Genomic DNA, 453,565 nt, shown 5'->3' with positions numbered 1-453,565 from the left:
GCCGCCATCGGTGCCGGCCTGCCGGTGGAAGAGGCGCGTGGCTCCATGGTGGTGGATATCGGCGGGGGCACCACCGAAATCGCCCTTATTTCCCTGAACGGCGTGGTCTACTCCGAGTCCGTGCGCATTGGCGGTGACCGTTTCGATGAGGCCATCGTCGCCTATGTGCGCAAGGAGTACGGTTCACTGATCGGTGAATCCACCGCGGAACGCATCAAGCACGAAATCGGTACCGCTTATCCCGGTGGCGAGGTGCTGGAAATCGACGTTCGCGGACGCAATCTGGCGGAAGGGGTGCCGCGCCAGTTCACCCTCAATTCCGAGGAAATCCTGGAAGCGCTCAAGGAGCCGCTGGCCGCCATCGTCAATGTGGTGCGCAATGCCCTGGAAGCCTCGCCTCCGGAACTGGCTTCCGATATCGCCGAACGGGGCCTGGTGATCACCGGCGGTGGCGCGCTGCTGCGTGATATCGACCGGCTGCTCAGCGAGGAAACCGGCCTGCCGGTGATCATTGCTGATGATCCGCTGACGTGCGTGGCGCGCGGCGGTGGCAAGGCCCTGGAAATGATGGATACCCACGGGCTTGATATGCTGGCCATGGGTTAATCGACCGGCGCCGCCAAGGCGCCAGTGTCCTGGTAACCGACGGCCATGTCCTCTTCCAACCCAACTTACCGTCTTCTCATCGCGCTGGTGCTTGCCGTGGTGTTGATGGTGCTCGACCAGCGCACACCGTGGGCACAGCCGATCCGCTACGTGTTCGGCTACCTCACCGCGCCGGCTCAGTACCTGGCCCATCTGCCGGTGGATACCGCCCGTTTCGTTTCACGCCAGACCCAGAGCCGCGCCGAACTGCTGGAAGATCAGGAGCGCCTGAATCGTCAGGTGCTGATTCTGGAACAGCGGGTGCAGAAACTGGCGGTACTGGAGGCGGAAAACACCCGCTTACGTGAGCTGCTGAACTCCTCGGCGAGCCTGGAAGGGTCGGTGCTGGTGGCGGAGATCATCGGTCTGGACCCGGATCCCAACCGCCAGGAAATCGTCATCAATAAGGGGGCTCGTGAAGGCGTGCGCCGTGGCCAGGGGGTGCTGGAGGCCCAGGGGCTGATCGGTCAGGTGGTGGAAGTGGGGCCGCTGGCTTCACGGGTGCTGCTGATCACCGATGCCAGTCACGCCATGAGTGTGCAGGTGAACCGCAACGGGGTCCGCGCGATTCTGGCCGGCACCGGCCAGGGCAATACCCTGCGTCTGCTGTACGTGCCGGATACCGCCGATGTGCAACAGGGCGATTTGCTGGTGAGCACGGGCCTGGGGCAACTCTATCCCCGTGGCTATCCGGTGGCCGAGGTGGTCAGTGTGGATCACCGCTCCGGTGCCGCCTTCGCCGATATCCTGGCCCGCCCCAAGGCCCAGATTGATCGCGCCAGTCACGTGCTGCTGGTGGAATCCAAACCGGTGGAACCCGCCCCCGCCGATCAGGACGAACCAGGGGACGCGCCGCCGGATGGGGCGGAGGAGGAAGGCCAATGAGCAAGGAGAAACCGGCCGGCACCGGCGTGATCCTGGTGACGCTGTTCCTCGCCGGTCTGCTGGAGGTGGTACCGCTGCCCGAGGACCTGAACTGGTTGCGTCCGGACTGGCTGTTGCTGGTGCTGATGTACTGGGTACTGGCGTTGCCGCATCGGGTCGGCGTGCTGTGGGGCTTCGTGGTCGGGCTGTATCACGATGTGCTGGTGGGCACCACGCTGGGTCAATGGGCTCTGGCCTATAGCCTGGGGGCCTACTTCATGTTGGCCGCCTACAAGCGTATGCGTGTCTTTCCGGCTTTGCAGCAAACCGCGGTGGTGTTCCTGTTGGTCGGCTCCTCGAATCTGCTAGCCTATCTGGTGCAGGAATCCGTGGGGCGCGCTTATTATCCTCCCTATACGATCCTTTACAGTACGCTGGCCAGCGCGGTGCTGTGGCGGCCGATCGTGGCCGCGCTGCGCTGGGTGCAGTTGCGTTTTCTGGTGCGCTGAGAACGGATCGACCAGGCCGATGGCAGGACGACATGACGGACGTTGTTTTACCTCAGCGGGGGACGCCGCTGTTTCTCGCTTCCGGTTCGCCCCGGCGGGCGGAGTTGTTGACCCAGGTGGGCGCCCGCTTTACCCGCCTGCCGGCTCCGGGCGTGGACGAAACACCCTTTCCCGATGAACCTCCCGAGCAATACGTGATCCGTTTGGCCCGCGCCAAGGCCATGGCCGGTGATGGCTCGCGGACCTCCTCCGGTGCGGTGCTCGGCGCGGATACCGCGGTGGTGCTGGAGGAGCGCATTCTCGGCAAGCCCGTCGATGATGAAGATGCCCTGGCCATGATCGATGCCCTGTGCGGCCGGGAACATCGGGTGCTCAGCGGGGTCTGCGTGTTGTATCAGGGCGAGGCGCGCACGGCCATGTCGACAACCCGGGTAAGGTTCCGGGAGCTCACCGCGGCTCAGCGGCGCGCCTATGTGGCCCACGGAGAAGGCCGGGACAAAGCCGGTGCCTACGGCATACAGGGGCTGGGTGCCGCGCTGGTGGCGTCCCTGGCCGGCAGTTACAGTGGGGTGGTGGGACTGCCCCTGGAGCAGACCCTTCCTCTGCTGGAATGGGCAGGGGTTCCCTACGGTATCTCCGTGCCCGCCGAATAGGGCGCGAAGGTGGTGACGAGGCCAAGGTGAGCAGAAAAAACGACAGGCACGGACATGCCTTCTGGCGCGACTGGCTATGGTGGCTGGTGGCCATTCCACTGGTGTTGCTGGCGGTGTACGTGGTCGCCATGCGGCAGTTCATGGCGGTATTGCCAGAATACCGGACACAACTGGAAACGCTGGTGGCGGAGCGCTTCGGCACCGACATCAAGATCGACCGCCTGGAAGGCGAGATGGAAGGGCTGTCACCGCGCATCCGGCTGTTCGGGCTGAGTCTGCCGGCGGTGGAAGGCGGGTCTCCACTGACCCTGGATCGGGTGGACGTCAGTGTTCGGGTTCTGGCCTCGCTACTGACCCGGGAACCCCGCCTCAACGAACTGCGTGTCGAAGGCGTGGATCTGCATCTGGTTCGTGACGAGCAAGGCCGGATCCGTCTGCGTGGTCTGGAGGCTTTCGAGGGCGGTGAGCCGCAATGGGACCGCTGGTTGTCGCTGCTCTATCACCAATACCGTATTGTCATCGACGACGCCCGCTTCTCTCTGGAATGGCCGGATTTGCCGCCGCTGGCATCGTCTTTGCGTCTGGCGCTGGTCAACCATGGCGACCAGCACCGTCTGGCGGTGAAGCTGGAGGCCCGTGACCGTCCCTTTTCCGTGGACGGGCGGCTGCGTCTGGACGGCAACCCGCTGCGCTGGGAGCAGGTGAATGCCGGTGCCTATTTGTCGTTGGATGGAGAGCGGCTGGAGGAGTGGCTGCCGGACACCCGTGAGTGGCCTCTGGACCTGCAGAATCTGCAGGGCAAAACACAATTGTGGCTGGAGGTCAGGGATGGCCGCCCCACCAGCGGCAGTGCCCGTCTTTCGGCGCCACGATTGGTGCTCACCGATGGCGAAACGCCCTGGGCGATCAGCGACCTGAATCTGGACGCGCGCTTCCGCTACGACCCGCGACAGGGGGGAGAGGTGGTGCTCTCCAACGTGCGGGGTGAAACGCCAGCGGGTGATCTGGCCCCAGGGCCGTTGGCGGCATCCTGGCGTGAGCCAGGAGAAGGCCAGGCACGATCATGGGCGGCCCGTGGTGAACGGCTGCGCTTGCAGGCGCTGGCACGGCAACTGGCGCAGTGGCCATTCGCATGGCCGGCATCGATCTCGCCGCTCCGGCAAAAGCTCGAGGCATTCCAACCCCAGGGACAGTTGCGGAGCCTGTATCTGACCGGTGAGGGCACGGCTTGGCGTTCACTCCAGGCTCGCTTCAGCGACCTGCAGGTGCGGGCGGTGGATAAACTGCCTGGCGTCTCGGGCCTCAACGGCTGGCTGACGGCCACGCCGGAGGGGGGCTTGGCGGATCTGCGGGGCGACGCGGTTGGCCTGATGCTGCCGGAATTCTATGACCATGCCCTGGAAGCGGCGTTCACCGGTGCGCTGCGCTGGTCGCTGGAAGAGCAGTCCTGGACGTTGGACACCGGCGCGATACGAGCCCGCAATCCGGATGCCCGGGGCGTGGCCATGGCCCGGGTGCGGGGCGGGGCGGAACACATTCCCGAATTGCGTCTGCTGGCGGATTTGTTCGATGGCGATGGCGCCCGTGCCAGCCATTATATTCCGCTTGGGCGTCTGCCCGACGGTCTTGGTAACTGGCTGACGCAGGCGTTCCGGGGCGGTCATCTGGATCATGGCCAGTTCCTGTACCAGGGGCCGGTGAAAATCGATCGCCAGCGCCAACAGGATCGCACCTTCCAGATGCGCTATCAGGCCCGCGATGTTGCCTTGTCATTCCTGCCCGACTGGCCGGTGGCCACCGCCGCGGACGCGGAGGTGCTGGTGGACGGACGGCGTTTGGTGGCCACCGCCGGCAGCGGCACTTTGTTCGACAGCCAAATCAGTCAGGTGGCGGTGGATATTCCCGAGCAGGGCGGTCAATTGGTGGTGCAGGGCAAGGTCAGCGGTCCGGCCGCGGATGTTGATCGCATTTTCCATGACACGCCGCTGGCCGCCACCCTGCCGAAGGAACTGCTGGATTGGCGCTTTCGCGAGGGCCAGGTGCAGGGGCATCTGCTGCTGGATGTGCCGCTTAAAAAAGGTGAAGGGCGGCAGGTAACAGTGGTGGCGGACGGCAGCGCGAGCGGTGTCACCGTGGCCAATGAGGCACGCCGGCTGACCCTGACCGGGGTGACCTCGCCGGTGCATTTTCACAGCCGCAATGGATTGAATCTGCCGGACCTCAAGGGGGAAGGGCTGGGGGGCCGCTTCAGCGGCGCCTGGACCACCCGTGACGCTGACAGCCGTCTGGTATTGACCGGTGGTTTGCCCGCGGCGCGGTTGCGGCAATGGCTGGGTTTTGACTGGCTCTCTCCGGTGTCCGGGACCGTGCCGGTGGACATTACCATGAGCATGCCCTGGCGCGGGCGGGGTTTCCATCTGGAGGCCTCGTCGTCGTTGCGGGGGGTGGCTGTTAACGCGCCGGCGCCGCTGGGTAAATCGGCGGACAGCAGCCGCCGGCTGTGGCTGAGTCTGGATCCGGAACGGCAGGATCTGCGTGTGGAGTACGCCGGCGTTGGCCGTGGACGGATCCGCATCGGCGATCCGGTGGCCGGGGTGATCCGGCTGGGCGAGGGGGATCTGCCGAACATGCCGTCCCGGGGCGTGACTTTCCTGGGGCATGTGGACCGGGCCGATGCCAATGCCTGGATGGAGTTTATCGGCAGCCTTGCCGGCGGCGGCGCCGGTGGCGGACAGAATGCCCTGGTCAACCGGGCGGTGTTCAATGTTGGCGAGTTGACGCTGGCGGGACAGCGGTTCCGGCAGGTCCGTTTTTCCGCCATGCCGGCGGGGTCCGGCTGGGAACTGGGGCTATTGGGGGGTCAGGTGGCGGCCTCGCTGCAGGTTCCCGGCGGCTTCCAGGCACGGGGGCAACGGCCCCTGCTGTTGACGGTATCCCGTCTGTATCTGCCGGAGGGGGCCACGGGTGGGAGCGATGGCGGTGCCGGCAAAGCGCCGATTGCCCCTTCCACGCTGCCGCCGCTGGACGCGACGATCAGCGATTTGCGGCTGGGGGGGCAGCAGTTGGGCGACTGGAGCGGTAATCTGCGTCCGGTGGACGGCGGTGTGCACATCAGCGGCCTGCGCGGTGGCTGGCGCCGAGTCGGTGTGGATGGCGCCCTGACCTGGACTGGTGACGACCGTGCCCAGCACACGCGGTTCCAGGGTATCTTGACGTCCGACGATCTTGGCAAGGCGTTGTCCGCCTGGGGGCTGCCGCCCTTGGTGGAAAGCAAGGACGCCCGCGCTTCGCTGAATCTGTCCTGGAACGGCTGGCCGTTGGCTCCGCCGCTGTTGGGGCTGCAGGGGCAGGTGAACGTGGACATCGGCGAGTGCCGGATTCCGGATACCGATTCGCGCACCTCCATTTTGCGCGTGCTTGGTGTGTTCAATATCGGTACGCTGCAGCGCCGTCTGCGGCTGGATTTCTCCGATCTCTACAAAAAAGGCCTCAGCTGTGACGCTCTCAAAGGCGATTTCCAGTTCCAGGGGCCCCGGGTCAGCACCCAGAATTTACACATCGATTCACCGTCGGCGGCGTTCCAGGTTTCCGGGCAGGTGAATCTGGCGGAGCAGACCTTGAATAACCGGGTCGCCATGACCTTGCCCATTTCCAGCAATCTGTATGCCGGCTGCCTCGCCGGTCCGGCGGTGTGTGCCGGGGTTTTCGTGGTGGAGCGGCTGTGGGGTGATAAGCTGGACAAGACCACCACCATGCAATACCAGGTTTCGGGCCCCTGGAAAGAGCCCCGGGTGACGGAAGCGGAGTGAGGCGATGAGTGACCTGATCACCGTGGCCGCGGTGCAGATGACCAGCGGCAAGGTGCTGACGGACAACCTGCGCGCAGCGGAAGTGGGCCTGGAGCGGGCCGCCGCCGGTGGCGCCCGCCTGGCGCTGTTGCCGGAAAACTTCGCCGGTTACGGCGTCAATTATCGCGAGCTGGCGGCACGGTATGACGACCTGCTGGCATGGCTGGGGGAGCAGGCGCGGCGTCATCAACTGTATCTGGTGGCTGGCAGTCTGCCGGCGCGATACCGTCCTGACGGCAGTGAAGTGCCGGCACCGCGGGTGCGTACACGCAGTGTGTTGCTGGGACAGGATGGCGCGGTGATCGCCGGCTACGACAAGCTGCATTTGTTCGATGTGGATGTGCAGGACAGTCAGGGGCGTTACCGGGAGTCGGAGGTATTCGAACCCGGCGATGCCGTGGTCACCGCGCCGGCCGCCGGCCTGACCCTGGGCATGGCGATCTGTTACGACCTGCGTTTCCCGCTTCTGGCCCGGGCCTTGGTGGCGCGCGGCGCTGAGTTATTGATTTACCCCAGTGCGTTCACCGCCACCACCGGTGCCGCGCACTGGGAATTGCTGATGCGCGCTTGCGCGGTGCAAAACGGTTGCTACGTGCTGGGCGCCAACCAATGCGGACAGCACAGCGAGAAACGGGCGAGTTTTGGTCATTCCATGCTGGTGGACCCATGGGGTAGGGTGGTCGCCCAAGCTGGCGGCGAGCCCTCGGTGGTTCTCGGCGACGTGGACCGCGCGACTCTTACGCAGGTGCGTTCCGCGTTGCCGGTGCACCAGCATCAACGATTCACGGTGGAAAGTTTCTATGATCTCCGATGAGCGCTTTACCCTGGCGGCGGATATTCTGCTGACGCCGGCGGAGCTGGCCCCTGACCAGTTGCAGGCCCTGCTGGGCGGGAAGCTGGCCGGACAGGCGGATTACGCCGACATCTACTTTCAGCACAGCCGCCACGAGGCCTGGGTGCTGGAGGACGGGCTGGTGCGCGACGCCAGCTTCAATCTGGAACGCGGTGCCGGCGTGCGTATCGTCAGCGGTGATAAGACCGGCTTTGCCTACAGCGATGATATTTCCCTGGACACCCTGACTCAGGCCGGCAACGCCGCCGCCGCGATCGGGCGTCAGGGCAGCAGCAAGGCGGTGCGTGTGCAAGGCGGCCGGGCCATGACCGAGCGTTATGCGCCGCTGGATCCGCTGCCGGTCTGGAGCAGCGAACGTAAAGTGGCGGTGCTGCAGGAGATGGACCGGCTGGCGCGGTCGCTGGATCCGGCGGTGAAGGAAGTCACCGTCAGCCTCAGCGGTGTGCAGGACGTGATTCTGGTGGCCGCCACCGATGGCACCCTGGCGGCGGATGTGCGGCCGCTGGTGCGTTTCAATATTTCGGTGATCGCCGAGCGCAACGGCCGTCGCGAACGGGGCAGTGCCGGAGGCGGCGGCCGGGTGTCCTACCAATGGCTCGAACAGGACGGGCGCATGGAATCCTGGACCCGTGATGCGGTGCGGCAGGCGCTGGTGAATCTGGAAGCGGCGCCGGCGCCGGCCGGCGCCATGCCGGTGGTGCTGGGTCCCGGCTGGCCCGGGGTGTTGTTGCACGAGGCGGTGGGGCACGGTCTGGAAGGGGACTTCAATCGTAAGGGGACGTCCATGTTCGCCAGCCGAATGGGACAAAAAGTGGCGTCGGATCTGTGCACGGTGGTGGATGATGGTACCTTGCCGGATCGCCGTGGCTCGCTCACCGTGGACGATGAAGGCACACCCAGCGGCTACAACGTGCTGATCGAGAAGGGCGTGCTCACCGGCTACATGCAGGACAAGACCAATGCCCGCCTTATGGGCGTGGCGCCCACTGGCAATGGCCGCCGGGAGTCCTATGCCCACCTGCCCATGCCACGCATGACCAACACTTACATGCTGCCGGGCGAATCCGATCCCGAGGAAATACTGGCGAGCCTGGATCGCGGCATTTACGCGGTGAACTTCGGCGGTGGTCAGGTGGACATCACCTCCGGTCGGTTCGTGTTCTCCACCAGCGAAGCGTATCTGGTGGAAAAAGGAAAAATCGTTTGTCCGGTCAAGGGCGCCACGCTGATCGGCAGTGGCGCGGAGGTGATGAGCCGGATCTCCATGGTCGGCAATGATCTGGCCCTGGATACCGGCATTGGTGTATGCGGTAAGGAAGGTCAGTCCGTACCGGTGGGTGTGGGGCAGCCGACCTTGCGGGTGGACTCCCTGACGGTCGGCGGGACCGCCTGAAGTAAAAAACGAGGGGTAAGCCCGTCCGGGCTGGTGGAGTTGTATTGCAGGGAGGACGGGAATGCCGAGCATTCCGTTGTCGCAATTGTTGTCTCATATGCGGCTGTTCGATGGTCTGGAAGCCGAAGAACTGGCCGTGGTGGAGAAACTGGTGTTCGTGAATCGGGTGAAAGCGGGGGAAACCGTCTGTCGGGAAGGGGATCACAGCGACTTTGTCTGTTTCGTCGCCAGCGGCCGTCTCGACATCGTCAAACATCATGCCGAGCAGGGTGAGGTAGTCATTGCTCAGCTCAAGCCCGGTGATTCGCTGGGTGAAATGGCACTGGTGGATCAACAGCCCCGTTCCGCCACCGTGCGGGCGGTGGAGAATTCCGCTTTGGTGGTGCTGACCCGCAAGGGGTTTGAGCAGCTGCGCCGGCGGCGTCCCCGGGCGGCGGCGGTGATCATGGAGAACATTGCCTTGGTGTTGTGCACTCATCTGCGTCAGACCTCGTCCCGGCTGGCGCGTTTCATGCTGCCATTGGGTTAGAGGGGATGACCGCGCTCAATAGCGGACAGGGGCGCCGCCTGCCGCTGCCGTTGTTTCTCGTTGCCCTGTTGCTGATCGCTCTGAACCTGAGGGTGGGGATCGTCGTGATCGGCCCCCTGGCCAATGGCATGGGGGAGGATCTGGCTCTCAGCGGTGGTGCCTTGGGGCTGCTGACCACGTTGCCGTTGCTGTGCTTTGGCGCGCTGTCGATTTTCTCGCCCCGTTTCGCCGAGCGCTGGGGGCTGGAAACGGTCCTGCTGACCGCGCTGTGGCTGCTGTTCCTGGGGTTGGTGTTGCGACTGTTTGGCAGCTATTTCTGGTTGCTGGCGGGCACGGCGTTGCTGGGTGCCGCCATCGCCGTCATGAATGTGCTGATCCCGAGTCTGGTGCGCGGCCGTTTCCCTCACAAGGTGGCGGCGCTGACCGCGCTTTATTCGGTCACCATGACCCTGGGAGCGGCTTCCGCCGCTGGTATGGCGGTGCCGGTACGGGATGCCTTCGGTGGTGACTGGCGCTATCCGCTGGCGGGGTGCGCGCTGGTGGCTCTGGCCGGTGCTATCGGTTGGTGCTTCATGCTGCCATACCGGACTCCCGCCGCGTCCGGCAAGGCGCCGTCATTGGGATTGTGGCGTAATCCCCGCGCCTGGGTGTTCAGTGTCTTCTTCGGTTTGCAGAGCCTGTTGTACTACAGCCTTACCGCCTGGCTGGCGACGGTGTTCGTTGATGCCGGTATGAGCGAGGCCCGGGCGGGGGAATTGCTGACCCTGTTCAATCTGTCCGGTATGCCCGCCAATTTCTGCGCGCCGCTGTTTTTCGCGCGCATGCGTAATCGGCGTCTGGCCATGGTGCTATTGCACGTGCCGCTGCTGATCAGTGTCCCGGCGTTGATGATCGCGCCAACCAGCCAGCCGGTACTGTGGGTGGTGCTGCTCGGCCTCGGGCAAGGTTCGATGATCAGTACCGGTTTGACGCTGATCGCACTGCGCGGCGCCGACGCCCGGGCTGCTGCCGGCCTGTCCGGGCTGTGTCAGTCCGTGGGCTACCTGCTGGCGGCTTTGGGGCCGGTGACTCTGGGATTGCTGCACGACGCCGCTGGTAACTGGCGGATACCGCTGATGCTGCTGTCGGCTCTGCTGCTGGTGCAGTTTGTCGCCGCTGTGCTGTCCGCCGATGGCGAGCCGATTGGCTGACGTTGAATTCGCCAGCAAGCTGGTTCCCACGGTTTGTGCTACGAAGCCGCTGTAGGAGTTTGCCCTGCATGCGAATGGTGCAATGCCGGAAGCCGTAATCGCCAGCAAGCCAGCTCCCACGGCGGCTCCGTGGCTTCTCTCTGTGGGAAGCTGCCTTGGCAGCGAATCAAGATGTGGATGTGCCAGCCAATCAGTACAAAGGCGCGTTTCTTTCCAGATCGTTGAGAGCGCTCAGAAAGCGCTTGCGCTCGCGCTTGAAGCGTTCACGTTGCTCCTGTTCAGCGGCGCCGGGATCGTCCAGACGCGCCTTGATCAGATTGCGTGCCTGATTGCGCAGCGCCTGGCGGTCCGCCCGCGGATAGAACTCGAGGATCTGCTGAATCACCGGTTCCGCTTCCTTGGCTGAAGCCGCCGCCACGATCTGCTCGGTCCACTGCAGCAGGCGCTGCTGCCGTACCGGGTCCTTGAGCGCGGCCAGGGCGGAGAGAATAGCATCGGTTTCGGCATCACGGATCAGGCGGCCGACAAACAACGCATGACGGCGTTGGGCATCGGCGTTGGTGATGCGGCGGGCCTCTTCCAGTGCCCGCCGCAACGGGTCATTGAGCGGCAGCCGCGCCTGTTGCGCCGGTTTCAGCGCCATGATGTCCAGCCCGGTCTGCTGCAGCTCCGACATTTCCTGTTTGAGCTGCGTTTTGCTGGGAGGTAGGGGCTCGTTATACTCGGTCATTGTCCATGGGAGCCGGTCCGCCGCGACACGAACGCTCCGCCATCAAGCTGAAGGAAACCCTATTTTATGTCCGATCACCCCCGTCCGTCAGCCGATCTCGGCCCAAATCAGTTGAATGCGGCCAAGGACACCGTGGCTTTTGTACTGGAAGAAGCGCGCCGACAGGGCGCCAGCAATGCGGAAGTCGGCTTGTCTCTGTCTCAGGGGTTGTCGGTGGATGTCCGTCTCGGTGAGGTGGAAACGGTGGAGTTTCATCGCGACCGGGGTGTGTCGGTGACGGTGTACTTCGGCCATCGCAAGGGGCAGGCCAGCACTTCGGATGACCGCCGCGAAAGCCTCTGCGACGCGGTGCGCGCGGCCTGCGCCATTGCCCGCCATACCGAGGAGGATCCCCACGCGGGTATCGCCGATGCCAGCCTGCTGGCGGATCAGGTGCCGGATCTGGATTTGTATCACCCCTGGACCTTGACCACCGACCAGGCCATCGAACAGGCGCGGCGGTGTGAGGCGGTGGCTCGTGATGATGCCCGCATCGTCAATTCCGAGGGGGCCTCTCTCAGCACCGGCGCCAGTCTGTACGTGTTGGGCACCAGTGCTGGTTTTCTGCAAGGTTTCGCCGGCACCCATCACAGCCGCAGTTGCGCGGTGGTGGCTCAGGATGAGGCCGGCATGCAGCGGCAATTCTGGTACGACAGCGGCCGGCGCGCGGAACGGCTGGCCAGCCCGGAGCAGGTCGGCGAAAAGGCCCGTGAGCGTACATTGGCGCGGCTGGGGGCCGAGGTGCCCGTCACCGGCGAGTTTCCGCTGCTGTTCTCGGCGGAAATGGCGAGTGGACTGATTGGCCATTTGATCGGCGCCATCAGCGGCGGTTCGCTGTACCGGCGCGCCTCTTTCCTGTGTGACGCACTCGGCTCCCGGGTGTTGCCCGAGGGGTTCCGTTTGGGGGAGCGGCCGTTGATGGCGGCCGGTAACGGTTCCACCCCTTTCGATGGCGATGGGCTGCCCACCCGGGACCAGGATTTCATCGAGGATGGCGAGCTCAAAGGCTATGCCCTGGGTCTGTATGCGGCTCGCCGGCTGGGAATGTCACCCACCGGTAACGGAGGTGGAGTACATAACGTCATTCTGAGCGATACCGGGGAAAGTCAGGAAGCTCTGTTGCGCCGCCTGGGAACGGGAATTCTGGTCACCGAAGTGATGGGACAAGGTGTGAACCTCGTCACAGGAGACTATTCTCGCGGCGCCGCGGGGTTCTGGGTGGAAAACGGGGTTATACAGCGACCATTGCAAGAGTTTACTATTGCCGGAAATCTGAAGGACATGTTCGGAGGCGTTCTGGGCAGTGGCACGGATGTGGATCGAAGGGGGAATATCCACTGTGGTTCGTTACTGTTGTCGCCCATGAAAGTCGCCGGGCGCTAGCTGTTTTTCGTCTTTCAGAATGATTATTCACTGTTTGGCTTAACCAAGGACAAGGAGCATACATTATGGAATCCAATAATCCATATCAGGGGCCCAGCGCGGATGTGCTGGTGACACAGGCGGGATCGGGAACGGTAGGGCAGGCGCAGAAGCGGCCGGTGGGGAACGGCGGCGTCTGGTGGGCACAGGCTTGGCAGATCGTGCGTCAGAACAAGTTGATGTGGGCATTGGCCACTTTCGTTTTCCTGCTGATTTTCATGGCCATCGGTTTGATCACCGCATTCATTCCTTTTATCGGTACTTTCATTCCCACCCTGTTCGCGCCGGTATTCGTCGTCGGCTTGTATTTCATTGCCCACAGGGTACGTGAGCAAAACACGTTTTCCTTCGGTGACCTTTTCGTCGGATTTTCCAATCAGACCGGGCCGCTGTTCATGGCCGGTCTGGCGCAGATCGTGGCGATGCTGGTCTTTTTTGTTTTGATCGGCATTCTTGGCGCCCTGTTCTTTGGCAGTGAACTGATGATGATGTTCAGCTCCTTTGCCGACCCCTACGCCGCGCCCATGATGAACCCGGCCTTTGGCATCGCCAAGATGATCCTGTTCGGCCTGGTCTCTCTGTTGTTGATCATTCCCTACATGGCGGCGATCTGGTTCCAGGTGCCTTTGGTGTTCTTCGGGCAACGCAATGCGTTCGCGGCCATGGTGGAAAGCTTCACCGCGGTATTCCGTAATTTCCTGGCCATGCTGTGGTACGGCATCATCGGCTTCCTGATTTTCCTGGTGCTGGGTATCGCGGCGGCGATCATTGTCGGAGTGATTACCGGGGTGCTCGGACAGGGCGTGATCAGCGGTATTCTGATGTTCGTGTTCGGTGTGGTGATGCTGTTGGTGATGTTGGTGCTGATGGCTTTGTACTCCGCCACCATCTATTGCTCGTTCCGCGATATCTTCGAGTTGGGTGAAGCCGCGCCGCGGCAGCCTGCCTCTGTCTGATTCGCTCAGCACGACATTGCCCGGTGCTTGTCGATACCGGGATCCTCGCCGGGCGGTTTGATACCGCCCGGCGTTCGTTTGAGGACGTGAATGGCGAAAGGAGAGGCCATGGCGATCATCGGTATTGATCTGGGTACCACCAACAGCGCATGTGGTGTGTGGACCGGGCAAGGGGTGGAGCTGATTTCCAACCGGCTGGGCGACGTGCTGACACCGTCCGTGGTGGGCGTCGATGGCAGCGGAGAGATCATGGTGGGCCGCACCGCCCGCCAACGGCTGATTCACCATAGTGATAGAACGGTGGCGGCGTTCAAACGTCTCATGGGCACCGACCACAAGGTGACCCTTGGCGATCAGCGTTTCAGCGCCACCGAGCTGTCCTCCCTGGTGTTGCGCTCGCTCAAGGAAGATGCCGAGACGTACCTGGGGGAGCCGGTGACGGAAGCGGTGATCAGCGTTCCCGCCTATTTCAACGATAACCAGCGCCATGCCACCAAACAGGCGGCGGAGCTGGCGGGACTGACGGTCAGGCGGCTGATTAATGAGCCCACCGCCGCGGCCATGGCTTATGGTCTCCACGAGAAGCAGGAAGGGTTGTTTCTGATTCTCGATCTGGGGGGCGGTACTTTCGATGTGTCGTTGCTGGAATTCTTCGATGGCGTGATGGAAGTGCACGCCAGTGCCGGCGACAACTTCCTGGGTGGTGAGGATTTCGTCGATGCCATGATCGACGATGTGCTGGCCGAACATGAGCTGAGCCGGGACGCCTTGCCGGCCAGTGAGATGCAGAATCTGTATCTGCAAATGGAAGGCGCCAAACGCCGGCTGGGCAATGCCCAGACTCTGAGCCTGAAGCTGGGGGACCGGGAGGTGACCCACGAGGTGACGCCGGAGTGGTTCGCCCGTGTTGTCACGCCTCTGCTGCTGAGAGTGAAGCACCCCATAGAAAGGGCACTGCGGGATGCCAACTTGCATCCTGACAAGGTGGATGACGTGGTCTTGGTCGGCGGCTCCACCCGTCTCGCGTTGTTCCGCTCCACCGTCGGCAAGATGTTCGGCCGGCTGCCGTCCTGTCATCTGGATCCGGATACGGTGGTCGCCGTGGGCGCGACCATCCAGGCCGGCCTGCTGGCGCGGGGGGAAGGGCTGGACGACGTGGTGCTTACCGATGTTTGTCCCTATACGCTTGGCACCGGAGTGATCAACGAGGACAACCCCCGGCTGGGCGATTACTTTCTGCCGATCATCGAGCGCAACAGCGTGGTGCCGATCAGCGTGGAGCGTCATCTGTCCACCGCGTCCGACAACCAAACCAAGATGAAGATCCGGATCTATCAGGGCGAAAACCGTCTGGTGGAGAAGAACGTTTATCTGGGCGAATTGAGCGTGACGGTGCCCAAGGGGCCGCGTGGACAGGAAAGCGTGATCGTCCGTTACAGCTATGACATGAACGGTCTTCTGGAAGTGGACGTGAAGGTGGAGTCCACCGGCAAGACCTATTATCAGTTGATCGAACATACGCCCGGTGCCTTGAGCGAAGACGACAAGGCAAGGTCCCTGCAACGTCTGGCGGCGTTGAAGTTCCACCCCCGGGACGGCGAGGAAAACCGTGCCCTGCTGGCCCGCGGGGAACGGCTGTATGAGTCCAGTCTGGGAGACCGTCGGGAGTTCATCGCTGATCTGATGGGGCGGTTCGAGCAGGTTCTGGACCGGCAAAATCCACTGGACATCGCCCGGGTCCAAAAGGAGGTCAAGGAGGCATTGGACAGCCTGGAAAGTGAGGATTGGTTCTAATGGATCCCTGGCGCGTCCTGGGGCTCGAGGCCACCGAGGATACCCGGGCGGTCAAGCGTGCCTACGCGCGCTTGCTGAAAAGCACCCGCCCGGATGAGCATCCGCAGCAATTCCAGGCTTTGCACGCCGCCTACAAACGTGCCCTGGGCCTTGCCGAGCAACGTGCCCGTGCCGCTGCCGCCGGTGATACGGAGCTGGAAACGGAAACCGGGAAGCGAACGGAGAAGGCATTCACTGCCACGGCCGCCGGGACTCAGCCGCTTCCGCCCGAGACACCGGAATGGGCGGCGCCGGTGGTTCCGGATGGTCCGCCAGCGGCACCGGTGGAACCTGAGCCGGCGTTCCTGGATCAGCCTCCCCCGCCGGCGCGGGACCCGGAGCCGGCCTGGGCCGCGGCACGTGAGCAGGAGGAAGAACGGGAGCCGGAAGAAGACGAGTGGCTGGCGGCCAGTCGTGAACACGAACGGCTGTTGACCCAGTGCCAGGCTTTGCTGGAGCGCGAGGGGCAGCCGGCTGAGGAGAAGGAATGGCGTTTCCTCGCCAACAGTCCCTGGATGCTGGATAGCGCCTTTCACCATGGTTTGGGTGATGCCCTGATGGCGCGGCTGGTGGAACGGCTTCGGCAGCAGGATAACAAGCCGCCTCTGGATGCGGTGATACTGGCTTATTTGAACAGCCTGTTTGATTGGGAAGGGCGTCGTGGCTTGCTGGCGGCCCGTTTTGGCGATACCGCCATGGATCGGGTGTTGGCCCCCCTGGATGCGAATTCTTCCGGCGATCAGGCCTTATTACAGGGGTTGCGTGGTGGCAAGGAGACGGTGCCGCCCTCCCGTCAGGCAAACACCGAGCCGGCCCCCGAAACCCTTTATTTCACCGGCATGACCCTGCGTATGGCCGCTATCGTCATCGATCTGTTGGTGGTGGCGGCACTGCTGGTCATGCCGATATGGGTGGTGAGCATCATGGTGGCGGATTTCAACGGAACAGGTGGCGACATCAGTATTGAGGCGTTCATGGGCTTCTTTCTGGTGCTCGCCGTGCCGGCCTATTTGCTCATGGCGCTGGTCATGGAGGCGGGACCCGGGCAGGCGACTCCGGGGAAACGGATGCTGGGGCTCAGGGTGACGAGCCTGGAGTTTGAGCGGCTGTCATTTCCGCACAATTTGTGGCGGGTCATGGCGTTCGTGGTGGTCAATGCGCTGACCAGCAAAGTGGTGATCCTGGTGAACCTGTTCCTGAAAGGGAACCTCCTGCACGATCGCGTCAGCCGCAGTTATGTCATCAACTGGGCGCGCAGTCAGAGGGAGCAGAAAGACGGGCAGTAGACCGGACCACGGAGCCGCTGTGGGAGCCAGCCTGCTGGCGAATCCCGGCCCTGCGGCATGGTTGCATTCGCTTGCAGCGGCCCGCCGCCCGGACAAGCTCCCACAGCGGCCTTGTAGCGAGCCCTGCCAGAACAGGGCCGTGTGTCAGCCCATTATTCCTCTTCGTCGAAGCGGCGGGCGAACAGGTCGGTGAGTTCCTCCATGGCTGGCTGCTCGTCGTCTCCGTCCACTCGTACTCTGAGGCTGGTGCCCTTGGCGGCGCCGAGCGTAAGCAGGCCCATGATGCTCTTGGCGTCGACCTGACGCTCGTTGTGAAGCACTTGTATGGTGCAGCTGTAACGCGATGCCACGCTCACCACTTTGGCGGCGGCGCGGGCATGCAATCCCAGTTTGTTGATGATGGTGAGTTCCCTCTCGATCATCCCTCCAGCTCCCGATGCCGCACATGCAAGGGGATGGCTTTATTGCGCAGGCGCTGGGCCAACTGCTCGGCCAGATACACGGAGCGATGGCGGCCACCGGTGCAGCCGATGGCAACGGTAACGTAACTGCGGTCGTTGGCGGCGTAGCTGGGTAGCCAGCGCACCAGAAACTGAAAAATATCGTCGATCAAATCTTCGGTTTCCTGATGAGATTGCAGGAAGGCCGCCACCTTGTCGTCGCGACCGGTCAGGGCCCGCAGATCACCGTGCCAGTGGGGATTGGGCAGCATGCGCACGTCGTAGACAAGATCGGCGTCGTTGGGCAGGCCGTTCTTGAACCCGAACGATTGGATCAGCAGCGACAGTTTGACGTTGCGGCCGGCGACCCGCTGGCGGATCTGATTGCGCAGGGAGTGGACATCCAGAGTGCTGGTGTCGATCACCAGATCCGCGCGCATGCGGATGTCGGAGAGCAGCTCGGCTTCATAGGCAATGGCATCGGCCAGGGTGCGATCATCGCCGCTGAGTGGGTGGGGGCGCCGGGTGGCGCTGAAGCGTTTGAGCAGGGTGCCGTGATCGGCGTCGAGAAAGATGATTTCCGTTTCCACCTGCAACTTGCGCAGTTCCGCCAGGGTGGAGGGAAAGGCCAGCAATTGCCTTGGCAGGTTACGGGCATCGATGCCCACCGCCACCCGCTCGAGCACGCGGTCCTCGTCATCCAACTGTCCGGCCAGTTGTGGCAGCAGGCCCAGAGGCAGGTTGTCCACGCAGTAATAACCGTGGTCTTCCAGTGCTTGCAGAGCCGTGGTCTTACCGGAGCCGGACCGGCCGCTGAGAATGGTCAGTTTCATGGCGATTGACGCTTTCTTCCCCCAAAAGACGCCCGGGCCGGGGAGAACCGGCCGCATGGGCCCTGTCGCAGCTTATGAAGCCAGACGCAATTCGGCCTCTGACTCCACGGCGGTAATATAGAGTTGATGATCGTCCGTGGCCTGGCGCAGCTCACGCCGGTAATCCTCGTCGTTGAACAGGTTGGCCAGGTGACTCAGGGTCTTGAGGTGCTGTTCGGGGTTCTGTTCGGGCACCAGCAGAACGAACACCAGATCCACCGGACGGCCATCCACGGCATCGAAGTCCACCGGTTCGGCCAGTTTCAGCAGCAGGCCCACCGCTTGCTCGCAGCGTCCGAGTCGGCAGTGGGGGATGGCGATGCCTTCACCGATACCGGTGGAGCCCAGGCGCTCCCGGGCCACCAGTGCATCGAACACTTCCTGGGCGCCGAGGTCGCCGCAACTGGCCGCGGCCAGCTCGGCAACCTGATCCAGAAGGCGTTTTTTGCTACCCACCTCGATACCGTTATGGGTGCGGTCCTCGGTGAGAAGTTCTCGTACTCGCATAGATCCGCTTAGTGACCGTGCTTGCGGCTCACGGTCTTCTCCTTGTGTTTGAGAATCTGACGATCCAGCTTACTGGTCAGGGCATCAATAGCCGCGTACATGTCACCGGCCTCGGCGGTGGCGAAGACTTCGCCGCCGGAAATGTGGATGGTGGATTCCGCTTTGTGGGTGTTCGGCTCCGGGGACAGGATTACCTGAATGCTGGTGATCTGGTCGAAATGCCGTTCCAGCTTGGAAAACTTGTCGTCCACATAATCACGAAGGGCTTCGGTGATATCCAGGTGATGGCCACTGATGTTGATTTGCATAGCTGGCTCCTTTGCCTCGTTATTTAACCCCGGCCGCTGGCCCGGGTTATAAGCCGTTTCCCGCGTCGTCAAACCAGGCGTTTGCGAGCGCTGGAAGACGGGATTCGCATCGCCTCTCGATACTTGGCGACGGTCCGGCGCGCCACCTTGATCCCTTGCTCATTGAGCAAACTGGCCAGCTTATTGTCGCTGAGCGGCTTGCGAGGGTTCTCGGCGGCGACCAGCTTCTTAATGATGGCACGAATGGCGGTGGAAGAACATTCACCGCCGCCTTCCGTGTCCACGTGACTGGAAAAGAAATATTTCAGTTCGAACACCCCGCGGGGCGTGAGCATGAACTTTTGATTGGTGACCCGGCTGATGGTGGATTCGTGCATCTCCACCGCCTCGGCGATATCCGCCAGCACCAGCGGTTTCATGGCTTCCTCGCCATAGTGGAAGAAGTCCTGCTGCACCTCGACGATGCGCCGGGCCACCTTCAGCAGGGTGTCATTACGGCTTTGCAGGCTTTTCAGGAACCAGCGCGCTTCCTGCATGCAGTTGCGCAGGTACTGGCCGTCCTCGCCCTCGGTGCGGCGGGCCAGCCGGGCGTACTGGGCGTTCAGGTTGACCTTGGGCAGGACTTCCTCGTTCAGTTCCACCCGCCAGCCGCCGCGGAAGGGGCGTACCACCACGTCGGGAACCGCGTACTCCGCCACCTCGCCGCCGATTTGTTCGCCCGGGGCTGGATCCAAGGTGCGCAACAACGCCAGAGCGTCGAGGAGATCGCTTTCCGTCACCCCCATGGCGCGGCGTAGTCCGGCATAGTCGTGCTTTTCCAGTAGCGCGAGATGTTCCAGCAGGGCGGTCGCGGTGGCCAGGTGTGGAGTGTCTGCGGGTTGTTGGCGCAATTGCACGCCCAGGCATTCGGCCAGGTCGCGGCTGGCCACGCCGATCGGGTCGAACTGCTGCAGCCGATGCAGGACCGCCACCACTTCGTCTTCCTCCACCGGATCATCGGCATCGGATATTTGCCGCTCGGCGGTGTCGATCACATCATCCAGGGGTAGGGACAGGTAGCCACGGTGGTCGAGGGCGTCGATGAGGATGCCGGCGATGACACGGTCCCGATCACTCATTGGGCTGAGGTTGAGTTGCCAGAGCAGATGATCCTGGAGGGTGACCGGAGCGACGTGGCGCTGTTGCCAGGCATCGGCGTCATCGTCCTCGCCGTTGCCCGAGCCGGAACCGGACTGGCCCACATAGAGGTCATCCCATTCACTGTCGCTCTCCACCGGCCCTTCCACCAGGTCGTCCAGGGCCTCGTCGCGTTCGAGGTCCATTTCCTCCGCTTCCCAATCGTCATCGGCGGGGGTGTCGTCCTCGGTGTAGGCTTCGCTCCCTTCTTCGAGTTCCAACAGGGGGTTGGTTTCCACCGCCTGCTGGATTTCCTGGCGCAGGTCCAGCGTCGACAGTTGCAGCAAGCGAATCGCCTGCTGCAACTGCGGCGTCATGGTGAGCTGCTGGCCGATCTGGAGTTGTAGACTCGGTTTCATACTGCCTTGGTGGTCTGGTGAATCGCCAAGGCGGCAGAATAGCAGCGTCTTTCAACGCTTCGCAATTTATTTAAGCAATATGTATGCCAATGTTGAAATTACAATTGAAAAAGAGTAAGGGCTCCGTTGACCGCGATTTCCAAGGGGCTACAGCCGGAAGTCGGCGCCCAGATAAACGTCGCGGACCTGCTGATTGCCAAGGATGGTCTGGGAATCGCCCTCGGCGATAATGTGGCCGGCGCTGCAGATATAGGCGGTATCGCAAATGTCCAGCGTTTCACGCACGTTGTGGTCGGTGATCAGCACGCCGATGCCGCGATCCTTGAGATGGCGAATGATGCCTTTGATGTCATTCACCGAGATCGGGTCCACCCCGGCGAACGGTTCATCGAGCAAAATGAACGCGGGGTCCGTGGCCAGGCCGCGGGCGATCTCCGCCCGCCGCCGTTCGCCGCCGGACAGGCTCATGCCCATGCTGTCGCGGATATGGGTGATGTGAAATTCCTCGAGCAGGTTGTTCAACTCCTGCTCACGCTCGGCTTTGCTCAGTTCCTTGCGGGTTTCGAGGATCGCCATGATGTTCTGTTCCACGGTCAGGCGGCGGAAGATGCTCGCCTCCTGAGGCAGATAGCCGATACCGCGCTTGGCGCGCCCGTGCATGGGCAGGTGGGTGATGTCCTCGCCGTTGATCTCGATGCGCCCCGCGTCCGCTTCCACCAACCCGACGATCATGTAAAAGCAGGTGGTCTTGCCGGCGCCGTTGGGGCCCAGCAGGCCGACGATCTGGCCCGCTTCCACTTCCAGGGAGACGTCCTCGATGACGCGGCGCCCCTTATAGCTTTTGGCCAGTTGGCGGGCATTCAGTTTCGCCATGGTCAGGGGGTCTCCGCATCATTGGGGGTGCTGTTGTCCGGCGCGGTGGCCGGCGTGCTGTTAGCGGGCGACTGGGTCGAGCTGCCGTCCTCGCCTGGGTTGCCTTCGCCGTTTTGCGACTCCTCGCCGCCGCTGTCGCCGTTCCGGGCCTGGGAGGCGTTGGCGGCCGGAATCACCAGCCGCACCCGTTTGTCGCCCTCGCTGCTGGCGTCCATGCGCCGGGAGTTGAGATCATATTCCACCCGGGCCCCTTCGAAGGTGTTGCCCTGATGTTGCACGTAGGCGTTGCCGGTGAGGATCAGACGGCGGCGCTTGAGATCGTAGACCAGTTTGTCGGCGTGGGCGTTCAGATCCTTGCCTTCACGCATGCGTACCGGGCTGCCGGTGGCTTCCACCCGCACCAGTTGCTCGTTCTCGGTGAACAGCCGCAAGACATCGGCGTTGAGTTGACGGTTACCCTGAATCAGTTCGGCGTCACCCCGGTATACGCCAGTGCCGGCGTCCCGTTCGAACACGGCCTGGTTGGCGCTGACCTCCACCGGGCCCTCGGCGCCGGACTGGGCCACGGCCAGCGCTGGAACCAGAATGGCGGCGGCTATTACCGCGCGCCAGCGGCGCAGCGGGCCATGCACCGGACCGTTATGGCTTGGGTCCTTTGAATTCACTTACTACTCCTTGCTTGAGAGTCATGCGCCCGGTGTCCAGGTCCGCGTCCATGCTGCCCGCCCGGGTGCTGCCTTCACTGTGTCGCATATGGACGGTGTCCGGGGCGGAAACCTGGCGATCGCCGCTCAGGTAGTGCAGCTCCCGGGTGTCGAGGGTGACGCCGTTGTTCTTGCTGACCGCCTCGACGTTGTTTTCGAAGACGATCAGATCGCCGTTGTCGCGTACTTCACCATTGTCGGCCTGGATGGTCCACTGGTTGTTGCCGTTGTTCAGGCTCAGGTCCGGGTGATCGAGCAGCGTCAGCGCTTCGCGTTCGTACTGTTCCAGATTGTTGGCCAGAAGCCGGTATTCCACTTCGCCGCTGTCGCGGTTGAACTGACGGGCGACGATGTTTTCGGCGGTGATGGCCGGGGCGCTGAGGAACGCTTCGTTATCGCCTTCCAAGGGGTTGCCCCATTCGTGCAGGGTCATCATCACGATCAGTCCCAGCAGGATAACACCGCTGGCGCTGAGCAGGCCGGGCCGTCTCACTGGCCCTCCCGCAGCCGCAGCAGGCTGTCGCACACTTCCCGTACCGCCCCTTCGCCGCCGCGGGCCTCGGTGACATGGCCGGCGGCGCTGCGCGCCACCGCGTGGGCGTTGGCCGGGGCGAAACCCAGTCCGGCCCACTCCAGTGCCGGTACGTCCGGTTCATCGTCGCCCATGTAACCGATCTCCGCGGCGCTCAGGCCCAGTTGCTGTGCCAGCGCGGACAGGGCCACGCCTTTGTCCTCACGGCCCTGGATCACGTGCTCGATCCCCAGGTCCCGGGCGCGGCGGGCCACCATGGCGGAGTTACGGCCGGTGATGATGGCCAGGGTCACGCCGCTGGCCGCCAGTTTTTTCAGCCCATGGCCGTCCAGGGTGCTGAATGTTTTCAGCATTTCGCCGTCCGGGCCGTAATAAAGGCGGCCATCGGTCATCACGCCGTCCACGTCGAAGGCCATCAGACGCAGGCGCAGAGCCTGTTCCGGCTTTACCCCCAGCGTCATTACATTACCCCCGCGCGCAGCAGATCCTGGGTGTTGAGCGCGCCGATCGGTCGCTGCCGGTCGTCACAAATGATCAGACCGTTCACCTTGCGCGTCTCCATCAGTTGCAATGCCTCCGCCGCCAGACGGCCGGGCTGGATGGTGACCGGGCGCGGTGACATCACATCGCGAATGCCGGCGACACGGACATCGACGCCCTTCTCCAGGGTGCGGCGCAGATCGCCGTCGGTGAAGATGCCGATCAGCTTGCCGTCGTCGTCCACCACCGTGGTCATGCCCAGGCCCTTGCGGGTCATTTCCAGCAGAGCATCGGACAGCGGCGTATCGGCACTGACCACCGGCAGTTGTTCCTCGCCGTGCATGACATCGTCCACTTTGAGCAGCAACCGGCGCCCCAGGCTGCCGCCGGGGTGGCTGAGGGCGAAATCCTCCGGAGTGAAACCACGTGCTTCCAGCAGCGCTATGGCCAGGGCGTCGCCCATGGCCAGGGCCGCGGTGGTGGAAGAGGTGGGGGCCAGATTATGCGGGCAGGCCTCTTCCTTCACCGCCACATTCAGATGCACATCGGATAACTGCGCCAGGGAAGATTCCGGGCGGCCGGTCATGCTGATCAGCCCGCTACCCTTGCGTTTGATCACCGGGATGATGGTCAGCACTTCCTGGGTCTCGCCGGAGTTGGACAGCGCCAGCACCACATCCTCGCTGGTGATCATGCCCAGATCGCCGTGGGAAGCTTCCCCCGGGTGAACAAAGAACGACGGGCTGCCGGTGCTGGCCAGCGTGGCCGCCAGCTTGGTGCCGATATGGCCGCTTTTACCCATGCCGGTGACGATAATGCGACCAGTGCAGGCCAGCAGGCGCTCGCAGGCATTTTCGAAATCCTTATCCACACGCGCACTGAGCGCGGCCACCGCCTGGGCTTCCTCGTCCAGTACACGGCGCGCGGTGGCGATGAAGTTGTAAGGCATAGAATCTCCCTTCACGGTCGCGGCCCGGTCCGCTGCCGGGATTTGTCGGCGGGGCCTGATGAAGCCGCCGATTATACACCGGATGTTGCCTGAAGGCCTCGCCAGAGCACCATCAAATAGACCGCGTATCCACCTAGCAGTGCCAAACCAGTGCCACGCCCCAGCGGATGGCGTACCGCCAACATCATGCCAAGCGCCATGACCAGGGTCAGCAGCACCATGGCGGCGTAGTCGCGATCCAGCAGTGCCGGATCGGCCAGCCTGCCGGGGCCGAGCAGGGCGGGCATGGGCAGTACCATCAGCAGATTGAGGATATTGGAGCCGAGCACATTACCCAGGGCCAGATCGCCGTGTCCGCGACGGGTGGCCGCCAGACAGGTGGCCAGTTCCGGCAAGCTGGTGCCGAGCGCTACCAGGGTCAGGCCGATCAGGGCCTCGCCGACACCCAACTGCCGGGCTGCTTCCGTGGCGCCCCAGACCAGCGCCCGGGCGCTGATCAGAAGCAGCACCAGCCCCCCGAAGAACAACAGCAGGTCGTGGCGCCGGCTCCGGCCCGGTTGGGGCCGCGCCGGCTGTGGCGTTGACGTTTTGCGATGCCAGGTGATCAATGCCAGCGCGGCCAAGCCAATGAGCAGGATCGCACCGTCGGCGCGGGTCAGGTGGCCGTCGATCAGCACCACTCCGGCCAGGGCGGTGACCAGCAGGCAGGTACTCAGTACCAGCCGGCGACTGTGATCGGGACAGGGCACCGGGCGCCACAGCAGGGTCAACGCCAGCACCAGTCCCAGATTGGCAATGTTTGAACCCAGTGCATTGGCCACGCCAAGGGCGGAACTGCCGCTCAAGGCAGCGGTGGCGGAAACCAGAATTTCCGGCGCCGAAGTACCGAAGGCGACCAGCGTCAAACCCACCAGCGCCCGGGACAGGCCAAAATCCAGCGCCAGCCCGGCGGCGCCGGTGACAAAACGGTCGGCGCTCCAGGAAAGTACTGCCAGGGCGATCAGGCTGGTCAAAAGGGCAGTAAACATGGAACCTCCGTTGTCAAAAGCCGTCAAATCGTGCAAGAGCCGTGGCGCGCGCGGAACCCGCGCGTGTAGGATGCGGTGAGTTTGCCGGGGCCATCAACTGGATAGCCGGATCATCGAACGACCAGGGAGCGAGTGCATGACTTATCCGAAACAGCTGTTTTCCATGATGGCGGCCGTGCTGCTGCTGTTGGCCGCCGGTCTGGCGCAAGCGGAACAGGATCCGCGCAAGCTGGTGGAGCAGACCGTCGAGCGCATGACCAAGCGTATTGACGCGGAACGCCAGAAGTTGAACAACGACCCCCAATACGCCCGTGAGCTGGTGCGTGAGGAACTGGGCGATCTGGTGGACTTCAAGCGGATTACCCGGGTAGTGATGGGGGATTATTTCGACCAGGCCTCCCGGGAGCAAAAATACCGCTTCCTGGAAGTATTCGAGAACAGCCTGGTCAATACCTATGCCTCCGGTGTGACCTTGTACGACGGCCAGAAGATGAAAGTCCTGCCTTTGCGCGAGGAAGACCGCCGTGGCAACTATGCGCGCGTGCGCATGGAGTTCTCCACCAACTCAGGCCAGGTGGTGCCGATCTTCTTTACCCTGTTCCTGGACGGTGGCCAGTGGCGTGTGGTCAATGTTTACGTCAATGGGCTTGATCTGAGCCAGATCTACAAGCAGCAGTTCGCCCAGTCCATGCAACAGCACAATGATATGGACACGGTCATCGCCAACTGGTCCGCCGCCGATGTGGCCGACGAGGTCGAGAACAAGGCCAACGTCAACTGATTCCTCCGTTTCCCTCCCTCATTGACGCGGGGCCGGCATGGCAAGGCCTCGCGCCCTCGCGTATTATTGCCGGTTCATTCGAATGAGGAGTTCCCATGAATCCGGAAGACGTGAAGGCGCTGGTGGAAGCCGGCTTCGACGATGCCGAGGTGGCGGTGGATGGTGGCGGTGACCGCTTTCTGATCCGCGTGGTGTCTGATGCCTTCGAGGGCCTGATGCCGGTGAAGAAGCAGCAACTGGTTTACGGCTGCATTAACCAGGCGATCGCCGACGGTACCATTCATGCCGTAAGCATCCAGACCTATACCCGGGCCGAGTGGGAAAAAGCCCAGAAGATGGGGCTGGCCTGAGCCCCGGGCGGCCCGCCATCTGCCTTTATCAACAGGCTCTAAGAGATCCGCATGGACAAACTCAAGATTACCGGTGGACAGCGCCTGGATGGCGAGATCCGCATTTCCGGCTCCAAGAACTCATCGTTGCCGATTCTCGCCGCCACTCTGCTGGCCGACGAGACCGTCACCGTAGGCAACCTGCCGCATTTGCAGGACGTCACTACCCTGATCGAACTGCTCGGCCGGATGGGCGTGCATGTGGTGCTGGACGATCGCATGAACGTGGCGGTGAACCCCACCGGTATCCGCGAGTTCACCGCGCCCTATGAGCTGGTGAAAACCATGCGCGCCTCGATTCTGGTACTCGGGCCGTTGGTGGCGCACTTCGGCCGCGCCGAGGTGTCCCTGCCCGGCGGTTGTGCCATCGGCTCACGGCCGGTGGACATCCACCTCAAGGGGCTCGAGGCCATGGGCGCCGAGATCGAGGTGATGAACGGGTATATCTCCGCCCAGGTGAAGGGGCGTCTCAAGGGCGCCCGTATCGTCATGGACACGGTGACCGTGACCGGCACCGAGAACCTGTTGATGGCCGCCGCCCTGGCCGAAGGCACCACGGTGCTGGAAAACGCCGCGCGCGAGCCGGAAGTGGTGGATCTGGCCAACTTCATCAACCGCATGGGCGGCAAGATCACTGGCGCGGGCACCGACACCATCGTGGTGGAAGGGGTTACCTCGCTGGGGGGCTGTCACCATGATGTGATCTCCGACCGCATCGAGACCGGCACCTATCTGATCGCCGCCGCCATCACCGGCGGCCGCGTCAAGGCCAAGAACACCGATCCGGCTCTGCTGGATTCGGTACTGCAGAAGTTGCGCGAGGCCGGTGCGGTGATCGAGACGGGGGAGGACTGGATCAGCCTCGATATGGAAGGCCGCCGGCCGCAAGCGATCAGCCTGCGCACCGCGCCTTATCCGGCGATGCCCACCGATATGCAGGCCCAGTTCATGGCCATGAACACGGTGGCCGAAGGTACCGGCACCATCGTCGAGACGGTGTTCGAGAACCGCTTCATGCACGTGCAGGAACTGAATCGCATGGGCGCCCATATCGAGGTGCAAGGCAACACCGCCATCTGCCGTGGCGTCGAGTCGCTGACCGGTGCTCCGGTGATGGCCACCGACCTGCGAGCCTCTGCTTCCCTGGTGATCGCCGCTCTGGTGGCCAGGGGCGATACCCTGGTGGACCGGATCTACCATGTCGACCGGGGCTATGAGTGCATCGAGGAAAAACTGCAATCCCTGGGGGCGACCATCCGTCGCGTCCCTTCCTGACCGTGAAGCCATGAGCCAGAAACCGCTGATCATCGCCCTGTCCAAGGGCCGCATCCTCAAAGACACGCTGCCTCTGCTGAAGGAGGCGGGCATTGAGATGACCGAGGATCCGTCCGCTTCCCGCAAGCTGATCTTCGACACCACTCGTGAAGACGTGAAGATCATCGTTATTCGCGCCACCGATGTGCCGCCTTATGTGCAGCATGGCGGTGCCGACATCGGCGTGGCCGGCAAGGACGTGTTGATGGAGCACGGCGCGGAAGGTCTGTTCGAACCGCTGGACCTGGAGATTGCCCGCTGCAAGCTGATGGTGGCGGCGCTCAAGGACGCCCCGCCGGTGAGCGGACGCCTGCGGGTGGCGACCAAGTTCGTCAATGTGGCGAAAAGCTACTTCGCCCAGCAGGGCCGCCAGGCGGAGGTGATCAAATTGTACGGCGCCATGGAACTGGCGCCGCTGGTGGGGCTGGCGGATCGCATCGTGGACATCGTCGATACTGGCAACACCCTGCGTGCCAATGGCCTTGAACCCACCGAAATGATCGCCACCATTTCTTCGCGGGTAGTGGTCAACCGGGCCAGCATGAAGACCCGTCACAGCCAGATTCAGGCGATCCTGGATCAGGTGGCGAAAGCGGTGGCGGCGCGACGGGAGCAATGACATGAAAACCAACTGGCTGGACGCGGGCGACAGCGATTTCGCCGAGCGTTTGACGGCGCTTACCGCCTGGTCGGAGGAACGCGACGAGGAAGTGACCGAGCGCGTGCGCGGTATCCTCAAGGATGTCGCCCAGCGTGGTGACCAGGCGGTGATCGACTACACCAACCGGTTCGACCGCCGGCAAGTGACGTCCATGGCGGAACTGACCGTGAACCGGGAGCAGCTGCTGGCGGCGCTGGAGCGGATCCCCGTGGCCCTGCGTGAGGCCCTGGAGGCGGCTGCCCGGCGGGTGCGCGCCTACCACGAAAAGCAGAAGCAGGATTCCTGGCAATACCGGGACGAGCACGGCTCGTTGTTGGGGCAGCAGGTCACGCCGCTGGATCGGGTCGGCATCTACGTGCCTGGCGGCAAGGCCGCCTACCCCAGTTCGGTGCTGATGAATGCGCTGCCGGCCCATGTGGCCGGAGTGGGCGAAATCGTCATGGTCAGCCCGGCGCCGGATGGTGAGCTGAACGATGTGGTGCTGGCGGCGGCGGCGGTGGCCGGCGTCGAGCGCTTCTTTTCCCTGGGCGGCGCCCAGGCCGTGGCGGCCCTGGCCCACGGCACGGAAACTGTGCCGGCGGTGGACAAGATCGTCGGGCCCGGCAACATTTATGTGGCGGAAGCCAAGCGCCAGGTGTTCGGCAAGGTGGGCATCGACATGATCGCCGGCCCGTCCGAGATTCTGGTGGTGTGCGACGGCAAAACCGATCCCGAGTGGATCGCCATGGATCTGTTTTCCCAGGCCGAACACGACGAGGAAGCGCAGTCGATTCTGGTCAGCCCGGACGCGGAGTTCCTCAAGCGGGTGGACGCCGCCATGGATCGTCTGGCGCCGACCCTGGAGCGGGAGGACATCATCCGCACCTCCATGGCCAACCGCGGCGCCCTGATTCAAGTGAGAGACCTGGATCAGGCCCTGGAGGTGGTCAATCGCGTCAGCCCGGAACACCTGGAATTGTCCATGGATGACGCCGAGGCCTGGGCGCGCAAGGTGCGCCATGCCGGTGCCATTTTCCTCGGCCGTCATACGCCGGAGGCACTGGGTGACTACTGCGCCGGCCCCAATCACGTGCTGCCGACCAGCGCCACGGCCCGGTTTTCCTCGCCGTTGGGCGTGTACGATTTCCAGAAACGCAGTTCCTTGATCGGCTGCTCCCCGGAAGGGGCCAGCGAGTTGGGGCGAATTGCTTCCGCTTTGGCGCGCGGTGAGAGCCTGACCGCTCACGCGCGCAGCGCCGAATACCGCATCAAGAAGGATTAACGTCGTGGGGAGTGGCCCGGTCCGCTCCCATGACAGGATCAACGCACCGTAGGAGCGGTCCGGCGACCGCGATGGGTTATGAGCAAATTCTGGAGTCCGTTCGTTCGCGATCTCGCGCCCTATGTGCCCGGTGAACAGCCGAAGATGGCCAACCTGGTCAAGCTGAACACCAATGAGCACCCGCAAGGGCCATCGCCGAAAGTGCTGGACGCTATCCGGGCGGAAGCGGATGAGCGCTTGCGTCTGTACCCGGACCCGCGCAGCACCGCGCTGTGCGAGGCCATTGCCGACTATTATCGGATCAAGCCGGAGCAGGTGTTTGTCGGTAACGGCTCCGACGAAGTGCTCGCCCACATTTTCATGGGATTGTTTCGCCAGTCCCGGCCGCTGTTGTTCCCGGACATCACCTACAGTTTTTATAAGGTCTACTGCGGGTTATACGACATCGACTACCAGACCGTGCCGCTGGACCAGGAGCTGTCCATCCGGCTGGCCGATTATGACGCCCCGAATGGCGGCATCATCTTCCCCAATCCCAATGCGCCCACCGGCCGTCTGCTGCCGCTGGCGGACATCGAGGCGCTGCTGCGTCACAACACCGAGTCGGTGGTGGTGGTGGACGAAGCCTATATCGACTTTGGTGGCGACAGCGCCATTGCCTTGGTTGACCGCTACCCGAACCTGCTGGTGACCCAAACCCTGTCCAAGTCCCGTTCCCTGGCCGGCTTGCGTATCGGTCTGGCGGTGGGTGACGAAGCGCTGATTGACGGGCTCACCCGCATCAAGGACAGCTTCAACTCCTATCCTCTGGACCGGTTGGCGGTGGCCGCCGGCAAGGCCGCCTTCGAGGACGACGACTGGTTCCGCCAGGGCCGGGATCGGGTGGTGGAACAGCGCGGCTGGTTGACCGGGCAGCTGGCCGAGCGTGGCTTTCAGACACTACCGTCCGCCGCCAATTTTGTCTTCACCCGCCATCCTGATCATCGCGGCGCCGATCTGGCTGGCGGCCTGCGCGAGCAGGGCGTGATCGTGCGTCATTTCGGCAAGCCGGAGCGCATCGCCGACTATCTGCGCATCACCATCGGCACCGCCGGGCAGAACCAGACACTGGTGGCCGCGCTGGACCGGTTGCTATAACCTGCCAGACATCGCTTCTGTTTGGTGGTACACCCGTTTAGTCAGACGCTCGTTTGGTCATACTCTCGTTTAGTCATACAAGGACGCCATGATGAAACGCCTGCTGCTGCCCGCGTTGATCGCGGGTCTGTGCCCGCCCGCGGCGCTCGCCGCGGTCTTTCCCGTCACCGCTCCGGTAACCGAGGTGCTGCTGTTTCCCTCCCAGGCCGAATTGACCCGTTCGTTGAGTCAGCCGTTGCCGGCCGGGCAGCATCAACTGACCATTGCTGGTCTGCCGGAACTGGATCTGGATCGCCTCAGGATCGAAGTCGACGGGGCCGTGCTCGAGGGCGTCCAGCGCCGCCGGGAAAGTAACGCCGAGGATGTCTCCGAGCGCCGCCAGGCATTGGATGAACAAATCGCCGCGCTGGAGCAACGCATCCAGGAAGCCGCCACCGCTGACCGCCTCGACCAGGAACAGATCCAGCAGTTGCAATCGCTGCTCGGGCAGGCGCCGCAAGGGCCGGCGCTGTACAGCGAAGTGCCGGTGGAAAAGTGGGCCAGCGCCTGGGCTCAGATCCGTGAGGCGGTCAATCAGCGTCAGTCCGCGATCAATGAGCGGGCGGCGCAACGGCCGGACTGGCAACGGCAACTGCGGGCGCTGCAGCAGCAACGCTCGCAGTTGGGCCAACAACAGCAACAGCGCCAGGTGCTGGTGGTGGATCTGGTCGCCGAACAGGCCGGCACCGCCGATCTGGCCTTGCGCTACTTCACCCACCAGGCCGGCTGGAGCAATCAGCTCCAGGCCAACCTGGACAGTGGCGCGGAACAGATCGACCTGAACGCCTACGCCGAGGTCCGCAACAACACCGGTGAGGACTGGCGCGACGTCAAAGCCACCCTGGGGCTGTTGCCGGCCGGCTATCGGCCGGTACCGGAACCGCAGCCGTGGATCATCGGCCTGCTTAACCCCAATCCCCCGAAAGCCATGAAATCGATGGCAAGGGAAGACGTGGCCTACGAAGCGGCGGACATGTCGATGGCGGGATCAAGCCTTAAAGCCGCCGCGCCGGCTCCGACGCCGCAGCCAGTGGCTCATGGGTTTGATATGCGGGTGCCGCTGGACGCGCCCCTGACCCTGGCCAGCGATGGCAGTACCGCCCGCATCGCTTATCAGGATGCGGTGGTACCGGTGACTCTGAGCCGCGAGAGCTATCTGTGGCAACAGCCCGCGGTGCTGCTGGTGGGCGAATGGAAAAACAGCAGTGGCGTGCCCTGGCTGAGCGGCCAGGTGACGGTGCTGCGTGACGGGCAAAGGCTGTCCAGCTATGGCCGTGCGGAAGGCATCCAGCTCGGGGAAACGGTGCGGATGAGTTTTGGTGACGACCCCCGGCTGCGGGTGGAAGTGGTCACCGAGCCCGCCAGCCGGGGCGAAGCCGGCCTGATCAGCAAGGAGAACACGCTTACGGTGACGCGTAGTATTACCGTTTCCTCGGGCTACGATAAACCGGTGGACGTGGTGCTGTACGACCGTCAGCCGGTGCCCAATGATGACCGCATCAAGCTGGAAGCCACGGGGGCCAAGCCGGACCAGAGCAATGTCCGCGATATCAAGGGGCTGATGGCCTGGGAGCGCACCGTGTCCGCGGATCAGGAGACACGCCTGGAGCACGGCTTCCAACTGCGTTACCCCACCGACATGGATCTGACCGGAGTGGAAGGCCTGCCGCGCTAGCCCTCCGCCGCCGGCCGGGTGCCGATGGTGACTTCGACATCCATGCGGGTGCGGTTGCGGATCACGTTGAGCGTCACCTTGGTGTCCGGAGCGGTGCCGGCGATGCGGTTCATGGCCTCGTAACCGTCCTTCATGGTCTCGCCGTCGATGCCGATCAGCACGTCGCCGGGTTGCAGCCCGCCCTGATTGGCCGGGCTGTCCACCACCACCTGGGTGATCACGCCGCCGGCCACCCGGTCCATATCGAAGGTTTCCGCCAGAGAAGGCGTGATGTCCTGCACCGTGACACCGAGATAGCCCCGGATCACCCGGCCGTGTTCGATCAGGTCCGACATCACCTCGCGGGCGATGGACGCGGGCGTGGCGAAGCCGATGCCCTGCCAGCCGCCGGTGGAGGAAAGGATCGCCGTGTTGATGCCAATCAGGTGACCTCGCGTATCGATCAGCGCGCCACCGGAGTTACCGCGGTTAATGGCGGCGTCGGTCTGAATGAAGTTTTCGAACGTAGCGATGCCCAGATGACTGCGGCCGGTGGCACTGACAATGCCCATGGACACGGTCTGGCCCACGCCCAGCGGATTGCCGATGGCCAGCACCACATCGCCGACGGTGACCTGATCCGGACCGTTCAGCTCGATTTTCGGCAAATCCTCCAGGGCGATCTGCAGCAGCGCCAGGTCGGTCTCCGGATCCGTGCCGACCACCCGGGCGGGAGCATCCCGGCCGTCGCGCAACGACACCAGGATCTCGTCGGCGTCCCGGATCACGTGATAACTGGTGAGGATATAGCCGTCGTCGGCGACGATCACACCGGAACCCAGGCTGGCCAGGGCGCGCTCCCGGCGAGGCTGTTCCATGAAGCGGTTGAACAGCGGATCCTGGGTAATGGCGCCGGTGGAGACGATCTGCGTGGTGTAGATATTCACCACCGCCGGCGCCGCCCGGTTGACCGCGCTGGCGTAGCTGTCCGGGCTGGGAGCGCCCTGGCCGCGCGGGGAACCCGGCCCCTGCTGGTGCCACCAGAGCACCCCGAACCCCACCAGCAAACCGGCGAGCACCGGTAAGGCGAGGAAACGGATCAGTCGAGTTACAGCCCCCATGAAAATGCCTCGTTCTTTGCCGCGGTGCGCGCACCGGTTGTAGAGAAACGGAGAGAAACTTGCCCCGGTCCGGCGAACCGGCTAGTTTGCCGGGCTGAGCGGGCCGCCGCGGTGGTTCCATAAAACGCTCATGGTAGCAGATCGACGGTAGAATGGGCTTGCCGTAAGCTGCCAATCGACTCCGGGAGGGTGCCCTCATGCTGAAACGAGACCGTCTGTTGTCGGTGCTGGACACCGAGCTGCAAAGTCACCGGTTCAAGGACTACTGCCCCAACGGCCTGCAAGTGGAAGGGCGCGAGCAGGTGCGTCATCTGGTCACCGGCGTCACCGCCTGTCAGGCGTTGATTGATGCCGCCATCGTCGAGGAAGCGGACGCGATTCTGGTGCATCACGGTTACTTCTGGAAGAACGAGGACGCCAGGGTGCGCGGCATGAAGAAGCAGCGTTTGCAGAGCTTGCTGCGGCATGACATAAGCCTGTTCGCTTATCACTTGCCCCTGGATGCCCACCCCGAGCTGGGCAACAATGCGCAGCTGGCGCGGCGCCTGGGCCTGGTGGTGGAGGGCGGGCTACAGCCACAGGACAGCTTTCCGATTGGCAACGTGGGGCGTCTGGACGGGCCGATGACCGCTGACGAGTTCGCTTCCCATGTGGAATCGGTGCTGGGACGTCAGGTGCTGCATATCGGCGATACCCAGGATGAGATCGAGACCCTGGCCTGGTGCACCGGTGCCGCCCAGGGCTTTATCGATCAGGCCCAGGCGCTGGGCGTGGACGCCTACCTGAGCGGTGAGATTTCCGAACCCACGACCCACTTCGCCCGGGAAACCGGCATCCATTACTTCGCCTGCGGCCATCACGCCACCGAGCGCTACGGCGTGCAGGCCTTGGGGGAATGGCTGGCGGATGAATACGGTCTGGAACACACCTTCATTGATATCGACAACCCGGTTTGAGGCCCCCTTCTGATTCGCCATGGCGTGCCATTCGCGCCGGGCGCATGCAGTACAGGACAGCATGAACATAACCGTCATTTTCAATCCCACCGCTGGCGGCGGTCGGGACCGCCGGCTGCGGCATTTTATCCGCACCCTGGAGCAGGGCGGGGCGCGCGTCCGCCTCTATCACACCCGCTCTCCCGGGGATGCGATCCGTTACCTGAAAGGCCTGGAAGACCAGGGCGATTGCGTGGTGGCGGCCGGTGGTGACGGTACGGTCAACGAGGTGCTCAACGGGTTGCGGCCCGGGGTGGCGCTGGCGTTGTTCCCGATCGGCACCGCCAATGTACTGGCCAAGGAACTGGGGCTGCCACGTCATCCGGAAGCGGCGGCCAAGGTGGTCCTGTCCGGCCGCTCCCTGCCGGTGACGCCGGCGACGCTCAATGGCCGCCGCTTCATGGTCATGTGCGGGGTGGGCTATGACGCCTGGGTGGTCGATCAGGTGGACCTGATTCTGAAACGGCGGATCGGCAAGCTGGCCTACGCCTTGAGCATGATCCGGCAGTTGGCCCGCTACGGCAAAGTGAGCTACCGGGTGGCGGTGGATGGCCGGCCCCTGGACTGTTTCTCCGCGGTGATCACCAATGGCCGTTATTACGGCGGCAGTTTCGTGCTCAGCCGGCAAGCCAATATTGCCCGCGCCAAGTTGCAGGTGCTGCTGTTTCAGCGCTCCGGGGTGTGGTTCCTGTTGGGATGCCTGGTGGCGCTGATGCTGGGACGGCTGGAGCGGCGGGACGGCGTGGCTTCGGTGAGCGCGGAGAAAGTCACCGTGGAAGTGTCCCGGTACCTGGCCGGCAGTGAAGTCCGGCCGGTGGGCGAGGCGGCCTGGCCGAGACCGGGGCCGGAGCCGATTCAGGCGGACGGCGATCCGGCCGGCTGGTTGCCCGCGGAAATCGCGCTGGAGAATCAGGCGGTGCTGGTCCGGGTGCCGCAATAGATCCTTAGCCGCGGTAGGAGCCAGCCTTGCTGGCGAATCTTTTCGACCCCGGAACCTGTTCGCCTGCAGGCGGAGGGCCGCCCCGGCTGGCTCCTACAGCTTCCCGGCAGGGATGAGAGTGCCGTCACGAGAATAAGACCCAAACGTAATATTCTTAGTAGCGGTGGAGGATCGCCGCCGCCGGCGGGTATAATCCGCGCCCGTTAATGCCCAAAAAATGACCTCTAGGGAGTGAACATGTCACAACTGGTGAAACCGCATGGCAGCGATACGCTGAAGATCCTGCTGCTGGAAGGCTCCGAGCGGGAGCAGGCGCTGCAAGCCGCCGAAACCCTACCGAAAATCACCCTCAGCTCCCGGGAGCGGGGTGACCTGATCATGTTCGGCATCGGCGGTTTCACCCCCCTGGACGGGTTCATGGGCAAGGCGGACTGGCAGAGCGTGTGTGACAACATGACGCTGGCGGACGGCGTGTTCTGGCCGATCCCGATCACCCTGTCCACCGACGCGGCCACCGCCGAGGGCTTGAATGAAGGGCAGGACGTGGCGCTGGTGGATGAGGCCGGTGAGATCATGGGCGTGCTGACGCTGACCGAAAAGTACGGCATCGACAAGGCCCACGAATGCCAGCAGGTGTTCAAGACCACCGATGAAGAGCACCCGGGCGTGAAGATGGTGATGGCCCAGGGCGAAGTGAACCTGGCCGGTCCGGTCAAGGTGTTCAGCCAGGGCGAGTTCCCCACCAAGTACGCCGGCATCTATATGACGCCCACTGAAACCCGCGCCATGTTCGAGGAAAAAGGCTGGAAAACCGTGGCCGCTTTCCAGACCCGGAACCCGATGCACCGCTCCCATGAGCACCTGGCGAAAATCGCCATCGAGATCTGCGACGGTGTCATGGTGCATTCCCTGCTGGGCAACCTGAAACCCGGCGATATCCCCGCCGAGGTGCGCCAGGAAGCCATTGGCACCCTGATCGACAAGTACTTCGTGAAGAACACCGTGGTGCAATCCGGCTACCCGCTGGACATGCGTTATGCCGGGCCTCGCGAGGCGCTGCTGCACGCCCTGTTCCGTCAGAATTACGGCTGCTCCCATTTGATCGTTGGTCGTGACCATGCCGGCGTGGGCGACTACTACGGTCCGTTCGACGCCCACCATATTTTCGATGAAATCGCCGATGACGCGCTGATCACCCAGCCGCTGAAAATCGATTGGACTTTCTGGTGCGACAAGTGCGGCACCATGGCGTCCATGCGCACCTGTCCGCATGAAGCGGAAGACCGGGTACTGGTTTCCGGCACCAAGCTGCGCAAGCTGCTGAGCGAAGGCGGTGATGTGCCGGACAACTTCAGCCGCCCGGAAGTGCTGGAAGTGCTGCGCCGCTACTACGAAGGGCTGCAAGAGCACGAGAAGGTGAAAGTGGAGCTGAAAGGCCACTCCGCCCGCTGAGCGGCTGCTTGAAGACTATCGAGAATTGATTCGCGGCCGAGGCCGCTTCCCACAGCAGCTTGGTAGCTCCTCCGTGGGAAGCGGCCCCGGCCGCGAAGGGTTTCAGGCTTTCTTGTCGTCGCTTTCGCTGTCCACGTCCGCGTAATCCCGCGGCGGCTCGACGAAGTTCGCCGGCTTGGCGTTGTCGTCCACGTTGACCGGTTCGAACGGCCCGTCCGGATTGGCGCGCAGACCGAAATCCTCGGCCAGAGTGCCTTTGGCCTTGGGCGCGTAATCCAGCGGTTGGGATACCGGCATGTTCTGTTCGCCGGCGGCGTCCAGGGATTTGGCGGCGGCCCGCTGGCGCCCCGCTTCACTGCACAATTCACTGGCGCCTTCGGACAATTGCTGATGTACCGCGCGATAGGCGTTGGTCAGTTCGTTGACCAACTCGGCGGTACGCAGGAAATGATGATCCACCTGATCCCGGTAGTGATTGAGCGCCTGGCGGGCATCATCGCGGTCGCGCAGCACGCGGCTGGACTGGCGGCGCGCGGGCAGCAGCCAATAAAGCAGGCCGGCGCCCAGCACCAGGCCCACGGCGAATGAGATCAGATTGGTTGTCAGCATATCCATGTCATACTCCTAGCGACCCTGAACAGGTCCTACTACCCGGATGGCGCACCAGATACCCGGTGGACCGGCTCCGTTCCACACGGCTCGCGCCGTCCACCATTGTCATGCACCATACAACGACGACTGCGCGGTTTGGTGCCGTACCCGGATCAAGCCGTATTGCAGCACAGACATCGCCCGGGCGCCAACTGTAAACGGCCGCCGGCATTTAAAAACATGAGCCGGATCAGCGTTAGGGACCGGCGGGAAAACGCGCGCCACACCAGGAATTCGGGAGGATAATCATGAGCTCAGAACGGCTGTTGCTGGACGGGCCGGAAGGCAAACTCGAGGCCGTGCTGGAAGGGACCACCGAAAACCCGCGGATGATCGCCATTATCTGTCATCCTCATCCGTTGTTCGGCGGCACCATGGACAACAAGGTCGTCACCACGCTGAGTCGCGCCGCCCGCGAGGCGGAGGCCGCCGTGGTGCGATTCAACTTTCGCGGTGTCGGCGCCAGCCAGGGCGCTTACAGTGAGGGTATCGGCGAAACCGAGGACCTGGTGGCGGTGCATAACTGGCTGAGTAAGCGCTACCCGGGATTGCCGTTCTGGTTGGCGGGATTTTCCTTTGGCACTTTCGTGGCCGCCCGTGGCGCCGAGATTCTGGCCGCCAATGGCAGCGGGCCGAAAGCGCTGTTTCTGGTGGCTCCGGCGGTGCACAACTACCCCTTTGACGAGATCGAATCGGTCGGCTGCCCGGTGACGGTGGTGCAGGGCGAGGACGACGAAGTGGTGCCGGTGGACAAGGTGTTCCGCTGGGTCGAGACCACCCCCTTGGCGCCGGACCTGATCCGCTTCCCCGAAAGTGGCCATTTTTTCCACGGTCATCTGTTGGAATTGCGCGACGTGGCCGCTTCGCGATTGCCGTGAATTCGGAAGCCCGGATGCCGCGTGTCGCTTGTCTCCTGGCAATGAGAACGCTACATTGAGCCGCCGTCCACTGGCCGTTTGAGTTTGCCCAACCGATGACGCCGCTAGAGAAGTATCAGGCCGATCTGGCCAGCCCGGAGTTCATGCACGACGCTGCCCAGGAAGAGGCTGTACGGGCCCTGGATGCTCTCTATCACCGGCTGCTTGAGCCACGCAATGGCGGCGGCTTGCTGGGCCGGCTGCGCAAACGCAAGCCAACACCGGAAATGGGCCTGTACATGTGGGGCGGCGTGGGTCGTGGCAAGACCTACCTGATGGATGTGTTCTTCGAGGCGCTGCCGTTCGAGGAAAAACGGCGCATGCACTTCCACCGCTTCATGCAGCGGATCCACCGGGAAATGCGCGCCCGCCAGGGGGAGAAAAACCCGCTCACCAATATTGCCCGGGAATTCGCCCAACGTTACCGGGTGCTGTGTTTCGACGAATTCTTCGTCACCGACATCACCGACGCCATGATTCTTGGCACCATCATGGAGACCCTGTTCGACCAGGGGGTAACGCTGGTGGCCACGTCCAATATCGAGCCGGACGGGCTTTATAAGGATGGTCTGCAACGGGCCCGTTTCCTGCCGGCCATTGCCTTGATCAAGCAGCACACCCGGGTGCTCAACGTGGACGGCGGCAAGGATTACCGGTTGCGCTTGCTGGAGCAGGCCGAGCTGTACCATTGCCCGCTGGGGCCGGAAGCGGACCGCTTTATTTGCGAACGGTTCGAAGCGCTTTCCGGTGATCATGGCCGCCGCCGGGAGCAGGGCAATATTCTGGTGGAAGGGCGCAAGATCGCCACTCTGAAATCCGCCGATGATGTGGTCTGGTTCGAATTCGAGGCGCTCTGTGACGGTCCGCGCAGCCAGAACGATTACATCGAAATCGCACGGGAATTCCATACCGTGCTGGTGTCCGGCGTGGAACGCATGGGCGTGGCCACCGACGACCGCGCCCGCCGTTTCATCAACCTGGTCGACGAATTCTATGACCGTGGGGTCAAGCTGGTGATGACCGCCGAGGTGCCGATCGAGGACCTCTATGCGGGCGGGCGCCTGGAGTTTGAATTCGAGCGTACCCGCAGTCGTTTGCTGGAAATGCAATCGCAGGAATACCTGGCGAGAGAGCACCTGGCCTGATCGTTTTGGTCATTGTCCGCCCGCGCCACTTGTTTCACTCTGGTTGACTGTTTCGCCGGCTGAGTGCCGGTTTACCCAACAACAACCGGAGAACATCATGATCCCCCGTACCCTTTTCAGTTCCGACCACGAAGCGTTCCGCGATACCGTCCGCCGTTTTCTGGAAAATGAAGCCGTACCTCACCATGAACAATGGGAAGAGGAGGGCCAGGTACCGCGCGAATTGTGGCGTAAAGCGGGGGAACAGGGGTTTCTGTGCCCGATGGTCAGCGAAGCCTACGGTGGCATTGGCGCGGATTTCCTTTACAGCGTGGTGGTCAGCGAGGAGGTTTCCCGCGCCGGCCTGACCGGTATCGGCTGGGGCCTGCATACCGAGATCGTCGCTCCCTATATCGAGCACTATGGCTCGGAGGCGCTCAAGCAGAAGTACCTGCCGAAGATGGTGACCGGTGAGCTGATCGGCGCCATCGCCATGAGCGAGCCCGGTGCCGGCTCGGACCTGCAAGGGGTCAAGACCAATGCGGTGAAACAGGGCGATCACTACATCCTGAACGGCTCCAAAACCTTCATCACCAATGGTCAAAACGCCGATATCGTCATCGTGGTGGCCAAGACCGATCCGGAGAAGGGGGCCAAGGGCATCAGCCTGTTGCTGGTGGACGCGGGGACACCGGGCTTCGAGAAAGGCAAGAACCTGAAGAAGGTGGGCATGAAGGCCCAGGACACCTCGGAGCTGTTCTTCCAGGACGTGAGAGTGCCGGCGGAGAACCTGATCGGTGAGGAAGGCATGGGCTTCATTTACCTGATGCAGGAACTGCCTCAGGAGCGTCTGGGCATCGCCATCAATGGCCTGGCCATGGCGGAAAGCGCGTTCGAGCATACCCTCGACTATGTGAAGGAGCGCACGGCCTTTGGGCGTCGCGTCGCTGACTTCCAGAACACCCAGTTCAAGCTGGCGGAGATGCACACCCGGCTGGAAGTGGCCCGTGCCTACGTGGACCGCTGTCTGGAGCTGCATCTGAAGAAGGAGCTGGACGTCCCCACCGCCGCCGGTGCCAAGTACTACGTGTCCGACCTGCAATGCGAAATCGTCGATGAATGCGTGCAGCTGCACGGCGGCTACGGCTATATGTGGGAGTATCCGGTGGCACGCATGTTCGCTGACTCCCGGGTGCAGCGTATCTACGGTGGCACCAATGAGATCATGAAGACCATCATCAGCCGGGCCCTGCTCGCTGGTTGATTCGCCCCTCCACTCCTGCTCCCCCCACGTACCGGTCGCCTTGGGGCGATCCGGCACGTGGGTGCGGTTTTACAATACAAATCTTCCCCAAATGTATATCTCTGTATAACCTTTGCGCACAGGTGCTCGCTGAGGCGTCCCGGGCCCGTTCCAGTGGGGAAAATAAAAGGAATCCGGGTTCCGCGAACGTCGCATGCCCCGTGAAGGCCATGTTGTATGGCCGTGCGGAAGGCGGCGATTGGCCCAATGTGGTGGCTAGGCGGGTGCTTTTATCAGGTGTATAAGGGATTTTGAGGCTCAGCTAGAGTTTCACCCAAGGACGCCTTTATTCAGCTCGCAGGATGATGGAGAAAATCATGAAAATAAAAGGTGCGATTCTGGTAGGATCGGCGCTGTCACTGGCGGTGAGTTCGGCAATGGGTTCCGGGTTCTCTGTCTCTTATCAATCCGTTTCCGCCCTGGGTACCGCCTATGCCGGTTCCGGGGTGCTCAGTGAAGACGCTTCCAATCAATGGTACAACCCGGCGACTCTGGCTGGCCTGAAGAAGGCCCAGGTCACCGTGACCGGTCATCAGGTCTGGATCGACACCGATTTCAAAGCCGATGGTGTGGGTGGTCCAGGCAACTTCAAGGATGTGGAGCCGTTCGTGGGCAGCGCGTTCCTGGCGGTGCCGATCAATGACACTATGACCTTCGGTCTTGGCCTGACCGCGCCTTTTGGCACCAAGATCGAGTACCAGAACGGCTGGGGTAACGCCGTGGCTCCGGGTATCACCTCCGGTGACTTCTACGCGCAGGAGTCCGACGTCAAGACCGTGAACATCAACCCGTCCCTGGGCATTCAGGTTACCGACAAACTGAACCTGGGTGTGGGCGTCAGCTATCAGACCATCGACGCGGATCTGCAAAACGCCGCCACCCGTCTGGAAGGCGACGATGACGCCGTGGGCTGGAACGTCGGCCTGACCTACCAGGCGGACGACAACAACCGCTTTGGTGTAGCCTACCGCTCCAAAATGGAATACACCGTGGACGGTGATATCACCTTCCACCCGGCCGCCACGGGTGCGCCTGTTGACATGAAATTCGATGGCAAAGCCGACATCGATCTGCCGGCCAGCCTGCAGCTCTCTTACGCTGGTAACATGACCGAGCGTACCCAGTTGCTGCTGGGCGTCGAATGGATGGAGTGGAGCGATCTGAGCACACTGGACGTCAAACACAGTGGGCCGGCTCCGTTGCCGAACCCCGCCGTGGAAAACTTCGACTGGGAGAACACCGTGCGTTACTCCCTGGGTCTGCGCCACACTCTGACCAACGACACCGTGTTGCGCTTCGGCGTGGCCAAGGAAGACTCCACTCAAGGTACTTCCAACCGGTCCGCGGCGTCTCCGGACTCTGATCGCGTCTGGGTGACCCTGGGTGCCGGCTTCAAGCCCACCGACAACATGAGCATCGATGTAGGCTACGCGCATATCTTCGTCAGCGACGCGGATATCACCCGTCAGGACGGCACCAAGCCGCCCCTGTCCGGCACCTACGAACTGGATGCCAACGTAGTGGGCGCGCAGCTCAACTACACCTTCTGATCGCCTTTCGGGACGATCTCGACGGCGCGGCTTCGGCCGCGCCGTTTTTGTTTCCGAACGCCCGCCCGTTAACGTAAACCCTATTGTCCCGCCATTACCCCTCCTTCAGTCTGTCGATAACTCGGACCGGGATGGGATCATGTTCAGAGTCGCGCTACTGCTGTTTTTTATACCGCTGGTGGCTTGCCGCTCCAGTGGCGGAGAGCCGGTGCCTCAAGATGACGTCACCGAACTGACCCTGTATGGCGACAGCCACGCTCGTATCAATGAAGTGGTGGGCATCGTCGCTGTTTTGCCGGACCGGTATGATCAATACCAATGGACACAGCTGGACGGCACGCCGGTGGCATTACCGGACCGCCACGGTCCGGCGATCAGCTTCCGGGTCAGCGACCCCGGGCGTTATCGATTTCGTTTCCAGGCCGGCTCGGACCAGGGCAGCATCAGCGATGAGTTTGTCGTCACGGTGGCGGATGACGGCGAGCCGGCCCGGGCCGCTCTGCGAACGGATCGCTCGGTCAGTGCCGGCGGGCGCACCTCCCTGCGTTTCTGGCTGGATGACCAGGCGCCGGTCTCGGCACCCCGATTTCGTCAGGTGAGCGGACCCGCCGCCTCCCTCGCCTACGGCAGCGACCCGGCGATTGTGTACCTGACCGCGCCTGATGTGCCGGGCGATCGGGTATTGGTGTTCGAAGCCAGTGTCGATACCGCTGAAGGCACCTTCACTGACCAGGCGCGGGTAGTGGTACGCAATCGTCCGCCGGTGACCAGCCCCTACTTCTGTGCCGAAGACGGCGCGAACTGCGCCACGACAACACCGCTGCAGGAAGTGCGAGCCTATCGGCGGGATTCAACCTATCGGCCGGTATTGGAACGTTGTGTCTATGACAATCAACTGGATGGCGCCCGGCTGTGCCGGGTGTCGGAACTGCCGCCATTGGGAAGGCAGGGGGATTTGCCCACGGTGGAGCGGATCATGGATCGGGTGCTGGTCAGCCACGACTGGATGGGCGAGCGTTTCGAAGCGTTATTACGCGACCCTGAGACGCAAGCGGATTTGCGCCACCTGCTGCGGCCAGTGACCGCCGTGGTGATCTCCAGCGACCTGCGCCCCTCGTTTTACTGGGCGCTCACCGGCGCCATCTACCTGGATCCCCGTTACCTGTGGCTCACCCCGGAGGAGCGGGATCTGATCAACGAACAGCCGGATGCCCGTAGTGGTTTCGGTGAAGACCTGCCGGTCCGGGTCGTCAGCCGTTTTCTCTCCGATGATGGGCCCATGCCCGCTTTGCCCGCCGCTGGCGAGCGGGTGGTGATCAGCGAAGACCGTTTGCGCCCCCGACTGACCAACACCCTTTATCACGAACTGGCCCACGCCAACGATTATCTGCCGCCCTCCGTGCTTCCCTTTCTGGACGCTGAGCTGCGTATCGTCGACGAGGTCAATCGCCGCGCTCCGGTTTCCGCCACCTTGCCTGGAGGTCCACGGGACACCAACCTGACGCAACTGGCCCGGGTCCGCTATTACGGCGACCCCATCACCGAAGCGCAAAAACAGCTGGACCCGGATCAGGTGGCGGACTGGTTCTTCGCCGACCTCACCAACGACTTCTACGCCTACACCACACCCCGCGAAGATCTGGCCATGCTGTTCGAGGATGCCCTGACCGGATTTCGTCTGGGATACCAACGGGATCTCGCCGTCACCGACACCGACTATGTGGTACGCCAGGGCTGGCGGCACCGCATCGCACAAACCGGCGTGGCGGAGCGGGTGGGGTATGTACTGGACTGGATCTATCCCGAGCAGGCGCCAGCCATTCGCGCCCACATGGAAAGTCTCACCCCGGAGCCGCTATGCGCGGGGGTGCCGTTCGTATCTAGCAGCCCTGAGTGCGCGATGCCAATGGCATTCCCCGCACCGTCGGAAGCTTTCCAATATCGACCGGAGCCTCTCGAGCACTTTTCCCCACCTTTGGTGCGGCCTTAGGTGGGGTGGTATGTGTTGCTCAGAATAAAAGCGGACAAAATTTGATCACTGGTGTCGGTGGATTTTGATGGGGTAATTTTTCCCTTCTAGATCAATGCTATATATTTGGTCTGTTCCCCGCAGGTGCGGGGATAAACCGTCAATAATAATGATTACAAAGTTTCTGCTTTTCTGTTCCCCGCACGTGCGGGGATAAACCGACCACCACGAAATACGAACGCTCACACCGCATCTGTTCCCCGCATGTGCGGGGATAAACCGGACACGGCCACCGGGCCGTTTCGAACCACTGCCTGTTCCCCGCAGTTGCGGGGATAAACCGCCGGAACGGGGATAGACGTTGCCCCAACGGTTCTGTTCCTCGCACGTACGGGGATCACCATCACCAATAATACACATGAGGCCTCCTGTTCCCTGTAGGGAAGACAGCCTCTTCCGGGTCGATCCGGCCTCGCTGAAGCTGTAGGCAGAGACGTTTGTTGAGCCGGCGCTGAGGGCGGTTCATAAACAGGTTGATCCACCAGCCTGGTGTGCTCATCAGGCTATTGGGGCCGGTGTAGCAGCGGTGAATGCGGCTGTTGTGGTCGCGGTCTTTGGCTTTGTTTTTGATGGCCATGGGACATCCTCCAGATGGTTATCTAGAAGATGTCCCGGTAGTAATAGCCTTGAAGGGTCGTGGTCATTCGGGTTTCGAGCCGTTCTGTATGTCAGGGTGATGGCTGGCCCGGTATTTCGAGCAACCGATCAGAATAGCATTTTATGCTGTAAGAGCCAGCCTCTTGCTGCGAATGTCTCGCGCTCCGCGAATGGAAGAATTCGCCAGCAAGGCTGGCTCCCACAGCGGCTTCGTGGACATCTAGGGTAGAGAATCGGAGTGCGGTAGGTGTGCGGGCATCGCGATTCATGGACCGCTCCCACAAGGTGATCTTGTGAGAGCAATTAGGCAGAGTGCCTGATTAACGATACCGCGCCAGTTCCAGTCGGCCGATCTGGTTGCGGTGGACTTCGTCGGGGCCGTCGGCCAGGCGCAGCATGCGCGCGTTGGCGTAGGCTTTGGCGAGGCCGAAGTCGTTGGTGACGCCGCCGCCGCCGTGGGCCTGGATGGCCCAGTCGATGACACGGGCGGCCATGTTGGGGGCGGCCACCTTGATCATGGCGATTTCCTTGCGCGCCACTTTGTTGCCGACGGTGTCCATCATGTGAGCGGCGTTGAGTACCAGCAGCCGGGTCTGGTCAATGAGAATACGGGATTCGGCGATGCGTTCCAGGGTCACGGTTTGTTCCGCCACCGGCTTGCCGAAGGCGACCCGCTCCTGGGTGCGTTTGCACATTTTCTCCAGCGCCCGTTCCGCCAGGCCGATCAGACGCATGCAGTGGTGGATACGGCCGGGGCCGAGGCGGCCCTGGGCGATTTCAAAACCACGGCCTTCGCCCAGCAGCATATTGCTGGCGGGTACGCGCACGTTTTCGAAACGGACTTCTCCGGTGACGTCCGGCGTGCCGGAAAAGCCGAAGACGGGCAGCGGGCGGACGACGGTAATGCCCGGGGTATCCCGGGGCACCAGAATCATGGATTGCTGTTTGTGCCTGTTGGGGTTGTCCGGGTCGGTCTTGCCCATGAAGATGAAAATCTTGCAGCGCTCATCCGGCGATCCGGAAGAAAACCATTTGCGCCCGTTGATGACGTAGTCGTCACCGTCACGCACGATGGCGCTTTGGATGTTGGTGGCGTCGGAGGAGGCCACGTCCGGTTCGGTCATGGCGAAGCAGGAGCGGATCTCGCCGTCGAGCAGCGGCTGCAGCCATTGTTTTTGCTGCTCCGGGGTACCGTAGCGGGCCAGCACTTCCATATTGCCGGTGTCCGGTGCCGAGCAGTTGAACACTTCCGGCGCCCACATTACCCGCCCCATGATTTCGCACAGGGGGGCGTATTCCAGATTGGTGAGTCCGGCGCCGTATTCCGATTCCGGCAGGAACAGGTTCCACAGTCCGGCGGCGCGGGCTTTCGGCTTCAATTCCTCAATCACTTCCGGCCAGTAGTTGCCGGCGGCCAGCTCCTCGTCGTAGCGAGCTTCGTTGGGATAGATATGCTCGTCCATGAACGCATTGAGCTGGGCGATCAGGGTTTGTGTTTTTTCCGGGTAGGCGAAATCCATGGTGGTTCTCAACAGGGTTCGGTTTCAGGGTGGGCGAGGCGGTCGCGCAAGGTGGTCTTCATCACTTTGCCGTTGGCGTTGCGCGGTAGCGGCTCCCGTTGCAGATGAACAAAATCGAGGACTTTGTAGTCGGCCAGGCGTTCGGCGCAGAAGCGGCGGAGCGTGTCCGCATCGAGGTCGCTGTCCTGACTGCTGATCACCGCCAGGATTTTTTCGCCGAGCACCGGATCCGGCACGCCGATCACCGCGCACTCGGCCACGGCCGGGTGATAGGCGATGGCGTTTTCCACTTCGATGCAGTAGATGTTGTAACCGCCGCGAATAATCATGTCCTTCTTGCGGTCGAAGATGCGCACATAGCCATCGGCGCTGATGTCACCGATGTCGCCGGAGCGCCAATAGCCGTCGACGAAATTCTCCGCGGTGCGTTCCGCATCCTGCCAGTAGCCGGGAATCACCACCGGCCCGGAGATCCATAACTCCCCGGACTCCCCCGCCGGCCGCTCTTGGCCTTGTTCGTCCATGATGCGGATATCCACGCCATCCAATACCCGTCCGATGCTGTCCAGGTGCTCCAGCTGTGTTTCCGGTGGCATGGCGGTGACGGCGGTGCAGGTTTCCGTGGCGCCGTAGGCATTCATTAATTGCAGGTGCGGCAGCCGTTGGCCAAACTCGACGATGGTCGATTCCGGCATGGGGGCGCCGCCGAATGCACCGACCCGCCAACTGCTCAGATCGAGCGTGTCGAAGTTGGCGCGCATCAGACACAGCTTGTACATGGCTGGAACCATGATGGTGCTGGTGGCGCTTTCATCGGCGACCAGTTGATTGAATTCGGCGGCGTCGAATTGCGGCATGATCAGAGTGCAGCCGGCCATGTGTGCCATGGTGAAGATGATGCCCATCAAACCAGTGACGTGGCTGCCGGGAACGGCCAGGACGGAGCGCTCGGCGAAGCGCAGATCCATGGATTTTTCCCACAGTTTGACGGTATGAGCGATATTGAGGTGGGTCTGCATGGCGCCCTTGGGGCGGCCGGTGGTGCCGGAGGTGTAGAGCAGAACGGCGGTGTCTTCCTGCCCGGGGCAGGCCAGCGGCAGCCTGGTGTCGGCGCCTCCGAGCAAAGCCTCGAAGGGGCGGGCTCCTTCGGCGTCGCCTCCCGCCGCGAACAGTGCGACCAGATCTTTGGTGGCGCCGCCGTCGTGCAGCCGCTGCACCAGGTCGGCTTCGGCGATAGCCACTTTGGGCGCGCAATCGGAAAAAATATAGCCGAGCCCGGCGCCTTGTTCACGGGCGTTCAGAGGGACCGCGATGGCGCCGAGCCAGAGCGCGCCATAAAGGCCGTACATCAACGCCGGGCCGTTGCGCAGCACCAGCGCCACCCGGTCCCCGGGACGCACGCCAAGTTCATGGAAGGCGGCGGCGACCCGCGAGGCCCGCCGTGCCAGTTGGCGATAGCTGACGCGTTCGCCCTCGACCACGAAGGCATCGCCGTCGGGATTGCGTTCCAGGGCGGATTGCAGCATGGCTTGCACCGAGACGGGCCGCTGCCGGAAACAGCGAATGACACGACCTCCGAAGTGCGTTTCGTAATGCATGTCGAAGCGATTGCTGGGATGGTTCACACTGCTCTCCTCAGGCCACTTCCAACCAGTCGCGGCGAATGTCATCCCGCGCCTGCATGTCGGCGGTGGAACCGGTGAAGACGATCTGGCCGTGTCCCATCACCAGTACATGGCTGGCCACGCGCAAGGCCATGGTCATCTTCTGTTCCACCAGCAACACCCCCACGCCGCGCTGGTGAATGTCACGGATCACGTCCATGACCACTTGCACGATCATTGGCGCCAGTCCTTCGGTGGGTTCATCCACCAGCAGCACCAGTGGATTGCCGAGCAGCGAACGGCAGATGGTGAGCATTTGCTGTTCGCCGCCGGACATGTAGCCGGCTTTCTGATTGCGGCGTTCACGCAGGCGGGGGAAGTACTGGTACATATCCTCCGCCTGCCAGCGAGGGGCGCCCTCGGCGCCGGTCTGCATGCCCATCATCAGATTTTCTTCCACGGTGAGGTTGGGGAAGACCTGACGTTCTTCCGGTACGTAACCCAGGCCGCGCCGGGCGATGACATGGGCCGGCCGGCCGGCCAGATCCTCGCCATTGAGCGCCACCTTGCCCTGGCTGGGAAGCACCAGACCCATCATCGCTTTCAGGGTGGTGGAGCGGCCGGCGCCGTTGCGCCCCAGCAAGGCGACGATGCGGGGTTCCGGCATGGTGAAACGCACGCCGTGCAGAATATGGCTCTTGCCGTAATAGGCGTGCAGATGGTCGATGTCCAACAGCATCAGTGTTCCTCCTCCTCGCCCAGATAGGCGCTTTGCACCTCCTGATTAGAGCGAATCTCCTCGGGACTGCCGGTGGCGAGAATGCGGCCGTAGACCAGCACCGAGATGCGGTCGCACAGTCCAAACACCACGCTCATGTCGTGCTCCACCATCATCAATGTCTTGCCTTCGGTGACCTGGCGGATCAACTCCACCATGTAGGCGGTTTCGTCCCGGGACATGCCGGCGGTGGGTTCGTCCAGCAAGATTACTTCCGCGCCGGTGGCCAGGGTCATGCCGATCTCCAGCGCCCGTTGCTCCGAGTAGGTAAGGTCCGAAGCCAGGTTGTCGGCACGATGGTCCAGACGCACTTGTTGCAGCAGAGCATGGGCTTCGTCATTGATGGCGCGCATCGGTTTGATCCGCCGATACAGGTTGAAGCGAATGCCGTGCCGGGCCATGACACCGATGCGGATGTTTTCGAAAGCGCTCATGCGGCTGAACACATTGGTGATCTGAAACGACCGGGTCAGACCGCGACGGCTGATCTGTTCCGGTTTCAGACCGCTGATGCGCTGGCCGCGCAGATAGATCTGCCCGCCGCTGGGTCGATGCTCGCCGGAAATCAGGTTGAACAAGGTGGATTTGCCGGCGCCGTTGGGGCCGACCAGGGCGTGACGTTCACCTTGCTTAATCGTGAGGTCCACGCCGCGCATGATTTCCAGGCCGCCGAAGTGTTTTTGCAAGTCGTCGATAACCAGGACGTCGGGCTGCATTGCGGTGTCCATCAGTGGCCTCCTTCCATCAGTTCCCGCGGGGCGGCGGCGATGTCGCCGTTGTCATCGTCGTCGTCCTTATCCCATAACGTTTGGATGCGGGCGAAGGCGCGACGCAGCAGGTACAGACCGGGCACCAGCAACAGCACCGGGAACAGCCACGTGAAGGGATGGAACACCTGCCATTCCCGGGCGAACACCGTGTATGGCGCATATTCGCCGGTGCGGGCCACCGCCGCCGCGTACTCCCGGGACAGCACGATTTCCAGACTCTGCACCACGAACACGGTGGCGCAGGCGACCATCAAGCCGGCCAGGGTGGCGAGCGCGTACGGGGCGGCCAGCCGCTTCCAGGGCAAGGCATGGCGTTGTTCGATGTGAGCCTGGATGACGCCGCCGATGCCCTTGGGCGCGAACAGCATGACCAGCACGAAGATGATGCCCTGATAGAGCATCCACGAGTGGGTGACGCCCGAGACCACGAAGGTGAACAGTGACAGCACGCAAGCGCCGACGATCGGACCAAAGAAGATGGTGGAACCGCCAACGAAGGTATGCAGCACCACCAGGGCCGAGACCTGGGTGCTGAACACACTGTAGTTGGCGGTTTCGTTGGAGATTGCCATGAGGCTGCCGGCGACACCGGAGAACATGGCGGAGATGGCGAATACCACGATCTTGGTGCCGTGGGCGTTGAAGCCCATGAAGCGGATGCGCTGCTCGTTGTCGCGTAATGCCAGGGTGAGCCGTCCGAAAGGCGTGCGGGTGTAGGCGTAGAGCAGGCCGATGCAGATCACCACCCAGGACAGCGTCAGGTAATACACCTCCAGCGTGGAGCCGAAAGTGAAGCCGAGCGAGGGCATGCGCATGGACGATAATCCGGCTTCGCCGCCGAACATTTCATCCCAGTGCGGCGCCAGGGAGTGCAGCAGTTCCGCCAGAGCCAGGGTCACCAGCGCGAAATAGACGCCGGAACGCATGGTGGCGAAGAAGCCGGCCAGGGCGCCGCACAGCAGGCTGACGGCGGCACCGGCCAGCGGCAGCAGCACGGTGGGGAAGGGGATATCCCCGTATTCCACCGACTGCATCAGATGGATCACGGTGAAGGCGCCGACACCAAAATAGGCGGCGTGACCGAAGGACAACATGCCTCCCTGGCCCACCAGAAGATTGAAGGCCGCGGCGAACAGGGCGGCGATCAAGGCGTTGATCAGAGCGTACTGCCAGCCGGTGCCGAGCAGGGGCGGCGCGATGATCAGCAGCGCCAGCAGGGCCAGGATGGCAATCAGGGCGTATCGCATCGTGGCCTCCTCAATTCTTTGAACCCATCAGGCCGGCTGGACGCACCAGCAGCACGATGAGCATCAACAGGAAGGGAACGGTGGCGGAAATCGAGGACAGCGGCATGGTCACCAGGCCGCCCAGACTGTTGGCCCAGTCTCCCAGGCCGATCAGGCTGAACAGTGAAGCCAGTGACCAGTCCAGGCCCACCGCGAAGGAACTGAACACGCCGATCAGCAATGAGGCGATCAGCGAGCCCGCCAGGGACCCGAGCCCGCCGACCACCACCACCACGAAAACGATCACGCCCAGCTCCAGGGCCATGTTCGGATTGGTGGGAAAGAACGCGCCGGCCACCGCGCCGGACAAGCCGGCCAGGGCCGCGCCGGCGCCGAACACGCCGAGGAACACCATGGGCACGTTATGCCCCAGCGCCCGCGCGGTGTCCGGCAGGCGTTCGGCGGCACGCACCACCATGCCCACGCGGGTGCGGGTCAGTAGCACGAACAGCACGATGAACATCAACAGCGCCACCAGGCCGATGAACACGCGATAGAACGGATAGTCGGTACCGAACAGATTGAAAATGGCGAAATTGAGGTAGTCCGGACGCTGATAATTCACCGGGAAGTCGCCGTAAAACAGCTTGATCAACTCCTCGAAGATGAACACCAGGCCGAAGGTCAGCAGCAGCTCGTGGGCGTGGCCATGGGCATGCACCCGGCGCAGCATGTAACGCTCGATGAACATGCCGATGATGGCCACCAATAGCGGGGCGACGATCAGCCCCACCCAGAAATTGAACAGGCCGGAAAGGGTGTAGGCGAAGTAGGCGCCCAACATGTAGAACGAAGCGTGGGCGAAGTTGAGCACGCCCATCATGCCGAAAATCAACGTCAACCCGGCGGACACCATGAACAGGAGCATGCCGTAGATGACGCCGTTCAGCGTGGAGACGATCAAGAACTCCATGCGTCTCTCCCGATGTTGTTATCAGTATGGCGGCCGGCTCCCGGGGAGGCGCGGCCGCGGAATCAAAGCGGGATGGGTTATTTCGGGCGCCGCATGCGGCAGCTGTCCTGGGCCGGATAGATGGCGTCCTCGCCGGCCACGGTCTTGATCGGCTTGAAGCCCAGTTCGGTGCCGTCCACCGGGTACTTGACGCCGCTGGCCACCTGGGACACCACGATGGGGATCACCGCCTGATGATCCGCTTTGCGGACATGCATGCCGCCCAGACCGTTATCGAAGGTGGTGTTTTCCATCGCCAGGGCAATTTCGTTGACGTCGATATCGCCGCCGTCGAAATTCACTTTTTTCAGGGCTTCCGCGAACAGCCCGACGCCGTTCAGAGTGGTCGGTTCGATGAACACCGGATAGTGACCGGTGGCTTTCTTGTAGGCTTCGGTGCCGGCCTCGTCGAGCAGTTCTATGTTGCTGCTGTGGGCCACGTAATGGCCCTCGGCCACATCACCGGCGTTGGCCACATTGCCGGGCTGGTCCATGAAGATGGTGCCGAAGGTGATATCCAGGTTGGCGTCGCCCACCGCCTTCATCAGCAGCAGCAGGTCATTGGACCAGTTGCCGGTGATCACGGAATCCGGATTTTCCGATTTGATGCGGGCCACGAACGGGGAGAAGTCCTGGATCCGGTTCACCTCGTGGAGCACCTTGTCCACCACCTGGTAATCAAACCGGTCCGCGTTGTCGACGATGGCGGCCTCCATGTCGCGGCCCCAGGAGTAGTTCTGGTTGATGGAATAAACGCGCTTGCCCAGATCGCCCTGTTCGGACATGACCTGCATCAGCGGGACGGTGCGATAGGGCGCCGTGGTGGTGAAGTGGAAGGCGTGGAAATGACACTTCTTGCCGCGCAGCTCCATGGCCTCGGCACCGACATTGATATAGATGATCGGATTGTCGGGGTTACGGATATTGTGCTTGCGCACGTCTTCGGTGACCTGGCCGCCAATCGCCGAGGAAGCGCCCTGAATAATGACGTGAGCGCCGTCGGCGGCGGCTTCGCGGAACTTGGTGGCGGCGCCGGAGGTGTCGCCGGCGTTGTCGTACTCTTTCACCTGGATGGGTTCGCCATTGAAACCGCCGTTGGCGTTGGTCTGATCGATCACATACTCAGCGGCGGTGGCGATCAGGCGCCCGGTGGAGGTTTGCGGGCCGGACAGGGATTCGATGATGGCGATTTTCAGGGGTTCGGCCTGAACCGCGGGAGCGATGACGCCCAGAGCGGTGATGGCCGCTGCCGTGGTGATCCAACGTGGCATGGTGTGCCTCCTCAAATGGTTGTTGTGTTTATACGCCGGGCGTCGACGGCGCGCGGCGGGTAGTGAGGTGTTGCGTTTGTCTGAAACTAGCCCATGGACTATTGTGGGTCAATATCGTAGGACAATATTGCTAACATAATTCGAGGATGCGTGCCGGGCGAGGCCTCATTAAAATGCGCTGCCAGCCTGCTCCGGCCCCTAAAAACGATGATCAAGGACCGTTCCCCATGCGCAGAGCCGAAGACGCCACCCCGCCGGTCACGCCGCCGCTGAGTTCACCGGATGCGGTGATCCAGGCCATTTGCAAAGGCATTGGCAGCGGCCGTTATGTGCCGGGGCAGAGGCTGGTGGAAGCGGATCTGACCCGCGAGCTGGGGGTGAGCCGGGGACCGGTGCGGGAGGCGCTGAAGCGGCTGGCGGCGGAACGGATCATTACGCTGACCCGGCACAAGGGCGCCTATATCCGCTCGCTGAGCCGGGATGAAGTACGCGACCTGTTGCAGAACATCGAGGTATTGCTGGGGCTGGCGGCGCGGCTGGCGGCCCAGCGCATCGACCAGGCCGATCATCGCCAGCGTTTTGAAGAAGTTTTTGACGAACTGCTGGCTCACCGCCGGCGTGGGTTGAGTTTCGCCTATCTGGAGCAACGGGACCGCTTTTACGGTGTGATGATCGACATCGGCGGCAATCGGGAATTACCACGCATGCTGCCGGCGACCATGGTGCAGCTGCTGCGCCAGCAGTTTCAGTCCTACGACCAGTTCACCAACCCGCCGCGCCGCTTCCGCGAGTATCAGATCATGGGGGAGGCGATTCTGGCCGGCAATCCGAAGCGAGCGGAGCGCTGTACCCGCCTGCACATCCGCAGCTCCCGGCTGGCGATCCAAAGTCTGCCGGACGCGGCGTTTTACGGAAACGGGGGCTAGGCGTTCAAGGCACGCTGATGTCGTCCGCCACTGTTCGGGCGATAAACGCATAGCCTTGTTCGGACGGGTGATAACCGTCCTCGGCCAGCAGATCCTTGCCTTCAACGGGTGGATAAGCCAGGTGGTGTACGCCGGCCAGCGCGCGGGCGAGCTCTTGCTGCACTTGATCCAACCCCCGTGCACGCCAACCCAGCAGGTCTCGTAACGGCCGGGGCAGAGCGGTGAAACGCTGCATTGGAGGCACCGCCAGCAGATAAACCGGTAGCTCGGCTTTGTCCCGCCGTAGTTCGGCGATCAGCTCCGTCAATGCGTGGCGATAGCCGCGGCGCCGGGTCAGGCCGGTGGTGTCGTTGACGCCGAGGCTGATTATCACTACATCCGTCTCCGGCACCCTGGGCAGGTGCCCGATCAGCGCGGCGGCGCGAATGCCGTTGACGCCCACGGTTCGCCACAACACGGTGCGGCCATGGCGCCGGCTCAATTGCGCGGCCAAATGCGCCGCCAGGCCTTGTTGATGGTCACCAACACCGACGCCGGCGGCGGTGGACTCTCCCACCACCAGCAGCCGTAGCGCCGGTCCGGCCTCTCCGCTTTGGCCGCTGGGGGCGCCGCCCGCCTCCGGCAGGCGAGGGGTGGTCGCCCGAGTGCGTTTCGCCTGCCACAGCAGCCAGGGGGACAACAGCAACAGCGCCAGCCAGAAACGAACCATGATTACTCCATGAATAGTCAGCCCGCGAACATGGCCTTGGCCAACGGCAGGGCGCGCACGCCGCCCACCGAAATGGCGGTGACCAGCCCGGCGATCATGGCGCCGGCGACGCCGCAGGTAAGCACGTCCTGGCCGGTGAGATAGAGGCCGGGAATGGTGGTCTTGGGGCGCAGCCATTGTTGCTCGAACCGGTTCGGATCATGGTTCAGGCCATAAATCTCACCGCTGGGGTAGCGGCAAAAATAGGCGGTGGAAAGCGGAGTGGACAGCTCGTAGTAATCGAGGTGCTCCCGCAGGTGCGGCATTTTCTCGAACAGTTTTTCCAGCAGCCGCTGGGAGAATGCTTCCTTGAGCGCGTCGTAATCGTCCCCCCGTTTGCCCCAGGGCGTGCCATCCCAGGCCTGGAACCATTCGTAGGGGGCGGCGGCGACGATCTCGATGGTGGCGCGGCCCGGATAGCGTTCGCTGAAGCTGGGGTCCTTGGCGCTGGGAAAGGATATATAGGTCAGCGGAATATCGTGCTCATCGGGGGCCGCCAGGGCTTGCTCCAGTTGCCGTTGATAGTCGCTGTCCGGGTAAATCCAGAAATTGGTTTTCGGCAGTCCCAGGCTGGCGGCGTCCGCGTTCAGGCCCACGTACAGGCAGGCGCTGGCCATGGAACGCTGCACCCGGGTCAGCCGGTCCAGGTAGCCCTGGCGTTGCGGGCAGGCATCCGGCAACAGGTTCTGGAAGGTGTTGAAGACACCGGCGTCGCTGATGATCACCGGCGCGGAAACCACATTATCGTCCGCCAGCCTCAGACCGGTGGCGCGACCGTTCTCGATGACGATCTCCCGCACGTCGGCATAGGTGAAGACGTCGCCGCCGCCTTGCTGGATCACCGGGATAATGGTTGTGGCCATGGCCGAGGCGCCGCCCACCGGATAGAAACCGCCGTACAGATAATGGCGGGCGATGATGGCGTGGATCAGAAAGCTGGACTGTTCCGGTGGCAGGCCGTTGTCGCCCCACTGGCCGGTGAGCACCGCGATCAGCTCGTGATTGTCGGTCAGCTCACCCAGCACTTCGGCGGTGGGCCGGTTCAGCTTGCCGGCCCCGGTGAGACTCAGCCCCTTGGCCAGCAGTTTACCGGCGGCGCCGGGCAGCACCTTGGCGGTGGTCAGCACCTGGATCGCGGTGGCGGCCTTGGCGGTGAGCGCCATATAGCGGTCTATGGCGGCGTGGTCGTTGGGGAAGGCTTGTTTCAAGGTCTCGACGAAGGCCTTGGGACCGGCCATCAGATCGTACTGCCGGTCGCCAAGGTGGATGCGGTCGTAGCAGGGGGCCATCGGCGCCCATTTCAATTGGCCGTCACTGATATGGTCGAACAGCCGTTTCGCCAGGGTGTGATCCTTGCCCACGTCGCCGATGTAGTGAACGCCGACGTCCCACTCGTAGCCGTTGCGCTCGTAGGCATGGGTAAAGCCGCCGGCGGTGTAATGCTGCTCGAACACCGCCACCTTCTTGCCGAGCTTGCTCAGACAGGCGGCGGCGCTGAGCCCGCCGATGCCGGAACCGATGACCAGAACATCATAGGGGCCTTGCAGGCGGTTGGCGCGGTAGCGTCGGCCTATTCGCAGTGTGCTGGGGCTGGGCATGGTGGGCTCCTCAGAGGGTGTTGTCATGGTGGGAAGGCGGGCCGCCGGGCAGCAGCAGCCGGGTGACCAGCGCCGCCAGGCCTGGTGCCTGCTGTTCGTCGGGCAGGTGGCCATCAATGGTCAGTTCGGCGAAACCGTGCACCAGGGACCAGGCGGCGGCGGTCAGCGGGCCGGCCGGCTGGCCATTCAGGTAGCCGGCGTCGAGAGCGTCATCAATGCTTTGCTGCAATACGGCGAAGGCGCCCAGGCCAGCGGCGTCCAGGTCCGGATGGGCGCCGCGCGGCAGCAATTGGCCGCCGAACATCAGCCGGTACAGATTGGGTTGGGCCTGAGCAAAGGCGATGTAGGCCTGGCCGATGCCGGTGAGCCGCTCCAGGGCGTCATCCCGCCGAACCGCCAGCAGTTGCCGGCGCAGCTCCAGGAAACCGTGCTCGGCAAGGGCGGCCAGCAGACTGTCACGGTTGCGAAAATGCCGGTACAGCGCCGGCGCGGTCACCCGCAGGCGGCGCGCCAGGGCACGTAAAGTGACCGCCGCCGCGCCTTCCTCGTGAAGGAGGGCCTGCGCCTGTTCCAGCGCCTGACGGTACAGATCGCCGTGGTGATAGGTGGAGGACATGCTGATCCCGATGCTGTGTTAACGGTGTTAACATTGCGCCGATAACCGGGATGTCGTCAAGAGGGGCTGGGAAACATGTGCCGGGGGTAGCTACAAGGCCGCTGTGGGAGCCGGTCCTGCTGGCGAATGAATCGTTCCCGAATGGTGGGAGCATTCGCCAGCAGGGCTGGCTCCTACAGTAGCTTCGTGGTTCTCGCTTTGCGAATTGCCCGAGCGCAGTTCGCGCGTCAGGGCGCCGGATAAGGGAAGCGGGTATGAATCGCTTCGATCTCCTTTTCCAACTCGTCATTCCAGTTCAGGTTGACGCTGTCCAGGTTCTCCCGGAGCTGCTCCAGGGTGGTGGCGCCGATGATGTTGCTGGTGACGAAGGGCCGGGTGGTGACGAACTGCAGCGCCAGTTGGGTGGGGCTGATTCCGTGTTGCTCCGCCAACTGACAATAAGCCTCGGTGGCGGCGATGGACTGGTCATTGGTGTAGCGGGAGAAGTGCTTGAACAGCGTCAGCCGGGCTTTTTCCGGCTGCTGGCCGTGACGGTATTTGCCGCTGAGCAGGCCGAAGGCCAGTGGGGAGTAGGCGAGCAGGCCGACGCCTTCACGGTGCGCTACCTCGGCCAGGCCCACTTCGAAGCTGCGGTTGAGCAGGGAATAGGGGTTCTGGATCGATACCGGACGCTCCAGGCCGATCCTTTCCGCTTCGCGGAGGAAGGTCATGGTGCCCCAGGGGGTTTCATTGGACAGGCCCCAGTGGCGGATCTTGCCGGAATCCACCAGTGCCTTCAGGCCGGCCACGGTTTCCGCGATCGGCACCGCCTGATCGTCCTCGCGATGCTTGTAGCCGAGACGGCCGAAATAGTTGGTGGGGCGCTCCGGCCAGTGCAGTTGATAGACATCGATAACATCGGTCCGCAGGCGCTTGAGGCTGCCTTCCACGGCCTCTTGCAAGCTTGCCGGGCTCAGGCGCGGGCCGCCGCGGATATGTTTGACGTAATCGCCGGGGCCGGCGGCCTTGGTGGCCAGCACCACCTTGTCGCGATTGCCGGTGCGGGCGAACCATTCGCCGATGATGGTTTCGGTGCGGAAAGAGGTTTCCGGGCTGGCCGGAACCGCGTACATTTCCGCCGTATCGAAGAAATTGACCCCCTGTTCGAGGGCCAGATCCATCTGCGCGAAGCCGTCCTCGGCGGTGTTCTGGTTGCCCCAGGTCATGGTGCCCAGGCACAGGCTGCTGACTTTCAACTCGGTATGGCCGAGAGAGCGGTATTCCATGGTGGCTCCTTAATCTGTCCGGGTCTGTCCGGGCGGCTTTTCAGGTGTCTTTCCGGGTGTCTTTTCAGGCAAGAACGAGTCAGCTGACTATACCCAACAATTTCCCGTTTTCCGTGCTTGTCTTTACCCGGGCGCTTCAGTACAATTCGTGCCCTCTTGCCCGGCGGGCTTAACGCCGGCGGGTTCTCGGAACCCGTAAGCATCTGAATTTAGGGCACAAATTTTTAGGGAAGACTCCCATGAAGACCTTCAGCGCGAAACCGGAAAGCGTAAAGCGCGACTGGTATGTGGTAGACGCCTCCGGCAAAACGCTGGGTCGGCTGGCTACAGAAATCGCCAGTCGTCTGCGCGGTAAACACAAGCCGGAATTCACTCCGCATGTGGACACCGGCGACTATATCGTGGTGATCAACGCCGAGAAAGTGGCGGTTACCGGCAAAAAAGCCAGTAACAAGATGTACTATCGTCATACCGGCTATCCGGGCGGCATCAAGGAAGCCAACTTCGAAACCCTGATCGGCAGCAAGCCGCAGCTGGTTATCGAGAAGGCCGTGAAGGGCATGCTGCCGCGTACTCCGCTGGGTCGCGCCATGTTCAGCAAACTCAAAGTCTACGCCGGCGCCGAGCATCCTCATGCTGCTCAGCAGCCGCAGCAGCTGGAAATCTAAGGGGTTAGTCGATGGCAACTGCAAACGCCGATTACGGAACCGGTCGTCGTAAAACCGCCGCCGCACGCGTTTTCCTGCGCCCCGGTAGCGGTAATATCACCGTTAACGGTCGCCCGCTGGATCAGTTCTTCGGTCGCGAGACCAACCGGATGGTGGTGCGCCAGCCGCTGGAACTGGTGAACATGACTGACCGTTTCGACGTCTACGTGACCGTGAAAGGCGGTGGCAACAACGGCCAGGCCGGTGCCATTCGTCACGGCATCACCCGTGCTCTGATGGAGTACGATGGTGAAATGCGCGGCGCGCTGCGTCGTGCCGGCTACGTCACCCGTGACGCCCGTGAAGTCGAGCGTAAGAAAGTGGGGCTGCACAAAGCGCGTAAGCGTCCGCAGTACTCCAAGCGTTAATCGGCACCACCGAATACCGCTCACGCTTGCGAAAAGCCCGGCATTGCCGGGCTTTTTTGCGTTCAAATCAGAGGTTTACCGGGCGTCTCTCCCCGGAATAACCGGTTGTAAGATGTGGGTTTTTTCTTTACCATTTCGGCCGCCTTACTCCGCCTGAAGCGTGAGCTCTGACCTCTCGTCCCGGTCCGGGACATCTTTGCCTGATCTGGGTCACTCCTGCGCTCCGACGGAGCCCGCTTTCGTTCGATTTGATCCGCCGTTGTCGGCATCATTCGTCCTGCGGGATTTAAATAACAAACCGGTTCGGTGTTGCCGTTTCTCACACCCTTGTTCGTCCGGGTCCGGGCCTTCCGCCCCTGCCTGACATAGCATTGGTGTGTGCCATGCCCTGGTGGTGTGGCTGGCGTGGCTCGACATTCCTGGCACAGATCCGGGTGTGGATGTGAAGCCTGGCATCCACCGGAAGAGCAACGCGGCGAACGATGGAAAAGACAGATGAAAACAGGCTCCAGGGGAGAAGATCTCAATGAGCAATGACGGCGTAAATACCAGCCGCCGTACCTTTCTGATCGGCCTGACATCGGCGATCGGGGCAGCAGGTGCGGTGGGTCTGGCGGTTCCTTTCGTGAAATCCTGGCTGCCTAGCGCCAAGGCGGAGAACGCCGGCGCCCCGGTCCAGGTCGATATCAGCAAGTTGGAATTGGGCCAGCGGGTGGTACAGGAATGGCGCGGGCAGCCGGTGTGGGTAGTGAATCGCACCGACAAGATGCTCGAAGGCCTGTCCCAGATCGAGGGTTCGCTGCGCGACCCCAATTCCGAGGAAGATCAGCAGCCGCCGTACGCCAAGAATCAGTGGCGCTCCATCAAGAAAGAATATCTGGTGCTGATCGGCACCTGTACCCACCTCGGTTGCTCCCCCCTGTATGAACAAGAGCCCACCGTGCAATTGGATCATGGCGGCTTTTTCTGTCCCTGCCACGGCTCCATGTTCGATCTGGCGGGACGTGTTTACCAAGGCGTGCCGGCTCCCACCAACCTGGTGGTTCCGCCGCACTCTTATCTGAGCGAGTCCGTGATCATCGTCGGCTCTGAAGAAGGGGAGACTCAGGCATGAGAGTGGTGAATGGCTTGATCGACTGGGTGGACGCGCGTCTTCCCGTCGTTAACACCTACAAGAAGCACATGTCGGAGTACTACGCTCCGAAGAACTTCAACTTCTGGTACTACTTTGGGGTGCTCTCCATGGTGGTACTGGTGAACCAGCTGCTTACAGGCATCTGGTTGACCATGTTCTTCTCCCCCAGCCAGGGCTTCGAGTCCGTCGAGTACATCATGCGCGACGTGCAGTGGGGCTGGCTGATCCGCTATATGCACGCGGTCGGCGCTTCCGCCTTCTTCGCCGTGGTTTACATCCACATGTTCCGTGGTTTGATGTACGGCTCCTACAAGCCGCCGCGGGAACTGGTGTGGATTTTCGGCATGCTTATCTATGTGGCGCTGATGGCCGAAGGTTTCCTTGGCTATGTGCTGCCCTGGGGGAACATGTCCTACTGGGGCGCCCAGGTGATCATCTCCCTGGCCGGCGCGATTCCGTTCGACGTGCTTCCGTTCATCGACGCCAATGACGCCAAGGAAATCGGTGAGGCTCTGACCACCTGGGTGCGTGGCGACTACCTGCTGTCCACCGCCACCGTGAACAAGTTCTTCGCCCTGCACGTGGTGGCGATTCCGCTGGTGCTGGTGGCGCTGGTTTTCCTGCATATCCTGGCGCTGCATGAAGTGGGCTCCAATAACCCGGATGGCGTGGAAATCAAGAAGAACAAGGACGAGAACGGCATTCCCAAGGACGGTATCCCGTTCCACCCTTACTACACCGTCAAGGACCTGCCCGGCGTCATCATCTTCATGATGGTGTTCGCGGTGGTGATCTTCTACTTCCCCACTGGCGGCGGCTACCTGATCGAGAAGCCCAACTTCGCGCCGGCGGATCCGCTGAAGACCCCGGATCACATCGCTCCGGTGTGGTACTACGGCCCCTATTACGCGATGCTGCGTGCCACCACCATTGACTGGTTTATCTCCTCCAAGGCCTGGGGGCTGATCGCCATGGGCGGTGCCATCGCCATCCTGTTCCTGCTGCCCTGGCTGGACCGCCATCCGGTCAAGTCCATCCGTTACAAAGGGCTGCTGAGCAAGATCACCCTGGCGCTGTTCGTGGTGGACTTCCTGATTCTCGGCTATCTCGGGACCCAGCCGGCCACTGGTCTGGCGAAGACCGTGGCGCAGATCGGCACGGTGTATTACTTCCTGTTCTTCATCGTGATACTGCCATTCGGCCATCGATTCGAAAAATCCAAGCCGGTACCTGAGCGCGTCACGGGGGGTCACTGATGAAGAAGTTTTTTGCCGCCATTTTGTTCAGCTGTTTGCCGGTATTGGCCGTGGCCGCCGGTGGTCATGACGCTGAGTATGAGAAGGCTCCGGTCAATCTGCAGGACAAAGTGAGCCTGCAGAACGGTGCCAAGCTGTTCGTGAACTACTGCATGGGTTGTCATAGCCTGGAATACCTGCGTTATGGCCGTATGGCCGATGACCTGGGCATCCCGGATGAGCTGGTACTGAAGTATATGAACTTCACCAGTGATAAGATTGGTGATCCGATGCAGAACGCCATGGATAAGGACGATGCCAAGAAGTGGTTCGGGACCGCGCCGCCGGATCTGACCCTGGAAGCGCGCCTGCGGGACCCGGATTGGCTGTACTCCTACCTGATCGGCTTCTATGAGGACGAATCCCGTCCGTTCGGCTACAACAACAAGGTGTTCCCGAACGTCGGCATGCCGCATGTGATGGCCGGTATGCAGGAAGCCGTGGATGAAGAGGAATTCAAGGCCGCCATGGGCGATATCACCAACTTCCTCACTTACGCGGCGGAGCCGATTGCGCCCACCCGTGAGCGGATTGGTGTTTACGTGCTCGTGTTCCTTGCTATCCTTCTCGTACCGGCGTACCTGCTGAAGAAGGAATACTGGAAAGACGTTCACTGATCCACGAACGTCGATCCAGCCAGCAACAGGGTAACCGCGCAAGCGGCTACCCTGTTTGTGTTATTAGATGATGCTTGGAGATGACTCGACCATGGGCGTGGTGACCAAACGTTCCTCAATGACTTTCTTCTCTTCCCCGGACGATCACTACAGCCACCGGGTGCGTATCGTCCTGGCGGAGAAGGGCGTAACCGTGGATATCGTGGACGTGGATAGCCGGGACAAACCGGAAGATCTGGCGGCCCTGAATCCGTATAACGAGGTCCCGACCCTGGTGGACCGTGAACTGACCCTGTATCAGTCCACGGTGATCATGGAGTATCTGGACGAGCGCTTCCCGCACCCGCCGTTGCTGCCGGTGTATCCGGTGGCGCGGGCGCAGAGCCGTCTGCTGGTGCATCGTATCGAGCGTGACTGGTGCGGCCATGTGGACGCCCTGGTGCTGGGTGAGGAGAAAGACGCCGCTTTGAACAAGCGCCGCAAGGAACTGCGCGAGGGAATGATCGCCACCGCGCCGATCTTCAATGAGCTGCCGTTCTTCATGAGCGAGGAGTTCACCCTGGTGGATTGCGTGGTGGCGCCGATTTTGTGGCGGTTGCCCATTCTGGGTGTGGACCTGCCCGCCAAGCAGGCCAAGCCGTTGCTGGATTATGCCGAGCGTTTGTTCGACCGTGACAGCTTCCAAGCCAGCCTGACCGAGGCTGAGCGGGAAATGCGCCTGGCGCTGTGAACCCCGGCCCGTGCCCCGCGCACGGGCTTTTTTTGCCGCCGGAGCGCGGCCGTATCCATCGGAAAAGCCCTGCTGTTATGTCCGAAATGACTTCCAACCGGCCCTATTTGATCCGCGCTACTCATGAGTGGATATGCGATAACGGTCTTACTCCTCATCTGGCGGTGGACGCGGGCTATCCCGGCACCGAAGTGCCGCAGGAATTCGTCAAGGATGGCCAGATCGTACTGAACGTGGCTCCCCGGGCCGTGACCCAGTTCGTGGCGGGCAACGATGAGATCGTCTTTTCTGCCCGTTTCGGCGGCGTGCCGCATCATCTCAGAGTGCCGGTGGGCGCGGTGATCGCGATTTTCGCCCGGGAGAATGGCCAGGGCATGGCGTTCGAGCCCATGGATCCACCTCCTGATCCTCCCGAGGACGGTCCCGATGACAATGGTCCTGACAAAGGTCCCGGCAAGGGCCCGCGTTTGCGTGTGGTGAAGTAAGCGCCGTCGAACTTCGATAACCCGCATCTGATTGTGGAGCCTGTATGCTGTTTTCGCCGCGTGTGCGATTGATCCTGAGCCTGGTTGCCGCGTTCTTCGTGGTTTTCGTGGTACTGAGAGGGGCGTTCTTCTGGTTTTTTCTTTCCGGCCTGGAACTGCCTTCGCAAGAACTCTGGCATGCCTTCGGCATTGGCGTCCGCTTCGACTTGCGTTTGGCCCTGCTGATTGTTCTGCCGGTGGCCATTCTCAGCCTGCTGCCGGGCCTGCTCGGTCTGCGCCGCGGACAGCTGGCCCGCAAACTGGCGGTGGCCTGGCTGGCTCTGGCCTCCGCCGTGGCCTGTTTCGTTTACATCGCGGATTTCGCCCACTACAGCTATCTGGAAGAACGTCTCAACAGCTCCGTGCTGCGTTTCCTGACCAACCGTGGGGATTCCCTGCAGATGGTGTGGGAAAGTTATCCGGTGGTCTGGCTGACACTGCTGCTGCTGGTGACGCTGGCGGTGGGCGCCTGGTTGGGGCGCAAGCCGATTGCCGCTTTCGCGCGCCGTCCGGCGCCGGGGCGGGGCTGGTTGGGCGGCACCATCGCCGTGGCGTTGGGTATCTATCTGTACGCTCTGGGGATCATGGGGCAAACCGGCACCGTGCCGCTGCGTTGGAGTGACGCTTACTTTTCCAACAATCTGCAGGTGGCGTCACTGGGTTTGAACCCGGCGATCTTCTTTTACGACACCTACACCACCGGTACCCGGGAGCATGATGACGAGCTGCTGGCGCTGCGTTATCAGCGGGTGGCGGAATACCTGGGGGTGACCAATCCGGATCCCGAGACCATGACGTTTGCCCGGTCGGTGCCCGGCCAGGCCCCGCAACGGCCGCCCAATGTGGTTCTGATTCACCTGGAATCCATGGGCGCCAATCGTATGGGGCTGTTTGGCAATCCCATGGAAGCCACGCCCAATCTGGACCGTCTTGGTAATGAGGGGTTGTTCTTCCCCAATTTCATGGTGCCCTCCAGTGGTACCGCCCGTACCGTGTTTGGTCTGGTGACCGGCATTCCGGATATCACCTGGGGTGGCTCCACCGCCTCCCGGGATCCGCAGATCGTCAATCAGTACACCCTGGTCAACGCTTTTAAAGACTATGAGCGCCTTTACTTCATAGGCGGCTCCGCGGGCTGGGCCAATATCCGAGGTGTATTGAAGAACAACATTCAGGATCTGGAGTTGTGGGAGGCCGGAGACTACGACGCTCCCAACATCGATGTCTGGGGTATCTCGGACCGGGACCTGTTCAAGGCCGCTCACCAGCGCCTGGACCAGCTGGATCCGGACAAGCCGTTCATCGCCTTTATCCAGACCGCGGGCAACCATCGGCCGTTCACCATTCCCGATGACGATTCCGACTTCGAGGTGATCAATCCGCCGGAAGACAAAGTGCGCCAGCACGGCTTCCTCGGCAATGATCAGTACAACGCGGTGCGCCTGCTGGACTACAACATCGGTTACTACCTGAATGACCTGGTGGCCAATTCCCATTACGCGGACAACACCATTTTCATTCTGTACGGCGACCATAACGACCGCTCAGAGCCATCCCAACATATGGGGTACAGCGAGTCCCTGCTGCTGGACAAACATCATGTGCCGCTAATCATCTACGGCCCCAACGTGATTGGGGGGCACCGGGTGATCGAGCGCCCCGCCAGTCTGGTGGATATCATGCCCATGGCGCTGGGGCTGGCCGGGCTGCCGTATGAGAACCGCACCATGGGGCGGGATCTGCTGCACATCGATGGCCCCTCATACGCGATCACCTTCGGAGGGGACCGTTCCCACCGGCCATTGATCGGCCTGGTTGGCGAGGATTATCACCTGAGCATGTACTACGACGGTGACAATGCGCGCCTTTACGACCTGGAGGATCCGCGTCTGGAGGCGGATGTTCGCGCGGACCACCCGGAGGTGTTCCAGGATCGCAAGGAATTGCTTGAAGGGCTGTATCAGGCGGGGCGTTACATGCTCCACCACAATCGGCCCTAGTGCGGTTTGGAGACATAAACTCAAAGGTTGCTACAAGGCCGCTGTAGGAGCTTGCCCTGCAAGCGAATTTCCTTTTGGAAACGGGTGCCCATTCGCTTGCCGGGCAAGCTCCCACAGCGGCTTCGTAGTACCTGCTGTGGGAAGCGATGCGTTTAAGCGGTCTTCAGGACACCGCCACATCAGCTGGAAACCGGCGAATACGCTGGGTCAGAAATAACCCGACAAGCAGCCAGAAGCAGGTAAAGCCGATGGCGAGCGGGAAGCCTCCCCGCGTTTCGATCAGCCAGCCCGCCACCGCCGGGCCGATCAGCTGCCCGCCAGCGAAGAACAGAGTGACATAACTGAACGCGATGGGAATGTAACGCGGTGCCACCTGGTCGGTACTGGCGGCCTGGATCAAGGTGAAGACTCCATTGACCGCGCAGCCCATGAAGAAGAAATGGGCGACGAACAGAGGCAGGCTCTGATCGATCAGTGGCAGCGCCATGGCAACGGTCACCACCGACATGGCCAGACTCAGAGTATTGCCGCGCCCCCAGCTGTCCGACAGCGAGCCCCATAACGGGCCGCTGAGGACGGAAAGCAGCCCCATCATCGCCATCAGCCACCCGGCGATGGTTTCGTCGAAGCCGGATTCCACCACGTAGCTGACCATGAACAGAGCCTGGGTGATGTACACCATGCCGATGATGCCATACACCAGCGCCATGATAATGACCCGGGGATTCCGGTAGATCAGCCATTTATCCGCCGAGGGCGGCCGCGCCGTGCCGGCGTCGTCAGCGGTGGGGGGATCACGCACCGCCAGCAGGACCAGTAAGCCGACGGCGCCGGCGACGGCGGCGAAAATGCCCCAGGTCACCCGCCAGCCGTTCGCGCCGAAAAGATCGGAGAGCCAGGGCACCAGCAGCCCGATGAAGAAAATCCCCGCGCCAACGCCGGCGGTCATGCAGCCGATCATCACCCCGCGCCGCTCCGGATACCAGGTGGCCAGCAGCGACACCGTGGGCGCGAAGGAAAACGCGGTGCCGAAGCCGAGCAGGGCCATCAGTACCACGATCAGCGGGTAGTCGCCGGCGACCGCCAGCCCGGCAAAGCCCAAGGTCACCGCGGCAAGCCCGAAAACCACCGTATTGCGGGCGCCCCAGCGGCTGGCCGCGAGACCGCCAAGCAATACGAACAGCAGATAACCCAGGGCGGTGACCGTGCCCAAGGCGCCGGCCTGGCGGTAGCTCAGTCCGAGATCGGCGCGCATGGCCGGCAGCAGCAGGCCGTAGGCCAGGCGGGCGAAGACAATCACCACCAGCGCCACCAGCATGGCGGACACGGCCATGACCAAGGGATTGGGCCTGTTATCGGTTCGCGGCATTGGCGGGGTCACTCGACTGAGATTGGATCAGCATGGTCGGCGTCATGCGTGCAACACGCAACCGTACCCATCACGCGTTGCGCGCCATCAGGCCACCGTCCACCGGAATCACCGCGCCGGTAATGTAGGACGCCGCCGGCAGGCACAGGCTGACGGTCATGTGCGCCACCTCTTCCGGGGCGCCATAGCGTCGCAAGGCGGTTCGCCGTCTGGCGAAAATGGCCTTGTGTTCGTCCGCGATCCGCGCGGTCATGCCGGTGTCGATGGGGCCGGGGCAGATGCAGTTGACGGTGATGCCTTCCTTGCCCAGCTCCACCGCCAGGGCGCGGGTCAGGCCGGTGACGCCGGCCTTGGCCGCCGCATAGGCGCTGTTCTCGGCGGTGGCGCCGAGCGCTTCGGTGGACGCGATATTGACGATGCGGGGATGGTCCGAGTGCCGCAGGTGAGGCAGTGCGGCCCGCACCAGGCGCTGCTGGGCGGTCAGCAGAATCGACAGGCTGGTGTGCCACGTGGCCTCGTAATCGTCCGCCGAGGACGAAATGGCGGTGAAGCCGGAGACCCCGGCATTGTTGATAATAATGTCCAGGCCGCCGAAGGCTTCGGCTACCTCGGCGGTGATCGCTTCGATCGCCGCGGCGTCGCTCACGTCCAGGGTCCAGCTTTGTGCCTGGAAACCCGCTTCCCGGATCTCCATGGCCACCCGCCCGGCGCTGTCGCCATCGCGGTCGGTAACGGCAACCCGCGCGCCCTCGCTGGCGAACACCCGGGCGGTGGCTCGTCCCATGCCGCTGGCGCCACCGGTCACCAGGACCCGGGCACCGTTCAGGGAACGGCTCAATTCGGTGAGGCTACTCATGCTTGGACCTCTCTTGCAGGTTCACGATGTTTGCGCCACACGCCAATTCGCTGCCAAGGCAGCTTCCCACAGCGGCTCCGCAGTTCCCTTTGTGGGAAGCGAGCTTGCTCGCGAATACAGCGCTCACGGTGTGAACAGGCGCTAGGAATCGGCCGCCCATTGCTGGCGAAGGGCTTTCTTGTCCAGTTTGCCGTAAGCGGTGAGCGGCAGACTGTCGAGCAGATGAATCTGTTTCGGAACCTTGTACTTGGACAGAGCGCCTTTGCAGTGGCGCAGCAGCGCTTCCAGGTCCAGCTCGGCGCCGGCATCGGGGACCACGAACGCCGTCACCGCTTCGCCCCAGTCCGGGTCGGGCAGGCCGACCACCGCCACCTGGCCGACACCGGGGTACGGTTGGATGGCGTTCTCCACCTCCGAGGTGTACACGTTCATGCCGCCGCTGATGATCATGTCGTTCTTGCGGTCCAGCAGATACAGGTAACCGTCCGCGTCCATCCGTCCGATGTCGCCGGTGTGCAGCCAGCCGTCCACCAGCGTTTCGGCGCTTTTCTCCGGCAGGCCGTGATAACCGAGCATGTTGTATGGCGTGCGAGCCGCCACTTCGCCGCTTTCACCCGCGGGCACCGGTTTTCCGTTGCCGTCGACGATACGGACCTGGCTCATGGTCGCGGCCTGGCCGCAACTGAGCAGCCGTTCCGGATGGGCCGGATTGTGGTCCTCCCGGCGCAGACGGGTGATGAAGTTGGGCGCTTCCGACTGGCCGTACAATTGCACGAACACCGGACCGAAGGTTTCCAGGCCCTGAGTCAGACGCTCCACCGTGATCGGGGCGGCGCCGTACAGCATGGTGCGCAGCGAACTCAGATCCGGACGGGGCTCCGGATTGGCCTCCAGCCAGTCCAGCAGCCGGTAAATCATGGTGGGTACCATGAAGGTGAGAGTGACCTTGTCCTCGCTGATGCGGCGGATCACGGTGGCGGGATCGAATCCGGGTTCGATGTAGTGGGTGGCCCCTTTCAGCAACCCGACCATCAGGATGCTCCCGGCGGCATGGGGCAGAGGCGAGGTGAGCAGAAAGCGCTCGTCGTCTTGCAATGCCAGCTCCATCTGATGGGAAAGCAGGTTCAGATAAATGTTTTTCTGGCTGTGCAGGACGCCCTTGGGCTTGCCCGTGGTGCCGCCGGTGTAGGGAATGAAGGCCAAATCATCCGGTGCCACGTTGACGTCGGTGTACTCCGGCTTGCCGGAGGCGAGAAAATCATCCCAGGGCATCATGTCCGGCGGGCAATCCCGCGCCGGCCCGAGCGCGATCACCTGTTCCAGCTCCGGCAAGCGATCGCGGTGGCGGGAGAGCAACTCGAAACGCTGAGTATCGACGATGGCCACCCGGGTGTTGGAGTCGGCCAGAATATAGAGCACTTCGTCGTCGCTAAGCATGCTGTTCAGCGCCACCCGGGTGGCGCCGGCCTGAATCAACCCCTGGGCCGCCACCGCGAACTCCAGGCAATTGGCCATGGCGAGCGCTACCCGGGTGCCCGGAGTGACGCCGAGCTCGATGAGGGCGTTGCCGACCTGAAAGCTGCCGCGCTGCAACTCGGCATAACTGAGGTCGCGGCCCCCCATGGTCAGCGCGCAGCGGTCCGCGAAACGGGCCAGAGCACCGGTGTACAGGGATTTCAGCGTCATCAGCGGGACGGTCATGGAGGCACCTGGTTGTTGTCGTTGTCGGGCGGCAGGCGGAGAGCCGGATGGGTCGGTGTATTACGTTAGCGAGGGCGGCAGCGGGTAAGCATCGTCGGAACCGACGAAGCGTGGGTCAATAATCTTGACGGAGTTGGTGGGGGGAAGGGGCGGCCTGATCCCGCCCCGGGTGGATCAGTCGATGTATTCGATGATCTTGACGATCTTCTGCACGCCGCCGACTTTCTGAACTTTTTGCACGGCCATGTCGGCTTCCTCACGGGTGAGCAGCCCCATCAGATAAACCACGCCGTTCTCGGTGACCACCTTGGTGCGCATGCCGGGCGTGTCGCCGCTGAGCAACAAGCGGCTTTTCACCTTGGCGGTGAGCCAGGCGTCGTTGGTGCGGGCCATGGCGGAGTTGTTGCCAGCCACACGCAGTTCATTGTGGACGTTGCGCACATGGCGTACTTCACGGGCAATGTTTTCCGCCTGGGTTTTCAGTGATTCGCTGGCCACCTGGCCGGCCAGCAGCACATTGCCGTTGAAGCTGACCACGACAATGTGGGATTCGTCCAGGTCGGCGCTGGCGCGGGCCAGATTGATCTTCACCTTGCGTTCGATGTTGCCGTCCTCGATGAACGCTCCGAAGGTGCGGGAACCATGGTCCTGGTCCACCGGCTCCTGCGACATGTTCTTGGTCATGGTGGTGCAGCCCGTGGTGAGCAGGGCGGCCAACAACACGATCAAACCGGTGACGCGCATCAGGCTCCTCCGAACAGCTGTTGATCGATGAAATCACACAGGGCGTGAATCACCAGCAGGTGCACCTCCTGAATGCGGGCGGTGGAGTGCGCCGGCACCCGGATCTCGATGTCCTGGGGGCCGTACAGGTTCACCATCTCGCCGCCTTCCCGGCCGGTCATCGCCACCACCTTCATGTCGCGGTCGTGGGCCGCCTGGATCGCCTGGATCACGTTGGCGGAATTGCCGCTGGTGGAAATCGCCAGCAGCACGTCGCCACCGTTACCAAGCGCGCGCACCTGCTTGGAGAAGATCTCGTTGTAGCTGTAATCGTTGGCGATGGAGGTCAGGGTGGAGGAGTCGGTGGTCAGCGCCACCGCCGGCAGCGCCGGGCGCTCCATTTCGAAGCGGTTGAGCAATTCGGAGGAGAAATGCTGGGCATCGCCAGCGGAACCGCCATTGCCGCAACTGAGAATCTTGCCGCCGTTGAGCAGGCATTCCACCATTACCTGGCCGGCCATGGCGATCACCTCGGGGAGCACTTCCCCGGCCTTCGCCTTGGTCTCCAGACTTTCGGCGAACAGTTGCCTGATGCGATCCACACTCATCATTGGTCTCCGTAAAAAGCGTTTTGCACCCATTGGTAACGGACCTCTCCGTCACCATCCGGTTCCAGTCCGAGCACGTCGAAACGGCAGGGATGAGAGCCCCAGCGGGCATTATGAGCCAGAAAATGACGGGCAGCGACGTGCAGCCGCCGTTGTTTGGCGCGGGTCACCGAGGCCAGCGCGCCGCCGTAGTCGCGACGGCTGCGCCAGCGTACCTCAATGAAGACCAGGGTGTCGTGGTGGGTCATGATCAGGTCCACCTCACCCTGGCGGCAACGGTAGTTGCGCGCTACCGGGCGCAGACCCTGCTCCCGCAACCAGCGCAAGGCCTGCCATTCAGCCCGTTGACCACGCCTGGCGCCGAGCACCGGATCAGGGCGTCAGCAGCGGGCTGGGCAGACCCCCTTCGAAGGTGGCCCATTGCAGCTCGCGCACCACGCGCTTGCCGTCCAGGTGCAGCACGCCGGTGGCACCGGACAGAGTGCTGCCGGGTGCGTTGTTCAATACTGGCAGCCGGGCCTGCAGCCGGAAGGCGTCCACACCCATGGCGAACAGGCGGGTGTAGCGGCCGTGGCCATCGGGCCAGTTCGCCGTGGCCATGTCTTTAAGGCGCTGGTCCGGGTTCAGCACCCAGGGCATGTCCACGAACTGGACCCGGTCGAGATCCTGGTCACGGCGTGGATCAGGGACTCCGCCGTAAATGTAGGAGGTGCTGTGCACCGGCAGGTAGCGGGCGTAGTGGTAGTTCAGAGCCGGTTTGACCTGGCGCCCCTGGTCCGCGTTGGCGACCAGGAACACAAACGCCATGTCTTCCGGGCCGCGGGGGCGGAATTCCTTGCCGCCACTGGAACCGAGATTGCCGCGGGCCTCATCGAGGAAGGCTTTCACCGAGCCGCCGATATCGTCATCGGCATAGGTGCGGCTGACCACGATGGAACCGCCTTGTGATTGCCAGGCATTGCTGAACGCCTCGGCGACACGGTAGCCCCACTCTGAATTGGGGTAGAGCACGCCGGCTCTCACCGCGCCGGCGGCGTAGCCGTCACGGGCTACCTGACGGGCCTCGTCTTCCGGCGCCAGGCCGAACTGGTACAGGCCGTTACCGCCATCGTCCAGGTAGTTCAGCGCCAGAGTGGGTACTGGCGGAGTGCCGAGCGCATCGATGGCGGCGACCTGGTCCTTGGCCAGCGGGCCGATCACGAATTGCGCTCCGTCCATCACCGCCTGCTGATAGACCTGCGCCGCATCGGCGTCGGCGGTATCGTAGAAGCGGAGCTCCGGGGTGTAGTCGCCATTGTCCCGGGCCAGGTAATAACCCGCCATCAGGCCATCATGGAGCGCGTTGCCGGCATAGGAGAGAGGGCCGCTTTCCGGCAGCAGAACCGCGACCCGGGCCGGCCGCTCCTGCGCGGCGCGGCGCATGGCATTGAGGGTTTCTGGCAGCTGTGCCTGAGCCGGGTGCTGCGGCCAGCGCCGCTGCCAGTCGTTCATGCGCGCCACCTGATCATCGAGACCGGCCTGGGCATCGCGGTAAATGTCCGCCAGTTCCAGCCAGCCGAGCAGATCGCCGCTGGCGCCCTCGGCTTCCTGCTGCAATTGGTTGCGTGGTACACGCAGCAGCGCCTGCCAGGTCATCTGTTGGTTGTAAGCGCGGTCGGATCGCCCCAGTCGCGGCTGGATTTCGACCCGCTCCTTAAGGCTTTCCATCAGGTTGTCGTTGAGAGCAAGGGCGTCAGCGCGCAGCAAAGCCAGGCGTGCCTGCTGATCCGCGGGCAGGGAGCGGATATCCCCCTGGTAATCGTTGAGCAGATCCAGCGCCTGTTGCGGTTTGTGCTGCCCGAGCAGGGCCTGGGCGCTCAACTGCAACCAGCGGAAACGCTGATCCATGCTCTGGGCGCCGCCGCGCACCAGATCCAGCACCTCACTGGCTTCCCGGGCCCGGTCGTTGACCAGGTAATAGCTGGCCCAGGAGAGGGCGGTGTCGGTCCGCGCCGGATCCGCCATGTCACCAAGGCGTTGTCTTGCTGATTCGGTGCTGGAAGGGGCTTCACGGGCGGGAGCCGTGTCCATGGCGGGGGTGCCGGCGCGCTGGTACGCCCCCGGTGTCTGGACGCAGCCGGTGATGGCGAGGATCACCAGCAATGCGGCCCATCTAACCTGTCTCAATTCCATGACGGTGGGATAACCCTTTGCTACTGCGGGAATGGAGCCGGTATTGTAGGCACTTTCCGACTCGCGAATAACCCCCGGCGGCGCTGCGCGCCCCTTCTCTTGCCTTATCAGTGAGACAGAGCACGTAAAATGACCCGACCCTCCCACGACGCCGAAGCGGGCTGCCTGTATGTCGTCAGCACACCGATCGGTAATCTGGACGATATTTCCCGGCGCGCCATTCAGGTGCTGCAGGAGGTGGATTGGGTGGCCGCGGAGGACACCCGGCACAGCCAGGGGCTGATGCAACAACTGGGGATTTCCCCGCGCCTGATCAGTTGCCATGACCACAATGAACAGCAACGGGCGCCGGATCTGGTGGCACGGCTGGCCGATGGCGAGAGTGGCGCGCTAATCAGCGATGCCGGCACGCCGCTGGTCAGTGATCCGGGCTACCGTTTGGTGCGGGCCTGCCAGGATGCCGGGGTGGCGGTGGTGCCGATTCCCGGGGCATCGGCGCTGCTGGCGGCGCTGGCGGTGGCCGGCCAGCCCAGTGACCGCTTTTTGTTTGAAGGCTTTCCTCCGGCCAAGGGCGCCGCCCGTGAACGGGTTCTGGAGCGCCTGGCCGCCGCGGACGTGACCACCATCGTCTACGAGGCGCCCCACCGGGTGCTGTCCCTGCTTGAGGCTTTGGCGCCGAAAGTGGCGCCGGAGCGGGAACTGACCCTGTGCCGGGAACTGACCAAGCGCTTCGAAACGGTACGCCGGGGACCGGTCGCCGAGGTGCTGGAATGGGTGCGCGCCGACAAGGACCAGCAACGCGGGGAACTGGTGCTGGTGCTGGGACCGGCGCCGCAAAGCGACCAGCTCAGCGAGCGCGACCGGGCCCTGGCCCGCGCTCTGCTGGAGGAACTGCCCCTGTCCCGCGCCGCCCGCGTGCTGGCCGCGCATACCGGGCTCAAGCGGCAGGCGCTGTACAACTACCTGGAAGCAGTTAACAGTGAATAGTGAATAGGTAACAGCGAAAAACAAGAGGCGTTGCGGTTTTGCAAAACGCCCTTGCTTATCCGCAATTCTTGGTTTGGTGCCCGAGCCTTCTTTGAAAAGCGGGAAGAGTGCCTCCTGGGGCTGGGCGCGGCCTGGTACCTTTAAGGACACTCTGTCGCTGCTCGCGCAACTATTAACTATTCCCTGTTCACTATTAACTGAATCCATTATGCTGCGCCCGGGTCGGTCAGGCAGCCGCTGGCGGGAAACCGCTGGAGGAAAGTCCGGGCTCCACAGGGCAGGGTGCCAGGTAACGCCTGGGGGCCACACTGGTGACGGTGTGGCTACGGCCAGTGCCGCAGAAAAGATACCGCCTGTTCCTTCGGGGGCGGGTAAGGGTGAAAAGGTGCGGTAAGAGCGCACCGCGCCGCTGGTAACAGCGGTGGCAGGGTAAACCCCACCCGGAGCAAGACCAAATAGGGATCCAATGGCGTGGCCCGCGCTGGATCCGGGTAGGTCGCTAGAGGTCCTCGGTGACGGGGATCCCAGATGAATGGCTGCCCACGACAGAACCCGGCTTATCGACCGGCCCACCTTCTTTCCTCAATGTTGGGATCCGTCCTGGACGGGTCTTGATACAGATCAAGTGCCTTCCGTCGCGCCTATGCAAAATACTTGACTTACATCAAGGAGGGGCGCGATGACACGGGCGGATATTCTGTTCCAGCAAGGGGACCACGTGGTGGCCAGATTTCATGATCTGGTCCAGGGCGAAGGCGTGCAGGCCAATCAGTTCGCCATTCGCCATGGCGAGCAGGGCGCGCTGATTGATCCCGGCGGCGATCTGACCTATACCCCTCTGACCATCGAGTTGAGTCGCCATCTCAACTTGCGTGATCTCACCTATATCCTGGCGTCCCACCAGGACCCGGATATCATCGCCTCGCTGCCGCGCTGGATGTTGCATTCCCACTGCAAGGTGGCGGTGTCCCGGCTATGGTCGCGGTTTCTGCCCCACCTGGCCTCCACCTTTGTCACTTCGCGGGTGGGGGAGCAATGGCAGGAGCGGATTCTGGCGCTGCCGGACAACGGGGCGGTATTGCCGTTCGCGGGTTCGGAATTGTGGGCCTTGCCCGCCCACTTTCTGCATTCAGTGGGTAATTTCAGTTTTTACGATCCGCTCAGCCGCATCCTGTTTTCCGGCGATATCGGCGCCTCCCTGGGCGGGGAGGAGGGTGAGGTGAGCCGCTTCGAGGATCACATTCCCGCCATGGCCGGGTTTCATCGGCGCTACATGGCCGGCAACCGTGCTTGCCGCTATTGGGTGCGCATGGTGCGCGAGTTGAATCCGGCAATGATCGTGCCGCAGCACGGCGGTTATTTTGCGTCTCGCGTCACCATTGGACGCTTTCTGGATTGGCTGGAACGGCTGGAATGTGGCCCTGACTTGATGGGAGTGGAGCATTACCGGCTTCCAGGGAGAGTTGGCGCTCACCCAAATAGAACCAAATAGGCTTTATTTAACATTTTATATTCCCAAAAGATCTAATACTTAAAGTGCTTTCTCAGCTCCAGGGCGCAGCTGTCTGATTAGTTTCAGAACCAATTTCCCCTCCTTTATTCCCCTTTCAATGTGACACAGCTAACAAACTGATTTTCAAGGAATTTCTTTTACATTCACCAATGTCGTGAAACTTGACTTGTGAAAAGCGCTGGCCATAGAGTGTCGCAATGTGGTGAAAAGTGGGATGAAGTGGGAGAAAGGCTTCATCCGGTGTGGCGAAGTGGGATGGATAACCACTCCCAATGCTTCGACATAGAAGGGCCGACATAAAAGGGGAAGGCCAGTGTTCAATGGGCGTACCGCGCTCAATCTGGATGCAAAAGGTCGGCTGACCGTGCCGACGCGCTATCGCGAGCCGCTTAACAGCGCTTGCGGTGGCCGCGTCGTGCTTACTCAGCACCCCTATGACGCCTGTCTGGTGATGTACCCGTTTCCCGAGTGGCGCGAGATTGCCCGCCAGGTGGCGGCGCAGAGTGACGCCCACGCCCAGGTTCGTGCGTTGAAGCGCCGGTTCCTGGGTCAGGCGGTGGAAATGGATATGGACGGCAATGGCCGTTTGCTGGTGCCGCCGGAGCTGCGGGACGTGGTCGGGCTGGAAAAGCGCGCCATGTTGGTGGGTCTGTTGCACCGCTTTGAAATCTGGGCCGAAGACACCTGGAACGAACTCGAACAGCAGAACCTGGACCAGGAAGCCATGCCCGAGAGCGTGCAGGCTCTGTCGTTCTGACGCCGCGAGGTCATGGCATGAACAACGGGAAGCAGTACGCACACCAGCCGGTGATGCTGGAGGAGGTACTGGAAATGTGGTTCACGCGGGACGACGGCTTCTATGTGGACGGCACTTTTGGCCGCGGCGGCCACAGCCGTGCGCTGCTGTCGCTGCTGTCGCCCGCCGGGCGTCTGACAGGTGTGGACCGTGACCCGCAAGCGGTTGCCACTGGTGAGCAACTGGAAGCGGAAGATTCCCGCTTCCGTATTCATGCCGGCCGTTTTGACTGTCTGCCGGAACTGGTGAGGCAGGCCGGGCGGCCGATTGACGGTCTGTTGCTGGATCTGGGTGTGTCCTCGCCGCAGTTGGACGACGCCAGTCGCGGGTTCAGTTTTCTGCGCGATGGTCCTCTGGACATGCGCATGGATCCGGGCAGTGGTGAAAGCGTGGCCGGCTGGCTGGCCCGCGCCGAGGAAAAGGACATCGCCGATGTGTTGTATCGCTTCGGCGAGGAGCGCAAGTCACGGCGTATCGCCCGCGCCATCGTCGCGCGCCGCCAGGAGGCGCCGTTGCGGACCACCCGGCAACTGGCCGATCTGATCGAGTCGGTGCTGGGCAAGGGCGATCCGGGCAAGCACCCGGCGACGCGCAGCTTCCAGGCCCTGCGCATCCACATCAACAGGGAGTTGGAGGCGCTGGAAGCGACTCTGGCACAAACGCTCGAGACGCTCGCCATCGGCGGGCGTCTCGCCGTTATCAGCTTCCATTCTTTGGAAGATCGGCTGGTGAAGCTGTTTATTCGCGACCAGTCCGGCATGGCGCCCCGGGGGCGGGGTGGATTGCCGTTGGGTGAGGAAACGCCACAGCGGCTGCGACCGCTGGGTAAGGCCCGGCGGGCCGCGGAAGAAGAAGTGCGGCATAACCCACGCGCCCGCAGCGCGGTGCTGCGCGTGGCGGAGCGGGTGGCCTGATGGCCCGCTGGCTGCATTGGCCGTTGCTGATCCTGGTAGTGGGGTCGGCACTGGCCGTCAGTTATACGGTGCACGAGGCACGCCGCCTGACCGATGAGAGTCAGCGGCTGCAGCGGCGCCAGGCGCAATTGGAAACCCAGTGGGGCCAGTTGCTTTTGGAACACAGCACCTGGGGCAGCTACGCCCGGGTGGAGAGCCTGGCCAGAGAAAAGCTGGGCATGAAAGTCCCGACCACCGATGAGCGAGTGTTGACACGGCCATGAGCGCCAACAAACGCAAAGCGACACGCAAACCGGTTGCCAGCAAACGCTGGACCGGCAGACGCTGGCACCTGGTGCTGGCGTTTTGGCTGGTGTGCGCCGGTGTGCTGGTGGTGCGCGCGGTGGATCTGCAGGTGGTCGAGCACGATTTCCTGGCCCACCAGGGGGATATCCGTAATTTGCGGGTGGAGCCTCTGGCGGCCAATCGGGGTGTGATTCGCGACCGCAATGGCCGGCCGCTGGCGGTCAGTACTCCGGTGGTGACGCTGTGGGCGAATCCCCAGGAGGCGATGGAGAATCAGCAGCAATGGTCCAAGCTGACCGGCAACCCGATTATTGACCGGGCGCGTTTCGCCCGGCGCGTGAAGGCGCACGCCAGCCGGGAGTTCATTTATCTGGCCCGGGGGTTGGCGCCGGAGCAGGCGGAATCCGTATTGTCCCTGGGCGTGCCGGGCATCTACTCGCTGACCGAGTACCGCCGTTATTACCCGGCCGGTGAAGTGACCAGCCATGTGGTCGGGTTCACCAACATTGATGAACAGGGTCAGGAAGGCGTGGAACTGGCCTTCGACAAACAGCTCACCGGCGCGCCGGGCCGCAAGAAAGTGGTGCGGGATCTGCTGGGGCGGGTCATTCAGGATATTGAACTGATCGAGCCGGCCCGTCCGGGTGAGGATGTCACCCTGAGCCTGGATTTGCGGTTGCAGTATCTGGCTTATAAGGAACTGATGTCCGCGGTGCATCGCTTCGGCGCCACCGGCGGTTCGGTGGTGGTGCTGGACGTGAAGACCGGCGAGGTTCTGGCCATGGTCAACCAGCCGGGCTACAACCCCAATAACCGCAAGGGCATCAATACCGCCAGCCTGCGCAACCGTGCCGCCACCGACCTGTTCGAGCCCGGCTCCACGGTGAAACCGTTTACCGTGGCCGCGGCCCTGGAGCAGGGCATGGTCACTCCCGCCACCGCCATCAATACCCACCCGGGCTATCTGCGTGTGGGGCCGAAAACCATTCGTGATCATCGCGATTACGGCGTCATTGACGTGACCACGGTGCTGACCAAGAGCTCCAACGTGGGCACCAGCAAACTGGCGCTGTCCATGGATCCGCAGGTGTTGCCGGCCATGCTCGGGCGGTTCGGTTTTGGCCAGCCCACTGGCGTGCGTTTTCCCGGCGAGAGCGGCGGGGTGCTGCCGATCCGTGCCAAGTGGCGTGATGTGGAGCGGGCGGCGCTGTCCTACGGCTATGGCGTCAGCGTGACCGCTCTGCAGCTGGCACAGGCCTACGCCATCCTCGGTAATCAGGGGCGCCGGGTGCCGCTGTCCATGGTCAAGGTGGATGAAGCGCCCCAGGGCGAGCGCGTGATTGGCACGGATACCGCCCGCGCCATTGTCGACATGCTGGAAACCGTGGTCGGCCAGCTGGGCACCGCCCGCCGTGCCCGTATCCCCGGTTATCAGGTGGCGGGCAAGACCGGCACGGTGCACAAACTGACCGCCACCGGCTATGCCGAACACCGCTATCAGGGCATTTTCGCCGGTCTGGCGCCGGCCACCGATCCGCGCATCGCCGCCGTGGTGGTGATCGATGATCCGGACCAAAGCGCCTACTACGGCGGTCTGGTGGCGGCGCCGGTGTTCTCCACCATTGTTGGCGGCGCCCTGCGCGCCATGCACGTGCCGCCGGACAAACCGGAAGGGGTCATCGCCGGCGAGCCGGACGGGGAGGGTCGCACATGATCACCCTGGGCCAACTGCTGACCGATCTGGCATTGCCGGCCGACCTGGCCGGCTTGCCGGTTATGGCGTTGCGGCTGGACAGCCGGGCGGTCCGTCCCGGTGATGTGTTCCTGGCGGTGCCTGGATTCCGTGCTGATGGGCGCAGTTATATCGGTGCCGCCGTCGAGGCCGGTGCCGCCGCCATCCTGCAGGAAGGCGATGCCTTCACCGTTGATCAGAGCGGCGCGGTGCCGCGCATCGGGATTCCCGGGCTGGGCCGCGGGATCGGCACCCTGGCGGCCCGTTTTTATGGTTGTCCCGCCGACCAATTGCAGATTGTCGGAGTGACCGGCACCAATGGCAAAACCAGCATTACCTGGTTTCTGCGCGACGCTCTGGATGCCGTCGGCCACCGCTGTGGCCTGGTCGGTACTCTGGGCGTGGGGCTGAAAGGGGACGAGGCGGATACCGGCCACACCACGCCGGATCCGATCACCCTGCAGTCGGCGCTGCATGGCTTACGGGAAAAGGGCGCCGATTATGTCGCCATGGAAGTGTCCTCCCACGCTTTGGATCAGGGGCGTCTGGGGGATACCCGGGTGTCCTGCGCGGTGTTCAGTAATCTCAGCCGCGATCACCTGGATTACCACGGCAGCATGGACGCCTACCTGAATGCCAAGCGCTCTCTGTTCACCCGTCCGGGGCTGGCCATGGCGGTGATCAACACCGATGACGACGCGGCCTCCACGCTGGTGGCCAGCCTTGACGATGGTGTGCGTTGCGTGACCTTTGGATCCGCGGATGGCGCCACCGTGCGCTGTCTGGAGCATCGGGCCCTGCCGGAAGGCATGGAAATGGTGTTGAGCGTGGGCGGCGAGCCGTTATCCCTGCGCCTGCCGCTGTACGGCGACTTCAATCTGAGCAATGTGATGGCGGTGGCCGGGGTTCTGCACGGCTTGGGTTGGAGCAACGAGGCGCTCGGCCAGGGGCTGGGCGCGCTGACGCCGGTGCCGGGACGGATGGAGTCCCTGTGCCAGCCGGGGCAGCCGGTGGTGGTGGTGGATTATGCCCATACACCGGATGGTCTGGAGAAAGCCCTGAGCGGCGTGCGCGGCCACTTCCCTGGCCGCTTGTGGTGCGTGGTGGGTTGCGGCGGTGACCGTGACACCGGCAAGCGCCCGCTGATGGGCGCGGTAGCGGAAAAGTTGGCCGACCGAGTGGTGCTCACCAGCGATAACCCGCGCAATGAGGCGCCGGAAGGCATCATCGGGCAGATCCGCGGCGGCATGAACCGGCCACAAGAAGCGTTGTGTCTGAGTGACCGGCCCGAAGCCGTGGCCCGTGCCATCGCCGAGGCCGAGGCCGGTGACGTGGTGCTGATCGCTGGCAAAGGCCACGAAACTTATCAGGAAGTGGCTGGCCACCGTTATCCCATGGACGACCGGGCCCTGGCCCGGGCGGCGCTGGCGCGCCGGGGAGGCCAGGCATGATGCGTCTGTCGCGGATCAGCGAGTGGACCGGTGGCGTACTGCGCGGCGCCGATCAGGATATCAGCGCGGTGTCCACCGATACCCGCCAATTGTCCGCCGGTGCCTTGTTCGTGGCACTGCGTGGCGAACGCTTCGACGGCCATGCCTTTTTGCAACAGGCCCGTGAAGCCGGCGCCGTGGCCGCTCTGGTGGAGACGGATCAGGACGTTTTCGAGTCCCAGGTGACGGTGGCGGATTCGCGCCGCGGGTTGGGCCTGCTGGCGGCGGGTTACGCCGCCGGGTTCCCGGTGCCCCGGGTGGCGGTGACCGGCAACGCCGGCAAGACCACGGTGAAGGAAATGATCGCCGCGTTGCTGGGCGAAGGGACCCTGGCCACCCGAGGCAATCTCAACAACGACATCGGCGTGCCGCTGACGCTGCTGCGGTTCGATGATCAGGTGCGTCAGGCAGTGATCGAACTGGGTGCCAATGCGCCGGGTGAAATCGCCTGGACCAGCTCCCTGGTGCGGCCGCGGGTGGTGTTGGTCACCAATGTGACCGGCGCTCATCTGGAGGGCTTCGGCACCATGGAAGGCATTGCCCGCGCCAAGGCGGAAATCTTCACCGGCTGTGAGCCGGGGGCCACCGCGGTGATCAACAATGACGATGGCTTCGCCGACTTTTTCGCCGGGGAAGCCGCCAGGCACGGCTTGAACGTGGTCCGGGTCGGCGGCGCGGATGGCGCGCTGCGGGCCGAAGAGGTGGTTCTGGAGGACCGTGAAGTGCGTTTCCGGCTGATGCCTCAGGGGCTGCCGGTGCGGGTGCCGCTGGCCGGCGCCCATCAGGTACAGAATGCGCTGCTGGCCTTGGGCGCGGTCAATGCTCTGGGTGTGGAACTGGCCGATGTGGTCGACCGCTGGCAATCGCTGAGCCCGGTGCCGGGGCGGATGAATCTGAAGACGCTGGGGCGCGGCCTGTTGGTGGACGACACCTACAACGCCAACCCTGGATCGGTGCGGGTGGCGGTGCGCTGGCTGGCCGACCGGCCGGCGCCGCGAACTCTGGTGCTGGGGGCTTTGGGGGAATTGGGGCCCGGCGCCGGTGACATCATGCGTGCCCTGGGCGAAGAGGCGGCCCGGGATCTGGATCTTTTGATTGCCATGCCGGGAGCGGAAGCCGCCGCGGCGGGTTTCGGCGAAGGCGCTGTTTTGGCCACGGATCACGATGACGCCGCCGCGCGCGCCGGCACGGTTCTCGACGCTGGCGGCACGGTATTGGTGAAAGGCTCACGCACTGCCCGCATGGAGCTTGTGGTGCACCGGCTTGAAGAACTCAAGGGGGGACACTAAATGCTGCTTTGGCTGGCGGAGAATCTATCGAGCCTGTACAGCGGATTCCTGGTTTTCCAGTACATCACCATGCGCGCCATCATGGCGGTGCTCACCGCGCTGTTCCTGGCGTTCTGGATCGGGCCGGTGATGATTCGCAAACTGCAGGAAAAACAGGTCGGCCAGGCGATCCGGGACGACGGCCCGAAGAGCCATCTGAGCAAGGCCGGCACGCCGACCATGGGCGGCGGCCTGATCCTGGTTTCCATCGCCGTGGCGACGCTGCTGTGGGCGGACCTGTCCAATCGCTACGTCTGGGTAACACTGGGCGTGCTGGTGGTGTTCGGCGCCGTCGGCTGGGTGGACGACTGGCGCAAGGTGATCGAAAAGAACCCGCGCGGCCTGCCGGCGCGCTGGAAATACTTCTGGCAGTCGGTGGGGGCGCTGGGCGCGGCACTGGTGCTGTTCTTCACCGCGCAAAGCCCGGCGGAAACGCAATTGATCGTGCCGTTCTTCAAGAACGTGGCCATCAACCTGAGCTGGTTCTATGTGGTGCTGACCTATTTCGTCATCAACGGCACTTCCAACGCGGTCAACCTGACCGATGGCCTGGACGGGCTGGCGATCATGCCCACCGTGCTGGTGGCGGCGGCGCTGGGTATTTTCGCCTACGCCAGTGGCCACGCCGAGTTCGCCACCTACCTGCAGATCCCCTATATCGCCGGTGCCGGCGAACTGGTGGTGATCGTCGCCGGTCTGTGCGGAGCGGGGCTTGGCTTTCTCTGGTTCAACGCCTATCCGGCCCAGGTGTTCATGGGCGATGTGGGCGCGTTGGCGCTGGGCGCGGTGCTCGGCGTGATGGCGGTGATCGTCCGCCAGGAAATCGTGCTGTTCATCATGGGCGGCGTGTTCGTGATGGAGACCGTCTCGGTGATGTTGCAGGTGGCGTCGTTCAAGCTCACCGGCCGGCGCATCTTCCGCATGGCGCCCATTCACCACCACTTTGAACTGAAGGGGTGGCCGGAACCGAAGATCATCGTCCGGTTCTGGATTATTACCGTAATGCTCGTACTGGTGGGTCTGGCGACCCTGAAACTGAGGTAAGGATGACGAAGGACGCGTTTGATCTGGTCATTGGCCTGGGTGTTTCCGGCCGCTCCGTGCTCCGCTATTTGCAGGGGCAGGGTATGGCCGTGCGCGCTCTCGACACCCGTCAGGCTCCGGCGGGCCTGGATGATCTGCACGCGGAATTCCCCAAACTGAAGGTGCATACCGGCGGCTTCAAGAAAGGCTGGATGGAACGTGCCCGCCGTTTGATCGTCAGCCCCGGCGTGGCGATTTCCACCCCGGCCATCGCCGCGCAGATCGCGGAAGGCAAGGAAGTGATCGGCGACATCGAACTGTTCGCCCGTGCCGCCAGCCGCCCGCTGGTGGCGATCACCGGTTCCAATGCCAAGAGCACCGTCACCACCCTGCTCGGTGAAGTGGCCGAAGCTTGCGGCCGTCAGCCGGGGGTTGGCGGCAACCTGGGAATCCCGGCGCTGGATCTGCTCGCCAGCGACGCCGGTCTGTACGTCCTGGAGCTGTCCAGCTTCCAGTTGGAGACCACCTACAGCCTGAATGCCCAGGTGGCCACGATCCTCAATGTGTCCCAGGACCATCTGGATCGCTACAACCGCTTCAGTGACTACCTGGCGGCCAAGCAGCGCATCTACGACGGCTGTCAGGTGGCGGTATGGAATCGCGATGACGTGGCCACCCGCCCTCAGGTGCCGGTGCCGCGGGAGGTGACCTTCGGCAGCCACCCGCAAGCGGACTATCGGCTCGACAGCGACCAGAACGCTCTGCTTTACAAGGGCGAGACCCTGTTGACGCTGGACCAGCTGACGCTCACCGGCCATCACAACGCCATGAACGTACTGGCGGTGCTGGCCATGGCCGATGCCCTGGGGCTGGAGCGGGAGACCGCGCTGGCCACGGTGTGTGCGTTCCAGGGCTTGCCCCATCGCTGCCAGATGGTGGCGGAAGCCGGCGACGTGCGTTGGTTCAACGATTCCAAGGCCACCAATGTGGGCGCCACGCTGGCGGCGTTGACCGGCATTGGCGAAGCCATCAACGGCAAGGTGATTCTGATCGCCGGCGGGCAGGGCAAGGGGCAGGATTTCTCTCCGCTGGCGGAGCCTGCCCGGCAATACCTGCGCGCGGCGCTGCTGCTCGGTGAAGACGCGGACAAGGTGGCGGACGGTCTGATCGGCGTGCCTCGTGAACGGATCGAGACCATGGCCGAGGCGGTGACACGGGCGCGGCAACTGGCCCAGCCCGGTGACGCCGTGCTGCTGTCGCCGGCCTGCGCCTCCTTCGACATGTACAGCGGCTACACCGAACGCGGCGATGATTTCGCCCGGCATGCCCGGGAGGTGAGCCATGGCTAGTGTGTTGATGCGCCCGCGGGCCGGGCAGCTCGATCAGGTTTTGATGTGGTCGGCGATCGGTCTGACGCTGGTGGGGCTGGTGATGGTGACGTCCGCGTCGCTGCAGATCGCCGAAACCCGGCTGGATAACCCGTTCTATTACGGCATCCGCCATGGCACTTATTTGTTGATCAGCCTGGGCATCGGCGCCGCTGTGTACTGCTGTGTGCCGCTGGCACTGCTGGAGCGGCTGCGCTTCGCCATGCTGCCGGTGGCGGTGGTGGCGCTGGTTCTGGTGTTCGTCCCTGGTTTGGGCCGTGAAGTGAACGGCTCCACGCGCTGGATCGCGCTGCCGGGTATGACGATTCAGGCCTCCGAGATCGTCAAGCTGTGTTTCGTGCTTTACCTGGCCGGTTACGTGGCCCAGCGCAAGGCGGAACTGGAAACCCAGTGGAAGGCTTTTTTCGTGCCGCTGGGGGTGCTCGGGCTGCTGACTTTCATGCTGTTGCTGGAACCGGATTTCGGCGCCGTGGTGGTGCTCGGTATCACCACCATGGGCATGTTGTTCCTGGCCGGTGTGCCGACCCTGCGATTCCTGCTGATCGGGCTGGTGGCGGTGGGCCTGGCGGCCCTGGTGGCCGTGGCGGAGCCCTACCGGGTGGCGCGGCTGATGAGTTTTCTCGATCCCTGGGCGGATCAATACGGGTCCGGCTATCAGCTGACGCAGAGCCTGATCGCCTTTGGTCGCGGCCATTGGTTTGGCGTGGGTCTGGGTAACAGCGTGCAGAAACTGTTTTACCTGCCGGAAGCGCACACCGATTTCGTTTTCGCGGTGTTGGCGGAGGAGTGGGGGCTGTTCGGTACCTTGCTGCTGATTTTCGGCTTCGGCCTGCTCGGCTGGCGCGTGTTCCGTATCGGCCACAACCTGGAGCAACGGGGTTTTCTCTACCACGCCTATGTGGTTTACGGCATCGCCTTTGTGTTCTGCGCCCAGGCGTTCATCAATCTGGGAGTCAATATGGGTGTCCTGCCCACCAAGGGGCTGACTTTGCCTTTTGTCAGCTATGGCGGTTCTTCGCTGGTGATTTCCGCGGTGATGGTGGCGCTGGTATTGCGCGCCAGCGCGGAGCAGCAGGAACTGCAAGCGCGGGGGAGGGCGAAGCGATGAGCGGGACCATCCTGATCATGGCCGGCGGCACCGGTGGCCACGTTTTCCCCGCGCTGGCCGTGGCCGAGCAATTGCAGGCCGCCGGTTACCGCATCCTCTGGCTGGGTGCCGAGGACGGCATGGAAACGCGGCTGGTGCCGCGTTACGGCTTCCCGGTGGCGACCCTGGGCGTGGGACGGCTGCGCGGTGGCGGCCTCAAACGCAAATTGATCGGCCCACTGCAGTTGATCCGCGCGGTATGGCAGGCCCGGTCGGTGATTCGCCGCGAGCGGCCGGTGCTGGTGGTGGGCTTCGGTGGTTTCGTCAGCGCCCCTGGCGGTATCGCCGCGCGGCTGTGCGGCGTGCCTCTGGTGATTCACGAACAGAATGCGGTACCGGGAATGACCAACCGGTTGCTGGCCCGCTTCAGTGATCAGGTGCTGGAAGGCTTCGAAGGGGCCATGCCCGGCGCTATCTGGGTGGGTAATCCGGTACGCGAGGAGATCACCGGCCTGAACGATCCGGCCCAGCGCTACGCCAGCCGGCGCGGCCCCCTGCGGGTGCTGGTGCTGGGCGGCAGCCAGGGCGCTCTGGCCTTGAATCAGGATTTGCCGGAACTGCTGCTGGCCGCGCTGGGGCCACACCTGGAAGTGCGCCACCAATGTGGTCGTGGCCGCGCCGAGGAGGCCCGGCCGGTATACAAGGCGTTGGGGCTCAACGCCACGGTGACCGAATTCATCGATGACATGGCGCAGGCCTATGACTGGGCCGATCTGGTGGTCTGCCGTGCCGGCGCCCTGACCGTGGCGGAAGTGGCCGCCGCCGGCGTGGCGGCGTTGTTCGTGCCGCTGCCGACGGCGGTGGACGACCACCAGACTCTGAACGCCAACTGGCTGGTGGATCGTGGCGCCGCCCTGATGCTGCCGCAGCGGGATATGAACGCCAGCGCCCTGGCGCGCAGCCTGGCCGGCATGACCGAGCGGGACGCGCTGGCGGAACTCGCCTGCCGTGCCCGTCAACTGGCCATCGCCGACAGCGCCGAGCGAGTGGCCCGACTTTGTGAGGAGGTGGCCGATGGCCGATAACGTCGCCGCCAGTAACCAGGCCGCCAACAGCCATGTGGTGCCGGAGATGCGGCGCATTCGCGGCATCCATTTTGTCGGCATCGGCGGCGCCGGGATGTGCGGTATCGCCGAGGTGCTGGCCAACCAGGGCTACCAGGTCAGCGGCAGTGACATCAAGGAGTCGCCGGTGGTGGTACGTCTGCGCCGGCTGGGCGTGCGCGTGGACATTGGCCACCGCGCCGAGAACATTGAAGGCGCCGACGTGGTGGTGACCTCCACCGCGGTGAGCGCGGATAACGTGGAAGTGGCGCGTGCCCACGAGTTGCGTATCCCGGTGGTGCCGAGAGCGCAGATGCTGGCGGAGCTGATGCGCTTCCGTCACGGCATCGCGGTGGCCGGTACCCACGGCAAGACCACCACTACTTCCATGGTGGCGGCGATTCTCGGTGAGGCCGGACTGGACCCGACTTTTGTCATCGGCGGCCGTCTCAACAGTGCCGGCACCAACGCCCGCCTGGGTCAGAGCCGTTATCTGGTGGCCGAGGCGGACGAGTCCGATGCCAGCTTCCTGCACCTGCAGCCGATGAGTGCCATCGTCACCAACATCGATGCCGACCATATGCACACCTACGGCGGTGATTTCGCCCGCCTGGAGAATACCTTCATCGAGTTTCTCCACAATCTGCCGTTCTACGGCGTGGCGGTGATGTGCGTCGATGATCCGGTGGTGCGCCGGTTACTGCCGCGGGTGAACCGGCAGGTGATCCGCTACGGCTTCGACGAGGACGCGGATCTGCGCGCCGAAGCGGTCAGCGCCCACGGCATGAGCACCAGTTTCCGGGTGGTGCGCGCCGAGGGTGAACCGCTGGAGATCACTCTGAACATGCCGGGGCGTCACAACATTCTGAATGCGCTGGCGGCGATTGCCGTGGCCAGTGATGAAGGGGCTCCGGATGAGGCCATCGTGCGTGCCCTGAACGGCTTTAGCGGGGTGGGCCGGCGCTTCGATGTGCTTGGTGAATACCCCTGCCAGGGCGGCGGCGCCACCCTGGTGGACGATTACGGTCACCACCCCCGGGAAGTGGCCGCCACCGTGGCGGCGATCCGCGAGGGCTGGCCGCAACGGCGGCTGGTGATGCTGTTTCAGCCGCACCGTTATACCCGGACCCAGGACCTTTACGAGGATTTCGTCGAGGTGCTGTCGCGGGTGGATGTGCTGCTGATGCTGGAAGTGTATGCCGCCGGCGAGGAGCCGGTGCCGGGCGCCGACGCTCGTGCCCTATGTCGCAGTATCCGTCAGCGCGGCCAGGTGGAACCGGTGTTCGTCGACGACCCGGCGAAACTGCCCGCCTTGCTGGAGAACCTGCTGCGCGACGGTGATCTGCTGGTGACCCAGGGGGCCGGTAACGTGGGAACGATCGCGCGGGATCTGGCCGAGCGGGTGAGAGGAGAACGGTCATGATGATCGATAACGCCATGAAACAACGATTGGCACGCATCGGTCGGGTGGCGGTGCTGGCCGGCGGCAGCTCGGCCGAGCGCCCGGTATCCCTGAAAAGCGGTGCCGAGGTCCATCAGGCGCTGCGCCAATTGGGATTGATCGCTGAGTTGGTGGATCCGTCGGAAGTGGGGGTCGAAACCCTCAAGGGCTTTGACGTGGCCTTCATCGCCTTGCACGGCCGTGGTGGTGAGGACGGCGTGATCCAGGGCGTGCTGGAACATCTCGGTGTGCCGTACACCGGCTCCGGGGTGATGGCCTCGGCCATCGGCATGGACAAGGTGCGCAGCAAATGGCTGTGGAAAGGCGTTGGCCTGCCGACTCCGGCGTTCCATGTGGTGGGCGCGGATGATGACGGCGAGGCGCTGGCCGAATTGGGCTTCCCGCTGATGGTGAAGCCGGCCCATGAGGGTTCCTCCATTGGCATGGCCAAGGTGGAGGACGAGACGCAACTGCGCAGGGCGCTGGATGACGCCCGCCAGTACGACAGCGAAGTGCTGGTGGAGGCCTGGGTCAATGGCCCCGAGTACACCGTTTCCGTGGTTGGTGAGCAGGTGTTGCCGGCGATCCGGTTGAAGACACCGAATCAGTTCTATGACTACGAGGCCAAGTACCAGTCCAACAGCACCGAGTACCTGTGTCCGGCGGGGCTCAGCGACGAGGACGAGAGCGAACTGCGGGCGCTGTCGCTGCGGGCCTTCAAGGTGGTGGGTTGCCAGGGCTGGGGGCGCGTCGATGTGATGCGTGACGAACAGGGTCGCTGGCAACTGCTGGAAGTGAACACGGTGCCCGGCATGACCGACCACAGCCTGGTGCCGATGGCCGCCCGTGCCGCCGGTGATGAGTTCCCGATTCTGGTGGCGCGGATTCTGTTGGACGCGGTGGACCGGTTCCCGCCGCGCAAAGGAGGTAAACGCCGTGGCTAAGGCGCCTCGCCGTCAAAAGGGAGCGCAACCACGTTCCCGTGGTGCTTCCAGTGTCCGGCGCAAGACGCCCCGGGTGCCGCTGCGTGAGCGCCTGGCGGCGGCGGTGCCGGCGGTGCTGGTGGCCCTGGTGGCGGCGGTGCTGGTGGGCGGCGTGATTTACCTGCCACGGGTGTTGGATCACTACCCGGTGCGCAAGGTGGGTGTGGACGGTGTCACCGATGTCCGCCGTCAGCAGCAGGTGCAGACCAAGCTGGCTGCCCTGGTGCGTGACGCCAACTACTTTACCGCGCCATTGGACCGGATCTATGACCAGGCGCGGGAACTGAGCTGGGTGGCGGACGTCTCGGTGCGGCGCCAGTGGCCGGATACCGTGGTGCTCACCGTCACCGAGCGGGAACCGGTGGCGGTATGGAACGAGACCTTGCTGGTCTCCAATACCGGCGAACCGTTCAAGGCGTTGAAGCAGTACGACCTTTCCGGGCTGCCGCGCTTGAACGGACCGGAGCAACGGCTCGACGAAGTAATGAGTTACTACCACAGCATGGCCAAGCTGCTCAGCGACATTGGCCTGGGGATCGAGCGGATGGAGGTGAACGCGCGTCTCACCGCCCGCCTGACCCTGAATAACAACATGCAGTTGGTGGTGGATCGGGAACAGTACGTGAACAAGCTGCGCCGCTTCGTGCGGTTGTACCGCGGGGTGCTGAGCACCGACAGTCGCGGCGTGGCCCGGGTGGATCTGCGCTACGCCGATGGCGTGGCGGTCACCTGGCGGGATGACCAGGACGCGCAAGCGGCATCCGCCCGCCGGGCGGGCAAAGTATAACGGATCGAGGCAGGCGCTAATGGCGAACGCAATGGACAACATGATCGTGGGACTGGACATCGGTACCTCCAAGGTGGTGGCGATCGTCGGTCAGGTGACCAGCGAAGGCACCGTCGAGGTGGTGGGCCTTGGGTCGCAGCCCTCCCGCGGCATGAAGAAAGGCGTAGTGGTGGATATCGAGGCCACGGTGCGCTCAATCCAGCGGGCGGTGGAGGAGGCGGAGCTGATGGCCGGCTGCCAGATCCACTCGGTCTACGCCGGCATCGCCGGATCCCACGTGCGCAGCCTCAACTCCCACGGCATTGTCGCCATCCGTGACCGGGAGGTGATGCAGGCGGATATCGACCGCGTCATCGACGCCGCCCAGGCGGTGGCGATTCCGGCGGACCAGAAGACCCTGCATGTGCTGCCGCAGGAATACGTGGTGGACAACCAGGAAGGAGTGCGCGAACCGGTGGGCATGAGCGGGGTGCGTCTGGAAGCCAAGGTGCACCTGGTGACCTGCGCCGTGAACGCCGCCCAGAACGTGGAAAAATGCGTGCGCCGCTGCGGTCTCGAAGTGGAGGACATCATCCTCGAGCAACTGGCCAGCGCCTATTCGGTGCTTACCGAGGACGAGCGTGAATTGGGCGTATGCATCGTCGACATCGGCGGCGGCACCACCGATATCGCCATCTTCACCGAAGGGGCGATCCGCCACACCGCCAATATTCCGATTGCCGGTGATCAGGTCACCAACGATATCGCCATGGCGCTGCGCACGCCGAAACAGCACGCCGACGAGATCAAGATCAAGTACGCCTGCGCGCTGACGCAACTGGCCGGCGCCGACGAAACCATCAAGGTGCCGAGCGTCGGCGACCGGCCGCCACGGACCCTCAGCCGCCAGAATCTGGCCGAGGTGGTGGAGCCGCGCTACGACGAACTGTTCACCCTGATCCAGGCGGAAATCCGCCGGTCCGGGTACGAGGACCTGATCCCCGGCGGCATCGTGCTCACCGGCGGCTCCTCCAAGATCGAAGGCGCGGTGGAACTGGCGGAGGAAATTTTCCATATGCCGGTGCGGCTGGGTACGCCGCAGGGCGTGGCCGGGCTCACCGATGTGGTGCGCAACCCGATTTATTCCACTTCCGTGGGCTTGCTGCTCTACGGGCTGCGGATGGAAAAGGAAGGCCTGAGCGCGCGCGCCCAGGCCGGTGGTGGACAGGTGAACTGGGTCGAGCGCTTCAAGCGCTGGTTCCAGGGCAATTTCTAAGTCGATTTGCAACGGTTTCAGGCCCGGCCGCCAAGGCGGCCGGAATTGAAAAAACAGCAGTACCAGGGAAGCAACAAGCGGGAGATCAATTATGCAATTCAAACTGGAAGATTCCGTACCCCATGGCGCGGTGATCAAAGTGGTGGGCGTTGGTGGTGGCGGCGGCAACGCCGTGGACCACATGGTGCGCTCTAACGTGGAAGGCGTGGATTTCATTTGCGCCAATACCGACGCACAGGCCCTGCGCAACTCCTCGGCCAAGACCGTGATTCAGCTGGGCAGCCAGGTGACCAAGGGTCTGGGTGCCGGTGCCAATCCGGAAATCGGCCGGCAGGCGGCGCTGGAGGACCGTGATCGCATCGCCGAGTTGCTCGACGGCGCGGACATGGTATTCGTCACCGCCGGCATGGGCGGTGGTACCGGTACCGGCGCGGCGCCGGTGGTGGCCGAGATTGCCAAGGAACTGGGTATCCTCACGGTGGCGGTGGTGACCAAACCGTTCCCGTTCGAGGGCAAGAAGCGCATGCGCTCCGCCCAGGAAGGCATCCAGGCCCTGCGTGACCAGGTGCACTCCCTGATCACCATCCCCAACGAGAAGCTGCAGTCGGTGCTGGGCGGTTCCACCACCCTGCTGGACGCGTTCAAAGCGGCCAACGAAGTACTGCAGGGCGCGGTGAAAGGGATCGCCGACCTGATCGTCCGGCCCGGTATGATCAACGTCGACTTCGCCGACGTGCGCACGGTGATGAGTGAACTGGGTACCGCGATGATGGGCACTGGTATCGCCACCGGCGACAACCGGGCCGCCGAAGCCGCTCAGGCCGCCATTTCCAGCCCGCTGCTGGAGGATGTGGATCTGCGTGGCGCCCGTGGCATCCTGATCAACATCACCGCCAACGAGTCCATCGCTCTGGATGAGTTCTCCGAGGTGGGTGACATCGTCAGCGAGCTGGCCAGCGAGGAAGCCAATGTGATCATCGGCACGGCCATCGATCCGGATATGGGCGACAATATCAGCGTAACGGTGGTCGCCACCGGTTTGGGTGCCCAGCAGGAACTGAAAGTGGTGCGTGGCCGTCAGAACTCTCTGGGCGCGGAAGGCCGGGTCGACTACAACGATCTGGAGCGTCCCGCCGTCGAGCGCCGTCGTGCCGTGCAGCAAAGCATGGGCGGTTCCGGCCGTGGCGCGGTGAATACCGCGGAAGATCTGGACTTCATTGATATCCCGACCTTCCTCCGCCGTCAGGCCGACTGACGGCGGCGCGGCTAACGGCGCGATAGGCACGGTCAATGGTGCGGTAAGGGGATTTTGGGTATACTTATCCTCTTATAACGCTTCGAGGATGGCAGTATCCTTATTTTTCAGGATACCGGTAGCTTTGTGACGGATCGATGATCAGACAACGAACACTCAAAAACGTAATCCGCGCCACCGGCGTAGGGTTGCATACCGGTGAGAAAGTCTACCTGACGGTACGTCCGGCGCCGGTGGACACTGGCATCGTGTTTCGCCGCGTGGATCTGGACCCGGTAGTGGAGATCAAGGCGGGGGCCCACAGTGTGGGCGAAACCACCTTGTCCACGACCCTGGTGCAGAACGGCGTCAAGGTGGGCACGGTCGAGCATTTGCTCTCCGCCATGGCGGGGCTGGGAGTCGATAACGCCTATGTGGAGTTGTCGGCACCGGAAGTCCCGATCATGGATGGCAGTGCCGGGCCCTTCGTGTTCCTGCTGCAGTCCGCGGGTATTCGTGAGCAGGAGGCGGCCAAGAAGTTCATCCGGATCAAGAAGAAGGTGACGGTGAAAGAAGGCGACAAGGTTGCCACTTTCGTGCCTTTTGACGGGTTCAAGGTGACTTTCTCGATCGAATTCGACCACCCGGTCTTCGAGGAACGCGATCAGCTGGCGAGCATCGATTTCTCCACGACCTCGTTCGTGAAGGAAGTGGCGCGCGCCCGGACCTTCGGGTTCATGCGTGATATCGAGTTCCTGCGCAGCCAGAACCTGGCGTTGGGCGGCAGTGTCGACAATGCCATCGTGGTGGACGAATACCGCATCCTTAACGAGGACGGTCTGCGTTACGACGACGAATTCGTGAAGCACAAGATGCTGGACGCCATCGGCGACCTGTATCAGTTGGGCTACAGCCTGATTGGCGAATTCGTGGGCCACAAGTCCGGTCACGCTTTGAACAACGCCCTGCTGCGCGAACTGCTGAGCCAGCCGGACGCCTACGAAGTGGTGACGTTCGAGGACGCTGACGCGGCGCCGATCTCCTACGCTGGACCTTTGGCCACCGCCGAATAACGGTGCGCTTCCCCGATCCACCCCGGCCACCCTCCCGCGGCCGGGGTGGGCAGTTACGCCCTCCAGATGACCCTTTTTGTCACTTTTTGACCCGGCTGGCCAATCGGGCCAGGGCCTCACGCAGGCCCGGATCGTCCATGTCACGCGCCGCGCGAGCAATATGAGCCGCACTTTCCTCATCCAGAACCGGCCCCATGGCACGGTATTTGCCTTCATCCATGGCGTGCGTGGAGGAGCCGGAGCCGCCATCAAGCTGGCGTTGCCCGGTCACCACGATTTTGACGCTGGCGCCGCCGGGCAGAGCCCGTTGCAGCCGGGGCAGATGGAAGCGCAACAACTGCGCGGTGGCGCTGTTTTCCACCAGCGCCAGCCAGCGCTGCGATTCTTCCACCAGCATGACCCGGTCACGCAGCGCGGGCGGCAGGCACGCTCGCGGATCCCGGCTTTGAGAGGGCGCGGGCTGGGCGCGGGCATTGGACGCCAGCCGCCCCAGTCTGGGGTGGCGTTTGAGCAGCGCCCCGAGGTTTTGGGGCCGGTTTGTGTTGGCCATGGTATTTCCTTACACTACCCGGCTAATTGTAAAAAAACGATAAGTCTCTCGCCAGCTACACCGGGCTCGTCGAACCACGGCCAGACCATAACCGGCCGGGTGGCACGAAGGAAACCGGGGAGACCCGCGGGGGACGGTGCCGCCCGGCACCACCGGCATTGTCATTTATGAATGGATATTCCGTGGGCCCTCGGACCGTTGGCCTGAAGACTTTTTGGAAGGGGTGTTTCCACACTCATGAACATCATATGGCTTAACAGCAAGGGCGGCCATGCCCGATCGGTGCAGTTGTCCCGATCCTGGCTGTATCTGGCGCTTTTCATAATGGTGGCGCTGCCGGTGGCCCTGGGTACCGGCGCTTATTGGCTGAATTACAAACTGGTGCCGCCGGCGTACACCGAAGCCGTGGCCGAGCGGTTCCAGAGCGAACTTGACGAGCAGAAGCGTGAAGTGGCGGACCTGTCCCGTCTCAGCGCGGAACAGTTTCGCGCCTTGACCCTGCAACTGGCGGACACCGAAGCACGACTGGTGCGTCTGGATGCTCTCGGGGAACGTCTGGTGGACGTGGCCGGCATCGACAGCCAGGAATTCGATTTCAGCAGCGCCCCGGCCATCGGCGGTCCGGAAGTGGAGGGCAGCAGCAGCTTTACGCCGCCGTCGTTCATGCAGGAACTGGAGCGGGTGACCAGTGCTTTGCAGCGGCGCGAGCAACAGTTGGACATCCTGGAAAAGCTGTTGGCCAATCGCCAGCTCAAGGATGAAACCTTCCTGTCCGGCCGGCCGATTCCGCATGGCTGGATGTCCAGCCGCTATGGCCGCCGCACCGATCCGTTCAGTGGCCGGGTGGCCTGGCACAAGGGCGTGGATTTCGCCGCCCGGGACGGGTCGCCGATCATTGCCACCGCGTCCGGTGTCGTCACCTTCGCTGGCAAGAAAACCGGCTACGGGCAGTTGGTGGAAATCAATCACGGTAACGGTATCAGTTCCCGCTATGCCCACGCCAAGAGTGTCACCGTGGAAGTGGGAGATATCGTGCGCACCGGTGATACCGTCGCTATCGTCGGCACCAGCGGCCGTTCCACCGGTCCCCATGTGCACTATGAAGTGTTGAAGAACGGCCAGCAGGTGGATCCCTCCCCCTATATTGCCCGGGCGCGCCGCTAACGGCGGAAGCGGGTGAGAACCGGGGTGCTGTCAAGCGCCCCCAATGGCCCGGGGCCGTCACCCGGGTCTTGATTCCTCCGCCCAAGGCTTGAATTATGGTCGCCCCTACCCAATCTCGTGAGTAGAATGATCCCTCCTTAGCGCGGGGCGCTCTGCTCCACCCATTGAGAAAAAACGGACGTTTCATGCTGTCTTCCATCGCAAAGAAAGTCTTCGGCACCAAGAATGACCGTGAACTCAAGCGTATGAGCCGCCTGGTCACGGCGATCAACGCGCTTGGTGACGACATGGCCAAACTGGATGACGAGGCGCTGAAAGCCAAGACTGGCGAATTGAGGGCCGCCTTCGCCGAGGGCAAGACGCTGGATGAACTGTTGCCGGAAGCGTTCGCCGTGGTCCGCGAGGCCGCCACCCGTATCATGGGGATGCGCCATTTCGATGTGCAGCTGCTGGGCGGGATCGCGTTGCACGAGGGGCGTATCGCCGAGATGCGTACTGGTGAAGGTAAAACTCTCACCGCGACCTTGCCGGCTTACCTCAACGCCCTGTCCGGTCTGGGCGTGCACGTGGTGACCGTGAACGAATACCTGGCCGAGCGGGACGCCAACTGGATGCGTCCCCTGTACGAGTTTCTCGGCCTCAGCGTCGGCATTATTTACTCCCAGCAGCCGGCGCCGGAAAAACGCGAAGCCTATGGTTCCGACATCATTTACGGTACCAACAATGAATACGGCTTCGACTATCTGCGTGACAACATGGCGTTCCGGTTGGAAGACCGGGTGCAACGCAAACTCAATTTCGCCATCGTCGATGAAGTGGACTCCATCCTCATCGACGAAGCCCGTACCCCGTTGATCATTTCCGGCCCCGCTTCTGATTCCTCCGAACTGTATCGCCAGGTCAATCTGCTGATGCCGCGGCTCCGGCCGCAGCCGGAAGAGGGCGATGAAACCGGTCACTATGTGATCGATGAAAAGCAGCGGCAGGTGGAACTGACCGAGGAAGGCCACCAACTGATCGAGTCGTTGCTGGTGGAGAACGATCTGCTGGAGCAGGGGGAGAGCCTGTACGCGGCCCATAACCTGACGCTGCTTCATCACGTGCACGCCGCCCTCAAGGCCCACGCCTTGTTCCACCGGGACCGGGAGTATGTGGTGCAGAATGACCAGATCGTCATCGTCGACGAGCACACCGGCAGGACCATGCCGGGCCGGCGCTGGTCCGACGGCATCCACCAGGCGGTGGAAGCCAAGGAAGGGGTGCGCATCCAGCAGGAGAATCAGACGCTCGCCTCGACCACTTTCCAGAACTACTTCCGCCTTTACGACAAACTCTCCGGCATGACCGGTACCGCCGACACCGAGGCAGTGGAGTTTCGCCAGATCTACGGCATGGACGTGGTGGTGATCCCCACCAACCGTCCGATGGCGCGCATCGACGCCAACGATCTGGTCTACCTGACACTGAAGGAAAAATTCGAAGCGATCGTCGACGAGGTGAAACAGTGTGTCGAGAAAGGCGCGCCGGTGCTGGTGGGTACCGCCACCATCGAGGCCTCCGAATACCTGTCCCATCGCCTCAATCAGGACAAGATCAAACACCAGGTGCTGAACGCCAAGCAGCACGAACGTGAAGCCCAGATCATTGCTCAGGCCGGCCGGCCGGGCACCGTGACCATCGCCACCAACATGGCCGGCCGCGGTACCGATATCGTGCTCGGCGGCAATCCCGAGGAGCAGATCAAGCATCTCGAGGATCCGGATGGGGCGGAGGCGCAGAAGATCCGGGACGAATGGCGGGACAATCACGCCAGGGTGCTGGAGGCCGGCGGCCTGCATATCATCGGCTCCGAGCGGCACGAATCCCGCCGTATCGACAACCAGCTGCGTGGCCGCGCCGGCCGTCAGGGCGATCCGGGTTACACCCGCTTTTTCCTGTCCATGGAAGATGACCTGATGCGCATCTTCGCCTCCGACCGGGTACGTAACATGATGCGTTCACTGGGTCTGAAGGACGGAGAAGCCATCGAGCACCGCTGGGTGACCCGTGCCATCGAGAACGCCCAGCGCAAGGTGGAAGCGCGCAACTTCGATATCCGGAAGAACCTGCTTGAATACGATAACGTGGCCAATGACCAGCGCCGCGTGGTGTACAGCCAGCGCGAGCAGATTCTGGAATCCGAGAGCCTGGCGTCTTCCATTGAGAGCATCCGCCGTGACGTGATGCCGGATGAAATTCATGCCTACATGCCGCCCGGTTCGGTGGAAGATCAGTGGGATGTGGATGGACTGGAGCGTACCCTGGCGAGCGAGTACAGCTGCCGGGCACCGGTAAGCCAGTGGTTGAAGGAAGATACCGGGCTGCACATCGACGGGGTGGTGGAAAAGGTCATCGAGACCATGGAAGAGGAATACCGCCGCAAGGAGCAGGAAGTTGGCGAGGAAACCCTGCGCCAGATCGAAAAACACCTGATGCTGCAGATCCTTGACCGTCATTGGAAAGATCATCTGGCCAGCATGGATCATCTGCGCCAGGGCATCCACTTGCGCGGCTATGCGCAGAAGAACCCGAAACAGGAATACAAGAAGGAAGCCTTCGAGCTGTTCCAGGCCATGCTGAATCAGATCCAGCACGAGCTGATTCGCGTGCTGCATAATTTCGAGGTGCGGCGCGACGACGAAGTGGAACGGCTGGAAGCCCAGCGCCAGGAAGAAGCCCGGATACAGGCGGAGCGGATGAAGGCGCAACAAGAGCAGATGGCCGCGCCCACCGCGTCCGGCGACGGTATCCAGACCCAGGGGCCGCCGCGGGTGGCCCAGCCGGTGGTACGCGAAGGCCGCAAAGTGGGCCGCAATGAACCCTGTATTTGCGGTTCCGGCAAGAAGTACAAGCACTGCTGCGGCCGTCTGGAAACGTGATCATGGCGGTTCCCCGCGAGGGGAGAGCGCTTTCCCATCCAACCCCGCCATCGGCGGGGTTGGTGCGTTCGGGGGCCTTGCCCCTTTCGGCCCGGAAAGGCCATGCTATTAATCAGGGTCGCGAACAGGTGGCCCGAATCATTCCATGACCCTTGGTGAAGGATCGAACATGACGCAGTCGCAGTGGTTTCCGGTGGCCGGCGTGCGCCTGGCCGCGGTGGAAGCGGGCATTAAAAAGGCCCAACGTAAGGATCTGGTGGTGATCGAGCTGGCGCCGGGCAGCCGCGCCGCCGGCGTGTTCACCCGCAACCGCTTCCAGGCCGCGCCGGTACAGGTGGCACGCCGTAACCTGACGGAAAAAGCGCCTCGCTACCTGATGATCAATACCGGCTATGCCAACGCCGGTACCGGTGACAAGGGGCTGGCTCTGTGTGAGGAAACCTGCGTGTTGCTGTCGGAACTGGCTCTGTGCCACCCGGCGGAAGTGCTGCCGTTTTCCACCGGCGTGATTGGTGAACCGTTCGCCATGGAACCGTTCGAAAACGGCTTGCCGGCGGCGCTGGAGACTCTTGATGAGCATGGCTGGGGGCGTGCCGCCGAAGGCATCATGACCACCGACACGGTGCCGAAAGTGGCCAGCCGCCGCCTGGAGCTTGGCGGTGTGCCGGTGAACATCACCGGCATCGCCAAGGGGGCCGGCATGATCAGGCCGAACATGGCCACCATGCTGGGTTACATCGCCACCGACGCGGATATCGCCAAGCCGTTGCTGGATCGCTGGGTGCGCCAACTGGCGGATGCCTCGTTTAATCGCATCACCGTGGATGGTGACACCTCGACCAATGACGCCTGCATTCTGATCGCCACCGGCCAGTCCGGAGCGGCGCCGATCGAGCAGGAGGACAGCGAAGCCGCCCGCTTGGTGTTCCAGGCGCTGGAGCAGGTGTTCGTGGAACTGGCCCAGGCCCTGATCCGCGATGCTGAGGGGGCCTCCAAGTTCGTTGAGATTCAAGTGGAAGGCGCCGCCAGCGACGGTGATGCCCTGGTGGTGGCGGAAACCATTGCTCATTCCCCGCTGGTCAAAACCGCCCTGTTTGCCTCCGACCCCAACTGGGGCCGTATTCTGGCCGCCGTGGGGCGCGCGCCGATCGATACTCTTGACGTGAGCCGGGTGGCGATCTGGCTGGATGAGGTTCGTATCGTCAATGAAGGTGGCGTCGACGACGATTACACCGAGGAACGCGGCGCCGCCGTCATGGCGCGTCCGGAAATCACCATCCGTGTGGACCTGGCGGCGGGAGCGGGCCGGGGGCAAATGTGGACCTGTGATTTCAGTTATGACTACGTGAAAATCAACGCCGAGTATCGTACCTGACCATGCCTGATTCCCATGAGAGCCTTCCGGAAATCACCGTGGTGGCGGGCATTATTCGCGACGGAGACGGACGCTTGTGTCTGAGCCGCCGCCCGGAGCACAAGCATCAGGGCGGGCTGTGGGAGTTCCCGGGAGGCAAGGTGGAGCCGGGAGAGGCTCTCGACGTTGCCTTGGCCCGTGAACTGCACGAGGAGCTTGGGCTGGATGTGACCGGATGCGAGCCGTTCATGACCGTGCGCCACCGCTACCCGGACCTCAAGGTCACCCTGCATTTCCGAGAGGTGCGGCGCTACAGCGGCGAGCCCCACGGCCGCGAGGGCCAGCCAGTGGAGTGGGTGCCGCTGGCCGATATCACCGAGCGCGCGTTTCCCGCCGCCAATCGCCCGGTGGCGCTGGCGCTGAGACTGCCGCCGGAGTGGGTGGTGGTGCCGGAGGGGCTCGAGGAGCCAGCCGTGGTCCAGGGGTTGGAGCGGCTGGACCCGCGACGGCAGGGTGTGTATCTGCGTGGCTGGAGTCAGGATCCGGCACTGCCGAGGCTGGCGGCGTGCTGCCGTGAACGGGGCCTGCCCTTCTGGGTCCGGGATGATGCGGCGCTGGCGGCGCGGGAAGGGGCCGCCGGATTGCATCTGAGCCGCCGGGCTCTGATGGCCGCGTCGACGGTGGAACTGAACGGGTTTACCGGCGTGCTCTCCGCCGCATGCCACGATGCCGCGGCCCTGGAGCAGGCTCTGGCGCTGGATATCCCCATGGCGGTGGTATCGCCGGTGGTGGCCACCGCCACGCATCCCGATGTGGCGCCCATGGGATGGGACGGTTTCGCCGCGCTCACCGAAGGGCGGCCGCTGGTGTTTTATGCCCTGGGCGGGTTGTCCCCGGATGATCTGAGCACGGCCCGGGAGCACGGCGCCTATGGCGTCGCCGGTATCCGTGCCTTCTGGCCCGGGGTGGATTGATTACCGCTCCGGGTCGTCGAGATCGTCCACCGGCGCGTTCGGATCCCCCGGAATCACATGTTGCTCCGAGGCCCAGGCGCCCAGATCGATCATCTTGCAGCGTTCGCTGCAAAACGGCCGCCAGGGATTGTCGTCCCAGCGGGTGGGTTTCTTGCAATGGGGACAGGGGTAGATGCGAGTGGTGTTATCCGCCATGGCGTCGGGCTAACTCCAGATAACGTTGATGCAGTTGTTCCAGTTGCTGATGAAGCCGCTCCAGGGGACCGTCGTTGGTCACCACGTCGTGGGCCCGGGCCAGGCGTTCTTCCCGTGACAGCTGGGCACGCATGATCGCCTCCACCTGCTCCATGGGGACCTGATCCCGATTCACGGTGCGGGCCACCTGAATTTCACCGGGCACGTCGACCACCAGAACGCGATGGGTCATGTCCTTTTGCCGCCCTTCCAGCAGCAAAGGCGAGACCAGCACGGTGTAATCGCTATCGCTGTCCTGGATCTGCCGGCGCAGCTCGTCGCCGATGGCCGGATGGGTAATCGCTTCCAACTCCCGCCGAGCCTGATCGTTGCTGAAAACGATATCGCGCAGAGCCCGGCGATTGAGTGTGCCGTCTTCCTGCAATATCCGCTCGCCGAACCGATCGACGATGGCATGGAGTGCCGGTTGCCCCGGCTCCACCACGATCCGGGATGCCTGATCCGCATCGACGATGGTAATGCCCAGACGGGCCAGGAAATCGGTGGCGGCGGTTTTACCACTGCCGATACCACCGGTGACACCTACCACATACATGCTTTGTCTCCACCCGGAACTGGTCTGCAAACTACACGGCGGAGCCGGAAAAATCCAGAACGCCGCCTCCCCGGGCTGCCGTCGGCCTCTTGGCCATAAAGGGGTTGCCACGAAGCCGCTGTGGGAGCTTGCTTGCAAGCGAATCTTTCCCTGAAACACAATTCGCTTGCAGGCAAGCTCCCACAGCGGCTTCGCAGGCAGAGAAGGCGATATCCTAGAACTGAAACAGGCCCAGATAGGCACCGACGATGGTGTCGCCCCACAACAGCGCGATCCAGCCGGCAATGGCCAGATAGGGACCGAAGGGAATGCCCTGACCCTTTTTGAGGCCACCACGAGCCATCATGCCAATGGCGAACACCAGACCCACCACCGAGGACAACAGAATCACCAGCGGCAGATATTGCCAGCCCAGCCAGGCGCCCAGCGCGGCGAGCAGTTTGAAGTCACCGTAGCCCATGCCTTCCTTGCCGGTGACCAGCTTGAATACCCAGTACAGGCTCCACAACGACAGATAACCGGCCATGGCGCCGACGACGGCGTCCGGCAGGGCAACCGGCGAGATGCCCAGCAGCGCCGCCAGCAAACCTGCCCACAGCAGCGGGAAGGTCATGGCATCAGGGAGCAGCGTGGTATCCAGATCGATGGCCGCCAATGCCAGCAGGGTAAAGCTGGCGAACAGCACGAATATCAGCCAGCCCCCATAGCCAAACTGCCAGGCGCAAACAGCGGCGATCAGGGCGCTGAGCAACTCGACCAAGGGATAGCGGGCACTGATGCCCTGGCCGCAGGCGCTGCAGCGTCCCTTCAACAGCAGCCAACTGACCACCGGGATGTTCTCATGCCAGCGAATGGCGTGGTCGCAATGCGGGCAGCGGGAACGGGGCACCACCAGGTTGTAAGGGCTGGTTTCCTCGATGGGCAGTTCCAGCACTTCCTGGGCTTCGCGCCGCCAGGTGCGCTCCATCATTCGCGGAACGCGGTGAATCACCACATTGAGAAAGCTGCCCACCAGCAGCCCGAACACGGTACAGAAGAGAATGAGCAGTGCGGGCTGGTCGGCGAGAAAGCTAAACACGAATGTCGTTATCCTGTTTGTTGTCGGTCAGACCACCTGACCCAGTTGGAAGATCGGCAGATACATGGCGATGATCAGGCCGCCGATCAGCACACCCAGCACCGACATGATCAGCGGCTCCAGCATGCTGGTCAGACCGTCCACGAGATTATCCACCTCATCTTCGTAGTAGGTGGCGACTTTACCAAGCATACCGTCCAGGGCCCCGGATTCCTCGCCAATGGCGGTCATCTGCAAGGCCATTGGCGGGAAAACACCGGTGGAACGCATGGCGAATTGTAGCTGCTGGCCGGTGGCCACGTCTTCTTTGACCTGCACTACCGCCTTGCGATAAACCACATTGCCAGTGGCGCCGGCGCAGGCGTCCAGGGCGTCGATCAGAGGGACACCGGCGGCGAAGGTGGTGGACAGGGTTCGGGCAAACCGGGCCACGGTGGCTTTGTGAGTGATGTCGCCAATGATCGGCAGGCGCAGCAACAGGCGATCCACGGCGTCCTTGAAGGTTTGGGACCGTTTCCTTCCCTGGATGAAACCGGCAATAATCGCGCCTGCTCCAAGCAGTATGGGGAGAAAATGAGCCTGCAGTCCTTCGGACAATCCGATGACGAACTGGGTAAAGGCCGGCAACTCGGCCCCGAATCCTTCAAATAATTCCTGAAAGGTGGGCACCACTTTTACCAGCAGGATGCCGGTGACGATAACGGCGACACAGATGACGGCAATGGGGTATTTCACCGCCTTGCGGATCTTGGATTTCAAGGCCTCGCTTTTTTCTTTATAGAGCGCGACACGATCCAGCATGGTCTCCAGCGAGCCGGAAGCCTCGCCGGATTCGATCAGGCTGCAGTACAGATCGTCGAACAGTGTCGGGTGCTGTCGCAGGGCTCCGGCGAAGTTGTTGCCGCCTTCCACCTCGGTCTTGATCTTCAGCACCACGTCCTTCATCGATGGATTGTCCAGACCATCGGCGACAATATCGAAGGATTGCACCAGCGGTACGCCGGCTTTCATCATGGTGGCCATCTGGCGGGTGAACAGGGCGATGTCGGCGGGTTTGATCTTCTTCTTGCCGCCCAGGGACAGCTCCCGTTTCTTGATCACCTTGCGTGCCTGAATGCCCTGGCGGCGCAATTCAGCGCGCACCAGCGCCGGGCCCTTGCCGCTGATTTCCCCTTTGACTTTACTGCCCTTGCGATCAAGGCCTTCGTAGAGAAAAGTGGCGGTTTTCTGCTGCGCCGCTGTCTTAGCCATAGGCGTCCTGTATCCCCCTTAATCGTGTCTCGCGCCACGGAAATTCCGTGCACACGTCCCCATGAACGTTCTAGTGGCCGCTGGTGACCCGGTCCATTTCCTCCAGACTGGTGACCCCCTGCATCACCTTGAGCAGCCCGGAGCGGCGCAAATCGTTGAAGCCTTCCTTGCGGCACTGGTCGGCGATCTCGATGGAATTGCCATCCTGCATGATGATGCGGGCAATACCGTCCGTGACCCGGACCACCTCATAGATCCCCACCCGGCCCTTGTAGCCGTTATTGCATTTTTGGCAGCCTTTCGGGCCGAACACAGTAAAGCCACTCTCGATGTCCTGTTCCGTGAAACCCATCGCAAGCAGCGAGGGTTTGGGCACATCCACCGCTTCCTTGCAGTGGCTGCAAAGGCGGCGGGCCAGGCGCTGGGCGATGATCAGACTCACCGAAGTGGCGATATTGAAGGACGGCACCCCCATGTTACGCAGACGGGTCAGGGTTTCCGGAGCGCTGTTGGTGTGCAGGGTCGATAACACCAGGTGGCCGGTCTGGGCCGCTTTCACGGCGATTTCCGCGGTTTCCAGATCGCGGATCTCCCCCACCAGAATGACGTCGGGATCCTGACGCAGAAACGCCCGCAGCGCGGACGAGAAATCCAGCCCCTGCTTGGGATTCACGTTGACCTGATTGATGCCTTCCAGGTTGATTTCCACCGGATCCTCGGCGGTGGAGATGTTGCGCTCCGGCGTGTTGAGAATGTTCACGCCGGTATAAAGGGACACGGTCTTACCGGAACCGGTGGGGCCGGTGACCAGAATCATGCCCTGGGGCTGGTTCAGGGCCTTCATGTACATGTCTTTCTGCTCGGGTTCATAGCCCAGCGCATCAATACCCATCTTGGCGCTGTCCGGATCCAGAATCCGCAGCACGATCTTTTCGCCAAACAGAGTGGGGCAGGTGTTGACCCGGAAATCGATGGCGCGATTCTTGGAAATCTTCAGCTTGATGCGACCGTCCTGGGGAACCCGCCGTTCGGAAATATCCAGGCGCGCCATCACCTTGAGCCGGGCGGCGATCTTGCTGGCGCTGTTGATCGGCGGCTTGGACATGGTCTGCAACACACCGTCCTGACGGAACCGTACCCGGTAGGTCTTTTCGTAGGGTTCAAAGTGCAGGTCCGAGGCGCCGCCCTTGATGGCGTCCAGCAGCAGCTTGTTGACGAAGCGAACGATGGGGGCATCGTCGGCGCCGTTGGCCTCGTCCTTGGCGTCCGCGGCCGGTTCACCGTTGGCCACGTCCAGATTGTCCAGTCCCTCGTCGAGATCGGCGAACGCCTTGCCCTCCGCCTCCGACTCCAGCCGGTCGATCCAACGGGTCAGCTTGTCGTCCTCGACAATCACTGTTTCCACGTTGAGGCCGGTATTGAAGCGGATTTCCTCCAGCGCCGGCAGATTGGTGGGGTCGGAGACGGCGACGAACAAACGGCTGCCCCTTTTGTACAGGGGCAGGACGGTGTGGCGGGCGATCAGCTTGGTATCCACCAGGTCCTTGACCAGGACATCCGGGGAAAACGCGTCCAGATCTATCACCGGATCCCCGAACTCCTCGGCGGAAGCCCGTGCCACGGTGGCCGCGGTCAGCAGACCCGAGCCCACCAGACGCCGGACCAGCGGCATCTGCTCCCGGCGGGCGGCGCCGGCCGCTTCCATCACCTGCTCGGTGGACAGATGGCCTTCGTTGACCAGGCGGCGGGCGAGGCCGCTCAGGGATGATTGAGGACTGCTCATGGGTCGGAAAGAATGGGTTCGTAAATAGGAAATAATTCTTATGTATCAGAAGATTGGCAGCCTTTGTCCAGGCTGTAAAGAGCCGGTGCCCGGCGGCTGAGAACCGGGTCCCACTTCCTTGACGGAGAGCAACTGCTGGAACGGAGCGGCCATTCGAGCAGGTGCCCAAACCCGTCCATTCAGGGTGACAAAATCGGTCAGTGGCTGACGCAAAGCGGCAGAGTGCACCGTTCACACTTTCTCTCCAGCCCCCGTGAATCCTGGCTCAGGAAAATTGGCCCGGTAGCTGCATTGGGGAAAGCGCGACGCTCGCCTTGGGGGTGAGCACGGAAAACACAGTTCCCGCTATGGAGACGCAACAATGAAAAACGTGCAAAAGGGTTTTACGCTGATCGAATTGATGATCGTGGTGGCGATCATTGGGATTCTGGCGGCGGTCGCTATTCCGGCTTATCAGGATTACACCATTCGCTCTCAAGTATCCGAGGGCTTGAACTTGGCAGCGGCTGCTAAAACGGCTATTACCGAAACTTATCTGAATTCAGGTACTGTTCCGGCTTCCCGTACTGAAGCAGGAATGAGCGCGAATGCTACTGACACCCAGGGTCAATATGTCGCATCTGTTGACGTGAACGCCAATGGCGAAATTGTCATTACATACGGCAACAATGTAAATGCTGCTATTGACGGGAATACACTAGTTTTAGAGCCGTTTGCGCAAAATGATGGATCAATTGCGTGGCAGTGCAATAGCGCGAGCGCAGGTAAAGGTGCACCTGGAACAACTCTTGGCGCTGGTACTACTGGTAATCTTCCCGAGCAATACGCTCCGTCTCAATGTCGCCCATGATGCTTAGTATATAAACGGTGTATCGGGGTCGGGTCTTGCTTCTTGCCGTTGCAACCTCCGGCAAAGAGCGAGGCCCGGCCCCGTAGACCATAATCCCCGAAACCCGCTTTCACACCACCCCAATCGCAACCCAAACGGCTTCAACAACTTCTCCGCCGTGCTCAATGTCGGGTTGCTTGTCTCAGGCTCCATGCCATAAATCACCTTTGTTTTTCCCTCCAGTGCTGAAACTCAGCCGGGCGCAGGCCGTATCGTGCCAAAACGCCTTCGTGAAGACGGCGTAGCTCCTCAATGATCAGGTCCGCCACTTCTTTCCGCTCCTCTTCGGAAGCCAGATCCGTCAGGCTGTTCCTGATTACGTCCAAGGGGTTGCTGTCAGCCTGGAGCACCACCTGACGGACCGTCTCCCTGATCCTTTGGCGCCAAGCCAGGCGCATCGGGTCAGGTTCCGCGAGTTCCTGTTTAATGGCCAGGTATTCCTGGGTGGAGCGTTCATAGGCCCAGAGATAGAGATCACGCAGGAGTTCGACGCGCGTCAGTTCGTACACCCCCAGGATGGCACGGCTGTAGGCCTGCTCCGGCACGCCGAGGAAAGTGAGCGGACAGAGGTTGGCGCGGATAAGCGGCAGGTTGGCGGCCAGGCGGGAGGTGCGCTTGTTGACGTCGGCAAAGGGCTGAAGGTAAGGGAGGTGGACCATGGCGAAAAAGGATTGTTCGAAGGGATCGCTGATGCGCGCCAGCTTATCCAGTAGCAAGTCCAGTTCTTCCGCGATGCGAGCCGGAGTTTCGGGGGGGCGATAGACGCTTTTGCCAATTTCCACCCGGTGCTGCCGAGGACGGCCTTCGTCGGCGGGGTTGGACAGTAAGTTCTCCGATAAGGCGGCGTGCAGGTTGAGCAGGGTATGCCGATTGAAGTCGACCAGATCGGCATTGTCCACGAGCAGTTCGATAGCCGCTTTATGATTGAGGATCATCTGAGTTTCGGCGGCGGCTTTTCCGGTCGCGGCCTGGCCATGCTCGATGAGTTCGCGGGTATCCAGGCGGGAGTAGGTGTTGCCTTCGAGATGGCTGGAGGCCCAGGACAAATCGATAAGAAGGCGGTCCAGAATAGCGCGGCCGTAAGTCCCCGCCGGGCGCTCGATTTGACCGGTGTCCCCCATGGCGTGCAGTTGCCGTCTTACCGGTTCGGAAAGGTAGCGGGTCTTGTTGGGTTGATACGCATCCAGGAAATCCCGTTGATAACCCACGGGGTTTCTCGCTGTAAGCGGCTGGTCCACGTAAGCGAGGATGTCCCGGCTGTCGGCGGACAAGGGGATATGGGCTGGGAAACGGTCCCCGCCGTGCTCATGCGGGTCGGTGAAAATGGCAATGTAGCGGCGGGCCCGGGCGGCGCCTGCCGTTCGCACTTTGCGTTGGGTGACCAGAACCGCCAGCCATCGCTGAAGCGTGCGTCGGGGAATGTCCGGGTGCAGCCCGAGAAGCTCGCTGATATTCAGGCCGTCGGGGTGGGCTTGAAGACTTTGAAGCACAGCGTCCGGAGAACTCATGGTGGCGCGATTTTTGACCTCTGTGGCGCGATTTTGGCATAAGAGCGAGAATCGCGCCACTTAGATGGCGCGATTCGTGGGGGAGCACCGGCCCTAGACTCGGGTCTCTACCGGCGCCGCGGAACCCTCTTTCTTCGCCAACAAAAACAACGTCACCGTAATCACCGCCCCCAGCACGTCACTCCACAGGCCGGGATAGATCAGCGACAGCGCGCCGGCCAGGGCCAGCAGACGCCACACCGCGCCCAGCGGACGCCGCAGATAGCCTTCCACCGCCACCGCCAACAGCAGTACCCCTACCGTCCCGGTGATGATCACCCAGATGATGTTGCCGACGGTGGCGTCGATCATCAGCATGTTGTGGGCGAACACGAACATGTAAGGCACGACGAAGCCGGCCACCGCCAGTTTCATCGCCTGGAAGCCGGTGGCGTTGGGCGAGCCGCCGCTGATGCCGGCGCCGGCGTAGGCGGCCAGGGCCACCGGTGGTGTCAGGTTGGCGAAGATGCCGAAGTAGAAGACGAACATGTGGGCGATGAAGATGGCGGTATCATTGTCGCCGGCCAGTTCGCGGAACAAGGGCAGGTTGAGCAGGATCGGCGCCGCCATGGTGCTGGTGATGATGTAGGTGGGGATGCTCGGCAGCCCCATGCCCAGCACGATGGACGCGATCATGGTCAGCATCAGGGTCGCCAGCAGTTGCAGGGTCGGGTAGGGAATGGCCCTCCCCAGTTGCACCACCGCGTCGGCGGCTTCCAGCGCGATACCGGTGAGGGTGGCGATACCAACGATGATGCCCACGGCGCCGCAGGCCAGGGCCACGGGAATGGAGTTGCGCACGCCGTCGGTCATGGCGTCACGGCAATCGGCCACATCCATCTTCTCCGCCACCAGGCCAAGCCGGGCGCGAACCGCGTTGATCAGCACCGGAATGGCGATGACCGCGAACAGAGTCAGGCGGCTGGTTGGCATGGAAGGAATGGCATTGCCGAGAATCAGGGCGCGCAGCTGCGGCTCGAAGATCAGCAGAGTCAGCAGGATCGTGGCGCCGATCGTCACCCGCCGGGTGCCACAGATCAGCACCGTGGCGGCGATGGACCAGAACGCGGCGAAGAACGGCGCGCGCCCTTCGAACAGCAACCACATCAATACCGCCATCGGCACCAGCAGGTGGCCGCGCTTGATCATCACTTCCTTGATCGGCGTCAGTTGGGATCTGGGAATCCCTTCCAGGCCGTTGCGCATGGCGCGCAGATGCACCTGGAACAGCACACCGAGATAGAACAGCAGGGCGGGAATGATGCCGGCCATGATCACCTGGGTGTAGGGCACCGACAGCACTTCCGCCATGATGAAGGCGGCGGCGCCCATGATCGGTGGCAGGATCTGTCCGCCGACACTGGCGGAGGCTTCGACCGCGCCGGCGAAATTGGGTTTGTAGCCGGTTCGCTTCATCAACGGAATGGTGAAGGCGCCGGTGGTTACCACGTTGGCGATGGCCGAGCCATTGATGGAACCGAGAAAACCGCTGGCCAGCACCGCCACCTTGGCGGGACCGCCCCGGGTGTGGCCCGCCACGGCCAGGGCGAGATCATTGAACAGCTGCCCCAGCCCGGATTTCACCAGGAAAGCGCCGAACAGAATGAACAGGATGATGTAGCTGGCGGATACGGCGATGGCGGTGCCGAGCAGGCCTTCGGTGATGAACACCAGATGCGACATGATCTGCCGGCCTGTGGCCAGGACGATAGCCTCGTTGATCCGTGGATAGAAAGACAGCTTGGCGTAGAAGCCGTAGACCAGAAAAAGAGCGGCCAGAATCGGTAAGCCCCAGCCGGTTACCCTGCGGGTGGCATCCAGCACCAGCAGGATGGCCACCGCGCCCACCACCATATCGACCTGATTGATACGTCCGCCCGATGTGATCACCCGGTCCGTCACCACCAGCATATAAATGCCAATGGCAAAAGCGACGATAACCAGAATGGCATCAAACCAGGGGACCCGGTTCCGCGCTCCTTTTTTGGTGATCGGATAGAGGATGAATGCCAGAGCCAGCAGCACATAGAGATGGATGCTGCGCTGGGCGATATCCACCAGCGGCCCGGAAAAGGAAGTGTACAAATGGAAGGACGCCAGCAGGACGCACACAACGGTAATAAAGGCGAGGATCCAGCGGGGCAAGGCGTCGCGGACCAGACTCTCGCGATCGTATTTTTCCAGCGCTTCCTTGATGGCGGGATCCGTTTCCACCCTCTCCGGTTCCGGTGGAAGTGGGGAAGGGGATGAAGCAGATGGGTTCATGGCGATCTCCACTGCCGCCACCAGGTTCCGAACCGGGCGGGCAGCATCGTCAACAAGGGGGCTTCCCGAGTCGTGAATGTCAGAATCGGCGGGGCACCGGGATGCGTCAGATCCAGTGTCCGCCCTTGGAAGTATAGTCGGTAATGTTCTGCCTCGGCGGCCTGGACATGCAGCGGATCCACCGGGCGGTGGATGCCGCTCATGACCACCCAGCCCTGTTCGAGACGGGTTTCGCGGCCCACGGCGGCGGGGACACCGGCACCGAAGGTCTTGAACCGGGTTTCCACCAGCATCAGGCTGCCATTCGTCTGAATCTGGAACCGTTCTTCCCAGTCTTCTTTTTCCACCGAGTGCGTCCAGCGCAATGCGAAGTCGGAACCGGAGGTCGCGGGGAAGGCGTAACGCAGTGCTTCGCCTTCCTCAATCACCAACCAGAATCTCGGCCAAAGCAGTGCCGCGAGAATCGCCGCCATGATCGGAACCAACGCCAACCGCCAGCGGCGCCGGATTCCGATCCTCGCTACCACCGTGCGGGCTTATTCGCCGCCGTCGCGGCTGTCGTAATAGCTCTTGGCGCCGGGGTGCAGAGGAACCACCAAGTGCTGGTCCATGGTTTCCGGGTCAATGTCCTTGAGGGCGCCAACCGACACTTTGCCGGAGTGCAGATAGTCGTCGAAACGCCCGGTCAATTCCTCCGCCACCTTACTGTCCATGGAGGCGGGAACGATCAGGATGTTGCGAATCGCCACCGTGGTGACCTCGGCATCCAGGTTGTAGCGCTCGGGTTTGCCGGCGGGAATGGTGTACGTCTCATAATAGGGATAGGCTTCGAGCAGTTTGTCGGCCACCTCGCCGGTGACCGGCACGAACGTCACGTCGTTGGTCTGCATCAGTCCGGTAATGCTGGAGTTGGGAACGCCGGAAGTGAAGAAGGCCGCGTCCAGGTTGCCGTTGCTCATTTCCGTCACGCTGTCGGCATAGCCGGTGTGGCTGACCCGGGCCAGATCATCGTAACTGAGGCCGGTGGCTTCCAGCACGATTTTGGCGCTCTGTTCCACGCCGGAACCGACCTTGCCCACGCCGACCCGTTTGCCGGCCAGATCATCGACGCTGTCGATACCACTATCCGCGGTGGCGACGATCTGCACCACGTTGGGGTAGAGCCCCGCCAGGGTGGTGATGTCGGCCTTGTTGCCCGCGAACTGATTGTTGCCGTTGACCGCGTCGTAGGCCACGTCGCTCATGACGATGGCGATCTGATTAAGGCCATCCTGAATGTTCTGGATGTTTTGCACCGAGGCTCCGGTGGAAACCACCTGTACCCCGCCGATCAGGTCGCTGGCCTCGAAGATGGGTTTCAGCGCGCCGCCGATGGGATAGTAGGAACCGGACGTGCCGCCGGTACCGAAGATCAGATTCACGGGCGTGCTGTCGCTGGTCTGGGTCTGTTCGGAAGCCGAGCCATCGGTGCTGCTTCCACCTTGTGGCGCGTCCTGGGGCTCGTCGCCGCAGCCCGCGAGCAGGGCGCCGGACAACCCCAGCGTGGCGGCAAGAATCAAAGTACGAGGTGCCATGGATCTTCTCCTGTTTTTATCGCCATGATGAATACGTGGACCCGCACTAGCTTACGAGCCGTACCACTTTGATACCACGTGAAGAGGCTAAGACTAAAGTAGAACGGGGAAGAAGGGAGAGGGAGAGGAACAGCCGGACTACGAAGCCACTGTGGGAGCTTGCCTGCAAGCGAATCTTTGGGAAACCGGCCCAATTCGCTTGCAGGCAAGCTCCCACAGCGGCCTCGTAGAGACCCCTGAGGCTGGATCAGTTCAGAACCCGGTAACCGCGTCCGCGCATGCAGTTTTTCATGACCTGGGACTTTTCCTGTTGGGCGTCCCCGGCCTTGCCGGCGCCGCCCAGTACCGCGCCGCCGCCGGCCATGCGGCCAGCGGTGCCGGAATCACCGAAGATGGCACCGAGAATGCCGCCAAGCACCGCGCCGCCGATGGCACCCTCCGCGGCATCCCGGCCGGTGGAAACCTGATCGGCGACCTGCTCGCATTCGGCCAGATCCCGTTGGTACTGAGCCTGATCCACGCCTTGCGGGTCCACCACGATCCGTTTGGTCGAGGTGCAGCCGGTCATCAGCAACAATCCGGCGGTACCGAGGATGATCATTGCACGCATGGTTGCTCTCCTTCGTTTGCCTGCCTTGGTCTGCCTTCCTATGCATTTTTTCTGGTAAGCAACGCCGCGCCCATAAGGCGGCGTTGCTTCCGATTAACTCGATGATACGCGATTTGGCTGTATGGAAGCTGAACCGCGGGGAATTTTACGAAACGACGAGTCGCCGTGGGAGTTTGCTTGCAAGCGAATATTGCAAGCGCCTGAGCGAACCCCATTCGCTTGCAGGCAAGCTTGTATGGTTTCCCGGCAAGTCTTAGAAGGAGAAGACTTGTCGGGGTGGAGGGACCAGGCAAGCTTCTGACCCTAGGGTACAGACTGTGGGAGATATGGCCCCACCCCGCACCTTCAAACGCCGATAAGGAATCCATCGGCTGAGCGCACACTCAGACCGACGATACTCTGCAAGCCAGCGTGACGGTGCGCCCCGACAAGCCCATTTAACCTAGCTGACAGGGGTGCCCCATGGCAATGCCGGCAAGCCGCCCGGAGATCGGGATCGACGTTGCGAAAGATGACCTGGTGATTCACCTCCAGGGCCTGAACCAAACCTTCACCATCGACAACACGCCCCAAGCCATTCGCCAATGGCTGGCCACCCTCCCCGAGGGCTGCGATATCGCCATTGAGGCGACCAGCACCTATCACATGGACATTACCGAGCGCGCACACGCCAAGGGGCATCGGGTCTATGTGGTGGACGGTTACCGCCTCAGCAACTACCGCAAAGGCGTTGGAGGGCGGGCCAAGACGGATCTGGCCGATGCCCAGTTGCTGGCCCGCCATCTGCACAAGGAGAAAGACGAGTTACGCCCGTGGAGCCCGCCCCCAAAGGCGTACCGGATGCTGCAGAGCCTGCTGCGTCGCCGGGCCGCCTTGGTTAAGGCCCGCACGGCATTACGTCAGAGCCTGAGCGGAGAACCGGAGCTCAAGGCCCCTCTGCGTGCCCTGATCGCCAAAATGGACCGGATTGACTCTCTGATCCAGAAACGGCTCAAGAGCGCGGTGAGCGCCGCCGGCTTACAGACTCAGGTCCAACGCTGCGACGCGATCGACGGGGTCGGCGAGATCACCGCCACCGCCTTGGTCATGGCCTTCCTGAGAGGGGACTTCAAGAACAGCGATGCTTTCGTTGCCTTCCTGGGGCTGGATGTCCGAGTCCGCGACTCCGGCAAACTCACAGGCAAGCGTAAGCTGACCAAGCAAGGGGATACGGAGGTCAGGCGACTGCTGCACTGTGCCGCCATGAGTGCGTCTCGACACCCGGTCTGGCGCGCCTTCTATCAGCGCTATCGGGACCGGGGACTGCACACCACGCAAGCCTTGGTGATCCTGGCCCGGAAGATCGCTCGCACCGCCTTCGCCCTGATGAAGCAGCAACAAGAATATTGCCCCGCAAAGCTCTTCTAAGCATTGCAGGGCACCATAGAATCTCCCACAGTGGCTGAAGAACAGACTGTTTTTGACGGTCCACTTTTCAAGCCGTCCCTTGCAGGCGCAGCGACAGGTCCACCGCTTGACAATGCTTGGTCAGAGCGCCGGAGGAGAGGTACAGCGGGCGGCTGTCCGGCAGGGTGGCGACATCATCCAGAGTGCGGTTGCCGGAGATTTCCAGAGCGCTGTGCGGTGCCAGCGACATGGCCTCGGCCAGCATCTCCGGGGTGAAATTATCGAGCATGATCTGGTCCGGAGTCAGCGCCGCCGCTTCTCGCAGTTCATCCAGATTTTCCACCTCGATGATGATTTTCTTGTTGGCGGCGACACGGCGGGCCTGCTCGATGGCGGCGGTGATCGACCCACAGGCGGTAATGTGGTTTTCCTTGATCAGAAAAGCGTCGTACAAGCCCAGGCGATGGTTTTCGCAGCCCCCGCACAGGACCGCGTATTTCTGCGCCGCGCGCAGGCCTGGCAGGGTCTTGCGGGTGTCCAGCACGGTGACCGTGGTGCCGGCCACGGCGTCGGCGTAGCGCCGCGCGCTGGTGGCGGTGGCCATCAGCGTCTGCAGGAAATTCAGTGCGGTCCGTTCGCCGGTGAGGATGCGGCGGGTATTGCCACTGAGCGTGCAGAACACGGTGTCGGCGGCCAACCGCTCGCCTTCTCCGGCGTGCCATTGCACGTCCACGCCACCCAGTTGACGGAATACTTCCTCGGCCCAGGGCGCGCCGCACATCACCGCGTCCTCGCGGGTCACAATGGTGGCTTGCGCCTGTGCGGACTCGGGGATCAGCTGCGCGGTGATATCACCGTCGCCGATGTCTTCTTGCAAAGCGAAGGCCACGACCCGCGCGATATCGGCGCGGGCGTAGTCGGGCAGGGATCGGGTCGTCATTGTTGATCGAAAAACTCTTTGCTGAGGCGCACCACCACGGGGGCCAGGAATAACAGAGCGATCAGATTCGGGACCGCCATCAGAATGTTCATGATATCGGCTATCGGCCAGACCAGGCCCAGGTCCATCATCGCGCCTACCGGTACCACCAGCACCCAGACCCAGCGAAACGGCACCAAGGCGCGCTCGCCGAACAAATACTGGGTACAGCGTTCGCTGTACAGGCTCCAGCCGAGCAGGGTGGTGAACGCGAAGATAGCCAGACCACAGGTCACCACGATTTCGCCATAGGTGCCGAAAGTGCTGGAAAAAGCCAGGGCGGACAGGGGAGCGCCCTTTTCACCGCTGGTCCAGGCACCGCTGGCGACGATGGCCAGACCGGTGACGGAGCATACCACGATGGTGTCGATAAAGGTGCCGAGCATGGCGACACTGCCCTGGCGGGCGGGGTGGTCGGTGTTGGCGGACGCATGGGCGATGGGCGCGCTGCCCAGGCCGGCCTCGTTGGAGAAAATACCCCGGGCAATACCATATTGGATCGCCTCCTTGATCACGGCGCCGGCGAAGCCCCCGGCGGCGGCGGTGCCGCTGAACGCGCCGTCGAAGCACAGAGCAATGGCGGCGGGCAGGGCGGCGGCGTGATCCACCAATACCGCCAGGCCAGTGAGCAGATAGGCCAGGGCCATGAACGGCACCACGAAGGTGGCGACCCGGGCGATACGCTTGATGCCGCCCAGTACCACCAGGCCGACCATGGCCATCAGCACCAGCCCGGTGGTCCAGGTGGGTACGCCAAAACTATCGTGGAGGCCGTCGGCCACCGAGTGGGTTTGTGTGGTGTTGCCGATGCCGAAACCGGCGCACATGCCGAAGAAGGCGAACAGCACCGCCAGCCAGGCCCAGCGCGACCCCATGCCCTTGCGGATGTAGTACATCGGGCCGCCCACGTACTGCCCGCGATGGTCTTGTTCCCGGTAATGCACCGCCAACACCGCCTCGGCGTATTTGGTGGCCATGCCCACCAGGGCGATCAGCCACATCCATACCAGTGCGCCGGGGCCGCCGGAAGCGATGGCGGTGGCGACGCCGACGATGTTACCGGTGCCGATGGTGGCGGACAGCGCCGTGGCCAGCGCGGCGTTGGAGCCGATGGTGCCTTGCCCTGGGGAGGGGCGGAACATCTGCTTAAAGCCGAACCCCAGGCGCCGGATAGGCAGAAACCCCAGGCGCAAACTCAGATAAATACCGGTGCCGGCGATCAATATCAGGGCCGGCCAGCCCCACATGAGGTCGCGGACAGCCTCGGTGCGATCAATGATGGTTTCCATCGTTTCCCTTCCAGTCTTTTCACAGGAAGAGTAGGGAATTCGGCCTGCCGGGAAAAGCGGGATCGGGGTTGCGCGGGTTTTCACCAATCATGCGGGGAATTGAAATAAGACTAATGTCTTATTTGAGAGTTGGTTCAAAATAGTGATTTTGGGGTCGTGCTAGCTTAGTTTCTCTGTATCCGTATGGACTTTTCTTGCTGGGACTCCTTTCGGGGTGCCGGGGTAATCAGCCATGACCAACGTCACGCACATCGGTACCGCCTCGGGTCGCCGCACCGGCACCGCCCCCGCCGAGCCCTTGCCACGCCCGCTGGAACAGGTTCGTGAGTGCACCCGGGAGCGGGCTCTGGCGCTGCTGGCGGGCATGCTCGACGGCGCCGACGACATGCTGTTCAACATGGCGGAAACCGAAACCGACCGTGAGCGGGATCGTTACTTCGACGCCATGCGCGAGCTTCGTCTGCAAAGACGGGTGCTGGAAACCGGCTTTCATGACGGCATCGTCGCCTTGTTCAATGAGATCGGCCGGGAACGCAAGCCGTCTCCGGAGGCGTCCTCCCCTGGCATCGAATCGCTGACGCTGGTGCAGAATGACGAGCTGGAAATCTCAGTGGCGCTGGATAACCTGGCGCGCCGGGCCCGCAACGGCTGTGAGGAGGCTCTGGCCCTGCTGTGTCACCGCCTGGAATATCTGTTCGAGGGCAAGGTGGCGATTAGCGAGAAAAACAATCCGCTGGAACCCCGCCAACTGGCCGCCTGCTTTGCCGACTGCGTATTGCGCTTGTCGCTGGATATCCGCGCCCGCTTGATCGTTTTGAAGCTGTTCGAGCGGGTGGTCATGGACGAGGCTCCGGCCCTGGTGGAGCAGGCCAACCGCACTCTGGCGGAGGCCGGTGTGCTGTCGGAACTGGCCAGCGCACCGGTGGCCCGGCGGCCGGTCCGGCGCTCCGGCGGGACCGAATCGCGGCAGGCCGATGGCCCCACCTCCAGCGCCGACCACGGCCAGTTGGGCGAGTTGCTGGCCTTGCTGAGGGGGCCGGCCAGGGCGGTGCCGGAGACGTCACCGGAACCGTTTGATCTGTCCGGCCTGGCCACCCTGTTTGATGGCGTGGCGCATCGGGGCGGCGCGCCGGTCACCGTGGATCAGCCGGTGCGGGCAGTCAGCCGGGATGACCTGATACAGGTGCTTTCGCGCCTGCAGCGTGATGCTCATGGGCAATCCGGGAAGGGCGAGCGCCGGGGGCTGCGCGAGTCCCTGGCCCGGGAACTGGATCAACAGCAGGATGCCCCGGTGGTACACGCTCTGGAGCAGGCCGATGATGACCTCATCAATCTGGTGGCCATGCTGTTCGACTTTATCCTGGATGACGAGTCGCTGCCCGCTGACGTCAAGGCGTTGATCGGGCGTCTGCAGATTCCGCTGCTGAAAGTGGCGATCAACGACAACGGTTTTTTCGGTGACGACGGCCATCCGGCCCGGGCGTTGCTCAACACCCTGGCCCGGGCCGGCGCTCAGTGGGACCCGCAGCAAGGCACGGGTGACGAGTTGTATCAGCGTATCCGCCGGGCGGTCTACACGGTGATCGACCATTACGACGAAGACGACGGCCTGTTCGCCCAGTTGCAGGCGGAATTCGACGAGTATTTCAGTGAGCAGGACACCCGCGCCCGTCGCCTGGCGCAACGTTTGCGCGAAAGCGAGGAGGGACGTGCCCGGGCCGAGCAGGCGATGACGCGGGCGCGGCGGCACCTGGACCAGCGGTTGGCGGGCCGGGCTTTGCCGGAGGCACTGATCCGCCTGTTGCGTCAGGGTTGGCAACAGGTGCTGTACCTGACGCTGCTGCGTGAAGGAGAAGACAGTGAAGCCTGGCGTCGGCAAAGCAAGATCGCCGATGCGCTGATCTGGTGTCTGCTGCCACATGGGACGGAGGCCGACCAGCATAAAGCCCGCCAGATGGCGCCCAAACTGAGGGTGGCGGTGGCCCGGGGGCTGGCGGCGATACAGCACGACGAGGTGGAAAGCCAGGCGTTGGTGCGCGGCCTGGCTCTGGCCCAGGAGGCCATGTTCCGGGGGCAGGAGCCGCGGCGGGTGAAAGTGAAAGCGGCGCCGGAGGACGTGGTCGCCTCACCCTTGCCGGAGGACGATGCCTTGCTGGTGCGGGCGCGGGCGCTGCGACCCGGCCAGTGGGTGGAAATCGGCGCTGGCGACGAGGCCCGCCGCGCGCGGCTGGCGGCCAACATCCGCGAGGGCGCCAAACTGGTGTTCATTAACCGCCGGGGCATCAAGGTGGAGGAATTCGACGCCACCGCGCTGGCCGTTGCCATGCGGGAAGGCACTGTTAAACTCATCGATGAGGGAGCGCTGTTCGACCGGGCCCTGGAGGCGGTGATCGGCGATCTGCGCCGGCGGCAAGGCCACTGAGCGGCGCTCCCCATCATCATTGGGGAGTTTCCGTGTCCGTATCACCGTCGTTGACGCCGACCTATACCTTGCAAGAGCACTGGGTGGAGCAAGCCCGCAAGGTGCCCTCACCGAACTTCAATGCCCGCCCCGATCCGGACGACATCGGGCTGATCGTTCTGCACAACATCAGTCTGCCGCCGGGCCAGTTTGGCGGCCCGCACATCGAAGCGCTGTTCCAGAACCGCCTTGACCATGACGCTCACCCCTATTTCAAAGGTTTGAGAGATCTGCGGGTGTCCGCCCATTTCCTGATTCGCCGTGACGGTGAGCTGGTGCAGTTCGTCGCCTGTGACCAGCGTGCCTGGCATGCCGGCGCCTCGTCCTGGCGCGGGCGGGACAACTGCAACGATTATGCACTCGGCATCGAGCTGGAAGGATGCGATGATCAAGCCTTTGATGAACGTCAATACGCGGCGTTAAAGCCGTTGCTGGCGGCTCTGATCCGTCATTATCCTCGATTGAGCCGCGATACCATCACCGGCCACGAGCATATCGCTCCGGGCCGTAAAACCGATCCCGGGCCCTGTTTTGACTGGGCGCGGATCGGCGCTTGGTAATGACAGCTGGAAATAACCACTGAGGAAAACCGCTGGAAGCGCTATGAAACTGCTCGTCTTACTTTTGGTTCTGGCTTTGCGTCGCCGCGATGGCGGCTGGCCCGGAGTGCTGGCCCGCCCGGACCGGCACCAGCGCTGCCTCGCCACCTTGTCGCCGGTGCGTCACGGTATTCCGGGCTGGTGGCTGAGCGTGGCCCTGCCGGCGATCCTGGTGGCGTTGCTGTTCGGTTGGCTGGCCGGCGGCTGGGGCAATCTGCTGGTGCTGGTATTGGGGACCGCCCTGATGCTGTGGTTGGTCGGCGTGGAAAGCGAATTCCGGCTGGTGGATGAGCTGCTGGTATGCGGGCGCCTGAACGATGGCGAAGCGCTGCGGGAACTGGCCGAGCAGGCGTTGCCAATCACCGGCGAAGCCGGTTCCCGGGACTGGTTCCGGCAATTGGAAAGCGGCTTCCTGGAACGGGTCTTTGTTTTGTTCACCGCTTTATTCTGGCTGATGACACTGGGGTTCGGCGCGGTGGTGCTGTTCGTACTTAACCGGGCCTGGTTGCAGCGTCACCGCGAACACAGCGACTGGGCACAGAGCCTGGACGCGGCGCTGCGCTGGATCCCGGCGCGCCTGACGGTGCTGGCGCTGGCACTGGCGGGCCAGTTCGGCGCGGTGACGCGGGCGGCGGCGGGTAAACTCTGGCGCCTGGACGACAGCCGTGAACTGCTCAACGACACCGCCCAGGCGGCGGAACCGGTGGAGGAAAGCGCCGAGAAGAGCACCGAGGAGCCGCTGGCGGCGGGAATGGATCGTCTGGAGGCACTGCACGGAGTGCTGCTGCGTGCCCTGGCGGTATGGCTGATCTTCGCCGCGCTCTGGAGCTTGCTGGCTTGATTGGCGTGAATTCGCCATTTGCTGGCAAGCCAGCTTCCCACAGCGGTTCCGTAGCATCCTGTGGGGGCTGCCTTGCCGCTCCCCCTCCCAGGTAATCGCCGTCACTTCCCCCATAAAAATGAAACGCTATTTCGGTTACGGTTTGCCCGTCATGGGGCGGTGGGGGAATCGTTCGAGGCCTGTTACTATGGCCGGTGACCTCCTGGTCAGGGGCCCTGAATAACACTTTGGCTCCTTAGTTCCTTCGGCTTTGATTGCCCTCGAATCTCCGGAGGAGCGAGCTTCCTCGACCTGTCGCGACGACCACACCCGGAACCGTCGACACAGGCACGACATTCGCTGTCGCGGCGATCCCGCGACGGCGTGGCTAACGCGATTAAAAAGGACGCAAGCCCATGCAGAAAAGAAACTTCTTCGATGATATCGATCCGGCGGAAACACGCGAATGGCTGGACGCGCTGGAATCGGTAATCGAACGGGAGGGGCCGCAACGGGCCGCCTGGCTGTTGGATGTATTGACCAACGGGGCCCAGGAACAAGGCGTATTGCGCACCCACCTGAACACCCCGTACATCAACACCATTCCGCCTCGCAAGGAGGCGCCGTTACCCGGCGATTTGTTCATGGAGCGGCGTATTCGCTCCCTGATCCGCTGGAATGCGTTGGTCACGGTGCTACGGGCCAACAAGAGTGATGACGATCTGGGTGGTCACATCGCCAGCTTCGCCTCCTCCGCGACCCTCTACGACGTCGGCTTCAATCACTTCTTCCACGCGCCTCACGATGACAACCCCGGTGACCTGGTGTTCTTTCAGGGGCACTCCGCTCCCGGTGTCTACGCCCGTGCCTACCTGGAAGGCCGTATCGACGAGGAACAACTGGATAACTTCCGCCGGGAAGTGGCGGGCAAGGGACTATCTTCCTATCCGCACCCCTGGCTGATGCCGGATTTCTGGCAGTTCCCCACCGTGTCCATGGGGCTGGGGCCGATGCAGGCCATCTACCAGGCCTATGTGATGAAGTACCTGCAGAATCGCGAGCTGGTTGCCGACCATAACCGCAAGGTCTGGGCCTTCCTCGGCGACGGCGAGATGGACGAGCCCGAATCCCTGGGCGCGCTGTCCATGGCCGGCCGGGAACAGTTGGATAATCTGGTGTTCGTGGTCAACTGTAACCTGCAGCGCCTGGATGGTCCGGTGCGCGGCAACGGCAAGATCATCCAGGAACTGGAAAGCCTGTTCCGGGGCGCCGGGTGGAACGTGATCAAGGTGATCTGGGGGCGCCTGTGGGATCCGTTGTTGGAAAAAGACGACGAGGGGCTGTTGCGCCGCCGCATGGAGGAGTGCGTGGACGGTGAATATCAGGCCTACAAAAAGAACGGCGGTGCCTATACCCGCGAGCACTTCTTCGGCGCCTATCCGGAGCTGAAGAAAATGGTCGAGCACATGAGCGATGAGGACATCTATCGTCTCAACCGTGGCGGCCACGATCCGTTCAAGGTGTATGCCGCCTATAACGAAGCGGTGAACCACACCGGTCAGCCCACCGTGATTCTGGCGAAAACCGTGAAGGGTTACGCCACCGGTGCCGGGGAAGCGGTCAACAAGACGCACCAGATGAAGAAGATGGATCTGGAGAGCCTGAAGGAATTCCGCGATCGCTTCGACATGCCGTTCACCGACGAAGAACTGGAAGCGATTCCCTACTACAAACCGGAAGAGGATTCTCCGGAACTGCGCTACATGCGTCAGCAGCGGGAGAAACTGGGCGGCTACATGCCGGTGCGCCGGCGTGAAGCCAGCCAGTCCCTGAAAATGCCGGGCCTGGATTTCTTCGCCAACTTTCTGGAAGGCACCGGCGACCGGGAAATTTCCACCACCATGGCGTTCGTGCGCATGCTCAACGCTCTGGTCAAGGACAAGACCCTGGGCGAGCGGGTGGTGCCGATCGTACCCGACGAAGCACGAACCTTCGGTATGGAAGGCATGTTCCGGCAGTTGGGTATCTACTCTTCCAAGGGCCAGAAGTACGAGCCGGAAGATGCCGGCCAGGTGATGTACTACCGCGAGGACAAGAAAGGACAAATCCTCGAGGAAGGCATCAACGAAGCCGGCGCCATGGCTGCCTGGATCGCCGCGGCCACCAGCTACAGCGTCCACGATTTCACCCTGATTCCGTTCTTTATCTACTACTCCATGTTCGGCTTCCAGCGCACCGGGGATTTCTGGTGGGCCGCCGGTGACAGCCAGGCCCGCGGTTTCCTGCTGGGCGGCACCGCCGGGCGCACCACACTCAATGGTGAAGGTCTGCAACACCAGGACGGTCACAGCCATGTTCTCACCAGCACGGTGCCGAACTGCGTCAGCTACGATCCCACCTACGCGTACGAAGTGGCGGTGATCCTGCAGGATGGCCTGAAGCGCATGTATGAAGACCACGAGAACATCTTCTACTACCTGACGCTGATGAACGAGAACTACGTGCACGGCGCCATGCCGGAAGGCGCCGAGGAAGGTATTCGTCGCGGCATGTATCTGTTGCACGAAGGCAAGGGCGGCAAGAAGGCCGCGAAGGTGCAGCTGTTGGGCTCCGGCACTATTTTGCGCGAGGTGGAAGCCGCGGCGGAGCTGTTGTACCAGGACTTTGGTGTCAGCGCCGACGTCTGGAGTGTCACCAGTTTCAATGAGCTGCGCCGGGAAGGCATCCGTGCCGACCGTGATCGCATGCTGGCACCGGAGCGCGACAAGCATGAGCCGACCTGGGTGGAGTGCTGTCTGGCGGACCGCGCCGGCCCGGTGATCGCATCCACCGACTACATCCGGGCTTACGCGGATCAGATCCGGCCCTGGATCAAGGCGCCTTATCGGGTGCTGGGCACCGACGGCTTCGGCCGCAGTGATTCCCGTGCGCAACTGCGCCACTTCTTCGAGGTGGACCGCTACTTCGTGGTGTTGGCGGCGTTGACCGCGCTGCGCGATGAAGGCGAGGTCGAGGCCGACGTGGTGAAAAAAGCCATGGAAAAATACCGAATCGATCCGGCCAAACCCTATCCGGTGACCCACTAATGATTTTCCACTCTTCTTCCACAAGAAGGAGCAAAGCGTGAGCAAGGAAACTATTCGAGTCCCCGATGTCGGCAGCAGCGATCCTGTTGATGTCATCGAGGTGACGGTGAAAGAGGGCGATACCATTGCCCCGGAAGACACCATCGTGGTGTTGGAATCGGACAAGGCGACGGTGGAAGTGCCGGCGCCCAAAGGCGGCAAAGTGCTTGGTCTGTTGGTCAAGCAGGGCGACAAGGTCAAGGAAGGCGACCCGCTGCTGGAGCTGGAGGCGGAAGCCGGTGGTGATGACGCCGGACAAGCGGCCGGGCAGGAACAATCTGGCCGGAATGGTGCCGAGGAAGTCGAGCCAGAACAGGAGAGCAAAAGCACGGACGAAAGCGCCGACAGCGAAGATGATGAACAGGAAGCACCCCAGGGCGGCGGCAGCCAGACCGTGACGGTGCCCGATCTTGGCGATATCGAAGGCGCTGAAATCATCGAGATCCCGGTCCAGGACGGGGATCAGGTGGAGGCCGAGCAAACTCTGGTGGTGCTGGAGTCCGACAAGGCGTCCCTGGACATTCCTTCGCCGGCGGCGGGTACCGTGGTCCGGTTGCGGGTCAAGGTGGGCGACAAGGTCGGCACCGGTGATCAACTGATGGATCTGGAAGGGACCGCCGGCGGCGCCGTGGCGAAGAAATCGTCCGGTGATGACGGTAAAACGGCGGCGAAAGACGGCGGTGACAAGGCCGTGGCCAAAGCCGAATCCAGCCCGGCGAAAAGTGCCGGTCAGACACAAAAACCGGCCGATCAGGCGCCTGCCAGACAGGAGAGCAGCGCGGCTTCCGCGTCCTCCGGTCAGCCGTCCGCCCAGGTGCATGCCGGCCCAGCCGTGCGCAAGCTGGCCCGTGATACCGGTGTGGACCTGGCGCTTGTCAAAGGATCCGGCCCCAAGGACCGGATTCTCAAGGAAGACGTCCACGCCTATCTGAAAAGCCGTATGGAAGCGCCGGCCGGGGCGGGCACGGCGGCACCGGTGGACGATTTGCCGGACATCGATTTCAGCGAATTCGGCCCGGTGGAGCGAGTGGAACTGAACAAACTGCGCAAGGTGGCGGCCCGCAACCTGCACCGCAGCTGGATCACCATTCCGCACGTTACCCAGTTCGACGAAGCCGATATCACGGACCTGGAAGCGTTCCGCAAGAGCCAGAACAAGCTGCTGGAGAAGGAAGGCGTCAAGCTCACCATGCTGGCTTTCCTGGTGAAGGCCTGTGCCAATGCGCTGCGTGCCTTCCCGCGTTTCAACAGCTCTCTGGAGAAAGGCGGCGAAGCCCTGATTCAAAAGGACTATGTGCACATTGGCATCGCCGTGGACACTCCCAACGGTCTGGTGGTGCCGGTATTGCGTGACGCTGACAAGAAAGGACTCAAGGAAATCGCTCTGGAAATGTCGGAACTGGCTGCCAAGGCGCGGGATCGCAAGCTGACGCCGGCGGACATGAAGGGCGCCTGCTTCAGCATCTCGTCCCTGGGCGGCATTGGCGGGACCGCGTTCACGCCGATCGTCAATTGGCCGGAGGTGGCGATTCTCGGTGTCAGCCGCTCCGACACCAAGCCGGTGTGGGATGGCCAGGCGTTCCAGCCCAGGCTGACGCTGCCGTTGTCACTGTCCTACGATCATCGGGTGATCGATGGCGCCGACGCGGCGCGCTTTACCACCTACCTGAGCAGTCTGCTGGGGGATTTGCGTAGAGTGTTGCTGTAAAGGTCGTGACTGTTTCACCCTCTCCCCTTAAGGGAGAGGGTGAAACTTTCTATTCCGCGTTTTTCCGCTCCAGACGCTGCTGCATCCGTTCCATGCGCTCCTTCATTTTTTCCTTGCGTTCTTCCTGTAGCGCCTGCGCTTTGTCCCGCTGTTCCGCCGTCAACACCGCGTCCACGCGCTGGCGGGTTTCATCGTGCAGCGTTTTCATTTTCTCGTGCTGTTCCTCGAAGATCGACTCAATCTCGGTGCGTTGAGCATCGGTCAACTCCAGGGTTTCCGCCATGCGGTCCATGCGCTGCTCCGGATCGAACTTCATCTTCGGGCCGTGACCCATGCCGGGGCCGGCGAAGGCGGTGGTGGTGACCAGGGTAAGGGCGATCAGTAGTGCTTTGTTCATGGTGCTTTCTCCGTTGAACTTCGATGCACCCAGTGTCGGAGATGAATGTGCAGAGAGCGTGCAGGAACCATGGAACAACCCGCGCTTATTCGTCTGCATCGGGATCGTCTTCCGGCCGGGCCTGAAGACGGTAACCCACACCGTAGACACTGCCGATCCAGTCATGGTCACCGGGCAACCCTTCGCCCAGTTTGCGCCGCAGCTTGCGAATATGGCTGTCGATGGTGCGATCGGAAACCACCCGGTGGTCCGGATAGATCACGTCCATCAGTTGATCGCGGCTCCAGATCCGGCCCGGTTGTTTGGCCAGGGTGGCCAACAGTTCGAACTCGATGGCGGTGAGCGCCACCCGGGCACTTTGGTAGACCGCCTCGAAGCGATGACGGTCCAGTTCCAGCCCGCTGCCAGGTTCCAGCTCCGTGGCCAGGGCGCGGCGCAACACCGCCTTGACCCGCGCCACTACTTCCCGGGGGCTGAACGGTTTGCAAATGTAGTCGTCGGCGCCGATTTCCAGCCCCAATAACCGATCCACCTCTTCCACCCGGGCGGTGATCATCAGAATCGGTACCTGAGAGAAGCGGCGGATGGTTTTGCACAGTTCCATGCCGTCGCCGTCGGGCAGCATCAGATCCAGCAGTACCGCCTGATAACCTCCTTCACGGACGAGCCGTTCCGCTTCCCGCACGCTGGCGGTCTGATCCGCCTGGAAGCGGCTGTGGGTCAGATAGTCCGCCAGTAGCTGCGCCAGGCGGGGCTCGTCTTCAACGATCAGTACGCGGGCCATGATGATCCTTGGGCAATCGAATGGTGATACGCAGGCCGCCCAGGGGGCTGTGCCCGGCCGTGATGGTGCCGCCATGGGCTTCGACGATGCGCTGGCAGATCGCCAGTCCCAGACCGGCGCCGCCGGTGCGGCGGTTGCGCGAGCTTTCCACCCGGAACAGGTGATCGAACAGTTTCGGCAACGCTTCCTCTGGCACACCCGGGGCGGTGTCGTTGATGGTAAGGCGCCAATGGTCCTGCTCGTCGTCCAGAACCAATTGCACTTCGCCGCCCTGATCGGTGTATTTCAGGCTGTTGTGCAGCAGATTGTCGAGCAACTGCCGCAGGCGTACCGGGTCGCCGCTAAGGGTGGCCGGCGGCAGCGTGGTGAGCAGGGTCAGGCCGTGGCGCTGCATTGCCGGGCGCACCGCGTCCACGGCGTCCTCGCAGAGGGCGTCCAGGTCCACCCGGGTAAAGTGATAGCGCAGGTTGCCGGCGTCGGCCAGAGCCAGATCGTGCAGATCGCTGACCAGATGGGTCAGGTGCCGGACCTCGGATTCCAGGGTGCTGATGGTCTCCTTGCTCATGGGCCGTACGCCATCCTGGATCGCTTCCAGCTCACCGCGCAGTACCGCCAACGGCGTGCGCAACTCGTGGGCGATATCAGAGAACCAGCGCTGACGGGCCTGCTGGCCCTGATTCAGGCGCTGCGCCAGGCTGTCCACATGGCGAATCAGATCGCCCAGCTCATCGCGGCGCTGACTGGTCAGCCGGGCCCCGTAATTCCCTTCGCGCAATTGCCGGGTATGGCGGCTCAGGGCGGTGATCGGCGCCACGAAGTGGCGTGCCAGCAGCCACGACACCAGTAACGACAGGGCCAGGCCAATCAGGGTCATCCACAACATGAAACGCAGTTGCCGTTCCTGGAACCGGCGATCCATGGAGTCGCGGATCGCTTCCTGGTCCGGATAGACCAGCCAGCCCACGACCTGGTCGCCAATACGGATCGCCACCTTGCGACGGAATTTGGGCGCCACTGGTGGGCCCAGCAGAGGGTGCTTGTCGGCCGTCAGCAACTGCAGGTGACGATGGGCATCGCGGTCGATTTTACGCGGGTCGGGCTGATTGCGGTCACCGGCGAGCCAGTACAGCCGCCCCAATTGACGCGGGTCACGTAACAGAAAGTCCCAACTGCCCCGCTGCGCATAGAGCACCGCCAGGTGATCGGCCAGCCGCTCCACCTGGGCTTGCTGGCGCTCATCCAGATACTTGGACAGGCTCTGCTCGAACGACAGGTAATAGAAGGCGCTGGCCGCCAGGATCAGCAGCAGGAAAGTACCCAGAAAGGTGAGGAACAGCTTGTTGCGTATGCCCATGATGCTCGCGGGAGCCGTGGAGAATCGCTCCAGTGTAAGGCCGCCGGAGGTGTCTCCCTAGCGACTTGCACATTCTTTCAAAATGGAATGCCTGCAAGCCGCGCGGCGTCCGGTCAGCGATCCTCGCGCCGTATCCACTGTGATTCCGGCGTTTCAGCGCGCAGGTTGATCAGGCGGGCCATGATGAACAGCAGGTCGCCGAGACGGTTGAGGATCGCCAGGCTGACCGGGTTGACCTCTTCCTCGGCGGCCAGGGTCACCAGCCGGCGTTCGGCGCGCCGGGCCACGGTACGGCAATGGTGACACCAGGCGGCGTCGGCGTTGCCGCCGGGTAATACGAACTCTTTCAACGGCGGCAGTTCGGCATTGATCAGATCGGCCTGGGATTCGATTTCCACCAGTTCGGCATCGGTGAGGGTGGCGGTGGCGGGAATGGCCAGCTCGCCGCCGATATCGAACAGCCATTGCTGCAAATTCTCGATCAGCCGGTCCAGATCCTCATCAAGCGGGTGAGCGCGTAGTACGCCGAGTGCGCTGTTGAGTTCATCCAGGCTGCCCAGGGCTTCGATGCGGGGATGGTCCTTGGCGACCCGGCTGCCATCGGCGAGGCCGGTATGGCCATCGTCGCCAGTGCGGGTGATGACCCGGTTGATGCGGGTCTTTTCATCCTTGCGGGAAGACATGGCGATTCCTTGTTGATGATGTGGCGTGGAATCCATGAATGTACTCCGGATTCCGCCACGGGTGCAGCCCCGACCCCGGAGACATGAGGGGAGGAGAGCTGACCGCCGGCTCTCCACCAGCTCTGAAACCGCCCGCTTCGGATCACCCTGCTACGAAGCCGCTGTGGAAGCTACTGCTGGCGAATCTTTTGGGCGCAGTGTCTTATTCGCCAGCAGGGCTAGCTCCTACAGCGGTCTTGTAGCGACCTCTGATTTCATGTCCGCGAGGTCATGGCGGCGACGATGCGCTCATGAGCCGGCAGTGACAGCCCCTGGGCAGCGGCCCGGCGCAGTAAATAGCCATTGATGGCGTCGATCTCGGTGCGGGCGCCGTTACGGACGTCGGCGCGCATGGACGAAGTATTGCCCGCGGTGGCGCTCGCCACCGCCATCACCCGGGGCAGGGAGTCGCCGGGCCAGGTCGGGTCCAGAGCGGTGAGCAACTGGTCGGCCTCCCGGCACAGTTCGGCGGCCTGGCGTTGCAGTTCCCGGTCTTCCAGCAGCCGGCCGTTGGGCACGTCGTGGAGCGCGGTGAGCGGGTTGATCACCGCGTTGGCCACCAGCTTGTGCCACTGGCGGTGTTGAAAGTCCGTTGGCCAGCTCAGATTCGGCCAGTGTGTGCTCAGCTGCTCGAACCAGTCCGGCACGACATCACCGCCGCCCATCCAGGTCTCGTTCTCCGCCACCACCTGATGTTGTGCCGGCCCGTCCTGTTTCACCGCCGAGGTGGTGACCACCTCGATCGGTCGCAGGCCCCCTGGCAGCAGACCATCAAGGCTGCCGAGGCCATTTTGCAGGCGCAGCACCTGGCTATTGGCGGTCAGCGGTACTGGCTCCAGGGCGGCGGCGCTGTACGGCGCCTTGCAGGCCACCACCAGGTGGCGCGGCGGTTCGGTCAGCGCGGCGGGCGAGAGCACCGGCAGGATCAGGTCGCACGGCGGCCTGCCGTCGGCGAAGGTGAGTCTCCTGCGAAGCGGACTTGCCGTGTCGTGGCGCAGCACGGTCACCGCAAAGCCGGCCTGGCGCAAGTAATACGCCGCCAGCAGGCCCATGTTGCCGGCGCCGAGCAGGTACCAGGTGCTCATAGCCGCTGTGTCTCCGGCCGGGCGCCGTGCCGGATCAGCCACAGCAGAATCAGCAGTCCTGGTATCGCCATCAGCGCGGTGAGTATAAAGAACACCTCCCAGCGGCCACCGAGAAGATCCACCATCCAGCCGCTGCCGGCGGCCAGGGTGGTGCGGCCCAGGTTGCCCAGCGACGCCAGCAGCGCGTACTGGGTGGCGGTGAACTGCCGGTTACACAGGTCGGAGATATAAGTGACGAAGGCAATGGTGGAAACCCCGCCGGTGAAGTTGTCGAGAATCACGCAGGTCAGCAGCACGGTGTCGTTACGGCCGGTCACCGCCAGCCAGGCGTAGAGCAGATTGGTCAGGGCCATGGCGATACCGGCCACCAGCAGGCCCCGGGAGGCGCCCAATTTGATACTGATGGCGCCGCCAAGAAAGCTGCCCACCCCCAGCGCCACCATGCCGGCGGTTTTGACGTAAGCGAACACCTCCGCCCATTCGTAGCCGATTTCGTTGTAGAAGCGGATCGACATGGTGCCGAGAAACGCCTCGCCGATCTTGAACAGAAAGATGAATCCCAGCAGTACCGCGGCCATTTGTGGGCCGTTGCGGCGAAAGAATTCGATAAAGGGCGCGAAGACCGCGCTTTGCAGCCAGCGCGCCATGCGCTCGCCCGGTGGGGCGTCCGGGCGTCCGCTCACTCTGACCCTGTCCTCGGGTTCCCGTGCCAGCAGGCAGCCGGCCACGCCAAACAGCATGGCGCTGCTCATCACCAGGTAGATCTGGTTCCAGCTGTCGAGCCAGGCGGTCAGCCACAAAGCGATACCGGCGATCAGCAGATTGCCCAGCAACCACCCCACCACGCCGGCGGAGGCGGCGGCGCCCTGCTGGTCCACCGGCACGGACTCGATCCGCAGGGCGTCGATGGCGATGTCCTGGGTGGCGGAAACAAAAGCGATGATCAGGCAGATAATGCCCACGGCCAGCAATTGCTGGCTGGGGGTGAACACGGAGAGCAGGATCAGCAGTCCCACCAGCGCCACCTGGCTGAGCAGAATCCAGGCCCGGCGTTTGCCCAGCGCCCGCCCCAGCGGGCCCAGGCGGAAACTGTCCACCAGTGGCGCCCACAGAAAATTGAGCGCGTAGGGCAGGGAGACCAGACCGAACAGGCCCAGGCTGGTACGGCTCAGCCCCTCGTCGGTGAGCCAGGCGGACAAGGTGGAAACGATCATGCCCTTGGGGAAGCCGCTGGCAATACCCAGCAGAAAGATCACCAGGATGCGGCGATCAAAAAAGGCGTTTTCCAGTTTCATTTACTCTCCGGGGGCGGATTCGGCGGCCTCGGGGCGCCATTGGAAGCGGCGCAATGGCACGCGGTGGCCCAGCACCGCCACGCCTTCCTTGTGTAACCGGCGCAGTTGGGTCTCTCCGCTGGGAGTGCCGATCAGCGGCAGCCCACCGTCACCCCGGATCACCCGATGCCACGGCAGTTTGCTGCCCTTGGGCAACTGGCTCATCAGCCGGCCGACAAAACGGGCGTGGCGCGGGTAACCCGCCATGCGGGCCACCTGACCATAGCTGCAGACGGTGCCGGCGGGGATGGCCGCCACAATCTGATAGACCGCGTCGCGGAACTCCTGATTCATGCGGCGAGTATGAAAGTGCCGGGAGCACCGCGCAAGACGTGAGCACGCCAACAGGCTGGCACGCGACGTCCAACGCCGGATAGTCGCCATGGAGGCCTGTATTCGCGTGTTAGCGTGCAAGCGTGTTGCGTGCCAGCGATTTTTTCATCCGCGATGCCTTGAAAGGCGGACCGGGAACCCCATTAGGAGGTCACCGGCGTGACGGCCTATTGACTGTCATAACGGTCCAATTATGATTAGCACTCTCTGGCATAGAGTGCTAAGCCGGGCCTGGCCATGCCGGTCCGGCCATGATGCTGACTACATTCGTTGATTGCTGAAACCTCAACAGGAGAAGAGAGGCAATGAAAATCCGTCCGTTGCATGATCGCGTACTGGTGCGTCGCGAAGAGGAAGAAACCAAGACCGCCGGCGGTATCGTGCTGCCCGGCTCAGCCGCTGAGAAGCCTTCCCGGGGTGAAGTGATCGCCGTGGGTAATGGCAAGATCCAGGAAAACGGCGACGTGCGTCCTCTGGACGTGAAAGCAGGCGACAAGGTGATCTTCGGCCAGTACGCCGGCAACACCGTGAAGGTGGAAGGCGAAGAGCTGCTGATCATGAGCGAGGCCGAAATCCTGGCCGTGATCGAAGGCTGATCCTGATTCTCCACTGCTTTCCTGGATAACCGAATTTCAGAGGAACACGACAATGGCTAAAGAAGTACTGTTTAGTGACGACGCCCGCCAGCGCATGGTGAAAGGCGTGAACATCCTGGCCGACGCGGTGAAAGTCACCCTGGGTCCGAAAGGCCGTAACGTGGTGCTGGAGAAGTCCTTCGGCGCTCCGGCCATCACCAAGGACGGCGTGTCCGTGGCCAAGGAAATCGAACTGGAAGACAAGTTCGAGAACATGGGCGCGCAAATGGTCAAGGAAGTCGCTTCCAAGGCCAACGACGAAGCCGGTGACGGCACCACCACCGCCACCGTACTGGCCCAGGCCATCGTCAACGAAGGCCTGAAAGCCGTGGCCGCCGGCATGAACCCGATGGACCTGAAGCGTGGCATCGACAAAGCCGTCATCGCCGTGGTGGAAGAGATCAAGAAGCTGTCCACACCCTGTGACAACACCAAGAGCATCGAGCAGGTGGGCACCATCTCCGCCAACTCCGACAGCTCCGTGGGCGAGATCATCGCTCAGGCCATGGAGAAAGTGGGCAAGGAAGGCGTGATCACCGTTGAAGAAGGCCAGTCCCTGGTCAACGAACTGGAAGTCGTGGAAGGCATGCAGTTCGACCGCGGTTACCTGAGCCCGTACTTCATCAACAACCAGGAAAAAATGCAGGTTGAGCTGGAAGAGCCCTACATCCTGCTGGTGGACAAGAAAATCTCCAATATCCGCGAACTGCTGCCGGTACTGGAGAACGTGGCCAAAGCCGGTCGTCCGCTGATGATCATCGCCGAGGACATCGAAGGCGAAGCCCTGGCCACCCTGGTGGTGAACAACATGCGCGGCATCATCAAGTGCGCCGCCGTGAAGGCTCCGGGCTTCGGCGATCGCCGCAAAGCCATGCTGCAGGACATCGCCATCCTCACCGGCGGTACCGTGATCTCCGAGGAAGTGGGCCTGAGCCTGGAAAACGTTTCCCTGGAAGACCTGGGTAACGCCAAGAAAGTGAACATCGACAAGGAAAACACCACCATTGTCGATGGCGCTGGCGAGCAGGGCGACATCGATGCCCGCGTCGAGCAGATCCGCCGCGAGATCGAGAACTCCTCCTCCGACTACGATCGCGAGAAGCTGCAAGAGCGCGTGGCCAAGCTGGCTGGCGGTGTGGCCGTGATCAAGATCGGTGCCGCCACCGAAGTGGAAATGAAAGAGAAGAAAGCCCGCGTTGACGACGCCCTGCACGCGACCCGTGCTGCTGTTGAAGAAGGCGTGGTACCGGGTGGTGGCGTGGCACTGGTGCGCGCTCTGGCCAACATGGGTGACCTGACGGGTGACAACGAAGAGCAGAATGCCGGTATCACCATCGCCATCCGTGCGCTGCAAGCGCCGCTGCGTCAGATCGCCACCAATGCTGGCGCCGAAGCGTCCGTGATCGTGCAGGAAGTTCGCAACGGCAGCGGTAACTACGGTTACAACGCCGCCACCGGCGAATACGGTGACATGCTGGAAATGGGTATCCTGGATCCCGCCAAGGTCACCCGCTCCGCGCTGCAGGCCGCCGCTTCCGTGGCCGGCCTGATGATCACCACCGAAGCCATGGTGGCGGACAAGCCGGAAGAGAAAGGTGCTGCTCCGGACATGGGCGGCATGGGCGGAATGGGGGGTATGGGCGGCATGATGTAAACGCCGCTCCGGCTCCCACCGAAGCCTGAAAAAGCCCCGCCCGAAAAGGCGGGGCTTTTTTGTAGTTCATCGCGGATTACCGGGAATGTGGGTCTCCATCGGCGGCGCGGGTCTGCACGGAGGCCTTCCGGGATCGCCGTAAATACATCCCTGTAGGCTCCCGGTTTGACGTCCCTGTCAAACAGGGTCCCGGAAGGCCTCCGTGCAGACCCGCTTAGAAGTGAACCGCCGCGTTCCGGACGCCAACGACGACGGACCTTTCTGGAAAGGGAAAGGATGGCCTCCGGTTGCTCGCGGTGGATAGGGCATCCGTATTCGCCGGTCACCCTGAAGCGGAGCCGCGTTACGCCTTTGCGGGACTCTGCTTCACGGTGTTGCCGCAAAGGCGTAACGCGGATCCGCTGTCCCTGATGGAAGGCAATACGGTTTCCCTCCATACCGCGATGAATCTTTTTTTGTGCCTGTCTCCAAGGCCAGTGAACCCGCCTCCTACAGCGGTTTCGTAGACTTGCGGATTCAGGGGATTCCAGTGGAGCAGGCATTTTTGCGCTGGCGAACGGTTGAGTCCCGCCCATGATCATTCACGGATTCTGATTTTTCAGTATCGCCCCGATGCTGCCGTCATCGGAGAACAGCGTCCTGATGTAATCGAGAAAGGTCCGGATAAGCTGAGAGGGATAGAGGTTTGGCGCGGTGATCAGATACAGTTTGTCGCCCCACATTTTCGGGTCAGGATCGAAATCGATCAGCGTTCTGACCAACTGCCCCGATTGCAGTTCATCACTGATCAGGTAATACGGCAGTACCCCGATGCCATTGCCAAGCACCACCGACTGCTTGAGGAAATTCATGTCCGAGCATTGCAGTTTCGGTTGAAGATCGACGACATGGTGTGTGTCCCCGGAGATGAATCTCATGATCAGTCGATTGTTTCTGACTGGGGGTGTAACCAGGGCATGGGTGGGTAATTCCTCCGGCGACCGCGGAGTCCCGTGGTTTTCCAGATAATCCGGGGAAACGCAGGTGACCCACTCCATGGCCGACAATTCCCGGGCCACATAATGATCGGGCGGTGAATTGGCGACCCGGATGGACACGTCGATTTCATCCTCCAGCAGATCGTATATCCGGTTGTTGAACGTGATTTGCATGGTGACCTCGGGGTTCTCCTTGCAAAAATCCAGCAGGGCCGGCGCCAGCACCAGTTGGCCCAGGCCGATAGGCACGCTGACTCGCAGGTGGCCCCGCAGCGCCCGCCCCATATCCCTGACAACGGCCTCCATGGCGGTGAATTCCTGCATCACTTTCACCGCGTGTTCATAAAGCCTGATGCCTATCTGTGTCAGCTCCACCCGGCGGGTGGTGCGTCTCATCAACTGAACCCGGAGTTCCGTTTCCAGCTTCTTGAGGCGCCGGCTGATGTTGGAACGGCTGGTCTGTAAGCGGTCCGCCGCGCTGGTCATGCTGCCGCTTTCCACCACCGCGACCAGGGCCTCGAAGTCCTTGATGTCCATGACGGGTGCTATTGTTGCGAATTTGGAAACAGTCTGGCCAAAATATGGATCATTGTCTAGGTTGTGAATCCTTTCTACAGTGTCCGCTACCACTGGCGACATCGTGTCACGCGCTCATCGCGGGGCACCAACTAATGTAGAAAGGTAAGAATAATGACAGCAGACCTGGTCTTTGAGGACCGGCTCATTGGCGGAGAAGAACTTGATCTCAGGGCTCGGAGACTGGCGGGTGGACTGACCGGTCTTGGTGTGGGCGAAGGCGATGTGGTTGCGGTGATGGTGAAAAACCATCCGGCGTTCATTGACCTGATGCTGGCCTGCCAGGTGCTGGGAGCCCATTACTGCCCGATCAACTGGCATTTTCGCTCCGCTGAAGCCGAGCATATCCTGCTCGATTCCGGTGCCAGGGCGCTGATTATCGAGGAGGGTTTTCTGCGGGAGATTGCTGAGATCATTCCCGCAGCGCTCTCCGTGATTGCCATCGACGGCGACAACGGCGAACCCCCTGACTACGAGAGCTGGCTGAGTCGGCAGCCGGAATACTCCGGCGAGGTTCGTGCCCCTCGCGGCATGATGCCGTACACCTCCGGCACCACCGGCAAACCCAAAGGGGTATGCCGGCTGCCCTTGGGGCCGGAGCATCCGCCCGCCATGCAAGCGCTTTCGGAACAGGCCTGGGGCGTCAAAGCCGGCGTCCGGACCCTGATGCCCGCGCCGCTGTATCACAGCGCGCCGAATTCCATGACGCTGCAGACGCTGCTGCACGGCGATCTGTTGGTGCTGACGCGGAAATTCGACGCGGAAGACATCCTGAGGCTGATTCAGCGGCACGGGATCACCACTGTCTATCTGGTACCGATCATGTACGTCCGGCTTCTGCGGTTGCCGGAGAGCGTCAAAAACCAGTACGACATTTCATCGGTGAGATTTGTCGCGTCCACCGGCGCATCCTGCGCCCCGGAACTGAAAGCCGCCATGTTGGCCTGGTGGGGGGAGGTTATCTACGAGACCTATGCCTCCAGCGAAACCGGGATGCTGACCGTGCAGACGCCCGAGGGGGCGCGGATCAAACCGGGCAGTGTCGGCAAGCCGGTGTTGAACGCCGAAATAAAAATCGTGGGCGACGACGGCAAAGAATGTCCCATCGGTGAAACCGGCGTCATTTATGGCCGGCAGCCCGCCTATCCGGACTTCACCTATCAAAACAACCCGGCCGCCCGCGCTAAAGCCGGCTTGGGGGCCCTGATCACGGTCGGCGATGTTGGCTATGTGGACGAAGACGGTTACCTGTATGTCTGCGACCGGGTTTCCGACATGGTGATCTCCGGTGGCGTCAATATTTACCCGGCTGAAATTGAACATGCCCTGCTGGAATTGCCGGAAGTGCTCGATTGCGCGGTCTTTGGCATTCCCGATCAGGAGTATGGGGAATCTCTGGTGGGGCTGGTGAAGTGTACCGGCGGTGCCGATCAGGTGATGGAGAACATTCGCAACTATCTGGTCGGGCGCCTGGCCAATTACAAGATCCCCAGGGACATCCGGATAGTGGACGATCTGCCCCGTGACGATAACGGCAAGGTATCGAAACGAAAACTGAAACAAGAATTCGCCGAATCCTAGAATAAAAAGAGGAGTTTTTTATGAATAATCTGAAGAAAATTCTGGCGGGGTTCGCGCTCGCGGGCGTCATTGCTCTGAATCCGGTATCCGCCGATACCGCGAGCCCGCTTCCCTCGACCATGGCCTGGACTTCCTATCCGACCTCCTCGGCGAACTATGCTCAGCTTTTGGCGCTGGGGAATGTGCTCAAGAAAAAGTTCAACGTATCGGTTCGGGTATTGCCCGGTGATAACGATGTCTCCCGAATGACGCCGTTGAGAACCGGCCGTGTCGATCTGTGCGGTTGTGGTATCGCCAGTTACTACGCGTCGGAAGGGGTGCTCCTGTTTGCCGATGCCGCCTGGGGGCCGCAACCGGTGCGTGTGATCCGAACGTCCATCGCTGATTTTGGCATGGGGTTGGTGGTGGCCGGTGATCTGGAGGTCAAAACCCCCGCCGATTTGAAGGGCAAAAAAATCGCCTGGGTCCGAGGCGCGCCATCGTTGAACCTCGGTACCGAGGCCTATCTGGCGTTTGGCGGACTCAGCTGGGATGACGTGGAACGGGTGGAATTCCCCGGCTATAACCGTTCCTTCGACGGTATCATTCAGGGACTGGCGGACGCGGCCTTCACCATGACATCCGCGCCAGCGCCGGAACAGGTTGCCGCCAGCCCGAGAGGCATTACCTGGCCAGAGCTGAGCCCGGATGATGAGGAAGGATGGGCGCGCATGAAGAACGTGGCGCCTTACTTCCAGTCTCATGAGGTGACATCGGCGGCGGGGGGCGTTGTTAACAAAGACCACCCCCACGCGTTCGCAAGCTATCCGTATCCGGTCATGGTGGCGACCCGTAACTACGATTCGGACATTGTCTATAACCTGATCAAGGTCATACACGAAGACTACGACGAATATAAGAACGATGCGCCGGGCGCCACCGGGTACGGGATCGACAGCCAGAATATGTTTTGGGTGATTCCGTTCCATGACGCGGTGGTGCGGTACTACAAGGACATTGGTATCTGGACCGATGAGATGCAGGCACACCAGGATCAGTTGGTCCGGCGCCAGGCACTCCTGATCAAGACCTGGAATGCCTTTGTCGATGACAATCCGCCCTCGGATCAGGATCAGTTCCGGGAGGCTTGGATGCAGGCACGGGCCACTGCTCTTGAAGCCGAAGACATGAACCCGGTCTTCTATTGAACCGGTCATCCTGTGCTCGCAAGTTCCTGTCCGGAGTTTCATGACCATGAGTTCGACTCAGGCAACGTCCCCCAGGGATACTGTCAGCCAGCCGGAAAATATTTCCGGCATCCGCTCCCTTTCCGGTGTCTGGCTATGGGTGCCGAGACTGGCCACCCTGGCCCTGACTCTGATCACCATTGACTACCTGTTCAACCTGCAGATCATCAACATCATCACCCGGGTGGAAAGCCAGTTTTTCTACACCGTGGTGGCCCTGATGCTGCCGTTGGTGTTTCTGCTCTGGCCGATCAATCGCCATGGTGCCCGGGACCGGGTGCCCTGGTATGACGTACTGCTGTTCATCGCCGCCGTGGTGGTGTGCGCCTTCTTTGTTTACAACGCGGAACATATCCTCAACCGGGGCTGGGAATACGCCGCGCCGGGCCACGCGGTGACCCTGAGCTTTTTGTTCTGGGCGATTGTAGTGGAAGCGGTACGCCGGGCGGGCGGCTGGCCGATCGCCGTGATCGTTGGCGGTGCCAGCCTCTATCCGATCTTCGCCGATGTGATGCCCGGGCCGATCCAGGGTTTTCCTTCCAGCCCGGACGCCACCGCTATTTATCTGGCCATGAGCCGGGAAGGCATCATGGGGATCCCACTGCAGGCGTTCGCCAATCTGGTGATCGGCTTCCTGCTGTTCGGGGTGGCTCTGCAGCAGACCGGTGGCGGCAGGTTTTTCATTAACCTGGCGTTTTCCCTGCTCGGCCACGTCCGTGGCGGGCCCGCCAAGGTGGCGGTGTTTTCCAGCGGGTTGATGGGCTCGATGAGCGGCAGCGTGATCACCAATGTCATGACCACCGGCGTCATGTCGATCCCCGCCATGCGCCGGATGGGGTTCGGCAAATCCTATGCCGCCGGCGTGGAGGCCTGTGCTTCCACCGGGGGGGTGCTGATGCCGCCGGTGATGGGCGCCACCGCCTTCATCATGGCGTCGTTCCTGAACATTCCCTACGGTACCATCGCCCTGGCCGCGGTGGTGCCTTCGGTGCTCTATTTTCTCGGGCTGTTCATCCAGATCGATGCCTACGCGGCCAGATACGGGATCAAGGGACTGCCGGAGGACGAGCTGCCATCGTTGCGGCAGACGCTGAAAGAAGGCTGGTATTTCATTTTTGTCTTCGCTTTGCTGATCTGGTTGCTGTTCTTCCTGCGGCGGGAGGCCACCGCGCCGTTCTTCGCCACGGCGCTGCTGCTGATCATCAATCAGCTCCTGCCTTATCAGCGCTGGGGCTGGCGGGAGGTCAAGAACTTCTTCTCGACCTCGGGCAAGCTGTTTGCCGAACTGATCGCCATCCTGGCCGGGGTCGGCCTGCTGGTGGGCGCGCTGTCGGTGACCGGACTTTCCGGCACCATCGCCAACGACCTGATTTTCCTGGCTGGCGGCAACACCCTGGTGCTGTTGCTGATGGGGGCGCTGACCAGCTTTATTCTCGGTATCGGCATGACAGTGACGGCGGCATACATTTTCCTGGCGGTGGCACTGGCGCCGGCGCTGATCAACGGTGGTGGCATGGACCCGTTGGCGGTCCACCTGTTCATTCTTTACTGGGGCATGCTCAGTTTCATTACGCCACCGGTGGCCCTCGGCGCCTTCGCCGCCGCCACGGTGGCCGGAGCCCGGGCAATGGAAACCGGAGTCCAGGCGATGCGGCTGGGCAGTGTGATCTATTTCATTCCGTTCCTGTTCGTACTGAATCCGGCGCTGATTTTTCAGGGGGCCTGGTATGAGGTCGTGATGGTGATCACTCAGGCGTTCTTTGGCGTGCTGCTGATCGCCTGCGCCATGCAGGGCTACCTGCTGGGTGTCGGCGATCTGTCGGTAAACCGGGTTCTGGAGTGGCCGATCCGGCTGGCGCTGATCGGCGGCGGCATGCTGCTGGCTATCCCGGGAGGAGGCCCGGTGCCACTGACCAACCTGACCCTGTCCCTGATCAGCGCCGCGCTGCTGGTGCCCGCCATCGGCGCCGCCTGGCTATCGGTGCGGACTATGCCGGCAGGGCAAACAGCGGGGACCTGAGGTCCCCGCGTGCCAGCGTATCGCGTGTAAGCAATACCTCAATGCCGGAGCTTCAGGGCCGGCAGTCCTGCCCCATATTGGCCTCGATCAGATCGCGGTCGGCGGTGTCGGTGAGGCCATCCAGGTTGACGTCGTACCAGCTCGACAGGCCGCCGCCCTGGTCGGGGTCGGCCCAGTAGGCCCATTGCTCCAGGTCGGTGGCGTCCACCACGCCATCGTCGTTGCCGTCGCCGGGGCATGCGCTGTCCCCGGCCAGCAAGTCGGTCAGGCCGGTGCTCAAGGCCGCGTAATGGGTTTGCTCCGTGGCGGTCAGTTGGTCCGGCGTTTTGTCCGCCAGCAGGTCCTGGTCTTCGCGGTCGAGTTTCAAGGTCAGCGGGTCCGGGCTTTCATTGATCTGGTAGAATTCCTCGCTATCGACGAAGGTGTCCGTGGCGCAGTCCAGGCGGCTGATGCGCACCAGCTTATAGTGTTCGTCACGCAGGGTGCTCTGATGGTGAGGGAACAGTTTTACCGGGTCCTCGCCCTGGGACACCCGGTAATCGTTGACCGCGCAGCAGGAATCGAAGCCGTCCGCTCCGGCGGCGCCGCCGGGACCGTACCAGATGCCGCTCTGGTCTTCGCAGACGCCCTGTTGCGGGAAGATTTCCACGCACACATTGGCGCCGGGAATGACGCAGGGCGGCGCCGGATCAGCGCTGAAATTGGTGCCCAGCTCGCTGAAGTTGGTGTCGCGAATGGCCTGGTGGTCCGGTTCGGTCAGGTAGGGCATCACCGGCCGGGCGTCCAGCTGTACCGAGGCGGGCAGACGCTCCTCGCCGATGCCGGCGATTTCCCGGAACAGGCTGAACAGATCGGTGTTGTTGACCATATGCGGCACGTCGCGGTCCGGGCTGTTGACGATGGATTCAGGGCCGGCCACCACCAGCGGCACCCAGACGCCGGATTGATAGAGCGAGCCCTTGGCCCGTACCGGGTCGAACGGCAGTTTGACGCTCGGCATGTAAGTGCCGTTGTCGCTGGTGAACACCACCACGGTGTTGCTGTCCGGGTTGTAGCGCAGGGTGCCGTCATCAAGCCGCTCGGCAATGCCGGTGGTCACCAGCAGGCGCCCGATCTCATGGTCCACCGCCTCCAGCATGTGTTGGGCCACCGCCCGTTGCTGGGCGAAATCCGCCGCTTCGGTGGGATCGACGATGCCCAGTTCCGCCAGGCGATTGGCGGCGGGGGTGCCGCAGCCGAGCAGGCTGAGGTCCGCGTCCGGGTGCGGCAGCAGAGCCGCCGGCGGCGGTTGCAGCGGCGCATGCAGGGCGGAATAGCCGAGGCTGAGCATCCAGGGGGTGCCGGGTTGCCGGGCGCGGGTTTGCGTGATCCAGTCGATGGCGCGGTCGGTCTCCTGCACGGTGCGGTAACCGCGGGCGCGGGGATCGGCGGCGAGCAGGGTTTCGTCGCGGCCATCGGCGTGATTGATTTTCCATTCGCCAGTGTAATAGCCGTTCTGGACCGTGAAATCGAGTTCGGATCGGCGCATCTCGCTGTACACCGTGGCCTCGGGATCGAACAGGCCGCCGCGTTCCACGCAGGTACGTCCCGGCGTCGGGTAGCTGTCCAGATCGTTCATGATCAGATGCTCACCATCGGCCAGATAGCAGACACCGAAGTCGGCGCCGTTCTCACCGTCGGCCACGGTGTTGGGCACGAAGCCGCACTGGTAGGTGCCCTCCGGCGCCACGCCGCCGCCGGTGGTATCGATCGGGTAGGGAGCGCCGTCCAGATAGCCGGCGAAGTAGTCCCAGCCCAGTTCACGCATGGCGCCGTCGCCCAGCGGATGATTCTCGGGGCCCAGGTCGGAACCGGTCAGGTGCATCTTGCCGATCAGCGCGCTGACGTAGCCGGCTTCTTCGCGAAGCAATCGCGGCACGGTCAGGGTGTAGGGGGACACCTGGGAATTGGCCAAGTCATTGGAAACGATGGCGTTGCGCACGTTGTTGCGGAACGGATAGCGTCCCTCGAAAAAGGTGGCGCGGGTCGGCGAGCAGGTGGGCATCGACCAGGTGTTGCGGAAGCGCACCCCGGCGTTGGCGATGGCGTCGATGCTACTGGTTTCCGCCGGGATCGCGCCGCCATAACCGAACGCCCGGAACTGATCGATACCGGCATCGTCGACCACGATGAACAGAATATTGGGTGGCGTGGACGCGTCCGCGCCGCCATCCCGCGACGATCCGGAATCCGAATCGAAGCAGCCACCGAGCGTGAACAAGGTACAACCCGCCAGCATGAAGCCGGGCAGTGATGATTTCATGGTATCCCCCTTTTTGTTGGTTGGCGTGCCGCCCACGCGGCACGCTGTCGCCGGAATGCTTTTCCGCCCCGGTTATCTTTTCCTTGCGCGGGACCACAAGCCCATACCATAAATAGGGTATCCAGCGGTGCCGGGGGGTAGGGCATTATGTCGTTGGTGATTTCGGCGGTTCGGGGGAAAACAACAATGACGGGGACCAGCGGCGCGGTGCGTGTTGTGTTGCTTGAGGACGACGCGCCGTTGCGTGAACGCTTCGTCGGTATTCTCAGTGCCTGGGGCGGTGGCGAGCTGGTGGCGGCCTGCGCCACGCTGGAACAAGCGCTGGTGGCGCTGGACCAGCATCCGGTGGACCTGCTGATGGCCGACCTGAATCTGCCGGATGGCCATGGCATAGAAGCCATCCGCCGACTGCGCCAGCGCCACCCGGACGCCGATGCCATGGTCATCTCGGTGCTGGCCGACGACGAGACCGTGCTCGCCGCCATCGAGGCCGGCGCGGTGGGTTATCTGCTCAAGGACGCCGACTCCATCGAGCTGGTGGAAGCCATCGAGGAACTGCGCGCCGGGCGTTCGCCGATTTCCTCGTCGATCGCACGAATTCTGGTGCGCCGCATGAACAAGCCGGCGGAAGACCCCGCCGGCCCGGCGCTGACGCCACGGGAAATGGAAATCCTGCGTGGCATCGCCAAGGGCTTCACCTATACCGAACTGGCGGAATGGCTGAATATGTCACGACAGACGGTACCGGTGCATATCAAGAACATTTACCGGAAACTGGCGGCCAATAATCGATCCGAGGCCGTTTATGAAGCGTCCAAACGGGGGTTGTTGCGGTTGTGAGACGGGCGGTGGGGTTCGGGGTGTTGTGGGCATTGATGGCGCTGCTCGCCAGCGTGCCGCTGTGGGGCAGCCTGCCCGAGCCCGCCAGCGGCCGCATCGACACCGCGGAGCGCTATCAGGACGGCGCCTGGACCCCGGTATCCCTGCCCCAGGCCGGCCGCCCCGCCGGCGGCTGGGAACACTATCGCGCCCGCTTCGACTGGAATGGCCAGGATCACGCCTATCTCTACCTGCCCACGATCAGTCAGCGGGCGGTGATCGAACTGGCCGGCGAACGGATCGCGGACACCGAAAACCGCACCACCCTGGTGTCGCTGGCCTCGGGCATTCCGGCGCTGGTGGCGCTGCCGGGGAAACTGCTCGAGCGTGGCGAGAACGTCATCGATATCCGGGTGCAAACCCTGGGGCTGGTGCCCGGTTACCTCTCAACCCTGTATGTGGACGATGGCGAACGGCTGGCACCGTATTACCGAGCCCGGGTGTTCGTGCTCGAGTACCTGCGCTTGATGGTGCCCGCCGGGCAACTGCTGATCGCCCTGGTGGTGCTGGTGGTGTGGCTTTACCGGCCCCAGGAATCGCTGTTCGGCTGGCTGTTCCTGTTGCTGACCACCTCCATGTTCGTCTATCTGGGCATGATGCGGGAGCTGTTGCCGGCGCCGATCGAAGCCATGTATTACGCCATCATGGCCGGCTCGGCGGCCTGCGAGATTCTGGTGATCACCGCCTTGCTGATCGCCGGCGTGGCGCCGCCGCGCTGGTTGAAGGTCACGGTGCCGGGGGTGCCCGCCGCCTGCATCCTGGTCAGCGCGCTGGGGCTGGTGCCGGCGGCGCAGGTGGTGCTGTTCGTCAATGCGCCACTGAACATGCTCGGCCAGTTGGCGGCGCTGGCGATCATGGTGTGGGCGGCGCTGGCGCGACGGGTCGAGGAGGCCTGGCTGCTGGTGCTGCCGCTGCTGCTGTCGACGGTGGCGGCCCTGCATGACTTCGCCATCATCATGACCTGGCTGGACGGGCCGATCTTCCTGTCGCTGTATTACCGCCCGGCGATGATGATCGGCATCGCCATGATCCTGATGCGCCGTCTGGGTCTGAGCCTGGGGCGTCTGGATAACGTCAACGGCTATCTCAAGCAACGGCTGCAGGAGCAGGAGCGTGAACTGGAACGGCTGCACCAGGACGAACGCCGTGAGGCCGCCGCGCGGGCGCTCAGCGAGGAACGCCGGCGTCTCACCGCCGACCTGCACGATGGTCTGTCCGGCCATCTGGCCTCGATCATCGCGCTCTCGGAGCGGGAGAAATCGGAACGGGTGGAAGGCGCCGCCCGCGAGGCTCTGGATGATCTGCGGCTGGTGATCCATTCGCTGGACATCGACGACCACGAACTGCCGGTGGCGCTGGCCGGATTGCGGGAACGGCTGGAGCGGCAGCTCAAACGGCTGGGCGTGGGACTGGACTGGTCGCTGGCGCCGCTGCCGGAGATCGCCGGGGTCACCCCGTCCCACGCGCTCAATGTATTGCGCATCCTGCAGGAGGCGATCACCAATGCTCTGCAGCATGGCGGCGCCACCCGGATCACGGTACGGGGCGCCCGGTCCGAGTGCGGCCAAGCGTGCATCACGGTGGAAAACGATGGCCGTCCCTTTCCGCGCCGGCCCGAGCGGGGCGGTGAGGGATTGATCAACATGCGCCGCCGGGTCCGGCAACTGAACGGTGTGATCGACATCGAACCCCTGGCCAGCGGCACCCGTCTGACCCTGCTGCTGCCCCTGCGTCTGCCCGGCGCGGTGGCGGACCCGGGGCAGCCGGATCCGGTGGCGTAGCCATGCGTATCGGTATCGCGGTGGCCCTGGTGGTGGCGCTGGCCGGTGTGCTGGTGGCGGTGTTCCAGGCGCCCTGGCGTGGCGACGGCGCCGACCCGGTCGCGGCGCACTGGGTCGATGAGGCGCAATGCGGGCAGTGCCATCAGGCCCAGGTGCGCGATTGGCACGGTTCGCATCATCATCGGGCGATGACGGAGCCCACCGATCAAACCGTGCGCGGCGCTTTCGACGGCACCGGTTTCGTTGGCGAGACCCAGAGCAGCGTTTTTTTCCGCAAAGACGGCGAGTTCTGGATTCGCACCCGGGAGCGGGACGGCGAGCCGGAAGAACACAAGGTGGCCTATACCTTCGGCTGGGAACCGCTGCAGCAATACCTGCTGGAAACGGAGGGCGGGCGGCTGCAGGCGTATGGCGTGGCCTGGGATACGCAAACGCGGTCCTGGTTCCATCTCTATGACCGGCCGGAGGTGGACGAACGGCACCCGCTGCATTGGCGCCAGCCCGCCCAGAACGCCAACTTCATCTGCATCGAGTGCCACACCAGCGGTTTTCAACGGGGCTACGATGCCGCCGGGGATCGCTTCGACAGCCATTGGCGGGCCCTGGGCGTGGGCTGCCAGAGCTGTCACGGGCCCGCCTCGCGACATCTGCAGTGGACCCGGGCGCCGGCGGAAGCGGTGCCCGGCCACGGTTTCGAGGTGCCCCTCACCGACGCCGCCCGCGCCTCCGAGGTGGACACCTGCGCGCGCTGCCACAGCCGGCGCGCGCCGCTGGGCGACGGTGCCCGGCCCGGCGCCGCCCTGCGCGACGATTACCGGGTGACCGGGCTGAGCGCGGATCTGTACGAGGTGGACGGCACCATTCGGGACGAAGTGTTCGAGTACGGCGCCTTCGTGCAAAGCCGTATGCACGCCGCCGGGGTGGTCTGCTCGGATTGCCACAACGCCCACAGCGGCGCCCTGCGCGCCCCCGGCAACGCGGTCTGCACACAGTGCCACAACGGCACCGGCGAGCCGGTGCGCCCGGCGATTCGTGGCGATGGCCTGCGCGCCGGCGACTACGACAGCCCGGCGCACCATCACCACGCCGCCGGCTCGCCGGGGGCGCAATGCCAGGCCTGCCACATGCCCGGCAAGGTCTATATGGGCAATGACCTTCGCCATGATCACGGCTTCACCTCGCCGGACCCGGCCCAGGCGCGGGCGCTGGGCCACGACGATGCCTGCCTGCAATGCCACGCCGGCGAGCCCGAGCCGCCGCTGATCGACGCCTTCCGCCGCTGGTACCCGGAACATCAACCGCGAGACGGCGGCTACGCGCGGGCGCTGTTCAAGGCCCGTGGCGGCGAAGCGGGCGCCGCCCGCGCCCTGTTCGAACAACTGGCGCGGCGGGATCTGCCGGCGGTGCGGCGTGCCGCCTTGCTGTCTGAATTGCCGGCCTATCCCTCCGCGCGGGCCCGGCAGGCGGTGCTTGACGGCCTGGCCGACGACGCCGCGGCGGTGCGCGAAGCGGCGGTGCCGCTGGTGCCGGCCCTGTTGCCCCCCGGCGAGGTGGTGGCGGCCTTGCAGCCGCTGCTGACCGACCCGGTGCGCGCGGTCCGGCTGGCGGCGGCCTGGCAATGGCTGCAGGCCAGCGGCGGCTCGCGGCACGCGCCGCCGCCGGCCTGGCAAGAGGAATACGAAGCGGTGCAGCAAGGCCTGCTGGAGCGCGCCGACGCCCACTTCAATCTCGCCAACCTGTACCTGCTCACCGGTCGCCAGGACCGGGTCGAAGCGGCGCTGCGCGAGGCGCTGCGCCGTGACCCGGCGTTCTTCCCGGCCACCGTGCTGCTGGCGCAATGGCTTGAGCAATACAAGGGCGAGGCCGACCGGGCGCGCGCCCTGCTGCGCGAGCAGATCGCCCGCTATCCGGACGAGGCCAGCCTGCGTCATGCGCTGGGTCTGTCGCGGGTGCGCCACCGCGAGCACGGCGCGGCGTTGGCAGCGTTCCAGGCGGCCCACCGTCTGGCGCCGGACAACGGCGATTACGCCTATGTGCTGGCCATCGCCCTGCACGACGGCGGTCAGCCGAGGCGGGCCCGGCAGGTGCTGCGCCAGCAGTTGCGCGCTCACCCGGCCGACCGGTCGCTGCGCCTGGCCCTGTTGAACCTGCTGGGCGACCGGCCCGATGAGAGGCGCGTCTTGCTGGCCGAACTCAGAGAACAGAATCCCTGGGATCCGGTATTTAGCCGCCAGAGCGGCACCGGAGCCCACCATGACAAAAACGGAGAACAAGGAGGGGGTTATGAATAGGTTAAGTCACCTGTTGATACTGGGCGGTATCGCCTTGACGATGCCAGGCTGCTGGCTGGATTCCGACTCGGACACGGCGGCCGGCGATGACACGCCACAGCGGCCGAACATCCTGTTCGTGATCATGGACGACGTGGGCATCGATCAGATGCCATCGATGGGTTATGGCGGCGTCCATCCGCCGAGCATGCCCAGCATCGACGCCATCGCCGCCGAAGGGGTGCGCTTCCGCAACACCTGGTCGATGCCGGAATGCTCGCCGGGCCGCGCCGCCCTGCTGGCCGGCAGCTATCCGACGCGCACCCACATCAATCAGGCGATCGGCCCCAACGATCTGGCCAACTCGCAACTCAGCCCCTACGCCACCACCATCCCGAAACTGCTGAAACAGGCCGGCTACCAAAGCGCCATGTTCGGGAAATTCCATCTGGCCGGACCGGAACACAACGTGGCCGGCAACGGCACGCCCGGGGAACTGGGCTGGGATTATTTCCATGGCTGGACCGGCGGGCTGCCCGGTTCCATCGACACCACCGCCGGTGGCGTGGCCCCGGAGGGCACCTATTCCTGCGGCTTCGTGCCCAGCCGTATCGAGGACCCGCTGCACGGCGCCGCCTTCGGTGCCTGTTACGTCCAGAGCAGCGAGGGCACCTCCTGTTCGCACTTGACCAGTGTGGAGCACGGCGACTCCGCCGGTCTGCAATGCCTGACCCGCGGCGGCATCCTGGTGCCGGCCCAGGAGTGTCAGGCGAGCGCGCCGGCGGCGCTGGATTTCGAGCGTGAGAACGCCCACTACGTGTCCCCCCTGGTGATCAACAGCGAGGCGGGGGTGGAAGAGGCGGCGCTCACCGACCCCCGTGGCCGGGGTTATCGCTCCACCCTCGAGGTGGATGCCGCCCGTGACTGGATCAACACCCGCGAGGCGGGCACCCCCTGGATGGCGACGGTGAGTTTCAGCGCCGCGCACACCCCCTTGCAGGTGCCACCGGGGAACCTGTTGCCCTCGGACGCCACCGCCGCCCTGCGCACCGACTGCGGCATGGGTATGGATAATCTGGCCAATCAACGGCTGCTCACCGACGCTCTGATCGAAGCGATGGACGTGGAACTGGGCCGGCTGCTGGTGGAAACCGGCATCGCCGAACGCGGCGAGGACGGCACCCTGGTGTATCGGCCGGACAGCGACACGGTGGTGGTGATCGTCGGCGACAACGGTTCCCTGGGCACCACGGTGAAACCGCCCTTCGACGTCACCCGGGCCAAGGGCACCGCCTATCAGACCGGCGTCTGGGTGCCGTTGATCATCGCCGGCCCGATGGTGGCGATGCCGGACCGCGACGTCGGCAGCATGGTCAATGCCGCCGACGTGTTCCATCTGTTCGGTGAGATCGCCGGGCTGGATGTGGCCGGGCTGATTCCCAACGGGCACGACGGGGTGTCGATGCTGCCTTACCTGCTGGATCCGGCCCAGCCCGGTCTGCGCCAATACAACTTCACCGAAGGGGGCTTGAACCTGCAGGCTGGCGGCGGCCGGAACGGCCCCTGCGTGATCGCCAGCACCTGCTCGCACACGCCGGTCAACAAGGCGGTGTGCGAGGACAACGGCGGCGTCTGGTGGGGCGTCGGCGCCGATGCGGCGGAGGTGGTGCGGGGCGATCTGACGCAATGCTGGCAGGTCAATCAGGCGATCTACCAGGACGACCCGGCGCACTACGACAGCAACCGGCGGGATATGGGCTGGACCGTCTACCAGGCGGTGCGTGACGAAGAGTACAAACTGGTGCGCAACCATGCGCTGGATTACGACATCGACAGCGATGGCCCCATCGACGTGTTTTCCGAGGAGTTCTACCGCGTCGACCAGCAGGCGCCGACGCCCAGTCTGGACAGCGAGGGCAATGATCTGCTGGCTGGCGGCGATCCGGCATCGCTCGGTAGCGAAGAGCGTGCCCGCTACACCGCCCTGAGTGAGCAACTCGACGCGATCCTGGCGTCACGCAGCGAGTGCCCCGGTGACGGCAACCAGGACGGCCGGGTCGACGAAACCGACCTGGCCAATCTCGATGCCCTGGTGGACGGCGGCTGGAGCGGTTCCAGCGTTTACGATTTCAACCTGGATGGGGTCACCGACGCCGTCGACCGGGCTATTATCTCCGACCATTTCGGGCCGTGCCCTTGAGCCTGCCCGGAGGCGTTCCGATGCTGAACGCCGTTGCGGCTCCCCTTCGGCTGACCGGCAAGTACGGAAGGCCGGCAAGGGGAGGAGAGCGGTTGGATTGTCATTGGGGCCGGAATGCATTCAGCGTCCGGCATCCAGCCGCTCCAGCTCCGATTGGTGATCAAGTAATTCCTGCCGTGCCTCGCTGAGCTTTTTCCTTCGCTTTTTGATATCGTCCTTGTCCCCTTCCCGGATGGCGGCGTCCAGGTCGGCCTGACGTTCGGCTACTTCCCGTTGCTTTTCGCTGACTTCGGCCCGGGCATCGTCGATCAGGCCCTGATCGGTGCAGTCGTCCCGCAGCGCGTCCAGAGCCCGCTGCAGTCCCCGGGCCTTGTGATCGTGGCCGTGAGCGCGCGCCTCCGCCTGCTGACGTTCCACTTCGGCGATCTTCTTCCCGCACAGAGGCTGGTCGGCGAAAACGGGGGCCGCCAGAGCGGTGTGCAGGACAACCAGGGTAGCGGGCAAGGTGAGAAGAGATGATTTTGGCATGGGGCAAATCCGTTTGAGTGAGCCTGTAGGGTAAAGGCAACGACACGAGAGGGCCAGATGGTCGTTCGGGACCGGAAACTGTGGCGCCATGTGGCGGTCTTCGCGCTCATGGTGTTGGCGCTGGGCGTGGCCCACCAATGGGTCAATCCCTGGTTGCGATACGATCGCGCGGCGCTGGCGGCGGGCCAGGGGTGGCGGTTGTGGAGCGCCCACGTCAGTCATCTGAATCTGTGGCATACGGTGATGAATCTCGCCGGTCTCGCTCTGATCGTCCATTTCTTCCGTGATGTGCTGGACCGCTACCGGTTCTGGGGATGGCTGCTGTTTTGCGGACTGTTTTCCAGCGTCGCGCTGTACCTTCTCGACCCGGGGCTGGACTGGTACGTGGGGCTGTCCGGGTTACTGCATGCTTTGCTGGTGTTCTGCCTGTTACTCGGCTGGCGCGGCCACCCGTGGTTGCATTCGCTGGTGCTGGCGGTGGTGGCCGGCCGTTTGCTGGTGGAACAATGGCCCGGCTATGACGTGGACTATCTGCGCGGCTGGATTGGCGGCAGTGTTTACGTGAACGCCCATCTGTATGGGGCGATCAGTGGTGTTTTCTTGATGATGGGAGTGACAGGGTTTGAACGAAGCCGTATCGGACACAAGGAAAGGTAGCAAAGGGCCGGGTTGCCTGCTGAACGGTTTTGCCGCCGCCTTTCTTCTGGCGGGCCTGGCCGCCATGTACTTCATCGCATTGAAGCCATTGTTTCATTACTGGCAGACCGACAGCTGGGAGCGGGTGCCGGCCCAGGTGTTGGACAGCCGTCTGAATCGCAGCACTTCGGACGGTTCCACCACTTACAGCGTCAGTGCGCGCTACCAATACCAGTATCAGGGACGCACCTACACCAGCGAATCGGTGTCTCTGTACGGCGGCAGTGATAACTTCGATGATTTCTGGCAGCGCCTGGCGCGCCGCCTGGAGCAGGCCCGGCTGGCGCAACAGCCGGTGCTGGCCTGGGTGAATCCGGATCAGCCGGAAAAGGCTTATCTGGAACGCGGCCTGCGCAGCGGGTCGCTGGTATTTGGCTTCGCCTTTGGCGGTGTGTTCGCCCTGGTGGGCGGTGGCTTGCTGTTCTTCTTCAATCGCAGAGCCAAAGCCTCGGGGAACCCCGAGGGCGGCGGCGAACCGATCTACAGCAGCAACCAGAAATCCGGACATGGATTTCTTATCGTGTTCGGCCTGATTTTCGTTCTGCTGCCGGCGCCGGGTTACCAGAGCGCTATTGAGGGCGCGGCGCGGGGCGATTACGCCATGTTGTTTATCTTCCTGTTCCCCCTGGTCGGGCTCCTGGTGATGGCCGGAGGCTTGGTCGGCCGCCGCCGTTACAAGTTCTTCGGGCCGACGCCGCTGACCCTGGATCCGGATCCGGGCCAGGCCGGCGGGCAGGTGGGCGGTGAGGTCCTGATCAGCCGGGCGGTGCCGCATTCGGCCAGATTCACCGTTTCCCTCTCCTGCGTGCACCAGGAGACTCGCGGCAGCGGCGATGACCGCCGCACGGATACCACGGTGCTGTGGCAGAGCGATCAGGGTGGCTATGTGGAGTCCGGCATGCGCGACAGCCGCGTTCAGTTCTGCTTCGATGTGCCGGGGGATTTGCCGCCCACCTATCAGCGTGGCCGGCAATCGGTGTACTGGCAGGTTTCCATGAAAGGCGAACTGGACGGCCGTGAGTTGCATCGTGATTGGTCCATTCCCGTGATACAGGGCGACGTTGGCAGCCGCTTTACTCTGCCGGAGTCTCATGTGGAGGAGGATCGCCGCCAGCGCGAGGAAGCGGCGCTAGCGTCGGCCAGGGAGCAGATTGTGGTCAAGCGCACCGGCCAGGGGCTGACGGTGACCAGCCGGGCCGGCCGCAATCTGGGCCTGAAACTGGGCCTGCTGCTGTTTGGTGGTATCTTCGCCGCGGTGGGCACTTTCCTGCTGGTGCTGGCCCTCGATGAAGGCGGCATGCTGTACCTGATGGCCGGCGCTTTTGGCGGCTACGGTCTGGTCGCTTTGGCTCTGTATATGCTTGGGCGCAGCCTCCAGGTGGTGATTCGTGGCGATGAAGTGCGCAGCCGCCGGCGCTGGCTGGGGATTCCGCTGCGGCAGCGCCGCATGAGACTACGCAACGCCGATCAGCTGGTGCTCGACAGCGCGGTCAGATCCACCACCAATGGCCGGGTACAGGAATACATGAATCTCTACGCCCAGGACGAGAGCGGGCGGGTGCGGGTGGCCGAGGGCATCGCCGGGCAGCAGGCCGGGGAGCAGCTTCGCGAGGAACTGTTGCGGGAACTGCACTTGGTTTGATACCCCCGGTCCGGGCTGATTTGCTAGAATCGACGAACCCCATACTTGGCGAGATACGATGATGAACAAAGAACGCCTGATCATATTCGATACCACCTTGCGTGACGGCGAGCAAAGCCCCGGCGCCACCATGGACCAGGACGAAAAACTGCGTATCGCCAAGGCGCTGGAACGGATGCGGGTGGATGTCATCGAAGCCGGTTTCGCCATTGCCAGCCAGGGGGATTTCGAGGCGGTGAAGGCGATTGCCGATACCGTGCGCGAATCCACCATCTGTTCCCTGGCGCGGGCCAAGGCCGAGGACATCGACCGCGCCGCGGAAGCGCTGGCCGGGGCCGAGTCGGGCCGTATCCATACCTTTCTCGCCACCAGCCCCATCCATATGGAGCATAAGCTGCGGATGACTCCGGACCAGGTGGTGGAGAACGCGGTGGCGGCGGTCAAGCACGCCCGTAACCGCATCGACGATGTGGAGTTTTCCTGCGAGGATGCCGGCCGCTCCGAACTGGACTTCCTGTGCCGCATCGTCGAGGCGGCCATCGATGCCGGTGCCCGCACCATCAATATCCCCGACACCGTGGGCTACAACATTCCCGAACAGTTCGCCCACACCATCCGCTCCCTGCTGGAGCGGGTGCCGAACGCCGACAAGGCGGTGTTCTCGGTGCATTGTCATAACGACCTGGGTCTGGCGGTGGCCAACTCCCTGGCGGCGGTGCAGGCCGGCGCCCGTCAGGTGGAGTGCACCATCAACGGATTGGGCGAGCGGGCCGGTAACGCCTCCCTCGAGGAGATCGTGATGGCGGTGCGCACCCGTCAGGATCTGTTTCCGGTGGACACCGGCATCAACACCCGCGAGATCGTGCCGGCGTCGAAGCTGGTCTCCACCATCACCGGCTTCCCGGTGCAGCCGAACAAGGCCATCGTCGGCGCCAACGCCTTTGCCCATGAGTCCGGCATTCACCAGGATGGTGTGCTGAAGCATCGCGAGACTTACGAAATCATGTCCGCCGAGGACGTGGGCTGGCACACCAACCGCATGGTGCTTGGCAAGCACTCGGGCCGTGCCGCCTTCCGCGCCCGTCTGGAGGAACTGGGGATCCCGTTGGGCTCCGATGCATCACTGAACATAGCCTTCCAGCGCTTCAAGGATCTGGCCGACAAGAAACACGAGGTATTCGATGAGGACCTGCAGGCGCTGGTCAGTGATACCCGGCAGGCGGCGGAACAGGAACGCTATCAACTGGTGGTGCTGGAGGTGACCTCCTGCACCGGAGAGACGCCGAAGGCGCGTATCGTCATCAACGTGGACGGTGAGGAGCGGGAGGCCACCGCTGCCGGCGCCGGACCGGTGGACGCCACCTTCAAGGCCATCGAATCCCTGGTTCAGAGCAACTGTTCCATGTCGTTGTATTCAGTGAACGCCATCACCTCCGGCACCGACAGTCAGGGCGAGGTGACCGTGCGATTGGAGAAAGGCGGGCGCATCGTCAACGGCCACGGCGCCGACACCGATATCATCAGTGCTTCGGCGAAGGCGTATCTGAATGCCTTGAATCACTTCGCCTCCGGACTGCAGCGGGCGCATCCGCAAGCGGCGGACGTATGACCGGGGCCGACATCGGACTGGCGCGGGGCACCCTATGAATGAACCGCAGCGGCAAAGTTACCTGAAGGCCCTGGGGCTGACGCCCTGGGTGGCGCGGGTAGCATTGCCCGGCGCGGCGCCTTCTCCGGAGCTGGCGCCGCCCGAGCCGCCACCGGCCCCGGAGGCCGCGCCGGCGAGCACCGAAGCACCGCGGGTGGTGGAAACGAAGACGCCGGAGCCGCCGCCTTCGTTGTCCGATGAATTGGAACGGACGCCACCGCCGGCGCCGCGACCTCCTTCAACGGAACCCGCCGCGCCGGCCCGGGCTGCTCCACGGCCTGTTGCCGCCGATCAGACGGTGGTCTTTACGCTCGAGGCGCACCTGGCCGGGGAAACCTGGCTGTTGTTTCAACAAAGCGATGCCAAGGCGCCCGGGTTGGGCCGCCACGACGGTGCCCTGGCGGCATCACTGCTGGCGGTGTTCGCCGCCGCCCCGTCCCGCCCACGCCGGTTCTATTGTCCGCTGACCGACGATCAACCGATGGACCGGGATGCCGCTTCCCAGGCGTTGACGGCGTTCGTTGCCGGTCTGGCGCGGCTGGATGGCGGACAGCGCGCCCTGTTTTGCCTGGACGAGACACTGGCGAAGCAGGTGCTCGGCACGGAACGCTATCAAGGGTTCAAGCTCGGTGAAATGGGTGCCCTGGTGGTGAGCAGTCTGGATGAGATGCTCTCGGAACCGGCGCGGCACAAAAAACGCAGCTGGCAGGCAATGGTGGAATCGGGTTTCCATGGCTGAGATTACCGATCACGTGCGTCTGCGCACCATGACCAGCGCGGATCTGGAGCGGGTGTTGGCGGTGGAGCAGGCCTGTCAGTTGACGCCTTGGTCGATGGCCAATTTCCGCAGCTGTCTTTCCAGTGGCTATCGCTGCAAGGTGGCGACCCACGAAGGGGAAATCACCGGTTTCATGGTGTTATCCGCGGTACTGGATGAAGCCCATCTGCTCAATATCGCGGTGGCGCCGGCCTGGCAACGGCGCGGTATTGCTCGCTGGATGCTGGAGCAGGCCATCGCCCGGGCTGTCGATGAGGACATGTCGGTGATGTATCTGGAGGTGCGCGCCGGCAATCGAGGGGCCCGCAAGCTCTACAAACAGCTCGGCTTCGAAATATGCGGCCGCCGGCCCGGCTACTACCGCGCCGAGGAGGGCCACGAGGACGCGGTGCTGATGACCTTGATGTTGTGATGCGTGCAACACGCTGGTCGCTGCCAACAGCTTCCCGCAGAGAGAACTACGAAGCCGCTGTAGGAGCTTGCCCTGCAAGCGAATGGACTCTTCTGCCAAAATCTTCGCTTGCGGGGCAAGCTCCTACAGCGGCCTTGTAGCGACCTCGGACAGGCTTGGGGGCGCGCTGGCGGGCTACGATGGTGCCAGCGGCGGAATCATCGCTGATCCGGCTTCGCTCCCAAAGCGCTTTTCATTTGCCAGCCCTGATCGCCTTTACTGAATACCAGCCGCCGTTCCCGGTTGAAGGTGTCGCCTTCCTCGAATGGGCCGAACTCCACCCGCACCGCGGCCAGCGCCATGGTCATGGCGAAGCGGTCCATCGGCTCGCGTTCGTCATCGCCGCGGACTTCACCAGCGTAGTCGGCCAGACCCTTGCGGGCGCGTAACCGGTAATTCACTTCCACGCTGTAATCCCCCTGGCTGTCCTCCACCGCGCTGAGCTGTTCCACGTCTTCCACTTCCAGCAATTCATCGAGATGCGCTTGTGCCAGTTCCGCGTTCAGCGCATCGCGGATCACGTTGTCGCCCGGGCCGCTGTCGCAGGCGGTGAGCAGGGCGGCCAGGATCAGCAGGCACAATAGGGGCAGGGAACGTGGCAGAGTCATGACATTATCCTTATTGGCGAAAGGCCCATGCTAGCAAGGCGGCGGCGCGGAGCCCATTGACCGCGCCGCCGTGATCGGCTGTCACAAGCTGCCGAGGGCCTGTTGAACCTGCCGGGCCCAGGCCACGCTGTGGCGGTAGGCCACTTCATAGAACGAGGTGTCGTTGAGCCAGGTGAGCCGGTCGAAGCGGCCGTTTTCGTAGTGTTCCACTTCGTTGAGCAGATCCCCGAGTTTCCCTTCGCGGGCTACCAGAGCGCGTTTCACCTCCTGGCTCAGGGGGACCTGATCCATCAATTCCGGCATGGCGATGTCGGTGATGACATCCAGTTGTGACAGCAGGCCGACAATAAAATGGTTCACCGGGACCTCTTCTCCGGAGAGCTCCGCCAACACTTCGCACATGCGTCCGCGCACCAGCATATTGCGGACCAGATGCGCGGGCTTGTTCTGGCTGCCGTGCACCAGCAGCAGGTTGGCCCAGCGCCGCATCTCGTCCATGCCCAGCAAGGCGATGGCCTGGGACAACGAGCTCACCTCGCGGCGCAAACCCAGGGCGGCGGAGTTGACCACGCGCAGAATACGCCAGGTCAGATGGGCGTCCTGGATGGCAATGGCCTCCAGCGATGATGGCGTTGACTCCGGGTTGTGCAGTTCGGCGAGCAGACGCAGTAGCAACAACTGATTGCCGGCGATCTTGCGGCCTTTTACCGGTACCGCCGTGGACAGGAAATCGCCCTGGTAATAGCTGAAGCCCAATTCCAGGCAAACACGGAAACGGCGGCGGTCATCGAGATGATCGGCGAGCAGATCGGCGCCATGGGGCCGGAGCTTTTCCACCGTGGCGCGCAGCGTGTCGTCGTCGAAGCGGCGAACGTCCAGTTTGATGATATGGACCAGATCCAGCAGCGCCGGATCCACGCTGTCGGCCGGACCAAAGCCGTCCAATGCCAGCCGATAACCCTGGCCGGCCCAGCGCCGGGCTTGTTCCAGCAACACGTCCGGCGTGGCCAAACCGTGGTCGAGGTCGAGGATATACTGCTTCTTGGGCAGATGGGGTAACGACCGGGCCAGCAGCACTTCCGGGGTCACGCGCAGGAACGTCGGCACGGTTCGGGTGCGGCCGTCCTGATAAACCTGGGAATAGGTGCCCAGAATCACGGGATGGCTGGATTCGATGTCGGACAGCGTGACGCTGTCGCCGCCGCCTTGCAGCAGCAGTTGAAAAGCGGCCAGATCCTGATTTTTGCTGTACACCGGCCGACAGGCCAGCATGACGTCCAGTGCGTCGTCATCGACGACCGCCTGTTTGAGAGTCATTGCCACGTTGTCATTCCTGCTCACGGATACGGAAGAAGTGGAAACGAGACCTTTATCAAGCGGATGAGGACAGCCGTCCGCCGCGTGGGCCGGGTTGGCCATCGGGACCGTATAACGGAGTGCCGGCCTTTTCCCGCAGGGCGTTGAGCAACCGCAGATTGTTGGCCGCGCGCAGTTCGACCAACTCGCCGTTGACCCGATTGTCCGTGGCCACGGCCCGGGCACGGGTCTGGATTGACCGCCACAACGGCAGGCAGCCCGCTTCGCGGGCCGCCTGCTCGTCGCCTTGGGGGGTGTCGTCGTAGCCGAGCCGCTGCAGGGCTTCCCGGCGCCGGCCTTCGAAAGTGTCCAGCGTTTCCAGCAGAGCGGCTTTGCGTTGCGCCACGGCGCCCAGCTCCGGACCGTCAATGCTGCCTTGAACCAGCAAGCCTCGCTCCTCGGACAGCAAGTGCCCCAGTGAGACCAGGTGATCGTGTTGACGCCGCAGGTGGGTGTTCAGGCTCATGAAGGATCGGACCGTGTTTCCAGCTCTTCCCGAACCCGCTCGATCAAGCCGTCGGCGATGCGGTCGGCCCGGATTTCCAGGCGGCCTTCACTGATGGCCTGGCGGATTTCCGCCACCCGGGCGGTGTCGATGTCGCCGTCGCTGCGGTCCCGATGCAAATGGGTTACCGCCGCCGGGCTGGTCTGCGCGGACTCGCTGGCGGAACGCTCGACGCTGCGCTCGGCGGCTTTCTCCGGCACCGGGCGGTTGGCGCTGACTGGGTGCGGATGATCAATTTTCACAGCTGTCTCTCCATTGCATTCGCGGAGGCGTAAAGGCTAGGAACAGGCTCTCGGACCCCGTTCAAGGTCTCCTCTCACGCTTCATCGGCCAAAAAGCCGGGCGCTTGAGTCCGGGAACGTCAAAATGTGACCCGGGTCCGGTTTGGTCCGCTGACCACCACGGTCAGCACCTTCTGGTCCGGCAACCGCACCCGGATCCGTTCACCCAGTGCGCCGTCCTCCAGGGCATGGGCCGCGCGTTCGATACGAAAGCCGGTCCCTGTTGCCTCCACCTTCACTGGCTGGCGCCGCCGTACCAGCGGCCGGGCGCGTAAAACGCTGTCCCGCAGCACGGTGCCGGCGTTCAGCGGACGGGTCAGCTCCTTGCCGACAAGTTCATCCAGGCGGGTAGCCGCCCGGCGTGGCAGGGCGCTCAGGTCCCCTTCCCGCATCCGCAGATCGTCCTTTTCCAGAAGGGTGCCGGCTTCCAGATTGTCCGCCGCCACCCAGTAGCGTCCCCGGGCACTGACCCGCGCCTGCAGGTAACGGACCTGGCCATCACAGCGCACGCCCACGGTCACCGGCCCGAGCAGGGGGCGCTGATGGCCAGGCAGAAATGGCGTGGCGTCGTCACAGGATGGCAGCGGCGCGCTCGGCGATTGCAGCGTCACCTTGATGCGATCCCCCAGCCCGGCGGCTTCCTGTAACAGAAAGGTCCTGACCCGTTGCTCCATCCCGGTGGCCGCCGCCAGCGCGGGCATCACCAGCAACAAGGCGCTGATTGTCCGTGGCCATGCCTTCATGTTTTGTCATCTCTGATTCGGCCCTTGCCCATAGTGTACGAAACCCCGCCGATGGCGAATAAACGAAATGGCCATCAAATGCATGGTTGTTTGTCCGTTTGCAGACTTGGGGCCCGTTTTAGTCTGGCTATATCCAAAAGGAGTTTAGCCATGATCGATAAACTGGCCGGTGCCCTGAACTTCTACCAGCAGGCACTGCAACTTCGTCACGAACGTCAGGGGGTATTGGCGGGCAACATCGCCAACGCCGATACGCCGCATTTCAAAGCGCGTGACTTCAACTTCTCCGACGAGCTGGCGCGGGCCGTGGCGGGAGAGGAGCAGGGGCGGGCTTTGCATTTGACCACCACGTCCGAGCGGCACTTTCCATCACGGATTGCCACCGAGGAGGTGGACCTGCTGTACCGGGTGCCGGATCAACCGAGCCTGGACGGCAACACCGTGAACATGGATGTGGAACGGGTGCAGTTCGCCGATAACTCGGTCCGTTACCAGGCCGCGCTCACCATGATCAACAGTCGCATTCAGGGCCTCAAGGGCGCCATGCAATCGGAATAAAAAGGAAACCGTCATGTTTTCCATCTTTGAAATTTCCGGCTCGGCGATGGTGGCCCAGGCCCAGCGCATGAATGTCACCGCCAGCAATCTGGCCAATGCCGATAGCGTCGCCGGCCCGGGCGGCGAAGCCTATCGGGCACGCCAGGTGATCTTCGAAAGCCGCCAAAACGGGGAAGGCACTGCCGGCGTGGCGGTGCGGGAAGTGGTGGAGGACCCGGCGCCCCTGCGTCGCGAGTACCGCCCCCATCATCCGCTGGCGGATGAGCAGGGTTACGTGACCATGCCCAACGTGGAACCGGTTCACGAGATGGTCAATATGATCGCCGCCTCCCGTTCCTATGAAGCCAATGTGGAAGTCCTCAACACCAGCAAGCAGATGATGCTGAAAACCCTGACCGTGGGAGAAAGCTGATGGCGGCCGCCACCCAGAACATTAGTAGCTCCGTGCTGAATAGTATGAACGGCACTTCCGGCACCAACGGCCGGGGCGCCGCCGGTGAATTGCAGGACAGCTTCATGACCCTGCTGGTGACGCAGTTGAAGAATCAGGATCCGATGAATCCGATGGAAAACGCGGAGATGACCTCGCAGCTGGCGCAGATCAATACCGTCAGTGGCATCCAGGAACTCAATGCCCGGCTCGGAGAAATCAACGATCAGATCGACGCCGGCAAGGCGCTGCAGGCCACCGCCCTGATCGGCCGGGGGGTGCTGGTTGCCGGCGACCGGGTGCTGGTGGGTGAAGAAGGCGCCACCACGCCGTTTGGCGTGGAGCTGGATAAAGCGGCCGACAATGTGGTGGTCACCATCACCGATGGTTCCGGCCAAGTGGTGCGCCGCTTTGAGCTGGGCGCCCTGGACGCCGGTGTCGAATCCTTTGTCTGGGATGGCAAGCTGGAAGACGAAACCCTGGCGCCGGAAGGCGCTTATAAGGTGGCCGTGACCGCCACCAGCGGTGATGCGTCGATGGATGTCACTACCTTGAATTATGCCCTGGTCAACGGGGTGAAGATGGGAACCGATGGTCAGCCGCGTCTGGATCTTGGCGGCATTTCCGATCCGGTGACGCTGGACGAAGTCCGGCAGATTCTCTGAACAGGAGCTGAAAGATGGGTTTTTCTCAGGCATTGAGTGGCCTTAACGCGGCCGCCAGTCAATTGGACGTGGTTGGCAACAATATCGCCAACTCGCAGACCGTGGGGTTCAAGGGCTCCTCGGTGCAGTTCGCTGATGTCTACACTGGTGCCAAGGTGGGGCAGGGCGTGCGTGTCTCGGGCGTGTTGCAGGATTTCTCCAACGGCACTCTGGAAAGCACCGGCCGCAATCTGGATCTGGGTATCAACGGCGCCGGCTTTTTCCGCTTCCTGCAGGGCGAGCAGATCGTCTATTCCCGTAATGGCCAGTTGACTCTGACCAAGGAAGGCTACCTGGAAAATGCCCAGGGAGCCCGGCTTACCGGCTTCCCCGCCGGGGTGGGCACCGGCGGCCAGCCCCAGGTGTTGCAGGTGCCGGCCGGCGGCATGAGCGCCAGTGCCACCACCGGGGTGGACGCCACCTTCAATCTGGACGCGGAGAGCGACATCATCACCGACGCCTTTGATCCGGCGGATGACGATACCTACTCCTACGCCAACACCGCCACGGTGTATGACTCCCTCGGCGTACAGCACACCATGACGTTGTATTTTGTCAAAACCGGTGAGAATGAATGGGCGGTTCACAGTGCCGTGGACGGCACCGTGGATGCGGCCAACACCGGTGAGTTGCGCTTTAACAGCAATGGCACCCTGGACGAAGCCAACAGTACTTTTCCGGATTATTCCTTTGCCATGAACAACGGTGCCGATGACGTGACGTTCGGCATCAACTTCGATGGCACCACGCAGTTCGGTCAGGAATTCGACCTGGGTTCGCTGGACCAGAACGGTTACACCGCTGGCAGTCTGGTGGGGGTCACCGTGGATGATGACGGTAACATCATCGGTAATTACGCCAATGAGCAGTCCCAGGTGCTTGGCACTCTGGCGCTGGCCAACTTCCGCAACCCTGAAGGTTTGCAACCGGCCGGTGATAACGCCTGGGTGGAGACCGGCACTTCCGGGCAGCCTCTACTTGGCCTGGCCGGCACCGGTATGTTCGGCAACGTGGAGTCCCAGGCACTGGAAGTGTCCAACGTGGACCTGACTTCCGAACTGGTGGATCTGATCATCGCCCAGCGTAACTATCAGGCCAACACCCAAACCATCAAGGTGCAGGACGAGGTTTTGCAGAACGCGGTAAACCTGCGTTAATCGCCGAGGCTTGAGACATGGATCGCATCCTCTATACCGCCATGGTGGCGGCCAAGCAAAGTCAGGATCAGCAGGCGGTGGTCAGTAACAACCTGGCCAACGCCACCACCTCCGGCTTCCGCGAGCAGATTCACGCTTTGCGGGCGGTGCCGGTGCGGGGTGACGGTGCGTTGCCGACACGGGTGTCGATGATGGCGACCACGCCGGGCACCGATTTCAGTATCGGCCCGATCAACGCCACCGGTCGTGATCTGGATGTTGCCCTGCGGGAGGGCAACTGGCTGGCGGTGCAGGGCGCCGACGGCGCCGAGGCTTATACCCGGCGCGGCGATCTGCAGGTCAACGGCGAAGGCTTGCTGACCAGCGGCGGGCGGCCGGTGATCGGTGATGGCGGCCCGATCGTGGTGCCGCTCGGCGCCAGCCTGTCGATTGGCGCCGATGGTACCGTCAGCGCCATCGGCGCCGGGGAACAGCCGGACGCCATCGCCGAGGTTGGGCGTCTGAAACTGGTTAACGATACCGCCGGGAACCTGGAGCGGGGCGATGATGGCTTGTTCCGCGCCGGGGACGGGGACGGCGTGCTGCCGCGCGATGAGCTGGGACGCCTGCAATCCGGTGCTCTGGAAGGCAGTAACGTCAGCACCATGGAAGCCATGGTGTCGATGATCAACACCGCCCGCCGCTACGAAATGCAGCTCCAGGTGATTGAGCATACCGATCAGAACGCGCAGCGCGCCAACGCTCTGCTGTCGATGAACTGAGGCCGGCCCGCGAGCGCCGCCCGATAACGAGATAACCGAAAGAGGACATCATCATGATTCGCTCTTTGTGGACCGCCAAGACCGGTCTCGAATCGCAGCAGGTGAAGATGGACGTGATCGCCAACAATCTGGCCAACGTCAGCACCAACGGTTTCAAGAAAACCCGCGCTGTGTTCGAGGATCTGTTGTATCAGAACCTGCGCCAGCCCGGAGGGCAGAACGATGTGCAGAACCGCCTGCCCTCTGGCCTGCAGATCGGTACCGGGGTACGGCCGGTGGCCACCGAGCGTCTGCATGCCCAGGGGGGGTTGGAACAGACCGGCAACTCGCGGGATCTGGCGATCAACGGCAAGGGGTTTTTCCAGGTGCTGATGCCGGATGGCACCATCGCCTATACCCGTGATGGCAGTTTCCAGCTGGATGAGAATGGCCAGATGGTGACCTCCAGTGGCTATCCGCTGGAGCCGGCGATTCTGATTCCCGACAACGCGCTCAGCGTCACCATCGGTCAGGACGGTATTGTCTCCATCACCGAGCCCGGTTCCACCGATGCCCGGGAAGTGGGGCAGTTGACCCTTTCCACCTTCGTCAATGCCGCGGGCCTGGAAAGTATCGGCGAGAATCTCTATCTGGAGACCGCCGCTTCCGGTATGCGCACCGAAAGCATGCCGGGCATGAATGGCGCCGGCCGGATTTACCAGTCCTATGTGGAAACCTCCAACGTCAATGTGGTGGAGGAAATGGTCAACATGATCCAGACCCAGCGGGCCTATGAGATCAACAGCAAGGCAGTGCAAACCTCCGATGAAATGCTTGCCCGGCTCACTCAGCTCTGATCCGCGCCTGTGGGGGCTGGCCCTGGGCCTGATTCTGTTGGCGGGCTGCGCGCAGCTGCCACGCCCTTCCGTGGTGGGTGAACAGGAGCGGGTGGAGATTGCCCAGCCGCCGGCGCCGCGGGCCAACGGATCCATTTTTCAGGCCAGGCGTGGCTATCACCCCTTGTTCGAGGACAATCGGCCGCGCATGGCCGGTGACGTGCTGACTATCGTGTTCGACGAAGAAGTCAGCGCCAGCAAGGTTTCCAGCAGTAACGCCAATCGTACCGGCAACAGCACGTTCACGCCGCAGGTGCTGCCCAAGGGGCTGGAGGACCTGGCCGACTATGGCTTCGACCTGACCGGTGAAAACACCTTCGAAGCGGGCGGCGGTTCCCGCGCCAACAACAGTTTCACCGGCACCCTCACCGTTACCGTTTTGGAGGTACTGAGCAACGGTAATCTGCGCGTGCGGGGGGAAAAACAGATCGCCATCAACCAGGGAACGGAATTCATCCGTTTCGCCGGCGTGGTGGATCCCCAGGTGATTCGCGGCGACAACTCGGTACTGTCCACCCGGGTCGCCGACGCGCGCATCGAATATGTCGGCGACGGCTACATCAATGAAGCTCAGCACATGGGGTGGCTGCAGCGGTTCTTCCTGAATATCTCCCCGTTCTGATGACGGCGCCAACCATGAAACTGTTTGCCTTACCTAGTTCCCGATCGCACCGCCCCAAATGGTTGGCGGCATGGTTATTCCTGCTGTTGTCATGGCCACTGTCCGCCGGCGCGGAAACTCTGCGGGAACTGGCCAGCTTTGCCGGCGTGCGTGACAACACCCTGGTGGGATACGGCCTGGTGGTGGGTCTGGATGGCAGCGGCGACCAGACCATGCAGACACCGTTCACCACCCAGGGGCTGACCAACATGTTTTCGCAACTGGGTATCACCGTGCCCGCGGGGACCAACATGCAGTTGCGTAATGTGGCGGCGGTGATGGTGACCGCCGATCTGCCGCCCTTTGCCCGCCCCGGGCAACGCATCGACGTGGTGGTGTCCTCGGTGGGTAATGCGCGCAGTCTGCGGGGAGGCACTTTGTTGATGACGCCCTTGAAAGGCGTGGATGGGCAAACCTATGCCCTCGCCCAGGGCAATCTGCTGGTCGGCGGCGTCGGTGCCGAGGCCGGTGGCAGCAGCGCCCAGATCAATCAGCAGGCCGGTGGTCGTATCAGCGGCGGTGCCATGGTGGAACGGGAGGTGCCGTTGCAACTCGGCGGCGACAACGGCGTGCTGGAATTGCAGTTCCATGACGCCGATTTCGATACCACCTGGCGGGCGGTGCAGGCGATCAATGAGGAATTCGGCTCGCCGGTGGCCAGTGCCGTCAACGGTGGGGTGATTCGTCTGGTCGGACCCCGCGACGATAATCGCCGTGTGGCGTTCATGGCACGGGTGGAGCGCATTCAACTGAATCCCTCGGACGCTCCCGCCAAGGTGGTGATCAACGCCCGTACCGGCTCGGTGGTATTGAACGGACGCGTTACTCTGCGTCCGGCGGCGGTGGCCCACGGCAATCTCTCGGTCACCATCGATACCCGTTTTGGTGTCAGCCAGCCCGCTCCCTTCGGTGAAGGCGAAACCGTGGTGGTGCCGGACAGTGATATCCGTATCGAACAGGAAAGCGGCGCGCTGCAAGTGGTGGAAGGCGCCGATCTGATGGAAGTGGTGGACGCGCTGAATGCGCTGGGCGCCACGCCCCAGGATCTGATGTCGATTCTGCAAGCGCTGAAATCAGCCGGTGCGCTGCGCGCGGAGCTGGAGATTCTGTAATGGCGATTGGCGCAAGCGACAACCAGTTCGCCCTTGATTTGCAAGGGTTGCAACGGCTCAAGCAAAAAGCCGCGCTGGACCCGGAGAAACAACTGGCGCATGCGGCGCAACAGTTCGAGGCATTGTTTCTCCAACAGATGGTCAAGAGCATGCGTGACGCCATCCCGCGTTCGGATTTGCTCGACAGTAATCAGTCGCGCTTCTATCAGTCGCTGGCGGATCAACAACTGGCACAGCATGTGGCGGGTCGCGGCGTCGGTCTGGCCGAGCAACTGATCAGTCAGCTGTCGCCGCAAACCGGTGGTGGTACCGACCTGGCCGCCGCTTTTGGCGCCCCGCCACGTACCTTGGGGGCGGGGCAGGCACTGCCGGTGACCACGCCGGACACCGTTGCCGGAGCGGTGGCGCGGCAGGAAGGCTGGAGCAAGGAGGTGTTCCTGCAGCGGCTCTCCGGGCCCGCCCAAGAGGCCAGTGAACGTAGCGGTCTGCCTCGGGAACTGCTGCTGGCACAGGCGGCGCTGGAAACCGGTTGGGGGCGCTATCGCATCAATACCGCCGATGGCGCCGACAGCCATAACCTGTTTGGTATCAAGGCTGGATCGGGGTGGCGCGGCAACACTACCGACATTGTTACGCACGAGTACGTGGACGGTGAGCGAGTGCGTCAGGTGGGCCGGTTCCGGGTCTACGATTCGTACGCCGATGCCTTCGCCGATCATGGCCGTTTGTTGAGTGAGAATCCGCGTTACGCCTCGGTAATGTCGGCGCCGGACGCACACAGCGCCGCCCGCGCCCTGCAAGCGTCCGGTTATGCCACCGACCCGGCCTACGCGGAGAAGTTGATTGCGGTCATGGAAGGGCTGAACAGCATGACGGTGGCCAGCACGACGATGAAATAACATCGCGGTTCTTGAACCACTGGCATTCCAAATACTCAGGTACGCTGGGGATATGGATTCATGGGTTGCTACAACGACGCTGTGGGAGCTTAAGCACAAATAAAGCCGCCGCCGGGACTCAAGTACCGCCGGCTGCCGCCGATAACCTGACTAGATAACGCAGGGATACCGTCGATGAGCTTGTTTTCCATTGGCCTGAGTGGTCTGAACGCGGCCCAGAATGCGCTGTACGCCACCAGCAACAACATCAGTAATGTCTACACGCCCGGCTATAACCGGGAGTTGGTTTTGCTGGGCGAGCGTGGTGTTGGTAATGGCGTCCAGGTGAATGACATTCAGCGCCAGTTCGACCAGTACGTGGCCGGGCAACTGAACCAGTCCACCAGCAACGCCAGCGCCTTGCAGGCCTACGAGACCCAGGTCAGCCAGATCGACAACTTGCTGGCGGACCAGGAAGCCGGTCTGGCCCCGCTGATCCAGAACTTTTTCTCCTCCCTGGAAGATCTGGCCGGAGCGCCTTCCGATCCTTCTTCCCGGCAGGGCGTGATCGGCAGTGCCGATACGCTGTCCGCCCAGTTCCGCTCGTTCCAACAGTATCTGGACGATATGCAGAACGGCATCAACGGACAGATCAGTGACGAAATCACCCAAATCAACAACACCGCCGAACAGATCGCCAATCTGAACCGGGAGATCGCCCTGGCCAAAGCCAAGCAGGGTGAAGCGCCGAACGCCTTGCTGAATCAACGGGACCAGCTGGTGGCGGAACTGAGTGAACGTATCGACGTAAAACTGTCGGTACAGGAAAGCGGCACCTACAACCTTAGCATCGGCAACGGCCAGCCGTTGGTGGCCGGAACCCGCAGTTTTGAACTGGAAGCGGTGGAATCGAAAACCGATCCCTCCCGCTTGGTGGTGGGCTACCACGATTCCGCCGGCAATCTGGTGGAGTTGAAGAGCAAGAATATCCAGGGCGGTTCACTGGGTGGCTTGCTGAACTTCCGCGAAGAGACGCTGGATAAAACCCAGAACGAGCTGGGCCGGCTGGCGGTGTCCCTGGCCCAGGCCTTCAATGAACAGCATCGTGACGGCGTGGATCTGAACGGCGACGCCGGCGGTGATCTTTTCGCCATCGGCTCCCCAAGGCTGTACAGCCATGCCGATAATACCGGCACGGCCACGCTGTCGGTTGCCTTTGGCGATGCCGAGGGGCTTACCACCAGTGACTACACGGTGACGGTGGTCGATCCGGCCACCGGCGAGTTCGCCATTACCCGCAACGACAATGGCGAAACCGTCAATGCCACCCTGGATGCCAATAATCAGCTCAGCTTTGGCGGTGTCGTCGTCACCATCGACGATCCGGCACAACTGGCCGCCAATGATCGCTTCGAAGTTCAGCCCACCCGGTACGCCGCCGGCGGTATGGAAATGTTGATTCGCGATACCGCCGAGATCGCCGCCGGTAGTGCCGCGGGCAGCGGCAACAACGAAAACGCGCTGGCGCTGCAGGAATTGCAGAACCAGTCTCTGGTCAGCGGCAACGCCACGTTCAGTCAGGCTTATGCCTCGCTGGTGGGGGACGTGGGTAATCGCACCAACATCGTCAAGGTGAATCTGGCGGCACAGCAGGGGCTGCAAGAGCAGCTCAGCGCCGTGCAGCAATCGGTATCCGGTGTGGACCTCAACGAGGAGGCCGCCAACCTGATTCGTTTCCAGCAGTATTTCCAGGCCAACGCCAAGGTGATCGAAGTGGGCAGTACCGTGCTCGATTCAATCCTGGGCCTGCGCTAACCGGTTGAGGAGCCATCGTTATGCGTATCAGTACGGTGACCATGTTCGAACAAAGCATGACTTCCATGAATCGTCAGCAGGCCGACTTCATGAAAGTCAGTCAGCAAATCGCTTCCGGACGCCGCGTGGTCAATCCCTCCGATGATCCCCAGGCCGCTTCCCAGGCTGTGCGCGTGGCGCAATCTCTGGCGCTTACCGAGCAGTATGGCGACGCGCGGGTCAGTGCCCGCAATGCGCTGTCCCAGGAAGAGAGTGTGCTGAACAGCGTTAGCGATTCAATCACTCAGGCCAAGACGCTGATCCTGCAGGCGGTGAACGGCACGCTCAGCGATGCCGATCGCGACTCCGCCGCCAGTGAGCTGCGCGGGATCTATGAAACGCTGCTGGGCCAGGCCAACGCCACCGATGGTAACGGCCGTTATCTGTTCGGCGGCTACCAGGACGACAGTCCGCCGTTCGTCAAAAACGGGGGCGGCGTGGATTATGTGGGGGATACCCAGGTACGACAGCAGCGCATTGATGCCTCCCGTTTGATGCCGGTATCCGATAACGGTGAGGACATCTTCCAGAGTGTGCATACCAGTGCCGGTTATCTGGCTCGCGCCGACGGCGGCAACAGCGGGTCCCTGACGTTCACCGGGCCGGACGTGGTCGACGTCGACGATCCGGACTTCGGCGGCGCCTTTACCATCGAGTTCGCCGACGACGGAACCGACATCACCTACACCGTCAACGGCGGCGCGCCACAACCCTACCAGGAAGGCGAACCGATCCGCTTTGGTGGTCTTTCCATGACGCTGGAAGGCACGCCGGCGGACGGTGACAGTATCGCGGTGGATAAAGCCGCCGACATGGATCCGGATTTGTTCGCTACCTTTGAGCGAGCTCTGGCGGTGCTGGAGAATCCGGCCTCCACCGACGCGGAGAAAGCCGCGCGTACCAATACCCTGAATAACGCGTTGCGAGAACTGGATAACGGCCTGGACAATGTCCTCACCGTGCGAGCCTCGGTCGGCGCCCGCCTCAACGAACTGGACGTGGTGGATACGGTGGCGGAGAACCGCGCCCTCAACTACGAGCAGACCATGTCCGATCTGGTTGATCTGGATTATGTGGAGGCGATTTCCGAGTACGTGCTTCGCCAGGTCGGTCTGCAGGCCGCTCAACAGAGTTTCATGGGCATCAAGGGGATGTCCCTGTTCGACCGGATGTAGCAGGCGGGCCAGTTTCCCATGGCGCGATCCGCGGCGCCGCTGTGGGAGCCTGCCTGCAGGCGAAAGGGCTGTCTTCCGGGACTGTCCTGATATTCGCCTGCAGGCAGGCTCCCACCGAGGCTTCGTAGTTACCTCTGAATTGATCTCTCCAAAGATCTCTCAAACGGGAGAGACCATGCGCTCCAGCAGATGCTGCAAAACGCCCAATCCTTCCCCGAACAAGCCCTGAAGAAAACGTCCCAGATCCCCCATCAGCACCGTAAGCAGGAACAGACCCAGGGTCAGTGACAGCGGGAAGCCCACCGAAAATACCGTCAGCTGAGGCGCGGAACGATTAAGGATGCCGAGCGCCAGATTGGTGATCAGCAGGGCGCAGACCAGAGGCAGTGCCAGCATCAGGCCGGATGCGAAGACAGTGCCGCCATAGCGCACCAGCAGTTCGAAGGCATCGCTATTGAGCCCGGCCAGTCCTACCGGCAGGGTCTGAAAACTGCCCGCCAGGGTGTCGATGACCATCAGATGGCCGTTCACCGCCAGAAACATCAGCAGCGTTATCATGTACAGAAAACGCGACACAATCATGGTGTTGGCGCCGGTATCCGGAGCCACGAAGGTGGCGAAGGCGAGACCCATTTGCAGCCCGATAAAATCGCCGGCGGCCATTACCACCGCGAACATGACCCGCAACACCAGTCCCATGGCCACGCCGATCAGCACCTGCTCCACCGACACGCCGAGGCCGGCCCAGGACAGCACCGGAATCGCCGGTGGCGCTGGCAGATGGGGCACGATCACGATGGTGATCAGCAGGCCCAGGCCAATCTTCATCTGCCGGGGCACGCTGGAGTGGCCGAGCAGCGGCGCGGCACTGAAAAACGCCAGAATGCGCAGAAATGGCCACCAGAAGGCGGTCAGCCAGGCGTGCAGCTGATCGAAGGTGACCTGGATCATGGATCAGGACAACAGCAAGGGCAGGTTCTGAAACAGCTCGCGGGTAAAGTCGATGATCAAATGCAGCAGCCATGGACCGGCCAGCACCACCACCGCGAACACGCCGAGAATCTTTGGAATGAACGACAAGGTCATTTCGTTGATCTGGGTGGTGGCCTGAAACAGACTCACCAACAGGCCGATCACCAGCGCGGTGATCAGCAGCGGCGCCGCCAGCATCAGCGTTACCATCATGCCCTGATAGGCCAGGCTCATTACCGCTTCCGGGGTCATGGCGTTTCTCCGTTCAGACGAAAAAGCTTTGCGCCAGCGAGCCGATCAGCAATTGCCAACCGTCCACCAGCACGAACAGCATCAGTTTGAAGGGTAATGAGATGGTGGCCGGCGGCACCATCATCATACCCAGCGCCATCAGTACACTGGCCACCACCAGATCGATGATCAGAAACGGAATAAAAATGGTGAAGCCGATCTGAAACGCGGTCTTCAATTCACTGGTCACGAACGCGGGCAGCAATACGCGAAGCGGCACGTCCTCCGGCCCATTCAGGTCCTCCGCCTTGGCCAGCCGCGCGAACAACGCCAGATCCGGCTCCCGGGTCTGTGCCATCATGAATTCCCGGAACGGCTCGCTACCCACACTGAGCGCCTGTTCGAAGCCCATTTCATCGTTGGATAAGGGGACCCAGGCTTCCTGGTAAACCCGGTTCAACACCGGCGACATAATGAAAAAGGTGAGAAACAGAGTCAGTCCGAGCAGCACCTGGTTGGGTGGCGCCGACTGGGTGCCCATGGCCGTGCGCAGCAGACTGAACACGATGATGATGCGGGTGAAGCAGGTCATCATCAGCAACAGAGCAGGCAGGAACGCCAGACTGCTGAGCAGTAACAGCGTCTGCAGCTGGATTGACCATTGCTGGCCGCCGTCGGCGGTGGGCTGGCTGGTGAGACCGGGGATGCTGGCCTGAGCCCAGGACAGATTGGACAGGACCAAACCTGACACTAACAGGACCGCCAACAATAGCCGGCTCGGGCCGCGTTTCATGATCCGATCCCGCCGCTTTTGCCGTTGCCGCCAAGGGTTTTTTTTCCGTTAGCGCTGAGTGCTTTGGCGAAGCGGGCGGCGAAGCTGGTGCCTTCTTCGCCGGCATCGATTGACTCGTCCGCGGAGGCGGCCCGCGTCGGCGCGGGCATTTCATGAACCTTATTGATGCCGCCGCCGCCAACGCCGAGTACCAGCCAGGTGCCTTCCACTTCCACCACCACCAGCCGTTCCTTTGGACCCAGGGCGCGACTGCCGACCACCTTCAATGTCTGACCCTGTCCGGGCAGGCCGTTGAGGCGGCGCAGTAGCCAGGCGCACAACAGAATAATGGCGACGATCAGCAGTAGCGCGAACGCCGTCTTGCCGATCATGGCCAGTCCGATCCAGCCTTCACCATGTTGTGCCAGGGTCTCGGTGCTCATGGTTCAGCGATTCAGCTTCTGTACCCGCTCGGACGGGGTGACGATTTCGGTGATGCGGATGCCGTAGCGATCATCCACCACCACCACCTCGCCCTGGGCGATCAGGTAACCGTTGATGAGAATGTCCATCGGCTCGCCGGCCAGACCATCGAGCTCAATCACCGACCCCTGAGCCAGCTCAAGCAGCTGTTTGATGGTGATGCGGGTACGTCCCAGCTCCACCGTCAGCTTGACCGGAATGTCCATGATCATTTCCAGATCACGGGGGCCGGAGCCGATGCCGGTCTCGCCTTCCAACGGTTTGAATACCTGGCCGCCGGCATTGCGGGTGGCGTCGCCGCCGTTGTTACCGTTGCCCTGGTCGTTGCCGGGTGCCGAGGACTGCTGTTCGGCCAGGGCTTCGGCCCAGGGATCATCCTCGCCGCCGCTGTTCTGTTCGTTCAGCGCTTCGGACCAGAGGTCATCGTGGTCCGGCTTCTCCGGTTGATCCGGCTGATCGGGTTTGTTGGGATCACTCATCTTCGGATTCCTTGGGTTGCGGCGTGGACGCTTTGACGAACGGGGAGGTCGAAGGCGGGCCGGTGTGATCGATCATGCGCACCACGCGCAACGCCCGCTGGTCTTCACGGCTGCCGTATTCACACTCCATGACCGGAACACCGTCCACATGGGCGCGCACGCTGTCCGGTAATTCGATGGGCAATACATCACCTTGCTTCAATGCCATCACGTCCGCGATGCGGCTGGCCACGGAAACGAACTCCGCCACCAGCTCCACTTCGGTCTGGCGTAACTCGCCGGCCATCCGCCGGGTCCAGCTTTGATCGCCTTCACGGCCGTTGGGCCCCAGGTTGGTCAGCACATCGCGCAGCGGCTCGATCATCGAGTAGGGGATGCACATCTGAAAATCGCTGGCCAGATTGCCCACTTCCAGATGGAAGGTGGTATTGACCACGATCTCGTTGGGGGAGTTGGTGATGTTGGCGAACTTGGCCTGTATCTCCGAACGCAGGTATTGGACATCCAGGGCGAAGACCGTGCTCCAGGCTTCCTGGTAAGCGTCGATGGCGAGGCGCAGCACCCGGCGAATGATCCGCTGTTCGGTGTTGGTGAATTCCCGGCCCTCGGATCGGGTCAGAAAGCGGCCGTCGCCGCCGAACAGATTGTCCACCACCATGAATACCAGTCCCGGAGGGAACACCACCAGGGCGGTGCCACGCAGCGGCTTCATGGCAATCAGGTTCAGGTTGGTGGGGACTGGCAGATTACGGGCGAAGTCCTTGAAACTCTGATAGCGCACTGAATCCACGGTAATGTCGGCGCTGCGCCGGATCAGGTTGAACAGCGCCACGCGAAAATGACGCGCGAAGCGCTCGTTGATGATGTCCAGGCTGTGCAAACGCTCCCGGATCACCCGATGCTGCGAGGCCGGGTCGTACGGCTTGACGCGCGATTCGTCGGCTTTGGCGCTGTCGTCATCGCCGCCGGGGCCATTCAGCAGGGCGTCGATTTCTTCCTGGGACAGCAGATCGTCTTGGGACATGGCGTTATCGTCAAGCGGTGTCGGTGAATATCGGAAGGCGGCTCATTGGACAATGAACTCGGTGAACAGGACGTCGTCCACCCGCAGGGTCGGCTGGCCGTCCACCAGCTCTTCTTCGAACAGGGCGAGGATCTTTTCGATCAACGCTTCCTTCCCTTCCGGCGTCATCATCTCCTCCGCCTTCTGGCCCGAGGTCAACAGCAGCAGCCGGCTGCGCACCTGGGGCATGAAGTCATTGAGGAAGTCCTCTGTGGTGCTGTCGCCTACCTGCAAGGATATTCCCGCATACAGCAGATGGCGCCCACAGAGATCGTCGCGCAAGTTCACCGTGAAGGGGGCGACTTTGACATAGATCGGCGAACGGGCGGTCTGCACCACTTTCGCCGCGAGCTTGTTGTCGCTGCTCTTGTCCATCAGCAAATAGACGTTGGCCGCCGCCAGAGAGGTGGTCATCACCAACAACGCGGCGATCAGCCACACCAGTTTCCGTGAACCTGTTTTTTCGGCCATGCTCATCCGCCTGATCAACTACTCCTCACGCCGCCGAGTATGCCGCCGAAGACGCCATGACCATGGCCGGAATAGAACGCGCTAATGGGGTTATCTCGGGGTTTTAGCGGTGGGGAGAAGGCTGGCGGTGCACCAATCTTTGCTGAAGCAGCTTCCCACCGATCGGTCTATGAAGCCGCTGTGGGAGCCAGCCTGCTGGCGAATGCGGGCTTCTGGTGCCGGGATATTCGCTTGCAGGCAAGTTTCCACAGCGGCTTCGTCAGTGTGCTGATGCGTCCGGTATTTCAAGCGTACAAATCCACTCCCTGACTGACCGATACGGTGCGAACCGGAGAGCCGGCGGTTTCGAGGTCTTCGGCATCGGCCAGCATGACGCTGGAGGTGGCACCGGATTCCGTTTGCGCGAAATGGGACGGTTGCTGTTGTCCCGGTTGCTGATCGCTAACGCTTGCCTCCCCCAGGTTGATGCCTTGTTGCGCCAACGCTTCGCGCAATTGCGGCAGCGCCTGCTCCAGGGCCTGGCGGACCTGGCCATGGGCGGAGAAGAACTGGGCCTGGGCGCCCTGGTCATCCACCTTGAGTGAGACCGACAGCGGCCCCAGCTCCGCCGGATGCAGATGCAGTTCGACCCGATGTTCACCACGCTGTTGCCATTGCGCCAATTGCAACCCCAGCTCTTGTCCCCAACCCGGCTGGCCAACGGTGGTGGAAATGGTGGCGCTGGTCGTAACCGGCGAGGCCGGCACCGGTGCCGTGGCGGAATGGGAGCGCTCGGTACCCGGCGTGTTGAGTATTGGGGGCTCAGCGCCGGAGAGTGTCACCGCCGGCCGGGACAGGTCCGCTGATTCCGTCGCGGCCATGGTTTGTGGCAAGGCCGGCGCGGGGCCTTGATTGTCCGGCTTGATGGGCTGGCCCTCCGCCGTGACCGGAGACGGGGAGGTAATCACCGGTGGCATCCTGGCTTCACGTGATTCGGAACCCGACGGCGTGTTGTTGTCGGCGGGCGCCGTCGGGATGGCGGTTTGCACCACCGGCGCCAGCAGCGCCGTCATCGCTTCCGGATCGTCTCCGGAATCACTGTCGGTGGCGTGCTCCGGCAAGCGTGGCTGTTGACTCTTGGCTTCACCGAGCAGGGGCGCGCGCAGTGCCTGACTGAGTGCGTCGTCGGTCAGGGGGGCCAGCGCCGTGGTGGTGGGAGCGTTTGTCTGGATACCGGCCTGGGTCGGCGGGGCGGCGTTCTGGCTCAGCAACCGCAAGGCCGTGGCGAAGTCCGCGCCTTCGGCGGGAACGGCGTTCGTGGCGGGTTTCAGGCCACTGCCGGGCAAGGTCAACAGAGATTGAATGTCCATGGGGTTCCTCCGACTCTTCAGGTCGCCGTGCCGGGTAACCGGCGTTGGTGCAGGTTGCTGGCGATGTCATCGGTTTGCCGCCGTTCCTGGCGGTGCTCCCGATGTTGTTGCTGTTGTTGCCGCCGTGTCGCCAGAGTGTCAAACGAGGACAGCCGCTGTTGCCGTTGACGCCAATGGTCCTGACCGGCATCGATGGCGCGTTGTTGTTCGCACAGTACCTGCCGCGCCTGTTCGATGGCCTGATCCAGGGAGGCCAGGAAGCGGCGATAGGTATTCAGCGTCAGTGTATCCATACCCCGGGCGAGAGCGTCCTGTAACCGGCCGGCGTACTCATTGCGGTAATTCTCCAGTGTGGACAATTGCGCGGCGGTGTTTTGCTGGCCGCGCCGGGCTTCGGCCAGGCTGTGTCCGGCCTGGTCACGGGCCTGGCGGGCCTGCTCGATCAAAGTGTCCAGCGGCGACGATGATGTCATGGCGGATCTCCGATCAGGTGGGACAAGGCGCCGTGGGCGTCCTGCAGCCCGGCGCATTCGTTGATGTCCTGGCGCAGCAGCGCTTCCAGGCGCGGATACAGCTGCACTGCTTGATCCAGCTGCGGATCGTGGCCGGGGCTGTAGGCGCCGACGCCGATCAAATCGCGGTTGCGCTGATACAGGGAAAAAAGCTGTTTGAAGCGCTGGGCCCGGCGTAGCTGGGCGGCGGGCACCAGTTGCGTCATGGCCCGGCTGATCGAGGCTTCAATGTCGATGGCCGGGTAATGGCCGGCTTCGGCCAGGGAGCGCGACAGCACCACGTGACCGTCGAGAATGGCACGGGCGGCGTCGGCGATCGGATCCTGTTGGTCGTCGCCCTCGGTGAGCACGGTGTAAAAGGCGGTGATCGAACCGCTGCCGGGGGCGCCATTACCGGCCCGTTCCACCAGCCCCGGTAACTTGGCGAACACCGACGGCGGATACCCCTTGGTGGCGGGCGGCTCGCCGATGGCCAGGGCGATTTCGCGCTGCGCCATGGCGTAACGGGTCAACGAATCCATGATCAGCAAGACGTTATGTCCGGCGTCCCGAAAGCCCTCCGCCAGCCGGGTGGCATAGGCGGCGCCCTGCAGGCGCTGCAACGGTGAGGTATCCGCCGGCGCCGCCACCACTACCGCCCGGCGGCGGCCTTCGGGGCCGAGAATATGCTCGATGAATTCCTTGACCTCGCGGCCCCGTTCGCCGATCAACCCCACCACGATGACATCGGCGCTGGTGTAGCGGGCCATCATTCCGAGCAGTACCGATTTGCCCACGCCGGAACCGGCGAACAGGCCCATGCGTTGTCCCCGGCCGATGGTGAGCAAGGCGTTGATGGCACGGATGCCGACGTCAATGGGCGTGTCGATGGGAGCGCGGTCCATGGGGTTGAGCGGGGCGCTGTCGAGACCGCCATGGGGACAGTCACCGAGCGTCGCGCCGCCGTCCAGAGGCACGCCGTTGCCGTCCACCACCCGTCCCAACAGGGTTTCACCGAGCGGGAAACGGCGTGTGCCGCCTTCGTCGGCGAGCGGCAGTACCCGGGCTCCTGGTGTCAGCCCGTGCAGTTCCGCCAGGGGCATCAGATACAACCGCTCGCCGGCGAACCCCACCACCTGGGCCTCGGCGAAACCACGCCCGGCCAGCTCGATACGGCAGCCGCTGCCGAGGGGAATACGCAGGCCCACCGCTTCCAGCACCAAACCGGTGGCCCGTACGATGCGGCCGCTTTCCCGGTAGGGGGGCGTGCTGGTCAGGCGCTGACCGACCCGTTGCAGGGCTTCGCGCCAATGGTCGTGGTGGGCGGCGGCGTTCATGTTTCGTTCTCGCGCGGCTGGCGCCGCAGTTTGGCCAGCAGCATGTCCCAGCGGCAGGCGCGGCTGGCATCCCGTTCGCCGGCATCGCCGGTGACCCGGCAGCCGCCCCGTTGCAGGTCCGGGTCGACCCGGGCTTGCCAGCCGGCGGCGGTCAGTTCCACGGCCAGGTGCTCTTCCACCAGGGCCAGATCATCCGGGTGCAGCCACAGGCGTGGATGGGCTCCCAGTTGCGGTTCCTGATGGAGCAACTCGCGGACCAGGGCCAGCACCTGCTCCGGTTTGGCCGCGAGCGCCTCGCCGGCCAGTTGCCTGCCCACCGCCAGGGCCAGATCGACAAGGTCGTCGGCGATCTGCCGATCCAGGGTCTGGACCGCGTTTTGAAACTGGGCGGCGAGTTCGGCCAAGGGGGCGAGACTGGCCGCCGCTTGCTCCCGTGCCTGTTGCTCGCCGTCGCGACGGCCCTGCTCCAGGCCCTGGCTGTACCCCTGTTCCTGGCCGGCCTCGAAACCGGCCTGGTGTCCCTCCTGATAGGCCTGGTCGCGAACCTGTCGGCGCAAGGCGTTCAGTTCGGCGCGGGCGTCGAAGTTTTTATCCGCCGGGCGTTGCGGCTGGGCGGCTCTATCTCCCGGACGTTCGGCCCGCGGGCGTTCCAGATCGCCCATTCGCCAGCGTTGCCAGGAAGTCTTTGGCGCGGTCGAATCAGACATAAAGGTCGTCCCCGCCGGACAGCACGATATCGCCGTTGTCGGCGAGGCGGCGCACTACCTGCAGAATGGCTTTCTGTTCGTTCTCCACCTGCGATACCCGGATCGGCCCGCTGGCTTCCATGTCCTCGCGCAACAGCGAGGCGGCACGCTGGGACATGTTGCGCAGGAATTTCTCGGTGAGCGCTTCCTCGGCGCCTTTGAGGGCCACCATCAGCGACTTGGTATCGATTTCCTTGAGCAGCAGCTGGATGCTGCGGTCGTCCAGTTCCAGCAGATTCTCGAACAGGAACATCTCGTCGATGATGCGCTGGGCCAGATCCTCGTTGTGGGCGCGCACGGTTTTGATCACCGCCTCTTCCTGGCTGGAATTCATCAGGTTGAGAATCTCGGCGGCGGTGCGCACCCCGCCCATCTTACTGCGCTTGAGGTTCTGACCATCGAGCATGCCGCCCAGTACCTCGGTGAGCTCCTGCAACGCCGCCGGTTGCACGCCGCTGAAAGTGGCGATGCGCAGCACCACGTCGTTGCGCAATTTCTCGTCGAACTGCTCCAGCACATCGGCGGCCTGGCGCCGCTCCAGATGAACCAGAATGGTGGCGATGATCTGCGGATGTTCATCGCGAATCATCTCCGCCACCACGTTGGCGTCCATCAGATTGAGCGCGTCGATACCGGAATTGCCGGCGTGCTGTTCGAAAATATCCTCGAGCAGACTGGAGGCCCGCTCCTGCCCCAGCGCCTTGACCAGCACCGAACGGATGTGATCGGTGGAGCGCAGGTTGAGGGCGGCGAACTGTTCCTGCTCGTCGTAGAAATCCTCCAGCACCTGATGCATTTCCTCGTGGGAAATATGCTTCAAGCCAGCCATTTCCTGACTGATGTCCTGCACCTCACGGGCGGACAAGTGACGGAACACTTCCGCGGCGCTGTCTTCATCCAGGGCCAGCAAAAGGATGGCGGCGCGACGGGCTCCGCTGGCGGTACGCGCGCTGCTGTCAGGTCGGCTCATTACGGTTCATCCAACTACGCAGAATCATGGCCACCATGGCCGGATCGTCCCGGGCCAGATCCTGCAAATCCTTCAGATTGCTTTCGTACATCAGGGTCTTGCGCCGCTGGCGCCGGCGCCGGGCCACGACTTCTTCCGGATCCAGGTCATCGTCCTCGTCGTCGCCGACCACGGCGGAGACGTTGCCCCGCGCCGCCGGCTGTGGGGGAGCGGCCGGGGTGGCGGTATAGCGCTGTATCAACGGACGCAGGATCAACCGGTAGAGCAGCAGGGCGGCCAGTGCCACCAGAAGATAGCGGCCCAAACCCAACGCCAGATCCACCCACTGCGGTGATTGCCACCAGGGCCTTTCCTCGAATGGCTCGGACAAGTCGGCGAACGGGCTGTTGACCACTTCCAGGCCGTCGCCACGTTCCGCCGAGAACCCCATGGCGTGCCGGGCCAGGTCGGTGATGCGGTTGAGTTCCTCGTCACTCAGCGGTGCCAGTTGAACGGTGCCGTCCTCGCCGGTCTTTTCCCGGTAGTTGAGTACCACCGCCACGGAGAGGCGCTGAATGCTGCCCTGGTGATGCTGGGTGTGGGTGACGTTGCGATCCAGCTCGTAATTGATCAGATCGTCCTGGCGGACGCGCTGGGGCGGGGCATCTTCTTCATCGTCATTGCCGTCGGCATCGTTGTTGATCGGCGAGGCCGCTTCCCCCGGCGGCGTGTTGCTGAGCGCCCCGGGGATGCCACTGGCGCCGCCGTCCGGATCTTCATAAACGGCGTTGATACGCTTGCTGCGAATCGCCGCCGGATTGCCGTTCTGGTTCGGGCCGTAGCGTTCCTCGGTTTCCTCGCGGCGGCTGAAATCGATCTGCGCGGTGACCTGGGCCCGCACATTGCCACGGCCGAGAATCGGCTCCAGGATTTTTTCGATGCGCTGTTGATAGGCGCGCTCCACTTCCTCGGTATAGCGCAGGCGGGTGCCGTCGAGGTCATGGCCGGGACCGGTTTCGCGGGAGAGCAGGCGGCCGCTTTGGTCCACCACGGTGACGTCTTCCGGCGCCAGTTCGGGTACGCTGCTGGCCACCAGATGGACCATGGCATTGACCTGGGCGTCGCCGAGCGCGCGGCCGGGTTGCAATGTCAGTACCACCGAGCCCTTGGCGGGCTGGCGGTCGCGAATGAATACGGAAGGCTTGGCCAGCGCCAGATGAACCCGGGCCCGTTCCACCGGGCCCAGTGCTTCGATGGATCGGGCCAGTTCGCCTTCCAGGCCACGTTGGAAGTTCACCTGTTCGGCGAACTGGCTGACACCGAACGCCTGCTTTTCCATGATGTCCAGGCCCACGTTGCCGCCTTCCGGCAGCCCTTGTTCCGCCAGTTGCAAACGCAGCTTGTGCACCTGGTCGCCCGGCACCAGCAGGGCCTGGCCGCCTTCACTGAAACGATATTGCACGCCCTGCTGCTCAAGGGCGGCGATGATCCGGCCACCGTCCGCTTCGGTGAGGTTGCTGAACAGCACTCGATAAGTCGGCGCGCTCGCCCACATCAACAGCGCGGCGACGATCGCCACCACAGCCGCTCCCGCCACCAGCAATGGAATCAGGGGATTGGCGCGCAGTCTGGCCAGCCAGGGCGCCAGTGGACTGGCCTGGCTGGCCGCCGCGTTGGCATTGCCGGTGGACGCCCCGCTCATGACGGCAGGGTTCCCGCTGCAAAGCGGTGCGCGGGGCCGCGCCGGGGACGCTGTCGATGCAGAAAAACGCGATACATGATCACCCTTGCCTAACGTATGGTCTCTTGCCGGAACGGGCTCATGGAGCCGTGGGCTTTGCCATTATGCGTAGAGCGCCGCCACGCAAAGGCGAGAAAAGCCTGTCTTTTTGTCGTCAATTACCGGCATGGCCATCCGTCGCCTCTTGCTAGTCTGGGTGCCATCAGGAAAACCGGAGAAAGTGACAATGAGTACGCCGGAGATTCAATCCGTACTGAGCCAGATGCGGCAGCTGGCCGCCGACGCCGGCGGTGTGTCCCGTTCCGGATCCACCGACGGACGTGGTGGTTTTGCTGGAGAGTTGCGCGCATCGCTGGAGCGGATCAATGGTCTGCAACAGGCCGCCGGTGAACAGGCGAGAGCCTTCCAGGCCGGAGATCCGAACGTATCGTTGCCACAGGTGATGGTGGATTCGCAAAAGGCCAGCGTGGCGTTTGAAATGGGTGTGCAGATGCGTAACCGGCTGGTGTCCGCCTATAAAGAAATCATGAACATGCAGGTGTGAGGAAGTGCATCGAGGCCAAAGCCGTCCGTTGGCAAGCCCGCTCCCACGCTACACCTCCAGCCGCAACAGCCGTCCTTTCATTTCTTCCATGCGTTGATAGGCATTGAGCGCTTCCTCCGGGGGGATCTGCCGGATCACCTGACCGCTTTCCCGGTCCACCACCAGAATGATGGTCCGCCCGGAATCATCGCTGAGATCGAACTGCACGCCGTAGGGGCGCAGTACTTCGTTGATCCGTTGCACCGGTTCCACCAGGCTGTCGTGGTCCGGTTCGGGCTGTCGGGTTTGCGAGTCGGTCAGGGGTAACTGGGCCAGCACTCGCTCCACCCTTTGCCGGGCGGATTGAAAAGAAAACTGCGATGGCAAAGACGAAGCCAACGGGTCCACCGGAGCGCTCATGGCGATGATCCTTCTTGGTTTTCACGAGTAGCGTTTGACGAAATTATCGGCGTGCTATGAAAAAACTTTAGAGGGAAAGGGGCGCCGCTGGCATCTCTGTTTCCCGCAAATCAGACTACGAAGCCGCTGTGGGAAGCTGCCTTGGCAGCGAATGGGTTTCAGGCCCCAAGATTCGCTTGCAGCGGCCCGCCGCAGCTCCCACAGGGGCTTCGTGGCATGATCTTTGGGAGCCAGCCTGCTGGCGAATGGCGCGCGGGATCATCTCGCCAACGCTGCGGGGCCGTACCCGCGCAAAGACTGTTCCAGCCAGGCGCGAAGCTGTCCCATGGCCGGCGTTTCCTCCCGTGATTTCAGTTTGGTCAGCCAATAGCGGCCGGTATCCACGGCCAATTCGAAGGGTTGTTTCACCCTGCCTTGCCCGAGTGCCTCCTGGAACATCGCCACCGGTAACAGGGCCACGCCTTCGCCGCCGGCGGCGGCTTCCAGCAGCAGGGTGGAGGAATCAAACATACCGCCCCGGGGTGTCGGTGGCGCCACGCCGGCGGCGCGGAACCAGCGCTCCCACTCATCGCGGCGAAAGGAGCGCAGCAGTGGCATGCCATGCAAGTCCGCTGGTTGCTTCAATCGGTCCGCCAGGGCCGGGGCACAAACCGGTGACAGCGGTGCCTCCAGTAGTGGCAAAGCATCGGTGCCATGCCAGGCGCCATCGCCGAAACGAATGAAATAATCCAGCCCCTCGGCAACGATATCCGCCACGTTGTTATTGGTCTTCAAACGCAAATCTATGGACGGGTGGCGATCGCGGAAATCGGACAGGCGCGGCAGCAGCCAGCCGATGGCGAAGGTGCCCACCACGCCGAGGGTGACCACTTCCTGAAAGCGCCCTTCCTGCAAACGGGTGACGGCGCCGCTGATGCGATCAAAGGCGTCGGTCAGCACCGGCAGCAGGGCGTGACCTTCGTCGGTGAGTGCCAGCCCCCGGGGGAGACGGGTAAAGAGGGTAACGCCAAGTTGGTCTTCCAATGCCTTGACCTGATGGCTGATGGCGGTTTGGGTGACGTTCAGCTCCTGTCCGGCGCGAGTGAAGTTACACAGCCTGGCGGAGGCTTCGAAGGCGCGCAGGGCGTTCAGGGGCAGTTGCGGGACATCCATGGGAGTGACAAGGCCAAGGTTTTCTCATATCTGAGTGGAGAATTGATCGTTTGTCAACGCGCCGGCGGCTTCCCATAGTAGCCGTCGCGACCGGAAGGAAAGGGCCGAAGGCGCGCTAACGACAAGGAGAACGGGACATGAGTGCGGGACTGTCACGCAGAGGTTTCTTGGTGGGCTCCATGCTGGCGCTGCCGGCCGTGGGGTTGGCGGCGAAGGCCTCCGATCACGGTAAGGTGAGCGATGCGCTGGGTCATCGCTGCCAGGAGTGGGAGCGGCGGCATGGTGGCCGTATCGGGGTGGCGGTATGGAATCTTGCTACTGGCTATCGTGCCGGCCACCGCGTGGATGAACGCTTTCTGATGTGCAGTACCTTCAAGGCGCTGGCGGCGGCGCTGGTGCTGGCGCGAGTGGATCGTGACAAGGAGAGCCTGGACCGGCGGGTGTTGGTGTCCCGCAAGGATCTGGTGGGCTGGTCACCGGTTACCGGGAAGCGAACCGGAGAAGGGGGCATGACCGTGGCGGAGCTGTGTGAAGCGGCGGTGGCCTGGAGCGATAACGGCGCCGCCAATCTGCTGGTCAAGGGCTTTGGCGGACCAGGGGCGCTGACGGAATTTCTGCGTGAAAACGGCGATTCGGTAACGCGGTTGGACCGGCTGGAGCCGGAACTGAACGGCTACGGCGGCGCCGATAAGGAAAGCGACACCACTTCTCCGGGGGCGATGCTGGATACACTGTACCGGCTGCTGTTCGGCGAGGTGCTTTCCGCCCAGGGACGCGCGCAACTGGCGGCGTGGATGATCGCCAATAAAACCGGTGACCGGCGGCTGCGTGCCGGCTTTCCGGCCAACTGGCTGGTGGCCGACAAGACCGGTACCAGTGGCGATGAGCTGGGCTACAGCAATGATATCGGTGTGGCCTGGTCGCCGGCGCGGGGAGCGGTATTGGTGACGGTGTATTGCGAGATGCCGAAGGCGGAAGCCGAGGCGCGGGACCGGATCATCGCCGAGGTGGCGGAGATGGTGAGCGGGGGGTAGCAGAGGCCGCTCGAAGCCGCTGTGGGAGCTTGCCTGCAAGCGAACCGGGTAGGGCGGCGGCCACAAAAAAAAGCCCCCGAAAAACGGGGGCCTGATGCGAAGGTGAGCGCAAAAGCAGTGCCCGGCGAAGCGCCGGGCGCCGATAAGCATTAACCCAGCAGGGACAGCACGGACTGCGGTACCTGGTTGGCCTGCGCCAGCACGGAAGTACCGGCTTGCTGCAGAATCTGCGCACGGGTCATGTTGGACACTTCCACCGCGTAGTCGGCGTCCTCGATACGGGAACGGGCAGCGGACAGGTTGGTGGTGGTGGTGGAAAGGTTATCGATGGCCGCTTCGAAACGGTTTTGCAGAGCACCCAGCTCGGAGCGCAGAGAATCCACGCTGTTTAGTGCGGAATCAAGGGAGCTAAGTGGATCGGAGGTGCGGCCAGTGGTCAGAGAGCCCAGGTCCAGATTGGCAGTATCCAGCGTAAAAGCCGCCGTGCCTGGAGTGGTGGTGACATCCGCGGAATCCGGGTCGAGAGCGATGTAATAAGTGCCAGTCTCGGTATCTTCCAGATCGAAGCCGAGTGCTTTAAGGGCATTGGATTCACCAACGCCGTTGGCGGTGATGTCTACTTGAACATACCAGTTGCCGGATTCGTCCACTTGAGCTGCGCCGCCGACAGTGACGCTACCAGCGGCGACGCCCAGACGCGCTGCCAGATCACCAGCGTTTGATTCGGCTGCGGTTGTGGTGGTGACGTTGGTCGTTTCGCCATATGCGGCTTGGTAATCAGCAGCAGCGGGAGCGCCCAGGGTTCCCTGTGGCCCGGTGACATTAAAGGTGCTCAAGTTGAGCGTGCTGGCCGTGATTTCCTTGAGATTGAGAGTGATCTTCTCTCCATCGTTTGCACCCACCTGAATATCCAGGTTCTGATCTTTGGCGAGCACGTTTACGCCGTTAAAGCTGGTTTCCTTGGAGATGCGATTAACTTCATCCAGACGTTGGTTGATCTCGTCCTGAATGGATTGCAGATCGTCTGCGGAATTGGTGCCGTTTTGAGATTGAACGGTCAGCTCACGGATGCGCTGCAGGTTGTCGTTGATCTGGTTCAGGGCACCTTCCGCGGTCTGGGCCACGGAGATACCGTCGTTGGCGTTACGCTGAGCCTGGGACAGGCCGGTGATCTGGGCGCTCATGCGGTTGGCGATGGCCTGGCCGGCGGCATCGTCCTTGGCGCTGTTGATACGCAGGCCGGACGACAGCCGCTCCATGGAGGTTTGCAGAGCGCTCTGGGAACGGCCCAGGTTCTGCTGGCCGATCATGGCGGTAATGTTGGTGTTGATGACTGACATATCAGTGTCCTTTTGCTGGTGACCAAATCGGTTTAGCTACACCGGCGGCTCCCGGTGGGAGCGCCGCAACGGCGCGGGCCGTTATTCAGTCTTTCGGCGGTTCGGCGGGGAGCTTTAGGGGGGGGGAGAAAAAAAGCCGGACGCCGGACGCTTGATGCCGGACGCTTTAGAACACCAGGTCGAAGAGCATTGCGGAAATAAATAAGCGTTTTAGTACTTGCCAGGGCGTTGGGTCTGGTTTTGCATTATCGGCGTCCGGCGTCCGGCGTCCGGCGTCCGGCGTCCGGCGTCCGGCGTCCGGCGTCCGGCGTCCGGCGTCCGGCGTCCGGCGTCCGGCGTCCGGCGTCCGGCGTCCGGCGTCCGGCGTCCGGCGTCCGGCGTCCGGCGTCCGGCGTCCGGAGATACCGTGCATTCCTCCTTCTAATCGGCGCTTCACTTTTTACCAGAGACGCTAAAGTCCGCTGCGGTGGGGCCGATAGCTTAGGTAAGCGGCGAGGATCCGGGAGGCCTCACGCCGGGGAGAACCCGTCCCCTTTTGCCCCTTCCGTTCCACTTTCCTGCCAGGAGAAGGAAGCACTATGGCCAGCATCGCATCTTTAGGCGTCGGGTCCGGCCTGGATCTGAATGGATTGTTGGATCAGCTCGAGGCCGCCGAGCGGCAGAAGCTGACCCCGATCACCAATCAGGCGGCCAGCTACCAGGCCAAGATCTCCGCCTTCGGCACCCTGGAGAGCGCGCTGGCAAAGTTCCAGGACGCCGCCGAGACCTTGGGTGAAGAAGACAGCTTCCGCAGCGTGGCCACCAGCCAGACCGGTGAATCGGTCACCTTCACCACCGGTACGGATGTGGCGTTGGGCAGCTTCGATATCAATGTGACTCAGCGTGCCCGCGCTTACAGTATCGCCACCCAGGGGGTGGCCGATAAGGACGCGGATCTGGGGGCGGGATCGGTCTCCATCGATCTGGCCAACGGTGAATCCCTCGAGGTCACCTTGAGTGAGGACAAGAGTTCTCTCAAGGATCTGCGCGATGCCATTAACGACCAGAACAAGGGCGTGCAGGCCTCCATCGTCAATGACGGCAGCGGCACGCCCTACCGGCTGGTGATGACGTCGGCGAAGACCGGAACGGAAGAGGCGATCAGCGGCGTCAGCTTCTCCGGCGGGCTGGGTTCCGCGCTGTCCCTGGATGGCGCCTCCGAGGTGACCGCCCGCAATGCCGAATTCACCATCAACGGCATCGCCATGCAGAGCCAGAGCAACAAGGTGGAAGACGCCATCCAGGGCGTCACCTTGAATCTGGTGGAAGAAGGCGAATCCAGCCTGGATATCACCCGGGACACGGATGCGATCAAAAAGGCGGTCAACGATTTCGTCTCCGCCTTCAATAACCTGAAGGAGAGTATCGGAAGCCTGACCAGTTTCAACAGTGAAACCGGAGAAAGTGGCGAGCTGATAGGGAACTCCACGGTGCGCCGTATTGAGTCCGAATTGCGCGGAGTGTTGAGCGCCGGCGTGGACGAGGGCGAATACCGGGTGCTGGCGGACCTGGGGGTCTCCTTGCAACGGGATGGAACCCTGAAGGTCAATGACGAGGATCTCGACGAAGCCATCAGCAACAATCTGGAAGGGGTGTCCCGTTTCTTTGTTGGCCGTGATGAGAATGACGGCATGATCGGCAAGCTGGATTCCGCGCTGGAAGACATGCTGGAGGATGACGGCATGATCGATCGCGTTACCGAGGGCTTTCAGACCAGCATCGACAGTCTGTCGAAACGCTACGACCGCATGGAGCAGAGCATCGCCGCCACCGTGGAGCGTTATCGTACGCAGTTCCAGAAACTGGACAGTATGGTGGCGCAGATGAACGCCACCAGCAGCTATTTGACCCAGCAGTTCGACATGCTCAATGCGCAATTGAAGCAGTAAACAGTGCCAGTAAACAGGACCAGAGAGGCGGACGAAGCGGTGACATGGGACGAGACCATAACAGGTCGTTCGTGCCGGTTTCGGCTTTCCATGCCAGGTTGGGAGCGCAGATCATGAACAATACCGGTGGTCATTCCGCCTTTGCCCGCGGAGCCGGCGCCTACGCCAGAGTGGGAGTGGAGAGCGGTGTGATGTCCGCCAGTCCACATCAATTGATTACCTTGCTTTTCGATGGAGCACAAAGCGCCATCCGCACCGCCCGCCTGCATTTGCAGGACGGCCGTGCGGCGGAAAAAGGAGCCGCGATCTCCAAGGCGCTGGACATCGTCAACAATGGTCTGAAGGCCGCGCTTGACCAGGAGCGTGGCGGCGAGCTGGCCGAGCGCCTGGCGGCGTTGTATGACTATGTGGCGCGGCTGCTGCTGGCGGCCAATCTGCACAATGACGATGAGCGTCTGCGGCAGGCGGCGGAACTGCTGGAGAATATCGGATCCGCCTGGCGTGAAATTGATCCACGACATTCCGCGGAGGGGGTATGAGTAACCAGAACACGGACACCGTGCCGACCCCCGAAGGGGTGTTGGTGAGCTATGAGACCTTGCTTGCCCGGTCCACCCGGATGCTGGCCTGTGTGCGGCAGAAGGATTGGGACGGGCTGGTGGATGAGCAATCCCGCTATGTCCTGGAGGTGGACCGCCTGTCCCGTATCGAGCGGGATTTGTCCTTCAATGTGGAGGAACAGGAGCGTAAAGCGGCGTTGCTGGAGCGGATTCTCGAACAGGATCTGGAAGTGCGCCGTTGTCTGATGGCGCGCCGCGACGAGCTTGACCAGCTGCTCGGCACCAGCCGCCGCCGCCAGGACCTGCATCGCACCTATCAGTCCCATTCCGCCCAGGTGGTGGACGGCCGCGCGCGCTTTCATCGCGACCCGTTGCTTAAAGGGACACCGTGAGCACCATCACGCCGTTGCTCGATACCTTGCTGCACCAGGTGCTCGGGCGACGGATGGATGGGCCGGCGCCAACGCCGCTCAATCAGCCGGTCACTCCCCTGGTGCCGGGGCAGGCGGTGGAGGCGCTGGGACGCGACGAGCGTCCGCCATTAACGCCGAGATCAGCAACGTCGAAGTCACCGGGGGTGGCGGAGACTGGCGCCCGGGATGCGGCCAAAGCCGGGGAGCGGGCACCGTTGCCCGCGCCGGCATCGACAACGGACACCGCGCCGGTATCCGCCAGAACCCATTTTAGCGGCGCCGCCCGCGCCATCGCCGATCTGTTGATCCGCTATCCCGCGCCGCCTTCCGCTGTGCGGCCGGCAGAGCCGCTGTTGCCTGGGCCGCCGCTGTCCACCGCTCCGTTGGCGGCGGCGTTGCGAGGCAGCGTGGAGCACAGTGGCCTGTTCTACGAATCCCACCTTGGCGAATGGTTTCGCGGTGAGCGTCCACTGGCGGCATTGCGGCCGGAGCCGCAGATGCGCGTTGCCACCATGGCCGCCTCTGTCGCCGCCGGACCTGCCACGGCGACGGCTCCAGCCACGACGCCGGCTCCTGTATCGGTCAGGGGGCAAGAGGGCATGGTGAATGCCGGCGGCCGGGAGGCTGAGGGGGAGCCACGGGCGGCCGTGGCGGGCGGACACCGCGGCCCCACTGGCGTGGAGGAGAGTGTGCAGCCCGTGGTGCGCCATCAACTGGAATTGCTGGCAACACCGGTATTGCGGTGGGAGGGCGACCTCTGGTCGGGATTGTTCGCCGCGTTGCTGATCCAGGCCCCGCCACGGGAATCCCGGCCCGACGGCGACCCTGAAAACCAGGGCCGTTCCGGTGAGGAGGAGGGGGCCTGGCTGTCGCAATTGGAAGTGCGCACCGAAGCGCTGGGTGAAATTCGGGTACAGCTACGGTTGCACGGCGGCCATTTGAATCTCGAGCTGGCGGCGCCGCGGGAGGAAACCCTGGCGCGCCTGCGTGAAGGGCAGCCGGTGCTGCGGGATCGCCTCGAGGTTCTGGGGTTGCAGGCAACGATCAAGGTGGTGAATCGTGATCCGGAGTAAAGACGCCGATGAGTGAGGAGGGCGATACTTCGCGCCGCCGGGCGGTGGCTCTGGCCTATCGGGAAGGTGACGGTGCTCCGAGGGTAATGGCCAAGGGCTACGGTGACGTGGCCGAGCGGCTGGTGGAAGAAGCCCGCCGCCATGGTGTCTTCGTCCATGCCGCGCCGGAACTGGTGGCCTTGCTGATGACCGTCAATCTGGACCAGCGGATTCCCGAGGCCCTGTACCAGGTGGTGGCGGAGTTGCTGGTCTGGGTGCATCAACTGGAGCAGGACCCGCCAGGGGGGCAGACATAAAACCAGCCGGTTCGCCGCCGTTTCCCGCATTCTCCCTTCTCTATCCCGCAAGAAGTCGAAAGTTTGAAATAATTCAAAAGTGGTATGTGAAATGTATCACTATTTTGGTACTTTAGTGTGATGCTCGTCACGCTAAAAGCTTAGTCGTGGCCGAATGTCACGACCCAGAAGCCCCGCCGGGACAACGCTATCACCGGTGCTGACGAGCAGGCTCCCGCCGCCACCGAAAGGATGCCGGCGGGGAAGACTGATGGATCGGGGGATCGGGAGTCCTCGGCCAAAGCGGGTCAGGGACTCTCTCGGTATGGGTACCGAAGGAGCAAGCGCAACAATGAACGTCGACAACGTACTGAATGAAATTCAGGATCTGAATCTGACTTATCTGCTGCTGGCGCAACGCCTGTTGCAAGAAGATTACGCCACCGCTTTGTTTCGTTTGAAAATCGACGAGCCCATGGCGGAGGTGTTGTTGTCTCTCTCCGCGCGTCAACTCAGCCGTCTGGCACGTACCAACCAGTTTCTGTTTCGTCTCGGGTTGGACGATGCCGGCCAGTTGCAAGCGCTGACCAACCATAAGCGGGAGCAGGGATTGGGGCAGACTCACGCCGCCCTGTTGATGACCGCCACCGGCGATGCCGTGGCCGCGCGGCAAGGGTGAGACATGAGTGAGAAGAGTCTGGTTGGCGAGATGCAGCAGGTGCAGCTCGCCATCGAATTGATTGAACTGGGCGCCCGGCTGCAGGTGCTGGAATCGGAGACCGAGCTCAGCCGAGGCCGACTGATCCGTCTGTACAAGGAAGTGCGGGGTATGTCACCGCCCAAGGGTATGTTGCCGTTTTCCACGGACTGGTTCATTACCTGGCTGCCGAATATTCACTCGTCGTTGTTCTATGGCTTTTTTCGCCACCTCACCGTGCATCAGCGATGCGGGCGCATGGAGGGATTCGTCAAGGCCTACCGGCTGTATCTGGAACAAATGGCGTTGGATGGTGCCGAGCCGGTGCTGGGGCTGACCCGGGCCTGGACCCTGGTGCGGTTCTTCGAAAGCGAGATGTTCGAGTTGTCCGCCTGTACCTGTTGCGGGGGGCACTTCGTCACTCATGCTCATACCCCGACACAGAATTTCGTCTGCGGTATTTGTCAGCCGCCATCACGGGCGGGCAAGACCCGCAAGCGGTCCCGACGGACAGGGCCGCTGCTGGACGATGATGCCATATCGGCCTCCTACGCCTAGGAGGCCGCCCGCTGTGGAGCCGCTATGGTACCCCGCAACGGGAATGTGTGGGGATATTCGCTTGCAGGCAAGCTCCCACAGCGGCTTCGCGGCACACACTGTGGGAGACCAGCTTGCTGGCGAATACGGCTTCCGGCGTTGCTCCATTCGCTCGCAGGCAAGCTGCCACATCATCGGCTTCGTGGCTCAAACTGTGGGAGCCAGCCTGCTGGCGAATACGGCTTCCGGTGTTGCTTCATTCGCTTGCAGGCAAGCTCCCACAGCGGCTTCGTGGCACAGACTGTGGTAGACCAGCCTGCTGGCGAATACGGCTTCCGGCGTTGCTCCATTCGCTTGCAGGCAAGCTTCCCGCAGCGGCTTCGTGGCACAGACTGTGGGAGACCAGCTTGCTGGCGAATACGGCTTCTGGTGTTGCTCCATTCGCTTGCAAGCAAGCTTCCCACAGTGACCTCGTGGCCCCATCCATGGGAAGCGGTCGGTCGGCTGCGATAGGTTCAACGGAAACCGCCACACCCACGCACATTCCCCTAAAGCCCCACCCATTCCTGCCGATACAGAAATGAGAGTGTTCGTAAACCGCGCCCCCAGGGAAGCGGTGAACTGATCCAGCGGCGTAAGGAATCCGGTTGTGCTGATCCCCATTGGTTTCATCATCGTGGCGTTCTCCGTGTTCGGCGGCTTTTTTCTGGCCGGCGGTCATCTCGGTCCGCTCTATCAACCCAGTGAAATCATGATGATCTGCGGTGCCGCCGTGGGGTCCTTCATCGCCGCCAACAATGGCAAAGCGATCAAGGCCACGCTGCGCTCCTCGTCTCAGCTCAAGCGCACCACCCGTTACGGCAAGGAAACCTATATGTCGTTGATGTCGCTGCTGTACAAGCTGCTGTCGAAGATGCGCCGTGAAGGGGTGTTGGGCATTGAGCGGGACATCGAAAACCCGCAGGACAGCGATCTGTTCGCCGACTATCCGGAGCTGCGGGAAGATCCGATGATAATGGGGTTCATCACCGATTACCTGCGGCTGATGATCAGCGGCAGCATGGACCCGCACGAGCTCGATGAGCTGATGGCGCATGAAATCGAGGCCTTCGAGGACGAAGCGCATATTCCCGCCGATGCACTGTCCAAGGTCGGGGACGCCTTGCCGGCTTTCGGTATCGTCGCCGCCGTGCTCGGGGTGGTGAAGGCGCTGGGGGCCGCCGACGCCGGCGTGGACGCCATGGGTTATATGATCGCCCAGGCTCTGGTGGGTACGTTTCTGGGTATTCTGCTGGCCTATGGTTTCGTCAATCCGCTGGCCAGCCGTATCGACCGGCAGGTTCGCGAGGGCGTGAAGATGCTGCAATGCATTCGCGTCACTCTGCTCGCCAATCTGAATGGTTACGCGCCGCAACTGGCGGTGGAATTCGGTCGCAAAGCTCTGCACACCAGCGAGCGGCCCAGCTTCAGTGAGCTGGAGGATCATGTGCGCGGCGCCCCGCGTGATGACAAGGGCGTGGGTGTGGGTGAAGCATGAGCGAAGCCGTTCGTCGCATCGTCGTTCGCCGCCGCTCGCGTCGTACCGAGGCGCACCACGGTGGCAGCTGGAAGATCGCGCTGGCCGACTTCATGACGGCTTTGATGGCGCTGTTTCTTGTGTTGTGGATGATCTCCACCGCCACGCCGCAGCAATTGCAGGGTCTGGCCGAATATTTTCGCACGCCGCTGAATGTGGCGATGACCGGTGGCGATCGCAGCACCGCCAGTACCAGTGCCATCCCCGGTGGCGGCGATGATCCCGCTCACGCCAAGGGAGAACAGGCGCGCATTGATCTGCGTGACCAGACCCGGCCGGCGGAAATGCAGCGTCAGTTCCTGGAATTGCAGCGCCGTATCGAGAGCACTATCAATGCCGACGACAGTCTGCGCGAGCTGCGTCAGCAGATGCGTTTCGACGTCACCCCGGAAGGGCTGCGCATTCAACTTCTGGATACCGATCCCCGCCCCATGTTCCATCTTGGCAGTGACCAGGTGGCGCCTTATATGCGTGAGCTGTTACGCACGCTGGCGCCGCTGCTCAATGACCTGCCCAATCCACTCAGCATTACCGGCCACACCGACAGCGTGCCTTACGCCAACGGTGAACGCGGCTACAGCAACTGGGAGTTGTCCGCCGACCGTGCCAATGCCAGTCGCCGTGAACTGATTAGCGGTGGTCTGGCGCCGGACAAACTGTTGCGTGTGGCCGGTCTCGGCGATCGCGTGCCGATGGCCGGCAGCCACCCCGGTGATCCGGTGAACCGCCGTATTACGCTGCTGGTGCTGAATGAGCAGGCGGCACGCCGTATCCGTGCCGAAAGCGAGCCCGCCAGCCGCGCCCCGCTACAGGAGTAACCATGGATATCAGCGATTTTTACAGCACCTTCTTTGAGGAAGCGGAGGAATTGTTGGGGGACATGGAAGCCCATTTGCTGGCGCTGGACGTCGACAATCCGGATATGGAGCAACTCAACGCCATCTTCCGGGCGGCCCACTCCATCAAGGGGGGGGCTGGTACTTTCGGATTCGAGGCGCTGCAGAGGACCACCCATTTACTGGAGAACCTGCTCGATTACACCCGTCGCGGCGAACTCACGCTGCGTCGTGACATCGTCGATACCTTTCTGGAAGCGAAAGACATGCTACACGACCAACTGGACGCCTATCGTCAAGGCGTGGAGCCGGACGCGGAGGCGATGGCCCGTATCTGTGAGGTGCTGCAGAAGCTGGCGCTGGAGGAAATTGGTGAGCCGGCGGGCGATGTGGCTCCCGCTAACACGGTGGCTCCGTCCACGCCGCCGCCGGCCAGTGGCGGGGCTGGACAACCCCTTAGCGTGGCTCTGCTGGGTGTGTCGGAAAGCGATCGGAAACTGCTCATCGAGGAGTTGGGTCAGCTTGGCGATGTGCTGGAAACGCGAGGTGAAGACGACCGCTACGAGGTGTTGATGCAGTCCACCGCCAGCGCCGATGACATTGAGGCGGTGATGTGTTTCATCGTCGAACCTGAGCAATTGGACATCCGCAGTATCCCCCCGGAACAGCTGCCGGTGCCGGTGAAAGCGCCGGAGCCGCCTCCCAAAGCCGAAACCAAACGCGCCGCGCGACCGGCCGTCGACAGCCGGGACAGCGGCGCCAATTCCTCGATCCGGGTTCCGGTGGCCAAGGTCGATCACATCATCAACCTGGTGGGTGAACTGATCATTACCCAGTCGATGCTCAATCAGGTGGTGGAGGATTCCGAATTCACCGGCGATGGCGGCTTCGCCTCCGGCCTCAGTCTGTTGCAGCGTACCGCCCGGGATCTTCAGGAAGCGGTGATGTCCGTGCGGATGGTGCCGATGGACTATGTGTTCAGTCGTTTTCCGCGTCTGGTACGCGATCTGGCCGGCAAGCTGGGCAAGGATGTGGAGCTGATTACCGAGGGCAAATCCACCGAGCTGGACAAGAGTCTCACCGAACGCATCATCGACCCTCTCACGCACCTGGTGCGCAACAGCCTGGATCATGGCCTGGAAACGCCGGAGCTTCGTGCCGCCGCCGGCAAGCCGGGCACCGGCCGCCTTACGCTCTCCGCGCAGCACCAGGGCGGCAATATTCTGATCGAAGTGAGCGATGACGGCGCCGGCCTGGATCGCGAACGGATTCTTGCCAAGGCGCGCAGTAATGGACTGCCGGTGTCCGACAACATGAGTGACGAGGAAGTCTGGCAGCTGATCTTCGCGCCGGGTTTCTCCACCGCCGAGGCCGTCAGTGACGTTTCTGGCCGCGGGGTCGGCATGGATGTGGTCAAGCGCAACATCCAGGCCATGGGCGGCCATGTGGACGTACTCTCCGAAGCCGGCCAGGGCACCCGCACCCGCATCGTATTGCCATTGACCCTGGCCATTCTTGACGGCATGTCGGTGCGGGTCGGTGAGGAGACCTTCATTCTCCCGGTCAGCGCGGTGATCGAATCGCTGCAGCCGCGTGCCGATGACCTCTACACCATGGCCGGCGGTGATGTGCTGCTGAAAGTGCGTGAGGATTATCTGCCGTTGGTGGCCTTGCACCACGCCATGGAAGTGTCCGGCGCGGTGACCGAACCGACCTCGGCCATTGTTGTCATCGTACAAGGCGAAGGGCGCCGCTATGCCTTGCTGGTGGACGAACTGGTGGGCCAGCAGCAAGTAGTGGTCAAGAATCTGGAAACCAATTACCGCAAGGTTCCCGGAGTGTCCGCCGCCACCATTCTCGGTGATGGCAGCGTCGCGCTGATTCTGGATATCCCCGATCTGCACCGTCTCAGCCAAAGCAAGAAAGCGAGTGACGCGGTCGCTCGAAACTCCACTGTCCTTTCCTCCAAGGAGGTTTCCGCATCATGAGCAACCTGGTTTCCGTCAATCCCGTCAAGAAAGCCGCCGAGATCAGCAGCCGTGAATTCCTGGTGTTCTCCCTGGGTGACGAGGAATACGCCATCGACATTCTCAAGGTCCAGGAGATACGGGGTTACGAGAACGTCACCCGCATCGCCAATGCGCCGGATTTCATCAAGGGGGTGGCCAACCTGCGTGGCGTGATCGTGCCGATTGTCGATCTGCGTCTGAAATTCCGCCTGGCCAGTGCCGACTATACCCAGCAGACCGTGGTGATCGTCATCAATATCGGTACCCGTGTGGTGGGTATCGTGGTGGATCAGGTGTCGGACGTGATGACCCTGACCGCGGAGCAGATCAAACCGCCGCCGGAGTTCGGTATCAGCCTGCCTTTGGACTACATCCATGGGCTCGGCAATCTGGAGGAACGCATGCTGGTACTGGTGGACATCGAGAGACTGCTCACCAGCGAGGAACTGGCCATCGTCGAGCGCGTTGGTGAATAACAGCCTGCTTATGGTCTCTATGAGACGAGTGAGATAACCATCGTGAAAGTAATGGATAACATGACGGTCAAAGTAAGTTGGGGGCTGGTTCTGGCGGCGTTCTCTTTGTTGATCCTGATCCTGAGCGCGCAGAGTGTGTACATTCTAAATCAGAGCCATGACGCAATGATTCGGCTGGCGGCGCAATCCGGTGACGCCGGCAGTCAGGCGCTGGCCGCTTTTGATACCTACGCCGCCACCATGCGTTGGGGGATTGGCGTGGTGATCGCGGCATCCGTGGTGCTGGTGGTGATCGTGCTGTGGGGCGTGACCGTGAATGTTATCCGGCCACTGCGTAAGGTAGTGGGGCATTTCGAGCGGATGGCAAAAGGCGATTTGTCGGAGCGGATCGAGGCGCGTGGCAATAACGAAATTGGTCAGCTGTACGCGGCTTTATCGGACATGCAGCAAAGCCTGTCCCGGACCGTAGCCACCGTGCGTGACAGCAGCCAGGGGATCTATCAGGGCGCCGGTGAAATCGCCCAGGGCAACAACGATTTGTCCTCGCGCACGGAACATCAGGCGGCGTCGCTGGAACAGACCGCCGCCAGTATGGAGCAGCTCACCTCGACGGTGGAGCAGAACGCCGACAATGCCCGTCAGGCCAGCCAATTGGCCGCCAGCGCTTCACAAACCGCGCAGCGGGGCGGCGAGGTGGTGGGCGAGGTGGTGGGCACCATGGCTGAGATCAGCGGCAGTGCGCGCCAGGTGACCGAGATCATCGAGGTGATCGATTCCATCGCCTTCCAGACCAACATTCTGGCGTTGAACGCTTCGGTGGAAGCGGCTCGGGCCGGCGAGCAGGGCCGTGGTTTCGCGGTGGTGGCGGGAGAAGTCCGTGCTCTGGCCGGGCGCAGTGGCGAGGCTTCGAAAAAGATCCGTGCATTGATCGAAACGTCGGTGGAGCGCATCGAAGCCGGTACCCGGCTGGTGGATCAGGCGGGCAGCACTATGACCGACATCGTCGAAGCGGTGCGGCGGGTAACCGACATCATGGATGAGATTGCTTCCGCCTCGCAGGAGCAGAGCAAGGGCATCGGCCAGGTGAATCAGGCCATCACCCAAATGGATCAGGTTACCCAACGCAACGCGGCTTTGGTGGAGGAGGCGGCCTCGGCGGCCAGTGAGCTGGAAGGAGAAGCCGCGCGGCTGCGGCAAGCGGTGGCGCTGTTTAAGCTGGCCCAGGCGAGAGACGACTCCGCCGATGATGGCGTTGCCGTCGCTGTCGAGGCCGAGGTGGTGCATGCGTGATAACCAGCCCGTCACTCAACGGGAATACCCTCTGCGCGATGATCACTTTCTGATTTCCCGCACGGATCTGCGTGGCAAGATCACCTATGCCAATCCCGCCTTTATCGAGGTCAGTGGTTTCAGCCGGGAAGAGTTGCTGGGCGCGCCTCACAATCTGGTTCGCCACCCGGATATGCCGCCACTGGCGTTTGAAAACCTCTGGCATACGCTCAAGCAGGGTGGCACCTGGGTCGGGGTGATCAAGAATCGCCGCAAGAACGGCGACCACTATTGGGTCAAGGCGCATGTCACGCCGATCATGGAAGACGGTGAAATCAAGGGGTATGTGTCGGTGCGCCTGAAGCCGGACGCCGACAGCGTGTCCCGGGCGGAACAGGATTATGCCGCCATACGTCAGGGCAAGGGGCAGCATCTCTCGCTGGAACGAGGTGAGGTGCAGCGACGGGGACCGCTCGGCTGGTGGCGGCGGCTGGGCCGGCGCGGCGGCGCCTTGCGGCTGGGAGGATTGGCGCTACTGGCCGTGGTGTTGTTGGCGATCAGCAGCGCGGTGGGGCTCCACGGCGTGAGCCATTTGCAGTCGGACGATCCGGTTCGCGGCAGATTGATTCTCGCGCATGGTTTACTGTTGGCCGCCGGTGTGCCGATGCTGGTGTTGCTTGGCGTGATGACCGCCGGCGCCTTGTTGAAGCCGCTGCATGAGGCGGTGATGTTCACCTTTCAAATCGCCGCCGGCAATCTGGCGGCGCAGCCGCCGAATCGCACCGTGGGCGAAGCGGGGCGGCTGGTGCTGGCTCTGACGGTGATGCAGCGCTGCCTTGGCAGTATCGTCGGCCATGTCAATGAAGGCATCGCGGCGGTGACACCGGCTGCCCGCGGTATCGCCGAAGCCAATCGGGATTTGTCCTCCCATACCGAGCAGCAGGCCGCTTCTCTGCAGCAAACCGCGTCCAGTATGGAACAGGTCACCAGCGCGGTACGGCAAAACGCGGACAACGCCCGGCAAGCCAGCGGTCTGGCATCGCAGGCGGCTGGCCAGGTGGCGCGCAGCGGTGAGGTGATGGGCGAGGTAGTCAGTACCATGGAGCGCATCACGGCCAGTTCCAACAAGATGACGGTGATCATCGACAGTATCGACGCCATTGCCTTTCAGACCAATATCCTGGCGCTCAATGCCTCGGTGGAGGCGGCACGCGCCGGCGAACAAGGGCGTGGCTTCGCGGTGGTGGCCAGTGAAGTGCGCAACCTGGCGGGACGATCCGCCGCCGCGGCGAAAGAGATTCGCGATCTGATCGCCAACTCGGGCCGTGAGATCCAGGGCGGCGCCGATCTGGTACACCGGGCGGAGAGCACTATCCGGGAAGTGGTGGCGTCGGTGACCCGGGTCAACGACATCATGGGAGAGATCACCTGTGCGTCCGAGGAACAGAGCTCCGGCATCGCCCAGATCAACCAGGCGGTGACACGGATGGACGAGACCATGCGGCACAACACGCGCCGTATTCAGGGTTCCGCCGATGCCGCCGGCGCGCTGCGGGCCGAGGTCGAGACACTCGAGCATTCCGTGGCGGTGTTTCGTTTGCGCGGCGCCGACCGGGAAGAAGCGGGCCGTGCCCTTCGCGCCGGGCCCCCGCTGGTGATGGATGCGGGGAGCTGATTTGAATCCGACCCAAGAGATGGCCGCTTCGTCCCTGTTTTCAGAGCGCGATCTGCATTTTTCCGCCAGTGACTTTCAGGCCATTCGTACGCTGATTTACCAGCGCGCCGGCATTGTGTTGGCGGAACACAAGAAGGACATGGTTTACAGCCGTGTCGGTCGCTTGGTGCGTGCCCGGGGCCTGACCCGTTTCGCCGATTATCTGGCCGGCCTGAAAGCCAGTGGGGAGGGGGGTGAATGGCAGGCGTTCGTCAACGCGCTCACCACCAACCTGACCTCTTTTTTTCGTGAATCGCACCACTTTCCGATTCTGGCCGACCATGTCCGAGGCCGTCGTGATCCGGTCCGGGTATGGAGTGCCGCGGCGTCCACCGGCGAAGAGCCTTATTCCATCGTCATGACGTTGCTGGAAACCCTGGGGGAGCACGCCAACGTGGAGGTGCTGGCCACCGATATCGACACCGAGGCCCTGGATCGGGCCAGGCGCGCCGTCTATCCCCTGGAACAGGTGGCGCGCCTGGATGACCAGCGCCGGCGGCGTTTTTTTCAGAAGGGCAGTGGTGCACGGACCGGCTATGCCCGGGTAAAACCCGCCCTGGTGGCGAAAGTGCGTTTTCAGGTGATGAACCTGGTCGCCCGGGACTGGCCCTCCGAGCACCGGTTCGATGCCATCTTCTGCCGCAACGTGATGATCTATTTCGATCGTGATACCCAGACCCGGGTATTGGGACGGCTGGCCGACCGGCTCAAGCCCGACGGGCTGTTGTTCGCCGGCCACTCGGAAAATGTCTCCTATCTGAGCGATCGCTTTCGCTCCCGCGGTCAGACGGTGTACTCGCTGGCATGACCGTGACGGTGGCGCTGCTTCGCCAATCCGGCCTCAAGCTTGGCGCGTCACGGCCGATAAGCTAACCAGTAGGACTGTTGAACCAACGCCATTGCATTGTTTTCACCGTAACAGGGGCGGGTTTGGGTTATGGAAAAAATTCGGGTGCTGTGCGTCGACGATTCCGCGCTGATTCGTGACTTGATGCGCGAAATCATCAACCACCATCCCGATATGGAAGTGGTGGCGGTAGCGCCGGATCCCATTGTGGCAAGAGACCTGATCAAACGGCATAACCCGGATGTATTGACGCTGGATGTGGAAATGCCGCGCATGGACGGACTCGACTTTCTGGAGCGTCTGATGCGTCTGCGGCCGATGCCGGTGCTGATGGTGTCTTCACTGACCCAGGCTGGATCGGAAGTGACTTTGCGGGCGCTGGAACTGGGCGCGGTGGATTTTATCGAGAAGCCATCGTTGGGGATTCGCTCCGGCATGCTCGATTACGGCGAACTGATCGCGGAAAAAATTCGCGCCACGGCCCGCTCCCGGCCGCGCCGGGCCAATGAGGCCGGGGTATCGCCGCCGAAGTTGAAGGCACCGATTATCTCCAGCGAGAAACTGGTGATTCTGGGCGCTTCCACCGGCGGAACCGAAGCGATTCGGGAAGTGTTGTCACCGCTGCCGCCGAACAGTCCGGCGATTCTGATCGCGCAACATATGCCTGGTGGGTTCACCCGGTCGTTCGCCGAACGGCTCAACCGGCTCTGCGCGGTGACGGTGAAGGAGGGTGAACACGGAGAGCGGGTGCTGCCCGGTCACGTGTACATCGCGCCGGGGGACGCGCACATGCTGTTGGCCCGTAGCGGGGCGAACTATGTGATTCACCTTGATCAGGGGCCGCCGGTGAACCGTCACCGGCCCTCCGTGGATGTGCTGTTCCGTTCCGCGGCGCAGCACGCCGGCCGCAACGCCATTGGCGTCTTGCTCACCGGTATGGGCAAGGACGGTGCCGGGGGACTGCTTGCCATGCGTGAAGCCGGTGCCCACACCCTGGCCCAGGATCAGGACACCTCCCTGGTGTTCGGGATGCCCCGTGAGGCCATCGCTCTGGGCGCGGCGACCGAGGTGTTGCCATTGGACCAGGTGGCGCCGCGTCTGATGGCACTGGCGGCCGCTTCCGGGCGGGCTCAGCGGGTATAGACAGAACAACCTTGAAAAAAGGAAAGGCCGGCTATGATGAAATTCGTGCGAAATATCAACATCAATACGGCAGTGGCCGGGGCTCTGATTTGCTGTGCGCTTTTGATCAGCGGTCTCGCCGCCATTCGCATCCTGACCAACCAGATGGTGGATTCCTCGATTTCCACCCTCAATCAGGTCAACGTGCAGCAACTGAACCAGGTGGCCCGGGCCACGACCTTGTTGAACCAGGCCCGTATTGAAATGGATCTGGCCGCGGACTATCTGGATAACGGCATGCGGCTGGTGGCGGACAACCAGATTCAGCGAGCCAGTGGTTTCCTGGAGCGCGCCGAGCAACGGTTTCAGAATTTTCTCGATAGCCCGAAAACGGAGATGGGGGCGGCTCGCGCCGACGAACTGGGCAGTGCTTTCCAGGAGGTGCTGCGGTTGGTGAAACTGCAATACGACTATCTGCAAAAGGCCGATTTGCGCACCTACCGTAATTTGCGCCAGGAGTTGCTGACTCCCAACGACAGTCTCAATGACAGTCTCACCGATTTCACCCGCTATGCGGACGAACGCGGCCAGGAGGTCATGGGCCATTACCACCAGCAGACCACCTTATTCTCTTACATCGGCATCGGCATGCTGGTGCTCACCGGTATCATCATGGTGCTGGTGTATCTGATGTTGCGTGGTGTGGTGGTGAAGCCGCTGAGCTGGGCGGTGGAGAATCTGCAGCGCATCGCCCGCGCTGATCTGTCCGAGGACATCAAAGTGCCGGGCAACAACGAAATCGGCAAGCTGTTCACCGCCATGGCGGAGATGCAGCACAGTCTCGGCAAGATCGTCACCGAGGTGCGTGAAAGTGGCAACGCCATCTATGTCGGCGCTTCCGAAATCGCCAGCGGCAACGCGGATCTGTCTTCCCGCACCGAACAGCAGGCCGCTTCCCTGGAGGAGACCGCCACCAGCATGGAACAGCTCACCGCCACGGTGAAGCAGAACGCCGATAACGCCCGGCAGGCCAGCGGCCTGGCCAACGACGCCTCCGGCACCGCCGGTCGTGGTGGCGCCGTGATGGAGCGGGTGATCGGTACCATGCGCGGTATCTCCGACAGCTCCCGTAAGGTGGCCGAAATCACCAGCATGATCGACTCCATTGCCTTCCAGACCAACATTCTCGCGTTGAACGCCTCGGTGGAGGCGGCTCGCGCCGGCGAACAAGGGCGTGGTTTCGCGGTGGTGGCCGGCGAAGTACGTAACCTGGCGGGCAACAGCGCCGATGCCGCCCGGCAGATCAAGGAGTTGATCGAGAGCTCCGTGTCCCAAGTGGACGAAGGCTCGCGTCTGGTGGAGGAAGCCGGTGAGACCATGCGGGAAGTGGTGGCCGCGGTGAAACGGGTCACCGACATCATGGATGAGATCTCTTCCGCCTCCCAGGAACAAAGCGGGGGCATCGAGCAGGTCAGCCAGGCGGTAACGCAAATGGACGAAGTGACCCAGCAAAACGCGTCGCTGGTGCAGGAAGCCACCGCCGCCGCCGCATCGCTGGAAGAGCAGGCCCGGCGTTTGGAAAAAGCAGTGGCCATCTTCCGCCTGCGACCGGAACAGCTTGACTCGTTGTCTCTCTGGCGCAAGCCGGAGCCGGAAGATGACCCGGAAATCTCCGGGGAGATCGAAGGGGATGATGACGACAATGCCGCCAAGCCGGAAAATCCGGCAACGGCGGAAGAGAAAATGAAAAAGGTGGTGCCGCGCCGCGAAGCGGTGACCACCGAGGATGACTGGGAAGAGTTCTGACCGGAATCAAGTAGCGGAGAGCACAATCGTGGACAAGAACATGAGTATTCTGGTGGTGGATGATTTTCCCACCATGCGCCGCATCATCCGCAGCCTGCTCAAGGAGTTGGGATTCGGCAATGTGGATGAAGCGGAGGACGGTCAGGAAGCCCTGACCAAGTTGCGCGGGGGCGGCTTTCAATTCGTGGTATCGGATTGGAACATGCCCAACCTGGACGGTCTGGAAATGCTCAAGCAGATTCGCGCCGATAGTGATCTGAACCACTTGCCGGTGTTGATGGTGACCGCGGAGGCGAAGAAGGAAAACATCATCGCCGCGGCCCAGGCCGGAGCCAACGGTTACATCGTCAAACCCTTTACCGCCGTCACCCTGGAAGAAAAGCTCAACAAGATCTTCGAGAAACTTGGCGCATAACCCGTTACAGGCAGCATCCGGGAAGGGTGATGGCGCGCCGCCGGCCAGGGCCGGCGGGACGCCAGGCTTCCCGAGGCAGGAGAAAGCAACATGAGCAACGAGGCCGGGCATATCAGCGAAGGGGCGGCCGGATCCGACGATCTGGTCCAGCGTATTGGCCAGCTTACCCGCATGTTGCGCGACAGCATGCGCGAGCTGGGTCTGGATAAGGAGGTGGTCAAGGCGGCGGAGGCGATTCCCGATGCCCGGGCCCGCTTGAACTACGTGGCCACCATGACCGAGCAGGCGGCCGACCGGGCGCTGAACGCCATTGATCGCGCGCAGCCACTGCAGAATCAAATGGCCGCCCGCGCCGGTGATCTGGATCAGCGCTGGCAAGCCTGGTTCCAGGAACCGAAGGAACTGGACCAGGCCCGTGATCTGGTCAATGACACGCGGGCGTTTTTCGGCGAAGTGCCGGATCTGGCTCAGGCCACCAACAAGGAGCTGTTGGAAATCATGATGGCTCAGGACTTCCAGGATCTCACCGGCCAGGTGATCAAGAAGATGATGGAAGTGATCCAGGAGGTGGAGCGGCAGTTGCTGCAAGTGCTGCTGGATAACGTTCCGGAAGGCCGGGAGCGTGATGAAATGCAACGCCGCCGTGACGATTCGCTGATCAACGGGCCGCAGATCGACGCCGCCAAGGAAGACGTGGTCAGCAGCCAGGATCAGGTGGATTCCCTGTTGGATGAGCTGGGGTTCTGAGGAATCTGCTTTCTGGCCTTGCTCTCTGCGGGAGCTTGCAGACAAGCTCCCGCAGCGGCTCCGTAGCGCTCTCCGTGGGAAGCGCGCTTGCTTGCGATTCTTTCGAATAACACCCATTCCCTGCCTCTAATCCACCGTTAGCCGTGTCGCCGCTTTGCCGACAATGATGGGCCGAATACCCAGCCCTCCTTGACGGTGCCATGGCGGACGATACCCAGGACCAGGAAAAGACCGAACCGGCCACTCCCCGACGATTGGAACAGGCGCGGGAAGAAGGCCAGGTGCCGCGTTCGCGGGAGCTGGCCACCTTTTTGTTACTGTTCGCCGGGGTCGGTGGTCTGTGGGTCATGTCCGGCCCGTTGTTCGGCCAGCTCGGTCTGGTGATGGAGCAGTCGTTCCTGTTCGAGCGGCGCCAGGCGCTGGACACCGGCCCGATGCTCGGCCACGCGGCGGATCTCGGGGTGCGAACCCTGGTGGCGCTGGTGCCGTTGTTCCTGACACTGCTGGTGGTGGCATTGGTGGCGCCGATGCTCACCGGCGGCTGGTCCATGAGCGCCAAGGCGCTGCAACCGAAGTTCTCCAAACTCAATCCGATAGCGGGCCTGAAACGCATGTTTTCCAGCCAGGCGCTGGCGGAGCTGGCCAAGGCGTTGGCCAAATCGATATTGGTGGGGGGCGTGGCGGTGTTTTTCCTGTTGCGCCACAAAGGAGAATTCATGGCGTTGATGGAGCAGCCGTTACGTCTGGCGATGACCAATGCGCTGACGCTGGCCGCTTCCGCCAGTGGTTTGATGGTGCTGACGCTGCTGGTGGCCGTGCTGATCGATGTGCCTTACCAGCTCTGGAGTCACGCCAAGAAGCTGCGTATGAGCAAGGAAGAGATCAAACGCGAACACAAGGAAAGCGAGGGGGATCCGCAACTCAAGGCGCGTATCCGTTCGCAGCAGCAGAGCGTGGCGCGCCAGCGCATGATGAGCAAGGTGCCCGAGGCGGATGTGATCGTCACCAACCCCAGCCATTTCGCCGTGGCCCTGCGTTACCAGGAAGGCCTCATGTCCGCGCCGCGGGTGGTGGCCAAGGGGGCGGATCAGGTAGCGGCGCGCATTCGCGCTTTGGGCGAGGAACACCGGGTGCCGTTGCTGGAAGCGCCGCCGTTGGCGCGTGCCCTGTATCGTCACGTGGATCTGGACCAGGAAATCCCCGCCGCTTTGTACACCGCCGTGGCGGAGGTGTTGGTCTGGGCGTTCCGTCTCAAGAGTGCCCGCGGCAGTGGTGAAGCGTCTCCGGAGCCACCACGGGATTTGCCGGTGCCGGATGAGCTGGCGGTGCCCGCCGCCGATCAAGGGAGCGTGTCATGATCGGATCGCTGCTGGGAACGGGAGGCCGTTTATCGGTGAAGAACGTGCCGATGAAGATCATGGCCGGTCCGGTATTGATCCTGCTGGTCATGTCCATGCTGATCCTGCCGCTGCCGCCGTTCGCGCTGGATCTGTTCTTTACCTTCAATATCGCCCTGGCGGTGATGGTGCTGCTGGTCAGCATGTTCACCCTCAACTCCCTGGACTTCTCCGCCTTTCCATCGGTGCTGCTGTTCACCACCCTGATGCGGTTGTCGCTGAATGTGGCTTCCACCCGGGTGGTGTTGATGGATGGACACGAGGGTGGCGACGCCGCCGGTAAGGTGATCGAGGCGTTCGGTCAGTTTCTGGTGGGCGGCAACTTCGCCGTTGGCCTGGTGGTGTTTCTGATCCTGGTGGTGATCAACTTCGTGGTGATCACCAAAGGCGCCGGGCGCATCGCCGAGGTGGGCGCGCGCTTCACCCTCGACGCCATGCCTGGCAAACAAATGGCCATCGATGCCGACCTCAACGCCGGTCTGATCGGTGAGGAGGAAGCCCGCCGCCGCCGTGCCGATGTGGCCAAGGAAGCGGATTTTTACGGTTCCATGGACGGTGCCAGCAAGTTCGTTCGCGGCGACGCCGTGGCCGGGCTGGTGATCATGGCGGTGAACGTGCTCGGCGGTTTGTTGATCGGCATGCTGCAGCACGACATGAGCTTCGCCGAAGCGGGCCGCACCTATGCGCTGCTGACCATCGGTGACGGCCTGGTGGCACAGATTCCGGCGCTGGTGATCTCCACCGCCGCCGGTGTCACCGTGTCGCGGGTTAACACCGATCAGGATATCGGCGAGCAGATCATCGACCAGTTGCTGGTCAATCCCAAGGTAATGTTCCTGGCCGCCGGCGTGATGGGGCTGCTGGGGCTGGTGCCGGGGATGCCGAATCTGGTGTTCCTGTTATTCACCCTCGCGCTGGGGGGGCTTGCCTGGTATCTGATCCGGCGGCGCGACCGCAACCTGGCGGAACAACACATCGAGGCCGCGGCGGCGCCGGAGCCGGAAGCGCCGGAGGCTACCTGGGACGATGTGCGGCTGATCGATACCCTTGGTCTGGAAGTGGGGCACCGTCTGATCCCGCTGGTGGATCATCGGCAACACGGTGAGTTGCTCGGCCGCATCAAGAGCGTGCGCAAGAAGTTCGCTCAGGAGGTGGGCTTTTTGCCGCCGGTGGTGCACATCCGCGACAACCTGGAGTTGGATGCCAACAGTTATGTGATCACCCTCAAGGGGGCGGAAGTGGGACGCGGCCAGGCTTTCCCGGGCCAGTGGCTGGCCATCGATCCCGGTCAGGTATCCGGCACTCTGGAAGGACGTGCCACCCACGACCCCGCCTTCGGCCTGCCGGCGGTATGGATCGACGAATCCCAGCGGGAACGGGCCCAGGTGTACGGTTACACGGTGGTGGATGCCGGCACCGTGGTGGCCACTCACTTCAATCATCTGTTGCACCGTTACGGCGCGGAAATGCTGGGGCGCAAGGAAGTTCAGCAGTTGCTGGACAAACTGGGCGAAGAACAGAAGACGTTGGTGGAAGAGGTGGTGCCCAAGGCCGTGTCGCTCACCACGCTGCAACGCATTCTGCAAAACCTGCTGGACGAGGATGTGCCGATCCGTGATCTGAGCACCATCCTCGATGCCCTGGCCGAGCCGGGCAATGCCCAGACCGACGCGGAAGAACTGACCGCCCGGGTACGCGTGGCCCTGGGCCGGGCCATCACCGACCGCTGGTTCTCCGCCACCGGTGAGCTGGCGGTGATCGGTCTCGACGCCGGCCTCGAACAGGTGCTCGAACAAGCGCTCAACGGCGGTGGCGCGCTGGAGCCGGGACTGGCGGATACGCTGATGAATCAGGCTGGCGCCGCTCTGGAGCGACAGGAGAATGCCGGCTTGCCGCCGGTGCTGGTGGTGGTGCCGGCCCTGCGTGGCTTGCTGGCCCGTTTCCTGCGCCGCCGCCTGCGTCACCTGGTGGTGCTGTCCCAGGCGGAAATCCCCGATGACCGTACCTTGCGCGTCACTGAACTGATCGGAATGCAGCCATGAATGCCGATGAAGGAAGAGGGTCATGAGTGTCCATCGTTTTGTCGCGCCCACGCAGCGCGAGGCCATGCGCCGGGTCCGTGAGGCCCTGGGTGACGATGCCCTGATCGTGGCCAACCGCCAGGTGCCCGGTGGCGTGGAGCTGGTCGCGCTGCGCGAGGGGGAAGACACCCCCGCGTCTCCGCCTTCCGGCGAGGCCCTGCCGATGGCGGAAGGCGACGCTGATGTCAGCCGGTTGTTGCTGAAGGAAGTGGAAACACTGCGGGCGCTGTTGCGGCGCCGGGAGCGTGGCGAGGGCGCCGCCGATTCGCCGTTGGCGGCGACGCTTCGCGGCGCTGGTTTCAGTGCCGCCCTGATCACCGATGTGCTGGCGGGGCTGCCGGAAGAAGCGGGTGAGGGCGATGCCGCCCGCGCCTGGGTGGAACAACAACTGGCGCGCCGCCTCAATGCCCAGGCGCGGCCCTGGGACAAATTGGCCGAAGGCGGCGTCCTGGCGTTGGTGGGCCCCACCGGCGTGGGCAAAACCACCACCGCCGGCAAGCTGGCGTCGCACTACGCCATGCGCTGGGGGGCGGATCAGGTGGCTCTGGTCAGCGCCGATGGCTACCGGGTGGCGGCCCGGGACCAATTGCGTGTCTACGCGGAACTGCTCGGCGTGGATCTGCATCTGCTGTCACCGGGGCGCACGCTGGCCTCGTTGGCGGGAGTCTTGAACGACAAGCGTCTGGTGATCATCGACACGGTGGGGCTGGGACAGCGCGATGAACGTCTGGCGGAAGGGTTCGCGCCTCTGGTGGGCGGCGCGCGCAGCACCCACGCGGTGCTGTTGCTGAACGCGGCCAGTCAGGCGGAGACCCTGGACGAGGTCAGCACTCACTATCGCCGTGCCGCGCGGCAAGCCGGGATGACGCTGGACGATGTGATCATCACCAAGAGTGATGAAGCAGCCCGTCTGGCGCCGTTGCTGGACGTGGTGATCGGTCAGGGACTGCGGCCCTGGTTCCAATGTGATGGCCAACGGGTGCCGGAAGATCTGGCTCCTCTGGACGGTGTCGAACTGGTCCGGCAAGCCTTGAATCAGGGCGATTGCCGGACCGGCGGCGCGCTGCCGTTCAATCCACTGGCCCAGACCGGCACCCTGGTGAATACCCTCGCCGACCTGCGTCGCGACGTGCCCGGCTTCTCCTGGCTGGAACAGGCACTGGCGGGGCAATGGCAGAGGCAGCCGCCGCTGCCGCGGGGCGACGAGACCGGCTGGCTGTTCTGGCCGGCGGCGCGGGATGAGGCTGCCCTGGTGCTGGGCAAGGAGGGCGAGGCCTGGCCGCTGTGGCCGCCGGAGGAGGCTTCCCGCATTCGCTGTTTGCAATGGTGCCGCCGCCATTACCCGTCACTGATGCCGGTGCTCTCCGGTGTGCCGCAAGCCACCGTCTGGCGGTGGCTGGATCGTCAGGCGATAGACTGGATGGCGAGGGTACAGGCACAGGCGCGGGTGCGTTATCGGGGAGACATCCAGCCATTGTGGGCGCTGCGCGAACAGGCACCGGAACTGGGGGAGGCATTGTTGCGGCAGAAGGGGCGCACGCTGCGGGTCAGTCTGCGCGCCTTGCCGGTGGCGGCGGCTTCCGGCCGTCGTTACAGCGGCCTGGTGCGTGCCTGGTTCCTGCAAGCGCGGGATCCTGACACGGATCGGGTGCGTGGCTGGCGTTATGCCTTTCTGCCCATTGATTGGGACCTGTCGCGGGCGCGACCGCATTTGCTGGCGTTGTGGCGGGGGCAGGCGGTGGCCGGGCTCAGCCAGCGGGCCATGCGGGAGCTGCCGGCGGGCGCCGCCTTGTCACCGGGCGATTCTTCACCTTCCTCTTCCCGCTACGCGTCTTATCGTTCCGCCGCCGCCGGACTGGCGGCCCTGGCCTGCCGTCTCGACGAGGAGCAGAGCGACTGGGCGGTGGCCACTCGCGGCCGGGTCCTGGGCCTGCTCGGGCCACGCCGCCGGCGCACCCCGGAACGGTTGCTGACGGCGCTGCTGCATGTGATCCGTACCCACGACGCTCTGCGTCTGATGAGGGCGTCATGACCGCCGTGCCCGGTGTGGATCAAGCCGCCGGACTGCGGGCCTGGGCCGCCACGCGCGGCCAAAGTGTCGCGCCGACCCTGGTGGTGGTGGGCGATCCGCTACCGGCCCAGGCCGGACGGCGGGCCCGGGCGGTGCTGGAACACTGGGCCGACTGCGGCTGGCGTTGGGTTGGCGTGGCGCGGGACTGGCGCATCGTGCCGCTGTCTCCGGCTCTGCCGGTACCGGTCAGTGCCCGGCGCGAACCCCGTTGGGCGCTGTGGGTGGAGCCGGACGGCGCCGGTTTGCGCCGGGCCCTGAGCTGTCTGGAATCGGTGCGGCGTCAGCAAGGACCGCGACGCCTGCTGGCGCTGCACCCGCCCCGGCTGCAACGGCGTGGTCTGCTGGACAATCTGCAGCAGGCGGCCCGGCGTTTTCTCGACACCGATCTGGTGGTGCTGGCGCCATGACAGTGCTGCGCGGGCTGTTGTGGATGAGCCTGCTGTGGCCCTGGCTGGCGCCGGCGGCGCCGGGCAGTTGGAGTGCCGAAGCGCCTTCGGTGCGGGTGGCGGTACCGGGACGGATCTACCATAGCGAGGCGTTGCTGCCGCCCGGTGACGCCGCTGCGCGGGGCAACTACATCCAGAAAGTACGCTGGCGCTACAGCACGCCGCCGGGGCGTTCGTTGCGCGCCTGGTTATGTCGGGGCGAACGCTGTCTGCCGCTGTCCGGCAACCGGGGCATCAGCGAAGCGTTGCAGGGACCGGCGTGGGCGCCGCTGTCGTTCCGTTTCCAACTGCCCGACGGCGAACGCCGCGCGGTGACGGTCACCGACATTCAGGTTCTGGTCAATTACTGAATTACTGATAGTGACGATTGGTTGCGGACCTGGTGCCCAGTGCCGTGTCTCCGCCAGTCGCCGGAATAACCCCCAACAATGCCGTCTTTTCCGGGCATGGCCATCGCCATGGAAGCGAATAATGGATGGACTCCCGCGATTCGGGGTGATCAGTGCGGACGCCGATGGGGCGCTGTTGAGGACAGGGCATGTACACCGCTCAAGGGAAAATCGACCAACAGGCGCTGCTGGAGGAACACTTGCCAGCGGTGCGGCGCCAGGCGCTGGCGTTGCAGGTCAAGCTGCCTGCCAGCATTGAACTGGACGATCTGATCCAGGCCGGTACCGTCGGCCTGCTGGATGCTCTGCGCCGCTATGATCCCAACGCCGGCGCCAGTTTCTCCACCTTTGCCAGCCAGCGCATTCGCGGTGCCATGATCGATGAATTGCGTTCACGTGACTGGTTGCCGCGCAGCGTGCGCCGCCATGCGCGCGAACTGGACCGGTGCGTGCACCGGCTCGAGCAACGACTCGGCCGTGCCCCCCAGGAACGGGAAGTGGCCGCCGAGATGGGCATGAGCCTGGAGGAGTACCGGCAGTTGCTCAGCGACACCAATAGCGGCCTGCTGCTGCCGTTCGAGGACATCGTCGCCGAACAGGGCGAACCGGATGCCGGCGGCAATGGCCCGCCGGACCCGTTCAGCGCCCTGGTGGACGGGCAGCAGCGCGACCGCCTGATCGCCGCCATCGAGGCATTGCCGGACCGGGAAAAACTGCTCATCGGGCTGTATTACCAGGAAGACCTCAACCTCAAGGAAATCGGCGCCGTGCTGGGCGTCACCGAATCCCGGGTTTGTCAATTGCACAGCCAGGCGGTGAGCCGTTTGCGCGGCCGCCTGGCTTGATTCTCGCCCGCGGTAACGCGGCTTCCTACACGAAGCGGTCCGTCAGCGCTACAATGCGCGCCGACGCAGACCGAGATCGCTATGAAGCCCATCGACGAAATCCACAAACGGCGCACTTTCGCCATCATCTCGCACCCGGATGCCGGTAAGACCACCATTACCGAGAAGCTGCTGCTGTACGGAAATCAGATCCAGCTGGCGGGCACGGTGAAGGGGAAGAAATCCGGCCGCCATGCCACCTCCGACTGGATGGAGATGGAGAAGGAGCGGGGCATTTCCGTGACCACCTCGGTGATGCAGTTCCCTTATCAAGACGCCATGGTCAATCTGCTCGACACGCCGGGGCACGCCGATTTCTCCGAGGATACCTATCGTACCCTGACCGCGGTGGATTCCGCCTTGATGGTGATCGACGCCGCCAAGGGCGTGGAGGAGCGGACCGTCAAGCTGATGGAGGTGTGCCGGCTGCGCGACACGCCGATCCTCACTTTCATCAACAAGCTGGACCGCGACGTGCGTGATCCCATCGAGGTGCTGGATGAGATCGAGGACGTTCTCAATATCGAGTGCGCCCCGGTGACCTGGCCGATCGGCATGGGCAAGAGCTTCAAGGGCGTCTACAACCTGCTGCGCGATGCCACCGTTCTGTATAAGACCGGCCAGGGCCATACCATCCAGGACGTGCGCGAGATCGAGGGCCTGAATAATCCGGAACTGGATCAGGCGGTGGGGGCGGACTACGCCCAGGAACTGCGTGACATGCTGGAACTGGTGCGCGGCGCCAGCCACGATTTCGATCTGCAGCGGTTCCTGGATGGCCGGCTGACCCCGGTGTTCTTCGGTACCGCCCTGGGTAATTTCGGCGTCGACCATATGCTCGACGGCCTGGTGAAATGGGCGCCGGCACCGCAACCCCGGGAAGCGGTGGAGCGCAAGGTGGAAGCGGAAGAACCGAAGATGACCGGCTTCGTTTTCAAGATCCAGGCCAATATGGATCCGCGCCACCGTGATCGGATCGCCTTCATGCGCATCTGTTCCGGCAAGTATCAGAAGGGTATCAAGCTCAAGCAGTGCCGTACCGGCAAGGAAGTGCGCATCTCCGATGCGCTGACATTCCTGGCCGGGGAGCGGGACAATGTGGAAGAAGCCTTTGCTGGCGACATCATCGGCCTGCACAACCACGGTACCATCCAGATCGGTGATACCTTCACCGAGGGCGAGGACCTGCGCTTCACCGGTATTCCGCACTTCGCGCCGGAGCTGTTCCGGCGGGTGGTGCTGAATGATCCGCTGAAGAGCAAGCAGCTCCATAAGGGCCTCACCCAACTGGCGGAGGAGGGCGCCACCCAGGTGTTCTTCCCGCTGCGGAACAATGACGTGGTGCTGGGCGCGGTGGGAACGCTGCAGTTCGACGTGGTGGCGGCTCGCCTGAAGGCCGAATACGGGGTGGAATGCCGTTACGAGCCGGTCAACGTCACCACCGCCCGCTGGATGGAAGCGGACAGCGAACGCGAACTGGCGTCTTTTGAACGCAAAGCCTACGACAACCTGGCCCGCGACGGCGCCGGTCATCTGACCTACCTGGCGCCCACACGCGTCAACCTGCAACTCACCGAGGAACGGCACCCGGAAATCCGTTTCCTGGAGACCCGGGAGATTTGATCTCCCGGATTTTCCCGGACACCGTTGCCGTACAAATTTTAAACGGACTGAAACCTGCCGGTCCCCGCTTTGCAACAACGGGGACCTAGGCTCCTCCCCCAGCGCCTTTGTCTCCATCTCCGCCGTTCTGGCGGCTATCCCATGAATCGTCGCGAAAACCACACCCGTGAGGGTGCCGGGACCTTTGGGGGGCGCTTCCATAGCATCAATAACATCGGGGAGCACAGTCATGTTTTTTTCTTCTCGCCCCGGCCGTCTGGCCCGGGTGTTTCTGATTCTGCTGTTGTCGATACCGTCGCTGGTGTTGGCGCAGTCCGCTCCGAACCCCACGGTTCGGGATACCGTGTTCGATATCCAACAACGCTTTCTTGAGCAGTTCAGTATCGAGGAGTTGCAGTCGATGACACCGGATCAGGTGCTCGCCAACCTCTCCGCCGAGGAGCGTCATATTCTCGGCACCGACTTTGTTCGCTTCACCGTGAACGTACCGGCGGTGGTTTCGGTGATACGGGATCCATGGCCGGTGGCGCAGTTCTGGTTGGCGGACCTGGGGTTCGAGAAAACCGATCTGAAGGCCCGCATTCGCCATGAGACCGAATGGGAAGTGTGGCAGGCGACGTTTCCCGCCGGCGAGGTGGGGCTTGGGGTCAACGGCATCATCGACGGTGATTCCAACGGCAGTATCGAGTCCTACGCCATCGCGGTGGCCCCGGTGAACGCGGATGACGAACTGGTGATCAGCGATCTCTACCATCCGTCCTTCGGCCTGGATACCGTGGCTCTGGAGCGTCCGGCCTGGGCCGATGAAGAGAGCCGTTACTTTATCGAGCTGCCGGACCAACTGGTGGGACAGCAGTCCGTGCAGTTACTGCGGACTCGCCGCAACGATGGCCAGTTGATCCATTTCGCCAATGTCACGCCGTATCCATCCACCGCGAAGCCGGACCAGGTGGTCCTGACACTGGGCGATGATCCCGCCACGTCGGCGGTGGTGCAATGGCGCACGGGCCGCACGGAAAACGCCGGCAAAGTCGTGTTCCAGGAAAAAAGCCGTTTTACCGGCTTCGAGGCCGGCGATGACTATCTGTCCGCCTCATCCGAGGGGCCGGCGGTGATTGACTCGCCGCGGGAGGACATCCTGGCCGAGTACGACACGCTGGACGATTACCCCGGTGGCTTGCTTGAGCTGCGCCCGGAGCCGGGCAATGATCCGGTGGTGAACCGGCATATCGTTCCCCTGCGTGACCTGAAACCGGCCACCACCTACGTCTATGCCGTGGGTAACGGCGAGGATGGCGGCTGGAGCGCGCCGCGGGAGTTCACCACCGATCCGGCCGATCCGGAGGCCTTTTCCTTTATCTATATGGGCGACGTGCAGCACGGCTTCGAGGAATGGGAGCCGCTGGTACGCCGGGCCTATGAATACACGCCCAACGCCCGTTTTATCGTGATGACCGGCGACATGGTCAACCGCGGGCCGGAGCGGGATGACTGGGACGCTTTCTTCCACGCCAGCGAAGGGGTGTACTCGGAACAGCCGCTGGTGCCGGTGCTGGGCAACCACGAATACAACGGCCAGGAACCGACACTCTATCTGGACCAGTTCATGCTGCCGGAGAACGGCCCGCGGGGCATGGAGGAACGTCTCTACAGTTTCCGTTATGGCGACGCCTTCTTCGCCATCATAGACGGCAGCCTCAAAGGCGAGGAGGAACTGGCCAAGCAGGCGGCCTGGCTGGATCAGCAACTGGCTCAGGCGGACGCCACCTGGAAGTTCGTGGCCATTCACCAGCCCATTTATGGCTCCCGCCCCACCCAGGACGAACCGGAGTTGCGCCAGGCCTTCTTACCGATCTTGGATCGTCACGGTGTGGATCTGATGCTGCAAGGTCATACTCATGCTTATCTGCGCACTCAGCCGATGAAGGGCGGAGAGGTGGTCCCCGAAGGGGAGGGCACGGTGTATCTGGTGGCCAATTCCGGCACCAAGTTCTATGAAGTGGGGGGCTTCCAGGAGAAGTATGGGGTGGAGCCGGCGGTCATGATCGCGGATCTGGCCACTTATCAGGTCATCGATATCGACGGCGGGGAGCTGCGTTACCGGGCCTACGATGTGGACGGGGCCGTGGTCGACGCCTTTACCCTGGAGAAAACACCGGTGGATGAGGAAGAGCCAGTCGACCCCGAGCCCGAGCCGGAACCGCCGGCTTCCGGGGGCGGATCCGGTGGTGGGGGCTGGGGGCCGGGTCTGCTGCTGGCGGGCGCCCTGCTGCTTTGGCGCCGCCGTCCGCGCCGGCGCGGCGTTTCCGGGGCTTGCCACTACCATTCACCAGAGAAATATTGGGTATAACCCATATTGATTGTTTTTATGGGCAAGGGCCCCCTAGAATGCGCGCCATCGGTAGCCGGCGTCGGGTAGGGGCCCTTTTCCCTGCATGACCGGCGGCTTCGGTGTTCATTCTTCTATCGACAAGGATTGACCATGTCACAGTACCTCAAAGAGATCGAAGCACTGAGCTCCGTGGTTGGTGCCAATAACACCTGGCACGACATCAACCCGGAATCCGCTGTTCGCATGCGCCTGCAAAACCGCTTCAAAACGCATCTGGACATCGCCAAGTACAACGCCAAGATCATGCGCGAAGACATGGCGGCCTACGATGCGGACTCCTCCAAGTACACCCAGTCCCTGGGTTGCTGGCACGGTTTCATCGGTCAGCAGAAGATGATTTCCATCAAGAAGCACTTCGGCAGCACCAAAGGCCGGTACCTGTACCTGTCCGGCTGGATGGTCGCCGCTCTGCGTTCCGAATTCGGTCCGCTGCCCGATCAGTCCATGCATGAGAAGACCGCGGTCGCCGATCTGATCCGCGAACTGTACACCTTCCTCAAGCAAGCCGACGCCTGGGAACTGAACCACCTGTTCCGTGCCCTGGACGACGCCAAAGCCGCTGGTGACGAAGCCAAAAAAGCCGAAATCATCAGCCAGATCGACAACTTCGAAACCCACGTTGTGCCGATCATCGCCGATATCGATGCTGGCTTCGGTAACCCGGAAGCCACCTATCTGATGGCCAAGCAACTGATCGAAGCCGGTGCTTGCTGCATCCAGATCGAGAACCAGGTTTCCGACGAGAAGCAGTGTGGCCACCAGGACGGTAAAGTGACCGTTCCCCACGCCGACTTCCTGGCCAAAATCAACGCTGTGCGTTACGCCTTCCTCGAGCTGGGTGTTGACGACGGTGTCATCGTTGCCCGTACCGACTCCCTGGGCGCCGGCCTGACCAAGCAGATCGCCGTGACCAACGAGCCGGGCGACCTGGGCGACCAGTACAACGCGTTCCTGGATGGCGAGTACATCGACGACGCGTCCCAGATCAACAACGGTGACGTTGTGATCAAGTCCAACGGCAAGCTGCTCAAGCCGAAGCGTCTGGCTTCCGGCCTGTTCCAGTTCAAGGCCGGCACCGGTGTCGACCGTGTGGTTCTGGACTGTATCACCAGCCTGCAGAACGGCGCCGATCTGCTGTGGATCGAAACCGAGAAGCCGCACGTGGGCCAGATCGCGGAAATGGTTAACCGTATCCGTGAAGTAGTGCCGGACGCCAAGCTGGTTTACAACAACAGCCCGTCCTTCAACTGGACCCTGAACTTCCGTCAGCAAGTGTTCGACGCTTGGGAGAAGGAAGGCAAGGACGTGTCCGCTTACGACCGCGACAAGCTGATGAGCGCCGACTACGACGGCACCGAGCTGGCTCAGCTGGCCGACGAGTGGACCCGGAACTTCCAGCGCGATGCTTCTCGCGAAGCGGGTATCTTCCACCACCTGATCACGCTGCCGACCTACCACACCGCTGCTCTGTCCACCGATCAGCTGGCCAAGGGTTACTTCGGCGACGAAGGCATGCTGGCCTATGTGGCCGGCGTACAGCGCCGCGAGATCCGCGAAGGCGTTGCCACCGTGAAGCACCAGGACATGGCCGGTTCCAACATCGGTGATGACCACAAAGAGTACTTCTCCGGTGAAGCCGCGCTGAAAGCCGGTGGTAAAGACAACACCATGGGTCAGTTCGAGAACATCTAAGTCTCGATCTTACTCAGGTAAGTCTGGAAAAGGCGGGCCCTCGGGCCCGCCTTTTTTGTTTGGCAGAATTTTCCACAGACCGTGCCACAGCGGCCTTGTAGCCAACTGTGGGTTCATGACCCTTTTCGTCAATGGATCTGGCGTGATCGGCGATTGTCCCGGCCCGCTCCCCGGGCGGATGATGCTGAAACCCTCATAAAAGCGTGGGCCGCGCCCGCGATATCAGAACAACAATACCCGACCCCGACCGCGGGGCATGAAGAACGGAGAGGCGAGATGCAAGACGCTCACGATGTTGGTCTGACGCTGGGCACGCTCGTCCTGCGTGCTCTGGCACGTCATCCGGACCGCACCGCCTTCACCTGGGAAGGCGGGGAACTCAGCTATCGCGGTGCCGCCGATCTGATCGGCCGACTGCAGAAAGTCTTTCTGAACCACGGCCTGCAACGGGGCGACCGGGTCGCCGTGCTCAGCGCCAACCGGGCCGATGGCTGGTGCGCCGGGGTCGCGGCGCAGCTGTGTGGTGCGGCCACCACCGCTTTGCATCCCAAGGGGGCGTTATCCGATCACCAGTTCCAACTGGAGGACTGTGATGCCGCTTTCCTGGTGGCGGACGCTGAAGCGTTCGGTGACGTCGGCGCGGCGTTGTCGGCCCGGCCGGGGATGATCACGTTTACCCTGACGGCGGCGGAGTATGGCGTCGACCTGAGCCGGGCGGTGGCGCGGATCGGAGCGGCGACGGCCCGTGATCTGGCTCAGGCCAGTGATATCGCCACCCTGAACTACACCGGCGGTACCACCGGGCGCTCCAAGGGCGCGTTCCGCCGCCATCAGGCGCTGGTGGCTTCCGCCGTGGCGATCCTGGCGGATTTCGAACTGCCGCGCCGGCCTTATTATCTGGCGGTGGCACCGATCAGCCATGTGTCCGGCACCAAGGTGCTGCCGACGCTGATCCGGGGCGGCTGTGTACACCTGATGAGCGGCTTCGATACCGGCGAAGTGCTGACGGCGATCGAACGGCGGCGGATCAATTTCACCTTGATGGTGCCAACCATGCTCTACAGCCTGCTGGACGACGCCCGCCTGGCGAAGGCTGATCTGTCTTCCCTGGAGCTGCTGTTGTACGGCGCCTCGCCCATGTCGCCGACCCGGCTGGCCGAAGGCATGGATCGGATCGGTCCGGTGTTCGCGCAACTGTTTGGCCAGACCGAATGCTATCCGATCACCTATCTGCCAAAGGAAGACCATGACCCCGCCCATCCACAATGGCTGGCGTCCTGCGGCTTCCCCGTTTCCTCCAACCGTATCGCTCTGCTGGACGACGAGGGCCATGCCGTGCCGCTTGGCGAGGCGGGGGAAATCTGCGTGCGCGGTCCGTCGATGATGGAAGGGTACTGGAACCAGCCGGAGCAGACCGAGGAAGCGATGCAATTCGGCTGGCTGCATACCGGTGACGTGGCGAGGGCGGATGAGCAGGGCCGACTGTATATCGTGGACCGCAAGAAGGACATGATCGTCACCGGTGGTTTCAACGTCTACACCCGCGCGGTGGAGGATGTGCTCAGTGCTCATCCGGCGGTGGCCATGGCGGCGGTGATCGGCGTGCCGGACCCGCGCTGGGGCGAAGCGGTCACCGCCATCGTGGTTTGCCACCCGGGCGAGCAGGTATCGGCGCGGACCCTGATCCAGCAGGTCAAGGATTTGAAAGGTGCCGCTCACGCGCCGAAAAAGCTCGAATTCGTCGATGCCCTGCCACTGACCAGCCTGGGCAAAATCGACAAGAAAGCGCTGCGGGCCCGTTATTGGGCCGGCCAGAGCCGGCAGATAGGATGAACGGTGTGATGCGGAACCAAGCCATGGGATTGCCACCTTCTCTGGCGCGCCGGCTGCGTTTGCCGCTGATCGCCGCGCCCATGTTCCGGGTCTCCGGGCCGGAACTGGTGATCGCCGCCTGCCGTCAGGGCGTGATCGGTTCGTTCCCCACCGCCAACTGCCGCACGGTGGAAGAGTACGACCGCTGGTTGAGTGAAATCAGCGCCGCGCTGACGGCTGAAGACGCGCCGTTCTGTCCCAACCTGATCATGCGGCGGCGGAGCCTGAAGGAAGAGCTGGCCTGCCTGCTGAAACACAAGGTGGAAATGGTGATCACCAGTGTTGGCGCGCCGGAGCCGGTGATCGCGCCGTTGCACGACATCGGCTGTCTGGTGTTCGCCGATGTGGCCAATGTCCGCCACGCGGAGAAGGCCATCGCCGCTGGCGCCGACGGCCTGATTCTGCTCACCGCCGGTGCCGGCGGTCAGACTGGCTGGGCCAATGGCTTCGCTTTCGCGCGCGCGGTGCGGGCGCTGTTCGATGGTCCCATGGTGCTGGCCGGAGGCATCAGCGATGGCCAGGCGCTGTGGGCGGCCCAGGCCCTGGGCTGTGATCTGGGCTATATGGGCACCAAGTTCATCGCCACCCGGGAAAGCCTGGCGGCGGACGGCTACAAACAAATGCTGGTGGATTCCCGGTTGGATGACATCATGCTCAGCCGTGCCTTCACTGGTCTGGAAACCAATACGTTGAGGCCGTCGGTGATCGCCGCCGGTCTTGATCCGGATGATCTGCCCACGAATATGACCGAGCAGCGCGCGGCGGCCTTATACGGTGGTGGTTCCGGCCATTCCGGGCCGAAACGCTGGGTGGACGTATGGAGTGCCGGGCATTCGGTGTCCGGGGTCGGCACGATTCCGTCGGTGGCGGAGCTGGTGGCGGAAACCATGCAAGAATACCGGCGGGCGCGGGCGGAAACCCTGGCGTTGCTGCATACCAACGGTGGCGGATAAGACGCCGATCGCGTTCACACCTCCCGGGACTGGGCGCAAGTCAGGCACAGGCGCGCCGTCGGGTCGATACGCAGCCGGCGCGGATCGATGCCCTTGCCACAGTCGTCGCAATAACCGTACTCATCATTGTCCAGGTCCCTGAGGGCCCGCTCGATCCGTAGCAACTGATGCTGCTGGCGTCGCCTTGTTTCCTGTGCCATGGCCTGTCCCTGCATGGCATCCATTCGCGACAGCCGGCCGATGCTGGGTTGGTCCAGGGCAACCGGCCTGCTGGCGTCTTCACTGTGCGCCAGAGTGTCCTCAAGCTCGTGCCGCAGCGCGGTTAGCCGATCCTTCATTTCTTTGCGATCATCGTCGTTCATTCTGGTACCTTGCTCTGATCATGCTTACTGTTGTGGCCGGTTTGTCCCGGTTGGTCAATAGTCAGGGCCTGACAGGATTGTTCGATAGTCAAACGGAGTAGTAATGAACATTGCGGTGTTTTGCGGTTCCAGTTCCGGTGTCGATCCCATCTATGAACAACAGGCGCGGGCGCTGGCCCGGGCGCTGGTGGAGCAGGGTCATGGCCTGGTCTATGGTGGTGGCCGGGTAGGACTGATGGGCGTGATCGCCGATGCGGTCCTGGAGGCCGGCGGCGAGGTTATCGGGGTGATTCCCCAGGCGCTCAAGGATCGGGAGATTCAGCACACCGGGATTACCGAATTGCACGTGGTGGAAGACATGCACCAGCGCAAGGCGATGATGGCGGAACTGGCGGATGGTTTCATCGCCATGCCCGGTGGCGCCGGTACCCTGGAAGAGATCTTCGAGGTATGGACCTGGGCGCAGCTGGGCTACCATCACAAGCCCTGTGGTTTTTTCAACGTGATCGGCTATTACGACGGCTTGATCGGTTTTCTGGAACACATGGTGGACCAGGGTTTCATGAAGCCCGCTTACCGGGAAATGCTTACCGTGGACGCGGATCCCGGGGCGCTGGTGGCGGCGTTCGCCGATTACCAGGCGCCGGTGGCGAAATGGGAGAAGGGGTAAGCAATGTTGAAACCACAACCTGATCAGGAGACGCGCCCATGATGGCGGTGCTTACCGGCGGTTTGATCATCATATGGCTGGCGCTTTCCGCCGGCCGGACGTTGCTGCGCTATCTGCAGGTGGAACTGCATCGCTCCGCGGCCATCGCCGCGCCGTTGCTGCTGGCGGTATTGGAATCGGCGCTGTTCCTGTGTCAGGTGCGGGGCACTCCATTGTTGCTGGAATCCGAAGTGCCCCTGGCCTTGTCGCTGCTGCTGGCGCTGACCTGGGGGATTAATGGTTTGGTGGCGGTGAAGGTGGTAAAAGCCGGAAGTCAGGCGTCGGGCGTTCAATAAAGAAATACGGATTACCGATGTGGCCTTCAAGACAAGAATTCAGAGCTGACGAAGTCGCTGTGGGAGCTTGCCTGCAAGCGAATGGACTCGGGCCCTGAATTCGAGAATTCGCTTGCAGGCAAGCTCCCGCAGCGGCGGGCGGCTCCACCGGTTTTTTCAGAACGTCGACCAGCCGGTGAACTCCATGATCCGGTACAGCGCCATACGCCAATACGACGTGTCCTCGTAGGCCTCATAGGGCAGGCTGAACAACCTGTCGCCCGGGTTACCCCAACGTCTCTCGAATGTGGCCCGGGCACGGCTGATGACCTCATCTTCGGCTCCGGCCACCCATTCCACGCTGGTTTCCAGATTCAAATTATCCAGGTTGCGCCGGGTGTAGTTGGCGGACCCGAGGATCAGCCGCGCCGGGCGGTCGCTGTCCGCCGCCGGAAAGCGCAGCAGCATCTTGGTATGGCATTGTTCTCCGGTGGTGGCACACCAGCGCACCGCGACACCGGCGTCATGCAGCTCCCAGGCCACCTGCCGGTTGGGCACGCCATTTTTCTCTCGGCCGAAGGCATCCTTGTTCGGGTCCAGCAGCAGGCGCACCCAGACACCTCGTCGTTGCGCCTCGGCCAGGGCTTTCACCAGCGGGCGGTGGGAAAGATAAAACACACCGACATCCAACTGCTCGCCCTGGCGCGCTTCGTTCACGGTGGCCAGCAGGGCATCGCGGATGGCGCCCTCGGTGAGCAGGCGCAAATGGGGCAGGGCGTCGCCGCCGGTTTCGGAGGGCGGGGCCGTCGGCCAGTCCTCGCCCACCGCGGCGCCGGACCAGCGTGCCACCGCCAGTTCCGAGTGCAGGACATCAAGCGCCGCCGGACCGCTGAAGCGCAGGGCAATGTTGGAGTGGGCGCTGCTGGCGTCGTGAGCGTTGGCCGAGGTGACCAGCGCGGTCCAGTCATCGCCTTCGTCCACCACCAGGGTCTTGCGGTGATTGGCCTTGAAGTTGAGCAGGCTCAGATAGGTTCTCAACGTGACCTCGTCGCCGCCGGTGGGATTGGGCAGCCAACCGGCGCCCGCGCTATTGCCGAACCATTGACAACACACCCGCCACAGCGCCGACCAACTCGGGTTGGAATCGCGCAGACGGGGCAAGGCGGTGAAGACCACCGGAATGCCGGCCTGACGCAAACGCTCCAGCTGCGGCGCCCTGACACCGCCATAGAGAGTGTTGAAGGGATCGGTGATGACCAGCATGCGCAGCCCGGGCACCGCAGCGTGACGAGCCAGCAGCGCTGCGGTGAGCTGTTCGCTGAGCGGCCGATGGGCGCTGCCGCTGTCGCCGGCGAAGGTGTTGAACAGGAACATATCCACCACCACAAGCTTCCTGGCCTGGCCGATCAAGCGAAAATACTCGTCGAAAATGGCCTGATCGAAATGGCGATCTCCTTGTTTATTGCTCCAGGTGTCGTCCACCAGCAGCGCCACCTGATGGGCGGAACGCGGCGGCCCGGCTTCGCCAACGCCCTCCGGTAGCGGCTTGTAGCGTTGCCAGATGGCTATCGCGATGAGTAGTACCAGCACCGTGAGCAGTGCTTTTTTCCATGGCTTCATAGTGTGTCCTGTCGCAAGTAGGGAGCAGCCGGAGCGGGGCCGACCGCTGATATTCGCGGGGAGGGTGGCGGCGGGTCAAGGCGGACGGCGCCATTCGACAGTGCAAGGGATAATGGCACCTTCGTACATGTTGTGAAAAAAATGACGGTTTGGTTAACGCTCCGGTAACCGCCAGCCAACAGTGTTTTCGCCTCCGTTGGGATAACAATCGGGAAAGGCCCGGCACCGGCCGGGACTGAAAACGGAGAATAATAATGAAACGGCTGTCTTCGATCGGACTTTATGGTCTGTGTTTGCTCCTGGCCGCGTGTGGCGGTTCGGGGTCCTCGTCTTCCGGTGATCCCGCCCCTTCCCCCAATCCCGATGGGCCGGATGAGCCGGGGGAAACAGTGTGGGCGGACGGTGAGATCCAGGTGCTGTCCAACCGCGCCGATCTGATCAGCGGCGGTGACGCTCTGATCAACATCGTGGTGGATGATCCCGCCTTGCTGGAGGGCGCCCGCGTCACCGTGGGCAAGCGGGATGCCGGCGCCGGCCTTCATCGCACCGGCGATACCCTGGGCGGTTTGATTGGCGGCCTGACGGAAGGCGAGAACACCGTCACCGTGACACTGGCGGACGGCTCGCTGTTGCAGCGCACTCTGATCAACCACCCGATCGGCGGGCCGGTGTTCTCCGGTCCGCAAATCCAGCCCTGGACCTGTACCAATGCCGCCGCCGAGGACGCCTTTTGCAACCAGCCGGTGGAATACCGCTTCAAATATGTGCCGGCGGACCGCCTGCAAGCGCTGATCACCGGCTTCGATCCGATGAACCCGGGACTGCCCGGTGCTTTCCAGGATTATGACCCGGACAACCCGCCGCCGGCGGACCAGATCGCCAGTGTCACCACTGATCAGGGCGTGGAGGTACCGTTCATCGTTCGCGTGGAAACCGGCGTGATCAACCGTGACCGCTACCAGATCATGGCGCTGTACCAGCCGGATCAATCCTGGAGCGCGCTGGCACCGCAGCCGCAATGGAACGGCAAATTGTTGATTCATCACGGCGGCAACGTGGGCGTCAGTTATGGCCCCGGCGAACCGCCCAACGGCGACATTGCCGGTACCGCGCCGGAAGGGGCGGAGATGCTGTTGGGCGACAGCATTTCCGTGGCGCTGGGGCGCGGCTTCATCACTCTGTCCACGGCTCAGGCCAACCTCGGGCACAACGTCAATCTGGTCACCGCCGCCGAATCGCTGATGATGGCCAAGGAGCGCATCGTCGAGCAGTATGGACCGCTGCGTTACACCATCGGCACCGGGTGTTCCGGCGGTGCCATCGCCCAGCAACACATCGCCAATGCCTATCCGGGTATTTATCAGGGGCTGATCGTGCAGTGCTCCTACCCGGACGTGTGGACCACCGCCACCCAGTTCGCCGATTACCATTTGCTCAGCCGCTATTTTGGCAACCAGTTGCCGGAAAACCCCACCGACCTGCTGTCGGTGATCACCTCGCTGTTGACCTCGGGGACGATTCCGGCGCTGCAGTGGTCGGCGTTCTACGGGCATTTGCCGGTCAATCCGGTGGTCTCCGATCTGGCGTTCTTCCCCTCGGCGTACCCCACCCAGGACCAGTGCCCGGGGCTGGCGGACGGCGTGCCGGTGTACCACCCGGAAGATCGGCCGGACGGGCTGCGCTGCGGCCTGATCGACTATATGGTGAATCAGTTCGGCACCCGGCCGCCGTCGGTGTGGAGCGCCAACGAACAGGCGCTCGGCCGGGGATTCGCCGGTATTCCGCTGGATAACGTGGGCGTGCAATACGGTCTGGAAGCACTGCGCGATGGCACCATCACGCCACAGCAATTTCTCACCGTGAATCGGGAGATCGGCGGCTTCGACGTGGACATTCGTCATCGACCGGAGCGTACCGTCGCCGACCCGGAAGCGCTGCGTAATGCCTACCGTACCGGCGCCATCAACACCGCCGAGCATCTCGCCAATGTGCCGATCATCGATCTGCGCGGCCCGGATCCGGGGCTGGCCCACGACGCCTACCATTCCTGGCAGATGCGCGAACGACTGATACGAACCCAGGGCCATGCCGACAATCATGTGATCTGGTTCGGCGCCTTTCCGTTGGCCGGCGACACTGTTTACACCACCGAGGCGTTGCTGGTGATGGACCGCTGGTTGTCCGATATCGAGGCCGATTCGGAGCCCGGAGCCATCGAGGAAAAAGTGGTGGCGCGCAAGCCGATTCAGGCACGTGACCGCTGCCTGTCGGTGTCATCGCTGTTGGGCGCCGATGGCCCCATCGTGCCGTTCACCGGTAATTTGTTGTATCCGGATCCATTGATTCCAGGGCTGGATTTGTCCCTGTTGCCACCGCCGCCGCCGGAACTGGGGGTGGTGGTGGATGCGGTCACCGCCCAGGTGTGCGGTCTGGATCTGAGCGCGCTGGGGCTGCCGGGCATCGTCGGTGATCTGCTGTCGCCGATCACCGATATTATCGCCGGGTTGCAGCAAACCGTGGTGCAGACCCGCTTCGGCACGCCGCGCACCGTGGCTGGTGATGACATCACCACCCTGGTCAATAAATGCCAGTTGAAACCGGTGGACCCGGCGGATTATCCGTCCGGGCTGTTGTCCGGGATTCCCGATCCGGACGCCTTCGCCGCGCAGGTAGCGGAAATTTTCCCGGACGGAGTTTGTGATTACAGTCTGCCGGGAGTAGGGCGGGTGCCCACCGAAACCTGGTTGCAATACGGCACCGCGGAGCAGGTGATCACCGGCGGGGCGCCGCTCACCGGCGATGCCGGCGGCTCCCGTCAGGGATGGGCGTCACCGGCATTCGGGGTGGGATTATAGATTCGCACGGGAGAGCCCCCGGCCCGGGGGCTCCCGATCCCCGGGGTCAGTCGGATTTTGGCAGGGCGTAGGTGATGACGTAGTCGCCGCTCGGTGTTTCCATGAAATGATGGCCGGTGGCGACGATCATCAGATATTGCCGCCCGTCCGCTTCGTACACCAAGGGCGTGGCCTGGCCGCCGGCGGGCAGGGCATCCTGCCAGATGGTTTCACCAGTGGTGATGTCGATGGCTCGGATCAGATCGTCGGTGGCGGCGGCGATGAAGATCAGACCCCCGGCGGTGACCACCGGTCCCCCGTTGTTGGGCGTACCGATGGTGAACGGCAAACCGCTGCGAATGCCCCAGGGGCCGTTGGCGCGGGCGGTACCGAACGGGCGGTCCCACAAGGTTTCGCCGGTGGTCACGTCGATGGCGCGGATACCGCCGTAGGGCGGCTGTTTGCACAACAGTCCGGTCCACGGCACACGCCAGCCCGCGTTCACGTCAATCGCATAGGGCGTGCCCGCTTGCGGGTCGCCGGCGCCCTCGGCGTCGCCATGGTCCTTGGCGTCGCCCTCGCCGCGTGGCAGCCAGCCGTATTGATTGGCCAGCTCCCGTGGCACCAGCCGATTGTAATTGGGGGTGATGTTGTAGTTGGCGATCATCACGCCGCGGGACGGGTCCAGCGCCACGCTGCCCCAGTCGGAGCCGCCGTTGTAGCCGGTGAACTCGATCCATGGCCGGTCCGCGTTGGGCGGCGTGTACATGCCCCTGTAGTCGGCTTTGTGGAACTGCACCCGGCAATACATCTGGTCGAACGGCGTCATCCCCCACATGTCATGCACGGTGAGGTCGGGCTGTTTCAGGCTGTGCCAGGTGGAGAAAGGCTGAGTCGCGCTGCGTTGCTCCGGTTCGGCGCCGCCCTGGGGCACCGGCCTTTCCTCGATACCGGTGAGCGCTTCGCCGGTGCGCCGGTCGAACACATAGAATTCGCCTTGCTTGGTCGGTAGCAGAATCGCTGGCACCGGTCCCTTGCTGGTGGGGAAATCCAGCAACGAGGGTTGCGAACCCAGGTCATAATCCCAGACGTCCTTGTGCGCGACCTGAAAGTGCCAGGCTGGTTTACCGGTGCTGGCGTCCAGCGCCACCAGCGACGCCGCCCATTTGTTTTCCGCTTCGCTGCGCGGTGTGCTCCAGTAATCGGCGGCGGAGTTGGCCATCGGCAGGTACACCATACCCAGAGCATTGTCGCCCACCGCCGTGGTCCACATATTCGGCGAGCCACGGGTGTAGATCCGGTCGCCGCTGAGGGGCTCGCTTTGCTCCGGCCGGCCGGCGTCCCAGGCCCATTTCAGTTCGCCGGTGAGAGCATCGAATCCCTTGATCACGCCGGACGGCGCATCCCGTTTCTGGCCATCCAGTACCTGGTGCCCGGTGATCACCACATCCCGTACGATCACTGGCGCTGAATTGATCGAGACATAGCCGGGCGGGGTATCGCCCATGTTTTCCTTGATATCCACCTGGCCGCCGTTACCGAAATCCTGGCAGGGTTCGCCGGTGGCGGCGTCCACGGCGACGATGCGACCGTCCAGGGTGCCGGAAAAAATACGGCGGGCGCAGGCCGGGCCACTGCCGTCTCCGGCGCCGCCGGGCAGTGTCGCCAGACGTTCTTCCGGTACCTGATAGTAGGTCACTCCGCGGCAGGCGGCGGTATAGGGAATGGCGTCCTCGGATACTTCGGGGTCGTAGCGCCAGTTTTCCCGGCCATCGGCGGCGTTCAGGGAAATAATGATGTTGCGGGAGGTACACAAAAAGACGTCGTCGCCGACTTTGAGCGGTGTGGTCTCCGCGCCCCAGCGCCGGTCCAGCAGATCGCCGGTACGATAGACCCAGGCCCGTTCCAGGCCGGCGACGTTGTCGGTGGTGATTTGATCCAGCGATGAGTAGCGTTGCGCGCTATTGCCGCCGCCGTAGGCGGGCCAGTCGCCGGGGTGCGGATTGTCCGCCGGTTGCGCGTCGCCCACCGCGGTGGCCAGTCGGGCACTGTCCGGTCCGGGGACCGGCTTGGGGTTGACCGCGCCGAACGGCACGAACGCCAGCCCGAGGCCGACCACCATCAGCACCACCAGCGCCCCCGCGACAGAATAAGAAGCACCGGGGGCAAAGCCGTTACGCAACCTGGGAGCAGCCAGGGCCACCGCCACACCGAGCCCGATCACCACGTCCATGCGCGGAATCCAGCCCCAGTAGTTGCCGCCGGCTTCCCACAGCGTCCACAGCAGGGTGCCAATGAACACCAGAACGTAAATGCCGACGCCGGCCCGGCGCCCGGTGATCAGCAACAAACCGGAGACGATCATGGCGAGGCCGGCCAGCAGGTAATACCAGGTGCCACCCACCGACACCAGCCAACCGCCCTCGATGGTGAAGGCAACACCGAACAGGGCGACGACGGCGCCGATCAGGAAGAGCAGAATATCGCGGGAACGTGAGGCGGCCATGGAGAACTCCTTCTCTGCTTATTGTGAGGGAACATCCGTGCACCCCACGGTAACGCAGCGAAGCAGGCCCTCGCCCATTTTGCGGACCGGGTTCCGCAGATTTTACCAAACTTTAGAATTGAGCCCGCCGGAGGGTCCGGCGGGCGGGAGCGATCTGCTGTCCTTAGCGGTAGTCGTCGAAGCCCGGGTCGTCGCGGAAGGTCAGCGCCTGATCCCAGCCGGGCAGACGGATGGACTGGTCGGTGATGCTCAGGTCGTCGCCACTGAGGACGCCGTCGTTGAAGTAGTAATCCGGCGCGGTTTCGCCAGCCAGGGCTCGTCGTTCGTAGTCGGCGGCGGCTTCGCGGGTGTCGGCCACCCGGTCCCGCCAACTGTCCAGCGTGCTTTGGCCATGGCGGCGGCGCAGCAGGTCCAGGGTGGCGTCCGGGGACAACATCACGGCGGTGGCGTTGTTACCGCCGAACCCTTTCGAGTTGAGCAGCGCCGCCGAGGGCCGCATCTCCCGGTGCTCGCGGGAGAACGACAGATTGCTGTCATGCAGATCGGCGGCGAAATGGTCCACCGTGGCGATCCCCGGCAGTAAGCCATCCTGGAAAGTCCCCGCCGCGGAAGCCAGTTGATCACCACCGGCGCTGCCCAGGGAATGGCCCACGTAGGCTTTGATCGCGGCCACCGGCCAGTCGCTGATGTGGAAGGCCTTGGCGACTTCGTTGAGGACGTGGGATTCGGTGACCCGGTTCTGCGGCGTGCCGGTGCCATGGGCGTGCACCACACTGTTGTTGCGCAGGGCATCCTCGCCCAGCAGTTGACGGACCAGGGAAGCGGCGCGGCCGAGGGTCAGGTAATTGCCGATGCCCGGCGAGGAAATGGATTTCTTGGCGCCATCGGCGTGGACGAAGACGTCCGGTACCGACGCCAGAATGTCCGCGCCCAACTCCAGCGCCAGGCTGTCGTCCATCACCACCGCGAACTGGGCGGACTCCGCCATGGTGAAACCGCAGTTGTCCGAGAACGGCCGGCAGGCGCGGCGCAGGTCGGCCTGTTTGGTGCCGTCCAGGGCCGCCAGGGCTTCATCCTCGGCGAGCGCGCCCATGGCACGGTAGCCTTCCAGCACTTCCGGTACCAGCGGCGCTTCACTGGTGCCCACCACCACCAGCCGGGCACGGCCGTTGCGGATCGCGTGCACGGCTCTTTCCAGGTTGTAGAGGAAAGTGGCACAGGCGCCGAGCATGCCACCGGTACCACCAGGGCTGCGCAGCACATAGGCGTTGATGAAATCGGCGGTCATCTCGCCGAGGCCCAGCGGGCATTGTTTGGAGGTGGTGCGTTGGCCCAGCGACGGGGCGCGCATCATGCCGCCGAGACCATGGTCGTCCAGTTGCGCCATGGCATTGGAGGCGAACACCGCGACCTCGTCCGGTGCCAGCCGGCCACGCAACTGATCCCAGGGAATACCGAGCATGCCAAAGGCGTCACTGACACCGTAAATGGCCATCTGCAAGGCACGGGGGTGGTTGCGTGAAGCGTACAGAGTGGCGGGATCGAAACCGCTGGGCAGTTGGCCGGCGGCGCTGACTCGCCGGGTGATGGCCGCCGGCGCGCGCAGTTCGGCCCCGGCGGGCACGGTGACCCGGCTGCGATGCCGGTTCAGCTCGGTGACTTGCCAGCCCTCCGGCAAGGGGTGGGGCAGATCAAGGTTGCGCATCTCCAGAGTCACCGGCGCGTCGCTATGGCCGTTGCTCGCCATGGTGATGCGCACCGCTTCCGGCAGTTCACGGATCAAGGTGGCGTTCAGCAGTTGCTGGCGGTCGCTCAGGCCGGTGAGCGCGGACAGGCTGTCCAGAGTCTGTTGTTGTCGGTGGGCATCCAGCGCTTCGAACACCATGCGGCGGAAGCCGTGGTGCATGGAGGTACGGCCGGCGGCGTTGATGCCGCCCACGGCGGTAATGACGGGCAGGGCGGACATGGTACTCCCTAGAATGATGACTAATCGGTCAATTCTAGGCCCCAGGATAGCGTTTGCGTATCAATGCCGACGCCGGAGTTGCAACGGGATATTACCGCTGGCACATCCGCACGCTGATCACCTTCTCATCAAGGGTGCCACGGAGCCGCTGTAGGAGCTCCGTGGCCCGGTGTGTGGGGCGCTGCCTGACGACGCGGCGTTTTTTACAGCAGCTCGATGGCCACCGCGGTGGCTTCGCCGCCGCCGATACACAGGCTGGCCACGCCGCGTTTGCCGCCGGTGCGTTTGAGTGCATGAATCAGCGTCAGGATGATGCGCGAGCCGGTGGAACCGATCGGGTGGCCCAGGGCACAGGCGCCGCCGTGGATGTTCAGCTTGTCGTGGGGGATGCCCAGATCGATCATCGGCAGCATCGCCACCATGGCGAAGGCTTCGTTGATCTCGAACAGATCCACGTCGTCCACGCTCCAGCCCACCTTCTTCAGCAGTTTCTCGGTGGCGCCGATGGGGGCCACGGTGAATTCGCTGGGGTGGCGGCTGTTGGTGGCATGGCCGAGAATGCGTGCCATGGGCTGCAGACCCCGTTCGGTGGCCACCGATTCCCGTGCCAGCACCAGCGCGGAAGCGCCGTCGGAAATGGAACTGGCGTTGGCGGCGGTGACGGTGCCGTCCTTCTTGAACGCCGGTTTCAGATTCGGAATCTTGTCGATGTTGGCGTTGCCCGGCTGCTCATCGGTATCCACCACCACTTCGCCCTTACGGGTGGTCACGGTGACCGGCACGATCTCATCCTTGAACCAGCCCTGCTCGATGGCGGTCTGGGCGCGTTTCAGTGATTCGATGGCGAAAGCGTCCATTTGCTCGCGGGTGATGCCACGCTGGTCCGCCACTTCCTGCGCGAAAGAGCCCATCAGACGGCCGGTCTCGGCGTCTTCCAGACCGTCCAGGAACATGTGGTCATGGATCTGGCCATGGCCCATGCGCAGGCCGGAACGGGCCTTGTCCAGCACATAGGGGGCGTTGGTCATGGACTCCATGCCGCCGGTGACGACGATGTCATGGCTGCCCGCCTTGATCATGTCGTGACCGAACATGGTGGCGCGCATGCCGGAACCGCACAGCTTGTTGACGGTGGTGGCGCCGGTGCTGTCCGGCAGACCGGCCTGGCGCATGGCCTGGCGCGCCGGGCCCTGCTTGAGACCGGCCGGCAGCACGCAACCCATCACCACGTCCTCGATATCGGTGGCCTTGAGGCCGGCGCGGGCCACCGCTTCACGGATGGCGGCGGCGCCCAGAGTGGGCGCGGTCACCGGCGCCAGGCTGCCTTGGAAGCCGCCCATGGGAGTACGGGCGCCGTTAACGATGACAACGGAGTCTTGGGACATGATTTTTCCTCGATCATGGTGGCCGTCCACCGCTCCATGGCGGTCAGCCAAGATGTAAAAACCGCCATCATTGTACTTGAGATGGGCCGGATCGTCCCCAAGTGTCAGAGACACCGACGCGGATGACACAGCCGCACCCAATCGACACGATAGTGCCGGTCTATGTGGTTCCCCGAAAAGCCGCTTGCTATGATGCTCCGGGCCACGGGTGGGAGCGCAACTTCCGCCTGCGGGTGGCTGCGATCATCCGCTTCAATGGCAACACGTCAGATAACAGTCAGGGGAAATGACTATGGCTTTTGAACTTCCGCCGCTTCCGTACGAGAAGAACGCCCTGGAACCGCACATCTCCCAGGAAACCCTCGAATATCATCACGGCAAGCACCACAACGCCTACGTCACCAAGCTCAACGAGTTGACCAAAGGCACGGACGACGAGAACAAGTCCCTGGAGGAGATCATCCAGTCCGCCAAAGGGGGGTTGTTCAACCAGGCGGCGCAGGTATGGAACCATACCTTCTATTGGAACAGCCTGAGCCCCAACGGCGGTGGCGCGCCCACCGGTGATCTGGCCGATGCGATCAACAAAGCCTTTGGTTCCTTCGACAAGTTCAAGGAAGAGTTCAACGCCAAGGCGGCTGGTAACTTCGGCTCCGGCTGGACCTGGCTGGTGAAAAACAGCGACGGCAGCCTGGAAATCGTCAACACCGATGACGCCGACACCCCGATCGCTCACGGCAAGGGCCAGACCCCGCTGCTGACCGTGGACGTGTGGGAGCACGCTTACTACATCGATTACCGCAATGCCCGTCCCAAGTATCTGGAAACCATCTGGAACCTGATCAACTGGGACTTCGCCGCGAAAAACTTCGCCGGTTGATCCAGCCCTGCTGGCGGCGCCATAACGCGCCGCTCCAGGCCACCGCGCCGCCAGACGAGCCTCCGGCCCGTCGTGGCGGCGGCGGTATCCCCTCTCCCCGCCGGCCGTGACGCGATGCCGGACAAGCCTCCCCCGACACGGTAATATGGGCGCCTTGAACGGCGGCCGTTTCCGCCTGTCTGACAGATTCCCGTTCACTTTACTGGTACCACTTCAGGATGCCCTATGACCCAAGAGCGTGACGTCAAGCTGGGTGATATCGACGATCTTTCCCTGGATGATCCGCCCCATTCCAGTCACAACCGGCCGCCGGCCAGGGAGCCGGCCCGCCGTGGCGGGGGAGGGGGCGGTGGCCGACGCGAGCCACCAGCGCGCGCCAAGGGCGGCGGCAGTGGCGGCTGGATCGCCGCCACCTTGGTGCTGGCTGTGCTTCTGGCGGTGGTCGCGGGCTACTTCTACAGCGAAATCTCCCGGCTGCAAGCGCGGATGGAAACGCGGATCAGCGAGTCGTCCGAGCAACTCGGCAATCTGCAGTCCAAGCTGTCCGAGACCGGTGAATCCGCCACCGAGTCCTACAGCAAACTGCAGGCCAACGTCGGCGATCTGAACAAGACGGTGAAGGAGCACGGTTCCGAAATCCGCAAACTGTGGGATCTGAGTAATAAGGGCAATAAGGATGCCATCGCCGCCAACGACGCGGCGATCAAGAAACAGGCCCAAAGCGTCCAATCCACCCAGGCCAGCCTGGCGGAACTGAAAAAAACCGTGGCCGGTTACGATGAGGCCATCCGCAAGGCCGGCGGCCAGGCGGAGGCGGTGCGCAAGCAATTGGACAGCGCGGTGAAATCGGTCAACGACAGCAATGCCCAACTGCGTACCCAGGTCGGTCAGTTGCAAACCCAGGTGGATGTGCTGGTGGACTCGCTGAAACAACTGGAACAGCAGAGCAAGAACCAGCAAACCGCCATCAGCCGCTTGCAGACCCGCACCAGCGGCCAAAGCGACGAGCGCCTCAAGGAAATCGAAGCCGCCATCCAGGCCTTCGATGCCTACCGCATCCAGGTCAACAACCGCCTGGATCAATTGGAGCGCTGATCCCTTATCGGCCCATACAGCCGGCTGGCTTTTGCCCGGCTGGCTGCTACAATGTGCCCGCCCGCGCCAGTGGTGGAATTGGTAGACACGCCAGATTTAGGTTCTGGTGCCGAGAGGTGTGGGGGTTCAAGTCCCTCCTGGCGCACCACTATCCCCTTGATTTATCCCCTTGAGTTTCGAGTGATATCCGCCGGATTTTCGGCAGGTTTATCATTCGTCGCTGTTACGACTCTTCTTGTGGTTTCACCAACGGCAAAAAAATCCTGTCCACCCACGCCGTTCGTAATGCCTCCGGCGGTGGTGAGAAGGTCATCAGGACGTGGTGACGAAACAGCACGCCCAGCAGAGTATCCACCGGAGGAGCAAGGTTTTGCTCCAGGATCTCACCACGCTCCACCGCTCTGTCCAGTAGTGCCCTGAGCGTTTCCTTGCCGCCTGCCAACAGGGCAGTGCGCAGGTCCTGCGGCGTGGAGGAGGTGTCTTGAAAATACTCGCTGGAGAATAAGGTGAAGACGGCGGCGATCCCCTTGGCACGGGTGGATGCCAGCTCCAGGTATTCCAGCAACTCCGTGCGCAGATCGCCACGATCCGCCACGGCCATGGGGTGCTTTGTCATCTGATGCCGGATCGCCGCGATGGCCAGTTCCGCTTTGTCGTTCCAGCGCCGGGCCAGTACCGGTCGGCTGGTGCCGGCCCGATTGGCCACGCCCTCCATGGTTAAACCGCCATATCCGCGTTCGGTCAGTTCCGTCCAGGCTGCTTCCAGCAGCGCGGCCTCGAGATCCGCGCCGCGCCGGCGTCCTTTCATCATATGAATCCTTTATTAAGATGCATGAATGTATCTTGACTTGCCGGGAAGTCAATCAATAGGATGCGTCAACGCATCTTAATTGGCGAGGCATGAAAATGACAAATGGTCATGGGTTGAGACGCATGGGTGAGGCGGGTTTTAGATGCTCGCTGGGTATGGTGATGCTGGGTATCTCGGCGTCGGCGATGGCGGATTCGGATCTGGAAGCGGGGCTGCCGGGTGAATTGGAGCTTGGCACGGCGGATTCGGAACAAGCCCGCTCCCGTCATTTGGCCCTGGGCCTGGGGGTCGCGGGACTGCCCCGATACCAGGGCTCCGATGAATATGAGGCCGAGCCCGTTCCGCTTATTGACGCACGCTATGGCCGCTTCTTCGCCAGAAGCGGCGAGGGCATTGGTATCACCGCCATCGATACCGACGGATTCACGGCGGGCGTCAGCGCTAACTGGATGAGAGGTTACCAGGATGATGATGTGCCCAGGGGAATCGACGAGGTAGACAGTGCTCTGGGGGCACGGCTGTTTGTCTCGACGAGACTTTGGGGTGCGGTGGCTACCCTGGCCGCCACTCGGGCCATTACCGAAGTGGAGCGAGGGTTGCTGGTCAATGCCGTTCTGGCTTATCCCATTCACGCCACGGAACGGTTGATGGTGACCCCGAGCCTGGGCGCGACCTGGGCCAATGAGAAATACATGATCAGTTATTTCGGCATTGATGCCACCGAGTCGGCGGCATCGGGATTGGCCCCGTATCAACCGGAGGACGGTTTCAAGGATGCCTCGCTCCGCATCAGCGCCAGCTATCGGATGACGGAGACAGTCAGCGCCTGGGGAGCCGTTGGGGTAACGCGTCTGCTTGGTGAAGCAGCGGACAGTCCTCTGGTCGAGGACGACACGCATGCCATCGGGCTGCTCGGGTTCGTCTACAGATTCTGAATCACGCCAAGGCGCGCCAGGGCCAGTGCATCTCGTGCATGTCGTGGGTCAGGTTGCAGGGCAAACACCAGGGGCCTTTGTCGTCGTTAATGTGACGTTCCCGTTTGGGGATACATAAAAGAACAATTCCGCGGTTCCCTTGATACGAGTCAAGGCTTCGACGTGTCCCCTGGGCAAGGATCGACGCTCCTTACATATAAAAAGAATCCTGGCATGCCGACGTATTCCTCTGAGGTAGCGGTTATCGGGGCGGGGCTGGCCGGCCTTAGCGCTTGTCTGGAGCTGCTGGATCACGATATCCCGGTGATCCTGCTGGACGGATCACGGGAGCCGCGGTTGGGTGGTCAGGCCCACGATGCTTTTGGTGGCATGTTGCTGGTCGACACTCCCGAGCAGGCCCGGCAGCGCATTCCGGATTCGCCGGAACGGTTGTTCGATGACTGGCTGCGGGCAGCCCGGTTTGGCCCCGGGGATCATTGGGGACGGGCCTGGGCGGAAACCTATGCGCACCAGTGCCGGGGTGAAGTGTACGACTGGCTCAGGCGTCTCGGGGTACGCTTCGTGCCTTCCGTGCAGTGGGTGGAGCGGGGGCTTTATGGCGATGGTAACAGTCTGCCTCGATATCACATTGCCTGGGGTTGTGGGCGCGGCATGGTGGAGACGCTGTTACACCATCTGAATAAACATCCAAACCGTCACAGATTGACCACGGTCACAGGGTGCCGCATCAAAACACTGGATATGGCCGCAGGGCGGGTAGTGGGATGCCTTGGCGACGCTGGCGCCACGGAGATCCGGGTTGCCGCCGAACATGTCCTGGTTTGCACCGGCGGTATCGCCGGAAACCCGGATAAGGTCCGCCAATATTGGGATCCGGCTCTGGGGCCGGTGCCGGACAATATGCTCTCGGGGACTCATCCGGATATTGATGGCGCGCTGCATGAGCAGGTGGCTGCCCTGGGAGGGCAGGTGGTGAACCTGCAGCGCATGTGGAACTACGCTGCCGGGGTCGGCCACCCGGAGCCAGCCTGGCCCGGCCATGGTCTGAGTTTGATCCCGCCCCGTTCCGCTCTGTGGATGGACGGTCACGGGCGTCGCATTGGCCCAATGCCATTGGTGTCCGGTTTCGATACTCGTGAGTTGTGCCGGTGGACCGGGCACTTACCTTATCAATATTCCTGGCAGGTTCTCAATTACCGTATCGCGGTGAAGGAACTGGCAATATCGGGCACCGACACCAATCCCGATTTTCGTGACCGCCGAATAATGAAGGTGTTGTGGAACACCTTGAAAGGCGGTGACCCCTCCCTGGTGGATTGGCTGATCGATCATTGTCCGGATGTGGTGACGGCGGAAACGCCGGAAGCTCTGGCGGTACGCATGGACGAGCGGGTCGGTGAAGCCAGGGTGGATGTCAGTGGCATGGTCAACGACCTCCTTGCCTGGGATGCCGCTCTGGGGCGCCATGCCCGTTGGCACAACGACGATCAGCTCCGGCGCATACGGCAACTGCGCGACTGGACTCCGGATCGCCTGCGGACATGCCGGCGACAGCCGATTCTGGATCGGACGGCGGGTCCGTTGGTGGCGATACGGGAGCGTTTGATCAGCCGCAAAAGCATGGGCGGCATGCTGACCGATCTGCATTCCCGTGTGTTGGACCGGAGTGGAAAGGTGATTCCCGGTCTCTACGCGGCTGGGGAGGCGGCGGGCTTCGGTGGTGGCGGCATCTGTGGTGTGCGTTCACTGGAAGGCACTTTTCTTTCCAGCTGCATTTTGACCGGCCGGCGGGCGGTGCGAGGCATCGCCGGCGGGCTATAAAAAAGGTGAAACCGGAACCAATAATCTCTTGGGGGGATCATGAAAAAAACCGGCGCGGCCTTGGTGCGATTCGCATTGGAACAGTTGGGGATTCGTCATACTTTCGGCATTCCCGGAGTGCACACCACCGAGTTGTATGACCAGTTGCATTCATCGGAACACATCACTCCGATCCTGGTGACCCATGAAGGCGGTGCCGCCTTCATGGCGGACGCGGTGAGCCGCACCGGGGCGGGGATCGGTACTTTGCTGATCGTGCCGGCGGCTGGTGTCACTCATGCCGCCAGTGGCATTGGCGAGGCTGGTATCGATGGTATTCCGATGCTGATTCTGTGCGGCGGTATCCACAGTGAAAGTGATCACCGGTATCAACTCCATGAGATGGATCAGCACGCGCTGTTGACACCTATCACCAAAGCCACCTGGCGCATCCGTTGCCATGAGGATGTTATTCCGACCCTTTATCGGGCTTATGAAACCGCGGTCAGCGGCGAGCCTGGACCGGTGTTCGTGGAAATACCCTATAACATTGGCAATTTCCTCGGTGAGGTGGAGCGGATGCCGGAATGGCGGGGGATGCCGTTGGCGCGATCACCGGAGCGGAAACTGATAGAAACCGCCGCCAGGGAATTGGTGGCGGCGCGTCAGCCGGGGTTTTTCGTGGGATGGGGGGCCATGCAGGCGCGGCAGGCCTTGATCACTCTGGCAGAACATCTGGAGGCGCCGGTGGCGACGACGCTACAGGGGCTGAGCGCCTTCCCTGCTGACCATCCGTTGCATACCGGCATGGGCATGGGGGAATACGCTGTGCCGGCGGCCACCGAGGTGTTCGCGGAAGTGGATTGTCTGCTGGCGGTGGGTACCCGGTTTTCGGAGATTCCTACTGGCAGTTACGGTGTTCGACCGCCACCGGCGTTGATACATGTGGACATCAATCCCGCGGTGTTCAACGCCAACTATCCTGCCCGCCACGTTATTGAAGGGGATGCCGCGACAGTGATGCCAGCATTGCTGGAGGAGGTCATGGCACTCAAGCAGGCACCCGCCAATACCGGGATACATCGGAGAATCGCCGGGCACAAAGCCGCCTATCGGCAGGAATGGCGGAGCCATGACAGTAAGGACAGAGTGAATCCGGTGGTCTTTTTCGATCAACTACGCCGGGCTTTGAAGGACGACGCCATCATCGTCGCCGACGACGGCAACCACACCTTCCTCGCGGCGGAGCTGATGCCGATCATCGGCGCCAGAACCTTTCTGTCACCCAGCGATTTCAATGCCATGGGGTATTGCGTTCCGGCGGTGATCGGTGCCCGCCTCGCCAATCCGGATCGCCAGGTGGTGGGGATCGCCGGTGATGGTGCTTTTGCCATGACGGCAATGGAATTGTTGACGGCGGCACGTGAAGAACTGGGTGTGGTGGTGTTTGTATTCAATGATGGCGAACTGTCCCAGATTGCACAGGCCCAGTATCTGCCTTATCGACGCAAGACCTGTACCGTTCTGGGCAAGGTGGATTACGGTGCCTTGGCGCGGGCCCTGGGAACCGCCTATGTGGAATTGACCGGCAATGGCGAGGTGGCGGATGCCATTGACAGGGCGCTGGAACTGGCCGCGGATGGAAAGGCGGTCGTGGTCAATGTCCATATTGATTACAGCAAGCCCACACGGTTCACCAAAGGGGTGATCAAAACCAATTTGGGGCGGATGGCGCCCAGGGATAAAGTGCATATCGTGGGCCGGGCACTGTGGCGCCGAATTGTGTCATGAAGGGAGCTGCCGGAAGAACGCCTTGATCGCGTCCAGCACTTCCTCCGGTTTTTCCTTGTGTGGTACATGGCCACAGTCCTGCACGATCTTCTTCGTCGCCGGCCCGGCGCACAGGGAGGTGATGCGTTCAGGGTGAATCAGCGAGCCGTACTCATCCTGGTCACCATGGATGGCGAGCACCGGACAACGCACCTGGGGCAGGGCGTCATTGAGCGTCCAGTCCTGGAAAGGCTGGGAAAGCCAGGTGTCGACCCAGGCGCTGAGTACCCATTCCGCTTTGTCGCCGTGATATTTGCGCAGACGATCCATTTGTTCTTTTTCGGCGAAGCCGCGGTCGGCGTCACGAATGCCGGCCAGGGTGACATCCTCGACGAAGGTCTGGGCGGATTCCGTGATCAACGCCTGGCAGCGGTCGGCGAAAGCAGTGGCGCAGAAGGTGGCCATGCCGCCGCCGACGCTGTGTCCGAAGACCACCGTATTCTGCAATTGCAGCGCCTGGCAAAGTTCGGGGAAAGTATCCTGCGCTTCCCGCCGTACGAAGTCGGGCTCCAATGTGCCGGGGTGAGGATCCGATTGGCCGAAGCCAAGCCGGTCATAGGCGATCACCTCCCGCCCGGTGACACCGGCAAGCTGTTGCGGGAAGTCGCGCCATAGTGCGACACAGCCCAGTGAATCATGGAACAGAACTATCGGCGTCGGAGTGGCGATGTTTTTCGGTGTCCAGCGTTTCACGAAAAGGCGCCCCTGGGAGGCGTTGATCCAGGTTTCTTCCACGAAAAGCGAGTGCATGCGGCTTCCTTGATTCAATCGGTGGTGCTCTCTCCGGATGGTCGGGAGCGGCTGGTCAGGGAATGGAGCGGTTGCGGCCATCAGTCGCGGTCATAACAAGGGCCTGTTTTTCATGCCTGCTCCATTCCGGGAATGTCCTTTATCTTCTCAACCAGAAAATCGATCAACAAGCGCACCCGGGCGATGCCGGCGCGTTCCGGCACGATCAGCAGATTGATCGGTACCGGCGGCAACGTATAGTCCGGCAGAATCCGCACAAGCCGCCCCGAGGCCAGCAGGTCATCCACCAGCCAGTGATGGACGGGGCCGAGTCCGCGGCCGGCGGCGAAGGCTTCACGGGCAGCCAGGCCATGATCGACACGCAGGCGTCCGCCGAACGGCACGGCATGTTGGCGGCCATCCGGTCCTTGCAGGGTCAGGGTATCACTGCCCGCCACATTGGTCATGCGCACGCCCTGATGCCGGGACAGGGCCTCGATGGAGGTGGGTGTACCGTGGAGGGCCAGATACTCCGGCGAGGCCACCAGCAGGCGTTGGGAGCGGCCCAGCGGGCGTAGCTTGAGATTACTGTCGTTGAGCGGGCCCAGACGCAGGGCCAGGTCCACGCCTTCGCGGACCAGGTCAATGCGTTCATCGGTGAGATTGAAATCGACATCGATGTCCGGGTAACGATCCTGGAAAGCGAATACCAGCCGGCTGGCTTGCCGCACGCCAAACGCGGCGGAGCAGGACAAGCGGATGGTGCCGGCTTCAGCGCGACGGGCACTGCGAGCTTCCGCCGCCGCCTGATCCAGCAGACGCAGAATCTGCACGCATCGGGTGTAGTAGCGGCGGCCCTCCTCGGTGACGGTGACACGGCGAGTGGTGCGGCTGAGCAGCGGTACTCCCAGTGCTTCCTCCAGTTCCCGCAGGTGACGGGTCACGGTGGATTGCCCTATGCCCAGTTCCCGTGCCACCGCCGACAGACCACCCCTTTCGACGACGCGGACGAAGCTGCGCAAGCGCTCCAGACTGATGTTTGATTTATCCATTTTTCAGCTAAATGTTATGTATTGCCATGGTATACCGGATAAACGCCTTCCTGGCTATGGTTCTTTCTCCAAGCAATCAATGGAGAGGATCCATGAAGGTATTACTGGTGTTCGCCCATCCGGAACCCCGCTCGTTGAATGGCGCCCTGCGTGATGTGGCGGTAAGTGAGTTGCAAGCGTTGGGGCATGAGGTGCGGGTCTCGGATCTGTATGCCCAGGGCTGGAAGTCCCAGGTGGATCGCGCCGATTTCCCGGCGTTGCCGGCGCGGTCGCGGCTGAAAGTGCCCGGCGCCTCCAAGGACGCGTTGGTTGCCGACGGTTTGACCGCGGATGTGGCGATGGAAATTGAGAAACTGCGGTGGGCGGATACCTTGATTCTGCAGTTCCCACTGTGGTGGTTTTCCATGCCGGCGATTTTGAAGGGTTGGGTGGATCGCGTGTTCGCCTATGGTTTCGCCTATGGCGTGGGGGAGCATAGCGATCATCGCTGGGGAGACCGCTATGGCGAGGGCAGCCTGGCGGGGAAAAAAGCGATGCTGATGGTGACTGTTGGTGGTTGGCGGGAGCATTACTCCGCTCGCGGCATCAACGGCCCAATGGAGGATCTGTTGTTCCCGATCCACCACGGCATCCTGTTCTATCCCGGTTATCAGGTTCTGCCGCCGTTCGTGGTGTATCAGGCGGACCGTTTCGGTGAACGGGACTTTGAGAGCGCGGCGCGGCGATTGCGGGAGCGGCTGGGCAATCTGGAAACCATTGCGCCGCTGGCATACCGCCAGCAGAATGCCGGCGATTACACCATCCCCGAGTGCGAATTGCGGCCCGGATTGGAGGGCGCCGGCGACAGCGGATTCGCTCTGCACCTGCGCGATGACGGAAAACGGTAACCTGATCAGGGTGTAATTAGCGTAACCGAACGTGCCGAACGTTATCCTGGACGGGTATCATGCTTCCTTCTGGAGTGACGCCCGACATGGGAGGCGCGCATGAAAAACGGACTGTTCCTGTTGATTGCCATTGTCTCCGAGGTGGCGGCGACGTCGGCGTTGAAAGCCAGTGAAGGCTTTACCCGGCTGTGGCCGTCGCTGGTGGTGGTGTTGGGGTACGGGCTGGCGTTCTACTTCCTGTCGCTGACATTGCGAGTGATTCCGGTGGGCGTGGCCTACGCCATCTGGTCCGGCCTTGGCGTGGTGCTGGTGGCGTTGCTGTCCTGGCTGATTTATGGGCAGAAGCTGGATGCACCGGCGATGTTGGGGATGGCGCTGATCATATCCGGCGTGGTGGTCATGAATCTGTTCTCCAGCTCCTCTGTTCATTGAGCCGGGCGATCAGACGGGTCAAGGTTGAAATCGGCGTTGCGCGTCTCTATTATTTGACTATATCAACTATTTATTGTCCCCCGTTCACACCCCAGCATCAGGTCTCCTATGTCCCGTCCTTACCCGGTTACCTTGCCTGTCGTATTGGCACTGGCCATGGCCTTGGGGCCTTTGTCGGTGGATGCCTATCTGCCGGCGTTTCCCCGCATGGCCGAAGCCTTGGGGGTGGAGATCAGTGAGATCGCCCGCAGCCTGTCGATTTATGTGTTCGGCCTGGCGATGGGGCAATTGGTGGGCGGGCCGCTGTCCGATGCCATCGGCCGGGCGCGGGTGATGTATCTGGGGCTGCTGATTTTCATGGTCGCGTGCCTCGGTGTCAGCAGCTCGGAATCGATCTCCGCGTTGTTGGGCTGGCGGGCGCTGCAGGCCTTCGGCGGCGGCTGCGTCGCGGTGCTGGTGCCGGCACTGGTACGGGACCGGGTGCATGGCGCGGATGCCGCCAAGCTGTTCAGTATGATCGGTTTGATCATGGTGGTGGCGCCTGGGGTGGCGCCAAGCATCGGCAGCGCCATTCTGGCGGTGGGAAGCTGGCATACCATCTTTCAGTTACTGGCGGTGTACGCGGTATGTCTGGCGCCGCTGACTTACTTTTTCGTGCTGCGGCAGAGCCCGCGCAATGGCGGCGGTGCGGCGCCAGCCGAGTCTCTCTGGCAGCGTTACAAGGCGGTGTTCGCCATCACCCCGGCGCTGCCTTTCCTGTTCCTGCAGGCGTTCGCGTTTTCGGTAATGATGCTGTTCATTACCCACGCGTCCTTTATTTATCAGGAACACTTTGGTCACTCGGAGAGCGTATTCGCACTGATGTTTGGCGCCAACATCGTGATGATGCTGATTGCCAACCTCACCAACCGGGTGTTGTTGAACCGGTTTTCCTCCCGCCAGATTTTGTGCGGTTTTCTGGTGCTGCAATTCGCCGGCTGTCTGTTGCTGGCGATCATGACCGCCACCGGCGCGCCGGTGTGGCTGTTCCTGCCGGCAATGATGCTTACCGTGGGGGCTCAGGGTGGGGTGGTGCCGAACAATCAGGCTTGCTTCATGGAGTACTTCGACCGTCACGGCGGCACCGCCGCGTCGCTGCTGGGGGCGGCTCAGTTCGGCATCGCCGGAGCGTTGAGCGCCTTGTCCACGCTACTGCCGGAAACCCTGCCGTCGGTGATCGCCGCCATGTTCGCCTGCTCGCTGGTGTGCATGGTGATTGTCATGGCGGTGGTGAGGCCATTCCGCGATCCGGCCTGAGTCGCAACGCACCATTGGCCATTCGCGAGCAAGCTTGCTCCCACAGAGGGCTACGAAGTCGCTGTGGGAGCGAGCTTGGTCGCGAATAGCCAGGATCAGCGCCCCACTGGCGGCGCTGTCGCTTCCACGCATTGCGTGATCACCTCGATGACCAGATCCCGGCTCGGATTGGGCTGATCCCGCGGCCAGATGCACAGCGACTGGTGGTGGGCCGGGGCGTCCTCGATCGGCAGGAACACCTCCTGACGGAAGCGCGCTCCGGTCAGCGCCTTGGGCACCAGAGAGACGCCCATGCCGTGGGCCACCAGCGCCATTATGGTGAGCCAGTGCGTCACCTGGTGGCGGATCTGCGGCTCCAGCCCGGCCAGGTGAAACTGGGAAATGATGCGATCGTAATAATGGGGTGCCAGATTGCGGCTGAACATGATCAGCGGCTCGCCGGCCAGATCCCGCAGCGTCAGCGAGCGCCGCGAAGCCAGCGGATGGTGCGGAGGCAGGCAGGCCAGGAACGGATCCTCGGCAATGGGTAGCGAGGCAATACCGTCCGGCAGCGGCATGGCATGGATGAAGGCCAGATCCAGTTGCCTGGCCTGCAGCGCCGCAAGCTGTTCCGCCGAATTACGTTCGATCAACTGCACCTCGATACCCGGGTGGGCGTCTTCCAGTTGCCTCAACATCGCCGGCAGGTGGCGAAAAATCATCGCCGGGGTGAATCCCATCCGCACCACGCCGGAGGCGCTGGAAGCGATCCGCTGCACCAGGTTCTGTGAGGCTTCCAGATTCTCCAGCAGCCGCCGGGCTTCGCGCTGAAACACCTCGCCGGCCGGCGTCAGGGCTACGTGCTTGCTGCTGCGTTCCAGCAGCTTTACCCCCAGTTCCTCTTCCAACTGGCGCAGACTGGCGCTCAGCGGCGGCTGGGAGATGTGCAGACGTTTGGCGGCGCGTCCGAAATGCAGGTCCTCGGCGAGTACCAGAAAGTAGCGTAATTGGCGGAAGGTCAGGGCCATGCTCCGGCTCCCATTAAGAATACTGAAAATGCTATTGATAAATAGAAAAATCGGATTGGAGGTCAGGAAAATCCCTTTATATCATGCGATAAATACTATGAATAAGAGAGGTTTGCCATGGCCAAGGTGATTTATCGCAATATTCCGGACAGCCAGGGGAACAATGCTTACCAACAGGACCCGGATTTCGCCCGTTTGTTGTCGGTGTATCTGCCCGCGGAACTGCGTGATCATCTGGAGCCGGTGTTTCAGGAACTGGGTGCCCTGACCGGGGATGAGTTGGAAAGACTGGCGCGGGAGGCGGACCGCAATCCTCCGACGCTGCGATTCCGTAATCGGGATGGCAGCGACGCTCAGGTGGTGGAGAAGCATCCTTCCTATCAGCGGCTGGAGTACTACGCTTTTTCCCGCTTCGGCCTGGCCGCCATGTCCCATCGCGGCAATGTTCTGGGCTGGCCGGAAGTGATGCCGCCGTTGGTCAAATATGGGCTCACTTATCTGTTCGTGCAGGCGGAGTTCGGCCTGTGCTGTCCGTTGAGCATGACCGATGCGCTGACCCGCACCCTGCGCAAGTTCGGTGACGAAGCACTGATCAACCGGTTCATCGACGATCTCACCTCCCAGGACGAAGATTCTCTGTTCCAGGGCGCCATGTTCATGACCGAGCAGGACGCCGGTTCCGACGTCGGCGCGATCACCACCGAGGCCCGCTTCGAGGACGGTGTCTGGCGTCTGTACGGCGATAAGTGGTTCTGCTCCAACGCCGACGCGGATCTGGCCATGGTGCTGGCCCGTCCCTCCGGTGGTGATGGCGGCACCAAGGGGTTGACGTTGTTCCTGCTGCCCCGCCGGTTGCCCGACGGCACTCTCAACCGTTATCGCCTCATCCGGCTCAAGGACAAACTGGGCACCCGCTCCATGGCCAGCGGCGAAATCGTGCTGGAAGGGGCGGAAGCCTATGTGGTGGGGGAGCCGGGTAACGGCTTCAAGCAGATGACGGACATGATCAACATGTCACGGCTGTCCAATGGCGTGCGTTCCGCTGGCATGATGCGCCGCTCCGTCAATGAAGCCCTGTTCATTGCCCGTAACCGGGTGGCGTTCGGCCGCAAACTGATTGACCTGCCGCTGCTGAAGCGGCAACTGGTGAAGATGATGGTCACCGCCGAGCAGGGCCGCAGCATGGTGTTCCATACCGCCGAGTGTCTGCGCCGCGCGGACCAGGGGGATGCGGTGGCGGCCAAACTGCTGCGTATCCTCACGCCGTTGATCAAGTTCCGCACCACTCGGGATGCCCGCAAGGTCGCCGCGGATGGCATGGAAGTGCGTGGCGGTTGCGGCTATATCGAAGAGTGGTCCGATGCCCGGGTATTACGCGATGCGCACCTGGGATCGATCTGGGAAGGCACCAGCAACATCGTCGCGCTGGATGTGTTCCGGGCGATCCGTCGGGAACAGACTTTGCCGGTGCTGAGCGAACATCTGCAGCAATTGCTGTCGGAAAGCGCTCTGTCCGACAGCGAGCGCCAGCGGTTCGAGGCGGTGCTCAAACAAGTGACCGCCGCCGCCGAGCAGGTGGCTGGCGACAACACCCTGGAAGCGGACGCGCGCCGCATCGCCAGCGCTCTGTACAACTTCACCTCGGCGGTAGTCCTGGCCTGGGAAGCGGCGCGAATCGGCGATGACCTGCGCCGCCTGGCGCTGGCCAAGTTGGTGTTGAGCCATAAACTGCTGCCACGGGATCCGCTCAAGCCGGAGGCCGGCGACGGTGCCTGGCTGGCGGCCTTGCTGGCGGAAACGCCGCTGTCCCGGGATCAGGTGGACGCGGTCTGGGAAGAGTAGATATCGCGGTTGATGGAGTGCTCCCACCGGGTGAAAGGGTTGCCTTTGTGGGAGCGGCCCATGGACTTCCGCGGCCCCGGCGCCATTTTTCGCTCCTCTATGATCTCTTTATTGTTACGTTATAACATGTAAAAATGCACTCCATTGTTCTGCTTTCAGCTCAAGGAGCCCGCCATGGAGCCAGCCCAACGTTTGCCCGTCACCGTGCTGTCCGGTTTTCTCGGTGCCGGCAAGACCACGGTACTCAACCATATCCTCAATAACCGGCAGAACCGCCGGGTAGCGGTGATCGTCAATGATATGAGCGAGATCAATATCGACGCCGCCCTGGTGAATCAGCAGGTCAGCCTCAACCGCGCCGAGGAAAAGCTGGTGGAGATGAGCAACGGCTGTATTTGCTGCACCCTCCGCGAGGACCTGCTGGTGGAGGTGCAGCGGCTGGCCGGGGAAGGGCGTTTTGATTACCTGGTCATCGAGTCCACGGGTATTTCCGAGCCGTTGCCGGTGGCGGAGACCTTCACCTTCGAGGACGAAAGCGGCGCCAGCCTTTCCACGGTGGCGCGGCTGGACACCCTGGTAACGGTGGTGGACGGCGCCAATTTCCTGCGTGACTACCGCGAAGCCCGCTCGCTGCAACAGGTGGGGGAAAGCCTGGGCGAGGAGGATCAACGCAATGTGGCGGATTTGCTGGCGGATCAGATCGAATTCTGTGATGTGCTGCTGGTCAGCAAGACCGATCTGATCGACGAGGACGAACTCAAGCAGGTGGTCGCTTCCCTGCGGGCGCTGAATCCGGAGGCGGAGATCGTGCCGATCCGCCAGGGACAGATCGATCTGGACCGGGTGCTGGATACCGGCCGCTTCGATTTCGAGCGCGCCAGCCAGGCGCCGGGCTGGCTCAAGGAGATGCGCGGCGAGCACACGCCGGAAACCGAGGAGTATGGCATTGCCAGCTTCACCTACAAGGCGCGCCGGCCGTTTCATCCCAAGCGCTTTTTCGAGTTCCTCCATCGTGACTGGGAACAGGGCAAGCTGTTGCGTTCCAAGGGTTTTTTCTGGCTCGCCTCGCGCCCGCAGTGGGCCGGCAGCTGGAGCCAGGCCGGCGGTATTGCCCATCACGGTCCCGCCGGTTTGTTCTGGAAGGCGGTGCCGCAAAGCCACTGGCCGGAGGATCCGGAGTACCGTGATAATATCCTCGCCAACTGGGAGGAGCCGTTCGGCGATATGCGTCAGGAACTGGTGTTCATCGGCCAGGATCTGAGCCCCGAGCAGGCCCGCGGCGCACTTGATGCCTGCCTGCTCGATGATGATGAGCTGCTGGCCGGGCAAGACCATTGGCGCACCCTGGAGGACCCGTTCCCGGACTGGGGTGAGCCGCCGGTGGGGTAAAAGCGGCGGGGGTTGATGTAGAATGAGCGGTTCGCATTCCGCTCTCTGGAGCCCGCATGACGGAAACCGTGGAAAAGCAATTACGCATCGCCGAGCAGCGCTGCGCTGAACAAGGCCTGCGACTGACGCCGCAGCGGCGTCAGGTGATGGCGCTGTTGCTGGAACAGGACGGGCCGCGCAGCGCCTATGATCTGCTGGATGCGCTGCAAAACCGGCATCATCCCGGCGCCAAGCCCCCCACCATTTATCGGGCGCTGGACTTTCTGGTGGCCGCCGGACTGGCCCACCGCCTGGCCTCCACCAACCGCTACCTCGCCTGCGGTCACCTGGCCTGTGAGCACGGCCATGACGGCACCCTGTTTCTGGTCTGTGACCGCTGCGGCGCGGTGCGCGAGGCGCCGATGGAAGGCCGCTTCAAGCAGGCACTGAACAGCAGTCTGGCCCATCAGGATTTTGTCGTCGGTATGCAGCCGGTGGAAATCCACGGCCATTGCCGCCAGTGCCAGGACTGATTCCCCTCCCGACTCTCTCCCGCTGAGATCTCCGCACGGCGCTTGAAATGCGCGTGGATGCAGTGGTGCCAACGGTTGTGTTTAGATAAATCGAAATAACACAGCAAATCGGGAGAGACGTATGAAAACAACAATGTCAGGTCTTGGTTCGGGATGGCGCTGTTTGCTGGCCGGCTGTCTGCTGGCCTCGGCGGCGCCGCTGTTGGCGGAAACCGCCATGGAGAGATTGCAAAAGGATGCCCCCAGCAACTGGAGTAAATGGGGCGATGACGACCAGGTCGGCGCGCTGAACTACCTTGCCGACGAATCGGTGCTCACCGGACTCAAAGCCGTCAGCGAAGGGCGTGTCTTCACCCTGCAGATTCCGATGACATCCGGCAGTGGTCCGGTGTTCCCCGGACGCATCGCCACCCAACACTTCATGGCCAACGACGCGGCGGCCTACAGCGCCGGCAAGGCGGAGCCGTTGCCCGGCGGCATCAAGTACTCCGATGACGCCGCCTTCATCTACCTGCAGGGCACCACTCACGTGGACAGTCTCGCCCACGCTTGGTATGGCGAGCAGGTTTACGGTGGCAAGAGCGATCAGACCACGGTACATGGCCATGCTCACGCGGACGTGGCGCAACTGGGCAACAAAGGCATCGTCGGCCGCGCCGTCTTGCTGGATGTGGGCCGACACAAGAACAAGGACGCCCCGTATCGGCTGGCGCCGAGCAGCTGCATCGGCTTGGAAGACCTCAAGGACACCGCCGAAGCCCAGAAGGTGAAAGTCAACAAGCGTGACATCCTGGTCATTCGCACCGGCTCTATCGCCCGGTTCTGGGAGGAGGAACCGGATGCCAAGTGGGAGGCCTACACCGAGCCGGGTCTGTGCTACAGCAAGGAACTGGTGAACTGGGTGGATGAGATGGAAATTCCGATGATCGCCTCGGATAACCTGGCCATCGAGAAAGTATCCCAGCAGATTGATGGGGAAACCGTGATCATTCCGTTGCACGGCGCTTTCATCCGCGATCTGGGCGTGGTGCTTTCGGAAATCTGGTGGCTCGATGATCTGGCGGCGGACAGTGCCGAGGATGGCAAGTACGACTTCCTGCTGGTGGCGGCGCCGCTGAAGATGGAAGGCGGCACCGGCGCGCCGGTGAACCCGGTGGCGATCAAATAGCTTGACATCCTCTCCGCCCTAAAGGGCGGAGATTTCCACTTCTGGACGGCGATGTCCCGCCGCGAGACTGAGGATATTCCGGGCGGCATTCACGTCCCGGTCGTGGAGCGCACCACACTCCACGCACTCCCAGTCTCTTACTCGCAGCCCGCTTACGCCTTGTGGCCCGCTGAGCGAGCCACAGGACGAGCAGGTGCGGCTGGTGTACGCCTCGCGAACCTCCTGGAAGACGATGCCTGCGTGATCGCACTTGTATTCCAGCATCGTCTTTAGTTGGCCCCAGCCAGCGTCCAGTACTGACTTGGCCATACGGGTCTTCGCGAGTTTCAGTGGGCTTACGTCGCCCACATAGATTTCGCCATGCTGATCAACCAGCCGACGGGAGAACTTGTGCAGTACATCCTTGCGCCGATTCTTGATTTTGGCGTGGATGGCCTTCACCCGACGCTTGTTGCGGGCGCGCTGAGCTGTGGCCAGCCTGGCTTCCAAGTCGCGGTAGAACTGACCGTTCTCCAGCTTCTCACCGTCGCTACAAGTGGCCACGTCCTTCAGTCCCAAGTCGATGCCGACGGCACCCTGTCCAGTCGAAGGCTGAACCTCTACTTCGACCACTACATTGAAGTACCAGCGGCCTCGGGTATCCTCGTTGAAGCTGCCGGAGCGGAACCTGTGCTGGCTCAACCCATAGCTGTCCCAAACCTTGAAGTAGCTGCCATTGTAGAAGACTTGCCCGTTTTTCCATTTGGCTGCCCCGGTCTTGAAAGGAACCCAGCCGAGAGAACGGCGGGTACCTCGGGACTTTCGCCAGGCAAGCCGTTGTTTCTTGAACTGTTGGCGGCGTGTCGCATACTCTCGGGAGACCTCTTGGAGCGTCTGCGAATGCAGGTTGAGGTCCTTGCTGGCCCCCTTGGTGTAGCGATCCATATCGTAGGCAGACAGAAAGACCCCGCGCTCACGGATCGACCGAGAACTCAGCTCGTTAAGGTAGTTCCAGACGAAATTCACGCTACGCGCCATACGATTGAGCTGGGTGGCGTGCTTGTCCTTCACTCGAACCTTTAGGGTCTTGGTTTGCTTCATGGTCCCGATTATACAATGTGTCGGTATCTTATTTGGTGAACAGCATGAAGGGTGTCTCCAGCTGGAGGCTTAAGCTGATGCCCTCCTGATCTGATGAAACCAGCCTACATGAAGAGTGCCCTATGGAGCCCGAGCTATTTTGCCGGAAGCGTCGGCGGCGCACCGACCAAGGTATTGAGCGGCAAGCAAAACCGTACTAGGGGCCTGCTATCCATCCCCGCGCCCAAGTACGGGCCATTCCGCGAAATATTGGTAAACTGGGGTTCCGAGCCGACAACGGAGCCCCTATGTCCCCCGCTCAATTCTGGCATGACCCGGCGCTGCCGTTCGTGGAGAGCCGCCGGGCCTGTCGCAGTCGCGCCTGCTACCGCGCCCACAGCCATCGCACCTGGTCCATCGGGGTGGTGGACGGCGGGCGCAGCCGCTTCACCAGTCTCGGCGTCGGCCGCGCTCTGTTGCCTGGCACCTTGATCAGTATTCCCGATGAACAGGTGCACGCCTGCAATCCGGCCGCCGGAGGAGACTGGAGTTACCAGATGCTCTATCTGGATCCGCGCTGGCTCGGGCGGGTTCTGGGGGAGATGCCGCCGCGACGGGTGGAGGTGGGCCGGGACCCGGTGGCCTATGCCGCTTTCTGCAAGCTGAATCGATGTCTGTTCTCCGCTGCTTCGCCGGCGGTCAAGGAGCGTCACCTGACCGGTTTCCTGCGCGCTCAATGGTGGCGCGGCGAACCTCTGGAAGGGAAACAAACCGGTGAACCCGGAGAGCTGGAGGCCGCGCGCCGGGCATTGCGTGACGCCGACCAGATGATTCCGCTGGACGATCTGGCCGCCGCCAACGGCCTCAGCCGCTATCAGCTGATCCGCCGCTTTCGCCGCCATTTGGGCCTGACGCCCCACGCCTATGGGCTGGACCAGCGCATAGACCGTGCCCGTGCCTTGTTGCGGGCCGGGCTGGCGCCAGCGGATGTGGCACAGACATTGGGGTTTACCGACCAGAGCCATTTCCAGCGGGCGTTCAAGGAACGGGTGGCGGCGACACCGGGGCAATACCGGCGGGTGGCCGTGGACGGCTGACCGCCGGCTCTCCTCGCAATTTTCTACAATCCCATCCGTTCCCGCGCCGCTAGCATACCCCTCCCTGTCTGTCGGGAGGCGATGTATTGGAACAGTTCCTGATGGTGGCCGGCGCTCATTTTCTGGCGTTGCTCAGCCCCGGTCCGGATTTCTTTTTGATTCTGCGTAGTGCCCTGGTGGAGGGCTGGCGCAGTGCCGCCGGTGTGTGCCTGGGGGTGGCCCTGGCCAACGGTGTCTTCATTGCCCTGGCGCTGGCGGGCTTCTCGGTGCTAAGGCCGGGAAGCCCTCTGTTCATGGCGGTGTTGTGGGCCGGATCCGGTTACCTGTTTTACCTTGGCGTTCGTCTTATCCGCTCGGCCGCGCCCCTGAGCCTGCCGGTAGCGCCGCGGTCCGTGGCCGGTACCGGCGGCCATTTGCGCGGCCTGGGCATGGGCTTCGCCTCGGCCATTCTCAACCCAAAGAACGCCTTGTTCTACGCCAGCCTGTTTTCACTTCTGGCGGTCAATGGCAGTACTTTGACGATCCAATTGGGCTATGCGGCGTGGATGGTGACCGTGGTGCTGGGTTGGGACCTGCTGGTGGCGTGGCTGGCGGCTCAGCCACGCTGGATGAGCGTGTTCGGGCGCCGGCTGGCCTGGGTGGAACGGGGCGCCGGCGCGGCCTTGATTCTGCTGGCCGCGGCGGTGGCGTGGGAAGGTCTGGGCGGCGCGCCGTGACGGGCGCCGGGGCTCATTCGCCGCTGCTCACCAGCCCTTTTTCCTGGGCGGCGCGCAGGATCAGATCGCCGGTGCTTCGCACCGGGCGGGCGAAGGAGCGGTCATAATGGGCCTGGTTGAGGGCGTGACATTCACGGCTGATCACGTCGTAAAGCTCCCGTGGCGTGAGGCCATCTGCGCTGGGCAACGGGTACAGCCCGTAATCCTCATATCGGAGAGGCTGCCGGCCGGCGGCCTTGAGCAACTCCGGAACCCAGCCTTCCGGTGACATCTGCCGCTGATAGCGCAGATTCTGATAGTCCAGTTGCGCCGCCAGCCGCTCGCCATCCAATACCTGGAAGTAGTTGCGCACCACCAGCGTGAGCAACTGGTCCAGACGGCGCCAGACGATACGTTTTTCGTCCTCGCTATAGGCGTTCCAGTCCACCACCTCATGACTGAAGCGGCGGCAGCCGCGGCATACGGTGTCACCGAAGACAGTGGAACAAACGCCAATACAGGGGGTGCGGATGCGGGAAGTGCTCATGGCCCCAGTGTACTCAATCCGCCGCGGTCGGGGCAGGGGCAAAGGGCGCCTTTTACGAATTCCGGACGGTGTCTTTAACGGGAGCCGAGCGCCAGCGGGCCGTCGTCCTGTTCGGTCAGGCGGCGCTTGCTTTGCAGCAGGTTTTTCCAGTCCTGAACATAATCCGGCAGCACCGGTGAGCGCCGGTTCAGGCCGGTCATTTCCTGGAATGCCTGGGGGCTGATGGGCTTGCCGCCGTACAGGTGCGCGAGGCGCAGCAGGGCGTGGGTGTGCAACTTGCGCTGCGATTCGAAACGCTGATCGTAGTAGGTGTACTTGTCGTCCCAACCGAGAATGCGGGTGTGCACCTGGAAGCGCTGGTAAGGCCGCAGTTCGCGAATATAGGCGATCTCGGTGTTGGCGACGATGGTGTGAGTGCGTGCCTTGATCATGCGATCGAGCAGACCGGTGACCACGCCGTGTTCCAGGCGGCAGCGATCCATGATCTTGACGTATTTGCCGTTGTTCAGATGCAGGTTGATGTCGATGTCCAGCAAGCCGACACGGAAATCCTGGCTGACCACGTCGAACATTTCATGGGTCGGTGGCCGGCGGCGGCGCCGGGCGGCGCTGATCAACTCAAGCATGGGTGCGTTCCAGAAAAGTCATGAGCCCAGTATAGCCAGCTTGGCGCGTCACTGTGGAGCCCGTTCATAATCTTTAAAGCGCCGCCCGGCCGGCGCGCCGGAAAAGCCGTTGAACTCATGCGGCGCGGGCCAGATGCACACTGAACAGGGCCTCGTCGTCGAGCCAGCAGGACAGCGGCTGGAAACCGGCGGTGACCAGCTCGCGGCTGAAGTCCTCCACGGAAAACTTGTAGGAGTTCTCGGTGTGGACCCGGGTGCCGGCGCTCAGGGTGAGGGATTCGCCGGCGATTCGCACATGCTGATCCCGGTGGCATTGCAAATGCATTTCCACGCGTTGCTGATCTTCGTTGTAAAAGGCCTGATGTTCGAAAGCGTCGAGATCGAAGCCGCAGTCCAGACGGCGGTTGAGATGGGCGAGGATGTTGAGATTGAAGGCGGCGGTATGGCCGGCGCTGTCGTTGTAGGCTTGATGCAGCCGCTCCGGGCTTTTATGCAGGTCGGCGCCGATCAAAAGGAAGCCATCATCGCCGGCCAACTGGCGCAGGTCGGCGAGGAAGGTCCGCCGGGCCACCGGCTCGAAATTACCGATGGTGGAACCCGGGAAGAACACCAGCCGGGGCAGTTCCTGATGGCCGGTGGGCACGGTTAGGGCCTGGGAATAGTCGGCGCAAACCGCCTGGAACTGGACTTGCGGGTACTGGGGCGCCAACTGCCGGGTGGCATCGAGCAGGCACTCACGGGAGATCTCCAGCGGCATGTAACCGCGCGGCTGCCACTGATCCAGCAGGATGCGCGCCTTCTCGCAGCCGCCGGCGCCCGGCTCCACGATCGTCAGTTCGGTATCCAGGGTACGCGCCATGGTCCGGGCGTGCTCGCGCAGCAGCCGGGTCTCGGTGCGGGTGGGGTAATACTCCGGCGTCCGGGTGATGGCGTCGAACAGGGCGGAGCCCTGCTCGTCATAGAAATATTTCGGGTCCAGATGCGGGGTCGCCGCGCTGAGCGAGGACAGCACTTCCCGGGCGGCGTCCGCGGTCGGTGGATATAAATCCAGAAAGGTCAGATTAGGGAGCAGTTGCCGGGGTTGCATCGCACGCCTCCATGCTTTGGGCCAGCCGCACGCCGCTGAACTGCCAGCGTAAATGAGGATAGAAAAAGTTACGGTAACTGGCACGCAAATGATCGCGGCTGCTGGCACAGGAACCGCCACGCAGGACCATCTGGTTGCACATGAATTTGCCGTTGTACTCGCCCACCGCGCCGGGCGCCGGTTGAAAGCCGGGGTAGGGCAGATAGGCGCTGGCGGTCCACTCCCAGACGTCGCCAAACAGCTGCCGTGGCCCCTCTCCGGGGGTGGCGATGGCGGGGTGATAGCGGCGGTTTTCCACGAAACCGCCAGTCACCGGCCGGGCCGCCGCCGCGTGTTCCCATTCCACTTCCGTGGGGAGCCGCTTGCCGCACCAGCGGGCGAAAGCGTCCGCCTCGTAGTAATTCAGATGGGTAACCGGTTCCGCCAGATTCAAAGGGCGCCGGCCGGCCAGGGTGTAGTGTTCGGCCAGCCCGTCGTTCAGAAACCAATACAGCGGCATCGCTACCTGCTGCTGGCTGCGCCAGGCCCAGCCGTCGGAGAGCCACAGCTCCGGCCGTTGGTAGCCGCCGTCCTCGATGAACGCCAGATATTCGCCGCAGGTGGCCGGACGGCTGGCGAGGGCGAACGGCTCCAGCCATTGCCGGTGGCGCGGGGTTTCGTTGTCGAAATAAAACGACTCCGGAGACGAAGAGTCGTCGCCAGCGCCGATCGTCACCAGCCCGCCGGCATACTCCAGCCAGCTTAGCGCGGGCGCGCTGCCTGCCTGATCCTCGCGGGGCTGATATTGAGGGTACAGCGGATTATGAGAGAAATTGAACTTGAGATCGGTGAGCAGCAATTCCTGATGCTGTTGCTCGTGCTCGATACCCAGCCTCACCAGGGCAGCCAGTTCCGGGGTGACGGAGCGGCTCAGCAAGTCCGCCAGGGCCTCGTCCACATGCTGGCGCCAGGCCAGCACGGTGGCGGTGTCCGGACGCGACAGCAAGTGCCGCCGTGGCCGCGGATATTGTTCGCCGACGCCGTTGTAATAGCTGTTGAAAAGGTATTCGAACCGGGGATCAAGAGGGCGGTAACCGGGAACATGGGGCTTGAGAATGAATGTCTCGAAAAACCAGGTGGTATGCGCCAGGTGCCAACGCGGCGGGCTGACTTCCGGACAGGCCTGCAGACCCATATCCTCCGGCGTCAAAGGCGCGCACAGCGTTTCGCTGAAAGCGCGATTGGCCAACAACGTGGCGGCCAGGTCGTCCTCACGGAGCCTGGCTTGGGGATAGCTCATAAGCGCTGCCCTCGTATGGCGAGCGGGTGAAATGAACCGACCCGTACAAGAATGCGTATGTTGACCCGCGGACGCAAGACTGCGGCCCTGTCCCGAGCTGGGTATACTCCCTGTTTCTGAAATCGAGGAGGATGTATGGATATCAAAAACAAAGTGGCGGTGGTGACCGGTGGCGCGTCCGGCCTGGGCCGGGCCACGGTGGAAGCGCTGGCCGCGCGTGGTGCCAAGGTGATGATTCTGGACCGTGACGCCCAGCGGGGAGAGGAAGCCGCCGCCGCCATCGGTGCGTCCGTGGCCTTCACGCAGACCGATGTCACCGATGAAGCCTCGGTGCAGGCGGCCATCGATGCCACCCGGGATGCCTTCGGCGCGATTCATCTCTGCGTCAACTGCGCCGGCGTCGGCTCCGCCATGAAAACAGTGGGGCGGGATAACAAACCTCACGACCTGGGTGTGTTCAACACCGTGGTGCAGATCAACCTGATTGGCACCTTCAATGTGACCCGTCTGGCCGCCGCGGTGATGGCGGAGAACGAGCCGGGTGAGGACAACGAACGGGGACTGATCGTCAATACCGCATCCGTGGCCGCCTTTGATGGCCAGGTGGGGCAGGTGGCTTACTCCGCCACCAAGGGCGCGGTGGTCGGCATGACCCTGCCCATCGCCCGTGATCTGGCATCCCTGGGCATCCGCTGCAACACCATCGCGCCGGGTATTTTCAATACGCCGCTGATGAACGCCGCGCCGGACAAGGTGAAAATGCCGCTGATCGAAATGACCCAGTTCCCGAAACGCCTGGGCCACCCGGAAGAATACGCCGCCATGGTTTGCCATATGGCGGAGAACCGCTTTCTCAACGGCGAAACCATCCGTCTGGATGGCGGCATCCGCATGCAGCCGCGGTAACAAGAATGCGGTCCATGAGTTACTGCTGTTCCCTGGGGCCGCACATGAATTGAGAGATGGCCACGAAGCCGCTGTGGGAGCTTGCCGGCAAGCTCCCACAATGGTTCCGTGGAAGCCGCTTTAGTAGCGAAGGCGTGCCAGCTTGGTTTGCTCCGGCGTTATTCCCTTTCCTTCTCCTGCGCCTTGTGCCAGGCGGTCCAGGCGGCGATAAGATGGCACACCCAGCCGAACAGGCCGCCGCTGCCGATCCATAGTCCCGGTGTCACTATCAGCCAGAACAGTGCTCGCCAGATATGGCCGTTGTAGAGCTGGCCGGCGCCCGGGATGACAAAGCTCAGCAGCGCGGCGAGGGTGCTCGGTTTCATGAGCCCAGCCGGTAGCAGGGTTGATAATGGCTGCCGGGCAGTTTCATGCGCTGTTGCTCGACGAACGCCTTCAGCAAAGTATCCAGATGGGTCATCAGGCCCGCCTCCGCGTGCAGCTCATAGGGGCCGCGTTCCTCGATGGCGCGAATGCCCGCTTCCTTCACATTTCCCGCCACGATGCCGGAGAACGCCCGGCGCAGGTTGGCGGCCAGCTCGTGCACCGGCAGAGAGGTGCTCAAGCGCAACTCCGCCATGGCTTCGTGGCTGGGCTCGAACGGTTGTTGGAACTCCAGCGGCACGGTGAGTCGCCAATTGAAGTAAAAGGCATCGTCGTTTTCGCGGCGAAACTGGGTCAGTTCCCGCACGCCCTCGCGCACCGCCAGCGCCACCGCTTCCGGGTCGTCGATGATGATGCGATAGCGGCTGGCCGCTTGTTCGCCCAGGGCGTAGCGGATGAACTGATCCACCTTGTGAAAGTAATCGGCGCTGTCCGCCGGTCCGGTGAAGACCACCGGAACCGGAAGGTGCTGGTTGGCCGGATGCAGCAGGACACCGAGCAGATAAAGGATCTCCTCGGTGGTGCCGACACCGCCGGGGAAAACGATGATGGCGTGGGCGACCCGCACGAACGCCTCCAGACGTTTCTCGATGTCCGGCATGATCACCAGTTCATTGACGATGGGGTTGGGCGCTTCGGCGGCGATGATGCCGGGCTCGGAAATCCCCAGATAGCGGCCATTACGGCGGCGCTGCTTGGCGTGGGCCACATGGGCGCCCTTCATCGGGCCTTTCATGGCGCCAGGGCCGCAACCGGTGCAGATGTCCAGATGGCGCAGCCCCAATTGATACCCCACGCTCTTGCTGTAGTCGTACTCTTCCCGGGAGATCGAATGGCCGCCCCAGCACACCACCAGATTGGGGGTTTCGCCAGCGTGCAGTATTCCGGCGTTGCGCAGAATATGAAATACCGCGTTGCTGATGCCGTCGGTGCTGTTCAGATCGAAACGGCCACCGGTGTGTATCTCGTTGGCCACATAAACGATGTCACGCAGTACCGCCGAGAGATGTTCCCGGATACCGCGGATCATGCGGCCGTCGACGAAGGCGCCGGCCGGCGCGTTGTCCAGCTTGAGCATCAGACCGCGGTCTTCCTGCATCACCTGGATATCGAAATCCGCGTAGGTTTCCAGCACCTGGCGGCTGTCGTCGGTGGGGGTGCCGGCGTTGAGCACCGCCAGCGCGCAGCGGCGCAACAGATCATGCAGCCCCCGTGACGAGGTGTCGCGCAGGCGTTCCACTTCCTGCTGGCTGAGCACTTCCAGGCTGCCTTCCGGGGCGACGATAGTGGACACTGTGGCCGGCCGCGTGGCGGTGGCCGCGTTAATGACGGTCATTCAGGGCGGTTCCTTGCTCCAGGGGTTCAGACCTCTAATCTGGGGGCTGGTGATGGGGGAATCAAGCTCCCACGGCGGTTCTGCCGTGGTGTTTCATTGCCGCTTTTCCCGCAGCGCCCGTTCCCTCTCCTCCGGGAACAGGTCCGGTTGTTGCGGAGACTTCAAATCACGCAGGCGGGCGCCGATGCCGAGCAGCCGCACCGGGGCCGAGTGCCGCTCCCACAGTTGCCGAAGCAAGTGCTCGAACACGGCTTTGTCCAAGGCGGTTTCGGTCTGGTCAGCGCTGACGATGCGGAAGTCGTTGTAACGCACTTTCACCGTCAGGCCCTGGACCAGATAGTGGCTGTCAAGACGGTCCAGTCGCTGCTCCAGACGGGGCATCAGTGCCTCCAGTTCCCGCAGCCAGTCGCTGAAGTGAGTCAGGTCCTGGTGATAGGTCTCCTCCACGCTGACCGATTTGCGCCGCCGGCTGGTCTGCACCGGTCGGTCATCCTCGCCCCGGCACAGGTGGTACAGACGCTCGCCGAAGCTGCCAAACTGTTGAGCCAGTTCCAACCGGCTCAGTGGCTGCAGATCGGCGCAGGTACGGATGCCCCGCAGCGCCATTTTCTCCGCGGTGACCCGGCCGACGCCAAAGATGCGGGTGACCGGCAACGCGGCTACGAAGTCGGAGACCTGGTCCGGCGCGATCACGAACAGACCGTCCGGTTTGCGCCAGTCGCTGGCCACCTTGGCGAGAAACTTGTTCGGCGCCACGCCGGCGGACACGGTGATGCCGACGTTGTCGCGTACCCGCTGGCGAATGGCCTCGGCGATACGCGTGGCACTGTTGCTGTGCAGCGGGCTCTCGCTCACATCCAGAAAGGCCTCGTCCAGGGACAGCGGCTCGATAATCGGAGTAAAGGTTCGAAAAATGTCCTGAATCTGCGCGGAGACCCGGCGGTATTTGTCGAAGTCCGGGCGCAGTATGACCAGCTCCGGACACAGACGCAGCGCGTGGGCGGAGGACATCGCCGAGCGCACGCCGAAATCCCGGGCCGGATAATTGCATGTGGCGATGACACCACGGCGCTGGGGATCGCCGCCCACCGCCACCGGCCGGCCGCGCAGGCGCGGCTCGTCGCGGACTTCCACCGCGGCATAGAAGCAGTCGCAATCCACATGGATGATTTTGCGGCTCATGGCGCTTCCGGGGGCAGGAATGGGCGGACCGCGACGCGCGGGCGGCCCTGGATGTGATACATTTCGTCGCGGTGCCGGTGGCGGGTTGCACGGGCATCCTCGACGGCGGGGCCGCCGTCGCACCTGTTCCGGGGAGCCGGCCGCGCATGACGGCTTTTCATACACCGATTGTAGCATCGCATTCATGATCACGGGATCACGTCAAGCCAAAGTACTGATCGTCGGCGCCGGCCCCACCGGCCTGACCCTGGGCGTCAATTTGCTGCGCGGCGGCATTCCCTGCCGCATCATTGACCGCCTGCCGCAACGCCGGCCCTGGTCCAGGGCGCTGGGGCTGCACGCCCGCACCCTGGAATTCCTCGATGCCATGGGGGTGCTGCAAACCCTGCGTGAACGCGGCCGTCCGATTCGGGCGGTGAATCTCCATGGCGAGAAAGGGCCCCTGCTGCATCTGGATTTCGCCGCCCTGGGCACGCCGGAGCCGGCCCTGCTCAGCTGCCCGCAGTCACAGGTGGAAGCCGTGCTGGAGGAGCGCTTCCGCAGCCTCGGTGGTGAACTGTGGCGCGATGCCGAACTGCTCGACTGCTCACAGGATGGCGCCGGAGTGCGGGCCCGGCTCCGTGTTGGCGAGCAGGTAACCGAAGTGGAAGCGGAGATCCTGGTGGGCGCGGACGGTGCCCATTCCCGGGTGCGGGAATTGCTCGGCTTGCCCTTCGAAGGCATGGATTACGAGGAAACCTTCCTGTTGGCGGATCTGGATGTGGAACTGGATCTGCCGGAGGATCAGAGCCACGGCTTCCTGCTCCCCGGCGGTGCCCTGATGGCGATTCCGCTGCCTTCTGGCTGGCGTTTGATCACCGTGCTGGAAGAGGATGCGGAACCGGGGCCGGCGGACGCGGAGCGGGATCTGGCGTTGTTGAGCGAGCGTCTCGCCCAGGTGCTGGAACCAGTGCCGGAACTGCCGGAGCCAATCTGGTTGACGCGCTTTTCGGTGCACCGCCGGCTGGTCAGCCATTATCGACGCAATCGTATTTTCCTCGCCGGCGACGCCTGCCATATCCAGAGTCCGATGGGGGCCCAGGGTATGAACACCGGTATCGCCGACGCCGTGAATCTGGCCTGGAAACTGGTGCTGTTCCTGCGTGGCTACGGCGGTGGCGCCTTGTTGGACAGCTACCAGCAGGAGCGCCGGCCGGTGGCGGTGGAGATGCTGCGTGAAGTGAATCTGTTGTCCCGGACCTCGACGTTGCGGCGGCCATTTCTGCGTGGCGCCCGGGATTCGTTATTGAAGCTGACCGGCCAGCGCGCGCCCGCGGAAAACAAGGTAATGCGTCGGGCCAGCCAGTTGGACATCCACTATCGCGCTTCGCCGCTGGTGGATGCCGGTCCGGACGCGGACCTGGGGTGGCGGCACCAGGGTCCGCTGCCCGGCGATCGGGTGCCGGATGTTGCCCTGGTGTCGCTGCACGATGGCGGGCCCCGGCATTTGCACGGCCTGCTGCGTCAGCCGGTGCATCACCTGTTGCTGCAACTGGGCGAGGCCCCGGACCATCCCACCCGGGTTATCCTGCATGCGCTGTTGTCCAGGGTGCCGGACGAATACCTCAATGAGCTGCGCATCACCTTGATCCTCAATGAGCCGCCGGAAGGGGCGGCGCCGGACATGGCGCCGGGGCGGGCCCATCTGTGGCATGACAAGGACGGTGATTTCGCCGAGCACTTCGGTAATGGCAGCCGTTTGTGGCTGATGCGCCCGGATGGCCATCTGGCTTACCGGGCGCCGCTGTCCGACGCGGATTTCCTGCTGGCTTATCTGGAGCGGTTGTTCCGGCGCACCGGCTGAATTCGTAGCGCCAGTCCCGCCAGAGCGAGCAGCCAGCCGACGCCGAACGAGCCGCCACCGCCGGAGCCGCCACTGGAACCGGTGTCGCTGGTGTCGCCACTGCCAGTATCGCTGACGGCCTTGACACCGGAGTAGGCCACGGCCAGTTCGTGCCGGTTATTATCCTGGGGAAAGTCTCCGCCATTCTGGTCGGTGGTGGTCAGGGTCAGCGTGCTGCTCTCCGGCGTTCCGCTGGTCAGCGTCAGAGTGAATTCGACACTGGCACCGCTGTCCATGGGGCCTACCCAACACAGGGTGTCGCACTGGACGGTATCGTCACCGCGGGCGGTGGTGCCGGCGGGCAGCGTCAGTTCCACGGTGGCATTGCTGGCGGCATTCACGGTGGAAAGATTGCTGACCCGCACCACCACGGTGGCGATGCCCTGTCCATCGCTGTCCAGATTGCCGGCGGTCTGCTCGGCGCTCACGGTGAGGTCCGGCCGGTTGGAGAAGACCACCGTGACCGGAGCCTGATTGTTCTTGATCCGGTATTCATCCTCGTCGCTGCTCACCGACAGGGCCAGGGTGGCGTCGGTTTCGGTGACGCCGTTGTGGCTCACTTCCACCTGGCCGCTGCTGTGGCCGCCGGCGCTCAGTGACGACAGGGTGCACTGGTCATCGTCCGCCAAGGGGCCGCCGCCGCTGTCACAGCCGCTCCACTGTAAAGAGGCATCGACGCCGGCGTCGTCAGTGTTCGCCTGGATCATGACGTTGTGGGCGGTGTTTCGCTGACTGCCGTTAGTGACCGTGGCGGGGACCGTGACCTGTCCTCCCAGAGAACCGTAGTAGCGTTGCGAGTCGCTGCCGACGCTTACGTCCACCAGGGGGCTGTTGGCTTCCACGAAATCCACCATGTTCAGCACCTGGGTGAACACCGTGGGCCGACCGGCCTGGCAATTGTCGAAGGAGCCAAAACTGGTCAGCCCCATGATATAAGGGGACGGATCGTCCCCCAGAATCAGCGGGCCGCCGGAGTCGCCGAAGCAGGTGTTCTCGGTTTCGTTGTCTTGTGGGTTCAGTTCAGCGGCGCAAATGACGCTGCTTTGAACCGGAGTCAGGAAACCGTTCCAACTTTGATTGCAGGTGGAAAACGGCACGTAATCCAAAGCCACCTGCTGCAGGGTGTCGGAGACCGTTGGATTATCCGGATCGGTGACGCCCCAGCCGATGGCGGTGACGGCCTCGTCGCGGCCCATGGCGTCGCGGGCAAGCAATTCGTCGAAGTGGGCGTCATCCACAAGACTGGGCAGGACTGCATCAGAGACATCAACAGGGCTGCTTAGCTGGATTAGTGCGATATCGTGGCTGATGGGGTTGGCATTGTTATCGTACTCGGCAGGCAAAGAAGGGGTGTGACTGGCCGTCCGGGTTTGATTGGCCGGGCTGCCTTTCGGCGCACTACCCACATGTACGGTGATAGCAGTAGCGTCCACCTTCTCGCCGTTTTCATCGAAAAAACAATGCGCGGCGGTCAGCACCTGATCAGGGCTGAGCAAGGAGCCGGAACAAGCCCCTCGTCCTTGCGCGCCGAAATCGATTTCCACCAGCGCCGCCCAGGGCCAGTCGCCGGTGGCGTCCTCGCCGCCGACGATATAGGTCTGGAAATCATCCGCCAGGGCGGGACCGGATAAGGCAAGCGCAAGAAGGGTAAGACGGTGGACCATGACGTTTCCCCTGTTGTCGGCATGGGGTTGGCCGGGTCTCCCTTCCCGGGCTTCCTGTGTCTTTTTAATCCAGCGGTGGCGCGTAGACCAGCCAGTGAGTGTCATCATCCCGGCTGCGGGGCAGGGCCTGCTGCAAATGATGCAGCACCTGTTCCAAAGCCAGGTTGGAACTGTTCAGGGTCAGCACGGCGGCGCGCAGATCCGGTACCCGCTGGCGCAGATGTTCGATCACCTGGCTGGCTTCCGCGCCGCCGGTACAGGGCAACAGCAGAGCCAGCTGATGTTCATCGTTGCGGGCCACCACGTCGCTGCGGCGCAGCCTTTGGATGATGACGTCCGCCAAACCATTAAGGTCGTCGTGTTGCAGTAACACTACCGTCAGCGGCGAGGACAGGCGATCGTGCAGGGGAATCATCCAACCGGCGGTGCTGACCAGCGCGGCGCGGCTGATGAAACCGGTTTGCGGATCGTTCCAGGCCGCTTCCAGGGCGGACCGGCCCAGCACCTGATTACGCCAGATCATCAGCCCGAAATAGATCATGCACACGGTCAGCGCGGCGAGCAGGAACAGGCTGGCGGAGGCCGGTTGCGTGGCGCCTTCCGGCAAATACGCCATGCGGATCGGCAGCACGATGGCCAGCACCACTTCGGCGGCCAGCAACATCACCAGAAAACGCTTCAGGCCGTACAGCAGGCCGTTACTGAGCACCGCCAGGAACAACAGCGCCATGGTCGGCGGTGGCTCGCCGCCATCCAGCAGCATCACCACGCCGAGCACCACCATGTCCAGGGTCGAGGCGAGAATGACCGCGTAATCGGCCCGGCTGATCAGCAGCAGTAACTGCAGCCCCAGATAAGCCCCGGCGATCAACCAGGGGGTGCTTTCCGGCACCGTGACGAAGAACTGGGGGGTGTGATGGAAGTAAATCACCGCCAGCACGGCGAACAGGGCCCGGGCCAGGTACTGCAGAATGATGGCGCCCTGTTCGGAGGACACGCGGTTGGTCGAGTTCATTGAGGTTCCGTGGATAACCAGATGCGCCTATGTTGCGGTAGCTGGCCCGGGGAATAAAGACTTGCAATGGGCGTAATGTTGTAAAAAGGCATTTTGCGGGGCCTTTCTTGCCACGGACCATTGTTGCCACGGACCATAGTTCTATTGCCTGTTCCCCCGTTCCCGGTAGCATGAAGGATCTCTATTAACGGAGAGACGTATTGATGGAACAGGATCAGCACGCGCCGTTGCGCGAAGATGTTCGTTGGCTCGGGGAATTGCTTGGCCACACGTTGCGTGAGCAGGTGGGAGAGAACCTGTATGAAACGGTGGAGAGGATCCGTTTGGCGGCGGTGGAAACCCGCTCCAACGACGAAATGTCGGTGGCGCGTCTGCGGGCCCTGCTCGATCCCCTGGAGGACGATGCCCTGTTGGAAGTGGCACGGGCGTTCAGCCAGTTCCTGAACCTGGCCAACATCGCCGAACAACATCACCGTGAACGTCTGCACCGTCAGCATCAGCGCTATCCCGGCGACCCCGACAGCGACCAGGGTTTGCGCAATGTCCTGGAACGGCTGTCCGCCAAGCAGGTTTCGGCGCAAACCGTGCGCGACACCCTGACGGACCTGTCCGTGGAACTGGTGCTCACCGCTCATCCCACCGAGGTGACCCGGCGTACTTTGATTCGCAAGTACGACCAGATGGCGGATCTGCTCACCGAATCGGATCGCCCGGATCTCACCGGGGAGGAGCGGCAGCGGCTGGAACAGCGTTTGCGCGAGCTGATTATCTCCGCCTGGAGCACCGACGAAATCCGTCGCGAGAGACCGACGCCGGTGGACGAAGCCAAATGGGGTTTCGCCACCATCGAACAAAGCCTGTGGCGGGCGGTACCGGACTTCATGCGACAACTCGATGAGGAACTGCAACGGGCCGGGCTGCCATCACCGCCGGCGGACTGGGTGCCGGTGCGCCTGGCGTCTTGGATGGGCGGCGATCGTGATGGCAATCCCAACGTCACCGCCGCGGTGACTCGCGAGGTACTGTTGCTGGCGCGCTGGATGGCGGCGGACCTGTATTTGCGTGATGTTGAGAATTTGCTGGCGGACCTGTCCATGCATCGGGCCAGCGACGAACTGCTGGCTCGCACCGGGCCCAGCCATGAACCCTACCGCGTGGTGCTGCGTGATGTGCGTGACCGTCTCAAGGTCACACGGCGCCGCATGGAAGCGCTGGTGGAAGAACGGCCGGTGCCGGATGGCGAGGGCTTTCTCAACGGGGCCCAGTTGCGTGACGAATTACGCTTGCTGGACCGCTCCCTGCGCGCCGTCGGTCTTGAGTCCATCGCCAACGGCCAGCTCAAGGACACCCTGCGCCGCCTGAGTTGCTTTGGCATCACGTTATTGTGTCTGGACGTGCGCCAGGAGTCCGGCCGGCACGCCGACACCATCGATGCCATCACCCGCTACCTGGAACTGGGGTCCTATCTGGAATGGGATGAAGCCGAGCGGCAACGTTTTCTGCTGGCCGAACTGGAGAACCGTCGCCCGCTGGTGGATGAGTTGTTTTACCGGAGCGACGTCTGTGACCCGCAGGTGCGTGAGGTGCTGGACACTTGCAAGGTGATCGCCGAACAAGGACCGGAAGGGTTGGGCGCCTACGTCATCTCCATGGCGCGGGCCCCCTCGGATGTGCTGGCGGTGATGCTGCTGCAGAAGATCGCCGGAGTGACCCGGCCGATGCGCGTGGTGCCGTTATTCGAGACCCTGGACGATCTGGACAACGCCGGGGATACCATGTCCGCGCTGTTGTCGATCCCGTTTTATCGGGAGCGGGTCAAGGGGGGCCAGGAAGTGATGATCGGCTATTCCGATTCCGCCAAGGACGCCGGTTTCCTCGGTGCCGCCTGGGCCCAGTTCCGCGCCCAGGAAAAACTCACCGGTCTGTTCCGCGAGCACGGCATACCGCTGACATTGTTCCATGGCCGTGGCGGTTCCATTTCCCGTGGTGGCTCGCCCACGCGCATGGCGTTGCTGTCCCAGCCGTCCGGTTCGGTGGCCGGGCGCATCCGTGTCACCGAGCAGGGTGAAGTGATTCGCTTCAAATACGGCCGCCCGTCGGTGGCCGCGTTCAATCTGGAGCAGTATGTCGCCGCCACCCTGGAAGCGACGCTGCTGCCGCCTCGTGAACCGCGGCCGCAATGGCGCGAGCAAATGGAAAAGCTCACCCGGATATCGGTGGAAGGCTACCGTCAGGTGGTGCGCGATGATCCGGCGCTGGTGCGTTATCTGCGCACGGTGACGCCGGAAACCGAGCTCAGCCGTCTGGCCCTGGGCAGTCGCCCTGCGCGGCGTAAAAGCGACGGTGGTATCGAATCCCTGCGCGCCATTCCCTGGGTGTTCGCGTGGACGCAGATCCGCCTGATGCTGCCGGCCTGGCTGGGTACCGGCGCCGCTCTGGAAGCCGCCCTGGAAGATCAATCCGACACCGACCGGATCCGGGAAATGGCCAGCCACTGGCCGTTTTTCCAGGGCGTGGTGGACATGTTGGAAATGGTGTTGGCGAAAGCGGATTCGCGGGTGGCCGCCTGGTACGAGGAGCGGCTCACCGATGACGCCGACCTGATGCGGCTGGGCGATTCCCTGCGCCAGCGTCTGGCCGGTACCGTGGAGGCCCTGGGCCGTCTGACCGGCCGTGGTGATCTGCTCGATAACAACCCGGTCATGCGTTGGTCGATCCGCGTGCGAGATCCCTACACCGATCCGCTGCACTTGTTGCAGGCGGAACTGATGGCCCGTCTGCGTGACCGCGATTCCGACAAAGTGCTGGAAAGCGCCTTGATGGTGACCATCGCCGGCATCGCCGCCGGCCTGCGCAACACTGGCTGAGTGGTTATGTCCCAGACCGGGCGATGTTCCGCTTTAGCCATGAATGGCGGGTTTCGACTCCCGCAATGTCTTCTCGAAAAACGACAATACCCGGCGCCAGCTGTCCTCGGCGGCGTCGGGATCATGGCGGGAGCGCAGCGGTGAGTACCAGCCCAGTCGCTTGAAGGTGAACGTCTGGTGGTCGTTCATATAAGAATGGCCGGCGTGGTCGTAGGTGCGTATGTCGTGGGGAACGTCGAGCCGGGTCAGATGGCCGGCCAGACGGTCACCATGATTCCCGTAAATCAGATCCTTGCGCCCCCAGCCGCCCACCACCGGACAGATGCCGCGGAGTGATTCAGCCTGTTTCGGCACACCGCCGTAGAACGGCGCCACTACCTGTATCGGCGCTTGTGCCGCGAACAGCAGGGCAAAACGGCCGCCCATGCAAAAACCCATTACACCTACCTTGGTGACCTCGGCGTCGCCTTGCCGCAACAACCATTGGCGGCAGGTTTCCAATTGTTCGAAGGCGAACCCGCGTCCCCGTTCATGATCCCGCAGCGTTCTCACCACGCAGGAGGCTTTGCCACCGGCCTGGTCATACAGGTCCGGCGCCAGCACCGGGTAGCCGGCCCGCGACAGCCGCTCGGCGATACGCTGCACATCCGGGGTATAACCGAAAATATCGTGGATCACGATAACGCCCGCCCCCAGACCGTTGTTCTCGGCGGGAACGATCCAGCGTGCCCGCATCGGATGGCCGTCGGGCAGTGAGAGGCTCACTTGTTCGGTGGTCATGGCAACGCCCCGTTGGTGTCGGTGGTAAGAGACGGTTTCCACTGCAAAAGATAGCGAAGTCGCCGTCATTATGGCTTACCGGATTCTTTGCTTCGCCCGCCAAGTGGGCCAATTGGCTCGGCGTTTATCCCAAGTATGACGTGACCCGACAGGAGCGGGGCGGGGTACGCCTGTGTCGCGGAACTGTCACAAGGTTGTCACCGCGCCGACATGGCCGGCTTCCAGACTGCCGGAAAAAGAGCCATGGAGCCCATTATGCTTGCGCAAGCCGCTGGAAAATTGAAAGCCCTCAAGCCGCAATGGCGGGTGGTTTTCCGCCAGCCTGCCCGTGAGCGGGAAGAGGCGAATACCAACAACAGCCGTTTCAGCGCCTACTTTACCCGGTCTCGACGCGAGATCCTGAAAGTACAGCGCATGCGCTACCGGATTTTCTCCGAGGAATACGGTGCCAGCTTCCACGCGCCGTTCGGCCTGGACCGGGATCGCTTCGACCGCCATTGTCTGCATTTGGTGGTGCGCGATAACCAGACCGGGGAACTGGTGGGTTATACCCGGGTGCTGCCTGGTGATCGGGTGGCGCGCACCGGCGGCTTTTACTCCACGGGTGAGTTTCACATGCCCCTGGTGCGGCATCTGGATGGCCAGGTGGCGGAGATTGGCCGCACCTGCATCGACCCGCGCCATCGCGGCGGTGCCGTGATCACCGTGCTGTGGGCACGGCTGGCCCGTTACATGATCGAGCAGAACACCCGCTACCTGATCGGCTGTGCCAGTATCGCTCTGGGCGAGGGTTATAACGTGGCCGCCATAGACCAGCATATTCGCGAGAATCACAGAGCACCGGCGCAATACCGGGTGTCACCACGGTACCGTCTGGAAAGTTTGCCCGGCGATCCGCTGGAGAACGGCAAGCGTATGCCGCCGTTGCTCAAGGCCTACCTGCGCATGGGCGCCAAGGTCTGCGGCGAACCGTGCTGGGATCCGGATTTCAACTGTCTGGACTACTTCATCCTGCTGGCGGTGGATGATCTGCCCAGCCGCTACGTCCAGCATTTCCTGCAACCGGCGCAGGCGGTGTAATGGAACGAATGGAGACGTCCTCCGCCTCCGGCCGCCATGGCACCGGTTTGGCGGCGGCATGGCGCCGCGCCTGGCGGCTGCCGCTGGTGATCCTGCATATTCTGGCCGGGATGCTGGAGGCGCTGTGGCTGCGTGCCCGCTATCCGCAGGCTCATCCGGCCATGGCGATGGCCAAACAGCGCTGGTATTTGCGGTTGCTGTCCCTGCTGGGGGTGCGGCTGCGAGTGACCGGCGCTCCGGCCGGCGGCGCCATGCTGTTGATCAGCAACCACGTTTCCTGGTTGGACATTCCCGTGATCGGCGCGCTGTGGCCCTGCGATATGTTATCCAAGGCGGAAGTGGCCGAGTGGCCGGTGATCGGCTGGCTGGCCCGCAATGTGGGGACCTTGTTCATCCGTCGTGGTAGCGGAGAAGTCAGCCGCAAGGTCGAGGAAATTCGCGAGCGTCTGGCGGGTGGCCGTTCGGTGTTGGTCTTCCCCGAGGGCACCACCACCGATGGCCGTGCCGTGCGGCGGTTTTTCCCGCAGTTGCTGGCCGCCGCTGATCAGGCGCCGGTGCAGCCGGTGGCGTTGCGTTACCGGGACCATGACGGTGACTTCGATCCGGCTCTGGCGTTCATCGGCAACGACGAGTTCCATCATCATCTGTGGCGGCTGCTGGGCCGTCCACGGGTCATTGTCGATCTGACCTTCGGCGCGCCCTTGCCGGCGGATGACGACCCCAAGCGCCTGAGCGAACGCGCCCGGGAGTGGATTTCCGGGCAGTTGTAATTCTCGCGGAAACCTGGATGCCGTTGTGGGAGCTTGCCTGCAAGCGAATCTCGGCGTCCGGAAGCCCATTCGCTTGCAGGCGAGCTCCCACAGAGGCTTCGTGGTCAGGTCGGTGGAAAGCTGCCTGGGCAGCGAATACAGTGCGAACTTATCTCTCCAAGTCAGCGTGCCAGCTAACTCTGGGACCGCACTTGCCCTCTGGGCTAGAATAGCCGGCGACCATTCAGTGAGGATTGTTTTGTGACCCGCGCCAGCGACCTGAAGAAATCCGATGTGATCGAGCATAACGGCGGCCTCTACGTGATTCGCCAGATCGAAGTGCAATCCCCTTCCGCCCGCGGTGCCGCCACCCTCTACCGGGTCCGCGCCACGGCCGTTGGCGGCGGCTCCAAGTTCGAGGAGCGGTTCAAGGGGGACGACGACGTGCCCACCGTGGATCTGCAGCGCCGCCCGGTGCGTTTCTCCTATGTGGATGGCGCCGAGCATATCTTCATGGACGAGGAGGATTTCACCCAATACCCGCTGCGATCCGAGGACATCGAGGACGAGCTGACGTTCGTTACCGAGGACACCGGTGGGTTGCTGGCCTTGCGGGTCGGTGATTCGGTGATCGGCCTGGAGCTGCCGCAGGCGGTGGAGCTGACCATTCAGGAAACGGCGCCGGCGATGAAAGCCGCCTCCGCCAGTGCCCGCACCAAACCCGCCACCCTGGAAACCGGCCTGGTGATCCAGGTGCCGGAGTACATTCAGGAAGGGGAGCGGGTGAAGGTCAACACCCTGGAACGGAAGTTCATGTCCCGCGCATGAGGCGTAAACGGATCTGGCTGTTGGCCGCCGTCATTGCGGTGGCGGTGCTCTCCGGCTGCCAATTGGGCTATTACGGCCAGGCGATAAAGGGACATTGGTCTCTGATGTCGAAACGGCAACCGGTGGCCGACGCCCTGGCCGATCCGGCCACGCCGCGGCGGGTGCGGGAAAATCTGCGGCTGGCGGAGGAGGTGCTGGATTTCGCCGCAGACCGCATGGGATTGCCCGCGCGCGGTGTCTATCGCCAGTACGTGGCCCTGGAAAGCCGGGCGGTGGTCTGGAATCTCATGGCCGCGCCGGCGTTCTCCTTGACGCCGGAAACCTGGTGCTACCCGTTTGCCGGCTGTGTCAGCTATCGCGGTTATTTCGATCGGGAGGCCGCCTTGCGCGCGGCGCGTGATCTCGACGAGCAGGGTTTCGACACCTACGTGGGCGGCGCCGCCGCCTACTCCACGCTGGGCTGGTTCAACGATCCGCTCACCACGCCGATGATGAACCGTTCCCGCGCCGACATGGTGGACCTGCTGCTGCATGAGCTGGTGCACCGGCGTTTGTATGTGAAGGGCGATACCCGCTTCAACGAGTCCCTGGCCACCATGGTGGCCCGTGAAGGCACTACCCGGTTCCTTGCCGGCCATGATCTGGCCGTGGACCTGGAGCGCTGGCGTGATGTGGACCGTGCCCGTGCCGCCTTCCTGGCCATGGTGGCCGACACCCGCGCGGCCCTGACCCGGTTGTACGCCACTGATGTGCCGGCGCGGACCATGACCGAACGCAAGGACCGGCTGATTGGCCAGTTGCGTCAGCGCTATCAGTCCGAGCGCCGCCAATTGCCCGCCCTGGACGCCTATCAGGGCTTTTTCCAGGGCCCGCTCAATAATGCCCAGCTCAACGGGGTGGGGGATTATTACGGTTTGGTGCCCGCTTTCCAGGCCCTTCTGTTAGGCTGTGGCGGGCACTGGCACTGCTTCTGGGAGCAGGTGGAGCGGCTCGCCGATGACCCGCGGGCCCGGCGGCGCTGGCAGCAGGAGATTCCATGATTGAACTGGTTCGCGTGAACAACGCCGCGCTCGCCGCGCGGTTGGTGCATATGCTGGGGCAACGCGGTATCCGCGCGGAGCTGCGGCAGGAACAGGATGGCCAGGTGCTGTCCGTGGCGGCGGACCGCTTTGAGGAGGCCCGCGAGCTGTGCCAGGCATTCCTGGCCAGCCCGGATGACCGGCGCTGGCAGGAAGACGCCTGGCACAGCAACGCGCCCGCCGACGTGCCGCGGCAGGCGCTGTTCAGCGGTGGCTGGTTTCGCAGCCTGGGATTGGTGACCAAGAGCGGGCTGGTGCTCTGTGTTCTGGTGTATCTGTCACCCTTTTTACTGGGAGACCGGCTTTACGCGGCGCTGATGTTTCCGCCTTCCCTGGACGGACTGGCCGTGCAGCCATGGCGGGTGGTCACGCCGATGCTGCTGCACATGTCGCTTCTGCATATCCTGTTCAATCTGTTGTGGTGGTGCGATCTGGGCCGGGTGATTGAACGGTTCCAGTCCAGTTTTCAACTGCTGTGGATCACCCTGGTCACCGCCGCCATCAGCAACCTGGCTCAGTTTTACGACACCGGCCCCAATTTCGGTGGTCTGTCCGGTGTGGTGTATGGCCTGCTCGGGTATCTGTGGCTGTACGGCAAGGTCAATCCGGGGGCCGGCTACCAACTGCGCAAGGAAGTGGTGGTGTTGATGCTGGTGTGGCTGGTGATCTGTTATGTGGGGCTTTCCGGCATCGTCGCCAACTCAGCGCATCTGGCCGGATTGCTCAGCGGCATGGCGATTGGCACCGCGGTGGGGCTCTGGCGCCGTCAGCGGTCGGCGTGAAGCGGAGCGTCACGGTCGGTTTCCAACGGTCGTTTGAGTTTTGCCGGTGGCCGCTGCTATAAAGAGTCCCGGAATAGGAGGCAACAACAGCGTGAAACAATGGCGAGCAGTCTGTTCGGTGGCTCTGGTGCTGATTCTGCAGGGCTGCGCTGTGAATCGGATCGGCGACAATCTGGCCAAGGGCATCGAGGACAACAACGATCTGGTTCTGGTGGGTGAGGGACTGCCCAGCTATCTGCTGATGGTGGATGGCCTGATCCTGACCTGGCCGGAGCGCACCAGTCTGTTGCGTGCCGGCGCCGATTTGTATGGGGCCTACGCCGGTTTGTTCGTGGAGGATCCCGAGCGCGCCGCGACACTCAACGAGAAGGCCCTGGATTACGCCATGCGCGCCGCCTGTAGCGACCGGAGCGATTACTGCGAGTTGCGCGAGATGCCGGTGCCGGAATTCGAGGCGTTGCTGGCGGAGGCCGGCGACGATGATCTGCCCCTGCTGTTTACTCTGGGCAGCGCCTGGGCCGGCTATATCCAGACCCATTCCGACGATTGGAACGCGGTGGCCGAACTGGCCCGGGTGCGTGCGCTGATGGAGCGGGTGGTGGCATTGGATGAAGGCTACCAGAACGGTCAGGCGCACATGTACCTGGGGGTGCTCAACAGCTTGCTGCCGGCTTCCCTGGGCGGTCAGCCGGAGCAGGCCAAGGCGCATTTCGAGCAGGCGGTGGCGTTGTCCCAAGGGCGCAACCTGCTGGCGCGGGTGCTGTATGCCGAGCACTATGCCCGTCTGGTGTTTGATCGTGATCTGCATGACGCCCAGCTTCATAAAGTGCTGGAAGCGGATCCGGAGCAGCCTGGACTGACCCTGCAGAACGTCTACGCACAGCAGCAGGCACAACGCCTGCTGGACAGTGCCGACGCGTATTTCTGAGCCGTATTTCGTGAACCGTATCTGTGAGCGATGGAGCGCCCGGCCCCGTCGAAGCTGGAGAGGATGATGTTGCGATTCGTGGTGGCCGTCATGGCCCTGTTTCCGGTGCTGGCTCTGGCCACTACCTTCAAGATTTCCACCCTGTATCCGGATGGCACCAGTGTGGTCCGGGCGCTGAAAAAAGCCGGCGCCACCATCGAGGAGCGCACCGGGGGGCGAGTGGCCCTGAAGATTTATCCCGGTGGTGTAATGGGGGACGACAGGGCGGTACAGCGCAAGATTCGCATCGGTCAGTTGCACGGCCAGATGGCCCAGGGGGGCGCCTTTGCCGACGCCTATCCGGATGGCCAGATTCTCAACGTGCCGCTCACGTTCAATGATTACGGTGAAGTGGACGCGGTTCGCGAAGAGCTGGACCCGGTTATCCTCAAGGGGCTGGAGGATAACGGCTGGATCAGCTTCGGACTGGTGGACGGTGGCTTTGCCTACATCATGTCGACGCAGCCGGTGGCCAGCCTGGCGGATCTGCAGGCGCGCAAACTGTGGTTGCCGGCCAGCGACTCAGCCTCCGCCAAGGCGGCCAAGACGCTGGGCTTGTCTCCGATCGTGCTGAATATCGGTTCGGTGCTGACCTCGTTGCAGACCGGCGCCATCGACAGCTTCGCCGCGCCGCCGGTGGCGGCGCTCACTTTGCAATGGTACGCGCGGGTGAAGTACATCACCGACCTGCCTCTGCTATACACCTACGGCCTGCTGGCCATCGACAAGCGCTATTTTGATCGTCTTTCCGAGGGGGATCAGAAGATCATGCGCGAGGTCCTGGGCAACACTTTCAGGCAATTGGATCAGGAAGGCCGCGAACAGAACCGCGAAGCGTTCCAGGCGGTACAGCAGCAGGGATTGGAAACGGTTACTCCCAGCGATGAACAACGCGCCGAATGGAAATCCGCCGCGGATAAAACCACCCAGGGGCTGGTCGCGGATGGCGAGTTGAGCCGTGCCATGCTGGACCGGCTGCATCGGTTGCTCGACGACTACCGGGCCCGCTGATGCGGCGCCTGCTGTCCTGGTTGCACCGCCTGGAAGATGGTCTGATCGTGGCCATTTTGTTGGGCATGGTGCTGTTGGCGGTGGTGCAAATCGGGCTGCGCAACATGGCCGGTGTCAGTCTGATATGGGTGGAGCCACTGCTGCGTAACGCGGTGCTGTGGATCGGCTTGCTCGGCGCCATGATCGCCTCGCGCCGTGACGAGCACATCCGTATCGATCTGCTGGGACAGTGGCTGCCGAAGTCCTTCCAACCCTGGATTACTGGCACGGTGGATCTGTTCACCGCCGCCATCTGTACCCTGGTGGCCTGGTACAGCATTGGTTTCGTGATCGAGGAATATCAGTACGGCGAGATCGCCTTTGCCGGTATCCCCAGCTGGGTGCCGCAGGTGATCATTCCGTTCGGTTTCAGCGTCATGGCGCTGCGTTACCTGGTGCTGTTCGTGCTTGGCCTGGGTGGGCGTCGGCCCTGCATGCGGGAGCCGCTGGGATGATTATCGCCGCCATTGTTCTGTTGATCGTGCTGGCGTTGATGGGCGCGCCGTTGTTCGCCATCCTGCTGGCCGCGGCCGCCATCGGCTTCTTCACCGAGGAGACGCCGCTGTCGGTGCTCCACATCGATATTTACCAGCTGTCCGATTCGGTGGTGCTGATGGCGCTGCCGCTGTTCACTTTCGCCGGTTTTCTGCTCAGTGAATCGCGTACCGCCGATCGCCTGGTCCGTCTCAGCCAGGCCGCGTTCGGCTGGATGCCCGGCGGCATGGCTTTCGTGGCATTGGTGGCCTGTGCTTTCTTCACCGCGCTTACCGGCGGCTCCGGTGTCACCATCGTGGCGCTGGGCGCGCTGTTGCTGCCGGCTCTGGTCAAGGCCGGTTATCCGCAGCGTTTCAGTCTTGGGCTGGTAACTTCGTCCGGCAGTCTGGGGTTGCTGTTGGTGCCGTCGGTGCCGTTGTTGATCTATGGCATCATCGCTCAGCAGTTGTCACAGCAACTGACCATGCCGCCGGTGGAAATCGTCGATCTGTACCTGGCCGGGGTGGGGCCGGCGCTACTGATGGTGGTATTGCTGTACGGCTATTGCGTGTGGGTCAATCGCGCCGATCCGTTGCCGCGGCAGCCGTTCAACGCGCGGGAGCTGGGGCAGGCGTTGTGGGATGCGCGTTGGGAATTGCCGCTGCCGCTGGTGGTGCTCGGCGGTATCTTCTCCGGCTTCCTGGTGGTGAGCGAGGCGGCGGCAGTCACCGCGCTTTATGTGTTGCTGGCGGAAGTGGTGCTGTACCGGGAGATTCCGCTGCGCCGGCTGCCGGGTTTGACCCGTGAAGCCATGGTCATGGTGGGGGGGATCCTGCTGATTCTGGCGGTGGCCCAGGCTTTCGCCGACTATCTGGTGTATGCCGGCGTGCCAGAGCATTTGTTCGCCTTCATCCAGACTCACGTACAGAGTAAGCTCGCGTTTTTGATTTTGCTTAACATTCTGTTGCTGTTGCTCGGCGCCTTGCTGGATATCTTCGCCGCTCTGGTGATCATGGTGCCGTTGATTCTGCCGGTGGCGTTGCGCTACGGCATTGATCCGGTACACCTGGGTATCATCTTTGTCGCCAACATGCAGATCGGCTACATCACGCCGCCGGTGGGGATGAATCTGTTCATCGCCAGCTACCGGTTCCGCAAGTCGATCACCGAACTGTTCCGGGCCACGCTGCCGTTCATGCTGGTGCTGATCATCGCGCTGCTGCTGATTACCTATGTGCCGGAATTGAGTCTCTGGCTGGTTCGATAGGAGGGGATCTGGAGCCTCTTGCCAGGTGAGGAGAGTCGGCGGGCAGCGTTCCGCGCGTTCAATCGCTCGCTTCGAGTCAACACCCAGGCTACGAAGCCGCTGTGGGAGCTTGCCTGCAAGCGAATCTTTTCTCCGAGAACCCATTCGCTTGCAGGCAAGCTCCCACCGCGGCCTTGTAGTGACCTCAGTGTGATCACCCGTTCTTGTTCTTAACCCACAGTCCGCCGTTTTCCCCTTTCTTCAGCTCGAAGTGGCCGGTCTGGGCATTGAGCAGCTCGCTCAGTTTGCGAAAGCCGTAGAGCCGCGTGTCGAACTCCGGGCGGCGCTGGCTCAGGTTCTGTCCAAGCACCCCCAGGTGGGCCCAGTCGTCTTCTCCCGAGACATCGTCGATGACCCGGGCGATGAACTTCAAAGGCGGCGTGTTGCCGCTGGTTTTGTCCTTGCCGGCTTTGCCGCCCTTGCTGGCGGCGCTATCGTCGTCCGCGCGCAGAATCTCGGTGTAGATGAATTTATCGCAAGCGGCCACCAGCGGTTTGGGGGTCTTCTGTTCGCCGAAGCCATAGACGGTGAGGCCGGCTTCCCGTAATCGGGCCGCCAGCCGGGTGAAATCGCTGTCGCTGGAAACCAGGCAGAACCCATCCAGTTCCCGGGTGTAGAGCAGATCCATGGCATCGATGATTAGCGAACTGTCGGTGGCGTTCTTGCCCGTGGTATAGGCGAACTGCTGCACCGGCTGAATCGAATGGTCCAGCAGCACTTTCTTCCAGCCGCCCAGGTTGGGCTGGGTCCAGTCACCGTAGATGCGCTTGATGGTGGCGGTGCCGTATTTGGCGATCTCCTCGAACAGGCCCTCGACGATGGCCGGTGGTGTGTTGTCCGCGTCGATCAGAACGGCCAGTGTGGGTTGCCGGTTGGACTCGGAGATAGCGGTGGTGTCGGCCATGGTGATTCCTTGCTCAGTGGAGTCCTTACCATAACGTGTTTTCTGGCGTTGAAGACACAAATTCGGAGGTGGCTACGAGGCCGCTGTGGGAGCTTGCCTGCAAGCGAATTCCTGACACACGGGCCAGTTCGCTTGCAGGCAAGCTCCCACAGTAGCTTCGTAGCCCTTTCTGTGCCAGAGGGCGCCGTTTATCCGGGCAGGAAGAGGAAAAAAAGGCCGCCTGTAAGGGAGGGGGAAGGCGGCCAAAGGGGGGATCAGAGCAAGACGAGAGAAGTGTCAGGCTGAATTGGATGTCACAGTTTCGCGGTCAGGCGGGCTACCTGTTCACCCTGGTAGCGGGCCAGATTGAGTTCCTTGGCGCTGGGCTGGCGGCTGCCGTCGGGACCGGCGATGGTGCCGGCTCCGTAGGGGGAGGCGCCATGTACTTCACTGATGTCCATTTGCTCCTGACCGGGGTCGGCATAGCCCAGTGGCACGATGATGAAGCCGTGGTGGGCCAGGGTCAGCCAGGTGCTGATGATGGTGGTTTCCTTGCCGCCGGCGGTGCCGGTGGAGGTGAACACACTGGCGACTTTGCCGGCCAGGGCGCCCTGGGCCCACAGCCCGCCGGTCTGGTCCCAGAAAGTGCGCATCTGGCCACTCATGTTGCCGAAGCGGGTGGGGGTGCCGATGATGATGGCGTCGTAGTCCTTGAGTTCCGCCGGGCTGGCCACGGGGGCGGTCTGGTCGGTTTTGCCACCGGCGTTCTTGAACGCCTCCGGATCCATGGTCTCGGCCACTCGTTTGACGTCCACTTCCACGCCGTCGACCTTGGCGGCGCCTTCGGCCACGGCTCGGGCCAGACTTTCGATATGACCGTACATGGAGTAGTAAAGAACCAGAACGCGCTTCATCGGACTCTCCTGTTGAGGATGGGAGAGCCCAAGATAGCGTTGACGCCCGGGAAGAGGGAGAGGACTGACTGAAACGAATTGATCAGTTTTTCTGATCTGACTTCGGGGCGGCTTTCAATGACTGGATTTCCTTTTCCAGGGCGTCCAGGTAGGCCTGTTGCTGTTCCAAAAGCCGTTGTGTGGTGGCCTGCTGGTCGGCCAGGGCCGCCGCCCGCTCACTCAGTTCCTGCCGCTCTCGCAGCAGGGCGTCGCGGGTTTCGTCCCGGGCCGCGTCCGCCGCCGTGGCCGATGAAGCCCACAGCGGCAGGGCAAGTGAAAAAAAAGCTACAAAACGCATGACGGGAATGGCGGTGACCGTGGTGGGGGCAGTGTAGCAGATCCCGCCGATCCCGTGAGCCGGACTACTTGATCATGCCGTTGAAGGCCTGACTCATCTGTTGCTGCAGTTCCTCACAGGCGGATTCTTGCTCGGCCTTGGACATGGTGTCCCAACGCTCATCGGTTTTTTTCTTGCCAGCGTCAAAGGCGGTGTCGAACTCCTCGGCGGTGAGACCCATTTGCGACATCTGCTGTTTCTGCTTAGCTTTCATGTCGGCCAGTTGGTCCTTGGTATAATCGCCGCATACTTCGGCCGCGGAGTGCATGCTGCCGCTGAAAGTGGCCAATTGATGCCCCATCTGGGCCATGTTGGGGGCGGCTTCGGGAGACTGCGCATGCAGTGAACCGAAAGCGGTGATGGTGATGGAGGCCGCCAACAGACGGGGCAGAATGGATTTCAGCATGGTTTCCTCTCCTTGAAGTGAAACGGGTCGATGAGTCCTGATCGGGCTTATCGCAGTGAACGATGCAGCGTGACCGCGGCCTCGATGACGCGATCATTGGTGACGTTCCTCAGTTCTTCCACCTTTTGCAAGTACAGTCCGCCGGCGGCGAAGGAAATGTTGACGTGGCCAACCACGACTTGTGGACCGACCATGCCCAACTGGGCGGCGGGGTCGAGTTTGCCGCCCATGTCGACGACATAACCGCCAAGCGCTTCGACGCGGGCATCGTCATACACCATGCCAAGGTCACGCAGGGTTTTCTCGTCGGAGCTGTCCCGCGGATCCACCGTGATGCTGACCGTCAGGCTGCCGCCCTTGACCATTTCGAAAGCGTTGTCGTTCCGCACCCGGGGTGTCAGCCAGGTGCAGTTGACGCCATAGCGGCCATCTTCCTGATAACGACCAGGTTCGCCATCATCGTCGGCGGGCGTCAGGCCGCTGACCAGGTCCCCGAGAAGAGCGGCCAGGCCGTCGCAATCAGGGATGCGTTCATAGGCGGGTAGCGTTGCCGCGGCGGTGTTGGCATCGCCGCTGGATTCGTCATCGCCACATCCACTCAAAACGAGTGCGGCAAACAAGAAAAGAAAAGCGGAGTGGAAAGACAGATCCTTGTACCTGCTCATATCCCTGATTCTTTTAAGTTGAGGGTGGTCGGTCACGAACAGGGTCATTATCGATGGCCCCGGAGGGGGCCGATACCCCCCAAAGGGGGGGTATTGGACGGGGAGGGTCAGGGTGCCATCGGCTCGATGGTCTCGCTAAGGGAGGTAAGGTCCTCGGCGGGGACCTTGCTCAGATCGAGCACCATGCGGGTGAAGGCCACCATCAGCGAATGCACGCGCTGGAAATCGGTTTTCCCGACTGTGTCCACGCCCCAGTTGAGCAGGTAGTTGGGGCCGGTGATGTAATTGGCGTCCGACATTTTGTTGTGACTGTAGAAATACTGCCCTTCGCCAGGCCAGACCGCTTCATGTTTGCTGGCGTCGGCGTCCGGGTTCAGTGGCGCGGAGATGATCACCGGGCCGGCGTCGGCGGCTTCGGCGGCATGGTAGGCGGCGTCGGCCAGGCTCTGGATTCGCGGGGCGAAAAAGCAGGCCAGTTCATCCAGACCGGTGGGTTGCAGAATACCGTTGCCGTCGGGCTCCCAACGCTGGGCTCCCAGGTGTTCGACGGTGATGATGGACTTGATCCGGTCCAGCAGGCCGTCGTCCGCATGTTGCCGCAGGAAACCTTCAATGCCGACGCCACCGGCGAAATGACCGCTGGAGAACATCACCATCACGGTACGCGGTAGCGCCGATTGCGGCAGGCGCGCCAGATACTGGGCGATGCCGATGATGGCGTCCGGCCCGTTGTCCTCCAGGCCATTGGTGCCGTCGGTATGACTGTGGATCACGGTGATCTCATCGCTGGCGCCGGGGATCATGGCCACCACATTGTGAGTGGCGGTGTCGGCCACGCTGGCCGGCAGATGAAGCGTCAGCTCGGTACCATTGGAGAGCCCCTTCAATTGCTCTCCGAGGTCCCGGTCCACGTACAGCGCCGGTACCCGCCGGATGATGCCGTCATAAGGGAAATAGGAACCATGGGCGGTTTCATAGGGCATTTGCAGGATGCCGATGGCGCCCACCGCTTCGGTGTCGCCGAGCGCGCCCAGAGTACGGGTTACCGCATCGATGGCCAGATACGGGCGCGAGTAAGGCTCGTCGGGGGAGAACGAGGACAACGGATCCCACACGTGCATGGCGTTATCGAGAAAGAACCGCGTCGGCACGGTGATATTGGGGACGTCGAACAGCACGATTCTGCCGGCCACGGTGGACGGGTCCACCGGTTGGGTAATATCCACATGGACGGTGGGTGCCGTCACGCCATGCTCCGGAGTGCTGCCTGAGTAGGGGATATAGGAGGCAACCCGCAACGGCTCGCCATTCAGCGTCAGACGCCAGTCGGTGGTGGACCAGCGCGGGAAGGTTACCGGTTCCAGCACCACGTCGCGGACTCCGGCGCAGTCAAGGCGCCCGGCCAGTGTGCGGATATAGGCGTCCTCCGCCGGCCCGCCGGTGTCGCGCAGTCCCAGGGCATCCAGTTCGCGGTGCCATTGCTTGAGCTGGTCAACGGAGATGAACTGATTGGCATCGACGTGGCGTGCGTTGTCCACGCTCAGTCCGTCGCTGGGCCAATCATGCCGGGCGGCACAACTGAACTCGCTGCCGTGATCGGAAGAGTTGCCGCCGCAGGCCGCCAGCATCAGAGTGAGAGCGGCGAGCACGCCGGTACCGGTGACGGTTTTCAGAAAGGGGAAGTGGCCGAGCCAACGGAAAAGCAATGTCATTGTTGTTCTCCACGACGACGATGCGCCGCCATTGTTATCGGGATGGATTATCGGGATAGGAGGCTATCGAAGCGGAGTGCTCAATAGCCGGAATATTGTCGATGGCACCGGGTGGGCCCGATATCCCCCCAAAGGGGGAGAATCCCGTCAAAACGGGGGAAATGGCGGGGTGTGTCAGGCGCGGGTGATCAGACCCAGTTTCAACGCCCTGGCCACCGCATCGGTGCGGCGCTTGGCGCCCAGGCGCTGCATGATGCGGCGCACATGGTCCTTCACTGTGTGGGGGCTGCGGCAGATATATTCCGCGATTTCGCTATTGGAATGGCCGGCGGCCAGCAGGTTGAGGATCTTCAGATCCTGCTCGCCGAGCCCGTGGCGGGCCGCGCTGAGCCGGCTGAGCGTGTCTTCCATTTCGCCAAACACGGTGCCGGAAGGTTCGCCCTGATCCTCGTCCCCGTACAGCAATTCCGTGAGCCGGGAATACAGCGCGGCGGCGATGCGGGTGCGTTCGTCCAATAACGCCATACGGCGGGATTTTTCCTGTACCTGCGCCTGTAACGCCTTCAGCTCGCTGATGTCCCGGGCTATGCCTTGCCGGCCAACCACGCGACCTTCGCGCACCAGACTGGCGGCGCGTACTTCCAAATGTACTTTGCCACCGTCACGGTGGAGAGCCTCGACCTCGAAGAACGGAGCGATGCGGCGGCCGGCCACGCCGTTGAGAAAATGCTGGCTGGCCACTGGCGCGGTGGCAGGCGTGAGCAGAGTGTCGAAGTGCTGGCCCAGCAGCTCGTTTCGGTGATAACCGAGTACTTCTTCCATGGCACGATTGCAGAAGGTGAAGCGGCCATCCAGATCCAGGGTGTAGATGATGTCGCCGGCGGCCTGCACCAGACTTTCAAAATCCGGTTGTGCCAAGGGCGTGGAGGTCGGGGCTGAAACCATAGTGCTCTCCTGAGCCGGGGCGGGTGCCTGGCTTTGTTATTTTGCCCGGAGTATAAGCCAGCCCGGTCGGAACCGGCAGGCGGTGGCGGGAGGCCTCCGCACAGACCCGCTGTCCCTGATGGAGGGGCTACACGGCTTTCCTTAAAAAGACATTCAAACAGCCCCGCTCAACAGGGCGGCGAAGACCACCGCCAGGGTGGCGAGCCAGAGAATCGCGCCCAGGGCCAGAGGCCGCCATCCGGCCCGGCGGAGCAAATCAAAGTGGGTGCTCAAGCCCAGTGCCGCCATCGCCAGCGCCAGCAGAATGTCGTCCAGGCCGGCCAGAGGAGAAGCCAGGGAATCGGGCACCCAGCCCAGGCCGTTGACCACCAGGGCACCGACGAACCAGAAGGCGAAAGCGGGCAGCACCGGCCGTGCCCTGATGGCACTGTTTGCGATGCTGGTACCGGCGCCAGCGGCGGCGGCGCGGTGCGCACCCATGCCCAGTATCAGCAGTACCGGCGCCAGCATCATGACCCGAACCATTTTAACCAGCAGGGCACTGTCCACCAGCGCCGGCGACATGGCCTGGGCGGCGACGATCACCTGGGCCACCTCCTGGACGCTGGCTCCCACCAGCACGGCGAAGTGATTCTGGTCCGGAAACAGCGTTGGCAGATGGTGATACAGCAGTGGTAACAGCAGCATGTTGAGCGTGCCGAACACCACCACCGCCGCCACCGCCATGGCGGTATCCCGGTCGCGGGTTCCCAGCACGGGCTCGGCGGCGAGCACCGCGGCGGCACCGCAGATACCATTGCCGGCACCGATGGAGAGCGCGGCGGCGCGGCTCATGCCCAGCCAGCGCTGTCCCAGCCAGCCGCCGAGTACAAGGCTCAAGGCGATTTGTCCCGCGTTCAGGGCAATCACGCCGAGGCCCAGTTCGCTCACCGCGTCCAGGGGGATGCGCAGTCCATACAGGACGATGGCGATTTTCAGAATCGGCCCCTTGAACAGCGCCAGGGCGGATCCGCCGGCCTCGCGCAGTGGCGCTGGCAGCGGTTGCGCCACCACTAGGCCGAGCAGCATGGCCAGGGCCAGCGCGCCCAGTCCCCAGTGTTGAGCCAGCCGGCTGTGGGCCAGCCCTATTCCGGCCAGGGCGCAGGCCAGGACCAGCAGCGCCATGGGCCAGTGCGGGCGGGGCAGAGCGAGAGAGAGCGTGCGCATCGGTGGTTCCTTTGATCCTTTGGCAAGGTCAAGCCACTATGCCGAAGCGCCATAAATAATAATATTTGATAATTATAAACTTATAACTAAAATAAATTTATGAATGAAACGACACTAAAACAATGGCGGCTGTTCCTAGCGGTGGCGGAAACCGGTTCAGTGGCGGCGGCGGCGGAACGGGTGGCGCTGACCCAGCCGGCGGTGAGTCAGGGCCTGGCGCAGTTGGAGCAGCGGCTGGACGCACGGCTGTTCGACCGTGTTGGTCGCGGGCTGGTTCTGAATGACCGGGGGCGGGCGCTGATTCCGGAAGCCCGCGCCTTGCTGACACAGCTCGCCCGTTGCGAGAGGCTGTTCCAGTCGCCCCCGTTGGAGGTGATGCTGGCCGCCACCCACACTTTGGGTAATTACTATCTGCCGCCATTGTTATCCACATTCAGGCAGCGCCATCCGCGGGCGCGGGTCCGGATGGATGTGGTCAATACCCGCCAGGCGGTGGCATTGCTGCTGGAACTGAAAGTGGATCTGGCGCTGGTGGAGGGGCCGGTGTCCCACGCCCTGCTGCGGGTGCGGCATTGGCGTGACGATGTGCTATTGCGGGTGGCGGCCCCATCGGTGGTGGAGACATTGAAGCCGGATCCCGCCCATTGGCCCTGGGTGATGCGCGAGCCTGGTTCGGGCACACGGGCGGTGATTGAACGCAGTCTGGGGGCGGACTTTCCGGAACCGGAACGGATACTGGAACTGGGGGCCGGCGAGGCGGTGCGCCAGGCGCTGATGGCCGGGGCTGGTGTCGGCTATGTCAGCGAGACCAGTGTGAGCGCGGCACTGGCCGACGGTCGGCTGGGTACGGTACCGGGGCCGCACCAGCGTTTGGTGCGGCCGCTGTACTGGGTACGACACGCCCGGCATGAGCCGGGCGCGGGGGAAACGGCCCTGGGGGCCGTGTTGCGGGAAGCGGTGCCGTCATCAGCGTGCTTTGCCCATGCTTTCCTTCATCTTCTGATCAATCCAGATGCGTGAGTAGATGGCGTTGGGTTTGACCGCGCCGATACGTTGCTCACCGTAGTAGTTCTTCACCCACGGCCACCAGGCGGAGTAGCCCATTTCCGTGGGCAGCCACACGTGCGGCACGGCTTCCTCGATGATGAAATTATTCAATTCTTTCAGCATCGCGTTGCGTTTCTCCGTGTCCGGTTCCTTGATGGCGGCGTCGATCTTCCGGTCAAACTCCTCGTTGCTGTACCAGGAAGCGTTCCAGGTCTGATCGGTGCGGAAGCTCTTGCGCAGGACCTGGATCGGGTTACCGGAGCCGTTGTTCATCAGATAGCCGCCGGCCTGGGTCTTGCCGCGCATGTTGGAGCGGAAGGCACCATACTCCATGGTCTTGATGTTCACTTTCACACCGACCTGCTGGTAGTAAGCCTGCAGCATGGGCGCCACATCCATGTGGTAGGGGCTGCAGGAGCAGACCTGCAGATCGAAGCTGAAGCCTTTTGGATAACCGGCTTCGGCCAGCAGTTTTTTCGCTTTCTCCGGATCGTACTCGAACAATTCACGGGCTTCGGGGGAGAGCTGATCCAGCGGGGTGTAGAATTCGGTCCAGCGCTGCGCGAAGGGGTAGTTGAGCAATTCGCCCTCACCGTTGAGCAGCGAGGAGAGAATGGCTTTCTGGTCCACCGCGATGTTCAGGGCGCGGCGCACGCGTACATCATTGAAGGGTTTTTGATCGGTGCGCAGGGCGATGTAAGTGCCATTGGTGGAAAGGTTTTTGCGGAACTGGAGCTCCGGCGCGGTTTTCTTCAACTGATCCACCAACTGCCAGCGGATCGCCTCCATGATATCGATGCGGCCGGAACTGAGCGCCGCCACCGCGCTCGCCTCATCCTTGATGATGTGATAGACCACTTTATCGTTCAGCGGCAGCGGGTATTCCTTGCCGTTGAGGGTCACCGAATCCCAATAGTCGTCGTTCTTCGCGTACACCTGCTGACGACCGGTCTCGATTTTTTCGATGCGATAAGGCCCGGTGCCGGCGGCATTACGCCAGTCCGCGCGTTTCTCTTCGCTGAGATTCTGCCACTCCGGCGGAGAGATGCCGTCGTAGTATCCCCAGGCAATCCGGTACGGCCAGTTGCCGTGGAACTGGTTGAAATAAGCGATCACGGTGTGGTCATCCGGCGCTTCCCAGCGCTCGATGAAATCCCAGAAGGTGGGGATGGCGCGGGGACTCTCGCCACGGCTTTGGAACGAAGTGATGACGTCGTTGGCCACCAGCTCCCGCTTTTTCATCACGCCGGGCACTTCCTGCCACTGGACGCCCTTGCGCAGGTGGAAGATCACCCGCATGGGGTCTTCCTTCACCTCCCAGCTTTCCGCCAGGCTGCCTTCCAACTGGTTGTAGGGAATATAGGCCTGCTCGACGAAAGAATTTTCGTTCTTGCCACGCGGGCCGTATTGCAGATCGCCGCGCAGCAGGGATTCCAGTTGCAGATTGTCGTGGTTGCCTTTCCAGGTCCAGTTCTGCAAATCCCAGGTAGTGGCATCCAGAGTGCGGTACATGGTGGAGATATTCACGGTGCCGCCGAGCTGGGGAGTTGCTTCCTCGGCGGCCTGGATAGCACCGGCGGCGCCGAGCGTGGCCAGAACCAGAGTGGTTCGAAGAGTGCGCAGAGTCATGCGATGTTCCTCGCTTGTTCTTGGTATGAAGGTTCGGAGTGATTCATCTCCGCCGCCCGGGACGGGTCGTGAAGATGACAGGCGACGCTGTGGCCGTCTTCCACGTCGATCGGCCTTGGTGCCTCGCGGCGGCACAGATCGGTGGCGTGGGGACAGCGGGGATGGAACGGGCAGCCCGGAGGCGGATCGATGGGGCTGGGGACTTCGCCGTCGACCGAAGGGTTGAAGCGGGCCTGGACCTCCGGGTCCGGATCGGCGATGGGAATGGCGCCCAGCAGCGCCTGGGTATAAGGATGGCGCGGTGCCTGATACAGCCGCTCCCGATCCGCCACTTCCACTACCCGCCCCAGATACATCACCACGATGCGGTGACAAAGGTGGCGCACCACCGCCAGGTCGTGGGCAACGAATAAATAGGTCAGGCCGAGATCCCGTTGCAGATCTTCCAGCAGATTGATGACCTGGGCCTGGATCGACACGTCCAGGGCGGACACCGGCTCGTCGCAGATGATCAGTGACGGATCCGCCGCCAGAGCCCGGGCGATACCGATGCGCTGTCGTTGCCCGCCGGAGAATTCGTGGGGGTAGCGGTCGGCCATTTCCGCTTTGAGACCGACCCGGTCGAGCAGATCCATGACCCGTTCCCGGTATTCCGCCCGGGTGCGGGTAAGCCGGTGCACGCGCAGCGGTTCGCCGATGATATCCAGTACGCGCATACGGGGGTTGAGCGCCCCGAACGGGTCCTGATAGACCATTTGCATTTTGCGCCGCAGCCGCTTCGTGGTGGCCGCGTCAGGATGGCTGATATCCTCGCCGTCAAAGACGATGCGTCCTTCCGTGAGCGGGGTCATACGCAGTACCGCCAGACCGGTGGTGGACTTGCCGCAACCGGATTCGCCCACCAGGCCCAGGGTTTCGCCGCGATGCACGGTGAAATCGACGCCGTCCACCGCCTTGACCATGGCGGCGGGTTTGCCGAACAAACCCGGGCGCAAAGGAAAGTGTACTTTCAGGCCGCTGACCTGGAGCAAGGGGGCGGTGACGTCGGTATGAGAGTCAGTGTGTGTCATCGAGATTCACCCAGCAGGCTTTCCAATGTTCTTCATCGAGCCGCTCCAGCGGAGGCCGTTCCTGCTTGCAACGGGGCTGGGCGAAGCGACAACGGGGGTGGAACGGGCACCCGGACGGAGGATCGGACAGATCCGGCGGCGAGCCGGGGATGGGTGTCAGACGATTGCCAAGGGCGTCGTTGAGCCGTGGCATGGATTCCATCAGGCCCACTGTGTAGGGGTGTCGCGGCCGATGAAAAATATCGTGGGCGGTGCCACGCTCGACGATGCGGCCGGCGTACATGACGTTGATGCGGTCGGCGTAGCGGGCCACCACGCCGAGGTCGTGAGTGATCAGCATCATCGACGACTGACTGGAGCGGGTGATATCGCGCAGCAGTTCCAGAATTTGCGCCTGCACCGTGACGTCCAGGGCGGTGGTGGGTTCGTCGGCGATGATCAGCCGGGGCAGGCAGGCCAGTCCCATGGCGATCATGACACGCTGGCGCATGCCACCGGATAGCTCATGGGGGTAGGCGTCGAGGCGTTTTTCCGGATCACCGATACGCACCTGGCGCAGCAGTTCGATGCATCGCTCACGAACCTTGTCCTTGGGCACACTGCCGTGAACGCGCAGTGGTTCCGCCAGTTGCCGGCCGATGCGCAGACTCGGATTCAACGAGGTCATCGGCTCCTGGAAGATCATGGAAATGTCGCGGCCCCGGAGCTGACGAATGGCGTCGTCGGGCAGATCCAGCAGATCCTGTCCGTCAAACAGCACCCGGCCGCCGATGATCTGCCCCGGCGGGCTGGGGATCAAACGCAGCAGCGACATGGCGGTGATGCTTTTACCGGAGCCGCTTTCGCCAACAATAGCGAGCACCTCTCCGCGGCGCACGTCGAAGCTGACATCGTTGACCGCGTGAACCACGCCGTCGTCCTTCTCGAACACGGTGTGCAGATTTTCCACTCGCAACAGTGTGGCGGCGGGCTCGGTGCGCGGCGCGGCCGTGGCCGTCGCCGTCGAAGTTTCTGTGGACATGGTCTCTCCCTTCCTCGAACCAGGGGCCGGTCAGCTGCCGATGGTGCGTTTGACGCGGGCCAGATAGCGGCCGCCACCGCCGCGCATTCTCGGGTCGAGCAGGTCACGCAGGGCATCGCCGAACATGTTGATGCCGAACACCGCCACGGTCAGCGCGATGCCGGGCGCGATCGCCAGCCACGGCGCCTGGAACATATAACTGCGGCCGTCCAGGCTGAGCATGCCACCCCAGCTCGGCTCCGGCGGCGGAATTCCGAGACCGAGAAAACTGAGTCCGGATTCGGCCAGAATCACCGCCGCCAGACGCGTGGTGTAAAGCACGATCAGCGGTGCCATGACGTTGGGCAGAATATGTTTGAGCAAAATACGGGGGCTGGAGGCGCCCATGGATTGCGCCGCGTGAACATAGACGTTCTGTTTGGCACTGAGCACCGCGCCGCGAATGATGCGCGAGCCGGAAATACCAAACAGCAAGCCCAGAATAAGGATCACCTGCCAGGTGCCCGGGCCGAGGACCGCCACCGCCACGATCAGCAGAATCAGATCGGGAAAACACATCCAGCCATCCACCAGGCGTTGAATGATCATGTCCAGACGGCCGCCGAAATAGCCGCTGAGAATCCCCAGCAGCGCGGAGATGACAATCGACAAGGTGGTGGCGGCGAAGGCCACGATCACCGACAGTTGGGCGCCGTGCACGATGCGCGCGAAGACGTCACGCCCCAACTGGTCGGTGCCCAGCCAGTGTTCCGCTGAAGGCGCCTTCAGCCGTTCAATGGGATTAATGGCGTTGAACCCTTCGGGGGCAATGACGTCGGCGAACAGGCCGGTCAGTAGCAGCACCAGGCAAATCATCGCGCCCAGGGCGCCGAGGGGACGCTCCTTGCACAGCCGGCGCAGGAAACGCAGCGTTTTGGGATGGGCCCGGCGGCGCGGCGGCGTGGCCGGAGCGGCGGCCGCGGGGGTCTGTATGGACAGGCTCATGGCGGTCTCCGTCAGCGGTCGTAACGAACTTTGGGGTCAAGGTAGCCGTAGCACAGATCAACCAGCAGGTTGACCAGCATCACCACCACGCCGGTGACCAGAAAGACGCCGGTGATGACCGGGTAATCGCGGGTGCTCACCGCTTCCAGCAGCAGCTGTCCCAGCCCCGGCAGGCGAAAGATCTGTTCGATAATGACCGTGCCGCCGAACAGGATGGGGACCAGGATGCCGACCAGGGTGATTACCGGAATCATGGCGTTCTTCACCGCGTGCATCAGTACCACCCGGCGCTCGCGCAGCCCCTTGGCCCAGGCGGTGCGGATGTAATCCTGACGCAGCACTTCCAGCATCATGGTGCGGGTCATGCGCATGATCACCGCCGATAGCGAGGTGCCCAGAATCAAGGAGGGCAACAGGAAGGTCTTGAGATTTTCCAGCGGGTTTTCAAAGAACGGCACCAGCTCATTGGGCGGGGACCAGCCCCACCACAAGGCCGGCAGGATCACCACCAGGGTGCCGAGCCAGAAATTGGGCATGGCCAGGGCAAGGATGGAAAAGGTGCGGCCAATATGATCGCCCAGGGTTTCCTGCCGGACCGCGGCGAAGATGCCAATGGGCAGCCCGATCGCCAGCGCGATCAGGAGCGCCAGAATGCCCAACTCCAAAGTGACGTCCAGGCGTGCCGCGATTTCCCCGGTGACCGGGGTATTGCGCCACAGCGATTCTCCCAGATCCCCTTGCAGGGCATCGCCGGCCCAATGCAGGTATTGCTGATAGAGAGGCTTGTCCAGGCCCAGCGCTTGTTCCAACTGGGCCCGGTCTTCCGGCGCGCCGGAAGAGTAGACGTTCTCGCTGAGCATCAGGTCGAGAACATCACCGGGAACGAGACGGACCACGGTGAACGCAATGACACTGGCGATGAACAGGGTGGGAATCAGCGCCAGCAGGCGCCGTAATACATAGAAACCCATGTTGACTACCTGTTTCCCGAGCCTGGCCCCGGCGATGTTCCGCTCTTGTCGGGCCGTATTGTTGTGGATGGTTGTTATGGAACCTTGTTGTCGTAATGACCCGGCCAGGGGCGAGGTCCGTTGGTTCGGCGCAAATAAACGTCAGAGCATTAAAATAATGCCTGATCTCTCAAATAATGAACTTCAATTTCACTTTAGCCCGCCACTTTTTCGGGTGTCAAGGCGCACTAGGAGTAGGGGAAAAAGGGGGGAACAGTGGTGAGGTTTTGCTTCTATGATTGATGTGTAACTTGTTGATTTGAAAGGTTGTTTTATTTTAATAACGAAAAAGGTGATCGAAAGGACAGTGGCAAAAAAAGCGTGGTCAATGGTTCGAAGGCTCGAATTCCGGCTTCTCTCGTTCAGGAAGAACTGAGTATTTATAATGATAAAGTTAATATGGTGACATTATTTTCGGGCGTTGTTACCAAAGGGATCAGTCGATAGGGAAGAAGGGTAACAGAGCCGCCGGATGGACGGCTCTGTATCGCGGGTATCAGGTTTCCACCCGATGGCTGATCAGGGTGTCGCGGTTGCGACGAGCCCAGTGTTGATAACGCCGTCTGAGGTCTTCTTCGTCGGGCATCGGTTCGCCGACCCAGCGACAGCGCTGCTCCACCGCTCGGCGGAAAGCGCCATAGCCGCCGTAACGGCGCATGGAAAACCACTTCTTGCGCCCCCGGTTGGCGGTGACCGAAAAGTTACCCCCCAGGGGTTTGTCGCGAAAGGTGGCGGTGATACCCACCAGACCGAAGGGGTTGCGGGTTTCGGACATGTGATCCAGTTCGTCGGTGCTGCAAAGGATCAGCGGTCGATGCTTACCCATGGCGGCACGTACCTCCGGCCGTTGGATCTGCCGGTCGCGCCACAGCCTCGCCTGATAGAGCGCCGCTTCGGTACTGCCATACTTGCTGTCGCGGAAAGTACAGCGTCTCTGTCGTCGTCTTGCCCGCTTATCGATATAGGGAATCGCACACCACCAGAAATCATCTTCGCGGCTGCGATAGACATATAGAAAAGGATGAATTTTCGGGTTGGTAACCGTGGAAATATTCATTCCCTGCCTCCTGCCTCCTTGTGTGCTTTTTTGATCCGTGATGATGAACCTAGGCGGCGTTGCCCGGGGCAGGAGCAACACCTTGCCAGCTCGCCCCGAACGCTGCCGGCGGACTTATCTTTGCTCTGTTATGCGTCGAACGCAAACTTGTTCCTATAAAAAATGCGTAATCTATAAAAAAGGGGACAGATAAAATGTTTCCCGCTTGGAAAAATCGGGAACCGGCCGGCTCTTTATGTCCCGCGTTTGAGGGCTGTAAAGGCGGAAAAAAGCCGTTATCGACGTTTGCCGGCGGACTAAAAAAAGGGGAACGAAAAAGGCGTGTATGCGAGAGGTAAAGAAGATAAAAAAGAAAGAAGAGCGCCGACCCTGTTTATACAGAGCCGGCGCGGCGGGGGGAGAGTTACATCATTTGTCGCAGCACATAGTGGAGAATGCCGCCATTCTTGTAGTAGGTCACCTCAGCGCCGGTGTCCAGACGGCTGATCGCCTTGATGCTTTGTTCCTTGCCGTTGCTCTTGCGGAATACCACCTCGATTTCCTGACCCGGTTTCAGGTCGTTGTTCAGTCCGGGGATATCCACTTCCTCGCTGCCATCCAGGTTGAGCGTCTTGCGGTCCACGCCTTCCGGGAATTGCAGTGGCAACACACCCATGCCGATCAGGTTTGAGCGGTGGATCCGCTCGAAGCTTTCGGCGATCACCGCGCGCACCCCCAGCAGACGGGTGCCTTTCGCCGCCCAGTCGCGGCTGGATCCGGTGCCATACTCCTTGCCAGCCACCACCACGCTGGGCACACCCTCCTTGCGGTAACGCATGGCGGCGCCGTAGATCGGCATTTCCTCACCGCCGGGCATGTGCTTGGTGTAGCCGCCCTCGATGTTGGGTGTCATCTCGTTACGGATACGAATGTTGGCGAAAGTGCCGCGCATCATCACCTCATGGTTACCGCGGCGGGAACCGTAGGAATTGAAATTGATCGGCTCCACGCCATGGCCTTGCAGGTAATGCCCCGCCGGGCTGTCCGCCTTGATCGCCCCGGCCGGGGATATGTGGTCGGTGGTGATGGAATCCCCGAGCAAGGCCAGCACACGGGCGTTCCTGACTGGCTGCACATCTTCCACTTCGGGGGTGAGGCCTTCGAAGAAGGGCGGATTCTGGATGTAAGTGGACTTGCTGTTCCACTCATAGGTCTTGGAATCCGGTATCGGCAGGCTTCTCCAGGTCTCGTCGCCGTCGAACACGCTGGCGTACTCGCGGGTGAACATGTCGTTGTTGACCATCACCACCGCATCCTGGATTTCCTTGCTGCTGGGCCAGATGTCCTTCAGATAGACCGGCTTGCCATCGTTGTCGCGGCCCAGCGGGTCCTTGTCCAGATCGATCCGCACGGTACCGGCCAGGGCGTAGGCCACCACCAGCGGCGGCGATGCCAGCCAGTTGGTGCGCACGCTCTGGTGTACCCGGCCTTCGAAGTTGCGGTTACCGGAGAGCACCGACGCCACCACCAGATCGCCTTCGGCGATACCGCGGTCGATCTCTTCCGGCAGTGGGCCGGAGTTACCGATACAGGTGGTACAGCCGTAACCCACCAGGTCGAATCCCAGTTCGTTCAACGGGTCCTGGAGGCCGGTTTTGCTCAGGTAGTCGGTGACCACCTTGGAGCCCGGCGCCAGCGAGGTTTTCACCCAAGGCTTGCGGATCAGCCCCCTTTCCACCGCCTTCTTCGCCACCAGGCCGGCGGCCAGCATGACACTGGGGTTGGAGGTATTGGTGCACGAAGTGATCGCGGCGATCACCACGGCGCCGTGGTCCAGGTGAAAGCGCTCGCCATTGAGTTCCACTTCCACGCCGCTGGTGGGCTCGTGGTTGCCGACGGCAGTCTGCCCGCCTTCGCCCTCCAGCTTGCTGATCTCGGCGTCATCGAGCTTCAGCTCCTTGGTGAGCAGATCGGCGAAGGTGCGTTTTACTTCCGTCATCGCTACCCGGTCCTGGGGCCGTTTCGGACCGGCCAGGCTGGGGACCACGTCGTCCAGGTCCAGCTCCAGGGTGTCGGTGAAGACCGGATCGGGATCGGCGCTGGAGCGCCACAGGCCCTGGGCCTTGCAGTAGGCTTCCACCAGGTCCACCACTTCCTGGGGGCGGCCGGTGAGCTGTAGATACTCGGTGGTCCGTTCGTCGATGGGGAAGAAGCCGCAAGTCGCGCCGTATTCCGGGGCCATGTTGCCGATGGTGGCGCGGTCCGCCAGGCTCAGGTCAGCCAGGCCATCGCCGAAGAATTCGACGAACTTGCCCACCACGCCACGGCGGCGCAGCATTTCGGTGACGGTGAGCACCAGATCGGTGGCGGTAACGCCCTCACGCAGCTTGCCAGTGATCTTGAAACCGATGACCTCCGGGATCAGCATGGCCACCGGCTGGCCGAGCATGGCCGCTTCCGCCTCGATGCCGCCGACACCCCAGCCCAGCACGCCCAGGCCGTTGATCATGGTGGTGTGAGAGTCGGTACCCACCAGTGTGTCCGGATAGGCATAGGTATTGCCGTCGTCGCTGTCGCCGGACCAGACGCCGCGGGCAAGGTACTCCAGGTTGACCTGGTGACAGATCCCGGTGCCCGGCGGCACCACGCGGAAATTGTCGAAGGCCTTCTGGCCCCAACGAAGGAACTGATACCGCTCGCGATTGCGTTCGTACTCAATCTCCACGTTTTCCGAGAACGCCTGGGGATTGCCGAACTTGTCCACCATTACCGAATGGTCGATGACCAGATCCACCGGCGCCAGCGGGTTGATGCGATTCGGATCGCCGCCGGCCTTGCTGATGGCGTCGCGCATGGCGGCCAGATCCACCACTCCGGGCACACCGGTGAAGTCCTGCATCAGTACCCGGGCGGGGCGGTAGTTGATTTCGCGATCGGAAGTGCGTTTCTCCGGCCACCGCACCAGAGCTTCGATATCGTCGACGGTGACGGTGTCGCCATCTTCATGGCGCAGCAGGTTTTCCAGTAGAACTTTCAGGGAAAAGGGCAGTTTGCTGAGGTCACCCCATCCTTTGTCGGCCACGGTATTGAGATCGAAGTAATGATAGGTCCGATCGCCGACGTTCAGCGGCTTGGCGCTGTTCAGGGTGTCCTGGCCAATCCTCGTCACTGCGCACCTCCTTTTCATGCAAGTTGTGGGGTTGGGGTCCCTTGATACTACGCCCATATGGCCGGTACATGAACCTGTGGGCGAGAGGGGGTGACTATAGGTAGGATGGGGGGCGGCAATGGCGCTTCATTGGCCGAAAATGGATCCCTGGGGAGCGGGTGAGGCGCTTGGCTCGGCCCCCCACGCCAGGACTTAATGTGGGTGGCTGGACGAAGGACGATACATGCTTGAGTGGATAACCTCTCCAGAGGCGTGGGTGGCCCTTGCCACCCTGACCGCCCTGGAAATCGTGCTGGGTATCGACAATATCATTTTTCTTTCCATTCTGGTTGACCGACTACCGGAGCGGCAGCGTCCCAAGGCGCGTTTGATTGGCTTGTCCCTGGCCATGATCATGCGGCTGCTGCTACTGGCGTCACTGGCCTGGCTGACCAGGCTCACCGCGGATTGGTTCACGGTGCTGGGGCAGGGCATTTCCGGTCGCGATCTGGTGCTGATTCTCGGCGGTTTGTTTCTGCTGGCAAAATCGGTGATGGAAATCCATCACTCGATTGATGACGCCGGCGAACAACATCAGTTCACCAAGTCCAGGGGCAGCGCTTCCTTTTTCAGTATTCTGGTGCAGATCGCGTTGCTGGATGTGGTGTTCTCGCTGGACTCCGTGATTACCGCCGTCGGCATGGCCAATCATCTGGAGGTGATGGTGATCGCGGTGGTCATCGCGGTGGGCTTCATGATGGTCTTCGCCAATGCCATCGGTAATTTCGTTACCGAACATCCAACCTTGAAGATGCTGGCGCTGTCGTTTCTGGTGCTGGTGGGGACGGCGTTGGTGGCGGACGGTCTCGATTTCCATATACCCAAGGGCTACATCTATTTCGCCATGGCGTTCAGCTTTGGTGTGGAAATGCTCAACCTGCGCATGAGCGCCCGCCGTCGCAGGGCGAGCAGTGGAGACTAGGTGACGCAAGGCAAAATAGACAAGGCCTCGTTGTTGTGCACATACTCTTTGGTATATATACAGAGTAAATATTACAAAGCCTTGCTTCGGGAGGCATGAATAACGCTTATCACAATAACAACGGAGGCTTTATGCGGAGTGCTATTTCTATTCTATTCGCTGCATTGATGATGATGGCGGGGCCGTTGCTGGCGGCGCCGGTGAAAATCGCGCTGATTGATCCGCTGACCGGCCCCATGGCCAGCACCGGCCTGCCGGTATTGGAGCATCTGCGCTTCGACGCGCGACGGCTTAACGCCAATGGCGGATTCAATGGTGATCCCATCGAAATCATCGGGCTGGACAACAAGATCAACCCTCAGGAGAGTCTGGTGCAGTTACAGAAGGCCATCGATGAGGGAGCCCGATACATTGTTCAGGGTAACGGCTCAGCGGTGGGGTCGGCTCTGATCGCGGCGGTGGATAAGTATAACCGGCGTAACCCCGGAAAAGAGGTGCTTTATCTGAACCATGGCGCGGTGGAGCCAAGTTTTACCAATGAACGCTGCTCGTTCTGGCACTTTCGTTTCGAAGCCCATTCCGACATGAAGATGAAGGCGCTTACCGACTGGATCGCCAAACGGGATGACATCAAGAAGATCTACCTGATCAACCAGGACTACAGTTTTGGCCATGCGCTGGCGGAAGCGGCGCGCACCATGCTCAAGGAGAAACGTCCGGACATCGAAATTGTCGGTACGGATTTCCACCCGCTGAGCAAGGTAAAGGATTTCACGCCTTATGTCTCCAAGATCAAGGCATCCGGGGCCGACGCCATCATCACCGGCAACTGGGGGCAGGACATCACCTTGCTGGTCAAGGCGGCGGCGGAGTTTGGTTTGAATGTGCCGTTCCTTACTTACTATGGCGGCAGCCCGGGGGTGGTCAGCCAGTTGGGCGAGCAGGGTGTGGATCGTATTTATGAGATTTATGGCTATTACGGTGATACCGACGATGACGCTATCGGTGAGCGTCAGAAGCAGATGTATGAAGACAAGAAATGGGATTACTTCCTGTTTTATCCGCGTATCACGGTAATGCTGGAAATGCTGCAAAAAGCGGCGGACAAGGCTGGCAGCAATGATCCGGTGGACGTGGCCCGGGCGCTGGAAGGTCTGTCACTGGAGACGTCCTACGGCACCGTCACCATGCGTGGCGAGGACCATCAGCTGCAAACGCCGTTGTTCGTTTCTGTGCTGAAGGACGACATGCCCTATGGCGCCGAAGGCACGGACTTCAATTTCGCCAAACTGGATCGCATCGAACCGGAGGCGGTAACCATGCCGGCCACGGGTTGCCGCATGCGCCGGCCTAAATAACGGACCTGGCGGCCCCTGGTGGCCGCCCGCTTATTTACGGGTTCAGGACTGCTCCCGGGCTCAGGGCTGCAGGTCCCGCAGCCGGCTCAGCAGATCCATCAACGTCTGATAGTCGTCTTCGCCGAGCCGCTGCTGGATCTTCTGATATTGCCGGTTCATGCCTTTGCTCATTTGCGCGAATACCTCATGTCCCTGATCGGTGAGGGTGACGCACAGGCGCCGTTGATCCGTTTCCGGTTTCCAGCGGCGAACGTGGCCGGCTTTTTCCAGACGTACCAGCACGCCGGTAAGGCTGGGCCGGAGAATACAGGCCAGGGCGGCCAGATCACGACTTTCCAGGGTAAAGTCAGGAGCTTGTTTAAGAATACGAATGACTCGCCATTGCTGCTCGGTCAAGTTGTGTTTGTTGAGCAAAGGGCGGAAGTACGCCATCACGGCTTCGCGACCCTGCAACAGGGCCAGGGTGAGGGAGGGTGCGGCTTTGGGCATGCGGGATCGGCGTCCTTACAGTTGGAATGGGCATCAACCGATGCCCAGACACATGTATTTTACTTCCAGATAATCCTCTATTCCGTAACGGGAGCCTTCGCGGCCCTGACCTGATTCCTTGATGCCGCCAAAGGGTGCCCGCTCGTTGGAAATAATACCTTCATTAACGCCGACCATGCCATATTCCAGCGCTTCACCGACACGCCAGGCGCGTCCCAGATCCCGGGTGTAGACGTAGGCGGCCAGTCCAAACGGGGTATCATTGGCCAGGGCCAGCGCTTCGTCTTCGTCATGAAACCGGAACACCGGTGCCAGCGGTCCGAAAGTCTCTTCCTGAAACAGCAACATGTCCGGTGTCGCGTCGGCCAGCACCGTGGGCTGGAAAAAGGCGCCGCCCAGCGCATGGCGTTGTCCGCCGCTGAGGACCCGGGCCCCTTTGCCAATGGCGTCGGCCAGGTGCGTCTCTACTTTACGCAAGGCGTCTTCATTGATGAGAGGGCCCTGTTGCACGCCTTCCTCGAAGGCCGGGCCGACTCGCAGCGCCGCCACCGATGTGCTGAAGCGCTGGCAGAACGCGTCGTAGATGCGATGGTGGACCAGAAAGCGGTTGGTGCATACACAAGTCTGGCCACTGTTGCGAAACTTGGAGGCCAGGGCGCCTTCCACGGCGGCGTCCAGATCGGCGTCGTCAAAAATGATGAACGGTGCGTTGCCGCCCAGTTCCAGGCTGACTTTCTGCATGTGCTGGGCGCTTTGCGCCATCAGTAGCTTGCCCACGGGAGTGGAGCCTGTGAACGACAACTTGCGGACCCGCGCATCACCGGTGAGCACCGTGCCTATGGCGGCGGCATCACGTCCGGTCACCACATTGAATACACCGGCGGGTATGCCGGCCTGTTCCGCCAGTGCCGCCAACGCCAGCGCCGACAGCGGTGTTTGCGGATCCGGTTTGAGCACCAGAGTGCAACCGGCGGCCAGCGCCGGCGCCGCCTTGCGAGTGACCATGGCGTGGGGAAAATTCCACGGGGTGATCGCCGCCGCCACGCCCACGGGTTGCTTAAGCACCACCAAGCGCCGTCCGGTGCGATCGTGGGGAATGATGTCGCCATACACCCGCTTGGCTTCCTCGGCGAACCATTCGAGGAAGCGGGCACCATAGTCGATTTCGCCGAGGCTTTCCGTCAGTGGCTTGCCTTGCTCCAGACTCAGCAGGCGGGCGAGATCCTGACGGTTCGCCATGACAAGGTGGAACCATTCCTTCAGCAATTCGGCGCGTTCGCCACTGCTGCGATCACGCCAGGCCGGCAATGCCCGATGGGCGGCGTCCACGGCCATGCTGGTGGCCTCCGCGGCAAGATCCGCCACTTGTGTCACCTCGGCGCCAGTGGCCGGGTCGGTGACTGAAAAGCGTTGCATGGCGCTGATCCATTTGCCGTCGATATAGGCGTCCTGCCGTAACAGCGCGCTATTTCCGAGAGCGATTGAGGAGGCAGTGGTGTCAGTCATTCAGGTTGATTTCCATTCCATCTCGGCCCACCACGATGGGGCCTTTATATTGATCTCCCACCGCCTTACGCCAGACGTCGTCGGTGACCAGAGGATCATCGGCGGGAACGAAATGGCTCAGCACCAGTTTTTTCACGCCAGCCTCGTTGGCGATACGGCCCACGTTTTCGGCGGTAACATGGTGGGAGATGATGGCCTTGGCCAAGGTGGAGCCGTTGCCGATACGTTTAGCCAGGCGCTCCACTGCTTCCACGTGAACCACCTCGTTGATCAGCACGTCGGCGTCTTTGGCGAACCGCGCCAACGGCGGAAAGTAGTTCAGGTCTCCGGAGAGAACGATGGTCTTGCCGCCAGTCTCGAACTTGTAGGCGAAGGCCTGACCGTCCTTGAACGGCGGGTGCGGCACGCGCAAGGCAGAAACCTTGAGGTGTTCATCCCGATAAACCATGCCCTCATCGATTTCCTTCACGGTGACCAGTTCGCGTGGATCGGGCTTCCCTTCGTCGTCAATGCGAAGGCCGATATCCACCTGGAAAGTCTTCCAGGTGTTATCGGTCATCGATTGGGTGCCGGGAGGGCCGAACACCCGCACCGGCTGCTTCAGACCGCTGGCCCAGCCGTTCATCAATACCGATGGATAATCCAGTACGTGATCGCTGTGCAGATGAGTGATGAACACACCTTTGAGGCGGGCCAGAGGAATGCCGGCCTGAACCAGACGCAGGCTGGCGCCGTAACCTGCATCGAGTAAGTACAGATCATCTCCGACCATCAGCGCGGTGGACTGAGGCAGTCGTTGATCGGAAAGCAGGGAGGGGCCGCCCTTGGTTCCCAGCAGTATCAAACGAACCTGCTGCTGCTCCGCCGGTGCGGCGGTGGCGGTGAACGGAAGCAGAGCGGCTGTGAGTAGCAGCGTCGCGATCAGCGTTGAGCGCAAACGAAACATGATTTTTCCTCTTGTTTTAATGATGATGGGGAGAGCGTCAATACACTGAAGATGGGGTAGGGTTGTCGTCATCCGGTTTAAACTGACCGGCCAGGTTTTTCAGAGCCCCCATCAACAGGCTGGTGTCCACGCCGACGGCCACGAACAGACAACCCAGGTCAAGAAAATGGCGGGCTTTATCGATATCGGCATAAAGTATGCCGGGGGCCTTGCCCGCGGCCAGGATGCGGCGAATGGCATCCTCGATGGCGTTTTGCACTTGCGGATGGCCAGGGTTGCCGCGATGGCCCAGAGCCGCACTCAGGTCCGCCGGGCCAATGAAGACACCATCGACGCCATCCACCGCGGCGATGGCGTCCAGATTATCCAGGCCGGCCTGGGACTCTATCTGCACCAGCAGACACATTTCGTCATTGGCCTTGTCCAGGTAGCCGGGCACGCTGTTCCAGCGTGATGCCCGGGCCAGAGCGCTGCCGACACCGCGTACGCCCTCAGGGGGATAGCGCATGTCGCGAACCAACTGACGCGCCTGGTCCGCCGTCTCCACCATTGGCACCAGCAGCGTCTGTGCGCCCAGATCCAGATACTGCTTGATCAGAGCAGTGTCGCCCACGGGGGGGCGCACCACCGGTTGCGAGCGGTACGGGGCAATAGCCTGCAATTGGGACAGCAGGCTGCGCAGATCATTGGGCGCGTGCTCACCGTCAAGTAACAGCCAGTCAAAACCGGCGTTGGCCGCCAGCTCGGCGCTATAGGGATGGGCCAGCCCCAACCACAGCCCGATTTGCGGTACGCCTCGCAGCAGGGCCCGTTTGAATGTGTTCACCGGCATGTCCATGAGATTTCTCCGTTAAACAAAACGGCAGGCGATGGCGCCGAGATCACCGTAGTCCACATGAAAGGTGTCGCCGGGGCGCACCGCCACCGGGCGAGTGAAGGAGCCACCGAGGATCAACTGGCCCGGTTCCAGGCCGATACCGTAGGGGGCCAGCCGGTTGGCGAGCCAGGCCACGCCCTTGGCCGGATGATTGAGCACCGCCGCCGCGACGCCGGACTCCTCGATCACGCCGTTGCGGTAAAGCACCGCCGAGACACGTCTGAGATCCACGTCCATGGGCCGGATGGCGCGGCCGCCCATGACCACGCCGGCGTTGGCGGCATTGTCGGAAATAGTGTCGAAAACCTTGCGGGTCACGCCGCTTTCCGCATCCACCTGCTGAATGCGGGCGTCGATGATTTCCAACGCCGGAATTACATACTCGGTGGCATCGTAGACATCGAAGAGGGTGCAATCCGGTCCTTGCAGCGGCTTGCCGAGCATGAAGGCCAGTTCCACTTCCAGGCGCGGCACGATGAAACGGTCGCAGGGAATGTCACTGCCCTCGTTGAACAGCATGTCATCCAGCAAGGCGCCGTAGTCCGGTTCGTCAATGTTGGATGAAACCTGCATGGCGCGGGAGGTGAGGCCGATTTTATGACCGATCAGCTTGCGGCCGTCGGCGATTTTTTTTTCCACCCAGGCGCGTTGGATGGCATAAGCGTCCTCGATGGTGATGTCCGGTTGTTCCAGTGACAGCTGCCGGATCTGGGTACGCCGCTGTTCGGCGTCGTCGAGCCGCCGCGCGGCCTGGCGAATGAAAGCCTCGTCGAGCATCAACTCTCCCCTTTGAGAAAGGCGTGGATGTTGTTGTGTTTGAAGTTCAGATCCGGGTTCAACTCGGTCATCTCGAAGGACACCGCCAGCAGTCGCTTTTCCTGTAACGGGGCGAAGTGGGCCTTGATGACCTCGAACAGTGTTTCCGCCACCCGCCGACGTGTCGCCAGATCGCGGCCGCTGCCGACCTTGAGCGTCATGTGTACGAAAGCATAATCGTGTTGGCCGTCGGCGATGCGCCAGGTGTCGTGACGAATGGCGCGGCTGCGGATGCCGCCGAGTGGAAACACGCCACTGTTACCGAGAGCCTCGTGGACGTTGGCGAACAGACCGTCGAAATCCACTTCGGGTTCGAGGTTGCCGCTGTATTCAGCAATGAAATGGGGCATGGCTCTTACTCCGTTTGAGTACGTCCGTGTCAGTGCGTGCGGTTACCAGGGCAGGGGGAACACCGCGTTGATCTGGCCGGTGCCGGAACTGCCGAACGGTTCGGTAAGAATCTCCACCGGCTTGTCGTATTCGGCGCCGCCGAGCAGGCCCAGCAACATGGCGGTGTCATGCATGCCGCCTTCGCCATAGCAGTGCTCGGCATAGTCCGGCAGCATGGCGCAGAACTCCCCGAAGCGGCCCTGGCGCCACAGGTCCACCACCCTCATGTCCACCTGGCGATCGAACTCGCGGGTCCATTTGTGCAGGTTGTTCTCCGCTTCACGATCGTCGGAAAAACGGTGGGAAAGCGATCCCGAAGCCAGTACCAGAACTTTGTGATCGCTGGCCTCGATGGCGCGGCGTACGGCGGCGCCGAAGGTGAAACTGTCCTCCAGCCGGTGCCAGGCGTTCCAGGCGGCGATGGAAATGACACTCAGATGCTGTTCCTCGGGCACGTCCATGTGCATGTAGCGCATGGGCACCAGGGTGCCGTACTCCAGTTCCAGACTGGGGATGTTGTGAGCCAGGGTGCGCACGCCGGCGGCGTTGGCCTCGGCGGCTATGTTTTCTCCCAGCGCGGGGTTACCGCCATAACGGTAGCGCATGTCCTTGATGAAGTGCGGCAGCTCGTTGCTGGTGTAGATGCCTTCAAACCGTTCACCGCAGTTGATGTGAAAGCCGCTGTTGACCAGCCAGTGCACGTCGAACACCACGGCGGTATCGGCGCCGAGCTCACGGGCACGGCGGCCGATTTCCTTGTGGCCGTCGATGGCCGCCTGCCGGCAGCCTTGATGTTTGCCCGGCAACTCCGACAGGTACATGGAGGGCACGTGGGTGATTTTAGCGGCGAGAACGACTTCGCCCATGATTTTTCTCCTTATCCGAGATTGGCGCTCCGCCCTTGAATCTTAAGCTGGCGTTCACACGCCCCAGCGGGGAATGTGGTGACTGCCCATGGAAAGGCAGACGTTTTTGACTTCGGTGAAGGCCTCGAAACTGTATTCACCACCTTCGCGGCCGGTACCGGACTGTTTGACGCCGCCAAACGGCTGACGCAGATCGCGCACGTTCTGGCTGTTGATGAACACCATGCCGGCCTCGATGCCACGGGCCACCCGGTGAGCCTTGCCGACGTCCCGGGTCCAGACATAGGAGGCCAGGCCGTATTCCACGTCGTTGGCCAGTTCCAGCGCTTCGCGTTCGTCCTTGAATTTACCCAGACACACCACCGGGCCAAAGATCTCTTCCTGGCAAATGCGCATGCGATTGTCCACGTCGGCGAACACGGTGGGTTGAATGAACTGACCGTTGGCGACCCGCTCCGGCAGCCCGGCCGGACGCTCCAGGCCGCCGGCCACTAATTTGGCGCCTTCCTCGATACCCAGACGAATATAGCCGGTGACCTTCTCGTAATGCTGACGAGTGATCATCGAGCCCACCTGGGTTTCCGGATCGGTGGGGTCGCCCACTTTCAGGCGTTTGGCGCGCTCGGCGAAGGTCTTCACGAACTCGTCGTAAACACTTTCCTGAATGAAAATACGGCTGCCGGCGGTGCAGCGCTCGCCGTTCAAGGAGAAAATGGTGAACAACGCCGCGTCCAGGGCCCGATCCAGGTCCGCGTCCTCGAATACCAGCACTGGCGACTTGCCGCCCAGCTCCATGGAGTATTTCTTCATGCCGCCGTTCTGCATGATCTTGCGGCCGGTGGTGGTGCCGCCGGTGAACGACACCGCGCGGACGTCCGGGTGGCGTACCAGGGCGTCACCGGCGGTGGCGCCGTAACCCTGGATCACGTTGAACACGCCGTCGGGCAGGCCCGCTTCCTTGGCCAGCCGGCCCAGTTCGTTGGCGGTGAGCGGCGAGAGTTCCGACATCTTGAGCACGGCGGTGTTGCCCAGTGCCAGGCAGGGAGCGGTCTTCCAGGTGGCGGTCATGAACGGCACATTCCAGGGCGATACCAGTGCGCAGACCCCGACCGGCTGGTACAGGGTATAATTGAGCATCTGGTCGTCCACCGGATAACTGTGCCCGTTCATGCGGGTGCACACCTCGGCGAAAAAGTTGAAGTTATGCGACGCGCGTGGAATCAGCACGTTTTTGGTCTGATGGATCGGCAGACCGGTATCCAGCGTTTCCAGCTCCGCCAGTTTCGGTACGTTCTCATCGATCAGTTCCCCGAGCCGGCGCATCAACCGCGCCCGTTCCTTCGCGGGTGTGGCGGCCCAGCCTGGAAAAGCGGCCTTGGCGGCGGCCACCGCCTGATGGACTTCCTTTTCGGTACCGCTGGCCACCTGGCCGATCACTTCGCCGGTGGCGGGGTTGATGTTGTCGAAGGTCTCGTCGCTGGCCACCTGCTGGCCGTTAATCCAATGCTTGATCACGGGTTACTCCTCGGTATTCCTGAAAAAGTCGCTCTCGCTGACCATGTGGTTGCGCAGCCTGCCGATCCCTTCTATCTCCACGTCCACCACATCACCGGGCTGGACGTCGGCCATGCCCTTGGGGGTGCCGGTAGCGATCATGTCGCCGGGAGACAGGGTCATGAAGCCGGACAGATACTCGATCAGGAAAGCGACATCGAAAATCATGTCGGCGGTGGTACCTTCCTGGCGCAGCTCACCATTGATGTAGGTGCGCAGGCGCAGGTCATTGGGGTCGGGCACATCGTCACGGTCGACGATCCACGGGCCCACCGGGGTGGTGCTGTCGCGATTTTTCACCCGCAAATTGGGGCGGTAGTAGTTTTCCAGGTAATCGCGAATGGCGTAGTCGTTACACAGGGTGTAGCCGGCCACAAAGTCGAGGGCGTCGGCGCGCGGCACATTACGCGCGGTCTTGCCGATGACCGCCACCAGCTCGCACTCGTAATGCATGTACTCGACGTTGTCCGGGCGCCAGCTGCGGCCGTTGTGACCGGTGTAGGCATTGGCGGCCTTGACGAACACCAGCGGTTCCTTGGGTGCTGCCTTGAAGGACAGTTCAGCGGCGTGGTCGGCGTAGTTGAGTCCCAGGGCGAACATGGTGCCGGTGGCGGGCGGCAGCCAGGTGACCTGTTCCGGGTCCAGTATCGTACCGTCCGCGAGCAGCGGATGGCCGTCGTCATTCACGGCCACCGCCAGCGTGTCGCCGTGGTATTGAATGCGTGCACTTTTCATTGTTTCGCCTCCCCGCCGTGGTCGGTGACGATAAGGTTGCGGAGGGTGCCGATGCTCTCGATGGTGGTGTCCACCTGATCCCCTTCGCTGACATCCACCCGGCCTGGCGGTGTTCCAGTGATCAGCACGTCGCCTTCGTTCAAGGTCATGAATTCGCTCAACTCGGCGATCAGGCGGGGAATGGGCCGAATCAGATCGGCGGTACTGCCGCGCTGTTTTTCGACCCCGTTAACCGTCAGGGTCAGCGTGAGGTCATGGGGGTTGGCGATATCGTCGCGGTCTACCCACCAGGGGCCCAATGCGCAGAAACCGTCCCGGCACTTGGCTTTGATCGCCGGCCGGTAGTAGCTGTCTTCCGGCAGGCTGAACTCGTTGACCACGGTGTAGCCGCGAACATAATCGAGGGCGTCCTGCTCACTGACACGACTGGCGCGGCGGCCGATCACCACGCCCAGGGCGGGACCCGGTTGCAATCGCTCCCCCTGAGGCCGTGCCACGGTGCCCTGGTGCGCATTGCGCGTGTTCGGGGTCTTGATGAACAACACCGGCTTCTCCGGTGGCTTCTGGTAGGGCGGCTGGTGAAACTCCGGTAGCCGGGCCTCCAGCAGACTCCGATAGTTCAAGGCCACACCGAACATAGTGCCACCACTGGCCGGGAGCCAGCGCAGCGCGGTGACGTCAAGAACCGCGCCGTCGTCGCTTATGGGGAGGTCGTCCGGACCGATCGTGACCGTCCGGACGCGCCCTTGATATTCCACTTTAGCGTGCCGCATGAAGGCTCCTTGTTTTGTTAATAGGTTAATGTTTACATTAATATATTAATGAAATCAAGAAGACGTTGCCGGATCCGCTAAAGCGGTGAATGATGCCGGTATCAGGCGGCGGGCAGGACCATGACAACAACCGACCCCATACCCAACATCAACATCGGTCAGGTGTACGACAAGCGCTACGCCGACGCCGAAGTGCACTACGACGCGCTCGGCCGCATGGCGGACTTCTTCGGACGCAACATGCCGGCGCACCGCCATGTGCGCTTCTTCCAGGTACATTACGTCAAGTCCGGCATGGTGCGGGTGTACCTGGATGAGCATCAGTACCATCAGCGGGCTCCCCTGTTCTTCCTCACGCCTCCCACGGTGACCCACGCCTTCGTCACCGATGCGCACGCTGATGGCCATGTGCTCACGGTGCAGCAGCAATTGGTGTGGTCGCTGCTGGAGGAAAGCGGTGACCTGGGCGACGTCAGTGATATCGCCGCGCTGTGTGTGGCGGCTTCCCAACTGCCGGCGGCACAGGCACCGGCGATGGCGGGACTCGACCGTCTGTTTGATCAGCTGCGCGCGGAAATTCAAAGGCCGCGGCCAGGGCAGTCTCAGGCGGTGCGGGCCCTGGCGCAGTTGATCTTCATTGATCTGTTCCGGCTGGCACGCAACCGCGTGACGCCGCAGCCGGTACGTCATGAGGACCTCTCCCTGTTTCAGCGTTTTCAGATGCTGATCGAGGATCATTACCCGCATCACTGGACCCTGACCCGCTATGCCGACGAACTGGGTGTTACCGAGAACCGGCTCAACGAGATTTGCCGGCGCACCGCCGGCAAATCCAGCAAGCGGTTGGTGTTCGACCGACTGATGCAGGAGGCCCGCCGGTTGCTGATCTTCACCACCGCGTCGATCAACGAGATCGGCTACCAGCTGGGCTTTAATGACCCCGCTTATTTCTCACGCTTTTTCACCCGCGAAGCGGGCATGACACCGGGGCGCTACCGCGCCGACAAGCGGGCGCCCTGAGTCCGGGGTGTCATCGGCGCTGCCCCAGCATGGCTCCATCGAAGAAGGCGGCCAGTTCATCGGTGGCGTCCAGAGCGGTCACCAGTGAAACGTACTGATCCGGCCGCACCACCACCACCGCGCCTTTTGGATCGATACCCCGGGCCTCGAAGATGTCGTGCTCCGGGTCGACGGCGTAAACCTTTTCGTAGTCCGTCAATTGGAACGGGCCGACCTTTGGCATGAACAACGCCGGAATCATTGGGCCGAACTCCACCTCGCCATGGGGCCGTCGATAGATCACCTTTATATCGAAGAGACTGTCGAGATCGGTTTCTTCCGGAGTGTATTTCACCACCGGGGAGCGGGGGCTGTTGAGCATCCAGTCGGCCCAGTTGGTCAACGGGGAGTGCCCGGTGGGAGCCGATTGATCGGCGAAGACATAGATCCGCCAGCGGCCATCGGCGGTGGCATGGTGCCCCAGGTGAACGTCATTGCCATCACACACCCGCATGGCGGGGGCGGATTTGAACCGCTTGCCGACCGGGAAGCCGGTGGCCAGATGTTGGTGTGCCTTGCCGCCGGTGATCATCGACGGTTGATATTCGGTCATGAAGCCCGCCGGGAATTCGGCGGTTTTTACATAGAACTCCTTCAGCTCTTGCGGGTTGCTGAATTCCTCGGCCGGTTTGGCCATCAGGCTCGACCATTCGCGATCAAAATCAATCAGGTTCTGAGCCACCACCTGACGCTCACTGGAATAGGTTTCCAGCAGCGATTCCGGAGCGATGCCGGAGAGCACGTGGCCCAGTTTCCAGGCGATGTTCCAACCATCCTGCATGGACACATTCATACCCTGGCCGGCCTTGGCGCTGTGGGTATGGCAGGCATCGCCGGTGATGAAAACGCGTGGCGCGCGGGTGCCGGTAGCCTCGGGGGGCACGTCATCGAACTTGTCGGTTACCCGGTGGCCCACTTCGTAGACGGTGTACCAGGCGCAATCCTTAACTTCCAGGGTGTAGGGGTGGAGGATTTGGTTGGCCTTGGCGATGGTGGTTTCCAGCGTGGTTTGGCGTATGCGGCGGTTGTCATCCCCGGCCACTTCGCCAAGATCGACGTACATGCGAAACAGGTGACCGCCCTCGCGGGGAATGTGCAGAATACTGCCACCGGAGGCGGACTGGATCGCGCACTTGGTGCGGATGTCCGGAAAATCGGTGGTGGCGAGAACATCCATGACGCCCCAGGCGTGATTGGCGACCTTGCCGATGTGCTTGCGGCCGATCGCTTCGCGCACGCGGCTATGAGCCCCATCGCAACCGATCACGTACCTGGCTTTCACGGTACGTTCCAGACCTTCCTGATCGCCGCAGACATGGCGCAACGTCACCGTCACCGGATAGTCCTCGCCATGATCGATGCGTAAATCCTGGAATTCCAGCCCATAGTCCGGAGTCAGGCGGGCGGGGGCGTTACGGGCGAACTCGGCGAAATAATCCAGCACCCGAGCCTGGTTGACGATGAGATGAGGGAACTCGCTGATTTCGCCGCTGGCGTCATCGGGAGCCACCGAGGAGCGGACAATGTGGGAGGGGTTGTCCGGGTCCGGTGTCCAGAACGCCATCTCGGTGATCCGGTAGGCCTCGGCGGTGATCCGTTCGGCGAAGCCGAACGCCTGGAAGGTTTCCACACTGCGCGCCTGGATACCATCGGCCTGGCCCAGCCGCAGGCGCCCGGGGCGGCGTTCGACGATACGGGTGGTGATATTCGGAAACTTCGCCAGCTGGGCGGCGGCGATCATTCCCGCCGGTCCGCTGCCGACAATCAGCACGTCGACCTGGTCCGGCAAAGTGTCGGGGCGGTTGACCCCGGTGCCGGACGCTTCTTCGATTCTCGGGTCTTCGGATACATAGCCGTGATGGTGGAACTGCACTGTTACTTCTCCTGTTTTCCGGGCCGGCCGGAGGTCTGTGAACATCAGACCGGCCCGCCGCGATTGTTGTTATCGGCGTATGACGTTCCGCATCTTGGCCGAGCCACGAAAGCGAACCCAGGTGATTTCCGCAGGAAAAATTGCACTTTTCGTGGGGGAAAGACAGATACGGAAGATGACGGAAGATAGGTAGGAGCGGTTTTTCCCAATCCTTCGTTGACCTGACCAGGGCAAGGTGTTAGAAATTCATTAATACATTAATGGAATCCGGGCCGGCCAGTGAAAGGAATCGATGGCAAGGATGGATTTCGATGAATAACAATCAGGGTATCAACCCGAGAGGTGTGTATGAATTCCAAAAAAATCATGGCCCTTCTGGCGATCGTATGGCTGTCCTTGAGCGCCCAGACCCAGTCGGCGGAGCAGGAAAAGGAAAAAGTCACTTTACGTATCATGCATTTCCTGCCGGCGGTGGCGAATGCACAGAAAAACGTACTGGAGCCCTGGTGCGCCGATCTGGCGGAGCAGTCCGGTGACCGCATCGAATGTCAGATTTATCCGTCCATGCAATTGGGCGGTACTCCCGCGCAGCTGGCCGACATGGCGCGCAATGGCGTGGTGGATATTGTCTGGACCGGTCTCGGTTACGCCGCTGGCCGTTTTCCGCGTAGCGAGGCGCTGGAGCTGCCGTTCGTGATGCCCTCCGGTGGGGTTGATGGCAGTGAAGTGGCGTGGGAATTTTATCAACGCTATGCCAAGGATGATTTCCGTGATTACCACGTGCTGGCCATTCAGAGTGACGGCGGTGGTACTTTGCACACCGCGCGCCGCAAAGTGGCCTCCCTGGACGACATGAAAGGGCTGCGGGTACGGGCGTCCACCCGGCTGGCTTCGGAGATGCTCACTTCTCTGGGCGCGACCCCGGTGAGCATGCCGCCGGCACAAATCGCCGACACGCTGGCCAAGGGCGTCATCGACGGAGCCCTGGCGGTGTGGGAAGTGGTGCCGCCGACCAAACTGGATGAAACCACCCATTACCACATGAGGACCGCGCCGGATCAGGCCACGCCGACGGTGACCACATTGGCGGTGCTGATGAACAAAAAGCGCTATCAGGATCTGCCCGACGATCTGCGCGTGATCGTCGACCGGCTTAGCGGAGAGGCCCTGTCCCGCCGTTTCGGGGAAGCCTGGGATGTGACCATCGATCAGGTGGTGGAGCAGCTGTCCGCCGATCCGGACCACGAGATCGTGACGCTGGATGACGCTACCTATCAGTCCATGCGTGAGGCCTCGCAGAGGGTCACCGATGAGTGGGTGGCCTCCGATAAGGGCGGTATCGACCGCCAGGCGCTGTATCAGGGGCTGCGGGATATCGTGCGTGAACACGCCGCCCGCTAACGCCGCTCATTAATGCCGCCTTTCAACTCCGCCCTTCAACTCTGATAAAGGCCGAGGTTTCCCATGGTTGAAACGGTATTGCGCCGTCTCAGCATCGTGGTCGCCGTGCTTGGCGGTGCCGTGGTGTTGTCGGTGATCGCCATGTCGCTGGTTTCTCTGCTGGGGCGCAAGTTGTGGTCCGCGCCGATTCCCGGTGACATCGAAATTCTGGAAATGGCGATCGCCGTGGCGTTGGCCTCGTTCATGCCGTTGTGCGAGCTGCGCGATAACCACATCCGCGTGGATCTGATCGCCGGGCTGCTACCGGCGGGAGTGAACCGGGTGCTGCTGTCACTCAGTCATCTGCTGCTGGCGCTGGTGGCGGCGTTGCTGATCTGGCGCACCGGCCTGCTCACCCTGGACAGTCATGAATACGGGTCCACATCCACCATGCTGGCGGTGCCGCTGTGGATTCCGCAGATGCTGATGCTGCCCGGTCTGGCGCTGTTGTGCGCCTGCGCTCTGTATCAGGCGGCACGATCGCTGACCAGCAAGCCGCTGCAGGTGCCGTCATGAGTGGTATGGAAATCGGACTCTGGGTACTCGGCGGCGTTCTGCTGATTCTGGCGCTGCGCGTGCACGTGGGCGTGGGCATGTTGCTGGGTGGTGTGGCGTGCTATCTGATCGTCAATCACGGTGACACCACGGCGCTGCTGTTCACCATCAATAATCTGGTTTACGCCCGCTTTTCCAATTACGACCTGGCGGTGATTCCACTGTTCGTGTTGATGGGGCAGTTCGCCATTCACGGCGGTCTGTCGCGCGCCCTGTTCAAAGCGGCGGCGGCTTTCATTGGTCATTGGCGCGGTGGTCTGGCGATGTCCGCCGCCGGTGCCTGTGCCGGTTTCGGTGCTATTTGCGGCTCGTCCCTGGCCACCGCCGCCACCATGAGCCAGGTGGCGTTACCGGAGCTGGAGAAACATCAGTACCCGCCCAAACTGGCCGCCGGGACGGTGGCGGCCGCTGGTACTCTGGGCATTCTCATTCCGCCGTCGGTGCCGTTGATCATCTATGCTGTGCTCACCGAGGAGTCCATCGCCAAGCTGTTCATGGCGGCGGTGATTCCTGGTCTGGTGGCGATGTTCGGTTATCTGGTGGTGATCCGCCTGGTGGCGGTACGTACCATGGCGTCGGTGCCGAGGGTGGACAAGGCCGGCTGGCCTCAACGGTGGCGGGCGTTGCTGGAGGTGTCTCCGGTGCTGTTGATCTTCATCGTGGTGATCTTCGGTATCTATGGAGGCTGGGCCAATCTCACCGAAGCGGCGTCCATTGGCGCCGCCGCCTGTGGCGTGTTCGCGGTAGTACGCGGTGGCTTGCGCTGGAAAGGGTTGTACCAAAGCCTGATCGGCACCGCCGAGGCCACCGCCATGATCTACCTGGTGGTGGTCGGCGCCGATCTGCTCAACAGCGGCCTGGCGCTCAGTCAGATGCCGGCGGAACTGGCGTCCTGGGTTGCCGACAGTGGGTTGGCGCCTTTCGTGGTACTGCTCTCGATTCTGGCCATCTACCTGCTGTTGGGTTGCGTGATGGACTCCCTGTCCATGATTCTGCTCACCGTGCCGATCTTTTATCCGATCGTGGTCAACCTGGAATTCTTCGATCTCACCTATACCGAAAAGTCGATCTGGTTCGGTATCCTCGCTCTGATGGTGGTGGAGATCGGTCTGATCACGCCACCCATGGGAATGAACCTGTTTATCGTGCAGAAGTACAGTGCCAATACGTCTTTGGGCACGGTGAGCCGGGGTATTGTCCCGTTCCTGTACGCGGATGTGATTCGTATCGGCATCCTGGTGATGATCCCTGCTTTGTCGCTGCTTTTGCTTAATCTGCCGGGGAGCGGCTGAACCCGTCCTCCGTTTCCTGCTCCGGGCGCTGCCATTCCGGCGGCGCCCAGAAGTGCTTCAGGCGATGCCTTAGTGGACCGGGCCGCAGAGCGTCACGGAACATGTCGCGGGCCTCGTGCACCGTCAATGTGATCGGATTGAAGCTGTCCACCGGGCGGGTGATGCCATACTCCACCGGCACGGTTTCCTGCTCTTCCACGAAAGTGCCGAACAACCGGTCATATAGGATCAGGATGCCGCCGTAGTTGCGGTCGATGTATTCGGGATTGCGGCCATGGTGCGCGCGGTGGTGGCTGGGCGTGTTGAACACGAACTCGATCGGACGTGGCAGCTTGCCAACCCATTGGGTGTGGATGAAATACTGATAGGCCAGATTCACCGTGAGCATGAAGAACACCCACACCGGTTCGAAGCCGAGGAACGCCAGCGGAATATAAAAAATCCAGTTGCCGGCCAGGCTGTACAGGGCGCTTTGCCGCATGGCGGTGGAGAAATTCATGTAGCGGCTGGAATGGTGCGCCACATGGGCCGACCAGAACCAGCGGATGCGGTGGCTGGCACGGTGAAACCAGTAATAAAAGAATTCCAGAAGCACGAACAGCAGCGCTCCGGTGAGCGGGGTCATGGTGACGGTGAACAGCCGGTGCTGGTAGGCCCAGTTGAACAGCAGCGCCACCAGGGTCACGGTGACCAGCGTATCGAACACCATATACAGGGCCCCCAACCCCATACTGGCAGCGGTGTCGCGCAGCAGGAAGCGGCCGCGACCGCGAAAGCGGATCCACTCCGCCAATAACACAGCGATGAAGATCGGCACCATGGCGGGTAGTACCAGGGTGCGCCAGTCCAGATGTTGTAAAGCCTCGAGCATGGGGACCTCGCGAAAAAACGGTCGCCACCACCGCCATGGTGGGCGGCGGGACGGTCCGGGAAGATTGACGGACCTCAAGATTGTTCCCCGATGGTGCAGAAAACGCTTGACGCAGCCGGACTCTTTTTTGACAAATGACGACAAGGGCGCGAAACACGGTCAGAGAGAAGGCACATGGGGTACATAAGCGCCAGCCTGGGCGGTCTGGGACTGTTCTTGCTGGGCATGTGGTTGATCACCGAAGGCTTGCGGGTCGCCGCCGGACCCTCCCTGGAGCGGCTGCTGTCCTCCTGGACCTCGAGCCGGTGGCGCGGCCTGGTATCGGGCACTTTGTTGACCGTCATGGTGCAATCCTCAAGCGCTGTCACCGTGGCGGCCCTGGGGTTCGTCAATACCGGATTGTTGCGCTTCGAGCGGGCGGTTTGGGTGATTTTCGGCAGTAATCTGGGAACCACTCTGACGGCGTGGCTGGTGGCGATGATCGGCTTCAGCTTCAAGATCGACCTGTTCGCCTTGCCCATCATCGGGGTGGGTGCGCTGCTGCGCGTGTTCGCCCCTTTTGACCGTTACCGCAGCCTTGGCATGGCCTTGGCGGGATTCGGCTTGCTGTTCATGGGTATCCAGGTGCTGTCCTCCGGCTTTGGCCAGATGGGAGAGCGGCTGTCGCTGGGCATGGCGGGCCAGCCGTTGGTGCTGATGGTGGGAATAGGCGTGCTGCTGACCACCTTGATGCAGTCTTCCAGTGCCGCCCTGGCGGTGGTGCTCACCGCCCTGGCCGGTGGCGTGATCGATTTCGGCGGCGCCGCGGCGCTGGTGATCGGCGCCAACGTGGGCACCACGTCCACGGCGCTGCTGTCCACCCTCGGTGCCACCGTTCAGGCCCGGCGTTTGGCGGTGGCCCATGTGTTGTTCAATCTGCTGACCGCGCTGGTCGCGTTGGCGTTACTGGGGCCCGGCGTCGATCTGGTCGTGGCTGTCGCCAGTGGTTGGGGGCTGGCGCCGCCGGGGCAGCTGGCTCTGTTTCATACCGCGTTCAATGCCTTGGGCATAGTGCTGATGTGGCCATTGGAGCCGGTGCTGACGCGTTTTTTGCTGACGCGCTTCAAGGAACGTCAACGGGCCACGGCGCAGTTGCAGTTCCTGGATCGTAACGTGGCGGATTTGCCGGACGCGGCAAGGACGGCGCTGGCCAGGGAGATCGAACGGATCCTTGCGCGCTATCCAGATGCGCTCGGTGGCTTGCCGCGGCCTCATGACGAGCGTCTCAAGGGCATCGCCGAGCGGCGCCAGCTGCTGGCGGGATTGGGTGATTTTCTGGCCATGGCCGGTCGGCAACAGCTCACCGAGGAACAGGTGAATGGCTTTCGTATCGGCTGGCGGATCCAGTTGAACCTTTCCAACATGGAAGATGCTCTGGCCGGGATGAACGAGCATGGCCGCCAAATGATCCGGCAGCCGGATCATGAGGTCGCCATGGCGGTACTGGCGGCCTGGTTCGAGCAAATGCACCAGCAACTGCGGCGCGGGGGGGATCCCACGGAGCCGTTGCGTTTCGCCTACGAGCAGGTCAAGGACGCTTTGATGCAACGCGCCATGGACGGCGCGCTGACACGCTATACGTTGGATCTGGCCTTGCAGGACTTGAGTTTGTCCCGCCGCTTTCTGGAACAATGGTGGCGGGCCACGGTACATCTCCGTGCTCTGCTCGATGATCCCGAGCAACAGGCACCGCTACCATGATCAACGATACTACAATGACGACTTCCGCCGATAATTATGTGGCCGCCGCCTATGTGCGGTTGCTTTACGATTACCTGGAAAGCCAGGGGGTGGAGGCCGAGACCCTGCTGGGCGCGCCGACGGTGCTGGCCGAGGATGGGTTGGAGAAAGTGCCGCTGGCGTTCTGGCGGCACAGTCTTGAGATTGCCAGCCAGCACCTGGATGAGCCGGCCCTGGGGTTGGCGGTGGCGCGTACCATCACCGCCCGGCATTTCGATGTGCTTGGCTATGTGGTGTCCCACTGCGGCACACTGGGCGAAGCGCTGGCACGGCTGGAGCGATATCACCGGCTGGTTTATGACGTGAATCCGGCCCGGGTGGCCACCGTGGGCGACAGTCTGGAAGTGCGTTGGGGAGTGGAACGCGGCCGCCCGGGCGCGCTGGTGGATGAAACCGGCGTGGCGGCGGTGGTGCAGTTCATTCGCAACCTGGTGGGCCGGGATTTGCCGGTGGAAGCGGTGCATTTCGTCAATCCAGAACCAGCGGATCCGGCGCCTTATCAGGCGTTTTTCGGTGCCGAGGTGCGCTTCGATTGCGCGTGGACGGTATTGCGGATACCGCTGACCTATCTGGCGCTGCCGCTGGGCGCGCCGGACCCGGGCCTGGTGGATATCCTCGACCGGCAGGCGCAGTCGTTACTGGAACGTCAGCCGCGCGCGGGGTCGCCCTACGACGCCGATCTGGTGCGTTTGATGCGCGAAGGGCGGCCGACGCTGGAAGCACTGGCGGAGCGCTATCATGTCAGTGCGCGTACCATGCAACGCCGTTTGGCGGAACAGGGGGAGACGTTCCAGGCGGTGTTACAGCGAGTCCGCTACCAGCTGGCCCGGGAATACCTGGCGGATGGCCGCCTGGAATTGACGGAAGTGGCGGCACTGCTCGGTTACTCCGAGCACAGCGCCTTTACCCGGGCGTTTCGTCAATGGGCCGGGGTCGGCCCCAAGCGCTGGCGCCGCGAATGGGTGGCGACCTCGAACCCTATTTCCTGGGAATGATGACCATGGAACATCAATACTACGAATTCGCCGCCTTGCTGTTCATCTCCACTTTGGTGGGAGTACTGGCGGTGCGCTTGAAACAGCCCTTGCTGGTCGGTTTCATCCTCGTGGGAATTCTGGTGGGGCCGGCCGGGCTCGATCTGATCGGGATGGAGCAGCAGGTTTCGTTGCTGGCGGAAATAGGTGTCACTATTTTGCTGTTCGTGGTCGGGCTGAAGCTGGACATGCACCTGGTGCGCAACCTGGGGCCGGTGGCGCTGGCCACCGGTCTTGGCCAGCTAACCTTCACTATTGTTCTTGGCTATGTGATCGGGTTGATGCTGGGCTTTGACAGCATCAAAGCACTTTACGTAGCGGTGGCGCTGACGTTCTCCAGCACCATTATTATCGTCAAGTTGTTGTCGGATAAAAAAGAGATCGACTCTCTGCACGGTCGTATCGCCATGGGCTTTTTGATTGTCCAGGATATCGCCGTGGTACTGGCGATGATGGTGGTGGGTAGTCTCAGTATCTCCAAGGGGCTGGATGTGGAGAGCACCGGGCTGCTGTTACTGTCGATTATTGGCAAGTTGCTGACGGCGGCTCTGTTGGTGGTGCTGGCCATGCGCTATTTGCTGCCGTCCTTGATGCATTTGCTGGCGAAGTCGCCGGAGTTGATGCTGCTGTTTTGTATCGCTTGGGGTACCTCGGCGGCGGCATTGGGGGATTATGTGGGCTTCAGCAAGGAAGTGGGAGCGTTTCTGGCAGGATTTTCCCTGGCCTCCACACCCTACCGTGAAGCGGTAAGCGCACGACTAACCAGCGTCCGGGATTTTCTGTTGCTGTTTTTTTTCGTGCACCTTGGATCGCAGTTGCAATTCGCGGCCCTGGGAGAAGAGTTATCCGCGGCCCTGGTGTTCTCGTTGTTCGTATTAATCGGTAACCCACTGGTAGTAATCGTGATCATGGGGGCCATGGGGTATCGCCGGCGTACCGGCTTCCTGGCTGGTTTGACCGTGGCGCAGATCAGTGAATTTTCCATCATCTTCATGGCCATGGGCATTACTCTTGGCCATATCAATGATAACGCCCTCGGCCTGATCACCCTGGTGGGGATTGTCACTATCACTATCTCCACCTATATGATTCTGTACTCCCACAAACTCTATGAGTGGTTATCGCCCTGGTTGACCCACTTTGAGCGCCGCAATCCCTACCGTGAAGCGGAGGAGGCCGGAGCTTCCATCGGGAACACCCAAGTACTGGTGTTTGGTTTGGGGCGCTATGGGGGGCGTCTGGTGCACCGGCTTCGCGATGCGGGTGTCGCCGTGTTGGGTCTCGACTTTGATCCGGAGGTGGTGAGGGAGTACCAGCGGCAAGGACTGAATGTTGCTTACGGCGATATTGAGAGCCACGAATTCATCGAACATCTGCCGCTAGACTCGATACAGTGGGTGATCAGCACCGTACCGGACTTGGGTTTGAATCGTGGCTTGGGGCTGGCGTTGACGGAGCGGGGCTACGGTGGACGTCTGGCGGTGACCGTACATCACGAACGGGACGGCCAGGTTCTGGAGGAAGCTGGCGTTGGGCAGGTGCTGCGCCCATACCAGGATGCGGCGGATTACGCCGCGGAGTTGGTTTGCGCACAGTTGAGCAGCCTTCAAACCGAGGAGTTGGAACGGGACTGAAAGCCCGGTTATGGAGACCTGGGCATGAAGATCAGATCGGTGATACCCACATCATGGCCCAGTTGGCCGTAGGCGGTGGTGAGCTGGCCGCGATGGTGGGTCTGGTGATTGAAAAAATGCGTCAGACACAGCCGCAATGGATAGCTTCGGGATTGGCCGGTGGAAGCGGAGACGTAGCTGAGCTCACCGTCCAGACGGCTTTCCTCAAGTCCGGCGATGTAGTCAAGGATGGCCTGATCGGTACTTTCCCGCTCCCGCCATAATTGATCGAAATCCTCATACAGCTCCTGATCCAGGCTCCGGACCTGAAAAGGGCGGTCGAGGAACCGGCCCAGCCACAGCCGGTCGGTGAGCAGCAGATGGTTGAGCGTGCCGTGGATGGAGTGGAAGAACAGGCCCCGGTCCGCCTTGCGCTGGGTGTCGTCCAGTTTGGCACAGAGTTGGTAGTGTTGCCGGTTTTGCCACTGGTTGTAGCGTGCCAGTGTCGAGTAGTGCGTTAACCACATGACAACCTCCGGGGATTGAGCCGTTCAAGGCAGGGATGTTGGCAGGTAATCCGGGGCTTGCCAATCGTGGTTTGATACCGGGGATGCTCGCTGTTCGCGAGTGAACTCGCTTCCCACAGCGACTTCGCGGCCCCTGTGTGGGAAGCTGGCTTGCCAGCGAATTGGGCCGCAAGGTGGCTGCCATGGGCGGCGGCCCACAAAAAATCGTCGGGAACGATTTTTGACGTCGCTCGAGCGACGGCCCGCAGGGTGACCGCCATGGACGGCGGTCACAAAAAAAGAGACGCCCCGGGAGGCGTCTTCAAGGAGTGCGCGATTGTTATTCAGGGTGCCACTACGGAATCACTCCGCTGCGCCGGATTATGAATCCGTTGGTGCCGGCCGGCGTTGCTGGCGGCCCGATGGTGGCCCACCATGGACGGGGCCGTAGTCGTAAAGCGACGCGGGCGGGAAAACCGCGTTCCCAAGCTAAGCAAGGCTGTATGAAATCGGGATGACGAAGAGGAGTCGGTTTTGTGGCGAAGATCGCGGTCGGCATGGCGCTGTGGGCGCTGAGCATGCCGGCGCTGGCCGAGGAGTGGGCGCCCCGGGACTGGGTGGCGAAGGGGACTTTCCCGCGCGGGATCGAAGGGCCGGTGGTGGCACCGGATGGACGGCTGCTGGTGGTCAACTACCAGCGGCCGGGGACCCTTGGGGTGATAAGCGGACGGTTCCAGTCGGCCCTGTTCCTGACGTTGCCGCGAGGCAGCGTGGCCAGCGGTTTGCGCTTCGGCCCGGATGGCTTCCTCTATGCCGCCGACCATCGCGGCCATAATCTGCTGCGCATTGACCTTCGGGACAAGAGTGTCCGTATCTGGGTCCATGAGCCAAGCATGCATCAGCCCAATGACCTGACCATTGCCGCCGATGGTGGTATCTACGCCAGTGATCCGGATTGGAAAAGCGGCACGGGCCGGGTCTGGTATGTGAGCCCCGCCGGGCGGGCGCGTATCGTCGCCGGTGATCTGGGCACCACCAACGGCATCACCCTGAGCCCGAATGGCGGACAGCTTTACGTGAACGAAACCGTGCAGCGGCGCATCCGCGTCTTTGACGTGAGCGCTGATGGCAGCCTGGGTAACGGCAGGGTGCTGATTGAATTTCCGGATCACAAACTGGATGGCATGCGCGCGGACGTTGATGGCAATCTGTATGTGGCGCGCTACGGTGCTGGCGAAGTGGCGGTGGTGTCGCCGTTGGGAGAAGTGCGGCGTGTCGTGGCATTGAGTGGCAAGCACCCCACCAATCTGGCCTTCGGTGGTGAGGACGGGCGGCAGGTGTTCGTCACCGTGGACAAGACGGGATTGGTGGAGTCGTTTCGGGTTCCGCGTCCCGGGGCGGATTGGGCGAGGCTGCAATACTGGCGTTAGACGGCACCGTTCCCGCATGGCGCGGGAACGGTGCCGTTGGCTCAGACCCTGCTGCTCAACTCGCGGATTTCCTGGTTGAGAATGCGGTCGTTCTGGGAGTAGTCCACCGGCAGGTCGATGACGTGAACGCCACCGGCCTCGAAGCAGCTCTCCACCAGAGGAACCAGTTGATCGCTGCTTTCCACCCGGTGCCCTTCGGCGCCATAGGCCTTGGCATAGGCGACGAAATCCGGATTGCGGAAATCCAGACCGAAATCGTGGAAGTCCATCTGGCTCTGTTTCCACTTGATCATGCCGTAGCCGTCATCACGCAGAATCAGCACCACCAGATCCAGCCCCATGCGCACAGCCGTTTCCAGCTCCTGGGAATTCATCATGAAGCCGCCGTCGCCGCAGACTGACAGAACCCGGCGATTGGGATGGACCATCTTCGCCGCCATCGCCGAGGGCAGGCCAGCGCCCATGCTGGCTAGAGCGTTATCCAGCAACACCGTGTTGGGGTGAGTGGCCGGGTAGTTGCGGGCGAACCAGATTTTGTACATGCCGTTGTCCAGGGCGATGACGCCGTCGTCCGGCATCACCTTGCGCACCTCGTGCACCAGCCGCTGGGGCAGCATCGGGAAACGGTCGTCACGGGCACCTTCGTTGATGTGCTTCTGCAGCGCATCGCGTACCCGGTGGAAGTCGGCGAAGCTCCAATGCTCCTGCGGGTCCAGGCGCTCCTTGAGCTGCCACAGGCTGTTGGCGATATCGCCGACCACTTCGATTTGCGGGAAGTAGACCGGGTCCACCTGGGCGGAGTTGAAGTTGATGTGTACCACTTCCGGCCCGCCGGGGCGCATGAAGAACGGTGGCTTCTCCACCACGTCATGGCCGATGTTGATGATCAGGTCGGCGGCGCTGATGGCGCGGTGCACGAAATCGCCATCGGACAGCGCGGTATTGCCAAGGAAGTGGGGGCCGGTTTCGTCCACCACGCCTTTGCCCATCTGCGTGGTGACCACCGGAATGCCCAGCTTGTCGATAAACTGGCGCAGCATCTTGCTGGTCAGCTTGCGGTTGCCGCCGGCGCCCACCAGGATCAGCGGTTTGCGCGCGTTCTGAATCGCCTCCACGGCGCGGCAGATGGCCTTGTCCTCGGCGATGGGCCGGCGCGTCAGGCTCGGCTCCAATACCGGCATGGTGGAATGTTCGCGGGCGATGTCTTCCGGCAGCTCCAGATGAGTGGCGCCGGGGCGCTCCTCCTGGGACAGACGGAACGCCTCGCGGATGCGGGCGGGAATGGTGTCGCCGCTGACCACCTGCTTGGTGAACTTGGTCAGCGGGCGCATCATGTCGACCACGTCGATAATCTGGAACTGGCCCTGTTTACTGGATTTGATCGGCTTCTGGCCGGTGATCATCACCATCGGCATGGCGCCGAGCTGGGCGTAGGCGGCGGCGGTGACCAGATTGGTGGCACCGGGCCCCAGGGTGGACAGACAGACGCCGGCCTTACCGGTGAGGCGGCCGTAGGTGGCGGCCATGAAACCGGCGGCTTGCTCGTGGCGGGTAATGACCAGGTTGATTTTCTTGGATCCCCGCAGGGATTCCAACAGATCCAGATTCTCTTCCCCGGGGATGGCGAACAGGTATTCGACGCCTTCGGCTTCCAGGGCACGGACAAAGAGATCCGACGCTTTCATGAACAGGGACTCCCTAACGCAGCAACTCTATGTGCAGCAACTCTTACATGGAAAGCAGTGCGGCAACATGTAAAAAGACGGCGCGACCTTCCGGTCAACGCCGTCCCACACTATAACGCCTTGGGCGCCCGGTTGCGCGTGGATTGGCTGATGGATGTCATCGGATTATCCAATCAGCGCCGGCTTAACCAAATTTGAGCACTCACTCAGTGCCAGGTGCCGGCCAGATTTTCGCAGCGCTCCAGGAATTCCTCGGCGGTTATTTCCTCGGTATCGTCTTCCAGATGGGTCGCCACCTGTTCCTTGAGCTGGGCCACCACGGTGGTCATCACCGTCAGGGCTTCTTCCACCTGCTCTATGGTGTCGAGCAGTTCCCGCGCTTCCTCTAGGGTATCGTGGTCCTGATCGTGTTGGCTCATGAAGGCCTCCCTGTATGGATAGGGGAATGGTGCCAAGGAAATGGCACGAGAACAATTGCCGTCATGCCGACAGGCCGTTGGAACAGGCCATGAAAGGCAGCGAGCGCCATTGGTCCCCGCTGCCTTCCGGCGGACTCAGTCCCAGCTCAGCGCTCCACCGACCTGATACTCGGTGACCCGGGTCTCGAAGAAGTTCTTCTCCTTGCGCAGATCCATGATCTCGCTCATCCAGGGGAAGGGGTTGCTCACGCCCTTGAACTGCTCGGGCAGGCCCAACTGGGTGAGACGGCGGTTGGCGATGAACTGCAGGTACTCTTCCATCATCGCGGAGTTCATACCCAGCACGCCACGGGGCATGGTATCGCGGGCGTACTGAATCTCCAGTTCGGTGCCTTCCAGGATCATCTGAGTGGCCTTGTCACGCATGGCCTGGTCCCACAGGTGCGGGTTCTCCAGCTTGATCTGGTTGATCACGTCGACGCCGAAGTTCACGTGCATGGACTCGTCGCGCAGGATGTACTGGAACTGTTCGGCCACGCCGGTCATCTTGTTACGGCGGCCCATGGACAGAATCTGGGTGAAGCCGCAATAGAAGAAAATACCTTCCAGTACGCAGTAGAAGGCGATCAGGTTCTGCAGCAGCGCCTTGTCGGTTTCCGGGGTGCCGGTCTTGAATTCCGGGTCGGACAGCTCACGGGTGTACTGGATGCCCCATTGAGCTTTCTTGGCCACGGAGGGGATTTCCCGGTACATGTTGAAGATCTCGCCTTCGTCCATGCCCAGGGATTCGATGCAGTACTGGTAGGCGTGGGTGTGAATCGCCTCCTCAAAGGACTGACGCAGAATGTACTGGCGGCACTCCGGATTGGTGATCAGCCGGTAAATGGCCAGCACCAGATTGTTCGCCACCAGGGAGTCGGCGGTGGAGAAGAAGCCCAGGTTGCGCTTGACGATGCGGCGCTCGTCCTCGGTCAGACCGTCGCCGCGCTTCCACAGCGCCAGGTCGGCGTTCATGTTGATTTCCTGGGGCATCCAGTGGTTGGCGCAGCCGTCCAGGTATTTCTGCCAGGCCCAGTCGTACTTGAAGGGGACCAACTGGTTGAGGTCGGCCCGGCAGTTGATCATGCGTTTGTCGTCCACCTGCACGCGGCCGGCGGTGCCTTCCAGCTCCGCCACGCCCTCGGCCACGTCCATCTGCGCCACGGCCTGTTGCGCGCGGGCCACGGCGTCGCTCAGGGCGCGTTCCCGGGGGCTTTCGTTGGCGGCGTCAGCGGCTCTTCCTCGCTCTTGTTGAGGTTCAGCATTCGCTGCACTTCCCGCTGCCGGTGCTTGAGGTGCAGATGCCGCTTTCTCAGAGACCGGCTCAGATTGCGGCGGCGTCGGCTGTGTGACGCGGGGCTGCTTGTTGGCGGGCGTCTCTTGCGCATCAAAATCGTCCCAGCTCAGCATGATTCTCTCCATTCTTTCAGAGTGACGTCTTGGCGTCACCGGTGGTGCATTCTGTAAGTGGCCTGATGCCCGGCGCCGTACGCATGGAACGGCGTTTGGCGTCGGGCATCAGGCGCCCGGCGTCCTTACTGGCACGCCTCGCAGTCCGGGTCGTCGATGGAGCAGGCCTGCGGTACATCCGCCGCCTTGTCGAACTGGGCCGGCTCCTCCGCCACGGCGGATACCCGGTTGAGCTTGTTGTCGTTGACCGTGGACTTCTCGGTCTGGGTGGCGCCGATGGCACGCAGGTAATAGGTGGTTTTCAGACCCAGCAGCCACGCCATTTTGTAAGTCACATCCAGCTTTTTGCCGTTGGCTTCGGCGATGTACAGGTTCAGGGACTGGGCCTGATCGATCCATTTCTGGCGGCGGCTGGCGGATTCCACCAGCCAGCGCGGCTCCACCTCGAAGGCGGTGCGGAAACGCTCCTTCAAGTCCGCCGGCACCCGCTCGATCGGCTGCACGGAACCGTCGTAGTACTTGAGGTCGTTGACCATCACGTTGTCCCACAGACCGCGTTCCTTGAGCGCGTTCACCAGATAGGGGTTGACCACGGTGAATTCGCCGGACAGGTTCGATTTCACGTACAGGTTTTGATACGTGGGCTCGATGGATTGGGATACGCCGGTGATGTTGGCGATGGTGGCGGTGGGCGCGATCGCCATCACGTTGGAGTTGCGCATGCCCTTGCGCGCTCTTTCTCGCACGCTGTCCCAATCCAGGGTCTGGCTGCGATCCACCTTGCAGTAGTCCTCGCCACGCTGTTTCACCAGGATGTCGATGGAGTCGATCGGCAGCACGCCCTGGCTCCACAGGGACCCGTCAAAGGTCTGGTAGGCGCCGCGCTCCTCGGCCAGATCGGCGGAAGCCTGGATCGCGTAGTAGCTCACCGCTTCCATGGACTGGTCGGCGAACGCCACCGCGTCGGCGGAAGCGTAGCTGATGCCCTGCTTATACAGCGCGTCCTGGAAGCCCATGATGCCCAGGCCCACCGGGCGGTGCTTCAGGTTGGAGTTCTCCGCCTGCGGCACGCTGTAGTAGTTGATGTCGATCACGTTATCCAGCATGCGCACGGCGGTTTTCACGGTGCGCGCCAGCTTTTCCCGGTCCAGGCCGTTGTCGCCGATGTGCTGGGCCAGGTTCACGGAACCCAGGTTACACACCGCGATTTCCTCGCGGTTGGTGTTCAGGGTGATCTCGGTGCACAGGTTGGAGGAGTGCACCACGCCCACGTGCTGCTGCGGGCTGCGCAGGTTGCACGGATCCTTGAAGGTGAACCAGGGGTGGCCGGTCTCGAACAGCATGGAGAGCATCTTGCGCCACAGATTGATGGCCGGCAGCCGCTTGTAGTGCTTGATGCGGCCGTCACGGGTCATTTCCTCGTATTCGTTGTAGCGTTGCTCGAACGCTTCACCGTAGAGATCGTGCAGGTCCGGCGTGTCGTTGGGGCTGAACAGGGTCCACTCCTGCTCGTTCACCACCCGCTTCATGAACAGATCCGGGATCCAGTTGGCGGAGTTCATGTCGTGGGTACGGCGGCGGTCGTCACCGGTGTTCTTGCGCAGCTCGAGGAATTCCTCGATGTCCATGTGCCAGGTTTCCAGGTAGGCGCAGACCGCGCCTTTGCGCTTGCCGCCCTGGTTCACCGCCACCGCGGTGTCGTTGACCACTTTCAGGAACGGCACCACGCCCTGGGATTTGCCGTTGGTGCCCTTGATGTAGGAGCCCAGCGCCCGCACCGGGGTCCAGTCGTTGCCCAGGCCGCCAGCGAATTTGCTCAGCATGGCGTTGTCGTGGATGGCGCTGTAAATGCCGGACAGATCATCGGGCACCGTGGTCAGGTAGCAGCTGGAGAGCTGCGGACGCAGGGTGCCGGCGTTGAACAGGGTCGGCGTGGAGCTCATGTAATCGAAGCTGGACAGCAGATTGTAGAACTCGATGGCACGCTCTTCGCGGTTGTCCTCGCGCAGCGCCAGACCCATGGCGACACGCATGAAGAAGCACTGCGGCAGCTCGATGCGGGTGTCGTTATGGTGGATGAAATAACGGTCGTACAGGGTTTGCAGACCCAGGTAGGAGAACTGCAGGTCGCGCTCGCCCTTGAGCGCGGCACCCAGTTTTTCCAGATCGAAATCCGCCAGTTCCCGGTTCAGCAGCTCACACTCGATCCCTTTGTGCACGTAAGCGGCGAAAGTCTGGCTGTACAGCGCTTCCATCTCTTCCTGGTTGGCGCGCTCGGCCACGTCCAGGTACTGCAGCGCTTCGGCGCGGATCTTGTCCAGCAGCAGGCGGGCGGTGACCAGGGAATAGTTCGGCTCCACCTCGATCAGGGTGCGGGCGGTGATCACCATGGAGGTGTTCACGTCCTTGATGGAGACGCCGTCGTACAGGTTCTTGACGGTCTCGGCGATGATCTTGTCGGCGTCCACGTAATCCAGGCCGCGGCAGGCCTCGCGGATCAGGTGTTCCAGGCGGCCCATGTCCAGCGGCGCGCGGCTGCCGTCTTCCATGGTCACGGTCAGATCCACCTGATGGGTGGGCTCGGGGAACTGGCTGTCGCGCTCGGCGCGTTTGCGGGCCTGCTGCTCACGGTAGAGGACGTAATCGCGCGCCACCTTGTGTTCGCCGCCGCGCATCAGCGCCAATTCCACCTGGTCCTGGATTTCCTCGATGTGGATGGTGCCACCGGAGGGCATGCGGCGCTTGAAGGTGGCACTGACCTGCTCGGTGAGCCGGGCGACGGTGTCGTGGATGCGCGAGGAAGCCGCGGCGGTGCCGCCCTCCACGGCCAGGAAAGCCTTGGTGATGGCGACGGTGATTTTGTCGTCATCGTAGGGAACCACCTTGCCGTTGCGTTTGATCACGCGCAGCTGGCCCGGGGCGGTGGTGGATACGCCTGCGTCCTCGATGTCGATCGCATCGCGGTCGTCGGGTTGCGAGTCGCGATTCATCTCCGTTTGCATGATGCCCTCTCCGTAAAAGTGTGGTGCGATGCTGTTTAGTGTCCGGCCCGGCTGGCCGGGGCAGCGTCGTTGTGGTGCTGCCGTGGTGTCGGATCCGTGTTCTGTCCGGTGTCGCGACCTGCTTCCGCGAGGCCCGTCGCGGCCCTGGCGCCGCTTTCACCGTCTTCTTCCGCCTTTTCCGTGCGCCCGTGATGCCTGGATACCACTATATCTTGTGTGCCCGGATGGGCCGGGTACCCAGCGGGAGAAGCTGCCGCCGGCCCCGTGGCGCCGGCCCGCCACCGTTTCCAACTGCCTTCGGCCATGACCGAACAACGGGGCGGTGACATTTTACAAAACCCAATATATTGGGTTGCTGGTTCTGATTGGGTACAAGTTATAGTCGAGCGGGCGGATTTGCAAGATGCCGGCCTGGGGAAATCCTGTGGATAATGTGTGAACTTCTGTGAGTCTTTTCCGGCGCCGGAAATGACACTGGTAGTGCGGCGCCGCTATCCCATATATTGTGTCATCTTGCCGCCACCGCCATGGTTGCCGCCGCCGGGGTGTATGCGCTAAAAGAAGAATATCGCCACGCCACTGGGGGTGGGGCAGTTTGTACCGGGGCAACCCGGTCCCTTGTGAACAGAAACGGATAAGGATAACGACGGGATGACAACCGTGCAGGATAACCCGCCGACCATCATGATCGTCGAGGACGATGACCGCCTCGCCGACCTGACTCGAGAATACCTGGAATCCAACGGCCTCGCCGTTACCGTGGTGCGCGATGGGGAAGACGCGATCCGCCGGATCCGCGCCGAGCAACCGGATCTGGTGGTACTGGATCTGATGCTGCCGGGGGCGGACGGTCTGACGGTGTGCCGGGAAGTCAGGGGGGCGTACAAAAAGCCGATCCTGATGCTGACCGCCCGCACCGACGACATGGATCAGGTGCTGGGGTTGGAGATGGGCGCCGACGATTACGTCGCCAAACCGGTCAAGCCGCGGGTATTGCTGGCGCGGATCCGCGCCCTGCTGCGGCGGGTGGAAACCGACAACGAGCGTGACAACTCACCGGCCCGTCTTGAATTCGGTGCCCTGGTGATCGACAACGCCGCCCGTGAAGTGACGCTGAGAGGCGAATCCGTGGATCTCACCAGCGCCGAATACGATCTGCTCTGGTTATTGGCCTCCAATGCCGGCACCGTGCTGTCCCGGGAGACCATCTTCGAGAAACTCCGCGGCATCCAGTACGATGGCCAGGACCGTTCCATCGACGTGCGCATTTCCCGGATCCGCCCGAAAGTCGGTGACGACCCGGAAAATCCCAAGCGTATCAAGACCGTACGTTCCAAGGGCTACCTGTTCGTCAAGGAAATGAGTTCCGGTTGAAGACACCGTGCCCGCTTCCCCGCCGCGCCGTGACCGGCGTCGGCGGCGCGGGCGCGGCTGTTGGCGCCACTTGCCCGGGTTGACCGGAGAGGCCTCTTGAACAGCATTTTTGTGCGCATCTACGGTGGCATCCTGGTGGCCCTGCTGATCATCGGTGCCGCCACCTATGTCGGCGTTGATCTGATCAATCAGTACCGTGCCGGTCAGTACCGCGAGCGCATGGCGGAGGGGACTTTCTTTCTGCTCGGGGAGGGGCTGCGGGAGCAGTCCGGAGCCGACCGTGCCGAATGGTTGCGGGAAATGAGCCGCCGGCTTGGCGCGTCCCTGCGGATACACCCGGGGGCGGACCTCAGCCTGACCTACCGGGAGCGGTTGCACCTGGACGAAGGCCGGGTGGTGATCCGCGAACACCGGGAGTCCGAACGGATCACCGTGCTGTATCACGTTCCCGGCGGCGACGATTATCTGGTTACCAGTCTTGAACGTCTCTCCGAGCAGCAGGCGCGCGCCACCGCCGGTCTGATCCTGGACCGCCTCAAGGCGGTGGCGCCGGAGCAGCGGGCCCAGTCCCTGGCGCGGCTGGTGCCGTACTTCGGGTTTCCGCTGTCCTTGGCGGAGTGGGGGGAAGTCGGTCTGGACGAGGAACAGTACCAGCGCCTGGACCGCAACGAGATGGTGCTGCTGCTCACCGACAGCACGCGCCGGGACGCCACCCTCTACCTTTACGTGCCCATCCCACGGGACCACCGGGTGCTGGTGCTCGGGCCGATGACCCTGTTCGATCCGTTCCCCTGGGAATTACTGGTGATCGCCAGCTTGCTGGCCTTATGTCTGGTGGCGTTGTCCACCTATCTCCAGGTCCGGCCGTTGCAAACCCGGCTGCGTCATCTCGAGCGGGCGGTGAAACGGCTCGGCGGCGGCGATCTTACCGCCCACGCCGACGTTCGCGGCGGCGACTCCATCGGCCAGCTGGCCGCCACCTTCAACGGCATGACCGCCCACATCCGCCGGTTGATCCATGCTCAGCGGGAGATGACCCGGGCGGTCTCCCACGAGTTGCGCACGCCGGTGGCACGGCTGCGTTTCGGCCTGGAAATGCTGGCCGACAGTGAATCCGCCGAGGCCCGCCGGGAGCGGCTGGATGCTCTGGACCGGGACATTGACCAACTGGATCAATTGATCGATGAGATTCTTACCTACGCGCGGCTGGAGCAGGGCACGCCGACCATCGATTTCCAGCCGGTGTATCTGGTGGAAGTGTGCGAGCAGTTGCGAGGGGAACTGGACACGATTCGCGGGGACATCGTGATCGACGTGGAAGGGGACCGGACCCTGGCCGTGGATGGCGACCCCCGCTACCTGCACCGTATCCTGCAGAATCTGGTCACCAACGCTTTGCGCTACGCGCAGGCGCGCATTCGCATGACCATACGCCTGGAAGGAGACGGTGAACGGGTGGTGCTGGACGTGGACGACGACGGTTCGGGGATCCCGGAACATCAACGTGAGCGGGTGTTCAAACCCTTCGCCCGCCTGGACCAATCCCGCCATCGTGCCAGCGGCGGCTACGGCCTGGGGCTGTCCATCGTCAAGCGTATTGTCGACTGGCACGGCGGCGAAGTGAGGGTGCTGGAAAGCGACTGGGGCGGCGCCCGTTTCCAGGTTATCCTGCCCCGCGAACAGCAGCGCCAGCATGTGCTGGGAAGATAAGAAGAGCAATTAACAGGGAATAGTGAATAGTTGACAGCGCGCGAAGCGATATCGAAGGGTGCTGAGCTCCTTGCCTCGTTTTTTGCGCTTTGGTTTTGTCTTTCGCTGTTAACTGTTCACTATTAATTATTAACTGATTCCCGGGGTTTTCATGTACATCCTCGCCATCGACCAGGGCACCACCAGTTCCCGCGCCATTGTGTTTGATCGCGATGGGACCGCGGTGGGGCAGGCGCAAAAGGAGTTCAAGCAGCATTTCCCCCAGGACGGCTGGGTCGAGCACGACGCTCAGGAAATCTGGAATGATGTGCTGGCGTTGTGCCGGCAGGCGTTGCGTAACGCAGCGGTGGAGGCGGCGCAACTGGCGGCCATCGGAATCACCAACCAGCGCGAGACCACGGTGCTGTGGGACCGTGCCACCGGTGAACCGGTGGCGCCCGCCATCGTCTGGCAGGACCGTCGTACCGCCGCCTTGTGCCAGCAATTGAAGGATCAGGGGCACGAGGACACCGTGCGCGAGCGCACCGGCTTGTTGCTTGACCCGTATTTCTCCGCCACCAAGCTGGCCTGGCTACTGGATACCGTGGAAGGGGCCCGGGCGCGGGCCGAGGCCGGTGATCTGGCTTTCGGCACCATTGATTGCTGGCTGTTATGGAAGCTCACCCGTGGCAAGGTGCATGCCACCGACGCCACCAATGCCTCGCGCACGCTGTTGTTCAATATTCACGAGCAGCGCTGGGACGATACCCTGCTGAGCCTGTTCAACATCCCCGCCGCCCTGCTGCCGGAGGTGCGTGACAGCGCCGGTGATTTCGGGGTCACCGCGCCGGAGCTGCTGGGAGCGCCGGTGATGGTGGCGGGGATCGCCGGCGACCAGCAGGCGGCGTTGGTGGGACAGGCCTGTTTCCAGCCGGGCATGGTCAAGAGCACCTACGGCACCGGCTGCTTCATGATCATGAACACCGGCGCCGCGGTGACCTCGGAGAACCGTCTGCTGACCACCGTGGGTTATCGCCTTGGCGGCGAAACCACCTACGCGTTGGAAGGCTCCATCTTCGTCGCCGGCGCCGCCATCCAGTGGTTGCGCGACGGCCTTAATCTGATTTCCCACGCCAGTGAAACCGAGGCGCTGGCGCGTCGTGCCGGTTCCTCGCGCGGCGTCTATCTGGTGCCGGCGTTCACCGGGCTGGGAGCGCCCTGGTGGGATCCTCATGCCCGCGGTGCCTTGCTGGGGCTGACCCGGGATACCGGTATCGCCGAGGTGGTCACCGCCGGTCTGGAGGCGGTTTGCTACCAGTCCCGGGACCTCCTGGAGGCGATGGCGGCGGACTGCCGGCGGCGGCCCACCACCTTGCGGGTGGATGGCGGCATGGTGGTGAACAACTGGCTCAGCCAGACCCTGGCGGATGTGCTGGGGATCCAGGTGGACCGCCCGGACGTGACCGAAACCACGGCTTTGGGCGCCGCCTATCTGGCCGGGCTCGGGTGCGGCTGGTACAGCGATCTGGCCCATGTGGGTGATCACTGGCGTTGCGAGCGCTCCTTCCTGCCGTCGCTGGAGGAGAAGGAACGTGAACGGCGCTACCAGGACTGGCAGGCGGCGGTGCGCCGGGTGATGTGAGATGCGCCGGGTGATGTGAGGCGCCTCAGGGGGTGTGAGGCGCCCCAGGGGATGTGACTTTCTTTTACACAGGCGGCATGGGCCGCCTCACCGGGTTTCAGTATCATTTTCGGGCTGCTCTAGGAAAATAGCCTGATGCCTGTTGCCGATACCGCCCTTGCGCGCCGCCGGCAAACCCGGATCCGGCTCCGGAACAGCGTTCGGCGTGTGGTGCATAGGCCCCCGCCTGCCATCATTCGGGGACCCGGCGCATGCAGCAAAGAATCTCGCGGGGATATGACAAACAGGAATTTCAGCGGCTGTCCCTGGCGGCGCTGCTGGGCGCCGGCGCTCACACTCTGGTGTGCTGGCTGGCGTTGCAATGGGGCTTTTTCGCATTGTCCCCAGAGGCTTTTTTCCTCACCTTCCTGGCGCTCTGGTTCGGCCATCTGGTGGTCTGGAGCCTGGCCTGCCTGACCCTTCGCAACGGGGGCGATGTCGGCCGTTTTACCGAGCCGGTGCTGGTATGGAGCACGGTGGCGTTGCTGGTCAGCGCCTTGTTCCTCAGTGACCATCGCCTGCTGGTCATGGTGTTTTTTCTCGCCGTGCTGCAAATCGGGGTGTTCCGCGTCGGCCGCTGGCAATTGCTGCGCCTGGCATTGCTCGGTGTGGGTGGTTACGCGCTGGTGTTGCTGGAACTGCAAAGCAGTGCGCGGTATGCCTTCAACGCCATGGTGGAGTGGCAGCACTGGCTGCTGTTCACCCTGGCGGTGGTGCTGATGATGATGCTGGCGCTGGAGATCGTCGGCATTCGCCGCCGCATCGACGGCCGTAACGAGGCCTTGCAGCAAATGGCACGGCAGGTCCGTGATCTGGCGATCCGCGATGAGCTGACCGGCCTGTACGGTCGCCGCCACGCCATGGAGTTGCTGACCAAGGCCTGTGGTCAGGCCCGCCGGGGAGCCTATCTGCTGGCGGTGGTGTTCGTCGATCTGGATCATTTCAAAACCATCAATGACCGATATGGGCACCTGACTGGCGACCGTGTTCTGATCCGTTTCGCCGATTTGCTGCGTCGCCATCTGCAACCGCCGGCCCTGGCGGCGCGGATGGGGGGCGAGGAGTTCCTTCTGATTCTGCCGGTCAGCCACCGGCAGCAGGCACGGGAGCTGGTGGAGCGGATACTGGCGGAACTGCGTGAAGAGGGCTTCGAGGGTCAGCCGGACTTGAGCGTGACCGCCTCCGCTGGCCTTGCCCTGGCCGGTGCCGGGGAAGAGGCGGAGCAGGTGCTGGCTCGCGCCGACCGGCTGCTGTATCAGGCCAAGCAGGCCGGCCGTGACCGCTTGCTGGAGGATGCGTGATGAAGCCGGACTGGCAGCCGCTGGGGCGCCTGACAGTGAACGAGCGCCGCCTGCTGCGGGTGCACGGCCGCTCGGTGGTGGCGGTGGCATTGTTTTATTCGGCGATGGCGGCGGTGCTGTGGAAACTGGGGCACAACCGTGTCGACGGGGAAGTACTGGCGTGGGCGCTGGTTTTGCTATGGAGTCTGATGCTGCCCTACCTGGCCATGATCGAGCGCGGTCTGACCCGGGCCTGGCAGGAACCGACGCTGTCGTTTCCGGCCGGGATCGTACTGGCCGCCATGCTGCTGCTGACGGCGGTACACACCACGGACGGCCGCCTCGCCGTGATGTTGCTGTATTTCCCGCTGCTGTTGCTGCTGTCGTTCCGGTTGGAGCCAAGAGCTCTGGGTTTGTTGTCGGTGGTGGTCAGCGCGGCTTACGGGTTGGCGTTGCTCGGCCTGTATCAGCACCGGGATGCGCAACTGGAGCTGGCGTCGGCGCTGCTGCAGTGGCTGGCTTTCGTGGCGGTGAGCGCTTGCTTCACCATTACCGGGGGCGGCGTCAACGCGTTGCGCCGGACCCTTGGCCGGCACAACCGGGAGCTGGCGCGGATGGTGCGGCAAAGCCGGGAACTGGCGATTCGCGACGATCTGACCGGGCTGTTCAACCGCCGTCATATCGTGGAAGTGCTGGATTATCAGAAGAGTCTGGCGGACCGCCATCATTATCCGTTCGCCGTGTGTTACCTGGACATGGACCACTTCAAGGCGATCAACGACCGTTACGGCCATCAATGGGGCGACCAGGTGCTGCGCGCCTTTGCCGACCACGCCGCCGCTCTATTACGCGAAGGCGATTACCTGGCGCGGCTCGGCGGCGAGGAGTTCCTGATGGTGCTGCCGCAAAGTAACGAGGCCGGTGCCTTGCGCGTGGTGGAACGCCTGCGCCAGCAGTGGGCCAACGCCGGTTTCGACCATATGGGCGGGCCGGCCACGGTGACACTGTCCGCCGGGGTCGCCGGTTATCAGCCGGGGGAAACCGTGGAAGCCTTGCTGGCCCGCGCCGATCACGGGCTTTACCTGGCCAAGAGCCATGGCCGCAATCAGGTGCGGACGGGGTAGGCGCGGCGTGCAACATGCTTACGCCAACACGCTAATCGTGGCCATGGCCTTGCTATGAGGCCGCAGTCGAGTTGACAGTTAATAGTGGAAAGTTAACAGCGAAACAAAGCAGTCGTGGTTCTTTAGCCGCTGTGGGAGCCAGCCTGCTGGCGAATACGGCCTCCGGTATTGGGCATTCGCTTGCGGGCAAGCTCCCACAGCGGCTTCGGCGCCCTCTCTGAATTCGTGTTCCCGGCACCTGCCGATAGGGCATTGCGGGAATTCACAAGCCAGAGCGTCGGACTCTCCTGCAATTATGGGACAGCCGTGGTTCACGGACCGCGATCTTCCTGGGCGTCCAGTGCTAGTCTTCGTCCTGAAGCGGGAAGGCCACCAGGGTGGTGGGCGCCATGGTCACCGACAGGGTTTCGCCGGGGCGTGCTGGTGGTTCCCGGCCGCTGGTCTGACACAACAAGGTGCCGCCGTCCGGCAGACGTAACCGGTGCAGAACCGTGGGACCGGTGAACAGGCTCTTTTCCACGGTCAGCGGGGTGCCCTGGGGATCCGGCAACAGGTCATCCGGCCGCAATAATACATCCACCTCGGTGCCGGCCGGCCAGGGCAGGGGGCCGTCACGCAGTTCCCCCAGCACGGTGCCAACCGCGCCCGCGGCGGTGACGGTGCCGCGCAGGAAGGTGCCGTAGCCGGCGAACTCCGCCACGAAACGGCTGCTCGGCGCGTGATAGATGCGATGGGGACTGTCCCACTGGGCCAGGGTCCCGGCCCGCATGACGCCGACCTGGTCGGCGAGCAGAAACGCCTCTTCCTGATCGTGAGTGACCATCAGTGCCGCCACCTGCTCCTGACGCAGAATATCACCCATCTCCTCGGCCAGGGCCCGGCGCAAATCCAGGTCGAGGCTGGCGAAGGGTTCATCCAGTAACAGTAAGCGCGGGCGCGGCGCCAGGGAGCGGGCAAGGGCCACCCGTTGTTGCTGGCCGCCGGACAATTCGTGGGGATAGCGCTGATCCAGCCCTTCCAGACGTACCCGGCGCAGGCACTGGGCGACCCGGTCGCGGCGTTGCTCCGCTGTCTCCCGGCGCAGTGCGAAAGCCACGTTCTCGGCCACGGTCAAATGGGGGAACAGGGCGTGTTCCTGAAACACCATACCGAGCCGCCGGCGTTCCGGCGCCAGTTGATAGCCGGGGCGGGCCACTTCCTCGCCGCCGATATGGATGTGGCCGGCCTGGATCGGTTCCAGCCCGGCCACCGCTCTCAGGGTGGTGGTCTTGCCGCAGCCGCTGGGCCCCAGCAGACAGGCGATCCGCCCTTCCTCCAGGGTGAAACTGACGCCGTTCACGGCGCGGTAGTCACCGTACTGGCAGGCCAGATCGGTAACGGTCAGCAGAGGCTGGGACATGGGCCGCGATATTGTCAGTGCTGGCCGTGGAGCAGGAATTCCAACAGCGCCTTCTGCGCGTGCAGGCGATTTTCCGCTTCGTCCCAGACCACGGAGCGCGGGTCGTCGAGCATGTCGTGGCTGATTTCCTCGCCACGGTGGGCGGGCAGGCAATGCATGAACAGCGCCTGCTCGTCGGCCAGGTCCATCAGCGCCGGGGTTACCTGATAAGGGGCGAAATGCCGGGCCCGCTCCTGCTGTTCCTGCTCCTGACCCATGGAGGCCCAGACATCGGTGGTGACCAGATGAGCGCCGGCCACCGCTTCGCGCGGGTCGCGCACCACCGACACCCGCCCGGCGTTGTCCGCCATCAGGGCGGCGTCGGGTTCAAAGCCTTCCGGGCAGGCCACCACCAGTTGGAAATCGAACTGGCGGGCGGCATTGATGTAGCTGTTACACATGTTGTTGCCGTCGCCGACCCAGACCACCTTGCGGCCCTTGATCTCGCCCCGATGCTCCACGTAGGTCTGCATGTCGGCCAGCAACTGGCAGGGGTGGAAATCGTCGGTGAGGGCATTGATCACCGGTACCCGGGAATGTTGCGCGAAGGTTTCCACGGTGCGGTGATCAAAAGTACGGATCATCACCGCGTCCACCATGCGCGAGAGCACCCGGGCGGAATCCTCCACCGGCTCGCCACGGCCCAACTGGGTGTCGCGGGAAGACAGGAAAATACTGGCGCCGCCGAACTGGGTCATGGCCACTTCGAAGGACACCCGGGTACGGGTGGACGACTTTTCAAAGATCATGCCCAGGGTTTTGCCGCGCATCGGCTCATGGAACTGGCCGGTGCGCTGCATGGTTTTCAACTCCACCGCCCGTTGGATCAGGTAGCCCAGTTCTTCCGGGGTCAGGTCCAGCAAAGTCAGAAAGTGGCGGGTCATGAGGCCTCCTGCTCATCGGCATAGCGGTGGATCACAGTGCTCAGGGTGTGGACCAGTTGATCGCGCTCCGCGTCGCTGATAATCAACGGCGGCAGCAGCCGGATCACCGAGCCGGCGGTGACATTGATCAACAGCCCGGCTTCGCGGGCCCGATCCACCAGTTCGCCGCAGGGACGATCCAGTTGAATGCCCACCATCATGCCCCGGCCGCGGACCTCCTGGACCAGGGACACACCGGACAGCGCCTCGCGCAGTTGCGCGCGCAGGGCCTCGCCCTTGTCGGCGACCTGCTCCAGCACGCCGTCCCGCAGCGTATCGATGACCGCCAGCGCCACCGCGCAGCCCAGTGGGTTGCCGCCGAAAGTGCTGCCGTGATTGCCGGGTCCGAACAGATCGCTGGCCGCGCCACTGACCAGGCAGGCGCCAATCGGGAAGCCGTTGCCCAGTCCCTTGGCGGTGGTCAGCACGTCGGGGCGGACCTGCTCCGCCTGGCAGGCGAAGTAGGTGCCGGTGCGGCCGTTGCCGGTCTGAATCTCGTCCAGCATCAACAGCCAGCCGCGCTGATCGCAGAGTTCGCGCAGCTTTTGCAGATAGCCGGGGCTGGCCGCGTTGACGCCGCCTTCGCCCTGGACCGGTTCCACCAGCACCGCCACGACATTGTCATCGGCGGCTTGGTGGACCGCATCGAGGTTGTCGTAAGGCAAACGGCGGAAGCCTTCCAGCAGCGGTCCAAAGCCTTCCTGGACTTTCTGGTTGGCGGTGGCGGACAGCGTCGCCATGGTGCGGCCATGGAAACTGCCTTCCATCACCAGTACCACCGGCTTTTCCACGCCGCGGCGGCGGCCATGCAGCCGCGCCAGCTTGATCGCGGCCTCGTTGGCCTCGGCGCCGGAATTGCCGAAGAACACCTTGTCCATGCCGGACAGCTGGCACAGTCGCTCGGCCAGTCGTTCCTGAACGGGAATACGATACAGGTTGGAGGTGTGCATCAGGCGTTCGCTCTGCTCACGAAGCGCCTGGACCACCGCCGGATGGCAGTGACCGAGATTACACACGGCGACACCGGACACCGCGTCCAGATACGCCTTGCCTTGTTCATCGTACAACCATACCCCCTGGCCGCGAACGAAAGCGATGGGCTGCCGCGCGTAGGTGGGGATCAGGAACTGCTCGCTCATGATATTAGGGTCCGTGAAAATAAAAACGGCAGCCGAGGCTGCCAGTGGACCAACGATAATACTCACGCTTGAAGGGCGGCGCAACGCGCGGGCCCTGGGGCGCTCGGCCTGTGGCATACTGCCTGTTCACTCTCCGCCGACCCGATAATGTCCATGAACCCCGTACAATTGAGTATCTTCGCCAACCGCCTGGCCGGCATCTGTGACGAGATGGGGGCGCTGCTGCGGGCCAGCGCGCTGTCACCGAACATCAAGGATCGCCTGGATCTGTCCTGCGCGCTGTTCGACGCCGCCGGCCAGCTCTGCGCCCAGGCCGCCCATATACCAGTGCATCTGGGTTCCATGGCCTACGCCATGGCCGATCTGGTGGGACAGCGGGACTGGGCCGCCGGCGACCTGCTGGTGGTCAACGACCCTTACCTGGGCGGCACCCATTTGCCGGACGTCACCGTGGTGGCGCCGGTGCTGGTGGCCGGTGAACTCATCGGTTTCGCCGTTACCCGTGCTCATCACGCCAACATCGGCGCCCACTCGCCGGGATCCATGCCGGTGTCCCGGACGCTGGAAGAAGAAGGCCTGGTGATCGCGCCGCAGTGGCTGAAGCGGCGCGGTGAATGGCAGGTGCCGCTATGCCGGCGACTGGCCGGGCTGGACGGTCCGGGGCCGCTGCCAGTGGATGTGCCCCGGTTCGCCGACTTCGCCGCCCAGGCCAGCAGCTGTCTGGCCGGCGCCCATCGTTTGGCGGAACTGGCCGGGGAGCGGGGCGCGGAGTGGGTGGCGGCGGCGATGGGCGCGCTGAACCGCTATGGCGAGCGGCGTATGCGTCAGCGCCTGGCGGCGCTGCGTGACGGCGTTTATCGCTTCCGCGACTGGATGGATGACGATGGCCAGGGCCATCGCGATATCGCCATTGCCGTGACGTTGACGGTGGACGGCGAGCGGGCCCATCTGGACTTCAGTGACAGCGCCGGCCAGGTCGACGGTAACATCAATTGCCCGCTGTCGGTGGCGGCGGCCGCGGCTTATTACTGTTTCCGCTGCCTGTTGCCTGACGACGCGCCGTCCTGCGCCGGGCTGTTCCGTCCGATCACCCTGGAAGCGCCCGAGGGCAGTCTGGTCAACGCCCGCCGCCCCGGCGCGGTGGCCGCCGGCAATGTGGAAACCAGCTCCCGTATCGTTGACGTGGTGCTGGGGGCGCTGGCCCAGGCGGAGCCTGAAGCAATCCCCGCAGCCAGCCAGGGCACCATGAACAACCTGGCCATGGGCGAGGGCGGCGAACGGCCCTGGGATTATTACGAGACCATGGCCGGCGGCACCGGCGGTCATGCCTTGGGGCCGGGGCTGTCGGCGGTGCACAGCCATATGACCAATACCCTGAATACGCCCATCGAAAGCCTGGAAGAGCACTATCCGCTGCGCGTCTGGCGGTACCGGCTGCGCCGCGGCAGCGGTGGCGAAGGCCATCACCGTGGCGGCGATGGCATCGAGCGGGAACTGGAATTCCTGGCACCGGCCCGTTTCACCCTGCTCACTGAACGCCGCCACCATCGGCCCTGGGGGCTGGCCAGCGGCGGCGCCGGGGCGGCAGGGGAGAATCGGCTCAACGGCGAGTTGCTGCCGGCCAAGGTCAGCGCTCACGCCAAATCCGGAGACCGGCTGTTGCTGGCCTCTCCCGGCGGCGGTGGCTATGGCCCGGAGAAAGGTCACCAGGGACGGCGGTAACAAGAGAGTCACAAAAGGTAAAGTGACTTCGCTGTAAATACGAATTGTTTTCATTAATCTTCCTGCTTCTTTACAAAGCTGACAAAGTTGCGGGAACGATAATATGCAAATTCGTACTCTTTTCTGGGGCGCGGCGCTAACGCCGGCCCTGGTGCTTGCCGAAACCGAGTCCCACCGGCTGCCGGCGGTGGACATCATCGGCTCCTCCGCCGACGCTTTCAGTCTGTCGGGCTCCGCCTACGTATTGAGCAATGAGGATCTGGAAAAGAAAGAGTACACGGACGTACATCGCATGCTGCAGGATGCGCCCGGCGTTTACCTGCAGGAGGAGGACGGCTACGGCTTGCGCCCGAATATCGGTATTCGCGGGGCCGCCAGCGGCCGTTCCGAACGGGTGTCGCTGATGGAGGATGGTGTGCTGATGGCACCGGCACCCTACGCGGCCCCGGCGGCGTATTATTTTCCCAGTGCCGGCCGCTTTCACGGCATCGAGGTGCTGAAAGGGCCGGACACCCTGCGCTACGGCCCCTTTACCGTCGGCGGGGCGATCAACTTCCTGTCCACGCCGATTCCCGACTCGCCGGCCGGCATGATGCAACTGGAAACCGGTGAAAACGGTCACCAGCGTGGCCATGCCTGGTATGGCGCCACGCATGGGCAATGGGGCTTCCTGCTGGAAACCCATCAGCAAAGCAGTGACGGGTTCAAGGATGTGGACCGCTCTGATCGCGATACCGGTTTCGACAAGCGCGACTATATCGCCAAGCTGCGCTGGACCAGCCCGGCGGAGGCGTCGCTGCGGCAGGCGCTGGAACTCAAGCTGTCCCATTCCAGTGAAGTCTCCAACGAAACCTACCTGGGCCTCAGCGATGGCGATTTTCACGACGACCCCAACCGGCGCTACGGACTCAGCGCCCTGGATCAGATGGACAACGATCATGATGGCATCGCCCTGCGCCACCATCTGGTGCTTGGCGACCGCACCCAGCTGGAGTCGGTGATTTACCGCAATGAGTTTCAGCGTGACTGGTTCAAGGTCAGTGGTGCCGGTGGCCGCGGCCTGGGCGGTCTGATCGATGACGCCAACGGCGGTGACGCCGATGCCCGGGCCATCCTGGACGGCAGCCAGGACGTGTCCGACGTGACGGTGAAGCACAATAACCGGGAATACACCGCCAAGGGGGTCCAGAGCGAGCTGGCCCACGCCTTCACCACCGCCGCTCTGGAGCATGAGATGGTGGTGGGCGCGCGTTTCCATCAGGACGAGGTGGATCGTTATCAGCCGGTGGAGGTGTTCTCGCAGACCAATGGCGTGCTGGTGCCCAGCGGCTACGTGGCGCCCACCGGTGGTGATAACCGGGTGGAGGAGGCCGATGCCTGGTCGGCCTGGCTGGTGGACAAGATTTATATCGGCAAGTTGATTCTGACCGGCTCGCTGCGTTATGAGGATATCCAGTCCAAAGCCCGCCGCTACGGTGATCCGGGGCGCGATACCGTGAGCCGGCGCGACAGCAATGACGTCAGCGAGGTGCTGGCCGGATTGGGCGCCACCTATCTGCTGAGCGATCAATGGTCCTTGCTGGCCGGCGTGCATCAGGGGTTCGCCCCGGCTGGCGCTTCCGCCACCGATGGCACCGACCCGGAAAAAAGCGTGAACTACGAGGCTGGCGCCCGCTACTGGGGCGAGCGTGTGAACGTGGACGTCATCGGTTTCTATAGCGATTACGAGAACACGCTGCAGAACTGCTCGCTGGCCTATCCTTGCGATCTGGCTGGCGGCGGCAGCCAGGACTCCGGCTCGGTGAGCTTCGGTGAGTCCCGCGTATACGGGCTGGAACTGGCGGCCGGCAGCACGCTCTGGCGGGCGGCCAATGGCCTGACCGTGCCGCTGCGGCTGGCTTACACCTACACCCGCGGCAAGGTCACCCGATCCTCCGAGTCCAGTGATGCCGCGGTGGAAAGCGGAGATCGCTTGCCTTACTTGCCGGAGCACCAGGCCAGTCTGACGGTGGGGTTGGAGCAGCCGGCCCAGTGGGGCGGCTATCTGACCACCCGGTACGTGGAGGGGATGTGCGTCACCGGCGCCTGCGACAACGGACTGGAGCGTACCGACGATCTGTTGGTGGTGGATCTGACGGCGTCCTACTACCTGACCAGCGCTGTGGAGGTCTACGGCAAGGTGGACAACCTGTTCGATGAGCAGAAAATCGTCGCCCGCAGCCCGGATGGCGCCCGCCCGAACCTGCCGCGTACCGCCGCGCTCGGCATTCGTGCCCACTTCTGAGCGGCCTCGGGGCCGGGCTTGAAAGGGCCCGGTTCCGTCCCCACCCTCTGCCCACGGCGCCGGAAGTGCTACACTGACCGGTAACTTCAATCAGCCATCCAGCCAGGTAGTCTTTTATGGACGACGTGCTTCAGGTCATCAAAGACCAGATAGCCCAAAACCCGGTGCTGCTCTACATGAAAGGCACCCCGCAGTTTCCCCAGTGCGGCTTCTCCGCCCAGGTAGTGGAAGCGATGACCAAGGTGAACAAGCCGTTCGCCTACGTGAACATTCTGGAAGCCCCGGAAATCCGTGAGTCACTCAAGGAATACGCCAACTGGCCGACCTATCCGCAATTGTGGGTTAATGGCGAGCTGGTCGGCGGCTGCGACATCATCATGGAAATGTTCCGCTCCGGGCAGCTGCAAACGCTGATCGAGAGCGCCGCGGCGGAAAGCGACGCGGAATAAACTTCCGATGCGACGAGAACGCACCGGCATACCCGCCGTTCACGGCGGGTTTTCCCTTGTGATTTAACTGGAGAGAAAACGAGATGGGCGTATTGGTAGGTAAACCCGCACCCGACTTCACCGTTCCCGCGGTATTGGGCGATGGCAGCATCGTCGACGAGTTCACCCTGTCCGAGGCGATCAAGGGCAAATATGGTCTGGTGTTCTTCTACCCGCTGGACTTCACCTTCGTCTGCCCGTCCGAGCTGATCGCTCTGGATCACCGCATGGACGCGTTCAAGGAGCGCGGCGTGGAAGTGATCGGTGTCTCCATCGACAGCCATTTCACCCACAATGCCTGGCGTAACACCCCGGTGAACGACGGCGGTATTGGCGCGGTGAAATACACCCTGGCCGCCGACATGAATCACCAGATCGCCCAGGCCTACGATGTCGAGTCCGAGGGCGGCATGGCGTTCCGTGGTGCCTTCCTGATCGACAAGAACGGCGTGGTGCGCAGCCAGATCGTCAACGATCTGCCGCTGGGCCGTAACATCGACGAACTGGTGCGTCTGGTGGACGCCATCCAGTTCCACGAAGAGCACGGCGAAGTGTGTCCCGCCGGCTGGCAGAAAGGCGACGCGGGCATGAAGGACAGCCCGGAAGGCGTGGCCTCCTACCTGTCGGAGAACGCGGACAAGCTGTAAAAAACACGGCTTTGACCAGGAAAGGGCGCCCAATGGCGCCCTTTCTTCGTTCTGGTGCTCCAACGCGCTTTCGTTCCCTCCCGCGATCCCGTCGGTTTATAGTTAGAAACCATTTTATGGCGGGGGAGCGCCATGGCGGTTCAGAGGTTGCTATTGAGTGGCCAGCCGGTTCCGGTTTTCAAGCAAACCGTGGAAACCTTCTACCAAGCCACCGGTTGCAAAGTTGACTTTACTCATCTGGGCAGGGGGTTGCCCTGGGTGGATATGCGCCGGCGACCACTGCATGGTTTGTGGGTCGTCGAAGCGGAATCGTCGCCTTACTGCAACAAGGTATTAAGAACCGCCGAACAGGACTGTGATCTTCTCAAGCTGGGGGTCGCCATCCGCGGTAGACTGCGTTCCGAGCAGGCCGGGGCTGATATTCGCATGTGCCCTGGTAAAAGCGCCCTGATCGCGGCGGACCGAGTTGGCTCGATCAGTGCCCAGGGACTATGCCGCACTCTGGCGTTGGCCATTCCCAGGGAAAGACTGGCGGGGAGGCTCGATCAACTCGACAAGGTCATGCGTGAAGGGTTGTCGCATGGCCCTGAAATGCGACTGCTGGAATTCTATTTGCTTTCGCTTATGCAGGAACAGGAGGATTACCATCCTGGCGCGGAGCAGCGCATAGCGGAACACCTTTGCGATCTGGTCAATCTGCTGCTTGGTGCCCGGCACAGTGATGCCGAAGCCGGACGGCAGCGCGGTGTACGGGCAGTGCAGATCGCCAGACTCAAGGCGGACATCGATGCTCACTTGGGTAACACCGAGTTGTCTCTGGATTGGCTTGCCCAGCGCCATGGCCTTGGCCGGCGGGCGATTCGTAATCTTTTCTATGCGGAAGGGACGAACTTTACCGATTATGTTTTGAGCAAGCGCCTTGACCTTGCCTATTCGTTGTTAATCTCCCCCGCGTGCTGCAAACGTTCGATTATCTCGATTGCCGTTGACGCCGGTTTCGGTGATATTTCCTGGTTCAATCGTACCTTCCGGCGCCGCTTCGGAATGACTCCCCGGGAAGCCCGCGACAGGGCCCTTCACCCATCCCATTGAGGGCGTCTCCGCCCCAGCCGGTCCCATCCTCCCACCTCATTCTCCAAGTATTGCAGGCCGCGCCTTTATAGGCTTCCGGTAGCGCGTCGTCTGTTCGGAAGAAGAGGCGACGCCGGGCAATAACAATCACCCGATGGCCCGGCAAGAAGGCCGTCGGAAAATGAATTGAGGGAAAGCACAATGAAACGTTTCTTGGTGCTATTGCAGGGGCTGTTGGTGTCAGCCTCGACGCTGGTTTTGTCGGCCTGCAACAGCGGAGGAGGAGGTGACGGTCCGGGGATTGCCGATGCCCCGGCTCCGGGAGAGGACGGCGCCCCGGTGGAGCGCTACGCCCTGGTAACCTCCTATAGCGACGGCACTCTGTCCAGTTACGCGGTACGGGCCGGAAGTGGTCTCATGCGCCTGGTGGACAAGGTACCGTCCATGACCCAGGCCGTCACGGTGGCGCTCAGACCCGGTCACGATGAGGTTCTGGCTCTGAGCCTCAACGGGCTGGTGAGCCGCTTCCAACTGGCCGCCGATGGCCGCTTTTCACCGATGGACCAAACCATACCGGGAAGCAATAACCTGACTGACATGGTGGTGCATCCGTCGGGGCGGTGGGTTTATATCACCAGCCTGGAAGATGGCGCCAACGGAATCTATCAGTTGCGGTTTGATGAGGACAATAACGGCGAATTGGTGGCGATGGAGCCGGATGACTTCGTCGAGCCCGATTACATTGCCTCCGGCTTCGTCGAGCTGGTTGTCAGCCGTGATGGCCGCCATCTGTACGCCGGGGATCTGGCCCACAACCGCATCGTTCAGTTTGACGTGGGCGAAGATGGTGCGATCGCCTACACGGGGCATATCGAGACCGGTAACGCGCCCTATAATCTGGCCGTGCATCCGGAGCAACCCTGGCTGTACGCGGCCAATCGGTTTGATGGCACGCTGGAACAATATCGCATTCTGCCCGATGGTGGACTGGAGCCTCTGGCCGAGCCGTTATCCGTGGCTCAGGACATTAACGTCAACGTGCAGTTGGAAGGTCTGGTGATCGACCAGAGCGGCCGGTTTCTTTATGTCTCGGATCTTGTCGGTGACAAGATCTGGCAATTCCAGGTGACGGAGGGGGGAGCGCTAGCCGCGCTGGCCGTGCCTTCAGTTGATGTCGGCGAGGAAGTGACACCCCGGAAGCTGGTATCCAGTCCGGTCAGCGGCCGCATTTACCTATCGGACGGTGGCGCTGGCGCGATGCTGGCCTTCGCCATCAAAGAGGGGGGAGAGCTGGAACCGATGACGCCGGACCGGCTGGCGCTGGATACGTATCCCTCGGATATGACGTTTTCCACGGGCGCGGCCCTGACCCATCATGTCCGTGCCGCCTATGTCATCAATGGTAATGACGGTGACATCAGCCAGTTCGCCATGGCCGATGATGGGACCCTCTCCTCCCTGGGTGACAGCAACCCCGCCACGGGTGCATACCCCATTGCGATTGCCGCCCATCCTTCGGCCCGGACCTTCTATGTAGCGAATTTCAATGACGGTACCGTGTCCCAGTTTCGCCAGGTCACCTCTCAACAGATCGACCATGACGTGGACGAACTCGCGCCGATACAGGCGGCGGTGACGGTGGACGCCAAACCGGCGGCGCTGGCCGTGCACCCTTCCGGCAACTTTCTCTATGTGGTGAGTAAGCAGAACCAGAGCGTGTCCGTTTATAACCTGGAGGTGAATGGCGAGATTGAGGACAACAACGGCATTGGCGCTTATATGCCCGATGATCCCAAGCTGGTGGACAAGGAGCAGGTGGATTTCCTCAATCCGGCCGCGCTTGCCATTGACCCCGCCGGCCGCTTCCTATGGGTGGTCAACGATCATGATCCTGGGTTTATCGTCCTGTTCCGAATCGATACCAGTGATGGTTCCTTGACCAAGGTTGACGGTGCCACCGAGTCCGCCGGTAAGAACCCCAAGGCCGTCGCCATCAACGCTTCCGGCGAGGTGGTATATGTGGCCGCCTCCGGTGACAACGAAATTCGCAGTTATTCGGTGGCCGGCGATGGCACCTTGACCGCCGGGCAGTCAGGGTTCAGTGGCCAGGGGGCGGTCAGTCTGCTGGCTTCCCCCTCTGGAAAGGTGCTCTATGTGGTCAATCAGGTGGATTCCAGCGTGCTCTGGTACGGGGTGTCGGATGTGGGGCTGGTGTCTTCCACCGGCACGGCGCCTCTGGGGATTACCATCGATCCCGGTGAGAGCCATGTGTTGGTGAGCAACCTGGCGAGCGCCAATCTGACCCGTTTCAGCGTGGCGGAGGACGGTACTTTGAGTGTGGAGGAGACCGTGGCCACGGGGCTGGCGCCCCAAGGCGTGGCAATCTCGGGCTATACGGAGTAAACAGGGGCCCCTGCCTGCGAGCGAGGGGGCTGCTGCGGGGGCGGCCCGAGGGCCGCGACCTTTTCCGGACGCGGTCCCCCTCAGTCCAGTTCCCGCGCCAGGGTCGGCGGCATCTTGGCGGGCGGTGGCGGCGGCCAGCCGCCCAGATCGCGGAAGCGATTGACCATGGAACAGAACAGCTCGGCGGTGCGGGTGGCGTCGTACAGGGCCGAATGTGCCTCGCGCTGGCTGAAGCGGATGCCGGCGGCTTCGCAGGCCTTGGCCAGCACCGTCTGGCCATAGACCAGACCGGCCAGGGCGGCGGTATCGAAGCTGGAAAACGGGTGGAACGGGTTGCGTTTGACGTCGTTACGCTCGGAAGCGGCGTTGAGGAACCCCTGGTCGAAGAAACTGTTGTGCCCCACCAGCACCGCCCGATTACAGCCGTTCTGCTTCACCGCCTTGCGTACCGGGTCGAAGATTCCGGTCAGCGCGATGTCCTCGGCCACCGCGCCGCGCAACGGATTGCTCGGGTCGATGCCGGTGAAATCCAGCGCCGCCTGCTCGATATTGGCGCCAGGAAACGGGTCCACGTGGAAGTGGATGCGGGTGGCCGGACGCAGGTAGCCACTGGCGTCCATTTCCAGCAGCACCGCCGCGATTTCCAGCAGGGCGTCGTGGCGCGCGTCGAAGCCGCCGGTCTCCACGTCCACCACGACGGGCAAAAAGCCCCGGAAGCGCAAGGCAAGGGAAGGGTGTTTCTCGCTCATGGGGTCTCCGTACAAAGCGTGCCCATGCTACGGGGCCAGATATCCCCGCACAAGGCCGCCGGCCCAGGGCTGAAGGGGCATTCTACACAAAACGGCGCGGCGGGACGTGGCTTCCGGGGACAGGTGACGGCGACGGACGGTGGCGGGTACAATATGCGGTCTTTCGTTCACTGCCATCGTCCGGCCAGGCCGGCGGTGCGCGTCCATCGTGTGGAGCTTTGCATGTCCGGCATCAAGAAAGTGGTATTGGCCTATTCCGGTGGCCTGGATACTTCGGTGATCGTCAAATGGTTGCAGGAAACCTACCAGTGTGAGGTGGTGACCTTTACCGCCGATATCGGCCAGGGTGAGGAAGTGGAGCCGGCCCGCGCCAAGGCCCAGGCCATGGGCGTGAAGGAGATCTACATCGAGGATCTGCGCGAGGAGTTCGTGCGTGACTACGTGTTCCCGATGTTCCGCGCCAACACCATCTATGAGGGCGAATACCTGCTGGGCACTTCCATCGCGCGCCCGCTGATCGCCAAACGTCTGGTGGAAATCGCCGAGGAAACCGGCGCCGACGCCATATCCCATGGTGCCACCGGCAAGGGCAATGATCAGGTTCGCTTCGAACTGGGCGCCTACGCGCTCAAGCCCGGCATCCAGGTGATCGCGCCATGGCGGGAATGGGAACTGAATTCCCGCGAGAAACTGATGGCCTTCTGCGAGGACCACGAGATTCCGGTGGATTTCACCAGCAAGAAGAAGAAATCCCCGTACTCCATGGACGCCAACCTGCTGCACATCTCCTATGAAGGCGGCAATCTGGAAGATCCGTGGTGGGAAGCCGAGGAAGACATGTGGCGCTGGAGCGTGAGCCCGGAAAACGCCCCGGATCAGCCCACCTACGTTACCCTGACCTACGAGAAGGGCGATATCGTCGCCATTGACGGCGAGCGTCTGAGCCCCGCCGAGGTGCTCACCAAACTGAACAAGCTGGGCGGCGACAACGGCATTGGCCGTCTCGACATCGTTGAAAACCGCTATGTTGGCATGAAGTCCCGGGGCTGCTACGAAACCCCCGGCGGCACCATCATGCTGCCGGCCCATCGCGCCATCGAATCCCTGACCCTGGACCGTGAGTCCGCGCATCTGAAGGATTCGGTGATGCCCAAGTACGCCGAGCTGCTCTACAACGGCTACTGGTGGAGCCCGGAACGTCTGGCGCTGCAGAAGCTGATCGACGCCACCCAGGAACACGTCAATGGGGAAGTGCGGGTCAAACTGTATAAGGGCCACGTGGCCGTGGTGGGCCGCCGTTCCGACAACGACAGCCTGTTTGACGCCTCCATCGCCACCTTCGAGGACGATGCCGGCGCTTACAATCAGAAGGACGCCGAGGGCTTCATCAAGCTCAATGCCCTGCGTTTGCGCATCGCCGCCAAGAACGGTCGCAAACTGTCGTAACCGGGCCGTCATCAACGGCTTGTAAAAAGCGGATCGCGGCCCGTGGGCCGCTCCTACACTGGCATCGACCAGCAACTGTAGGAGCGGCCCACGGGCCGCGATCGTTTGAGAAGACGTCGCGCGCGCTTCTGTGTAGTCTGCGCAGAGAAGTGGTGAGGGTTCAGGATGAAGAAATCCATCGTTGGCTGGCGGGAGTGGGCCAGTCTGCCGCAGCTGGGTATTCAGGCGATCAAGGTCAAGGTGGACACCGGCGCGCGCACTTCGGCGCTGCACGCCTTCAGTGTCGAGCACTTTCAGCGCGATGGCGCTGATTGGGTGCGTTTTCTCATTCATCCGTTCCAGCATTCCGACGATGTTCGCGAGTGCGAAGCGCCGGTGTTGGAGTACAGGGTGGTATCGGATTCCGGCGGCCACCGTGAACGGCGCCCGGTGATCGTCACCGAGGTGGTGATGGGTGGGCAACGGTGGCCGATCGAGGTGACCCTCACGGATCGTGACACGATGAAATTTCGCATGTTGCTGGGACGCACCGCCATGAAGCGCATCATGGTGGATCCCCGGTCTTCTTTCTTACTCGGTGGTAATGAGCGTCAGCCATGAAAATCGCCATTCTTTCCCGTAACAAGCATTTGTATTCCACGCACCGTCTGTTGGAGGCGGGCAGGCAAGCCGGTCATGAGATGCACGTCATCGATACGCTGCGCTGTTATATGAGCATGGTCTCGCACAAGCCGGAGATTCATTTCAAAGGTGAAGTGCTGGAAGGCTTTGACGCCGTGATCCCCCGGATCGGTGCCTCCATCACCCAGTACGGTACCGCGGTGCTGCGCCAGTTCGAGATGATGGGCGTGTTCCCGGTGAACGAATCGGTGGCCATTTCCCGCTCCCGGGACAAGCTGCGCTCCCTGCAGTTGTTGTCACGCAAGGGCGTGGGGCTGCCGGTGACCGGGTTTGCCCACTCTCCGGATGATATTCCCGACCTGATCAGCATGGTCGGCGGCGCGCCGTTGGTGATAAAAATGCTGGAAGGCACCCAAGGGATCGGCGTGGTGCTGGCGGAGACGGTGAAGGCGGCGGAATCGGTGATCGAGGCCTTCATGGGGCTGAACGTTTCGGTGATGGTGCAGGAGTACATCAAGGAAGCCGGCGGTGCCGATATTCGCTGTTTCGTGGTTGGTGGCAAGGTGATCGCGGCGATGAAACGGCAGGCTAAGGCCGGCGAGTTCCGTTCCAATCTCCACCGTGGCGGCACCGCCAGCCTGATCCGCATTACCCCGGAAGAACGGGCCACCGCGGTTCGTGCCGCCCGCATCATGGGATTGAACGTGGCCGGCGTGGACATCCTGCGTTCCAATCATGGCCCGCTGGTGATGGAAGTGAACTCCTCGCCGGGCCTGGAAGGGATTGAATCGGCCACCGGCAAGGATGTGGCGGGCATGGTGATCCGCTTCCTGGAAAAGGATGCGCGGCCTTTCCGCACCCAGACCAAGGGGGCGAAGGGATGAAAGAGAGTTAACAGTTAATAGTGAATAGTGAACAGCGAAAGGCAAAAACCAAGGGCGAAGACCACTGGCTGATCCGGTGCGGGTAATTGATGAAAAACAGCAACCCCAAAAACCCTAAAGAACCAAAAGCGGCGCCGTTTCAGTTGAACGGTATCACCGTGGCGCCGGGGACTCGCGCCAAGGTGGAGTTGCCGCTGGCGCAGCTTTACACACAGACGCCGTTGAACGTGCCGATCCATGTCATTCACGGCCGTCACCCCGGGCCGGTGCTGATGGTGAGCGCGGCCATTCACGGTGATGAACTCAACGGCGTGGAAATCATCCGCCGTCTGCTGCGCCATTCCTCCTTGCGCCGTCTTAATGGCACCTTGCTGGCGGTGCCGGTGGTCAATGTGTTCGGGTTCATTCACAAAACCCGTTATTTGCCCGACCGCCGGGACCTCAATCGCTGTTTTCCCGGTTCGGAGACCGGCAGCCTGGGAGCCCGCATGGCCTGGCAGTTCAAGACCCAGGTGCTGGATCGCGCCACCCACGCGGTGGATCTGCATACCGGCGCCATCCATCGCGCCAATTTGCCGCAGATCCGCGCCGACCTGTCCAATCACGCCACCGCCGAGATGGCCAGCGCGTTCGGTGTGCCAGTAGTGATCAACTCGGTGCTGGGTGAGGGCACTCTGCGGGAAGTGGCGGAGGCTCAGGGCATCCCGGTGATCACCTACGAAGCCGGCGAGGCGTTGCGTTTCGAGGAAGGCTGTATCCGCGCCGGGGTGCGGGGCGTGCTCAATGTCATGCACCATCTGGGCATGACCGGCCCGCGCAAGACCCGGGCGCCGCTGGAACCTCATATCGCCCGCTCCTCCAGTTGGGTTCGCGCGGATCGGGACGGTGTGTTCCTGCCGCTGGTGGCGCTCGGCGCCTGGCTGAAGAAAGGCCAACTGATCGGCCGCATTTCCAGCCCGTTCGGCGGCGAGGATGTGTCGATTCATTCTCCCTGTGCCGGCATTCTGGTGGGCCGCAACAATCTGCCATTGGTGAACGAGGGCGAGGCGCTTTATCACATCGCCCGCTTCGATGAGGTGCAGGAAGTGGCGCAGAATCTGGAGGTGTTTACCTCCGATATCGAACACGGCCCGACCCTGGCGGGGGAGCCGCCCATCGTTTAGCGTTGCCGCTTTCGCTATTCTTTGTCCCACTGATCGTGATTGGGAGACACCATGCCTGTGCCTTCACCCCGGACTTTGTACCGGGGGCTGCGGAACCTGCTGCGTTTTCTTGCCCGCCCGGTGCGCCGCGCCGAGGGGCGGGGTGAGCGGGTAATTCAATGCTACCGGGGTTATGGGTCGCGCCAGGAGCTGTTTCTCATCGGTCGTGTATTTCGCCAGCCAGGCCTGGGGCTGGACCTGGCGGAGGGGCCGCTCAACGATCTGGTCAACGTGGGGCGGCGCACGGTGCGCTGGGGTATCCGTGGAGCCCGGGTGCGAGTGCGTGCTCTGGGCTCCCGGGAGGAAGTGAAAACCGACGGCGACGGCTACTTCACCGTGCGTCTGCCGATTCAGGACACGCTGCCCGCCGAATCGTCCTGGCAGACCGTGCGGCTGACGCTGTTGCCGGAGCGGGACAATGACGAGCCGGCCAACGCGGACGCGAAAGTGTACATTCCGCCCGCGGATGTGGATCTGGCGGTGGTCAGCGATATCGACGATACCGTGATGTTCACCGGCGTCGCCAACAAGCTGTGGATGTTGTACCGGTTGTTCGTGGAAAAGGCCCGTCATCGCACCGCCTTCCCCGGCGTCTCCGCTTTGTACCGCGCTTTGTTTCAGGGCCTCGATGGTGAGCGGCGCCGGCCCATGCTGTATGTGTCCCGGGCGCCCTGGACCATCTATGAAATGCTGTCGGAATTCTTTCACCTCAATCGCATTCCCCATGGCCCGATTTTGTTCCTGCGTGAATGGGGGCTGACGCTGCAGCGGCCCTGGCCGCGCCGCGCCAAGGATCACAAGGCGCTGCTGATCCGGCGCATGATGGCGTTGTATCAGCAACTGCCGTTCGTGCTGATCGGTGACAGCGGCCAGCGCGATCCGGAAGTGTACGCACAGATCGTCGCCGAGCATCCGGGGCGGGTGAAAGCGATCTACATTCGCCATGTCCATCAGAGTCCGTCCCGGGACCGTGAGATTCACCGGCTGGCGCGTCAGGTATCGGCCCAGGGCTGTGAAATGATTCTGGCTCGCAACAGCCTGGAGATGGCCAGCCACGCCCATCGTCTGGGGCTGATCAGCGACGCCGGCCTGCAAGAAGTCCGTGCCGACAGTCAGCGCCGGCAACAGGACTAGGCCGACGGAACCGCGACTGTCCCACAGATTGGACTACGAAGCCGCTGTGGGAGCTTGTCCGGGCGGCGGGCCGCTGCAAGCGAATACCCTGACTCCGAAGCCAATTCGCCAGCAGGCTAGCTCCCACAGCGGCCTTGTAGTCATCCCTTCAGCACTTGCCGATATAGCGCTGCCAGGACGCAGTGGCTGATCGCTCCCACCGTGGTCTTGACTCCTTCGCGCAAATATTCAACGCTTGATGAGTTTTTATTCATCGGATGATGAATAAAGCGGCCGGGCATTGTGTTGCGCGCCGGTCCGCAAACACCACCGAAAAACAACAACGACAATCAGGAGAACAACAATGACGAGTAGACCCATGCGGTCCCTGATGATCGCGTTCCTGAGCTTGACGGCCGCCGCCGCCCCGGCGCTGGCCAGCGCCGGCGCCTGGCAGAACAATCTGCCGCTGGGCGGCTTCAACAAGGTGCATCTTTATACCCCGGACAGCGACTCGCCAGTGGGCAACGGCAAGGCGCTGCTGATCGTGCTGCACGGCTGTACCCAGTCCATCGATGCCTATAAAACCGCCAATCTGGAAGCGGCCGCGGAAGAGTACGGCATGGTGGTGGCGGTACCGGATGCCATGAACAAGGCGGGTTTCAGTTGCTGGTCCTACTGGCAGGGCAGCAAATCCCGTTCCGCCGGTGACTACAAGAACCTGATCAACCTGGCCAATACCCTGTCCGGCGATGCCGCTCGCGGCATTGATCCGAACCAGGTTTACATTGCCGGTTTGTCGTCCGGCGCCAGCTTCGCCAATACCACCGCCTGTCTGGCGCCGGATGTGTTCGCCGGGGTCGGGGTCAGCGCCGGCCCCAGTGTCGGCACCAGTTCCAGCGGCGCCATTGGTGTGTGTGAGCAGGCGGACGTGGAAAGCCGCTGCCGCAATCTCGGTGGCGGTTATCAAAGCGCCTTCGACACTCAGATCGCTTCGATCGCCCATGGTGACGCCGATACCACCGTGGACACCTGCTACAACCGGCAAAACGCGGAAGGCATGGCGGGGCTGTACGGTGTCAGCGAAATTGCTGGCAGCACCGTGGTCAGCGCCGACGGCGGCAGCGCGGAGGAATTCCTGTGGCAGGATGGCCGCGTCTCCATGCTCTGGTTTCACGGCCTGGACCACTCCTGGTCCGGCGGTCAAGGCGCCTCCGGCAGCTATGTCAGCGGCGCCAGCATCAATTACGCCCGTTATCTCGGTGGTTTCTTCGCCGGGCACAATGCGCGGATCGACCGTAACCGGGTGCCAACCCTGGCCCAACTGGAAGTCACCGTCAGCACGGACCGGATCCAGGTCAGCGGGCAGGCCAGTGACGAGGATGGCACGGTCAGTGACGTACTCATCGTCATTGAGGGGGTGAATGGCGGCGGCGGCACCCTTTCCGCCACCACCGACAATGACGGCTATTTCCAGGCCACCAGCGATCCGCTGGCGGACGGCCTGTATACCGTGGCGGTGACCGCCGCCGATGACGACGGTGGTGAAAGCGAACCGGCTATCCGGACCGTGCGGGTAGGGCCGGAACCACCGCCCAGCGCGCCGGTGCTCAGTGACATCGCGGTGAGCGTGGACGGGCAATGCGCCACGATCAGTGGCCAGGTGGTGGACGATAATCAGGATCTGGCCAGCGTGACGGTGGCCTTCGCCAGCGGTGCCCGGGCAGCGGAGGTCGATGGCGTACGCTACAGCGCCCGGGCCTGTGACTTGCCGGGCGGCGCCCAGAGCGCCACGGTGACCGCCGAGGACGAAGGCGGGCTGAGCAGCAGCGATCAGATCGACTTCGTTATCGACGCCGGCCAGGTGGCGACCCTGGATCAGCACATCAGCGCCGGACGGCTGGACTACACCAATTACGCCGATTGCTATCTGGAATACGGCGCGGAGGCGTTCAAGCTGAGCGAAGCAACGGTCAGTGGCCAATGCCAGTGGCAGGATGACGATGCCAGCTGCGCGGGACCGGTACAGGCTTGTTCCGGATCCGGCGGTGGCGGTGACCCGGAGCCGCAGCCGGGCGACGAGTGCCAGTCCCAGTCCACTTACAACTACTACCACAAGGTGGCGGGGCGGGCTTACAGCACCGGCAATTACTATGCGCCGGACTACTTCGCCCAGGGTAGTGATGAACCGATGGCCGGCTCCACCTGGGGCATGACCGCGTTGTACAGTGAGGATGGCGGTAATGCCTGGCGGCTGGGGGCGTGTCCCTGAAGTGAGGTCGAAGCCGGGAAACACCGGCGGTTGTTGAACCCGGGGGGCTTGCGTACTATCCGTCCATGACGACCAAGCCCCCCAAGTCCGCGAAATCCCCGGCCAGGAAGAAAGCCGTGGGCCGCCCCCGTTCCCGCGATGGCGGGGGCAATCGCGACACCTTGATTCTGGACGCCGCCGAGCGTCTGTTCGCCTACCACGGCTATGATGCCGTCACGTTACGGGCGGTGGCCCGCGAAGCCGATGTGGATCTGGCCCTTATCGGCTATTACTTTGGCGCCAAGCAGAAGCTGTTCGATACCGTCTTTCAGCGCCGGGCGCGTATTCTCAACGAGGACCGCCTGGCGGCGCTGGCTTCGGCCCGCGCCGAATGCGATCCGATACCGCTGGAAAGGATTATCGAGGCCTATCTGCGCCCGTTGGAAATGGCTCAGGAAAGCGAGGACCAGGGGTGGCGGAACTATTGCGCGCTGCTGGCCTACGTGAACACCTCGCCGGTATGGGGGCCGGTACTGATGAGCCGCCATTTCGACGGCCCCATGGAGGCGTTCGTGGAGGCGCTGGCGGCGGCCCTGCCAAGGGCGGAGCGCGCCGATCTGTACTGGTGCTACCACTTCATGTCCGGCGCCATGTCACTGACGTTCGCCAACACCGGCCGTATCAACGTCATGTCCGGCGGCCTGTGCCGCTCCGACGACTTCCAGACCGCCTATGACCGCATGATCCCGTTCGTGGTGGCGGGATTCGAGCGGGTGTGCGGCCCGCTGAAATGAGCGCCGGATTCAGTCCTTCTTATCCACCGCGCCGCCGGCTTCGCGCCAGGCTTTGAAACCTCCTTCGATGTCACACACCGGGCCAAAGCCCATCTCCACCAACTGCTGGGTGGCCAGGGCGGAACGGTGACCCAGGGCGCAGAACAGGACGAAACGCTGGCCGGTGGCGAACGCGTCCTTGTGATAGGGGGAATCCGGGTCGACCCAGAACTCCAGCATGCCGCGCGGGCAGTGCAGGGCGCCGGGCACGGTGCCTTCGCGTTGCAGCTCGCGCACGTCGCGCAGATCGACGAAGCGGGTGCCGGGATCGTCAAGCAGGGCGACCGCGTCCTCCGCCGTCAGGGATTCGATGCGGGCCTTGGCCCGCCGTACCAGTTCGTCACTGCTCAGGGTCAGTGTTGTCATCATTCTCTCCCGATCATGGCTTGGTGCGGATCATAGAACCTGCCCGGGTCGCGCGACTTCGCCCTCGCGGATCAGCACATCGCTGATCTCGTCGAGAATGGCCGGGTCGTCGATGGTGGGCGGCAGGGGAAAATCCTTGCCATTGACCATCTTACGCAAAGCGGCGCGCAAGGTCTTGCCGGAACGGGTTTTCGGCAGCCGTGGCACGATCAGCGCACGGCGGAAGCAGGCCACGGCGCCCACCTGGTCGCGGATCAGGGCGATCAGCTCCTGTTCCACCTGTTGCGGCGATTGCGCGACGCCGTCCTTGAGCACCACCAGACCCAGCGGCACCTCCCCGCGCAATTCATCGTGGCGGCCCACCACCGCCGATTCCGCCACCGCCGAATGGGTGGCGATGTGTTCCTCCATGATGCCAGTGGAAAGCCGGTGACCGGCCACGTTGATGACGTCGTCGGTGCGGCCCATGATGTGCACGAAACCGTCTTCGTCCAGGTAACCGCCATCGCCAGTGTGGTAGTAGCCGGGATAGGCGCGCAAGTAGCTTTCCAGATAGCGCGGATGATCGTTCCAAAGCGTTTGCGCGCAACCCGGCGGCAACGGCAGGCGCAACACGATGTCTCCTTCCTGGTTGGGCGGCAGCGACTGGCCGTCCTCGCCGAGCACTTCCACCAGATAGCCGGGTACCGCCCGATTGGTGGAGCCATTGCGCACTTCCCGTTCGCCGAGGCCGGCGCAGGGGGCGGTCACCGGCCAGCCGGTCTCGGTCTGCCACCAGTGGTCGTACACCGGCCGCCCGGTGAGATCACTGAGCCATTGGTAAGTGGGGGTATCCAGCTTCTCACCGGCGACGAACAGATGTTTGAGCGTGTCGATCCGATAGCGCTGGAACAATCGGCCTTCGGGATCTTCCTTGCGCATGGCGCGGAACGCGGTGGGCGCGGCGAACAGACCATTGATGCCGTACTCTTCCACCAGACGCCAGTAGGCGCCGGCGTCCGGTGTTTTCACCGGTTTTCCTTCGAACATTACCGTGGTGCAGCCGCCCAGCAGCGGCGCGTAGACGATGAACGAGTGGCCCACCACCCAGCCCACGTCGGAGCAGCCCCACCAGATTTCCCCGGCTTCCATGCCGTAGATGCTGCGCAAGGCGTACAGCAGAGCGACAGCATGGCCACCGTGGTCGCGGACGATACCCTTGGGCTTACCGGTGGTGCCGGAGGTGTACATGATATAGAGCGGGTGGTTGGCGTTGAGCGGTGTGGGCGGTACCGGATCGCTGCCATCGACGGTGGCCCGCCAGTCGAGAAACCCGTATTGCCGCAGTTCCGCCCTTGCCGTTTCGCGTTGCAGCACCAGGACTTGATCGACGCGATGCTGGCACTGCCGCAGAGCGCCATGAACCAGCGGTGTGTAGGGAATCACACGATCGATCTCGATGCCGCAGGAGGCGGTCAGGATCACCTTGGGCCTGGCGTCGTCGATACGCACCGCCAGCTCGTTGGCGGCGAAACCGCCGAACACCACCGAATGCACCGCGCCAATGCGGGCGCAGGCGAGCATGGCCATGGCCGCTTCCGGCACCATTGGCATATAGATCACCACGCCATCGCCGGCGCCGACTCCGAGACGGGTGAGCGCACCGGCCAGCTCCGCCACCCGCGCCAACAGTTGGTTGTAGGTGAAACGCTGGCGCACGCCGGTGACCGGGGAATCAAAGATCAGCGCATCCTGCTCGCCCCGGCCCTGTTCCACTTGGTGGTCCAGAGCCAGGTAACAGGTGTTCAGGCGGCCATCGCCGAACCAGCGGTGAGTGCCGTCGTCCAGGGTTTCAAGGATGCGCGTGGGCGGCTGGTACCAGGCCACGTTGCGGGCCTGTTCGGCCCAGAAGGCTTCCGGTTGTTGGCGGGCCTGCTGAAAGGCATTCCGATAGCTCATTTCCGATTCCTTGCCGTTTGTTGTTTTGTGGCGCGCGGAGGCGACGTCGGCACGCCGTGCTGTTATCCAAGCACCGGAGCTGTCGGGATGCCAGTAGACGATGGTCGGTTTCGAGCCAGCCCTGGAAAGATGAAATCAGAATGGTGGCGGAGCAGGGGGCTCTTGCCGGGGAGAATCGGCGGTCAGAATTCCAGGACACGCTACAAGCACGTCCATGTGGGCTCGGGTTTGGCCTTCCCTGGCCAAACACGGTCCTGGAATTCTGACCACCGATTCTCTACACGCTCTGAAACCGCCCGCTTCGAATCAACCGTCGGACCATTATGGCCTAGTGTGTCGGATCTAGATCACGCCACCATTGGCGCGCAGGACCTGGCCGTTGACCCAGCCGCCATCGGCGCCCACCAGGAACGCCACGGTGCCGGCGATGTCCTCCGGTGTGCCGAGCCGTTCCATGGGGCTCAGTTTCGCCAGCCGTTCCACCAGTTCCTCCGATTTGCCTTCCAGGAACAGATCGGTGGCGGTGGGGCCCGGGGCCACCGCATTGACGGTGATGTCACGGCCGCGCAGTTCCTTGGCGAGAATGCCGGTCAGGGTTTCCACGGCCGCTTTGGTGGCGGCGTAAACGCCGTAGTTTTCCAGCTTCAGGCCGACCACGCTGGTGGAGAAATTGACGATGCGGCCACCCTCGCGCAGGCGCCGCGCCGCCTGACGCAACGTATTCAGAGTGCCCTTGAGATTGATGGCGATCTGGCTGTCCACCAGCTCGTCATCACCCTCGGCCAGTGACGCCAGCTTGAGGATGCCGGCGTTGTTGATCAGCACGTCGACACCACCGAACGCCGTTTCGGTGGCATCAAACAGGCGCGCCACCGCCTCCGGGTCACTGACATCGGCCTTGACCGGCAGCGCGGTGCCGCCGGCCTGCTCGATTTTCGCCGCCAGGGCTTCCGCCGCCGCGGCACTGGCGGCGTAGTTGATCACCACGGCATGGCCATCGGCGGCCAGACGTTCGGCAATGGCGGCACCGATGCCGCGGGAGGCGCCGGTGACGATGGCGACGTTCTGGTGAGAAGCGGGCATGCAGGTTCTCCTTGATCGGTTTATGCGGGAAACCGGCACACCATACACCCCTGTACAGGGCGAATAATCAGGAGAAATCCGATATCTCTGTTCATGATTTTCGAACAGAAAGGGGATTGAGGCGGGACAGGGGATAGTGAGAAACGCTCGCGGCGGGGCAAGGTGCCGCGAGCGTGGGTTTGATCAGCCGCGGCTGGCGCGATTGCCGCCGTTGCCGCTGCGCTGGCCACCGCCGCCCCCACCGCCACCGCGGCGGCGCCGGCGTGGCGCCGGCTTGCCGTCGGCACCGCGGGGCGCGGAGCGGCGCTGGCCGCTCTTGTTGGGGGAGGCACCGTCGGAACGGGGACCAGAGCGAGAGCCGGAGCGGGAGCCATTGGGACGGGAACGCGGTTCCCTCTCATCAGGGATATCGGCCACCGCCGGCGGCTCGAAGTTGGTCACCTGGCGGCGTTCGATGGGCTGTTTGATCAGCCGCTCGATGCCTTTGAGCAGTTTCTGGTCCTCGCCGCTGACCAGGGACACTGCTTCGCCGTCGGCGCCGGCGCGGCCGGTGCGGCCGATCCGGTGTACATAGTCCTCGGCCACGTTGGGCAGGTCGAAGTTCACCACCTGCGGCAATTGGTCGATGTCCAGACCTCGGGCGGCGATGTCGGTGGCCACCAGGGCGCGCACGTCACCGCTTTTGAAGCCGGCCAGCGCGCGGGTGCGGGCGTTCTGGCTCTTGTTGCCATGGATCGCGACGGCCTCGATGCCGGCGCTTTCCAATTGCTTGGCCAGGCGGTTGGCACCGTGTTTGGTACGGGTGAACACCAGCACCTGGAACCATTGCTGCTCGCCGATAAGATGGGTGAGCAGTGCCGCCTTGTGCCGTTTGTCCACGGTCACCACCCATTGACGGACCCGTTCGGCGGTGCTGTTGCGCGGGCTGATGTCGATTTCCTTGGGACTGCGCACCAGGGTTTTCGCCAGCGTCCGGATCTCATTGGAGAAGGTGGCGGAGAACATCAGCGTTTGCCGCTGCTTCGGCAACAGCCGCAGCACCTTGCGGATGTCGTGGATGAAGCCCATGTCGAGCATCCGGTCCGCTTCATCCAGTACCAGAATCTCCAGTTGATCGAAGGACATCGCCTTTTGCTGATACAGGTCCAGCAACCGTCCGGGGGTGGCCACCAGCACATCCACACCACCGCGCAGACGGTTGATCTGCGGGTTGATGTTGACGCCGCCGAACACCACGGCGGAGCGCAGAGCCGGCAGATATTTGCCATATTCGGCCACGCTTTCGCCGACCTGGGCGGCCAGCTCACGGGTGGGGGTCAGCACCAGCGCGCGCACCTGGCGGCTGGCGGCCGGCTTGCCCGGCTCCAGCCGTTGTAACAACGGCAGGGTGAAACCGGCGGTCTTGCCGGTGCCGGTCTGGGCGGCGGCCATTACATCACTGCCACCCAGCACCGCGGGAATGGCTTGCGCCTGAATCGGCGAGGGACGGTCGTAACCCTGTTCGGCCACGGCACGCAAAAGGGGATCGATCAATCCGAGGGACTGGAAATCCATAGGGGGTATCTTCGGAGTTAAGGAAGGGAAGCAATAAAGGCGCGAAGGTTACCTGATTGGCGCCCGGGGCACGAGGACTTTATCTGCCGTGATGGCCGCAAACGGCCCGTGGGGAGGGGGATTAGGGGGCAAATGGCGCCATTCAGCGGGGGTATGGCGTGGCGGTGCCTTCCAATACCTGACTGGCGAAGGCGGGGAGACGGGCATGGCGGTAACGGCGGGTATTGGCGAGATCGAAACCGGCATGGTGGAGGATGTCCGGGGTGGGACGGTTGAGATGGCAGCCGCAGGCCAGCTGTTTCCACAACGGCGTCAGCCGGTTCTGCCAGCGTTGCGTGCGGGGGTTGGGACTGGCGATGTGTTCCAGAATCAGTAATTGCCCGTTGTCGGCCAGCACTCGCCGCATTTCCCGGGCGGCCCGTTCCGGTTCGGGAATGGTGCACAGCACCAGACACGCCACCACGGTGTCGAAGTAGCGGTCCGGGTAGGGTAATCGCCGTGCATCACCGGCCAACAGGCGGATGCGTTGAGGGTGGGGGCTGTTGGTGGCTTGCCGGCGGGCCCGGTTGAGTAACGGGATACTGGGTTCCAGGCCGTGAATTTCCGTGGCTTGCTCGCCGTAAAGCGGCAGGTTGGCGCCATTGCCGACGCCGATTTCCAGGACCCGCCCGCGAGCGGCGGCGATCAAACGCTGGCGGTTGCGATAGAACGGACGGGTGGCCAGATCCAACAGCGGAGGAAAGAGGTAATCGCTGTATAACCCCATGAGATGGGCCTGCTTGTTGCTATCGGCCCATCCTTGGCTTGGCGGGACGGGAAGTCAAGCCGGATTCGCGAGCAAGCTCGCTTCCCACGGAGAGGCTACGGAACTGCTGTGGGAGGCTGGCTTGCCAGCGAATCAGTGTGCCACGGTTGCGTGTAAGCGGGATGTCCCACCACTGTAGGACATCAGTGGCTCACAAGCCGCGATTTGTCTCAAAGCATCAGCGGCTGATCAGCGCCAGTTCCGCGTCCTGTTGCAGCACGGTCCACCAGCGCCGGCCGTGGTCGGCATCGAAGCCCACCAGGGGCTGGTCGGCGCAGGCGTCCGGACGGTTTGGCGGCGTGCTCAGGAAAGCGCTGTCGAACGGCTGCTCCACCACGCAATCGGTGCCGGCGATGGCTTGCCAGCCGTCGGCGGTGCGCCAGGCCAGAGTGTGGCTGTCGGTATCCACCCCTTCGTTGGCGTCGAAGGTCACGGCATAGGCATCGGACACCGCGGTGGCCAGATCCCAGTTCTTACTGGCGCTGGCCGGCAGGGCATGGGCCTGCTTGGCGGTGCCATCGGGCTGACTGCCGGGCAGACCGGTATCCGTCTCCAGGTCCTTGGCGGCGCCGTAGGCGTTGGAGTAGGTGCCGGTCTGATTCTGGGTGCCGCTGATGATGAGGATGTCGGAAGCGGTGTCGCCGTTGGCGGCCTGCCAGCTCATGGTCACGTCTTCCTTCAGATCGATGGTGGTCTCGGGAATGTCGAGCACGGCCGCGTCGTCGGCGTTTGGTACCACGCGGTTCTCCGCGTTCAGGTTCGGCGTCCACGGCTGGTTGTACTGGAACAGGAACTGATAAGCCAGACGCGCCAGCTCGGTAACGGTACTGGCGCGGCTGAACCCTGGAGTGACTTCCATGTCGCGGGTGCGGCTTTCCACCCGGTTGAAGGTGTCGTTGGTGCCGCCCACCATGCGTGCCACGCTGCCGTCGGGAGCATAACAGTCGTTGCTGATGTAGCTGCTGTCCAGGTACATCACCGGGCGGGTGCCTTCGGGAATGGAGTTGGGATAAACAATGCGCTCGCAGCGGTTCTTGGTGCGCGAGAAGCGGTCCAGCAGTTTCCATTGCGGAGCGGCCAGTTCTTTCCCGCCGTCTTCATTGGCGCCGATGGTGTGTTCGGTGAACCAGGACTGATAGTCCACGCGGTCGCCCTGGAACGTCAGCACCGAGGCGTTGACGTCGTAGGCGGTGGAGCCGTTCTTCATCGTGTTCATTTTCTGTTGCACGATGCGTTGCACCAGTTCCCGTTCACCGTAGCGGAATTCGTAGCCTTTATAGGAGGCGTTGCCGGACATGATTTGAGTGTACTGGGGCAGCCGGTAGTTGCCGTCGTCTTCGGTCCAGGAGGTCGGGTCCACCCAGATCGGCGCCTTGATTACCGAGCGCTGATACATGTGCTCGTGGCCTTGCACCCAGATTACATCGTGTTTGGAAAAGAAGGCACGGATGTCATCCCACTTGTTCATCAGGTGGTCGTCGCCGGCGGTGCCTTCCACGATCATTTCCCTGGTTTCGCCGTATTTGGCGCCGATCAGGCCGTCGTGGCTGGCGATCACCAGATGGTCGAATTCACCCTCGTGGGCGGCCACTTCCTGTTTGATCCAGTCAAAAGCGATCGGCAGGTTGTAATACTTGAGCAGGAAGATCATCACGTTGTCGCGGATGACGTAGTAATTGAGATACTGGGCGCCGCTCATGTGCACCGCATCGTCGGGGATGTAGTGCTTCATGTTCTCGATCCATTCCACTGAATAGGCGTAGCTGTCTTCGTGGTTGCCCATCAACGGCAGGAACTCGATGCCGGCGTCGCGGTAGCTTTCCGCCACCGAGGTCCATTGCTCGAACTCTCGGGTGGTGCCGTGGTCGGTGAGGTCGCCCACCGGGATCACGATATCCACGCCCAGTTCCTGTTCCTTGTCGAGCACCGCCTTCATTGGATGCATGGAAACGTTATCGCCGCCGCCCTGAGTATCCGGCAGCAGACCGATGCGCAGTGTGGAAACCGGAGTCGGCGTGGGCGTTTCGCCGCCGCTGCCGGGATCGGTGGGTGGCGTGCCGGAATCGGATGAGGACGAAGAACCGCCGCAGGCGGACAACAGGCCGCCGAGCAGCACCGCGTACAACGGTAGTGCCGTGAATCGCATGATGTGAACCCCCAGATTGGTATTGGTATACCCGGTTGCACCCCATCACGCGCCTTCCTTTGCGCTTCTCCGCGACGGCGGAGGCTGGGTATGGAACCCGGGTCGGGAGCGGGCGGGCTCCCTGAGCGCTGCTTATGCTGGATAAGGGATGTGATGATTCGGCGTCATTGAAATGACGGTTTGATGATCTGTGTTGTCCCACGGTTGTGGAACGGCGCTGGATATCGGACGCCAACATAAGGTTCATCGCGGTTTGGAGGGAAACGGTATTACCTTCCATCATGGACAGCGAAGCCGCGTTACGCCTTTGCTTCGAGGTAACCGGCAAGCGCAGGTGTTCTTCTGGCCTTGCAGACATCAATTCGGAGGTTGCTACAACGTCGCTGTGGGAGCTTCACCAGCAGACGAAGCGGATCGTCACGAGGCGTAACGGTGGAACACTTCCAGGAAAGCGTCGCCGTAGGCTTCCAGTTTGCGGTCGCCGACACCGCTGACGCTGGCCATGTCACGCAGTGAGGTTGGATGAATCGCCATCATGTCGAGCAGGGTGGCGTCGTGGAAGATCACGTAGGGCGGCACGCCGGCTTCCTCGGCCAGTTGCTTGCGGCAGGCGCGCAGGGCTTCCCAAAGCGGGCGCTCGGCGTCCGTCACCGGAACCCGCTCGGTGCGGCGGGAGCGGGTCTGGGCACGGGCCACGTCCTTGCGCAGTTGTAGCGACCGCTCACCGCGTAAATAGGGACGGCAGGCCTCGGTGAGTTGCAGGGCGCCATAGCCGGCGGCATCCACGGCGAGCAGGCCCAGCGCCACCAGTTGCCGATAAATGGCCCGCCACTGATTGGCGGAAAGCTCGCCGCCGATGTTCCAGGTGGAGACATGGTCGTGACCGGCGGAAGCCACCTTGTCGCTGCGATTGCCCGTGAGCACATCAACCAAATGGTTGACGCCGAATCGCTGGCCGGTGCGGTAAACACAGCTGAGCGCCTTGCGCGCCACCTCGGTGGCGTCGAATGTCTGTGGCGGGTTCAGGCAGGTATCGCAGTTGCCGCAGGGTTTTTCCAGGGTTTCGCCAAAATAGTTCAGCAGCGCCTGGCGCCGGCACTGGGTCACTTCACAGAGGCCAAGCATGGCCTCCAGACGCTGATGCTCGTGGCGTTTGAACTGTTCGTTGCCCTCCGATTGCGCCAGCATTTGTTTGTGGCGGATGGCGTCTTCCAGCCCATAGGCCATCCAGGCGGTGGCGGGGGCGCCATCACGGCCGGCCCGGCCGGTTTCCTGGTAATAGGCTTCGATACTTTTGGGCAGATCCAGATGGGCGACAAAGCGCACATCCGGTTTATCGATGCCCATGCCGAACGCCACCGTGGCCACCATCACCAGACCATCCTCGCGCAGGAATCGCTGCTGGTGACGGGCGCGCACCTCGCCGCCGAGACCGGCGTGGTAGGGCAGGGCGGGAATGCCTTGCTGGTTGAGCCAGTCGGCGGTCTGGTCCACCTTGTTACGGGACAGGCAATAAACAATGCCGGCGTCGCCGGCGTGTTCGTTGCGGATCAGCCTTAGCAGTTGCTGGCGGGCGCTGTCCTTGCGTTCGATCCGGTACTGGATGTTGGGCCGGTCGAAGCTGGAGATAAAGTGCCGGGCGCTACCCAGATCCAGCCGTTCGGCGATCTCCTGACGAGTGCGCGGATCGGCGGTGGCGGTGAGCGCGATGCGTGGCACCTGGGGGAACTCCCGGTGCAGCAGGGACAGTTGCAGATAGTCGCTGCGAAAATCATGGCCCCACTGCGATACGCAATGCGCCTCGTCGATGGCGAATAACGCCAGCGGAGACTGGTGCAACAATTCCAGAGTGCGTGCCTGGGTCAGCCGTTCCGGCGCCACATAGAGCAGGTCGAGAGTACCGTCGCGGACCTGTTGTTCCAATTCCCTGGCGCGGCCGGCGTCCAGAGTGGAGTTGAGGAAACCGGCGCTGACGCCGAGGGCGTTGAGCGCGTCCACCTGATCCTGCATCAGCGCGATCAACGGGCTGACCACCACACCGACGCCTTCCCGCGCCAGGGCCGGGATCTGGTAACAGAGGGATTTGCCGCCGCCGGTGGGCATCAACACCAGGGCATCGCCACCGCTGACCAGGGTGTCGATAATGGCGGCCTGCTGGTTACGGAACTCGTGGTAGCCGAATACGTGCTGGAGAATCGAAAGGGGATCGCGTTGCATGGCGGGAGTATACCTGCCCGTGGGCGCGGTGACATCCGCGTGACATGTGCGCCACGCAGAATCCGGCGCGACTGTGACGAAACCGTGACGGGGAACAAAACGACAATGCAGGCATGGCGGGTTTTTCGTGAATTTTTTCTGTTGGGCTGGATCAGCTTCGGTGGTCCGGCGGCGCATGTGGGGTATTTCCACCGCCGTTTCGTCACCTCCCTGGGCTGGCTGGACGAGGACGAGTTCGCCCGTCTGTTGGCGTTGACCCAGTTTCTGCCCGGCCCGGCGTCGAGTCAGTTGGGGTTCGCCATCGGCCGCCATCGCGCCGGGCTGGCCGGGGCGGTGGCGGCGTTTCTCGGTTTTACCCTGCCGTCGTTCGGGATCATGGTACTGGTGGCCCTGTTCGCTGCCCGGTGGGCCGGAGACGGGTTGGATGGCGTGGTACGGGGACTGAAATGGCTGGCGGTGGTGGTGGTGGCCGACGCGGTCTGGAACATGGGCCGCCGTTTTTGTCCCGATACCCTGACCCGGGGGCTGGCGCTGGCCACGGCGGTGCTGTTGTGGTGGTGGCCGGGCGTCGTCACGCAACTGCTGGCCTTGCTGCTGGCGGCGGCGATTGGCTGCGGATGGCTCAAGCGTACCGTGGAGACCATGCCGGAGGGCGGTGCGATCAGAGTGCGACCGCTGGTGCTGTTCGCCGGACTCTGGCTGTTGTTCGCCCTGGTTGGCGGCTTCTGGCTACTGCGGGACTTTTATAGCGCCGGTGCTTTGGTGTTCGGTGGCGGCCATGTGGTATTGCCGTTGCTGCAGGGCTTCGTTGGTGACCGCATCGGCACCGACGCCTTTTTGACCGGCTACGCCGCCGCCCAGGCGGTACCCGGCCCGATGTTTTCCCTGGCCGCTTATCTGGGCGCGCTGCTGATGCCGACGGCGCCCTGGTCCGGCGCGGCCCTGGCCACGGTGGCGATCTTCCTGCCCGGCTTCCTGTTGGTATGGGCATTGGCGGACGCCTGGCGCGGCCTGGCCAGCCGCCCGGCCATGGCCGGCGCCGTGGCCGGCATCAACGCGGCGGTGGTGGGCTTGCTGCTGGCGGCCCTCTACGACCCGGTTTTTCGCTCGGCGGTGGCCGGTGTGGGGGATTTCGCGGTGGTGGTGGCGGGATTCGTGTTATTGCGGTCGGGGAAGGTGCCCTTGCTCTGGCTGGTGGTGGGGATGGCGTTGTTGGGCTGGGCCGTCAGGGTCTTTTGAGAGGGGCCTTCCGGGAGAGGCGTTTTGAAAGAAGGGGCGCCAGGCGGTTTCATTGCTGATCGCGGGGATCGCTTTTTTCAGGGCCGCCAGATCAAGTTGTTTGAACCAGGCCGCCGCCTCCTGGCACTCAGGCAGGCTGTTGGAGCTGACATCGAACAGCAGGCTCAATTCCTGATGTGCGTTTATCCTGGCGATGGGTAAATGGTAACGGCTGTTGCAAGTACGCCGCCGCTGATTGATGCGCAGTTTCAAGGCCGGGCCGGCCGTTGCCACCACCTCGCCATATTCTTCTTCGGCGGAGGCATGAAGCCAGATGTCCCGTAGAGCCGGTGGATTGGTGCTTTCCCAACGTACAAGAAAGATCCGTATGGACGCCGCGCCCTGTTGATCGAAGGAGGAAACGTCAAGCCTCCAGGGATGATCCGGTGACGTCATACGGCTCGATCTTACGTGGAATAAATCGTCGTCGGGATTAAAGAAAGAGTCCAGCCGCTGCTCGAGAAAGGTCACGAATTCCGCATAGTCTTTTGGCATCATAGTGGAATCCATGGAGGGGATATACTCGCCTGAAAGCAGCTGCATGGGGAGATCTTCCGCACCCAGCTGTTTGATGATCCCGATGAAATCACCGGCCACCTGAATATCGGATGTTTCCGCCCTGGCGTGGAGATAAGTGTCGCCGATATCGCGTTCGGCCTGAATGTAATAGTAGCCGTTCGCCTCTAGTGCGATGTGGATGTCGTGTCCGAGGTTGTGATGATCGGGGTGGATGGAGAAAAAGTTTTTCGCCACTTTCCGTCGCTGATATTTATCGTCGTTGGTGGTGGCAAAGAGGGTCATTTCGTGGGCTTTGATATCGCTTCCGTGCCGCTGCCAAACCTTGAAGGCCACGGCATCGGATCTGGCTTCGGGATACCTGAGAACATAATTTCCGGGCAGCTTCAGCGACAGCATACCCTTGAAGGAGGTCTGCCATGTTGGGGTGGCTTTGGCCTGGGCAAGCTGCTGGAATACTTCTTGCGTCCGGTTTCGTGCGTCCCGCCACTCGGCCTGGATGCGCAGGAGTTCGGGGTTGTCTGGCTCGACCGGGACGAGTTTCAGTGCCTGGATACCGTTTATGTCGGTAGCGAGATTGTCCTTGCTTCGCTCTTTCAGTGCGTCGAGGTCACTCTCGTCCTCGATGTCCGGATAGCTATTGCCGAATAAGCCTTCTTCCTGAGTAAAGCGAACCGAACCGTCCGTTTCGGCAACATAATCCTTGCCATGACCACGCAGCGGGAGGGCCTCTTTTTTGAACGGCACCATCAAATAGCCGCGCAGTTTGGTCCCGTCCGGCCCATAGAGCCTCATTACCGGCAACAGGCTGTCAACCTCGGCCCAGGTGACCTCGGCATAGGAGTCAAACCTGGAGTTGATGGGCTGAGGGAAGTAGGTTCCCCCGGGCACATCACGGGTGATGGTAAGGGCAAGAACCACAGTGATCGGGATCAGCAACAGGATCGAGGCAAGGACCAAAAGGATGCGTTTCATGGTTATGATGATGTCTGCCCTGCCTACTTTTGTTGGCTCTACACTATAACAATCCGAGTGCTATCGAGAGAGGGCGCATTGTTTGAATTGCCAACCGGCGTCGCTTGCCTCAAACCCGGAATCATGATTCAATTCTTAGAAAGTGGGAATCAGGATTCCGATCATGGCATACCGGGAAACCGCTCAGGTTCGGGCGCGTAAGGCGGCGCAGCGGGAGAATTTGCTGGGGACCGCTGAGATGTTGGTGCGGGAAGGGGGCTTCGCCGCCATGACCATGCAGGCGGTGGCGGAGCGCGCCGGCGTCGGTGTCGGCACGCTGTATCGCTATTTTGACAACAAGGCGACGCTGGCGGCGGAGGTGTTCCGTGTCGCCACCGAGCGGGAAGTGGAGGCCGTGGCGCGGGCGCTGTCCGGGCCGGGCGGCGCTGGTGCCCGCCTGGAGCAAGCGTTGCGGGTGTTCGCCGGTCGAGCCATGGCGGCGCCCAAGCTGGCCTGGGCGCTGATCGCCGAACCGGTGGAGCCGGAGGTGGATGCCGAACGGCTGCATTACCGGGCCATGTACGCGGCACTCTACCGGGATGTGCTGGATCACGGCGTGGCCAGTGGCGAACTGCCGCCCCAGGCCACCGCTCCCAGCGCCGCGGCGCTGGTAGGGGCGGTGGCCGAAGCTTTGGTGGGGCCACTGGCGGCGCCGCTGGCGGACGCCGCCCTGCCGGATCAGATGGTGGCCTTCTGCCTGCGGGCGGTGGGCGCCACGCCATCGCAATCGAGACAACCACAACAAAACACCACCACAGGCGCCGTTGGCGCTGGAGGTCAATCATGAATGCTCAACACGATGCTTTGAATGTGGAAGCCCTGGCCGACACCCATGAGGTGCTCAACCAGTCCGGCGATCTGCAGGATTACAACGCCTATGACACCGACAATGCCCTGCGTGAAGCGGTGCGCCGCCACGGTGCGGGCTGGGCGGAACCGGCATTGTCCGCGCACGGTGCCAGGACCGGCAGTGCCGAGGTGATCGAGTGGGGCTTCCTGGCCAACGAAAACAAACCGCAGTTCTTCTCTCACGACCGTCACGGTTACCGGGTGGATGAGGTGAAATATCACCCGGCCTATCACAACCTGATGGCGCTGGGGCTGGAGAGCGGCATCCATTCCGCGCCCTGGACCGACCCCAAGCCCGGCGCCCATGTGGCCCGGGCCGCGCGCAGCTACCTGCAGGCCCAGGCGGAAGCGGGCCATGGCTGCCCGCTGACCATGACCTTCGCGGCGGTGCCCTCGATCCGGCTGACCCCATCCCTGGCCGAGGAATGGCTGCCGAAAATCCTCAACAACGGCTATGACCCGCGCAATGTGCCGCACTATGAAAAGCAATCCCTGACCATCGGCATGGGCATGACCGAGAAGCAAGGCGGCTCCGATGTGCGGGCCAATACCACGCGCGCTTATGCAATCGGCGCTGGCGGCCCCGGCGAGGCCTACGAACTGATTGGCCACAAGTGGTTCACCTCCGCGCCCATGTGCGATGCCTTCCTGGTATTGGCGCAGACCGAAAAGGGGCTGAGCTGTTTTCTGGTGCCGCGCTGGCGGCCCGACGGCAGCAAGAATCCGATTCAAGTGCAGCGCCTGAAAAACAAGGTGGGTAACGTCTCCAACGCCTCCTCCGAGATCGAGCTGCGCGGAGCCCTGGGGTGGATGGTCGGCGAGGAAGGGCGTGGTGTGCCGGCGATCATCGAAATGGTGGCGATGACCCGCTTCGATTGCATGATCGGCTCTTCGGCGGGGCAGCGTCAGGCGGTGGCACAGGCGGTCAATCACGCCAGTGGCCGGGCCGCGTTCGGCAAGACACTGATTGACCAGCCGCTGATGCGGAATGTGCTCGCCGACCTGCAATTGGAGGTGGAAGGCTCCCTGGCCATCGCCATGCGCATGGGCGAGGCGTTGGACAACACCGCGTTGGACAGCGGCAACGAATATGAACAACTGCTGTTGCGGTTGGGGCTGCCGGCGGGTAAGTACTGGATCTGCAAGCGCACCCCGTTCCATGCCTACGAGGCCATGGAATGTCTGGGCGGCAACGGCGCCATCGAGGAGTTCATGATGGCGCGTTTGTACCGGGAAGCGCCGATCAACGCGATCTGGGAAGGGTCCGGTAATGTACAGGCGCTGGATATGCTGCGCGCTTTGGCGAAGACGCCGAAAGTGCTGGACGTGTGGTTCACGGAACTGGGTAAGGCAGCCGGCGCCGACAGCCGTCTGGACCAGGCCGTGACCGCGTTGAAAGGTGAGTTCTCCGATATGGCGGATGCGGAATACCGTGCCCGCGACATCGTCGACCGCCTGTCACTGACCATGCAGGCCAGTCAGTTGGTGGCCGCCGGCAACAGCGCCGTGGCGGAGGCTTTCATCGCCTCCCGTCTGGGGGAGCACGGTGATCGCAACTACGGCACCCTGCCTCGCGGTCTGGATCTGGATACGATCCTGCAACGGGCCGATCCCTGGAGCGAATAGGCCGGTTCCACGAACTCCGCAACCCTGTGCTACGAAGCCGCTGTGGGAGACTGCCTAGGCAGCGAATGGTTTTCTCTGCCGTTGGCAATATTCGCTTGCAAGCAAGCTTCCCACAGCGGCTCCGTGACTCTTCTCTGTGGGAAGCTGCGGAACGTGGTGGTGGCCCGCAATGCATTCCGTGTTTCGTGCTCAGAGCTTGATGCGATCCAGCAATTCGAACCACAGCGCCCGGTAGGCGTGGGCCGCCGGCGTGTGTGGGGCGAATTCCGCCACCGGTGCGCGGTGATCGCCCATCTGTTCCACATGGGTGGAGTAGGGGATCCAGGTCTGCAGGCCGTTACGCATGATTGGCGGCCGTTTTACCAGCAAATCCAGATGCAGGGCCCGGCGCCGGTCCACCATGTTGTAGAACGGGATCAGCTCCAGATTCTTGAGCTTCTTGCTGTCCAGCCAATCCCGCACCTGTTCCAGCGCGCGCAGGGAAAGGTGCGTCGGGATCACCGGCACCACCAAATAATCAGCGGCGGAGAAAATACTCTCGGCCACCGGGCTCAGGGTGGGCGGGCAATCCAGCAGCATTAACTCGTAGCTTTCGCCGAACGGTGCCACCAGCTGTCGCAGCTGGCCGCGACCGGTCTCCGCCAGTTTCAGGTCGGCATTGCGCAGGCTGAGGTCAGAGGGAATGGCTTCCAGCAGCGGCCAGCGGGTTTCCCGCTTCAGGTTGCCCATGGGCTGCTTGCCTTTGAGAACCGCGCCCGCCTTGTAGCCGGTGCCATCGCCGACACCGAGATAGAAACTGGCGGCGCCCTGCGGGTCCAGGTCCCAGAGCAGGGTACGGTGCTTCCAGCGGGCCGCGTGCCAGGCCACATTGATGGCCGTGGTGGTCTTGCCCACCCCTCCTTTCAGATTATAAAAGGCGATGGTTCGCATGATCGGCACAGTTAGTGATGGACGGTGTCCGGCAGGCTAGCACGAACCGGCCGGTGTGTCCCGCCATGACGGGTGTGGGCCTGCTGTTGTGGAGAGGTTCCTTGTCGGGTATTCGCGCAGGGGCTTTAATCGGTGCTGGGGGCGCCGGTACCAGGAGGTACGGTGGGGGGTAAGAGTCGGTGGTCAACGTTCCAGGACACGGAGAAGCACGGTCCTGGAACGTTGACCACCGACTCTCCAAGAACTCCGAAACCGTTGTGGGGTAGTAGAGGTTGAGGGGCGATATTGTCAGGGGGCACAGGGAAAGCGATGGGGTCGCAAGGAAACACGCTGATGGAAAAACGCCATCCGGTTTTTCTCAGCACCGGGTATCCGGATCCACTGGGGGTGCGTCAGAAGGTGCTGGCGCCGCTGTTGAATCAGGCGCTGATGCCTTTGGGGATGGCGGCGTTGGATGACGGCGCCGATCACATGCCGCTGGCGCAGCGTCTGATCGACGACAGCGACTATGTGGTGTTGGTTCTCGGCGGGCTTTACGGCGCTCTGTCGCCGTTAGGGCTGAGCCAGATGCACCGCGAGTTCGTCTATGCCGCCACCAAGCGCAAACCGGTGCTGGCGTTCATTCACGAAGCGCCGTCGTTGTTGCCGGAAGCGGCCCGGGAGGGATCCCGTGAGGGGGCGGTGCGGCGCGACGATTTTGCCCGTCTGCTGCAGGGCAAGACCCGTTGCCATACCTGGCGTGAGCCGGAGGATCTGGTGGAACGGCTGGCGCGGGTGTTGCCGGATTGGTTGCGAACCCATCCGGCCGCCGGCTGGGTCCGGCCCGGCACCTCCGGCGGCACCGAGGACGCGGTTTTGCGCCGGCGGCTGGCGGCCCTGGAAGCGGAGCGCGAACGCTGGCTGACGGATCAACGGCCCGCGGCGGCGGCTCTGGCCCGTGGCGGCGATCCGGTGGAACTGGAATACAGTTGCGCGGTGTATCAGGGCGGTGCCTGCAAACTGGCGCGGGGGCGCAGCCGTTGGCAATGGGAGGCGGTGTTCGGTTCGCTGGCACCGAAGATGCTGGAGGGCGCCAGCGAGGCGGTGTTGCGCAAGACGCTGGAGCAGGCGCTGGCGCGGCGCGCATTGGAGGAATTGAAACCCCGTTTTCCGGAGGCTCACGCGGTGCGCAATGTGACGCTGGCGGAACCGGTGCTGCAGCAGATCAAGGTGCAGTTACGGGCGCTGGGTTTGATCCGTCACGATGAGAGAGGGGCAGGGCCGGGTTGCTGGCGGCTCACCGCCACCGGTGATGCCGCCATGACCCAACTGCTGGCGCGGCGCCGCGAAGGGGGCTAGCGGGAAAGGCGCACCCCAAACCTTGCGGATATGAATTCAGAGGTCGCTACGAAGCCGCTGTGGGAGCTTGTCCGGGCGGCTTCGTAGTCCAGGCAGTGAGTGAACCCCGGGCTCAATGCCCGGCCAGCTTCTCCTTGAGCACTTCCACCACCCGATCCAGCGGCAGCTCCTCATTGTCTTCCGCGCCCCGGCGCTTGTATTCCAGTACTCCGCGGTCCAGTCCTTTTTCCGCCACCAGAATACGGTGGGGAATGCCGAGCAGTTCGGAGTCGCTGAACTTCACGCCCACCCGCTCTTTCTCACGGTCGTCGTAGAGCACCTCGATGCCGGCCTCGGTGAGGGTCTGGTAGAGCTGTTCGGCGGTGTCCTTTTCGCGCGGGCTCTTTTTCGGGTTGAGCGGCATCAATACCACCTGGAACGGGGCAATGGCTTCGGGCCAGATGATGCCGCGCTCGTCGTGATTCTGCTCGATGGCGGCGGCCACGATGCGGCTGACGCCGATGCCGTAGCAGCCCATCGGCATGGTCACCGCCTTGCCGTTTTCGTCCAGCACGGTGGCATTGAGGGCTTCGGAGTATTTGGTGCCGAGCTGGAAGATGTGGCCCACTTCGATGCCGCGTTTGATCACCAGGGTTCCCTGGCCATCCGGGCTTGGATCGCCGTTCACCACATTACGCAGGTCGGCCACTTCCGGCAGCGCCACATCGCGCTCCCAGTTGATATTGAAATGGTGCTTGCCGTCCTGGTTGGCGCCAGCGGCGAAGTCGCTCATCTTCGCCACGGTGCGGTCGACGATGCAGGGGATGGGCAGGTTCACCGGACCCAGGGAGCCGGGGCCGGCGCCGATGGCGGCGCGGATCTCCGCTTCCTCGGCGAAGGCCAGCGGCGCCGCCACCGCCTCCAGTTTTTCCGCTTTGACATCGTTCAGTTCATGGTCGCCACGGACCAGCAGGGCCACCAGACCACCTTCCGCTCCTTTCACCACCAGGGTCTTCACGGTCTTTTCGATGGGCAGGTCGAATTGCGCCACCAGTTGCTCGATGGTTTTGGCGTCGGGGGTGTCCACCAGCGTCATTTCGGCGCCGGGAGCCGGCCGCTCGCCGGCGGGGGCCAGCGCTTCGGCCAGCTCCACGTTGGCGGCGTAGTCGGAGGTGTCGGAGAACGCGATGTCGTCCTCGCCGGAGGCCGCCAGCACATGGAACTCATGGCTGGCGGCGCCGCCGATGGAGCCGGTGTCCGCTTCCACCGGCCGATAGTCCAGCCCCAGGCGGTCGAAGATCGCGCAGTAGGCGCGATGCATGTCCTGGTAGGTCTCGGCCAGCGATTCCGCGTTCAGGTGGAAGGAATAGGCGTCCTTCATGGTGAACTCCCGCGAGCGCATGACGCCGAAGCGCGGGCGGATCTCGTCGCGGAATTTGGTCTGGATCTGATAGAAGTTGAGCGGCAGTTGCTTGTAGCTGTGGATCTCGTTGCGCGCCAGATCGGTGATCACTTCCTCATGGGTGGGACCCAGACAGAAGCCGTTGTCGTGGCGGTCGGTGATGCGCAGCAATTCGGGGCCGTAGGCGCTGTCACGGCCGGATTCCTGCCACAGCTCGATCGGCTGCACCACCGGCATCAGTACTTCCTGGGCGCCGGCCCGTTCCATTTCCTCGCGCACGATCCGCTCCACCTTGCGCAGCACGCGCAGGCCGCTGGGCAGCCAGGTATAGAGGCCGGATGCCAGCTTGCGGATCATGCCCGCGCGCAGCATCAACTGGTGACTGATGACCACCGCGTCGGCGGGGGTTTCCTTGACGGTGGCAAGCAAATAGCGGGAAGTACGCATAGTTTGTACGAATCCGGATCCAATGAAAGGCGATTGACGGTGCCGAAGCGTTAAGTGGGCTATTCTACATAGTCGGCCCGGCGCTGACACCGGTACGCTTCCCGTCAAAGCGGGCCTCTGGCACCATTTGCCAATCGTCGACTGAAGAAAGAAGGAAAACAACAGTGCTGAGCGCGCAGGAAGTACAGACCATTATGTACAACGGCTTGCCTTCGGCGGCCGATACCGCTTTGCAGGTGGAGTGGGTGGAAGGGAACCGGGCCCGGGTGCGTTATCCGTTTAAGCCGTCCATGATCCGCCCCGGCGGCACCATTTCCGGCCCGACCATGATGGGGTTGGCGGATTCCGCCATGTACGCGGTGATTCTGGGCCGGCTCGGGGCGCTGGAAATGGCGGTGACGCAAAACCTGAATATCAACTTTCTCAGCAAGCCGGCGCCGGTGGACATGATCGCCGACGCCGAGATCATCCGGCTGGGACGGCGCTCGGCGGTACTGGAAGTGCGTCTCTACAGCGTCGACAGCGATGACATGGTGGCCCATGTCACCGGCATCTACGCACTGCCGGCGACTACCTGAACTCCTTTTCCCAGATCAGATCGAGGGCCTGGCTCTTGCTGCTGGACTGGGCTTCCAGGTGCAGTTGCCGGGTCAGGGTGTAACGCAGCATCACCGTGGAGATGGCGTCGAAGATACCCACGGCGTAGGTCAGGTACAGGCGCTCGGAGATTTGTTTGCCGAGCATCAGCGCGGCGTCCTCGGCGCCACCCCAGTCGCTGCCGATGGTGACTTCATCCAGCCCCAGGGTTTCACTGAGTTTTCTTGTCACGCCGCTACCCTGCAGGCCGTAAATCGCCAGTGCCTGGGCCACCATGGCGGCATCGCTTTGATTGGCGTTGCTGAGCCCGCGGCCGGTGAGCAGGTAGGACATCGCCTCGCTCTCCTCCAGGGTTGGATCGGAGAAGATCAGTGCCTTCGGCTGCTGCAGGGTGCCGCTGATACGCACCCCCACCACCAGGCTTTCACTGGGAATCTTGCGGATGGCGAGGATATCCAGGCCCGGGTTCTCCGGCGGCCCCTGGAACATCAGGCGGCCGTTGTCGATGGCCAGGTTCTGGCCGTAGGCGCGGTAACGGCCTTCCTTGATGGTCAGGTTGCCGTTGAGCTGGGCCGGTTGATCCACCTTCTGACTCACTCGCAGATCGCCGCCCAGGGTGGCGGTGAGACCGAAGCCCTCGAAGCTGACCTTGTCGCCCAGTACCACGTCCACCGACATGGCGAAGGGCAGCGGCGCACGGTCCTCGGTCTCGGCGTCGATAATCACCTGGTCCGCACTCACCGACACAGCGCTTTCCGGTAGTTCGCGGGGCTCAAGGTGAGCCTCGGGCACGGTCAGGGTGCCGTCCAGGGTGAGATCCTGACCGTTGCCCTGAAGCCGCAGGGCCGGGCTGACCCAGACCTTGGCGTCCGGGCGGTTGGCCACCTGCAGGCGCTCGCCATCGATGTTGAGCGTGACCGCCAGCGGCGACACCTCCGGTCGCCACTCGCCGTCCAGGGTCAGGGTGCCTTCGCCGAACCGGGCGCGCCCGTCCAGGCGCAACCCGGCGGCATCGCCGGCGGCGGTAAAGGTGATCTCCTCCATGGCGATCCCCAGTTCCGGCACACTGGCGCGGCCGCCGGTGAGATCGATCTGGCCGCTTAATCGTGGCGCGTCCTGTGTGCCACTGAGGTTCAATTCGCCACGGACGGCGCCGTTCAGCTCGCCGATTTGCGGGATCAGGGCGGCGAAGTCATCAAGTTTGGGAATATCCAGACGCAGCCGGCCGTCAACCGGAGCCGCCGCGCTCAGGCGAGTGTTCAGCTCCGCGTTCAGGGAGCCGTGTCCGGCCACCACCAGGGCCAGTTGGCTGGCCAGACTGCCTTGTTGGAGGGTGCCGTCGAGACGGGCGGTATCCAGGTCGAAGACATGGTCCTGTCCGACATCGCGCACGGTCAGCCGGGTGTGGTCGGCGCTCAGGGTCCATTCTCCGTTGGCGGCGGCCAGGGTGCCGGAGAAGCGGCTGTCCAGGTTGATCTCGCCGGCCAGACTGAGCTGGTCGCCGAGCCAGGGATTCAACAGCGTCAGCGGCAAGCGCGCCAGCCGGGCTTCGGCGTTGAAGCGGCCGCCGTCGCCATGTTCACCGCCGAGGCAGAGACGGCCCTCGCCACTTTGGCGCTGCAGGCACAGTGTTTCCAGCTGCTGCCGGGCGGCGCTGACGCTGAACGGCGCCGGCGTATCCAGCGCCCAGTTGCCAGCACGCGGTTCACCGAGCCGCCACTGCTCGACCCGGCCGTGCCAGCGCCAGTCCTGGCTCAGCGCCGCCTGCAGGGCAAGTTCCAGCTCGGCGGCATCCTGGTGGGCGGCGATCGTCACCCTGTGATTCGAGCGGGTGCCCTGAACCGCCAGCGTCACTTGCTCCAGGCGTTGCTCGGCGCCCTGACTCACCGGGCCCAGGGTCACGTTCAGGCTTTGCTGGCCGTTGCCGGGCGTCAGGTTGTTGAAACGGGCATCAAGGCGGGGCAACTGCCAATCTTCCCAGGCCAGTTGCTGGCCACTCAGTTCACCGCTGAGCAGCGGGTTTTCCAAGGTGCCGGCCAGCCGCCAGCGCAAATCAAGGGCGCCGCGGGCCGGACCTTGCCACGCTGACAAATCCGCCACCGCGGCGGTTCCCGCCAGCGCCAGCTGTTCCCCCACCTTGCCTTCGGCGGTGATCCGGTCCTGGCCCCAGCGGCCATTCAGCGTCAGGCTCAGATCGCCGCCGGCGGGCTGGCTGGCCTTGCCGGTCAGAGAAACCGGTTTCTTTTGCAGGGTGCCGGTGAGGGACAAAGGGTCCACGCTGACGCGCCAATCGTCATCACGCCAGTGTCCTTTGCTCTGGGCGCGCAGGGTCAGATTGCCGGGCCAGTCCGGCGCCACCAGCGCCGGGTCGAGGGCGTCGCCATTGACGTTGAGGTCCCAGGCCAGACCCTTCTCATAGGACAGACTGCCGGTGACATTGAGACGTTGGCCGGCGCCTTCCAGATGCAATTGCTTCAAGGCCATGGACCGGGTGCTGGCGGTGGCGTCCAGATTCAGCTTGAGCGGGTGGCCGTCCGCTTCCAGGTCGGCTTGGCCCTGGATTTGGAGGGCATCGAGGGAGCCCACGGTGGTCAGTTTGCCGGCGCCCAGCTGCACCGGCACGGGAGTGTCCACCGGCAGTGCCTGGGCCGGCCATTCATGGATCAGATCCAGATTCAGGGTGTGATCCCGCCAGGCGAGACTGCCGTTAGTGCTCAGCGTCAGAGGCGCGCTGAGGTCGTGGCTGAGGTTCAGTTTGTCCAGGTCGCCACGGAAAATCAGCCGGCCACCCAGCCCAGGCGCGCCATCGTCTTCCGCGGCGGGGCGGCGCCAGAGCAGATCGCCCTGGGCCGGAAAGGGCGCGTGCAGGTTACCGGAGAGGCTGGCGTCCAGACGGGTATCGGCCACGGTGAGCGCGATCCGGGGCAGGTTCAGGCGTTGCCAGGCGGCCCATTGCTGCCCTTCCAGATCCTGCAATTGCAGGTCGATGGCGCCTTCCAGAATCAGCTCGTTCAACGAGAAGGTATCGATGCGCACGCCCAGGGGCAGGGCGATGCTCTCGGGCGGGGTGAACGGCGTGTCATCCGGTGTCTGGTCTGGCGGCGATGGCGGCACATGCACCCTTACCCGGTCGGCGTGCAGTTCGCCCAGATACAGCCAGCCACGCAAGGCTTCCAGCGGCGCCAGCGACAGGCGCAGCTGGTGAAGGTCCACCACCAGCTCATCCTGGCGGTATTGCAAATGCGCCACTTGCGCGCCGCTGAGCAAATTGCCTTGCCAGTCCTCAATGGTGAGTTCGCCGGGCAATACCGGTTTGACCCGCTCCAGTACCCAAAGATTGCCGGCCCGGGAGGCGAGCAGTCCGTAGACGCCGGCTATCAACAGCAGCGGCAGCAGGATTACAACCAGAAGAGCGATTTTCAAGCCGCGCCAGCGCTTCACAGGTCCGGCCCCATACTCAGGTGCAGCCGCCAGGTGTCGCCGCCGCTGAGGCCGCGGGCCAGATCCAGACGGATTGGTCCCAGCGGCGAGCGCCAGCGCACGCCGAAGCCGGCGCTGCGTTCCACGTCATAGTCGTTGAAGTCATTGAAGGCGTTGCCGGCGTCGGAGAACACCGCCAGGCTCCACTGCCGGCTGATCGGGCGATCGTATTCGACACTGGTCACCAGCAGGTGGCGACCGCCGATGACCTCGTCATCATCATTGGTGGGCCCCAGGGATTCGTAGGCGAAGCCGCGCACGCTGGAGTCACCGCCGGCGAAAAAACGTAACGAGGCAGGCAGGTTGCGGACGTTATCGATCTCGGTGTAACCGACCTCGGCGCGGGTCAGCAGGCGGCCCTTGCCCAGCGGCACGACCAGCTTGGCCCAGCTGTCCGCCTGCACGAAGCTGGATGACGACGCCAGCGACTCATGGGCGCCGCGCACCTTGACTCCCAGCCGCCAACCCCAGCGCGGGTAGATCGGATCATCGGAGTGAACGCGGCTGATCTGGATACCGGGCATGATCAGTTCGATGTGATCGGCCTGGTCGGCCACGTCGAAGTTCTCTTGCAGATATTCCAGCGAAGTGGTGACCACCCACTTCGACGGCAACTCGCGAATGTAGTCGACCCCGGTACTGATCGTCTCACTTTCGCGGGTGTCGGTGATTTCGTTCAGGTAGCGGGTGTGCAGATCCAGCCGTTCGGTATTGGGATCGCGCAGGGGAATCTGGTAGTTGGCGCCGACCCCCTGACGCAAGTCGGACAGCTCGGTTTCCGCCCGGGCACGATGACCGGCGCTGTTGATGCGCCGATTCTCGATCCCCAGCCGCAGCCGCGGCCCGGTATCGGTGCTGACCCCGACCCCGGTGAGCAGCGCCCAGCGGTTGCGCATGGTCAGATTGATACCGACATCGATGGTTTTGCTGTCGGCGTTGACCTTGCTGCGTTCCAACCGCGCGGCGCTGAAATAGCTGGTGCCCATATAAGCCTGTTGGGTCGCCAGCAAGCGTTCGTTATTGAACGGCTCGCCACTGGCGAAACGCAGATAGGCGTTGACCAGGCGCGGGTCCAGAGGAACCTCGTTGATGATGATCTCGCCCACGCTGTAGCGCGGGCCGCTGTCCACCACCATTACCACCCTGGCCCGATGCCGGGCGCGGTCCACTTCCAGGCGATGGGTGGACAGACTGCCCTCGGCGTAGCCGCGATCGATCAGTAACTGTTGCAGCCGTCGTTTCAATGCTTCGTAGCGGTCGTGGCGCAACGGATCGCCGGGAGACAGGCCGGCCTTGTCGATGGCGTTCTGAAAGGCGGGATCCTGTTGCGCCTCGCCATTGAAAGTGATCGACAGGGTTTCCACCTTGGTGCGGGGCCCGGGGGTGATGGTGAGCGTAACGCCGAAACAGGCGTCGCCGGTGGCGTCCCGCCATTGCGGCACAATGTCCGGCTGGTAGTACCCCAGTGCCTGCATCGCCTCCTCTGACCGGTTGCGAACCTGGCGCAGAATCAGCGCCTTCTGGCCGGGACCCGGCTGACAGGCGGCATCGTCCAGACCCACCAGTACGCGCACGTTGTCGCGCACCTCATCACGCAGGTCGCCCTTGATGGTCAGCACTGGCTCTTTGTCCGCCGCCCGGGCCGGGGCGTTGACGGTAAAAGCCAGCACCAGGGGCAGTCCGGAGAGCAGGGCGCGGAGCGCAAGGGGCCGGCGGCGGCGTTCGGTCCTCATAGCACAATGACAACTCGGCGGTCAGACAACGGGCAACCGGTTTGGTCGTGGTTGGGGCAAGGCGTGCGCGTGATGGCATCCCGGCGGCGGCAAACTCTATCCCTGATCATGATGATGCTACTTCGGTTTCGCCCCTTGCTTGGCCTGGACGGTAGCGCCAGACCCTGACTCTGGAAAGACTACTGGAGGAGTTTAGCGGAAAGCCAGTGGAAGCAGGATTGTTTCACATTTGAGCCGGACGCCAGACGCCGGACGCCGGACGCCGGACGCCGGACGCTAAAGTCAAAATCCGAAGCTGCGGAGTTTGCGAAAATAAATAAGCGTTTTTAGTGCTTGCAGGGGCGTTGGGGTTGGTTTTGCATTACCGGCGTCCGGCGTCCGGCGTCCGGCGTCCGGCGTCCGGCGTCCGGCGTCTTAGTTCCTGTCTGGCCGTTCCCGTTCGAATTGCACCGGGCTGGGACGTTTCTTCAGACGCCGCTGCAAGGTACGCCGATGAATGCCGAGCGCGGCGGCGGCGTGGGAGATGTTGCCGCCGTGGGCGTCCAGTACCCGCTGGATATGCTCCCATTCCAGCCGCTGCAATGATGGCGGCGAGTCCGGCAGGGACTCCATTTGCGCCGGGTCGCGTCGCAGCGCGTCGAGAATATCGCCGGCACCGGCGGGCTTGGTCAGATAATTATGGGCGCCGCGGCGGGTGGCGGCCACGGCGGCGGCAATGCTGCCGTAGCCGGTCAGCACCAGAATCCGGCATTGGGGGAAATGCGTCAGTAACGGGGCAATCAGATCGAGCCCGTTGTCGACGCCCAGATTCTGATCCAGCACCGCCGCGTCCAGGGTGGGCAGGGAGGCCATGCACTGACGCGCCTGCTCGGCATCGGCGGCCAGGGTCACGCTCAGGCCGTGGCGTTCCAGCGCCCGGCGGGTCTGTGTCGCCAGTAACTCGTCATCTTCCACCAGCAGCAGGGTTTCAAGCGCCATAACCACTCCAGCGAATGCGGGCCTGGGTCCATTGCCGGCTGAATTCCATCTCCAGCCGCGCGTCCAGGTTTTCCAGGGTACTCTCCACCAGTGCCAGGCCGATGCCCATCCCCTCGCGGCCGGGACGCTCCGGATGATCCGGTCCGTCGTCGCTGATCTGCAGGAGCCACCCCTCCGGCGCCGTGTCCAACTGAATCGCCAGCGTACCGGCTCCGGCGTCGATGGCGTTGTAGCCGAGATTGGCAAGCACCCGGAACCAGTCGCTGGCTTGTCTGAGCACGGCGTGGTCGGGGCCCTGATGCCGGATCTCCAGGGTGGGTTGCAGATGTCTCAGGTGCAGGCGCAAGCGGTCGATCAGGGCGGGGAACGCGATGTCCTCGGGAACGTCATGGTGGTCGGCCCGGCGCAGCTTGCCGGCTACCTGCCGGGCCAATGCGTGGATTTGCTCCAGGTCGGCGCGGGTGGTGTCGGACAACCCGGGCTCCTGCAAGGCGTTATCGCTGATCATCACCAGGCTGCTCAACGGCGTGTTGAGTTCGTGGGCCTGGTGGGCCAGTGTCGCCGCCACCTGGTACATGCGCTCGCGGCGTCCGGCCAGTTCCATGGCCTTGTCCTGCTGACGCTGCTGTTGCCGGGTCAATGCCTGGATCACCTGACCAAGGATGGAAAGCGTCACCGCCAGCGCGGCGAAGGCCACCGCCATGCCGATATTGTGCAGGGCGCTCAGTTCCCGGGTGAGAGCGTGCAGAGCGGTATGGGGGGCGGGCATGTGGTGCCACTGGCTCACCGTCATATAACCGGTCAGGGCGAGAATCAGCACCAGACCGTTGGCCATGGGGGGCAGAGTCATGCCAGCCATCAAGACCGGTACCAGTAGGTAAAAGGTCATCGGGTTGCTGGCACCGCCGAACAGTTGCACCACGGCGAGAAACAGCATCACGTCCATGGCCAGCTCCACCGCCAGCAGATGTTGCTGAGGGCGGGGATCCAGGTTCAATGTCAACAGGGTCAGCAGATTGGGCAGCAGCAACGCGCCCAGCCACAGCAGTGGCGTGAGTGACAACGGCACCAGCGCTGAAAACTGGCGCAATACCAGCAGCGCCAGGGCAAGGGCGATTACCAGCACCGCCCGCAGCCAGAGCATGCGGCGGCGCCAGACTACGTAGGGAGGCAATCCGGTCATGGTCGCGATTGTACCTGGGCCGGCGTCGAGGAGGTGCGGCTTTTTGCCACCGCCCTCCCTGGCGGTGGCCCTCCGGGCCGTCGTTGGCACGACGTCGTGAATCGTTCCGGACGATTCTTTTTGCCACCGCCCTCCCTGGCGGTGGCCCTCCGGGCCGTCGTTGGCACGACGTCGTGAACCGTTCCGGACGATTCTTTTTGCCACCGCGATCCCTGGCGGTGGCCTTCCGGGCCGGCTTGATCAAACCCGGCTACGAAGCCGCTGTGGGAGCTTGCCCTGCAAGCGAATGTCCCGCGCCGGGAGGCCAATGCGCCGGCAGGGCAAGCTCCTGCGGCGGCCTTGTGGCGACCTCTCAGCCGCCGGCCTGTTCCAGCACGGCGATGTAGTCGTCGTTCTTGCCGTGGCCGCGCATCACCTCGATCAGGGTGCGGCCCTTGTCATCCCGGGCGCGCAGGTCTCGGCCCTGTTCGATAAAGAAGGCCAGGAAACGCTCGAAGTCCTCCACGCGCAGGGCGCGATAGGCGCGAATCAGCACATGAAAATCGGCGTTTTCGCCTTCCTCGGGAGGCAGGTCCAGAAACAGTCTGATTTGTTCATCGGTCATCGGTTCGCCGATGACTTTGCGTTTGTCCTTGCGTTCAGCCATGTCGTGTCACCTTGGGAATGCCGGGTACGGAGTTAAAATAGGCTCCGGGGGGCGGGGGATTATAGGGGGTTGTACGGCGACTCGCATCTGCTGTGCGGAACGGGCGGGAAGGGGGGAGGGAGAAAGCCTGGCCGCGAGGTGTTCCCGGCCAGGCCAGCGGATCAGCCCGCCATATCCTTGAGCTTTTTCAACGGACGGATTTTTACCACGGTGCGGGCCGGTTTGGCCGCGAAGGTGGTTTCCTGACCGGTGAAAGGGTTGATGCCCTTGCGGGCCTTGGTCGCCGGTTTCTTCTGGGTGACGACTTTGATCAGACCCGGCAGAGTGAACTGGCCAGCGCCGCGCTTCTTCAGATGACCTTCCATGACCACGGCCAGCTCATCAAAGACGGCATTGACGTCTTTTTTGGTGAGACCGGTGGTTTCACTGATCTGAGTAACGATTTGGGTTTTGGTCATCGGCTCGGCGATGGCTTTCACGGCTCGGGCCTTGGGAGTGGAGCTGGCGGTTTTCTTCACCGCTTTTTTCTTTGCAGCCATAGGATCGTTTACCCCTGTGTTTGATGACTTCCTGGAGAAGGTTGTTTAGTTGCTTCCCTGTCAGGGTACCCCTGGACTGCCTGACTCAGAGGCACGACTGAGCTGGTGCGCAGTCAGTTATATGCCAACGTTTCCCGACGTACAAGGCGTCCGGTACCTATTTTTTGCGGTGTTTGGCGTGCTTTGGCGGCTTTTTACAGATTCACGGCAACACCGGCACCGAAATTGGGCGACGGTGAAGCGGGTACCCGGCTTTCCGGCAAACCCGCCGGATGGTCCCTCGCGCGCCGGATGGCATGGCCCGGCCGCCGCTGAATCGCTATACTAGGCCGCCTTTTTCGGGCCCTGCCGGTGATGGGCCGGGACCGGCCAAAACGAACTCAAGACTGGACTGTGGACATGCGAAGCCATTATTGCGGTGATTTGCGGGCCTCCCATGATGGGGAGACGGTGGAACTGTGCGGCTGGGTACATCGCCGTCGCGATCACGGCGGGGTTATTTTCCTGGACGTGCGTGACCGCACTGGTCTGGTGCAGGTGGTGTTCGATCCCGACACGGTGGACGCTTTTGCCCTGGCCGACAAAGTTCGTGGCGAATACGTGCTGAAAATCACCGGCCGGGTGCGGCTGCGTGACGAAGCGGTGCGTAATCCGCGCATGGCCACCGGCGATATCGAAGTGCTGGGCAAGGCGCTGACCATTCTCAACGAAGCGCAGACGCCGCCGTTCGAACTGGACGAGTATTCCGCCGCTGGTGAGGAAGTGCGGTTGAAATACCGCTATCTGGATCTGCGCCGACCGGAAGCCCTGCAGCGTTTCCAGTTCCGTTCCCGGCTGACGCACGCGGTGCGCGCTTTCCTGGAAAAGGAAGGTTTCATGGACGTGGAAACCCCGGTGCTGACCCGGGCCACGCCGGAGGGGGCGCGGGATTATCTGGTGCCCAGCCGTACCCATGCCGGCAGCTTCTTCGCGCTGCCGCAGTCCCCGCAGCTGTTCAAGCAGTTGCTGATGGTGGCCGGTTTCGACCGCTACTATCAGATCGCCAAGTGCTTCCGCGACGAGGACCTGCGCGCCGACCGTCAACCGGAATTCACCCAGATCGACCTGGAAGCCTCCTTCGTCGAGGAAGAAGACATCATGGGCGTGGCCGAGCGCATGGCCCGTACCCTGTTCCGTGAGTTGCTGGATGTGGAGTTGCCCGAGTTTCCGCGCATGACGTTCGCCGAGGCGATGAGCCGCTATGGTTCCGACAAGCCGGATCTGCGCGTGCCGATGGAATTGGTGGATATCGCCGATCTGATGGACGGCGTGGAGTTCAAGGTGTTCGCCGGCCCGGCCAAGGATCCCAAAGGCCGGGTAGTGGCGCTGAAAGTGCCTGGTGGCGCCGATCTGTCCCGCAAGGAAATCGACGAATACACCAAGTTCGTCGGTATCTACGGCGCCAAGGGGCTGGCCTATGTGAAGGTCAACGACCTGGCCGCCGGCGCCGAAGGGCTGCAATCCCCGATTCTCAAATTCCTCACCGAGGACGCCATCAAGGGCATCCTGGAACGGACCGGGGCGGCCACTGGCGACCTGATCTTCTTCGGTGCCGACAAGGCCAAAGTCGTCAATGAAGCGATGGGGGCGTTGCGGGTCAAGGTCGGTCATGAGCGTGGTCTGGCCGAGGGCGACTGGAAACCGCTGTGGGTGGTGGACTTCCCCATGTTCGAGGAAGAAGACGGCCGCTATTATGCGCTGCACCATCCGTTCACCATGCCCAAGTGCGACCCCGGAGAACTGAAGAGCAACCCGGAAGGCGCGCTGTCGCGGGCCTACGATATGGTGCTCAATGGCACCGAACTGGGCGGCGGTTCCATCCGTATTCATCGCCCGGATATGCAGCAGACCGTGTTCGAGGCGCTGGGTATCGACGAACAGGAAGCACGGGAGAAATTCGGTTTCCTGCTCGACGCGCTGAAATACGGTGCACCGCCTCACGGCGGTCTGGCCTTCGGCCTGGACCGCATGGTGATGCTGATGACCGGCAGCGACTCGATTCGTGAAGTGATTGCGTTCCCGAAAACCCAGACCGCGGCCTGCCTGATGACCAACGCGCCTTCTCCGGTGGACAATCAGCAGCTGCGTGAAGTGGGCATCAGCGTTCGCAAGGCGGACAGCTGAAAGAACAACACAGGAATATCAAGGAAAGGGGGCCTCAATGGCAGGTCATAGTAAATGGGCCAATATCAAACACCGCAAGGCGGCTCAGGACGCCAAGCGCGGTAAGATCTTCACCAAGCTGATTCGAGAGATCACCGTGGCCGCCCGCATGGGCGGCGGCGAGATCAACGATAACCCGCGTCTGCGGGCGGCGGTGGACAAGGCGCTGACCAACAATATGACCCGGGATACCATCGACCGGGCGATCAAACGTGGCGCCGGCGGTGACGACAGCGCCAACATGGAAGAGATCACCTACGAAGGTTACGGCAAGGGTGGCGTGGCGGTGCTGGTGGAAACCATGACCGACAACGTCAATCGCACCGTGGCCGAAGTGCGTCATGCCTTCTCCAAGTTTGGTGGCAATCTTGGTACCAGCGGTTCGGTTGCGTTTCTGTTCACCAAGCGCGGCGAAATCTTCTTCGAGCCCGGCGTGGACGAAGAAAAGCTGATGGAACTGGCTCTGGAAGCCGGCGCCGAGGACGTGGAAGAAAACGACGACGGCAGTTTCCTGGTGGTGACCGCTCCGGATCGCAGCTTCGGTGACGTGGTCGACGCGCTTAAGGCGGGTGGCCTGGAGCCGGTGGATGCCGAGGTCACCATGCATCCATCCACCAGTGCGGAGATGGACGCCGACACCGCCGAGACCGTGGGCAAGATGGTCGACCACCTGGAAGATCTGGACGACGTACAGAACGTCTATACCAACGCTGAGTGGCCGCAACAGGAATAAACGATATCGCGGTCCTATCCATGGGAAGGGCCATGCGGGAAAGGATCGCGATACTGGACATAAGAACAGCGGAAAGGTTATATGAGGCAGGTAAACGGCTACCTGCCTTTTTATTATGAGAATCGGCTGGACTCTATGACCATTTTGCTCGGTATCGACCCAGGCTCCCGGCACACCGGCTACGGTGTCATCGAGCAACAGGGTAATCGCAGCCGCGCTTTGACCTTCGGTACCATCAGTACCAGCGGTGAGGATATCGCGCCGCGCCTGGGACAGATTTTCACCGGGCTGACCGAACTGCTGACACGCTTTCAGCCGGCGGAAATCAGCATTGAGAAGGTGTTCATGGCACGCAACGCGGATTCCGCGCTGAAGCTGGGTCAGGCCCGGGGCGCCGCGCTGGCGGCTCTGGTGCAAAGTGGCGCGCCAATATTCGAGTACTCCGCCCGCCAGGTGAAACAGGCGGTGGTGGGGCGTGGCGGCGCCGAGAAGGTTCAGGTGGCGGAAATGGTCCGGCATTTGCTGGGTTTGGACAAACGCCCGCAGGCGGATGCCGCCGATGCTCTGGCCATCGCCCTGTGTCATGCGCACATGCGCGTATCGCTGGCACGCATCGCCGGTGCCAGCGCGGTACGACGAAGACGGATACGATGATCGGACAACTCAAAGGACAACTGCTGGACAAACGCCCGCCCTGGCTGCTGCTGGATGTGGGCGGTGTCGGCTACGAAGTGGAAGCGCCGATGACGGTGTTCTATGACTTGCCGGAAATCGGGGCCTCGTTGACGCTGCATACTCATTTCGTGGTGCGTGAGGACGCCCAGCTGCTGTACGGCTTCAACAGCCGTTATGAGCGCGAACTGTTCCGCAGCCTGATCAAGGTAAATGGTGTCGGTCCGAAAATGGCGCTGGCGATTCTTTCCGGCATTGAAGCGGATCGGCTGGCCGCCTGTATCCGTGATCAGGACACCAGCTCCCTGGTGAAGGTGCCGGGTATCGGCAAGAAAACCGCCGAGCGTCTGGTTATCGAGATGTCCGATCGCCTGGACAAGCTGGAAGGCGCGCCGGCGATGCCGCCGGGACTGGTGTCCCAGAGCGGCGCCAATGGCGTTCGTGACGACGCGGTGGCGGCGCTGGAAGCCCTGGGCTATCGCAACAAGGACGCGGTGGCGGCGGTGGCCCGCGCGGCGGAGGCCGGGGAGGAGACCAGCGAAGGTCTTATTCGCCGGGCTCTGCGGGGGCTGGCAAAGTGATGTCCTGTAAAGAGTGATGCCCCCGCACCATCAAGGCCGATGCTCTGGCTCTATTGCTCTATTAAAGAAGGTGTAATGTCACCATGGACAACGATCGCCTGATTTCCTCCAGCGCTTCGGACCCCCGGGAAGAGCAGCATGACCGGGCGATCCGGCCCGCCAATCTGGCCGATTACAACGGGCAGCCCAAGGTGCGGGAGCGGCTGGAAATTTTCATCGACGCCGCCCGCGGGCGCGGCGAGACGCTTGATCACACCTTGATTTTCGGACCGCCCGGGCTGGGGAAGACCACGCTGGCCCATATCATCGCCCGGGAAATGGGCTCGGAATTGAAATCCACCTCCGGCCCGGTGCTGGAAAAAGCCGGGGATCTGGCCGCCATCCTCACCAATCTGGAAGAGGGCGATGTGCTGTTCGTGGATGAGATTCACCGCCTGTCGCCGGTGGTGGAAGAGATCCTCTATCCCGCCATGGAAGACTTCCAGTTGGACATCATGATCGGCGAAGGGCCGGCGGCCCGTTCCATCAAACTGGATCTGCCGCCATTCACCCTGGTTGGCGCCACCACTCGCGCCGGCCTGCTTACCGCGCCGTTACGTGACCGCTTCGGTATCGTGCAGCGGCTGGAATTCTATAACGTCGACGACCTGTCCCGTATCGTCGCCCGCTCCTGCGACATCCTTGCCATTCCCGTGGATGAAAGTGGTGCCCGGGAAGTGGCGCGCCGCGCCCGGGGCACGCCGCGGATCGCCAACCGGCTGCTGCGCCGGGTGCGGGACTATGCCGAGGTAAAAGGCGATGGCCGCATCGTCGGGCCGGTAGCGGAGGCGGCGCTGGATATGCTGGAGGTGGACAGCCACGGTCTGGATGGCACCGACCGGCGGTTGCTGAACATGATGATGCATAAGTTTGACGGTGGGCCAGTGGGGCTGGACTCGTTGGCGGCGGCCCTCAACGAGGACGCCGGAACCCTTGAGGAAGTGGTGGAACCCTATCTGATTCAACAGGGTTTCATACAGCGCACCTCGCGGGGCCGGCAGGTGACCAATCACGCCTGGCGCCACTTCGGGCTGCGCCGTCCTGGGAGTGATGGAGATTTGTTTAATGACTGAAAAATCTTCGACGGATCAGGACTTTGTCCTACCGGTTCGGGTCTATATCGAAGACACTGACGCCGGCGGTATCGTCTATTACGTGAACTATCTGAAATTCATGGAACGGGCCCGTACCGAATATTTGCGCTCCCTGGGCTACCAGCATTACGGGTTGTCCGAGGAGAATTATCAGTTCGTGGTGCATTCCTGCCAGGTACGCTACCACAGTCCGGCGCGTATCGATGACGCCCTTGGTGTCAGCGCCGGACTGCGCCACCTGGGGAAGGCGACGCTGCTGTTCGCCCAGCAGGTGCGCCGCGGAGATCAGCTTCTGTGTGAAGCGGAAATCAAAATAGCCTGCGTCAGTGCCGACGGTATTCGCCCGAAAGCGTTGCCGGCGCCCCTGTACCAAAGATTCAAGGCCGAATATCGAGGAGAACGGGCCAATGATTGAAGCCTCCGACATGTCCATTGCCTCCCTGGTGCTGCATGCCGGGCCGGTGGTGAAGGCGGTAATGCTGGTGCTGCTGTTCGCCTCCCTGTTCTCCTGGTATGTGATCGTTACCCGCTATCGGGTATTGAGCCGGGCGCGCAAAGCGGGGCAGGCGTTCGAGGAAAAATTCTGGTCCGGCGGTGATCTGGCCAGCCTGTATAACCAGGTGCGCAAGAAATCCAATCCGGACTCTGGCACCGAGGCGATTTTCCGCGCCGGGTTCCAGGAATTCGTGCGGTTGTCGAAGACTTCCCGGGACAGTGACGCGGTGATGGACGGTGCCCAGAGGGCCATGCGCGTGGCGCTGCAGCGGGAAGAGGCGAGGCTGTCCCGTTATCTGCCATTCCTGGCGTCGGTGGGTTCCACCAGTCCTTACATCGGCCTGTTCGGCACGGTGTGGGGCATCATGCATTCTTTCCGCGCCCTGGCCAATGTGACCCAGGCCACGCTCAGCGTGGTGGCGCCGGGTATCGCCGAGGCGCTGGTGGCTACCGCGATTGGCCTGTTCGCGGCGATTCCGGCGGTGATGGCTTACAACCGCTACGCTTCTCTGTCTGACTCCCTGGTGGGCAACTGCGAAATGTTCGCCGAGGAGTTTTCCGCCGTTCTCCACCGTCAGGCCCATAGCCGGGAGGAGTAGATCGTGGCCCGATACCGACCTTCTTCAGGTATGCGCAGGCATACTCCGCGGAAGCTGGCCGCGGAGATGAACGTGGTGCCTTACATCGACGTGATGCTGGTGCTGCTGGTGATCTTCATGGCCACCGCGCCGATGATGACTCAGGGGGTCTCCGTGGACCTGCCCCAGGCCAACAGCGCGCCGCTGCCGACGGAAAATGACGAGCCGGTGATGATCGCGGTGGCCGCCGATGGCGGTTACTACATTAATGTCGGCGACGACAGTGAAGCCGCCACTGACCTGGAAGCCTTGACCCAGCGGGTCACCGCCATTCACAACGAGAAACCGGAAACCTTGTTCCTGGTGCGCGGTGATCAGAACGTGCCCTATGGCAAGGTAGTGGTACTGATGTCGGAGCTGCAAAGCGCCGGTGTCACCAAGCTGGGCCTGGTGACCGACCCAGCGGAGTTGCCATGAGTGACCGTGGGGTAGGCGCGGGGCTGTCCCTGTTCCTGCACCTGTTGGTGCTGGGAATGGTGCTGTTTACCTGGACCTCCGAGCCGGAGCTGCGCCGTCCCCCGAAGATTCCTCCCCATGTGATGGCGGTGGTCACCGATCAGACCGAGCGGGCGGCGGCGCCCACTCGTCCCGAGCCCAAGCAAGAGAAGCCGGCGCCCAAGCCGCAGCCCAAACCAGAGCCGCAGCCTGAACCGAAACCGAAACCGAAACCTGAACCGGAACCCAAGCCGAAACCGGAACCGAAGCCGGAGCCTAAGCCGAAGCCTGAGCCGAAGCCTGAGCCGAAGCCTGAGCCGAAGCCGGAACCCAAACCGAAATCCGAGCAGAAACCGAAGCCCGAACCCAAGCCGGAGCCAAAGAAACCGGAACCGAAACCCAAAGCGGATGCGAAGCCGAAATCGGAGCCGCCGCCCAAATTCGAGCAGCCGGACATGGAGGAACTGCTGGCTCAGGAACGGCTGGAGATGGCTCGTCAGGCTAAGAAGCAGGACCAGGAGAACCCCGGCAGCGGTGACCCGGACAGCAAAGTGGAACAGGAAACCGCCAGCTATATTGACGCCATCTCCTCGGCGGTGGCCCAACGCTGGCGCATTCCCGGCAACTACCGTAACCGGAACGACATCCGTACCCGGGTGCGTATCCGTATGGTTCCCGGTGGGGATGTGGTCAATGTGGATGTGGTGAAGTCCAGCGGTTACCCGGACTTCGATGATTCCGTGGTCAAGGGCGTGCAATTGGCCAGCCCCCTGCCGGTGCCGAAAGGTGACGGTTTTGAAGCGTTCCGAACGCTTGTGCTCGAATTCGAACCTGGAGATGCCAAATGAAGCGACTGATATTGGCCCTGGTCCTGGCGACACTGACGGTGGCCGCGCGGGCCGAGCTGTTGATCAAGGTGACCGAAGGACGGGTGGATGCGGTGCCGATCGCCATCGTGCCTTTTGACGGCGACAACGAGGCACCGGAGCAGGTGTCCGCCATTGTCGAGGCGGACCTGCACCGCAGTGGTCAGTTCAAGCCGCTGCCGGCAAAGAACATGCTCAGCCGGCCGCACACCAAGGACGCGATCATCTACCGGGATTTCCGCGTGCTCGGCCAGGAGTACCTGGTGATCGGCCATACCAAGCCGCGGGACGACGGCCGCTACGAAGTGACCTATGGCCTGTACGACGTGGGCCGCCAGCGTGAACTGTTCAGTGAAAGCTACAGTCCCACCAAAGCGCAATTGCGTGACGTGGCCCACGCCATCTCCGATCGCATCTATGAAGAGCTCACCGGCATTCCTGGTGCCTTCTCCACCAAGATCCTTTATGTCACCCATAACCGTGGCGCCAAGCTGCCTTATCAACTGCAGTACGCCGATGCCGACGGTCATCGGGTGAAGACCATTCTGTCCAGTGCCGAGCCGATCATGAGCCCGTCCTGGTCACCGGATGGCAGCAAAATCGCCTATGTCTCCTTCGAGAACAACGGCAAACCGAACATTTACGTTCACGATCTGGCCAGCGGGCAGCGTTCCGTGGTCAGCCGGGAGCGGGGCATCAACGGCGCTCCGTCCTGGTCACCGGACGGTCAGCGGCTGGTGATCACCCTGTCCAAGGATGGTAATCCGGAACTGTATATGGTGAATGTGAATGGCGGCGGGTTGACCCGGTTGACGGACAACTACGGTATCGATACCGAGGCGCGCTGGATGCCCGACGGCGAGCACGTGGTGTTCACTTCCAGCCGTTCCGGCGGTCCGCAGATCTACATGCTTAACATCAACGACCGGTCCGCCCGGCGGGTCTCCTTCGAGGGCAATTACAACGCCCGTCCGGATGTCACCCCGGACGGCCGGTATCTGGTTTACGTACACCGTCGCAACGGCAGTTTCAACGTCGGTGTGCAGGACCTGCAGCGGGGTACGTTCGATATTGTGACTCAGACCAATATGGATGAGTCGCCCAGTGTTGCGCCTAATGGAAGTATGGTAATTTACGGTACGCAACGTCGCGGCACGGGGGTCCTGGAGGCCGTATCCATCGATGGCAGAGTCAAGGTAGAGCTGCCGTCGAAGGAAGGGGAAGTCAGGGAACCGGCCTGGTCGCCGTTTCTGTAGATGCTGCCTCGCATCTCAGGTGTCCGGCCCAGGGTGAGCCACGCGTCAGCGTTGTCACTGACGGGCCGGGGACGGATGCGGAGGTTTCTCCATAAACGGGTCTCAGTGTTCGAAATTACAGGAAATTAATCAGGAGTTTTGTCATGCGTTCATTCGTCAATCCTTTGTTTGCCGTCATTCTGGCCGGCGTTCTTGCCGCCTGTTCCAGCACGCCCACCGAGCAGGACACGTCCGCCACGGACACCTCCGGCATGGATTCCCAGACCGGTACCACTCAGCCGGTTCAGCGTCCCGAGTCCACCCGCCCTGACACCAGCAGCGTTCCGTTGACCGCGGATAACTTCCATAACCATCCGTCCAACTACGACGGCACCACCGATACTCGTGTGATCTACTTCGCATTCGACAGCAACACCGTTCCGGCGGCTGCTTTCGAAACCCTGCGCGCTCACGCGACTTACCTGAAGAACAACGCCAACGCCAAGCTGCGTCTGGAAGGCCATGCCGACGAGCGCGGTACCCGTGAGTACAACGTGGCTCTGTCCGAGCGTCGTGCCCAGGCGGTACAGAAGTTCCTGCGCGTTCAGGGCGTATCCTCTTCCCAGCTGGAAGTGGTGTCCTACGGTGAAGAGAAGCCCGCCGCTTTCGGTCACAGCGAAATGGACTGGGCGAAAAACCGTCGCGTTGAGCTGAACTACGTGGCAGGCCGTCCGTAAGCCATGATGTTGAAGCAGGCCATCCATAGACTCGGAACACATGGGTTCATCGGTGCCCTGCTTGCGGGGGCCGTGATTACTGCGCAGGCGCAGACCGGCCCTCTGTCCGTGGAGGACCGCGGCGGTTCACGGGGCGGTGCCCGCACCGTCGCCGCGGAATCCACTGGCGGTAACGACGGCGTGATCATGCTGATGCAGCAAATGCAGCAGTATGAGGAACAGCTTCAGGATTTACAGGGTCAGATAGAGCGTCTGCGTCACGAACTGGATCGGCTCAAAGCCGCCGAGCGCGAACGCTATCTGGACCTGGATACCCGAATCAATGCCCTGGCGGAGAGTACCGCGCCGGCTTCGGCCGATGACGAGAACGCCACTGGGGATGGAGAGGAAGGCGGTGAGCCGGCGGTGGACCCACAAGCCGATCGCCAGGCCTACAATGACGCCCAGCGCAAATTGCTGGACCGTGACTTCGAAGGGGCCGTACCAGCCCTGGAAGCCTATCTGAAAGAATATCCGAATGGCCGCTATCGTCCGCAGGCCCATTTCTGGCTGGGTGAAGCCTATTCCAATCTGAAATCGCCAAGACTGACCCAGGCACGGGAACAGTTCTCCAAGGTGGTGGACGATTATCCGGATCACAGCCGGGCGCCCACCAGCCTGTACAAACTGGCCAGCCTGCAGGCGCGGGGTGGCAGTACCGTCCAGGCTCGCGACACTCTGAATCGCCTGGTCAAACAGTATCCGGATTCCTCCGAGGCCGAGCTGGCCAAAGCCATGCTCAAGCAACTGGGCAACTGAACCGCCCGCCCGGCGCCGGGGAGCCCCCGGCGCCTTCTCTGTGTTAGAATGCGCGCCGTTCCGGGGCCTGATCCCGACCCCGAGTGATTCCGCCCTGTTCCGGGCGGCCATCCGTATCCGCCAACAATGAATATGAAGAGCCGCGGCGCAACCCGTATTCGCCGCCGCTCAGGAGCCACAGTGGAACTGCGTATCACCGAGATTTTTCACTCTCTGCAGGGAGAAGCCCGCAGTGTGGGACGGCCCACCGTCTTCGTGCGGCTGACCGGCTGTCCCCAGCGTTGTGTATGGTGTGATACGGAATACGCTTTTCAGGGCGGGCAGAAATGGTCGCTGGACGATATTCTGGAGACCGTGGATGGCTACGGAGCAGGTTATGTCACGGTGACCGGCGGCGAACCGCTGGCGCAACCCAACTGTCTGCCGCTGCTGACGCTTTTGTGCGACCGGGGCTATGAGGTGAGCCTGGAAACCGGCGGCGCCATGGATATCGCCGGAGTGGACGAGCGGGTCTCGGTGGTGATGGATCTGAAGGCGCCGGGCTCTGGTGAGCAGCACAATAATCGGCTGGAAAACATTCCGCTGCTGCGGCCGAACCATCAGGTGAAGTTCGTGCTGGCGGACCGTCGCGACTACGACTGGGCCCGCTTCATGCTTGATCAGCATCAATTGGCGCGGCGGGTGTCCGATGTGCTGTTCTCGCCGGTACAGGGGCAGCTGTCACCGACCGACCTGGCGGACTGGATCGTGCGGGACCGCTTACCGGTACGCTTCCAGATTCAACTGCATAAATTACTGTGGAATGATGCTCAGGGGCGCTGAGCCCCAGGAGCCGCGATGATGGAGAACACAACATGAGCACCGCCGTGGTACTGCTGTCCGGGGGGCTGGATTCCGCCACCTGTCTGGCCATGGCGCGGGCCGACGGGCACCGCTGTCACACCATCGCCTTCGACTATGGCCAGCGCACCCGCTCGGAGTTGGACGCCGCCGAACGGGTTTCCCGCGCTCTGGGCGCGGAGTCTCACCGGGTGATCGAACTGGGGCTGGGAAACATCGGCGGTTCCGCGCTCACCGACCATGACATCGCGGTGCCGGAAGACGTACTGGAAGAAGAGGGCGACGGCATTCCGGTGACCTATGTGCCGGCGCGCAACACGGTGTTTCTGTCGCTGGCGCTGGGACTGGCGGAAGTCCTGGAAGCCGATGTTATTTATATCGGTGTCAACGCGGTGGATTATTCCGGCTACCCGGATTGCCGGCCGGCGTTCATTGAAGCGTTTCAGAACATGGCCAACCTGGCTACCAAGGCCGGGGTGGAAGGGCATCCGATCCGTATCGCTACGCCGCTGATGAATTTGTCCAAGGCGGATATCATTCGGGAAGGGACCCGGCTGGGGCTGGATTATGGTCTCACGGTGTCCTGTTATCAGGCCGACGAAGAGGGGCGGGCCTGTGGACGCTGCGACAGTTGCCGGCTGCGCCGCCAGGGCTTTGAGGAAGCATTGGTCAAAGATCCGACAAAGTATCAGGGAGCATGAAAAAAATCCCGGCTCCCCCCTTGTCATGTCGAAATAAATCCGTATTATTTGCGCCTCGTTCGACGGGTCGTTAGCTCAGTTGGTAGAGCAGTTGGCTTTTAACCAATTGGTCGTAGGTTCGAATCCTACACGACCCACCAATTTCCAAGAGGGCTGCCGCCAGGCAGCCCTTTTTTTTTGGGGCCGCCGTCGTGGCTGTCACTCTATGGGCCGTTGCCGAGCAACGTTAAACATTGCGCCTGGCAATGTTAAGACCACCATGAGCCCGGGATGGCGGCATTTCAGTCTCATTTTATATGCATAAAATGCTTTATTCTGAGCCCGGAAGGCAGTGAATCCGGGGCTCGCGGCGTTTTACACCATACTCTTGACGGCACCCGCCGTGATCCCATCCTTGGCTGTGGTATGATTCGCCCCCCTGGTGGCATCAACATCCTTGATGGCCACCGGGACAGCGACGAGGGTCCGATCCGGACCGATTGTCGGCTTTCCGATCCTCACACGGGGCGGCGATGCGATATGAGTGCTCAGGCTAAAGAACTGGTCCGCGCCCATCTGGCCCATGCCGGTGGCGAGCAGGAGATGACCCTGGAACAGCGGGAATTCTACCGCGAGCGGATTAAAGAGAAGTTACAGGCCCGCGACGCGGTGATGGTGGCGCACTATTACACTGATCCGGAGATCCAGGCTCTGGCCGAGGAAACCGGCGGTTGCGTGGCGGATTCCCTGGAAATGGCCCGCTTCGGCAAGGAGCATCCGGCCAGTACCCTGATCGTGGCCGGTGTGCGTTTCATGGGCGAGACGGCGAAGATTCTCAGCCCGGAAAAGCGGGTGTTCATGCCCACTCTGGAAGCCACCTGTTCCCTGGATATCGGCTGTCCGGAGGATGAGTTCGCCGCCTTCTGCGAACAGCATCCGGACCGTACCGTGGTGGTTTACGCCAACACCTCGGCGGCGGTGAAAGCCCGGGCGGACTGGGTGGTGACGTCTTCCATCGCGGTGGAACTGATCGAGTACCTGGACCAGCGCGGCGAGAAGATTCTATGGGCGCCGGACCAGCACCTGGGGGCCTATGTGCGCGACAAGACCGGTGCCGATGTGCTCTGTTGGGACGGCGCCTGTATCGTCCACGAGGAGTTCAAGGCGCGCGGTGTGGAAGACCTGAAAGCCGCGCATCCCGGTGCCGCCGTGCTGGTGCACCCGGAATCGCCGGCATCGGTGGTGGCCATCGCCGATGTGGTGGGTTCCACCTCGCAGCTGATCAAAGCCGCCACCGAGATGCCCAACGACACCTTCATCGTCGCCACCGACAAGGGCATCTTCTACAAGATGCAGCAGTTGGCGCCGGAGAAGACCTTCATCGAAGCGCCCACCGCCGGCAGCGGCGCCACATGCCGCAGTTGCGCCCATTGTCCGTGGATGGCCATGAACGGTCTGGAAAATACCCTGGCGGTGCTGCAGGATGAAAACGGATGCGGGCAGGAAATCTTCGTCGATCCGGACCTGGCCCGTCGGGCCATGGTGCCTTTGGACCGGATGCTGGATTTCGGCAAGAGCCTGAAACGCTGATCGAATGGGCGGCGGTTCCGGGACTGTGTTCCGGACCGCTGTCAAAATTCCTCTTCGGAAAGCCGCTCCATTTCCTTGAGACGCGCATTCAGAGCGCTGCGCAGGGCAAACTGTCCGCTGGCTTCCTTCAGGGCAAACTGCATTTGTTGCTTGGCCTCGCGGTCCCGGCTGCGGAGGAAAGCGTATTCGGCCCGGCCCCGATGAGCGCGCGCCAGTTCCCCGCTGTTGCCCCAGGCATCCGCCGCCATGGACCACAGCATGGGATCATCCGGGCGCTGCCGTAGTAGAGGTTCCAGCACCGGCACCGCTTTTTCCGGCTGTTTGGAATAAAGATACGCCCGTGCCAGAAGTACCGAGCTGGGGTAGCCCTCCGGGTTGATCTTCTGCACCCACTGGGCCATCTCGATGGCACGGGGATAGTCGCCTTCCGCCAGCGCCACTTCCGCCAGGCCCAGCGGGTACCACAGTTCGGTGCGGTCCTGCTGGCGCAGTTGTTCCAGCTGGCGTCGGGCCAGGTCGTATTTTTTGTCGTACAGGGCCGACATGGCGAGGCCATAGCGGGCCGCCTCCCGCTGCTTGGCGTCGCCGTTGTTCAGCCGTTTCTGGAAGTAGGCTTCGGCACGCTGATAATCGTCGAAGAAGGAGGCCTGGATACGGGCGCGTACCAGCTCGAAGGGCAGGGAGGTCTCCTGTTTCGGGTGAGGCAGGTTACGGGCCCGGGCGCGGCTGTCCGCCACCCGGCTTTCGGTAACCGGGTGAGTGAGCAGAAACTCTGGCGGATCGCCGGCGAATTGTTGCTGCTCCACCAGCCGTTCAAAGAAACGGGGCATGGCGTTCGGGTCCAGGCCGGCCGAGACCAGAGTCTGCATGCCAACCCGGTCGGCTTCGCGTTCGTGGTGGCGGGAGTAGGCCAGTTGAGACTGGATCACCCCGGCCTGGGTGGCGGCCATGCCGGCCATGCCGGCTTGAGCATCGCCGGCCACCGCCACCGCGATGCTGGCCAGCATGGCCGCCAGCATGGCGATGTTGGTGCGCTGGGAATCCACGTAGCGACGGGTAAAATGGCGTTGACTGACGTGGGCGATTTCGTGGGCCACTACACTGGCCACCTCATCCATGGATCCGGCGTTGAGAAACAGGCCGGCGTTGAGGCCGATGACGCCACCGGGCACCGCGAAAGCATTGATGGCCCGGCTGTTGATCACCACGATGGAAAGATTGGGTTCGTGCAGGTCACTGAACGAAGCCAGCCGGTAAACCAGGTTTTCCACGTAGTCTTGTACCAGTGGATCGGTCATGATCGGTGTCTTGCCGCGCAGGCTGCGCAGCCAGCTGCGGCCCAGCCGGTACTCCTGGTCCGTGGACAGCAGCGCCGCCGCCGGGTCACCGAGATCGGGCAGATCCTGGGCGCGGCCGGGTGGCGCGGCGAGCACCACCACCAGGCAAAGTATCAGAGCGTGCATGGCACGGATCACAAAATAACTCCTGATATAAGGATGGCACCCTTTGATGGATGGCACCCGACACAATTCCGAGGATCCGATGACCGTTCATCAGACCCTGGACGCCAGGGGGCTGCAATGCCCCCTGCCGTTACTGAAAACCCGCCAGGCCCTGCGTCATCTGGCGCCGGGGCAGATGTTGCGGGTACTCGCCTCCGATGCCGGTTCGGCAAGGGATATTCCCGCCTATCTTCGACAATCACCTCATGATCTGGTTCGCGATGGCGAGGCGGAGGGCGAATTCGAGTTTTTGATACGCTGTGGGGCCGCCGGTGACGGCGCATAGAGACTGTGTAAATTACACGGAACTATCAACCCCTCCGAGAGCTCTTTACGCCGTGGCGGCGTAAAGGTTATGAACAGGCTCTGATAATCCGATACCCGGTTTTAATAAGGAAGGCACTCGATGTTCAAAGTGTTCAAGGGCTGGATGGAACGCTGGTTTGCCGATGAAGAAGCGGTCTATCTGCTGGTGGCCCTGGTGGGTGGGCTGGCCGTTATCCTGCTGTTCGGCAACATCCTGGCGCCGGTGCTGGCGGCGTTGGTGCTGGCCTATCTGATGCAGGGGCTGGTCAGTGCCCTGGAACGGCGCGGGTTGCCTTCTCTGCTGTCGGTGACGCTGGTGTTCCTGCTGTTCCTTGGCGGCCTGGTGGCCACCCTGGTGGTGCTGTTGCCGATGGTGTGGCAACAGACGGTGATGTTGGTGCGGGATCAGCTTCCTCACGTGCTCAAGAACAGTGAGCAGTGGTTGCGGGCATTGCCAGAGCAATACCCGGAAGTGATTTCCATGGAGCAGGTGAACATCCTGGTCAACTCCGCCCAGCGCGAACTGGCCCAATTCGGACAGGCGGTGCTGTCGTTGTCGCTGTCATCGATTCCCAACTTGTTGGAGATTCTGGTGTTTCTGGTGCTGGTGCCGCTGCTGGTGTTCTTTTTCCTCAAGGACCGGCAGGCACTGGTGTCCTGGCTGCTCGGGCTGCTGCCTTCCCGTCGCAACGTGCTGGGCCGGGTTTGGCAGGAGATGGACGGCCAGATCGCCAACTATGTGCGTGGCAAGGCCATCGAAATCCTGGTGGTGGGAACGGCGAGTTTCGTGGCGTTCCTGTTACTGGATCTCAATTACGCGCTATTGCTGGCGGTGATGGTGGGTTTGTCGGTCATTGTCCCCTATGTGGGGGCCACCCTGGTGACCTTGCCGGTGGCGGCGGTGGGCTATGCCCAGTTCGGCTGGAGCGGAGACTTCGCCCTGGTGATGGTGATATACGGGGTGATTCAGTTCCTGGACGGCAACATCCTGGTGCCGCTGCTGTTTTCCGAAGCGGTCAATCTGCACCCGGTGGCGATCATCGTCGCCATTCTGTTCTTCGGCGGGATCTGGGGGCTGTGGGGGGTGTTCTTCGCCATTCCGTTGGCCACGCTGCTGAAAGCGGTGCTCAACGCCTGGCCGCGGGAGGAGAAGGAAAAGCCCCAGGAACTACCCGCAGCCGAATAATGGGGGGGTCAAGGTGCCTCTTGCCAGGAGAGGAGAGCCGACGGTCAGCGTTCCAGGACACGCTACAAGCACATCCATGTGGGCTCGTGTTTGGCCTTCCCTGGCCAAACACGGTCCTGGAACGCTGACCGCCGACTCTCCCCGGGCTCAGAGCGTTTTTGCCGCTTCCAGCACCTCGTCCACGTGGTCCTTGACCTTGACCTTGCGCCATTCCTTGCGCAGTACGCCCTTGGCGTCGATCAGGAAGGTGCTGCGTTCGATGCCTTCGAATTCCTTGCCGTACATCTTCTTCAGTTTGATCACGTCGAACAGACGGCAGACGGTCTCGTCCTCGTCACTGATCAACTCGAAGGGAAAGGCCTGCTTGGCCTTGAAGTTTTCGTGGCGGCGTAGGGAATCCTTGGAGATGCCGAACACCTCGCAGCCGGCTTTCTGGAAGGCGGCATACTGATCGCGGAAGTTCTGGCCCTCGGTGGTGCAGCCGGGGGTGCTGTCTTTCGGGTAGAAGTACAGCACCAGATTCCGGCCCTGCCAGTCACTGAGAGTGAAGGTGGTGTCGCTGGTGGCTGGAGCGGAAAAGTCGGGGACCGGCTTGTCCAGTTCTACGGTCATGGGGCGTCTGTCCTCTATCGTTTCGGGGTCATGGTGGCGTCCAGGTTGCGGCCTTCGCAGAAGTCCAGGAAGGCCTCGCGCAGGCGTGCCACCGAGTGTTCGGTGGGAATACTCAGTGCCAGGTGCAGTCGGAACATGGCGGTGCCGGTATGGGGCGCGGCGTAGGTGCCGGTGGTGAGGTCGGCGATATTGATGCCGCGTCCGGAGAAGAACTCGGCGATTTCATGGACGATGCCCGGGTGGTCCATGGCCACGACCTCGACCTCGTAGGGCAGCGCCTGCTGCCCGGTATCGCCGCTGCGGGTGCGTTTCAGCGTCAACGCCAGATCCAGCTTGCCTTCCAGGGTGGCGCGGTCCTGTTCCAGACGCGCCAGGGCATCTTCCTCCGCCGCCACCAGCATCAGCACCGCGAACTCGCCGCCCAGCAGGGTCATGCGCGAGTCCAGAATGTTGCCGCCGTACTCCAGCACGGTCCTGGACAGGGCATGGACGATGCCCGGCCGGTCGGAGCCAAGGGCGGAAATGACGATCAGTGACTCAGTGGCCATGATGGGATCCTCGCAAGCGTAAAAACTTGCTAACGTCGGTGGAACGTCGGCAAGCGGGAAGGCAGTAGCTTAACGCTACTGGTCGGGGACCGAAACCTCGCTCCGATGCTCCGGGAATGTTCCGGGAATGCCCCGTGCCGGTGCCTTTTCCGGCGAATTGATATTGTTCAGGCCAAGCGCGGAGGGGTACCATACGCGGTTTGGGGAACCACGGTTCTCAAGCGTCTGTGCGCTAAAACGAACAGGCTCTCAACGGGCCAGGCAGGAGATGACGGCATGATTCGCGGCAGTATTGTGGCGCTGGTCACCCCGATGCGGGAAGACGGCTCGGTGGACTGGGAGCGGTTGCGTAACCTGGTCGACTGGCACGTCGAGCAGGGCACCCACGCCATCGTGGCGGTGGGCACCACCGGTGAATCCGCTACCCTCGGCTTCGAGGAACACGACAGCGTGATCCGTGAGGTGGTGGCCGTGGCCAATAAACGGATTCCGGTCATCGCCGGTACCGGGGCCAATAATACCGAGGAAGCCATTCGCCTGACCCGTGACGCCAAACGCGACGGCGCCGATGCCTGCCTGCTGGTGACCCCGTACTACAACAAGCCGCCCCAGGAAGGCCTGTATCAGCACTTTCTGGCCGTGGCGCGGGCGGTGGATATTCCCCAGATCCTGTACAACGTGCCCGGGCGCACCTCCTGTGATCTGTTGCCGGAGACAGTGGAGCGCCTGTGCCGGGTGCCGAACATCGTCGGCATCAAGGAAGCCACCGGTAATCTGGAACGGGCGCGGGAGATCCGTGAACGCTGCGGCCCGGATTTCATGGTCTATTCCGGTGACGACGCCACCGCTTGCGAGCTGATGCTGGCTGGCGGCGATGGCAACATTTCCGTCACCGCCAACGTGGCGCCGGCGAAAATGGCGCGGCTCTGTGACGCGGCGCTGAGTGGCGATGCTGATGGTGCCCGTGCATTGAATGCGGAACTTGAGCCCCTGAATCGTGATCTGTTTATCGAAGCGAACCCGATCCCCGTGAAATGGGCGCTTTATGAGATGGGGATGATCGACCGGGGAATCCGGTTGCCCCTGGTTACATTGTCGGAGGCCGCACAACCGCGCTTGCGTGAAACGCTGCGTCGTAGCGGGCTCCTGGAGGCATGATGCAGCGCTGGCTTACTGTTGTCGCGCTGGCCACCACGGGTATGGTGGCCGGCTGTGGTTTGATTCCGAATCAAAGTCTGAAGTATCGCGAAGCCGAGGTGGTGGAACCGATGACCGTGCCGGACGGCTGGGTCTTCATCGGCCAATCCCCTCTGTATGAAGTGCCGGACGCCGATCAGCGGCTCACCGCCGAGGATGGCGAACGCAGCTTCCAGGCACCGAAACCGCCGGATCTGGTCGGCGCGGTGCCGGAAGGCGGCGACCAGACGCCGGTGCCGGCGTCGCCGGCCGGCGCCAGGGCGGTGCTGGCGAAGGACGGTACCGGTTACCCGATCATCATGATGCCGGACCGCTATGCGCAAGCCTGGGAAAGCGTGGGGCAGGCTCTGACGCAGACTGATCTGCGCGTCACCGACCGTAACCGCGACCAGGGCGTGTTCTTCCTCACCACGCCGGAACGTTATCAGCTCCAGCCGGCGGAGGCTCAGCTCAAGCTCAGCCATACCACCAATGGTATTCAGGTGGCCCTGATGAACGCCGAAGGCACCGCGCTGGCGGATAAAGCCGGGAGCCTGGCGGTATTGGAAAGTCTGTACGGCGAGCTGCAACGTATCGGCTCGGGTATCCGGCGCTAGGCGCCGGCGGAAGGCCGCGGTGCGCCTGGCTTCCCTGGGCAGTGGCAGTAAAGGCAACGGCACCCTGGTGTCCGCCGGCGACTGCCTGGTGCTGGTGGATTGCGGCTTTACCGTCAAGGAAACCGAGCGCCGCCTGGCCAAGCGCGGTCTTGGCGGCGCCGATCTCGGTGCCATTCTGGTCACCCACGAGCATGGCGATCACATTCGCGGCGTGGGCGCCTTGGCCCGCCGGTACCGGCTTCCGGTTTACAGCACCTTTGGCACCGCTCGGGCGGTAACCGGAAAAGCGGCGGATCTCCATCGCTGTGACTGGCATGAAGTGCGCCCCGGACGGCCCTTCCAGATAGGTGCCCTGGCGGTGACGCCGGTGACCGTGCCGCACGATGCCCGTGAGCCGTGCCAATACCGGTTCTCATGGCGGCAACGGGAGGTGGGCGTGCTCACCGACCTGGGCTCGGTAACCCCGCACGTGCTGCAGGCCTATGCGGAATGCGACGCGCTGGTGCTGGAATGTAACCACGAGCCGGAATTGCTCGCCAACGGCCCTTACCCGCCGTCGCTGAAGCGCCGGGTCGGGGGGCATCTGGGGCACTTGAGCAATCAGCAGGCGGCGGCGATGCTGGCACAGTGCAATGTGGATCGCTTGCAACATCTCGTGCTGTCGCACTTGAGCGAGCAAAATAACACTCCCGATCATGCTCTGTGGGAGATCCATCAGGTCATGGAGCAGGGCCGGGAGCGAATTCAGGTGGCCAGCCAGACCGGCGGGTTTGACTGGCTGGATGTTTCCTAGCGCAGGATCACGAGGTCAAAGCAGGTACCCCATGGAAAAACGTGACGAACTCTACGCCGGCAAGGCCAAGTCCGTATACACCACCGACGACGCCGACAAGCTGGTGATCGTGTTTCGCAACGACACCTCTGCTTTTGACGGCAAGAAGAAAGAGGCGCTGGACCGTAAGGGCGCGGTGAACAATCAGTTCAACGCCGCCATCATGGAAAAGCTCCAGGCCGCCGGTATTCCCACGCACTTCGAGAAGCTGCTGTCCAACAACGAATGCGTGGTGAAGAAGCTGGAGATGATCCCGCTGGAATGCGTGGTGCGTAACATCGCCGCCGGGTCCATCGTGCGCCGCCTGGGCGTGGAGGAGGGCAAGGAACTGAATCCGCCCACTTTCGAGCTGTTCCTCAAGGACGACGCCCTCGGTGATCCGATGGTCAACGAATATCACGCGCGCAGCTTCGGCTGGGCCGAACCCGAGCACCTGGAAAAAATGAAGGAATTGACCTTCAAGGTGAACGACGTGCTCAAGCAGCTGTTCCTGGACGCCAACATGCTGCTGGTGGACTACAAACTGGAGTTCGGTCTGTTTCACGGCGAGGTGGTGCTGGGCGACGAGTTCTCCCCGGACGGCTGCCGCCTGTGGGACAAGGACACCCGTGAGAAAATGGACAAGGACCGTTTCCGTCAGGGGCTGGGCAATGTGGTGGAGGCCTATGAAGAGGTGGGCCACCGCCTCGGTATCACCTTCCAGTACGACTGACCCGGCCTGAATTCCATCGCGGTCCTTTTCCGCTACGGGAGAGGACCGTGATTGTTGCCCGTTCCCGCCTGCCCGTTTCCTCTCCCGCCCACCCCTGGGGCCTGCTTCCAGCGCCATATCAGTGCGTTCGGCGTTACGGTTTTGCACAAGGTAACGAAAATTTCACAATGTGCTGAAGCTGCCTGGCGCAAGTTGTTGTTTTTTCTTGGGTCGATATTTAACTCCTTGATTTAAAAGGAGTTTAATTTTATGGATACTTTTTCGTCATTCTGTCGAAATGTCAGGGTAAATGGGGCCTGGCGACAGTTGATGACAGTCTGTGCACAGAGTTATCCACAGATTCTGTGAGTAACTTGCCGGTGCATAAACCCTGATCAATTTCAGCCGCCGTGCAGTCCCAGGGCGTTCATGAACAGGCGCATCAAACCGGCGGCGAAACCGAGCGCCAGCACACTGGCACTCCAGATCAGCGCCATCCATCCCAGCCGTTTCGGCCAGGAGGGCGAGGCGGCTTTGGTGGTTTGAGCGTGTTCCATTTGCTGGCTTGCCATCAGTGGTAACCGTCCTCCGGCCGGACTTTGCCACGGAACACGTAGTAAGCCAGGGCCGTGTACATCAGGATGAAGGGGATAATGAACAAGGCCCCCACCAGGGTGAAGCCGAGGCTTTGTGGTGGCGCGGCGGCCTCCCACAGCGTCACGTCCGGTGGCAGGATGTGCGGCCAGCCGCTTACCGCCAGGCCACTGTAGCCGAGGAAGATCAATATCAGGGTGTAAATGAATGGCGAAACCTGGGCGCCCTGTTGCAATCCCTTGAGCATGAGCGTGGCGCATAACACCACCAGCAATGGAATCGGCGAGAACCAGAAAACATTGGGAAAGCTGAACCAGCGCTCGGCGATTTGCGGGTGCGCGATTGGCGTCCACACGCTGATAACGGTAATCAGGGCCAGCATCACCCAGGTCAGCGGATAGGTCAGGCGGCGCATGCGGTCTTGCAGGGGACCTTCGGTTTTCATCAGCAGCCAGGTGCTGCCCAGCAAGGCGTAGGCGAACACCAGGCCAACCCCGGTGAACAGCGGGAAAGGCGCGAACCAATCGAAAGCGCCACCGGTGTAGGTACCGTTCTCCATCGGCAGGCCGTTGATGAAGGCACCCAACACCACACCCTGAAAGAAGGTGGCTGCCAGCGAACCGCCGATGAACGCCTTGTCCCATATCGGCCGCTCGTGCTCGCGGGCCTTGAAGCGGAACTCAAAAGCGATGCCGCGGAAGATCAGCCCCAGCAGCATGAAAATCAACGGCAGGTAGAGCGCGGTGAGGACCACCGAGTAGACCATCGGGAAGGCGGCGAACAGGCCGGCACCGCCGAGCACCAGCCAGGTCTCGTTGCCATCCCAGACCGGCGCCACCGTGTTCATGGCCACGTCCCGATCATGCTTGTCCGGCAAAAACGGATAGAGGATACCGATGCCGAGATCGAAGCCGTCCATGATCACATACATCATCACCCCGAAGCCGATGATGAGGGCCCACAGTAAAGGAAGATCGATACCCATGGTTCAGCTCCTGGTGTGCGGTTGTGGATGCCCGGCATCGCCGTCGTCGTCCTCCACGGCGGACAAGGGCCGCATGGGCTGGCGATACTGGCCGGGGCCGCCATGGGCTTCCCGTTCTCCTTCGCTGATCACCGGCCCCTTGCGCACCAATCGCAGCATGTAGGCGATGCCGGCGCCGAACACGAAAAGATAGACCAGTACGAACAGCGACAAGGACAGCGCCAGTTGGCCTGGAGGATGGGGAGATACGGCATCGGCGGTGCGGAGCAGCCCGTACACCACCCAGGGCTGACGGCCCACTTCGGTGGTGTACCACCCGGCCAGAATGGCGACCAGGCCGGCGGGGCCCATTACCAGCGCGAAGCGCAGCAGCCAGGGATGGTCATAGAGGCGTCCGCGCCAGCGCTGCCACAGGGCGTAGCCTCCAAGCGCGATCATCAACAATCCAAGACCGACCATCACCCGGAACGACCAGAACACCACCGGCACATTGGGGCGATCTTCCGCTGGAAAATCCTTCAAGCCGGCGATGGCGCCGTCCCAGCTGTGTGTCAGGATCAGACTGGCGAGTCGCGGAATCTCCACGGCGAAACGGGTGGTTTCCGCTTCCATGTCCGGCCAGCCGAACAGGATCATCGGTACCCCCTCGCCAGCCGCGTGTTCGTCGCCGCCCCAATGGCCCTCCATGGCGGCTACCTTGGCTGGCTGATGTTCCAGGGTGTTCAAACCGTGAGCATCGCCGATCAGCGCCTGGATCGGCGCCACCACGATCAGCATCCACATGGCCATGGAGAACATCTTTTTCACCGCCGGATTATCGCGTCGCCGCAGCAGGTGCCAGGCGGCGGAAGCGCCGACGAACAGGGCGGTGGCAAGGAAGGCGGCCACACTCATGTGCAGCAGGCGGTAGGGGAAGGAGGGGTTGAAGATGACCTCGAACCAGTTCACTGGCACCACCACGCCGTCGATGATCTCGTGCCCCTGGGGGGTTTGCATCCAACTGTTGGAAGCCAGGATCCAGAACGTGGAAATCAGAGTGCCGATCGCCACCACCACGGTGGAGAAGAAATGCAGGCCGGGGCCCACCCGGTTCCAGCCGAACAGCATGATGCCGAGAAAACCCGCCTCCAGGAAAAAGGCCGTCAACACTTCATAGGTCAACAGCGGGCCGGTGATGCTGCCCGCGAACTCGGAAAAGAAGCTCCAGTTGGTGCCGAACTGGTAGGCCATGACCAGGCCCGAGACCACGCCCATGCCGAAGTTGACAGCGAACACCTTGCTCCAGAAATGGTAGAGATCGCGGTAGACGGTGTCCTTTCGATACAGCCAGAGCCCTTCGAGTACCGCCAGATAACTGGCCAGACCAATGGTGATGGCGGGAAAAATGATATGGAACGAGATGGTGAAGGCGAACTGCAGACGGGCAAGGTCCAGCGCCAGGGCGTCAGACATGGGCGTACTCCTTCCGGCGGCAATGGGGCTCACGCCCCGGCCCAACGGGCAAAGAATCGGGTGGCGTCGCCGCCCCCGTTCAAGAATCCTCTAAAGGCTAGCAAGAAGGGCGGATGCCGGAACCTGGGCAGAGTGTCCTTGGGCATTGTGTCCTTGGACCGAATGTCCAAGGGGGCCTTTGTGCAGGTAAGGAGAGTCGCCGGTCATGAATTCCATGACCGTGCTTGGCCAGGGAAGGCCAAACCCGAGCCCACATGGATGTGCTTGTAGCGTGTCCTGGAATTCTGACCGGCGACTCTCCACGGGCTCTGACGCCCCTGTGGGAGCCGCCCTGGCGGCGAATTGGCGTGCAGACGCTCCCTTAAAAGAAAGGACCGGGATGAGGAAGAGGGGCAGCGAAAGCTAACGCCGCAGCATCGGCAAAGGACGCCAGGGCTCGGTGGCCATCTGACGCAGGAACAGCGTCAGCAGCCGGCGGTGGAAGCCGGCGTTGGGGAAGCGGCGCAGCACCGCGCGCAGAGCCGGACGCGGCACGGTAAAGCGCAGCAGCCCCCGGGACAGATCGATCCAGTCGGCGCGGCGGAATGCCTCCACCAGCGCTGTCTTGCCGGGCTCGCAGGCGCTGAGCTTATGATGATCCAGGATCATGTCCTGAACCTCCGCGCTCCAGGCTCCACGGCCGGTCTCATGGAGATAGTGGCAGGCCAGACGGGCGGAAGGGCTCAGGTAATTGAAGGTGCCGGCCAGCCAGATGCCGGCGTCATGGAAGAAGGCCGCGACCTGTAGTTTTTCCAGGGTGTCTTCCGTCAGCGGCTGCTGCAGCGCCACCAGATTGACCAGGCGATAGACATGGTTGCGATAGGCGGTCTGGTCACGGCCAAAGCGCTCCGCGTACTGGTCGAACAGGGCGTCCACCAGCGGTAATTCAGTAATCAGAGCCTGATGCATCGACACGGTGTCCACTGACCCGTCCTCCTCTGTGCCCCAGTCCGGTCGGGGACTTCCCCTTGAGCTAACCAGACCGGGATGAACTTGTCACCGGGCTGAATGCCGATAATTGCAAACCGTTACGTAAACAGGGCGCTGTGTTGCTTGATCTCCTGTTGTATAGTCCGACAATGCTTCCAAATTGTTAAACAATGCGACGATCGTGACCTTCAAAGCCAACCAAAGCCTTGCCGAGCAGATCGCCGGTCACCTGGCCGGCCAGATCATCCGTGGTGAAATGCTGGCCGGCGACCGGATTCAGGAACTGCGGGTGGCCGGTGAGCTGGAGGTGAGCCGGGGGTCGGTGCGCGAGGCGTTGCTGATTCTGGAGCGCCGTCATCTGATCGAGATCCTGCCGCGGCGGGGCGCGGTGGTGCGTGAACTGACGGAAGCCGGAGTGCAGGGGCTGTATGAACTGGTCCAGGTGCTGCTTGGGCTGGTGATCCGCAAGGCCATCAAGTCCCTGCGCGAGGAGGACCTGGACCCGTTCATCGAGCTGATTCATGAACTGCAACTGGCCGCCGGCGAGCGCAACGTGGAGCGCTTTTTTACCCTGTGCTTCCGTTTTCTGGAACTGGCCTATCCCTTCGCCCGCAACAGCTACGTGGAATCAGTGCTGGGTAACCTGCAACCGGCGCTGCAGCGCACCTGGTTCATGGCATTGCATCTGGATCACGATGAAATGAAGGAATGCCTGTCGTTCTTCAAAGCGCTGGTGGAGACCATCTTTCGTCGTGATGTGCGCTCCGCGCTGGAAATCATCCGCGAGTTCGCCGAGCACCAGAGTGCTCTGGTGCAGGACTCCATCACCCGTGCCCGCCAGATTGAGGCCGCCTGGAGCGCCCGCCGCCGCTGAGCGTGCTGGTCCGCCCTTATAGCAACCAGGCGGTGAGCAGACCGGCGCCCAGGGACACCGCCATCGGGACCAGCACCGAGCGGCCCAGGGCACGGTCGCCGATGGTCAGGGCCATGCCGGTTTTCACCAGATTATTCACCGCCGTTGCCAGCACGATGGCCAGCACGGCGGTGTCGAGGGCCAGCCCCTGGCGGGACAGCCGGGTCAGTGACAGAGTGATGGCGTCGACATCGGTGATGCCGGACGTGGCGGCGAGCAGGTAGATGCCGGTATCACCCAACCATTCCTGGAGCAGAGCGCCCAGGGCCATGATGATCAGCAACAGTAAGCCGAAAAACAGGGCCGATTTCAGATCCAGCGGGTTTTGTTTCAAGGCGGGCTGCTCGACGCTGGCTTCGGTGCGATGACGTAACCAGATGACCAGGGCGGGAAGATAAAGCAGCAGGGCCATCACCAGTACCGGTGGCGCCAGCGCTGGCAGCAACTGCCGGTTGATCAGCAGGCAGTAGATCAGGATGCGCGGAAACATGGTGCCGCAGGCCAGCAGGATACCCGCCGCCAGCAGCGGCGAAAGCGGTGGCGACTTCCGTGACAGGCGGGCGAAGTGCAGGGTCAGTGCGGTGGAGGAACTGAGGCCGGCAAAAACGCTGGTGAACAGCAGACCCCGCTCGGTTCCTCCCACCCGTACCGCGAAGTAGCCAACGAAGGAAATGGAGGCGATCAACACCACCATCCACCAGATCTCGTAGGGATTGATCATTTCGCCCGGGCCGTAGCCCTGGTTGGGCAGAAGAGGCAGGACCACCACCGAGATCAGCAGCAGCTTGAGGCCGGCGTCCAGTTCCTGCTGGTGCAGTTTGCGCAGTAAGTCATGCGCCTCCTTCTTGTTGTCCAGCACGATGGTGGTGATCACGGCCACGGCGGCGGCGATCTCCGGGGCCTGTAGTATGGCCAGAGCGCCCACGGTGAAGGTCAGCAGCAGCCCGATCAGTCCGGTGATGCTGTAATCGCTCACGCGATAGGCGCGTATCCCGAAAGCGAAAGTCCCGACCAGCGCCACGGTGGCGAACCCCGCGGCCAGAATCAGACCGCCGGCATGGTCCGCGAGCGCCGCGCAGACCCCGCCCAGCAGTCCCACCAGAGCATGAGTGCGCACCCCGGCCACCCGCTGGCCCGGTGGCTGATCGCGGTCCCGCCAGCCCCGCTGAATGCCCACCAGCAGGCCGAGAAGCAGTGCCAGCCCCAGCTTGATCAACAAAGTGTCTTCCCAGGCGAGGTCGCTCATGATGTCGAATTCCGGTTCGGGCGAGCGGCGGATTGTCCCGGCGGTGCCCTCATGGCGGGGGGCTGTTTCGCCGGGAATGGCCTTCAAGGGTGCCCCGGCAGTATAGCGGCAAGGCGTCCCCGGCCGGGATGGCGAATGCCCTTATTGCCATGGTCCGGTCAATAAAGCCGCCGCCAGGGCTTGCCAGGGGGCTCGCGTATCCCTAAAATTGCGCCCCTCTGCAGGCACGTAGCTCAGTTGGTTAGAGCACCACCTTGACATGGTGGGGGTCGTTGGTTCGAATCCAATCGTGCCTACCAAACATTCCCGTTTTGAGATTCGATGCCCGGCGTCGGGGTTGTCCGGGTGTCGCCGCGTGGCATACAATGTCGCGCTACCCGTCAAAACGGGCGAGGTTCGCCTCATTTCGATTCACTAAGTGGAGGTTCACGACATTAAGCGTGGAGGCAAGGGACGCGAGCAGCGTGCCAACATCAATCAGCAAATCCAGGCCCGCGAAGTGCGGCTGATCGACGAAAACGGTGAGCAGCTTGGTATCGTTTCCCTGGAGGAAGCGTTACAAACGGCCACCGAGAAGCAGCTGGATCTGGTGGAAATCTCCCCTGGTGCGGAACCGCCCGTTTGCCGGATCATGGATTACGGCAAGCATCTGTTTGAGCAAAAACAGAAGGCCAAGGAGTCTCGCAAGAAACAACGCCAGACTCAGGTCAAGGAAATCAAATTCCGGCCTGGCACGGATTCCGGCGACTACGAGGTGAAGCTGCGTAACCTGAAGCGTTTCCTCGAAACCGGCGATAAAGCCAAGGTCACCGTGCGTTTCCGGGGTCGGGAAATGGCGCACCAGGAGCTCGGTCGCGAGCTGCTGGCACGGATTGAAGAGGATTTGGCGGAATACGGTTCCGTCGAGCAACGCCCGAACATGGAAGGGCGCCAGATGATCATGGTGCTCGGCCCGGGCAAAAAGAAGAAGTGATCCGGATTCGGGTTGCTTAAGGTAATCAAGTACTCAGCAACGAGAAGGTAACCATGCCTAAAATCAAGACAAACCGCGGGGCTGCAAAGCGTTTCAAGAAAACCGCCTCCGGTTTCAAGCGCAAGCAGGCATTCAAAAACCACATTCTGACGAAGAAGTCCTCCAAGCGGATTCGTCAGCTGCGTCCGAAGCAGGAAGTCCACGAGAATGATGTGGCCCTGGTTAAACGCATGATGCCCTATAGCTGAGCCAACAGCTCAGTATCGCAACTGGTTTTTGGAGATCTGAATAATGGCTCGAGTTAAACGTGGTGTGCAGGCCCGTCGCCGGCACAAGAAAATCCTTAAGCAAGCCAAAGGTTACTATGGCGCGCGCAGCCGGGTGTTCCGCGTAGCGGTACAGGCGGTAACCAAAGCGGGTCAGTACGCTTATCGCGACCGTAAAGTTCGCAAGCGTCAGTTCCGTCGTCTGTGGATCGTGCGTATCAACGCCGCGGCCCGTGTTAACGGCCTGTCCTACAGCCGTTTGATCGATGGTCTGAAAAAGGCATCCATCGACATCGACCGTAAAGTGCTGGCCGATCTGGCCGTGCGTGATCTGGGCGCGTTTGGTGCTTTGGCTGAGAAAGCCAAAGCGAGCCTCGCCGCCTGAGCACCTGTGACGTTACTCTTGTAATCAGAAGCGTAACGACAAGGCACTCTCGACGGGGGAAGAGCTCGCGCTCTTCCCCCGTTTTCGTTTGCGTGGCCGTCAGGCCGCGATGGGATCGACCCGCGGGCCAGGGGCGTGGCGGGGGAAATCAGCAACCACTGGTGGATAAGGCTTTATGATGGAGAACCTGGAAACCCTGGTCAGCGAAGCGTTGGCGCAGGTGGCCGAGGCCGGCGACGCCCGCGTTCTGGACGAGGTGCGGGTCCGCTATCTGGGCAAGAAAGGGGAAATCAGTGCTCTGCTCAAGAGTCTGGGTGGTTTGGGGCCGGAAGAGCGTCCCAAGGCCGGGGCTTTGATCAACGAGGGCAAGCAACGGGTCCAGGACGCCATCGAAGCGCGCAAGTCCCTGCTGCAGGAGCAGGTACTCAATGCCCGTCTCGCCGAGGAAGCGCTGGATGTGACCCTGCCGGGCCGTGGCGAAATGCCTGGCGCCCTGCATCCGGTGACGCGCATGCGCCGGCGCATGGAGGATTTCTTCCTGCGGCTCGGTTTCGACATCGCCGAAGGCCCGGAAGTGGAGGACGACTACCACAATTTCGAGGCGCTCAATATCCCCGATCATCACCCGGCCCGGGCCATGCATGACACCTTCTACTTCGGAGACGGGCGTCTGCTGCGCACCCATACCTCGCCGGTACAGGTACGGGTGATGAAAGCCGGTAAACCGCCGTTCCGGATCATCGCTCCGGGCCGCGTTTACCGCTGCGACTCCGACCTCACCCACACTCCCATGTTCCACCAGGTGGAAGGGTTGTTGGTGGACGAGGGCATCACTTTCGCCGATCTCAAGGGCACGGTGGCGGAGTTCCTCAAATTCGTGTTTGAAGTGGATGATCTGCCGGTGCGCTTCCGCCCCAGCTACTTCCCCTTCACCGAGCCCAGTGCCGAAGTGGATGTGGGCTGCGTGAGCTGTGGCGGTAAAGGCTGCCGGGTGTGTTCTCACAGCGGCTGGCTGGAAATCATGGGCTGCGGCATGGTGCACCCGAAAGTGCTGGAGCACGGTGGCGTGGATCCTGAGCGCTACACCGGCTTCGCTTTCGGCATGGGGATCGAACGCCTGACCATGTTGCGCTATGGCGTCAACGATCTGCGTCTGTTCTTCGAAAACGATGTGCGCGTGCTCTCGCAATTCGCCTGAGCGCGTCACCACCGGATACCGCAGCGTAGGCCGAGCGGCCGCGAACCGAATTTAAGGAACACCGAGAATGCGTTTCAACGAAGCCTGGTTACGGGAATGGGCTAATCCCGACATCGATACCGACACGCTGGTGCACCAACTGACCATGGCGGGTCTGGAAGTGGACGCCGTGGAGCCGGTGGTGCCGGCCTTCAGCGGAGTGGTGGTGGGTCGCATCACAAGCTGCCAGCCGCACCCGGATGCCGACAAACTGCGTCTGTGCGAAGTGGACGATGGCACGGAGGTGTTCCCGGTGGTGTGCGGTGCCCCCAATGCCCGCGAAGGGCTGAAGGCGCCGTTTGCCCGTATCGGCGCGGTGTTGCCCGGCGACTTCAAGATCAAGAAGGCCAAGCTGCGCGGTCAGCCTTCCGAGGGCATGCTCTGCGGCGCCTCCGAACTGGGCATGGAAGACCTCATCGACGGTCTGCTTGAACTACCGGAAGACGCGCCGGTGGGCACCGATATCCGTGACTATCTCGGGCTCAACGACACTATCATCGAAGTGGACCTGACCCCCAACCGGGCGGATTGCCTGAGTCTGCGCGGCGTGGCCCGGGAAGTGGGCGTGCTCAACCGGGTGCCGCTGAATGAACCGGCCATCGAGCCGGTGGCGCCCCGGATCGATGATGTTTTCCCGGTGACCGTGGACGACGCCGAAGCCTGCCCCCGTTATCTGGGCCGGGTGATCCGGGACGTCGACGTTTCCGCGCCGACGCCGCTGTGGATGGTGGAACGGCTGCGCCGGGCCGGTTTGCGCTCCATCGATCCGGTGGTGGACGTCACCAACTATGTCCTGCTGGAACTGGGTCAGCCGTTGCACGCGTTTGATCTGAACCGTCTCAGCGACGGCATCCGTGTACGCCGGGCGCAAGCCGGTGAACGGCTGGAAACCCTGGACGAACAGACTCTGGAACTGCGCGACGATACCCTGGTGATCGCCGATGGGCAGGGGCCACTGGCCTTGGCCGGCATCATGGGCGGCCGCCCCAGCGCGGTATCCGCTGATACCCGTGATCTGTTCCTGGAATGCGCTTTCTTCAGTCCGCTGGCCGTTGTTGGCAAAGCTCGTTCCTACGGCCTGCACACCGATTCTTCCCATCGCTTCGAGCGTGGCGTGGATCCTGCGCTGCAAGCCCGGGCCATCGAGCGCGCCACTGCCCTGATCCTGGAGATCGCCGGTGGCCGTCCCGGCCCGGTGAGCGGCAGCGAGGACGCGGCGTCCTTGCCGGCCCCGGCGGCCATCGAACTGTATGCCGATCACGCCACCCGATTGCTGGGCAGCCCCCTGCGGAACGAAGAAATCGTCGACATTCTGCAACGGCTTGGCATGGACGTGAGTGAACAGGGCGAGGGGCATTGGCGGGTAACCGCGCCGAGCTGGCGTTTCGACATGGCCATCGAGCAGGACCTGATCGAGGAACTGGCGCGGATTCACGGTTACGACCGTCTGCCCAACCGGGTACCGGCGGGCACCCCCGCGGGCAACACGCAATACGAACACAAGGTGCCGCTGCGCCGGCTGTCCGATGCGCTGCGCGATCGCGGCTATATGGAAGCGATCACCTACAGCTTCGTGGCGCCGGAAATCCTGGCCCAGGTGGATCCGGATCACCCGCCTCTGGCATTGCTGAACCCGATTTCCGCCGATCTCGGTGTGATGCGCACCACCCTGATGGCGGGCCTGCTGACCACCGCCCAGCGCAACCTGAACCGGCAAATTGACCGTCTGCGCCTGTTCGAAACCGGGCTGCGCTTCGTGCCCGGTGAGCAGGAACTCACTCAGCAGCCGATGGTGGCGGGGCTGCTCTATGGCAGCGCGGCACCGGCGCATTGGCAGAGCAAACCGCGTGCGGTGGATTTCTATGACCTGAAAGGGGACGTGGAATCCCTGCTGGCGCTGTCCGCCAGCGAGGACTTCCGCTTTGTCGCCGCCACCCACCCGGCCTTGCATCCGGGGCAGTGCGCGCGGCTGGAGCGGGATGGCGAGACCGTGGGTTATCTGGGGCGTATTCATCCGCGTCTGGCCGCCCAACTGGATTTGCCCGCCGACCTTTATCTGTTCGAGTTGATCCTGGAACCGCTGGTGACCGGGCGTTTGCCACGGTTCCAGCCGGTGTCCGAATTCCCACGCGTGCAGCGGGACCTGGCCTTCGTGGTGGCCACCGAAGTGGCGGCCGGGGACCTGCTGGAACTGGTGCGGGAAACCTGCGACGAACGTCTGCGCGATGTGCAGGTATTCGATGTCTACCAGGGCGAGCACATCGACCAGGGTTACAAAAGCCTGGCCATGACCTTGACCTTCCAGGACGCTTCCAGCACTCTTAGGGACGATCAGGTCAATGCCCTGGTCGAAGCGGTAGTATCCCAGTTAAAACAACGATTTAACGCCAATCTCAGGGTCTAAACCGAGGCAGATATGAGCGCGCTGACCAAGGCCGGCATGGCGGAGCGACTGCACGAAGAGTTGGGACTGAACAAACGGGAAGCCAAGGAATTGGTGGAGATGTTTTTCCAGGAATTGCGTGAAGCGCTGGAAAACAATCGCCCGGTGAAACTGTCCGGCTTCGGCAACTTCGAACTGCGTGATAAAAGTGAGCGGCCCGGTCGCAATCCCAAGACCGGTGAGGAAATTCCCATAACCGCTCGGCGGGTGGTGACCTTCCGGCCTGGTCAGAAACTCAAGCAGCGGGTGGAAGATTACCATGCTGGAACCCAGTAATAACGACGAGCTTCCCGCCATCCCCGGCAAACGCTACTTCACCATTGGCGAGGTCAGCGAGCTGTGCGATGTGAAGCCGCATGTGCTGCGTTACTGGGAGCAGGAGTTTCCACAACTGAAACCGGTGAAGCGGCGCGGCAACCGCCGCTATTACCAGCGTCAGGACGTGCTCACCATCCGCCAGATCCGCAGCTTGCTTTATGAGCAAGGCTTCACCATCGGCGGTGCCCGTCAGCAGCTCTCCGGCGACGCCAACTCCGAAAGCGCCACTCGCTACCATCAGCTGATCCGGCAAATGAGGGTGGAGCTGGAGGAAGTGCTGGACGCGCTGAAGGCCTGAGCGGGGGGCTGGCCAATTCCCACCCAACCAACGCCGGGCGGCGGTTTTTCGGGTTCCATCCGCGTCATGAATCCGTTATGATTCCCGCCGCTTCGACGCAGAGCCCTCTCTGCCGAGCAAGCAACCACTCTCGGGGCGTAGCGCAGTCTGGTAGCGCACTTGCATGGGGTGCAAGGGGTCGGAGGTTCGAATCCTCCCGTCCCGACCAAACGAGAGAAACGTAAAGCCTTGTTCTGGAAAGAGATTTTCCGGGCAAGGCTTTTTCGTTTGTGCTTACTGTCGATGAAGTGTCGAAAACGGATTAAGCGAGATGGCCTCTCGCAGATGATCCGGCGCCAGGTGGGCATAGCGCAGCGTCATGTTGATGGACGCGTGGCCAAGTATCTTCTGTAGCGTAAGAATGTTTCCCCCGTTCATCACGAAGTGCGCCGCGAAGGTGTGCCGCAGCACGTGGCTTGCCTGTCCCCTCGGCAGTTCAATGCCGGACTTGCGGAGCGCTACCCGAAACCCCTTCAACGTGGCCGCCAGATTCCCGTGAGCCTGGAAATGGGCCCGCAACTCTTTTTCGAAATCATCGGATATGGGAATGGATCGGACCTTGCCGGATTTGGTCAGGCTCAGGGTAATCATCCCGGAACGCAACTGAGACGCCCTTAAATACTGCACTTCTCCCCAACGGGCACCAATGGACAGGCAAACCTTGGTCACCATGGATAGGTGCGGATTGGGGCTCTCATCGGTTTTGGAAAGCAACAGCGCTATTTGCGGCAGCGTGAGCCAGGACAGTTCCCGTTGTTCGACCTTAAGCGGTTCCACGGTGGACAGGGGATTGGGGTAACTGATATCCCCCAGCCGGTGGAGCTTGTTGTACACCGCATTGATGAAGCCAAGTTCATTATTCAGTGTCTTGGGGTGAGTCCCGTTTTCCAAGCGGCTATTACGGTACTCCAGATACCTTAGCGGCTTCACGCGATCGGCAGGGCAGGCCAACGCATCCGACGCCATTTTCAGAAGCGGAAGGCGTTTTTTTCCGGCCTTTAGTGTTTTGCCGTGGAGGTCGTACCACCGCTGCGCCAGATCCCACAAGCTACGGTTGTCCTTGCGCGGTAACTCCCATGGCGCCGTGTCCCGAAGCGTGGTCCTGATATGCGCCTCGAATCGTTTGGCTTCCCCCTTGGTGTTAAAGCGCTTTCGGCGCCGATGCCCTTTGACCGGCTCAACATCGACCAGCCACTGGCCGTCCGGCAGTTGTTTTATCATATGGCTTGCCCCCAGCGGACTATGCGTTCTTCCAGTAGTTGTCTTATGTGTCGCCGCAGGTCGTAGGTGTTTTTGCCCTTGGCGCGGTAGTGGTCCTCGATGACGTCGAAGAAGGGCAGGGACTCAAGGGCTTTCCAGGCCTGGCAGGCGGACAAGCGGTGGCGGGCGGCGCAGCTGATGTAGTTGCCGAGCAGCAGTTCCACGTTCTTCCCTGAGAAGCCCGAGGCCGTTTTGTGGTAGCGCTTGTACTTCACCGGTTGCGGGTCCAGGGGGAGGGCCTGACGGCTTACCACGGTCCAGAACGGGTCATACAGGCCAGGACGGCGGAGGTAGCGGTAGGCATCGCAGCCATAGCGCCACAGGGCGTCCAGATGATCATGGAGGCTGGCATAGTCGTGGAAATCGACCACGGCGCCGGTCTGGTAGTCCACGGACCCTTGCGAGAACTGCTCGACGATGGAGTGGTGGAACCGGAACTCGATCCGGAACACCTGGCGTTCTTCCTGATAGCCGTCGGCCTGGCTCCACACGCTGCGCCAGTAGTCGAGTTTATCCTTGGCGATGGCTTCCTTGGTCTTGTCGTACACAGCCAACTGAATACCGGAGGGGGAGCCGAACAGCCAGGACTCCCCACGGCCATAGGTCGCGCTTGATGAGGCCCATTCGATGCTGTCCACGCCGTCATACTGCCGGACTCGCCGGGATCGGCAGTGTAGGTGCGGTTGGAAGTCCTGGGGCGGTGCCCAGCCTTGCACGTCCATGGCGATATGAACGGCAGCTTGATGGGCCGTGGCGTGCGTCAGCACCTGGTCGGCCAGGTCATCCATGAGGGTTTGCAGCTCTCGCGGGCTGTGGGCCTGGATACAGTGGGGGGACATCTCGATTTTGAGGTGGGTACCGATGGCGTCATCCTTGGCGTGGAAGGACTTAATTAGCAGGATCACGCCCAAATCGGCGTTCTGCAGGCGGTACTGATACCCGGAGTCCCGCCCGATCCGTCCGGCGGACCAGCGTTTGCCGGCGAAATCGACGATGCCCGGTTCCTCGAACAGGGCCAGGATATGCGGTTGCAGCCGTCCCCGGTAAAGCTGGCGCACGGTATCCGTGCCGAAGTGGATGACATTCACCCCGCGCAGGTCGAAGGTGTCCCCGGTGCTGTCATCGACAAAGAGTCTGCCCCAAGGGCTTTCCTGTAAATCGTCGTCCAGGGCTATGCAGTGTTTCGGGGCCTTCGCCATGATTCACCTCTTAATGTGGTCTAGTGTGCTCGATGAAATCGAGTTGTAAGACGTGTTACAGGGACGTCTTTTCGCTGGGGGCGCGGCGCGCCCCGCCGGATGGCACGCCCGAGGCGCCCTCATCCCGCCGTGGCGCGCCGCGCCCGGTGGCATCGCTGTCGTTGCTGGCCAGGTGATTGAACACGCCGTCCTTAAGCGCCTTGAGGCACATGGCGTGCGGCATGTCGGCAATGCGGGTGCCTTGCTGGGTGTAACACCGGCAATCGCTCTGGTCGTTCTCGAAGGCCATGCAGCCGTGAATGACCGGGGCGGCCGTTGGCTGACGCGCAATATCGTTGTACAAGGGGGCGGTGTACGGCAGGCCGGGGACGTCCGGTGCCATGAGCTCGGACCAGGATGCCGGTGCCTGATACCGCCCAACCCTGGTTCCCGTGCTGGGCCCGACCTGCTCCATGGCAGCGTTTTCTCCGTTAATCACGCTGGTGTCGTCGCTGAGTCCCACGCCGGTCACGAACCGATACACAAAGACCACCACCAACAGCACCAACACCCCAGCGATGTAGACCAGTTTCGGCAACCGGAATTTATGGGTGTGGATCTCGGCGGATTTGTAGAGGTGCCATACCCGTTTGGGAAGTTTCTTTTTCTTCTGGATGCAGGACGCTAGGTCGGTACGGCTGGCCGGGTTCACATAGCCGGATCCCGAGTGGTACTCGATGACGAAGGGGGCGCCGAAGGGCCGCGAATAGTGGAATTGTTCGTTGCAGATTTTCCGGGCGTGGGTGTCCAGTAAGGACGGGTCCTGGCTGATGAAGATAATGTCCCAGCCGTGGTGCCGGTGGGTTTCCAGTGCCGTGAGTCCTGCGGGAACGGGTTTGCTGGAGGGCCGTACCGGCCAGATTTGTTGCGCTTCGTCCACCACCAGCACCGCGCCGTCCGGCAGATGCTCGGGCCAGCTTTCGGTTTCGCTGTCGGTGAGTTCGTGCCATTCCACCGCCAAATCCCGAATGCCCCGGTAATAGACGGGGCGGCGGGTCTCACTGCCCTCCACGGCGAAGCGTTCATCATGCAGCAGAAAATCAATGGCGTGGCTGGTTTTGCCACAGCCCGGCTTGCCGGTAATCAACCAGAACATTTAGCCGTCACCCCCCATGCCAAAACCAAACCGCTTATAGGCCCCGTATAGCGTTTTCATGCTGATGACGCCCACATAGGCGGAAATCACCAGACTGAAGAACACGTCAAAACCGGCCAGGGTGATCAACGACGCCGCGTCTCCGGCCACGCCGCCGAAATGTGTGGTGACCTTGTTCAGCAGGGCGTTAATGCCGGACTGAACGCCAGTCAGGGAGATAACGCCGATCCCCAGGGCCAATAGCACTCGGCTGGTGAGCGGCCCGATGATTTGGGCCAGGAAAACGGCGATGGGGGCGAGAAACGCGGGCATAACAACCCTCCCTCCAGTGTCGGTGATCAGTTATCGGACATTCGTTCCAGGAGGATCAGCGCGGCCACTAACCAGCCGAGAGCTTGCACCACGGGGTTAATGGTGATGGCCAGTTCGCACAGATAGGTCATAGGCAGCGTGATAGTGCCCCACCGCCCCAGGTCCACCGTCAAATCCGCCGGGCAGGAGGCCGAGCCGCCCAAGCCCGCACCGCTGTCGTCCAGGTCGGATAGCGTGTCGCTCAGGTTGATTTCCCGCTCGCGGATGGTGTTTTTATCGCTGTCGGTCAGCAAGCTATCGCCGGCGAGGTATTCCTCAGTGCCTTCCACGTCCGCCTTCCACAGCTTGTCACGGCAGTTGAGGTACCAGGTGTTTAACGCTATAGCGCATTGCACGCTGTCCTGGTCCTCGGTGCATTCGGGGGCGTCCTGGCCGTCCACGTCACAGTTACCGGGGCCGATGCCGCCCCCTTCGCCGTCCCCCTCGCCGTCGTCGCCGTCGTCCTGGTCTCCGTCGCCGTCTCCCTCTCCATCACCATTGCCGTCACCGCCACCATCGTCACCGTTACCGCCGCCGCCATCGTTGCCACCACCACCATCATCATTGCCGTCGTCGTCGCCATCGTTACCTCCACCTCCATCACCACCGCCGCAGTCCCAGCCGCAGCCGGGCCCCCAGTGACCGTCATCCCCCGCATTGCAATAAGAACTGCCGTTCCAGCCGCCGTTTTCGTCGCAATACACCTCTGGCTCTTCCGGTTCATCGGGATTGTCGGGATCACCGGGATCACCGGGATCATCAGGGTCGCCCGGATTGTCGGGATCGTCCGGGTCTTCGTCGTCGTCATCCGGCATGAGACAATATCGCTTGCCGTCGGGGGCAGTGACGGAATTGGGGCAGCCCCCGCTTTCCGTTTGGCAAAATCGGTCCTGGTTGATGCCGATATAGCAGCCTTCAGAATCCAAGAACTGCCCGAACGGCACATCCTCTGCGGACCAGCGGTCCGGAATGGCCATGCCGTTGTCCACCCAGGCATCCGGGATCTCGTCCGCTTGGCAGGTCTGCCCGGAACTGATGCCATTCACCCAATAGGTTTTGGTGCCGTTGGCGTAGATCCACGGCACACTGGAGGACGTAGGGCCATCGTAGGTAAAGCGGCAGCTCTCATAACAAAACAGTTCACCGGGCGGGCCGCCTTCAAAAAGCAACTCTTCCTCAAGGTGACCATTGGGGTATTTGCTGGTATCGCAGGCGGCGGGCGGCTCAGGGAGACAGGCTGGTGTGACCCCATCCGGGGCAAGGGCAAAGATTGGATAGCTGCCTGAACAGTATTTTTGTTCGTAGTACTGGGGCTGATGGTTCACTTCCACCAACCGGCACCGGTTTGCTGAATCGCGGCTCCGTTCCGGCAAGCTGTCATAGAAGGCACGGCAGGCGGCGCTTGATCCGGCTTGATCCCAGGGCCATGTCTTCGTCTGGTACGCAACGTAATCGTCGCCGTAGGCCGCCATGGCGGGATTAAGCAGCGCCATGACTACAGTAAAAATAACCACCTCAATCAGGTATAGGCGGATCAGATCCCACCACGTCAGCCCCCAATATCGGATGACCTCGCGGTTCAACGCTTTTTTTAATGCGGCTAGCATGCGCCGTCTCCGGTATGACCGCTCATGATTGAAAAAGCATGTACAGGGCGGACAGCATGACAATGAGATAAATCCATGGCCCTATATCTCCCCCGGTTTCCATGGTGGTGCCCTCGTTATCGGGTTTTCAGAATGACCGGGTGTCCGGCTCACTCTGAAAACCCAAACCTCGATGGTGAAAAGATGGAAAAGGAAAAAGGGGGCCGAAGCCCCCGGTAGTGGAATGGGTTACCGCATGGCCCGGCGGAGCAACATGAACACCAGGACCAGCCCGATGAACGAGAGGACCGCGAGGCCAATATCATTGGCACTCTGTTTGCCCTCCTCGATCTCCGTCACCGTGCCACTCACATCGATGGCCGCTTGCGCGGTGGTGGCTCCGAGTGCGGCGGCGCCAGCCACACCGCCCCCAATGGCCCCATTGCGGCCCAAACGGACCACGGGAGAACCGCCCAGGAGACGGCGTTCTTGCAGTGCGCGTTGCGTTGCGCGTTTCATAGCGATTTCCTTCTTTCAAGTGGTTTAAGGTTTGCGTGCTCAGCGGTCACGGGCATGGCTTTTGATGAACCACGCCAATGTCCGGAACACCCACACCACGGCGTACAAACCCACCGCGGCGCCGAGGATGGCGTTTGCCTCCCCGTAGGTGAGCGCCGGTAACCCGAAGGGGCCGACGCTCGCCATTTCCAGTGTGCCCAGGCAATACACCGCGCCGTCCTGCGCCTGTTGCCATTGCCCGCTGCACACAATCATTTCCATTTTTTAAGCGGCCCGTTACTTGCTGTCTGCCTTGGCCGTGCCGGTGGTCTTAGTGGCTTGAGAGGCCGGGGGCGCGGTTTTGGGCACCACACCGATCAGGTAAGGCTGGCTTTTGCCGCCACCGGCTTTTTTAAGTTGGGCGATGAAGTGCACGTCCTCGCCGGGTTGGAAGTCGGCGGCGATCTGGTCGAAGACGGCGGGCTCGGCGCCCATCTTGGTAACTTCGTAGCCCCGGCAATCGTTGGCGGCATCGCCCACGGGCATTTGCCCGGTGTGGACGGAACAGAAGGTGCGGCCTTCAATGTTCATGCGGCTAATGCCGAGGACGGTGAGGGTCATTTCAAATTGCATGGTCGGTTCCCCTTTCTCGTTTCAGTTTTGGTTTCGTACTGTGGTGGATTGGCGGTGTGTGTCGCCGTGGTGTGTTCGGTATGGCAAAACGCCAGGTGTTTTCCAGGCTGTTGCCAGATCGAACACACCCGCTTTAATGCAGGAGTGCGGCCCATCCCATCAGCACAATCACCAGTAAATCGCCCGCCACGACAGCCCAAAACGCGGGCGTTTTTAGCCACTCCAACCAACTCGTACCGTCCAAGAAAAACTGACATTGCGCTTCCAGAATCGCCGCAAAAAGCACCAGCATCGAGGCGACGAAAATCCCCACGTTCAGCCATGCCAGCCAATTCCAATCGCTCATGACGCCCTCCCATTGGCCAGGGCCACCAAGCCCAGGTCCCGCAGGATGGCGCGGGCGTCGGTGATGGGGCCTCGGGCCCGGCGGCACAGGTGGCGCGCCTGGCGTTCGTCCTTGGCGAAGCCGATAACGCGCCAGGGGGCGTACAGGTGCCGGGGTTTCTCGCCGGGGTGCCAGCGGCGTTCCGCGACGAACAAGCCAGGCCGCAGGCGGCGGGTTCGGTACAGTCCGCACTCACTCCGGCTTTCCGGCGTGGAGGCGTTGGCGTTATGGTGAAACCGCATGAGGCTTCCCCTGCCGGGCCAGGGCTAGGATGTCCTGGCAAAAGCGTTCGTGTTCCGGGCCGGTAATCAGGTCGCGCCAAAACAAGGCGCTGACGTAACCCAGGCAGCGCGCCTTGGCGGCGAAGACCATTTCCATAACCCACTGCTTACTGACCGCGTTTTCCAGGTCGTGTAAGGCGCCAAGCAGGGGCTTTTCGTCGTGTTGTTGTGCCCATTCCTTTACGTGCATGGTTAACCCCCATCAAAAAAGCCGTGTGCGTCCCCAGGGGGACCGGGCTCTATTCACTAAGTCAGCCGTGCGGGGCATCGGGGATGGCCCACAGGGCGGACTAAGTTCACCCGTACGCGGTACCGGCCTGCCGGTAACGATCCCTCGCACCTCCGGGCCAAGGCCCTCCGCGCTCCGCTTGGCAACACCCTTCAATCCGCGAAGGGATCTTCGAAATCGTCGTCATCGTCATAGTGACGTTCGTTGCTGTCGCCGGTGTCGTCATGCTCCGGCGCATCGAAGCAGCCGTAACAAACGTTCTCTTCCTCGGACATCATGGAATCCGGGAAAAAATCACCGCATTCCTCACACAAAAAACGGCCCCAGCGGCTCATAAGCGGACCTCAAGCAGAAAAGAAGAAAGGCGCCGACAAGTCGGCAAAGGCGCTTTTCTTGAAGGGCAAAACCGCTCTCTCGGAATCAGGATCAAGAGCGGGGGGCTGACCCGCTCCATCACCGTCCCCCTCGATCCAGTGCGAACGGTGCGGCATGTATTAGCAGGCGCAAGGCCAAGCGCGAGCGTCGCCAGGGCGAGCCTTGCCCCTGCTAATACATACCGCCCCAAGAGTTCGCGATCGAGGAGGACGGTGACGGAGCGGGACAGCGGGGCGGCCCGTGGGGCGGTGCCCAGGACGGCAAAAGCGGCGGCCTGGCGGTCAGAACCGATAGGTGCGGGCGTAGGGCGGGGCGGCGCCATCGCAGACGTACTCATAGCACCCCCTGAAACAAGGACAGTTGCGGGGAGCGGTTGCGGGCGGCGCCGTAAACAAAGGCTTTGGCGGCGTCGGCGCGGTCAGCGGGGAACTCGGCGTAATCCACAACGCCCACAGCATTACGAGCGTGGACACGGAGCGTTTCTCCGGTTGAAACGATGAGGCCGAGCAGGCGGACACCGGCCCGGCGCAGCAGAGAGATTTGAGCGATGCTCAGGGAAACGGCCTTGTCGGCTATGCGTTGATAGCGGTACCGGCGGCCCCGGCGTTTGTAGGTGGCGCAAATCACAGGAACACCCTCACCCAGTAGTCCACAGCGCAGGAGCAGGCTTTAACAGGATCGTCGAAGGTCTTTTCCACCTGGAAAGTGCGTTCACCGTCGAACAGACCTTCCACCTTGATTACGGTTTGGCCGCTGTCCCGGTCATGGGTGGTGGTGCAGATCAATTGCCGCTGGCGGTGTTTACTGGCGCGCTTGCTCATACCTCGCTCTCCCGCAACTGCTCGACCAGCAGAACGACATTGATCATGCGGCGGCGACCGACCTTTACCGTCGGCAGATAGCCTTTATCCACCCAGCCCCGGACCACATCCGGTTCCTGCCGGATCCACTCCGCAAACTCGCTCCAGGCCATCATCGGCGGCCACTCCGGCCGGTTGCTGATGGCGTCCCCCAATTCCGGTATCATCACTGTGGTTCCTTGTGGTGCCAGTTGAAATATAACAGTGAAATAATTGAACTGACATCAATATTGCCAGTGGAACTATTTCAGTTCAATTATTTATTTTGGTCTTAATAGACGAATATGGAATCAATACAGCAGCGGGCTAGAACACTTATTGATAAGGCTGGAATGGATGAGCTCATCAAAAGGAGCGACATCAAATTCAGCCGTTGGCATAGTGTTCGATATAAAGACATCCGAATGAGCACCGAAGAACTTGAAGTTCTTCAGGCTATATTTCCGATGTATCAGCTCTGGCTGATCAGTGGGAATATCGCGCCGGAAGTTGGCCAAACTAGCCCGGAGTACGACGCAGCAAACGCGACGCTTAAGCAACACGGCGAGGGATTGAGCTGACGCAGCGAGCCGCTAAGGCTTGGTTTAAAGACGGGGGGAAGGATAATAAATAAGCTAAGTCACGTTTGCAGGAGCGCAAACCTAAACATTAAATAAGGGGGGAAGATGGTTACCACAACCACGACACAGGAATCGGATATGCAAACCGCCAAGCAAGATGTCGAACGGATGCTCGGCCAGTTGCCGGACGATGCCACCCTGGAAGACATTGAATACCACTTCTACGTTCTGAAAAAGATTCGGAATGGTATCAAGAGCATTGAGGAGCAGGGGAGCATTCCCCAAGAAGAAGCAGAAAAGCGGTTCGCCAAATGGCTGTCCGAGTAAGCTGGTCCGCCGAAGCTCTTGATGACGTTGACGAGATCGCCGAATACATCGCTAAGGACTCGCTGTTCTACGCTAAAGCGGTTGTTGAAAAGATCCGAGCCATATCAAGATCCCTGGCTGACTTTCCCGAGCGGGGCCGCATCGTGCCTGAATGGAGTGTGTCGGATGTGCGGGAGCGGTTTGTCTATAGTTACCGCTTGATATACCGGCTATCCCATAACGAAGTGGAGATCCTGGCGGTGATCCACGGTCGGCGTCAGCTTGATGATGTGGAAGATCGAGTCAATGAATAGGCTTACTATCCTTTTTCAGACGCTCCCGATCTGAAAAGAAGGTATCCCGCCACAAAATGGCCTGGAAGCGGCCGCATTTGGCTAACAGCTTTGCCTGTTCGACAAACGGTCGCTTCTGCTTTCCTGGGTCCAGTAAGACTTGGACGGCGAAGAATACGGCTTGCATCTGGTTTAGATGATCAACAACCAGATCCAAAGTATCCCCGAAATCCTTGGCCAGAAGCTCTTTTTCCTGCATGTCATGTCCTCGTTCGAGGCCTCCTATGGAGGCGGACTGTGCGCAGGTTGACAGACCGACCAGAGGCGGCACGCCCGAAGGCGTCCCACGCACAGCCGCCATGACATCTTTGATGCACGGGGCTCTCTGGTTCAGGCTGTCAAACCCGGCCAGCGATTTTGCGCCGGCGGAAGGAAGGTGCCCTTAACAAGGCGAAATGTCAACAAGGCGATCAAAAGCGAATTCTAGGCTCGTAAAAAGGAAAGAGATGATGGAAGAAAAAATTTCAGCTCCCGGTATTTTCTGGAAAGTATCTGATCCGGAGCACGAATTTCACGGGCAACTCAAAATAAGTTTGGATAATCAAGTTTCCATTGAGGTTACTGAATCAGGGGTAGGTCTAAATGATGTTAAAAAAGCTCTCTCCGGAGATCTGGATATCGGGCGGATGGAGGGAATGGTTGAGAAAATTGGTGCTGTAACTTTGGAAGGCTGTCGTTATCGGAGCCGCCCACTATCATTTGGGGGGATCGCCCGATCAAAAATTATTGCCAAACAGGCATATATTAATGCGAGCTTTGACGCTAATGTACCAGTTTCATTTAAAAAAATAAGAATATCTGTCGAAGGATTAGAGCATTGGGTCGGAGATGCTAACAAAAGATTGGAATTTTCAGATGATGAGATATGGACGGTCGACAATAGGTCGAAAACCAATATGGAAATTGGTGTCGATGATAATTTTAGTATGCGGCTAGTAACGATACCAAATGTTTATCTTGATTATGAAAGCTGTGAAGCAAGATTTATAGGGAAAACGTATTTGGATCTGAATTTCGAGAAAGAGGTTTGCTACGAAGATGCCGCAGTTTTAATAGATAGGGTTCTGAATTTCTTTTCTTTTGCAATGGACAGGGTGGCTTGCATAAGAGAAATAAAGGCAATTTCTGACGCTAACAGAATAAATGGCGATTTTGATCACTCCGTTTTCTTTGATGTTCATTATAACGGAAGATTCTTTTCTCCTTCTTTTTTGGGAGGGAAGAGCAGGGACTTTATTTTTGACATGAGTGTGGGGGGGATGCAGCTACAAAAATCAATTACCCTTTGGTTTGAGGCGTATCAGAGGTTTGGATCGGCCCTTAATCTATATTTAGCAGCAAGAATGGAGGCATATAGATACTTGGATGGAAAATTTCTGGCAATGGCTCAATGCATAGAGAGCTTCCATAGATGCACAGATGATAGGAAAAAAATGAGTAAGTCTGATTATAGTGAATTAAAGGATAAAGTGTTGAATGCGTGCCCCGATGAGCATAAAGGGCTCATAAAAGATCTCCTTAATTTTGGAAACGAAATAAGCCTTAGAGAGAGAATCGCTTCTCTTGTTGAGCCTTTTAAGAATTATTTTGGAGAGGAGGAGGAGAGAATGAAAATGATAAGGGGGATTGTTCGGACAAGAAACTACTACACCCACTATGACAAGAAGCTGGAAGAAAAAAGTCTAAAAGGTGCTCGTTTAATGAAGGCATATATGATAATGGAAGTTTTATTTCAGATGCATGTATTGCGGTTTGTCGGTTTCAGTAATGAAAATATTGATCGGATAGCTAAAGCCAACCCCAATTTCTCGATGTTTCTGAAGTTATAGGTTGGCATTTGAAGTTTTTAATGTATTTGGGGTTGAGTATTAAATTTGTGATTGCTGGTTTTTCTTATGGTCAGGTTTGTGTTCCTAAAGGTTGGATGTCGGAATTTTTATTTGGGAGCTAATTAGTGACGCGATCTCTTCATCTGTTTTTGCTTCTTTCTCATTGATGTAGAACATGGCCACCCAAAATACCGTAAATGCCAATCCAAGTAATGATTCTATCTTTTCCCCAGAGACGAATGCTGCTGCTCCAAGAGAGAAAAAGAAAAGAATAATGATGTTTCCTAAAGTTTTCTGAACAAAGATTGCTCGTCTAGCACGCTTTTCACCATCTGGCTTAATGTATTCGAGAGAGCAATTTCTAAAGCGAACAATTCCTCCCCTTCGCCTCAAAAAACGAATTACTTCATAGGCATCATCCCTGCGAATTAACGACATAATATCGCTGTATCGCATCTGAATGCGATGCAAGCTCCAAAATAGCATTGTTACAGCATGCCGGTCTTCTCTACTGGTTGCATCCCAGAAATCTTTAAGAATCCCAGAAAGAACTTTCTTTCTTTGCCAAAGACGAAAGTGCCCGGCAATAAATGAGGTTATTGCCGTAGATAACAGGGTGATTAATTGTCCCCACTGACTCCAGAATTCATTCATTTCTATTTCCTCTGAAAGGCGCTGTCCATAGTAAAGGTGAGGTGCCGCCTCCTGGCTTGGAGGCTAGCTAAGGCAACTGTGCTTTTTTAACCAAATCGGTTACTAGGTTATGGATGGCATCCCAATCCCTTCCCGAAGAATCGTATTTGGTTTCAAGAGAATAGCGAATGTCATTATCTGTATAGCCGGTTACGCTGCACGCTCCGTGCTCTGTTTCTAGGCATCTTACATAGAAAGACTTTTCGGTTGAAAGATAAATTCTTGTGTCTTTGTTATTTGAGGATTGATATATATTAATGTTTTTGCCTTCTTTTTGTAGTTTTTCTACTTTGGGAATGCTTTTCATTGCTATGCTGACCACGTTGTGTAGTGGCCTTGCAAGAATTAATTTTACGCTGTCGTTCCTGCTCTTGTCGCATGGAGACAGGCTGGGGAGGCAAGCGTTTATATGAATTTCATTTTCTCTGATCTTATTTTCCAGTATGCAATCCGAAGAAATAAGGAATTTTTTTTGATTGCCGTCTAATAGTAAAATATTTTCCGTTTTGCTTCCCTTTAGACAGCCTATGTTTGAATTGGTCTCGGGTGAGTCCGATGCCGAACATGCCAATGCTGAAAACAAAAGCGCTAAAATAAGGGTTATTCTGTACATTGTTAAACTCTATGCAGTTATCGTCTAAATGGAGAGTTGTTGTCATCATCAAAAAGTCGCCCCGTGAATGCCTCTTTTTTTAGCTGATCAACAACTCTAATTTGCTCCTCGATGGGGGTCGATCCGAAATCAATCTTTCCGCTAAGCCCTTTGTACTGGGACACATATGCTTCAGCAGAACGAGAGGCTCTTTCATAATCTTTGACTCTTTGTTCTGCAGAAAAAAGATTTCTTTTCTTGTCGAGGGCATTTTCCGATAGAACTTGCTCTTTGTTGTAGTCATATAATGAGGGGGCGGATTCTGTAGCCCTGAGATAGTCATAGTAGACTTTGTCAGCTTCTTTTGCTTCCTGATTGGCGGAATTAACTGCTCTTTTAGCCCATTCAACATTTTCTCTGATTTCAGAAAGAGAGCTGTTGGCAGCATCTTTTAAGTATTTCTCCAATGCTTCTCGTTCCTGAGCAGCTTGAAATTCGGTGAACTTCTCCTCACCGGAGTTGCGCCTTTCCAGTATTCGGCGAGCCTCTTCGATCTGGTCCTCTAAGCGTTTTATTGATTTACGTAAATGCATTTTAGCTATGTCGAGGTCTGTGCCCACAGCATTTACACTCGCGTCACGTAACGCACTCGTCCCTTTTCCTAAGGCACTTTCGATAGCCTCCGCGCCGGCAGCCTTAACAATCCGAATGATTGCGCGGGGCCGGGCCATTTCCACTACACTTAACAATATGTCCGCTTGTTCCGCCAAATCCGCTGCGCCCAACACGGCTCGCTGTTTCTCCAATTCCATTTCCATGACGCGGATGATTTCTTCATACACGTGGTCTAACGGCCCACTTGGACCCATTTCCGACTCGCCAATTTCCTCCTCTTCCTCCGCCTCTTCGACACGAGGGTATGATTGAGCTGTCGAGGAGCCAGATTGTGTCTGGCCGGAGAGTATAGAGCTGACGGCGGAGGCTGCATTAGTGGAAGCTGTGATTAAGGCGTTGGACTGACCGACCAGAGTTGCCAGTCCGGCTACCACACTGCCCAAGTCGCTGCCCCGAGCGGAGGCTCCTGAGTCCACCACTGACGTAGCTTGGCTGGAAATCAGCGTGGCGCCGCAGGCAGTTTTGTCGCCATGACGGGCAACGGGCTGGCCATCAACGATATTGGTGGGATCGCCGGTGGCGATGGTGGTGATGATGGGGGACGGACCATGCTTCGGGCAGATGACTTTGTCACCCACCCGGGCTACTCCTTTGCCATCGATGTCCATTGTGGTGGAGGCGCTGATAACGGTGCCTCCATGGTCGGTCTTGTCACCCAAAACGATAATCGGGCGCGACATGCTTACCTCCGTGTTGATCAATCCTTAACCGTCCTGGCTGGAAAGAGGAGCATAGCAAAGTGTCGACGAAGTGACGACACCACATAGCGACAGTGTGGCGCCATGAGCTTTGCAGTTAGATGATTTCTTTTTAAAACAAAAGGTTATGTGGAGCTGTGGGTTGGTGAGCAGTAATGAAAGAGGTTCGAATCCTCCCGTCCCGACCAAACGAGAGAAAAAGCCCTGGTGATTTTCACCGGGGCTTTTTTGTGGCCGCTGCCCTGGGCACTTTTGCCTCGGTTTGACCTCTATATTTCCTGATCGAGACACGCCATGCTTGGCGTGGGATACATTCGTTTCCGACAAGGATTTCCATGGCAGCTTGGTCGCGGCGTCGAATCGGGGTGGTGGCAACACTGGTGATTCTGGTGTTGTTGCTGCTGTTGCCGTTCGTGATCGCCTGGAGTCTGGGTTGGCGTTGGCAGGGCATCGGCTGGCGTCAGGGACTGGTGATCACCGGTCTGTGGCAGCAGCAGGGTGAATGCCGCCCTTTGTCGCTGCGGGGATTGCGTCTTTCCTCGCTGCGCCCCATCACGGTCACTGTCGACAGCGTGTCGATTCGCCAGTGTGATTCCGATACCGCTACCGAGCCACTTTCCGAATTGCCTGATCTGCCCGCGTTACACGTCAAAGTGTGGGCGTTGCAGTGGCAGGACTATCCGCCATTATCTCTTGAACTGACGCAGGAAAACGGTCACTGGCGGGGGCGGGCCGGATTTCGTAATGGCGAGGTGCTGGGTGATTACCAGCAGGACAGCGGTGCCTGGCAGGTGCATGGGCAAATCCCGGTGTCGGATCTGGATAGCCGCGCCATCGGCGTGGTGGAACTCGGAGGCTCGGGGCAATGGCTTCCCGATCAGCCGGTCCGGGCCGATTTGGCGCTGGCCGGCAGCGAGCTGGGTATGGCCGGTGAGGATTACCGGGCCAATCTGAGTGGTACGGTCACCGTGGAGCAACCTCGCTGGCAGGCGTCACTGACGCTGTCCGACCCGCTGGCGCTGCCGGCGGGATGGCGGTTATTGCCGGGGGAAGGGCTGACCGCCAGCGGGACTTTCGACGGCTTGATCGAACAGGCCAAGGGGCGGCTGCAGGCTCGGGGACCGCAAGGGCAAGCGCTGCTCACTCTGGCCAGTGACGATCAGAGGCTGGGAGCAGGACAGGGGCGTTTGACGCTGTCCGAAGGGATGGATGGCACCGTCGCCTTTCAGTGGCAGGGAGTGCAACTGCTGGTGGCGCCGTTCGAGCTGACTCTGCCGGAACAGATGCGGTTGAGTTTGCGGGAATCGGTGACGATGCCATTGGCCGCCGATGGAGACGTGACGCTGCCGCTGTCCGCGCATTATCAGGGCGCCACCGTGACCGCCGAGAACAGCCAGTTGCTGTGGAGCCCGGACGGCGTGCATTGGCAAGGGGCGTTGTCCCTGTCGGGGCAATGGCAAGGGTATCGTCTGAGCGGCGGTTGGCGCGGCCGGGCTGGCGCGGACGGCGTTAGTGGGGAGCCGCTCAAAGTGCGTCTCGAAAACGCGGATCTGAGCGTGGAGGCCACGGCACCGGTGGCGGAATTGAAGCCGCCACACTGGCCGGTACAGGCGTCACTCAAGGGACATTATCAGCGTCTGCCGTTCCAGGCCCGGATGAGCGGGCGCAGGGATGACCATGGAGGTTGGGCCGGCAGCCTGGATGCCGATGTGGACGCGGCGGATTACCTGGACCAGGGTGGCACCGCGCGCCTTGATGGGCGTTGGCAGTGGCGCGATGGCGTGTTCACCCTGGCTAGTGGCGCGGCGATTTCCGTGGCGCAGGCGGTGCATGGAAAGATGCTGTTGAAGCCGTTGTCGCTGACCGCGCGGACGCCGCTGCGTTATCAGGATGGCGGTATTCATGGGCAACTGGCTCTGCGGGGAGAAGGGCTGCTGGCGGAGCGTTGGGAATTGCCGGTGCTCACCGGCACGGTGAATCTGAACGGGCAGCGTGCCCGGGCGGAGCTGGCGGTGAAGGACTGGGAAGCGTCACTGGCGGTCAGTGCCCGTCCCTTTGGCACGGGTTATGCCGGTGATCTGTCGTTGGCCTCCGCGTTGCGTCCGGAACTGAGCCGGGGGCTTGGTTTTACCTTGCAGTCCGGGCAGTTGGTCGCTGACGGTGACTGGTTGTGGGACGAGGTGGTTTCTTTCGGAGTGAAAGCCAATGTTTCCGGGGCGGACCTGGACTGGGGCAGTGTGCTGGCGCGTGGACTGAACGCACGATTGGCGCTGGACTGGCAGGATGGTGAGGCCGACCTGAGAACACGGGAGCCGATTTCCCTGGCGTCGGTGGATGTGGGTACGCCGATCACCAATATTCGCTTGAGCGGTCACTCGGATCTGGAGGTCTGGCGTTTCAGCGATATCCGAGCCGAGGTGCTCGGCGGTGAAGTGCTGGCGCCGAAGTTGCAGTGGCCGTCGGATCAGTGGCAGACGGTGGTGGTGACCGGTATTGACCTGAACCAGGTGGCGGCGTTGCAGAATGAGCCGGCGGTATCGTTGTCCGGTACGGTGGGCGGCTATCTACCGCTGCGTTTGTCGCGCAACAGCATGGCGGTGCGGGGCGGGCGCTTGTCCAATGAAGGCCCTTTGTCCCTGGAAGTGCCAATGACCTCGGCGGTCCAGGCCATGGCGCAATCCAATCAGGCGGTGGGGCTGGCACTGGATTCATTGAACCCGTTGTTGATCAGTCGCTTTTTTGCACAGCTGGATATGGAGGACAGCGGCTGGCTGGACGCGGCGGTCACCATCGAGGGCATTAACCCGCAACAAAATCGCTTGCCCGTGGTCTTTAATTACACACACAAGGAAAATGTCAGGGACCTGTTGCGCAGCCTGCGCATCGGTGATCAGATCACCGATGAGATCATGAATCGGACGCCGATGGAGAGCACACAATGAAAATCAATCGGGGAGGGCGAGGCCTGTTGTTGACGGCTCTGATGTTGCCGCTGATGGCCTGTACGCCCCGGGTGGCACTGGAAGCGCCCAAGGAACCGATCACCATCAACCTGAATGTGAAAATTGATCACGAAATCCGGTTGAAGGTGGAAAAAGACATCGATGCGTTGTTCGAACAGAACGACGATCTGTTTTAACGCTTGCCAGGAAAAGAGTGCCGTTTAAGGAGGCAAGGCATGATGAAGATAATCAAAATCGCGCTGATGGTGGCGGCGCTGACGATGGCGGGGAGCGCCTTTGCATTGGAACTGGACCAGGCCAAAACCCAGGGGTTGGTGGGCGAGCAGCCCAATGGCTATCTGGGGGTGGTGAAGGCAACGCCGGAAGCGGTGCAACTGGTATCGGAAGTCAATGAAAAACGGCGCCAAGCTTACGAACGCATTGCCCGTCAGAACGGTATCACGCTGGAGCAGGTGGCTAATCTGGCCGGTCAGAAGGCCATCGGGAAAACCGCCGGCGGGGAATACGTCAAAACTCCGGACGGGCAGTGGGTTAAAAAATAATTCATAGGTCATTGTGATTAGTTTTGTATTTTTTCTAGTGATAAATGACCTTATTCACGGAAGGTCATTTGAAACGGAACGCTTAGGGAATGTTAGATGAGGTAAAAAAAGTTCCTCTTTTTCTCAATATTTACCTTTGCCTATCCTCATAAGGCGATGGCGGCTTTACATTGATCCCATTGTGGATCGATTTGTACCGATAGGAGCTTGCCATGAAAGAAAGATTGCTCGCAGCGGCGTTCATCTCCCCGATGATGGTTGCCGCCCCTGCCTTCGCCGAAAACGTACCGGACACTTATGGGTACATCGGCGCCAACGCCAGCCATTATTTCTTTTACGACAACGAAGCCTTCGGTGAAGATGTCGATGGCGGTGAAGACAACTGGTTCTATGGCGGCCAGCTTGGCTGGCGCTTCAACCCCAACTGGTCCATCCAGGCCTGGTACGAAGAAGCCGATGGTGACGTGGAAAGCGATTACGATTCCGGCGCCCGCTGGGATGTGCAGAGCTATTTCGCCAGCCTGCGTTACCACATGAACGGCACCAGCTTCCTGGGTTTTGAACCCTATGCCGGTTTCAACATGGGCGACCTGGTACTGGAAAGCCTCAACGACAACGCTACCGGCGATAAAGGCGATAAGCAGCACGCCTTCATGACCGGGGTGGAAGTTGGTATTCAGCGCGCCTTCGCTGATCGCATCCTGCTGGATCTGGGCACCCGTCAGGCCTATGCGGCGGATCGGGATTTCTGGACCGGCCAGGTTTACGCCGCGGTTAACGTTCTGTTCGGTGTAAGCACCGCTCATGCTGCACCGGAACCGGAGCCGGAACCGGTGATTGGCGATCAGGACGGCGATGGCGTGCCGGATGATCGCGATGCCTGCCCGGATACCCCGGCCGGTGCCGTGGTGGATGAGCGCGGTTGTCAGAAATACGACACGGTCAGCGATCAGAGCATGAACGTGATTTACTTCGGCTTCGACAAAGCGGATATCGGCGCCCAGTTCAATGACGAAGTCCGTCAGGCCGCGGACAACCTGAACAAAGGCGAAAGCGGTTCCATCCGCGTGGAAGGCCATGCTGACAGCACCGGCCCGGCGGAATACAACCAGGGTCTGTCCGAGCGTCGTGCCCAGGCGGTGAAGGATCGTCTGATCCAGGATTACAAAGTGGATGGTTCCAAGATCACCACCAAGGGCTTCGGTGAAACCCGCCCGGCGGAATCCAACGACACTCGCGAAGGTCGGGCGCGGAATCGTCGCGCGGAGATCTTCGTCGATACCGAGCAGTCCGAACCGCAGTTCAAGGAGTAAGCGTCTGAACGGACAGGGATGTCCGGTGTGACCAGAGAGGGCGGCGTAAGCCGCCCTTTTTTTGTTCAGAGGATAATGGGCCGCGATACGTTAGTGTCCGTACTCCCTGTTCAATCGCTGCCACAGTCCGGAGGCGCGCCAGGTGCGACGGGCGACCGCGTGATTCAGCACCGTGCCCGGGCCGCATTCGAGCAGGGTGAAGGTTTCCCGCGCCCGGGTCACGGCGGTATAGATCAACTCCCGGGTCAGCAGTGGATGCGGCCGGTCCGGCAGAATCAGCAGAGTATGTCGGAACTCCGAGCCCTGGGATTTGTGCACGGTCATGGCGTAGACCGTTTCCACGCCGCCCAGTCGGCTCGGCAATACCCACTTGATGCGGCCATCCGGTAACGGAAATGCCACTCTCAGGCCATCCGGGTGGGCCAGGGTCAGGCCAACGTCGCCGTTCATCAGACCAAGCTGGTAATCGTTGTGGGTAAGCATTACCGGACGACCCGGATACCATTCGTGCTCGTCCGCCAGACCCTGCCGGTGCAGTTGCCGGGTCAGTTGCTGATTCAGCTCGATGACGCCGAAAGGGCCGCCACGCAAGCCGCTCAACAACTGCCGCTCGGTTAACCGGAGCAGCAGCCGGGCGGCCCAGCTATCCAGTTCGTCCCTGTCCGGTGTGTTGGCCGCTTCGAGGAGCAGCGTTTTCAACCCCGGATGCGAGGCCGTGCCGTCGATCAGGAAACGGTGCGGATAATGGGGATCGCGGCGCAGATCCACACGTTGCAGTTGATCCGTATGTTGCCGGAAAGCGCTGGCGACACTCCGGCTATCACCTTGATTCACCGCCTGGGCCAATGCACCGATGCCGGGGCTGTCGCGGAAGCGCCAGTTGCGCCGCAGCATGGCGGTCTGTTGCGCCAATGGGCCGCCTTCACCGCGCCAGGCGGTCAGGTCGGCGCCGCAGCTCTGTTGAATGAAGTCCACCGTGGCCTCGTCGTAGCCGCCCTGGTCGGCGTCGCGGCAAAGGTCACCGAGCACCGCGCCGGCTTCCACGCTGGCCAGTTGGTCCTTGTCGCCCAGCAGCACCAGCCGGGTGTTGGCATCCAGGGCATCGAGCAGACTGGCCATCATTTCCATGTCGATCATGCTGGCTTCGTCCACCACCACCAGATCCGCGTGCAGTGGGTTATGGCGATGATGACGGAAGCGGCGGCTGTCAGGACGGGTACCGAGCAGACGGTGCAGGGTGCTGACCTCGGTGGGAATGGCTGAGCGAACGGTTTCCGGCAGCGGCAGCCGCGCCACCTGATCGCCGATGGACTGTGTCAGCCGGGTGGCGGCCTTGCCGGTGGGAGCGGCCAGACGAATACGCAGGGCGTGCCCCTGTTCCAGCGCCAGGCTTTGCAGCAAACCCAGCAGACGCACCACGGTAGTGGTCTTGCCGGTACCGGGGCCGCCGGTGATCACTGTCAGGCGGGCACGGGTGGCCAGGGCGCAGGCCACCTGTTGCCAGTCCACCTCGTCATCGCCGTCGACGAACAGCTTCGCCAGAGTGTCGCCCGGGGGAGTGGAGGGTTCGTGCCGTAGCCGTGCCAGCAGCAAGTCGGCGACCTTGACCTCCTGGGTCCAGTTGCGGTGCAGGTAGAGACGGGAACCGTCCAGCACCAGGGGCTGACCGGGGCCCTCGCCAACCAGTTCACTGGCTTGCAGCAGCGCGTGCCACCGTGGCGGGTCCGGCGGCAATATTGGCACCAGACTGTCCGGCATGCCGGCAGGCCATAGTCGTTGGGCCAACTCCGGTTCGTCCAGGTCTAGGCACAGATGTCCCGCCGCCAGCTGCGCGCTGGTGAGCGCGGCGATCACCAGGACCGCCGGATCAGCGTCCGGAGCCTGCTGGTGCAGAAACCGCGCCACCGCCACATCCAGATCCCGTAACTGCCCTTGATCGCGCATTTGCTCCAGGGCATCTTGCCAGTCGACGGCGGCGAACAGATCGCCCTGTCCATCACTTCGCATGAGCGTCTCCCAGGAACAGCCGGTCCAGAGCTTCCACCAGCGCGGTCGGCGCGGCGCTGAAAACGGTGCCGGCGGAGGGCGCGCCGAGACCGCGTAGAAAGACGTAGACGGCGCCCCCCAGATGGGCATCCGGATGATAGTCGTTACCGAGGCGGCTGCGCAGTAAACGGTGCAGTGCCAGCAGATACAGCGCGTACTGCACTTCGTAACGATGCTCCAGCAACGCCTCGATCAAAGCGTCGTCGCCATAGGCGTCATCGTCCGGACCAAGCCAATTGGATTTATAGTCCAGCACGTAATAGCGGCCCCTGTGCTCGAACACCAGATCCATGAAGCCCTTGAGCATGCCGTTCAGGGTATCGGCTTCCAGGCGCGGCCGTGGCTGTCCGGGATAGAGATGCTCGCGGATCAGCGCATCCAGCCGTGTCACCGGCACCTGTTCGGCGGGCAGCAGAAATTCCATTTCCGCCACCGGCCGATCCAGGTCCGCCAGACGTATCCGTTCCTGTTGTAGCGGCAGGGGCGTCGTCAAAGTCCGGCGCCACCATTGCATTACTGTGGTGTTGTGGTCTTGCCAGTGGCGGGCTTCCAGTTGCTGGCGGACTCTTTTGTCCATCTCTTCCGGGGCGTCCAGACAGGTCCGGAATCCCTGGTTGGCGGCATGCTCCAGCAAATCGTGCAGCAAGGTGCCGGGCAGGGCGCCGCGGGGAAACGCGTGCACCCCCGCGGTGGCGGTTTCCATCATCGGTTTCTGCACGGGCTCCGGTTCGGTTTCCGCCAGTTGATCGGCGCGGGCGTCGGCGGGAGCGAGCGGTTCTTCCATTTGTCGCAGGGCGCTGTAGCTGGCGATCCACCAGGGCGTGCGCGGATGTCTGGGAAAAATTTCCGGTTCGCGCAGCCGGACCACCGTATTGACCGGCTGATAGACCTCGTCATTGCCGGGCGGCGCGGGTATTACCGTGATGGCGTCGTCGCTCAAAGGGCCCAGCGCGGCCAGCAATTGATCATTGGCCACGCCCTGGGGGCCGAACAACAGCCGGCCGATGGCGCTGCGTGGCAGCTGGTTTTGTTGGGCGCGGCCCTTGGCATAGGGCGCCAGGCCCAGGGTGCAGCTGTGACAGGCCCGGGTCAGCGCCACGTAGAGCAATCGCATGTCCTCGGCCAGACGCTCGTGATCGGCGAGACGTTCGATGTCGTCGTCCGGTTCCAGTGAGACGACGAGATGGGCGTTGTCCTGCCCCTTACGGTGATAACGCAGGGGCGGCTTGCTCTTTTCCGCCGCGCGGAAACTGCAAATGAAGGGCAGATAGACCACCGGGTATTCCAGGCCCTTGGACTTATGAATGGTGATCACCTTGACCCGGTCATCGTCGCTTTCCAGGCGCAGAATGCTGTCGTTGTTGCTGCCGCGCTGATCGTTGACGGTGTCCTCCAGATAGCGGATCAAGGCCTGCTCGCCGTCCAACTGGGTGGCGGCCTGTTGCAGCAGCTCGGCAAGGTGCAACAGATTGGTAAAGGCGCGCTCCCCGTCGAGACTGCGCTGCAACCGTGCCGGCACCGAGAAGTCCATAAGCAGTCCCCGGAACATTGGCAACACACCCTGTTGCCGCCATTGTTCGCGATAGCCGTGGAAGCGATTGACCATGGCTTCCCAGCGCACCTCATCCCGATTGATACGGTCCAGTTCCTGGTAGGGCAATGACAGGGTGCCGGAGGCCAGAGCGCTGCGCACGCGCACATCGGATTCCGGGCTGGCGCAGGCGCGCAGAATCAACAAAAGATCCTGGGCTTCCGGTTGCGCGAACACGGAGTCCTGGTCGGACAGGTAAACGCTGCGCACGCCCCGGGCGAGCAGGGTGTCGCGAATGGCCCTGGCCTCGGTGCGATCACGCACCAGCACGGCGATATCACGGGGGCGCAAAGGTGTGAAGCGCTGGCCCTCGCGGAAGCCGGTGACACCTTGTCCGGCACCGTTGAGCAGGTGGGTGATCTCGGTGGCGCAACGGGCTGCCTGGTGTTGCCGATACACGCCTGAGGAAATGGCTTTGTCGCTGTCTTCCACCCAGAGCGTGACGCCGGATTTTATTTCGCCGTCCACCAGCAGCGTATCCTTGCGCCCCTGGGCTTCCACCGCTTCGAAAGGAATGGCGTTGTCCATCATGAAGACATCGCCGTGGGTGTCCTGGCTGTACTCGAACAAGCGGTTCACCGCCGCCACCATCTGCGTCGCCGAACGGAAATTCCGGCCCAGGGTGTAGTGATGCCCTTCGGTGGCGCGCCGGGCTTGCAGGTAGGTGAACACGTCGGCGCCGCGGAAGGCGTAGATGGCCTGCTTGGGGTCGCCGATCATGAACCAGCCGGTGTCGTCGCGGTGCTGATACAACGCTGAAAAAATGCCGTACTGGGTGGGATCGGTGTCCTGGAATTCGTCGATCAGCGCCACCGGGAACTGATCCCGGATCACCTGCGCCAGCCGCGCTCCGTTGTCGCCATGCAGGGCGCCGTGGAGACGGCTCAGCATATCGTCAAACCCCATGGTGGCGGTTTGCCGGCGCATCCGGTCCACCCGTTTACCGATCCAGGCGGCGGCGTGGGCGAGCAGGTCGGTGCGCGGCAGCGCTGTTTGTTCCCGTTGCTCCAGGACCTGATCCAGCTGATCACAAAAGGCGAAGCCGGGGCGATGCTCCTCGCCTTTCTTGGTCAGCTTCATGCCCGTTGTGGAGAAGCGTGAGAGAGTGTCGTAGTCCTTGTCGCTCAGTACCTCGCCGGCGGCATAGCGTTCCAGAGTCAGCAGCATGCCGGGCAGGCTGCTGGCGCGGTAACTGTTGCCGTTGAGCCATTTGTTGTCGCGGGCGCTGCGCACCCAGTCGAACAGCGCCGGCAACTCGGCGTTGAGGGTGGCGCGAGCGCTTTGCTCCAGCGCCGCTTGCGGGCCACTAGCATCGAGCCAGCGTTGTACGCTTTCCGGCAGCGTGTCGGGATCGGTGCCACCGAGGCCCAGCAGCGGACGGCATTGCGCCAGCAGGGCTTCCGGGTGGCCCAGCTTGCTGGCTTGCAGTGCATTGGCGGCGCTCACCGGGAACCCTGCTATGACGTTACGCCAGTAGTCGCAAGCGGCGAGCTGCTGTTCGTCACTGGCGTCTTCCTGCAGTTCCAGGCTGAACAAACTGCCGGAATCGAACGCATGTTGTTTGAGCATGCGGTTGCAGAAACCATGAATGGTGTAAATGGCGGCTTCATCCATCCACTGGGCGGCGGCGTTCAACCGTTGCGCGCAATGGCGGCGTTGCTCGTCGTCGGCGTAGTCGTCCAGCAAACCTTGGAGAATGACATCGGGTTTGTGCGCTTGGGGGGCGGCGAACACCCGCGCCGCTTCCGCAAGCCGGTCGCGGATTCGCTCCCGCAGTTCCTCGGTGGCGGCTTCGGTGAAGGTCACCACCAGGATTTCCGGCGGCAGCAAGGGTTGGCGGAACGCGGCCTGGCCGCCGTGCCCCAGCACCAGCCGCAGATACAGGGCCGCCAGGGTAAAGGTCTTGCCGGTGCCGGCACTGGCTTCGATCAGGCGCGTGCCGTGCAATGGGAAAGTGAGCGGCAGCGGGCGTGGCTGGCTCATGCGACCGGCCCTCCCTGTTCAGTCCATTGCGCCTGTTGGTAGAGCGGCGCGTAGAGCTGTTCGGTCCAGTGACAGAAGGCAGGCTTGTCGTCATGCCGCACCGCCAACATGGCGTCGAAGCCGGACCAGGCACGGGCGACGGCCGGCTCCCGGAATTGTTCACCGTCGCTGTTGAAACCAGGCTCGAAGACCTTGCGGGCCTCGGCCTCGCCTTTGTCTTTTTCCTCTCCGGCCAGCCAGGCGAAGGCGGTGGCACAGGCAATGGGTAACGGTTCGCACAGGGCCTGCTGCCAGGCCCGGCCGATGGCGTCGAGCCGTTCCCGCGCGGTGGCCGGGTCCATTGGCGCGAGGCTGTACAGGCCGTCCTGTCCCTGAATTTGCGTGGTCAGGGCGTGGCCGCTGGCGCAGGCGGCAAGGTGTATGACCCAGTCGGTGGTCAGCTTCTCCAGAGAGCCTTGCAGACGGCTGGTTTTCAGTACCAGCCGTCGCGGCTGGGAGGCCTCGCCGCGCAGGTCCACCAGCCAGTCTTCCAGCGGCAGGCCGCCGGCGTCGAGCTGGATTTCCTGTTGCGGTTGCAGCGCGCCACTTTGTGCCAGCAACAGGAAGTACTGCTGCAGGGGGCGGCGCAACGGCATCAGCAAGGCGGCGCGGCTGCCCTCGGTGAAAGGCGCCAACGGCAAGGCGCCACTGCCGGCCAGGCGTTCCAGCGTGGCGCGCATGGCCTCGCTGGCCTGGTCCGGCCCGGCGCGCAGTGCCTCGCCGAGCAACTGGTCCTGCAACTGCCAGCGCTCCAGCCCCTGCACACTGAACGGCTCGGTGTCGTCGAGATTATGGCTGTCCTGTCGGAGCTGGGCTTTCAGTCTTTGCTCGAAGAAGTGGGCCACCGGCTGCTTGAGAAAACGCCCGAGCGCGGCGCAACTGACCGGCTCATTGTTTTCCAGCGGTGGCAGCGGCAAGGGATTGTCTTCCCCCGTCGTTTCGTCGTGGGCGTGCAGGGGGCGCCATTCATCGGCGTAGGTGGTCAGATTATCGTCGGCATCAAAGTAGCGGCGGCTGAAAGGTTGCAGCGGATGCTGCACGGTCAACTGGTCCGCCACATCACGACCGTTATCGGCGCTCCGCCAGCGCTGATTGAGATAGTCGCGCAACTGCGCCACCAGCACCGACGGCGGCCGTTCACTGTTGTCACGGACATTACGGCCGGTCCAGCTTATGTACAGGCCGTCGCGGGCGCTGAGCAGGGCCTCCAGAAACAAATAGCGATCGTCGTCGCGGCGCGAGCGGTCGCCGGGACGGTAGCGCCCCCATTGCCGCATCAGATCGAAGTCCATGGGTTGCTGTTGGCGGGGGTAGTCGCCGTCCTTCATACCGAGCAAGCAGACATGCTGGAAGGGGATGGCACGCATCGGCATCAGCGTACAGAAATTGATGCGCCCGGCCATGAAACGCTGTGACAGGCTCTCGGCATTAAGGGCATCCAGCAGCGGCCGGCGCGCCACGGTCAGCGGCAGGGGGCCGGCGAAGTCTGCTTCCTCGCAGGCCGCCAGCCAATCACTGAGGGCGTCCCTCAGACCGGCATCCAGGGCTTGGTCCTCGGCACTGTCCGGTGCGAACAGATCGTCCAGCAGGGCGGTGAAACGGGCCTGCCATTGTTGAACGTCGGCGGGTTCGCGCATCGCCCGCCAATGCCGTTGCAGGGTGTCCAGCAGACGCGCCAGCCGGCCGGCCAGTTCCGCGCCCAGGCCCGCCACCTCGTCAAGCGGCTCGATGCCGCGCCAGGCCGGGGCGTCGCCGAGCAGATAGCCGGCCAGCATCCGTTTCAAACCAAACGCCCAGCTGTTTTGTTCGAAGCCGGGAACGTCGAGACTGTGCCGTTGTTCCGCGTCCAGCCCCCAGCGAATGCGGGCCTGTTCGATCCATTGCGTCAGTTGCGGCAAGGCACTCTCTTCGATGCCGAAGCGGCGTCGCACTGCCGGCACGTCGAGCAGATCGAGAATATCCGAAGCAGTGAAGCGCCATTGCGGCAGATGCAATACCGCCTCCACCGCCTGGGCCAGGGGCGAGGCGGCGCCGGCGCTGCGGTCGCTGAGCGTATAGGGCAGGTAGCGGGGATCGCCGGGATCCAGGCGGCCGAACACGGCATCGATGTGCGGCGCGTAGGCCTCGATGTCCGGCACCATGACGATGACGTCGCGCGGCTTGAGGTCCGGGTCGTGTGCGAACCTTTCCAGCAGTGCGTCCTGAAGAATCTCCACTTCCCGCTGGGCGCTGTGGGCGATACGGAATTGCAGTGAGTCGTCCGCCCGCAGAGCAGGGCGCTGGTCGCGTTCGGGCAGTGGTTCCAGTTCGAGAATGTCATGCTGCAATTGTTGCAGCAGCGTCTCCGGCTCGCTGTCTTCGAACAGATCGATTTGATTGTGGAAGGCGGCGCGGTAGCTGTCTGGATCGTCGTGGTCGTAAAGCAAACCGATAAAGTCCCGGCCCTGTTTGCCCCAGGCGGCGAGCAGCGGGTTGACGCGATTTTCCGGCAGGGCGGTCAGATGCCGTTTGCGATGCTCCAACTGCCGGCGCAGCAGATGCCGGTCCTCGATGATATCCGCCCAGTAATGGCGGCAGGGATTCTGTACCAACATCAGGATCTGACAATGGCTGCTGAGGGCCGCCAGTGCCTCCAATCCTTGTTGCGGCAGGGCGCTGATACCGAAAATCACCAACCGGCGCGGCAACCCCGGAGGACACTCGCCGTTGCGCAGAGCGGAAACGAAGGCATTGTGAATGGCGCTGCGGCTGAGAGCGGTTTGCGTTTCGTTCATGTCCGCCAGTACCGCTCGCCACAGATGTGCCTGCCAGCGCTGGCTTTCCGGAAAGTCATCGAACAGCGCCCGTTCATCGGAACGCCGCAATCGATCCTCTCCCTGTTCCCAGTCCGCCAGCCAGTCCGCCCGGTAGACCTGATAAGCGTCGTACAGGTCGGCCAATCGTTCCGCCAGTTGGTGGCGTTTGCGGCCGTCGGTGTCGTCGGCCAGAAAATGACGCAACGGGCCGAAGCGATCATCGTCCAGTAATATCGGCAGCAGCCGGTAGAGCCGCCACAGCAGTCTCGACTTATCGAACGGTGAGGTGCGCGGCACCCGATCTTCGCCGAGCACGGTGCGGTAGGCGCTCCAAAGAAAGCGGGCGGGCATTTGAAAGCGGGTGCCGGCGGCGATGCCGAGAGCGTCGGGCGCGGCCAGTTTGAGCTTGAGCCATTGCGCCATGCCGTTGGATTGCACCAGCACCGTTTCCGTTTCCAGCGGCGCCAGCGGATAGCGTCCCAGCCACTCGATAAGCAGATCGGTCAGCGTTTCCAGACGGTTGCTGTGCAGCACCATCAGGCCGTTTTGCATGCCAGGTTCCCAGGACTGATTCGACGATCAGGCCAGTGTACGTCAGGCGGCGGGCCTTGGCATCACGACATGAAAGTGGGGTAGAGCGACAGCAACAGCAAGGCCGCCATGGCCAGATTGAAGCGGCCCAGTCTCCGCCCGTGTTGCAACCAGCCCTGTAGGGCCACGCCACCAAGATTCCACAGTGAAATCAGCGGCAGTCCGAGAAAGAAGAAACACAATGCCACCAGTGTCAGGCTGGCGGAGAAATGCACCGGATCGGTATAGGTGGCCACGGCGGTGACCATCATCATCCAGGCTTTGGGATTGACCCATTGGAACAGGGCGGCCTGCCAGAACGTCAGTGGCGCGCCGCGGTGATCGCCACGCAGAGGCGTATGACGGTGCCGTACCAACTGCCAGGCCAGATAGAGCAAAAACAGCAGGCCGAGAACGCGCAGTGTCAGCGACAGCTGCGGAAAGCGGGTCAGCAGTTGCCCCAGCCCCAGTGCCACGCACAACAGCAGAATCTGACAGCCAACCAGAATGCCCATGATATGCGGCAGCGAGCGGCGGAATCCGGCGTTGGCGCCGGAGGCCATCAGCATCAGATTGTTGGGGCCGGGGGTGCCGGTCATCACCGTCACGAATCCGGCCAGGGGCAGTAATGTTTCCCAATATCCCATGTGACCTTCTTAAACAGGCTCTAAGGACGGCCAGATTAAGCTTGCGCGGGGTTGGGGGTACAGATATAAAAACATCAATTTGAACCGGTACAGTTTTGATCTGGGCCATCTGTGCCAGTGATGTGGACTGCCCGAGCACGTCGCCTGAAATGGAGAACGCTGGCATGACCCTTTATCACCAACTGGCCGACCAGTTGCAGGCGCTGATTGAAAAGCGTGTCTACGACGTTGGCCAGCGCCTCCCGGGGGTGCGCAGATTGAGTCATCAGCATAATGTCAGCGTGGCCACGGCGGTGAGCGCCTGCCGTGAACTGGAACAGCGTGGTGTGCTGGAGGCGCGCCCCCGATCCGGTTATTACGTGTCGCGGCCGCCGGCCCGTTTCGATGCGCCGCGAATGCGTCGCGCCACTACCCGGCCCAGGGCGGTGAGTGGCCAGGACCGGGTGCTGGAGCTGATTCAGGCGGTCAATGATCCGTCGCTGGTGAATTTCGGGGCGGCGGTGCCGGATCCGGATTTCATGCCGGTAACGGCGATCGAGCGGGCCTTCCATTCGGTACTGCGGGAGCAGCGGCGCCGTTGTGTCGGGTATGAATTTCCTCCGGGCGCCCTGGAACTGCGTCAGGCCATTGCCCGTCGTCTGGTGGCGCTGCAATGTCCGGTGTCGCCGGACCAGGTGCTGATCACCAACAGTTGCCAGGAGGCGGTGACCATCGCACTGAAGCTGCTGACCAAACCCGGTGATACGGTGGTGGTGGAATCGCCCACCTATTACGGGCTGCTGCAGGTGCTGGAATCGCTGGGACTGAAAGCACTCGAGATTCCTTCCGACCCGCGGCAGGGGATTTCCCTGGAGGCGTTGGCCGTGGCGCTGGAGCGCTGGCCGGTGAAAGCCTGCGTGTTGGTCACCAACTTCGCCAATCCTTTGGGATCGTGTCTTTCCGATCAGGACAAGCAAGCGTTGCTGTCATTGTTGAGCCAACATCGCGTGCCTCTGGTGGAAGACGATATTTACGGTGATCTGCCGCTGTTCGGGCCGCGCCCGCGGCCGGTGAAAAGCTGGGACCGGGACGGGCTGGTTTACTATTGTGCGTCGTCTTCGAAGACACTGTCCGCGGGGCTGCGGGTGGGCTGGCTGGTGCCTGGCGGTCAGCAGCGGCGCGCCGAGTATCTGCAGTTCATCAATACGGTATCGGTGGCGACGGCCTCGCAACTGGCGATGGCGCGCTATCTGGAGCGGGGCCATTACGACCGCTTCCTGCGGCAGCTGCGCGGCGAACACGCCAAGGCGGTGGCGCGAATGACATCGCGGGTGGAGCAGTTGTTTCCGGATGGGACCCGGATCAGCCGTCCGGCGGGTGGGTTCGTACTGTGGGTGGAACTGCCCGGGCAGATCGATACCACGGTGCTGGCGGAACAGGCCTTGCAGGAGGGGGTGAGTTTCGCGCCGGGATCATTGTTCTCCACCGGCAACAAGTTTTCGTCCTGCTTGCGGTTGAACTGCGCGGTGCGTTGGGACAATCGGGTGGAAAAAGGTCTGGCGCGGCTGGCGGCGTTGTTGTGACAGACTGATCTCGTTGGTTGTCGACGAAACAATATCGCGACAGGTCTGTACAAAAGCCCTTCTGCCTCCCATAACATCGATCGTTGGTATGGAAGGGGCCACGAAGCCGCTGTGGGAGCTTGCCTGCAAGCGAATCTTTGGGGGCCGGAAGCCCAATTCGCTTGCAGGCAAGCTCCCACAGTGGCGTTGTAGCGGCCTCTGGAAGGCAACTCTGCGCGATGTTTGGGCGGCTCAGCTCTCCATCGCGGCCAGTTCATCCTCGAAGAAGAATTTCTCTTCGCCGAAGGCCGGTTCCAGATGGTTCAGCCAGGTGGCCTCGCCGTTGTATTTGGCGAAGAAAGGCCGTTGCACCCAGTCCGGGTTGCGGCCCTGGATGAAACGCAGCACGAACACCTTTTCGCCGTGGATCTCCGTTACCCCCTGGATCTCCACCTTGCCCGGATGGCTGGACATGCTCGGTCCGCGCGCGGTGCGGGCCAGGCCGGATACCTGTTTCATGGCGTCCCGGTAAATCCGCCAGGCTTTGGCCAGCGGCACTTCGAAATAGTGACGGGCTCCGGTGTCCCGTTCCACGAACATGTAGTAGGGCACCACGCCCAGCTCCACCTGGGTTTGCCACAGGCGTGCCCAGTCATCGGCGTTGTCGTTGATGTGCGCCAGCAGGGGCCCCTGGGCCCGGATCTGGGCACCGGTGGCACGAACCCGGCGGATCGCTTCCCGGGCGATGGACGGTTCCAGTTCCTTCCAGTGGTTATAGTGCGCCATCAGCGCCAGGTGCTTGCCGGCCGCCGTCACTTCCCGGAACAGGTCCAGCAGGTCGTTGGCGTCATTGTCGGAAACAAAACGGTATGGCCAGAACGTCAACGCCTTGGAGCCGATGCGGATGGTGCGCAGTTGTTCCAGTTCCAGCAGCGGTTCGATGTGGGCGCGCAGGTTCTTGGTCTTCATCACCAGCGGATCGCCGCCGGTAATCAGCACGTCGGTGATCTCCGGATGCGCCTGAATGTACTTCTTCAGTTGTCCCGCTTCCTTGGCCGCGATCTTGAGATCGTTGTCGCCGATGAACTGGGCCCAGCGGAAGCAGAAAGTACAGTAGCTGTGGCACACCTGACCCTGGCTGGGGAAGAACAGCACGGTTTCATCATACTTATGCTGCAGGCCATTGATGCGCTCGCCGTCCACTTCCGGAATATTGTGTTCCATCTGTCCGGCGGGGTGTGGATTGAGCGCCTCGCGGACTTCGGCGATGGCCTGGTTCAGGGTGTCCTTGTCGCCACTTCGCATGGCGTTGGCCACCCGCTCGAAGTGTTCCGGCGCGAGCATATCCTTCTGCGGGAAAGTGAGCTGATAGATCGGGTCGTCGGGGACTTTGTCCCAATCAATCAGTTCCTCGATGACATACTCGTTCACCCGGAAGGGCAGGACGCTGGCGACCACGTCCATGGCGAAACGGGCTTCCTCGTCCAGCCGCTGGAGCGGCTCGATCTTGTCCAACTGGCGGGCGGTATACACCTTGAAGCGACGAGGTTCGCCGAAGTCGGTGTCGTGATGCTCGCGCAGCGGTATCACGGTGTTGGTTTCTTGCATGCTTGTGTTCCTCATGCCGTGCCGACGCCGCAAACGCGTCGGTACACTGGTCAAGGGACCAGCAGGTTTCTGCTTTCAGAGTGACCGGCGAGGCCGATCCTGGAGTTTGCCGATGATCGCGGGTACGGATGACCGGGCGATGATGGCACTTCAAATGGGTGGAAGATTCCGACCCGGTGCGCCTGTTGGACGCGGAGGGTGAAAAACGGACGACGATTGTAAGTTATTGAAAATAAAAGAGCAAAATCACGGGCGCAAGCCCCGGGCCGGTCAATATGCTATGTTTCCCCGGGATTGCGGCCCCGGCCCGGGGTAATTACGAGCGAGGCGATGACGTGAGCGACTTTTTACACACGGCTTTGCTGTGGCTGGAGCAGGCCTCCGCCTGGCTGGAGGCGTTCTGGCTGGCGATCGTCGCGCCGGTGGGCGTGGGGCTGGCGGTCTGGGTGACCGTGCATGTGGCCCAGCACAAGCGGGATGCCCGGGCCGCCGCGGCCTGGACCGGCCTGGTCTGGCTGGTGCCGTTTCTGGGCGCTCTGCTGTATTTGTTGCTTGGGGTCAATCGTATCCAGCGCCGTGCCCGGCAGCTTACCGGCGGCGGCATCGATACGCTGGAGAGCACGGAATCGGTTGCCGAGGACACGGTGCAGGCACCGCAATTGCGTGTGCTGTCGCGGTTGGTGGGGCGCCTGACGCGATTGCCTCTGACCGCCGGCAATCGCGTCACCATGCATGAGGCCCGCGAGGCCCTGCATTTGATGGCACAGGCGGTGGATGAAGCACAGCACAGCGTCTTCATGGCCACCTATATCTTCGGCAACGATGCGGCCGGCAAGCCCTTGGTGGAGGCACTGACACGGGCCGCCGCCCGTGGCGTGCAGGTGAGAGTCTTGCTGGATGGCGTCGGCGCTTTGTACTCCTTGCCCTCGGTGACCCGCCGTTTACGCAAGGGCGGAGTACGGGTGGAGCGGTTCCTGCACTCGGTGGCGCCGTGGCGCATGCCTTACATGAACCTGCGCAATCACCGTAAATTGATGATCGTCGATCATACCCTGGGCTTTACCGGCGGCATGAATGTGCGTGCCGGCTATGTGCGGGAGCCGGCCCGGACCCACGACCTGCATGCCCGTCTGGAAGGGCCGGTGGTGGCGCATCTGCTGCGTACCTTCGCGGCGGATTGGATGTTCACCTGTGGCGAGAATCTGACGGCGGAATACCAGGGACAGCAGGCGCCGGGAACGGTGCGCGCCCGTGGCATCAGCGCCGGGCCGGATGCCGATTTCGACAAGCGTCGCCTGACTCTGTTCGCCGCCATCGGCTCGGCGGAACGGGAGATACGTATCGTCACGCCTTATTTCGTCCCTGACCAGACCTTGATGGCGGCTCTGCAACTGGCGCTGCTGAAGGGGGTCAAGGTGGAGCTGGTGGTGCCGCGCAAGAACAATCTGCGTCTGGTGCAGTGGGCCAGTATTCACGCGCTGAAATGGCTGGTGCGCGGTGGCGCGCATCTGTATCTTTCCGCTCCGCCGTTCGATCACAGCAAGGTGATGACCGTCGACGGCCATTGGGTACAGCTTGGCTCGGGGAACTGGGATGCGCGCAGTTTGCGGCTGAACTTCGAGTTCGATCTGGAATGCTACGATGGTCCCCTGGCGGAACAGGTCAACACTCTGATCGACGGCCGGATCGCCGGCGCCAGGCGCATGGACGATGCCGACTTCCAGGCCATGGCAGGCTGGCGCAATGTGCGCAATGCCCTGGCCCATATGCTGGAACCCTATCTCTGAGAGCACTGAGAGGAGCCCTCATGCGTCTGCCCCGGGATGCGGAACTGCCCGCCCATCTGGTTACCCTGATTCGTTTGCAATTCCTGCATGGTCTGCTGGTGGTGGCGGTGGCCACCGGGATCTGGCTGCCGGCGCCGGCGGTGGCGCACGGCTGGTTACCACTGGTGCCCTTGCTGGTGGCGATTTTCCTGTTGCTGCCCTCGGGATTGTATCTGGGGGCGGAGGTTCAAAGGGGGGAAGCGACGCTGACGCCGGCGGTATTGCTGTTGTGGTTGCTGGCCAGCGCCACGCCGTTCGTGCCGGCATTGATCGCCGCACTACTGATGATCGTCGCCGTGATGTTGTTGTTTCTGATGGAGAAGGTGGCCGCCATCCGCGAACACTGGCCAGAAGCCTGGTTACGGGGACGGCGGCAGCACATGCAGTTCCAGATGGTGTCTCTGGCCAGCGTGGTGTTCTGGCTTTTCAGCCGTGACAACCAGCTGTTGCTGAATCTGGGGTTGGGGAGCTGATCCCGGCCTGGTTATTTTTTCACCGGAGAGCCCGGTCCCAGCAGGGCCCAGAGAATCAGACCAAGCAGCGGCAGGATGACCACCAGTGCGATCCACAGGGCCTTTTGTGGTACCTCGGCGCCGGATTGCAGGATTTTCACGATGGCGAAAATATCCAGGATCAGAATGATGATGCTGAGTGCTTTCATGAATGGATCCTTTCCTTGATCAGTTCTCGTTGACCCTAGAATCGCCTACCGTGATGCGTAAAGGCAACAAAGGTAAAACGTCATCCACGGAGGCGGGCTGTGGTCATGGCGAGGACAGAATCAAAGCCCCCAGCCAGGCGGCGAGAAACAGGCCGATACCGAATACGGTGTGATTGATCAGGCTGCGAAGACGGGCCTGATTCGGGTTCGGTGTTTTCGACGCCGCCACGCCAGCGCCCATGCCCGGCTGCAGAATCAACAGAGGTGCCGCCACGGTAAGCACGCCGAACAGCAGCGCCGGCCATAAGGATGGCTCCCTGGCCCAGGATAACCCCGCCAGTGCCAGCAGCAGCCCAGCGAAACCAATGCCTATGAGATAGTGGGTAAACCACCCCAGTGCGGTTTCACCGGTGACAGCCGGGGCTTTGGCGATGCTGTCATGAATCCATCGACCACGAGGCAGATGCCCCACCCAGCGTCCCACCAGTCCCCAGTTGGGCGCCGGAATACCCAGCAAACGCCGGGCGGCCAGGGCATAGCCATCCGCTATCGCCGTGGCCCCGATGCCGATCAACAGCGTGCGGATGACGAATTCGAAAATCTCGGTCATGGCAGTGGTTCCTGCTTAATGAAACAATATTCAATTGATTTATTGAATGTTTAATGAGGAAGCATGAGATGTCAATGGTTGCCTTCCTGGATTCGCTGCTTTGCGGCGAATGGGCATATGGGCTGGCACGAGCCGTTCAGGCCGGTACAATGCCGTTCTTCTGCCCCGGTAGCTCAGTTGGGTGAGGGCGGGGCCTTCCGGCGCCCTGCGCCGGCCGCCGTCACGCCACGCGGATACCGCCGCGTGGCCGGTGCCCGGAGGGTGAGTAAGCGCCTCCACAGAGAGTCTTGCTCCTTGCTACTGGCACTGCGGTTTCAGGCCGGTACAATGCCTCCTTTCAATGCCCCGGTAGCTCAGTTGGGTGAGGGCGGGGCTTTCCGGCGCCCTGCGCCGGCCGTCCTCACGCCGCGCGGATACCGCCGCGTGGCCGGTGCCCGGAGGGTGAGTAAGCGCCTCCACAGAGAGTCTTGCTCCTTGCTACTGGCACTGCGGTTTCAGGCCGGTACAATGCCTCCTTTCAATGCCCCGGTAGCTCAGTTGGGTGAGGGCGGGGCTTTCCGGCGCCCTGCGCCGGCCGTCCTCACGCCGCGCGGATACCGCCGCGTGGCCGGTGCCCGGAGGGTGAGTAAGCGCCTCCACAGAGAGTCTTGCTCCCCGCTACTGGCACTACCGCTTCAGGCCGGTACAATGCCGTTCTTCTGCCCCGGTAGCTCAGTTGGATAGAGCAAGCGCCTCCTAAGCGCTAGGTCGGACGTTCAAATCGTCTCCGGGGCGCCATTTCCCCTCTTCTGTATCGAATTCGCCTTTGTCGTGTCTTTTGACGTAACGTTTTCCTTATCCGTGCGTCCATTACAGTAGAACAACGGACAGGAGCTGATCATGAGAGACAGTCGCGCGTTACTGGTACGCAGCGGCACCGATTTCCCCGCGCTACATCGGCGGCGGACCACCATCTTGCAGGTGAATCTGGGCTATCGGTGCAATCTGAGCTGCGTGCATTGCCACGTGAACGCGGGTCCCACGCGCACGGAGATGATGTCCGCGGAGACCGCCGACCTGGTTATCGAGGTGCTGCGGCGGGGACACATCGAGACCCTGGATCTGACCGGCGGTGCGCCGGAAATGAGTCCTCACTTTCGGCGATTGGTCCAGGAAGCACGGACGCTGGGTGTCACCGTGATCGACCGCTGCAATCTGACCATCCTGCTGGAACCGGACTATGAGGATCTGCCGGCTTTCCTGGCGGAACAGGGCGTGCAGGTGGTGGCGTCCTTGCCCTGCTATCTGGAAGAGAACGTCAACAAGCAGCGGGGCAAGGGAGTCTATGCGGCCAGCATCGAGGCGATCCGTCGGCTCAACCGGATGGGTTATGGTGGCGAGTCCCTGATTCTGGACCTGGTGTACAACCCGGTGGGGGCTCACCTGCCACCACCGCAGGCCGGTTTGCAGGAGGACTACAAGCGTGAGCTGGCGGTCCGTTTCGATATTCACTTCAATCGCCTGCTGACCATCACCAACATGCCGATCAGCCGGTTCGGCGCGGTGCTGCTGGCCCACCATCAGTTCGATGATTACATGCGGTTGCTGCGCGGCAGCCACAATCCGGCCAATCTGGACGACGTGATGTGCCGGAATACCCTGAGCGTGGATTATCAGGGCTACCTGTACGATTGCGATTTCAACCAGATGCTGGGCCTGGCTCAGGGTGGCGCCGGGCGTCATCCACATCTGCGGGAAATGCTACAGGACGACAAGGACGGAGAACCGGTGTACGTGGCGGATCATTGTTATGGTTGCACCGCCGGCGCCGGTAGCAGCTGCGGTGGAGCGCTGGCGTGACGCGGCGTTTGAGCGTGGTGATTCCGGTGCTCAATGAAGCCCCCCGTTTACGGTGGCTGCTGCCGAAGCTGCGCCGACATCTGTGGGATCAGGATGAGATCATCGTGGTGGACGGTGCCAGCACCGACGAGACCGTGTCGGTGGCGGAGGAGGTCGCGGACAAGGTCCTGCACTGCGATCGTGGCCGGGCCCGTCAGATGAACTTCGGCGCTGAACGGGCCTGCGGTGATCTGCTCTGGTTCCTCCACGCTGACAGCGGCATGCGGCGGGGGCAACCGGCGGCATTGCGTTATTTGCCGGAGGGGCCGTTGTGGGGGCGGTTCGATGTCCGTCTCAAAGGCCGCCATCCACTCTTTCCGATCATCGGCGGCGCCATGAATCTGCGCTCGCGCTGGACCGGTATTGCCACTGGCGATCAGGGGATCTTCGTGGATCGCCTTTTGTTTCTCGATGTGGGTGGCTTTCCGTTACAGCCGTTAATGGAGGACGTGGCATTGAGTGCCTGCCTGCGTCGCCACGGCAAGCCGTTATGTTTACGTCCCAGAATGGTGGTGGACAGTCGCCGCTGGCAGCAACACGGTGTGCTGCGGACGGTATGGCTGATGTGGCGCTTGCGCTGGCGCTATTGGCGTGGCGCCGACCCGGCCGAACTGCACCGAATCTATTATCGCGACCATGACGATGGTGAAGCCGCTCCAGAGCGGGAGGGCGGGCGTGACCCGGGATAAAGGCGAGAGCACGTTGCTGTTGGTCTTCGCCAAGGCGCCAGAGCCGGGGCAGGTGAAAACCCGGTTGGCGGCTTCCTTGGGAGAGAACGCCGCGCTGGCGGCTCACCAGGCGCTGCTGGACCGGACGCTGTGTTTGGCGGCGGCGTTTCCCGGCCCGGCGGTGCTGATGCTAAACCGTGCGGAGGCCGCGACCGAGCGCCGGGCGCGGGAGCTCGGGCTGGACATCGACTACCAGCAAGGGGCGGATCTGGGCGAGCGCATGGAGCGGGCCATGGCCTGGGGGCTGGCGCGGGCGGATAGAGTGTTGCTGGTGGGCAGCGACTGTCCCGCGATGAGCCCCGACTATCTGCGGGAAGCCGCGGATACCCTGGGACAGGCGCCGGTGGTACTGGGCCCCAGCGAGGATGGCGGGTTCGTCTTGCTGGGCGGCAGTGATGCCGCGCTCTGGCGCCAGCCACTGTTCCGCCATGTGGCGATGAGTACCGATCACACCCTGGCCGATACCCTGGCGGCGCTGTCCGCCCATTGTCAGCCACGACTCTTGCCGATGCTCTGGGACGTGGATTACCCGAAGGATCTGGAGCGGGCCCGGCGTCTGGGCCTGTTGTCCTGAGCCTGTCCATGGCCGCGCTGCTTTCCACGGTCGCGGCGCCTCTTTGCCTGACACGGCAGCCCGTTTTCTCATCCATTCCGCTAAAGTCTGTGCGATATTATGGCGCTACCATTGGCGTCACGATTGCGTTGACGCAGGGCTCAGCTGGAGTGATTGATGAGCAGGCAGGAAGCAGTGGACCTGGCGGTTATCCAGGAACTGAAAGAAGTGATGGGGGCGGATTTTCCCCGCTTGGTGGTGTCGTTCGTCAAGGATGGCGAACAGCGTTTGCGCGCGATTCAGGATGGTCTGGCCGCCGCCGATGTGGAAGTGGTGCGCCAGCAGGCTCATAGCTTCAAGGGCAGTAGTGGCAACCTCGGCGCGGTACGGGTGTCGGCGTTATGTCTGGAGATGGAAAGCGCGGCCCGCGACGGGGATCTGTCAGTGGCCGCATCCCTGTTCGACCCGTTGAAGGAGGCTTTTGAATCGGTGTGTGTGCGGTTGAAGTCACTCTGAGGGGCGCAAAAATCGCAGGGAGAGATTTTTGACGTCGCTTGCGACGGCCCAAGGAGTGGCCGCCATGGACGGCGGACAAAAAAAACCCCTCTTCCAAAGGGGGGGGGTGGAAGAGGGGGGGTTGTGAGCGCTATTTCTAGCGCCTTGGGGGGATACCTTTTCCGTTGGCTCGGCCTAATGCCCTAGCCAATCGAGATACTGTATATCCTACAGGGAGAGCCTTCCCCCTGCTGTAAAATGCGGTGAGAGAATGTAAAAACTTCCTAGCTTGTTCGGGTGCACCGTATCCGGGGTGCAAATGGCAGGCTGGTGAAGTGAGGGTCAACCGCGATCTTGTAAGCCATAGCTTACAATGGTGTAAGCATTTTTACCAATGTTGTGTCCGCCATCTGCTCTTTCTTTCGATCTGAAAATTCTTATCTGGCTGATTTATAAGGATTTTTTGTTTTTGTGGGGACGAGATCCATTTACTTTTTAAAGATCTTTAACCCTTGAGCGTCAGGGCGCTTGCTATAGTACTTCCCGTGTTCAGGGACATGAGCACAGGGAACTGCTAAGGATGGCGGACAAGGATGTCCAGGTGAGCGCAAATCGGGTAAGGACGACTCGACGCAAAAAGGGCGGCAGGATGCCGCCCTTCTCATTTTGTGGCCACCTTCCATGGCGATGCCAGTCCGCCGCTCAGGCGGTTGGCGGTAAGACGAATCTTCGATCCGTCATGCCCGCCGTTCTCACTACCACTCTCGAATCAGCTGCTCGCGCTTGTTGGCCACGCCATCCCAGTCCGCGGCGTCGTCGGGAGCGTCCTTCATCTCCGTGATATTTGGCCACTTCTCCGCCAATTCGGCATTGATTTCCAGGAATTCCTGCTGATCGTCGGGCAACTCGTCTTCCGAGAAGATCGCGTTCACGGGACACTCCGGCTCGCACAGCGCACAGTCGATGCACTCATCCGGGTGAATCACCAGAAAATTCGGACCTTCATAAAAGCAGTCCACCGGACATACTTCCACACAGTCCGTGTGTTTACACTTGATGCAGTTTTCACCTACTACGAACGTCATTAGCCTGTCCTCGCCAGGTGTGTTCTCTTCCACGACCGGTCCGCCCGCTATGGAAAGTCTAGCAGAGCGCCGGTTTGGGGGTCTCGGGGCCGCGCTAGTCTAGCTTCAAGGTCCCGGGCAGGCAAACCGGCTTACCCGGTTAAGCTAAGCTCTTCAGCCGATAAAGCAGATCCAGCGCCTGACGGGGTGTCACCTGATCGGG

Annotated in this window: 414 protein-coding genes, 5 tRNA genes and 1 other RNA gene (2 of these 420 only partly in view); 235 read left to right on the top strand and 185 right to left on the bottom strand. The window is 62.3% G+C overall.

Annotated elements, in window-relative coordinates; translation table 11 throughout:
* The 9 genes from RYH70_RS15980 to RYH70_RS15940 form a co-directional block, all read left to right on the top strand.
* A protein-coding gene (locus tag RYH70_RS15980) for a rod shape-determining protein (RefSeq protein WP_014995922.1) crosses the window boundary here: on the top strand, positions 1–606 show its 3' portion. 438 nt of this gene lie to the left of the window's left edge; 606 of the gene's 1,044 nt are visible here — the last part of the coding sequence; its start codon lies off the left edge, out of view; it ends in the stop codon at positions 604–606.
* Between the two features lie 45 nt (positions 607–651).
* Positions 652–1,530 carry a rod shape-determining protein MreC gene (mreC, locus tag RYH70_RS15975; protein ID WP_080531444.1) on the top strand — a complete coding sequence of 293 codons (879 nt, stop codon included), beginning with the start codon at positions 652–654 and terminating at the stop codon, positions 1,528–1,530.
* Positions 1,527–2,018: a rod shape-determining protein MreD gene (gene mreD, locus RYH70_RS15970; RefSeq protein WP_014995920.1), complete on the top strand. Its 492-nt coding sequence runs from the start codon at positions 1,527–1,529 to the stop codon at positions 2,016–2,018. The genes mreC and mreD overlap by 4 nt, the downstream gene beginning before the upstream one ends.
* Positions 2,019–2,050: 32 nt before the next feature.
* A complete protein-coding gene (locus tag RYH70_RS15965; protein WP_080531443.1) occupies positions 2,051–2,671 on the top strand; it encodes a Maf family protein in 621 nt (206 codons plus the stop codon).
* 26 nt (positions 2,672–2,697) lie between these two features.
* Positions 2,698–6,480, top strand: a complete 3,783-nt coding sequence (locus RYH70_RS15960) for a YhdP family protein (protein WP_317009395.1) — start codon at positions 2,698–2,700, stop codon at positions 6,478–6,480.
* Between the two features lie 4 nt (positions 6,481–6,484).
* Entirely contained in the window at positions 6,485–7,333 is an 849-nt protein-coding gene (locus RYH70_RS15955; RefSeq protein ID WP_055100864.1) for a carbon-nitrogen hydrolase family protein, read from the top strand.
* Positions 7,320–8,765 carry a metalloprotease TldD gene (gene tldD / locus RYH70_RS15950; protein ID WP_022996273.1) on the top strand — a complete coding sequence of 482 codons (1,446 nt, stop codon included), beginning with the start codon at positions 7,320–7,322 and terminating at the stop codon, positions 8,763–8,765. The genes RYH70_RS15955 and tldD overlap by 14 nt, the downstream gene beginning before the upstream one ends.
* Before the next feature lie 61 nt (positions 8,766–8,826).
* Positions 8,827–9,294, top strand: a complete 468-nt coding sequence (locus RYH70_RS15945; protein ID WP_022996272.1) for a cyclic nucleotide-binding domain-containing protein — start codon at positions 8,827–8,829, stop codon at positions 9,292–9,294.
* Between the two features lie 5 nt (positions 9,295–9,299).
* Positions 9,300–10,484 carry an MFS transporter gene (locus tag RYH70_RS15940; RefSeq protein WP_022996271.1) on the top strand — a complete coding sequence of 395 codons (1,185 nt, stop codon included), beginning with the start codon at positions 9,300–9,302 and terminating at the stop codon, positions 10,482–10,484.
* 190 nt (positions 10,485–10,674) lie between these two features.
* Here the strand turns inward: RYH70_RS15940 and yjgA are convergent, their stop codons facing one another.
* Positions 10,675–11,214, bottom strand: a complete 540-nt coding sequence (yjgA, locus tag RYH70_RS15935) for a ribosome biogenesis factor YjgA (RefSeq protein ID WP_317009394.1) — start codon at positions 11,212–11,214, stop codon at positions 10,675–10,677.
* Between the two features lie 66 nt (positions 11,215–11,280).
* Between yjgA and pmbA the strand changes: the two genes are divergently transcribed.
* From pmbA to RYH70_RS15915, 4 genes are all read left to right on the top strand, one after another.
* Complete coding sequence (gene pmbA, locus RYH70_RS15930) at positions 11,281–12,636, top strand: metalloprotease PmbA (protein ID WP_022996269.1); 1,356 nt, start codon at positions 11,281–11,283, stop codon at positions 12,634–12,636.
* Between the two features lie 65 nt (positions 12,637–12,701).
* Positions 12,702–13,631: a BPSS1780 family membrane protein gene (locus RYH70_RS15925; RefSeq protein WP_022996268.1), complete on the top strand. Its 930-nt coding sequence runs from the start codon at positions 12,702–12,704 to the stop codon at positions 13,629–13,631.
* 90 nt (positions 13,632–13,721) lie between these two features.
* Positions 13,722–15,425: a molecular chaperone HscC gene (locus RYH70_RS15920; protein WP_231504687.1), complete on the top strand. Its 1,704-nt coding sequence runs from the start codon at positions 13,722–13,724 to the stop codon at positions 15,423–15,425.
* Positions 15,425–16,750, top strand: a complete 1,326-nt coding sequence (locus tag RYH70_RS15915) for an RDD family protein (RefSeq protein ID WP_317009393.1) — start codon at positions 15,425–15,427, stop codon at positions 16,748–16,750. The genes RYH70_RS15920 and RYH70_RS15915 overlap by 1 nt, the downstream gene beginning before the upstream one ends.
* A gap of 152 nt (positions 16,751–16,902) precedes the next feature.
* On the opposite strand, the gene RYH70_RS15910 is transcribed toward RYH70_RS15915, so the two are convergent.
* The 11 genes from RYH70_RS15910 to RYH70_RS15860 form a co-directional block, all read right to left on the bottom strand.
* Entirely contained in the window at positions 16,903–17,172 is a 270-nt protein-coding gene (locus tag RYH70_RS15910) for an HPr family phosphocarrier protein (RefSeq protein ID WP_063142446.1), read from the bottom strand.
* Positions 17,169–18,023 carry an RNase adapter RapZ gene (gene rapZ / locus RYH70_RS15905; RefSeq protein WP_022996264.1) on the bottom strand — a complete coding sequence of 285 codons (855 nt, stop codon included), beginning with the start codon at positions 18,021–18,023 and terminating at the stop codon, positions 17,169–17,171. Before rapZ ends, RYH70_RS15910 begins: the two co-directional genes overlap by 4 nt.
* A gap of 72 nt (positions 18,024–18,095) precedes the next feature.
* Positions 18,096–18,569, bottom strand: coding sequence for a PTS IIA-like nitrogen regulatory protein PtsN (gene ptsN / locus RYH70_RS15900; RefSeq protein ID WP_022996263.1), 474 nt, complete (start codon positions 18,567–18,569; stop codon positions 18,096–18,098).
* Positions 18,570–18,577: 8 nt separating this feature from the next.
* On the bottom strand, positions 18,578–18,877 hold the full coding sequence (hpf, locus tag RYH70_RS15895; RefSeq protein WP_014995905.1) for a ribosome hibernation-promoting factor, HPF/YfiA family: 300 nt from the start codon (positions 18,875–18,877) through the stop codon (positions 18,578–18,580).
* 68 nt (positions 18,878–18,945) lie between these two features.
* Positions 18,946–20,412 (bottom strand): RNA polymerase factor sigma-54, encoded by a 1,467-nt coding sequence (locus RYH70_RS15890; protein WP_097058524.1) that lies wholly within the window; start codon positions 20,410–20,412, stop codon positions 18,946–18,948.
* A gap of 147 nt (positions 20,413–20,559) precedes the next feature.
* Positions 20,560–21,285 (bottom strand): LPS export ABC transporter ATP-binding protein, encoded by a 726-nt coding sequence (gene lptB / locus RYH70_RS15885; RefSeq protein WP_022996261.1) that lies wholly within the window; start codon positions 21,283–21,285, stop codon positions 20,560–20,562.
* A gap of 2 nt (positions 21,286–21,287) precedes the next feature.
* Positions 21,288–21,950 (bottom strand): lipopolysaccharide transport periplasmic protein LptA, encoded by a 663-nt coding sequence (gene lptA, locus RYH70_RS15880; RefSeq protein WP_022996260.1) that lies wholly within the window; start codon positions 21,948–21,950, stop codon positions 21,288–21,290.
* The gene (gene lptC, locus RYH70_RS15875) at positions 21,925–22,482 is read right to left on the bottom strand and encodes an LPS export ABC transporter periplasmic protein LptC (protein WP_022996259.1); all 558 of its coding nucleotides are present in this window, start codon (positions 22,480–22,482) and stop codon (positions 21,925–21,927) included. Before lptC ends, lptA begins: the two co-directional genes overlap by 26 nt.
* Positions 22,479–22,982, bottom strand: a complete 504-nt coding sequence (locus tag RYH70_RS15870) for a KdsC family phosphatase (protein WP_022996258.1) — start codon at positions 22,980–22,982, stop codon at positions 22,479–22,481. The genes lptC and RYH70_RS15870 overlap by 4 nt, the downstream gene beginning before the upstream one ends.
* Positions 22,982–23,950, bottom strand: a complete 969-nt coding sequence (locus RYH70_RS15865) for a KpsF/GutQ family sugar-phosphate isomerase (RefSeq protein WP_055100859.1) — start codon at positions 23,948–23,950, stop codon at positions 22,982–22,984. The genes RYH70_RS15870 and RYH70_RS15865 overlap by 1 nt, the downstream gene beginning before the upstream one ends.
* 71 nt (positions 23,951–24,021) lie before the next feature.
* Positions 24,022–24,978: a calcium/sodium antiporter gene (locus tag RYH70_RS15860; protein ID WP_233918297.1), complete on the bottom strand. Its 957-nt coding sequence runs from the start codon at positions 24,976–24,978 to the stop codon at positions 24,022–24,024.
* Between the two features lie 136 nt (positions 24,979–25,114).
* On the opposite strand from RYH70_RS15860, the gene RYH70_RS15855 reads away from it, so the two are divergent.
* The 7 genes from RYH70_RS15855 to RYH70_RS15825 all read left to right on the top strand — a co-directional run bounded on the left by RYH70_RS15855 (position 25,115) and on the right by RYH70_RS15825 (position 32,235).
* Positions 25,115–25,759 (top strand): MlaC/ttg2D family ABC transporter substrate-binding protein, encoded by a 645-nt coding sequence (locus RYH70_RS15855; RefSeq protein ID WP_022996255.1) that lies wholly within the window; start codon positions 25,115–25,117, stop codon positions 25,757–25,759.
* 95 nt (positions 25,760–25,854) lie between these two features.
* A complete protein-coding gene (locus RYH70_RS15850; RefSeq protein WP_014995896.1) occupies positions 25,855–26,109 on the top strand; it encodes a BolA family protein in 255 nt (84 codons plus the stop codon).
* 51 nt (positions 26,110–26,160) lie between these two features.
* Positions 26,161–27,423, top strand: coding sequence for a UDP-N-acetylglucosamine 1-carboxyvinyltransferase (murA, locus tag RYH70_RS15845; RefSeq protein ID WP_022996254.1), 1,263 nt, complete (start codon positions 26,161–26,163; stop codon positions 27,421–27,423).
* Between the two features lie 10 nt (positions 27,424–27,433).
* Positions 27,434–28,081: an ATP phosphoribosyltransferase gene (hisG, locus tag RYH70_RS15840; protein WP_063142449.1), complete on the top strand. Its 648-nt coding sequence runs from the start codon at positions 27,434–27,436 to the stop codon at positions 28,079–28,081.
* Between the two features lies 1 nt (position 28,082).
* Entirely contained in the window at positions 28,083–29,384 is a 1,302-nt protein-coding gene (gene hisD, locus RYH70_RS15835) for a histidinol dehydrogenase (protein ID WP_055100857.1), read from the top strand.
* Positions 29,385–29,462: 78 nt separating this feature from the next.
* Positions 29,463–30,521, top strand: coding sequence for a histidinol-phosphate transaminase (gene hisC / locus RYH70_RS15830; protein WP_317009392.1), 1,059 nt, complete (start codon positions 29,463–29,465; stop codon positions 30,519–30,521).
* Positions 30,522–30,609: 88 nt separating this feature from the next.
* On the top strand, positions 30,610–32,235 hold the full coding sequence (locus RYH70_RS15825) for a DUF4139 domain-containing protein (RefSeq protein WP_317009391.1): 1,626 nt from the start codon (positions 30,610–30,612) through the stop codon (positions 32,233–32,235).
* Here the strand turns inward: RYH70_RS15825 and RYH70_RS15820 are convergent.
* Positions 32,232–33,335, bottom strand: coding sequence for a trypsin-like peptidase domain-containing protein (locus tag RYH70_RS15820; protein ID WP_022996249.1), 1,104 nt, complete (start codon positions 33,333–33,335; stop codon positions 32,232–32,234). The genes RYH70_RS15825 and RYH70_RS15820 overlap by 4 nt on opposite strands.
* 197 nt (positions 33,336–33,532) lie before the next feature.
* Between RYH70_RS15820 and RYH70_RS15815 the strand changes: the two genes are divergently transcribed.
* The 3 genes from RYH70_RS15815 (at position 33,533) to sat (ending at position 36,722) form a co-directional block, all read left to right on the top strand.
* Positions 33,533–34,291 carry a Nif3-like dinuclear metal center hexameric protein gene (locus tag RYH70_RS15815; RefSeq protein ID WP_022996248.1) on the top strand — a complete coding sequence of 253 codons (759 nt, stop codon included), beginning with the start codon at positions 33,533–33,535 and terminating at the stop codon, positions 34,289–34,291.
* Positions 34,292–34,352: 61 nt separating this feature from the next.
* Complete coding sequence (locus RYH70_RS15810; RefSeq protein ID WP_022996247.1) at positions 34,353–35,270, top strand: diacylglycerol/lipid kinase family protein; 918 nt, start codon at positions 34,353–34,355, stop codon at positions 35,268–35,270.
* Positions 35,271–35,507: 237 nt separating this feature from the next.
* On the top strand, positions 35,508–36,722 hold the full coding sequence (gene sat, locus RYH70_RS15805) for a sulfate adenylyltransferase (protein ID WP_022996246.1): 1,215 nt from the start codon (positions 35,508–35,510) through the stop codon (positions 36,720–36,722).
* Between the two features lie 102 nt (positions 36,723–36,824).
* Here the strand turns inward: sat and RYH70_RS15800 are convergent, their stop codons facing one another.
* Positions 36,825–37,337: a YhcB family protein gene (locus RYH70_RS15800; RefSeq protein ID WP_022996245.1), complete on the bottom strand. Its 513-nt coding sequence runs from the start codon at positions 37,335–37,337 to the stop codon at positions 36,825–36,827.
* Between the two features lie 284 nt (positions 37,338–37,621).
* Here RYH70_RS15800 and RYH70_RS15795 point away from each other — a divergent pair, with 284 nt between their 5' ends.
* The 5 genes from RYH70_RS15795 to RYH70_RS15775 all read left to right on the top strand — a co-directional run bounded on the left by RYH70_RS15795 (position 37,622) and on the right by RYH70_RS15775 (position 44,257).
* Positions 37,622–38,251, top strand: a complete 630-nt coding sequence (locus tag RYH70_RS15795; RefSeq protein ID WP_026948587.1) for an alpha/beta hydrolase — start codon at positions 37,622–37,624, stop codon at positions 38,249–38,251.
* Positions 38,252–38,346: 95 nt separating this feature from the next.
* Positions 38,347–39,435, top strand: coding sequence for a cell division protein ZapE (zapE, locus tag RYH70_RS15790; RefSeq protein WP_022996243.1), 1,089 nt, complete (start codon positions 38,347–38,349; stop codon positions 39,433–39,435).
* Positions 39,436–39,532: 97 nt separating this feature from the next.
* The gene (locus tag RYH70_RS15785; protein WP_317009390.1) at positions 39,533–40,678 is read left to right on the top strand and encodes an acyl-CoA dehydrogenase family protein; all 1,146 of its coding nucleotides are present in this window, start codon (positions 39,533–39,535) and stop codon (positions 40,676–40,678) included.
* 356 nt (positions 40,679–41,034) lie between these two features.
* Entirely contained in the window at positions 41,035–42,267 is a 1,233-nt protein-coding gene (locus RYH70_RS15780) for an OmpP1/FadL family transporter (RefSeq protein ID WP_233926004.1), read from the top strand.
* Positions 42,268–42,406: 139 nt separating this feature from the next.
* Positions 42,407–44,257, top strand: coding sequence for a hypothetical protein (locus RYH70_RS15775; RefSeq protein WP_317009389.1), 1,851 nt, complete (start codon positions 42,407–42,409; stop codon positions 44,255–44,257).
* Between the two features lie 382 nt (positions 44,258–44,639).
* Here RYH70_RS15775 and RYH70_RS15770 read toward each other — a convergent pair whose 3' ends face one another.
* The 8 genes from RYH70_RS15770 to RYH70_RS15735 all read right to left on the bottom strand — a co-directional run bounded on the left by RYH70_RS15770 (position 44,640) and on the right by RYH70_RS15735 (position 53,074).
* Positions 44,640–44,873, bottom strand: coding sequence for a hypothetical protein (locus tag RYH70_RS15770; protein ID WP_317009388.1), 234 nt, complete (start codon positions 44,871–44,873; stop codon positions 44,640–44,642).
* Positions 44,874–45,213: 340 nt separating this feature from the next.
* Positions 45,214–46,413 (bottom strand): acyl-CoA dehydrogenase family protein, encoded by a 1,200-nt coding sequence (locus RYH70_RS15765; RefSeq protein WP_284455731.1) that lies wholly within the window; start codon positions 46,411–46,413, stop codon positions 45,214–45,216.
* A gap of 8 nt (positions 46,414–46,421) precedes the next feature.
* Positions 46,422–48,038 (bottom strand): class I adenylate-forming enzyme family protein, encoded by a 1,617-nt coding sequence (locus RYH70_RS15760; RefSeq protein WP_317009387.1) that lies wholly within the window; start codon positions 48,036–48,038, stop codon positions 46,422–46,424.
* Positions 48,039–48,048: 10 nt separating this feature from the next.
* Complete coding sequence (locus RYH70_RS15755; RefSeq protein ID WP_317009386.1) at positions 48,049–48,756, bottom strand: ABC transporter ATP-binding protein; 708 nt, start codon at positions 48,754–48,756, stop codon at positions 48,049–48,051.
* The gene (locus tag RYH70_RS15750) at positions 48,756–49,523 is read right to left on the bottom strand and encodes an ABC transporter ATP-binding protein (protein WP_216636286.1); all 768 of its coding nucleotides are present in this window, start codon (positions 49,521–49,523) and stop codon (positions 48,756–48,758) included. Before RYH70_RS15750 ends, RYH70_RS15755 begins: the two co-directional genes overlap by 1 nt.
* Entirely contained in the window at positions 49,523–50,812 is a 1,290-nt protein-coding gene (locus tag RYH70_RS15745; protein ID WP_026948596.1) for a branched-chain amino acid ABC transporter permease, read from the bottom strand. The genes RYH70_RS15750 and RYH70_RS15745 overlap by 1 nt, the downstream gene beginning before the upstream one ends.
* 10 nt (positions 50,813–50,822) lie before the next feature.
* Positions 50,823–51,764 carry a branched-chain amino acid ABC transporter permease gene (locus RYH70_RS15740; RefSeq protein ID WP_026948597.1) on the bottom strand — a complete coding sequence of 314 codons (942 nt, stop codon included), beginning with the start codon at positions 51,762–51,764 and terminating at the stop codon, positions 50,823–50,825.
* A 77-nt stretch (positions 51,765–51,841) separates the two neighbouring features.
* Positions 51,842–53,074: a branched-chain amino acid ABC transporter substrate-binding protein gene (locus tag RYH70_RS15735; RefSeq protein WP_022996229.1), complete on the bottom strand. Its 1,233-nt coding sequence runs from the start codon at positions 53,072–53,074 to the stop codon at positions 51,842–51,844.
* Positions 53,075–53,301: 227 nt separating this feature from the next.
* On the opposite strand from RYH70_RS15735, the gene RYH70_RS15730 reads away from it, so the two are divergent.
* On the top strand, positions 53,302–54,000 hold the full coding sequence (locus RYH70_RS15730; RefSeq protein WP_022996228.1) for a GntR family transcriptional regulator: 699 nt from the start codon (positions 53,302–53,304) through the stop codon (positions 53,998–54,000).
* A 4-nt stretch (positions 54,001–54,004) separates the two neighbouring features.
* Here the strand turns inward: RYH70_RS15730 and RYH70_RS15725 are convergent, their stop codons facing one another.
* The 4 genes from RYH70_RS15725 to RYH70_RS15710 all read right to left on the bottom strand — a co-directional run bounded on the left by RYH70_RS15725 (position 54,005) and on the right by RYH70_RS15710 (position 58,227).
* Positions 54,005–54,709, bottom strand: a complete 705-nt coding sequence (locus tag RYH70_RS15725) for an SGNH/GDSL hydrolase family protein (RefSeq protein ID WP_317009385.1) — start codon at positions 54,707–54,709, stop codon at positions 54,005–54,007.
* Positions 54,710–54,726: 17 nt separating this feature from the next.
* On the bottom strand, positions 54,727–56,346 hold the full coding sequence (locus tag RYH70_RS15720) for a phytoene desaturase family protein (RefSeq protein WP_022996226.1): 1,620 nt from the start codon (positions 56,344–56,346) through the stop codon (positions 54,727–54,729).
* A gap of 10 nt (positions 56,347–56,356) precedes the next feature.
* Entirely contained in the window at positions 56,357–56,962 is a 606-nt protein-coding gene (locus tag RYH70_RS15715) for a TetR/AcrR family transcriptional regulator (protein ID WP_022996225.1), read from the bottom strand.
* Positions 56,963–57,189: 227 nt separating this feature from the next.
* Positions 57,190–58,227, bottom strand: a complete 1,038-nt coding sequence (locus tag RYH70_RS15710) for an NADP(H)-dependent aldo-keto reductase (RefSeq protein ID WP_055098791.1) — start codon at positions 58,225–58,227, stop codon at positions 57,190–57,192.
* A gap of 239 nt (positions 58,228–58,466) precedes the next feature.
* Between RYH70_RS15710 and rplM the strand changes: the two genes are divergently transcribed.
* The 8 genes from rplM (at position 58,467) to RYH70_RS15670 (ending at position 65,603) form a co-directional block, all read left to right on the top strand.
* Positions 58,467–58,895, top strand: coding sequence for a 50S ribosomal protein L13 (gene rplM, locus RYH70_RS15705; RefSeq protein ID WP_022996223.1), 429 nt, complete (start codon positions 58,467–58,469; stop codon positions 58,893–58,895).
* Positions 58,896–58,906: 11 nt separating this feature from the next.
* Complete coding sequence (rpsI, locus tag RYH70_RS15700) at positions 58,907–59,302, top strand: 30S ribosomal protein S9 (protein ID WP_022996222.1); 396 nt, start codon at positions 58,907–58,909, stop codon at positions 59,300–59,302.
* A gap of 526 nt (positions 59,303–59,828) precedes the next feature.
* Entirely contained in the window at positions 59,829–60,416 is a 588-nt protein-coding gene (petA, locus tag RYH70_RS15695; protein WP_022996221.1) for a ubiquinol-cytochrome c reductase iron-sulfur subunit, read from the top strand.
* Complete coding sequence (locus tag RYH70_RS15690; protein WP_022996220.1) at positions 60,413–61,693, top strand: cytochrome b; 1,281 nt, start codon at positions 60,413–60,415, stop codon at positions 61,691–61,693. The genes petA and RYH70_RS15690 overlap by 4 nt, the downstream gene beginning before the upstream one ends.
* Positions 61,693–62,349: a cytochrome c1 gene (locus RYH70_RS15685; RefSeq protein ID WP_022996219.1), complete on the top strand. Its 657-nt coding sequence runs from the start codon at positions 61,693–61,695 to the stop codon at positions 62,347–62,349. The genes RYH70_RS15690 and RYH70_RS15685 overlap by 1 nt, the downstream gene beginning before the upstream one ends.
* Before the next feature lie 91 nt (positions 62,350–62,440).
* Positions 62,441–63,079, top strand: coding sequence for a stringent starvation protein SspA (gene sspA, locus RYH70_RS15680; protein ID WP_022996218.1), 639 nt, complete (start codon positions 62,441–62,443; stop codon positions 63,077–63,079).
* Positions 63,080–63,156: 77 nt separating this feature from the next.
* Positions 63,157–63,564: a ClpXP protease specificity-enhancing factor gene (locus tag RYH70_RS15675; RefSeq protein ID WP_080531414.1), complete on the top strand. Its 408-nt coding sequence runs from the start codon at positions 63,157–63,159 to the stop codon at positions 63,562–63,564.
* 44 nt (positions 63,565–63,608) lie between these two features.
* Positions 63,609–65,603: an LTA synthase family protein gene (locus RYH70_RS15670; protein WP_317009384.1), complete on the top strand. Its 1,995-nt coding sequence runs from the start codon at positions 63,609–63,611 to the stop codon at positions 65,601–65,603.
* A 163-nt stretch (positions 65,604–65,766) separates the two neighbouring features.
* Here RYH70_RS15670 and RYH70_RS15665 read toward each other — a convergent pair whose 3' ends face one another.
* From RYH70_RS15665 to RYH70_RS15635, 7 genes are all read right to left on the bottom strand, one after another.
* Positions 65,767–66,972, bottom strand: a complete 1,206-nt coding sequence (locus tag RYH70_RS15665; RefSeq protein WP_317009383.1) for an MFS transporter — start codon at positions 66,970–66,972, stop codon at positions 65,767–65,769.
* 70 nt (positions 66,973–67,042) lie between these two features.
* Positions 67,043–67,828: an SDR family NAD(P)-dependent oxidoreductase gene (locus tag RYH70_RS15660; RefSeq protein ID WP_316308769.1), complete on the bottom strand. Its 786-nt coding sequence runs from the start codon at positions 67,826–67,828 to the stop codon at positions 67,043–67,045.
* Between the two features lie 141 nt (positions 67,829–67,969).
* Entirely contained in the window at positions 67,970–69,529 is a 1,560-nt protein-coding gene (locus RYH70_RS15655) for an AMP-binding protein (protein WP_233917146.1), read from the bottom strand.
* Between the two features lie 174 nt (positions 69,530–69,703).
* A complete protein-coding gene (locus tag RYH70_RS15650; RefSeq protein ID WP_022995224.1) occupies positions 69,704–70,273 on the bottom strand; it encodes a BON domain-containing protein in 570 nt (189 codons plus the stop codon).
* The gene (locus RYH70_RS15645) at positions 70,273–70,860 is read right to left on the bottom strand and encodes a phosphoheptose isomerase (RefSeq protein WP_022995225.1); all 588 of its coding nucleotides are present in this window, start codon (positions 70,858–70,860) and stop codon (positions 70,273–70,275) included. The genes RYH70_RS15650 and RYH70_RS15645 overlap by 1 nt, the downstream gene beginning before the upstream one ends.
* Positions 70,860–71,228, bottom strand: coding sequence for a YraN family protein (locus RYH70_RS15640; RefSeq protein ID WP_022995226.1), 369 nt, complete (start codon positions 71,226–71,228; stop codon positions 70,860–70,862). Before RYH70_RS15640 ends, RYH70_RS15645 begins: the two co-directional genes overlap by 1 nt.
* 4 nt (positions 71,229–71,232) lie before the next feature.
* Positions 71,233–73,032, bottom strand: a complete 1,800-nt coding sequence (locus RYH70_RS15635) for a penicillin-binding protein activator (RefSeq protein WP_317009382.1) — start codon at positions 73,030–73,032, stop codon at positions 71,233–71,235.
* Between the two features lie 129 nt (positions 73,033–73,161).
* Between RYH70_RS15635 and rsmI the strand changes: the two genes are divergently transcribed.
* From rsmI to lpxC, 19 genes are all read left to right on the top strand, one after another.
* Positions 73,162–74,019, top strand: a complete 858-nt coding sequence (gene rsmI / locus RYH70_RS15630) for a 16S rRNA (cytidine(1402)-2'-O)-methyltransferase (RefSeq protein WP_317009381.1) — start codon at positions 73,162–73,164, stop codon at positions 74,017–74,019.
* Positions 74,020–74,237: 218 nt separating this feature from the next.
* Positions 74,238–74,595, top strand: an RNA gene (rnpB, locus tag RYH70_RS15625) — RNase P RNA component class A.
* A 103-nt stretch (positions 74,596–74,698) separates the two neighbouring features.
* Positions 74,699–75,511, top strand: coding sequence for an oxygen-binding di-iron domain-containing protein (locus RYH70_RS15620; protein WP_097058501.1), 813 nt, complete (start codon positions 74,699–74,701; stop codon positions 75,509–75,511).
* Between the two features lie 334 nt (positions 75,512–75,845).
* Positions 75,846–76,289, top strand: coding sequence for a division/cell wall cluster transcriptional repressor MraZ (mraZ, locus tag RYH70_RS15615; RefSeq protein ID WP_063142472.1), 444 nt, complete (start codon positions 75,846–75,848; stop codon positions 76,287–76,289).
* Positions 76,290–76,306: 17 nt separating this feature from the next.
* Entirely contained in the window at positions 76,307–77,242 is a 936-nt protein-coding gene (gene rsmH, locus RYH70_RS15610) for a 16S rRNA (cytosine(1402)-N(4))-methyltransferase RsmH (protein WP_317009380.1), read from the top strand.
* A complete protein-coding gene (gene ftsL, locus RYH70_RS15605; RefSeq protein WP_022995231.1) occupies positions 77,242–77,505 on the top strand; it encodes a cell division protein FtsL in 264 nt (87 codons plus the stop codon). Before rsmH ends, ftsL begins: the two co-directional genes overlap by 1 nt.
* Positions 77,502–79,241: a peptidoglycan D,D-transpeptidase FtsI family protein gene (locus RYH70_RS15600; protein ID WP_317009379.1), complete on the top strand. Its 1,740-nt coding sequence runs from the start codon at positions 77,502–77,504 to the stop codon at positions 79,239–79,241. Before ftsL ends, RYH70_RS15600 begins: the two co-directional genes overlap by 4 nt.
* Positions 79,238–80,710: a UDP-N-acetylmuramoyl-L-alanyl-D-glutamate--2,6-diaminopimelate ligase gene (locus tag RYH70_RS15595; RefSeq protein ID WP_097058499.1), complete on the top strand. Its 1,473-nt coding sequence runs from the start codon at positions 79,238–79,240 to the stop codon at positions 80,708–80,710. Before RYH70_RS15600 ends, RYH70_RS15595 begins: the two co-directional genes overlap by 4 nt.
* Positions 80,707–82,038, top strand: a complete 1,332-nt coding sequence (locus tag RYH70_RS15590; protein WP_317009378.1) for a UDP-N-acetylmuramoyl-tripeptide--D-alanyl-D-alanine ligase — start codon at positions 80,707–80,709, stop codon at positions 82,036–82,038. Before RYH70_RS15595 ends, RYH70_RS15590 begins: the two co-directional genes overlap by 4 nt.
* A complete protein-coding gene (gene mraY, locus RYH70_RS15585) occupies positions 82,039–83,121 on the top strand; it encodes a phospho-N-acetylmuramoyl-pentapeptide-transferase (protein ID WP_014995819.1) in 1,083 nt (360 codons plus the stop codon). It abuts the gene before it with no gap.
* 2 nt (positions 83,122–83,123) lie between these two features.
* Positions 83,124–84,449, top strand: a complete 1,326-nt coding sequence (gene murD, locus RYH70_RS15580) for a UDP-N-acetylmuramoyl-L-alanine--D-glutamate ligase (protein WP_026948621.1) — start codon at positions 83,124–83,126, stop codon at positions 84,447–84,449.
* On the top strand, positions 84,442–85,596 hold the full coding sequence (ftsW, locus tag RYH70_RS15575) for a putative lipid II flippase FtsW (protein ID WP_022995236.1): 1,155 nt from the start codon (positions 84,442–84,444) through the stop codon (positions 85,594–85,596). Before murD ends, ftsW begins: the two co-directional genes overlap by 8 nt.
* Entirely contained in the window at positions 85,593–86,660 is a 1,068-nt protein-coding gene (gene murG / locus RYH70_RS15570) for an undecaprenyldiphospho-muramoylpentapeptide beta-N-acetylglucosaminyltransferase (protein WP_022995237.1), read from the top strand. Before ftsW ends, murG begins: the two co-directional genes overlap by 4 nt.
* The gene (murC, locus tag RYH70_RS15565; RefSeq protein WP_026948623.1) at positions 86,650–88,101 is read left to right on the top strand and encodes a UDP-N-acetylmuramate--L-alanine ligase; all 1,452 of its coding nucleotides are present in this window, start codon (positions 86,650–86,652) and stop codon (positions 88,099–88,101) included. Before murG ends, murC begins: the two co-directional genes overlap by 11 nt.
* Positions 88,101–89,063 (top strand): D-alanine--D-alanine ligase, encoded by a 963-nt coding sequence (locus tag RYH70_RS15560; protein WP_051414213.1) that lies wholly within the window; start codon positions 88,101–88,103, stop codon positions 89,061–89,063. Before murC ends, RYH70_RS15560 begins: the two co-directional genes overlap by 1 nt.
* The gene (locus RYH70_RS15555) at positions 89,056–89,889 is read left to right on the top strand and encodes a cell division protein FtsQ/DivIB (RefSeq protein ID WP_231504690.1); all 834 of its coding nucleotides are present in this window, start codon (positions 89,056–89,058) and stop codon (positions 89,887–89,889) included. The genes RYH70_RS15560 and RYH70_RS15555 overlap by 8 nt, the downstream gene beginning before the upstream one ends.
* Before the next feature lie 19 nt (positions 89,890–89,908).
* Entirely contained in the window at positions 89,909–91,144 is a 1,236-nt protein-coding gene (gene ftsA / locus RYH70_RS15550; RefSeq protein ID WP_026948624.1) for a cell division protein FtsA, read from the top strand.
* A 91-nt stretch (positions 91,145–91,235) separates the two neighbouring features.
* Positions 91,236–92,399 (top strand): cell division protein FtsZ, encoded by a 1,164-nt coding sequence (gene ftsZ / locus RYH70_RS15545; protein WP_022995241.1) that lies wholly within the window; start codon positions 91,236–91,238, stop codon positions 92,397–92,399.
* 137 nt (positions 92,400–92,536) lie between these two features.
* Positions 92,537–93,451 (top strand): UDP-3-O-acyl-N-acetylglucosamine deacetylase, encoded by a 915-nt coding sequence (gene lpxC, locus RYH70_RS15540; protein WP_022995242.1) that lies wholly within the window; start codon positions 92,537–92,539, stop codon positions 93,449–93,451.
* 79 nt (positions 93,452–93,530) lie between these two features.
* Here the strand turns inward: lpxC and RYH70_RS15535 are convergent, their stop codons facing one another.
* Complete coding sequence (locus RYH70_RS15535) at positions 93,531–94,001, bottom strand: hypothetical protein (RefSeq protein ID WP_317009377.1); 471 nt, start codon at positions 93,999–94,001, stop codon at positions 93,531–93,533.
* Positions 94,002–94,238: 237 nt separating this feature from the next.
* Between RYH70_RS15535 and RYH70_RS15530 the strand changes: the two genes are divergently transcribed.
* From RYH70_RS15530 to RYH70_RS15515, 4 genes are all read left to right on the top strand, one after another.
* The gene (locus RYH70_RS15530; RefSeq protein WP_317009376.1) at positions 94,239–95,165 is read left to right on the top strand and encodes a M23 family metallopeptidase; all 927 of its coding nucleotides are present in this window, start codon (positions 94,239–94,241) and stop codon (positions 95,163–95,165) included.
* Positions 95,166–95,350: 185 nt separating this feature from the next.
* Entirely contained in the window at positions 95,351–98,083 is a 2,733-nt protein-coding gene (secA, locus tag RYH70_RS15525) for a preprotein translocase subunit SecA (protein ID WP_022995245.1), read from the top strand.
* Positions 98,084–98,252: 169 nt separating this feature from the next.
* Complete coding sequence (gene argJ, locus RYH70_RS15520; RefSeq protein WP_317009375.1) at positions 98,253–99,458, top strand: bifunctional glutamate N-acetyltransferase/amino-acid acetyltransferase ArgJ; 1,206 nt, start codon at positions 98,253–98,255, stop codon at positions 99,456–99,458.
* Positions 99,459–99,460: 2 nt separating this feature from the next.
* Positions 99,461–100,411: a Nudix family hydrolase gene (locus RYH70_RS15515; RefSeq protein WP_317009374.1), complete on the top strand. Its 951-nt coding sequence runs from the start codon at positions 99,461–99,463 to the stop codon at positions 100,409–100,411.
* Here the strand turns inward: RYH70_RS15515 and RYH70_RS15510 are convergent, their stop codons facing one another.
* The 5 genes from RYH70_RS15510 to pilB form a co-directional block, all read right to left on the bottom strand.
* Positions 100,412–100,606: a DNA gyrase inhibitor YacG gene (locus RYH70_RS15510; RefSeq protein ID WP_022995248.1), complete on the bottom strand. Its 195-nt coding sequence runs from the start codon at positions 100,604–100,606 to the stop codon at positions 100,412–100,414.
* Complete coding sequence (gene coaE / locus RYH70_RS15505; RefSeq protein ID WP_022995249.1) at positions 100,596–101,201, bottom strand: dephospho-CoA kinase; 606 nt, start codon at positions 101,199–101,201, stop codon at positions 100,596–100,598. The genes RYH70_RS15510 and coaE overlap by 11 nt, the downstream gene beginning before the upstream one ends.
* A 214-nt stretch (positions 101,202–101,415) precedes the next feature.
* The gene (locus RYH70_RS15500; RefSeq protein ID WP_022995250.1) at positions 101,416–102,279 is read right to left on the bottom strand and encodes a prepilin peptidase; all 864 of its coding nucleotides are present in this window, start codon (positions 102,277–102,279) and stop codon (positions 101,416–101,418) included.
* A 27-nt stretch (positions 102,280–102,306) separates the two neighbouring features.
* Entirely contained in the window at positions 102,307–103,530 is a 1,224-nt protein-coding gene (locus RYH70_RS15495; RefSeq protein ID WP_022995251.1) for a type II secretion system F family protein, read from the bottom strand.
* 70 nt (positions 103,531–103,600) lie between these two features.
* Complete coding sequence (pilB, locus tag RYH70_RS15490; protein WP_022995252.1) at positions 103,601–105,313, bottom strand: type IV-A pilus assembly ATPase PilB; 1,713 nt, start codon at positions 105,311–105,313, stop codon at positions 103,601–103,603.
* 361 nt (positions 105,314–105,674) lie between these two features.
* On the opposite strand from pilB, the gene RYH70_RS15485 reads away from it, so the two are divergent.
* Positions 105,675–106,163 (top strand): pilin, encoded by a 489-nt coding sequence (locus RYH70_RS15485; protein ID WP_317009373.1) that lies wholly within the window; start codon positions 105,675–105,677, stop codon positions 106,161–106,163.
* A gap of 200 nt (positions 106,164–106,363) precedes the next feature.
* Here the strand turns inward: RYH70_RS15485 and RYH70_RS15480 are convergent, their stop codons facing one another.
* From RYH70_RS15480 to RYH70_RS15460, 5 genes are all read right to left on the bottom strand, one after another.
* The gene (locus RYH70_RS15480) at positions 106,364–107,770 is read right to left on the bottom strand and encodes a Fic family protein (RefSeq protein WP_317009372.1); all 1,407 of its coding nucleotides are present in this window, start codon (positions 107,768–107,770) and stop codon (positions 106,364–106,366) included.
* Positions 107,771–107,803: 33 nt separating this feature from the next.
* Positions 107,804–110,014, bottom strand: a complete 2,211-nt coding sequence (locus tag RYH70_RS15475; RefSeq protein WP_055098799.1) for a TRAP transporter permease — start codon at positions 110,012–110,014, stop codon at positions 107,804–107,806.
* Positions 110,011–110,487 carry a DUF1850 domain-containing protein gene (locus RYH70_RS15470; RefSeq protein WP_055098889.1) on the bottom strand — a complete coding sequence of 159 codons (477 nt, stop codon included), beginning with the start codon at positions 110,485–110,487 and terminating at the stop codon, positions 110,011–110,013. Before RYH70_RS15470 ends, RYH70_RS15475 begins: the two co-directional genes overlap by 4 nt.
* A gap of 63 nt (positions 110,488–110,550) precedes the next feature.
* On the bottom strand, positions 110,551–111,588 hold the full coding sequence (locus RYH70_RS15465; protein WP_022993711.1) for a TAXI family TRAP transporter solute-binding subunit: 1,038 nt from the start codon (positions 111,586–111,588) through the stop codon (positions 110,551–110,553).
* A 247-nt stretch (positions 111,589–111,835) separates the two neighbouring features.
* On the bottom strand, positions 111,836–112,198 hold the full coding sequence (locus RYH70_RS15460) for a glycine zipper family protein (RefSeq protein WP_055098800.1): 363 nt from the start codon (positions 112,196–112,198) through the stop codon (positions 111,836–111,838).
* Between the two features lie 462 nt (positions 112,199–112,660).
* Here RYH70_RS15460 and RYH70_RS15455 point away from each other — a divergent pair, with 462 nt between their 5' ends.
* Entirely contained in the window at positions 112,661–113,605 is a 945-nt protein-coding gene (locus RYH70_RS15455) for an IS110 family transposase (RefSeq protein ID WP_233917054.1), read from the top strand.
* 67 nt (positions 113,606–113,672) lie between these two features.
* On the opposite strand, the gene nadC is transcribed toward RYH70_RS15455, so the two are convergent.
* Together nadC and RYH70_RS15445 are read right to left on the bottom strand one after the other, a co-directional pair.
* Positions 113,673–114,524: a carboxylating nicotinate-nucleotide diphosphorylase gene (gene nadC, locus RYH70_RS15450; protein WP_055098801.1), complete on the bottom strand. Its 852-nt coding sequence runs from the start codon at positions 114,522–114,524 to the stop codon at positions 113,673–113,675.
* Positions 114,521–115,852: an alanine/glycine:cation symporter family protein gene (locus RYH70_RS15445; protein ID WP_022993708.1), complete on the bottom strand. Its 1,332-nt coding sequence runs from the start codon at positions 115,850–115,852 to the stop codon at positions 114,521–114,523. The genes nadC and RYH70_RS15445 overlap by 4 nt, the downstream gene beginning before the upstream one ends.
* Positions 115,853–116,084: 232 nt before the next feature.
* On the opposite strand from RYH70_RS15445, the gene RYH70_RS15440 reads away from it, so the two are divergent.
* The 5 genes from RYH70_RS15440 to aceF all read left to right on the top strand — a co-directional run bounded on the left by RYH70_RS15440 (position 116,085) and on the right by aceF (position 124,565).
* Positions 116,085–118,274 carry a DUF1631 domain-containing protein gene (locus RYH70_RS15440; RefSeq protein ID WP_284456054.1) on the top strand — a complete coding sequence of 730 codons (2,190 nt, stop codon included), beginning with the start codon at positions 116,085–116,087 and terminating at the stop codon, positions 118,272–118,274.
* A gap of 32 nt (positions 118,275–118,306) precedes the next feature.
* Complete coding sequence (gene ampD, locus RYH70_RS15435) at positions 118,307–118,873, top strand: 1,6-anhydro-N-acetylmuramyl-L-alanine amidase AmpD (protein ID WP_080531394.1); 567 nt, start codon at positions 118,307–118,309, stop codon at positions 118,871–118,873.
* A gap of 43 nt (positions 118,874–118,916) precedes the next feature.
* A complete protein-coding gene (locus tag RYH70_RS15430; RefSeq protein ID WP_063142485.1) occupies positions 118,917–119,753 on the top strand; it encodes a hypothetical protein in 837 nt (278 codons plus the stop codon).
* A gap of 395 nt (positions 119,754–120,148) precedes the next feature.
* On the top strand, positions 120,149–122,818 hold the full coding sequence (gene aceE, locus RYH70_RS15425; RefSeq protein WP_317009371.1) for a pyruvate dehydrogenase (acetyl-transferring), homodimeric type: 2,670 nt from the start codon (positions 120,149–120,151) through the stop codon (positions 122,816–122,818).
* A 37-nt stretch (positions 122,819–122,855) separates the two neighbouring features.
* On the top strand, positions 122,856–124,565 hold the full coding sequence (gene aceF / locus RYH70_RS15420; protein WP_233917129.1) for a dihydrolipoyllysine-residue acetyltransferase: 1,710 nt from the start codon (positions 122,856–122,858) through the stop codon (positions 124,563–124,565).
* 49 nt (positions 124,566–124,614) lie between these two features.
* Here the strand turns inward: aceF and RYH70_RS15415 are convergent, their stop codons facing one another.
* The 7 genes from RYH70_RS15415 to RYH70_RS15385 all read right to left on the bottom strand — a co-directional run bounded on the left by RYH70_RS15415 (position 124,615) and on the right by RYH70_RS15385 (position 130,535).
* Entirely contained in the window at positions 124,615–124,962 is a 348-nt protein-coding gene (locus RYH70_RS15415) for a Spy/CpxP family protein refolding chaperone (protein ID WP_022993702.1), read from the bottom strand.
* A gap of 85 nt (positions 124,963–125,047) precedes the next feature.
* Positions 125,048–125,746 (bottom strand): response regulator, encoded by a 699-nt coding sequence (locus RYH70_RS15410; RefSeq protein ID WP_055098805.1) that lies wholly within the window; start codon positions 125,744–125,746, stop codon positions 125,048–125,050.
* Positions 125,724–127,100 (bottom strand): ATP-binding protein, encoded by a 1,377-nt coding sequence (locus RYH70_RS15405; protein ID WP_022993700.1) that lies wholly within the window; start codon positions 127,098–127,100, stop codon positions 125,724–125,726. The genes RYH70_RS15410 and RYH70_RS15405 overlap by 23 nt, the downstream gene beginning before the upstream one ends.
* Positions 127,101–127,213: 113 nt before the next feature.
* Positions 127,214–127,819, bottom strand: coding sequence for a cob(I)yrinic acid a,c-diamide adenosyltransferase (locus tag RYH70_RS15400; RefSeq protein ID WP_022993699.1), 606 nt, complete (start codon positions 127,817–127,819; stop codon positions 127,214–127,216).
* A gap of 218 nt (positions 127,820–128,037) precedes the next feature.
* A complete protein-coding gene (locus tag RYH70_RS15395) occupies positions 128,038–128,907 on the bottom strand; it encodes a ketopantoate reductase family protein (RefSeq protein WP_317009370.1) in 870 nt (289 codons plus the stop codon).
* The gene (locus tag RYH70_RS15390; protein ID WP_022993697.1) at positions 128,904–130,202 is read right to left on the bottom strand and encodes an AmpG family muropeptide MFS transporter; all 1,299 of its coding nucleotides are present in this window, start codon (positions 130,200–130,202) and stop codon (positions 128,904–128,906) included. The genes RYH70_RS15395 and RYH70_RS15390 overlap by 4 nt, the downstream gene beginning before the upstream one ends.
* Positions 130,203–130,535 (bottom strand): MGMT family protein, encoded by a 333-nt coding sequence (locus RYH70_RS15385; protein WP_022993696.1) that lies wholly within the window; start codon positions 130,533–130,535, stop codon positions 130,203–130,205.
* 344 nt (positions 130,536–130,879) lie between these two features.
* On the opposite strand from RYH70_RS15385, the gene groES reads away from it, so the two are divergent.
* On the top strand, positions 130,880–131,170 hold the full coding sequence (gene groES, locus RYH70_RS15380) for a co-chaperone GroES (RefSeq protein ID WP_014995778.1): 291 nt from the start codon (positions 130,880–130,882) through the stop codon (positions 131,168–131,170).
* Between the two features lie 52 nt (positions 131,171–131,222).
* A complete protein-coding gene (gene groL, locus RYH70_RS15375) occupies positions 131,223–132,863 on the top strand; it encodes a chaperonin GroEL (RefSeq protein WP_022993695.1) in 1,641 nt (546 codons plus the stop codon).
* A 581-nt stretch (positions 132,864–133,444) separates the two neighbouring features.
* Here the strand turns inward: groL and RYH70_RS15370 are convergent.
* Positions 133,445–134,377 (bottom strand): LysR family transcriptional regulator, encoded by a 933-nt coding sequence (locus tag RYH70_RS15370; RefSeq protein WP_063142386.1) that lies wholly within the window; start codon positions 134,375–134,377, stop codon positions 133,445–133,447.
* A 153-nt stretch (positions 134,378–134,530) separates the two neighbouring features.
* Between RYH70_RS15370 and RYH70_RS15365 the strand changes: the two genes are divergently transcribed.
* Genes RYH70_RS15365 through RYH70_RS15355 form a run of 3 tightly spaced genes read left to right on the top strand, consistent with a single transcriptional unit; the run spans position 134,531 to position 139,243 of the window.
* Positions 134,531–135,997 carry an AMP-binding protein gene (locus RYH70_RS15365; RefSeq protein WP_063142387.1) on the top strand — a complete coding sequence of 489 codons (1,467 nt, stop codon included), beginning with the start codon at positions 134,531–134,533 and terminating at the stop codon, positions 135,995–135,997.
* Positions 135,998–136,017: 20 nt separating this feature from the next.
* A complete protein-coding gene (locus RYH70_RS15360; protein WP_063142388.1) occupies positions 136,018–137,184 on the top strand; it encodes a TAXI family TRAP transporter solute-binding subunit in 1,167 nt (388 codons plus the stop codon).
* 46 nt (positions 137,185–137,230) lie between these two features.
* Positions 137,231–139,243: a TRAP transporter permease gene (locus tag RYH70_RS15355; RefSeq protein ID WP_063142394.1), complete on the top strand. Its 2,013-nt coding sequence runs from the start codon at positions 137,231–137,233 to the stop codon at positions 139,241–139,243.
* Between the two features lie 52 nt (positions 139,244–139,295).
* On the opposite strand, the gene RYH70_RS15350 is transcribed toward RYH70_RS15355, so the two are convergent.
* Positions 139,296–141,545 carry a sulfatase-like hydrolase/transferase gene (locus RYH70_RS15350; RefSeq protein ID WP_317009369.1) on the bottom strand — a complete coding sequence of 750 codons (2,250 nt, stop codon included), beginning with the start codon at positions 141,543–141,545 and terminating at the stop codon, positions 139,296–139,298.
* A 186-nt stretch (positions 141,546–141,731) separates the two neighbouring features.
* Between RYH70_RS15350 and RYH70_RS15345 the strand changes: the two genes are divergently transcribed.
* The 4 genes from RYH70_RS15345 to RYH70_RS15330 are packed head-to-tail and all read left to right on the top strand — an operon-like array spanning position 141,732 to position 148,675.
* Positions 141,732–142,385 carry a response regulator gene (locus RYH70_RS15345; RefSeq protein WP_063142389.1) on the top strand — a complete coding sequence of 218 codons (654 nt, stop codon included), beginning with the start codon at positions 141,732–141,734 and terminating at the stop codon, positions 142,383–142,385.
* Positions 142,386–142,393: 8 nt separating this feature from the next.
* Entirely contained in the window at positions 142,394–144,205 is a 1,812-nt protein-coding gene (locus RYH70_RS15340; protein ID WP_233917124.1) for a sensor histidine kinase, read from the top strand.
* Between the two features lie 2 nt (positions 144,206–144,207).
* Positions 144,208–146,496: a multiheme c-type cytochrome gene (locus RYH70_RS15335; protein ID WP_317009368.1), complete on the top strand. Its 2,289-nt coding sequence runs from the start codon at positions 144,208–144,210 to the stop codon at positions 146,494–146,496.
* The gene (locus RYH70_RS15330; protein ID WP_082823740.1) at positions 146,489–148,675 is read left to right on the top strand and encodes a sulfatase-like hydrolase/transferase; all 2,187 of its coding nucleotides are present in this window, start codon (positions 146,489–146,491) and stop codon (positions 148,673–148,675) included. Before RYH70_RS15335 ends, RYH70_RS15330 begins: the two co-directional genes overlap by 8 nt.
* Before the next feature lie 120 nt (positions 148,676–148,795).
* Here RYH70_RS15330 and RYH70_RS15325 read toward each other — a convergent pair whose 3' ends face one another.
* Complete coding sequence (locus RYH70_RS15325; RefSeq protein WP_317009367.1) at positions 148,796–149,203, bottom strand: DUF1090 domain-containing protein; 408 nt, start codon at positions 149,201–149,203, stop codon at positions 148,796–148,798.
* Positions 149,204–149,260: 57 nt separating this feature from the next.
* Between RYH70_RS15325 and rrtA the strand changes: the two genes are divergently transcribed.
* The 5 genes from rrtA (at position 149,261) to rimI (ending at position 154,379) form a co-directional block, all read left to right on the top strand.
* Positions 149,261–149,860, top strand: coding sequence for a rhombosortase (rrtA, locus tag RYH70_RS15320; RefSeq protein WP_063139927.1), 600 nt, complete (start codon positions 149,261–149,263; stop codon positions 149,858–149,860).
* Positions 149,826–151,541, top strand: coding sequence for a DUF3592 domain-containing protein (locus tag RYH70_RS15315; RefSeq protein WP_317009366.1), 1,716 nt, complete (start codon positions 149,826–149,828; stop codon positions 151,539–151,541). The genes rrtA and RYH70_RS15315 overlap by 35 nt, the downstream gene beginning before the upstream one ends.
* 61 nt (positions 151,542–151,602) lie before the next feature.
* Complete coding sequence (locus RYH70_RS15310) at positions 151,603–153,150, top strand: 2-isopropylmalate synthase (protein WP_097058640.1); 1,548 nt, start codon at positions 151,603–151,605, stop codon at positions 153,148–153,150.
* 34 nt (positions 153,151–153,184) lie between these two features.
* Entirely contained in the window at positions 153,185–153,928 is a 744-nt protein-coding gene (locus tag RYH70_RS15305) for a hypothetical protein (protein ID WP_284456041.1), read from the top strand.
* Entirely contained in the window at positions 153,921–154,379 is a 459-nt protein-coding gene (gene rimI / locus RYH70_RS15300) for a ribosomal protein S18-alanine N-acetyltransferase (protein WP_022993689.1), read from the top strand. The genes RYH70_RS15305 and rimI overlap by 8 nt, the downstream gene beginning before the upstream one ends.
* 197 nt (positions 154,380–154,576) lie before the next feature.
* Here the strand turns inward: rimI and RYH70_RS15295 are convergent, their stop codons facing one another.
* The 5 genes from RYH70_RS15295 to flgA form a co-directional block, all read right to left on the bottom strand.
* Positions 154,577–155,026, bottom strand: coding sequence for a hypothetical protein (locus tag RYH70_RS15295; RefSeq protein WP_097058628.1), 450 nt, complete (start codon positions 155,024–155,026; stop codon positions 154,577–154,579).
* A gap of 81 nt (positions 155,027–155,107) precedes the next feature.
* Positions 155,108–156,343 (bottom strand): EAL and HDOD domain-containing protein, encoded by a 1,236-nt coding sequence (locus tag RYH70_RS15290; protein ID WP_317010174.1) that lies wholly within the window; start codon positions 156,341–156,343, stop codon positions 155,108–155,110.
* A 55-nt stretch (positions 156,344–156,398) separates the two neighbouring features.
* A complete protein-coding gene (locus RYH70_RS15285) occupies positions 156,399–156,848 on the bottom strand; it encodes a flagella synthesis protein FlgN (protein WP_317009365.1) in 450 nt (149 codons plus the stop codon).
* On the bottom strand, positions 156,845–157,129 hold the full coding sequence (gene flgM / locus RYH70_RS15280; protein WP_022995675.1) for a flagellar biosynthesis anti-sigma factor FlgM: 285 nt from the start codon (positions 157,127–157,129) through the stop codon (positions 156,845–156,847). Before flgM ends, RYH70_RS15285 begins: the two co-directional genes overlap by 4 nt.
* Before the next feature lie 119 nt (positions 157,130–157,248).
* Entirely contained in the window at positions 157,249–157,911 is a 663-nt protein-coding gene (gene flgA / locus RYH70_RS15275) for a flagellar basal body P-ring formation chaperone FlgA (protein ID WP_317009364.1), read from the bottom strand.
* Positions 157,912–158,061: 150 nt separating this feature from the next.
* Between flgA and flgB the strand changes: the two genes are divergently transcribed.
* The 11 genes from flgB (at position 158,062) to flgL (ending at position 168,076) form a co-directional block, all read left to right on the top strand.
* Complete coding sequence (flgB, locus tag RYH70_RS15270) at positions 158,062–158,469, top strand: flagellar basal body rod protein FlgB (protein WP_022995673.1); 408 nt, start codon at positions 158,062–158,064, stop codon at positions 158,467–158,469.
* A gap of 13 nt (positions 158,470–158,482) precedes the next feature.
* Entirely contained in the window at positions 158,483–158,881 is a 399-nt protein-coding gene (gene flgC / locus RYH70_RS15265) for a flagellar basal body rod protein FlgC (protein ID WP_317009363.1), read from the top strand.
* On the top strand, positions 158,881–159,564 hold the full coding sequence (flgD, locus tag RYH70_RS15260) for a flagellar hook assembly protein FlgD (protein ID WP_097058623.1): 684 nt from the start codon (positions 158,881–158,883) through the stop codon (positions 159,562–159,564). The genes flgC and flgD overlap by 1 nt, the downstream gene beginning before the upstream one ends.
* Before the next feature lie 14 nt (positions 159,565–159,578).
* The gene (flgE, locus tag RYH70_RS15255; protein ID WP_317009362.1) at positions 159,579–160,760 is read left to right on the top strand and encodes a flagellar hook protein FlgE; all 1,182 of its coding nucleotides are present in this window, start codon (positions 159,579–159,581) and stop codon (positions 160,758–160,760) included.
* Between the two features lie 17 nt (positions 160,761–160,777).
* A complete protein-coding gene (locus RYH70_RS15250; protein WP_317009361.1) occupies positions 160,778–161,521 on the top strand; it encodes a flagellar basal body rod protein FlgF in 744 nt (247 codons plus the stop codon).
* 53 nt (positions 161,522–161,574) lie between these two features.
* Positions 161,575–162,357 carry a flagellar basal-body rod protein FlgG gene (gene flgG, locus RYH70_RS15245; RefSeq protein WP_022995668.1) on the top strand — a complete coding sequence of 261 codons (783 nt, stop codon included), beginning with the start codon at positions 161,575–161,577 and terminating at the stop codon, positions 162,355–162,357.
* Positions 162,326–163,018: a flagellar basal body L-ring protein FlgH gene (locus RYH70_RS15240; protein WP_022995667.1), complete on the top strand. Its 693-nt coding sequence runs from the start codon at positions 162,326–162,328 to the stop codon at positions 163,016–163,018. Before flgG ends, RYH70_RS15240 begins: the two co-directional genes overlap by 32 nt.
* Positions 163,019–163,032: 14 nt before the next feature.
* Positions 163,033–164,169 (top strand): flagellar basal body P-ring protein FlgI, encoded by a 1,137-nt coding sequence (locus RYH70_RS15235; RefSeq protein WP_284456034.1) that lies wholly within the window; start codon positions 163,033–163,035, stop codon positions 164,167–164,169.
* Positions 164,169–165,068, top strand: coding sequence for a flagellar assembly peptidoglycan hydrolase FlgJ (gene flgJ, locus RYH70_RS15230; protein WP_316308750.1), 900 nt, complete (start codon positions 164,169–164,171; stop codon positions 165,066–165,068). The genes RYH70_RS15235 and flgJ overlap by 1 nt, the downstream gene beginning before the upstream one ends.
* 174 nt (positions 165,069–165,242) lie before the next feature.
* Positions 165,243–166,862, top strand: coding sequence for a flagellar hook-associated protein FlgK (flgK, locus tag RYH70_RS15225; RefSeq protein ID WP_022995664.1), 1,620 nt, complete (start codon positions 165,243–165,245; stop codon positions 166,860–166,862).
* 20 nt (positions 166,863–166,882) lie between these two features.
* A complete protein-coding gene (gene flgL, locus RYH70_RS15220; RefSeq protein WP_317009360.1) occupies positions 166,883–168,076 on the top strand; it encodes a flagellar hook-associated protein FlgL in 1,194 nt (397 codons plus the stop codon).
* A gap of 159 nt (positions 168,077–168,235) precedes the next feature.
* Here flgL and fliR read toward each other — a convergent pair whose 3' ends face one another.
* From fliR to fliF, 13 genes are all read right to left on the bottom strand, one after another.
* A complete protein-coding gene (gene fliR / locus RYH70_RS15215) occupies positions 168,236–169,027 on the bottom strand; it encodes a flagellar biosynthetic protein FliR (protein ID WP_022995662.1) in 792 nt (263 codons plus the stop codon).
* Positions 169,028–169,030: 3 nt separating this feature from the next.
* Positions 169,031–169,300, bottom strand: coding sequence for a flagellar biosynthesis protein FliQ (fliQ, locus tag RYH70_RS15210; RefSeq protein WP_014995753.1), 270 nt, complete (start codon positions 169,298–169,300; stop codon positions 169,031–169,033).
* Between the two features lie 13 nt (positions 169,301–169,313).
* Positions 169,314–170,072 carry a flagellar type III secretion system pore protein FliP gene (gene fliP / locus RYH70_RS15205; RefSeq protein WP_116027145.1) on the bottom strand — a complete coding sequence of 253 codons (759 nt, stop codon included), beginning with the start codon at positions 170,070–170,072 and terminating at the stop codon, positions 169,314–169,316.
* Entirely contained in the window at positions 170,069–170,494 is a 426-nt protein-coding gene (gene fliO / locus RYH70_RS15200; RefSeq protein ID WP_317009359.1) for a flagellar biosynthetic protein FliO, read from the bottom strand. The genes fliP and fliO overlap by 4 nt, the downstream gene beginning before the upstream one ends.
* Positions 170,495–170,497: 3 nt before the next feature.
* Complete coding sequence (fliN, locus tag RYH70_RS15195) at positions 170,498–171,013, bottom strand: flagellar motor switch protein FliN (protein ID WP_022995659.1); 516 nt, start codon at positions 171,011–171,013, stop codon at positions 170,498–170,500.
* The gene (fliM, locus tag RYH70_RS15190; RefSeq protein WP_317009358.1) at positions 171,006–172,037 is read right to left on the bottom strand and encodes a flagellar motor switch protein FliM; all 1,032 of its coding nucleotides are present in this window, start codon (positions 172,035–172,037) and stop codon (positions 171,006–171,008) included. Before fliM ends, fliN begins: the two co-directional genes overlap by 8 nt.
* 42 nt (positions 172,038–172,079) lie before the next feature.
* Positions 172,080–172,547, bottom strand: coding sequence for a flagellar basal body-associated protein FliL (gene fliL, locus RYH70_RS15185; protein WP_031228450.1), 468 nt, complete (start codon positions 172,545–172,547; stop codon positions 172,080–172,082).
* Between the two features lie 284 nt (positions 172,548–172,831).
* Positions 172,832–173,896: a flagellar hook-length control protein FliK gene (locus RYH70_RS15180; RefSeq protein ID WP_022995656.1), complete on the bottom strand. Its 1,065-nt coding sequence runs from the start codon at positions 173,894–173,896 to the stop codon at positions 172,832–172,834.
* Positions 173,897–173,913: 17 nt separating this feature from the next.
* A complete protein-coding gene (fliJ, locus tag RYH70_RS15175; protein WP_022995655.1) occupies positions 173,914–174,369 on the bottom strand; it encodes a flagellar export protein FliJ in 456 nt (151 codons plus the stop codon).
* Positions 174,366–175,724 (bottom strand): flagellar protein export ATPase FliI, encoded by a 1,359-nt coding sequence (gene fliI, locus RYH70_RS15170; RefSeq protein ID WP_022995654.1) that lies wholly within the window; start codon positions 175,722–175,724, stop codon positions 174,366–174,368. The genes fliJ and fliI overlap by 4 nt, the downstream gene beginning before the upstream one ends.
* Entirely contained in the window at positions 175,721–176,431 is a 711-nt protein-coding gene (fliH, locus tag RYH70_RS15165; protein WP_026948654.1) for a flagellar assembly protein FliH, read from the bottom strand. The genes fliI and fliH overlap by 4 nt, the downstream gene beginning before the upstream one ends.
* Positions 176,424–177,440: a flagellar motor switch protein FliG gene (gene fliG / locus RYH70_RS15160; RefSeq protein ID WP_014995743.1), complete on the bottom strand. Its 1,017-nt coding sequence runs from the start codon at positions 177,438–177,440 to the stop codon at positions 176,424–176,426. The genes fliH and fliG overlap by 8 nt, the downstream gene beginning before the upstream one ends.
* Positions 177,427–179,121 carry a flagellar basal-body MS-ring/collar protein FliF gene (gene fliF / locus RYH70_RS15155; protein ID WP_317009357.1) on the bottom strand — a complete coding sequence of 565 codons (1,695 nt, stop codon included), beginning with the start codon at positions 179,119–179,121 and terminating at the stop codon, positions 177,427–177,429. The genes fliG and fliF overlap by 14 nt, the downstream gene beginning before the upstream one ends.
* Before the next feature lie 265 nt (positions 179,122–179,386).
* Between fliF and fliE the strand changes: the two genes are divergently transcribed.
* Positions 179,387–179,704, top strand: a complete 318-nt coding sequence (fliE, locus tag RYH70_RS15150) for a flagellar hook-basal body complex protein FliE (protein ID WP_026948656.1) — start codon at positions 179,387–179,389, stop codon at positions 179,702–179,704.
* A 48-nt stretch (positions 179,705–179,752) separates the two neighbouring features.
* Here the strand turns inward: fliE and RYH70_RS15145 are convergent, their stop codons facing one another.
* Positions 179,753–180,103, bottom strand: coding sequence for a flagellar protein FlaG (locus RYH70_RS15145; RefSeq protein WP_022995650.1), 351 nt, complete (start codon positions 180,101–180,103; stop codon positions 179,753–179,755).
* A gap of 258 nt (positions 180,104–180,361) precedes the next feature.
* On the bottom strand, positions 180,362–181,255 hold the full coding sequence (locus RYH70_RS15140; protein ID WP_317009356.1) for a LysR family transcriptional regulator: 894 nt from the start codon (positions 181,253–181,255) through the stop codon (positions 180,362–180,364).
* A gap of 137 nt (positions 181,256–181,392) precedes the next feature.
* Here RYH70_RS15140 and bla point away from each other — a divergent pair, with 137 nt between their 5' ends.
* The gene (gene bla / locus RYH70_RS15135; RefSeq protein ID WP_317009355.1) at positions 181,393–182,289 is read left to right on the top strand and encodes a class A beta-lactamase; all 897 of its coding nucleotides are present in this window, start codon (positions 181,393–181,395) and stop codon (positions 182,287–182,289) included.
* A gap of 149 nt (positions 182,290–182,438) precedes the next feature.
* Here the strand turns inward: bla and RYH70_RS15130 are convergent, their stop codons facing one another.
* Positions 182,439–183,629: a FliC/FljB family flagellin gene (locus RYH70_RS15130; RefSeq protein ID WP_317009354.1), complete on the bottom strand. Its 1,191-nt coding sequence runs from the start codon at positions 183,627–183,629 to the stop codon at positions 182,439–182,441.
* A 578-nt stretch (positions 183,630–184,207) separates the two neighbouring features.
* On the opposite strand from RYH70_RS15130, the gene fliD reads away from it, so the two are divergent.
* The 29 genes from fliD to RYH70_RS14985 all read left to right on the top strand — a co-directional run bounded on the left by fliD (position 184,208) and on the right by RYH70_RS14985 (position 217,729).
* Positions 184,208–185,557: a flagellar filament capping protein FliD gene (gene fliD, locus RYH70_RS15125; RefSeq protein ID WP_284456028.1), complete on the top strand. Its 1,350-nt coding sequence runs from the start codon at positions 184,208–184,210 to the stop codon at positions 185,555–185,557.
* A gap of 113 nt (positions 185,558–185,670) precedes the next feature.
* Positions 185,671–186,096, top strand: a complete 426-nt coding sequence (gene fliS, locus RYH70_RS15120; protein WP_284456027.1) for a flagellar export chaperone FliS — start codon at positions 185,671–185,673, stop codon at positions 186,094–186,096.
* On the top strand, positions 186,093–186,509 hold the full coding sequence (locus RYH70_RS15115; protein ID WP_284456026.1) for a flagellar protein FliT: 417 nt from the start codon (positions 186,093–186,095) through the stop codon (positions 186,507–186,509). Before fliS ends, RYH70_RS15115 begins: the two co-directional genes overlap by 4 nt.
* A complete protein-coding gene (locus tag RYH70_RS15110; protein ID WP_317009353.1) occupies positions 186,506–187,603 on the top strand; it encodes a flagellar hook-length control protein FliK in 1,098 nt (365 codons plus the stop codon). Before RYH70_RS15115 ends, RYH70_RS15110 begins: the two co-directional genes overlap by 4 nt.
* An 8-nt stretch (positions 187,604–187,611) precedes the next feature.
* Entirely contained in the window at positions 187,612–187,899 is a 288-nt protein-coding gene (locus tag RYH70_RS15105) for an EscU/YscU/HrcU family type III secretion system export apparatus switch protein (protein WP_022995642.1), read from the top strand.
* 331 nt (positions 187,900–188,230) lie between these two features.
* Positions 188,231–188,557: a flagellar transcriptional regulator FlhD gene (gene flhD, locus RYH70_RS15100; RefSeq protein WP_022995641.1), complete on the top strand. Its 327-nt coding sequence runs from the start codon at positions 188,231–188,233 to the stop codon at positions 188,555–188,557.
* A 3-nt stretch (positions 188,558–188,560) separates the two neighbouring features.
* A complete protein-coding gene (gene flhC, locus RYH70_RS15095; RefSeq protein WP_097058609.1) occupies positions 188,561–189,133 on the top strand; it encodes a flagellar transcriptional regulator FlhC in 573 nt (190 codons plus the stop codon).
* A gap of 628 nt (positions 189,134–189,761) precedes the next feature.
* Positions 189,762–190,649, top strand: coding sequence for a flagellar motor stator protein MotA (gene motA / locus RYH70_RS15090; RefSeq protein ID WP_022995639.1), 888 nt, complete (start codon positions 189,762–189,764; stop codon positions 190,647–190,649).
* On the top strand, positions 190,646–191,506 hold the full coding sequence (gene motB, locus RYH70_RS15085) for a flagellar motor protein MotB (protein ID WP_022995638.1): 861 nt from the start codon (positions 190,646–190,648) through the stop codon (positions 191,504–191,506). Before motA ends, motB begins: the two co-directional genes overlap by 4 nt.
* Before the next feature lie 2 nt (positions 191,507–191,508).
* Positions 191,509–193,512: a chemotaxis protein CheA gene (gene cheA / locus RYH70_RS15080; RefSeq protein WP_317009352.1), complete on the top strand. Its 2,004-nt coding sequence runs from the start codon at positions 191,509–191,511 to the stop codon at positions 193,510–193,512.
* On the top strand, positions 193,509–194,009 hold the full coding sequence (locus RYH70_RS15075) for a chemotaxis protein CheW (protein ID WP_022995636.1): 501 nt from the start codon (positions 193,509–193,511) through the stop codon (positions 194,007–194,009). The genes cheA and RYH70_RS15075 overlap by 4 nt, the downstream gene beginning before the upstream one ends.
* A 60-nt stretch (positions 194,010–194,069) precedes the next feature.
* Positions 194,070–195,299 (top strand): methyl-accepting chemotaxis protein, encoded by a 1,230-nt coding sequence (locus RYH70_RS15070; protein WP_317009351.1) that lies wholly within the window; start codon positions 194,070–194,072, stop codon positions 195,297–195,299.
* Entirely contained in the window at positions 195,292–196,953 is a 1,662-nt protein-coding gene (locus RYH70_RS15065; RefSeq protein WP_317009350.1) for a methyl-accepting chemotaxis protein, read from the top strand. The genes RYH70_RS15070 and RYH70_RS15065 overlap by 8 nt, the downstream gene beginning before the upstream one ends.
* Before the next feature lie 19 nt (positions 196,954–196,972).
* Positions 196,973–197,800 (top strand): CheR family methyltransferase, encoded by an 828-nt coding sequence (locus RYH70_RS15060; protein ID WP_031228438.1) that lies wholly within the window; start codon positions 196,973–196,975, stop codon positions 197,798–197,800.
* Between the two features lie 129 nt (positions 197,801–197,929).
* Complete coding sequence (locus RYH70_RS15055) at positions 197,930–198,982, top strand: protein-glutamate methylesterase/protein-glutamine glutaminase (RefSeq protein ID WP_063139951.1); 1,053 nt, start codon at positions 197,930–197,932, stop codon at positions 198,980–198,982.
* 33 nt (positions 198,983–199,015) lie between these two features.
* Positions 199,016–200,767 carry a methyl-accepting chemotaxis protein gene (locus RYH70_RS15050; protein ID WP_022995631.1) on the top strand — a complete coding sequence of 584 codons (1,752 nt, stop codon included), beginning with the start codon at positions 199,016–199,018 and terminating at the stop codon, positions 200,765–200,767.
* 25 nt (positions 200,768–200,792) lie between these two features.
* Positions 200,793–201,182, top strand: coding sequence for a chemotaxis response regulator CheY (gene cheY, locus RYH70_RS15045; RefSeq protein WP_026948665.1), 390 nt, complete (start codon positions 200,793–200,795; stop codon positions 201,180–201,182).
* A gap of 90 nt (positions 201,183–201,272) precedes the next feature.
* Positions 201,273–201,929: a protein phosphatase CheZ gene (gene cheZ / locus RYH70_RS15040; RefSeq protein WP_022995629.1), complete on the top strand. Its 657-nt coding sequence runs from the start codon at positions 201,273–201,275 to the stop codon at positions 201,927–201,929.
* A 200-nt stretch (positions 201,930–202,129) separates the two neighbouring features.
* Positions 202,130–203,287 carry a flagellar biosynthesis protein FlhB gene (flhB, locus tag RYH70_RS15035; protein WP_080531358.1) on the top strand — a complete coding sequence of 386 codons (1,158 nt, stop codon included), beginning with the start codon at positions 202,130–202,132 and terminating at the stop codon, positions 203,285–203,287.
* Positions 203,284–205,368: a flagellar biosynthesis protein FlhA gene (flhA, locus tag RYH70_RS15030; protein ID WP_233917107.1), complete on the top strand. Its 2,085-nt coding sequence runs from the start codon at positions 203,284–203,286 to the stop codon at positions 205,366–205,368. Before flhB ends, flhA begins: the two co-directional genes overlap by 4 nt.
* A gap of 22 nt (positions 205,369–205,390) precedes the next feature.
* A complete protein-coding gene (locus tag RYH70_RS15025) occupies positions 205,391–207,439 on the top strand; it encodes a hypothetical protein (protein ID WP_317009349.1) in 2,049 nt (682 codons plus the stop codon).
* Positions 207,436–207,885, top strand: coding sequence for a hypothetical protein (locus RYH70_RS15020; RefSeq protein ID WP_233925987.1), 450 nt, complete (start codon positions 207,436–207,438; stop codon positions 207,883–207,885). Before RYH70_RS15025 ends, RYH70_RS15020 begins: the two co-directional genes overlap by 4 nt.
* Positions 207,882–208,274 carry a flagellar protein FlhE gene (locus tag RYH70_RS15015; protein ID WP_317009348.1) on the top strand — a complete coding sequence of 131 codons (393 nt, stop codon included), beginning with the start codon at positions 207,882–207,884 and terminating at the stop codon, positions 208,272–208,274. The genes RYH70_RS15020 and RYH70_RS15015 overlap by 4 nt, the downstream gene beginning before the upstream one ends.
* A gap of 188 nt (positions 208,275–208,462) precedes the next feature.
* Positions 208,463–209,158 (top strand): RNA polymerase sigma factor FliA, encoded by a 696-nt coding sequence (locus tag RYH70_RS15010; RefSeq protein WP_022995623.1) that lies wholly within the window; start codon positions 208,463–208,465, stop codon positions 209,156–209,158.
* Positions 209,159–209,239: 81 nt separating this feature from the next.
* On the top strand, positions 209,240–210,820 hold the full coding sequence (gene prfC, locus RYH70_RS15005; protein ID WP_026948670.1) for a peptide chain release factor 3: 1,581 nt from the start codon (positions 209,240–209,242) through the stop codon (positions 210,818–210,820).
* A gap of 229 nt (positions 210,821–211,049) precedes the next feature.
* Positions 211,050–213,170 (top strand): metallophosphoesterase family protein, encoded by a 2,121-nt coding sequence (locus RYH70_RS15000; RefSeq protein ID WP_317009347.1) that lies wholly within the window; start codon positions 211,050–211,052, stop codon positions 213,168–213,170.
* Positions 213,171–213,302: 132 nt separating this feature from the next.
* Positions 213,303–214,904, top strand: coding sequence for an isocitrate lyase (locus RYH70_RS14995; RefSeq protein ID WP_022995620.1), 1,602 nt, complete (start codon positions 213,303–213,305; stop codon positions 214,902–214,904).
* Positions 214,905–215,180: 276 nt separating this feature from the next.
* Entirely contained in the window at positions 215,181–216,737 is a 1,557-nt protein-coding gene (locus RYH70_RS14990; protein WP_317009346.1) for an AMP-binding protein, read from the top strand.
* Between the two features lie 8 nt (positions 216,738–216,745).
* Complete coding sequence (locus tag RYH70_RS14985) at positions 216,746–217,729, top strand: NAD(P)H-dependent flavin oxidoreductase (RefSeq protein WP_317010173.1); 984 nt, start codon at positions 216,746–216,748, stop codon at positions 217,727–217,729.
* Positions 217,730–217,743: 14 nt separating this feature from the next.
* Here the strand turns inward: RYH70_RS14985 and RYH70_RS14980 are convergent, their stop codons facing one another.
* On the bottom strand, positions 217,744–218,091 hold the full coding sequence (locus RYH70_RS14980) for a TraR/DksA family transcriptional regulator (protein WP_026948673.1): 348 nt from the start codon (positions 218,089–218,091) through the stop codon (positions 217,744–217,746).
* A gap of 103 nt (positions 218,092–218,194) precedes the next feature.
* On the opposite strand from RYH70_RS14980, the gene RYH70_RS14975 reads away from it, so the two are divergent.
* Both RYH70_RS14975 and RYH70_RS14970 read left to right on the top strand, forming a co-directional pair.
* The gene (locus tag RYH70_RS14975) at positions 218,195–218,761 is read left to right on the top strand and encodes an LOG family protein (protein ID WP_022995616.1); all 567 of its coding nucleotides are present in this window, start codon (positions 218,195–218,197) and stop codon (positions 218,759–218,761) included.
* A 38-nt stretch (positions 218,762–218,799) separates the two neighbouring features.
* Positions 218,800–219,096 carry a hypothetical protein gene (locus RYH70_RS14970; RefSeq protein ID WP_022995615.1) on the top strand — a complete coding sequence of 99 codons (297 nt, stop codon included), beginning with the start codon at positions 218,800–218,802 and terminating at the stop codon, positions 219,094–219,096.
* Between the two features lie 156 nt (positions 219,097–219,252).
* On the opposite strand, the gene RYH70_RS14965 is transcribed toward RYH70_RS14970, so the two are convergent.
* On the bottom strand, positions 219,253–220,695 hold the full coding sequence (locus RYH70_RS14965) for a phospholipase D family protein (RefSeq protein ID WP_284456014.1): 1,443 nt from the start codon (positions 220,693–220,695) through the stop codon (positions 219,253–219,255).
* Between the two features lie 254 nt (positions 220,696–220,949).
* Here RYH70_RS14965 and RYH70_RS14960 point away from each other — a divergent pair, with 254 nt between their 5' ends.
* A complete protein-coding gene (locus RYH70_RS14960; protein WP_063139958.1) occupies positions 220,950–223,550 on the top strand; it encodes a DUF6351 family protein in 2,601 nt (866 codons plus the stop codon).
* A gap of 46 nt (positions 223,551–223,596) precedes the next feature.
* On the opposite strand, the gene RYH70_RS14955 is transcribed toward RYH70_RS14960, so the two are convergent.
* From RYH70_RS14955 to RYH70_RS14945, 3 genes are all read right to left on the bottom strand, one after another.
* Entirely contained in the window at positions 223,597–226,035 is a 2,439-nt protein-coding gene (locus tag RYH70_RS14955; RefSeq protein WP_022995612.1) for a membrane-bound PQQ-dependent dehydrogenase, glucose/quinate/shikimate family, read from the bottom strand.
* Positions 226,036–226,198: 163 nt separating this feature from the next.
* Complete coding sequence (locus RYH70_RS14950; protein WP_022995611.1) at positions 226,199–228,001, bottom strand: beta-ketoacyl synthase; 1,803 nt, start codon at positions 227,999–228,001, stop codon at positions 226,199–226,201.
* Positions 228,002–228,204: 203 nt separating this feature from the next.
* Positions 228,205–229,386 (bottom strand): acetyl-CoA C-acyltransferase, encoded by a 1,182-nt coding sequence (locus RYH70_RS14945; RefSeq protein ID WP_026948678.1) that lies wholly within the window; start codon positions 229,384–229,386, stop codon positions 228,205–228,207.
* A gap of 292 nt (positions 229,387–229,678) precedes the next feature.
* On the opposite strand from RYH70_RS14945, the gene RYH70_RS14940 reads away from it, so the two are divergent.
* From RYH70_RS14940 to RYH70_RS14930, 3 genes are all read left to right on the top strand, one after another.
* A complete protein-coding gene (locus RYH70_RS14940; protein ID WP_022995609.1) occupies positions 229,679–230,266 on the top strand; it encodes a superoxide dismutase in 588 nt (195 codons plus the stop codon).
* A 225-nt stretch (positions 230,267–230,491) separates the two neighbouring features.
* Positions 230,492–231,361: a hypothetical protein gene (locus RYH70_RS14935; protein WP_022995608.1), complete on the top strand. Its 870-nt coding sequence runs from the start codon at positions 230,492–230,494 to the stop codon at positions 231,359–231,361.
* A gap of 63 nt (positions 231,362–231,424) precedes the next feature.
* Positions 231,425–231,509: transfer RNA gene (locus RYH70_RS14930), tRNA-Leu, on the top strand.
* Positions 231,510–231,584: 75 nt separating this feature from the next.
* Here RYH70_RS14930 and RYH70_RS14925 read toward each other — a convergent pair.
* Complete coding sequence (locus RYH70_RS14925; protein ID WP_317009345.1) at positions 231,585–232,172, bottom strand: TetR/AcrR family transcriptional regulator; 588 nt, start codon at positions 232,170–232,172, stop codon at positions 231,585–231,587.
* A gap of 89 nt (positions 232,173–232,261) precedes the next feature.
* Here RYH70_RS14925 and RYH70_RS14920 point away from each other — a divergent pair, with 89 nt between their 5' ends.
* The 3 genes from RYH70_RS14920 to RYH70_RS14910 all read left to right on the top strand — a co-directional run bounded on the left by RYH70_RS14920 (position 232,262) and on the right by RYH70_RS14910 (position 236,698).
* The gene (locus RYH70_RS14920; protein WP_316308730.1) at positions 232,262–233,107 is read left to right on the top strand and encodes a MipA/OmpV family protein; all 846 of its coding nucleotides are present in this window, start codon (positions 232,262–232,264) and stop codon (positions 233,105–233,107) included.
* Between the two features lie 213 nt (positions 233,108–233,320).
* On the top strand, positions 233,321–234,928 hold the full coding sequence (locus tag RYH70_RS14915; protein WP_063139987.1) for an FAD-dependent oxidoreductase: 1,608 nt from the start codon (positions 233,321–233,323) through the stop codon (positions 234,926–234,928).
* A 39-nt stretch (positions 234,929–234,967) separates the two neighbouring features.
* Positions 234,968–236,698, top strand: a complete 1,731-nt coding sequence (locus tag RYH70_RS14910; protein WP_063139988.1) for a thiamine pyrophosphate-binding protein — start codon at positions 234,968–234,970, stop codon at positions 236,696–236,698.
* On the opposite strand, the gene RYH70_RS14905 is transcribed toward RYH70_RS14910, so the two are convergent.
* Together RYH70_RS14905 and RYH70_RS14900 are read right to left on the bottom strand one after the other, a co-directional pair.
* Positions 236,693–237,487, bottom strand: coding sequence for an alpha/beta fold hydrolase (locus tag RYH70_RS14905; protein WP_317009344.1), 795 nt, complete (start codon positions 237,485–237,487; stop codon positions 236,693–236,695). The genes RYH70_RS14910 and RYH70_RS14905 overlap by 6 nt on opposite strands.
* Before the next feature lie 110 nt (positions 237,488–237,597).
* Positions 237,598–238,518 carry a LysR family transcriptional regulator gene (locus RYH70_RS14900; protein ID WP_233917097.1) on the bottom strand — a complete coding sequence of 307 codons (921 nt, stop codon included), beginning with the start codon at positions 238,516–238,518 and terminating at the stop codon, positions 237,598–237,600.
* 92 nt (positions 238,519–238,610) lie between these two features.
* Between RYH70_RS14900 and RYH70_RS14895 the strand changes: the two genes are divergently transcribed.
* The 3 genes from RYH70_RS14895 (at position 238,611) to RYH70_RS14885 (ending at position 241,133) form a co-directional block, all read left to right on the top strand.
* Entirely contained in the window at positions 238,611–239,405 is a 795-nt protein-coding gene (locus RYH70_RS14895; protein ID WP_317009343.1) for an NAD(P)H-dependent oxidoreductase, read from the top strand.
* Positions 239,406–239,504: 99 nt separating this feature from the next.
* Positions 239,505–239,837 carry a DMT family transporter gene (locus tag RYH70_RS14890; protein ID WP_022995601.1) on the top strand — a complete coding sequence of 111 codons (333 nt, stop codon included), beginning with the start codon at positions 239,505–239,507 and terminating at the stop codon, positions 239,835–239,837.
* A gap of 108 nt (positions 239,838–239,945) precedes the next feature.
* Positions 239,946–241,133: a multidrug effflux MFS transporter gene (locus RYH70_RS14885; protein WP_026948684.1), complete on the top strand. Its 1,188-nt coding sequence runs from the start codon at positions 239,946–239,948 to the stop codon at positions 241,131–241,133.
* Between the two features lie 95 nt (positions 241,134–241,228).
* Here the strand turns inward: RYH70_RS14885 and RYH70_RS14880 are convergent, their stop codons facing one another.
* On the bottom strand, positions 241,229–242,140 hold the full coding sequence (locus tag RYH70_RS14880; RefSeq protein WP_022995599.1) for a LysR family transcriptional regulator: 912 nt from the start codon (positions 242,138–242,140) through the stop codon (positions 241,229–241,231).
* Between the two features lie 117 nt (positions 242,141–242,257).
* Between RYH70_RS14880 and RYH70_RS14875 the strand changes: the two genes are divergently transcribed.
* The 4 genes from RYH70_RS14875 to RYH70_RS14860 all read left to right on the top strand — a co-directional run bounded on the left by RYH70_RS14875 (position 242,258) and on the right by RYH70_RS14860 (position 247,051).
* The gene (locus tag RYH70_RS14875) at positions 242,258–243,982 is read left to right on the top strand and encodes an acyl-CoA dehydrogenase family protein (protein ID WP_063139992.1); all 1,725 of its coding nucleotides are present in this window, start codon (positions 242,258–242,260) and stop codon (positions 243,980–243,982) included.
* Between the two features lie 174 nt (positions 243,983–244,156).
* Positions 244,157–245,371, top strand: coding sequence for a zinc metallochaperone GTPase ZigA (gene zigA / locus RYH70_RS14870; RefSeq protein WP_317009342.1), 1,215 nt, complete (start codon positions 244,157–244,159; stop codon positions 245,369–245,371).
* 56 nt (positions 245,372–245,427) lie between these two features.
* Positions 245,428–245,883, top strand: coding sequence for a transcriptional repressor (locus RYH70_RS14865; RefSeq protein WP_022995596.1), 456 nt, complete (start codon positions 245,428–245,430; stop codon positions 245,881–245,883).
* Positions 245,884–246,004: 121 nt separating this feature from the next.
* A complete protein-coding gene (locus RYH70_RS14860; RefSeq protein ID WP_055098845.1) occupies positions 246,005–247,051 on the top strand; it encodes a cyclase family protein in 1,047 nt (348 codons plus the stop codon).
* A gap of 18 nt (positions 247,052–247,069) precedes the next feature.
* Here RYH70_RS14860 and RYH70_RS14855 read toward each other — a convergent pair whose 3' ends face one another.
* A complete protein-coding gene (locus RYH70_RS14855) occupies positions 247,070–248,131 on the bottom strand; it encodes an RNA-guided endonuclease InsQ/TnpB family protein (protein WP_063139994.1) in 1,062 nt (353 codons plus the stop codon).
* Between the two features lie 287 nt (positions 248,132–248,418).
* Here RYH70_RS14855 and RYH70_RS14845 point away from each other — a divergent pair, with 287 nt between their 5' ends.
* Both RYH70_RS14845 and RYH70_RS14840 read left to right on the top strand, forming a co-directional pair.
* Positions 248,419–249,207 (top strand): helix-turn-helix transcriptional regulator, encoded by a 789-nt coding sequence (locus RYH70_RS14845; RefSeq protein WP_233917094.1) that lies wholly within the window; start codon positions 248,419–248,421, stop codon positions 249,205–249,207.
* An 86-nt stretch (positions 249,208–249,293) separates the two neighbouring features.
* Positions 249,294–249,923 carry a LysE family translocator gene (locus RYH70_RS14840; RefSeq protein ID WP_022995593.1) on the top strand — a complete coding sequence of 210 codons (630 nt, stop codon included), beginning with the start codon at positions 249,294–249,296 and terminating at the stop codon, positions 249,921–249,923.
* A 13-nt stretch (positions 249,924–249,936) separates the two neighbouring features.
* On the opposite strand, the gene RYH70_RS14835 is transcribed toward RYH70_RS14840, so the two are convergent.
* The 4 genes from RYH70_RS14835 to egtB form a co-directional block, all read right to left on the bottom strand.
* Positions 249,937–250,449, bottom strand: coding sequence for a DUF1289 domain-containing protein (locus RYH70_RS14835; RefSeq protein WP_022995592.1), 513 nt, complete (start codon positions 250,447–250,449; stop codon positions 249,937–249,939).
* Positions 250,450–250,523: 74 nt separating this feature from the next.
* Positions 250,524–251,075, bottom strand: a complete 552-nt coding sequence (locus RYH70_RS14830; protein ID WP_022995591.1) for a thioesterase family protein — start codon at positions 251,073–251,075, stop codon at positions 250,524–250,526.
* Positions 251,076–251,190: 115 nt separating this feature from the next.
* Positions 251,191–252,162: an L-histidine N(alpha)-methyltransferase gene (gene egtD / locus RYH70_RS14825; protein ID WP_022995590.1), complete on the bottom strand. Its 972-nt coding sequence runs from the start codon at positions 252,160–252,162 to the stop codon at positions 251,191–251,193.
* The gene (gene egtB, locus RYH70_RS14820) at positions 252,137–253,441 is read right to left on the bottom strand and encodes an ergothioneine biosynthesis protein EgtB (RefSeq protein ID WP_055098848.1); all 1,305 of its coding nucleotides are present in this window, start codon (positions 253,439–253,441) and stop codon (positions 252,137–252,139) included. Before egtB ends, egtD begins: the two co-directional genes overlap by 26 nt.
* 135 nt (positions 253,442–253,576) lie before the next feature.
* On the opposite strand from egtB, the gene RYH70_RS14815 reads away from it, so the two are divergent.
* On the top strand, positions 253,577–254,347 hold the full coding sequence (locus RYH70_RS14815; RefSeq protein ID WP_022995588.1) for a 3-hydroxyacyl-CoA dehydrogenase: 771 nt from the start codon (positions 253,577–253,579) through the stop codon (positions 254,345–254,347).
* A 158-nt stretch (positions 254,348–254,505) separates the two neighbouring features.
* Here RYH70_RS14815 and RYH70_RS14810 read toward each other — a convergent pair whose 3' ends face one another.
* The 3 genes from RYH70_RS14810 to dinB all read right to left on the bottom strand — a co-directional run bounded on the left by RYH70_RS14810 (position 254,506) and on the right by dinB (position 257,288).
* A complete protein-coding gene (locus RYH70_RS14810) occupies positions 254,506–254,712 on the bottom strand; it encodes a DUF5683 domain-containing protein (RefSeq protein ID WP_022995587.1) in 207 nt (68 codons plus the stop codon).
* Complete coding sequence (gene ppnN / locus RYH70_RS14805) at positions 254,709–256,106, bottom strand: nucleotide 5'-monophosphate nucleosidase PpnN (RefSeq protein ID WP_022995586.1); 1,398 nt, start codon at positions 256,104–256,106, stop codon at positions 254,709–254,711. Before ppnN ends, RYH70_RS14810 begins: the two co-directional genes overlap by 4 nt.
* 93 nt (positions 256,107–256,199) lie before the next feature.
* Entirely contained in the window at positions 256,200–257,288 is a 1,089-nt protein-coding gene (dinB, locus tag RYH70_RS14800; RefSeq protein ID WP_022995585.1) for a DNA polymerase IV, read from the bottom strand.
* Between the two features lie 184 nt (positions 257,289–257,472).
* Between dinB and RYH70_RS14795 the strand changes: the two genes are divergently transcribed.
* Positions 257,473–259,131, top strand: a complete 1,659-nt coding sequence (locus RYH70_RS14795) for an FAD-dependent monooxygenase (RefSeq protein WP_317009341.1) — start codon at positions 257,473–257,475, stop codon at positions 259,129–259,131.
* Here RYH70_RS14795 and RYH70_RS14790 read toward each other — a convergent pair.
* Complete coding sequence (locus RYH70_RS14790; protein ID WP_317009340.1) at positions 259,098–260,834, bottom strand: serine protease; 1,737 nt, start codon at positions 260,832–260,834, stop codon at positions 259,098–259,100. The two genes, RYH70_RS14795 and RYH70_RS14790, sit on opposite strands and share 34 nt — an antisense overlap.
* Positions 260,835–260,898: 64 nt before the next feature.
* Positions 260,899–261,849 carry a GGDEF domain-containing protein gene (locus RYH70_RS14785; RefSeq protein ID WP_163127162.1) on the bottom strand — a complete coding sequence of 317 codons (951 nt, stop codon included), beginning with the start codon at positions 261,847–261,849 and terminating at the stop codon, positions 260,899–260,901.
* 203 nt (positions 261,850–262,052) lie between these two features.
* On the opposite strand from RYH70_RS14785, the gene ppc reads away from it, so the two are divergent.
* On the top strand, positions 262,053–264,716 hold the full coding sequence (gene ppc, locus RYH70_RS14780) for a phosphoenolpyruvate carboxylase (RefSeq protein ID WP_026948692.1): 2,664 nt from the start codon (positions 262,053–262,055) through the stop codon (positions 264,714–264,716).
* Positions 264,717–264,749: 33 nt separating this feature from the next.
* Here the strand turns inward: ppc and RYH70_RS14775 are convergent, their stop codons facing one another.
* Positions 264,750–265,496, bottom strand: coding sequence for a dienelactone hydrolase family protein (locus RYH70_RS14775; RefSeq protein WP_317009339.1), 747 nt, complete (start codon positions 265,494–265,496; stop codon positions 264,750–264,752).
* Positions 265,497–265,751: 255 nt separating this feature from the next.
* On the opposite strand from RYH70_RS14775, the gene RYH70_RS14770 reads away from it, so the two are divergent.
* From RYH70_RS14770 to RYH70_RS14730, 9 genes are all read left to right on the top strand, one after another.
* Positions 265,752–266,576, top strand: coding sequence for a GNAT family N-acetyltransferase (locus RYH70_RS14770; RefSeq protein WP_014995653.1), 825 nt, complete (start codon positions 265,752–265,754; stop codon positions 266,574–266,576).
* The gene (locus RYH70_RS14765; protein WP_317009338.1) at positions 266,576–267,346 is read left to right on the top strand and encodes a lysophospholipid acyltransferase family protein; all 771 of its coding nucleotides are present in this window, start codon (positions 266,576–266,578) and stop codon (positions 267,344–267,346) included. Before RYH70_RS14770 ends, RYH70_RS14765 begins: the two co-directional genes overlap by 1 nt.
* Before the next feature lie 240 nt (positions 267,347–267,586).
* Complete coding sequence (gene efpL, locus RYH70_RS14760) at positions 267,587–268,153, top strand: elongation factor P-like protein EfpL (RefSeq protein ID WP_317009337.1); 567 nt, start codon at positions 267,587–267,589, stop codon at positions 268,151–268,153.
* A gap of 20 nt (positions 268,154–268,173) precedes the next feature.
* Positions 268,174–269,193, top strand: a complete 1,020-nt coding sequence (locus tag RYH70_RS14755; RefSeq protein WP_081744258.1) for an aminopeptidase — start codon at positions 268,174–268,176, stop codon at positions 269,191–269,193.
* The gene (locus RYH70_RS14750; protein WP_022995564.1) at positions 269,190–270,014 is read left to right on the top strand and encodes a rhomboid family intramembrane serine protease; all 825 of its coding nucleotides are present in this window, start codon (positions 269,190–269,192) and stop codon (positions 270,012–270,014) included. The genes RYH70_RS14755 and RYH70_RS14750 overlap by 4 nt, the downstream gene beginning before the upstream one ends.
* A 91-nt stretch (positions 270,015–270,105) precedes the next feature.
* Positions 270,106–270,942: a TRAP transporter TatT component family protein gene (locus tag RYH70_RS14745; RefSeq protein ID WP_317009336.1), complete on the top strand. Its 837-nt coding sequence runs from the start codon at positions 270,106–270,108 to the stop codon at positions 270,940–270,942.
* A 63-nt stretch (positions 270,943–271,005) separates the two neighbouring features.
* Positions 271,006–271,992: a TRAP transporter substrate-binding protein gene (locus RYH70_RS14740; protein WP_233917084.1), complete on the top strand. Its 987-nt coding sequence runs from the start codon at positions 271,006–271,008 to the stop codon at positions 271,990–271,992.
* A complete protein-coding gene (locus RYH70_RS14735; protein ID WP_022995561.1) occupies positions 271,992–272,486 on the top strand; it encodes a TRAP transporter small permease in 495 nt (164 codons plus the stop codon). The genes RYH70_RS14740 and RYH70_RS14735 overlap by 1 nt, the downstream gene beginning before the upstream one ends.
* Entirely contained in the window at positions 272,483–273,772 is a 1,290-nt protein-coding gene (locus tag RYH70_RS14730) for a TRAP transporter large permease (protein WP_317009335.1), read from the top strand. The genes RYH70_RS14735 and RYH70_RS14730 overlap by 4 nt, the downstream gene beginning before the upstream one ends.
* A gap of 193 nt (positions 273,773–273,965) precedes the next feature.
* On the opposite strand, the gene RYH70_RS14725 is transcribed toward RYH70_RS14730, so the two are convergent.
* From RYH70_RS14725 to RYH70_RS14690, 8 genes are all read right to left on the bottom strand, one after another.
* Positions 273,966–274,715, bottom strand: coding sequence for an NYN domain-containing protein (locus tag RYH70_RS14725; RefSeq protein ID WP_022995559.1), 750 nt, complete (start codon positions 274,713–274,715; stop codon positions 273,966–273,968).
* 293 nt (positions 274,716–275,008) lie between these two features.
* Entirely contained in the window at positions 275,009–275,608 is a 600-nt protein-coding gene (wrbA, locus tag RYH70_RS14720) for an NAD(P)H:quinone oxidoreductase (protein WP_022995706.1), read from the bottom strand.
* 82 nt (positions 275,609–275,690) lie between these two features.
* A complete protein-coding gene (locus RYH70_RS14715) occupies positions 275,691–275,945 on the bottom strand; it encodes a hypothetical protein (RefSeq protein ID WP_026948699.1) in 255 nt (84 codons plus the stop codon).
* A 64-nt stretch (positions 275,946–276,009) separates the two neighbouring features.
* Positions 276,010–276,390 (bottom strand): hypothetical protein, encoded by a 381-nt coding sequence (locus RYH70_RS14710; RefSeq protein WP_022995708.1) that lies wholly within the window; start codon positions 276,388–276,390, stop codon positions 276,010–276,012.
* 47 nt (positions 276,391–276,437) lie between these two features.
* Entirely contained in the window at positions 276,438–277,055 is a 618-nt protein-coding gene (locus RYH70_RS14705) for a lytic murein transglycosylase (RefSeq protein WP_317009334.1), read from the bottom strand.
* Between the two features lie 107 nt (positions 277,056–277,162).
* Complete coding sequence (locus RYH70_RS14700) at positions 277,163–278,767, bottom strand: zinc-binding metallopeptidase family protein (RefSeq protein ID WP_317009333.1); 1,605 nt, start codon at positions 278,765–278,767, stop codon at positions 277,163–277,165.
* A gap of 174 nt (positions 278,768–278,941) precedes the next feature.
* Positions 278,942–279,712, bottom strand: a complete 771-nt coding sequence (locus RYH70_RS14695) for a helix-turn-helix transcriptional regulator (protein ID WP_022995711.1) — start codon at positions 279,710–279,712, stop codon at positions 278,942–278,944.
* Between the two features lie 153 nt (positions 279,713–279,865).
* Positions 279,866–280,918, bottom strand: coding sequence for a YeiH family protein (locus RYH70_RS14690; RefSeq protein ID WP_055098859.1), 1,053 nt, complete (start codon positions 280,916–280,918; stop codon positions 279,866–279,868).
* A 99-nt stretch (positions 280,919–281,017) separates the two neighbouring features.
* Between RYH70_RS14690 and RYH70_RS14685 the strand changes: the two genes are divergently transcribed.
* On the top strand, positions 281,018–281,938 hold the full coding sequence (locus tag RYH70_RS14685; protein WP_317009332.1) for a LysR substrate-binding domain-containing protein: 921 nt from the start codon (positions 281,018–281,020) through the stop codon (positions 281,936–281,938).
* Here RYH70_RS14685 and RYH70_RS14680 read toward each other — a convergent pair.
* The 7 genes from RYH70_RS14680 to acnA form a co-directional block, all read right to left on the bottom strand.
* Entirely contained in the window at positions 281,885–283,594 is a 1,710-nt protein-coding gene (locus RYH70_RS14680; protein WP_022995714.1) for an ABC transporter substrate-binding protein, read from the bottom strand. The genes RYH70_RS14685 and RYH70_RS14680 overlap by 54 nt on opposite strands.
* On the bottom strand, positions 283,591–284,664 hold the full coding sequence (locus RYH70_RS14675) for an ABC transporter ATP-binding protein (protein WP_022995715.1): 1,074 nt from the start codon (positions 284,662–284,664) through the stop codon (positions 283,591–283,593). Before RYH70_RS14675 ends, RYH70_RS14680 begins: the two co-directional genes overlap by 4 nt.
* The gene (locus RYH70_RS14670; protein WP_080531334.1) at positions 284,651–285,685 is read right to left on the bottom strand and encodes an ABC transporter ATP-binding protein; all 1,035 of its coding nucleotides are present in this window, start codon (positions 285,683–285,685) and stop codon (positions 284,651–284,653) included. The genes RYH70_RS14675 and RYH70_RS14670 overlap by 14 nt, the downstream gene beginning before the upstream one ends.
* A gap of 30 nt (positions 285,686–285,715) precedes the next feature.
* Positions 285,716–286,669 carry an ABC transporter permease gene (locus RYH70_RS14665; RefSeq protein WP_022995717.1) on the bottom strand — a complete coding sequence of 318 codons (954 nt, stop codon included), beginning with the start codon at positions 286,667–286,669 and terminating at the stop codon, positions 285,716–285,718.
* Between the two features lie 11 nt (positions 286,670–286,680).
* Positions 286,681–287,640, bottom strand: coding sequence for an ABC transporter permease (locus RYH70_RS14660; protein ID WP_022995718.1), 960 nt, complete (start codon positions 287,638–287,640; stop codon positions 286,681–286,683).
* Between the two features lie 535 nt (positions 287,641–288,175).
* Positions 288,176–288,736 carry a hypothetical protein gene (locus RYH70_RS14655; protein WP_022995719.1) on the bottom strand — a complete coding sequence of 187 codons (561 nt, stop codon included), beginning with the start codon at positions 288,734–288,736 and terminating at the stop codon, positions 288,176–288,178.
* A 403-nt stretch (positions 288,737–289,139) separates the two neighbouring features.
* Positions 289,140–291,902 (bottom strand): aconitate hydratase AcnA, encoded by a 2,763-nt coding sequence (gene acnA / locus RYH70_RS14650; protein ID WP_172800751.1) that lies wholly within the window; start codon positions 291,900–291,902, stop codon positions 289,140–289,142.
* 205 nt (positions 291,903–292,107) lie between these two features.
* Here acnA and RYH70_RS14645 point away from each other — a divergent pair, with 205 nt between their 5' ends.
* Both RYH70_RS14645 and RYH70_RS14640 read left to right on the top strand, forming a co-directional pair.
* Positions 292,108–292,845, top strand: a complete 738-nt coding sequence (locus RYH70_RS14645) for a TerC family protein (RefSeq protein ID WP_031228470.1) — start codon at positions 292,108–292,110, stop codon at positions 292,843–292,845.
* 131 nt (positions 292,846–292,976) lie between these two features.
* Complete coding sequence (locus tag RYH70_RS14640; RefSeq protein ID WP_026948706.1) at positions 292,977–294,203, top strand: branched-chain amino acid ABC transporter substrate-binding protein; 1,227 nt, start codon at positions 292,977–292,979, stop codon at positions 294,201–294,203.
* A gap of 60 nt (positions 294,204–294,263) precedes the next feature.
* Here the strand turns inward: RYH70_RS14640 and hpaR are convergent, their stop codons facing one another.
* The 10 genes from hpaR to RYH70_RS14590 are packed head-to-tail and all read right to left on the bottom strand — an operon-like array spanning position 294,264 to position 303,155.
* Entirely contained in the window at positions 294,264–294,692 is a 429-nt protein-coding gene (hpaR, locus tag RYH70_RS14635) for a homoprotocatechuate degradation operon regulator HpaR (protein WP_014995628.1), read from the bottom strand.
* 33 nt (positions 294,693–294,725) lie between these two features.
* Positions 294,726–296,198, bottom strand: a complete 1,473-nt coding sequence (locus RYH70_RS14630; protein WP_080531333.1) for an NAD-dependent succinate-semialdehyde dehydrogenase — start codon at positions 296,196–296,198, stop codon at positions 294,726–294,728.
* The gene (locus RYH70_RS14625) at positions 296,191–297,144 is read right to left on the bottom strand and encodes an MBL fold metallo-hydrolase (RefSeq protein WP_026948708.1); all 954 of its coding nucleotides are present in this window, start codon (positions 297,142–297,144) and stop codon (positions 296,191–296,193) included. The genes RYH70_RS14630 and RYH70_RS14625 overlap by 8 nt, the downstream gene beginning before the upstream one ends.
* Before the next feature lie 37 nt (positions 297,145–297,181).
* Entirely contained in the window at positions 297,182–297,982 is an 801-nt protein-coding gene (gene hpaI / locus RYH70_RS14620; RefSeq protein WP_317009331.1) for a 4-hydroxy-2-oxoheptanedioate aldolase, read from the bottom strand.
* 12 nt (positions 297,983–297,994) lie between these two features.
* Positions 297,995–298,798, bottom strand: coding sequence for a 2-oxo-hept-4-ene-1,7-dioate hydratase (hpaH, locus tag RYH70_RS14615; RefSeq protein ID WP_022995726.1), 804 nt, complete (start codon positions 298,796–298,798; stop codon positions 297,995–297,997).
* Positions 298,798–299,187, bottom strand: a complete 390-nt coding sequence (locus RYH70_RS14610; RefSeq protein ID WP_022995727.1) for a 5-carboxymethyl-2-hydroxymuconate Delta-isomerase — start codon at positions 299,185–299,187, stop codon at positions 298,798–298,800. Before RYH70_RS14610 ends, hpaH begins: the two co-directional genes overlap by 1 nt.
* A gap of 42 nt (positions 299,188–299,229) precedes the next feature.
* Positions 299,230–300,093 carry a 3,4-dihydroxyphenylacetate 2,3-dioxygenase gene (gene hpaD, locus RYH70_RS14605; RefSeq protein WP_026948711.1) on the bottom strand — a complete coding sequence of 288 codons (864 nt, stop codon included), beginning with the start codon at positions 300,091–300,093 and terminating at the stop codon, positions 299,230–299,232.
* Between the two features lie 54 nt (positions 300,094–300,147).
* Entirely contained in the window at positions 300,148–301,608 is a 1,461-nt protein-coding gene (hpaE, locus tag RYH70_RS14600) for a 5-carboxymethyl-2-hydroxymuconate semialdehyde dehydrogenase (protein WP_080531331.1), read from the bottom strand.
* Positions 301,609–301,611: 3 nt separating this feature from the next.
* Positions 301,612–302,382, bottom strand: coding sequence for a fumarylacetoacetate hydrolase family protein (locus RYH70_RS14595; protein WP_022995730.1), 771 nt, complete (start codon positions 302,380–302,382; stop codon positions 301,612–301,614).
* Positions 302,379–303,155: a fumarylacetoacetate hydrolase family protein gene (locus RYH70_RS14590; protein ID WP_145912194.1), complete on the bottom strand. Its 777-nt coding sequence runs from the start codon at positions 303,153–303,155 to the stop codon at positions 302,379–302,381. Before RYH70_RS14590 ends, RYH70_RS14595 begins: the two co-directional genes overlap by 4 nt.
* A 120-nt stretch (positions 303,156–303,275) precedes the next feature.
* Between RYH70_RS14590 and hpaA the strand changes: the two genes are divergently transcribed.
* Entirely contained in the window at positions 303,276–304,175 is a 900-nt protein-coding gene (gene hpaA, locus RYH70_RS14585; protein WP_026948714.1) for a 4-hydroxyphenylacetate catabolism regulatory protein HpaA, read from the top strand.
* Positions 304,176–304,185: 10 nt separating this feature from the next.
* Here the strand turns inward: hpaA and RYH70_RS14580 are convergent, their stop codons facing one another.
* Positions 304,186–306,087 carry an FAD-binding monooxygenase gene (locus RYH70_RS14580; protein ID WP_116027172.1) on the bottom strand — a complete coding sequence of 634 codons (1,902 nt, stop codon included), beginning with the start codon at positions 306,085–306,087 and terminating at the stop codon, positions 304,186–304,188.
* 348 nt (positions 306,088–306,435) lie between these two features.
* Here RYH70_RS14580 and RYH70_RS14575 point away from each other — a divergent pair, with 348 nt between their 5' ends.
* From RYH70_RS14575 to RYH70_RS14565, 3 genes are all read left to right on the top strand, one after another.
* Entirely contained in the window at positions 306,436–307,488 is a 1,053-nt protein-coding gene (locus tag RYH70_RS14575) for a TRAP transporter substrate-binding protein (RefSeq protein ID WP_284455035.1), read from the top strand.
* A gap of 63 nt (positions 307,489–307,551) precedes the next feature.
* Positions 307,552–308,043, top strand: a complete 492-nt coding sequence (locus tag RYH70_RS14570; RefSeq protein WP_317009330.1) for a TRAP transporter small permease — start codon at positions 307,552–307,554, stop codon at positions 308,041–308,043.
* Positions 308,040–309,374, top strand: a complete 1,335-nt coding sequence (locus RYH70_RS14565; protein ID WP_022995737.1) for a TRAP transporter large permease — start codon at positions 308,040–308,042, stop codon at positions 309,372–309,374. Before RYH70_RS14570 ends, RYH70_RS14565 begins: the two co-directional genes overlap by 4 nt.
* Here RYH70_RS14565 and RYH70_RS14560 read toward each other — a convergent pair.
* Positions 309,352–310,245, bottom strand: a complete 894-nt coding sequence (locus RYH70_RS14560) for a sterol desaturase family protein (RefSeq protein WP_022995738.1) — start codon at positions 310,243–310,245, stop codon at positions 309,352–309,354. The two genes, RYH70_RS14565 and RYH70_RS14560, sit on opposite strands and share 23 nt — an antisense overlap.
* Before the next feature lie 174 nt (positions 310,246–310,419).
* On the opposite strand from RYH70_RS14560, the gene RYH70_RS14555 reads away from it, so the two are divergent.
* The 3 genes from RYH70_RS14555 to RYH70_RS14545 are packed head-to-tail and all read left to right on the top strand — an operon-like array spanning position 310,420 to position 314,692.
* A complete protein-coding gene (locus tag RYH70_RS14555; RefSeq protein WP_080531327.1) occupies positions 310,420–311,985 on the top strand; it encodes a Na/Pi cotransporter family protein in 1,566 nt (521 codons plus the stop codon).
* A gap of 14 nt (positions 311,986–311,999) precedes the next feature.
* The gene (locus RYH70_RS14550) at positions 312,000–313,019 is read left to right on the top strand and encodes an AraC family transcriptional regulator (protein WP_317009329.1); all 1,020 of its coding nucleotides are present in this window, start codon (positions 312,000–312,002) and stop codon (positions 313,017–313,019) included.
* The gene (locus tag RYH70_RS14545) at positions 312,983–314,692 is read left to right on the top strand and encodes a cation:proton antiporter (RefSeq protein ID WP_317009328.1); all 1,710 of its coding nucleotides are present in this window, start codon (positions 312,983–312,985) and stop codon (positions 314,690–314,692) included. Before RYH70_RS14550 ends, RYH70_RS14545 begins: the two co-directional genes overlap by 37 nt.
* A gap of 8 nt (positions 314,693–314,700) precedes the next feature.
* On the opposite strand, the gene RYH70_RS14540 is transcribed toward RYH70_RS14545, so the two are convergent.
* Entirely contained in the window at positions 314,701–315,198 is a 498-nt protein-coding gene (locus tag RYH70_RS14540; protein WP_317009327.1) for a DinB family protein, read from the bottom strand.
* Positions 315,199–315,713: 515 nt separating this feature from the next.
* Between RYH70_RS14540 and RYH70_RS14535 the strand changes: the two genes are divergently transcribed.
* Positions 315,714–316,607, top strand: coding sequence for an SMP-30/gluconolactonase/LRE family protein (locus RYH70_RS14535; RefSeq protein ID WP_317009326.1), 894 nt, complete (start codon positions 315,714–315,716; stop codon positions 316,605–316,607).
* A 41-nt stretch (positions 316,608–316,648) separates the two neighbouring features.
* Here RYH70_RS14535 and RYH70_RS14530 read toward each other — a convergent pair whose 3' ends face one another.
* From RYH70_RS14530 to RYH70_RS14515, 4 genes are all read right to left on the bottom strand, one after another.
* The gene (locus tag RYH70_RS14530) at positions 316,649–318,292 is read right to left on the bottom strand and encodes an acetolactate synthase large subunit (protein WP_022995744.1); all 1,644 of its coding nucleotides are present in this window, start codon (positions 318,290–318,292) and stop codon (positions 316,649–316,651) included.
* A 206-nt stretch (positions 318,293–318,498) separates the two neighbouring features.
* On the bottom strand, positions 318,499–318,711 hold the full coding sequence (locus tag RYH70_RS14525) for a hypothetical protein (RefSeq protein WP_014995608.1): 213 nt from the start codon (positions 318,709–318,711) through the stop codon (positions 318,499–318,501).
* Between the two features lie 135 nt (positions 318,712–318,846).
* Positions 318,847–320,160: a ribonucleotide-diphosphate reductase subunit beta gene (locus RYH70_RS14520; RefSeq protein ID WP_055098876.1), complete on the bottom strand. Its 1,314-nt coding sequence runs from the start codon at positions 320,158–320,160 to the stop codon at positions 318,847–318,849.
* A 125-nt stretch (positions 320,161–320,285) separates the two neighbouring features.
* Positions 320,286–323,162 carry a ribonucleoside-diphosphate reductase subunit alpha gene (locus RYH70_RS14515; RefSeq protein WP_316308607.1) on the bottom strand — a complete coding sequence of 959 codons (2,877 nt, stop codon included), beginning with the start codon at positions 323,160–323,162 and terminating at the stop codon, positions 320,286–320,288.
* 651 nt (positions 323,163–323,813) lie between these two features.
* Here RYH70_RS14515 and RYH70_RS14510 point away from each other — a divergent pair.
* The 5 genes from RYH70_RS14510 to RYH70_RS14490 all read left to right on the top strand — a co-directional run bounded on the left by RYH70_RS14510 (position 323,814) and on the right by RYH70_RS14490 (position 330,310).
* Positions 323,814–324,536: a response regulator gene (locus tag RYH70_RS14510; protein WP_014995605.1), complete on the top strand. Its 723-nt coding sequence runs from the start codon at positions 323,814–323,816 to the stop codon at positions 324,534–324,536.
* 96 nt (positions 324,537–324,632) lie between these two features.
* A complete protein-coding gene (locus tag RYH70_RS14505; protein ID WP_317009325.1) occupies positions 324,633–326,246 on the top strand; it encodes an ATP-binding protein in 1,614 nt (537 codons plus the stop codon).
* A 151-nt stretch (positions 326,247–326,397) separates the two neighbouring features.
* Positions 326,398–327,867, top strand: a complete 1,470-nt coding sequence (gene glpK, locus RYH70_RS14500) for a glycerol kinase GlpK (protein WP_317009324.1) — start codon at positions 326,398–326,400, stop codon at positions 327,865–327,867.
* 251 nt (positions 327,868–328,118) lie between these two features.
* Positions 328,119–329,207 carry a GGDEF domain-containing protein gene (locus RYH70_RS14495; RefSeq protein ID WP_022995749.1) on the top strand — a complete coding sequence of 363 codons (1,089 nt, stop codon included), beginning with the start codon at positions 328,119–328,121 and terminating at the stop codon, positions 329,205–329,207.
* A complete protein-coding gene (locus RYH70_RS14490) occupies positions 329,207–330,310 on the top strand; it encodes a GGDEF domain-containing protein (RefSeq protein WP_022995750.1) in 1,104 nt (367 codons plus the stop codon). Before RYH70_RS14495 ends, RYH70_RS14490 begins: the two co-directional genes overlap by 1 nt.
* Positions 330,311–330,653: 343 nt before the next feature.
* Here RYH70_RS14490 and RYH70_RS14485 read toward each other — a convergent pair whose 3' ends face one another.
* The 3 genes from RYH70_RS14485 to RYH70_RS14475 are packed head-to-tail and all read right to left on the bottom strand — an operon-like array spanning position 330,654 to position 333,810.
* Positions 330,654–331,709, bottom strand: a complete 1,056-nt coding sequence (locus tag RYH70_RS14485; RefSeq protein ID WP_233926154.1) for an ABC transporter ATP-binding protein — start codon at positions 331,707–331,709, stop codon at positions 330,654–330,656.
* Between the two features lie 14 nt (positions 331,710–331,723).
* Complete coding sequence (gene argF, locus RYH70_RS14480; RefSeq protein WP_022995752.1) at positions 331,724–332,632, bottom strand: ornithine carbamoyltransferase; 909 nt, start codon at positions 332,630–332,632, stop codon at positions 331,724–331,726.
* Positions 332,629–333,810 (bottom strand): acetylornithine transaminase, encoded by a 1,182-nt coding sequence (locus tag RYH70_RS14475; protein WP_055098880.1) that lies wholly within the window; start codon positions 333,808–333,810, stop codon positions 332,629–332,631. Before RYH70_RS14475 ends, argF begins: the two co-directional genes overlap by 4 nt.
* A gap of 153 nt (positions 333,811–333,963) precedes the next feature.
* Between RYH70_RS14475 and RYH70_RS14470 the strand changes: the two genes are divergently transcribed.
* The 6 genes from RYH70_RS14470 to RYH70_RS14445 all read left to right on the top strand — a co-directional run bounded on the left by RYH70_RS14470 (position 333,964) and on the right by RYH70_RS14445 (position 342,425).
* Entirely contained in the window at positions 333,964–335,532 is a 1,569-nt protein-coding gene (locus tag RYH70_RS14470) for a hydantoinase B/oxoprolinase family protein (protein ID WP_055098881.1), read from the top strand.
* A 103-nt stretch (positions 335,533–335,635) separates the two neighbouring features.
* Positions 335,636–337,816: a TonB-dependent receptor family protein gene (locus tag RYH70_RS14465; RefSeq protein WP_080531324.1), complete on the top strand. Its 2,181-nt coding sequence runs from the start codon at positions 335,636–335,638 to the stop codon at positions 337,814–337,816.
* 116 nt (positions 337,817–337,932) lie between these two features.
* Positions 337,933–338,265 (top strand): Grx4 family monothiol glutaredoxin, encoded by a 333-nt coding sequence (grxD, locus tag RYH70_RS14460; RefSeq protein ID WP_022995756.1) that lies wholly within the window; start codon positions 337,933–337,935, stop codon positions 338,263–338,265.
* Positions 338,266–338,348: 83 nt separating this feature from the next.
* Positions 338,349–338,951, top strand: a complete 603-nt coding sequence (locus tag RYH70_RS14455; RefSeq protein ID WP_022995757.1) for a peroxiredoxin — start codon at positions 338,349–338,351, stop codon at positions 338,949–338,951.
* Positions 338,952–339,083: 132 nt separating this feature from the next.
* Positions 339,084–340,043: a helix-turn-helix domain-containing protein gene (locus tag RYH70_RS14450; protein ID WP_051414209.1), complete on the top strand. Its 960-nt coding sequence runs from the start codon at positions 339,084–339,086 to the stop codon at positions 340,041–340,043.
* Between the two features lie 180 nt (positions 340,044–340,223).
* The gene (locus tag RYH70_RS14445) at positions 340,224–342,425 is read left to right on the top strand and encodes a lactonase family protein (RefSeq protein ID WP_284455027.1); all 2,202 of its coding nucleotides are present in this window, start codon (positions 340,224–340,226) and stop codon (positions 342,423–342,425) included.
* A gap of 80 nt (positions 342,426–342,505) precedes the next feature.
* Here RYH70_RS14445 and rnt read toward each other — a convergent pair whose 3' ends face one another.
* On the bottom strand, positions 342,506–343,174 hold the full coding sequence (gene rnt, locus RYH70_RS14440; RefSeq protein ID WP_022995760.1) for a ribonuclease T: 669 nt from the start codon (positions 343,172–343,174) through the stop codon (positions 342,506–342,508).
* 222 nt (positions 343,175–343,396) lie between these two features.
* On the opposite strand from rnt, the gene RYH70_RS14435 reads away from it, so the two are divergent.
* From RYH70_RS14435 to RYH70_RS14405, 7 genes are all read left to right on the top strand, one after another.
* The gene (locus tag RYH70_RS14435) at positions 343,397–344,620 is read left to right on the top strand and encodes an argininosuccinate synthase (protein WP_022995761.1); all 1,224 of its coding nucleotides are present in this window, start codon (positions 343,397–343,399) and stop codon (positions 344,618–344,620) included.
* Positions 344,621–344,785: 165 nt separating this feature from the next.
* Positions 344,786–345,220 carry an ATP-dependent zinc protease family protein gene (locus RYH70_RS14430; protein WP_022995681.1) on the top strand — a complete coding sequence of 145 codons (435 nt, stop codon included), beginning with the start codon at positions 344,786–344,788 and terminating at the stop codon, positions 345,218–345,220.
* Positions 345,217–346,125 (top strand): 30S ribosomal protein S6--L-glutamate ligase, encoded by a 909-nt coding sequence (gene rimK / locus RYH70_RS14425; RefSeq protein WP_022995682.1) that lies wholly within the window; start codon positions 345,217–345,219, stop codon positions 346,123–346,125. The genes RYH70_RS14430 and rimK overlap by 4 nt, the downstream gene beginning before the upstream one ends.
* Positions 346,126–346,214: 89 nt before the next feature.
* A complete protein-coding gene (locus tag RYH70_RS14420) occupies positions 346,215–347,288 on the top strand; it encodes a succinylglutamate desuccinylase/aspartoacylase family protein (RefSeq protein WP_022995683.1) in 1,074 nt (357 codons plus the stop codon).
* 51 nt (positions 347,289–347,339) lie between these two features.
* Positions 347,340–348,461: an App1 family protein gene (locus RYH70_RS14415; protein WP_022995684.1), complete on the top strand. Its 1,122-nt coding sequence runs from the start codon at positions 347,340–347,342 to the stop codon at positions 348,459–348,461.
* Positions 348,462–348,804: 343 nt separating this feature from the next.
* A complete protein-coding gene (locus tag RYH70_RS14410) occupies positions 348,805–350,712 on the top strand; it encodes an extracellular catalytic domain type 1 short-chain-length polyhydroxyalkanoate depolymerase (RefSeq protein ID WP_317009323.1) in 1,908 nt (635 codons plus the stop codon).
* Positions 350,713–350,828: 116 nt separating this feature from the next.
* Entirely contained in the window at positions 350,829–351,485 is a 657-nt protein-coding gene (locus tag RYH70_RS14405) for a TetR/AcrR family transcriptional regulator (RefSeq protein ID WP_022995686.1), read from the top strand.
* Between the two features lie 9 nt (positions 351,486–351,494).
* On the opposite strand, the gene RYH70_RS14400 is transcribed toward RYH70_RS14405, so the two are convergent.
* The 7 genes from RYH70_RS14400 to recQ form a co-directional block, all read right to left on the bottom strand.
* On the bottom strand, positions 351,495–351,893 hold the full coding sequence (locus tag RYH70_RS14400) for a rhodanese-like domain-containing protein (RefSeq protein WP_026949706.1): 399 nt from the start codon (positions 351,891–351,893) through the stop codon (positions 351,495–351,497).
* A gap of 27 nt (positions 351,894–351,920) precedes the next feature.
* Positions 351,921–353,828 (bottom strand): AMP-binding protein, encoded by a 1,908-nt coding sequence (locus RYH70_RS14395; RefSeq protein WP_317009322.1) that lies wholly within the window; start codon positions 353,826–353,828, stop codon positions 351,921–351,923.
* A 342-nt stretch (positions 353,829–354,170) separates the two neighbouring features.
* Positions 354,171–354,911 (bottom strand): SDR family oxidoreductase, encoded by a 741-nt coding sequence (locus RYH70_RS14390; RefSeq protein WP_022995689.1) that lies wholly within the window; start codon positions 354,909–354,911, stop codon positions 354,171–354,173.
* A gap of 183 nt (positions 354,912–355,094) precedes the next feature.
* The gene (locus RYH70_RS14385; RefSeq protein WP_026949704.1) at positions 355,095–356,465 is read right to left on the bottom strand and encodes a DEAD/DEAH box helicase; all 1,371 of its coding nucleotides are present in this window, start codon (positions 356,463–356,465) and stop codon (positions 355,095–355,097) included.
* A 142-nt stretch (positions 356,466–356,607) separates the two neighbouring features.
* Positions 356,608–357,231 (bottom strand): class I SAM-dependent methyltransferase, encoded by a 624-nt coding sequence (locus RYH70_RS14380; RefSeq protein WP_284455024.1) that lies wholly within the window; start codon positions 357,229–357,231, stop codon positions 356,608–356,610.
* Positions 357,232–357,448: 217 nt separating this feature from the next.
* Entirely contained in the window at positions 357,449–359,416 is a 1,968-nt protein-coding gene (locus RYH70_RS14375; RefSeq protein WP_317009321.1) for a metallophosphoesterase family protein, read from the bottom strand.
* Positions 359,417–359,833: 417 nt separating this feature from the next.
* Entirely contained in the window at positions 359,834–361,633 is a 1,800-nt protein-coding gene (gene recQ, locus RYH70_RS14370) for a DNA helicase RecQ (RefSeq protein WP_317009320.1), read from the bottom strand.
* Between the two features lie 105 nt (positions 361,634–361,738).
* Between recQ and chrA the strand changes: the two genes are divergently transcribed.
* Positions 361,739–362,872, top strand: a complete 1,134-nt coding sequence (gene chrA / locus RYH70_RS14365) for a chromate efflux transporter (protein ID WP_317009319.1) — start codon at positions 361,739–361,741, stop codon at positions 362,870–362,872.
* On the opposite strand, the gene RYH70_RS14360 is transcribed toward chrA, so the two are convergent.
* Complete coding sequence (locus RYH70_RS14360; RefSeq protein ID WP_317009318.1) at positions 362,792–364,402, bottom strand: hypothetical protein; 1,611 nt, start codon at positions 364,400–364,402, stop codon at positions 362,792–362,794. The two genes, chrA and RYH70_RS14360, sit on opposite strands and share 81 nt — an antisense overlap.
* A gap of 163 nt (positions 364,403–364,565) precedes the next feature.
* Between RYH70_RS14360 and RYH70_RS14355 the strand changes: the two genes are divergently transcribed.
* Complete coding sequence (locus RYH70_RS14355) at positions 364,566–365,228, top strand: TetR/AcrR family transcriptional regulator (protein ID WP_022995695.1); 663 nt, start codon at positions 364,566–364,568, stop codon at positions 365,226–365,228.
* Positions 365,225–366,916 (top strand): acyl-CoA dehydrogenase family protein, encoded by a 1,692-nt coding sequence (locus RYH70_RS14350; protein WP_055099915.1) that lies wholly within the window; start codon positions 365,225–365,227, stop codon positions 366,914–366,916. The genes RYH70_RS14355 and RYH70_RS14350 overlap by 4 nt, the downstream gene beginning before the upstream one ends.
* A gap of 189 nt (positions 366,917–367,105) precedes the next feature.
* Here the strand turns inward: RYH70_RS14350 and RYH70_RS14345 are convergent, their stop codons facing one another.
* Positions 367,106–367,846: a ParA family protein gene (locus RYH70_RS14345; RefSeq protein WP_233926157.1), complete on the bottom strand. Its 741-nt coding sequence runs from the start codon at positions 367,844–367,846 to the stop codon at positions 367,106–367,108.
* Positions 367,847–368,179: 333 nt separating this feature from the next.
* Here RYH70_RS14345 and RYH70_RS14340 point away from each other — a divergent pair, with 333 nt between their 5' ends.
* Positions 368,180–369,184, top strand: coding sequence for a DUF4062 domain-containing protein (locus tag RYH70_RS14340; protein WP_284455018.1), 1,005 nt, complete (start codon positions 368,180–368,182; stop codon positions 369,182–369,184).
* Positions 369,185–369,296: 112 nt separating this feature from the next.
* Here RYH70_RS14340 and RYH70_RS14335 read toward each other — a convergent pair whose 3' ends face one another.
* Entirely contained in the window at positions 369,297–371,012 is a 1,716-nt protein-coding gene (locus tag RYH70_RS14335; RefSeq protein WP_022996158.1) for a proline--tRNA ligase, read from the bottom strand.
* A 164-nt stretch (positions 371,013–371,176) separates the two neighbouring features.
* Between RYH70_RS14335 and RYH70_RS14330 the strand changes: the two genes are divergently transcribed.
* Positions 371,177–371,590, top strand: coding sequence for a PaaI family thioesterase (locus RYH70_RS14330; RefSeq protein ID WP_022996157.1), 414 nt, complete (start codon positions 371,177–371,179; stop codon positions 371,588–371,590).
* Here the strand turns inward: RYH70_RS14330 and RYH70_RS14325 are convergent.
* From RYH70_RS14325 to RYH70_RS14300, 6 genes are all read right to left on the bottom strand, one after another.
* Positions 371,583–375,032, bottom strand: a complete 3,450-nt coding sequence (locus RYH70_RS14325) for a translocation/assembly module TamB domain-containing protein (RefSeq protein ID WP_317009317.1) — start codon at positions 375,030–375,032, stop codon at positions 371,583–371,585. The two genes, RYH70_RS14330 and RYH70_RS14325, sit on opposite strands and share 8 nt — an antisense overlap.
* A 14-nt stretch (positions 375,033–375,046) precedes the next feature.
* The gene (locus tag RYH70_RS14320) at positions 375,047–376,822 is read right to left on the bottom strand and encodes an autotransporter assembly complex protein TamA (protein ID WP_284455016.1); all 1,776 of its coding nucleotides are present in this window, start codon (positions 376,820–376,822) and stop codon (positions 375,047–375,049) included.
* A gap of 414 nt (positions 376,823–377,236) precedes the next feature.
* Complete coding sequence (locus tag RYH70_RS14315) at positions 377,237–377,800, bottom strand: response regulator transcription factor (RefSeq protein ID WP_317009316.1); 564 nt, start codon at positions 377,798–377,800, stop codon at positions 377,237–377,239.
* Entirely contained in the window at positions 377,790–378,983 is a 1,194-nt protein-coding gene (locus RYH70_RS14310; RefSeq protein ID WP_317009315.1) for a HAMP domain-containing sensor histidine kinase, read from the bottom strand. The genes RYH70_RS14315 and RYH70_RS14310 overlap by 11 nt, the downstream gene beginning before the upstream one ends.
* A 352-nt stretch (positions 378,984–379,335) precedes the next feature.
* A complete protein-coding gene (locus tag RYH70_RS14305) occupies positions 379,336–379,629 on the bottom strand; it encodes a PA4642 family protein (RefSeq protein WP_022996152.1) in 294 nt (97 codons plus the stop codon).
* 161 nt (positions 379,630–379,790) lie between these two features.
* Positions 379,791–380,168 (bottom strand): HU family DNA-binding protein, encoded by a 378-nt coding sequence (locus RYH70_RS14300; RefSeq protein WP_022996151.1) that lies wholly within the window; start codon positions 380,166–380,168, stop codon positions 379,791–379,793.
* Positions 380,169–380,567: 399 nt separating this feature from the next.
* On the opposite strand from RYH70_RS14300, the gene aspS reads away from it, so the two are divergent.
* From aspS to nadA, 16 genes are all read left to right on the top strand, one after another.
* Complete coding sequence (gene aspS / locus RYH70_RS14295) at positions 380,568–382,331, top strand: aspartate--tRNA ligase (RefSeq protein ID WP_022996150.1); 1,764 nt, start codon at positions 380,568–380,570, stop codon at positions 382,329–382,331.
* Between the two features lie 37 nt (positions 382,332–382,368).
* Positions 382,369–383,103: a YebC/PmpR family DNA-binding transcriptional regulator gene (locus RYH70_RS14290; RefSeq protein ID WP_022996149.1), complete on the top strand. Its 735-nt coding sequence runs from the start codon at positions 382,369–382,371 to the stop codon at positions 383,101–383,103.
* A 135-nt stretch (positions 383,104–383,238) separates the two neighbouring features.
* Positions 383,239–383,757 carry a crossover junction endodeoxyribonuclease RuvC gene (gene ruvC, locus RYH70_RS14285; protein ID WP_026949694.1) on the top strand — a complete coding sequence of 173 codons (519 nt, stop codon included), beginning with the start codon at positions 383,239–383,241 and terminating at the stop codon, positions 383,755–383,757.
* A complete protein-coding gene (gene ruvA / locus RYH70_RS14280) occupies positions 383,754–384,356 on the top strand; it encodes a Holliday junction branch migration protein RuvA (RefSeq protein WP_055099910.1) in 603 nt (200 codons plus the stop codon). The genes ruvC and ruvA overlap by 4 nt, the downstream gene beginning before the upstream one ends.
* 83 nt (positions 384,357–384,439) lie before the next feature.
* Positions 384,440–385,468, top strand: coding sequence for a Holliday junction branch migration DNA helicase RuvB (gene ruvB / locus RYH70_RS14275; RefSeq protein WP_022996146.1), 1,029 nt, complete (start codon positions 384,440–384,442; stop codon positions 385,466–385,468).
* On the top strand, positions 385,461–385,904 hold the full coding sequence (gene ybgC / locus RYH70_RS14270; RefSeq protein ID WP_022996145.1) for a tol-pal system-associated acyl-CoA thioesterase: 444 nt from the start codon (positions 385,461–385,463) through the stop codon (positions 385,902–385,904). Before ruvB ends, ybgC begins: the two co-directional genes overlap by 8 nt.
* Complete coding sequence (tolQ, locus tag RYH70_RS14265; protein ID WP_014995558.1) at positions 385,897–386,583, top strand: protein TolQ; 687 nt, start codon at positions 385,897–385,899, stop codon at positions 386,581–386,583. Before ybgC ends, tolQ begins: the two co-directional genes overlap by 8 nt.
* A gap of 30 nt (positions 386,584–386,613) precedes the next feature.
* The gene (tolR, locus tag RYH70_RS14260; RefSeq protein WP_022996144.1) at positions 386,614–387,039 is read left to right on the top strand and encodes a protein TolR; all 426 of its coding nucleotides are present in this window, start codon (positions 386,614–386,616) and stop codon (positions 387,037–387,039) included.
* Positions 387,036–387,905, top strand: coding sequence for a TonB family protein (locus RYH70_RS14255; RefSeq protein WP_080531314.1), 870 nt, complete (start codon positions 387,036–387,038; stop codon positions 387,903–387,905). Before tolR ends, RYH70_RS14255 begins: the two co-directional genes overlap by 4 nt.
* Entirely contained in the window at positions 387,902–389,179 is a 1,278-nt protein-coding gene (tolB, locus tag RYH70_RS14250; protein WP_022996142.1) for a Tol-Pal system beta propeller repeat protein TolB, read from the top strand. Before RYH70_RS14255 ends, tolB begins: the two co-directional genes overlap by 4 nt.
* 143 nt (positions 389,180–389,322) lie before the next feature.
* A complete protein-coding gene (gene pal, locus RYH70_RS14245; protein WP_022996141.1) occupies positions 389,323–389,895 on the top strand; it encodes a peptidoglycan-associated lipoprotein Pal in 573 nt (190 codons plus the stop codon).
* Between the two features lie 72 nt (positions 389,896–389,967).
* Positions 389,968–390,693, top strand: coding sequence for a tol-pal system protein YbgF (gene ybgF / locus RYH70_RS14240; protein ID WP_233918259.1), 726 nt, complete (start codon positions 389,968–389,970; stop codon positions 390,691–390,693).
* Positions 390,694–390,873: 180 nt separating this feature from the next.
* Entirely contained in the window at positions 390,874–391,515 is a 642-nt protein-coding gene (gene queE, locus RYH70_RS14235; protein ID WP_022996139.1) for a 7-carboxy-7-deazaguanine synthase QueE, read from the top strand.
* Between the two features lie 32 nt (positions 391,516–391,547).
* A complete protein-coding gene (gene queC, locus RYH70_RS14230; RefSeq protein ID WP_063140258.1) occupies positions 391,548–392,234 on the top strand; it encodes a 7-cyano-7-deazaguanine synthase QueC in 687 nt (228 codons plus the stop codon).
* Positions 392,235–392,298: 64 nt separating this feature from the next.
* Positions 392,299–392,374 (top strand) — tRNA-Lys (locus tag RYH70_RS14225).
* A 379-nt stretch (positions 392,375–392,753) separates the two neighbouring features.
* A complete protein-coding gene (gene nadA, locus RYH70_RS14220) occupies positions 392,754–393,803 on the top strand; it encodes a quinolinate synthase NadA (RefSeq protein ID WP_026949690.1) in 1,050 nt (349 codons plus the stop codon).
* Positions 393,804–393,844: 41 nt separating this feature from the next.
* On the opposite strand, the gene RYH70_RS14215 is transcribed toward nadA, so the two are convergent.
* Complete coding sequence (locus RYH70_RS14215) at positions 393,845–395,278, bottom strand: M48 family metalloprotease (protein ID WP_317009314.1); 1,434 nt, start codon at positions 395,276–395,278, stop codon at positions 393,845–393,847.
* 34 nt (positions 395,279–395,312) lie between these two features.
* Here RYH70_RS14215 and RYH70_RS14210 point away from each other — a divergent pair, with 34 nt between their 5' ends.
* The gene (locus RYH70_RS14210; RefSeq protein ID WP_022996134.1) at positions 395,313–395,591 is read left to right on the top strand and encodes a sulfurtransferase TusA family protein; all 279 of its coding nucleotides are present in this window, start codon (positions 395,313–395,315) and stop codon (positions 395,589–395,591) included.
* A 120-nt stretch (positions 395,592–395,711) separates the two neighbouring features.
* Entirely contained in the window at positions 395,712–396,797 is a 1,086-nt protein-coding gene (locus tag RYH70_RS14205; protein WP_022996133.1) for an AI-2E family transporter, read from the top strand.
* A 147-nt stretch (positions 396,798–396,944) separates the two neighbouring features.
* On the opposite strand, the gene RYH70_RS14200 is transcribed toward RYH70_RS14205, so the two are convergent.
* Together RYH70_RS14200 and RYH70_RS14195 are read right to left on the bottom strand one after the other, a co-directional pair.
* Positions 396,945–397,409, bottom strand: a complete 465-nt coding sequence (locus RYH70_RS14200; RefSeq protein ID WP_022996132.1) for a peroxiredoxin — start codon at positions 397,407–397,409, stop codon at positions 396,945–396,947.
* A gap of 14 nt (positions 397,410–397,423) precedes the next feature.
* On the bottom strand, positions 397,424–397,957 hold the full coding sequence (locus tag RYH70_RS14195) for a glycine cleavage system protein R (RefSeq protein ID WP_022996131.1): 534 nt from the start codon (positions 397,955–397,957) through the stop codon (positions 397,424–397,426).
* Between the two features lie 276 nt (positions 397,958–398,233).
* Between RYH70_RS14195 and dapA the strand changes: the two genes are divergently transcribed.
* The 4 genes from dapA to purC are packed head-to-tail and all read left to right on the top strand — an operon-like array spanning position 398,234 to position 401,294.
* Entirely contained in the window at positions 398,234–399,115 is an 882-nt protein-coding gene (gene dapA, locus RYH70_RS14190; protein ID WP_022996130.1) for a 4-hydroxy-tetrahydrodipicolinate synthase, read from the top strand.
* Positions 399,112–399,750: an outer membrane protein assembly factor BamC gene (gene bamC, locus RYH70_RS14185; RefSeq protein ID WP_258954037.1), complete on the top strand. Its 639-nt coding sequence runs from the start codon at positions 399,112–399,114 to the stop codon at positions 399,748–399,750. Before dapA ends, bamC begins: the two co-directional genes overlap by 4 nt.
* A gap of 19 nt (positions 399,751–399,769) precedes the next feature.
* Entirely contained in the window at positions 399,770–400,543 is a 774-nt protein-coding gene (locus RYH70_RS14180) for an MBL fold metallo-hydrolase (RefSeq protein WP_317009313.1), read from the top strand.
* A 31-nt stretch (positions 400,544–400,574) separates the two neighbouring features.
* Positions 400,575–401,294 (top strand): phosphoribosylaminoimidazolesuccinocarboxamide synthase, encoded by a 720-nt coding sequence (purC, locus tag RYH70_RS14175; RefSeq protein WP_022996127.1) that lies wholly within the window; start codon positions 400,575–400,577, stop codon positions 401,292–401,294.
* Between the two features lie 380 nt (positions 401,295–401,674).
* On the opposite strand, the gene RYH70_RS14170 is transcribed toward purC, so the two are convergent.
* The 4 genes from RYH70_RS14170 to RYH70_RS14155 form a co-directional block, all read right to left on the bottom strand.
* Positions 401,675–401,845, bottom strand: a complete 171-nt coding sequence (locus RYH70_RS14170; protein ID WP_022996126.1) for a DUF2474 domain-containing protein — start codon at positions 401,843–401,845, stop codon at positions 401,675–401,677.
* Positions 401,845–402,852, bottom strand: coding sequence for a cytochrome d ubiquinol oxidase subunit II (gene cydB, locus RYH70_RS14165; RefSeq protein WP_022996125.1), 1,008 nt, complete (start codon positions 402,850–402,852; stop codon positions 401,845–401,847). The genes RYH70_RS14170 and cydB overlap by 1 nt, the downstream gene beginning before the upstream one ends.
* A 3-nt stretch (positions 402,853–402,855) precedes the next feature.
* On the bottom strand, positions 402,856–404,304 hold the full coding sequence (locus RYH70_RS14160) for a cytochrome ubiquinol oxidase subunit I (RefSeq protein WP_022996124.1): 1,449 nt from the start codon (positions 404,302–404,304) through the stop codon (positions 402,856–402,858).
* Between the two features lie 402 nt (positions 404,305–404,706).
* Positions 404,707–405,267, bottom strand: a complete 561-nt coding sequence (locus tag RYH70_RS14155; RefSeq protein WP_022996123.1) for a hypothetical protein — start codon at positions 405,265–405,267, stop codon at positions 404,707–404,709.
* Positions 405,268–405,454: 187 nt separating this feature from the next.
* Between RYH70_RS14155 and RYH70_RS14150 the strand changes: the two genes are divergently transcribed.
* Entirely contained in the window at positions 405,455–406,147 is a 693-nt protein-coding gene (locus RYH70_RS14150; protein WP_022996122.1) for a GntR family transcriptional regulator, read from the top strand.
* Positions 406,148–406,163: 16 nt separating this feature from the next.
* On the opposite strand, the gene RYH70_RS14145 is transcribed toward RYH70_RS14150, so the two are convergent.
* On the bottom strand, positions 406,164–407,432 hold the full coding sequence (locus tag RYH70_RS14145) for an MgtC/SapB family protein (protein ID WP_022996121.1): 1,269 nt from the start codon (positions 407,430–407,432) through the stop codon (positions 406,164–406,166).
* Positions 407,433–407,654: 222 nt separating this feature from the next.
* On the opposite strand from RYH70_RS14145, the gene RYH70_RS14140 reads away from it, so the two are divergent.
* From RYH70_RS14140 to RYH70_RS14100, 9 genes are all read left to right on the top strand, one after another.
* Positions 407,655–407,731 (top strand) — tRNA-Val (locus tag RYH70_RS14140).
* A 119-nt stretch (positions 407,732–407,850) separates the two neighbouring features.
* Positions 407,851–408,405 (top strand): translation initiation factor IF-3, encoded by a 555-nt coding sequence (infC, locus tag RYH70_RS14135; RefSeq protein ID WP_022996120.1) that lies wholly within the window; start codon positions 407,851–407,853, stop codon positions 408,403–408,405.
* Between the two features lie 53 nt (positions 408,406–408,458).
* Positions 408,459–408,653: a 50S ribosomal protein L35 gene (gene rpmI, locus RYH70_RS14130; RefSeq protein ID WP_022996119.1), complete on the top strand. Its 195-nt coding sequence runs from the start codon at positions 408,459–408,461 to the stop codon at positions 408,651–408,653.
* A gap of 43 nt (positions 408,654–408,696) precedes the next feature.
* Positions 408,697–409,056, top strand: a complete 360-nt coding sequence (gene rplT / locus RYH70_RS14125) for a 50S ribosomal protein L20 (protein WP_022996118.1) — start codon at positions 408,697–408,699, stop codon at positions 409,054–409,056.
* A 178-nt stretch (positions 409,057–409,234) separates the two neighbouring features.
* The gene (gene pheS, locus RYH70_RS14120; RefSeq protein ID WP_026949678.1) at positions 409,235–410,254 is read left to right on the top strand and encodes a phenylalanine--tRNA ligase subunit alpha; all 1,020 of its coding nucleotides are present in this window, start codon (positions 409,235–409,237) and stop codon (positions 410,252–410,254) included.
* A 67-nt stretch (positions 410,255–410,321) separates the two neighbouring features.
* On the top strand, positions 410,322–412,697 hold the full coding sequence (gene pheT / locus RYH70_RS14115) for a phenylalanine--tRNA ligase subunit beta (protein ID WP_055099900.1): 2,376 nt from the start codon (positions 410,322–410,324) through the stop codon (positions 412,695–412,697).
* A gap of 12 nt (positions 412,698–412,709) precedes the next feature.
* On the top strand, positions 412,710–413,012 hold the full coding sequence (gene ihfA / locus RYH70_RS14110) for an integration host factor subunit alpha (RefSeq protein ID WP_014995527.1): 303 nt from the start codon (positions 412,710–412,712) through the stop codon (positions 413,010–413,012).
* Entirely contained in the window at positions 412,996–413,352 is a 357-nt protein-coding gene (locus RYH70_RS14105; RefSeq protein WP_014995526.1) for a MerR family transcriptional regulator, read from the top strand. The genes ihfA and RYH70_RS14105 overlap by 17 nt, the downstream gene beginning before the upstream one ends.
* Positions 413,353–413,483: 131 nt before the next feature.
* Positions 413,484–413,560, top strand: a tRNA-Pro gene (locus tag RYH70_RS14100).
* 65 nt (positions 413,561–413,625) lie between these two features.
* Here the strand turns inward: RYH70_RS14100 and RYH70_RS14095 are convergent.
* The 15 genes from RYH70_RS14095 to RYH70_RS14025 form a co-directional block, all read right to left on the bottom strand.
* A complete protein-coding gene (locus RYH70_RS14095) occupies positions 413,626–414,612 on the bottom strand; it encodes a phage integrase (RefSeq protein ID WP_317009312.1) in 987 nt (328 codons plus the stop codon).
* Positions 414,609–415,850, bottom strand: coding sequence for a hypothetical protein (locus RYH70_RS14090; RefSeq protein ID WP_317009311.1), 1,242 nt, complete (start codon positions 415,848–415,850; stop codon positions 414,609–414,611). Before RYH70_RS14090 ends, RYH70_RS14095 begins: the two co-directional genes overlap by 4 nt.
* Before the next feature lie 55 nt (positions 415,851–415,905).
* Positions 415,906–416,985: a zonular occludens toxin domain-containing protein gene (locus RYH70_RS14085; RefSeq protein WP_317009310.1), complete on the bottom strand. Its 1,080-nt coding sequence runs from the start codon at positions 416,983–416,985 to the stop codon at positions 415,906–415,908.
* Positions 416,986–417,297: a DUF2523 domain-containing protein gene (locus tag RYH70_RS14080; protein ID WP_262462647.1), complete on the bottom strand. Its 312-nt coding sequence runs from the start codon at positions 417,295–417,297 to the stop codon at positions 416,986–416,988.
* Between the two features lie 26 nt (positions 417,298–417,323).
* Complete coding sequence (locus tag RYH70_RS14075) at positions 417,324–418,943, bottom strand: virulence factor TspB C-terminal domain-related protein (protein WP_317009309.1); 1,620 nt, start codon at positions 418,941–418,943, stop codon at positions 417,324–417,326.
* Positions 418,944–419,171: 228 nt separating this feature from the next.
* Positions 419,172–419,441: a major capsid protein gene (locus RYH70_RS14070; protein WP_317009308.1), complete on the bottom strand. Its 270-nt coding sequence runs from the start codon at positions 419,439–419,441 to the stop codon at positions 419,172–419,174.
* A 39-nt stretch (positions 419,442–419,480) separates the two neighbouring features.
* Entirely contained in the window at positions 419,481–419,702 is a 222-nt protein-coding gene (locus RYH70_RS14065) for a hypothetical protein (protein ID WP_317009307.1), read from the bottom strand.
* Between the two features lie 15 nt (positions 419,703–419,717).
* Complete coding sequence (locus RYH70_RS14060) at positions 419,718–420,053, bottom strand: hypothetical protein (protein ID WP_317009306.1); 336 nt, start codon at positions 420,051–420,053, stop codon at positions 419,718–419,720.
* A gap of 133 nt (positions 420,054–420,186) precedes the next feature.
* Entirely contained in the window at positions 420,187–420,399 is a 213-nt protein-coding gene (locus RYH70_RS14055) for a hypothetical protein (protein WP_317009305.1), read from the bottom strand.
* Entirely contained in the window at positions 420,396–420,680 is a 285-nt protein-coding gene (locus RYH70_RS14050) for a hypothetical protein (protein ID WP_063139972.1), read from the bottom strand. The genes RYH70_RS14055 and RYH70_RS14050 overlap by 4 nt, the downstream gene beginning before the upstream one ends.
* Complete coding sequence (locus tag RYH70_RS14045) at positions 420,664–420,909, bottom strand: hypothetical protein (protein ID WP_317009304.1); 246 nt, start codon at positions 420,907–420,909, stop codon at positions 420,664–420,666. Before RYH70_RS14045 ends, RYH70_RS14050 begins: the two co-directional genes overlap by 17 nt.
* Before the next feature lie 191 nt (positions 420,910–421,100).
* Entirely contained in the window at positions 421,101–421,283 is a 183-nt protein-coding gene (locus RYH70_RS14040) for a hypothetical protein (RefSeq protein ID WP_317009303.1), read from the bottom strand.
* A 373-nt stretch (positions 421,284–421,656) separates the two neighbouring features.
* Positions 421,657–421,950 (bottom strand): hypothetical protein, encoded by a 294-nt coding sequence (locus RYH70_RS14035; protein ID WP_317009302.1) that lies wholly within the window; start codon positions 421,948–421,950, stop codon positions 421,657–421,659.
* A complete protein-coding gene (locus RYH70_RS14030; protein WP_317009301.1) occupies positions 421,947–422,144 on the bottom strand; it encodes a hypothetical protein in 198 nt (65 codons plus the stop codon). Before RYH70_RS14030 ends, RYH70_RS14035 begins: the two co-directional genes overlap by 4 nt.
* Entirely contained in the window at positions 422,141–422,350 is a 210-nt protein-coding gene (locus RYH70_RS14025) for a hypothetical protein (RefSeq protein ID WP_063139977.1), read from the bottom strand. Before RYH70_RS14025 ends, RYH70_RS14030 begins: the two co-directional genes overlap by 4 nt.
* Positions 422,351–422,587: 237 nt before the next feature.
* Between RYH70_RS14025 and RYH70_RS14020 the strand changes: the two genes are divergently transcribed.
* The 3 genes from RYH70_RS14020 to RYH70_RS14010 all read left to right on the top strand — a co-directional run bounded on the left by RYH70_RS14020 (position 422,588) and on the right by RYH70_RS14010 (position 423,363).
* On the top strand, positions 422,588–422,743 hold the full coding sequence (locus RYH70_RS14020; protein ID WP_317009300.1) for a hypothetical protein: 156 nt from the start codon (positions 422,588–422,590) through the stop codon (positions 422,741–422,743).
* A 138-nt stretch (positions 422,744–422,881) separates the two neighbouring features.
* Positions 422,882–423,070: a hypothetical protein gene (locus RYH70_RS14015; protein WP_284455996.1), complete on the top strand. Its 189-nt coding sequence runs from the start codon at positions 422,882–422,884 to the stop codon at positions 423,068–423,070.
* Positions 423,055–423,363 carry a type II toxin-antitoxin system RelE/ParE family toxin gene (locus tag RYH70_RS14010; protein ID WP_317009299.1) on the top strand — a complete coding sequence of 103 codons (309 nt, stop codon included), beginning with the start codon at positions 423,055–423,057 and terminating at the stop codon, positions 423,361–423,363. Before RYH70_RS14015 ends, RYH70_RS14010 begins: the two co-directional genes overlap by 16 nt.
* On the opposite strand, the gene RYH70_RS14005 is transcribed toward RYH70_RS14010, so the two are convergent.
* The gene (locus RYH70_RS14005) at positions 423,353–423,601 is read right to left on the bottom strand and encodes a hypothetical protein (protein WP_317009298.1); all 249 of its coding nucleotides are present in this window, start codon (positions 423,599–423,601) and stop codon (positions 423,353–423,355) included. The genes RYH70_RS14010 and RYH70_RS14005 overlap by 11 nt on opposite strands.
* Positions 423,602–423,848: 247 nt before the next feature.
* Here RYH70_RS14005 and RYH70_RS14000 point away from each other — a divergent pair, with 247 nt between their 5' ends.
* On the top strand, positions 423,849–425,231 hold the full coding sequence (locus RYH70_RS14000) for a HEPN domain-containing protein (RefSeq protein WP_317009297.1): 1,383 nt from the start codon (positions 423,849–423,851) through the stop codon (positions 425,229–425,231).
* An 84-nt stretch (positions 425,232–425,315) separates the two neighbouring features.
* Here RYH70_RS14000 and RYH70_RS13995 read toward each other — a convergent pair whose 3' ends face one another.
* The 3 genes from RYH70_RS13995 to RYH70_RS13985 all read right to left on the bottom strand — a co-directional run bounded on the left by RYH70_RS13995 (position 425,316) and on the right by RYH70_RS13985 (position 427,871).
* Entirely contained in the window at positions 425,316–425,885 is a 570-nt protein-coding gene (locus RYH70_RS13995; protein WP_317009296.1) for a hypothetical protein, read from the bottom strand.
* 67 nt (positions 425,886–425,952) lie between these two features.
* Complete coding sequence (locus tag RYH70_RS13990; RefSeq protein ID WP_317009295.1) at positions 425,953–426,537, bottom strand: hypothetical protein; 585 nt, start codon at positions 426,535–426,537, stop codon at positions 425,953–425,955.
* A 17-nt stretch (positions 426,538–426,554) separates the two neighbouring features.
* Complete coding sequence (locus RYH70_RS13985; protein WP_317009294.1) at positions 426,555–427,871, bottom strand: PAAR domain-containing protein; 1,317 nt, start codon at positions 427,869–427,871, stop codon at positions 426,555–426,557.
* A 353-nt stretch (positions 427,872–428,224) separates the two neighbouring features.
* Here RYH70_RS13985 and RYH70_RS13980 point away from each other — a divergent pair, with 353 nt between their 5' ends.
* The 4 genes from RYH70_RS13980 (at position 428,225) to RYH70_RS13965 (ending at position 432,707) form a co-directional block, all read left to right on the top strand.
* A complete protein-coding gene (locus tag RYH70_RS13980; RefSeq protein ID WP_284455824.1) occupies positions 428,225–430,831 on the top strand; it encodes a YdbH domain-containing protein in 2,607 nt (868 codons plus the stop codon).
* Positions 430,828–431,028 (top strand): YnbE family lipoprotein, encoded by a 201-nt coding sequence (locus RYH70_RS13975; protein ID WP_022993674.1) that lies wholly within the window; start codon positions 430,828–430,830, stop codon positions 431,026–431,028. The genes RYH70_RS13980 and RYH70_RS13975 overlap by 4 nt, the downstream gene beginning before the upstream one ends.
* Before the next feature lie 39 nt (positions 431,029–431,067).
* Positions 431,068–431,394, top strand: coding sequence for a YdbL family protein (locus RYH70_RS13970; protein WP_240342819.1), 327 nt, complete (start codon positions 431,068–431,070; stop codon positions 431,392–431,394).
* Positions 431,395–431,606: 212 nt separating this feature from the next.
* Positions 431,607–432,707 carry an OmpA family protein gene (locus RYH70_RS13965; RefSeq protein WP_026949762.1) on the top strand — a complete coding sequence of 367 codons (1,101 nt, stop codon included), beginning with the start codon at positions 431,607–431,609 and terminating at the stop codon, positions 432,705–432,707.
* A 90-nt stretch (positions 432,708–432,797) separates the two neighbouring features.
* Here RYH70_RS13965 and recD read toward each other — a convergent pair whose 3' ends face one another.
* The 4 genes from recD to RYH70_RS13945 all read right to left on the bottom strand — a co-directional run bounded on the left by recD (position 432,798) and on the right by RYH70_RS13945 (position 442,378).
* The gene (recD, locus tag RYH70_RS13960; RefSeq protein WP_026949761.1) at positions 432,798–434,714 is read right to left on the bottom strand and encodes an exodeoxyribonuclease V subunit alpha; all 1,917 of its coding nucleotides are present in this window, start codon (positions 434,712–434,714) and stop codon (positions 432,798–432,800) included.
* On the bottom strand, positions 434,704–438,327 hold the full coding sequence (gene recB / locus RYH70_RS13955; protein ID WP_317009293.1) for an exodeoxyribonuclease V subunit beta: 3,624 nt from the start codon (positions 438,325–438,327) through the stop codon (positions 434,704–434,706). Before recB ends, recD begins: the two co-directional genes overlap by 11 nt.
* Positions 438,324–441,713: an exodeoxyribonuclease V subunit gamma gene (gene recC / locus RYH70_RS13950; protein ID WP_317009292.1), complete on the bottom strand. Its 3,390-nt coding sequence runs from the start codon at positions 441,711–441,713 to the stop codon at positions 438,324–438,326. The genes recB and recC overlap by 4 nt, the downstream gene beginning before the upstream one ends.
* A gap of 62 nt (positions 441,714–441,775) precedes the next feature.
* Entirely contained in the window at positions 441,776–442,378 is a 603-nt protein-coding gene (locus tag RYH70_RS13945) for a LysE family translocator (RefSeq protein WP_022993680.1), read from the bottom strand.
* Between the two features lie 164 nt (positions 442,379–442,542).
* On the opposite strand from RYH70_RS13945, the gene RYH70_RS13940 reads away from it, so the two are divergent.
* On the top strand, positions 442,543–443,940 hold the full coding sequence (locus RYH70_RS13940) for an aminotransferase-like domain-containing protein (RefSeq protein ID WP_022993681.1): 1,398 nt from the start codon (positions 442,543–442,545) through the stop codon (positions 443,938–443,940).
* A gap of 231 nt (positions 443,941–444,171) precedes the next feature.
* Here the strand turns inward: RYH70_RS13940 and RYH70_RS13935 are convergent, their stop codons facing one another.
* Positions 444,172–445,527 (bottom strand): KamA family radical SAM protein, encoded by a 1,356-nt coding sequence (locus RYH70_RS13935; RefSeq protein ID WP_116027184.1) that lies wholly within the window; start codon positions 445,525–445,527, stop codon positions 444,172–444,174.
* A gap of 335 nt (positions 445,528–445,862) precedes the next feature.
* Between RYH70_RS13935 and RYH70_RS13930 the strand changes: the two genes are divergently transcribed.
* The gene (locus RYH70_RS13930) at positions 445,863–447,314 is read left to right on the top strand and encodes a phospholipase D-like domain-containing protein (RefSeq protein WP_022995287.1); all 1,452 of its coding nucleotides are present in this window, start codon (positions 445,863–445,865) and stop codon (positions 447,312–447,314) included.
* 20 nt (positions 447,315–447,334) lie between these two features.
* Positions 447,335–447,826, top strand: coding sequence for a hypothetical protein (locus RYH70_RS13925; RefSeq protein ID WP_317009291.1), 492 nt, complete (start codon positions 447,335–447,337; stop codon positions 447,824–447,826).
* A gap of 11 nt (positions 447,827–447,837) precedes the next feature.
* Here RYH70_RS13925 and RYH70_RS13920 read toward each other — a convergent pair whose 3' ends face one another.
* Positions 447,838–448,014: a PLDc N-terminal domain-containing protein gene (locus tag RYH70_RS13920; protein WP_022995285.1), complete on the bottom strand. Its 177-nt coding sequence runs from the start codon at positions 448,012–448,014 to the stop codon at positions 447,838–447,840.
* Positions 448,015–448,117: 103 nt separating this feature from the next.
* Positions 448,118–448,624 (bottom strand): DUF2938 domain-containing protein, encoded by a 507-nt coding sequence (locus RYH70_RS13915; protein ID WP_317009290.1) that lies wholly within the window; start codon positions 448,622–448,624, stop codon positions 448,118–448,120.
* Between the two features lie 700 nt (positions 448,625–449,324).
* On the opposite strand from RYH70_RS13915, the gene RYH70_RS13910 reads away from it, so the two are divergent.
* The 5 genes from RYH70_RS13910 to RYH70_RS13890 all read left to right on the top strand — a co-directional run bounded on the left by RYH70_RS13910 (position 449,325) and on the right by RYH70_RS13890 (position 452,299).
* Positions 449,325–449,401, top strand: a tRNA-Arg gene (locus tag RYH70_RS13910).
* Positions 449,402–449,503: 102 nt separating this feature from the next.
* Complete coding sequence (gene arsS, locus RYH70_RS13905) at positions 449,504–450,463, top strand: arsenosugar biosynthesis radical SAM (seleno)protein ArsS (RefSeq protein WP_284455827.1); 960 nt, start codon at positions 449,504–449,506, stop codon at positions 450,461–450,463.
* Complete coding sequence (locus RYH70_RS13900; protein WP_022995282.1) at positions 450,460–451,191, top strand: TIGR04283 family arsenosugar biosynthesis glycosyltransferase; 732 nt, start codon at positions 450,460–450,462, stop codon at positions 451,189–451,191. Before arsS ends, RYH70_RS13900 begins: the two co-directional genes overlap by 4 nt.
* Positions 451,178–451,804, top strand: coding sequence for a TIGR04282 family arsenosugar biosynthesis glycosyltransferase (locus RYH70_RS13895; RefSeq protein WP_022995281.1), 627 nt, complete (start codon positions 451,178–451,180; stop codon positions 451,802–451,804). Before RYH70_RS13900 ends, RYH70_RS13895 begins: the two co-directional genes overlap by 14 nt.
* A gap of 156 nt (positions 451,805–451,960) precedes the next feature.
* Positions 451,961–452,299 (top strand): Hpt domain-containing protein, encoded by a 339-nt coding sequence (locus RYH70_RS13890; protein WP_022995280.1) that lies wholly within the window; start codon positions 451,961–451,963, stop codon positions 452,297–452,299.
* Between the two features lie 734 nt (positions 452,300–453,033).
* Here the strand turns inward: RYH70_RS13890 and fdxA are convergent.
* Positions 453,034–453,363, bottom strand: coding sequence for a ferredoxin FdxA (fdxA, locus tag RYH70_RS13885; protein WP_022995279.1), 330 nt, complete (start codon positions 453,361–453,363; stop codon positions 453,034–453,036).
* Between the two features lie 139 nt (positions 453,364–453,502).
* Positions 453,503–453,565: the 3' portion of a DNA mismatch repair protein MutS gene (gene mutS / locus RYH70_RS13880; RefSeq protein ID WP_026949488.1), read on the bottom strand. It continues 2,493 nt past the right edge of the window; the window shows 63 of its 2,556 coding nt (coding positions 2,494–2,556); the start codon falls outside the window, past its right edge — the gene reads right to left on this strand; it ends in the stop codon at positions 453,503–453,505.

Source organism: Alloalcanivorax xenomutans (assembly GCF_032810065.1).
In the GTDB taxonomy this organism is placed as follows: Bacteria; Pseudomonadota; Gammaproteobacteria; order Pseudomonadales; family Alcanivoracaceae; genus Alloalcanivorax; species Alloalcanivorax xenomutans.
The sequence above is the reverse complement of the archived record's forward strand: the minus strand, read 5'-3'. Positions and strand labels throughout refer to the sequence as shown.

What these genes read in the sequence shown, in the direction of transcription:
- RYH70_RS14470 (WP_055098881.1), top strand. Translation starts at nt 333,964, where the DNA reads ATGAACCCCGTACAATTGAGTATCTTCGCCAACCGCCTGGCCGGCATC.
- RYH70_RS14660 (WP_022995718.1), bottom strand. Translation starts at nt 287,640, where the DNA reads ATGGGTTTCTATGTATTACGGCGCCTGCTGGCGCTGATTCCCACCCTG.
- RYH70_RS15920 (WP_231504687.1), top strand. Translation starts at nt 13,722, where the DNA reads ATGGCGAAAGGAGAGGCCATGGCGATCATCGGTATTGATCTGGGTACC.
- groES (WP_014995778.1), top strand. Translation starts at nt 130,880, where the DNA reads ATGAAAATCCGTCCGTTGCATGATCGCGTACTGGTGCGTCGCGAAGAG.
- RYH70_RS15140 (WP_317009356.1), bottom strand. Translation starts at nt 181,255, where the DNA reads ATGGATGTCCCGCAACTGCCCCTGAACGCCCTGCGCGCCTTCGAAGCC.
- RYH70_RS14080 (WP_262462647.1), bottom strand. Translation starts at nt 417,297, where the DNA reads ATGCCCGCGTTTCTCGCCCCCATCGCCGTTTTCCTGGCCCAAATCATC.
- fdxA (WP_022995279.1), bottom strand. Translation starts at nt 453,363, where the DNA reads ATGACGTTCGTAGTAGGTGAAAACTGCATCAAGTGTAAACACACGGAC.
- recQ (WP_317009320.1), bottom strand. Translation starts at nt 361,633, where the DNA reads ATGCAACGCGATCCCCTTTCGATTCTCCAGCACGTATTCGGCTACCAC.
- RYH70_RS14630 (WP_080531333.1), bottom strand. Translation starts at nt 296,198, where the DNA reads ATGACTGACACCACTGCCTCCTCAATCGCTCTCGGAAATAGCGCGCTG.
- fliI (WP_022995654.1), bottom strand. Translation starts at nt 175,724, where the DNA reads ATGAACGCCGCCGCCCACCACGACCATTGGCGCGAAGCCCTGCAACGG.
- RYH70_RS14790 (WP_317009340.1), bottom strand. Translation starts at nt 260,834, where the DNA reads ATGGTCCACCGTCTTACCCTTCTTGCGCTTGCCTTATCCGGTCCCGCC.
- RYH70_RS14770 (WP_014995653.1), top strand. Translation starts at nt 265,752, where the DNA reads ATGCTTGCGCAAGCCGCTGGAAAATTGAAAGCCCTCAAGCCGCAATGG.
- RYH70_RS14050 (WP_063139972.1), bottom strand. Translation starts at nt 420,680, where the DNA reads ATGCGGTTTCACCATAACGCCAACGCCTCCACGCCGGAAAGCCGGAGT.
- RYH70_RS15250 (WP_317009361.1), top strand. Translation starts at nt 160,778, where the DNA reads ATGGATCGCATCCTCTATACCGCCATGGTGGCGGCCAAGCAAAGTCAG.
- flgJ (WP_316308750.1), top strand. Translation starts at nt 164,169, where the DNA reads ATGGCGATTGGCGCAAGCGACAACCAGTTCGCCCTTGATTTGCAAGGG.
- RYH70_RS14725 (WP_022995559.1), bottom strand. Translation starts at nt 274,715, where the DNA reads ATGGCCGACACCACCGCTATCTCCGAGTCCAACCGGCAACCCACACTG.
- RYH70_RS14815 (WP_022995588.1), top strand. Translation starts at nt 253,577, where the DNA reads ATGGATATCAAAAACAAAGTGGCGGTGGTGACCGGTGGCGCGTCCGGC.
- RYH70_RS14465 (WP_080531324.1), top strand. Translation starts at nt 335,636, where the DNA reads ATGCAAATTCGTACTCTTTTCTGGGGCGCGGCGCTAACGCCGGCCCTG.
- mreD (WP_014995920.1), top strand. Translation starts at nt 1,527, where the DNA reads ATGAGCAAGGAGAAACCGGCCGGCACCGGCGTGATCCTGGTGACGCTG.
- rplT (WP_022996118.1), top strand. Translation starts at nt 408,697, where the DNA reads ATGGCTCGAGTTAAACGTGGTGTGCAGGCCCGTCGCCGGCACAAGAAA.
- RYH70_RS15325 (WP_317009367.1), bottom strand. Translation starts at nt 149,203, where the DNA reads ATGCCAAAATCATCTCTTCTCACCTTGCCCGCTACCCTGGTTGTCCTG.
- rrtA (WP_063139927.1), top strand. Translation starts at nt 149,261, where the DNA reads ATGGTCGTTCGGGACCGGAAACTGTGGCGCCATGTGGCGGTCTTCGCG.
- RYH70_RS15460 (WP_055098800.1), bottom strand. Translation starts at nt 112,198, where the DNA reads ATGCGTGCAATGATCATCCTCGGTACCGCCGGATTGTTGCTGATGACC.
- RYH70_RS14420 (WP_022995683.1), top strand. Translation starts at nt 346,215, where the DNA reads ATGAAAAACAGCAACCCCAAAAACCCTAAAGAACCAAAAGCGGCGCCG.
- ptsN (WP_022996263.1), bottom strand. Translation starts at nt 18,569, where the DNA reads ATGCGAGTACGAGAACTTCTCACCGAGGACCGCACCCATAACGGTATC.
- RYH70_RS14335 (WP_022996158.1), bottom strand. Translation starts at nt 371,012, where the DNA reads ATGCGTACTTCCCGCTATTTGCTTGCCACCGTCAAGGAAACCCCCGCC.
- RYH70_RS14030 (WP_317009301.1), bottom strand. Translation starts at nt 422,144, where the DNA reads ATGAGCAAGCGCGCCAGTAAACACCGCCAGCGGCAATTGATCTGCACC.
- egtD (WP_022995590.1), bottom strand. Translation starts at nt 252,162, where the DNA reads ATGCAACCCCGGCAACTGCTCCCTAATCTGACCTTTCTGGATTTATAT.
- RYH70_RS14575 (WP_284455035.1), top strand. Translation starts at nt 306,436, where the DNA reads ATGAATTCCAAAAAAATCATGGCCCTTCTGGCGATCGTATGGCTGTCC.
- hisC (WP_317009392.1), top strand. Translation starts at nt 29,463, where the DNA reads ATGAGCAAATTCTGGAGTCCGTTCGTTCGCGATCTCGCGCCCTATGTG.
- RYH70_RS14735 (WP_022995561.1), top strand. Translation starts at nt 271,992, where the DNA reads ATGCGGCGCCTGCTGTCCTGGTTGCACCGCCTGGAAGATGGTCTGATC.
- RYH70_RS15360 (WP_063142388.1), top strand. Translation starts at nt 136,018, where the DNA reads ATGAATAATCTGAAGAAAATTCTGGCGGGGTTCGCGCTCGCGGGCGTC.
- dinB (WP_022995585.1), bottom strand. Translation starts at nt 257,288, where the DNA reads ATGAGCCGCAAAATCATCCATGTGGATTGCGACTGCTTCTATGCCGCG.
- RYH70_RS14995 (WP_022995620.1), top strand. Translation starts at nt 213,303, where the DNA reads ATGTCACAGTACCTCAAAGAGATCGAAGCACTGAGCTCCGTGGTTGGT.
- RYH70_RS14980 (WP_026948673.1), bottom strand. Translation starts at nt 218,091, where the DNA reads ATGAACGACGATGATCGCAAAGAAATGAAGGATCGGCTAACCGCGCTG.
- argF (WP_022995752.1), bottom strand. Translation starts at nt 332,632, where the DNA reads ATGACCCGCCACTTTCTGACTTTGCTGGACCTGACCCCGGAAGAACTG.
- argJ (WP_317009375.1), top strand. Translation starts at nt 98,253, where the DNA reads ATGACGCAGTCGCAGTGGTTTCCGGTGGCCGGCGTGCGCCTGGCCGCG.
- zapE (WP_022996243.1), top strand. Translation starts at nt 38,347, where the DNA reads ATGACGCCGCTAGAGAAGTATCAGGCCGATCTGGCCAGCCCGGAGTTC.
- recC (WP_317009292.1), bottom strand. Translation starts at nt 441,713, where the DNA reads ATGCAAAACGGCCTGATGGTGCTGCACAGCAACCGTCTGGAAACGCTG.
- RYH70_RS14905 (WP_317009344.1), bottom strand. Translation starts at nt 237,487, where the DNA reads ATGCACTCGCTTTTCGTGGAAGAAACCTGGATCAACGCCTCCCAGGGG.
- RYH70_RS15430 (WP_063142485.1), top strand. Translation starts at nt 118,917, where the DNA reads ATGAAACTGCTCGTCTTACTTTTGGTTCTGGCTTTGCGTCGCCGCGAT.
- RYH70_RS13970 (WP_240342819.1), top strand. Translation starts at nt 431,068, where the DNA reads ATGATGAAGATAATCAAAATCGCGCTGATGGTGGCGGCGCTGACGATG.
- flgE (WP_317009362.1), top strand. Translation starts at nt 159,579, where the DNA reads ATGGGTTTTTCTCAGGCATTGAGTGGCCTTAACGCGGCCGCCAGTCAA.
- RYH70_RS15590 (WP_317009378.1), top strand. Translation starts at nt 80,707, where the DNA reads ATGATGCGTCTGTCGCGGATCAGCGAGTGGACCGGTGGCGTACTGCGC.
- RYH70_RS14895 (WP_317009343.1), top strand. Translation starts at nt 238,611, where the DNA reads ATGAAGGTATTACTGGTGTTCGCCCATCCGGAACCCCGCTCGTTGAAT.
- RYH70_RS15350 (WP_317009369.1), bottom strand. Translation starts at nt 141,545, where the DNA reads ATGAAATCATCACTGCCCGGCTTCATGCTGGCGGGTTGTACCTTGTTC.
- RYH70_RS14810 (WP_022995587.1), bottom strand. Translation starts at nt 254,712, where the DNA reads ATGAAACCGAGCACCCTCGCCGCGCTGCTGAGCTTTGTCATCCCGGGC.
- purC (WP_022996127.1), top strand. Translation starts at nt 400,575, where the DNA reads ATGGAAAAACGTGACGAACTCTACGCCGGCAAGGCCAAGTCCGTATAC.
- RYH70_RS14020 (WP_317009300.1), top strand. Translation starts at nt 422,588, where the DNA reads ATGAGCACCGAAGAACTTGAAGTTCTTCAGGCTATATTTCCGATGTAT.
- RYH70_RS14040 (WP_317009303.1), bottom strand. Translation starts at nt 421,283, where the DNA reads ATGAGCCGCTGGGGCCGTTTTTTGTGTGAGGAATGCGGTGATTTTTTC.
- ftsW (WP_022995236.1), top strand. Translation starts at nt 84,442, where the DNA reads ATGGCTAGTGTGTTGATGCGCCCGCGGGCCGGGCAGCTCGATCAGGTT.
- RYH70_RS15620 (WP_097058501.1), top strand. Translation starts at nt 74,699, where the DNA reads ATGACACGGGCGGATATTCTGTTCCAGCAAGGGGACCACGTGGTGGCC.
- RYH70_RS15765 (WP_284455731.1), bottom strand. Translation starts at nt 46,413, where the DNA reads ATGGATTTCGCCTACCCGGAAAAAACACAAACCCTGATCGCCCAGCTC.
- RYH70_RS15055 (WP_063139951.1), top strand. Translation starts at nt 197,930, where the DNA reads ATGGAAAAAATTCGGGTGCTGTGCGTCGACGATTCCGCGCTGATTCGT.
- RYH70_RS14625 (WP_026948708.1), bottom strand. Translation starts at nt 297,144, where the DNA reads ATGTTTCGTTTGCGCTCAACGCTGATCGCGACGCTGCTACTCACAGCC.
- flgK (WP_022995664.1), top strand. Translation starts at nt 165,243, where the DNA reads ATGAGCTTGTTTTCCATTGGCCTGAGTGGTCTGAACGCGGCCCAGAAT.
- pilB (WP_022995252.1), bottom strand. Translation starts at nt 105,313, where the DNA reads ATGAGCAGTCCTCAATCATCCCTGAGCGGCCTCGCCCGCCGCCTGGTC.
- murC (WP_026948623.1), top strand. Translation starts at nt 86,650, where the DNA reads ATGGCCGATAACGTCGCCGCCAGTAACCAGGCCGCCAACAGCCATGTG.
- RYH70_RS14590 (WP_145912194.1), bottom strand. Translation starts at nt 303,155, where the DNA reads ATGCGGCACGCTAAAGTGGAATATCAAGGGCGCGTCCGGACGGTCACG.
- RYH70_RS14385 (WP_026949704.1), bottom strand. Translation starts at nt 356,465, where the DNA reads ATGGATTTCCAGTCCCTCGGATTGATCGATCCCCTTTTGCGTGCCGTG.
- rapZ (WP_022996264.1), bottom strand. Translation starts at nt 18,023, where the DNA reads ATGAAACTGACCATTCTCAGCGGCCGGTCCGGCTCCGGTAAGACCACG.
- RYH70_RS14200 (WP_022996132.1), bottom strand. Translation starts at nt 397,409, where the DNA reads ATGACCGTAGAACTGGACAAGCCGGTCCCCGACTTTTCCGCTCCAGCC.
- RYH70_RS14565 (WP_022995737.1), top strand. Translation starts at nt 308,040, where the DNA reads ATGAGTGGTATGGAAATCGGACTCTGGGTACTCGGCGGCGTTCTGCTG.
- RYH70_RS14380 (WP_284455024.1), bottom strand. Translation starts at nt 357,231, where the DNA reads ATGGGGTTATACAGCGATTACCTCTTTCCTCCGCTGTTGGATCTGGCC.
- mraY (WP_014995819.1), top strand. Translation starts at nt 82,039, where the DNA reads ATGCTGCTTTGGCTGGCGGAGAATCTATCGAGCCTGTACAGCGGATTC.
- RYH70_RS13945 (WP_022993680.1), bottom strand. Translation starts at nt 442,378, where the DNA reads ATGGGATATTGGGAAACATTACTGCCCCTGGCCGGATTCGTGACGGTG.
- RYH70_RS14000 (WP_317009297.1), top strand. Translation starts at nt 423,849, where the DNA reads ATGATGGAAGAAAAAATTTCAGCTCCCGGTATTTTCTGGAAAGTATCT.
- RYH70_RS15825 (WP_317009391.1), top strand. Translation starts at nt 30,610, where the DNA reads ATGATGAAACGCCTGCTGCTGCCCGCGTTGATCGCGGGTCTGTGCCCG.
- hpaI (WP_317009331.1), bottom strand. Translation starts at nt 297,982, where the DNA reads ATGGACATGCCGGTGAACACATTCAAACGGGCCCTGCTGCGAGGCGTA.
- RYH70_RS15285 (WP_317009365.1), bottom strand. Translation starts at nt 156,848, where the DNA reads ATGAGCCTGAACACCCACCTGCGGCGTCAACACGATCACCTGGTCTCA.
- RYH70_RS14940 (WP_022995609.1), top strand. Translation starts at nt 229,679, where the DNA reads ATGGCTTTTGAACTTCCGCCGCTTCCGTACGAGAAGAACGCCCTGGAA.
- RYH70_RS15715 (WP_022996225.1), bottom strand. Translation starts at nt 56,962, where the DNA reads ATGTCCTCCACCTATCACCACGGCGATCTGTACCGTCAGGCGCTGGAA.
- RYH70_RS14775 (WP_317009339.1), bottom strand. Translation starts at nt 265,496, where the DNA reads ATGACCACCGAACAAGTGAGCCTCTCACTGCCCGACGGCCATCCGATG.
- RYH70_RS15330 (WP_082823740.1), top strand. Translation starts at nt 146,489, where the DNA reads ATGAATAGGTTAAGTCACCTGTTGATACTGGGCGGTATCGCCTTGACG.
- RYH70_RS14675 (WP_022995715.1), bottom strand. Translation starts at nt 284,664, where the DNA reads ATGACACACACTGACTCTCATACCGACGTCACCGCCCCCTTGCTCCAG.
- RYH70_RS15370 (WP_063142386.1), bottom strand. Translation starts at nt 134,377, where the DNA reads ATGGACATCAAGGACTTCGAGGCCCTGGTCGCGGTGGTGGAAAGCGGC.
- RYH70_RS13915 (WP_317009290.1), bottom strand. Translation starts at nt 448,624, where the DNA reads ATGACCGAGATTTTCGAATTCGTCATCCGCACGCTGTTGATCGGCATC.
- RYH70_RS15850 (WP_014995896.1), top strand. Translation starts at nt 25,855, where the DNA reads ATGAATCCGGAAGACGTGAAGGCGCTGGTGGAAGCCGGCTTCGACGAT.
- RYH70_RS15655 (WP_233917146.1), bottom strand. Translation starts at nt 69,529, where the DNA reads ATGACCGTCCCGCTGATGACGCTGAAATCCCTGTACACCGGTGCTCTG.
- recD (WP_026949761.1), bottom strand. Translation starts at nt 434,714, where the DNA reads ATGCGAAGTGATGGACAGGGCGATCTGTTCGCCGCCGTCGACTGGCAA.
- RYH70_RS15485 (WP_317009373.1), top strand. Translation starts at nt 105,675, where the DNA reads ATGAAAAACGTGCAAAAGGGTTTTACGCTGATCGAATTGATGATCGTG.
- RYH70_RS14560 (WP_022995738.1), bottom strand. Translation starts at nt 310,245, where the DNA reads ATGCTCGAGGCTTTACAACATCTGGACTGGCGCACCCTGGTACTACCC.
- RYH70_RS15535 (WP_317009377.1), bottom strand. Translation starts at nt 94,001, where the DNA reads ATGGCCAACACAAACCGGCCCCAAAACCTCGGGGCGCTGCTCAAACGC.
- lpxC (WP_022995242.1), top strand. Translation starts at nt 92,537, where the DNA reads ATGATCAGACAACGAACACTCAAAAACGTAATCCGCGCCACCGGCGTA.
- RYH70_RS15940 (WP_022996271.1), top strand. Translation starts at nt 9,300, where the DNA reads ATGACCGCGCTCAATAGCGGACAGGGGCGCCGCCTGCCGCTGCCGTTG.
- ppc (WP_026948692.1), top strand. Translation starts at nt 262,053, where the DNA reads ATGGAACAGGATCAGCACGCGCCGTTGCGCGAAGATGTTCGTTGGCTC.
- RYH70_RS15390 (WP_022993697.1), bottom strand. Translation starts at nt 130,202, where the DNA reads ATGAAACTGGAAAACGCCTTTTTTGATCGCCGCATCCTGGTGATCTTT.
- nadA (WP_026949690.1), top strand. Translation starts at nt 392,754, where the DNA reads ATGAGTGCTCAGGCTAAAGAACTGGTCCGCGCCCATCTGGCCCATGCC.
- RYH70_RS13925 (WP_317009291.1), top strand. Translation starts at nt 447,335, where the DNA reads ATGCGTCTGCCCCGGGATGCGGAACTGCCCGCCCATCTGGTTACCCTG.
- RYH70_RS13920 (WP_022995285.1), bottom strand. Translation starts at nt 448,014, where the DNA reads ATGAAAGCACTCAGCATCATCATTCTGATCCTGGATATTTTCGCCATC.
- RYH70_RS15915 (WP_317009393.1), top strand. Translation starts at nt 15,425, where the DNA reads ATGGATCCCTGGCGCGTCCTGGGGCTCGAGGCCACCGAGGATACCCGG.
- RYH70_RS14400 (WP_026949706.1), bottom strand. Translation starts at nt 351,893, where the DNA reads ATGATGACAACACTGACCCTGAGCAGTGACGAACTGGTACGGCGGGCC.
- RYH70_RS13990 (WP_317009295.1), bottom strand. Translation starts at nt 426,537, where the DNA reads ATGTACAGAATAACCCTTATTTTAGCGCTTTTGTTTTCAGCATTGGCA.
- RYH70_RS14355 (WP_022995695.1), top strand. Translation starts at nt 364,566, where the DNA reads ATGGCATACCGGGAAACCGCTCAGGTTCGGGCGCGTAAGGCGGCGCAG.
- hpaR (WP_014995628.1), bottom strand. Translation starts at nt 294,692, where the DNA reads ATGCCCAAAGCCGCACCCTCCCTCACCCTGGCCCTGTTGCAGGGTCGC.
- grxD (WP_022995756.1), top strand. Translation starts at nt 337,933, where the DNA reads ATGGACGACGTGCTTCAGGTCATCAAAGACCAGATAGCCCAAAACCCG.
- fliL (WP_031228450.1), bottom strand. Translation starts at nt 172,547, where the DNA reads ATGGCCGAAAAAACAGGTTCACGGAAACTGGTGTGGCTGATCGCCGCG.
- RYH70_RS15010 (WP_022995623.1), top strand. Translation starts at nt 208,463, where the DNA reads ATGTACACCGCTCAAGGGAAAATCGACCAACAGGCGCTGCTGGAGGAA.
- RYH70_RS14935 (WP_022995608.1), top strand. Translation starts at nt 230,492, where the DNA reads ATGACCCAAGAGCGTGACGTCAAGCTGGGTGATATCGACGATCTTTCC.
- fliF (WP_317009357.1), bottom strand. Translation starts at nt 179,121, where the DNA reads ATGAGCGGGGCGTCCACCGGCAATGCCAACGCGGCGGCCAGCCAGGCC.
- RYH70_RS14880 (WP_022995599.1), bottom strand. Translation starts at nt 242,140, where the DNA reads ATGGCCCTGACCTTCCGCCAATTACGCTACTTTCTGGTACTCGCCGAG.
- RYH70_RS14340 (WP_284455018.1), top strand. Translation starts at nt 368,180, where the DNA reads ATGGAAAAACGCCATCCGGTTTTTCTCAGCACCGGGTATCCGGATCCA.
- RYH70_RS15860 (WP_233918297.1), bottom strand. Translation starts at nt 24,978, where the DNA reads ATGTTTACTGCCCTTTTGACCAGCCTGATCGCCCTGGCAGTACTTTCC.
- egtB (WP_055098848.1), bottom strand. Translation starts at nt 253,441, where the DNA reads ATGAGCTATCCCCAAGCCAGGCTCCGTGAGGACGACCTGGCCGCCACG.
- RYH70_RS14310 (WP_317009315.1), bottom strand. Translation starts at nt 378,983, where the DNA reads ATGACCGGATTGCCTCCCTACGTAGTCTGGCGCCGCCGCATGCTCTGG.
- fliN (WP_022995659.1), bottom strand. Translation starts at nt 171,013, where the DNA reads ATGAGTGATCCCAACAAACCCGATCAGCCGGATCAACCGGAGAAGCCG.
- RYH70_RS14740 (WP_233917084.1), top strand. Translation starts at nt 271,006, where the DNA reads ATGATGTTGCGATTCGTGGTGGCCGTCATGGCCCTGTTTCCGGTGCTG.
- RYH70_RS15065 (WP_317009350.1), top strand. Translation starts at nt 195,292, where the DNA reads ATGCGTGATAACCAGCCCGTCACTCAACGGGAATACCCTCTGCGCGAT.
- RYH70_RS14520 (WP_055098876.1), bottom strand. Translation starts at nt 320,160, where the DNA reads ATGCTGAGCTGGGACGATTTTGATGCGCAAGAGACGCCCGCCAACAAG.
- hisG (WP_063142449.1), top strand. Translation starts at nt 27,434, where the DNA reads ATGAGCCAGAAACCGCTGATCATCGCCCTGTCCAAGGGCCGCATCCTC.
- RYH70_RS14900 (WP_233917097.1), bottom strand. Translation starts at nt 238,518, where the DNA reads ATGGATAAATCAAACATCAGTCTGGAGCGCTTGCGCAGCTTCGTCCGC.
- RYH70_RS14090 (WP_317009311.1), bottom strand. Translation starts at nt 415,850, where the DNA reads ATGGCGAAGGCCCCGAAACACTGCATAGCCCTGGACGACGATTTACAG.
- RYH70_RS14910 (WP_063139988.1), top strand. Translation starts at nt 234,968, where the DNA reads ATGAAAAAAACCGGCGCGGCCTTGGTGCGATTCGCATTGGAACAGTTG.
- RYH70_RS15510 (WP_022995248.1), bottom strand. Translation starts at nt 100,606, where the DNA reads ATGGCGGATAACACCACTCGCATCTACCCCTGTCCCCATTGCAAGAAA.
- flgC (WP_317009363.1), top strand. Translation starts at nt 158,483, where the DNA reads ATGTTTTCCATCTTTGAAATTTCCGGCTCGGCGATGGTGGCCCAGGCC.
- aceE (WP_317009371.1), top strand. Translation starts at nt 120,149, where the DNA reads ATGCAGAAAAGAAACTTCTTCGATGATATCGATCCGGCGGAAACACGC.
- dapA (WP_022996130.1), top strand. Translation starts at nt 398,234, where the DNA reads ATGATTCGCGGCAGTATTGTGGCGCTGGTCACCCCGATGCGGGAAGAC.
- RYH70_RS15595 (WP_097058499.1), top strand. Translation starts at nt 79,238, where the DNA reads ATGATCACCCTGGGCCAACTGCTGACCGATCTGGCATTGCCGGCCGAC.
- RYH70_RS14985 (WP_317010173.1), top strand. Translation starts at nt 216,746, where the DNA reads ATGCGGAACCAAGCCATGGGATTGCCACCTTCTCTGGCGCGCCGGCTG.
- RYH70_RS14885 (WP_026948684.1), top strand. Translation starts at nt 239,946, where the DNA reads ATGTCCCGTCCTTACCCGGTTACCTTGCCTGTCGTATTGGCACTGGCC.
- RYH70_RS15965 (WP_080531443.1), top strand. Translation starts at nt 2,051, where the DNA reads ATGACGGACGTTGTTTTACCTCAGCGGGGGACGCCGCTGTTTCTCGCT.
- RYH70_RS14975 (WP_022995616.1), top strand. Translation starts at nt 218,195, where the DNA reads ATGAACATTGCGGTGTTTTGCGGTTCCAGTTCCGGTGTCGATCCCATC.
- chrA (WP_317009319.1), top strand. Translation starts at nt 361,739, where the DNA reads ATGCAGGCATGGCGGGTTTTTCGTGAATTTTTTCTGTTGGGCTGGATC.
- RYH70_RS14390 (WP_022995689.1), bottom strand. Translation starts at nt 354,911, where the DNA reads ATGCCCGCTTCTCACCAGAACGTCGCCATCGTCACCGGCGCCTCCCGC.
- RYH70_RS14010 (WP_317009299.1), top strand. Translation starts at nt 423,055, where the DNA reads ATGGCTGTCCGAGTAAGCTGGTCCGCCGAAGCTCTTGATGACGTTGAC.
- RYH70_RS15720 (WP_022996226.1), bottom strand. Translation starts at nt 56,346, where the DNA reads ATGCCCAGCCCCAGCACACTGCGAATAGGCCGACGCTACCGCGCCAAC.
- ruvB (WP_022996146.1), top strand. Translation starts at nt 384,440, where the DNA reads ATGGACAACGATCGCCTGATTTCCTCCAGCGCTTCGGACCCCCGGGAA.
- RYH70_RS14255 (WP_080531314.1), top strand. Translation starts at nt 387,036, where the DNA reads ATGAGTGACCGTGGGGTAGGCGCGGGGCTGTCCCTGTTCCTGCACCTG.
- RYH70_RS15415 (WP_022993702.1), bottom strand. Translation starts at nt 124,962, where the DNA reads ATGAACAAAGCACTACTGATCGCCCTTACCCTGGTCACCACCACCGCC.
- RYH70_RS14070 (WP_317009308.1), bottom strand. Translation starts at nt 419,441, where the DNA reads ATGAAACGCGCAACGCAACGCGCACTGCAAGAACGCCGTCTCCTGGGC.
- RYH70_RS13965 (WP_026949762.1), top strand. Translation starts at nt 431,607, where the DNA reads ATGAAAGAAAGATTGCTCGCAGCGGCGTTCATCTCCCCGATGATGGTT.
- pheT (WP_055099900.1), top strand. Translation starts at nt 410,322, where the DNA reads ATGCGTTTCAACGAAGCCTGGTTACGGGAATGGGCTAATCCCGACATC.
- RYH70_RS15440 (WP_284456054.1), top strand. Translation starts at nt 116,085, where the DNA reads ATGACCAACGTCACGCACATCGGTACCGCCTCGGGTCGCCGCACCGGC.
- RYH70_RS14065 (WP_317009307.1), bottom strand. Translation starts at nt 419,702, where the DNA reads ATGGAAATGATTGTGTGCAGCGGGCAATGGCAACAGGCGCAGGACGGC.
- ybgC (WP_022996145.1), top strand. Translation starts at nt 385,461, where the DNA reads ATGACTGAAAAATCTTCGACGGATCAGGACTTTGTCCTACCGGTTCGG.
- RYH70_RS15385 (WP_022993696.1), bottom strand. Translation starts at nt 130,535, where the DNA reads ATGAATCAGGAGTTCCGCGACGCGGTCTATCAGATTGTGGCGGCCATC.
- rimI (WP_022993689.1), top strand. Translation starts at nt 153,921, where the DNA reads ATGGCTGAGATTACCGATCACGTGCGTCTGCGCACCATGACCAGCGCG.
- secA (WP_022995245.1), top strand. Translation starts at nt 95,351, where the DNA reads ATGCTGTCTTCCATCGCAAAGAAAGTCTTCGGCACCAAGAATGACCGT.
- RYH70_RS15115 (WP_284456026.1), top strand. Translation starts at nt 186,093, where the DNA reads ATGAGTAACCAGAACACGGACACCGTGCCGACCCCCGAAGGGGTGTTG.
- flgL (WP_317009360.1), top strand. Translation starts at nt 166,883, where the DNA reads ATGCGTATCAGTACGGTGACCATGTTCGAACAAAGCATGACTTCCATG.
- RYH70_RS14835 (WP_022995592.1), bottom strand. Translation starts at nt 250,449, where the DNA reads ATGAGCACTTCCCGCATCCGCACCCCCTGTATTGGCGTTTGTTCCACT.
- RYH70_RS15015 (WP_317009348.1), top strand. Translation starts at nt 207,882, where the DNA reads ATGACAGTGCTGCGCGGGCTGTTGTGGATGAGCCTGCTGTGGCCCTGG.
- RYH70_RS14315 (WP_317009316.1), bottom strand. Translation starts at nt 377,800, where the DNA reads ATGGCGCTTGAAACCCTGCTGCTGGTGGAAGATGACGAGTTACTGGCG.
- RYH70_RS14445 (WP_284455027.1), top strand. Translation starts at nt 340,224, where the DNA reads ATGAAACGTTTCTTGGTGCTATTGCAGGGGCTGTTGGTGTCAGCCTCG.
- RYH70_RS14195 (WP_022996131.1), bottom strand. Translation starts at nt 397,957, where the DNA reads ATGGCCACTGAGTCACTGATCGTCATTTCCGCCCTTGGCTCCGACCGG.
- pmbA (WP_022996269.1), top strand. Translation starts at nt 11,281, where the DNA reads ATGTCCGATCACCCCCGTCCGTCAGCCGATCTCGGCCCAAATCAGTTG.
- RYH70_RS14700 (WP_317009333.1), bottom strand. Translation starts at nt 278,767, where the DNA reads ATGACATTGCTTTTCCGTTGGCTCGGCCACTTCCCCTTTCTGAAAACC.
- RYH70_RS14785 (WP_163127162.1), bottom strand. Translation starts at nt 261,849, where the DNA reads ATGAACTCGACCAACCGCGTGTCCTCCGAACAGGGCGCCATCATTCTG.
- RYH70_RS15305 (WP_284456041.1), top strand. Translation starts at nt 153,185, where the DNA reads ATGAATGAACCGCAGCGGCAAAGTTACCTGAAGGCCCTGGGGCTGACG.
- RYH70_RS15410 (WP_055098805.1), bottom strand. Translation starts at nt 125,746, where the DNA reads ATGGCCCGCGTACTGATCGTTGAAGACGAGCCCCGCCTGGCGCAGCTA.
- hpaA (WP_026948714.1), top strand. Translation starts at nt 303,276, where the DNA reads ATGACAACAACCGACCCCATACCCAACATCAACATCGGTCAGGTGTAC.
- RYH70_RS15475 (WP_055098799.1), bottom strand. Translation starts at nt 110,014, where the DNA reads ATGAACCCATCTGCTTCATCCCCTTCCCCACTTCCACCGGAACCGGAG.
- RYH70_RS15800 (WP_022996245.1), bottom strand. Translation starts at nt 37,337, where the DNA reads ATGGATATGCTGACAACCAATCTGATCTCATTCGCCGTGGGCCTGGTG.
- RYH70_RS14715 (WP_026948699.1), bottom strand. Translation starts at nt 275,945, where the DNA reads ATGCGTTTTGTAGCTTTTTTTTCACTTGCCCTGCCGCTGTGGGCTTCA.
- RYH70_RS15650 (WP_022995224.1), bottom strand. Translation starts at nt 70,273, where the DNA reads ATGCGCGTCACCGGTTTGATCGTGTTGTTGGCCGCCCTGCTCACCACG.
- coaE (WP_022995249.1), bottom strand. Translation starts at nt 101,201, where the DNA reads ATGTATGTGGTAGGTGTCACCGGTGGTATCGGCAGTGGTAAAACCGCC.
- RYH70_RS15235 (WP_284456034.1), top strand. Translation starts at nt 163,033, where the DNA reads ATGAAACTGTTTGCCTTACCTAGTTCCCGATCGCACCGCCCCAAATGG.
- cheZ (WP_022995629.1), top strand. Translation starts at nt 201,273, where the DNA reads ATGAGCAACGAGGCCGGGCATATCAGCGAAGGGGCGGCCGGATCCGAC.
- groL (WP_022993695.1), top strand. Translation starts at nt 131,223, where the DNA reads ATGGCTAAAGAAGTACTGTTTAGTGACGACGCCCGCCAGCGCATGGTG.
- RYH70_RS15685 (WP_022996219.1), top strand. Translation starts at nt 61,693, where the DNA reads ATGAAGAAGTTTTTTGCCGCCATTTTGTTCAGCTGTTTGCCGGTATTG.
- prfC (WP_026948670.1), top strand. Translation starts at nt 209,240, where the DNA reads ATGAAGCCCATCGACGAAATCCACAAACGGCGCACTTTCGCCATCATC.
- RYH70_RS15710 (WP_055098791.1), bottom strand. Translation starts at nt 58,227, where the DNA reads ATGGAATACCGCTCTCTCGGCCATACCGAGTTGAAAGTCAGCAGCCTG.
- RYH70_RS14990 (WP_317009346.1), top strand. Translation starts at nt 215,181, where the DNA reads ATGCAAGACGCTCACGATGTTGGTCTGACGCTGGGCACGCTCGTCCTG.
- RYH70_RS14765 (WP_317009338.1), top strand. Translation starts at nt 266,576, where the DNA reads ATGGAACGAATGGAGACGTCCTCCGCCTCCGGCCGCCATGGCACCGGT.
- murD (WP_026948621.1), top strand. Translation starts at nt 83,124, where the DNA reads ATGACGAAGGACGCGTTTGATCTGGTCATTGGCCTGGGTGTTTCCGGC.
- RYH70_RS14105 (WP_014995526.1), top strand. Translation starts at nt 412,996, where the DNA reads ATGCTGGAACCCAGTAATAACGACGAGCTTCCCGCCATCCCCGGCAAA.
- RYH70_RS14570 (WP_317009330.1), top strand. Translation starts at nt 307,552, where the DNA reads ATGGTTGAAACGGTATTGCGCCGTCTCAGCATCGTGGTCGCCGTGCTT.
- RYH70_RS15925 (WP_022996268.1), top strand. Translation starts at nt 12,702, where the DNA reads ATGGAATCCAATAATCCATATCAGGGGCCCAGCGCGGATGTGCTGGTG.
- RYH70_RS14945 (WP_026948678.1), bottom strand. Translation starts at nt 229,386, where the DNA reads ATGTCCCAAGACTCCGTTGTCATCGTTAACGGCGCCCGTACTCCCATG.
- fliO (WP_317009359.1), bottom strand. Translation starts at nt 170,494, where the DNA reads ATGAGCACCGAGACCCTGGCACAACATGGTGAAGGCTGGATCGGACTG.
- RYH70_RS14750 (WP_022995564.1), top strand. Translation starts at nt 269,190, where the DNA reads ATGATTGAACTGGTTCGCGTGAACAACGCCGCGCTCGCCGCGCGGTTG.
- hpf (WP_014995905.1), bottom strand. Translation starts at nt 18,877, where the DNA reads ATGCAAATCAACATCAGTGGCCATCACCTGGATATCACCGAAGCCCTT.
- RYH70_RS15810 (WP_022996247.1), top strand. Translation starts at nt 34,353, where the DNA reads ATGAACATAACCGTCATTTTCAATCCCACCGCTGGCGGCGGTCGGGAC.
- RYH70_RS15690 (WP_022996220.1), top strand. Translation starts at nt 60,413, where the DNA reads ATGAGAGTGGTGAATGGCTTGATCGACTGGGTGGACGCGCGTCTTCCC.
- RYH70_RS15665 (WP_317009383.1), bottom strand. Translation starts at nt 66,972, where the DNA reads ATGCCGCGAACCGATAACAGGCCCAATCCCTTGGTCATGGCCGTGTCC.
- RYH70_RS15000 (WP_317009347.1), top strand. Translation starts at nt 211,050, where the DNA reads ATGTTTTTTTCTTCTCGCCCCGGCCGTCTGGCCCGGGTGTTTCTGATT.
- RYH70_RS14690 (WP_055098859.1), bottom strand. Translation starts at nt 280,918, where the DNA reads ATGCGCACGCTCTCTCTCGCTCTGCCCCGCCCGCACTGGCCCATGGCG.
- RYH70_RS14875 (WP_063139992.1), top strand. Translation starts at nt 242,258, where the DNA reads ATGGCCAAGGTGATTTATCGCAATATTCCGGACAGCCAGGGGAACAAT.
- fliH (WP_026948654.1), bottom strand. Translation starts at nt 176,431, where the DNA reads ATGTCTGATTCGACCGCGCCAAAGACTTCCTGGCAACGCTGGCGAATG.
- RYH70_RS14555 (WP_080531327.1), top strand. Translation starts at nt 310,420, where the DNA reads ATGGGGTACATAAGCGCCAGCCTGGGCGGTCTGGGACTGTTCTTGCTG.
- RYH70_RS14665 (WP_022995717.1), bottom strand. Translation starts at nt 286,669, where the DNA reads ATGAGCCTGTCCATACAGACCCCCGCGGCCGCCGCTCCGGCCACGCCG.
- RYH70_RS14410 (WP_317009323.1), top strand. Translation starts at nt 348,805, where the DNA reads ATGACGAGTAGACCCATGCGGTCCCTGATGATCGCGTTCCTGAGCTTG.
- rimK (WP_022995682.1), top strand. Translation starts at nt 345,217, where the DNA reads ATGAAAATCGCCATTCTTTCCCGTAACAAGCATTTGTATTCCACGCAC.
- RYH70_RS14695 (WP_022995711.1), bottom strand. Translation starts at nt 279,712, where the DNA reads ATGGTTTCAGCCCCGACCTCCACGCCCTTGGCACAACCGGATTTTGAA.
- RYH70_RS14305 (WP_022996152.1), bottom strand. Translation starts at nt 379,629, where the DNA reads ATGGCTGAACGCAAGGACAAACGCAAAGTCATCGGCGAACCGATGACC.
- RYH70_RS14525 (WP_014995608.1), bottom strand. Translation starts at nt 318,711, where the DNA reads ATGAGCCAACACGATCAGGACCACGATACCCTAGAGGAAGCGCGGGAA.
- ruvC (WP_026949694.1), top strand. Translation starts at nt 383,239, where the DNA reads ATGACCATTTTGCTCGGTATCGACCCAGGCTCCCGGCACACCGGCTAC.
- RYH70_RS14530 (WP_022995744.1), bottom strand. Translation starts at nt 318,292, where the DNA reads ATGAAAGCGTCGGATCTCTTTGTCCGTGCCCTGGAAGCCGAAGGCGTC.
- RYH70_RS14415 (WP_022995684.1), top strand. Translation starts at nt 347,340, where the DNA reads ATGCCTGTGCCTTCACCCCGGACTTTGTACCGGGGGCTGCGGAACCTG.
- cheA (WP_317009352.1), top strand. Translation starts at nt 191,509, where the DNA reads ATGGATATCAGCGATTTTTACAGCACCTTCTTTGAGGAAGCGGAGGAA.
- tldD (WP_022996273.1), top strand. Translation starts at nt 7,320, where the DNA reads ATGATCTCCGATGAGCGCTTTACCCTGGCGGCGGATATTCTGCTGACG.
- RYH70_RS14475 (WP_055098880.1), bottom strand. Translation starts at nt 333,810, where the DNA reads ATGAGCGAGCAGTTCCTGATCCCCACCTACGCGCGGCAGCCCATCGCT.
- RYH70_RS15780 (WP_233926004.1), top strand. Translation starts at nt 41,035, where the DNA reads ATGAAAATAAAAGGTGCGATTCTGGTAGGATCGGCGCTGTCACTGGCG.
- RYH70_RS14435 (WP_022995761.1), top strand. Translation starts at nt 343,397, where the DNA reads ATGTCCGGCATCAAGAAAGTGGTATTGGCCTATTCCGGTGGCCTGGAT.
- wrbA (WP_022995706.1), bottom strand. Translation starts at nt 275,608, where the DNA reads ATGAAGCGCGTTCTGGTTCTTTACTACTCCATGTACGGTCATATCGAA.
- RYH70_RS15445 (WP_022993708.1), bottom strand. Translation starts at nt 115,852, where the DNA reads ATGGAAACCATCATTGATCGCACCGAGGCTGTCCGCGACCTCATGTGG.
- acnA (WP_172800751.1), bottom strand. Translation starts at nt 291,902, where the DNA reads ATGAAAAGGAGGTGCGCAGTGACGAGGATTGGCCAGGACACCCTGAAC.
- RYH70_RS15310 (WP_097058640.1), top strand. Translation starts at nt 151,603, where the DNA reads ATGAACAAAGAACGCCTGATCATATTCGATACCACCTTGCGTGACGGC.
- fliE (WP_026948656.1), top strand. Translation starts at nt 179,387, where the DNA reads ATGAGTACGCCGGAGATTCAATCCGTACTGAGCCAGATGCGGCAGCTG.
- hisD (WP_055100857.1), top strand. Translation starts at nt 28,083, where the DNA reads ATGAAAACCAACTGGCTGGACGCGGGCGACAGCGATTTCGCCGAGCGT.
- RYH70_RS15180 (WP_022995656.1), bottom strand. Translation starts at nt 173,896, where the DNA reads ATGGACATTCAATCTCTGTTGACCTTGCCCGGCAGTGGCCTGAAACCC.
- RYH70_RS14855 (WP_063139994.1), bottom strand. Translation starts at nt 248,131, where the DNA reads ATGAAGCAAACCAAGACCCTAAAGGTTCGAGTGAAGGACAAGCACGCC.
- RYH70_RS14865 (WP_022995596.1), top strand. Translation starts at nt 245,428, where the DNA reads ATGACGGAAACCGTGGAAAAGCAATTACGCATCGCCGAGCAGCGCTGC.
- RYH70_RS15560 (WP_051414213.1), top strand. Translation starts at nt 88,101, where the DNA reads ATGATCGATAACGCCATGAAACAACGATTGGCACGCATCGGTCGGGTG.
- RYH70_RS14955 (WP_022995612.1), bottom strand. Translation starts at nt 226,035, where the DNA reads ATGGCCGCCTCACGTTCCCGCGATATTCTGCTCTTCCTGATCGGCGCC.
- fliJ (WP_022995655.1), bottom strand. Translation starts at nt 174,369, where the DNA reads ATGACATCATCGTCGCCGCTGGACACTTTGATCGAGCAGGCCCGCCAG.
- RYH70_RS14350 (WP_055099915.1), top strand. Translation starts at nt 365,225, where the DNA reads ATGAATGCTCAACACGATGCTTTGAATGTGGAAGCCCTGGCCGACACC.
- RYH70_RS13975 (WP_022993674.1), top strand. Translation starts at nt 430,828, where the DNA reads ATGAAAATCAATCGGGGAGGGCGAGGCCTGTTGTTGACGGCTCTGATG.
- RYH70_RS15145 (WP_022995650.1), bottom strand. Translation starts at nt 180,103, where the DNA reads ATGAGCGCTCCGGTGGACCCGTTGGCTTCGTCTTTGCCATCGCAGTTT.
- RYH70_RS15670 (WP_317009384.1), top strand. Translation starts at nt 63,609, where the DNA reads ATGCTGTTTTCGCCGCGTGTGCGATTGATCCTGAGCCTGGTTGCCGCG.
- RYH70_RS15515 (WP_317009374.1), top strand. Translation starts at nt 99,461, where the DNA reads ATGCCTGATTCCCATGAGAGCCTTCCGGAAATCACCGTGGTGGCGGGC.
- RYH70_RS15400 (WP_022993699.1), bottom strand. Translation starts at nt 127,819, where the DNA reads ATGGATTCCACGCCACATCATCAACAAGGAATCGCCATGTCTTCCCGC.
- arsS (WP_284455827.1), top strand. Translation starts at nt 449,504, where the DNA reads ATGAGAGACAGTCGCGCGTTACTGGTACGCAGCGGCACCGATTTCCCC.
- RYH70_RS14300 (WP_022996151.1), bottom strand. Translation starts at nt 380,168, where the DNA reads ATGGCTGCAAAGAAAAAAGCGGTGAAGAAAACCGCCAGCTCCACTCCC.
- RYH70_RS15735 (WP_022996229.1), bottom strand. Translation starts at nt 53,074, where the DNA reads ATGCCACGTTGGATCACCACGGCAGCGGCCATCACCGCTCTGGGCGTC.
- RYH70_RS15675 (WP_080531414.1), top strand. Translation starts at nt 63,157, where the DNA reads ATGTCCGAAATGACTTCCAACCGGCCCTATTTGATCCGCGCTACTCAT.
- RYH70_RS14045 (WP_317009304.1), bottom strand. Translation starts at nt 420,909, where the DNA reads ATGCACGTAAAGGAATGGGCACAACAACACGACGAAAAGCCCCTGCTT.
- RYH70_RS14950 (WP_022995611.1), bottom strand. Translation starts at nt 228,001, where the DNA reads ATGTCCGCCCTGCCCGTCATTACCGCCGTGGGCGGCATCAACGCCGCC.
- lptB (WP_022996261.1), bottom strand. Translation starts at nt 21,285, where the DNA reads ATGGCGAAACTGAATGCCCGCCAACTGGCCAAAAGCTATAAGGGGCGC.
- rplM (WP_022996223.1), top strand. Translation starts at nt 58,467, where the DNA reads ATGAAGACCTTCAGCGCGAAACCGGAAAGCGTAAAGCGCGACTGGTAT.
- RYH70_RS14485 (WP_233926154.1), bottom strand. Translation starts at nt 331,709, where the DNA reads ATGTCCCAGCCTCTGCTGACCGTTACCGATCTGGCCTGCCAGTACGGT.
- zigA (WP_317009342.1), top strand. Translation starts at nt 244,157, where the DNA reads ATGGAGCCAGCCCAACGTTTGCCCGTCACCGTGCTGTCCGGTTTTCTC.
- RYH70_RS15755 (WP_317009386.1), bottom strand. Translation starts at nt 48,756, where the DNA reads ATGCTGTTGGACATCGACCATCTGCACGCCTATTACGGCAAGAGCCAT.
- RYH70_RS15240 (WP_022995667.1), top strand. Translation starts at nt 162,326, where the DNA reads ATGAAATGCTTGCCCGGCTCACTCAGCTCTGATCCGCGCCTGTGGGGG.
- RYH70_RS13995 (WP_317009296.1), bottom strand. Translation starts at nt 425,885, where the DNA reads ATGAATGAATTCTGGAGTCAGTGGGGACAATTAATCACCCTGTTATCT.
- RYH70_RS15865 (WP_055100859.1), bottom strand. Translation starts at nt 23,950, where the DNA reads ATGCCTTACAACTTCATCGCCACCGCGCGCCGTGTACTGGACGAGGAA.
- RYH70_RS14395 (WP_317009322.1), bottom strand. Translation starts at nt 353,828, where the DNA reads ATGAGCTATCGGAATGCCTTTCAGCAGGCCCGCCAACAACCGGAAGCC.
- RYH70_RS15530 (WP_317009376.1), top strand. Translation starts at nt 94,239, where the DNA reads ATGAACATCATATGGCTTAACAGCAAGGGCGGCCATGCCCGATCGGTG.
- sspA (WP_022996218.1), top strand. Translation starts at nt 62,441, where the DNA reads ATGGGCGTGGTGACCAAACGTTCCTCAATGACTTTCTTCTCTTCCCCG.
- RYH70_RS14170 (WP_022996126.1), bottom strand. Translation starts at nt 401,845, where the DNA reads ATGGCAAGCCAGCAAATGGAACACGCTCAAACCACCAAAGCCGCCTCG.
- ftsL (WP_022995231.1), top strand. Translation starts at nt 77,242, where the DNA reads ATGGCCCGCTGGCTGCATTGGCCGTTGCTGATCCTGGTAGTGGGGTCG.
- petA (WP_022996221.1), top strand. Translation starts at nt 59,829, where the DNA reads ATGAGCAATGACGGCGTAAATACCAGCCGCCGTACCTTTCTGATCGGC.
- RYH70_RS15730 (WP_022996228.1), top strand. Translation starts at nt 53,302, where the DNA reads ATGCGCAGAGCCGAAGACGCCACCCCGCCGGTCACGCCGCCGCTGAGT.
- tolQ (WP_014995558.1), top strand. Translation starts at nt 385,897, where the DNA reads ATGATTGAAGCCTCCGACATGTCCATTGCCTCCCTGGTGCTGCATGCC.
- RYH70_RS14015 (WP_284455996.1), top strand. Translation starts at nt 422,882, where the DNA reads ATGCAAACCGCCAAGCAAGATGTCGAACGGATGCTCGGCCAGTTGCCG.
- recB (WP_317009293.1), bottom strand. Translation starts at nt 438,327, where the DNA reads ATGAGCCAGCCACGCCCGCTGCCGCTCACTTTCCCATTGCACGGCACG.
- RYH70_RS14925 (WP_317009345.1), bottom strand. Translation starts at nt 232,172, where the DNA reads ATGATGAAAGGACGCCGGCGCGGCGCGGATCTCGAGGCCGCGCTGCTG.
- hpaD (WP_026948711.1), bottom strand. Translation starts at nt 300,093, where the DNA reads ATGGGCGAAGTCGTTCTCGCCGCTAAAATCACCCACGTGCCCTCCATG.
- RYH70_RS15750 (WP_216636286.1), bottom strand. Translation starts at nt 49,523, where the DNA reads ATGGACACCGCAATGCAGCCCGACGTCCTGGTTATCGACGACTTGCAA.
- RYH70_RS15890 (WP_097058524.1), bottom strand. Translation starts at nt 20,412, where the DNA reads ATGAAACCGAGTCTACAACTCCAGATCGGCCAGCAGCTCACCATGACG.
- RYH70_RS13935 (WP_116027184.1), bottom strand. Translation starts at nt 445,527, where the DNA reads ATGCAAGAAACCAACACCGTGATACCGCTGCGCGAGCATCACGACACC.
- RYH70_RS15395 (WP_317009370.1), bottom strand. Translation starts at nt 128,907, where the DNA reads ATGAGCACCTGGTACCTGCTCGGCGCCGGCAACATGGGCCTGCTGGCG.
- RYH70_RS14495 (WP_022995749.1), top strand. Translation starts at nt 328,119, where the DNA reads ATGCAGCAAAGAATCTCGCGGGGATATGACAAACAGGAATTTCAGCGG.
- RYH70_RS14450 (WP_051414209.1), top strand. Translation starts at nt 339,084, where the DNA reads ATGGCGGTTCAGAGGTTGCTATTGAGTGGCCAGCCGGTTCCGGTTTTC.
- RYH70_RS13985 (WP_317009294.1), bottom strand. Translation starts at nt 427,871, where the DNA reads ATGTCGCGCCCGATTATCGTTTTGGGTGACAAGACCGACCATGGAGGC.
- RYH70_RS14730 (WP_317009335.1), top strand. Translation starts at nt 272,483, where the DNA reads ATGATTATCGCCGCCATTGTTCTGTTGATCGTGCTGGCGTTGATGGGC.
- fliR (WP_022995662.1), bottom strand. Translation starts at nt 169,027, where the DNA reads ATGATCCAGGTCACCTTCGATCAGCTGCACGCCTGGCTGACCGCCTTC.
- RYH70_RS14845 (WP_233917094.1), top strand. Translation starts at nt 248,419, where the DNA reads ATGTCCCCCGCTCAATTCTGGCATGACCCGGCGCTGCCGTTCGTGGAG.
- rpsI (WP_022996222.1), top strand. Translation starts at nt 58,907, where the DNA reads ATGGCAACTGCAAACGCCGATTACGGAACCGGTCGTCGTAAAACCGCC.
- RYH70_RS14595 (WP_022995730.1), bottom strand. Translation starts at nt 302,382, where the DNA reads ATGAAAAGTGCACGCATTCAATACCACGGCGACACGCTGGCGGTGGCC.
- RYH70_RS15910 (WP_063142446.1), bottom strand. Translation starts at nt 17,172, where the DNA reads ATGATCGAGAGGGAACTCACCATCATCAACAAACTGGGATTGCATGCC.
- sat (WP_022996246.1), top strand. Translation starts at nt 35,508, where the DNA reads ATGTCACAACTGGTGAAACCGCATGGCAGCGATACGCTGAAGATCCTG.
- glpK (WP_317009324.1), top strand. Translation starts at nt 326,398, where the DNA reads ATGTACATCCTCGCCATCGACCAGGGCACCACCAGTTCCCGCGCCATT.
- RYH70_RS15770 (WP_317009388.1), bottom strand. Translation starts at nt 44,873, where the DNA reads ATGGCCATCAAAAACAAAGCCAAAGACCGCGACCACAACAGCCGCATT.
- flhC (WP_097058609.1), top strand. Translation starts at nt 188,561, where the DNA reads ATGAGTGAGAAGAGTCTGGTTGGCGAGATGCAGCAGGTGCAGCTCGCC.
- RYH70_RS14915 (WP_063139987.1), top strand. Translation starts at nt 233,321, where the DNA reads ATGCCGACGTATTCCTCTGAGGTAGCGGTTATCGGGGCGGGGCTGGCC.
- flhD (WP_022995641.1), top strand. Translation starts at nt 188,231, where the DNA reads ATGAACGTCGACAACGTACTGAATGAAATTCAGGATCTGAATCTGACT.
- RYH70_RS15945 (WP_022996272.1), top strand. Translation starts at nt 8,827, where the DNA reads ATGCCGAGCATTCCGTTGTCGCAATTGTTGTCTCATATGCGGCTGTTC.
- RYH70_RS14160 (WP_022996124.1), bottom strand. Translation starts at nt 404,304, where the DNA reads ATGTCTGACGCCCTGGCGCTGGACCTTGCCCGTCTGCAGTTCGCCTTC.
- RYH70_RS15955 (WP_055100864.1), top strand. Translation starts at nt 6,485, where the DNA reads ATGAGTGACCTGATCACCGTGGCCGCGGTGCAGATGACCAGCGGCAAG.
- fliM (WP_317009358.1), bottom strand. Translation starts at nt 172,037, where the DNA reads ATGTCCCAAGACGATCTGCTGTCCCAGGAAGAAATCGACGCCCTGCTG.
- mreC (WP_080531444.1), top strand. Translation starts at nt 652, where the DNA reads ATGTCCTCTTCCAACCCAACTTACCGTCTTCTCATCGCGCTGGTGCTT.
- RYH70_RS14705 (WP_317009334.1), bottom strand. Translation starts at nt 277,055, where the DNA reads ATGAGCAGGTACAAGGATCTGTCTTTCCACTCCGCTTTTCTTTTCTTG.
- RYH70_RS14610 (WP_022995727.1), bottom strand. Translation starts at nt 299,187, where the DNA reads ATGCCCCATTTCATTGCTGAATACAGCGGCAACCTCGAACCCGAAGTG.
- RYH70_RS15335 (WP_317009368.1), top strand. Translation starts at nt 144,208, where the DNA reads ATGCGTATCGGTATCGCGGTGGCCCTGGTGGTGGCGCTGGCCGGTGTG.
- RYH70_RS13940 (WP_022993681.1), top strand. Translation starts at nt 442,543, where the DNA reads ATGACCCTTTATCACCAACTGGCCGACCAGTTGCAGGCGCTGATTGAA.
- fliD (WP_284456028.1), top strand. Translation starts at nt 184,208, where the DNA reads ATGGCCAGCATCGCATCTTTAGGCGTCGGGTCCGGCCTGGATCTGAAT.
- RYH70_RS14830 (WP_022995591.1), bottom strand. Translation starts at nt 251,075, where the DNA reads ATGCTTGAGTTGATCAGCGCCGCCCGGCGCCGCCGCCGGCCACCGACC.
- RYH70_RS14640 (WP_026948706.1), top strand. Translation starts at nt 292,977, where the DNA reads ATGCGGAGTGCTATTTCTATTCTATTCGCTGCATTGATGATGATGGCG.
- RYH70_RS14680 (WP_022995714.1), bottom strand. Translation starts at nt 283,594, where the DNA reads ATGACTCTGCGCACTCTTCGAACCACTCTGGTTCTGGCCACGCTCGGC.
- RYH70_RS14290 (WP_022996149.1), top strand. Translation starts at nt 382,369, where the DNA reads ATGGCAGGTCATAGTAAATGGGCCAATATCAAACACCGCAAGGCGGCT.
- RYH70_RS14860 (WP_055098845.1), top strand. Translation starts at nt 246,005, where the DNA reads ATGAAAACAACAATGTCAGGTCTTGGTTCGGGATGGCGCTGTTTGCTG.
- RYH70_RS15635 (WP_317009382.1), bottom strand. Translation starts at nt 73,032, where the DNA reads ATGGAATTGAGACAGGTTAGATGGGCCGCATTGCTGGTGATCCTCGCC.
- RYH70_RS15660 (WP_316308769.1), bottom strand. Translation starts at nt 67,828, where the DNA reads ATGAGTAGCCTCACCGAATTGAGCCGTTCCCTGAACGGTGCCCGGGTC.
- RYH70_RS14085 (WP_317009310.1), bottom strand. Translation starts at nt 416,985, where the DNA reads ATGTTCTGGTTGATTACCGGCAAGCCGGGCTGTGGCAAAACCAGCCAC.
- hpaH (WP_022995726.1), bottom strand. Translation starts at nt 298,798, where the DNA reads ATGCTCGACGAGGCTTTCATTCGCCAGGCCGCGCGGCGGCTCGACGAC.
- bamC (WP_258954037.1), top strand. Translation starts at nt 399,112, where the DNA reads ATGATGCAGCGCTGGCTTACTGTTGTCGCGCTGGCCACCACGGGTATG.
- RYH70_RS15795 (WP_026948587.1), top strand. Translation starts at nt 37,622, where the DNA reads ATGAGCTCAGAACGGCTGTTGCTGGACGGGCCGGAAGGCAAACTCGAG.
- flgA (WP_317009364.1), bottom strand. Translation starts at nt 157,911, where the DNA reads ATGAAGGCATGGCCACGGACAATCAGCGCCTTGTTGCTGGTGATGCCC.
- RYH70_RS14095 (WP_317009312.1), bottom strand. Translation starts at nt 414,612, where the DNA reads ATGATAAAACAACTGCCGGACGGCCAGTGGCTGGTCGATGTTGAGCCG.
- RYH70_RS15365 (WP_063142387.1), top strand. Translation starts at nt 134,531, where the DNA reads ATGACAGCAGACCTGGTCTTTGAGGACCGGCTCATTGGCGGAGAAGAA.
- RYH70_RS14970 (WP_022995615.1), top strand. Translation starts at nt 218,800, where the DNA reads ATGATGGCGGTGCTTACCGGCGGTTTGATCATCATATGGCTGGCGCTT.
- RYH70_RS13980 (WP_284455824.1), top strand. Translation starts at nt 428,225, where the DNA reads ATGGCAGCTTGGTCGCGGCGTCGAATCGGGGTGGTGGCAACACTGGTG.
- cydB (WP_022996125.1), bottom strand. Translation starts at nt 402,852, where the DNA reads ATGGGTATCGATCTTCCTTTACTGTGGGCCCTCATCATCGGCTTCGGG.
- RYH70_RS15020 (WP_233925987.1), top strand. Translation starts at nt 207,436, where the DNA reads ATGACCGCCGTGCCCGGTGTGGATCAAGCCGCCGGACTGCGGGCCTGG.
- RYH70_RS14655 (WP_022995719.1), bottom strand. Translation starts at nt 288,736, where the DNA reads ATGAATATTTCCACGGTTACCAACCCGAAAATTCATCCTTTTCTATAT.
- RYH70_RS14075 (WP_317009309.1), bottom strand. Translation starts at nt 418,943, where the DNA reads ATGCTAGCCGCATTAAAAAAAGCGTTGAACCGCGAGGTCATCCGATAT.
- RYH70_RS14430 (WP_022995681.1), top strand. Translation starts at nt 344,786, where the DNA reads ATGAAGAAATCCATCGTTGGCTGGCGGGAGTGGGCCAGTCTGCCGCAG.
- RYH70_RS15070 (WP_317009351.1), top strand. Translation starts at nt 194,070, where the DNA reads ATGACGGTCAAAGTAAGTTGGGGGCTGGTTCTGGCGGCGTTCTCTTTG.
- RYH70_RS14795 (WP_317009341.1), top strand. Translation starts at nt 257,473, where the DNA reads ATGATCACGGGATCACGTCAAGCCAAAGTACTGATCGTCGGCGCCGGC.
- rpmI (WP_022996119.1), top strand. Translation starts at nt 408,459, where the DNA reads ATGCCTAAAATCAAGACAAACCGCGGGGCTGCAAAGCGTTTCAAGAAA.
- tolR (WP_022996144.1), top strand. Translation starts at nt 386,614, where the DNA reads ATGCGCAGGCATACTCCGCGGAAGCTGGCCGCGGAGATGAACGTGGTG.
- RYH70_RS15600 (WP_317009379.1), top strand. Translation starts at nt 77,502, where the DNA reads ATGAGCGCCAACAAACGCAAAGCGACACGCAAACCGGTTGCCAGCAAA.
- flgD (WP_097058623.1), top strand. Translation starts at nt 158,881, where the DNA reads ATGGCGGCCGCCACCCAGAACATTAGTAGCTCCGTGCTGAATAGTATG.
- RYH70_RS14060 (WP_317009306.1), bottom strand. Translation starts at nt 420,053, where the DNA reads ATGCAATTTGAAATGACCCTCACCGTCCTCGGCATTAGCCGCATGAAC.
- RYH70_RS15295 (WP_097058628.1), bottom strand. Translation starts at nt 155,026, where the DNA reads ATGACTCTGCCACGTTCCCTGCCCCTATTGTGCCTGCTGATCCTGGCC.
- RYH70_RS15455 (WP_233917054.1), top strand. Translation starts at nt 112,661, where the DNA reads ATGGCAATGCCGGCAAGCCGCCCGGAGATCGGGATCGACGTTGCGAAA.
- RYH70_RS15465 (WP_022993711.1), bottom strand. Translation starts at nt 111,588, where the DNA reads ATGGCACCTCGTACTTTGATTCTTGCCGCCACGCTGGGGTTGTCCGGC.
- rsmI (WP_317009381.1), top strand. Translation starts at nt 73,162, where the DNA reads ATGACCCGACCCTCCCACGACGCCGAAGCGGGCTGCCTGTATGTCGTC.
- RYH70_RS14515 (WP_316308607.1), bottom strand. Translation starts at nt 323,162, where the DNA reads ATGCAAACGGAGATGAATCGCGACTCGCAACCCGACGACCGCGATGCG.
- RYH70_RS15745 (WP_026948596.1), bottom strand. Translation starts at nt 50,812, where the DNA reads ATGCGATACGCCCTGATTGCCATCCTGGCCCTGCTGGCGCTGCTGATC.
- bla (WP_317009355.1), top strand. Translation starts at nt 181,393, where the DNA reads ATGAGTGCGGGACTGTCACGCAGAGGTTTCTTGGTGGGCTCCATGCTG.
- rnt (WP_022995760.1), bottom strand. Translation starts at nt 343,174, where the DNA reads ATGAGCGAGAAACACCCTTCCCTTGCCTTGCGCTTCCGGGGCTTTTTG.
- motB (WP_022995638.1), top strand. Translation starts at nt 190,646, where the DNA reads ATGAGCGAAGCCGTTCGTCGCATCGTCGTTCGCCGCCGCTCGCGTCGT.
- RYH70_RS14210 (WP_022996134.1), top strand. Translation starts at nt 395,313, where the DNA reads ATGGATGGCACCCGACACAATTCCGAGGATCCGATGACCGTTCATCAG.
- fliS (WP_284456027.1), top strand. Translation starts at nt 185,671, where the DNA reads ATGAACAATACCGGTGGTCATTCCGCCTTTGCCCGCGGAGCCGGCGCC.
- pheS (WP_026949678.1), top strand. Translation starts at nt 409,235, where the DNA reads ATGGAGAACCTGGAAACCCTGGTCAGCGAAGCGTTGGCGCAGGTGGCC.
- RYH70_RS14005 (WP_317009298.1), bottom strand. Translation starts at nt 423,601, where the DNA reads ATGCAGGAAAAAGAGCTTCTGGCCAAGGATTTCGGGGATACTTTGGAT.
- fliQ (WP_014995753.1), bottom strand. Translation starts at nt 169,300, where the DNA reads ATGACCCCGGAAGCGGTAATGAGCCTGGCCTATCAGGGCATGATGGTA.
- RYH70_RS14965 (WP_284456014.1), bottom strand. Translation starts at nt 220,695, where the DNA reads ATGAAGCCATGGAAAAAAGCACTGCTCACGGTGCTGGTACTACTCATC.
- RYH70_RS14455 (WP_022995757.1), top strand. Translation starts at nt 338,349, where the DNA reads ATGGGCGTATTGGTAGGTAAACCCGCACCCGACTTCACCGTTCCCGCG.
- RYH70_RS15290 (WP_317010174.1), bottom strand. Translation starts at nt 156,343, where the DNA reads ATGACTCTCAAACAGGCGGTCGTCGATGACGACGCACTGGACGTCATG.
- fliG (WP_014995743.1), bottom strand. Translation starts at nt 177,440, where the DNA reads ATGAGCCGACCTGACAGCAGCGCGCGTACCGCCAGCGGAGCCCGTCGC.
- RYH70_RS15060 (WP_031228438.1), top strand. Translation starts at nt 196,973, where the DNA reads ATGGCCGCTTCGTCCCTGTTTTCAGAGCGCGATCTGCATTTTTCCGCC.
- RYH70_RS15025 (WP_317009349.1), top strand. Translation starts at nt 205,391, where the DNA reads ATGAGTGTCCATCGTTTTGTCGCGCCCACGCAGCGCGAGGCCATGCGC.
- RYH70_RS14345 (WP_233926157.1), bottom strand. Translation starts at nt 367,846, where the DNA reads ATGCGAACCATCGCCTTTTATAATCTGAAAGGAGGGGTGGGCAAGACC.
- RYH70_RS14025 (WP_063139977.1), bottom strand. Translation starts at nt 422,350, where the DNA reads ATGATACCGGAATTGGGGGACGCCATCAGCAACCGGCCGGAGTGGCCG.
- RYH70_RS15105 (WP_022995642.1), top strand. Translation starts at nt 187,612, where the DNA reads ATGAGTGAGGAGGGCGATACTTCGCGCCGCCGGGCGGTGGCTCTGGCC.
- RYH70_RS14510 (WP_014995605.1), top strand. Translation starts at nt 323,814, where the DNA reads ATGACAACCGTGCAGGATAACCCGCCGACCATCATGATCGTCGAGGAC.
- RYH70_RS15870 (WP_022996258.1), bottom strand. Translation starts at nt 22,982, where the DNA reads ATGACGCTGGGGGTAAAGCCGGAACAGGCTCTGCGCCTGCGTCTGATG.
- queC (WP_063140258.1), top strand. Translation starts at nt 391,548, where the DNA reads ATGAGCACCGCCGTGGTACTGCTGTCCGGGGGGCTGGATTCCGCCACC.
- flhA (WP_233917107.1), top strand. Translation starts at nt 203,284, where the DNA reads ATGATCGGATCGCTGCTGGGAACGGGAGGCCGTTTATCGGTGAAGAAC.
- RYH70_RS15470 (WP_055098889.1), bottom strand. Translation starts at nt 110,487, where the DNA reads ATGGCGGCGATTCTCGCGGCACTGCTTTGGCCGAGATTCTGGTTGGTG.
- RYH70_RS14645 (WP_031228470.1), top strand. Translation starts at nt 292,108, where the DNA reads ATGCTTGAGTGGATAACCTCTCCAGAGGCGTGGGTGGCCCTTGCCACC.
- pal (WP_022996141.1), top strand. Translation starts at nt 389,323, where the DNA reads ATGCGTTCATTCGTCAATCCTTTGTTTGCCGTCATTCTGGCCGGCGTT.
- ruvA (WP_055099910.1), top strand. Translation starts at nt 383,754, where the DNA reads ATGATCGGACAACTCAAAGGACAACTGCTGGACAAACGCCCGCCCTGG.
- RYH70_RS14545 (WP_317009328.1), top strand. Translation starts at nt 312,983, where the DNA reads ATGGGTGGCGACCTCGAACCCTATTTCCTGGGAATGATGACCATGGAA.
- RYH70_RS14710 (WP_022995708.1), bottom strand. Translation starts at nt 276,390, where the DNA reads ATGCTGAAATCCATTCTGCCCCGTCTGTTGGCGGCCTCCATCACCATC.
- RYH70_RS14145 (WP_022996121.1), bottom strand. Translation starts at nt 407,432, where the DNA reads ATGAGCGACCTCGCCTGGGAAGACACTTTGTTGATCAAGCTGGGGCTG.
- RYH70_RS15740 (WP_026948597.1), bottom strand. Translation starts at nt 51,764, where the DNA reads ATGGAGTTCTTGATCGTCTCCACGCTGAACGGCGTCATCTACGGCATG.
- RYH70_RS14320 (WP_284455016.1), bottom strand. Translation starts at nt 376,822, where the DNA reads ATGAGGACCGAACGCCGCCGCCGGCCCCTTGCGCTCCGCGCCCTGCTC.
- aspS (WP_022996150.1), top strand. Translation starts at nt 380,568, where the DNA reads ATGCGAAGCCATTATTGCGGTGATTTGCGGGCCTCCCATGATGGGGAG.
- RYH70_RS15820 (WP_022996249.1), bottom strand. Translation starts at nt 33,335, where the DNA reads ATGGGGGCTGTAACTCGACTGATCCGTTTCCTCGCCTTACCGGTGCTC.
- RYH70_RS14960 (WP_063139958.1), top strand. Translation starts at nt 220,950, where the DNA reads ATGAAACGGCTGTCTTCGATCGGACTTTATGGTCTGTGTTTGCTCCTG.
- ppnN (WP_022995586.1), bottom strand. Translation starts at nt 256,106, where the DNA reads ATGACCGTCATTAACGCGGCCACCGCCACGCGGCCGGCCACAGTGTCC.
- flgG (WP_022995668.1), top strand. Translation starts at nt 161,575, where the DNA reads ATGATTCGCTCTTTGTGGACCGCCAAGACCGGTCTCGAATCGCAGCAG.
- RYH70_RS15075 (WP_022995636.1), top strand. Translation starts at nt 193,509, where the DNA reads ATGAGCAACCTGGTTTCCGTCAATCCCGTCAAGAAAGCCGCCGAGATC.
- RYH70_RS13890 (WP_022995280.1), top strand. Translation starts at nt 451,961, where the DNA reads ATGAGCAGGCAGGAAGCAGTGGACCTGGCGGTTATCCAGGAACTGAAA.
- RYH70_RS15345 (WP_063142389.1), top strand. Translation starts at nt 141,732, where the DNA reads ATGACGGGGACCAGCGGCGCGGTGCGTGTTGTGTTGCTTGAGGACGAC.
- RYH70_RS15355 (WP_063142394.1), top strand. Translation starts at nt 137,231, where the DNA reads ATGAGTTCGACTCAGGCAACGTCCCCCAGGGATACTGTCAGCCAGCCG.
- ftsZ (WP_022995241.1), top strand. Translation starts at nt 91,236, where the DNA reads ATGCAATTCAAACTGGAAGATTCCGTACCCCATGGCGCGGTGATCAAA.
- RYH70_RS14550 (WP_317009329.1), top strand. Translation starts at nt 312,000, where the DNA reads ATGACGACTTCCGCCGATAATTATGTGGCCGCCGCCTATGTGCGGTTG.
- RYH70_RS15405 (WP_022993700.1), bottom strand. Translation starts at nt 127,100, where the DNA reads ATGGGCATACGCAACAAGCTGTTCCTCACCTTTCTGGGTACTTTCCTG.
- RYH70_RS14490 (WP_022995750.1), top strand. Translation starts at nt 329,207, where the DNA reads ATGAAGCCGGACTGGCAGCCGCTGGGGCGCCTGACAGTGAACGAGCGC.
- RYH70_RS14540 (WP_317009327.1), bottom strand. Translation starts at nt 315,198, where the DNA reads ATGTGGTTAACGCACTACTCGACACTGGCACGCTACAACCAGTGGCAA.
- RYH70_RS15725 (WP_317009385.1), bottom strand. Translation starts at nt 54,709, where the DNA reads ATGGTTCGTTTCTGGCTGGCGCTGTTGCTGTTGTCCCCCTGGCTGCTG.
- murG (WP_022995237.1), top strand. Translation starts at nt 85,593, where the DNA reads ATGAGCGGGACCATCCTGATCATGGCCGGCGGCACCGGTGGCCACGTT.
- RYH70_RS15495 (WP_022995251.1), bottom strand. Translation starts at nt 103,530, where the DNA reads ATGGCTAAGACAGCGGCGCAGCAGAAAACCGCCACTTTTCTCTACGAA.
- RYH70_RS14890 (WP_022995601.1), top strand. Translation starts at nt 239,505, where the DNA reads ATGAAAAACGGACTGTTCCTGTTGATTGCCATTGTCTCCGAGGTGGCG.
- RYH70_RS15855 (WP_022996255.1), top strand. Translation starts at nt 25,115, where the DNA reads ATGACTTATCCGAAACAGCTGTTTTCCATGATGGCGGCCGTGCTGCTG.
- murA (WP_022996254.1), top strand. Translation starts at nt 26,161, where the DNA reads ATGGACAAACTCAAGATTACCGGTGGACAGCGCCTGGATGGCGAGATC.
- RYH70_RS14360 (WP_317009318.1), bottom strand. Translation starts at nt 364,402, where the DNA reads ATGAAACGCATCCTTTTGGTCCTTGCCTCGATCCTGTTGCTGATCCCG.
- flhB (WP_080531358.1), top strand. Translation starts at nt 202,130, where the DNA reads ATGGCGGACGATACCCAGGACCAGGAAAAGACCGAACCGGCCACTCCC.
- fliP (WP_116027145.1), bottom strand. Translation starts at nt 170,072, where the DNA reads ATGAAACGCGGCCCGAGCCGGCTATTGTTGGCGGTCCTGTTAGTGTCA.
- RYH70_RS14205 (WP_022996133.1), top strand. Translation starts at nt 395,712, where the DNA reads ATGTTCAAAGTGTTCAAGGGCTGGATGGAACGCTGGTTTGCCGATGAA.
- rsmH (WP_317009380.1), top strand. Translation starts at nt 76,307, where the DNA reads ATGAACAACGGGAAGCAGTACGCACACCAGCCGGTGATGCTGGAGGAG.
- RYH70_RS14670 (WP_080531334.1), bottom strand. Translation starts at nt 285,685, where the DNA reads ATGTCCACAGAAACTTCGACGGCGACGGCCACGGCCGCGCCGCGCACC.
- tolB (WP_022996142.1), top strand. Translation starts at nt 387,902, where the DNA reads ATGAAGCGACTGATATTGGCCCTGGTCCTGGCGACACTGACGGTGGCC.
- nadC (WP_055098801.1), bottom strand. Translation starts at nt 114,524, where the DNA reads ATGACGACCCGATCCCTGCCCGACTACGCCCGCGCCGATATCGCGCGG.
- RYH70_RS15815 (WP_022996248.1), top strand. Translation starts at nt 33,533, where the DNA reads ATGCTGAAACGAGACCGTCTGTTGTCGGTGCTGGACACCGAGCTGCAA.
- ftsA (WP_026948624.1), top strand. Translation starts at nt 89,909, where the DNA reads ATGGCGAACGCAATGGACAACATGATCGTGGGACTGGACATCGGTACC.
- RYH70_RS15775 (WP_317009389.1), top strand. Translation starts at nt 42,407, where the DNA reads ATGTTCAGAGTCGCGCTACTGCTGTTTTTTATACCGCTGGTGGCTTGC.
- RYH70_RS15050 (WP_022995631.1), top strand. Translation starts at nt 199,016, where the DNA reads ATGATGAAATTCGTGCGAAATATCAACATCAATACGGCAGTGGCCGGG.
- RYH70_RS14375 (WP_317009321.1), bottom strand. Translation starts at nt 359,416, where the DNA reads ATGCGATTCACGGCACTACCGTTGTACGCGGTGCTGCTCGGCGGCCTG.
- yjgA (WP_317009394.1), bottom strand. Translation starts at nt 11,214, where the DNA reads ATGACCGAGTATAACGAGCCCCTACCTCCCAGCAAAACGCAGCTCAAA.
- RYH70_RS15785 (WP_317009390.1), top strand. Translation starts at nt 39,533, where the DNA reads ATGATCCCCCGTACCCTTTTCAGTTCCGACCACGAAGCGTTCCGCGAT.
- RYH70_RS15645 (WP_022995225.1), bottom strand. Translation starts at nt 70,860, where the DNA reads ATGAGTGTGGATCGCATCAGGCAACTGTTCGCCGAAAGTCTGGAGACC.
- RYH70_RS15130 (WP_317009354.1), bottom strand. Translation starts at nt 183,629, where the DNA reads ATGTCAGTCATCAACACCAACATTACCGCCATGATCGGCCAGCAGAAC.
- RYH70_RS14685 (WP_317009332.1), top strand. Translation starts at nt 281,018, where the DNA reads ATGAATGAAACGACACTAAAACAATGGCGGCTGTTCCTAGCGGTGGCG.
- flgB (WP_022995673.1), top strand. Translation starts at nt 158,062, where the DNA reads ATGATCGATAAACTGGCCGGTGCCCTGAACTTCTACCAGCAGGCACTG.
- RYH70_RS14920 (WP_316308730.1), top strand. Translation starts at nt 232,262, where the DNA reads ATGAAAATGACAAATGGTCATGGGTTGAGACGCATGGGTGAGGCGGGT.
- RYH70_RS14055 (WP_317009305.1), bottom strand. Translation starts at nt 420,399, where the DNA reads ATGAGCGATTGGAATTGGCTGGCATGGCTGAACGTGGGGATTTTCGTC.
- ihfA (WP_014995527.1), top strand. Translation starts at nt 412,710, where the DNA reads ATGAGCGCGCTGACCAAGGCCGGCATGGCGGAGCGACTGCACGAAGAG.